We start from the raw sequence: 449,278 nt of genomic DNA on the forward strand, positions 1-449,278 counted from the left end.
AGGCTGACCAAGCTGCGCCGCGGCCGGATCGGTTTCGTCTTCCAGGCGTTCAACCTGATCGGCGCGCTCACCGTCGAGGAGAACATCCTGCTGCCGCTCCGGCTGGCCGGCGTCCGCCCGGACCGCGCGTGGATCGACCAGGTGATCGAGCGGATCGGCCTCGGCCACCGGCTGCGGCATCGGCCGTCCGCGCTCTCCGGCGGCCAGCAGCAGCGCGTCGCGATCGCCCGGGCCCTGGCGTCCCGGCCGGAGGTGATCTTCTGCGACGAGCCGACCGGCGCGCTCGACACCACGACCGCCGCCGAGGTCCTCGACCTGCTGCGCGGACTCGTCGACGAGCACGAGCAGACGGTCATCATGGTCACCCACGATCCGGTCGCGGCGTCGTACGCGGACCGGGTGATGGTCCTGGCCGACGGCCGGATCGTGCACGACATGCCGCAGCCGGGCGCCGCGCGCATCGCCGAGCATCTGGCCGCGCTGGGCCACCGCCGGAGCCTCGCGAACGGAGCTGTCCGATGACCCGGCTCGCCGTCCGCATGCTGCGCCACCGCCCGGGCTCCTCGGTGGCCACGCTGCTCGCGCTCGCCCTCGGCGCGGTGATCCTGACCGCGATGGGTGTGCTCGTCGAGTCCGGCCTGCGCCATCACCCGGCGCCGGTCCGTTATGCCGCCGCCGATCTGGTCGTGGCCCGCCCCGACACCACGTTCACCTCGACGGAGTTCGACGGCGAGATCTACCGGAGCACGGCGGCGTTGCCCGAGGGAACCGTGCCGGACGCTCTCTCCACCGCTCTGGACAAGCTGCCGGGTGTCGCCGCGGTCGCCACCGACGAGAACATCCCGGTCGGCGGGCAGGCGATCGGGCGGAGCTGGTCGAGCGCGGTGCTGACTCCGTACACGCTCACCGCCGGAACCGCGCCGGCCCGGGACGACCAGGTGGTGCTGACCACCGGTCGGTCACAGCCCGGTGATCGGGTCGAGCTGCTGGTCGGCGGGGTGCTCCGGGCGTACACGGTCAGTGGTCGTGCGACGGGGAGCGCGGGCGCCGCTGTCTTCTTCAGTGACGCGCAGGCCGCGGCTCTGTCGCCGCGTCGTGGCGAGGTCACCGCGATCGGCGTGATCGCCACCCCGGGTACCGATCTCGCCGCGCTGAAGAGCCGGATCGCCGGGCTGACCGGTGACGCCCGCGTGCTCACCAGCGACGACAGCGGCCTGGCCGAACGGTCGGCGGATCGTGCCGCGGCCGGGCTGCTGGTCCAGATCGGCGCCTCGTTCGGCGGCTACGTGGCGCTGCTGATCATCTTCGTGGTCGCTGCGACGGTCGGCCTGTCGGTCCGGCACCGCCGTCGCGACCTCGCCCTCGTACGTGCCGTCGCGGCCACACCCGCCCAGGTACGCCGCATGATCATGATGGAGACCGCGCTGATCAGCGCCCTGGCCGGCGTGATCGGCGTGCCGTGCGGCCTGCTCGCCGCGCGCTGGCTGACCGGCGAGCTGGAGGGCCGTGGCTTCCTCCCGGCGAGCTTCCCGATGCTGCCCGGCGTGCTCGCCGCACCCGCCGCCTTCCTGACCATCGTGACGGCGGCGGTGCTGGCCGGGTTGCTCGCCGCCCGCCGGATCGCCGGCATCAAACCGGCCGAGGCGCTCGGCGAGGCCGCGGCTCTCGGTGAATCCGGCCGCAAGCGGCTCGTCGGCGGTCTGATCGCGCTCGCCGCCGCGGCGGCCACCACCGGCGCCGCCGCCGGCACGAGCGGGCAGACCGCGATGGGCGCCGCGATCGGCATGCTCTACCTGTTCGTGCTGGCCGTCGCGCTGCTGGCGCCGTGGATCAACCGGGCCGCCGCACGTCTGCTCGGCGGGCCGCTGCGCGCGATCTTCGGCACCAGCGGTTACCTCGCCGCCGCGAACCTGCGCGCCAACGCCCAGGGCGCCGCCACGGTCCTGACATCGCTGGTCCTGGCGGTCGGTTTCGGCGGTTCGGTCTGGTTCCTCCAGGACAACCTCGAACGCCAGGCGGTCGCCGAAAGCCGTCAGGGTCTGCTCGCTGCGCGAGCGCTGGTCGCCCCCGCGGGCCTGCCCAGCTCCGCGGTGGCCGAGGTCCGTGCACTTCCCGGCGTACGCGCGGCCACGCCGCTCCGGCACACCTCGGTGGTCGTGGCGCTGATGGGCGACGCGGAGACGATTCCGGCCCGGGCGGCGGATCTCGGAACACTGGCTTCCACTGTCGACCTGGGCGTGGTCGAGGGTGCGTTGAGCGCCGACTCCGCCGCCGTCTCGCGTACCCACGCCTCGATGTTCGGCTGGGAACTCGGGGAGAAAGTGGAGATGCGGCTCGCCGACGGCCGAGCGGTCACGCCGCGGATCGGCGCGATCTACCAGCGCGGGCTCGGCTTCGGCGACGTGATCCTGCCGCTGTCACTGGTCGGCGGGCTGCCGGACGAGGTGCTGATCGACGCGCCTTCCTCGCTCGCCATCGCCGCCTACCCGGGCACCTCGGTCGTCGACACCGCCGCGCTCACCGGCGGCCTCGCCCGGGACCTGGCCCTGAGCGCCTGGCTGAACCGGCTCCTGATCGCCGTGATGGTCGGATACACCGCCGTCGCGGCCGCCAACACGATGGTCATGGCCGCCCTGGCCCGCCGCCGCGAACTCGCACTGCTACGCCTGACCGGCGTCACCCGCCGCCAGGTCAAACTCATGATCAACGCCGAACAGATCGGCCTGCTCGGCACCGCGGTGGTGCTCGGCGGCGCCGTCGCGGCACTCACGCTGAGCAGCGTGGTACGCGCCCTGACCGGCGACCCGGTGCCGTACGTGCCGGCCGTCGGCTGGATCACGGTTCTCGGCGGGACCACCGCCCTCGCCCTGACCACCACGATCCTGCCGATCGCCGCGCTGCTGCGCAGACCGCCGGCCGTGTCCGGGTGAGCGGCACGCGCACCCTACGGTGTCCAGCATGGACCGCGAGAGCCTCACCGTGACCGAACGCAGGATCTGGGACGCCTTCACCACCGGGCGCCGCGTCGATCTCACCGGCGAGCAGGACCGGCGGGTGCGGGCCGGGCTGCTGACCTTCCTGGCGCTCGGCGGGGTCGCGGACCGCGACGGCGAGCGCAGCGCTCTGCGGATCACCGGTGCGACGATCATCGGGAGGTGGACGCTGGCCTACGTCGACGTGGCAGCGCCGATCAGCCTGTGGAAGTGCGAGTTCGAGCGGCCGATGGACTTCTACGGCACCCGGTTCCGGCGGATCAGCCTGGACAGTTGCGTGTTCCCCGGATTCATCGCGTCGAACGCCGTCGTCGAGGGCGGGATGCGGCTGCGGGGTGTCCGCAGCACCGGAACGATCAGGCTGGTCGGCGCCCGGATCGAGGGCGCGCTGACGCTGAGCGGCGCGGAGCTGACCGCCCCGGACTACACCGTCGACGCCACCCGGATCCGGATCGGCTCGGACATGTACGCCCGGGAAGGCTTCCGCAGCACCGGCGAGATCCGGATCGACCACGCCGAGATCGGTGGCTCGCTGCGCTGGGAAGGGGCACACCTGTCCCACCCGGGGCAACGGGTGCTGGACGCCCGCGGGATCCGGGTGGTGTCGGAGGTGCGGTTCCGCAACGGGTTCACCGCGGACGGCCGGGTCGACCTGCGCGGCGCCCAGATCGGCGGCGAGTTCTCCATCGAGGACGCGGTCCTGACCGGCCTGCCCCAGTCGCTGACGCTCGGCAGCGTCACCGCCCGGGAGTTCATCCTGTCCGCCCGGCAGCCACCGGCCGGCGCGGTCGACCTCAGCCACGCCAGGGTGGAGGTGCTGCGCGACGACCCGGCGAGCTGGCCGGAGGCGTTGTCACTGAACGGGCTCACGTACGGCGCGCTGGCGGACACCGGCGCCGTCACCGACCGGCTGCGCTGGTTGCAGCGCGATGCGCAGGACTTCCCGCCGCAGGTGTACAGCCAGCTCGCGGCGGTCTACCGCGCGTCGGGACGGGACGACGACGCGCGTACCGTCGCGCTCGCCGGTGAACAGCACCGGCGAGCGACGCTGCGCTGGGCCGGCCAGGCCTGGGGCCTGCTCCAGGACGGCACCGTGGGGTACGGCTACCGTCCGGTCCGTGCCGTCGCCTGGCTCGGTGTCCTGCTCGCGGTCGGCACCTTCGTGTTCACCCACTGGCGGCCAAGACCCGCCGAAGCCCCGAAGGCCCCGGAGTTCCACGCCGCCGCGTACGCCGCCGACCTGCTGTTCCCGGTGATCGATCTCGGACAACAATCCGCCTATCTGCCGCAGGGCTGGACAGCCTGGTTCGCCTATTTCCTGATCGGGGCCGGTCTGCTGCTCGCCACCACCGCTGTCGCCGGCGCCGCCCGGCGTCTCCAACGGGGCTGAGCGCGTCACCGCACACCCGGCCGGTCGTTTCCTCGCTGGTAAGCCACACCGACGAGGAGCACCGGCACCATGCGTCAGCATCGACCCCGCCCGTTCGGCGTACGCGCCCTCCTGCTGGGCGCTCTCGCCGTCCTCGTGACCGGCGTCGGCGCGGCCTTCGCGATGCCCAGCCGGGAACCCGGGCCGGCCCTGGCCGCGACCGAGCCGGTCCTGCACTGCGCCGGTGACGCTGCCGCGAGCGCCCGGGCCGGCCGCGCCCCGGTGCTGCTCATCCACGGGACGGGCTCGAACTTCCAGGCCAACTTCTCCTGGAACTGGGCTCGCGCCTTCACCGCCGAGAAACGGGCATACTGCGGGATCGACCTGCCGGAGGACGCCGGCGGCGACATCCAGCTCGCGGCCGAGCACGTGGTACGGGCGATCCGCACCCTGCACCGGGCCGCCGGGGCGCCGATCTCGATCGTCGGGCACAGCCAGGGCGGGCTGATCGGCCGGTGGGCGCTCAAGTACTGGCCGGACACCCGCGAGATGGTCGACGACTACGTGTCGCTCGGCGCGCCGAACCACGGGACCGCCACGTTCGTCGCCCAGTGCGCGGCGGCGGGGAAGTGCCCGGCCGCGCGGTGGCAGCAGCGGACCGGCTCCCGCCTGCTCGCGGCGCTGAACGACGGCCCGCAGACCTGGCCCGGCGTCGACTACACGCAGGTCATGGTGCACTCCGACGAGATCGTGGTGCCGCACACCTCGTCGGTGCTGCCGGCCGCCACGAATGTCACCAACCTCGAGGTCGGCCGGATCTGCCCGGCCGAGACGGTCGAGCACTTCGGTCTCGCGTACGACAATGCCGCGTACCTCATCGGGCAGGACGCGCTGACGCACCCGGGCCCCGCGCAGGCCTCGCGGATCCGCACCGCCCGGTGCGGCCCGCCGCTGATGCCGGCGGTCGACCCGCTCGCCTTCCCCACCCGGGCCGCGGCCGCGCTGGTGCAGAGCGCCAGCGCGATGGTCACCGCCCGGCAGCTGACGGCGGAGCCGCCGCTGCGCTGTTACGCCGATCGCTCCTGCACACCGGTCCGCCGCTGAGCGTCTGTGTTACCTCCGGGGTCCCCGATTCGTCATCGCCGTGACGGACCCCGATCGGGCAAGGTGGCGGCATGAGCGAACGCGACGACCTCGCGACAGCCTTCGAGCAGCACCGCACACGCCTCGTCACGGTCGCCCACCGGATCCTCGGCTCGCGCGCCGACGCCGAGGACGCCGTCCAGGAGGCCTGGCTCCGCCTCGCCCGCCAGGACACCGGCACGATCGACAACCTGGGCGGCTGGCTCACCACGGTCACCGGCCGCATCTGCGTCGACATGCTGAGAAGCAAGAAGATCAAACCCGAGATTCCGTACGGTGATCAGCCCCCGGATCTCGTAGTGATCGAGGACGACGCGCTTCTCGCCGACGCCGTCGGGCAGGCGCTGCTGGTCGTGCTGGACACGCTGCGCCCCGCCGAGCGTCTGGCGTTCGTGCTGCACGACATGTTCGCGGTGCCGTTCGACGAGATCGGCCAGATCCTCGGCAGGTCGGCCGACGCCACCAAGATGCTGGCGAGCCGGGCCCGCCGCAAGGTCCAGGGCACCCCGCATCCGGAAGGTGAGCGCCGCCGCCAGCGCGCGGTCGTCGACGCGTTCCTCGCGGCGGCCCGCGGCGGCGACTTCGACGGCCTGCTGCGCATCCTCGACCCGGACGTCACCTGGCGCACCTGGACCGCCCGCGGCCTGGTCGTCCGGCACGGCGCCGCCGAGATCGCCGCGCGCGCCCAGCAGGGCGTCCGCGCCCAGGTCACCGCCCATTCCGCCCGTGTCAACGGCGAGCCCGGGTACGTGGTCCGCGCCCTGAACGGCAAACTCCTGGCCGTGATGGCGTGCACGGTCTCCGGCGACCGCATCGTCGAAATGCTCTCCGTCTCGGATCCGGCGCACCTGGCGACCGTCACTGTTACCTCCGCGCCGCCCGCGCCGTCATCCTGAACATGAACACTGCTCTGTGGATCGTCGCCGGCCTGCTGGCCACGGTTTTCACCATCGCCGGCCTCAACAAGCTGATCCTGTCCCAGCGGACCCTGTCCAAGGCGCCGGGCGGCGGCTGGGTCCTCGACTTCAGCCCGCGTTTCCTGAAGATCCTCGGCGCGCTGGAGGTCCTGGGCGCCGCGGGCCTGATCCTGCCCGCCCTGCTCGGCATCGCACCGGTCCTGGTCCCACTGGCGGCGGTGGGCATCGCCCTGATCATGATAGGCGCCGCAGTAATCATCTATCGCCGCGGCGAATACGCCCACCTGCTCGTCAACCTGACCTACCTGACCCTCGCAGCATTCGTGGTGATAGGCCGCCTGGGCCCCGAACCCTTCACCCCCTGACCCAGTTCCCAAGCCGCCCTCATGCCCGAGCCGGCTTCCGCGCCCCAAGCCGGAGTCCGTGTCGACTTAGGGCGCGAATCGAACCGCGAATCGAACCGCAAGTCGACACGGGCAAGCGTTTTCTGACGAGCGTGTCGACTTCGGGCTGTCAGGCGGAGGCGTGACTGGCTTTTCCGCGTCGCAATGCGGCCGGGCGACCCGACGAGCCGTAGCTCAGAGAGGTCATCGGACCCTCATGAGGTGTCTGAGCTACGGCTGGGCGACCCGAGCCGTAGGCCAGACATGTCATAACGGCCCCAATACCGTTCTCAGCTACGGCTCGCCCCACGGCACAAGAACTCGACACCTATGCCAGCAATCATCTGCCGAGCGGCAACCACGGGTCGCCGGCCCACCGTGTGCCCTCGTCTACCTCTATACGACAGTGTGAAGGGCGCCGACGCAGGGTGATTAGTGAGGTACTTATCATGGCCTACGTCCGCTGAACGCCTTATAAGGTGTGTGGATCACAATCGCGTACCCACACTGTTAACAGGGAGATGCTGCTCATGGGCGAGCCGATCAACGTAACCGTCACCGGAGCCGCCGGCCAGATCGGGTACGCGCTGCTGTTCCGCATCGCGTCCGGCCAGCTGCTCGGGGCGGACAAGAAGGTCAAGCTGCGCCTGCTGGAGATCCCGGCCGCCACCCGCGCCGCCGAGGGCACCGCCCTTGAGCTCCAGGACGGCGCGTTCCCGGCTCTGGCCGGCGTCGACGTCTTCGACAACCCGAAGGCCGCCTTCGACGGGGCAAACGTCGCTCTGCTGGTCGGCGCGCGCCCGCGTACCAAAGGCATGGAGCGTGGCGATCTGCTCGAAGCCAACGGTGGCATCTTCAAGCCGCAGGGTGAGGCGATCAACGCCGGCGCCGCCGCGGACATCAAGGTTCTGGTGGTCGGCAACCCGGCCAACACGAACGCCCTGATCGCCCAGCAGCACGCGCCCGACGTCCCGGCGGACCGTTTCACCGCGATGACCCGCCTCGACCACAACCGCGCGCTCGCCCAGCTCGCCGGCAAGCTCGGCGTCTCGGTCGAGGAGCTGAAGAAGGTCACCATCTGGGGCAACCACTCCGCCACCCAGTACCCGGACGTCTCGCACGCCCTGGTCAACGGCAGCAGCGTCGCCGCGGCCATCAACGACCAGGCCTGGCTCGCCGACGAGTTCATCCCGCGGGTCGCCAAGCGCGGCGCCGAGATCATCGAGGTCCGCGGCGCCTCCTCGGCCGCATCCGCCGCGTCGGCCGCGATCGACCACGTCTACACCTGGGTGAACGGCACCGCCGAGGGCGACTGGACCTCCGCCGGCGTCGTCTCGGACGGCTCCTACGGCGTGGCCGAGGGCATCATCTCCTCGTTCCCGGTCACCGCGAAGGACGGCCAGTTCTCGATCGTCCAGGGCCTGGAGATCGACGAGTTCTCGCGTACCCGCATCGACGCCTCGGTGGCCGAGCTGGTCGAGGAGCGCGAGGCCGTCCGCAAGCTCGGCCTCATCTGACAGCTCCACCGGAAAGGGCGGCCTGTCCAGGTCGCCCTTTCTGCTTTGGCGGGCACTCCGGCCGATAGCGTCACGCCGTGTCCGTCGTGGTTGCGCTGGGCGCTTCGGTGCGGCAAATCTTGGGTACGCTCATCGGCGCCGCCGCCCTCAGCATCCTCGCCGTGGCCCTCGCAACGACGTGGGCCGGTAATACCTGCTCGACGGCGTGAGCCGGTTGATCGTACGCTGAGGTGTGCTTGAAGCGGGCAGCCGGCAACGAAGCCAGCCAGCGCCACCACATGTCGTCTTCGACGTGCTGATCAACCCCGAGGGTGATCCGGTTCGGGTGTGGCTGTCCCTGCTGGACGATGAGCGGCCACCCCGGCTGATCAATGCCGAGAAGCCGGACATGGTGATCTGGTCCTCGCTGTGGGAGAAGCGACCGGACGCCCAGGTCCGGTTCGACCTGTCGTCCGACGGCGCGGCGGGCACCCGGCTGCGCTGGACCCTGTTCGTCGAGGAACCGATGCCGGACGCCGCGCTCCTCGGCCACCTGCGCAAACGCCTCAACGTGCTGATCAACGCCAACCTGCGGTACACCTTCGGGCAGTAACGGCGGTGTTCGGTGGATGCGCAACCATCTCCGGCGGCGTCGAACTGTCACCCCGCGGTGCCGTGGCCCTCGAAGCGACGTGGCAGGCGTGGCTACGTGAGCCGGACACTGGTCGTTACCTGCTCGACGTCTTCCGCCCCGCCCCGCCCCGCCCCGCCCCGCCTCGCCCCGCCCCAGATCTTGTGGATTTCCCCGAACCGTTTAGGGGAAATCCACAAGATCGGGCAGCCCGTCGTCGATCTTGTTGACTTGAGTGGCAGCGTGTTCGAGGAACTCGACAAGATCGAGGAGGGTCAGCCGCCACTCACCCGCAAGGACCAGCGCCCGACGGCCGGCGCGATGCGCACACCCACCCACCCGCCCGTCGATCTTGTCGAATCCCGCGATGCCGGCGTGACGCGAGTCAACGAGATCGGCAGGTAGGACCTGGGTGGATATCAGCCAGCGGCTACGGCTCGAAGCCCGTCCGCGAAAGCTCACCGGATCCCCTCGAAGCGCTGTGCGACCGACTCCTTGGCCGCGGAGTACGACGCTGCGGCGACCGAACGAGCGGCGGCCGGTTGGGCCCGCGCCGGAGATGAGAATCTTCTGCGCAGTTCCTCAGTTGGTGTGCCCTGGGACCCGTCGCCGGACGCGGAAGCCCCATCAGCACGACGATGTCGTACCCCGCTGATAGCTTCGCGGCAGATGCTGGAGCGGAGGGGGAAGCTGATGGCTGAGGTGGTCTTGCGGCCGGCCGAGGACGCCGACCTGGACGCGTTGTTCGAGCAGATGCGTGATCCCGAGTCGGTTCGGATGGCGGCCTTCACCGCCAAGGATCCGAATGATCGCGCCGCTTTCGACGCCCACATGGCGAGGAACCTGGCGTCGCCCGGCGTGACCCATCGCGTCATCACGGCCGGCGGGCGGGTTGTCGGCAGCATCGCCAGTTTTGTCATCGAGGGCGACACCGAGGTGACGTATTGGATCGACCGGGCATTCTGGGGTCAGGGCATCGCCGGGCAGGCGCTCGCCCAGCTCCTGGAGCTGGTGCCGACCCGGCCGATCTTCGGCCGCGTCGCGAGTGACAACGCGGGCTCGCTCACGGTGCTGCGTAAGGCCGGCTTCACCGAAATCGGTACGGACACCGGGTTCGCCAACGGCCGTGACGCGGAAATCGAGGAGACGATCCTGCGCCTGGACGCGAGCGAGACCTAGGGACGTCCTAGGGAGGGACGTCCTAGGGAGGGACGCCTAGGGACGGATGCCCTCACGAGCCTCAGGAGCGGAATTGGCCGACCAGGTCACGCAGCTCGTGGGACATGACCGCCAGCTGCTCCGCCGTCTGCCGTGACTCCACCACCCCGTGGGCCGTGTCCTGGCTCGCCGTCGCGACCCCGGTGATCCCGGCCGCGATCTGGCTCGATCCGGTGGCTGCCTCGGCGATGTTGCGGCCCATCTCCGCCGTGGTGGCGGTCTGCTGCTCGACCGCCGCCGCGATCGTCATGGAGTGCTCGTTCACCTCGCTGATGATCCCGGCGATCCGGTCGATGGCGGCGATCGCCGACCCGGTGTCCTCCTGGATCGCCTGCACGCGATCGCTGATGTCGACGGTGGCCCGGGACGTCGCCTGCGCCAGGTCCTTGACCTCGCCGGCCACCACGGCGAAGCCTTTGCCCAGCTCACCGGCCCGGGCTGCCTCGATCGTGGCGTTCAGGGCGAGCAGGTTCGTCTGCTCGGCGATCGAGGTGATCAGACTGACCACGCCGGTGATCTCCTCGCTGGATCGGCCCAGTCTGGCGATGGTGTCCGAGGCGGCGCGGACGCTGTCCACGCCGGCCGCGGCGACGCCGGCGGCCCGGCCGGCGCCGTCGGCGATCTCACGGATCGCCGCGTTCATCTCCTCGGTGCCGGCCGCGACGGTCTGCACGCTGGTGGAGACCTCCTCGGCGGACGACGCGATCATGTCGGACTGGCCGGACGCGGAGTCGGCCGCTCCGGCGATCCGGGCGGAGGTCGCGGTGAGCTCGGTGGCGGCATCCGAGAGGGTACGGCTGTTCTCGGTGATCGTGGCGAACGCGGACCGCAGCACGTCGAGGGTGCGGTTCATGGCGCTGCCCATCGAGGCGAGTTCGTCGCGGCCGGCCTCGGGCACCCGTACCGTGAGATCTTTGCCGGCCACGGTTTCGAGTGCGGTAACGGTGGTGGCCAGCGGGCGGGTGATGCTGCGGGTCACCACGACGGCGACGAGCGCGGCCAGCACCAGGCAGAGCGCGCCCGCCGTGATCATGAAGGTCTCGGCCGTCGAGGCGGCGTCCTGGGCGGCCTGCAGTGCGGCCGCCGACGTGCTCTCGGTCTTCTCGACGAGGCCGTCGACCGACGCGATGATCTCGGCCATCAGGGTCAGGGCGTCACCGGAGACCAGTGCGTTCGCGGCGCGTTCACCGGCCCTGGTTCCGGCGCGGTACCCGGCGATGACCTGCTCGTCGACGTCCATGAACTTCTCGAACGTGGCCTCGGCGGCGTCTACCAGCGCGTCCTCGTCGGCGGTGAGATCGAGGGATCGGAGCAGGGCCAGGTCGTCACGGAACGCCTCGGTGGAGGCCAGGAACGAGGCACGCTGCCCGACGCTGTCGTCGGTGGCGTTCGCGACGCCGCGGATGGTGTCGAAGGCGTACCCGGTCTGCCAGCCGTTGAAATCGGCGGTCCGGAACTTCGCCACCAGCGCCGCGCTGTTGGCCGCCTCGGCCGCGGCGAGTTCGCTGGTGGCGTCGCTGGCGCGATGCTGCCCCCACAGCCCGATCCCGATCGCGGCGATCATGCACAGGCAGACACCGGTGAAGGCGACGCCCAGACGCATGCCGATCTTGAGATTGCGAAGCAAGCGCATCGTCACCGCCACGATAGTGAAAAGTCTTCACGATGACGATAGCGCCCGTATTGTCCCGAGCGGCGGATGAACTCACATCCGAGCCAGCGCCCCCGCCGGGTCCTCCATCGCATCGGCCACCACGCGCATGAAGCCGGCCGCCGTCGCGCCGTCGCACACCCGATGATCAAAAACAAAGGACAACTGCACGATCTTTCGTACGCACAAAGCCCCGTCCACCACCCAGGGACGATCGATGACACGGCCGAGTCCGAGCATCGCCACCTGGGGATGGTTGATGATCGGGGCGCTGCCGTCGACCCGGAACGCGCCGTAGTTGTTCAGCGTGAACGTGCCCGGCGGGGTGGACTCGTTGCGGCGGGCGCGGGCGGTGACGTCGCGGATCGCGGCGTCGAGCTCGGTGGTGGTCATGGCCTGCGCGTCCACCACGGCCGGGACGACCAGGCCACGGCCGGACTGCACGGCGATACCCAGGTTGATCCCGTCCAGTTGCACGATCTCCTGGCGTTCGGCGTCCAGGCGGGAGTTGAGCACGGGGTAAGCGCGCAGCCCGGCGACCACGAACCGCGCGATGTAAGCCAGCAGCCCGGGTGAACCGGCGGTGGCGCGGGTGCGTTCGCGCAGCTCCCACAGGGGAGTGGCGTCGACGTCCACCCAGACGGTCGCCTCCGGGATCTCCGCGCGGCTGCGCCCGAGAACGGCAGCAGCGGCTTTGCGAAAACCACTGAGCGGAATCCGGCGCTCGCCAGCCGGCGCCGGATATTTCGGCAATGTCTGCTCCGCGGTCAGCCGGGGAGCCGACTCCACGTCCCGCCTGGTGATCACCCCGCCCGGACCGGTTCCCTCCACGACCGCCAGATCAACACCACCCTCCCGAGCCAGCCGCCGCACCAGCGGCGAAACCACCCGAGGCGCCGCCGCCACCCGAGGTGCCGGCGCGGTCACCACCGATCCAGCGCCGGCCCGCGGCCGGCGGTGCCGGACCGCACCGGACCCGGGCGTGGTCCCGTACCCGATGAGAACGTTGCCGGACCCCTCATCCGCCCCGACCGCCGCCACCGTGATCAGCGGCGCGCCCACATCCACTGTCGCGCCCTCGGCGGCGTGCCGGGTCGCCACCCGGCCGGCGTGCGGGGACGGGACCTCGACCATCGCCTTCGCGGTCTCCACCTCGACCACCGGCTGGTCGATCTCGATCACATCGCCTTCGGCGACCAGCCACCGTACGATCTCCGCCTCGGTCAGCCCTTCGCCGAGGTCGGGCAGCAGGAAGGTGTTCACGCGTACTCCCACTGGAGCTCGTCGACGGCGTCCAGGACGCGGTCCACCGAGGGCAGGTGGAAATGCTCCAGCTTCGGCGGCGGGTACGGGATGTCGAAACCGGTGACCCGCCGGATCGGGGCGTGCAGTGAGTGGAAGCAGCGTTCGGTCACCCGCGCCACCACTTCGGCGGACACGCTGGCGAACCCGGCGGCCTCGGCCACCACGACGGCCCGCCCGGTCGACCGGACCGCCGCGCACACCGTCTCGTCGTCGAACGGCACGATCGAGCGCAGGTCCACCACCTGCAGGCTGCGGCCCTCCTGAGCTGCCGCTTCGGCCGCTTCGAGGGCGATCGGCACGGCCGGGCCGTAGGCGATCAGCGTCGCGTCGGTCCCCGCCCGGCGTACCACGGCCGTGCCGATCGGCGGCACCGGGAGCGTGAGATCGGCTTCGGAGCGGGAGAAGTACAGCTTCTTCGGTTCGAGGAACACGACCGGGTCGGGGGACTCGATCGAGCGCCGCAACAGTCCGTACGCGTCAGCCGGGTCGGACGGCGCCACCACGTGCAGCCCCGGGGTGTGCGCGTAGTACGCCTCCGACGAGTCACAGTGGTGCTCCACGCCGCCGATGCCACCGGCGTACGGAATCCGGATCACCAGTGGCAGCGTGACCCGGCCCCGGGTCCGGTTGCGCATCTTCGCGGCGTGGCTGATCAGCTGCTCGAACGCCGGGTACGCGAACGCGTCGAACTGCATCTCGACGACCGGCCGCATCCCGTTCATCGCCAACCCGATCGCCATGCCGAGAATGCCGGCCTCGGCGAGGGGGGTGTCGAAGCAGCGCTGCTCGCCGAACTCGGCGGTCAGCCCGTCGGTGATCCGGAAGACCCCGCCGAGCGGCCCCACGTCCTCCCCGAACATCACCACCGACTCGTCGGCGCGCATCGCGTCCCGCAGCGCCCGGTTGAGCGCGCTCGCCATCGTCATCTTCTCAGCGGAAACCGAAGTCATCGAACCTCCTCCCGGGACAGCTCGTCGGCGACGAGCGCTTGCTGCTCACGCAGCTGCGACGTGGGTACGGCAAAAACGTGCGCGAACAGGTCCCGATAGTCCGCGACCGTCTCCGCGTTGAGCCCGGCACGCATCCGCTCGGCCAGCACCTCGGCATCGGCGGCACACGCGGCAACCCGCTCGTCGCCAAGAAGTCCCTGGCCGGTCAGATACACCGAGAGCCGGCTGATCGGATCCCGGGACAGCCACGGCGTGACCTCGTCGGCACTGCGGTAGCGCCCCGGATCGTCGGCGTTCGTGTGCGCCTGCACCCGGTAGGTGTGCGCCTCGATCAGCTGCGGGCCCTCCCCGGCCCGGGCCCGCGCGACGGCGTCACCGAGCACCGTGAGCAGCGCCGCCACGTCGTTGCCGTCGACACGTTCGCTCGGTACCCCGTACCCGATGCCCTTGTGTGCGAGCGAGGGCGCGGCAGTCTGGCGTGCCAGAGGCACGGAGATCGCGTATTCGTTGTTCTGGATGAAGAACACCACCGGGGTACGGAAGACAGCGGCGAAGTTGAGCGCCTCGTGGAAGTCGCCCTCACTCGTCGCGCCGTCGCCGCAGAGCGCCATGACGACGGTCGGCTCACCGCGCAGACGGGCCGCGTGCGCCACCCCGACCGCGTGCAGCAGATGGGTGGCCAGGGGCGTGGCCTGCGGCGCGACCTTCGTGGCCTGCGGGTCGTAACCGCTGTGCCAGTCGCCGCGCAGCAGCGTGAGGGCCTCGACCGGGTCGACGCCGCGGGCCACGATCGCCGCCGAGTCACGATAGGTGGGAAACAGCCAGTCGCCGTCGCCGAGCACCTGGACGCAGGCAACCTGGCAGGCCTCCTGCCCGTGCGATGAGGGGTACACCGCGAGCCGGCCCTGCCTGACCAGGGCGTTCGCCTGGTCGTTGAAACGGCGGGCAGCGATCAGGGCGGCGTACGCGGAAACCAGCGCCTGGGGGTCGGGCATGTCGTGGCCGACGTGCGGAACGGGGTGGCCGTCCGGGTCGATGAGCGTCACCGGCTCCGTGGACGGCAGCAGGTGGGCTGCGTCACGTGTCATGGACGGATTCTTATTTGCGTGCCATTTGAACACCAGACCCCGGCAAAACCCGAGATATTGTTCTGACCGGGGGCCCAACAACATGCCAATCGTCCAAGATCCCCGCTATTTGACGGCGGCCGATGAGACAGGTGGCACCGTGCTCGACGAGACCGATCGGCGCATCATCACCGAACTCGCCCGGGATGGCCGCATGTCGATGCGCACCCTCGCCGAGACGCTGCACATCTCGAGGGCGAACGCCTACGCCCGGGTGGCCCGCCTCCAGCAGGACAGGGTGATCCGCGGCTTCCACGCCGATGTCGACCCGGTCGCGGCCGGGCTGACCACGGCCGCCTACGTGACGGTCAACCTCCAGCAGGCGAACTGGCGCGAGGTCCTCGGCCGGCTGCGCACCCTGCCGGGCGTCGTCCACATCGGTCTGGTCGGCGGCGACTTCGACGTGATCCTGCTGGTCCGGGTCGCCGACAACACCGAGCTGCGCCACCTGGTCCTCGACGAGATCCAGGGTATGGCGGGCGTGGTCAGCACCCGCACCCTGCTGCTCTTCGAGGAGTCGGCACCGGGTCAGGGCGTGGCATAGAGCGCCGTCAGCTCCGACCCGATGCGGGAGAGCTCCGTGCGTACCGAAGAAGGCTCGGTGACCTCCGCGGCCGCGCCCCATCCGGAGAGCGTGCGGGCGAGGTCGCGCGGGGTCGGCGCGCCGACCCTGACCCGCACGCGGCCGTCGGGCCGCACCTCCTCGGCGGGGTGGCAGTGGCGGCCGAAATGGTCGCGGAGCACCCAGAGGAAGCGTTCCGGGATGAGCACGGTGGCCCAGGTGCGTGATCGGCGCTCCTCGATGGCGCCGACGACCCGGTTCCAGGCCTCGTCGAGGGTGAAGCCGTCCGGGCGATCGAAGGTCTGCCCGGTTTCGTTCAGCGCGCTCATCCGGTCGAGGCGGAACGTGCGCTGGCCGCGATCGGTGCCGGCGAGCAGGTACCAGACGCCGTCCTTGTCGATCACGCCCCATGGATCGGCTTCGCGTTCTTGGCCCTGGGCGTTGTGCTTGGTGCCCTGGGCGTTTCGCTTGGTGCCCTGGGCGCTTCGCTTGGTGCCCTGGTAGCTGAACCGGATCCGCCGGGTCCGCACCACCGCGTCCTGCAGCCGGCGCACGTCCTCGGGCTGGTCACGGTCGTGCTGACCCCACCGCGAGGGATCGATCAGGGTAGCTTCGGCGGCGGCCTGCGCTTCGTCGCGGAACGGTTCGGGCAGCGCGCGGAGAAGCTTGCGCAGCGCGGTTTTCGCCTCGCCCGGTGAAGCCGGCGAGGCCGACGCCGGCCCTGTCATCAGGAACAACGCACGGGCCTCCGGCGCGGACAACCCACTCAGATCGGTACGCGCACCACCCACCAGCTGCCAGCCACCGTGCCGGCCGGGCTGCGGATAGACCGGAATCCCGGCGCTCGACAACGCCTCCAGATCACGGCGGGCGGTGGCGACCGAGACCTCCAGCTCGGCCGCGAGCTCGGCGGCGGTGATCCGGCCGCGCGTCTGCATCAGGAGGAGGGTCGCCACGAGACGGTCGGCACGCATGTTGTGCATTGTCGCCGGAAAAGTGCTCAGAAGGTGAGCACTTAACTGGCGAGGATCAGAGGCATGACTCTTCGCGGACTGACCACTGTCACCTTCTTCGCCGACGACCTCGACGCCGCCCGGGCCTGGTACACCGGCGTTTTCGAGCTCGAGCCCTACTTCGTCCGGGACGGCGCCTACCTGGAATGGCGGGTCGGTGACTACCAGCACGAGTTCGGCGTCCTGAACAGCCGATTCGCCCCGCACGGGGTGGGCGGCCCGGCGAGCGGGGCGATCGTCTACTGGGCGGTCGACGACGTCGAGGCGGCTTGGCACCGGCTGCTGGGGCTGGGCGCCACACCGCACGACAAGCCCACCGAGCGCGGCCCGGGTTACGTGACGGCGTCCGTGCTCGACCCGTTCGGCAACGTCCTCGGGGTGATGCTCAACCAGCACTATCACGACGTTCTCGCCGCGGTGCGGTGAGGCGTCTCAGCAGCGAGGCCACGGCAAGCCCGGCGACGAAGCCGGTCAGCAGACGGGCATCCGATCGGCGACTTCCACCCGGGCCGGCGCCCGGCTCCGGTGATGTCACGGGATCGTGCGGTCACCAGCGAGCAGCCGCCCCTGCTGCCCGCCGGCACTCGCCGAGCGACGGTGTCCGCTTCACATCACCCGCAGGCCGGCCGCCCATGCAGCCACGGTAGCCGCGCGCCTGCTCTCTAGCGAGCCAGGCTCACGGCCAGCGCACCCGCCGAAACTGCGAGGAACACCACCGCGCCGATCACGTTGCGCGAGCCGACCCGCAGGTGGGCCACGATCGCGCCGATGAAGTAGAGGATGAGCCCGCCGGCCGCGAGCTGCCCCAGCAGCGGTACCGCGAACCCGGCGGCCAGCCCGGTCGTTCCGGCCGCCAGCAGCAGCCCCAGCACCGGAACGTATGTGCGGGGAATGCCCTTCATATCAGCCTGCGTCTTCGGATAGTCGTGACCGATCAGATAGAAGACGGCCGCGCTACCGGTGAAGAAAGCGGCCACAACGGTGATCGTGACGTACACAGGCACTCCCTCGTGACGGGTTCCACCATGGACGAACCGGGTCGCCGCGATGTGACACCCGCGGTGCCTGACATTCGTCTTGATCAAATTGTCGGACCCCCTGGGCAGACTGCACCGATGCAGGTGTGGTGGCGAGGGATGGGTGAGGGATGACCGGCAGGCGTCATACGAAGCGGCCGACCGAGCAGCAGTCGTGTTCGGGCAAGCAACGCCACCTGTCCCGCGCGGCGGCGGTCCAGGCTTTGTACTCACTCGCCCGCTCCACGGGTGCCGCGCACCGGAGGCTGCAGGCATATCGCTGCCGGTTCTGCTGGATCGAGGTCGACGGTCAGCGCCGCCGGCCCTGGCACATCGGGCATTCCTGATAGGTGACGTCACTCCTCGAATGGGGGATTCTGCTCCCGCAGGCAAGGCTGATGCGCAGGTCAGCGCCGTTCTGCCCGCGCATCGGCCGTTCGCCCGGGTTGCCTGGTCCGGTTGCCGCGCCAGAATTTGCGCCGCCACAAGCCATTCGCGGAACCGCCTCCCGGGGGAACCGCTCCTGCGGATAGCGGAACCGCCTCCCGCGGGAACCGCTCCTGCGGATAGCAGCCTCCTGCCCGAGAAAGCAGACGATGGAGAACTTTCAGAACGTCGCCTCCGGCAACGCTCACGTGGGCGCCCAGATCGGCAAGAACACCGGCACCGTCACGGTCGGGCCGGCTCCGCTCGCGGCCGAAATCGATCAGCTACGAGCCGCCCTGCGCGCCACCGACTTGGACGCCGACGCCCTGGCCGAGGCCGACCAAGAGATCAACACGACCGCTGACGCCCTCGCGGCGCACAACAAGGGCCGTGCTGTCCGGGCACTGACCAGGCTCGCCGCCATGGCCCCAGGCCTGGCCACGCTGGTCAGCTCGGTCACCGCAGCGATCGAGGCGATCAGGTGAGCACCTACACCAACATTGCTGAGGGCGACGCCAGCATCGGCGTACAGGTCGGTGTCCTGCACGGCAACGCCTACGTCTACCAGACCGCCCCGACCGCGACTCCCGCCGAGAAACTCCAGGTGGCGGTCCATTACCTGCAGGGCGGTTCGCCGCGCGAGGCGGAACGGCGGCTCTCCGCGCTGGTCTTCGAGGACCGGTTCAGTTCGGCCGAGATCGCCTACCACTGGTCACTGTCCGTGCTCAGTGGCCGCTCGCTGACCAGCCTGAGCAGCGCCGACATGAACCAGCTCGAACAGGCATTCGGGATGGCCGATCAATATCCGAGCGGCCGCTGGTGGCGCTGCGTCGGGGTTATCCGGATGCTGGTCAACGCGCTGCTGACCGTCGGGCCGGAGAACCAGCAGGCGCTCGGGCAGGCGTTGCAGGCGTACTCGACGCTGCCCGAAACTGATCGCCAGGACATCGAACGGCATCTCAGCCAGACGCTCTCCGGCGTGGCACAGGACCACATCGAACAGCTCAACGCGGAGCATGTGCGGCAGGCTCGGATGGCCGGGGACCGTGCGGTGCGCGTACCCAAATTCTTTGAGCCTGACCCGGTCGAACCGGTCGCGAAGGTCGCGCGCGCAGCCCCTGCCGAGTCGACCTGGCTGCCGCTCGCCGGGGGTGGGTTGCTGCTGTTCCTCGGTGCGGTGACGCTGGTCCAGGCCGCCGCCGCGCGCAGCGTCCTCGCCGCCGTGACCGTTTTCGTTCTCCTGGCGGCCGGCGGCTGGGCGGTCGTCCGGCACGGCCTGGACCGCGCGTTCCTGCGTTCCCGCCTCGCCGCCAAGGACGCTGAACTGCGCTTCGGAACCCGCGCCGCCTACCTCGGCCCCGGCGGCAACTCCCTCCGCGCCGGCTTCGCCGACGCCATCGCCTCGATCATCGACACGGCCTTCGCGAGCCAGCAGCCCCGCGAGCCACAGCTCCGCGACTCCTTCTGGCGCGACACCGCCGGCCTGCGCACGGCCCTGCACGGAGATCTCATCGATTTATACGGAATCCGAGGAATCCGCCCCGAGCAGGTCAGATATCTCGCGGCTCATCACTCGGAGGGCATTGCGGGACGCTGGCGCGCCGGCACTCTCGACGATTTCCGCCGCGAATACCGCCCGTCCGCAACACCGCCCGCGTTCCTCGCCGGCGTCGCAGCGCTCGGCGCCGCGGTGGCACTCGTGCTCCTCTCGATGACCGCGATGACCTTCTGCGCCCTGGTGGTCGCCGCGCCGATGCTCTTCTTCGGCGCCCGCTTCGCCCATCAGGGCGGCCTGGCCCTGTACGGCGAACGCCGCCGCCTCGCCCTGGACACGACCGAATTCGAACAGCGCCACCGCGAGGAGCGGGCGGCCTACGACCGCTGGGTCACCTGGTTGTCGGACCGTCCCACCGATGTGGAGATGGGCTACTGGCTGGCGCTCGACCTGGCGTACTGGAAGCGGGGTGTGATGGGGGACTACCGGCTCTCCAACCGGGATCTGCTCACCCACCTGACGCTGACCGAGGCGGCGCCGAACGCCCGTCGTGCCCGCGATGTGGGCGGCCCGTTCCGGCATTCGGCGTACACGGTCCTGTTGTTCCTGCTGACCGAGGGCGGCGTGCGGCAGGTGCAGGCGAAGCTCGACTTCGCCGGGGGTGGGTTCTCCGGGGAGCGGCGCACGACGTTCCGGTACGACGCGATCGGGTCGGTGCAGGTGACCGAGGTGGGCCTGCGCTTCGGCGACCAGAAGCTGGTGACCCGGCAGGCGTTCCAGCTCGCTTTGGTGAACGGCCACAGCATCCGGGTGCTGCTGGACGACTTCAGCGACGAGTCGATCGACTATCTGCGGGAGAACCCGGACCACCTGGCGCGGCTGGCCTCCGACGCGGCGGGGGTGACGAGCGCGCTGCACATCCTGGAGGCGGTCGCGGCGGACGGGCGGGACTGGATCGCACTGGAGCAGCAGAGAATGCACCGGCGCCTGCCACGCCAGCAGCCGATGCCGTCCCCGGTCACGTATCCCCAGATCCCAGGCTGACCAGATCCCAGGCTGACCAGATCCCAGGCTGACCGGCTCCCAGGCTGACCGGCGCCGTCCGCGCCGTTTTTACCGCGGACGCTCAGTCCTCGGCGACCAGCTCGACCTCGAAACCCGCCGCGTTCTCCACATATGCGGCATAGACATCCGGCCCGCCGGCATGGGGATGCCGGTCGGTGAACATCAGCGTCCATCCGTGCTGCCCGGCCTCACCGACCACGGCATCGACCTCAGCCCGGCTTCCGGCCCAGAACGCCAGGTGGTTGAGTCCGCTACGCAGCCGCTCATGCCGGCCATGCACATGATCCGGTCCGGACTCGAGCACGACGTACATGTCACCGAGCACCCAGCTGCCGCCGGAAGCCCACCGGCCGCCCGGGACGTACCCGAGCCGCTCCAGCAACCACGGCAACGAGCCGTCGTCCTCAAGCCAGAGCTCGATGTGATGCACCAGGCCCCGGCGACTCATAGCCGCCGACGGTAACGGATCTCCTCCAGCGGAAAGCCGCGCGACTCGTCGACCAGCCTCCCGCCGTCCGCAAACCACCCGGCGGCCTGGTAAAAACGCCGCGCCCGCACGTTCGCTTCCAGCACCCACAGCGTCGCCTCGGAAAACCCGGACCCGGACGACGCCAGCTGCCGCACCCCGGCCGCCATCAGCGCCTGGCCGCGTCCCTGCCCCCACGACCCCGGCCGTACATAGATCGCATAGACCCGCCCGACCCCAGGTTCCTCGTCGTCAGCACCAACAGTGATGAACCCGGCAACCCCGGGGTCGAGGACCAGGATCGCCTGCGGCGGCTGGATGGTCGCGAGCCAGCTCCGCCACCCGTCGGCGCGATCGGCCACCGACAACCCGTCGAGATATTTTTGCGGCATCATCCCGCGATAGGCAGCCTGCCAGCCGAGCACGTGCACCTCGGCGAGAGCGTCAGCGTCCGCCACGACGGCGGGTCGGATCTCCATGCCGTAACCCTAGAGAGACTCAACGACCGCACAGCAAACATACAGGTCAGGCTGGACTTCACCCCGTACCGTTGGGAGTCCCCCAGAAACAGAGGAGACAGCCGAGATGGGCTTCGTGAAGCGCTTCGTGCTCTCGATGGTGGCGTCCAAGCTTCACCGCGCCTCACAAAAGCGGCACAACCCGGCCGTCGACGCCCTGTTGCGCGACGTGAACCACCGCATCGCAAGAAGCCAGGGCCACGGCTACCACCCGGGCTACGGCCAGCCCGGTTACGGCCAGCCGGGTTACGGGCACCCGGGTGCCTACGGCCATCACGGCCACTATCGGCACCACGGGCACTACCGCAACCACGGTCACTACCGGCGCAAGTTCTGGTAACTGTTCCGGGGCACCGGAATCATCGCCGAGAACCCGTCAGCCGAGGCCGCAGCCGGTGAAGCTGTGGCCTCCAGCCCGCACGATGTGAGCGTGTGCTGGCGCATCAGCATCGACGCCGGCACCGGCGCGATCTCCCGCCAGGCGAAACACGACCGGATGATCGCGGCGTTCGCGCCTCCGGTCAGGGTGCGGTCGGCGTCCAGGATGGCCCGCAGGATCCCGTGATAGGTGAGGAAATCCGGTGAGATGGCCGACCAGGTGGTGGCGAGCAGCCGGCCCAGATAATCGCGGGCCAGCAGCAGCGACTCCTTGAACGCGGCCTCGTTGCCCGCATAGGCGGCCGCGAAATCGGTCTGGATCTGGTCCAGGTCGTGCACGGTGCCGGGCAGGTTCGTCGAGCGGTTGCGCAGGTCGTCAGTGATCAGTTTCTTGTTCACCAGGTCCTGCTGGAAGAACTCGACCATCGTGTCGAAGATGGCGCCGGTCAGCGGCATCGACCGGTCGTGCGGTTCGTCGTTCACATCCGACATGCGCAGCGCGTTGAACGCGATCCGGATCTGCCTGCTGTCCGACAGTTCACCGACCCGGTCCAGGCCGTTGATGGTGAGCAGGTTGCCCTTCGTGTTGTCCAGCAGCATGTCGACGACCGAGTGGAAATGCAGCGACGCGACGATCGCCACCAGGTCACCGGCTGACTCGTGCATGCCGCCGTAATCGATGCCTTCGTCGGACGGGCTGGACGGGACGCCGACCTCGGCGAAGATGAGGCTGTGCCCGAGTTCGTGGGAGAGCACGTCGAAGTTCTCGCAGAACGGCCGGGTGTGGTCGATCGTGCCGGTCGGCGTGCGGCCGAACCCGAACTCGAGGAAGCCGTACCCGGACTGGGCGTTGTTCCACTCGATCAGCGGGATCAGTTCGAGACGGGCGAAATCAGATTCGAAATGCCATTGAATCGTACGCCCGAAGTAGTCCTCCCAGATGTCGAGGACGCGCCGCACCGTGGCGTACATGGTGGCCGCCGAGAATTCCCGGCCGGCCGGGTCGAGGTGGTCGAAGTGACCGTCCGGTCCCGGCTCGACAGGGTCCCGGGCCGCACCGGTGTACGGGGGCCGGAAGAACTGGTTGTACGGCAGCTTGCCGATCGCGTCGACGACGAACATCCGGTCGTCGGCGGGCCCGCGTTCGACGGCGCCCGGCGAGGGGGCGACCGTCACGGTCTCCGGCTCCGGGAACAGCGGAGTGCCGTCGGCCTTGGTGAGGAATCGGGGCTGCGGGAAGATCCGGAACCGGGTGCCGGTCTCGGCAAGCCTGCGGTCGAGTGCGACTGACATGGGAGTACCTCCTGGAGGTGTGACCTTCAGCGGTAGACCCGCCCCCGATCCAAGTCAACGCAGCTGTCCATGAACCACCTGAAGGAGCACCCGTTCCGCCGAGGACATGGCGCCGCATGGGGGAGGAGCATGCGGAGATGACCGGCATACTCATCGCTTTCAATCTCCGCCTGGAGCGACGCGTCCTGCCATTGTGGATCGCCGGCGTAGGGCTGCTCTTCCTGATCCAGTCCACCCAGAGCCAGAACCTCTACGACACCCCGGAAAAACTTGCCCAGCTCCGCGCCACGCTCGGCGGCAACACCGCGGTGATCGCGATGAGCGGCCCATCCGAACTCCTCGGCACCATCGGCAACGAGATCGTCTTCGAGATGTTCGCGTTCGGCGCGATCATCGTGGCGCTGATGAACATGTTCCTGGTCGGCCGGCACACCCGCGCCGACGAGGAGGCCGGCCGCACCGAGCTGATCCGATCCGCCCAGGTGGGCAGGCATTCCCCGCTCTACGCGGCGCTCGCCCTGGCCGCTCTCGCAGATCTGACGGTGGGCCTCGTCGTCGCAGCGGTTCTGGCCGGTACCGGTCTGCCGCTCGCCGGTTCCGCACTGACCGGTGCCGCCCTCGCCGGCGTCGGCCTGGTCTTCGCCGCGGTCACCGCCCTCGCCGCGCAGATCTTCGAGCACACCCGCGGCGTCTACAGCTTCACCGGAATGACCATCGGCGCGAGCTACGCTCTCCGCGCCGCCGGCGACGCCGGCAACCCCGCCCTGGCCTGGGCTTCCCCGATCGGCTGGGGCCAGCGAACCTTCCCTTACGGTCCCGGCCGTTGGTGGCCACTCTTATTGATCTTGGGTACGCTCGGCGCCCTCACCCTGGCGGCCCACAAAACTCTGGACCGACGCGATGCCGGCGCCGGCCTGATCCGCCCGAGGTTCGGCCGCCCGCACGCGTCCTGGGCGCTGCGCGGCCCGGCGGGGCTGGCCTGGCGCCTGCACCGGGGCACGGTGATCGGCTGGACGGCAGGTGTCGGCCTGCTCGGCGCCGCCTACGGTTCGATCGGCGACAGCATCGAGCAGTACATCGCCGACAACCCGGAGGTCGCCGCCTATCTGCCCGGCGGGGCGGCGGACGTCGTCGACGCGTACCTGGCTCTGAGCCTGACGCTGTGCGCCCTGCTGGCGGCAGCATTCGGGGTCTCCGCGACGCTGCGCGCCCGTGCCGAGGAGACGGCCGGCCGCGCCGAGGTTGTGCTCGCCGCCGCGACCAGCCGCGCCGCCTGGCTGGCGAGCCACCTCGGCGTAGCACTGGCCGGCAGCGCGCTGGTCCTGGTCACGGCAGGTTTCGGTGAAGGCCTGACGTACGGGATGACCGTCGGCGAGCCGGGTCAGGCGATCCGGATGGCCGGAGCGGCCCTGGTGTACCTGCCGGCCGTCTGGGCGATCGTCGCCGTCGCGGTGCTCGGTTTCGGCTGGCTGGCGTCGGCCGCCGCGGCCGCCGGCTGGGCCGCGCTCGGTTACTGCGCGGTCGTCGCGTTGTTCGCCGACTCGTTCCGGCTGCCGGACTGGTCGCAGCAGGCCTCACCGTTCACGCACCTGCCGGCCGCACCCCTGGACGCGGTCACCGCCGGCCCGCCGGCCGCCCTCGCCGCGGTCGTCGTCGTTCTCGTCGCGGCCGGTTTCGCCGGCTTTCGGAGGAGGGACGTGGGGTACTGAAAAAGTGGCGATACTGACGGGGTGAAGAGCGCGGAACGGGAGTCGGGCAGGCTCGCTGCGCTGCATGAATACCGCCTGTTCGACACCCCGCCGCAGGAGGAGCTGCGTGCGGTGGTGCGGATCGCCGCTGCGGTGGCCGGCGTGCCCACCGCGACACTCAATCTGATCGACGAGCACCGCCAGGTCATGCTGACCACGGTCGGTGTCGAGGGGCGTGACTGCGACCGCGACGACTCGATGTGCGCGGTCCGGCTCGGCACCGGACTGCCGGTGAATCTGCCGGACGCGAGCCTCGATCCGGCATACCGAAACAATCCGTGGGTGACCGGCGAGCGCGGGCTGATCCGCTTCTATGCGAACGCCCCGCTGATCACCCCGGACGGGCACGTCCTCGGTACCCTCTGCGTCTTCGACAACGAGCCGCATGAACTCAGCCCTGAGCAGGCGAGACGCCTCGAAGATTTGGCCGGTGTGATCGTCGCGTTCTTCGAGCGGCGCCGGCAGACGCGGGTGACCGCCGAGTTCGCAGCCATCACCGAGGCCCGCAAGGAATGGGCCGAGGCGCTGCTCGACGGCATCAACGTGGCGGTGATCGCGCTCGACACCGCGTTCCAGGTGACCATCTACAACCGGGCTGCCCGGGAGAGCCACCCTCTGGACGTGGACATCTCCGCCGGACCGGTCAACCTCGCCGAGCGCTTCCAGCTGTACGAGCCGGACGGCCGTACCCTTGTGCCGGACGACGAGCTGCCCCTGATGATGGCTCTGAGCGGGCGCGGCCCGGTCATCGCCAAGGAGATGGTCATGCGGCGGCCGAAAAGCGGCGTGCGGGTGGTCCGGGCGAACGCCCAGGCGCTGCACGACGCGGACGGGCGGATCATCGGCGCGGTGGTCGCGCTGCAGGACATCACGGCGGAGGCCACCCGCAAACGCCTGATCGAAGAGGCCCGGTCCCGGCTTGCCGCCGCGAACGCCGAGCTGCTGCGCTCCAACGCCGACCTGACGAACTTCGCCGCCGCGGTCAGCCACGACCTGATCGCCCCGCTCGCCGCCGTCGGCGGGTACCTGGAACTGCTCGCCGACGAGGCGGGCCTGCCCGTCGAACCGGCCACCCAGGAGGTGGACCGGATGCAGAATCTGATCGAGTCCCTGCTCAGCGCCGCGACCACCGGTGGCGCGCGGGGGTCAGATCCACGCTGAGCCTGCCGATAGGTGAGGGGTGGACCATCTCGTCGTGCCGGACCACCTCGTCGAGCCGGACGCTCTGGTGCCGGGCCCTCTCGTGCCAGGCCCTCTCGTGCCAGGCCCTCTCGTGCCGAACCCGGATCGGGAGCTGCTGAGGCTTGCCGCGCTGCACGAGTACCACGTGCTCGACGCCCCCGCCGACGACGAACTCGAAGCGGTCGTGCGAGTCGCGGCCTCCGTCGCGGCCGTGCCCACCGCCACTCTCAACCTGATCGACGAGAACCGCCAGTGCCAGCTGACCACTGTCGGTTTCGAGGGCGGTGACTCGGCGCGCACCGACTCGATGTGCGCGGTCCGCTTCGAGGCCGGCGACTTCATGTACACGCCGGATGCCAGCAAGGACCCGTACTACCGGGCCAATCCGTGGGTGACCGGGGTCCTCGCCGACGTCCGCCTGTACGGCTCGGCGCCGCTGGTCACCCCGGACGGGTACGCGCTCGGCTCGCTGTGCGTCTTCCACAACGAGCCGGGCACGCTCGACGATTTTCAGATCGCCCGGCTCAAGGATCTCGCCGCCGTCATTCTGGCCCTGTTCGAACGCCGCAGGCAGGCCCGCCTCAACCGCGAGCTGGCGCTGATCGCGGAAGCCCGCCAGCGCTGGACCGACACGTTGCTGGAGACGATCGACGTGGCGGTGGTCGCCGCCGACCAGTCGGGGCGGCTCACCGTCTTCAACCGGGCCGCCCGCGAGTGGCACGGCATCGACGCCGACCCGACGCTGGAACCACAGGACTTCTCCGACCGCTACCAGCTCTACGCCACCGACGGCGTGACGCTGCTGCCACCGACGCAGATCCCGCTGCTGCGCGCCCTGCGCGACGGCACCGTCGAGAACGCCGAGATGATCATCAAACGGCCGGCAGCCGGCCCGGTCCACGTCACGGTGAGCGGCCGCGCGCTGATCTCCGGCGACGGCACCCCGATGGGCGCGGTCGTGGCGATGACCGACGTGACCACCGACCGGGCCCAGCAGCGCGCGATCGAGGCGGCCCGGCGCGAGCTGGCCGCCGCGAACGAGGACCTGCGCCGCTCCAACGCCGACCTGACGAACTTCGCCGGCGCGGTCAGCCACGACCTGGTCTCCCCGCTCTCCGCGGTGCACGCCCACCTGGAGCTGCTCGAGGAGACGGCGACCGCCGACACCCAGCGGTGGGTGGCCGCCTGCCAGCGCGCGGTGACCCGGATGCGCGACCTGATCGGTTCGCTGCTCCAGTACGCCCAGGCCGGCAGCGCCCCGGTCCACCGTGTGCCCGCCGACCTCGGCGACATCGTCGACCAGGTGCTGGCCGACCTCCAGGCCCTGGTGGAGGAGTCGTCCGCCACCGTGGAGGCCCCGAAACCGCTGCCAGTCGTAGCCTGCGACCCGATCCTGGCCCGCCAGCTGCTCCAGAACCTGATCGCCAACTCGATCAAATACCGCCACCCGGACCGCCCGGCCCATGTAACAGTGACCGCCACCCGTTCCCCCGAGGCGTGGCAGATAGCGGTCACCGACAACGGCGTAGGCATCCCACCCGCCCAGCGCGACCGCGTCTTCGAGATGTTCACCCGCCTCGACGACGCCCCAGCAGGCGGCCACGGCATCGGCCTCTCCAGCTGCCTGCGCATAGTCGATCGCCACGGCGGCACCATCCGCGTAGAGGAAAACCCCACCGGCGGCACCCGCGTCCTCTTCACCCTCCCCGACTGACACCACCCAGCCACCGCTCGCACCCGCCGCGCCGTGCCGTTGCTCGCGCCGTGCCGTGCCGTGCCGTTGCTCGTGCCGTGCCGTGCCGTTGCTCGTGCCGTGCCGTGCCGTTGCTCGTGCCGTGCCGTGCCGTTGCTCGTGCCGTGCCGTTGCTCGCGCGTGCCGCCCTCGCTCTGAGCCGCCGCCCGCCGATCCGCCGCTCGCGTTCCGCCCTCTCGCCGAGCCGCCGCTCGCGTTCCGCCCTCTCGCCGATCTTGAGCGATTCTCCACACCCCGATGTAGAAAATCGCTCAAGATCCGCCGGGGTGCGGGTGCGGGTGCGGGTGCGGGTGGGGGTGGGGGTGGGGGTGCGGGTGCGGGGCACAGAGCGGCGCGGCGACTTCGGTTGGCCCGCGACCGCCCCGGTGACGCGCTGCCACCACAACAGCGGAGAGTTTGAGCTTTGTGGAGACCTGTGGGGGTCAGAGCACCCACAAGTCTCCAAGATTGAGCCCGCACTCCTCGCCAACCACTCACCGTCCGTGACCGGCGACGGCGGGGCTCCGGCAGCGGGCCGGTGAGTCCGGCCTACCCGGGTACATCGCGGGCGTCCGTCGGCCGTCGCTTATCCAGCCGGGAGCGCCACCCGTGCGGGCTGATCCAGCTCCACCTGATCGAGCCGCAGTGCTGGCCTGGGGATTCCGTGCTCAACCAGGCACAGTGGACACCGAGCCGGCCGGAGGAGCAGTCCGACCGCCCGCCTGGAAACGCCGGCACCTGAGGACCAGCCGTCGATTCCCTTCGGATGGTCGTGTTCCAGGGCCGAGAATGCACACGCATGGCATCTCCATGCGATGGCCCCGCCCTCAGTGAAGCTTGAGCGATTGTGGCTGCCGGGGAGTTGAAAGTCGCTCAAGATCCGCGCGGGGTGGCAGGTGCTGGACAGCGTCACGCGAACCTCGCCCGGCCCGGCAGCACATTTCGGTCGCCCTCCAGAGCTCCGGCGACCACCCAGTCCGCCACTCCGGCCGGGTTCGTCACCGGGTGCAGCTGTCCCAGGCCCGCTCGTTCCATCTGATCAGCATTGCGGACCAGGCTGCGGCCCTTTACGCGTACCCAGGAATCAGCGGGAGGGGCGCAGTAAGGGCGGGTGGAGCAGGGTTGCCGGCCCTCGGCGGTAGAGCTGGGCCGGTCTGCCTCGGTCGCGGATGGCAGTGGCGCCCGTCGGTTCGACGAAGCCCTCGGCCGATGTCACCTTGCGGTGGAAATTGCGGGGATCGAGGGTGGTCTGCCAGACCGTCTCGTAGACCGTGCGCAGCTCGGCGACGGTGAACTCGGGTGGGCAGAACGCGGTGGCCAGGGACGTGTACTCCAGCTTGGCCCGGGCGCGCTCCAGGCCGTCGGCGAGGATCCGGTCGTGGTCGAAGGCGAGGCCGGCGGAGGACGAGCGCCACTCCGCGCCGGACGCGTCGCTTCCGGCCACCGGGGCGGGCAGGTCCGGCAGCAGTGCCAGGTAGGCCACTGTCACCACCCGGCCGCGCGGATCCCGGCCCGGCGTGCCGTAGGTCGCCAGCTGCTCCAGGTGGCCGGCCTCGGGATCCAGGCCGGTCTCCTCGCGGAGTTCCCGCCGGGCGGCGGTGTCCAGGTCCTCGTCGGGGAGCACGAAACCGCCGGGCAGCGCCCACTCGCCCTCGAACGGCGGGATGCCGCGCTGCACGAGCAGCACCTGCAGGCCACCGGACCGGATCGTCAGCAGTACGAGATCCACCGTGACCGCCGCCATGTTAAGCGTCATGTTGACGATAATAGCGGGCGGCATTATCGTCATGTTGACGAGATACAAGCGAAAGGCACGAACATGGCTGACGTGACACGGCGTTTCCACCTGCGGCACCTCCGGTCGGCGCCGACGAGCTGGGTCAGTCACACGGTTCGGGGCGTGGAGAAGCGGGCCGGGACCGGGCTGTCGTTCTGGTACCGGCCGCTGACCGCGGCGCTGTCCGAGGGTTCCGGTCGACGACCGGGAGCTGCCGCTGCTGTTCCACGCGCGTACCGAAGACTTCGCGGACGTGACCGTTCAGGCGACAGTGACCTACCGGGTGAGCGACCCGGCCGCGGCAGCGGGCCGGCTCGACTTCTCCATCGACCCCTACCGCGGCACCTGGCGCGGGCAGCCGCTCGACCAGGTCGCCGGGCTTCTCGCCGAGCTGGCGCAGCAGCCCGCGCTCGACCTGCTCGCCCGGCTGCCCCTGGCCGAGGCGCTGACCACCGGCGTCGCGCGGATCCGGCAGTCGGTCGCTGACGCGCTCGCTGCCGACCCGCGACTCACCGAGACGGGGGTGTCGGTGGTCAGCGCCCGGGTCGTGGCGATCCGGCCCGAGCCCGACCTGGAGCGGGCGTTGCAGACGCCGACCCGCGAGCAGGTGCAGCAGGACGCGGACCGGGCGACCTATGCGCGCCGGGCGCACGCGGTCCAGCAGGAGCAGGCGATCGCCGAGAATGAGCTTCAAAGCAAGATCGAACTTGCCCGCCGCGAACAGGAACTCGTCGAGCAGCACGGCGCCAACACCCGCCGCGAAGCCGAACTCGACGCCGAGACGCAGCTGGTGGCAGCCCGCGCCGAAGCCGATCGGGAAGAGGTCGCGAGCACCGCGTCAGCCGAGCGGCTGCGGCGCCTTGCGGCGTCCGAGGCAGAGGCAGCGAGGGTACGGGATGAGGCCCGCGCCGCCGGAGCCCGAGCTGTCGGCCTGGCCGAGGCGGAGGCGGAAGCGGCGCGCCTGGCCGCGTACCGGGATCTGCCGCCGGCGGTGCTGCAGGCGCTGGCGTTGAAGGAGCTGGCCGCGCACGTGCCGGCGATCGGCGAGCTGACGGTCACGCCGGATCTGCTCAGCAAGCTGGTCGGGCGGCTGGGATGAGTCTTCTTCCTCCTCGCGTGGTGGTGGTGTCGCGGCGTAGTGAGCTCGACGAGCTGCTTGCCCGGCACGGAACCCGGGGTGCTGCAGCGTTCTTCCTGAGCCGGCGCGGCCGCGACCTGGACGAGGTGACCGCCCGGCACGAGGCGTTGCAGGACGCGCTGACCCGGGTCGGCGCGGCCGTGCCCACCGACTGGCGGCGCGGTCATCTGGAACGCGCCGACCTGCCCCGCTTCCTGTTCGCGCGCGAGGACATCGTGGTCGCCGTCGGCCCGGACGGCCTGGTGGCGAACGTGGCGAAGTACCTGAACGGCCAGCCGGTGATCGGCGTCGACCCGGAACCCGGGCGCAATGCCGGGGTGCTGGTGCGTCATCGGCCCGATGCGGTGGCCGGCCTGCTGCGCGACCGGCCGGCGGGGCAGAGCCGCACCATGGTGGTGGCCAGGCTCGACGACGGGCAGGAGCTGTACGGCCTGAACGAGATCTATGTGGGGCACGCCGGTCACCAGTCGGCGCGTTACATCCTGTCGGATCAGGCCGGGGCCAGGGAACGCCAGTCGTCATCCGGCCTGATCGCCGGTACCGGTACTGGCGCTACCGGTTGGTGCGCCTCGATCGCCAAGGAGCGGGCTTCCGCGCCGCCCGCGCCTGCCCCGGAGGAAGCGGCGCTGTGCTGGTACGTCCGGGAGGCCTGGCCGTCACCGGCGACGGGCGTTTCTCTGGTCGCGGGCGTGCTGGCCGGAGGTGACGAACTGGAGCTGACCAGCGAGTCGGAGCGGCTGGTGGTGTTCGCCGACGGGGTGGAGCCGGACGCTTTGGAGTTGTCCTGGGGGCAGCGGATCCGGATCGGTGTGGCTGGTCGCCGCTTGAACCTGATCTGAGGGTGCTGCGCCGCGCCGCGCCGCGCCCTGCCGTACCGCGCCGCGCCGCGCCCTGTGCGCCGCGCCGTGCCGTGCCGTGCGGTGCTTTGCCGATCTTGAGCGATTATTGCCCTCCGGGAGTCTTCTTCTTGAGGGCTGGTGGGGTTGTTGTCGATGCCTTGTTGGGGTGGTTTCGGGTCCCTCGTTGGGGTGGTGGGGTGGGAAGTGGTGGGTGTGAGGGCGTAGAGCGGCAGGTATGGGACGTCGTTTTCGTGGGCCTGAGCAGCCGGTGTCTGAGCAGGTGCGGGGGTGGGCGGATCCGGAGATTTTCCGGTTTCTCGCGTTGGCGCAGCGTGTTGACATGTCGGGGTTCGAGCAGGATTACCGGGCTGATGGGGTGGGCGGGTTGCCGTATGACCCGCGGTTGATGCTGGTCACGGTGTGGTGGTGTTACCGCCGGCAGTGGCGTAGTCCGCAGGACATGGCCCGGGCGTGTCGGGAACAAGCGTCGTTGCGGGTGGTGTGGCAGCGCGAGCAGGTGCCGTCGGCGGCGTGTCTGCGCCGGTTCGTGCAAGGTCATCGCCGGGGCTGGCAGACGGTCGCGGACTCGCTGATCAGGGTCTCTGGTCAGGCGGGACTGGTCGATGTGTCGGTGACCGCGACGGATAGCACTCCGGTGATCGCGCCGGCCGCGTTGTCGAAGACGATGACGGCCCCGCTGATCACTACCCGTATCGACGCGGCGCGTCGTGAGCTGGCCGGGTTGCAGCAACGCCGTCAGGACATGCTCGACGATCCTGATCTGGCGAGGTTCCTCGAGCACGGCTACGCAGAGATGATCCGCGCGGAGCAGTTGCTGCTGGTCCGGTTACGGCGTCTGGAACAGGCCGAGGCCGAGGCCCGCGAACGCGGACGGCCGGCGGCCGCACGACATGACGAGCAGATCACCCGTTGGCAGGCCCGCGTCGATCGGCATACCGCTGAACTGGCCGAGATGACCCGCCGCCAGCAGGACAAGTACGACACCTATCAAGCGCGAGCCGCCGCCGGGCAGCCGCCGCGCGGCGGGCCGCCGTGTCTGCCCGAGCAGCACATCCGTATCCGCGGCAAGCAGCAGGCTCTGGCCCGGGCTCGGAGCCGGCTCACTCAAGCCCAGGCCGGCTCCGGTACCGCTCGCGACGGCCCGGCCGCCCGGGCCAACCTCACCGACCGGTCCGCCCGGATCCTGAAAGGCAAAGCGAACACACCCGCCTGGATTCTCGGCTGGCTACTGACCATCACCGTGATCAGCGGACAGTTCATCATCGCCGGGCTGCTGTCGCAACACGGCAACGACGCCCACGGGCTGCTGCCCAACCTCACCGCCGCTGCCGGCACCTGCCGCCAAGCCGGGATCATCGAGCCCTTCGGCCACCACCTCGCCGACGGCGCTTTCCTCGCCCCCGCAGTACCCGCGACCATCACCGGCATCCCACTAACTGGCGTGACCAGCAAAGACAGCGACACCGACCAGCAGCTCTACACCCGCCGCAGCCCGATGATCGAACCCGTCTTCGCGCACCTGCTCCGCACCGACCGGCGCCTACACTCCCGCGGCGACGCCGCCCACACCGAAGTCATCGCCATCACCACCGCCTACAACGCCACCAAATACCTCCGGAAAACCACCCGAACCAAAACTTGACAACCACATCCCAACAAACCAAGAAGAAGACTCCCGGGGGTCGGAAGTCGCTCAAGATTCGCGCAGGGGGCGGGGCTGCCTCAGTGCTGATGACGGTTCATGGGGTCGAGGGCTGGACCTCTGGCTGGACCTCAGGCTGGGCCGGCGCCGAAGCCTGGCCGGTTCGGTGTCCACTGTGGCTGGGTGAGCACGGAACGCCGCGGCCAGCCCCGCTGCTCGATCAAATGGCGCTGGATCAACCGGCACGTGTCGCTCTCGCCGGCCACATAGGCGATGCCGGCGCCGGGCGGCAGCTCCAGCCCCTGAACCGCCCGCAGCAACGTCCGGGACGCGACCGCCGGCGCCTGCCCGCGATGCACCCAGGGCAGGTCGGACTCGCCGATCTCGTCGTCGTCGCCGATCGACTCGAAGACACCCACCACGGATGTCGCCCGGGGGAGCGCCGCCCGCATCGCCAGCAGGGGTACGGCCCCGGTCTCGTCCCCGGTGAACAGGTGAAACGCTGCCTGCGGGGCCAGCGTGATCTTGCTGCGCGGCGGCTCGACGGTGATCCGGTCACCAGCCGCGACAGCGCGAGCCCACGTGCAGCCCGGCCCACCCGCCGGATGCAGAGCGACCCGAATCGTCAGGGTGGCGTCGGGCGGGTCATGCCGCCAGATCGAGTAGACACGCCGCGCCACGGCGCTGCCGTCCGGAACGTGGACCACCAGGTGAGCGCCGGGCCGAGGACGCAGCCGGGGCACATCCGGCCCGGCCAGCTCGATCTGACGCATATGAGGGTTGACGTCAGCGACCGCCCGTACCCGGGTCAGCAGAACCTGCCTCACCCGCCGAGCCTACGTGAGCGCTCGGAGCGGCAGCCGATGCAGCGCCACGTCGGTCAGCGCGCCGCCGGCCGCCGTAGCCGTCAGATAAGTGCAGAACGGCTGCCGCCGCCGGTCGGTCGGCGAACCCGGGTTGAGCAGGCGCAACCCGCCCGGCGCGGTGCTGTCCCACGGGATGTGCGAGTGCCCGAAGATCAGCAGATCGGTGCCCGGGAACCGCTCGGCGCAGCGCTGCTCCCGCCCCGAAGCCGGCCCGGTCTCGTGCACGACGGCCATCCGCAGCCCGCCGATCTCGGCCCGCGCCACTTCCGGAAGCCGTTCCCGCAGCGCGGGCCCGTCGTTGTTGCCGAAACAGCCGATCAGCCGGGCGGCCCGAGCCTCGAGCGCGTCCAGCAGCGGAACATCCACCCAGTCACCGGCGTGCACCACGACATCAGCCGCGTCGACCGCCGACCAGAGCGCGCCCGGCAGGTCCCGCGCCCGCTTCGGCAGATGCGTGTCGGCCATCAGAACAATTCGCACCACCCGAGGGTACGAGAGTCCGAACGCGGGTCCCACCGTGCGCCCCAGGCCCGGCTTCGACGAACTAGAAGAGGGGGGTTCGGCCCTTGAAGCCGGTCGCCATCTTCACCGGAGCCCGCAGCGTTTTGCCGGTGCCGCGGAACAGGAACAGATAACCCGTGGACGACTGGACCGCGAAGACATCAGTGAAACCGTCGCGGTCGAAGTCGCCGGTTCCGATGATGTCGCGGAAACCACTCGCCTTACCGATTTTCACGCGGGTCTTGAAACCGTTCCCCTTGCCCGGATACAGGTAGAGCGTACTGGTTTTCGTCTCCTTGACCAGCAGATCCACATAACCGTCGCGGTTGTAGTCGCCGACGCCGGTGAATTCGGTGCGGTCCGCCCAGTTGCCGTAAGCCAGGACCTTCCGCGCGCCGAACTTGGCGCCCTTCTTCCCCGGATAAAGGTAGACGTCACCGTTGCTGATCTGGGTGGCCAGCAGATCAGGATAACCGTCGCGGTTGAAGTCGCCGACTGCCGTCAATTCGCGCATGTGGGTGAACTTCTTGTAGAGCTTCTTGCGCGTACCGAATGTGCCGTTGCTCTTGCCGGGATAGAACCAGACAACCCCAGCTTTGGTACGCGCGACGACGTCCTCGAAGCCGTCCCGGTTCAGATCCATCCGGACGATCGCGTTCATGCCCGCGAAACCGCCGGCGATCTTGGTGCGGTTCGCCTCGGAGATGTACGAACCGTTGCCCGGATAGCTGAACAGATTCCCGCTGGACTTGGTACGCGCCAGCACGTCCGGCCAGCCGTTCCGGGTCCAGTCGCCGAATTTCGCGGACGGCAGGCGGGCGAAGTCCAGGTAATCGTTGTCGATGTTGATGGTGACGCCGCCCCACGTCTCCTTGTGGTCGCCGCGGTACTGCTTCATCCGGCGTCCGGACGTCCAATAGGCCGACGGAATCACCTTGTCGGCGGTGGTGACGACCTGGTCCCAGCGGGCGAAGTCCATGTAGTCCGGCTTGACGTAACCGGCCTTGTTGTAAACGGCGACCTGGTCGGCGACACCGGAGCTGACGCTGCTGTAGAAACCGGAGAAATAGCCGTGATCGTGCAGGCGGGCCGTCCAGCCCTTCATGAAGGCGAGGACACCGGCCTTGCAGACCGCGTCGTTGGTCCGGTACGCCTCCATGTCGTAGATCAGCACGCTCTCCTTGGCGAGGCCGAGCAGTTTCGCCTGCCCCACCGCGTCGTCGGCGATCGCGCGTCCCTGCTTCTCCGCGTTCTTGTTGTCGATCAGGTTCTTCTTCGTCGTGGTGGTGCACGTGGCCTGCGGTCCCACGTAGAGCGGGATCATGCGCCAGCCACGGGTGATCTGCTCGCGTACCCATGCGGCGGTGAGGTTCGGCTGCGCGCAGCCCCGGTTGTTGCCGCCGAAGTAGATGCCAACTGCCCGGTACGGCGACTTCAGCCACGCCTTCATCGCGTCGCTCGACGGGGCCGTGCACGCGTCGAAGCCGTACCCCTTGAAGGTGCCCGGCTGCGGAGGCAGGGCAGCGGCCGCGGCGGCGTTCCCGTTCACCAGGGCGAGCGGGGCGACACAGAGCGCGACAACCAGCGCGCCGAGAAGGCGCTTCCGGTACTTCAGGAGCATTCGATACCTCATCGGACGAAAACCATCGGGCGGCGAGCCCATCGAGGTAAACAAACGCATAGACGGACCGCTACGGCCGTTCGGGCGAGACGGTGCCGTCCGAACGGTCTGCCGGGTGACCTGAGCCACTGGCCGGGAGGGAGCGGGGACCGGACCACTAGCGTAAGGGTGGTGGATCAACTCACTGGGCGGCAGCGGTGGGCTGCGCTGATCGCGCTCTCTCTGGGCGGCGTGGCCATCGGTCTGACCGAGTTCGTCGCCATGGGGCTGCTGCCCGACATGGCCCGGGCGTTGCTGCCGGAAGCGTGGGCACTGTCGCACGAGGACGCTGTCGCGCAGGCCGGGTGGGTCATCACGGCGTACGCCCTAGGGGTTGTCGCGGGCGCGCCGCTGATCGCCGCGCTCTCCGCCCGGATGCCGCGCAAGCGGCTGGTTCTCGGTCTTCTGGTGCTGTTCGCGGTGGGTACCTTCGCGTCGTCGATCGCGCCGACGTTCGAGCTGGTCCTGGTGTCGCGGTTCGTGGCGGCGCTGCCGCACGGCGCCTATTTCGGTGCGGCCGGGCTGCTCGCCGCGGGTCTGATGGGTCCGGGTAACGAGGCGCGCGGCTATTCGATCGTGCTGGGCGGGCTGACACTGTCGAACGTCGCCGGGGTTCCATTGATCACGCATCTGGGCCAGTCGGCGGGGTGGCGGGTCGCCTACAGCGTCATCGCCGTCGTCTTCGTGCTGACGCTGCTGGCGGTGCTCGCCACGGTTCCGGACGCGCCGGCGAAGAAGGACGCCTCACCGGCCGCCGAGCTGCGCGCGCTGCGCCGTCCGCAGGTCTGGCTGGTCGCGGTGACCGCCGCGGTCGGGTTCGCCGGGTTCTTCGCGGTGAACACCTACATCGCGCCGGTGACGACCGAGGTCACCGGGCTCAGCGAGGGTGCCGTTCCCTGGGTGCTCGCCGTCTTCGGCCTGGGCATGACGGCCGGCAACTTCCTCGGCGGCGCGTTCGCCGACCGGAACCTGCGGGTGGCGACACTGGCCGGGTTCGCCGGGGTGATCGTGTCGACGGTCTTCTTCGCGCTGTTCGCCGCGACGCCGGTGGGTCTCTTCGCGGGCGCGTTCCTGACCGGCGCGACCTGCATCTTCCTCGGCCCGGCGCTGCAGGCGCGGCTCATCACGGTCGCGCCGGAGGCGCAGCTGATGGGCGCCGCGGTGAACCAGTCCGCGATGAATCTGGCGAACAGCCTGGGTGCCGCGCTCGGCGGTCTGGTGATCGCCCGAGGGTACGGATATCTGGCCCCCGCCTGGACCGGAGTCGCGCTGGCGGCGGGTGGTCTGGCCCTGGCCGGCACGAGCTTCGCCCTGGACCGGAGATCCGAAAAATCGATGACAACCGTTTGAGTGTCCGCCCCCGTCCTAGGGGTGACGACACCGACGGAAGGACCGGGCGATGCGCGACAGCGCGGAAGAGGAGTACGTCGAGTACGTCACGGCGCGGGTGCCCGCGCTGCGACGGCTGGCGTACGTCCTGACCGGTGACGGCCATCGCGCCGACGACCTGGTGCAGCAGACGATCACCACCCTGTACCTGAAGTGGCCGAGGGCCCGCGCCGCCGAGAACATCGACGCCTACGTGCGCACCATGCTGGTCCGCGGTTACCTCGACGAGAAGCGTCTTGCCTGGTCGAAGGTCCGGCTGTTCCGGCAGATCCCGGAACCGGAACCGATCGAGGAGACCGGCGCCGAGGACCGCCAGGTGCTGCGGGCCGCGCTGCGCCGGGTACCGCGCCAGCAGCGGGCCGTGCTGGTGCTGCGCTTCTTCTACGACCTCCCGGTCGAGGAGGTCGCCGCGATCCTCGGCTGCTCCGGCGGCACCGTCAAGAGCCACACCTCCCGCGGGCTGGCCGCGCTGCGCCGCCTGCTACCACCACGAATCGAGGTGCCGAGATGACAGACCTGTTGCGTACGCTCGACGATGAGCCCGATACACCTTCCACCGTGGACATCCGGCGCGCGATCGCCGCCGCCCGCCGCAAGCGAGCGCTCCGGCGGGGCGTCCTCGGGGCGAGCGCGGCTGCGCTGACGGTGCTGGCTTCCGCTGCCGGATTTGTCATCACAAAGCCCTCGGCTGTCGTGCCGCCGGCGGTGATCGCGACCAGTGTGCCGGCGCCCTCCGCTCCCGCCTCTGCTCCTCGCCTTGCCAGCTGCGTTCTCAGCCGGCTTCCGGTCCCCGGCAAGGAGCCGATGGCCCTCGTCTCCGGCGGCGACCCCACCGGGGAGTGGATCGTCGGGCGCACCTATCCGAAGTCCGGCGGCTATCAGGCGGTGATCTGGCACGACGGCACGGTCACCGCGGTGATGCTGCCGGGTGATCTCGAGGAGTCGCTCCAGGACGTCAATCCGTCCGGCACCGCGGTCGGCTGGAGCTACGACGCGTCCGGCCCGGTTCCGTACGCGTACCGCGACGGCAAGGTCACCAGGCTGGCGGCGACCGGTTCGGCCCTCGCCGTCAACGAGGCCGGCCGGATCGCCGGCGACGACGGCAAGGGCCACCCGGTGGTCTGGGAGTCGGTCGGCTCGCCGCCGGTCCGGCTTGGTGTGCCGGCCGGAACCGCCGACGCGCAGGCCCGCGACATCGACCTGGACGGCACCGTCGTCGGCAGCCTGGGCCTGGAGATCCCGTACGTCTGGATGCCCGACGGCACCCACCGTGAGCTGCCGATGCCCGAGATCGACGGCAAGCCTGCGGCGATCGCGCAGGCCTTCGACATCCGCAACGGCTGGGTCACCGGGATGGCGAGCACCAAGAGCCTGAAGGGGAGCCGGGGGACCGCGCCGGTGATCGCGGTGCGGTGGAACCTGCGTACCGGGGTGACCGAGGTGGTCGACGGGCTGCAGTACCCGGCGGACGCGGTGAACGCGTACGGATGGCAGATCGGCACCGATCGCAAGGGTTACGCGGTCGTGCTGACCGGCGACGACGTGGTCCGCCTGCCGGACCTGGCATCGCACCGGCAGGACGGGACCGCGACGATCGCGAGCACCGTCAGCGACGACGGCAGCATCATCGCGGGCCAGTCCGACGACGCCGGCGGCACGATCCAGGCCGTCACGTGGCGCTGTCGATGACGCGCGGGTTTTCCCGGCCCGGGTTGTCGCGGCGCGGGGTTTCGCGGCGCGGGGTTTCGCGGCGCAGCCACAGGCCGATGATCACCGTGACGACGCTGACGGTGAACGCGATGACGTTCGGAATGACGAGCGGCCAGTCCTGCCGGGTCCACCCGTACGCGAACCACAGGGCGAAACCCGGCAGCAGCACCGCGAAGTAACCGAGCGACAGGTCAGCCGAGGACCGGCGAACGATCATGCGGCGGATCTGCAGAACGGGGGCGACGGCCATCACCACGCCCCAGAGACCAGCCGCGATGCCGAGAATCGATGCCATGGTTCACCTCACGTGACGTAAGGCGCTCGGTCTGGCGGGCCGCGTCGGCCGGGGCTGGAGTGCCGGAAGGGCCGGGAGCGCAAACGCAACCAAGCGACAGAATACCGGCCATGACTGACGATGGCCGGGCTCGCCGGGCCACCCTCCGCCGATTCCGCGGCTCGGCCCGCCCCCGAACCGAGTTCACCATCCGGACATGCCGTGTGCACCTGATGGTGGCTCGACGATCTCCGGGTGCGCACTTATGGTGGTCAGGCAGCTGAACGCTCGGTAACGAGAGGTGATCCGATGCGTAGCTCGGTTCTTGAGGTAAGTACCACTCCCGATGGAAGTGTGGTCATTCAGCCCCACGGCTCGGTGGGTCCTGACAGGGCTGTCGAGCTGCAGCAGTTGCTCGTTCACACGGTCCGGCGGGTCCGCCCGCTGCGCCTGATCGTGGACCTCGCCGACGTGCTCGATCTCGACCCGATCAACCTCGGTTCGGTCGCTGCGGCATGCGACCTCGGCGACGATCACCAGGTCGCCGTTTTCCTGGACAACCCGAACGGGTTACTCGCCCGCCAGCTCGCCGCAGCAGGTGTGCCGAGGCAGCGAGTGCGCGGCACCTGAGGGGATTCAGGGAGCTGCCATCGCGAGTTCGTTCATTGTTAACCTTATCGGGCCTAATCTCGGACGATGGCGGCACCGATCATTCTCACCCGCGCCGACGCGGCCCGGACCATCGCGGAAACCCTCCTGGGTGACAGCGGCAACCGGTTCCGGCACACCGCCGGTGTCGCCGAGCGAGCCTCCGGCCTCGCCGTTCGGCTCGGCCTCGACGAAGATCTCCTGGTCGCGGCCGCCTGGCTCCACGACATCGGGTACGCGTCACCGCTGATCGAAACCGGCTTCCACCCGATCGACGGCGCCCGCCACCTGACCCGGGAGGGCTGGCCCGCCCAGATCGCCGGCCTGGTCGCATACCACTCAGGCGCCCGCTTCGTCGCCGACGTCCGAGGCCTGACCACCGAGCTGGCCGAGTTCCCGGACGAGCGCAACCTCATCTCCGACGTCCTGACCTACGCCGACCAGACGGTGGGCCCACGCGGCGACCGGGTCGACCCGGAGACCCGCTACACGGAGATGCTCCACCGCCACGGCCCGTGCTCCTTCAACGCCCAGGCCGACCCGCTGCGCCGGCCGTACCTGCGAGCCATCGCCACCCGGGTCGAATACCTCCTCCACCAGAGCTGACCTCCAGGCCCTGCCACATCGCGCAGCCCGCCCCACCACCAGCGCACGAGCCAGGTCCTCGTCCTGCGCCGGGTCCTCGGCCTGCGCCGGCTCCTTGTCCTGAGGCTCTCTCCAAGCCCGCCGCCAAGCCCGAGGCGCCTTCACCATGGCGCGCCACGGAGCCAGCTGAGCCGGTCCTCTGTCCGAGCCGGTCCTCTGTCCGAGCCGGTCCTCTGTCCGAGCCGGTCCTCTGTCCGAGCCGGTCCTCTGTCCGAGCCGGTCCTCTGCCCGAGCCGGTCCTCTGCCCGAGCCGGCCGCCCGGACGCGGGAGTGGCCCAGTGGGCGGCGTGGGCGAGAGCGCGACATGCGCCCGCTCGCGGCGTAGGTCAGGTCGCACATAACGCCACCGTGCGCCCGGGTCCACGCCCTGGCCGTGATGAAGTCACACAAACTGCAACCGTGCGACGCCATCCACGCGACCCCGAGCATCCGTGCGCCCCCAGCCACGTGGCCCCCGCGCCACCGTGTGCCCCCAGCCACGTGGCCCCCGAGCCACCGTGTGCCCCCAGCCACGTGGCCCCCGAGCCACCGTGTGCCCCCAGCCACGTGGCCCCCGAGCCACCGTGTGCCCCCAGCCACGTGGCCCCCGAGCCACCGTGTGCCCCGGTCACGTGCGCCCTGAGCCACGGGCGCCAGTCCACGCAAAGTGATGTGCAGGGCGGTGAGCGCCCGCAAGACGCGTGTGCTCACCGCCGGCCCGGGGAGGGTGAGCGCCCGCAGAACGCGTGCGCTCACCGCCCCGCTGCGGCACGGTTCGGGAAACAGCTAGCCCGGGCGGCGCCGACCTGCCCCGGACCTGGGGACTCCAGGCCCGGACCCCGCCTCTGCGAACCCCGGGCGCGGCGGCGCTCACCCTGCCAGGGACCTCAGGAACGTCGTCAGGGCGTTGCGATAAGGGTCGAGTGTGCGCAGGTCCACGTACTCCTCGGGCCCGTGCTGCCCGTCCCCGCCCGGGCCGAAGATCACCGCGTCGACGCCCTGCGCCGAGTAGAACCGGCCGTCCGCCGCCCCGTGTTTCCGGAGCAGCGAACCCTCGTACCCCACCGACTGCGCGGCCTTCGCCAGCGATGAGACGAAGGCACTCGTCGAAGACGCATGATGGGGCGCGCCCAGTGCCTCCACCGTCACCTCGACGGCCGGGCCGGTCACCGATGTCAGGAACGAGGCGATCTCGGCGGCAGACCGGCCGGCCAGATCAGGATCGGACGGCGGAAACCGGATGTCGAGCAGCGCCGACGCGTCCGCGGGCACGATGTTGGCGGCCTCGTTCGACGTTTCGACGCGGGCCACGTTCACCGTCGTGGTCCAGGCTTCGGCGGACGGCACCGGATAGCGGGCCGTCAAGGAGGAAACCGCGGAGATCACCGCGGCCAGCGCGTTGGATCCGAGCCACGGATAGGCCGCGTGCGCGGAAACCCCGGTCGCGTCCAGCCGAACCCGCACGATGCCCTTGGAGTCGGTGACGATCCGCAGGCCGCTCTGCTCGCCGATCACCACGAACTCGCCGCGTACGCCCTGCGCCACCTGATGGCCGGTGCCGTCGAACCCGCCCACCTCTTCGTCGGTGACCAGCTGCAACGCGATCGGATAGGGCAGCGACCGAGCACAGTCCCGGAAGACCGTGGCGAGCACCACGGCCGCGGCCTTCATGTCGTGCGCCCCACGGCCGTAGAGCCGGTCACCCTCGACCCGGGCCGAGAACTGCGCGCCGGCGCCGGGCACTACGTCCAGATGCGCGTTGAGGATCACCCGCGGCAAACCCGGACCCGCGGTGACCAGCGCACTCGGCTTGCCACCCGAAGAAAACCGCCGCACCGAGAACTGCCGCTCCGAGAACTGCCGCTCCGAGAACTGCCGCTCCGAGAACTGCCGCTCCGAGAACTGCCGCTCCGGGAACCGCCGCTCCGATAACCCAGGCCCGACCGCCAGGTCGAGCATGAAATCGAGCGCCCGCTGCAGCTCATCGGGCCGGTCCGCGGTGGACCGGATCCCGATGAGCCGGACCACGTCCGGTGCCAGTGAGGACAACAGGGAAGCCACGACCCCGAACCTACTGCGGCTTCAACTCACCCGCTTCGATCGCGACCGCCAGCTTGTTCCCGGCGGGCGGCAGCGGGCAGGTCGCGAATTCCGTATAAGCGCACGGCAGATTCGTGGCCCGGTTGAAGTCCAGCGTGACCGACCCGTCCGGCCCCGGCGGCGCGATGAACAGACTCCGGTTGGCCGCGTACGTCGTCAGTCCCGACGTCGCATCGGTGAACAGCACGAACAGCGAGCCGGGTGCAGCGCCGTTGAAAGCGATCAACGACAACTCGTCGCCGCCGATGCTGAACGACACCGTCCCCGGCGACTCGTAGACGTGCTCGATCCCCTCGGCCACCGACCCGACCGGGGTCGGCCGAGGCGACTCATAAGGCGTGAAATTTCCGGGCACGACCCACTTCTCGTCGGCCGGATACGCGGACGTGCCGGCATACCCCGCCAGCACTTTACTCGCCGGATTGCGCGGCCGGATCACGTCGAATCCTCCCCGCCGAGCGATCTCGATCACCACATCGCCCCAGCCCACGGCGATGTCAGCCCTTTCCGCGAGCGGCGCGAACTGATGGGTTCCGGTCACCGCAACACCGTCGACAACCAGCTCCTCCCCATCCGCGAGAGAAACCACCACCCCGGAAGGACCCGTGCTCCACGAACCCGGCGCGTCGTCGAAACGCTGCGGCGTCGCATTCAGCCAGTTCAGGCTCGTGATGGCGAGAAACCCGTGCGGATCCGCCCGGCGCTTCTCGTGCGCGGTGTGCCACTCGTCCCATTGCTGCTGAAACAAGATCGTCATACCGCACAGCCTAATCCCTACTTATTGCGTGGGAAATACGCGTCTGCTACCGTCGGACCTGGTCATGAGTGCCAGCGCGTAGCCCCGGCTTGCTGGCCGGCAACCCTTCCGTTCGCGATGGGGTGCCCCGGGTGAGGACCGGGCCGCGTCGATCCCGACGCGGCAAGCGCGGGCCCGTGCGGGTCCCGAGACCTCACGGAGGCGAACCATGTCCCTCGGCATCGTCGGCGACGACCTGAAAGTCACTCTTCCCGACGGCGAGACCCGGCCTTTCGCCCATCTCGATTACGCCGCTTCCGCTCCCTGCGTCGAAGCCGCGGCCCAGGCGGTGGCCGATCTCCTGCCGCGCTACGGCAGCGTTCATCGAGGCACCGGGGTACGCTCACAGGCCTCCACTCTCGCGTACGAACTAGCCCGCGATGTGGTGTCGGAATTCGTCGGCGCCGGCCCGGACGATGAAGTGATCTTCACCCGGAACACGACCGACGCGCTGAACCTGCTGGCCCGGGCCCTGCCCGCCGGCACCACGACGATCGTCTTCGACGGCGAGCACCACGCCAACCTGCTGCCCTGGCCGAACCAGGTGCGGCTGCCCGCCCCGTCGTCGGTGGCCGAGGCGATCGAAGCCGTGGACAAGGCCCTGACCGAGAACAAGAAGGCCTTGCTCACCGTCACCGGCGCCAGCAACGTCACCGGCGAGGTCTGGCCGATCAAGGAGCTGGCCGAGCTCGCCCACCGGCACGGCGCCCGGATCGCCGTCGACGCCGCGCAGCTGGCACCGCACCGGCCGATCAACGACCTGGGCGCCGATTACGTCGCGTTCTCCGGGCACAAGCTCTACGCCCCGTTCGGCGCCGGTGTGCTCGCCGGCCGCCGGGACTGGCTGGACGCCGCTGACCCGTACCTCTGTGGGGGTGGAGCGAGCGCCGCCGTGGGTGACCGCCCCGGTGAGCGGGAGTGGGCAACCGGGCCGGCGAGGCACGAGGGCGGCACTCCCAACCTGCTCGGCGCTGTCGCGATCGCGGCTGTCTGTGAGGCTCTGACCCACGCCGACCGCGACGTTCTGCACGAGCGGGAGCAGGAGCTGCTCGCCCGGCTGCGCGCCGGGATCGCGACGATCCCGGGCGTGACCGAGGTCAGTCTTTTCGGGCCGGACCACCCAAGGGTGGGCATCGTGTCGATGGCGTTCGCGAACGACGATCCGGCCGATGTCGCGCTGCGGCTCGGCCGGGATCACGGCATCGGGGTGCGCGCCGGTCAGTTCTGCGCTCACCCGCTGGTCCGGCGCCTCACCGGCAGCACGGTGACCGGGGAGTGCGGCGTCACGCCGGGCCTGCTCAGGATCAGTTTCGGTCTCGGCAGCACCACCGAGCACGTCGACCGAGTGCTGGTCGGGCTGCGAAACTCCTGATCCGCTACCGGGAAGTGACTGTCCCGCACGGGCCTGCGGCCGATCATCATCAGTGTGGCGACCTGGATGAAGTGGTTGCGTGACCGGCTTCCGACCGGTGGCGGACTGCGCGACGAGGACTGGGCGGGCCGGCACCGGCTGCTGACGGTGCTGCTCGCCGTCATCATGGTGGCGCTGGTGCTGTTCGGCGTGCTGCAGAACGAGGATCACCTCCCCGCGATGCTGCTCACCGTCGGCCTGGTGCTCCCGTGCCTGATCGCGGCCTCGATGCTGCGCTCACGGCGGGCGCGCTCGGTCTTCGTGGCGCTCGGTTACACGGCCGCGTGCGCCGGCATCGTGTCGCTGAGCCACGGGCTGACCGAGGCCCACTTCACCTTCTTCATCTCGGTGGCGGCGCTCGCGCTGTACCGGGACTGGGCGCCGTTCGGTGCCTTCCTGGTCGCCACCACGCTGCACCACGCCGTCTTCGGCACGCTGGTCAGCGACCACACCTACGACCACGGCTCGGCCGTCGCGCACCCGCTCGTCTGGGCACTCATCCACGGCTCCGCGGTGCTGCTCGCCGCCGGCTTCCAGATCGTCTCCTGGCGCCTCACCGAGGTCGAGGAGGACCGCGCCCGGGAGAACCTGGACGAGAGCCAGGCGCAGCTCAGCGTGGCGTTCGACCAGACGCCCATCCCGATGGCGATGTTCTCCCCGGAAGGTCTGGTGCTGCGCAGCAACGCCGCGTACCGCGAGTGGCTCGGCCTGCCCGACGTGCTGCCGGCCGGCTTCTCGCTGGCCGACGTGCCGCTGACCCCGGTCGACCCGGCCGAGCCGGCAATCCTTGCCCTCTTCGCGAACAGCCGGGAGCCGCAGACCGTGACCCGGCAGTACCGCCGCCCTGACGGCTCGACCATCTGGGTGCAGGTGCACGGCACCGGCCTCTACGACCGCCACGACCAGCTCCGGCTCATCTACGTGCACTGCTTCGACGTGACCGCCACCCGTGACCACGAGGCGGAGCTGCGGTACCAGGTGCGCCACGACGGGCTCACCGGCCTGCTCTCCCGCAAGGCGTTCGAGCACGACCTCGCCGCCATGCTCACCGGCAGCGCCGAGCCGGTCAGCGTCATCTACATCGACGTCGACCGCTTCAAGTCGATCAACGACGGCGCCGGCCACCACACCGGCGACGACGTGCTCCGCGCCCTGGCCGTACGCCTGTCCGCCGTGGTTCCGTCCACTGCCCTGATCGCCCGTCTCGGCGGCGACGAGTTCGTGGTCGCCCTGCCCGGCCCGTCCGGCACCGGCCTGGCCGTTGCCAACGGCATCCTCGGCTGCCTGGACGAGCCGCTGGCCGGCGTGCCGGTCTCGCTCAGCGTCGGCGTCACCACGGCGTTCGGCCCGGCCACCGCCGACGAGATCGTCCTCGCCGCCGACACCGCCATGTACGCGGCCAAGCGTGCTGGCGGCAACCGTCTCCAGGTCTTCACCGACGACCTGCGGGTGCCGGTGCAGGAGCGGATCGCCGCCGAGGCCCGCCTGCGCCGCGCGCTCGCCGCCGACCCGCGGTACACGCTGCCGCTCTGGTTCCAGCCGGTCGTCTCCACCGCCACCGGGCGGATCATCGGCGCCGAGGCGCTGGTCCGGATGCGTACCGAGCAGGGCAACGTGCTCGCGCCCGGCCACTTCATCGGCGTCGCCGAGGAGACCGGCATGATCGTGCCGCTCGGCGAGCACGTGCTGCGCTCGGCGATCGAGCACCTGCAGCACTGGTCGGACTGGCTGGGATACGTCTCGGTCAACGTCAGCCCGCGTCAGCTCGCCGAGGCGGATTTCGTCCCGATGGTGGCGGCGCTGCTGGCCGAGTACCCGTACATCGACCCGTCCCGTCTCGTCCTGGAGGTCACCGAGACCGCGCTGATCTCCTCGACCGTCGACGTGAGCGAGCGGCTGGCGCTGCTCAAGCAGCTCGGCGTACGCGTGGCCCTCGACGACTTCGGCACCGGGTACAGCTCGCTGACCTGGCTCAAGTCGCTGCCCGCCGACGTGGTGAAGCTGGATCGCTCGTTCGTGGCGGGTCTCGCCGACGACCCGCGCAAGGCATCGATCATCTCCGCGGTGCTCTGGCTGGCCCACTCACTGGGCATGTCGACGATCGCCGAAGGGGTGGAGGAGTTCTCCGACTGGGAGGCGCTGCGTGCGGCCGGTTGCCCGGCGGTGCAGGGCTACTTCTTCAGCAAGCCGCTGCCGGCGCCGGAGTTCGACCGGATGCTGGTCGCCGGCACGACAGTGGCCGACGTGGTGAATTCCACCTTTGGTGGAGTTCATCTGAACGAAACCACGGGAAGCGCCCTGGCCGGTTAGAGTCCGGCCATCCTTGACAACGTTGATCCATTCATCGGAACCGCGGCCACCGACCTGCCTCGAGCGCACGGGTTGGCCGCCACATGGTGGTGGCCGAAACCGCAGGTGGGTAACACCCACCCGGGCGCCACCTCCCCGTTCGGCATGGTCTCGGCCTGCCCCTACTCGGGGGCGTACCCGACCGGATACGGCCGGTACGCCAAGAACACCGAGGGTGTGCCGGAGGAGATGTTCGACCGGCTCCAGGCGTCCGGGTTCACGCACTTCCAGCAGTCCGGCACCGGGGCGATCCGCAAGTACTACAACTACGTGCGGGTCACCCCGATGGTCCAGCCGCTCGACGACCTCGGCCAGTCCTGGCCGCTGGAGGACGAGCGCGCCGAGGCCGGCTATTACGCGGCAAACCTCGACACCGGCGTGCGCTGCGAGATCACCGTGGGGGAGAAGGTAGCGGTCCACCGCTACACGTTCCCGGACAACGACAGCGCCCGCGTGGTCGTCGACCTGTCCTGCGGCGGCCTCGCCATCGACCTCGGGCGTACCGTCCCGTTGCGCGCGCAGGCCGAGAGCATGGGGCAGGGCCGGGCGCAGGGCACCGTCGTGATGGAGGGCGTCCCGCTCTCCGTCTACGTCGAGGTGGACAGCCCCGGCTGGCGGCAGATGCTCTGGTACGACCGGCGGCTCATCCCCGGCGGCACCCGTCTCGACTTCGACAGCATCCGGCACACCACGCTGCGCCCGTTCGGCATGCTCTTCATGGGCCCGGCCCGCGCCGGGCAGACCATCGAGGTACGCCTCGGCTTCTCGCTGCGCGGCACCGATCAGGCCCGCGCCAACCTGGAGCGCGAGTGCGGCGGCGCGGAGAGCGCTTTCGAGACGGTTCGCGCGCGCACCCGCGCGCGCTGGCGCGACCACCTCGGCCGGGTCCAGGTCGACGGCGGCACCCCGGCCCGCCGGACCGTGATGGCGACAGCGCTCTACCACTCGCTGATCAAGCCGTGCATCGCCGACGACGAGAGCCCGTTCTGGCCCACCAGCGGCCCGTACGCCTTCGACATCTGCACCATGTGGGACATCTACAAGACCCAGCTGCCGTTGCTCTCCGCGATCGCGCCGGACCGGGCGAACGACCTGCTCGAATCGCTGATCCGGGTGTGCGAGGAGGAGGGCAACTTCCCGATCGGTTACCGGATGGCCCGCGGCGCCGACCGGTTCTTCCGGCAGGCCAGCGCGCTGGCGCACACCGCCCTCGCGGACGTGCACGCGCTGCGCCGGCCCGGCATCGACTGGACCGGCGCGCTGGTGCACATGGTCGACGACCTGCGCCGCCTCTACGGCGAGGACTTCTGGGAACACGGCGTGGTGCATCCGATCACGCACACGCTCGATCTCGCGTACGCACACCATTGCACCGCGAAGGTGGCACGCGCCCTGAATGACCACCGACTGGCCAGTGACCTGGAGCGGCGCAGCCGCGACTGGGTCAACGCCTTCGATCCGGCGACCGGGCTGCTGCGCGACTCGGAGTTCTACGAGGGCGGCAAGTGGAACTACTCGTTCCGCCTGCTGCACGACATGGCCGCGCGGATCGAGCTGGCCGGCGGCGACAAGGGGTTCATCGACAAGCTCGACCAGTTCTTCGGGTACGGCGCCGACCCGGTCAAGCAGCCCGGCCGCTGCCCGTCGCCGGTCGAGATGGCCGCCGGGTACGCCCTGAACCGCTTCGAAGGCCTCAACAACGAGCCGGACATGGAGGCGCCCTGGGCATACCACTACGCGGGTCGCCCGGACCGCACCGCCGAGATCGTGCACGCGGCACTGACCTGGCAATTCGGCACCGGACCCGGCGGCCTGCCGGGCAACGACGACTCCGGAGGGCTCAGCTCCTGGTACATCTGGGCCTCGATGGGCCTGTTCCCGGTCGCCGGCCAGAACCTCTTCCTGGTCAACGCCCCCGCCTTCGAACGGGCGCAGATGCAGGTCGAGGGCGGCGAGTTCGTCATCGAGACCAGCGGGCACCGGGAAACCCCGATCGGGGTCGACGGCCTGGACCACGACCCGGCGCCGCAGTACGTGCAGTCCGCCACCCTCAACGGCAAGCCGCTGCACACCACCCACCTGAGCGCTGCCGACGTCCATCAAGGCGGTCGGCTGCATCTGCGGCTCGGTCCCGAACCCTCGACCTGGGGTCAGGGGTCCCGGCCGCCTTCCCTCTCACACCCCCACCCGAAGGAAACACCATGAGTCGACCGACCCGCCGCCTGGTCATAGCGGTCCGTGCCGACCCTGTCATCTGCGGCCATTCGGGCGAGGCGCGCAACCTCGCCGAGGTCGCGCTCACCCGGGGCTTCGACGACGTCCGGCTGCTCACCTGGCCGATCCCGACGCTGCAGGCCGCCGGACTGCCCCTCAAGCCGCTCGACCGGCTGCTCCCGTACAGCCCCGGCATCACCGTGGAGCGCCCCGAGTCGGTCGGTGACTACCGGGTGCCGGACGGACGGCACATCGCCGGTCTCACCGGCCGCCTGGTCGAGCTGCTCTCCGAGGGCGTACCGACCGTCTGCCTCTCGATGTACCTGGTGCCGCACACCCAGGTGATCAACGAGGCGGTGAACTCGGCCCGCACGGCCGGTTTCAATCCGCAGGTGCACACGATCGCGAAGGCGGTCGGCTCGGACGTGACGAACGTGATCCGCTCCTGCCTGCGCGAGGGTCGCTTCGGCGCGGCCACCGTGCTGCTCACCACGTTCCTGGCCAGCGACGAGGTGGTCGCCGTCTCGGACTACACCCGCGACGAGATCATCGCCTCGGCCGAGGAGGTGGACGCGCACTGCGGCACCACGTTCGCTGAGCAGTGCCGGCGCCGGGTCGCGGTCAGCTACCCGCCGATCGATTCATCCGCATTTATCGGTTTAAAGCAGGATGATGTCGACGCCGCACTCGCCAAGCGCGGTCTGGAACGCGGCAAGTACATCCTGTTCCTCTCCCGCGTCGCCCGCGCCAAGGGGATCTACGACCTGGTGATCGCTTTCGGCCAGATGCGCGCCCGCGAGGACGTCACCCTGGTCGTCGCCGGCACCGGACCGGCCCTCGAACACGTGCAGGCCATGGCCAAGGAGGACGACCGGATCATCTTCCTCACCGACGTCGACGACGACGAGAAGCCGCTGCTGATGGCGGGCTGTGCGGCGTACGCGCTGCCCACCAAGCCGGAACCGGACTTCGTCGAGACGTTCGGCATCGCGCTGGCCGAGAAGGCCCTCGCGGGCGGCGGCCCGATCGTCACCACCCTCACCGGCGGCACCGGCGAAGCGGTCGGCGACACGGCGATCATCGTGGAAGCCGGTGACATCGGCGCGCTTGCCGACGCCCTCGACAAGGTCGTCCTGTCGATGCCGGACGAGGAGAAACGCGAACTCGAGACGCGTGCGCGAGCGCACGCCATGCAATTCGACCGCGTCGCGGTCTTCGACGATCTCTTCAAGCCCTAGGGTACGCGGAAAGGCCGCCCGTTCTTCGGTACCGGGCGGCCGATCCGTGGTCTTACAGCTCGCCGTTCTTGGCCAGGTGCTCCAGTCGTGCGTACCCTTCGTTGACGCCGACCTCCATGCCGCTCTGCAACCAGGCGTCGCGGCTCTCGATGCTGTCGACAAGCGACTGCGCGTGCAGCCGGGTCCGGCCGTTGCCGAGGTCCTCGAACCGGAGTGTCTCCAGGGCGACGCCGTCCGGCTGGCCCTCCCAGGTGAAGGTCTGCACGATCAGATCCGGTCGCACCTCGTGGAAGCTGCCGTGGAAAGCGAACTCCTCGCCCTCCCGGTGGCCGACGTACCGCCAGCTGCCGCCGGTCCGCGCGTCCCAGTAATCAATCTTGGTGCTGATCGAATCCGGGCCGTTCCATTTCGCGAAGAGCTCCGGGTCGGTGTGCGCACGGAACAGCTGCTCCGGCGTCGCGTCGAAGTCGCGCGTGATGCGGATGATCGGAAGCTTGTCGTCAGCCTCAATCTTCGCGGTCATTGCTGTCCTCACTCTCGTCGGTCTGGCTCACCATGTCGTCCAGCAGGGCGTCGAGGCGGCTGTATCGCTCCTCGGCCCGTCGCCGGTACTGCTCGATCCAGGCGTCCATCTCGTCGAACACCTCCGTCTCCAGACGCACCATCCGGGGTTGCGGTCCCGGCGGCCGGCTCACCACCCCGGCGTCCTGGAGCACCTTGAGGTGCTTGTAGACCGCCTGCAGCGACATCCGGTACGGCTCGGCCAGCTGGTTCACCGTGGCGTCGCCACCTGCGAGCCGGGCCACCATGTCGCGGCGCGTCGGGTCGGCGAGTGCGGAGAAGACGCGGGTCAACGTGTCCGCCGGCATCGATCCTTCTTTCAACTCACTGGTTTAAAGTGAACCTAGACGTGTCGGCCGTCACCTGTCAACTAAAAAGTTGAAAGCGCAGCTCAGGGTGGATCGGCAATGTCGTGTTCGGAATCCGTACACGTATGCCCGATAGACCGAACCCATGGAAGAAGTGCGTTGTGTGATCCGCCGCGACGACCGGTCCGCCGTGCGCCTGCACCTGGCCGGCGAGTTCGGCCGCGCGGCTCATCCCGAGCTGCGCCGCTCGCTGCGCAAGGCATGCGACCGCGCCGGCCGGGGCAGCGTCGTCGTCGACATGGCCGAGGTCGCCTCGATCGGCAGCGAGTGCATCGAGGTGCTGCTCGTCGGTTACACCCGCGCGTTGCGCAGCGGCACCGGGTACGAGGTGGTCAATGCTTACGGACCGGTCCGGCAGGCGCTGGCCATGACCGGCCTCTGCGAGCCCGCCGTCGACGACATGTTCGACTCGCTGATCGCCCTCGTCGAGAGCGTACCGGCCGCTACTCCGGAGAACCGCGGGTAAACCGATTCCCAACAGCGGGTGACCTCCTGAGGCCTACGATCGGTTTCGCTCGCGGCGTTCCGAGCTGCCGGGCGTACGCGTAAGCCCATGCTGGGAGGGGGAGCCGCCATGGCCAAGAAGTCCAAGAAGGACAAGAAGGACAAGGACAAGAAGGACAAGAAGAAGAAAAAGAAGTAGCGAGATAGGGGCCGCCGCCACCCGCGCGGCGGCCTGCTCAAGCCGATCGGGGAGCGTTATCACCGCCGCCGACCGCGACGCTCTCCGCCCGGCCGAGACGGCCAGGTCCGTGCCGGTGTTGTCCTGCTCGGAGGTAAACATTGTTTACTTCGCGATGGCCTGGCCGTTGCCCGTTGTTCGGCCCGGCCGCGTACCAATACCGCGTGAAGTTGATCAACAAGCGCGTCGCCGCCACCTGTGCCGCCTGCGCCATCGCCCTCAGCAGCGGCCTCGCGGCCGGCGTCACCCCGGCCCTCGCCGATGGCAAGCACGGTGGACACGGCGTTCACCAGCCGGCCACCCGCCATCAGATCCCGTTCACCGCGGCCACGGTGACCCAGAACGCCGACGGCTCGTTCACGATCACCTGGGCCGCCACCGGCGCCCGCTCGGTGAGCGTCTACGCCGGCACCGACCAGAACCGGATCTCGCACAAGCGCGCCGTCGCCAAGGGCTCCGCGACCGCCACCGTCACCGTCACCGGTCTCGCCGGCGCGGACCGCTGGTGGTTCGAGCTGGTGCCGGACCGCGGCGAGTCGCTGACCGTCGCCGACCGTTCGCTGCACCTCGCCTCGGCCCCGAACTTCCGCGACGCGGGCGGTTACCGCACCGCCGGCGGCCAGTGGGTCCGGATGGGCGTGCTGTACCGCGCCAACGATCTCGGCAAACTCACCGACGCCGACGTGGCCAAGCTGAAGCGTCTCGGCATCCGCACCGACATCGACTTCCGCACCGACTCCGAGATCACCGCCTCACCCGACAAGATCCCGGCCGGCGTGACGTACATCCACGCCAACGTGATCGGCACCTCGGGCGTCGGCACCGGCGGCATCGACCTCACCACCGAGGCCGGCGGCGTCGCGATGATGGAGGCCGGCGAGAAGGCATTCGTCTCCTCCGACTCGGGCCGGGCCGCGTACACGACGTTCTTCACCACGGTCATCGACCCGAAGGCCGCGAACGTCGTCTACCACTGCACCGCGGGCAAGGACCGCACCGGCTGGGCCAGCGCCGCCCTGCTCACCGCCCTCGGCGTCCCGAAGGCCACGGTCTTCGATGACTACCTGCTCAGCAACACCAACCTGGCCGCCTCCAACGCCGCCACCCTCGCCGCCGTGCCCGCTGCCATCCGCCCCGGATACAAGGCCGTGCTCGACGTCCGCGAGTCGTACCTCCAGTCCGGGTTCGACGAGGTCACCGCCAAGTACGGCACCTTCGACAACTACCTCCGCCAGGGCCTCGGCCTCACCCCGAAGGACCTGCGCGCCCTGCGCGCTCAACTCCTGGTCGGCTGACCCCGCCACACCCTCCCGCTTTCCGGGCGCCTCTTCGGTACGCACGAAGAGGCGCCCGGAAGGTGCCCCTGAGCCTTCGAACGCGTCCGCCGCTACCCATAGACTCCGGTGATGAGAAGCCGGCCGGGAGCGGTAGATCTCTTCTCCGCTGAGCTGACCACCCTCGGCTGGGCAACCGACCTGCTGGTCGCCGGTTCCCTCGCCACCGGCGACTACCGCCCCACGGTGAGCGACCTGGACCTGGTCGCGATCACCGACGGCCCGGTCACCTCAGCACGCCAGAAAGTCCTGACCGGCCTGCACCGGCACCTGGACGCGGGCCCGGCCTCCGGCCTCCAGCTGGGCTGCGTCTACGTGCCCGAGTCCCAGCTCGCCGACCCCGCGGCCACCCACCCGACCTGGACACACGGCCGGCTGGTGCAACGCATTCTCTCCGGCATCACCCGCGCCGAGCTGGTGCGTCACGGCTTCGCCGTGCACGGTCGCGAGCCAGGCGACCTGCTGCCCGTTTTCACCCACCACGATGTACGCGTAGCAGCCCACGCCGAACTGACCGGTTACTGGTCCTGGGCCGCCCGCCGCCCCTGGATCTGGCTCGACCCGGTGATCGCCGACCTGAGCCTGACCTCGATGGCCCGAGGCCGCCACGCCCTGCACACAGGCGAGCTGCTCTCCAAGAGCCTCGCGATCGAGCAGTCAGCAGCCCCACCCTGGCTGAAGTCCCAGCTGAGAGCCCGCCGCAACGGCCTGCCGACCCCGTCACCGCGCCTCCGAACAGCCTGGCTCTCCTGGCGAGACACCCGCCGAACGGTAAAAACAGCCCACACACCCCCACCCCCGCCGTAACCCTCCGCCGCCGCCCGGCTGGCCGCAGACTCACAAGATCTGTTGTGCCCGGTTGCCCTCCACGTCGCGCCCTCACAGATCTTGTGAGGTTGTGCCGTCCTGGCGGCCGCAGACGCACTAGTTGCAGGGCGTCCACACCGCCTCGGATGCGCCGGTGGGGGAGCGGGCCCCCGAGCGGCCGCCCGGATCGCGCTCCGTGGCAGGGTGATCCTCATGCGTATCTCGATCTGGCCCGGAGCCGGGCAGCCCTACGGCGACGTGCTCGAAACGGCCCGGCATGCGGCGGAGACCGGCTGGGACGGCGTCTGGATCGCCGATCACTTCATGGCGAACGACGGCACCGGATCCGACCCGCTGCACCCGGTCCTGGAGGCAGGTTCCCTGGTGGCGGCCCTTGGCGCGGCGGTACCGCGGGTGCGGATCGGCACCCTTGTGTACGGCAACACGTACCGTCACCCGGCCGTGCTCGCCAACATGGCCGCGACCGTCGACCACATCACGCGCGGCCGCTTCACCCTCGGCGTCGGCGCCGGGTGGCAGATCAACGAGCACGAACAGTACGGGATCGAGCTCCCGCCGATCGGCCGCCGCATCGACCGGTTCGTCGAGGCGCTGCTGGTGCTCAAGGGCCTGCTCCGGTCCGAGCGGACGACCGTGAACGGCGAGTTCTACCAGCTCACCGACGCGGTCTGCGAGCCGAAACCGGTGCAGGACCCGCTACCCATCATGATCGGGGCGAAGGGCGAGCAGCGGATGCTACGGGTCGTTGCCGAGCACGCCGACATGTGGAACACCTGGGGCCGCCCGGACCTGATCGCCCACAAGTCCGGTGTTCTCGACCGGCACTGCGCCGACGTGGGCCGTGACCCGACGTCGATCGTCCGTACCGCGCAGGCGCTGACCGTGGTCGACGGCCCGGCACCGGACGGCGTGTCGATGCCGGTCATCGGCGGCTCGGTGAAGCAGCTCACGGCCGACATCGCTGCCTACCGGAAAGCCGGCGTCGACGAGCTGATCATCCCGGACTTCCTGCTCGGCAAGGACGCCACGAAATTCAAGGCGATGGACACGATCCTGAACCTGATCCGCGCCTGATCCCCGCTTGATCCGCTTTGATCCGCGCCTGAGGGTCAGGAGCGGGCGGCGACCTGGTCGAGGACGTCGTCGGCCGGGCACCGGCCGCGGTGCACGTACTTGTCGGTGAAGTCGGCGATCGCGTCGCGCAACTCGCGCTCGGCGCCCTGCCGGGCCAGAGCCGCGTACGCCGCCACGAAGCAGTCCCGGGCCGCCGCCGCCAGAACAGAATCGGTCAGAGCGTCGCGCGCGGCCCGCTCCCACAGCCGGGGCTCGCCGACCAGGTGCGCGGTGGCCTGCCACGCCTCCTCCGACGCGCGCGGGTCGTCCAGCAGCACCGTGGCCAGCGTGGCCGGCAGACGCCAGTCCCGGCCAGGCTGACGGTCGGCCACGTCGAGCTCCAGGTGACCACGTGCGGCCACCGGCGGGCGCAGGGCGGCCAGATGCCGCTGCAGGTCGCTCTCGGTCAGCCGGGCGCCGGCTCGGATCGCTTCGCGCAGGCTGCGGCCGGACGCGGTACGCGCACCCATGACGTACCCGGCCCAGGACTCCCGGGCGTCACCGGCCGGCGGGCCGACTGGGAGGTCACGGCGCAGAGCCTGTCGCACGCTGCGCCAGCCGGTCGGGCGGCCGTGCCGCAGCGGCGCGTTCGCGAACGCGGCCGCGAGCACCGGGGCGAGCGTGTGGGCCAGTGCCCATCGGTGTCGCAGGCCGAGCGCGCCACCACCGTCGAGCCCGGCTTCCAGGCCGATCCGGATGCCGGCCGTCGCGGTGCCGAGCGCGTGCTCCGGCCCGTCCGGGTGGACGGTGTCGGTAGCCTGATCAACAACGGTCAGGCGGTGCTGCTCAACGAGCCGGGTGGACGCCGCCAGGTCGTCGGTCATCCGGCGCAGCGCCACGTCGAGGCCGGGCGACGGCGGTCCGCTGACCACCATGACGCGCGGCGAGCGGGCGTCGAGGAAGCCGTGCCGCAGCGGCCGGCGGCCGGTGGGTGCGGAGGCCGGGTCGAGGAGCAGATCGACGGCTATCCCGACGAACCCGGGCAGTCCGGGCGAGAATGCCCCGGCGGCGATGAGATCGGCGGCTGCCTGTTCGGTCAGGGCGGTCACGGTGCCTCACTCCCCAGGGGTTTTCCACGAGCGGCGAGCATAGCATTCCTATCTGCCTGATAGGAATAGCGGATCTTTGTATCTGGACAACGCCGCGCAAATGCCGGGATGACCGGTTTGCGGCTTGCATACTGATTCGTGGCCTTGGTGGGCCAGGCGTTCCCGCGTACCCAGGAGGTCTGATGGCGCCGAGACTGGCAATCGCCGCGCTCGCGGCACTGACCCTCACCGGCGTCGCGGATCTTACGGTTGTGAATAAAGCCAGCGCCGCGCAAACGCGGCGTCAGTGGGCGGTGAGCGGCGTCGAACCTCTCGGCCAGCCGGTCGCGATCGGTTCGGCCATTCTTGGGTACGCCCGGAGCGGCCCCCGGATCACCATCCAGGGCCGGGCGCCAGAGGACGGATCGGTGCTCTGGGAGTCCGAAGCCGTGCCGGGCACTCCGGTGCGGGCGGGCGAGTGGGCGGTCTATCTGGAGCCGCAGGAGGCGTTCGGCGCCGGCTATGCGAGCGTCGTCGTGGCCGACCCGCTGACCGGTACGCAGATGCAGCGCAGCCCGGCGATGATCTTCTCGGGGTCGCCGCAGAGCTGTTTCGCGGGCAGGGCCGTGTGTGTGACGGCGGCACCGGCCGAGGATGAGCCGGCGCACGGTTACCGCCTCGACCTGGCCAGCGGCGCCTTCATCCCGTCAGCCGACGGGGTGACCGGCGAGGGCCTGATCAAAATCGGTACCGAGGTGGGGCTGGTCCACGACGGCGTGGTCCTGTGGCGCCGCCCGGATCCCGGGGCGGCGAGGTGGAGTCCGCATCCGGCGGATCCGGCGCCTCCGGCGGTTCTGGGCGCGGCGGCCGTGCCGTCCACACCGGCCGTGCCGTCCACACCGGCCGCGCTGTCCACACCGGCTGTGCCGGCCGCGCAGGCTGGTGTCTGGGTCGGGGAGACCGCTACCGGCAGTGTCGGGCTTGCTGCCAAGGACGGAACCCAGCTGTGGGCTCTCCCCGGCGTGGTGAGCGACTGCGGAATCCCGCTGCGGACCGCCGTGATCCGCTGCCGCGACGGCCGGCTGGAGGCCTTCGACCCGCTCACCGGCAAGGCCCGCTGGTCAGTGCCGCTGCGCGGCCCGGTAGGGGTAGGCGGAATCACCGTCGCCGACGGCAGCACAAATCCCGCCCCCGGAGCCGTGATCCCCGGAGCCGGTGCGACGATCGTCATCCGGGGTGTCGCGATCTCCCTGGCTACCGGGGAACGGACAACCCCCGCCGGCGCGTCCTGGTGCTTCACCGCCAACCTCGCCTCGGCCTGCGGCGCGGACGGCGTGCCTCCCGAAGCGGCGTGGACCGCGGTCGGCGCGGTTGCCGACGGATACGCCGTGGTGGCCACCCCCGCCGGATATTTCGGCCTACTGCTCGAAAAAGCCCAATAAACGCAGCTAGTCGACCCGGCCCCACAGCTCGAACGGGCTTGCACCCGGCCGGAACCCGCATGCCTCCGCCATGTCCGCCGCCTCGCGCAACCCGTGCGCGACCGCCTCCGGGTAATGCGCGTCGCTGCCGAAGCTGACCGCGTCCCCGCCCTCCTCGTGCCACCACGTCACGATCAGCCGGTCGAAGCCGAGCCGGGTGTTGATCTCCAGCGCGCGGCCGGCCTGGGCGGTGGCGCGCAGCGCGTGCCGGAATTCCTCCTCGAAGTCGCGCGGGTCGAACGTCTCCGGCCCGGGCCAGTGCCGGATCGGGTAGTCGATGTGCGTCAGGATCTCGAACACGTCGCTGCCGGCGACCACGTTCGGGATCTCCAGGAGGTACTCGCGGACCACCTCGGCGGCGGGCCGGTCCGGGTAGATGCCGAACGGTTCCGCGTACCCGCCGTTGTGCGGCAGGCAGTGCAGCGAGCCGATCACCCGCTCGAACGGGCCGGCCGCGAGGACCTTGGCGATCGCGTCGGCGTGCCAGTGCGGTTCGCCGAGCTCCAGTCCGGTGAGGATGCGCAGCGTGGGGAACTGATCCCGGCAGCGTTCGACGGTCGCGAGATATCCGTCGACGTCGAACGGCGGGGGAGTGACCAGGCCGTCCGGGCCGGCGACTTCACTCAGGTTCGCGTACGGGCCGTCGGTCGGCGCCGGCCATGCGGTGTGGTCGAGGTGTTCGGTGAACGCGATCACCGGGAGGCCGAGTTCGGCGGCGCGCGCGCACGTCTTCTCCATGGCGCCCCGTGGGGCGTCCCAGGAGAACTCACTGTGCACGTGGCTGTCAGCGGGAAGCGTCATGGGGTGTCGCCCGTTCCTGTTCCGATTCGTCCGGCGATGTGAACGTATCCGAGACCCCGGCGCCGAAGCTGTCATGCAGCCCACATCGTTTCAATCTAGGTTCCTAGGATGCCTTAGAGGGTGTGCGGGTGGTCCCCGAGGGCGGAATCCGGGGACGGGCAGGGATTGCACCGGAGCACCGGAGTGGAACCTGAGCCATACCGTCAGCTCATGTCATCGAAAAGCGTCACCGTTCGCCGGGCCGCGATCGCCGCGCCGGCACTATTGTTCGGCTACGGCGTGCTGCGGTTCTTCGACGATGCCGCCGGAGATCGGGCCGCCGGAGATCGGGCCTCGGGAGATGGGGGCAGCGGCCTGGCCTGGGACGCCGGGCACCTGGCGTTCTTCGCCGCCATGGTGGTGTTCGGGGTGCTTGCCGTCGCGATCCGCCCGGCGGTTCCGCAGTGGGCGCACCGGGTCGGTACGGTCGCTGCGGCGACCGCGCTGTTCGGCATCGGCTGCTTCCTCTGGGTGATCACCGGCGACCTGTCGGACAATTTCCGCGAGGCGGCCCCGCTTCCGGACGTCCTGCGAACCGGTGGTGCGGCGCTCTTCCCGCTCGGGATGCTGGTGCTGCTCGGCCTGATGGTCGCGGTACGCCGGATGCCGGTCTGGAGCCCGCTGCTGTTCGGCGCCGGCATCGCCGCGATCACGGTGAACCTGGACATGCTGCCGATCGCATCCCTGATCATTCTGGCGGCGCTGTCCCCGCTGGCCGGCGACGTCGACGACGACGAACCCGGACCGAGCGACCACACCGGTGAAGTGTCCAGGCAAGCCGCCCGCGAACGCTTCAAGCCGGAACTGACCAGGCAGTGAGGGGAGATGTGACCGCGGCCACGGGGGCACGCGGTCAGATCTCGGAAATCAGTACTTGAACGTCCGCACCAATCCCTGAAGATCATCCGACAGTCGGGTCAGCTCAGCCGCCGCCTCGTGCGTCGCGTAAGCGCCCTTGCGGTTCTCCTCCGCCACGTCGACGACCTGGCTGATGCCGTCACCGATCTGGTTGGCGCCGTCGGCGGCCGCGCTCAGGTCGGACGCCATCCCGCTGGTGACAGCGCTCTGCTCCTCGACGGCCGAGGCGATCGTCGTCTGGAACTCGTTGATCCGCCCGATGATCTCGCCGATCTGCGAGATCGAGTCGACGGCGGTGCTGGTGTCCGCCTGAATGGCAGCGACCCGCTTGCTGATGTCCTCGGTGGCCTTCGTGGTCTCCTGGGCGAGGTCCTTGACCTCGCCGGCGACCACGGCGAACCCCTTGCCGCTCTCGCCGGCGCGGGCGGCCTCGATGGTGGCGTTCAGCGCGAGCAGGTTGGTCTGCTCGGCGATCGCGGTGATCACCTTGACCACGTCGCCGATCTCGGCGGACGACCGGCCCAGCCGGGCCATCAGATCTTCGGCGGTGCTGGACGCGATCACCGCTTCCTGCGCGACGCTGGCGGCCTCGGCGGCCGACACGGCGATCTCGCGAATCGCGGCGCCCATCTCCTCGGCGCCGGTGGCGACCGCGCCGACCCGGGAGTTGACCTCGGTGACCGCCCCGCCGATGTGGTTGACCTCGCCGGAGGTGCGGTCCGCTCCGCCGGCCAGGCTGCGTGACGCGACCTGGAGTTCGCCGGCCCGGCCGGCCAGGGCGTTTCCGCTGGCGGCAAGAGTGCCGACGGCCGTACGCATCTGCTCGGTGGCCTGGTTGAGCGCCGAGCTCATGTCGCCGAACTCGTTCCGGTTGTTGATCTCGGCGCGGCGGGTGAGGTCGCCGTCGGCGACGGCGTGCAGCACGTCGCGGAACTGCCGCAGCGGCCGGATCACGCTGTTGGCGATGAGGAAGGCGAGCGCGGCCGCGACGATCAGGCCGGCCACCAGCACGGCGATGATCATGACGCGGGCGGACGAGTACTCTTCGTCGGCCGAGTTGAGGGCGTCGGTGGCGACCGCGTCGCTGGCGGTGTCGAGGGCTTCGAGGCTGGTGAGCGCCTCGGTGACCTTCGCCGGCAGGTCGGTGGCGCGGATCTTGTCGAATCCGGCGAGGTCACCGGCGGCCTGAAGTTCCCCGGCCTTGTCCCGCAGCTCGCCGTACTCGGTCCAGGCGGTGCTGAACCCGTCGATAGCGGTGCGCTGCTCGGTGTCGAGGTCGCGGCTGCTGTAGGAGCCGACGGCGGCCTCGATCGCGGACTGCGCCGCCTCGGCGCGCGCCGACGCGTCGGTCTGCAACGCGGTGGTGGTGGCGGTCGCGGAGCTGAGCACCTCGAACCGGTAGACCCACACCTGCTCCCGGATTGTCGCGACCTCCTTGGAGGGCAGCAGCGCCTCGGTGTAGATGTTGTGGCCGCTGTCGGCGACCTGCGACATCCGGACCAGGCTGATCGCGCCGACCAGAATGGCGACGATGCCGGTGAGAGCGACGAGCAGGGCGAGATTGGTGCGGACGCTGAGGTTTCCCACCAGACCGGGACGCTGAGCCACGACTTTCCTATCGTCTGGCCCTTCGGGGAACTGAGCCGGGAACCTCAACCCAGGTACGGCGGTGCCACACCCCATCCCCAGTGCGGCACCGGCGCCTGCCCCGGCGGCGTGGCGCCCGGCTGCGAGTTGGACACGGCCAGCCGGGTGCCCCATTCGATGTATCCCATGAACGCGGCCCGGAACTCGGGGTCGTCCGGCAGCCCGACGTCGTCGGCCGCGTCGGCGAGCAGGCTCACCCAGCGCCGCCGCTGCGGCTCGGTGATCGCCTTGCCGAGGTGGTGGCCGAGCATGTGCGGGTAACCGCCACGCTCCTCGGTGTACCGCGCAGGCCCGCCGAACACCTCACCGAGCCACATCGCGACGAACCGCGGGTGTGCCGAGTCCATGTGCGCGAACAGCGGCCCGACGACGTCGTCGGCCACCACCTTCTCGTAGAACCGCTCGGTCAGCCGCTCGAACGCCTCGGCGCCGCCGCCCCACTCGTACAGCGTCGGCACGGCGGCCCCGGTGCCGCGTACCGAAGTCGGCTCGTAATGGCGCATCTCCTCGATGGCCTCGATGTATCCACGGATCTCCGCCAGGAATCCGGGGAAGAGGTCACCGCCGCGGAAACCCTTGAGAAGGTCGTCCGCCGACGTCCAGGTGATGCGCAGGATGTAGGCGGACGGCTCGTCGGCGCAGCGGCTCAGCTCGTAGCCGGCACACTGCGGCGCCCGCGCGAGAAATCGGGCCGCGCGGGCATAGGCCTGCTCGAATGCCTCAGTGTCCCCGGAGATCCGATACCGGATGTATTCGACAGTCATGCGTCCACCTTAGAACGAAGGCTAGTAATGGTGTAAGCATGTAATCACAGCAGCCCCGCGCGCTTCTCCTCATATTCCGCGTCGGTGAGCAGCCCCGCCGCGTGCAGCTCGGCCAGGTTGCGCAGCAGCGGGTTCTCCACCGGCCCGGCGGCCAGCCGTTCCTCGATGACCTGGCACAGATGCCCGGCGAGGGCCTTGTCGGTGCTGAACTCGACCGTGTTCCCACCCAGCGCGACCAGCAGCACTCCGCGAATCAGCCCGTCCCGCACGGACACGCCCGAGATGTCACCGAGTGCGATCACCGACCGCCCGGCCCCGGTGCGAAACCCCATCTGCCCGGTGCTCACCAGCTCCAGCCGATCCGGGAAGACGAGCAGATAGACACTCGCCCCACCGTCGACCATGTGCCCCACCGCGAGCGCGCCTGCCACATCGATCCCGGCCTGCGCTGCCCTGCCCCGAGCCCGCTCGGCCCGCGCCCGCGCGTCACCCTTCTCGGCGAACAACCCCATGAGTCAAAACCCTAATTGGGTACGCCCAAAGCCCACCCGCCGCCCCGTCCTGCTCACATCGGCGGCCCCCAGGTGGCAGGGTCGGCACACGTGGCGAAATCCATGGCCTCGACCATGTGCCGTACGTCAGCGACGGGAACCGTGGACCGGTCGCGGGCCGCGAGCTGCACCAGGCAGTCACCGGCGGCAACGATCAGGGTGCCGCCCGGGTTGTCGTCCGCGTCTTCGAAGTACCACGTCTGACGGCCGGCGACCGTCACCGGCTTCGGCAACTTCTTCCCCGAGATCACCCCCGCCGGGTCGTCCGACTGTTGCGCCGAAACCGTCAGCGCGTAACCGAAGCCCACCTGCGCCGACGCGAATCGTGTCGAGGCGCGGTCGAGGGCCAGCACACCCGGAACCCAGCCGAACCGGAACGGCATCGGCGGCACCGCCGGCGTCGTCATCCGGACGTCGGCCGCGACCTTGAGCACCTGCTGCAGAGCGCCGCGGGGGCCGGTCGCCACCACCCAGGCGCCGGACGGCTCCTGCCAGCCGACCATCGGCGGATCAGCCAGGCTGTAGATCACCGACCGGCCGGGCAGGACGCCCTGCTTGCCCTGGAGCAGCGCGGACGGGTCGAACAGCCCGGGATCGTGGACGACCACGTCGGCGCCGTTGTTGATCGACCGGGCGCTCGGGTCCTCGGCCGTCGCGGTCGCCTTGTGCCGGATCTCCGCCGTTTGCTGCCCGGCCTGGGCGGACGCTTCGGTGATCACGTAATCGGAGCCGCCGACGACGGTGATGCCGAGCTGTGCCGGCGTGCGGTACGCCGGGCTCGCGACGACGAGCGGCGGCTTCGGTGGCTCCGTCCGGACTCGCAGGACAGGCAGCAGTCCGGCGACCAGTGCCAGCGCTCCGGCCGTACCCACGGAAAGGAGCCGGCGGCGGCGCCGCAAGCGCAACCCGCGCGATCGTGCCGCCGCGACCACGGCGACATCCAGAATCGCGTCGGCGGAGTGGTCGTCCAGGGCGCGGCGCAGATCAGAAACGGTCGTCATGACAGCACCCCAACTTCGGTGAGCTCGATGCGCAGGGCGGTCAGCGCCCGGCTGGCGTAACCGCGGACGGTTCCGGGCCGGCAGCCCAGAACGTCCGCGATCTCAAGATCGGTGAGCCCTTCGTAGTAACGCAGGACGATCACCGCCCGCTGCTGGCGTGGCAGGGCGCCGAGCAGTTTCCACAGCTCGTCGCCGTTGTCCGAACGCTGCGGCGCGGGCAGTGTGTCGTGGTCGACCGGCACTGTCGGTAACCGTCGCCGGCGCAGCCAGGACAGGTACTCGTTGGTCAGCATCCGGCGCACGTAGGCGTAGGGATCGTCGGCGGTCGCTATTCGACGCCACTTCAGGAAGGCTCGGGCGAGCACTTCCTGCACCATGTCGCGTGCTTGTTCCCGGTCACCGCAGAGCAGGACCGCATATCGCGACAGCGCCGGCAGCCGGGCTGTCGCGAACTCCTCGAATTCCATCCATCGCCTCCACCGTGTCTGACGCGGACGGTCCTCGATATGTTGTGCGGCGTCTGCGAGAAGCCTTCGCTATGTTGTGCGGCGTCTGCGAGAAGCCTTCGCTATGTTGTGCGGCGTCTGCGAGAAGCCTTCGCTATGTCGTGCGGCGTCAGCGAGAAGCCTTCGCGAGGATACGGAAGCGGATCTCGTAGACCGGGCGGTATCGGTCGTCGAGCAGCGTGATCAGACTCAGCAGCAGGACGAAGAAGAGGGCGACAGCCGGATCGAGGTCGCCGCCGCCGCGAGGTAGCAGCCAGTCGGCGAGCCAGACCAGGACGACGTTCATCAGGGCGCGGGCGCCGAACGCGGTCAGCGCGCTCTCCACGCTGCGGGCCGCGCGGGCCGACCAGAGGCTGATCGCGGCGTTCGTCACCACGAAGGCGGTGGTGACCACGATCCGCTGGACGTTGCTGAACGTGGCACTGGGCAGCACCTGGGCATAGATGATCCAGATCAGGCTGACCAACGTCACCTTCTCCAGCGTGCCGGCCGACCACAACCGGCCGTGGGCGGCGGTCCAGCGGTCACGGCCGGCGATGGTCAGCGCCTCGTGCGGCAGCGGGTCGGCGGCGACGTGCCAGGACCAGTCCGGTGCCGGCTGGCCTGGCCGGACCACGAACCAGTACGCCAGGCAGAGCAGCACCACACCGGCCGCGACCGCCGGGCCGAACCAGGGCACGTCCTCGACCATGTCGGTGAAGTCGAGCTTGGCGACGTGGATCCACCACTCCTGCGGCAGCTTCACGAAGATCCAGATGCCGGCGGCCGCGAGGATCCAATTCCGCAATGTCACCCGTGCGGGGTCCCAGCACAACCGATACGCCTCGTAGGCGATAAAAAAGTACTCGAACGTGTTCGGGAAGACCATCAGCAGCCAGCGCGCCTCGGCCAGCTCGAACGCCACCACCCCGGCAAGACGGTAAAAATACAAAAATCGTGCCACCTGTACGGCCGGACGGCTGCTCCAGTTCCGCATCGTCGACAGATAGGCGATCGCCAGGTAGTAGACGTCCATCGCCTTGTCGTAACCCTGGTAACCGGGCGGGTCGAACCCGAACGACTGGAAGACGGTCTGGTCGACGGCGTCCAGGACCAGCGCCGCGACGATCGCCGGCAGCGGGAACCGGGGAATCAGCAGCGGCACGAGAAAACGCGCGCCGACCACCGCCAGGAACACAGCCGTCGCGGTAGCCGTCATCCCTCCATCACACCAGCCACACAGCCGCCACGGATCACCCGCACGGTATGAGCACCAGCCGCCCCGCCGCGCTGCCGCCCCGCCGCCGTCCCGCCGCCGCTCCGCCGCCCCGCCCCGCGCCGCCGCCGCCCCGCCGCCTGCCGCCCCGTCGCTGCCCTGCCGCGGCGCCCGCCGCCCGTCGCCTCGCGGATCTTGAGCGACTTCTGCCCTCCTGGGGTGGAGAATCGCTCAAGATTCGCGGGCGGTTGGCGCGAGCGGGCGAGCCGTTGGCGCGGGCGGGCGGCGCGGGCGGGCGGCGGCTGCGCTGTCAGCAGTAGCCGGACGGGCACTCGCCGCTGGCCAGCAGTTCGTACTGACGGCATTTCGGGCAGCGGGGGCGTTCCACCTCCACCTTCGCCGGAGCGCGCTTAGTCGTGGTGGCCTTCGCCGCCCTGGGTGCCTTCGGCGCGGCTGCGGCCTTGGCCCGGGTCGCCTTGACCGGCTTGACCGTCGTCTTGCGCAGCTCCACGGCATCCACCGCGGTCGCCAGCAGGACGTCGTAGTTCTCGTCGATCAGGTCCGCCTCCAGAGTCACGACCGTGTTCGGGTCGTCCGGGTCGCGCACGTACGCGCCCGGCATCGACAGCGCCACCTCGTTGGCCCGCTCAGGGTCCACGGCGACGTCGACGCCACCCGGATGGATGTACACCGCGACACCGGTGGCGCCCTGTGGCCGCACCTGCAGGGCGCGGCCGACCGTGCGCACATCGACGGTGGTCCGGCCGCGAAGCTCCAGCAGGAGCCGGGCCACCGAAGGAGCTGCCCCGGGGTTGTACTCGTCCATCAGACCTCCGCTTCAAATGACGACTCTCCAGTATCGCCATGCCCGGAGTCCACGTGTGCCCGGCATCGGAACGGGTGAAATTGCTGTCATCCTCCCGGGCGGGCGTGGTAGCTCCCAGGTACCACCGCCAGGTCGAACCCTGGTGTGACGCGGTCCGGGCGATCCTGTACCTACCGTCCGCCTCATGGGCACGCTGATAGCCGTCTGTTTCCTTGCCCCGGCCGCCATCCTGCTGACCTCATGGGTACGCCGATGGTGGCACCGCCACCTGCGCGCCGAGTCGGACCGAGCCTGGCCCTACCGTGGCCGGATGAGCACCCGCGACGCCCCGGCCCAGATCGGCGACCTGCCCCCGCTCGGCCGCTCGGCCACCAGCGCGTTCCTGGCCGCCGGCATCACCACCCTGGCCCAGGTCTCCACCCACAGCCGCCGCGACCTGCTGTCCCTGCACGGCGTAGGCCCGAAGGCGATCAAAATCCTCACCGAAGCCCTCTCCGACAGGGGCCTGACCTTCACCGAATGACGAGACCAAGGGCCTTTCGCAGCAATCGCTCCCCCCAGGGCCATATGCCGACGCGGCCCTGTCGGCAATCGTGAGTGATTCTCTGGCGCGGTGCTTCACGACGCGGCGACGCGGCGACGTGGTGACGTGGCGACGCGGCGACGTGGTGACGTGGTGACGCGGTGACGTGGCGACGCGGCGACGTGGCGACGTGGTGACGCGGCGACGTGGTGACATGGCGACGCCGTGCTTCGCCGATCTTGTGGAGTTCGGCGAACCGTTTGCGCACAACTCCACAAGATCGGCCGGGGCCTTTTCGATCTTGTGAAGTTGTGCGGAGCCGTTTGCGGAGAAGTCCACAAGATCCAGACCGAGCCGAGCCGAGCCGAGCCGAGCCGGGCCGAGCCGAGCCGAGCCGGGCCGGGCAGGGCGGGGCAGGGCGACGCCGCGCGGGGCGGGGCAGGGCAGCGCGGCGTGGGGCGGGGCAGAGCGCGGCGCGGCATGGGTGTCTGCGGCGGAGGGCGTCAGCGCCCGGCATGGCGGTGAATCTTGCGTCGTGGCTGATCGCGGTCTGTCCCGGGAAACCGCGTCGGTCTGGCGGATCCGCAGCGTCACCAGTTGTCAAGCGACGAGCCCGGTCGCCGGGTGGAACCGCAAATGGCGAGTGGCAATCACGGAGGGGCCCGGGCCGGCGGAGAGCCGGACCGGGCCGCCACGAGTGAGTTGCTACTGCATCTGCTCCAGTACGTCGTCGGCGGTGAGCGTGCCCCGGTCGTCGGAGGTCTTCAGGGAGCGGGCCGCTGCCACCGGCGCGACCGGATCGGCGGGGCGCTTCCAGTGCCAATCGGTGACGGCCTGGTAGGCGGCCACCACCGACAACAGCTGGTCCTCCTCATAGGGCGCGCCGCCCAGGATCGTGCCGATCGGGACGCCGGCGGCGGTGAAGCCGATCGGGAAACCGATCTCCGGAAGGCCCAGGATGTCGAACGGGACGGGGCTGGTCTGCACCACCACGTCGCACTTCTCGAAGACCTGGTCGAGGACGCGTTCCAGCAGCAGGAGCTTGGCCCGCTGGCCGGTGATGAACTCGTTCGCACCCAGCAGCGCGCCCTGCAGCCAGCCGGTCACCGAGACGCCGAAGCCGCGCAGGTCGTTGCGCAGGTACGGCATGAACGGCTCGCTGCGCTCCGGCAGGCGTACGTTGTTGAAGTCGTTGCCGGTGAGCAGATCCCACTGATCGGGGAACGGGACGTCGACGAGGGAGATGCCGTCGATGGTGTCCAATTTCGCCAGGAACTCCACCCGGGCCGGGATCGACGCATATCCGGGCAGTACACCGACGCGGACGCGACGGCGTACCCGGCACTTGCCCTTGGACACCACCGGGGTCGCCGCCGCGATCAGGTCCGGCAGGTCGGGAAGGCCTTGGGTACGCGGATCCGCCGGGTCCTCGCCTGCCATCGCGGTCAGCATGATCGCCGCGTCCTTGGCGTTGCGGGCGAGCGGTCCCGGGTGGTCGCGGGTGTAGCTGAGCGGGATGATCCCGGCCAGCGACACTCGTCCCATCGTCGGTTTGAGACCGGTGAGGTTCTGCGCGTTCGACGGCGCGGTGATCGAGCCGCCGGTCTGTGTCCCGGTTCCGGACGCGGCCATCCGGCTGGCAACCGAGGTGGCGGTGCCGGTCGACGAGCCACCCGGATCGGTGGCCGGGTTCGCCGGTGTCCACGCGTTCACCGTGGTGATCTTGCCGGCCGGGGTGGTCGCGCGGGTCGTCGCGAGGGGACCCATCTGGGTCTTGCCGAGCACGATCGCCCCGGCCGACTTCAGCTTGGCCACCGCTGTGGCGTCATACGGCGGGACGAAATCCTGGAACAGGTACGAGTTCGCGGTGGTCCGCACACCCTTGGTCCAGTAGTTGTCCTTGATCGCGAGCGGGATGCCGTGCAGCGGTGTGGCCTGCTTCTTCTTGCCCGCGGCGACGGCCGCCGCTAGTGCCTCGTCGGCCAGAACCGTGTTGAACGCCTGGTAGACCGCGTCGTAGGAGCTGATCCGGGCGAGGTACGCCTCAACGATCGCGGCCGGCTTCAGCTTGCCGTACCGGATCATCCAGGCCGCCTCGGCGACGGTCAGCTCGGTCAGGTCCGTGCGGGCCTCGGCGCGCGGGGCGACATAGGCGTCGTCACCGAACTTCGGCGATTTGCCGGACCAGGCCTGCGCGGCGGCGGGCAGTGCAGCCGCACCGGTCGCGGCTGCCGCGGTGATGGCCGCGGTGCGGGCCAGGAAGACCCGCCGGTTCACTGCGGTCATCGGCGCCACTCCGTACTGATCGAGGGATAGAGCATCGGCGCCGGCTGCTGCGACAGCGCTGCCGCGTGCGCCGGGTCGCTACCGGCGGGCGCGGGCATCTGGAACGACGCGAGAGTGGTGACACTGCCCCGCACGAACGATCGCAGCGAGGCAAGAACGGAATCCCGGCCAGGCGACCCGGTCTCCGGGTCGGCGGTCGTGCCGGGCGGTAGCTGGTCCAGGTTTATGCCGAGAGACGCGAGACGAGCCCGGATCATGATGTCCAGCTCGGCGTCCGTAGGAGGGGTGGCAGCCATGATCGCCACTCTTGGAGCCATCTGTGTCGTCGCTGTGTCCGCATGATCACGCGCCAGTGACCACCACCCGCCGGTCCATCATGGACGGTTGCTTTCGCCCCTGTTTTGTACGCGTTAGCGCACACTTGCACGTCGGTGACCTGCCACGCAGAAGCGGTTGCCCTCGGTGTCGGCCAGCACCACGTAACGGAGCTCGTCGGGGTGCCGCTCGCCCGGTTGCGGGTAGTACGGCCAGTCGACGTGGCCGGCGCCCAGCGTCAGCAGACGGGCGACCTCGGCGTCAAGGTCGTCGGTTTGCAGGTCGAGGTGGATGCGGGGAAACGGCTCCGCCGGGCTTCCGCTGGTGTCCATCGCGATCGGGGCACCCGGTTCGCCGGGTGGCGGCTCGATCACGATCCATTCGTCACCCGGCCAGCGGGGCGCCCGGCGAACATATCCGAGGGCCTGCGCCCAGAACGTACCGGCACGCTCCGGGTCGGTCACCCCGAGCGAGATCTGCGCCATCATTGCCATGCGTCAACTCGTACCAAAAAGGAGCGGAAGGCGCGCGCTGAGGGTGAGTGCCGCGGGCGGGGCGGCGCGGTGGGCTCCGGATCGGGTGAGGTGTGCGGGTGATCGGGGACCGGTGGGGTGTGGAGGACGGGGATGTCGGGCGGGTCTATCCGTGCGACGCGTTCGTCGAGGCGCCCGCTATCCAGGTCTGGCGTGGTGTGCGGGTCGCGGCCGGCGCCGGCGTGGTGTGGCCGTGGGTGGGGCAGGTGCGGATCGCGCCGTACTCCTACGACTGGCTGGACAACCTCGGGCGGCGATCACCGCGGCGGCTGGTGGGGCTTGCCGAGCCGCGGGTCGGTGAGGCGTTCACCATGACCGGTGGGCGGCCGCAGGGCCGGATCGTCTCGGTCGAGCCCGGACGGCAGCTGACCGGGACGATCATGGATGCCTACATGTCGTATGTGCTGGTGGACGAGCCGGACGGGGCCACCCGGCTGTTGCTCAAGGTGGTCATGCAGGGTAACCGGTGGGCGGCGCCGGCGCTGTCGGTCGGTGACCTGGTGATGGCGCGGCGTCAACTGCTGAATTTCAAACGGCTGGCCGAGACGGTCGCTTGATCACTGGCGCGTGCCCGGCTGAAGTTCGCGGGTTCTCCGGCGCGGGTCGCGGCCGGTGGGATGGTCATCTGCATTTATGGTGTGCAGGCCGGTACACCAGGCCGGGCAGGGATTCGACACGCGGGTGCTCAGCCGGTTGAAATGTTTCAGTTCCGGTGGTTCACTCGATGTGCAATATCCATCTCGGCGAAAGGTCCACCGTTGACCCGCAACGGCCGCGCCCCCTCGGTCAAGGACGTCGCCGCGGCCGCCGGTGTTTCGCTCGGCACGGTGTCGAACGTGCTCAACCGCCCCGCCGTGGTCAGCACCACGACGCGCGAGCGGGTCGAGCGCGCCATGGCCGAGCTGGGTTTTGTCCGCAACGAGTCGGCCCGCCAGCTGCGGGCCGGGACCAGCCGGGCGTTGGCGTACGTCATGCTCGACGGCGGCAACCCGTTCTTCCACGACGTGGCCGAGGGCATCGAGACCGCCGCTGAGGACGCCGACCTGTCACTGTTCGTCTGCAACAGCAGCGGCCGCGGCGACCGCGAGGCGAAACATCTCGACCGGCTCGTGCAGCAGCGGGTACAGGGCATCCTGATCACCCCGGCCGACCCGGACGCGCCGCACCTCGCCGAGGTGGGGCAGCGCGGGATCCCGTTCGTCATGGTCGATCGGCTGAGCCGGGCCGGCGACCACTGCTCGGTGTCGGTGGACGACGTGCTCGGTGGCCGGATCGCCGTCGAGCACCTGATCGATCGCGGTCATCAGCGGGTCGCGTTCGTAGGTGGGCCGGGCAGCATCGGGCAGGTGCGGGAACGCTTGCAGGGCGCCCGGGAGGTGTGGGCGGAGTTCGGGCTGCCGGCTGAGGACCTGATCAACCTGCCGACCGAGGCGCTGACCGTGAGTGAGGGGCGCTCGGCGGGGGAGCGGCTGGCCGGCCTGCCCAGCCGGCGGCGGCCCACTGCGGCGTTCTGCGCCAACGATCTGCTGGCGCTCGGGTTGTTGCAGCACGCGGTCACGGCGGGGCTGCGGGTGCCGGACGATCTGGCGATCGTCGGGTTCGACGACATCGATTTCGCTGCGGCCGCCGCGGTTCCGCTGACATCGGTGCGACAGCCCCGGCAGGAGCTGGGCCGCACGGCGGCGCGGCTGGTGCTGGACGAGGCGAGCAACCCGGATCATGTGCACGAGCAGGCGACTTTCGTGCCGGCATTGGTGGCGAGGGCGTCCACGGGAATCGTCAAGCGCGGCTGATTACGGGGTGTGCCGGGGTTAGTGCCGGCGCGACCGGGGCGCACGGTGTGCTGTCGTCTCGCCTGGACCCGGGCCCACGGTGCGCTTTCGTTTCGGGTGGGTCGGGGCGCACGGTGTGCTGTCGTCTCGCCTGGACCCGGGCGCACGGTGTGCTGTCGTCTCGCCTGGACCCGGGCGCACGGTGTGCTGTCGTCTCGCCTGGACCCGGGCGCACGGTGTGCTCCTGGCATCGGGGCGTGAAATAGCATGGGTCGCATGTTCGTCCTGGTTCCCGGCGCCGGTGGCAGTGGCTGGATCTGGCACCTGGTCGTCGCCCGCCTGCACGCCGCCGGTCACGACGCGATCGCCGTCGACCTGCCCGCCGATGACGAGACCGCAGGCCTGCGCGACTACGCCGATCTGATCGTCGCATCAGCCGGCGCCGCCGATGATGTGGTTCTCGTGGCGCAGTCGCTGGGCGGCCTGAGCGCACCGCTGACCTGCGACCGGCTCCCCGTCTCGAAGATCATCCTGGTCAACGCCATGATCCCCGCCCCCGGCGAGACCGGCGGCGACTGGTGGGCGAACACCGGCCAGGAGCAGGCCCGCCGCGACAACGACCGGGCGGCGGGCCGCGACCCGGACGCCGCGTTCGACCTCGGTGTCTACTTCTTCCACGACGTGCCGCAGGACCTGACCGATTACGCCATCGCGCACGGACGGCCGCAGTCCGGCGCCGCGTTCGGGCTGGCCTGGCCGCTGCCCGCCTGGCCGGACGTGCCGACCCGGGTCCTCGCCGGCGCCGATGACCGATTCTTCCCGGCGGAGTTCCAGGCCCGGGTCGCCCGGGACCGGCTCGGCCTCGACGTCGAACGCCTCCCCGGCGGACACCTCAACCCGCTGAGCCGGCCCGACGAGCTGACAAAGGCCCTGCTCGAATGAGGCGAGTTGACGAAGGTCCCGCTCGGATGAGACAAGCTGACGAAGGTCCTGCTCGGATGAGACAAGCTGACGAAGGCTCTCCTCCGATGAGGCTGCGCGTCGGCTGTGCCATGTGGAGTCTCAAGTCGTGGCAGGGGCGGTTCCAGCCGCACCCGGCGACGCCCGGTGAGCGGCTTCGCGCCTATGCGAGCTGGTGCAACGCCGTTGAGGGCAACACGACGTTCTATGCGATCCCGACCCGGGAGACAGTGGAGAGCTGGGCCGCACACGCGCCCGATGATTTCGGATTTGTGTTGAAAATTCCGAAGATAGTGACGCATGAGCGCCGGCTGATCGACGCTGACGAGCCGCTTGCCGCGTTCTTCGACGCGATCGAGCCGCTCAAGGATCGTACCCAAGCGCTCTGGATCCAATTGCCCGGCGCATTCGGACCGCAAGATCTGCACGACCTGTACCGATTCCTGCGGCGAATGCCCGCAGGGCATCGCTGGGCCGTCGAAGTGCGCCACCCGGAATTCTTCGCCGACCCGCGAAGGCTCGAGGAAATGCTGACCGTCGTCGATGCGGAATGGGTCCCTTTCGACACGACCACGTTCTTCGCCAGCCCGCCGACCAGCGACGCCGAGCGCGACGCCTGGACGAAGAAGCCCCGCATGCCGCTTCGCGAGCATGCGACAACGGCACGACCCATCGTGCGCTATCTGGGACGAGACGATTCCGATCGTACGATCGAAGGCTGGCAGAAATGGGTGAGAACAACCGCGGAATGGTTGCGTGAGGGGCGCGCGCCGACCGTTTTCGTGCACACTCCCGACAATGCCGACGCGCCGGAATTGTGCCGGCGATTCCATGCCGAGGTGCGGGCGCTCGTGCCGGAGCTGGAGCCGCTGCCCGACCCGTTGCCGCTGCCGGAACCGGAAGCACCCCTCACGCTCTTCTGAAGATCATCGTTGGATAGATTGCGCGCCGTGGATCAACGGTCGGCCGGTGGCCGCGTTCTCGTGTGGGCACAGTGGACATTGCTCGTGGCGTGCCTGATCAGCAGTTTCGGCGTGCTGTTGCTGGCCGCGCTGCGTGCCGGTGATCTCGGCGCGGTGGTCGATCCGGGGCTGGAGCGGCTCGGCGACCCGAAGGACTCGCTGCCCGGAGCGCCGCTGGTCTACGGGTTCGTGCCGGGGATGTTCGTCGCCTACTTCATCTATCCGGTGGCGTTCGTGACGATCTTTTTCGGACTCGGGATGCTCATGCACACCTGGCAGGTGGGCGATCGGGAGACGTTGCGCGGGCTGCTCAAGAGCACCGGGGCGTGGGTGGTGCTGACGGCGGGGGCGCTGACACCGTTCGGCACGCAGCTGCATCAGTGGCTGCTGGACTGACGGCACGGCCCGGCGGCTCCCTCTGGGCGAGGCGCCGCCGGGCCGTTCACATTTCTGGGGTACGGGCTACGCGTGCGGACAGGTGGCGCGGTACTCCTGGATCGTGGAACCGGACGGGGCCGGGCAGAGGAACTGGTCGTACCGGGTGTCGTTGTCGATGAAGCGCTTGATCCACGACAGCGCGTACTTCGCGACCGTGACGTTGCCGCCCTCGGTCGGCGCCGAGTGCGTGGCGTTGTTGACCTCCAGGTACGCCTTGTCCGGCACACTGGTCAAGCTGGTGTAGAACGGCTCCGAGTGCGACGCGACCGGTGCGACGGTGTCGTTCTCCGCACCGATGATCATGGTGGGCACGCGTACCGTGGTCCACGATTTGGTCCCGTGCCACGGGGTCAGCGGCACGGCCGCCTGCAACGCCGGACGGGTGCGTGCCGCCGCGAGACTGCCGCCGCCGCCCATCGAGTGGCCCATCACGCCGAGCCGGGTGGCGTCGATGCGCGTACGCACCGAACTGGTCCCGGTGAGGTAGTCGAGCGCGGAGAGCAGCTGGGTGCCGCGGCTGTCCGGCTGGTCCAGGGTGCTCAGCGTGTTGATCGTGATCACCACGAAGCCCTGCGAGGCGAGCCTGGGGCCGAGCCAGGCGACGCTCGACTGGGTCGCGGTGAATCCGGGAGAGATGGCGACCGCGCCGAACGTGCCGTCCGCGGTGCTGGTCGGGTAGTAGATGGTGCCGCCGCCGAAGCCGCTCTGGCGGGCCACCGTGGTCTGCGAGACGGCGTACGTGCCGCGTGACGCTTCGATGCTGGCGTTCGTGGGTGCGGGTCCCCGCTCGTACGGGTTGGCGGCGAGGGCCTGCGTAGGTGCGACCAGCACTGTCACGGCCGCGGCGATCGAGGCGAAGAGAAGCGAAACTTTCACGTGAGTGCTCCCTGGGGTGTGGGATCGTTCACACATAGATCGATGTGGTTAAGATCTCGCCGCTCGTTACCTGCCGGTAATCCCACTGAGTACATGCTGCCGCGATATGTAACACGGCGGAAATTCCGTTGCCGCCGTTGTGAACTGGGCCAACAATGATCGACATGACGTACTGACGATCTGCCTCCAGCCTGTGCCAATCCTTGACTGAGAAAGATCGTCGTTTTGTCTGTGAAAGTCTTCGCGGGCCCGTCCAGCTGGATCGAGTCCGACGCCGTTGCCCAATGTCACCAGGTCGCCGCCCTGGACGGCATGATCCACGTAGCCGGCATGCCCGACCTGCACCCCGGCAAGGGCGCCCCGATCGGCGCCGCCATGCTCTCGTCGGTGCTGTACCCCTTCCTCGTCGGCTCGGACATCGGCTGCGGCATCGCCGTTTTTCCGTTCCGCCTCAAGAAGGTCGTCCCGGAACGCCTGGCCAAACGCTTCCCTGATCTCGACGAGCCGGTGAAGCCGGTGGGCGAGATCCCCGGCGGGTATACGGAGGGCCTCGGAACGGTAGGCCGCGGCAACCACTTCGTAGAGCTGGCCCGAGTGGACGAGGCGTTCCCACCGCAGGCGTTGCCAGCGCAGGCGTTGCCACCGCAAGCGTTCTTCCCTCCGCAGGCGTCCGCGGCGGCGGATGCCGGCGGGCTTGTCCGGGCGTCACCGGCTCTGGCTGCGGGTGACCATGTGCTGATCGTGCACAGCGGCTCCCGCGGATTCGGCGAGCGGATCCTGCGAGCGCACACCGAAGTGCACGGCGCCGGCCCGGCCGCCGACCCCACCGCATATCTCGAATCGCACGACACGGCCGTACGCTGGGGAAGCCTGAACCGGCGCACCTTGGCCGAGCGCGTCGGGTTGGCGCTCGGCGCCGAGATCGGCGAGCCGATCCTCGACGTCTGCCACAACGCGGTGGAGATCCGCGACGGTCTCTACCTGCACCGCAAGGGCGCAGCACCGGGCGACAACCAGGACGTCCTGATCGCCGGCACCCGAGGCACCAGGTCCTACCTGGTGTCCGCGCACGCCGGCGCCGACGCGGGCTTCTCGGTGGCCCACGGCGCAGGCCGCAAGATGTCCCGATCCGACGCCCTGAAGCGAGGCAAGGCCAAACACACCGTCGAGGAACTGCGCCGAACGCCCGTCGGCTCCCTCGTCGTCTGCGGCGACCGTCAGCTGCTGTTCGAGGAAGCGCCAACCGCTTACCAACGGATCGAACAGGTAATCGGCGACCTGACCAGCTTCGGCCTGGCAACACCGCTGCTCACCACAGTCCCGGTAATCACCTACAAGACTGCCGACAAGCACGCCGCTCTCCCGGTTTCCCGGGCAGGCAGGCGTAGGTGACGGCCGGCTCCGTCACACGGGCAGCCCGGCGCCGTTGTCGTGGCCGGCCCAGGACCACGGCCGGCCGAACCGCCACGCTCGCCAGTCCGCCCGCGCCGGCCAGTCCGCCCGCGCCGCCCGCACCGCCCGCGCCGGCCACGCCGGCCATGCCGGACATGGGCTCAAGGAAGGCGAGAGGGCGAAAGGCCAGTTCCCCAAGCAGAACCGCAGGAATCAGCGCGAAGGTCATCCTCCAATCCTGGCCTAGTGCACGTTTCAGCAGAATAAGCGCGCAGCCTGAAACGGCGAATAAAGCGGAGCATGACTGGTAATGTCGGTTCTCGCTGATGTGCCGGAGGGCTCCGTGGGCTCCCGAAATAACGTGCCGCGGTGAAACCTTTATCAGAATGAAGAATCGATAGCCTCCCCGCACCGATATCAAGCCCCGCACCGATGCGTCCGGAGCTGGTGTGCCCGGCGCTGGTAGGCCCTGAACTGGTGGGCCCGGTGGCGGCAGGTTCAGAGCCTGCGGGTTGGGAACCCGTGGGTTCGGGGGTCGTGGGTTCGGGGGTCGTGGGTTCGAGGGTCGCGAGCTCGGAGGTCGCGGGCGCCTGGCAAGAGCGCCCTGCAGCTGGACCCGATCCCATGACCGCCAGATCTGCTCGGTCGGGCGGGCCCGGTGGGCCGGGCGGGCCGGCTGCGCCAGGTCGATCGGCTGGGCCGGGTGAGGCCGGTGAGGCCGGTGAGGCCGGTGAGGCCGGTGAGGCGGGTGAGGCGGGTGAGGCGGGTGAGGCGGGTGAGGCGGGTGAGGCGGGTGAGGCGGGTGAGGCGGGAGAGGCGGGAGAGGCGGGTGAGGCGGGTGAGGCGGGTGAGGCGGGAGAGGCGGGAGAGGCGGGCAGAGCGTCCTTCGCCGCCTCGCGAATTTGACGCAGGCGCTCGGCATGCCGCCGCTCAAGGCCCCACGCGCCCCCCACGCGCGATGGCGCTCGTGCTGTCGCCGGAATTGCTCAGCCTCGGGCGAATGATTGCGCCTGGCGGTTCGGTCCCGCCACGCCGCCAATTCCGCTCTGGTGAACAGTCCCTGCTGCCCCATGGCCCAATTCTTCCAGCCCCTCGAAGCGCCCGGTAAGCATTCGATCAAGCCGTTTCCGAGCCCGAAATTCCAGCATAAGAAAATCAATTCCCCTGCCTGCCGAACCTGCCACGAACGCTCTCAGTTCGGGCGTGGCGGGGGCCGGGAAGCAAGAGCTGTCGGCACGGTTACCCCGGCATCGCTAGTTCTGCATATCGTTCTGCGTGTTCACCGCGCCGCCTACCTGGTGGAATCTTGGCAGCGGGCCGAGTTCGGGGGAGCTCCGCTGCGTGGCGCGGGCCGGGTTCGAGGCGAGACCCGGCCCGCGCTTACCCAGCCACATAAACCAGGCCAGGAAGGCCCAGGCCAGGAAGGCCCAGGCCTGGAAAGCCCAGGCCAGGGCAAATCAGACCGGGCAAACCGAGCCAGCACCTACACCCCGCGCCTACAGCGCCAACGCCCTCGCCAACCTCTCGATGCCGTACTCGAAAGCCTCCTCGATATCCCCGCCCAGATTGAACGCGCCCGCCAGCTCCATGCTGATGAACCCGTTCCCCCAGGCCGTGACCAAGCGCGCCGCCTCCAGTGCGTTAGCCGGGCCTGCCAGCTGTGCGGACACCTCCATCATCGGAGCGCTCGCTCGTGCCAGCTGCTCCGTGTCGACCGCGACCACCACCTCCGGCGACCATGCCATGATCAGCCGGTAGGCCGCCGGGCGGGCATGCGCGAACGCCCGGAACGCCCGTGCCAGCGACGCCAGATCCGCCCGCGGGTCACCGGTCCGAGCAACCGAGGCCAGCTGCGCGCCCAGGTCGTCGACCGACGCCGACGCGACCAGCTGGATCAGCGCCTCCCGGTTGCGCACACGCTTGTACAGCGACGGCGCGCGCACCCCCACCCGCTCCGCGACGGCCTGCATCGTCAGCCGCGCCAGCCCGTCGGTCTCCAGGATCTCCCGGGCGGCTCCGACGATCTCGTCGAGCGACGTGCGTTCCGGCGTCGGCATGAGCGCTCCCTACGGGCCACAAAGGATAAGAACCACAACGAATACGAATACAGGCCACAACGAACACAGGCCACCGCGATAGCTATTGACCGTAGCCATGATAGCTATATACCTTAGCCATCATGAAGCTGGGTCCTCAACTCCACCGCATCGGCAGCGACATCGTGGCGGTCTACCTCATCGTCACCGACGAGGGCGTCACACTCATCGACGCCGGCCTCTCCGGCCAATGGCCGGAACTGATCAGTGAACTGGCAAGCCTGGGCCGCACCGTCGACGACATCCGCGGCGTCATTCTCACGCACGGTGACTCCGACCACCTCGGCTTCGCCGAGCGACTGCGACGCGACCACGACGTGCCGATCTTCGTGCACGCGGCCGATGCCGCACGCGCCCGCGGCGAGATCAAAACCAAACCCACCTGGGGAAAGGTCAAGCTGGGTGGGATCACGAGCTTCTTTTGGTACGCGTCCCGCAAAGGCGGCCTCAAGACCACGTACCTGACCCAGGTGACCACGATCGAAGACGGTCAGGTGCTCGACCTCCCCGGAGCGCCCCGGATCATCGGGCTGCCCGGGCACTCACCGGGCAGCATCGCGATCCACTCGGCGGCTGCCGACGCGGTCTTCGTGGGCGACGCGCTGACCACCCGGCACGTGCTGACCGGCGAGAACGGTCCCCAGCCGGCGCCGTTCACCGACGACCCGGCGCAGGCCGCCACCTCTCTCGCGAGGATCGCCGAGCTGGACGTGACGTGGGTGCTGCCCGGCCACGGCACGCCGTGGAACCAGGGCGCGGGGGAGATCGTCCGCCGGATCGAGGCGTACCGCTCATGACCGCCGTTCATGCACGCAGGCGGAAACGACCCCCGCATGCGCGACAATTCGCCCATGGCTGTGTTTCGTGATGCCCACCCGATCGTCTACACCGAGAACCTGGACGTGTCGCTCGCCTTCTATCGCGACCTGCTCGGGTTCGCCGAGACGTACCGATTCGGGGATTTCGTCTCGCTCTCGCTCAGCGGCGCCACGGTGTCGATCGCCCAGGTCAGCGACGGTCAGGCCGGCTCGCACGGGCTGCCGGTCCACCCGCGCGCGGGCCACCAGTTCGAGCTCTGCGTCTACACCGACGACGTGGACACCGCGATCGGCGAACTCCGGTCGGCGGGGGTGCCGGTGCTGGTCGAGCCCGCCGACCAGCCGTGGGGCGAACGGATGGCCTACGTCGCCGATCCGGACGGTCATCCGGTGATGATCTGCCGCTAGGTTTCTGTTACCCGAGCCGGGCAAAGATGGCCCATGAGCTGCTCGGCGGCAGGCGCTGAGAGCGAGCGGGGAGCGGCGGCGGCCCGAATCGGTACCGCCGACGCCTCCGTGCCAGGCACGGCCCCGGGGGCAGAGGAGTGCCCTCGTAGATCAAGGACGCGCGGCACCCCTGGTTCCGTTGCATCGGAAACACGAAATTTTCAATTGATCGATCCGACCTGCTTCACGTGGCGGACCAGCGGTGCCGACTCCACCCGCTCCACCCCGTCGAGGCGGCCGATCTTTTCGGTCAGATAGCGGTAGAAGCCGGCCATGTCCTGGCAGACGACAGTGGCGGTGACGTTTGTCGGCCCCGTGGTGGCGGCCGCGAAGACGACCTCGTCGTGGGCGGCCAGCGCGGCGCCGACCTCGGCGAGCCGGGACGGCGCCACCGACAGCCAGAGCATCACCCGGCCCCGATATCCGAGCGCGTCCGGGTCGATCTCCACATCGCAGAAGAGCGCGCCGGTGCCCAGCAGGTCACGTAGCCGCCGGCGCACGGTGGACTCCGGCCACCCGGTCGCCGCCGCCAGTTCGGTGTACCCGAGCCGGCCATCCCTGGCCAGCGCGTCGATCAGCGTCTGATCGGCATCGGTCAGCTGGGGATGACCGGGCAGCCGTTCCGGCGTCAGGGCCTCGATCTGCTCGCCGGTCAGCGCCTGGTCCCGGCCGTCCGGGCCGGTCGCTCCGCCACTGAACTGGTGGATCAGGCAGTGCGCCGTCACCGAGACGAGCCGCGGCGTACGCGGGAGCTTCTCCAGCAGCAGCGACTCCCAGTCGGCGGTGGCCGGTACGCGTACGCTGCAGGAGATCTCCGTCCCGCCGCTGGTCAGGCTCACCCAGACCGTGTCGCGGCGGCGCGCGAGCGCCGCGGCGATGGTCGTCGCCGCATCCGGCGCGGTACGCAGCCGGATCGTCCACATCTCCTGACCGAGCGTCAGCGGATTCGGCAGCGCCACGACCCGCAGGCCGGCCTGTTCGCGCAGCTTGCGGTACCGCCGGGCCACGGTTTGGTCGGAGACGCCGAGTACCGCGCCGATCTCCCGGTAACCGGCCCGGCCGTTGATCCGCAGCGCGTGGATCACCTGCTGGTCGAGCGTGTCGATTTCCATCGGATCAGCGTAAACCGGTGTCGAGATCCGCCGGTTCCTGCGTTCTGAGTCGCTCTCTCCGCCGCAGGACCGGCACAGTGCTGCGCATGCACAAATGGTCACCACTCGTCGCCGTTTGCCTCGGCACGTTCCTTCTCCTCGTCGACGTCACCGTCGTCGTGGTCGCTCTGCCGGACATCGCCACCAGCCTCGGCGCCGGCACCGGCGAACTGCAATGGGTCCTCGACGGTTACGCCCTCGCACTCGCCGCGCTCGTCCTCGGCGCCGGATCACTTGCCGATCGGTACGGGCGCCGCCGCGCGTACCAAATCGGGCTCTTGATCTTTGGGGTGTCGTCGTTGATCTGTGCGTTCGCGCCGGATGCGGCGACGCTGATCGGCGCCCGGGTGGTGCAGGGGATCGGCGGCGCGGCGATGTACGCCACGACGGCCGCGCTGCTCAATCTGACCTATCAGGGGCGGGACCGGGGTGTCGCGTTCGGCGTGTGGGGAGCGGTCAACGGTGCGGCCGCCGCGGCCGGGCCGATCGTGGGCGGGCTGCTGACCGAGCACCTCGGGTGGCACTGGATCTTCCTGGTGAACCTGCCGATCTGTGCTGCCGCTGCCTGGTTCACCTACCGGGGTGTCGTGGAGTCTCGCGCGCCGCGGGCGGGCCGGTTCGATGTGCCGGGGACGGTGGCGTTCACCGTGGCGGCGGGGGCGCTGACCTACGGGTTGATCTCGGCTTCCACCTCGGGCTGGGGCGCTGGGGTGACGATCGGGTCGTTCCTCACCGGACTCATCGGATTTATCGTGTTCTTGGTGGTTGAGCGGCGCTCGGATCATCCGATGCTTGATCTCGGGCTGTTTCGGCGGCCTGCGTTTGCCTCGCTGATCGCGGCGGCGTTTCTCACCCAGGCGGCGGCGTTCGCGGTGATGCCTTATACGACCGTGTGGCTTCAGCGGATCCTGGGGCACGGGCCGGTTGACGCCGGGTTGCTCGGCGCGCTTCCGATGAGCCTCGCGTCGCTGGTGGTCGGGGTGTTCGCCGGTCGTGCGCTGCAGGGGGTGCCGGCCCGCTGGACCGTCGGTCTCGGACTGCTGCTGGTGGCTGCCGGTGATCTGCTGCAGACCCGGGTCGGCGATTCATCGGGTGGGGGCGTGCTCATTCCGGGGCTGATCCTGGTGGGTCTCGGCGTCGGGATGGTGCTGCCGACGATGTCGTCGGCGATCCTGGCCGAGGTGCCGAAGGAGCGCAGCGGGATGGCCGGCGGCGCGATGAACGCGTTCCGCCAGCTGGGGTTCGCGTTCGGCGTGGCGGTTCTCGGAACGGTGTTCGGCCCGGCTTCTGGTGAAGCTTCTGGTGCGGCCTCTTTTGTGGACGGGCTTGATGCGGCTCTGCTGATCGCGGCCGGCCTGGCGCTGGTGGGCGCCGTGGTGGTGCTGGTGTTCGCCCGGCACCGGGAGCAGGCTTCTGCTACTGCCCGATTGCCCGGGTGACTATCGCGCGGATCTCCTCCACCGGCACCGGGGTGGTCGCCAGCGTCTTGTGAATGACGAGGCCCTCGATCAGCGCGTCCACCCCGCGGGCGGTCACCGGATCGACGAAGCGTTCCAGCACCGCGCGGCTGGTCCGCATCCATGTCTCGGTGACCTCCCGTAGTGCCGGGTCACGCAGGGCGGCGAGGTAGAGCTCGTAGGCGATCGCCCAGTCGTGCGTGTCGGCGCCCGCGTCACCGTGTATCAGCCGGGTCAGCGCGTCGACCAGCTGCTCGCGGTCGTGCACCCCGTCGAAGTGTGCGGCGTACGTCGCCGACATCCGCTCGGCGTGCCGTTTGAAGGCTTGCGCGCGCAGATCGTCGAGCCCGGTGAAGTGGTAGGTCAGCGAACCCAGCGGCACGTCCGCCTCGGCCGCGATCAGCCGGTGCGTGGTGCCGGCGACACCGTGCTCGGCGATCACCCGGATGGCGGCGTCGACGATCCGATCCTTGCGATCCGGGTCGTGGCGGCGGGCGCGGCGCTCCTTGTCAGCCTTGGCCGGATCGTTCCTGGCGGGGCTGCTCTTGGCGGGGCTGCTCTTGGCGGGGATGCCTTCGGCTGGGCCGCTTTTGGTTGGACCGCTTTTGGTTGGACCGCTTTTGGTTGGACCGCTTTTCGCGGGGACTGCTGCCGGGCTGGCCTGACGCACGACGCCGTCGGCGCGCGTCCGGCTCACAGTTCGCGGATGACGCGCGCCGGCGAACCGACCGCGACCACGTTGGACGGCAGATCCTTGACGACCACCGAACCGGCGCCGACCACCGTGTTCTCGCCGATCGTCACGCCGGGGCAGACGATCACCCCGCCGCCGAGCCAGACGTTGTCCCCGATGACGATCGGATCCGCCGACTCCCACTTGTCCCGGCGCGGCCCCGGCTCCAGCGGGTGGGTAGCGGTCAGCAGCTGAACGTTCGGCCCGATCTGCACGTCGTCACCGATCGTCACCTTCGCCACATCCAGGATCACCAGACCGAAATTCGCGAACGTACGCGCACCCACCGTCGTCTGGAAGCCGTAGTCACACTGGAACGGTGGCCGGATCTCACTGCCCTCACCGAACCCGCCGAGCAGCTCGGTCAGCAGCTCCCGCCGCCGGTCATGGTCGGTCGGACCAATCGAGTTGATCTCATGGGCGAGGCGCTGGGCGCGAGCCGACTCCCGGGCGATATCCGGGTCATCGGCGATGTAGAGCTCTCCGGCGAGCATGCGTGCGTGCATGCTCTTTTCACTGACGGACATGTGTACAAATGTACGCTGAGTTGCCAACCGCCGCGTCCCCTTTATTCGCCCGTGGAGAGCCGCTCAAGCGACGGGGCGGGGTGGGGCGACCACGCTTGCCGATGTTGTGAGTTCGCACCGCCATGCCGACCGCAAACTCACAAGATCAGGAGGGGCAGGCGGCCGTGCACCACCACAGCGACGACCCTCCCCGGATCATGTGAGTTCGTGCCGCCGCGCCAGCCGCAAGCTCACAAGATCTCCCGTCAAACTCTGGCGCCGGCGCCGGCGCCGGCGACGGCGACGGCGACGGCGACGGCCGCGGGTCGGTGGTGTGCGGCGGTCTCTGGGTGGCGCCACCAAAGCACCACCGGACTCCTCGCGGAACCGCAGAGGTTGGCCTTGACCGGGTCTGCGGTGCGTCGTAATGTGTCCGTAACTCTGAAACGTTTCACAGAATTCTCGGGGAAACACGGACCCTCTACTGCCGAGAACGGCCCGTGACCAGCACCAACCCAGCATCAACCACACCCCCGGACCCCCGTGAAACCGGAAGACGGAACCCGCCCCGGCCTGAAGGACCGTCATGACGAACCCCGTAGTCGCCGAGCTCATCGCCCGCTCGAACCGCCTCGGCGCGGATCCGCGCACGACCAACTATGCCGGCGGCAATACGTCGGCCAAGGGCACCGACACCGACCCGGTCACCGGCACTCCTGTCGACCTTCTCTGGGTCAAGGGCTCCGGCGGCGACCTCGGCACGCTGACCGAGAACGGTCTCGCCGTCATTCGCCTCGACCGGCTGAAGAGCCTGCCCAATGTCTATCCGGGCCTGGAGCGCGAGGACGAGATGGTCGCCGCGTTCGACTACTGCCTGCACGGGCGGGGTGGCGCCGCACCGAGCATCGACACCGCCATGCACGGCCTCGTCGACGTCCCGCACGTCGACCACCTGCACCCGGACGCCGGCATTGCCATCGCGACCGCCGCGGACGGCCCGGCGCTCACCAAGGAGATCTTCGGTGCCCGGGTGGTCTGGGTGGACTGGCGTCGTCCCGGGTTCCAGCTCGGGCTCGACATCGCCGCCGTGCAGAAGGCGAACCCGCAGGCGATCGGCGTGATCCTTGGCGGTCACGGCATCACCGCGTGGGGCGCCACGAGCGACGCCTGCGAGGCGAACTCCAACGAGATCATCTCCACTGCCGCGGCCTATCTCGCCGAGCACGGCCGCAGCGCGCCTTTCGGCGCGGCGATCCATCAGCCTCTGGAACCGGCGGTACGCGCACAGCGAGCCGCCGCCCTGTTCCCGGTGATCCGCGGGCTGGCCTCGACGGACCGTACCCAGGTCGGCCACTACACCGGCAGTGACGTGGTCCTCGACTTCGTCGGCAGCGAGCGCCTCGCCGAACTGGCGGCACTGGGCACGTCCTGCCCGGACCACTTCCTGCGTACCAAAGTGAAGCCCTTGGTCGTGGACACGGCACCGGACGCGCCGCTCGAGGCCGTGATCGACAGGCTGAAGGAGCTGCACGCCGCTTACCGGGACGACTACCGCGCCTACTACGACCGGCACGCCACACCGGAGAGCCCGGCGATCCGGGGCGCCGACCCGGCGATCGTGCTGGTGCCCGGAGTCGGCATGTTCTCGTTCGGCGCGAACAAGCAAACCGCGCGGGTGGCCGGCGAGTTCTACGTCAACGCCATCAACGTGATGCGCGGCGCCGAGTCGGTCTCCCGGTACGCCCCGATCGACGAGTCGGAGAAGTTCCGCATCGAGTACTGGTCGCTGGAGGAGGCGAAGCTGCAGCGGATGCCGAAGCCGAAGCCCCTCGCCACCCGGATCGCGTTCGTGACCGGCGGCGGCTCCGGCATCGGCCGGGCCATCGCGCTGCGGCTCGCCGCCGAGGGCGCCGTGGTGATCGTGGCCGACCGCGACGGTGAGGCCGCCGAGAACGTGGCCCGCGAGATCGGCGGCACCGACGCGGCGATCAGCGTGGTCGCCGACGTGACCGATGCCGAAGCGATCGACAAAGCTCTGGAAACCGGTGTCCTCGCCTTCGGCGGTGTCGACCTGGTGGTCAACAACGCCGGCCTCTCCATCTCCAAGCCGCTGCTGGAGACCACCGAGCAGGACTGGGACCTGCAGCACGACGTGATGGCGAAAGGCTCGTTCCTGGTCGCCAAGGCCACCGCCCGGGTGCTCATCGAGCAGGGCATCGGCGGCGACATCGTCTACATCTCCAGCAAGAACTCGCTCTTCGCGGGCCCGAACAACGTCGCCTACGGCGCCGCCAAAGCAGATCAAGCGCATCAGGTACGCCTTCTCGCGGCCGAACTGGGCGGGTACGGCATCAAGGTCAACGGCATCAACCCGGACGGTGTCGTACGCGGCTCGGGCATTTTCTCCAGTGGCTGGGGCGCCAAGCGTGCCGCGGTCTACGGCGTGCCTGAGGAGAAGCTCGGCGAGTACTACGCGCAGCGCACCCTGCTCAAGCGTGAGGTGCTGCCAAAGCACGTGGCGAACGCGGTCTTCGTGCTGACGGCCGGCGAGCTGTCCCACACGACCGGCCTGCACGTTCCGGTGGACGCCGGTGTCGCGGCGGCGTTCCTGCGATGAACAGGGCTTTCGCGGCGGTCGACCTCGGTGCGTCCAGCGGGCGCGTCGTGGTCGGCCGGTTCGGTGACAACGGGCTCGAACTAAACGTGGTGCACCGGTTCGCCAACGACCCGGTACGCGTCGGCGGCACCTTGCACTGGGACATCCTGGCGCTGCACCGCGGCATGATCGAGGGCCTGCGCAAGGCCGGCCCGGTGGACAGCATCGGCATCGACTCGTGGGCTGTCGATTACGGGCTGATCGACGCGAGCGGCGCGCTGCTCGGCAACCCGGTGCATTACCGGGACTCGCGGACCGACGGGATCGCCGCGGCGACGACAGACCTCTATCCGGTCAACGGGTTGCAGACGCTGCCGTTCAACACGGTTTACCAGCTGATGGCGGCCCGGTGCACGCCGCAGTACGCGGTGGCGCAGCACCTGCTCCTGGTGCCGGACCTGCTGGCGTACTGGCTCACCGGTGAGATCGGGGCGGAGTACACCAACGCGTCGACCACGGGGCTGCTCGACGTGCGTACCCAGGAATGGTCGTTGACGTTGATCTCTGATTTGGGGTTGCGGGCCGAGGTGTTGCCTCCGGTCCGGCATCCCGGCGAGGTGATCGGCTTCCATGAGGGCACGCCGGTCGTGGCGGTCGGGTCGCACGACACCGCGTCGGCGATCGTCGGGGTGCCGGCCGAAGGCAGCGACTTCGTCTACATCTCGTGCGGAACCTGGTCGCTGGTCGGGCTCGAACTGGACGAGCCGGTGCTCAGCGACGCGTCGCGCGCGGCGAACTTCACCAACGAGGGCGGCGTCGACCAGACGATTCGCTATCTGCGCAACGTCATGGGGCTGTGGCCGTTGCAGGAGTGCCTGCGTGAGTGGGGCTCGCCGGACCTGCCTGAGCTGCTGAAAGAGGCCGCTGCGGAACCCGGGCTGACGTATGTCGTCGACCTCGACGACCCGGTGTTCATGCCGCCCGGCGACATGGAGGGCCGGCTGCGCAAGCTGGCCGGTCTGCCCGCCGAAGCCGGCCGGGCCACGATCACCCGGTGCATCCTGGACAGCCTGGCGCTCGCGCAACGGCGTGCGCTGCGCCAGGCCCAGGAGCTGTCCGGCCGCTCGGTGTCGACAGTGCACCTGGTCGGCGGCGGCGCGCTGAACGAGCTGCTCTGCCAGCTGACCGCGGACGCCTCCGGGCTGCCGGTGCTCGCCGGACCGGTCGAGGCCACCGCGATCGGCAACCTGCTCGTCCAGGCCCGTGCGGCCGGGGTGGTCGAGGGAGGTCTGGATGCGATGCGGGCGCTGGTGCGCGAGACTCAACGCATCGTGCGTTATGAGCCGCGTGGCGACGACGCTGTCTGGCGGGCAGCGGCCGCGCGGGCAGGGAGGTGACCGTGCGGATCGCTCTCTTCGCCACCTGCTTGGCCGACACGCTCTTCCCGGAGGCGGCCAAGGCGACAGTGCTCCTGCTGGAGCGGCTCGGCCATCAGGTGGTGTTCCCGTTCGAGCAGACGTGTTGCGGCCAGATGCACGTGAACACGGGCTATCAGAAGGACGCGTTGCCGCTGGTGAAGCGGTATGTGAAGACGTTTGATCCCTATGACGTGATCGTCGCGCCGTCCGGATCGTGCGTCGGGTCGATCCGGCATCAGCATGCGATGGTCGCCGCCAAGTACGGTGACGCGGGGCTGGCCTCCCGGGCGTCGTCGGTGGGGGAGCGCACTTACGAATTGTCCGAGTTGCTGATTGATGTGCTCAAGGTCGAGGACGTCGGCGCGTTCTATCCGCACAAGGTCACCTATCACCCGACCTGCCACAGCCTGCGGATGACCCGGGTCGGCGACAAGCCGCTGCGGCTGCTCCGGCAGGTCCGCGGTATCGACCTGGTCGAGCTGCCCGCCGCTGAGCAGTGCTGCGGTTTCGGCGGCACGTTCGCCATCAAGAACGCCGAGACGTCGTCGGCGATGCTTGCCGACAAGATGACGAACATCGTCTCCACCGGCGCGGATGTCTGCTCGGCCGGTGACGCGTCCTGCCTCATGCACATCGGAGGTGGGCTGTCGCGGCTGCGTTCCGGGGTGCGCACGGTCCATCTCGCCGAGATCCTCGCCGCGACGGAGCCGTGAGATGACCACTTTTCTGGGGATGCCCGCCACCGCTCCGCGCGGAGTTGGCAATCTGCGCGGGGACCAGACGTTTCCGCAGGCCGCGCACGATGCCCTTGGCAACGATCAGATGCGGCGCAACCTGAGGCATGCCACCACGACGATCCGCGGAAAATCCGGCAAGGTCATCGCGGAGCTGCCGGATTGGCAGCGTCTCCGGGACGCCGGATCGGCGATCAAGGCCGACGTGATGGCCCGGCTCCCGTTCCTGCTGGAGCAACTGGAACAGAAGGTCACTGAAGCCGGCGGTGTCGTGCACTGGGCCGCCGACGCCAACGAGGCCAACGCGATCGTCACCCGGCTCGTCAAGGAGACCGGTTCCGACCGCGTCATCAAGGTCAAGTCGATGGCGACCCAGGAGATCGGGCTCAACGAGGCCCTGGAGGAGGCCGGCATCGCGCCGGTCGAAACCGACCTCGCCGAACTGATCGTGCAGCTCGGCCACGACAAGCCGAGCCACATCCTGGTACCGGCGATCCACCGCAACCGCTCGGAGATCCGGGAGATCTTCCTGCGCGAGATGCCCGGCGTGGACCCCGCGCTGACGGATGATCCGCCGGTGCTCGCGGCCGCCGCCCGGCGGTACCTGCGCGAGACGTTCCTGTCGACGAAGGTGGCCGTGAGCGGCGCGAACTTCGCGATCGCGGACACCGGCACCCTCGCCGTCGTGGAGTCCGAGGGCAACGGCCGGATGTGCCTCACCCTGCCGGACACGCTGATCACCGTGATGGGCATCGAGAAGGTGCTGCCGACCTGGCAGGACCTGGAGGTCTTCCTGCAACTGCTGCCCCGGGCGTCGACCGGGGAGCGGATGAACCCGTACACCACGATGTGGACCGGGGTCACTCCCGGCGACGGGCCGCAGAACTTCCACCTGATCCTGCTGGACAACGGTCGCAGCGCGGTTCTCGCCGACGAGGCCGGACGCTCGGCGCTGCACTGCATCCGCTGCTCGGCCTGCCTCAACGTGTGCCCGGTCTACGAGCGGACCGGCGGGCACGCGTACGGGTCGGTCTATCCCGGCCCGATCGGCGCGATCCTGTCGCCGCAGCTCACCGGCATCGAGGACAACGCGTCACTGCCGTATGCGTCGTCGCTCTGCGGCGCCTGCTTCGACGCCTGTCCCGTCAAGATCGACATTCCGTCGATCCTGGTACACCTGCGCAACGAGGTGCCACACCCGCGCGGCGAGCGCGCGGCGATGAAGGCGGCGGCTCGGATCATGGACAGACCCCGTGCGTACGCCTCAGCGCAGCGCGCCGCCAAACTCGCCCGCATCGCCGGGCGTCGTGGCCGGGGGCTGCCACCGCCGCTGTCCGGGTGGACGGCCAGCCGTGATCTGCCGGCGATGCCGTCGCAGACGTTCCGTGATTGGTGGGCGGCCCGATGAGCGCGTCCCGCGACCTGATCCTGAGCCGGGTGCGTTCCGCGCTGCGGGACGCGCCGGTCGTTCCCGAAATCCCGCGGGATTATCGGCCGGCTGGGCGGCCCGTCGATCTCGACGTGTTTGTCGATCGGCTCGTCGACTACAAGGCCACCGTGCACCGGATTCGCTCGCAGGACGTCGCGCCGACAGTGGAAGGGCTGGTCAGCGGAGCGGTACTCGTACCCCCGGGCCTGCCGCAAGCGTGGCGCCCAGCCGGCGCCGTGGTCGACGACGGCCTCGCGCCGGACCGGATAGCGGCAGCAGCGGCGGTGCTGACCGCCGCGGCCGTGGCCGTGGCGGAAACCGGAACCATCGTCCTGGACGCCTCACCGGACCAGGGCCGGCGCATCATCACCCTGCTGCCGGACGTGCACGTCATCGTGCTGCGGCCGGAACAGGTGGTCGCGGCGGTGCCGGACGCGGTCGCGAGGCTGGATGCGCGGCGGCCGCTGACGTGGATCAGTGGTCCGTCCGCGACGAGCGACATCGAGCTGAACCGGGTCGAAGGCGTGCACGGCCCACGGAACCTGCACGTGCTGTTACTCGACGGCTGACTCCTGCTGGCGGGCCCGGTGGCGGGCGACCATGGCGGTGACCTGGGCGAGGCTCTCGTCCAGGTCCATCGCGTCGCCGTTGCGCGCGTCGGCCCGGGTCTTGTCGATGATCGCCTGGAACTCGGCACCCCACTCGGTGCCCGGCACGATCGACGCTTCGACGGCGCGCAGTTGCTCTTCGAGGCGATCGGCGAATGTCATGCTCGAACCCTACCCGCGCGCCCCCGCCGGCAGGAGCGGCCATGACGGGTTGTGAAGCTCGCCTGGCGTACGCATGCATCGCGGCGTGCTCCGGAGTGACGGCGGCCGGCGCGGCCTGTCGCGTGCCCGCCCGGGCCGCTGGGGCACGATGCGTCTCGTCGTCACCGGCCGCCGCAGCGGTCGCCGCGCGCCGTGATCCTCGCGTACGTCGAGGACGGTCCGAATCTGGTCACCCTGGACATGAACGGCTGGGCGCCGCCGGAGCCGGTCTGGTGGCGGAACCTGCACGCGTGCGAGGTCGCGCGGGTGGAATTGCCGGATGGCGCGCGCCAGGTGCGGGGCCGCGCTGCCCACGGCAGCGTGCGAGACCGATGGTGGTCACTCTTCCAGACCCTGGACAAGCACCTCGACGAGTACGCGTCCCGACGCCCGAGCCCAACGGCAGTGGTGGTCCTGGAGCCGGCCTGAGGTCCGCGCCGCCTACGGCCGGGTGCGTGTCTTTCGTTGATCTTGTGGAGGTTCCCGAACGCGTTGCCGCTCAAGTCACCAAGATCGGAAGCGGGGGGCGTGGAGGTGTGCGGCCGGTGATTGCCGGCTGACCCCGGTTGCTCGGATTTCGCCGTTGGTGGAGTGGTAGCGGGTTCGGGGCGGCGTGGTTCGGGCGTGGCGTGGCAGTTTTCGGGGTGGCGTGGCGGCTCTTCGGTGCGGGGTGTCGCTTGGAGATCTTGTGCGGTTTGGCCGGCTGCTCGACCACGAGTGCACGAGTTTGCGGGGGCGGTCGTCGGTGGCATGTCGGTTTCCGCGGTGCTTCACGGTTTCGACGTGGTGACGGGGTGCTTCACGGTTTCGACGTGGTGACGCGGTGCTTCTCGGTTTCGATGTGGCGAACGCGGCGCCTCGCCGATCTTGTGGAGTTCGGCGAGCCGTTTGCGGGTAACTCCGCAAGATCGGCTAGGCCTGTTCGATCTTGTGGAGTTGTGCGGGCACGTCTGCGGGGAAGTCCACAAGATCGGCGGGGCGCGGGGCGCGGGGCGCGGGGCGCGGGGCGCGGGGCGCGGGGCAGAGCGGGACGGCGCCGGGGCGGTGCGGTGCAGCGCGGGGCGCGGGGCGGAGTGCGCGGGTGGGGTGCCTACGGCGGGGGGTCTGCGCTCCGTGGCAGTGAGTCTTGGGTTGTGGCTGATGCGGTCTGTAGTGGGGGACTGCGGCTGCCTGGCGGATCCGCGGGTCAGCGGTTGGTACGCGATGAGGCTGGATGCCGGGCCGTGGAGGCGGAGGGCGAGCGATCTAGACTCGGGGTGTGACTGCTGTCGATTGGTTGCTGGAGTCCGATCCGAGTGTTCGGTGGCAGCTGTTGTGGGGGCAGGATGCCGCTGAGGAGCGGGCTCGGGTGGAACACGTCGGGTGGGGTGCTCGGCTGATCGGGCTCGCCGGGCCGGACGGGTTGTGGGCGGGCGGGACGTGTTTTCCGGCCGGGTTCGACTTCGCGAGCCTCGAGGCTGAGGCGGGGCAACCCTGGACGCCCACCGTGCACACCCTTCAGACCCTGCGGATCTTCGGGCTGGATCCGGCTTCGGCGTCGGCGCGGCGGCTCATCGGGCTGATCGCGGAGAACGGGCGCTGGGAGTACGACGGCTCGCGGTACTTCGACGGCGAGGTCGAGCCGTGCATCAACGGGCGGACCGTCGAGGCCGGCACCTATTTCGGGGTGGATGTCGCTCCGCTCGTCGCGCGCCTGGTCAGCGAGCAGCTGCCGGACGGCGGGTGGAACTGTGAGCCGTCGCAGCGCTCGTCCTTCGACACCACATTGTGCGTGCTCGACGGGCTTCTCACAGCGCAGAGCGCCGACGCCGTCGCGGCGCGGCAGCGGGGTGAGGAGTACCTGCTCTCCCGGGGACTGTTCCGCCGGGCGAGCACCGGAAACGTGGTCAAACCGGAATACCTGGACTTCGCTTTTCCGTACTACTGGCACTACGACGTGCTGCGGGCGCTCGACTACTTCCGCCGGGCCGGTGGTGCGCCGGACCCGCGGATCGACGAAGCGGTGGAGCTCGTGCGTACCAAACGGCAGCCGGACGGGCGCTGGCTGCTCGACCGTGTCCACCCGGGTCGCGTCCACTTCGACATCGAGGACGGTGTTGGCCGGCCGAGCCGCTGGAACACTCTGCGCGCCCTGCGCGTGCTGGACTGGGCAGGTGTCGCTTGATCACGCACGCATGGGCCCGGATAGAAGCGGTGCTGGCGGAGGTCCTGCCGGAGTCGGCCGGCAAGCTCGCCGGGCCCGCCGACCCCGCGGCTGTCGACGCTGCCGAGGCGGCGCTCGGGCTCACCCTGCCGGAAGACTTCCGGGCCAGCCTGATGGTGCACGACGGCACGGAGTGGGGGATGCCGCAGCCGGTGCCGCTGGACAGCCTCTACAGCGCCGCCGGCATCGTCGACGGCACGCGCATGTGGCGGGCGAACGCCGCCGACGATCCACAGTTCGACAGCCCGGGCGCCTGGGCCTACCTGATCGACACAGCGTTCCTCAGCGTCACCGGGCCGGTGCTGCCGCGGATGGACGCCGACGGCCGGCGGGTCGTGGTGGGTGACATGAACGGCGACATCTGGTGGTTCCTCGACCTCGTGCCGGCGCCGGGCGGCACCGTCGGGCAGGTGGTCCGGGTGGATATCGAGTGCGCGTCCTGGGACGTGCTCGCACCCTCGTGGGAGCAGTTGCTGATCCGGTACGCCGAAGACCTGGAACGATCGGCGCTGACGATCGACGAGACCGGGCCGTCCTGCGAGTGGGGCGAGGCGCCCGGCTATCCGGCTCCCCGGCCGGCGTGGTTGCGGGACGTCGTGGCGGTCAGTCCGTACCCATGATCGTGAGCGTGCGGTCCGGCGCGCGCCCGGTGTCCCGGTCCGGATAGACGTGCAGCTCGTCGCCGTCGCGTACCACCCAAGGGTCGGTCCACAGCTCCGCCGGACCCGGCACCAGGACCTGCGTCGTCGACGACGCGGCGTCGTGGATCAGCACCGACTGGATGACGCTGACCAGGTCGCCCATCGTGTACTCCTGGGCCGGGTGCTCGTCCGGGCCCTCGGCCGGCACCACGAAGAACCGGTCGTCGAGCCACCACCCGCGCGACGCGAGGCGCAGACCCGCGCCCACCCGGACGCCGTTGATCCACAGCGACATCGACCACTGCACGGCCTTGTGCCGGTCGCCCGCGCTGAAACGCACCCGCAGGTCGTCGCCGCCGTGGAACGAGTCGCACCCGCCGGGAACCGGACCCTCCCGGTGCGGATCGTCGCCGGCCGCCGGCAGCGGGTCACGGGAGCAGATCGAAGGACCCGAGCACGCCCGATCCATCCGCCGCGTGCAGCCGAAACCCGCCGCCGCACAATCGCGCGGCCTCGCCCGGGTCAAAATCTCGATCAACTGCATCTGGTACGCGTCATCGCCCAGCACGTACCGGTATTCGTCGGCCTCCTGCCACCGGGTGAACAACTCCACACCGGTCGCGGAGCGGCGCAGCCAGCCCCGCCAGTGCTCGTCCGCCCACCGCCAGCGCCGGGCTCCGCGCACGTCAACGGCCTCCCGGGGCTTCTGGAGAGCCCGGAGGATCTGTTCTTGCCGCGGATTCTCCCGCGGGCGTCGCCAGGCCGCCACGTCAGTCGTTGCTGTGGTACTTGTGGCTGACGTCCATGGTGACCTCCGCGATGCCGACGGCTTCCGCCCAGCCGTCCGGCAGGTCGGGCGGCCCGGGTCGGGTACGCAGAACCCGGTCGCCGATGTGCAGCCGCATCTTGAGATCCGTGGGCGAGCCGTCGTGCACGTTACGGATCACCTCGATCCGGCTCACCTCCCGGGCCGGGTAGCTGGTCCGGCGGTAATCGCTGCCGGTCAGCGTGAACTGATTGTTCTGCAGCTCGATGGCCACGATTGCCTTACGGTCCATCAAGATTTCCCGGAGTCCGAACCCGGCGCCGACCGGCACGAGCAGCAACGAGAGCCACAGAGCACTCAGTGCGCCGGTCAGCCCGCCGGTACAGAAGATCAAGGCCATCGGGATCGTGGAGGCCACGAGGTAGAGCCCGGCTTTCTGCCAGGCGTAGTTGGAGTCATCCGTCTGCGCACGCCAGATCACGAGTTCGCCGTCGGTCACGCCGACATCATCGGCGCTGATGTCAAGGAAGCCGGGACCGGGTGACCATAGGGTGATCTTCATGAAGATGCTTGCTGGTCGGTTGCACCTGAAGGAACGCGCGTTGCGGATGGAGTCCGTGGACGTGCCCGAGCCTGGGCCGGACGAGGTTCTGATCAAGGTGGAGGCGGCCGGGGTCTGCCTGTCCGACGTGCACCTGATCGAGGGCGGGCTGACCCCACGGCTGCTCGGCGGTGACGTGGTCACCCTCGGGCACGAGACCGCCGGAACGATCGACCGGGTGGGTGACCGGGTCGAGGGCTGGAAGCCGGGGGACCGGGTGCTGCTGCAGGCGGGTCAGCGCGACCGCGTGGGAACCGTCTACACGCGCGGCGTCGACTACGACGGGGGCTGGGCCGAGTACGCGGCCGCCCGCGCCGACACGCTCGTGGCGATCCCGGACGATCTGCCGTTCGAGCAGGCCTGCATCATCCCGGACGCGGTGTCAACGCCGTGGGCGGCGATCACGGCGACCGCCGGTGTCAAGGCCGGCGAGCCGGTCGCGGTCTGGGGTGTCGGCGGGCTGGGCGCGCACGCCGTGCAGCTGCTGCGGCTCATCGGTGCGGCCCCGGTGATCGCTGTCGATCCGCTGCCGGCCGCCCGGGAACGGGCCCTGTCGTTCGGCGCGGACTTCGCGCTGGACCCCGGTGAGGCCGGCCGGATCCGGGAACTCACCGGCGGCGGGCTCGCGGTCGCGTTCGACTTCGCGGGCGTCCCGGCCGTACGCGAGCAGGCGCTGACCCTTCTCGGCCGGGGCGGCAAGCTGATCCTTGCCGGTATCGCCAACAAGCCGGTGACGATCAGCTCGGACAGCTTCTTCAACTACCTGAAGCTGTCGATCCACGGGCACTACGGCTCGGACGCGGAACACGTCGAGGAACTGGTCCGGCTGGCCCGGCAGAAGCGGCTCGACCTGGCCGGCTCGATCAGCGACGTGCTGCCGCTGGCCGAGGCCCCGGCCGCCGTGCAGCGGTTGCAGAGCCGGGAGGGCAACCCGATCCGGCTCATCCTTCGGCCGTGACGGCGGCTGACGTCGAGCGATCGATGATGGTTGTGTACGGTGCCAGTCGGACATCGATCATCATTTAAGACAATGTGGAGTAGTGGTGAGCGAGCGCACTGGCAGGCACCTGGCAGCCGCGGGCGTGCTCGCGCTCGCCCTCACCGTCTCCGGGTGCGCGGGTCCCGGCCTCGGCGCGGGCGCGCAGCCGGACGCGACCAGCGACGTGGTGGGCAAGGGGTTCCCGATCGTCACGCCACCGGCGGCCGAGTCGCCGTCACCCACGCCGTCCTCGTCGGCGTCGGCCGCGACAGTGAAGCCGATCGTCAAGTACTCGGCCTGCTCGGCCGGCGGCACTGTCACCTTCACCGCCACGTACCAGGACGACTACGAGTTCCACCACGTCTTCATCGACACCGACGGCGACCACCGGACCGGGTACGCGGGAGTCGACGTGCCCGGTGAGTTCGGCGCCGACATCATGATCGAGAACGATCTGCTCTTCCGCTCCAACGGCACCGAGTGGTCCTGGGTCGAGGTCAAGGGCACGAGCCCGCTGCTGTCCCGGTCCGGCGACACCTATCGCTGGCGGCTGAAGTCCGCACAGGGCCGGGGCCGGGTCGTGTTCAACGGCGACGACCGGACCACCGAGGTCACCACGCCGGTGGTCCCGCTCAAGGAGTGTGATCGAAGCTAGGCGCTGACCAGCTCGCGGGAGAGGGTGTTCATCGTGGCGCTCACCTCGCGGGCCTGGTCGTGCAGGTCCCGCAGGAGATCGGCGGAACCCTCCGGGTGACGGAAGGCGCGGTCCTCCAGGTCGGCGCAGATCGCGGCGAAGCGGTTCGCGCCCAGCGTCGACGAGGAGCCCTTCAGCCCGTGTGCCAGCCGGGCCAGGTTGCGGGTGTCGCCGGAGGCCGCGGCCTCCTCCATCTTGCCGAGCACGCCGGGCAGCCGGTCGGCGAAGTTGTGCAGGATCTCGGCGAGCCGCTCCCGGTCGTCCGGCACCACGCCGGCGATGGCGTCGACGCAGGCCCGGATGGTGTCCGGCTCCAGCGTGTCCGGTCCCGGCAGCGGGCCCTGACCGGCCAGGCGCACATCGGCGTACGCGGACGCGGTGGCCAGCACGACGTCCAGTTCCTCCTCGTGGATCGGTTTCGCGAGGAAGCCGTCCATACCGGCTGACCGGCTGGCCTTGCGGTCGTCGACCATCACGTTCGCGGTCAGCGCGACGATCCGGGGCGCCCCGTGTGCCGGTGGGTCGGCGCGGATCAGGCGGGTGGCGTCCAGGCCGTCCAGGACCGGCATCTGCACGTCCATCAGGACCAGGTCGTAGCGCGTACGCATGACGGCCTCGACGGCAGCTTCGCCGTCGCTGACCATTTCGACGCGGTGGCCGCGGCGTTCCAGCAGGAGCTGGGCCACCCGCTGGTTGACCGGGTTGTCCTCGGCGACCAGCACCAGCAGGCTGCGGCCCGGGGTGAGTGCGGTCGAGGCTGGGGTGCTCTGGGCGTACCCAAGAGGGGTTTTGATCTGGGCCTCGCCGAGGCGCAAGGTGACCGCGAAGGTGGAACCGTGACCGGGCTGGCTGTCGGCGGTGATGCCGCCGTCCATCGCCTCCGCGAGGCGCTGGCTGATCACCAGGCCGAGGCCGGTGCCTTCGTAGCTGCGCGCTGTCGACGCGTCCACCTGGCTGAACGGGAGGAAGAGGCGGTCCATCCGGTCGGCGGCGATGCCGATGCCGGTGTCGCGCACGGCGAGGCGGATCGCGACCCGGCCGCTCTCCTGGGCGTTGAGGTCCGGCGCGGTCGAGACGGCTACGGTGACCGCGCCGTGCTCGGTGAACTTGACCGCGTTGCCGAGGAGATTGACCAGGATCTGCCGGATCCGGGCCTGATCGCCGCACACCGTCTCCGGGCATTCCGGGGTGAAGTGGCTCGACAGGTGCAGGCCTTTCGCGTCGGCGGTGAGCGCCACCAGGTTCATCGCCTGCTGCACGCAGGCGCGCAGGGCGAACGGCTGCTCGTCCAGGGAGAGCTCGCCCGCCTCGATCTTGGAGAAGTCCAGCACGTCGTTGATGATCACGAGCAGTGAGCCGCCGCTGGCGTGGACCGTCTCGACCAGCTCGCGCTGCCGGGCGTCCAGATCGGTCTCCATGAGCAGGCCGGTCATCCCGATCACCGCGTTCATCGGGGTACGGATCTCGTGGCTCATCGTCGCCAGGAAGGCCGACTTCGCGTTCGTCGCGGCCACCGCCTCGTCATGGGCGGTGAGGATCGCGGTCATCGACGCGTTGACGGCCTGCGCCATCTGCGCCAGTTCACGGGGTGACGTCACCTCGGCGCGCTGGGTCAGATCGCCCTCGGCGACTCGTTGGGCAGCCGCTCGTATTTTCTTGGTCGGCTCAGTGATCTTGTTGGTGATCCAGCGAGCGCAGAGGGCCACCAGGATCGAGGTCGCCACTACGAACCAGAGAATCAGCCAGCGGGTGTTCTGCGCGCTTGCCCGGCTCTCCGCGAGCTTGCGGGAGAGCTGCGCCTCCTCGTGCTGATGCATCTCGCTGACCAGCGGGAAGATCAGGCTCACGTCGCCGCCGGTGGTGGGGGTCCAGGTGTCCACCTGCTCCTGGATGCGCCCGGCCAGGGCCACGTGGGTCAGGTCGCCGTCCGCCTCGGAACGGACCTCGCCGAGCCGGCGGTCAACCGTCGAGCGGCTCATCTGGAACCGCTCGGTCCACTCGGTAGTCGGCGGGTCCTGCCGGTCCCGGGTCATGCGGTCCAGGTTGTGGATGGCGTCGCCGAGCCCGCCGATGTGCCCGAGGAGCATGTGCGAGTGGCGCATCGGATCCTGGGTCGCGACGAGACTGCCGATCCGGACGTACGCACTGATCCCGACGACGGCGAGGGCAACCAGGGCGAGCGTGAAACCGGCCGCGAGCATGCGCCCCACGGTCCAGCGTGAGGGTTTGCGGGCGGCGATCCGATCACCGAGATCAGACATGAGAACTACTCTAGGTAATTGTTCGCTATGGGGTGCCGGACTGGGCTAAAGAGGTGGTGGCGGTGACATCCGTGCTGGTTATCGACGACGATCCGACCGTTCTGGAGATCGTGGAGACGGTGTTGCGGTCCGGCGGGCTGGATGTGGACACGCGGAGTACCGGGCGGGACGGGCTTGTCGCGGCGCACGAGCGGGTACCGGACTGTGCCGTTCTGGACGTGAGCATGCCGGGGATGACAGGGCTGGAGGTGTGCCGGGCGCTGCGGGACGACGTGGAGACGGCGGACGTGCCGATCCTGCTGCTGACCGGGCGGGGGCAGTGGCTGGATGTGGCTTCCGGGTTTGATGCGGGTGCTGACGATTACCTGGTCAAGCCGTTCAGCGCGCAGGATCTGCTGACCCGGGTGGAAGCGCTGACGATGACGGCGGCGGGTTGACGGCCGGGGGTGGCGATCTTGGCGCATGCCTACTAGTCTCATGCACGTGGATGAGGTGAGCCCTCCGTCATGGGGCAAGGCTGTGCACGAGTTCTGCGCCGCTGTCGGCATTCCGGTGCCACCGCCGCCGACCGCGGAGCAGAGAGCGGACTTCGAAGCATGGATGCGCGACGGCGATGCCCAGGTCGAAGCGATCCGTGCGCGCCGGAGAGACGCGGCATGACAGACCACCAGCCACGTGTGCTCGATGCTTCAGCTCTGGTCGAACTCTTCCAGGGCCATCCCAGACTCCTGGAGCTTCTCGACGGAGCCGCCGACGGCGATTTCAGCGTCGCTGTTCCGGCAGTCGCTGTTGCCGAAGCGCAGGCGGTCCTATCGGTCTCGGGCTCCGCCTGGAATGCCGTTCTAGGTCGCACCGGCGTCGCCGAGCTGTCGCTCTCCGCGGACGCCGCAGTTGATGTCGGTGATATCGCCCGCCCGAGGCTCCTGCACCATCCGGTGCACTCTGCCCTGATCGGCCCGATCATGGTCGGCCAGGTGATTTGGGAGACCAAACAGATGGGTGGCGTGGTGGTGACTCGCGTTCCGGAAGCCTATGGCGGTCACGACATTTCAGTTGCGGTGATCTGAGTTGGTCAGTGGGGGAGGGTGGTGCTCAGGTACGGCGTGTCGTCGAGGGTTTCCACCGCTACCTGGCCGTTGTGCCGGCCCACCACGGCTCGTGCCAGCATCAGGGCCATCGCGTTGCCCTGGCCGCCCGGGCCGGTGAACAGCCGGTCGGTGGGCTGCTCGGACGGCAGGCGGAACGCCACCCGCCAGTGGCCGTCCTCCTCGGTCACGTGCATCGTGCCGTCACCGCCCAGGGCGCGTACCGCTGCCAGCATGCGGCGGAAGACCTGGCCGATCCGGTTGCGGTCGCCGATCACGTCGGCGCCGGTGACGGGTGGTTCGGGCAGGGACACGGCAGTGCCGGCTTCGGTGGCCACCTCGGACAGCAGCTCCGGCAACGAGAACGGCCGGTGATCCAGCGGGAGGGTGCCGTTCTCCAGGCCGCTGATCGTGGCTATCTCGGTGACCACGTCCTCGATGCGGTGCAGGTTGCGGCCCAGGATCGGCAGCACGTCGTCCACCGCCGGGTCGCCGGTCCTCTCGGGCAGCAGGCCCACCACGGCCAGCGCGGCCGCCAGGGGAGTGCGCAACTCGTGCAGCAGGGCGCTGACCAACTCGGCTTTCGAGGCGGTCAGCTCGGCCAGGGCGCGGTTCTGCTGGCGCCGCCGGTGCCGGTGATGCGACGTCGGCAAACTGGGCTCCTGCGGTTCGGCCAGCAGACACAATGCGATCATGAGCAAGGTAACGGGGCGAAGCCGGGCTGAACGGCGCATTCGTTGGATCGGCGCCGGGATCGTGCTGGTGGGCGTGGCCGCCGCGGGTGTGGTGTACGCGGTGAACCGGGACGAGAGCACCACGACGGCGCGGGTCGTCACCGTCGTGGCGGACAAGGGTGACGTCACCCTCGACGTGGCCACCACCGGGACCGTCGAGCCGGCCATCACCCGGAGCCTGTCGTTCGCCGCGGGCGGGACCGTCGCGGCGATCGCGGTCCGGGCCGGCAACAAGGTCGAGCAGGGTGACGAGCTCGCCACCCTGGACGACGCGGACGCCACCGAGAAGGTCAGCGACGCCGCCACCAAGCTGGCCGAGGCGCAGGACCGGCTCGCCACCGCCGAGACGAACGCGGCGGCGGCCACGGCCAGCGCGACAGCCTGCGCGGCAGCCACGCGAACCGGTGGCGGCGGCGCGCCGGTCGCAGCCGCCGGTTCGGCCACCCCCTGTGCCACCCAAGGCTTTCCGGACACCGGGAACGACCAGGTCCTCAGCGCCGAACAAGCCGTCAACAACGCCGAAGTCAACCTCGCCGAAGCGGAGGAGGCGCTCGACGGCACCGTCATCAAAGCACCCATCGCCGGCACCGTCGTCTCCATCTCCGGCAGCATCGGCGACAAGGTCAACTCCGGGTCGGCCTTCATCGGGCTGGCTGACACCTACGACATGCAGGTCTCCGCCGACTTCCCGGAAGCCGACGCGGGCTCTCTCGCGAAAGGCCAGACCGGCACCGTCACCCTTGCCGACTCCGACGAGACCTACGAGGCGTCGGTGGTGCAGGTCGACCCGGTCGGCACCTCCGACGGGACCCTGGTCCGGTACGGCGTGCTGCTCTCCTTCACCGACGCGCCGTCCGACCTGCTCGTCGGGCAGAGCGCCCAGGTCCAGGTACGCACCGGCGAGGCCTCCGGGGTGCTGCGGGTGCCGTCGACAGCCGTCCACGACGTGGCCGGGGAATCCGGGACCGTCATGGTGGACAGCGGCAGCGAGCCGGCCGAGCGGACCGTGACCGTCGGGCTGCGCGGCGACCAGTACACCGAGATAACCGACGGACTGTCCGAGGGCGAACAAGTCGTACGTTCCTGGTGATGTCGCGGACAACGCCTCGGGAACCGGACAGAATGCAGATGTGAAAGCGCTTCGCCGTCCCAGTACGGCCGTGAACGCCCTGCTGGCACTGCTCATCGTCGGCGCCGCGTTCTGGGGCTGGACACTGCTGCGGGACACCGGCTCGGACACCGAGGCGAACGCCTCCGGCTTGCGTACGCTCACCGTCGACCAGGGCACCGTGACAAAGACGGTGTCGGCCGACGGCAGTGTGCAGAGCGCCTCCACGGCGACCGCCACGTTCGCCACGTCGGGCACGGTCACCACGATCAAGGTGAAGGTTGGCGACAAGGTCACGTCGGGTCAGCTGCTGGCCCGGGTGGACGCGACCGACTCGGAACGCTCGCTGGACCTGGCCGAGGCGAACCTGGACGCCGCGCAGGACGCACTCGACCGGGCCGAGGACGCCGGCACCGACACGAGCAGCGCGACCAACGAGGTCACCCAGGCGGAGCTGTCCGTCGACGAGGCGGAGGCAGCGGTCACCGGCACGAAGCTGACCGCGCCGATGGCGGGCACCGTGACAGCGGTGAACGGCACGCTCGGCGGAGCCAGCAGCGGATCAAGTACCGGCGGACAAAGCTCCGGCTTTGTTGATCTCGCTGATCTCGGCAAGCTTCAGATCACCGCCGCCTTCTCCGAGGCTGACGCCACCGAGCTGAAGGAGGGTCAGTCCGCGACAGTCACCTGGAACGCTCTGCAGGGCACCGAGACCACCGGCCAGGTGATCGCCGTCGACCCGACCGCGACGACCACGAACAGCGTCGTCACCTACGGCGTCACGGTGAGCCTGCCGAACCCGCCGGCCGGTGCCAAGCCCGGCCAGACCGTCAGCGTCGCCGTGATCACCGGCAACGTCGAGAACGCCGTCATGGTCAACTCGGCCGCCGTGACCAGCACCGGTAACCGGAAGACCGTCACCGTGCTGGGTACGAACAACCAGCAGGAGACGCGTCAGGTGCAGGTCGGGTTGGAGGGCGATGACGCGTACCAAATCACCTCGGGTCTCACCGCAGGTGAGCGAGTGATCGTCCCGACCTCGACCACCTCGACGACGACGACCACCAACAACGGTGGCGGCGGCGGGTTCGGTGGCGGCGCACCACCCGGCGGCGGCATGGGCGGGCGCTGAGCTGATGCCGACCAGGCCGGTACTTGACGTGCGCTCGCTGACCAAGGTCTACGGCCATGGTGACACCCTGGTACGCGCTCTCGACGGCGTCTCGATCGAGGTCGAGCGCGGCGAATACGTGGCGATCATGGGCTCCTCGGGCTCCGGCAAATCCACGCTGATGAACATCCTGGGCTGCCTCGACGTGCCCAGCACCGGCGCGTATCTGCTGGACGGCGTGGACGTGAGCCGGCTCGGGGACGCGCAGCTCGCCCTGGTCCGGAACCGGCTCATCGGGTTCGTCTTCCAGGCGTTCAATCTCATCCCGCGCACGAGTGCGGTCGCGAATGTCGAGTTGCCTCTCGCGTACTCCGGAATGCGCGCCGCGGAACGGCGCCGCCGCGCGATGTTCTCCCTCGATCTGGTCGGCCTCGCCGACCGGGCCGAGCACGAGCCGAACCAGCTCTCCGGCGGGCAGCAGCAGCGGGTCGCGGTGGCGCGGGCGCTGGTCACCGAGCCGGCGCTGCTGCTGGCCGACGAGCCGACCGGCAACCTGGACAGCCACGCCACCGAGGAGGTGCTCAGCGTGTTCGACGACCTGAACGCGGCCGGCCGCACGATCGTGCTGATCACCCACGAGGACGAGGTGGCGGCGCACGCCGATCGGCTGATCAGGCTCTTCGACGGCCAGGTCGTCGAGGACGCGCGGATCGGCCGGCACGCAGCATGAATTTTCACGAAATTGTACGATTCGCACTGCGGGGGATCGGGGCCAACAAACTCCGCTCGGTCCTCACCATGCTCGGCATCCTGATCGGTGTCGCCGCTGTGATTCTGCTCGTCGCGGTCGGCAACGGCTCGGCGCAGGCGATCGCCGACCGGATCTCCGCGCTCGGCACCAACACACTGACCGTGATGAGCACCAGCCGAGGTGCGACGCTCAGCGTGGAAACCGCGGACGCACTCGACGACCCGGTCCTCGCCCCCGACGTCAAATCCGTCTCGCCGGTGGTCAGCACGTCCGCGACCCTCACCTACCAGGGCGCCGAGCACGAGATCAGCACGTTCGTCGGCACCACACCGGATTGGTTCACCGCCTCCAACTTCCCGGTCGGCACCGGCGCCGTCTTCACCGACGACGACGAGGCACAGGCCCGGCGGGTCGTGGTGATCGGGCAGACCGTCGCCGAGGAGCTGTTCACCGGCGTCGACCCGGTCGGCGAACAGGTCACCATCGGCGGCGCGCTGTTCACCGTGGCCGGGGTGCTGCAGGAGAAGAGCTCGTCCGGATTCCAGGACTCCAACGACACCGCTGTCGCGCCGCTCAGCGCGGTCCGGCAGGTGCTGGCCGGGTACGGTTCGCTCAGCTCGATCCTGGTCGAGGCGCACGACTCGGACATGGTGGACACCGTCCAGTCGGAGATCACCACGGTGCTGAACCAGCGGCTGGACGCCGACTCCTACCGCATCCAGAACGCCTCCCAGCTGCTGGAGACGCAGACCGAGACGGCCGACACGTTCACCACACTGCTCGGCGCGGTCGCGGCGATCAGCCTGCTGGTCGGCGGCATCGGAATCACCAACATCATGCTCGTGACGGTCACCGAGCGCACCCGCGAGATCGGGATCCGGAAGGCCCTGGGCGCGCCCCGCCGGGTGATCCTCAGCCAGTTCCTCATCGAGGCGACCCTGCTGAGTGTTATCGGTGGAGGTCTGGGCGTCGCAGCCGCCGTGATCGGCAGCCGCTTCGAGATCGTCGGCGTCACGCCGGTGATCGTGCCCAGCTCGGTCGCGCTCGCCCTGGGCGTCTCCGTGCTCATCGGACTCTTCTTCGGTGGCCTGCCGGCCGCCCGCGCCGCCCGGCTCCGGCCGATCGACGCCCTGCGCTACGAATGAGGACTCGTGGATTCCGACACCGAGGTGTTACCCCGTACCGACGATGATCTGAACAGCGCGATCGCCGCGGCCGCGCCCAAACGCTGGTGGAACCGGACGACGCTCGCCCTGCTGGGCCTGGTCCTGGCCGTGGGCGGCTTCCTCGGGGGAGTGCAGGCCCAGGAACGCTGGGGGTCGTCGTCGTCTTCGTCGTCCTCGTTCCCCAGGAATGCGGGGATGCCCAGCGGCGGTGCCGGTTTCGGAGGGCAACGGCCGGACGCTGCCGCGTCCGGCACGTCAGGGACTGTCAAGCTCATCGACGGAACCACCCTCTACGTCGAAACTGACGCAGGCGAGACCATTACGGTACGCACCAACGACACCACCGCCGTGAAGCTGTCCGAGACGACGACGCTGGACAGGCTGGTCAGCGGCCAGCAGGTGACAGTGGTCGGCGAGGCCGACACGGAGGGCGTGGTTACCGCGACGACGGTGACAGCCGGCTGAGATTGATCACTGCCTCGCACGTCAACGCGTCAGCTGCCCTGTTTCACGCCCGGGTGTTGGTAACTTTTTAAGACACGTCGTCGGCATGAGGAGGGGCAGCATGAGTTCGGTGAATCTTCCCGACTGCTGCCCGCGCGCCGAGATCGAGCTGGAGGTCACCGAGCAGACCGCTACGGCGGTCACGGTGGCCGTGCGCGGGGAGATCGACATGGACAACGGGGAGCATCTGCGGCACACGCTGCTCACGATGCTCGCCGCCGCGCCGGGGACGCTGGTTGTCGACATGGGCGGGGTGCTGTTCCTCGGCTCGGTGGGCCTGCGGGTGCTGGTCGAGTGTCACACCGTCGGCCATGAGCAGGGCCGTCACCTCGTGCTGGACAACGTGCGAGCCTGGGAGCAGCGGGTCATCGAGATGGCCGGGCTGGGCGAGTTGTTCGATATGCGCACGAGCGAACAGGCCTGATCAGGCCCGCACCCGGACACCACCAGTCAGGACCGCCCCGAGCAGCGCGACCCGCTCACCCACGCCGGCTGCCGAGACCCATTCGGTACGCGCATGAGCACCGCCACCGCGCGGAGCCAAACCGTCGACGGTCGGCACGCCGAGTGATCCCGTGGTGTTCGTGTCGGCAGCTCCGTCGGCCGGACGCCCGTCGATCTCCTGACCGATTCCGGCGGCAGCAATCCTGATCCTGTGCAAGAGATCGGCGCCGGATGGCGATGGCCGCCACGTCGGCCGCCGTGCGAGCAGCGTCGTCGTGACCGCGGCCTTGGCCCGCACCGGACGCAGCGCGGTGAGGTGCGAGATCACCGCCTCCTCGTCCTCCGGCGCGACAAACCGCAGCCCCAGGTCGGCATGCGCCTTCCCGGCCACCACGTTGGTACGCCCACCGCCGGCGATCGTCCCGGTGTTCAGCAGCACCGGCCGGTCCGCCACCGCGGCTCGGATCCGCAGGAGCTGGTCGACCAGCTCGTCGATGGCGTTCGCTCCGGCGTCCGGGTCGAGGGCGGCGTGCGCCTCGACGCCGGTCACCTCGATGCGGGCGCGGGTGCTGCCCCGCCGCCCGGTCTTCAGGTCGCCGCCAGGATGGGGCGGCTCCAGCCCGAGGACCGCGCCGGCCCGGCCCGCCTCGGACCGCACCAGGTCGCCGGCGGTCGGTGAGCCGATCTCCTCGTCCGCCACCACGATCACCCGGATCTCCGGATGGGTCGTCAGGCCGGTGACCGCTTCCAGCAGCGCGGCGATGCCGGCCTTGGTGTCGTAGACCCCGGGTCCGTGGATCACATCACCCTGCACCGACCAGGGCATCGCCTCCAGAGTGCCGGCCGGCCAGACCGTGTCGTAGTGGCTGAGCAGCAGGATCGGCGCACCCCGGACCCCGGATGCGGGCAGGCTCCAGAGCAGGTGGTCGCCGGTCGGATGCGGTTCCCGGGTGACCGTGAACCCGGCCTGGGCCGCGTCCGCCTCGAGCACCTCGGCCAGATCGCCCAGCCTCGCCGGGTCACCGGTTGGCGACTCCAGCAGCGTGTACCGGTGCAGCGCTTCCAGAGCGATGTACTCCATATGCGAAACCTAAGTTCGGTTGAGTACATTGTCAACGAGCTGGTTCAGCGCCAGGATAGGCAACATACGGTTTCTATCTTTGATCGCCGGGAGGTGCCCGTGGCAGAGGTCCGTAACCTGGACGGCATCGCTGAAGCGACGGCAGCCGCCGCGCTGTACCGCTTGGTCTTCGGATACACCGAGCCCGAGTGGGGCCTCAGCCCACGCCTGATCATGGCGTTGCAGAAGAACTCCGGGACGGCCATCGGCGCGTTCGGTGCGGACGGCACGCTGATCGGCTTCTGCTACGGCTTCACGGCGGTCGAGGACGGCGAGATCTACCACTACAGCCAGGCCGCGGTGGTCGCGCCGGGCGCGCAGGGCGGCGGCGTCGGACGCCTGCTGAAGCAGGCGCAGGCCACTGCGGCGCGAGCCACCGGGGCGCGTTTCATGCGGTGGACATTCGATCCGTACGCGTTACGCAACGCCCACTTCAACTTCGCGGTTCTCGGTGCCACGGGGATCCGTTTCCTGCCCGATTTTTATGGCGATCCCGGCACCGATCGGGTTCTGGTGACCTGGGGACTCGGGGGCGATTCGGTTACGCGTACCCACGTGGTCGCGAGCGTGACGACCGCGGCGAGTGAGACGGTCGCGGCGCCGGAGCCGGTGGATCGCGAGCGGTTGCGAAGGCAGTTGATGGACCAATTCGGGGCCGGGAGCCGGCTTGCCGGTGTGGAACGCGCCGGAAACGGCGTCAGCTATGTGTTCGAGAATGGCGAGCCGTGACCTCCACTCCTTCCGAACGGTTCGACCGCAACGTGCAGCGCCGTTCCGCGCAGGTGCTCAAACAGCGGGTGCTCGAACAGCAGCGCGCCGAATTCGGGAAGGCTCTCGCCTGGGCCGCCGAGCAGGACGCCATCGAGCGCGCGGCCGCGCTCATCGTCTCGGCGCGGCGCCGTTACCTGCTCGGTTACGGAAAGTCGCACAGCTATGCGTCCCTGCTCGCCGCGGACCTGAGTGCCGGCCTTTCCGCAGTTCACCTGGTCGACGGGGCAGCGCTGCGGTCGCTCGACGTTCTCAGCGACATCCGCCAGGGTGATCTGCTCGTGGCGGTGTCGATGTCGCGTTATCGCCGGGAAACCGTCGAGACCGCGTCGTCCTACGTCCGGCACGGCGGTGACCTGGTCCTGATCACCGACGCCGACGACGCGCCCCTCGCCGCCCAGGCCGCCGTAAAAATCGTGATCGGTGCGGACACGGCCTCCTATGCGAACTCGCCTGCCTCGGTCGTGCTGGCCCTTCACCTGCTCGCAACATTGACCATCGCCAGTTCCAAAGGGGCCGGTCGCCGCCTGCGTGAACGCGACGAACTAGCCCTCGAACTCGGCCTGTACGCGGAAGAGTCATGACCCGGATAACCCTGCGCCGCGTTCGGCTGCCGCTTGTGCACGAGTTCCAGACCAGCTCGCACGCCAAACGATTTCTCGACCACATCCTGGTGAGCATCGAAAACGACGACGGCGCGATGGGCTGGGGTGAGATCGCATCGCCGAGCGGGCCGTTCTACTCGGCCGAGACGGTGTCGTCGTGCTGGGCGGTGGCGCGCGATTTCCTGGCGCCGCTGGTGCTCGGGGTCTCCTGGGACCATCCGTCGGTTCTGGCGCGGGCCATGGGCAAGATCCGGGGTAACTATTTCGCGCGGGCCGGATTCGATGTGGCTGCCTGGTCACTCTGGTCGGCCGGTCGTGGTGAGTCGCTGGCTTTTTCGCTGGGGGGTACCCGTTCGCGGGTTCCGGCGGGCGTTTCCCTCGGGATCGAGCCAACGGTCGACGCATTGCTGGAGCAGGTGGCGGCGCGAGTGGCCGAGGGATATCAGCGGGTGAAGCTGAAGATCGCGCCGGGCTGGGATGTTGTTCCTGTTCGTTCTGTTCGTGCGGCGTTTCCTGGTGTGCCGTTGCACGTGGACGCGAACGGGGCTTTTTCTTTTCCGGACATTTCCGTTTTTCTGGAATTGGACGAGTTGGGATTGCTGATGATCGAGCAGCCGTTCGCGCCGCGTGATCTGCTCGCCCATGCGGCGCTGCAGGAGCGGATCTCCACACCGATCTGCCTGGACGAGTCCGTCGAGGAGGTCGCCGACCTGGCCACCGCGCTGAAACTGGGCGCCGGCCGGATCCTCAACATCAAGGTCTCCCGGATGGGCGGCCTCACCCCCGCGATCCGCGCCCACGACCTGGCCCGCGCCGAAGGCGTCCCGGTCTGGTGCGGCGGCATGCACGAGTTCGGCATCGGCCGCGCCGCCAACGTGGCGCTCAGCTCCCTGCCCGGGTTCACGATGCCGTCCGACGTGTCCGGGTCTGACAAGTACTACGCCCGCGACGTGACGACGTCCCCGATCGTCTGCTCGGACGGATTCGTCGAGGTCCCTACCGCTCCCGGCTTGGGCTGGGAGCCCGACCTGCCCTTCATCGAATCCCAGACAATCGACCGGGTCACCGTGCCGGGGTGACCGTGCCGGGGTGACCGTGCCGGGGCGACCGGTGGCGCGGTTGAGGCGTGGGGCGTGGCTGAGGCCCGTGGGGTGACGTGGGGTGGCTGGGCGTGGGTGGCCTGCGGTTGGGTGCGGGGCGTGGCTGAGGCGTATTTTGGGGGCCATGGCGCTCCCCACCGCAGCGATCACCGCTGGCTCTCTCATCGGCGGCTGGCAGTTGGCCCGCAAGACCGGCATCCGCCCCCTCGGCGGCGCGGTCCTGGCAGCGGGCGGCCTCCTGGCCGGCCGCGAGTGGTCCCGCCGCACCAGCCCGGCCGTGACAACAGCCCTGGTGGCGACGTATGTCGGCGCGTTCGGCCTCTCCCACCCCCTCGCCAAGAAGATCGGCGCCTGGCCCGCGGTCCTGGCAGTGTCAGCGGCGACAGCAGCAGCGTCATACGCCCTGTCCGACCGCCACTGACCCTCCCCGCCAGTCCCGCCTGCGCCGTCTGTGCGGCCTGCCGGTCTTATCGGCCTGCGCCGTCGCGCGGTGCGCGCCGTGCGAGCGGTGTGCGTCGTCCGCGCGGTGTGCGCCGTGCCCGCGCGGCCTGCGCGGCCTGCGCGGTCTGCTCGGCCTGCCCGTCCTCAGGGCCGCGGTGTCTCTGTCCCTGTTTCCGTGCCTGCGCAGAACCCAAAATCTAGGTAAATCGTCACGCACGGTGAGCGCCCGGCGGAGGCTGCCGGCGCCCAGGCTCGATCTTGGAGACCTGTGGGTGCTCTGACCACCACCGGTCTCCACAAAGCCAGCACTATCCACCATCGTGGTGACAACGCGTCACCTGAGACTTCGCGAACCGCCCTGAAACGACCGCCCGCAACGGCGGCCACCGGGACGTTGTGAATTTGCGGTCGCCTGGCCGACCACTCGGGTTTCGCCGTTTGTGGAGCGGTAGCGGGTTCGCGGCGGCGGGCCGGTTTCTTGACGCGAGGTGCCGCTCGGAGATCTTGTGCGGTTTGGCCGGCTGATCGACCGCGAGTGCACGAGATTGCATGACGGCCACCCATGGCATGTCGGTTTCGGGTGGTTGGTGAGCGCTGTGGCGACGCTCTGCCACTACAGCAGGTGGACGTGCCGGATCTTGGAGGCTCGTGGGTGTTCCATGCCCTGTTCCATGACCCACAGGTCTCCAAGGTTCAGACGACGCGGTGCTTCACAATTTCGACGTAGTGAAGGCGGTGCTTCAGAGTTCCGACGTGGTGAACGCGGTGCTGCACGTCCGACGTGGTGGCGCGGTGTTTTTGCGGATCTTGTGGAGTTCGGCGAGCCGTTTGCGGGTAACTCCGCAAGATCGGCCGGGCCCCTTCGATCTTGTGGAGTTGTGTAGACACGTCTGCGGGGAAGTCCACAAGATCCAGGCCGAGCAGAGCAGCGCGGCGCGGCGCGGCGCGGGGCAGAGCGGGGCAGAGCGGCGCGGGGCAGAGCGGCGCGGGGCAGAACGGCGCGGCGCGGGGCATAGCGGCGCGGCGCGGGGCAGAACGGCGCGGCGCGGGGCATAGCGGCGCGGCGCGGGGCAGAACGGCGCGGCGTGGGGTGGGGTGCCCGCGGCGGATGGCGTCGGCGCCCGGCATGGCGGTGAATCTTGCGTCGTGGCTGATCGCGGTCTGCATCGGGAAATCGCGTCGGTCTGGCGGATCCGCAGGGTCACCAGTTTTCAAGCGATGGGCCCGGTCGCCGGGCGGGACCGCAAATGGCAAAAGTCTCGGGACGGCTGAACTGCACAAGATCTCCGGCGACGAACGGAGCGCTGGGGTGGCGGCGGGTCTATGTGGGGCTGCGCCCAGGCTCGGTGGGGTTCAGGTAGCCGCGCAAATACGTCAGGGAGTCGGGGAGGTCCTCGCCTCGGCGCAGTTCGTCTACGAAAATCGCTATGTCGGAAATTGCCCAGCGGAGCGGGTAGAGGTTCAGGGCGGTTTCGGAGACTTTGTGGCCGGTCCGGGCTTCGTAGTGGCGCAGCACCTCGCGATCGTCGCCGTCCGGGCGCTCGCCCAGCATGCCGGCGAAGCGGCTGGTCAGCATCCAGAGGTCGCGTTCGGGTGGGGCGATCGCGACGGTGTTCCAGTCGATCAGGAAGCGGCCGGTGGCGGTGCGCAGGAAGTTGCCGGGGTGGGGTTCGCCGTGTGTCAGCACCCAGCGCTGCGGCTGCTCTGCGGCGAGACGATCGTAATCGGTCAACCACTGGCGGACGTCGTCGGCTCGGGATGCCAGCAGCTCGCGTGCTTCCGCAGAGTAAGGGCCCGCTTTCCAAGGCTGGTGCAGCTCACTCAGCGCGACTTCGAGATTGTCGCGCCCGGGCACGCGGAGATCGAGCCGCGGTGTGATCACGTGGAGGCCGGCGACCGCTTGAGGGCTGGCGGTGTGCAGGCGGGCCAGGAGTTCGGCTATGTCGTGACGATCTTCGGTCGGGTGCGGCGCAAATGGCCCTGAGACGCCGTTGAGCAGTGGGTACAGCGATAACGCGTACCGAGGGGAGAGTCGGCGGATGACCGCGCCGGTCTCGTCCGGGATGGGGGCGAGGACGAAGTCGAGCCCGGAATCGTCGTGCAGCGAGGCCGCGGTCAGCAGCGAGCGCCGTACCCGGTCGAGTTCCGACGCACGGCCCTCCGGAGTGAAACCGAGATCGTCGACCTTGACGAACCAACGCTGAGCTACCGACCAGTGGTGACTGCCCGCACCGACCGGAAGGAACTCGATCTCCCCGGAATCGATGTCCCACCCCGCGCGAAGCGCCGAAAGCACCTCGGTTTCGGTCAGGTCGGCGGGCGGCTCACGCATTTTTCCGAGTACGCGTAACCGCCGGGATCCACCCCAGCGCCGGTTCGCCCTCGCCCTGCAGCACAGAGATGTGCCCGGCACCGGGGACCAGGCGGAGTTCGGCGCCCGGGATCCGGCCGGCCAGCCAGGCGCCGTGTGAACTGGGCACCATGAGATCGTCGCCGCCGTGCACGAGCAGGACGGGCGCGGTGATCGTTGCCGGGTCGAACCCCCACGGGCCGACGTAGGCCAGGTCGTCGTCGATGAGTGGGGCGGGACCGTTTTTGATCGCTGGTTCGACAACCGAGCCGAACCAGCCCCACGGCCCTTCGAGGGCGGCCCGGTCGCCGGCGGTGAAGTCCGGCTCGGTGATCGTGGGCGCGGCGGCGTAGGCCTCCTTGGCAGCGCGCCCGGCAGCGGCGGCCCGCAGGGAGGCGACGCCACCCGGCCCCATCCCGGCAAACCATTCAGCCTCGGAAATATCCGAATTGTGCACAGAGGGGGAAGCAGGCCGAGCGGCTGAGCCGGCGGCGGGGGATGGGGTCAGGCCGGCGGTGGGGAATGGGGCCAGGCCGGAGATCGAGACCGCGGCTGTCACGCGGTCGGGGAGCAGGGCTGCGCAGGCCAGGGAGTGCGGGCCGCCGCCTGAGTGGCCCAGTACCGCGAACCCGCCGACGCTCAGGGCGTCCGCCACCGCTGCCGCATCGCCGGCCGCCGAGGCGATGTCGCGGCCGGGGTTCGGCGACGAGCCGCCGTAACCGGGCCGGTCGTAGGCGATGAACCGCAGACCGAGCTTCGCCGCCGCCGCGAACAGGGGTTCCGGCGGACGGCCGATGTTGGGCGTGCCGTGATGCCAGAGGACGACCCGATCGCCGTCACCCCACGAGTACGCGTGCAGGATTCGGCCGCCGGGCAGCCGGACATCGGTCTCGATCACTCCCACACGATAATTGTCGGTACGCCACTCCACACTTCCTGCCGGCGAACGCGTCACGAGGGGCGGAAGGGGGAACGCCTGTGACATTCGAGGACTTTCTGGCGGCACGGCTGGCGGCGCTGCTGCGGTACGCCACCGTACTGGCCTGCGACCCGCACCTGGCCGAGGACATCGTCCAGGAGGTCCTGGCCCGGGCGCAGCCACGCTGGGAGCGGATCGCCACGGCCGACGTGCCCGAGGCGTACGTGAAGCGCATGATCATCAACGAGCTGGCGTCGTGGCGGCGGCGCCGGGCTTCCCGGGTGGTGCCGCTGTCGCACGAGGCGCTGGAGACCGTCACCGCGCCGGACAGCGATCGGCAGGCCGAACTCGGTGAACGCGACGCCATGATCCGGCGGATCGCCCGGCTCCCGGTGAAGCAGCGCATCGTGATCGCGCTGCGGTTCTACGAAGGGCTGAGCGACCACGAGATCGCCGGCCTGCTCGGTTGCCGACCGGCCACGGTACGCAGTCACACCTCACGTGCGCTGGCGAGTCTGCGTGCGAACTTTCCCCAGGACACCGCCCGGATCGGAGGCTGACCGTGAACGATCAGACGATCAAGGATGCTTTCGACGCGATCGCCGCCACGGCGGTCTCGCCGGAACGAGTGCGGGCCCGGATTGACGCCCGGGCCAGGGTGCATCGGCAGCGGCGGTTGTTGCTGGCCGGCGCCGGATTTGCCACGGTTGCCGCCGCTGTGGGCGTACCCCTGGCGCTGGGTGAGCGGATCGGTGAGCCCGCGCCACCAGGGTTTTCGCCCGCGCCTCCGGAGGTTGCGCCGGTGCGGGTGCGTGCGGTGTCACTGATGTACGCGCCGGCGTGGCTGCCGGACGGGGTGGCCGAGCGATACCGGGCGGTGCGGTTCGAGACTCTGAACTCGGAGGCGTTCGGCGGGACACGGTCGTGGTATCCGGAGGGCTCGCCGTACTCGGTTCAGGTGCCGGAAGGCAGCGTCACGTTCAGCATCGGCGAGCGGATCGCCGAGGGGGAGACCGGCGCGCCGGTGACGATCGGCTCGGCGGACGGCACGACGTGGGTGACTGACACGGCGTTCGTGCAGTGGCAGCCCGAGGGTGGGCCGTGGATGACCGTTTCTGTCTATGGAACCGGGGACGATGCCGTGATCGCGCTACGGGTCGCGAGGTCGGTCGCCGCCACGACCGCGACCGCTCTGGTCACGATGACGTCGCCGGTCACGCCGCCCGGGTACGACCACGGGACCGCGCTGTTCGAGGTGTATCCGACGAGCGGCGGCGGGGCACAGTCGCTGATCTTCACGTCGTCGGACGGCCGGAGCGCCTACACGCTGTCGACGTCGCCGCCGGAGAGCGGGGAGCCGTTCAAGGCCGTCACGCGCAACGGCCTCACCGTCTATCTGCCGGAGGAGGCGCCGGACGCGATCGGTGGCGGCGTGCCGCTGACCGACGACCAGACGACGGCGATCCTGGCCTCGGTGAACGCGACGGCCCCCGACCTGTCCTGGGCGGGCTGACCTGCGCAGATCTTGAGCGATTGTCTACCGCAGGGAGTCTTCTTCTTGAGGGCTGGTGGGGTTGTTGTCGATGCCTTGTTGGGGTGGTTTCGGGTCCCTCGTTGGGGTGGTGGGGTGGGAAGTGGTGGGTGTGAGGGCGTAGAGCGGCAGGTATGGGACGTCGTTTTCGTGGGCCTGAGCAGCCGGTGTCTGAGCAGGTGCGGGGGTGGGCGGATCCGGAGATCTTCCGGTTTCTCGCGTTGGCGCAGCGTGTTGACATGTCGGGGTTCGAGCAGGATTACCGGGCTGATGGGGTGGGCGGGTTGCCGTATGACCCGCGGTTGATGCTGGTCACGGTGTGGTGGTGTTACCGCCGGCAGTGGCGTAGTCCGCAGGACATGGCCCGGGCGTGTCGGGAACAAGCGTCGTTGCGGGTGGTGTGGCAGCGCGAGCAGGTGCCGTCGGCGGCGTGTCTGCGCCGGTTCGTGCAAGGTCATCGCCGGGGCTGGCAGACGGTCGCGGACTCGCTGATCAGGGTCTCTGGTCAGGCGGGACTGGTCGATGTATCGGTGACCGCGACGGATAGCACTCCGGTGATCGCGCCGGCCGCGTTGTCGAAGACGATGACGGCCCCGCTGATCACTACCCGTATCGACGCGGCGCGTCGTGAGCTGGCCGGGTTGCAGCAACGCCGTCAGGACATGCTCGACGATCCTGATCTGGCGAGGTTCCTCGAGCACGGCTACGCAGAGATGATCCGCGCGGAGCAGTTGCTGCTGGTCCGGTTACGGCGTCTGGAACAGGCCGAGGCCGAGGCCCGCGAACGCGGACGGCCGGCGGCCGCACGACATGACGAGCAGATCACCCGTTGGCAGGCCCGCGTCGATCGGCATACCGCTGAACTGGCCGAGATGACCCGCCGCCAGCAGGACAAGTACGACACCTATCAAGCGCGAGCCGCCGCCGGGCAGCCGCCGCGCGGCGGGCCGCCGTGTCTGCCCGAGCAGCACATCCGTATCCGCGGCAAGCAGCAGGCTCTGGCCCGGGCTCGGAGCCGGCTCACTCAAGCCCAGGCCGGCTCCGGTACCGCTCGCGACGGCCCGGCCGCCCGGGCCAACCTCACCGACCGGTCCGCCCGGATCCTGAAAGGCAAAGCGAACACACCCGCCTGGATTCTCGGCTGGCTACTGACCATCACCGTGATCAGCGGACAGTTCATCATCGCCGGGCTGCTGTCGCAACACGGCAACGACGCCCACGGGCTGCTGCCCAACCTCACCGCCGCTGCCGGCACCTGCCGCCAAGCCGGGATCATCGAGCCCTTCGGCCACCACCTCGCCGACGGCGCTTTCCTCGCCCCCGCAGTACCCGCGACCATCACCGGCATCCCACTAACTGGCGTGACCAGCAAAGACAGCGACACCGACCAGCAGCTCTACACCCGCCGCAGCCCGATGATCGAACCCGTCTTCGCGCACCTGCTCCGCACCGACCGGCGCCTACACTCCCGCGGCGACGCCGCCCACACCGAAGTCATCGCCATCACCACCGCCTACAACGCCACCAAATACCTCCGGAAAACCACCCGAACTAAAACTTGACAACCACATCCCAACAAACCAAGAAGAAGACTCCAGGGGGTTGAAAGTCGCTCAAGATCGCGGCCGGGCCGAGGTGCCGGCCGGACCGAGGCGCCGGCAGGACCGAGGCGCCGGCAGGGTCGAGGCGCCGGCAGGGTCGAGGCGCCGGCAGGGCCGTGGCGGGGCTAGGCGGTCAGCTCCTTGAGGGCCGCGTCGAAGATCTCGTGGTGGCGGGAGACGTCGGCGAGTGAGGTCGTCGGGCACATCAGGGCCATGTTGTGGAACGGGGTCAGCAGTACGCCGCGGTTCGCCAGGTAGACGTGCAGGAAGTCTTCCAGCTCGGCGTCCGCGCTGCCCGCCGACTCGGTGCCGTTGCGTGGCGCCGGGTTGGCGAACCGGTATTCGACGCGGGCGCCCAGACGGCTGACCGACCACGGCAAGGCGTACCCGTCAATGATCTTCTGGATGCCGTCGGCGAAAGCCGACGCCGTACCGATCATGTGATCGAAAGCGGTCTCGGTGAGGACGTGTTCCAGGGTGGCGCGGGTCGCGGCCATCGACACCGGGTTGCCTGCCAGGGTCCCGCCGACGCCGCCCATGTCGATCAGGTCGAGGTCGCTGCGGCCGGTGAGCGCGTCCGCGAGCTCCGCCGACAGGCCGTAGGCACCGACCGGCACGCCGCCGCCGATCGCCTTGCCGATCGTCACGACGTCCGGACGCAGGTCCCAGAACGCGGTCGCGCCGCCCGGACCGGCCGAGAACGTGTGCGTCTCGTCGTTGATCAGGTAGGTGCCGTACGTGCGGGTCAGCTCGCGGACACCTGCGAGGTAGCCGTCCTCGGGCAGCACGATGCCGATATTGGTCAGCGCCGGTTCCATCAGCACGGCCGCCACGTCACCGTGGGCGAGCTGACGTTCCAGGCCCGCGAGGTCGTTGAACTCGGCGACCCGGCTCGTCTCGGTCACGTCCACCGGCGCGCCGACGTTGCCCTCGCGGCTCACACCCTCGCCGTCGGGACCGACAACGATCAGCGACTCGTCGACCGAGCCGTGATAGCAATAGCTGTTCACCAGGATCTTGGACCGGCCGGTGACCGCGCGCAACAGCCGGATCGCCCAACGATTCGCATCGGTGGCGGTCAGCGCGAAACTCCACGCCGGCAGGCCGAACCGGCGGGCCAGCTCGGCGCCCGCGAACGCGGCGTCCTCGGTCGGCAGCATCGTGCTCAGACCGCCGAGCTCGGTGATCCGCCTGGTCACGGCGGTGGTGACCGGATCCGGGGAGTGACCGGCCATCGCGCCCGTGTCACCGAGCGCGAAGTCGATGAACTCGTTGCCGTCGACGTCGGTGATGCGGTTTCCGCGAGCCGTCGCCAGATAGATCGGGAAACCCGCGGCCGTCTTGTTCATCCAGGTCATGGGTACGCGTCCGAAGAGGTGATCGGCCTTGCCGTACGCCCTCGCCGAACCCGGATGGCGGTCGGTGAAACGGGACCGCTCACGCTCGGCGAGCTTGTGGAGGCGGGCGCGATCGATACCGGAATCCGTCGACATGGCGCGACGTTACCAGGGAATCGTCACTCCTCGGTGGTTCTGAGAACGGTAACCGTACGGCTGCGGCCGTCCGTCACGTAGAGCCGCAGACCGTCCGGCGAGAGCGCCACGACCCGGGGGCTGTCGCCGACCTTGACCGTCGACACCACCTTCAGGTCATCCAGATCGATCACCGACAGGTTGTCGGAGCCCTCGTTCACGATGTACGCGTGCTTGCCGTCCGTCGACGTCATCACCGCCTGTGGCTCCTTGCCCACGCTGATCTGCTTGATCTGCTGCAACGTCGTGGTGTCGAAGACCTGCACCTTGTCCAGGTCGTAGTTCGTGACGATCAGCTTCTTGCCGTCCGGCGTCAGTGCGATCGCGTGCGGCGACCGGCCCACCTTGATGTTGCGCCGCACGATCCGGTCCGCGGTGTTCACCACGGAGATCTGGCTCGACTCGTGGTTTGCTGTGTAGGCAACACTGCCGTCCGGTGAGAACGTCACCCAGTGCGGGTTCGGTGGCACCGAGATGCGACTGGATTCGGTCAGCGACTCGTCGTCGTAGATCTCCACCCGCGCGCCGTTGTGGATCGGCACCCACACGTCACCGTCCGGGCCGACCGCCGGCTCGAACGGGCGCGGGCCGGTCCGGATCGCCTTCACGAGTTTCGCGGTCCTCGTGTCGATCACGGCCAGGCCGTTGCCGGTGAAATCGTTCTCGAACATCGAGGCGTAGACCCGGCTGCCGTCCTGCGAGATCGCGATGAACCGGGGCGTATTCGGCACCGACACCTTGGTGATCTTGCGAGTGGCGAGCTCGATGAAGTGGACGTCCTTGGAGTTCTGGTCCGCCACGTAGACGACCTTGTTGTCCGGGGAGACGACGACACCCTCGGGCTCCTGGCCCAGCTTGAACCGGTCCACGACGACGGGCTTCGTCAGCGACACCGGAATCTCGGCGGCGGCGGGCGGCTCGGTCGCCGGGCCGGTGGTCTCCGGCGGTGTGCTCTGCTGCTGTTGCCCCTGAGGAGTGGGCGTCGCGGTGTTGTCGGTGGTTCCCGGCCTCAGCAGGCGCACGCCCAGGTAACTGCCGGCCGCGAGGACGGCCACCGCCAGGAGAATCACCAGGACCTTGCCGGCCCTGCGGTGCGGTTTTTCCTCGTGGTACGGGGTGGCCGGCGGCGGGGAGCCGAGCTGGGCCGTGCCGCGGACGGTGGCGGGGTAGGGGGCAGCCGGGCTGGCCTGCCATTCCGGGGTGGACTGCCAGCCGGGGGTGGCCGGGGAGGCGGGCCAGGTGGAGACGCGGGCGGTGGGCTGGCCCCACGGGTCCGCGGGGACGGGCTGGGTCCACGGGTCGGCGGGGGGTTGGGTGTTCGCGGCGCCGGGGGGTTGGGTGTTCGCGGCGCCGGGGGGTTGGGTGTTCGCGGCGCCGGGGGTTCCCCAGGGGTCCGCGGCTGCGAGGTGTGGGGTTGCTGGGGCGCCGGAGGTGGGCGTGGCGGGCCACGGGGTGGGTACGCCAGACGTGGGTGTGGCGGCTTGCTGCTCGGCAGCGTTGCCCTCGTGGGCGGCCGGTGGCTCCGCGCCTGCTTGAGGGCCCGCGCCTGCTTGGGGGACCGCGCCCGCTCGGGGGCCTGCGCCTGCCCACGGGTCGTCGGAGCCGGGGCCGCCGCCGGGCCAGCCTGTGGTGGGGGTGGCCGTGGCCGCCGCGGCCGGCCAGGAGCGGGCCTGCGGACTGGCGGGAGCGGGACGCGTCGGTAGCGGATCGGTGACGTCGGCGTCCGGGTGCGAGTTGGTACGCGCCGGGGGTGTCAGCCACGGGTCGCCGGCTACGCCGTGGTGGCTCGGGCCGGGCCACGGGTGGGTGGGGGCCGGCGCTTCGGGAGTGGCGGGTGTGGGAGCTGTGGGTTCGGGAGCTGTGGGTTCGGGAGGTTCGGTCGTCTGCGGCTGGGTGCGTAGCCATGCCGCACCGGCCACCGACGCGGTCGGCCAGGAGCCGGCGGCGCTCCACCCCTGGTAGCCGCTCGGAGTGGAGTCGTCCTGCTGCGGGTCGGCCGGATCCGGTTCGGCTTCGGTTGCCGCTTCCGCTTCTTCGGCTGGCGGTGTGGTGCCGTTCGGGGCGTGGTCGGCTGCTACGGCCGGGGGCTCCGGCACTGCGTCGGCCGGGGGCCCAGGCACGGCGTCGGACGGGTTGTCCGGTGGTTCTTCGGCATGCCCCGTTGTTTCGGCATGCCCCGTTGTTTCGGGGGCTTCGGTGGATGGTTCTGGCGGATCGTCGGGTGCCGGGTGGCTTTGGCCGGTGTCGGGGGTTGGGGGCGTGGGCCAGCCGGTGACGCTCTGCTCCCGTCGTGGTCCAGGCACCGGCCCGCCGTTCGCCGAAGTTCCCTGATCCGCCTCGGGCGTTCCAGCAGGGGAACTGCCGCCGTTCGCCGGGATGCCCGACGTCGGCGCCGCCCCGGGCGCGGGCGCACCACTGACGGGCGCCTCCGTCCACGCTACGGCCGGTGACTCGTCTGCGGTGGGCGTACCCAAGGGCTCGCCTGACCCGGACGCGGCCGGAACCGGGCCGCGGGGTTGCGGTGGCCGCCCGCCCCAGCCGAATCCGCCACCTGTTGCGCTCGGCCAGCCACCGGTGGAGGGAGGTTCAGTGCTGTAGGGAGCGCCACTGGCCGGTGAGGCCGAACGGGGTTCGGGGATCGGTGCGCCGCTCGTGGGTGAGGCGGGTCGTGCGCTGGGAATGAGCGGGGCGGGTGGTTCGGCCGCGCTGCTCGTGGGTGCGGTCGGCGGGCCGCTCACGGGTGAGGCCGGCGGGCCGCTTGCGGGTGCGGCGGATTGCGCGGTCGGGGGTGCAGTGGATGGTGCGGTGGAGGGTGCGCCCCAGGCGGCCGGGGCGCCGCTGGTGGGTGAAGCCGGCCTCAGCCCGGGAATTACCGCGGGCGGTTGGGCCTCGGAAGCAGCGGGTGCGCCGCTCGTAGGCCTCTCCGAACGGGCGTCTACCGGAAGCGACACTGACGGCGCAGCCGAGACCGGAGTTGACGGGGCCGCTGAGACCGGTGTGGCCGGCGAGGCAGAAACCGGTGCGGCTGAGATCGGTGTGGCCGGCGAGGCAGGAACCGGCGTCGCTGAGACCGGGGCTGCCGGCAACGCGATCGGTGGCCTGGCCTGTGCCGGGGGACCAGCGACGGCCGGAGCAGGAGCCGGAGCAGGAGCCGGAGCAGCCGGAGCGGGCGCCGCCAGTGCGTGCTGCCAACCTGCCGCCGGGCCCACCGGTAGCTCGGTGGCAGGGCGCGCGCCGTTGACACCGGGTGTCGGGCGGAACTCGCCGGTGGCCTCCAGCTCTTCCGAGACCTCGCCGGTGACAACGAGCCTTGCCGCGCCGGCCGGGCCCTCGACCGTGACAACCCCGTCGAGGCGGCCTGCCGTCGGGAACCAGGAAACCTTGAGAACGCTGCCCTCCAGCCGGGCGTGCAGACCCTCGACCGAACTCGTGACCGCGGACGCCACGGTCAGCGGCGGGCCTTGCACCGGGACCCCCGCTGCGAGCTGTCGAGTCCCGGGCGGCACTCTTCCGAAGTCCAGGGCGGGTTCGGTCAGGCGTACCGAAGTGCGTCGTAAAGCGGCGGTAGCCGCGGCAGCGACCCGGCCCTCACCGGTGGCCATGCGTCGCAGGGTCTCGCGGGCTTCGACGGCGCGGGTGAGATCGGCGCCGGCCGCCGCGACGGCGAGCTGGGCGATCATCGTCATCTGGTCACTGCCGGGACGGCGGATGCGGGACACGTATGGCTGGCGTCCCGAACCGAAGACCCACTGACGCACGCTCGGGTCGCGTTCGCGCAGGTGGTCGTGGAGTTCGCCGATGCCGACGAACCCGTCGCGGTCACGGTCGGCGCCGCCGTTGCGGATGCCGTCGGCGATCATCCCGGCGAACGTAGGAGGCTCCGGACGTGCGGTTGCCGCGATCACGACGCGGCTCTGCCACTCGGCCGTCCGCGCCGCCCGGAAGTGGTGGCCGGCGTCGACCGGGCCACCGGTACGCCCGTCGAGCAGCACCACGGCCTGCCCGGCACGGCTGCGCTGCATCATCGCGGCGATCTGCGAGACATCGACGGCGGTGTCGGCCGGTCGTGCCATCGCGGTGTCCGACCCGGCCAGATAGAGCCCGCCGCCCGGCCCGGTCAGCATGATCCCTCGGAAGTAGAGCAACACAAGATCGTCTTGGTCGCGTCCCTCGAACAGCGCGGTGATCCGTGCGCGCACCTCAGCGGACCCGGCGTCATGCAGAAACGCCACGTCGAACCCGCCGAGCCCACCGTCGCTCAACGCGTCGGAGAGCACAGGAACATCGGCGGTCGGCACCGAGAACCTGCTCAGAACAGGATCATCCTGGTGCTCGACCGTCACCACTACTGCCAGTCGTCGCCCGCTCATCGCATCACCCTTCATCCATGGTGCGATGCCGAAGCCTGCCACGAAACCCCTCGATGATTACGAACCGCCATCGTCCGAGGACGGAGCGTTGTTGATCTCGGGGTTCCGCGTGCCGCCGCCATAGCGATCTACCTGCGATGATGTTGCTGCGGGCGCTCCATGATCGGAAGGCCGGAAGACGGTGGGGAATTCACTGGATTCAGTGGATCTGGCACGCTGACGGATATTTGTCACTCTGAGAGCGCAGCCGGCGCTTTGCGCCAATTGCGGGGGTACGCCCAAAGCCCACCCGTGTCCGTCCCCGGTCAAAGCGGCCCCAGCCGACGGTCGAAAGCCGACCGCTGCCGTTGCCGTTGCCGTTGCCGCTGCCGCTGCCGCTGCCGTTGCCGCCGCCGCTGCTGCTGCTGCTGCCGCGCCGTCCGATGCCGCGCCGTCCGATGCCGCGCCGTCCGATGCCGCGCCGTCCTGCTCGCGTGTTGAGTTGGGGTGCGGATCGAGCCTCAGTTCGACACAGCGGGCCCGGGCCGGCCGGGTGTGTTGAATGGAGGACGGTAGGGGCGTTATCCACAGTTTGGCGTTGTCCACAGGGGCTCGGCGGATGATCTTCGGGAGCTGTCAGCGTGGCCCGATGACCGGGGATCTCGACGACTTCGCCGAACTTTGCTTCGTGCAGTCCGGTGTGCTGACCACTGCTCAGGCTGTCGCCCTGCTCGGCCGGGCCGTCGTGCGCGGGCATCTGCGTTCCGGCCGGTGGCGGCGGGTGTGCCGGGGCATCGTCACTACCACCAACGGGCGGCTTGAACGGCGGCAGCAGGTGTGGGTGGCGGTACTGACAGCCGGGCCCTGCGCGGTGCTCGGCGGAGTGACGGCGCTGACCGAGGCCGGCGTACGCGGGCTGCAGGAAGGGCCGTTGCGGATCGTGGTGCCGGCCCGACGAAGCAGGAGTCTCCGACTGCCGGCCATGCCTGAGGACATGCCAGGGGTACGGGTGACGCGTACCCGGTGCTTTCCGGAAGAGCATTGGAAAGCCGGCAGCCCGTCGCGGATGACCGTGTCGCGAGCGATGGTGGACGCGGCGGCGTGGGCGCCCAGCCAGGACGCCGCGCGGACGATCATCGCGGTCACGTTTCAGCAGCGACGGGTGCTGGCCGAAGACGTGTTCGAGGTGCTCGATGTGCGCAGGCGGCTGCCGCGGTTCGCGATGATCGAGCGGACAGTGCTCGACGTCGCTGGTGGCGCGCAGGCGCTTTCGGAAATCGACTTCGCGGTCCTGTGCCGGCGGGCTGGGCTTCCGCTGCCGGATCGTCAGAAGCGGAGGCGGGACGATTCCGGCCGGCTGCGTTATCTCGACGCCTACTGGTCGCGATGGCGGTTGCATGTCGAGGTGGACGGCTCGCATCACATCGAGGCACGCCAATGGGCCGAGGACATGGTGCGGCAGAACCAGGTGTGGATCGAGGGGGATCGGATCCTGCGGTTCCCGGCGAGCCTGATCCGGTCGCGGCCGGATGTGGTGGTCGGCCAGCTGTGGGCGGCGCTGGAGGCCGCCGGCTGGCACGATTGAGCGGCTGGCACGGTTGAGCGGCTGGCACGGTTGAGCGGCTGGCACGATTGAGCGGCTGGCACGATTGAGCGGTTGCTGGGCCCGGGTGGGTCAGGTGCTCGCTGGTGCGGGCTGCAACTGATCGGGAACGGTCAGACGTAGAGGTCGAAGACCTGGTGGGCGGCTCGGATCCGGGCTACGTCGCTGGCTCGGGCGGCTTCGATGCGGGAGACCTGGGCCGCCGCGTTCTCGATGTTGGCGCGGATGGCGGTCACGGCGCCGGGGGCTACGTCGCCTGAGCTGATCGACTCGGCGAGCTTGGTGCGGCTGGTCTGGAGGCGGCTCCAGGCGGCGGCGCTGCTCCAGGAGGCGGCGGTGGTGGCGGCGCTGATGTACATCGGGACTCCTCGGGGGTTGTGCCGTTCCTGACGGCCCCAAACATCGTCCGCGTCGCTCCTGAGCTGCAACTTTTGCCAGTGACCTATGCAACACCTGTGCAACCTGGGCGGTTGCTGTCACTGACGGCCGGGATTCGGTACGCGGGGTACCGGATCCCGGCCCAGGCTGGGTCAGTTGTTGACGGCGGCCAGGTCGCGGGCCTTCTCCGGCCAGCTGGAGAGAGTCGGCGCGAGGCGCATGCCGGCGGCGGTGACGGCCTGCTTCAGCGTGGCGACGTCGGAGTCGGCCAGCTTGGCGTACGTGGTGATGCCGGCGGCGGCGAGCGCCATCGCCATCTTCGGGCCGATGCCGGCGATCTTGGTCAGGTCGTCGGGCTCCGGAACGTCGGCCGGGATCGCGGCGGCGATCTCCGCGCTGGTGAGAGGCGCGGCCTCCGGCTCCTCGTCGGCAACCGGTTCCAGGTCGGCAAAGGACTCACCGGCGGCAACGCGCTCGGCGGGCGCGTCGACAACAACCGGCTCGACAACAGCAGGCACGGCGACAACCGGCTCAGCGGCAGCGACGGGCTCGGGCGCGGCGATGGGCTCGGGCGCGGCGATGGGCTCGGGCGCGATGACCGGCTCGGGCGCGATGACCGGCTCGGCGGCGGCAACCGGCTCGGGCGCGGCAACCGGCTCGGGCGCGGCAACGGGCTCGGCGGCAACCGGCGTGGCGACGGGCTCGGGCGCGATGACCGGCTCGGGCTCGATAACGGGCTCGGCGGCAACCGGCGTGGCGGCGACCGGCTCGGCCACCTCATCGTCCGACTTGGACTCGACGGCAGGCTCAGCGGCCGGCTCGGCGGCAGCGGCGGGCTCAGCGACCGGCTCGGCGGCAGCGGCCGGTGTGACAACAGCGGCGGGGGCGGGCTCAGCGGACTCGGCGGGCGCGGGCTTGGCGGCGCCGAGGCGTCCCTTGACCAGCCAGCCGGCTATAGCGCCGATCACGAGCCCGGCAACAAAGTAGAGGAATGATGCCATATCGGGCCTCCGGACAGGAGATGGGGGTGCATGTGGTAGCGGGCAGCTTTCCACATCCCATAAACCGGCCATGACGAGGGTGTCTAGCTGAATCAGCGCCGGGTGATCACGCCCGGAACGAACCGGTTCGCGGCGTACGTCGCTGCCCACAGCACCACACCGATGAGCAGCAGCACCCCGGCCACCCGGTAATCAGCTGTCGCCCGCCCGGAGAACGGGCTTGCCAGGAACGCGCAGGCGAGCGCTCCGATGATCGGGATCACGGTCGGCGCCTTGAAGTGCTGGTGCTCCACGGGGTCGCGCCGCAGCACCAGGACCGCCACGTTCACCACGGTGAAGACGCAGAGCAGCAGCAGCGCGGTGGTGCCGCCGAGGGCGGTGAGGTCGGCGAACCAGATCAGTCCGAAAGCGATGACGGTCGTGAAGACAATTCCCACCCATGGGGTACGGCGTTTGCGGTGCACCCGCCCGAGAACAGACGGCAGCACCTTCTCGTTGGCCATGCCGTACAGAAGCCTGCTCGCCATCATCATGTTGATCAGGGCGCTGTTGGCCACCGCGAACATCGTGATGAAGGCGAAGATCGAGAGGGGGAACCCGGGCGCGCCGGCCGAGACCACCTTGAGCAGCGGGGTGTCACCTTCACCGAGGTCGGCCGGGGACACCAGTGCGACCGCCGAGATCGCCACCAGCACGTAGATCAGCCCGGTGATGCAGAGCCCGGTGAGCATGACTTTCGGGAAGATGCGTACCGGATCGCGGGTTTCCTCGGCCATGTTGACCGAGTCCTCGAAGCCGACCATGGCGAAGAAGGCGAGCGCGGTTCCCGCGGTGACCGAGAGGACGATGCTCTCGCCGGGCGGGGTGTTGAACTCGGTGAGCCGGGACAGATCGCCGTTGCCGCCGCCGAGCGCCCACGCGCCGATCCCGATGACGATCAGCAGGCCGGTGAGCTCGACGCAGGTGAGCACCACGTTCGCCTTGACGCTCTCGCCGACGCCGCGGAAGTTGACGAGCGCGACCAGCACGATGAACCCGAGCGCGATCGCGGTGAGGGCGAATCCGTCCGCGATGGACAGGTCGAACGCCTCGGCGAAGTTCCCGGCGAACGCCTTGGACGCGCTGGACGCCGAGGTCAGACCGGAACACATCACGGCGAACGTGACCATGAACGTCAGGAAGTGGATGCCGAACGCCTTGTGTGTGTACAGCGCCGCACCGGCCGCCCGGGGATATTTGGTGACCAGCTCCAGATAGCTGAACGCGGTCAGCAGCGCGACCACGAACGCCACCAGGAACGGCAGCCACACCGCGCCGCCGACCTCGTTGGCGACCTTGCCGGTCAGCGCGTAGACGCCGGTCCCGAGGATGTCGCCGACGACGAAGAGCAGTAACAGTGCTGGTCCGATGACACGATTGAGTGTGGGCTGTTCCTCGTCGGTCTCGGTCACGACAGCCTCCCCCGAAAAGGCCCCTCCACAAGAGAGGACCACTGCGGAACAGTGACGTTACCCGTACCTTGGGTGACGGGAAACCTGGGAGGACATCATGCGAATCGTGCTCGCCGCCAACCCTGAGGTAGATCAGCCCTGGGTGACCGATGCGGCCGCCGATCTGGTCAGGCAAACCGGCGCCACGGTGGCCGTGGTGGCCGTCGACGAGCTGGAGGTCGAACATCTGGCGCCGCTGCCGCGCAGCGTCTACATCGAGCGCGCGGAGCGGGCGAAGGATGCCGCCGTGCGGCGCCTCGCGGATGTGGGCATCGATGCCACGGGTACGGTCCTGCCGGGCCGCCCGGTCGATCAGATCATCCGTTTCGCTGAGGAGCAGGCCGCCGACCTGGTCATCGTCGGCTCCAGCGCCCGCCCCCTGGTGGCTCAGCGGCTGCTCGGAAGCGTGCCGCTGAGCCTGATCCAGAAGGCGGGCCGTCCGGTACTGGTGGTCACCCACCCGGCGAACCCGTCAGAGGCGACGGATCAGGGATAGGAGACCAGGAAGACCGGCTGACCGACCTTGGTCATGTCCGCGGCCGGGCCGACCCCGTTCACCACGTGGTTGACGACGCCGGCGCTGAGGTTGACGGTCATGATGTGGTTCAGCTTGACGCCGGGCCGGTCCGGCACCTCGAACCCGTTCTCGGTCTCGATCGACGGGTTGTTCTGGTTGAAGACGTAAACGCCTCCGCCGTACAGAGTGTGGGTCTTGACGTTGGCACCCACCTTGTAACCGGCGTAGCCCTTCGTGGATCCGTTCATCCAGTCGGCCTGCGTCGGCGGGTCGTACGGCAGCTCGTTCTGGTACAGCACTGTCGTGCCGCGCTCGCCGTTCCAGACGGTGTTGTACTTCTGGAAGTGCTCGACGAACAGGCCGGTCGCGGTGACGTCGTCACCGTTGATGACCGCGCCGTACCGTCCGGTGTTGGTGCTCCACCGGTCGGTGTCACCGTTCACGCCGTTGGTGAAGCCCTCGACGCCGTGGTCGCCACGCCACACCCAGGTGTGGTCGATGAGGACGTCGTCGCTGTTCACTTCGAGCGCGATGTTGCTCTTGCCGATGTGCGGGCCGCCGACCCGGAAGTAGACGTCCTGCAGCGTGGTCGGGTTGGACGCGGTGGTCAGGCTGGGCGCATTCTTGGCGCCGACCCGCAGCAGCACCGGCGATTCCTTGGTGCCGGCGTCGATGGTCACGCCAGCGATGATCACGCCGGGCACCGATGCCACGTTCAGCGGCACCGAGCCGTTGACCGCGGTCAGCGTGGCGTGGCCGAGGCCGAGGACGACAGTGTTCGGACGCCAGACCTCGATCGAACGCGCGATGTCGTACACGCCGGGGGTGATCAGCAGGTGCTTGCCGAGGGCCAGCGCCAGGTTGATCTTGGTGACCGAGTCACCGGGCTTCGCGATGTAGAAGTCGGACAGCGGGATCGTCCGGCCCGGTCCGCCCCACGAGACGCCGCTGGTGTTGCGCTGCGCGGCGGGCACGCGTACCTGATAGCGACCGGAAGCGTCGACGAACAGGTACGGCTTCTCCCGGCTGACCGGGGTCTTCTCCAGGGTGGTGTACGGCGGGTCCGGGAACGTCGCGTCGTCCGGTGCGCCCTGCACGCCGGCGAAGACCTGGTTCCAGACCGCGTTCGACCAGCTGGCAACCTCGCTGTTGCGGGTGAGCCACTGCTGCTGCGAGCCGTTCGTGGTGGCCGGAAGCTTGGAGTCGGCGATGAAGCCGCCACTGGCGTACTGCGGGCCGGCGGTGCAGTAGTCCATCAGCGACAGTCCGCCGCCGGTGAACTGGGTCCGGCGCAGCGAGGTGGCCTGGGATACCGCCCAGAAGTTGGCCGACGACCGGCAGCCGTCCTGCCCGGCCGCGTTGATGTTCACGGTCAGGTTGGAGACGGTCCGCCAGAAGTTGACGAGCGCGAGGCAGTTGTCAGCGGTCAGGCAGCGGTTGTAGACCTCGACCTTGCCGTTGATCACCACGTCGTCGGGGTTCGCACCGAGGCCGGTCAGTTCGGTGTAGTAACCGACCTTCACCTGCAGCGGCTGCTCGGCGGTCCCGTAGGTGCCGGGCTTGAACAGGTACGCGTAACGCTGCGTGCCCATTTCATTGTTGACCTGCGCGGCGTAGGTGGCGTCCAGCGTTGCCTGGATCTCACTGACCGGCTGGCTGGGGTCGAAGATCGTGACGTTCGGGCCGAGGTTCGGCGTGGCTGAGGACGGCGTGGCGGCGGCGGGGCCGGCCGAGGCGCCGGCGGCCGCGAGCACGAGGCCGAGAGCGACGGCTCCGGCGGTGGTGCGGCTTCGCGTCATGCGGAGGTTCCCTTCCGTAACAAGATCGCAATGATCCCGGTCACAGAAGCAATCCCCGAACCTCGATGTCAAGGGCATCGATCCGGCATAACGGGGTGCTCTGGGGCGAGACACCCAGGTTCCGGAACTTCAAGCCCCCGAAACCGGTTCCGCAACCGTTCCCGGAGAGCAAATTCCTTCGGTACGCACGAAGCAGGCGACCGTCAATCTCGCGGCGCGGCGTAGATGACCACGTTGTCGCGATAGCTCCGCTTGCTCCGGTCGAAGCTGCCGCCGCACGTGATGAGGCGAAGCTCGGCACGGTTCACGGTGCCGTAGACCTCGTCCGTCGGGAACTTGTGCTTCGGGTAGGTGGCTACCCGGTACACCTCGAGGGTTGCCACGGTGCCGTTCTTCCGGCGTACCGAAATGGTGTCACCGAGAGTGAGCTCCCGGAGCCGGAAGAAGACCGCCGGGCCTTCGCGGGCGCTGTCCACGTGCCCGATGATCACCGCCGCGCCGGGCTCGCCGGGGGTGGGGGAGTGGCGGTACCAGCCGGCTGGGGCGGAGGCCTTGAGCGGGGGGACCTCGAGGGTGCCGTCGGTGTTCAGCCCGACCGGGGTGATCGGGGCGTTGAGCTTGATCGCGGGGATTTCCAGGCGGGTGGGCTCGGAGCGCGCCAGACCGCCGGGTTTCGCGGTGGTGGGAGGAGGCGCGGGCAGGGCGTCGTCCTGCTCGCTGTCCTCCGACGGGGTTGCTGCGGGTGCTGATGTCGCTGTCCGTGTCGCTGCTGCTGCTGCTGCTGCTGCTGCTGCTGCTGCTGTCTGTGTCGCTGTCGCTGTCGGCTGGGCAGTGACAGCGACGGGTGGCAGGGCTGTCGCTTCGGTGCGCAGGCCCATCGCGGTGCTGGCGGCTCCCAGCACCGCGAGAAGGGCGGCGAGCGCGGCGGCGCGGCGGTCTCGGATGCGCGGCATGGGGTCCCGGGGGTCGTGGTCAGGTGCGGGGGCGGCGGCGTACCGAGTAGGTGGCCGTGCCGAACGCCGCCAGCAGCAAGAATGTGCCCATCACCAGGAACGGGACCCGCCGGTCGGAGGCGCCGCTGCCGCCACCGGCGTCGACGCCGCCCTTCGGGGTCGGCGGTGTCGTGGAGTCGTCGTCGCCGTCGCCTCCGGTGCCGTCACCGTCACCGTCTCCGGCGCCCGTGCTCGGTGCGGGGCTGTCGGTGTCGTCGCTGGGGTTGGGGTCGACGCCTCCGCCGCCGGGGCCGGGGCTCACTCCGCCGGGATCGGGGCTGGTGTCGCCCGGCCCGCCACTGTTGTCTCCCGGGCCGGGGCTGCCGTTGCTCGGGTAACCGCTCGGTCCCGGGGCGCTGGTGGACGCGCCCGGCGCAGCGGTGTCGTCCCCGTTGTTGTCGCCGTTGTTGTCACAGGTGGCGAGCAGGACGAAGAGCAGCAGCAACGCCAGAAGCAGCCCGACGCCCACCGCGATAGCCCGATCACGGCGCCCGCGGCGCGCCGGTGCCGCGTGACTTGAGGACACGAGGTGCCTTTCGTCGAGAAACGGCACATCCCGGGTGGGAGAGTGGTGGGCGCCACGTTAGTGACCTACCGCCCGGAGCGCGACCCCATGTCCGTGATCGGTCACTTTCCACTCCCGACAGACCGCCCACTCGACAGGATCGACAGTGGGCGGGCTGGCTTTTCTCGATCTTGTCGAGTTCCCCGAACACGCTGCCGCTCAAATCAACAAGATCGACGACGGTTGTCCGATCTTGTAGAGTTCTCCGCAAACGGTTCGGGGAAGTCCACAAGATCGGGAGTGGGCCCCGGCAGCGTCTCGCCCCGCCCGGCAGCGTCCCGCCCCGCCCGGCAGCGTCTCGCCCCGCCCGGCAGCGTCTCGCCCCGCCCGGCAGCGTCCCGCCCCCGCCCGGCAGCGTCCCGCCCCCGCCCGGCAGCGTGACGGGGTCGCACGCAACGAGGGGTTCGCGTGGATGAGGTCACACGGAACGACACTGTGCGACTTCACCTACGCCAGGGCCGCGATAGGAGCCCACACACGCAATCGGTGTGACCTCATCGCCGCTGCCGGGACCCTTAGGTGTGCCCGCATCGGGGTCAGCCCGGCCCGCACAAGGCGAGAGCCAGGCAGCGCGGGATCGCCCAAGATCCGTTGAGGGCCGGCCGTGCGGAGCGCGGCTGGCGCTCGTGGCACCACAAATCGGGCGTGCCGCGACCGCGAGCGCTAGCCGGGGGCGGGGGTCAGAGCAGGTGGGTCAGGAGCAGGACGAGGCCGATGTGGGTGAGGACGCCGGTGGCGCCGAGGCTGATCGCCAGTGTTCCGGTCGGGCGGGAGGCGGGCAGGCCTCGGACGCCGAGCACGATCGCGAAGATGGAGCACAGCAGGAGTGGGTTGATCACGAGGCTGATCGCGCCTACGACGACGGCCCGGTTCTTCGGTGAGACGGCGTGGTCGTCGGCTACCGGTGGCGGCCCTTGTGGCGTGGCCGGTGTGGTGTACCCGAGCTGCGCGGACACGGCATCGACCGGCTGCATCGCATAGCCGCCGGGCGGCGCGAACGCCTGCGGGGCCGCTACCGAGGGCGCGGTGATGGACGGGGCTCGACGGTCACCCGGCCCCCAGCCGGTGAGTTCCAGACCGCTCATCCCGGCACCATCCGGCACAGGGCCGCCTTCCGGGCCGATCGTGTGGGTGCCCGGGACCGGGGTGCCACTGGGGGCGGCCGCCGGCGTCACCGGTGGGGTCGCGCTCGCACCCGGCTGGATGTGGGAGGTCCACTCCTGGCCGTCCCACCAGCGCAGGGCGGGCAGGCCGTGCGGATCGGAATACCATCCGGCGGGCGGCGCGGGGCTGGTCATGGGCGGGCGTCCTTTCCGACCGGGCTGTGATTCCCGATCGGCCCGGCCGGCCCAACCCTGAGTCATAAACAAACATCCGGCCGGCCCAACCCTGAGTCATAAACAAACATCCGGCCGGCCCGCACCGCCGTGAAAGCGGTGCGAGCCGGCCGGGATGATCCCACCGTCAGGACTGGGTGATCTTCAAGCTGTCGACCGCGGCCTCCACCAGCGAAGCCGTGCCCGTGTCGGCTGCTTCCACCTGGACACGGATCGCCTGGCCCGCGTACCCGGAAAGGCTTGCCGAAGCGGCCGCCCAGGCCGCCGCCTTGTTGCTGGCCGCGCCGGTGAGGCTCACCAGCGTCGTGGTCGTCGATCCGGAAACCACCCGGACCCGCAGATAGTCGGCGCTTGTCGCGTTGTTCAGGTGTGCGAGGTACCACGACCAGGACAGCGTCAGCGTGCCCGAGGACGGCAGCGTTATCGACGGCGACAGCAGCGAGCTGACCCCGCCGTCGAGGTCGTTGGCGCCGGCGCTGGCACCCGCCGTGGCCCCGGTCACCAGTGCGTAACTGCCGGACGCCGCCGCGTCCAGCTGCGTCGCCACTCCGGAACTGCTCGTGGCCGCCGGGTTGCCCCGCTCGAACAGCCCCGATGTCGCGGTGTCGGCGGTACCCCGGGTCCACGTCGTGGCCGTCTCCAGGTCGTCGGACCAGACGGTGGTCCCGGTGGGCGGCTGGGTTCCGCCGCCGTCCGCCAAGGCCCAGACCGCGTACGCGATAGCGTCCGAATTCCGGTCGAGTGCGGTGTCGTTGATGTTCGTGATCGTGTCGCACGACGCGTGGTAACACGGGTCGAAGCGGGTCGCCGTGCCACCCCAGAGCGCCACCTGCGCCGACGTCTTGGTGCCTTCCGCACCGGTGAAGATGCCACCGGCCGGGATCCCGGCCGCGATGAACGGGCCGTAGTCGCTGCGCCCGTCGAAGTCGGTGCCCCGGGTCGGTACGCCGATCGAGGTGAAGTAAGCGGCGAGAGTCTGCTCGATCTGCGCCGATCCGGTGGGGCCGGGGCCCGATCCGGTGCCGTCCGAGTTGTCACCGTCGTACAGGAAGTACCCCGGGTTCGGGGATCCGACCATGTCGAAGTTCAGGTACCCGGTGATCGCCGCCTTCTGGGCGGTGGACAGCGAGTTCACGTACGCGGTCGATCCCCGCAGACCCAGTTCCTCCGCGCCCCACCAGCCGAAACGCAGGTGCCGGTCGGGCTGGAAACCGGTGCGGGCCACCTGCAGCGCGACTTCGAGGTTGGCCGCCGAGCCGGTGCCGTTGTCGTTGATGCCGGGTCCCGCGGTGACGCTGTCCAGGTGCGCGCCGATCATCAGCGTGTCGCTGGTGTCACCGCCCGGCCAGTCGGCGATCAGGTTGTACCCGGTGGCGCCGTTGTAGGTGAACGACTGCTGGGTCGTGGTGAAACCGGCCGCGTCGAGCAGGTTCTTCACGTAGGTGACCGACGCGAGGTACCCGGGCCGGCCGTGCGCCCGGTTGCCGCCGTTGGCGGTGGCGATGCTCTGCAGCTGGGTGAGGTGTGCCTTCACGTTGGTGACCGAGATGTCCGGAGCGGCGGCGGCTTGTGCCGGTGACGCGGCGGCGGTAAGGCCGCCGGCGACCAGCAGGGAGACGCCGAGCAGGGGAAGGGCGCGCACGGGATCCTCCGCGACTTGAAGCGACGAAGCACGACTTAAAACATCGACGAGCATCGCAGAGGCCGCAGGCCAACCCTCCATATCAATAGATACCTATCACCGTTTTCGAATCGCAATCGTAAATTCAACGTTTCCGAAGCTGCGCATGTCCATGCCTTGATGTTTAGAGTGCGTTGATCGCCCCGGAGTCACGGCGACCACTGTGACTCGAATTTCGGAAGGCATGGGATGCGAAAAATCCTTGCGGCCACCCTGGCCGCATCCGTCGGGCTCCTGATCGGAGCCGGCGTGATCCCGGCCTCGGCTTCTGCTCACCAGGAGCCGGGTTACACCCCTCCGGCGATCAGCTGGGGGAAATGCGCGAGCGCGGGCCTGAACGCCCGTGGCGCGGAGTGCGGTTTCCTGATCGTGCCCTTGGACTACGCCAAGCCCAAGAGCACCAAGATCAAAATTGCCGTCTCGCGGATCAAGCACACGTCCACGGCTGCCGAGTACCAGGGCGTCATGCTCACCAACCCGGGCGGCCCGGGCGGATCCGGTCTCACCCTGTCGGTGCTGGGTGAGTACGTTCCGAACGACGCCGGCAGCTACTTCGACTGGATCGGCTTCGACCCGCGCGGCGTCGGCTCCAGCGTTCCGGCACTCACCTGCGACGTCGACTACGCCGGTTACAACCGGCCGTTCTACGTCCCGGTGAACAAGTCCCTCGAGAAGCAGTGGCTGGCCAAGGCCAAGGGCTACGCGAAGGACTGTGACAAAGCGGGCGGTGCGCTGCTCGACCACGTCAAGACCACCGACACGGTCGCCGACATGGAGAGCCTGCGGAAGGCCCTCGGCCAGAAGCAGATCAATTACTACGGCTTCTCGTACGGCACGTACCTCGGCCAGGTCTACGCCACGTTGCACCCGGACAAGGTGCGCAAGTTCGTCTTCGACGGCGTGGTGAACCCGGAGGGCGTCTGGTACCAGGCGAACCTCGATCAGGACGTCCAGTTCGACAAGAACATGGACGTCTACTTCGCGTGGGTTGCCAAGTACGACTCGGTCTACCACCTGGGCAAGACCGCGAAGGTGGTCAAGCAGAAGTACTACTCGACGCTGTACTCGCTGATCAAGAAGCCGGCCGCCGGCAAGATCGGCCCGGACGAGTGGAACGACATCTTCGTCTCGGCCGGTTACTACGTGTTCGGCTGGGAGTCGGTGGCCGAGGCGTTCGCCGCCTGGGTCAACGACAAGGACCCCTCGCTGCTGCTGGAGAACTACCCCGAGCCGGGTGGCGCGGGCTCCGACAACGGCTACGCGATGTACCTGGCTGTTCAGTGCAGCGACGTGAAGTGGCCGACCAACTGGAACAAGTGGCAGCGGGACAACTGGAAGATCCACGCCAAGTACCCGTTCATCACCTGGAACAACGCCTGGTACAACGCGCCCTGCATCAATTGGGGCACGAAGCCGGGCAAGCCGGTCGAGATCAAGGGCAAGAAGTCGCCGGAGATCCTGCTCATCGCCGAGACCAACGACGCCGCCACGCCTTATGACGGCGCTCTTGAGGTCCGCAAGCGTTTCCCGAAGTCGGTGCTCATCGAGGGCGTCGGCGGCACCACCCACTCGGGTTCGCTGAACGGCATCGCCTGTACCGACAACCTGATCGCGGACTACCTGGCCACCGGCGCGCTGCCGGACCGGGTCCGCGGCAACCGCTCGGACGCGCAGTGTGACCCGATCCCGCAGCCGGTTCCGGCCGCGGCGTCGGTGTCGACGTTCTCGAAGCGCTCGGCGGCGCCTGCCGGCCTCCCGGCCGACATCCGCGCCGAGATCGGCGTTCGCTAGCCCTATCCTGCCGATCTTGTGGAGTTGACCCCGACCGCTGTCGGACAACTCCACAAGATCGGCACGAAGGGTTGCTGTCAGCGCGAGTTACTCGTTGCGGCTTTCTTTGCCAGCTGGATCTGTTCGTAGACCCGGGTACGCAGCTCGACGAACTTGGGATCCGCCCGGGTGTGCAGCTGATCCCGCTCGGCGGGCAGGTCGATGACCAGCTCGTCCTGCACGACCGTCGGCGACGACGACAGCATCACCACGCGACGTCCGAGGTACACCGCCTCGTCGATGTCGTGCGTGACGAACAGAACTGTCACCTTGAGCCGCTGCCACAACTTGCGGACCAGGTCTTCCAGGTCCGCCCGGGTCTGCGCGTCGACGGCCGCGAACGGCTCGTCCATCAGCAGCGTCTCCGGCTCGTACGCCACCGCCCGCGCGATGGCGACCCGCTGCTGCATGCCACCGGAGAGCTGCCACGGGTACGCCGACTCGGTGCCGGTCAGCCCGACCGCGTCGAGGGCCTCTTCGACCAGCTCGGCGCGGCGCGGCTTGGACACCTTCTTCTGCTTCAGCGGCAGCTCCACGTTGTCCCGTACGCTCATCCACGGGAAAAGGCTGCGCCCGTACTCCTGAAAGACCACCGCCATGCCGGGCGGAGGCCCGGCGACGGCCTTGCCGTTGACCTTGACATCGCCGGACGTCGGCTCCAGGAGCCCGGAGATGCAGCGCAGCAGCGTCGTCTTGCCGCAGCCGGACGGACCGACCAGGCAGACGAGGTCGCCGTTGTCCACGGTGAACGTGAGATCGCGAAGTGCCTCCACCTCGCGGCTCCCGGACCGGTAAACCTTCTTCAGACCTTTGACCTCAAGCATCGTGGCCCTCCTAGCCGGCCCGGCGCTGCGCTTCGCGCAGGCCTTCGTACCATCGCAAGACCCGCTTCTCGGCGAGCCGGAACAACAGCGACAGCGCGAACCCGAGCAGGCCGAGCAGGATGATCCCGCTCCACATCTCGGGGATCGCGAAGCTGCGCTGGAACTGCACGATGGTGAAGCCGAGGCCGTTGCTGGCCGCGAACATCTCGCTGATCACCATCAGGATGATCGCGATGGAGAGCGCCTGGCGCAGCCCCGTCACGATCTGCGGTCCCGCCGACGGCAGGATCACCTTGGTGAGCCGGGCCATCCCGGTCACGCGGTAGGAACGCGCGGTCTCCAGCACGACGCTGTCGACAGCGCGGACACCCTCGACCGTGTTCAGCAGGATCGGCCAGACACAGCCGAAAACGATCACGATCACCTTCATGCCGTCGCCGATGCCGGCGAAGAGCATGATCACGGGTACGAGCACCGGAGGCGGGATGGCCCGGAAGAACTCCAGCACCGGTTCGAGGGTGGCCCGCAGCCGCCGGTTCAGGCCGATGGCGAGCCCGAGCGCGACGCCGGCGATCGACGCCAGAAGGTATCCGGCGAAGAGCCGCAGCAGACTCGGCACCACCTCGGCCTTGATGGCGGCGAGAGTCCAGGTGTTGCCGAAGGCGGTCAGGATGTCGGACAGCGGTGGTGAGTAGAAGCTTTCGCTGTCAGCGCTCAGCACCCACCAGCCGACGAAGAGGACGACCGGCAGGGCTGCCGCGAAGAGAAGACGACGTGCGATCGTCACAGCGCCACCTCCCCGCGAACTGACTGGTGCCAGGCGAGCAGGCGGCGCTCGCCGGTACGAGCCAGCAGGTTGATCAGCACGCCGAGCACGCCGGTGACGACGATCAGCGCGTACATGGTCGGGACGGCCTGGGAGGCCTGGGCGATCGCGATGTCCTTGCCCAGCCCCGGCGATCCGATCACCAGCTCGGCGGTGATCGCCAGGATCAGGGCCACCGACGCGGCGAGCCGCACGCCGGTGAAGACGTACGGCAGGGCGGTCGGCCAGAGGACGTATCGCACCCGGGCCCAACCGGAGAACCGGTAACTGCGCGCGGTCTCGTAGGCGACCGGGTCGACGTCGGCCACCCCGTACAGGACTTGGACGAGGACCTGCCAGAAGGCGGCGTAGCAGACGAGCAGCAGGGTGGAGCCGATTTCCGTACCGAAGAGGAGAACGGCCAAGGGGATGAGCGCGACCGACGGGATCGGGCGCAGGAACTCGATGGTCGAGGCGGTGAGCTCGCGCAGCACCGGCACCGAGCCGATCAGGATGCCGGCGAGCACGCCGGCCGCGACCGCGATGAAGAGACCCCAGCCCCAGGCGACCAGGGTGTCCTTCAGCGAGATCCAGAACTGCCCGGTGCCGGCCTCGTCGGCCAGCGCGGTGAGGATGGCGCTGGTCGGCGGCAGGTACTGCTCGTCGACCACCCCCAGCCTCGGCAGCAGTTCGATGAGAAGGAGCAACCCGGCCAGGCCGGCCGACCCCAGAAATGCGGGGTGGCCGAGCCAAGCCGGGTTGCCACGGCGAACCGATGTCACGGGAGCAGCTTCGCCAGGTCCGGAGTGCCGGAGAAGATGCCGTCCTGCTCGCCGAGCTTGGCCAGGGTCTCCACCGAGGCCTTGTTGATCTCGACGGGCCACTTCGGCAGGACCACCGCGGCGCGGCCCTTCTCGTCGATCTTGGTGTAGTCGGCGAGGATGGCGCGGACCGCGTCCGGGTTGGCGTCGGCGTAGGTCAGCGACTCGTTGATCGCCTCGGTGAACCGCGTGACCAGGTCGGCGTTCTTGGCGATCAGCTCGGTGGAGGCGAAGTACGCCGCGACCGTCAGGTTCGGCGCCGCGTCCACGAAGGTCGAGGCGACCTCCCGGCCACCGGCGGCCTTGATCGCGGTGAGCTGCGGCTCGACGACCCAGGCGGCGTCGACCTGGCCGCCGTCGAGCGCGGCCGGCATGTTCGGGAAGGGCATCTCGACGAACTCGATCTTCGACGGGTCGCCGCCGGCCTTGCGGACCGACTCCCGGGTGACGGTGTCACCGATGTTCTTCAGCGTGTTCACCGAGATCTTCTTGCCGGCCAGGTCGGCGGCGGTCTTGATCGGGCTGTCGCCCTTGACCACCACGGCGCCGAAGTCCTTGCCCTGCACGCCGGTGGAGGAGACACCCGCCGCGACGGCCTTGATCGGCACGTTCTTGGTCTGCGCGATCATCAGCGAGGTGAAGTTGCTGAAGCCGAACTGGAACTGGCCGCTCACCACACCGGGGACGATGGCCGCACCGCCCTGACCGGCTTCCATGGTCAGCTCGATGTTGCGCTTGCTGAAGAATCCCTGCTTCTGGCCCAGGTAGATGGGGGCCACGTCGATGATCGGGATGACCCCGACCTTCACCTTGTCCACACTGCCGGTACCACTGCCACCCTCAGTGGAGTCCGAGTCACTGGAGGTGCCGCATGCCGTAAGGGTGCCGGCGAGGGCTACCGCCACCATCCCCGCGAGGAGTCGCCGCCGCATATTTACTCCTTAGAAATCTGTGCGCATCACGAACATGAGTTCTCAGAGAGAACGCTATGATGTGCCCCGTGTCACGTCAACGATTGGTTTCGATCAACTGATGCCGCGGGAACCGTACTACGTCCAATCGCTCGAGCGGGGGCTCGCGGTGATCCGTGCATTCGACGCAGAACATCGCGAATTGACCCTCAGTGACGTCGCACGGTCATGCGGTCTGACCCGTGCGGCTGCGCGGCGGTTCTTGCTCACCCTCACCGATCTGGGGTATGTGCGCACCGACGGCCGGCTGTTCTCGCTGGCACCGAGGGTTCTCGAGCTGGGGTACGCGTTCCTCTCCAGCCTCTCGCTGCCCGAAGTTGCCGAGCCGCACCTGGAACGCCTGGTTCAGCAGGTGCATGAGTCGTCGTCCCTGTCGGTGCTCGACGGTGACGATGTGGTGTACGTCGCACGTGTCCCAACAAGCAGGATCATGCGGGTCGCGATCAACGTCGGCACCCGATTTCCGGCGTACGCCACGTCGATGGGCCGTGTGCTGCTCGCCGCGCTGCCGGCGGGGGAGCTTGACGCGTACCTGGATCGGGCGAAGCTGGAACCACTGACCGACCGCACCATCGCCTCGCCGAGCGCGCTCCGCGCGGAGATCGCGCGGGTTCGCGCGCAGGGGCACTCCATCGTTGATCAGGAGCTGGAGGAGGGGCTGCGGTCGCTCGCGGCGCCGATCCGGGACCGCAACGGTACGGCGGCCGGAGCGATCAACGTGTCGGTGCACGCCGCGCGGGCCACCGTCGACGACATCCGGGAACGCCTGCTGCCGCCGTTGCTGGCCGCCGCGGCCGCGATCGAGGCGGACCTGCGCATCGGCTCACGTGGTGCGCCGGCCGGCCGCTGATCTGGGCGCCTATCCGCTGCTCACCGTGGCGTTGTTCCGGCTCACCCGGCAGCGCGGCCCGGTCTGGTCCGGCAACCTGATCGACTCGGCGATCATCGCGGTCGCGGTCGGCATCGTGTACTGGACGTTCGTCATCGAGCCGATCGTCACCGACGATTCCACGCCGATCCTGACCAGATGGTCACCGCCGGTTATCCGACCGCGGGCGTGCTGCTCTTCGCGGTGATCATTCCGATTCTGCTGCGGCAGGGGCCGAGGACCGGGAGTCTGTGGCTGCTCACCGCCGGCAGCGCGATGACCCTGGCCGGCAACGTGATCTACATGCTGGCGCCCGGCTCGGCGGACCGGTGGCGGTTGCTTTAGTGCGAGGTGCCGCTCGGAGATCTTGTGCGGTTTGACCGGCCGATCGACCACGAATGCACGAGTTCGCCGGGCGGCCGTCGGGGGCATGTCGTTTCCGGATGGTTGGCGTGCTTTGTTGTGATGCTCAGCCGCCACGGCGGGTGGACGTGCCGGATCTTGGAGACTCGTGGTGTCCTGTGCCCCACTGGTCTCCAGGGGTTCGGCCAACCGGTGCTGCAGAGTTTCGACGTGGTGAGCGCGGGGCCTCACGGTTCTGACGTGGTGAGCGCGGTGAGCGTGGTGAGCGTGTTTCCTCGCGGATCTTGTGGAGTTCGGCGAGCCGTTTGCGCGTAACTCCGCAAGATCGGCGGGGGCCTTCTCGATCTTGTGGAGTTGTGTGGGCACGTTTGCGGGGAAATTCACAAGATCCAAGCAATGCAGAGCGGGTGCAGAGCAGAACAGAGCAGTGCAGTGCAGAGCAGTGCACTGCGCGGCAGAGCGGGGCAGAGCGGGGCCGCGCGGCGCGGAGCGGGGTAGCGCGGGGTGGGGTGTCTGTGGCGGAAGGGCGTCGGCGCCCGGCATGGCAATGAATGTTGCGTGGGGGCGGCGCTAGTAGGGGGCTACCACGAACGCAGCGCCGCTGCTGATGATGGAGGGCTCGGCCAGGCCGGCTGCTCCGGGGTCGCCGTTCGCTACGACGGTCATGATGTAGGCGCCGTCGGGGACCACGCCCGAGGTGGGGGCGCTTGTTGTCGGGCTCAGCTGGGTCGCTGACAGGTCCAGGTCGCAGATCAGTTCGGTGTCGCTGACCACGATGCCTACCGTGCACTCGGCCACGCCGCGGTTGGTGGCCGGGTCGTAGGCGCCGTCGACCAGGAAGACGTGGGGGTCGGAGCTGGTGGCGACGGCTGCCGGGTCGAAGATCAGCCCTGAGAAGCCGGCGCCTGTCACCGACACCGTGACCAGCGCGCCGGTCACGCCCGTCGCCGGCGAGATCGTGATGCCGTTGGTGTACGCGAACGGGTACGTCGTCGGCGTGAGCGGGTTGTTGTCCGGGTCGAGGCTGCTGACCGTGCCGCCCGGCGCCACTACGGAGAGGGCGAGGCCGGTGTCGGCCGCGCGTACGCCGGTGGTGGCGGTGAAGCTGTTGCCGTTCGACGCGACCCTGATGTTGGTGAGGGCCGCGCCGCCGATCGAGGCGGTGATCGGGGTGGTGACGGGGGAGAAGCCGGTGCCGTTCACGGTAATCGCCTGACCGCCGGCGGCGGGGCTGCTCGCCGGGCTGATCGACGTGATGGTCGGGCGCAGCGTGATCGTGTAGACCGACGTGGCGAGCAGGGTGCTGGTGGTCGTGGATTCGGTGTCGTAGACGCAGACGTACCACCGGGCCTGCGACTGGGTGCCGGTCAGGACCAGGCCGCTCGTGTTGAAGGCGTCACCGGGGTACGCCGCGGTGGGCACCGTGAACACGATCTTCCACGAGGTGATCCGCTTGACCTTGGTGGTGTCCGCGGTGAGTACGCCGGCCGTGGTGTTCACCCCGGGCCCGGCGATGGCGGTACGCGTTTGCGCCTTCAGGGAGCACCCGGTCGTCGCGGTGCCGACGAACTGGAACTGGACGATCGGGGTAGCGCTGCCTGCGGGGAACGGCGCGACCGCGGTGGGCGGGACCGAGCCGATGAGCGTGCCGCCGGCGCCGCTGGTCCCGTACGTCTTGCTCAGCGTCATCGCCACAGCAGCCGCTGACGCCGGTGTGCTGACGCCCGCCAGAACCGTGGTGGTCAGAACGACCGACGCCACAACGGCACGGGTTATGCGGCGAATCATCGGATCTCCCCAGGGCCTGCCGGAAAAGAGCTGATACCGCAAAGCAGCGTAACGTTCACGTTGGTCCCGATTTGCCAGGAACAACAAACCCCGAACAGGTGACCCGGGAACTTTGTGCCCTGCCGCGCTCTCAAAAAAGCGAACACCAGCGAAGAGGGAGCACTCATGAACATCAAGGGCATCGCCATCGCCACCGTCGTGGCCGGCATTCTCACCGCCGTCCCCGGAACCGCCCACGCCGCGTCCGGGGTGAGGGTCTGGTTCCACCCGGGCGGCCAGTTCGCCCCGGCCACGCTGTGGAAGTTCGACTTCGACAGCGGCGCCGGATTCAAGCGCAGTTACCAGCCGAGCCTCACCGGGTGGCCGGTGCAGCGCCAGACCGACTTCACGTTCGAGAAGTCCGGCGCCGAGTACACACTGCACACCTTCGTGTACGGCGGCACCCAGCGGATCACCGGCCTGGACTACTCGGCATCCGCCGACACCTGGGTGGTCAGCAACAACGGCTACACCGAGAAGTGGCTCGGATGCCGCTCAGCAGGCCGCCCGCTGTATGCCGCGGTGGCCTGCTGAACCCGGAAAGGAAACTAGGGCAGCCACTTCTCCCAGGTGGTGCGGTGCGCGTCGGCCCACTTGCGGGCCGCCTGCTCGGCGGTCAGACCCTTGGTCATGTCCTTGGCGACGGCGTTCTGGTCGGCGTTCGTCCACGTCCAGTTCCTCAGGAACGTGGCGGCCGGGCTGCCCGAGTCGACGAACGCCTTGCGCCCGATCTTGTCGAGGTCGTACGGCTGATAGTCGCAGGCCACCGTGTCCGGGTCGGCGTCACAACCGGGCGTGTAGTTCGGCAGCGGGATGTGCACCAGCTTGATGTCCGACAGCAGCCACTGCGGCTCGTAGAAGTACCCGATCAACGGCGTCTTCTTGGTCTGCGCCCGGCGGAACGCGGCGATCAGCTTGTCTTCGCTGCCGGCGTACACCACGGTGTAGTCCAGCTTGAGGTTCTTGATCAGCGTGGCGTCGTTGGTGACGAACGACGGGTCTCCGGCGAGGAACTGACCTTTCTCGCCGGACTCCGCGGTCTTGAACAGGTCGGCGTAATCGTTGAGCTTGGTCCAGTCGGTGATGTCCGGGTACGTCTTGGCCATCCACGGCGGCACGTACCAGCCGATGACACCCTTGTTGCCGGTGAGGCCGAGCTCGACGGCGACCTTCTGGCGGTCGATGTACTTCTTCTTCAGGTCGTCGTGTCCCCAGTTCTCCAGGATCACGTCGATGCTGCCGTCCGCGAGACCGGCCCAGGAACTGGTCTCGCTCAGCTCGACGGCGCCGACCGTGCAGCCGACCTCCTCTTCGAGCAGGTACTTGACCACGGCGACGTTTGCGGCGTACCCGCTCCAGGGGTTGACCGCGATGTTGACCTCGCCGCAGGAGGTCGCGGCAGGGACGCCGGGTGGCGCGGTGATCGCGGCCTCGGAGCCGGCGCAGCCGGCCAGAGTCACCACGCCCAAAAAGGCGGCCGCGAGACGAAAGAACGAGCTCACCATGCTGATCCCGCCCTTTCCCGGTTGGCCTTCTCGGTGCGTTTGACCAGGACCTCTTCGGTGAGCGAGACGAGGACGTTCTTCACCGACTCGCGGTCGCGAGCGTCGCATTCCACGAGCGGTACGCCCGCACCGACGCCGAGCGCGTCACGGACCTCCTCGAGCTGGAAACGCTGTGCGCCGCCGAACCGGTTGACGCCGATGATGAACGGGATCTCGTGCTCCTCGAAGTAGTCGATCGCGGGGAAGGAGTCCTCGATCCGCCGCGTGTCGACAAGCACGATCGAGCCCAGCGCGCCGTCGACCAGGTCGTCCCAGAGGAAGGCGAACCGGTCCTGTCCGGGCGTGCCGAACAGGTAGAGCAGCAACGCGTCGTCGAGGGTGATCCGGCCGAAGTCGAGGGCGACGGTGGTGGTGGTCTTGCCGGACACCGCGGAGGTGTCGTCGATCCCGATCGATTTCTCGGTCAGCTCGGCTTCGGTGACCAGTGGCTCGATCTCGGAGATGGCACCCACAAAGGTGGTTTTCCCGACGCCGAAGCCACCGCTGATGACGATCTTGACAGCGACGGGGTGCGCTGCCGACGGCTCCCTAGAGCGCCCGGACACGGTCCCTGATCCTTTCGATCAAACTGGTGGAGAGCTCGGCCGGCTGATCCTCGACGGAGAGAAACCCCTGAGTGATCAGATCGGCCACGATCACACGAACCACACCCAGGGGTACGCGCAACGCCACCGACAGGTCGGCGACCGACATCGGGGCCTGAGCCAGCTCGACGATGCGCCGTGACTCGAACCGCAGCGGCGCCGACAGAGCCGCCGGGGCCGCCCGCAGCAGCGTCTCGATGCGCAGCCCGTCGTGCAGCGGCTGGGTACGCCCATTGGTGAGCATGAACGGCCGCACGATCGGATCCTCGTCGTCGTCGTGCGCAGGCGACGAGGTGGTCGGCGGCTGCCCACCCGCGTACGGGAAGGAGCTCATCGCGGCAGGTGTTGTCGGGACTCGGCGATCAGTGCCGGGGTGAGCAGGCCGCCGAAGCGTTCGGCGAGCAACGAGATCTCGTAACCGACCAGGCCGAGATCGCAGTCGCCGCCGGCCACCACGCCCAGGACGCTGCCGCCCGAGATGACCGAGACCAGCAGGAAGCCCCGATGCATCTCGATCATGATGAGTTTGAGGCCGTCGAAGTCGTACCGGCGGGACGCACTGCGGGCCAGGCTCGCCAGGCTGGAGACGATGGCGGACAGCTGATCCGCTTCGGCCCGGTTCAACCCGTCCGAACTCGCGATCAGCAAGCCGTCGGAGGACACCGCCACGGCGTCGCGGACGCCGTCCGTCTGGTGCACGAAGTTGCCGAGCAGCCAATTGAATTGATGTCTGTCCGCCGACGTGTCAACGCTCATCATTCTTCTTTCCAGGTTGCTGCCAAGGGGCCACTTCGGAGTTCCGTTCACGGCAATCGCGCTGTTTCGGCGTTGCCGCGCTGGATTCCGCCGCGTAGTGCGTTGAGCCGGTCCCGGACCGCCTCGGGTGAATCAGTGACCGGAGCCGGCTTGTCCGCCGAAGCCGAAGCCGAAGCCGAGGCGGAAGCCGCCGTCGAAGGCGAGACCGAAGCCGGGGCCCGCTGTGCGCGCGGCGTCCGTTTGCGCAGCCCGTTCACGGTCCGGGGCGCTGTGGCGTCGGTGGCTGGGATGTCATCGAGAACCACGTATTCGATCGCGGTGGAGACAAGAGGCCGGTCGGCGGTGATGACGCCGGCCGGAGCCGGCTCGGGTGCCGGCGCCGGCTGCTGTGCCTGCGGCGCCTGGGGGAGACGCCGAGGCTCGACCGCCGCGGTGACCGGTCGAGCCGCCGGTCGGGGCGTGGAACCGATCGTCTGCTGCTCGGCCAGTACCTCGGCCGGCAGCGTGATCCGTGCCGTCACACCGGTCACCGGCGACGGCGTGAGCTGGACCTCGATGCCCATCTGCTGGGCCAGCCGGCCGACCACGTAGTGACCCAGGAAACGGGCCGGCGCGGTGATGAAGTCGCCCTCGCCGCGCAGCCGCTCGTTGGCGCGCTGCATGTCGGCCACCGACATGCCGATGCCCTGGTCGGTGACGGCGATCAGATAGTTGCCGCCGATCCGGCGGCCGTGGATCTCCACGTCGACATCCGGCGGGGAGAACGCCAGACCGTTTTCGATCAGCTCGGCCAGCATGTGCGCGATGCCGCTGACGGTGGAACCGTTCACCAGCGTGTCGTCCACCCGGCGCAGGGTGACCCGGCGGTACTCCTCGACCTCGGAGACGGCGGCCCGGATCACGTCGGAGACCTGCAGCGGGTCGGACAGCTGCCGGGGGCTGGCCGCGCCGACCAGGACCAGCAGGCTTTCCGCGTTGCGCCGCATGCGGGTGGCGAGGTGGTCAAGTTCGAAGAGGTTCGCCAGTCCGGTCGGGTTCGACTCCTCCCGTTCCAGCTTGGTGATGAAGCCGAGCTGGCGGCGGAGCAGGTTCTGGTTGCGCCGGCCCAGGTTGGCCAGCGATTCGGCGGTGGTCCGGCGCAGCGTCGCCTGCTCGGTGGCGAGCGAGTACGCCGTCGCCTGCACCCGGTCGAACGCGTCGGCCACGAGTTTGACCTCGATGCTGGCGCCGCGGGGTACGCGTACCGACGACGGCGGGGCGGTGCTGTCGCCGGTGGCCGCGCGCTGGACCGCCTCGGGCAGCTGTGTGCCGGCCAGCCGGTTCGCCTCGTTGGCCAGCACCGACAGCGGCCGGGCGACCGAACGGGACGCGACGGTGGCGAGCCAGACCGAGCCGGCCAGGCACACCAGGACGGCGCCGAGCAGCACGCCCATGCGTACCGTCGCCTCGTCCTCAAGGGTGGTGGCGCGGGCCGTGATGACCGAGCCGATGTGGTGTTCCAGCTGGAGCATGTCGTCGAGCACGGTGGTCTGCGCGGACCACCAGGACTGCGGGTTGACCTGGAGGTACCTGCCGTCGCCGGACCGGAGCGCGACCTCTTCGAAGTACGCCGCCTCCCGTGCCGCGCCGGTGTCCAGGGCGTAATCCCGGGCGGCCCGTTCGGTGCTGTTGGCGTACCTGTCGAAGGCGGTGAGCGCCGCGTCCTTGGTGGAGCGCATGGTGACGAACTGGAGGAACTCGCCGCGCTTGAAACCGCTGGCGGAGAAGACACCGTTGAGGAACGCGCGCTCCTGCGCGGTGGCCTCCTTGATGTCGCCGAGCGCTTCCAGGGCGGCGGCGCCCCGGCTCAGCTCCTCGTCGCTGGTGCCGTCCAGGTCGAAGTCGAGATTGCCCAGGTCGGCGATGCGCGCGCTGTAGAAGGCGAAGGTGGCGGCCCGCTCACCGGAACCGGTGTCGGTGCCGGCCCGGACGCCGGACAGGCCGTCCAGCTGCTGCACCGCGGCGGCGACCCGCTGCTCGACGACACCGCCGTCCTCCAGCAGGCCCTCGACCTGGGTACGCCTCAGGTTCACCTGGTCGCGGGCCGGAGCCAGCTCGGCGCGGAAACCGTCGTTACCGCCCAGCAGGCCCGCGGTCAGGCCACGTTCGTCCTGAAGGCCTTGGATCAGCTCCTGGACGGCGAGGTCGATGGTGACGGCGCGGGCGGTGGCGGAGGCTGAGCGGTAGTTCCCGATCTCGCCGACCGCCACGATGGTGAGCAGCACCAGGGTGGTCGCGACCGGCAGGGCCAGTGTGCGGACCACCCGCCGGCGGATCGTGCCACCGGCCCTGCGGGGACGGGCGTGGGCCGGCGTGTCCTCGCCGTTGGGTTCGGCCAGTTCGGCGCCCTCGGCCTGGACGGACAAGCGATCAGCTCCTCTGTCGGCTGCCGGCGTGGCCCCGTGACTACCGGCATGCAGATATACACAAAGATGGTGGAGTGGCGCACAGCGAAATAGCGGTCTCCGGTAATGGGGAACTGATCTTCGGAGATCGCCGGAACAGGATCTTCTCTTTGTCCTAGATGGTCAACAGTGGGAGCCGAAATTTACGTCAGTGGAACCGCAAACACTCATGGGAGCGCTTCCACGGCGAATTCCCGGCTCGCGTCGACCAGCCAGCCGGCCAGATGGTTCGCGAACGATGCCCTTACCAGCACCCAGAAATCCGATTCCCGGCGAAGAATGATGACCGGCGCGTGCGCCAGCGTGGTTTGCACACAGGCGCCGACCGGAAAGACGCTGGGGTGCAGATCGGTGGCGCAGCCGAGGGCGAGGATTTCCCGGACATGCGGGCCGCCGAGAGCGATGGTGGTCCGCTGTGCCGAGACATCCACGACGGACCCTTCCCAGCGGTGTTCGGAAAAACCCCCGGGAGGGCCGACCGCCAGCCATTCGTCCGGACCCAGCCACAGAATGTCCACGTCACCGGATCGGGAACTCGTTCCCGCCGACAGGGGCAGCGACGGGTCCGGCTCCTTCCGGATGTTGATCTGGGTCAGGAACGGAACCTCGGCGATGGTGACCGGCCCCTCGGGAAAGCTGAAGCCGCCGAGGGGGGAGTTCTGCTCAGCCATCGCGGCGGGCGCCTTCCGGGTCGTAAAGCACGGAACCGGTGATCGTCACCGGCGTCGGGTCGTCGCCGAGCGTCGCCCAGATCGTCTGCCCGATCAGGTCGCGGCCGCCGCGAACCAGGCCGAGCGCGAAGGTACGACCCAGCGCCGCACTGTGATACGACGACGTCACGTGTCCCAGCGACGTCCGGTCCACGATCAGCGCGGCGCCCTCGGTCAGCAGGCTCCCGTCGTCGGAGAGCAGGCCCACCAGGTGTTTCCGGTCGGCGCGGCTGTTCTCCGCCCGGGAGAACGAACGTTTGCCGAGGAAGTCGGCCTTCTTCGTGGAGACCGCCCAGCCGAGGCCGAGGTCGTGCGGGGTGACAGTGCCGTCGGTGTCCTGCCCGATGATCGGATAACCCTTCTCGGCGCGCAGCACGTGCATGGTCTCGGTGCCATATGGCATGACCCCGAGCTCAGCGAGCGCCTCCCACAAGGAGAGAGCGTCCCACCAGGTCACGTTGATCTCGTAGGCCAGCTCGCCGGAGAAACTGATCCGGCAGACCCGGGCGTCCAGGCCGGCGACCGTGGCGTCGCGCCAGGTCATGAATGAAAAGCCGTCCTTGCTGACGTCCAGGCCGGGTGCGATCGCGGCGAGCACCTCGCGGGATCGGGGGCCGACAAGCGCGACGGTGGCCCACTGCTCGGTCACCGAGGTGCAGCGCACCCGCAGCTCCGGCCACTCGGTCTGCAGCCACTCCTCCATCCAGTCCAGGATCGCGGCGGCGTTGCCCGTCGTGGTGGTCACCAGGAACCGGGTTTCGGTCAGCCGGATGACGGTCCCGTCGTCGAGCACCATCCCGTCCGGCCGGCACATCACGCCGTACCGGATCGCGCCGGGCTTCAGCGTGCTGATCATGTTGGTGTAGAGGCGGTCCAGGAACTCGCCGGCGTCCTCGCCCTGCACGTCGATCTTGCCGAGGGTCGAGGCGTCCATCATGGCGACGTCCTCGCGGGCGGTGCGGCATTCGCGCAGCACCGCGGTGGTCATGTCCTCACCCGCACGGGGGTAGTACCAGGGCCGTTTCCACTGGCCGACGTTCTCGAACTCCGCGCCGTTCGCCTCGTGCCAGGAGTGCAGGGCGGTGACGCGTACCGGGTCGAAACGCATGCCTCGGTCGCGACCGGCCAGCGCGGCGAAACTGACCGGCACATAGGGCGGCCGGAACGTGGTCGTGCCCAGCTCACCGACGTCAACACCGAGCAGCTCCGCGACGACACCGCTGGCCAGCGTTCCGGACGTCTTGCCCTGGTCGTGCGCGGTGCCCGCGGTCGTGTACCGCTTCACATGCTCGACCGACCGCATCCCGGTGCCGGTGGCCCGCGCGATGTCCGCGACCGTCACGTCCCGCTGGAGATCCACGAACTGCGTGCTCTCGTCACCCGGCAGCATCCAGACAGCCAGTCCCGGCGTGACCTCGCGCTCCTTGATCTTCGGTATCGCCGGTTCCACCGGCACGAAACCCACGGCCTGCGTCGCACTCCGGCCGGCTGCCGCGCCTGCGCTCAGACACAGACCCAGTTGGTACGAGCCTGAGGCTGAGCCGGCGACGTGCAGTGCCTGCCGGCAGTGGCCGTCCGGGCGGAAAGCGGCAAGCGTGTCGTCGTAGGCGAGCCGTCCACCGGCCTGGCTGTAGAGCGCCCCGACCGGGTTCCAGCCACCGGAGACGAGCAGCAGGTCGGCGTCGAGATTCCGCTCGGCGCCGTCCGGTCCGCGCAGCGTCACCGCGCTGACCTGGTCCGCACCGGTCACCCCGGCGACCGCCCAGCCGGGCAGCACCTCGATGTCCAGTCCGTCCCCCGCGCCTGATCCGCCCGGGCGCAGGTCGGCGATCGCGGCGATCTCGACACCGGCCGCGTGCAGGTCCCGGGCCGCCGCGTAGGCGCTGTCGTTGCTGGTCAGCACGACGGCGCGGCGGCCGGGTAGTACTCCGTACCGATGCAGGTAGGTGCGTGCGGCGCCGGCGAGCATGACGCCGGGCAGGTCGTTGCCGGAGAAGGCGAGGGAGCGTTCGTGTGCGCCGGTGGCAAGCACCACCTGCCGGGCGCGGATGCGCCAGATGCGTTCCCGGGATTTGTGCGCCGGCGCGGCCGCACCGAGATGGCCGGTGCGCCGCTCGACGGCGATGACGTGGTTGTCGTCGTAGTAGCCGAACGCGGTGGTCCGGGTCAGCACCCGCACCTCGGGCGCGGCCTTTAGGCCGGCGGCGGCCGACGCGACCCAGTCGAGCTGCTCACCGGTGCCGAGAAGGCTGCCGCCCAGCTGCGGCTGGTCGTCGACCACGATGGTCCGCGCTCCGGACGCGGCGGCCACCGACGCGGCGGCCAGCCCGGCCGGGCCGGCGCCGATCACCAGGACGTCGCAGTGCGCGTGCGTGGCGTCGTACCGGGCCGGGTCGGGCCGGTCGGCGAGCCGTCCCCGGCCGTTCAAACTCCGGGCCACCAGACCGTCGTAGAGCTCGATCGTGGTGGCCGGCAGCATCGGCTCCGGGAACGGCTCCTCGATCTGGACCAGAGCGTTCGGCTCCTCCACCCCGGCCGCGAAGATCCCGCGCGGCCGGCCCAGCCGGATGCTGGTCGCGACCTGGCGGACGCCGTTGGCCAGCAGCGCCGACGCGAGCGTGTCGCTTTGAAGGCCCTGGTACTCGACGCCGTCGAAGGTGAAACGCAGCGGACGGTCACGGTCGACGAGCCCGCCGTTGCCGGCCCTCACGCGTGGATCTCGTTCGTCACGGTGTCGCGGACCAGGGTGAACCAGCGCCGGCAGCCGGCGGTGTGACACCAGCGCTCCCGGAACGCGCCCTTCGGGTTGTCCCGGAAGAACAGGTACTTCGCCCACTCCTCGTCGGACAGCTCACTCGGGTCGCTGGGATAGGCCACCCCGGCCTGCCCGCCGTAATGGAACTCGGACTCGTCGCGGCGCCCGCACCACGGGCAGGGGATGAGCATCATTTTTCTGTCCCTATGACTTCAGTGGGCGACCGCGGCGGCGCCGTGTTCGTCGACGAGCGCACCGGTGACGAACCGCTCCAGGCTGAACGGTGCGTTCAGCGGATGCGGCTCGTCGTGCGCGATGGTGTGCGCGTAACACCAGCCCACACCGGGGGTGGCCTTGAACCCGCCGGTGCCCCACCCGCAGTTGAGGTAGAGGCCGTCCACGCGTGAGAGCCCGACGATCGGGGAGGCGTCCGGGGTGACGTCCACGATGCCGCCCCAGGTACGCAGGACGTGGGCGCGGGCGAAGACCGGGAACAGCTCCAGAGCCGCTGACATCTGGCGTTCGATGATGTGGAAGGCGCCGCGCTGGCCGTACCCGTTCCAGGTGTCGATGCCGGCGCCCATCACGAGTTCGCCCTTGTGCGCCTGGCTGACGTACACGTGTACGGCATTCGACATGACGACGGTCGGGTGGACCGGTTCGAGAAGCTCGGAGACGAGCGCCTGCAGCGGATGACTCTGCAGGGGAAGCTCGACGCCGGCCATCTTCGCCACCACCGAGGTGTGGCCGGCCGCGCTGAGCGCGACCCGGCCGGCCCCGATGGTGCCCCGGGTGGTCTGGACCCCGGTGACCCGGCCGCCGCTGAGGACGAGGCCGGTCACCTCGCAGTTCTGGATCAGGTCCACGCCGAGGGCGTCCGCGGCCCGGGCGTAACCCCAGGCCACGTAGTCGTGCTTGGCGATGCCCGCACGCGGCTGGTATGTCGCGCCGTGCACCGGGTACCGCACGTCCGGCGAGATGTTGATGATCGGGCAGATCTCCTTGACCTGCTCGGGGCCGAGCCACTCGGCGTCGACCCCGTTGAGCCGGTTGGCGTGCACCCGCCGGACGCTGTCCCGCACGTCCTGCAGGCTGTGCGCCAGGTTGAGCACGCCCCGCTGGCTGAACAGGATCGGGTACTCGAGTTCCTCCTCGAGCCCTTCCCACAGCTTGAGGGCGTGCTCGTAGATCCCGGCGCTCTCGTCCCACAGGTAGTTGGACCTGATGATCGTGGTGTTGCGGGCCATGTTGCCGCCGGCCAGCCAGCCGCGTTCCAGCACCGCGACGTTGGTGATCCCGTGGTTCTTGGCGAGGTAGTAAGCGGTGGCGAGGCCGTGCCCGCCGCCTCCGACGATGATGACGTCGTAGGCGGCTTTGGGCTCCGGGTTACGCCACAACTGCTCGGGGTGCTCGGGCAGTTCTATTACTGGGCCGCTTTTTACTGGGCCAGCCACGCCTTCACCTTGTCAGGGTTGGCCTCGACCCACTTCTTGGCGGCGTCAGCAGCGCTCATCTTGTCCTCGGCGATGTACTTGGCGACGACGTTCTGGTCGTCGTTGGTCCAGTTGAACGCCTTGACCAGCTTGTACGCCGGGCCGTTCGCGTCGGCGAACTTCTTGCTGACGATCTTGTCGAGGTCGTACTCGGGGTAGTCACAAGCGATCTTCGCGGCATCGGCGTCACAGCCGGCCGTGTACGCAGGAAGGTTCACCTTCGCGAGCTTGAGCTCGGCCAGGAACCACTGCGGCTCGTAGAAGTACCCGATGACCGGGGTCTTCTTCGCCTCGGACTGGCGGAACGCGGTGATCAGCGCGGTCTCGCTGCCGGCGTAGACCACCTTGTAGTCGAGCTTCAGGTTCTTCACCAGGGCCTCGTCGTTGGTGACGAACGACGGGTCGCCGTCGAGCAGCTGGCCCTTGTCACCGGACTCGGAGGTCTTGAACATCGAGGCGTACTTGTTGAGGTTGTTCCAGTCGGTGATGTCCGGGTACTTCTCGGCCATCCACGGCGCCACGTACCAGCCGATGATGCCCTTGTTGCCGGTCGAGCCGGCGGCCACCGCTGTCTTCTGCTCGTCGATGTACTTCTTCTTGAGGTCGTCGTGACCCCAGTTCTCCACGACCGCGTCCACCTCGCCGGTGCCGAAGCCCTGCCAGGCGATCTCCTCCTTGAGGTCCTTCTTGGTCACCGTGCAGCCGAGGTCCTTCTCCGCGACGTACGCGATGACGGCGGCGGTGGCCTCATAACCGACCCACGGGTTGATGGCCAGGTTGAAGGTGCCGCAGTTCTCGGCGGCGGCCGACGAACCGGTGCTGCCGGTGTCGCCGATCTTCTCCCCGCCGCAGCCGGTCAGGGCAAGTGCCGTGACGGCGGCAGTCGCTACGAGTCGCTGCAATCTCATTATCGATGACCTTTCGGGGAATTCGAGGGATTGGATGCGCGTGCGATGCGGTCGAGCATGATGCCGAGCAGCACGATGGCCGCTCCGGCGGCGAGGCCCTTGCCGTACAGCTGGCCCTGGGAGAATCCGGCGACCACGTCGTAACCGAGCGCGCCGGCTCCGACCAGGCCACCGACAACCACCATGGACAGCACATAGATGAGGCCCTGGTTCGCCGCGAGGGTCAGCGACGAGCGGGCCATCGGCAGCTGCACCTTGGTGATCAGCTGCCAGGTGTTCGATCCGGCGGCCGTCGCGGCCTCGACCGTGGTGGCCGGGATGCCGCGGATGCCGTCCGCGACGATCTTGATGGCGACCGGTGCGGCGAAGACCACCGCCGCGACGATGGCGGTGAACCGGGTGGCCGAGAAGAGCGCCAGGAACGGCACCAGGTAGACGAACGCCGGCATCGTCTGGCCGGCGTCCAGGGCCGGGCGGATGATCCGGTCGGCGAACCGGTTGCGGCCCATCCACACGCCGACGACCACGCCGAGCACCATCACCAGCAGTGTCGCGACGATGGTCATCGCGAGGGTGGTCATGCTGTCCTGCCACAGCCCGGTGCCGATCAGCAGAGCGACACAGGCGGCGGTGGTGACCGCGGTCCGCACCGTGCCGAGCAGCGCGGCGAGCAGCACGAGGACCGTGCCGACCAGCCACCACGGCGACTCGACGAGCAGCGACTGCAGCGGGTTCAGCAGGGCGAAGGTGACCAGGTTCTTGATCGCCTCGGTGGCCGTGGACAGCTCGGTCTGCGCCCAGAACGTCACCTCGTCGGCGCCGCGCGAGATGGCCCGGCCGACACCGGCCTGGTCGGGGAACTCGGCAGCCCAGACGTAGGTGTAGGACATGTAGCAGCAGATCGCGGTCAGCACGCCGAGCCCGGCAGCGAGCGGCCGGCGGAACCGGTGGACGGCGCCGACCTGGCGTACCCGGTTGCTGGCCGCCGTGGTCACCCGGTCCAGCACGATCGCCATCACGACGATCGCGAGACCGGCGTTGAAGGCGGTGCCCACGTCGAGCGTCTGCAGCGCCTTGATCACCGTCTTGCCGAGGCCGGGAGCGTCGATGAGCGCCGCGATGGTGACCATCGACAGCGCGGCCATGATGGTCTGGTTGACGCCCAGCACGATGGTCCGCTTGGACAGTGGCAGCAGCACCCCGGTGAGCGTCTGCCGGCCGGTCGCGCCGAGCGAGTCGGTCGCCTCGACGGCGGCCCGTGGCACCGACCGGATCGCGTGCGCGGTGATCCGGATGGCCGGCGGCATGGCATAGATCAGCGTGGCGATCGTGGCCGAGGCCGGGCCGATCAGGAACAGCAGCGTCAGCGGTGCCAGGTAGACGAACGTCGGCATCGTCTGCATGAAGTCCAGCACCGGCGTGACCAGGGCGTTGAACCGGTCGGACAGCCCGGCCCAGATGCCCAGCGGGATGCCGATGAGCAGCGAGATCGCCACCGCCGAGAGGGTGAGCGCGAGCGTGTCCATGCTCTCCTGCCACAGCCCCTGCAGCCCGAAGAAGACGAACCCGCCGGCCGCCAGCAGCGCGACCCGCCAGTTGCCGAAGAACCAGGAGATGTACGCGACCACGGCGACCACACCGAGCCAGCCGAGCACCGGGACCGGCCGGCCGAACGCCGGCTGGGAGATCAGCGCCTGGACGAACGTGACCAGGGCGTCGATGCCGGCCCGGATCTCGTTGAAGAAGTACAGGAAGATCGGGCTGCTGTTCCGGTTGGCGCCGACCGTGTCGTTCACGTCGTTGAGCCACTCGTGCAGCGGGGTGAGGTCGGCGGGGGAGAGGCTGAGCGTGTGCGTCCCGTGTGCCGGGATCCAGATGAGCACCCAGGCCACCAGGATCGCTGCCACTTTCACCGGCTTGCTCAGCCTGATCCTGGGCCGGGAAACGGCTGCCGCCGTCGTGGCCGTCACGCCGGGACCTCCACCCCGGTGACCGCCGTCAGGATCTCCTCGTCGGTGACGACGCCGAGCAGCTCGCCGTTCTCGACCACCTTCACCGGCTTGCCGGCCGCGAGAACCAGCCGGACCGCGTCCCGGACGACCACCTCCGGGCCGAGCTCGGGACCGTCCAGGACGTCCTCCGGCCGGGGCAACCGCATGATCCAGCGGAGGGTGAGCACGGTGGCCCGGGGCACATCCTGGACGAAGTCCCGGACGTAGTCGTCGGCGGGCGCACCGACCAGCTCGTCACCGGTGCCGCACTGGACCATCGCGCCGTCGCGCATGATCAGGATCCGGTCGCCCAGCTTCAGCGCCTCGGACAGGTCGTGGGTGATGAAGACCATCGTCTTGCCGACCTCGCGGTGCAGCCGGATGACCTCGTTCTGCATGTCCCGGCGGATCAGCGGGTCCAGGGCGGAGAACGGCTCGTCGAAGAAGAGCACGTCCGGGTCGCCGGCCAGGGCCCGGGCCAGCCCGACCCGCTGCTGCATGCCGCCGGACAGCTGCTCCGGATAGCTGTGCTCGTAACCGTCCAGGCCGACCAGGTCGATGACCTCCTTGGCCCGCCGGGTCCGCTCGGCCCGCCCGGCCCCGCGGATCTCCAGCCCGTACGACACGTTGTCGACGACCTGCCGGAACGGCAGCAGGCCGAAGTGCTGGAAAACCATCGAGAACTTGCGCCGGCGCAGCTCCCGCAGCCGTTTCTTGTCGGCGGCCAGGATGTCCTCACCCTCGAAGACGATGCCGCCGGCGGTCGGCTCGATCAGCCGGGTGAGGCAGCGCACCAGAGTGGACTTGCCGGAGCCGGACAGCCCCATGACCACAAAAACCTCGCCGGGGGCGACGTCGAACGACACGTCGCGTACCGCGGCCGTGCAGCCGGTGCGGTCGATGAGTTCGCGCCGGGACAGCGCGGAGAGCTCGGCCGACTGCGGAACCAGCTCCGCCTTGTGCCCGAACACCTTCCACAGGTCCTTGACCGAGATGACTGCCTCGCCTGTCATCGCAAAGCTCCAATGCTCACGGACGGAACCAGTGTTGGGGGCGGGGGTCGATGTTCTGCCAGATGTGCTTGGTCTCGCGGTATTCGTCCAGCCCGCTGGGGCCGAGCTCGCGCCCGATCCCGGACTGCTTGAAACCGCCCCACTCCGCCTGCGGTACGTACGGGTGGTAGTCGTTGATCCAGACGGTGCCGTGCCGCAGCCGCTGCGCGACCCGCTGTGCCTTGCCGGCGTCCTGCGTCCAGACCGCGCCGGCCAGCCCGTAATCGGTGTCGTTGGCGATCCGGACGGCCTCGTCCTCGCTGCTGAAGGTCTCCACGGTGAGCACCGGGCCGAACGACTCGTCGCGGAGCACGCTCATCCCGGCCCGGCAGCCGTCCAGGACGGTCGGCAGGTAGTAGAAGCCGTCGGCCAGGTCGGGGTCGTCCGGCCGGCGTCCGCCGCAGCGCAGCACCGCGCCCTCGGCGACACCGGCGGCCACGTACGCCTCGACCTTGGCCAGGTGTGCCGCCGAGATCAGCGGCCCGGTCTCGGCCTTGGTGTCGAACGGCCCGCCCAGCCGGATCCGGGAGGCCCGCTCGACGACCGCGTCGACGAACCGGTCGTGGATCGACTCCTCGACGACCAGCCGCGCGCCGGCCGAGCAGACCTGGCCGGAGTGCAGGAAGACCGCGGTCAGCGCGAAGTCGACAGCGGTGTCGAAGTCGGCGTCCGCGAAGATCACATTCGGGTTCTTGCCGCCGAGCTCGAGGGCGACCCGTTTCACCGTTGCGGCGGCCGCGGCCATCAGCACCCGGCCGGTGGCCAGGCTGCCGGTGAACGAGACCAGGTCGACGTCGCGGTGTTCGGCGAGCGGGGCGCCGGCCTCCGGACCGAGGCCGAGCACCAGGTTGGCCACCCCGTCCGGCAGGCCGGCCTCGGTGAGCAGGCGGATCAGCAGGATCGCCGTCGACGGGGTCAGCTCGCTGGGCTTCAGGACGAACGTGTTGCCGGCGGCCAGGGCCGGCGCGACCTTCCACGAGGTCTGCAGCAGCGGGTAGTTCCACGGGGTGATCAGTCCGCACACGCCGATCGGCTCGTGCACGATCCGGCTGATGGCGTCGGTACGGCCGGTCTCGATGGTCCGGCCCGCGCCGGTCGCCGCGATCCCCGCGTAATAGCGGAAGCAGGCTGCTACGTCGTCCATGTCGTACTCGGCCTCGACCAGGCGTTTGCCGGTGTCGAGTGATTCGGCGCGGGCGAGTTTCGCCTTGTCCCGGGCGATCAGGTCGGCGACCCGGTGCAGCAGCGCGCCCCGCTCGATCGCCGGGGTGCGTGGCCACGGGCCCTCGTCGAAGGCCCGCCGCGCGATGCCGATCGCGGCGACGGTGTCCTCGCGGCTGCCGTCGGTCAGCGTGGCGACCAGGGTGCCGTCCGCCGGGCAGCGGATCTCGCGCAGGCCGCTCATCGAGTGGTCTCCTGCCGGTAGAAGGGCAACTCGACCGGTGCCAGGGGAGTGTTGCCCAGGATCAGGTCGGCGGCCTTCTCGGCGACCATCATGACCGGGGCGTAGATGTTGCCGTTTGTCACGTACGGCATCACCGACGCGTCGACCACCCGGAGACCTTCAACGCCGTGCACCCGCATGCTGGCCGGGTCGACCACCGACATCTCGTCGACGCCCATCTTGGCCGTGCAGGAGGGGTGCAGCGCGGTCTCGCCCTCCTTGCGTACCCAATCCAGGATCTCCTCGTCGGTCTGCACCGACGGGCCGGGCGAGGTCTCGCCGCCGTTGAAGGGCTCGAGCGCGGGCTGGTTGAGGATGGCGCGGGAAACCCGCAGGGCCTCGGCCCACTCGCGGCGGTCCTGCTCGGTGGAGAGGTAGTTGAAGCGCAGGGCCGGGTGCTCACGCGGATCCCGGCTGACGATCTTCACGCTGCCGCGGGCGTCGGAGTACATCGGGCCGACGTGCACCTGATAGCCGTGCCCGCCGGCCGGCGACGAGCCGTCGTAACGGACCGCGATCGGCAGGAAGTGGAACATCAGGTTCGGGTACGCGACCGTGTCGTTGCTGCGGACGAAACCGCCCGCCTCGAAGTGGTTGGTCGAGGCCGGTCCGCTGCGCAGGAACAGCCACTGCGCGCCGATCCACGGCCGGTGCCGCCACTTCAGGTACGGCTGCATCGACACCGGCTGGGTGCACGCGTACTGGACGTAGACCTCCAGGTGGTCCTGCAGGTTCTCGCCGACGCCGGGCAGGTCGTGGACCGGGTTGATGCCGAGGGCGGACAGTTCGGCGGCGTTGCCGACACCGGAGAGCTGCAGCACCTGGGGCGTGTTGATCGCGCCGCCGCACAGGATCACCTCGCCGGCGTGGACCCGCTTGGGGGCGCCGCGCTTGCCGGTCGTGTATTCCACGCCGACCGCTCGTTTGCCGTCGAACAGGACCCGGGTGACCAGCGCGCGGGTGCGTACCGTCAGGTTGGGCCTTTTCATCGCCGGATGGAGATAGGCGCGGGCGGCGGAGAGCCGCCGGCCGCGGCGGATGTTGCGGTCGAACGGCGCGAAACCTTCCTGGCGCACGCCGTTGACGTCGTCGGTCGGCGGGTAACCGGCCTGCTCGCTCGCCTCCAGCATGGCGGTGAACAGCGGATTGCTGGCCGGGCCGCGTTCCAGCACGAGCGGGCCGTCGTGACCGCGGAACGGGTCGTCCGGGTCGGCCGCGAGGCAGTTCTCCATCCGGTTGAAGTACGGCAGGCAGTGCGCGTAATCCCAGTCCTGCATGCCGGGGTCGGCCGCCCAGCGCTCGTAATCGAGGGGGTTGCCGCGCTGGAAGATCATGCCGTTGATGCTGCTGGAGCCGCCGAGAACCTTCCCGCGGGCGTGGTAGATACGCCGGCCGTTCATGTGCGGCTCGGGCTCCGACTGATATTTCCAGTCGTAGAAGCGGCTGCCGATCGGGAACGTCAGCGCCGCCGGCATGTGGATGAAGACGTCCCACGGGTAATCGGGGCGCCCGGCCTCCAGCACCAGGACCTTGGTGGCCGGGTCGGCGGAGAGCCGGTTGGCGAGCGCGCTGCCCGCCGAACCGCCGCCGACGATCACGAAGTCGTACTGCTGGGTCATGACTGTGCCCCTTCGGAGAGCGCGACGTGCACCATGCCGTCGGTCACCTCGACCCGGTGCGTCCGCACCGGCCTCTTCGCCGGAGGTCCGTCGACCCGGCCGGTACGCAGATCGAACGTGGAGGCGTGCAGCGGGCACTCGACCTCGCAGCCCTCCAGCCAGCCGTCCGCGAGCGAGGCGTCCTGATGGGTGCAGGTGTCGTCGATGGCGAAGACCTCGCCATCCTCGGTGTGGAAGATCGCCACCGGCGGGTCGGTCTCCCACCGGTACGCCTCACCGGGCGCGATGCTGCTGAGCGGGCAGACAGGCTGCAACATCAAGCCTCCTGAGGTACGGCACGGAGCTGGCGGCGCCACCGGGTGAAGAGCCGGGGCTGGTTCATGCCGAGCACGGCGACCGGATGCCCGCCGCGCTCGTAGACGGCGAGGAAACTGCGCTGCTCCGGGTCTCCCTCGACGATCCGGACGGTGTCGCCGGGCTCGCGGTGGCCGGCGAACTGCAGGCGTACGCCGTACTGGTCGGACCAGAAATACGGGGCCTTGCCGGTGTCCGGTGCGGCGGCGCCCAGCAGCGTCGCCACCGCGGTGGCCGGGTGGTCGAGGGCGTGGGTCCAGTGCTCGGAGCGGACCGCGCGCCCGGCGAACGGGCTGAACGCGATGGCGCAGTCACCGGTGGCGACGACGGCGGGCAGGCCGGTCGCGCCGGCCGCGTCGGTGACCACGCCGCCGTCGATGGTCAGGCCGGAGCCGGCCAGCCACTCCACATTGGGGATGGCGCCGATGCCGGCGACCACCACGTCGGCGGGGAGCCGGGTTCCGTCGGCCAGCTCGACAGCTTCTATCCGGTCCGATCCGAGCAGGGCGCTCACCGGGGTGCCGGCTTTGAGGCGTACCCCATGATCAGCGTGCAGTTGCGCGCAGAGCGCGCCCATCTCTGTCCCCAACGGACCGGCCAGGGGAGTGGGCAGGCCCTCGACGACCGTCACATCCCAGCCGAGCGAACGGGCGCTGGAGGCGACCTCGGCACCGATGAAGCCGGCGCCGATGACCACGAGGCGGCCGGTGTTGCGCAGTTCGTCACGCAGAGCGATGGCGTCGTCGAGAGTGCGCAGGGTGTGCACGCCCGCGAGACCATCGGCGTGCGCGGGCCGCCGGGCTCGGGCGCCGGTGGCGATGACCACGCCGTCGACCGGAATCTCCTGACCGTCGGTGAGATGGACGCTGCGGCCGCGCGGATCCAGCCGGGTCGCGGCGGTGCCGAGCCGCCAGTCGATGCCGAGATCGTCGTCGTCACTCAGGGCGAGATCGTCGATCGTGCAGGCGCCGGTCAGGAAATCTTTGGACAGCGGCGGGCGATCGTAGGGGTGGTGCCGCTCGGCTCCGATCGCGATGATCTGACCGGTGAAGGATTGGCCACGCAGGGCACGCGCTGCGGCCAGACCGGCGAGGGCGGCCCCGACAATCGCGACTTTCTGCACGCCGGCAACCGCCTCCGTTGTGAATCACGAAACAGCGAGTGGAATCCGCAACAGATTGCCGAGGATCTTGATCGATAGTCAAGAGAGCGAATGAAGGTGGTCCCTTCTCGCAACCTCCCCGAAACTCGTGACCTATCGTTGCGCCATGAGCAACGATCGCGAGACGGCGCCGGCTGTCGTGCAGTCCGTCGACCGCGCCCTGAGCATCCTGGAGATCCTGGCCCGCAAGCGCGGCGCCGGTGTCACCGAGATCGGCAAGGAGCTCGGTGTGCACAAGTCCACCGCGTTCCGCCTGCTCGTGGCGTTGGAGAACCGTGGTTTCGTCGAGCAGGCGCACGACCGTGGGACGTACCGTCTCGGGCTCGGCGTGGTGCGCCTCGCCGGTGCGGTGACCGCGCAGCTCGACCTGAGCCGGCAGGGCCTTGCGGCGTGTGAGCGGCTCGCCGCTGATCTGGGCGAGACCGTCAACATCGCGATCCTGGACAGCGGCCGGGCCGTGAACGTGACGCAGAGCCGGGGTGCGGCGTCGATCGCGAGTCACAACTGGGTGGGCCGGCAGACGCCGCTGCACGCGACGTCGAGCGGCAAGGTGCTTCTCGCGTTCTCGAGCGCTGGTGTCGATGGCCCGTTTGAACGTTTCACGGAGGCGACGATCGTCTCAGCAGCGGATCTTGAGGCTCAGCTTTCGACGGTCCGCTCGGCCGGCTGGGGGTTCACCGCCGAGGAGTACGAGGTCGGCCTCAACGCCGTTGCCGCGCCGATCCGTGGCGCCGACGGTTCGGTCATCGCCGCCCTGAGCGTCTCCGGGCCGGCCTACCGGCTCGCCCAGGACGACTTCCCGGAGGTCGCGAAGCGGGTGATCGCCGCGGCCGACGAGGTGAGCGGCCGGATGGGCCACGTCTCCTGATCGAAATCCGATCGTCTTGACGTGGTCACACTGCTCGGTGAAGCTGTTGCGTATTCCAGGTCGAGTTGCGCCTTGTGAAACGGGTGGCTTATGGCTCGTGTTGTCATCATCGGTGCCGGCGTGGTCGGCAGCGCCCTCGCGGACGAGCTGACCGACCGCGGCTGGACCGATGTCACCGTCGTCGACCAGGGTCCGCTGTTCGCCGCCGGCGGCTCCAGCTCGCACGCGCCGGGACTGGTCTTCCAGACGAACCCGTCGAAGACGATGACCGAGCTGGCGGCGTACACGGTGCGCAAGCTCACCGGCCTCGGCTGCTTCCTGCAGGTCGGCGGGCTGGAGGTGGCGACGACGCCGGAGCGGTGGACCGACCTCAAGCGCAAGCACGGGCTCGCCACCTCGTGGGGTGTTTCCGCCTCATTGCTGAGCCCTGATGAATGCGCCGGTCTGCACTCGCTCCTCGACCCGTCTCGTATTCTCGGCGGCTTCTACGTGCCCACCGACGGGCTGGCCCAGCCGGTCCTCGCCGTCGAGACGCAGGCGAAGCGGGCCATCTCGCGCGGGGCTCGGTTCCTCGGCTCGCACACCGTGACCGGCATCGGCCAGGAGAACGGCCGGGTCACCGGGGTGCAGACCGACAGGGGCTTCATCGCCGCCGACATCGTGGTCTGCGCCGCCGGGTTCTGGGGGCCGGCGATCGGCGAGATGGTCGGTCTGACCGTGCCGCTTCTGCCGCTGGCCCATCAGTACGCCCGAACCGGCCCGGTTCCGGCTCTGTCCGGTGCGTCGCGTTCCGGTGCTCCGCGTTCCGGTGCTCCGCGTTCCGGTGCTTCGGTGGAGGCCAGCCGGCCGATCCTGCGTCATCAGGACCAGGACCTTTATTACCGCGAGCACGGCGACCGGATCGGCATCGGTTACTACGGGCACTCGCCGATGCCCGCGTCGGTTTTCGGTCAGCCGCCGGCCATGCCGAGCGTCCTGCCGTTCACTCCGGACGACTTCGCGCCCGCCTGGCAGGAGAGCGTCGAGCTGCTGCCGGAGCTGTCCGGCACCGAGGTCGAGGAGGGGATCAACGGGATCTTCTCCTTCACCCCGGACGGTGGCCCGCTCATCGGCGAGCACCGTGAGCTCGCCGGTTTCTGGGTCGCCGAGGCTGTCTGGGTGACCCACTCGGCCGGCGTCGCCCGTGCGCTCGCCGAGTGGCTGGTCGACGGGAAGTCGAGCGTCGACCTGCGCGAGTGCGACCTGCACCGCTTCGAGGAACTGCAGCTCGCGCCGAGTTTCATCGAGGAGCGCGGCAAGCAGAACTTCGTCGAGGTCTACGACATCGTCCATCCGTTGCAGCCGATGGAGCGGCCCCGGCCGCTGCGGACCAGCCCGTTCTACTCGCGCCAGCGCGAGCTGGGCGCGGTCTTCCTTGAAGGCGCCGGGTGGGAGAGACCCTATTGGTACGAGTCGAACGGGCTTCTTCCTTCTGAGGATCTTCCGCCGCGGGACGAGTGGTCGGCGCGTTACTGGTCGCCGATCGCGGCCGTGGAAGCCGCGGTCACCCGCTCGCGGGTCGCGATGTATGACATGACTCCGTTGCGGCGGCTTGAGGTCAGCGGACCGGGCTCGCTGGAGTTCCTGCAGCGGCTGACTACCAATAATCTCGACAAATCGGTCGGATCGGTTACCTATACGCTGATGCTTGATCATCGTGGTGGGGTTCGCAGTGACCTGACGGTGGCTCGGCTCGGGCCGCAGGTCTTCCAGGTTGGTGCCAACGGTCCGCTGGATGACGACTGGATGCGGCAGCATGCTCCTGCTTCCGTGCAGGTGCGCGACATCACCGCCGGGACCTGCTGCATCGGATTGTGGGGGCCGCGGGCGCGGGATGTCCTGCAACCGCTGACCGCATCGGACTTCTCCAATTTTTCGATGAAATACTTCCGTGCACAGAAGGCCTACATCGGCGAGGTGCCGGTCACCGCCATGCGCCTGTCCTACGTCGGAGAGCTCGGCTGGGAGCTGTACACCTCCGCTGACCTGGGCCTCAAGCTCTGGGACACGCTCTGGGACGCCGGACAGGAACACGGGATCATCGCGGCCGGGCGCAGCGCCTTCAACAGCCTCCGGCTGGAGAAGGGCTACCGCGCCTGGGGCACCGACATGACGACCGAGCACGACCCGTACTCCGCGGGGCTCGGTTTTGCCGTACGCATGGACAAGGGTGACTTCATCGGCCGGCCCGCGCTCGCCTCACTCTCCGCATCTCCGTTGTCCCGGCAGCTGACCTGCCTCACGCTCGACGACCCGGCCCACGTGGTGATGGGCAAGGAGCCGGTGTTCGCCGGCGGCACCCCGGTCGGGTACGTCACCAGCGCGTCCTACGGCTACACCATCGGGCGCACCGTCGCGTACGCCTGGCTGCCCGCCTCGCTCAGCGTTCCCGGCACCGCCGTCACCGTCGAGTACTTCGGCGAGCGGCTGCCGGCGACCGTGGCGGCCGAGCCGCTGTTCGACCCGAAGATGGAACGAATCCGCTCGTGAGGAGTGGCTGTGACCGCCAGCTTGATCCCGACCCTGTCAGGCCACTACTACACCGATCCGGCGATCTTCACGCTGGAGCAGTCGCAGATCTTCGAGCGCATGTGGTTCTGTGCGGCCCGGGCCTCGGACCTGCCCCGTCCCGGCAGTTTCCAGTCGGTGGAGATCGGGCGGGAGAGCGTGCTGATCGCCCGCGGCCGGGACGGCAAGCTGCGCGCGTTCCTAAACATCTGCCGGCACCGTGGCGCGAAACTCTGCACCGAGGAGAGCGGCGAGGTGAAACGCGCGTTCCAGTGCCCGTACCACGCCTGGACGTACGGCCTGGACGGCAAACTGATCGCGGCGCCCAACCTGACCAAGATGCCGGACATCGACCGGGTCGAGTACGGCCTGGTCAATGTGGCGTTGAAGGAGTGGCTCGGATACGTCTGGGTGTGCCTGGCCGACGAGCCGCCGTCCTTCTCCGACGACGTGATGAGCGCGGTCACCGAGCGGCTGGGCACTTTGACAGCGATCGACTCGTACGAAATTGGCGATTTGGAAGTCGGCAAGCGGATCCGGTACGACGTGAAGGCCAACTGGAAGCTGATCGTCGAGAACTTCATGGAGTGTTACCACTGCGCCACGATCCACCCCGAGCTGACCGAGGTGCTCCCGGAGTTCGCCGACGGGTACGCCGCGCAGTACTACGTGGGCCACGGCGCTGAGTTCGGCACCGGCATCCAGGGCTTCACGGTCGACGGCAGTGAGGGCTTCGACAAGCTCCCCGGCATCACCGACGACCAGGACCGGCGCTATTACGCCATCACCATCAAACCGCAGGTCTTCGTCAACCTGGTCCCCGACCACATCATCTGGCACCGGATGTACCCGGTCGCCGCCGACCGCACGATCGTCGAATGCGACTGGCTGTACTCCAAGGACGTGGTCGCCTCAGGCCGGGACGTGTCCCGGTCGGTGGAGCTCTTCCACCGCGTCAACGAACAGGACTTCGACGCCTGCGAGCGCTGCCAGCCGGCGATGAGCTCCCGCGCGTACACCCGAGGCGGCGTCCTGGTCCCCTCCGAACACCACATCAGCGCCTTCCACGACTGGGTCACCACCAAAATCGCTGTGATTGACTAGCACCCATGAGCGCCGGGCCGACTGCTGCGACCCGTCCGCACAACCGCAAGCAGCTCATTGTTGAAGCGGCCGGTCAGGTGTTCAGCGAGCGTGGTTATCACGCGGCCTCGATGGAGGAGATCGCTGCCGGGGTGGGTATCAGCGCGGCCGCCCTCTACCGGCACTTCCCGAACAAGTACGCGTTGTTCGCCGAGTGCGCCAACGTGATGGTGGACCGGCTGGTGGCGGCGCTCGACGAGTCGCCGGCCGAGGCGCCTCTGAAAGACGTGCTGGCCGCGCTGACCCGGGTCACCGTCGCGCACCGCGCGGCCGGTGGGCTGTACCGGTGGGAGGCCCGTTACCTGGACCGCGACGATCGCCGGCAGTTGCGGGCGAAGTTCGGGCACGTCGTGGGGCGGGTGACCGACCTGGTGGGCCATTCGCCGGGCAGCGACCACCTGCGGGCCGCGGCGGCTCTCGGGGTGATCGGGTCGATCACCATGCATCACACCTCGATCGCCCAGCGCCGGATCGAGGACCTGCTGCTGGCGTCGGCGCTGCGGGTGTCCGGCACCGATCCGGCCGCCGCTGCCGGGACTGCGGGGCTTGTCGAGTTGCCGGCTCAGCCGGTTCCGCGTACCCGGAGGGCCGAGATCCTGGCCGCTGCCGTTCCGCTCTTCGCGCGCGACGGGTTCGCCACCGTGACGAACGGGCAGATCGCCCAGGCGGTCGGGCTGGCGCCGTCCGCGATCTACCGGCACTACCCGGGCAAGGTCGACATCCTGGTGGCCGCGTGCCTCCAGGCGGCAGGGCTGCTGTCCCAGGCGGTGGACCGGAGTCTGCGGCAGGCGGCCGACCCGCGTCAGGCCGTGGTCGCGATGACGGCGGCGTACGTGGCCTACAGCTTCGAGCACAACGCGCTGAACAGCGTCGCCGAGGCCGAGATCCGTGGTCTGCCGGCCGACCTGCGAAGGCCGTTGATCCTGGCGCAGCGGGAGTACATCGCGGTCTGGGAGCAGCAGTTACGGGCGGCCCGGCCGGAAATGGATCCGCGTCAGGCCCGGCTGCTGGTGCACGCGGGGTTCGGCGTGGTCGTGGAAACCGGGCGCGCCCTGCGCTGGCAGGACACGCCCGGTAACCGGGACACCGTCACGGCTCTGGTGGCCGGAGCTCTGACCCTTTAGCTTCCGGGACGGTTACCGGTCGGGATCGTGATCGGCGTGTACGTCGGCGAGGTCCCGTTGTTCAGGAACAGCATCGCCAGCCCCCGGACGAACTGGTCGAACACCGAGAAACTGGTCGGGATGATCGGCGACAGTCCTTCCCGGAACGCGACGTACGCCGGCCATCCGACCTCGATCAGGGTCCGCGACGCGTAATCGCGGGGTAGCTTCAGCCAGTCGCCGATCTTGTCGCTGAGCACGTACCGGGCGAACTCCCGCTGGAAGCCCTTGGTGACACCGAGGTCGACCTGGGAGACCAGGCTGAGCAGGATGTCGGCCAGGGCCACACCCTCCGGTGTCGAGCCCATGATCGGCGTCAGAACGTACGCCGACTGCGATTTCGCGGCGGCCCAGCTCGCCGGGATGAAGTCGTCGCGCACACCCAGCAGGTGCAGCGCGACCTGCCACTGGTGCAGGTACGCCTCCTCCTCCGCGGCCGACATCCGGATGCCCCACTGCTTCAGCTTGCCGTGCACATAGGTGCCGAGGCTGTGGAAGGTGACCAGGATGTCGCCGTTGCTGATCGGGATGAAGTCCTGGTCGTCGGTGACGGCCCGCCACTTCGCCGAGGTCGGCAGCAGGTGCCGCACGGCAGCGTGGGTCAGACGGGTCTTGTTCGACGTCACCACGAAACCGCCGGTGGGCTGGAAGGCGTCGAGCGCGCTCAAGTCGTACCCATAGGTGAAGGTCTTGGCCGCGCGCGACTGCATGACGGCGCCGCCCTCGGACCAGTAGACGTTCCTGGCCTCGCGCGGGATCACCGTGCTCATGATGCCGCTGCCGAGGCCGTAGAGCAGGAACAGGTACAGGCTCATGCGCTTGTTGAACTGGGCGGCGCGGGCCAGTTTCGTCTGGTCCGCCCACGACGGCAGGGTGTTGACCTGCTGGAGGTAGGTCGTGAGGCCGGCGGGCAGGCCGGCGGGCAGCGGGTCGCCGTTGGCGCGCCACGACGAGAAGGCGGCGTTGACGGCCGGGATCTGACCGTTGTCCAGGAGTGAGGCGACGAGCGGGTCGGTGGCGTCGTCCCAGACCTTCCACGGGTCGGTGACCGTGTCGACCGCGGCGATCGACTCGGCCGAGGACCATGCCCAGGCCTTGGACGGATCCGCCACAGCGGTCACTCCCAGCGCCGCGCCGAGCGTCAGAACGCTTCTTCTGCTGAGATTCTGCATTCGCTTACCTCATTCCCGATCGGCCGGATAACGCCTTGAGCACCAGTTCACACGCAGGTTTCGAGGTTCATCACTGTGTGATTTCCCATTAACATAGCGGGGTGTCCAATCATCGGCAAGGCTGGATATTCACCGGTCGCGGTTCGGCGACAGCTGCACGGCTGACCTGGTGATCTACGGCTCTGATCCCATACGGTCATCGATTAATGCCGATGTTCCGACAGGGAGGTCAGGACATGCGCATGAGCAGCCGGCCGCGGATGATCGCCGCGCTCGCCACCGTTTCTCTCATCACCGCCTGCTCCGGGAACGACGACGGCGACCCCGGCGCCGAGGGTGATGCCGCCGGGTATCCCGAGCAGAACATCACCATCGTGGTGCCGTTCAGCGCCGGCGGCCCGACCGACACGGTCACCCGCATGATCGCCGACCCGATGGCGGCCGCACTGGGCGGCAAGGTCGTCGTACAGAACGTCGAAGGCGCGGGTGGCACGGTCGGTGCCGGTGAGGTCGCACGGGCCGAGCCGGACGGATACACCGTGCTGATGCACCACATCGGGATGTCGACGGCGCCCGCCCTATACAAGGATCTGGGTTACCAGCCGCTGGCGGACTTCGAGACGGTCGGGCTCGTCACCGAGGTGCCGATGACCGTCGTGGCCCGCAACGACTTCGCGCCCGCGACGTTCCAGGACCTGGTGACCCACGTGAAGGCGAACGCCGGCACGGTAACCCTCGCCAACGCGGGCATCGGCGCCGCCTCGCACCTCTGCGGCCTGCTCTTCCAGTCGACCGCCGGCGTCAAGCTCCAGGAGGTCCCGTACCAGGGCACCGGACCGGCCCTGACCGACCTGGTCGGCGGCCAGGTCGACTTCATGTGCGATCAGACCACGAACACCAGCGGACAGATCACTGCAAAGAAGATCAAAGCGTACGCGGTAACGACCCCGGAACGAGTGAAGAGCCTGCCCGATGTGCCCACCACGGCCGAGGCCGGCATGCCGCAGCTGGCGGTCAGCGTGTGGCACGGCCTGTACGTCCCGGCGGGCACGCCGCCGGAGATCGTCGAGAAGCTGTCCGGCGCGCTGAAGACCGCGCTGGCCGACCAGGCCGTCATCGACCAGATGGCCAAGCTCGGCACGGCGCCGGTGGCAGCCGCCGACGCGACTCCGGACGCGCACCGGGCGCATCTCGAAGAGCAGCTGACGACCTGGCAGAAGATCATCTCGGACGCTGGGGTGCAGCCCTCTTGATGGAGCGCCGCCGGTCTTTCCCGGATGTGCTGGCCGGGGTCATCTTCGCCGGAATCGGCGGCGCGTTCGTCGTCGGCGCGCTCGGGTACGACCGGGGCACCGCCCTGCGGATGGGCCCCGGCTACTTCCCGCTCGTGGTCGGCGCGATCGTGGTCATTCTCGGACTCGCGATTGTCATCAAAGGGCTGGTCGCCGGGGAGGTGGCCGCGTTCGGGCCGGTGCCCTGGCGGGCGGTCGCCGCGATCACCGTCGCGGTGGTGTTCTTCGGGTTCTTCATCCGGCGCCTCGGATTCGTACCCACGTCGTTGGTGACCGCGCTGCTGGCGACGCTGGCCAGCAAGCAGGTGCGTCCGCTGGTGGCCGTGAGTGTCGCCGTCGGACTGACCACCGCGGCCACGCTGATCTTCGTGATCGGACTCCAGTTGCGCATCCCGTTGTGGGGCCTGTAGTGGACCTTCTCGACAATCTGCTCCTGGGTTTCTCAACCGCCCTGCTGATCGAAAACGTCCTCTACTGCTTCCTCGGGGTACTGCTCGGCACTGCCGTCGGCGTGCTGCCCGGCATCGGGCCGACCGCGACCGTGGCGATGCTGCTGCCGATCACCTTCAACTTCGAGCCGGTCACCGCGCTGATCATGCTGGCCGGCATCTACTACGGCGCCCAGTACGGCGGCTCGACCACCGCCATCCTGATCAACCTGCCCGGTGAGTCGTCGGCGGCAGTCACCGCGCTCGACGGCCACGAGATGGCCCGCCAGGGCAGAGCCGGCCCGGCGCTGGCCGCGGCCGCCGTCGGATCCTTCTTCGCCGGCACGGTCGCCACCGTCGTGCTGGCCGTCGCCGCCCCGCCGCTCGCCGGCGTCGCGCTGCGGTTCGGCCCGGCCGAGTACTTCTCGCTCGTCCTCTTCGGCCTGATCGTGTCGATCGCGCTGGCCCGCGGCTCGGTTCTGAAAGCCCTCGCGATGATCGCGCTCGGCGTCCTGCTCGGCACCGTCGGCCAGGACATCTACACCGGCACACCACGGTACGTTTTCGGACAGCGGGAACTGTACGGCGGCATCGACTTCGTGTCCGTTGCGGTCGGCATGTTCGGCGTCGCCGAGATCCTGCGCAACCTGGAGAACTCGCATTCCCGGGTGGCCGTGGTGGACCGCGTGACCGGCCTCTGGCCCACCGCCGAGGACCGCCGCCGGATCATCGGCCCGATCCTGCGGGGCACCGGCCTCGGCGCGGCCCTCGGCATCCTGCCCGGCGGCGGCCACGTCCTCGCCTCCTTCAGCTCGTACGCCGTGGAGAAGCGGGTCTCGCGCCGGCCGCAGGAGTTCGGGCACGGCGCGATCGAGGGGGTGGCCGGACCCGAGTCGGCGAACAACGCCGCCGCGCAGACGTCCTTCATCCCGCTGCTGACGCTGGGCCTGCCGGCCCACCCCGTGATGGCGCTGATGGTCGGCGCCTTCATCGTCCACGGCATCACCCCCGGCCCGAACGTCATCAACGACGAGCCGGCGCTGTTCTGGGGCCTGATCGCGTCGATGTGGATCGGCAACGTCCTGCTGGTCCTGCTGAACCTGCCACTGATCGGCATCTGGGTACGCATGCTGCGCATCCCGTACCAGGTCCTGTTCCCGATGATCATCCTGTTCGCGGCGGTCGGCACGTACTCGTTGAACTTCAACGCGTACGACGTGTACGCGATCGCGTTCTTCGGCCTGCTGGGCTACGTCCTGATCAAATGCGGCTGCGAGCCGGCGCCGCTCTTGCTGGGTTTCGTGCTGGGGCCGCTCCTGGAGGAGAACCTGCGCCGCGCTCTGATCATCTCCCGGGGCGACCCGTCGGTCTTCCTGACCCGCCCCATCTCAGCGGCGCTGTTGCTGCTGGCGGCGGCAGCGCTGGCGATCACAGTCCTCCCCGCCATTCGCCAACGCCGGGACACCGTCTTCACCGACGAGGAGTAACCGGCCGTTCTCAGCGCTGGCATGGAGATGACCCGGCGCCGCTCCTTCCTACCGTCGATGGCACCTCGTCATCGGCGGGGCTGTAACGGGGGAGGGCGGTGGTGCTCTCACCGTCGTGCTGGCTGCCGTGCTCACCACCGTGCTCGTTGCCGTGCTGGCTGCCTCGCTCACCACCGTGCTGGCCGTGCTCGATGCCGTGTTCGGCCTGCTCATGCTCACCGGCATGGGAGCCATGTCCGCGCCGATCACGTCACGTCACGGCGCGGCGCCTGCATGTTGGGCACGCGAGATGGCCAGTGCGTGGACTGGGGCAGGCGTGGACCGGGGCAGTCCGTCATCCCGCCGGTCGTGGCGGTTTCTCGGGGTGCGAGGTGCCTCTCGGAGATCTTGTGCGGTTTGGCCGGCTGATCGACCACAAGCGCACGACTTTGCGGGGACGGCCGTCGATGGCGTGTCGTTTTTCGGATTTTGGGCGCGTCGTGGGCACGCTCTGCCACCACAGCGGGTGCAGGGTGCCGGCGTGGTGACCGCGGTCTTCGCCGATCTTGTGGAGTTCGGCGAACCGTTTGCGCGTAACTTCGCAAGATCGGCTCGGCCTGTTCGATCTTGTGGAGTTGTGCGGACACGTCTGCGGGGAAGTCCACAAGATCGGGAAGCGAGAGTAGGCCGTCAAGCGGATTCGGCCGGGGCGGCCGTTGGTGGAGTGGTGCCGGAGGGGTCCGGCCCTGGCACCAGCCGAGTAAAACGGTCACGAACCGGGCCCGGCCGCACGAGCCGCTGACCGAGCTGTGCATCCCGGGCCCCGTCGAAACGGTGGCCCGGGTCTGAGCGCCGGCCCTCGTCAGCGGGACGGGCTGCATCAGTGGGACGGGTTGGTTCGGGATTGCGGGAGGTGCGGCCTGACCACACCGCCGCGTTCAACGCCGCCCACGTCACCCCGAGCATCACCGCCGCGACCGTCTCGCTGATCCGGCTCCAGCCGAGATAGACCCACGAACCCGCGCAGAGAATCACCAGCGTTGCTGCCGACGTCCAGACCGCCACCTGCCATTTCCACGGCAATCCGCGCCCCACCAGCCACGCGAGCAGTCCGGCCGCCGCCGCTACCTGTGCGGTCTGGCCGGCCGACATCGTTGCGAGGGCGATCGCTGCCGCGTCGACCGGCACCCACCCCGCGAACTCGTCCACCGTCGGGAACACCAGCGTCTCGGCCGCCCGCCACCCGGCCGGGAACGCCTGCGCCAGCACCACCGCGAAGACCACCGCCGGCAGCACGGGACCGAGCGCGTCGAGCAATCTGGCACGCAGACCAGGAGCCGGCGGCAGGGCGCGGGACCGGCCCGGGAAGAAGGATCGCGCCAGCGACACCACCGCCGCCACCGCGATCAGCGCCTCCGGAACCACCGCGGTCGCCGTCTCCAGCGCGAACAGATATCCGTCCGAGGTCCACTGCCCGCGCGCCCACCCGGCAACCGCCACGTCCACCGCCGCCAGCCCGCTGAACCGCACCATCGCCGGCACGATGACGACCAGCAGCGCGGCCGTCGACACCAGGAACCCCAGGCTCAGCGATGCCATTGCCAGCGGGTGCGGCCGGAAACCCGGAAAATCACGGAAAGGCCGGAAATTGCGTAGCGCCAGGCCGATGGCGCGTACCGGATCCGGGTTTTGACCTATCCAACGGCCTGCAAGGATGAGTCCGAGAATGAGCACCGTCAGCGCGGCTAGCGCGCCTGTCGCGCGCCCCGCGCGCGCAGCAAGAACGTCGTAACTCGCGCCTGCCGCGTAACTCGCGCCAACCATCCATAGAGCCCAGAGGCTCGCCGCCGGCGTGTGCCACGCAAGGAAGCGATTGCGGGGTACGCGATTCCGCGCGGCCAGTCGCGGCATCAGAGTCCGAGCGCCGACCACCCACTGTCCGAAAAAGACCGCGCGTCCTCCGTGCCGGGCGAAGAGGCGTTCGGTGCGTTCGGCGTGCCGGCCCAGGCCGGGGAACGAGCCGAACCGGAAGGCGATGTTGCCGCCCAGGATCGCCGCCGCGACCGCGACGGCGAGGGCGGGGAGCAGTGGCACGACGCCCGCGTTGGCGAGGAGACCCATGGCTATCAATGCGGTGGCGGACGGCAGGACCAGCCCCGCGAGGACCGCCGTCTCCAGCGTGACCAGGGCGAACACGACCAGATAGACCGCGATCGGCGGTAGTCCTCCGAGTAGATCCTGGATCATGTGCACGACGCTAGGGGTTGGAACGGAGCGGGGGATCGGTGAAGCTCCTTAGGGATCCACCGATATCCGCACCGATATCCGCCATCGATGTCCGCAGGAGTGACGATGCAACCGACGCTGCGCCGCCTGGACGAACTCGCCACCTTCCTCGCTGACCGGGACGACACCATCGCGGTGCTCGGGCTCGGCTCGGCGGGCGCACAGAGAGCCCGGCTCGACGAGCACTCCGACCTGGACTTCTTCGTGATCGTCGCGGAGGGCGCGCGGTCGCGGTACGTCGAACGCATCGACTGGCTGGAAGCGCCCTGTCCGCTTCTGTTCAGCTTCGCCCACGAGCGCAACGGCCGGAAGGCGCTCTATTCCGACGGCATCTTCGTGGAGTACGCGGTGCTGACCCCCGCCGAGCTGGCGCACGTCCCGTTCTCCGGGGCGCGGGTGGTGTGGCGGCGTGCGGACGCGCCGGCCGGGCTGGCCCAGTCGGAGGCGGCGGTGCCGCGAACCCCTTACGACACCGTCGACTTCCACCTGAACGAGGCGCTCTCCAACCTCTATGTCGGCCTGCACCGGGAGCTGCGCGGGGAGCGGCTGAGCGCGTCCCGGTTCATCCAGACCTACGCGGTCGACCGGGTCATCTCGCTGTTGCGCCTGTCCAGCGGCGAGGCGCCGTACCGGGATCCGTTCGACATCTCCCGGCGGGTGGAGCGGGCGTACCCCGCGGAGGTGCTGCCGCTTGCCGGGATGGTCCCCGGGTACGCGCACAACGCGGCGGCCGCTCAGACGACGTTCCGATGGCTGAGCCGCCGGTACCCGGTGCACCCTGGCATCGGCGCGGCGATCACCGCATTGCTGACCCGTTCGGGGGATTACTCCTGATCTTCACAGCGAGGAACCTCGATGTCCATGACGGACGTTGTTCCTAAATGGAAAGCAGTCGTTCTCGACTTCGTCGAGCGTGGTGGCTGGTCAGCGGGTCAGGTCTTTTTCGCGACCCTGCTGGCCGGTGGCATCACCACTGTCGCGAAACTGCCCTGGGGTGAGGCGCTCACCCTCGCCGTCAGCGCGTTCGTCTCGTCGATCGTGCTCACCGGCGTGCAGTACCTGTCGAAGCAGACCAACCTGGCGTTCTGGCCCGACCTGGTGGTCCGGCTCGCGAAGACGTTCCTCAGCTCGCTGTCGGCGTCGATCCTGGCAGGTGCGTTCAACGTGACGACGTTCGACTGGGAGACGGCGTTCAACGTGGCGTTCCTGGCCACCCTCGGCTCGCTCGGCAAGGGCCTGCTGGCCCGGGAACCGGCCGCGGCGAACGGGCAGGTGCCGCCGGACGCGTCGCCGTCGACACTGCCGACCGGCACCTATCGCGAGGCTGTTGATCACGCGCCGGCGCCGCCGACGATCGCGGCGACCAACCCGCCGGAGGGGACGTCTTCAGCCGGGTCATCGGCGGCTGGGTCATCGGCGGCTGGGCCGCCTGCGGGCGGGTCGCCTCCGGCCGGGTCATAACCTTTTTTGCGCCACACCCACTGCGGGTGTACCCACACCCGCAGTGGGTGTGGCGCTCGTTGCTTAGTAACCGATCGGCAGGCCGGCGTAGTTCTCGGCGAGGCCGGTCGCCCCGGCCTCGCTGTTCGCCACCCACTTGAGCTGCGACAACTGCAGCTGCGCGTCGAACGGGTCGCCGGACGTGTGCAGCATCGTCGTCATCCACCAGGAGAAATGCGTGCACCGCCAGACCCGCCGCTGCGCGTCGTCGGAGTATCGGTCCGCCAGGCGGCTGTCCTTCTCCTTGATCTGCGCGATCAGGGCCTTGCTGAGCAGTGCCACGTCGGCGATCGCCAGATTGAGACCCTTCGCGCCGGTCGGCGGGACGATGTGTGCGGCGTCGCCGGCCAGGAACAGATTGCCGTGCCGCATCGGTGTCTGCACGTAACTGCGCATCGGCAGCACGCTCTTGTCGGTGATCGGGCCGGGGGTGAGCTTCCAGCCGTTCTGCCCGTGGCCGAGGCGGGTGGCGAGCTCGTCCCAGATCCGGTCGTCGGACCAGGACTGCGGGTCGGTGCCGTTCGGGACCTGGAGGTAGAGGCGGCTCACGGTGGCCGAGCGCATCGAGTGCAGGGCGAAGCCGTTCGGGTGCCAGGCGTAGATGAGCTCGTCGGTGGACGGGGCGACGTCGGCCAGGATGCCGAACCAGGAGTAGGGGTAGACCTTTTCGTATTTTTCGGCCGCGGGTACCGCGTTGCGGCTGGGGCCGAAGGAGCCGTCGCAGCCGGCGATGGCGGCGGCGTCGAGACGTTGCTGCTGTCCCGACTTATCGGTAAAAGTCACGAAGTCGTCGTGCAGCTCGACGTCGGCGACCTCGTAGTGGATCTCCTGGCCGTCCGCTGCTCGCGCTGTGATCAAATCCTTCTGGACCTCGGTCTGGCCGTACACCCAGACACTCCGACCCACCAGATCCACGAAATCCAGGTGGTGCCGCTCGCCCGGCCACTGCAGGTAGATGCCCCGGTGATGGTCGCCGTCGACCCGGATCCGATCACCGAGCCCCGCCGACTCCAGCAGCTCCACGCTCGAATGCTCCAGGATGCCGGCCCGGATCCTCGCTGCCACGTACTCCTCGGAGCGGGTCTCGAGGACCACCGACTCGACCCCGCCCTGGGCGAGGAGGTGGGAAAGAAGCAGGCCGGCGGGGCCGGCGCCGATGATGGCGACCTGGGTACGCATGACCACAGCGTCGGCGACCGTTCGGTGATCGGGCAATACCCTATTTCCACTGAACGGAAGGCTGGCCGGCCAGTGTCCGGCCGATTCCGTGCGCCGCGACCTGCAGGGCGGACACCAGGCGGGGAAGCTGGCGGCGCAGATCGGGGACGACCATGCCGAGGGCGGCGACCACTGTCTCGCCCTTGCGAACCGGCACGGCCACCGAGCAGGCGCCGAGGCTCATCTCCTCGCCGGTGGTGGCGTAACCCTCGGCGCGGACGCGTTTCAGCTGTTCGAGCAGGCGGGAGGGCTGGGTGACGGTGTAAGCAGTGATCCGCTTGAGATGGCGGAGGGCCTCCATCCGGACCTCCTCCGGCGCGTAGGCGAGCAGCACCTTGCCGACCCCCGTCGAGTGCATCGGCAGCCGGGACCCGACCCGGCTGACCACGGGAACCGACACGTGGCCGGCCAGCCGTTCGACGTACAGAACCTCCAGGCCGTCGCGGACCGCGAGATGCACGGTGGCGAGCGTCGTGCCGTACAAATCATGCAAAAATGGGGAGGCCGCCTGGCGCAGGCCGCTCTGCACCGGCGCGAGCAGCCCGAGCTGCCAGATCCGGCGCCCGATCACGTAATCGCCGTTTGCCTCACGGGCCAGGGCACCCCACCGGTGCAGCTCGCCGACCAGGCGATGTGCGGTCGCGAGGGGCAGCTCGGCGCGATGGGCAAGATCGGTCAGGGAGAGGGCGCGGTGCTCGCCGTCGAAGGCGCCGAGGATGGCCAGAGCACGTGAGGTGACCGAAGCACCCATGGACCCTCCTTCCACTCAGCGGAAGTAGATTATCGCCGTGAGGCCGTGACCCGCCTAGCGTCCGGAGCGTGAACATGGAGTCGTCACAAGCTGACATCAACCGGGAGATCGAGGCAGCGGCCCAGCAACCCGGCGGCCCGCAACCGAAGATCGACTACGCCCCGTACCGCAGTTCCATCCTGCGGCACCCGAAGCAGCCGGCGCATCTGATCGACCCGGAGTCGGTCGAGCTGTGGGCACCCGCGTTCGGCCACCGTGACGTCGCGGTCGACGAGGCCGACCTGACCATCCAGCACGCCGGCACCCCGATCGGCGAGCGGATCGTGGTCACCGGCCGTGTCCTCGACGGCGACGGCCGCCCGGTGGCGAACCAGCTCGTCGAGGTGTGGCAGGCCAACGCCGCAGGCCGGTACCGGCACCAGCGCGACCAGCACCCGGCGCCGCACGACCCGAACTTCACCGGCGTCGGCCGCTGCATCACCGGGCCGGACGGGTCGTACCGCTTCCAGACGATCAAGCCGGGACCGTACCCGTGGCGTAACCACCTCAACGCCTGGCGGCCCGCGCACATCCACTTCTCGCTCTTCGGCCTGGACTTCACCCAGCGCGTCGTGACGCAGATGTACTTCCCGGGCGACCCGCTCTTCAAGTACGACCCGATCTACCAGTCGATCACCGACCCGAAATCGCGGGACCTGTTGATCGCCCAGTACGACCACGACCTCACCACCCCGGAGTGGAACACCGGGTACCGCTGGGACATCGTCCTGACCGGCACCCACCGCACTCCGCTCGACAGCGAGCTCGACGAGGAGCACAACTCATGACCGCGGTTCCCGGGCAGACCGTCGGCCCCTTCTTCCACCTGGGCCTGGAATTCCCGCAGATGAACGAACTGGTCCCGCCGGCCAGCCCGCGCGCGGTCCGCCTGCACGGGCAGGTCACCGACGGCGACGGCAACCCGGTGCCGGACGCGGTTCTGGAGATCTGGCAGGCCGACCCGCAGGGCCACGTTCTGCGTACGCCCGGATCGCTGCGCCGCGACGGCTGGACCTTCACCGGCTGGGGCCGTGCCGCCACCGACCCCGACGGCCACTACCAGTTCTTCACGCTGGAACCGGGCGCCACCGAGCAGGGCCGAGCCCCGTTCTTCGCCGTGACCGTTCTTGCCCGTGGCCTGCTGGACCGGCTGTTCACCCGCGCCTACCTGCCCGACGACCCGGACCTGCTGGCCTCCGACACGCTGCTGGAGTCGGTCGCCCCGGATCGCCGCGCCACCCTGATCGCCCGGCGGGAACCGAACGGCCTGGTTTTCGACGTGAGCCTGCAGGGCCCCGCCGAGACGGTCTTCCTCACCTACCCCCGCCTGCGCGACGCATGGGCCTGATCATTTCCGCCGGTTTCTCGGTTTGCGGGGTGCGTGGTGAGTGACCTGCTGTGGCCCGGCGACGACCGGGCCGGTGACCTGTTCACCGATGCGTCGGTCCTCGCTGCGATGGTCCGGGTCGAAGCGGCCTGGCTGGATGCCCTGGTCGTGCACGGTGTGGCCGGGCCGGGCGCGCGCGACGACCTGACCGGCCTGGTCGGCCCGGACGACGCCGGCGCGGTGGCCCGGGACGCCGAATCGGGCGGCAACCCGGTGATCCCGCTGCTCAAGCTGCTGCGCAAGCGGCTCGCGGCCCGTAACCCGGCCGCCGCGTCCTGGCTGCACAAGGGCTTGACCAGCCAGGACGTACTCGACACCGGACTGGTGCTGTGCCTGACCGAGGTGATCGCCCGGATCCGGGCCGACCTGCGTGCCCAGGGTGGCGAGTTGGTCCGGCTCGCCGGTGACCATCGGGACACCCCGATGGCGGCGCGGACGCTGACCCAGCACGCCATCCCGATCACTTTCGGTCTGAAGGCCGCGGGGTGGCTCACCGGGGTGCTCGACGCCCGCGACCGCCTCGCATCCGTGGAGGATCTGCCGGTGCAGCTCGGCGGCGCCGCAGGCAGCCTGGCCGCGCCGGTGGCACTGGCCGGCTCGGCGGCTGTTGTCCGCGACCTTGTCGAGACGACCGCCGGCGCACTTGGCCTGCGGGCGCGGGATCCCTGGCACACCGCCCGGGCCCCGCTCACCGGGGTCGCCGACGCGCTCGTGACCTGCACCGACGCGTGGGGCCGGATTGCCAACGACGTCCTGGTGGCGGCCCGCCCCGAGATCCACGAGCTGTCGGAAGGCGCGGTCGAGGGCCGCGGCGGCTCGTCCGCGATGCCGAACAAGCAGAACCCGGTCCTCTCCATCCTGGTCCGCCGCGCCGCCCTGGCCGCACCGTTCCTGGCGGCGACCGTGCACGCGGGCGCGGCGGCCGCTGTCGACGAACGCCCGGACGGCGGCTGGCACGTCGAATGGGCCACCCTGCGTACCCTGGCCCGCCGGACGGTGACGGCCGGTGCGCAGACCGCGGAGCTGCTGGCCGGCCTGCGGGTGGAGACGGCGTGGATGGCCGCCAACCTGACCGCGGCCCGGCCCGGCATCGACGCCGAACAGCGTTCGATTACCCCGGACGCCGGCCCCGGCGAGCCGTACCGTGGCGCCACCGACCAGATCATCGACGCGGCGATCGCCCGCGCTAAGGAGTGACCGTGCTGAGCGTGACCGTTTTTGACGATGCACCGGAGCGGCCGCTGCTGTTGCTGGGCTCGTCGGTCGGCACCAGCGCCGAGTCGATGTGGCGGCAGTGCGCGTCGCGACTTTACGGGCGCTATCACGTGGTCGGCTTCGACCTGCCCGGCCACGGCGGAAGCGCACCGGCCACCACGCCGTTCACGATCGCTGACCTGGCCCGTGACGTGATCGCCATCGCTGACCAGATTCGGCCATCGGGGTCGTTCTTCTATGCCGGGGACTCGATCGGCGGGGCGATCGGCCTCCAGCTGCTGCTCGACTTCCCGTCCCGGGTGAGCGCGACGGCGCTGCTCTGCACCGGTGCCCAGATCGGCTCACCGGCGATGTGGCACGAGCGGGCGGCGCTGGTCCGGGCCGAGGGCACGTCGTCCGTCGTCGCCGGCTCGGCCGAACGCTGGTTCGCACCCGGTTTCGCCGAGCGCTCGCCGACGGTGGCGGCCACCCTGCTCGACGCGCTGAGGGCGACCGATGACGACAGTTACGCGTACGCATGCGAGGCCCTGGCCGGCTTCGACGTCCGTGACCGCCTCGCCGAGATCGCATCGCCGCTGCTCGCGGTGGCCGGCGCCCACGACAAGCCGACACCGCCGGACGGCCTCGCCCTGCTCGCCGACGGTGTGGTGAACGGCCGCCTGGTGGTGTTGCCGGACATCGCCCACCTGGCGCCGGCGGAGAGCCCGGAGGTGGTGGCGTTCCTGCTGGACCAGCATTTCGACGCGTCGCGGGCAGCCGGCATCACAGTGCGCCGCGAGGTGCTCGGCGCTGAACACGTGGACCGGGCAACGGCGGGGACGACGGCTTTCACCAGAGACTTCCAGGACCTGATCACCCGGTACGCCTGGGGCGAGATCTGGACCCGCGAAGGCCTGGCCCGCCGCGACCGCTCTCTGATCACGTTGACGGCGCTGATCGCTCTCGGCCATCACGAGGAGCTGGCGATGCACGTTCGGGCGGCCCGGACGAACGGCCTCTCGGACGACGAGATCAAAGAGGTAATCCTCCAGACAGCGATCTACTGCGGCGTGCCGGCGGCAAACACAGCGTTCCGAATCGCCCAAAAGGTCCTGTCCGACCTGTAACCACCGGGCCGCCCACTGCCCGCCTGCCTGCCGCCTGCCGTCCGCACTGCTTGCCGCCTGCCTGCCGCCCGCCCCGCTGCCCGCGCCGCCCGCAGTGGGCACAGCGTGGATCTTGAGCGATTTTTGACCCCAGGACGTTGAAAATCGCTCAAGATCTGCGGCTGCCCCACGGAGACAGGGCTTCGTCAGGTCTCCGTGGGGGCAGGCGTGGACTGCGGGCCTGACATGTGTTGCGGGTGTTTGTCGTACTCCTGTGCTTTGATCGGGTCCGGACATTCGGGGACCTGTCGGCTCAGCCTGCCCCGGCGAACCTCGGGGAGGATCCAGATGCAGGGTGCGCCGGACGGCTTAGCCCGCCAACTCTGGCGGGTGGTGGAGCCGATTCACGCGATCCTCTACTACGCGCCCGAGGTGATCGACGAGGCGGCGAAGCTGGGGTACGACGTCGACACCCGCTGGCCGAGCTACTTCGCGTGGCGGGCGGCTCCGCTCGGCGCGGTCGGTGCGGAAACGGTGAGTTCGGCGTTCTACAGTTTCAGCCCGCGCCTGGTCGAAGCGCACATTCCGGCCGCCTGGGAGATCGCCTCGCCGGAGACCATCATCGAGCGCCGTCTCGTCGCCGTCGACCATGCTTTGCGTAACCTGCTCGGCGACGAGCGCGTGGCAAGCCCCGAGGTGGCGGAGGCCGCACGGCTGGCCCGGCGCGCGGCATCGGCGGCAGGCACGGCCGGTCGCCCGCTTGCCGCTGCCAACGCCGGTCTGGAGTGGGCCGACCAGCCGCATCTGGTTCTCTGGCAGGCGGCCACCATCCTGCGCGAACATCGCGGCGACGGTCACGTGGCTGCCGCCCTGGTGGCCGGCTTCGACCCGTGCGAGCTGCTCGTTTCGTTCGCCGCCGTCGGCGCCGCGCCGGCCGAGGTGTTCGCGAGCCGGGGCTGGACCCCGGACGAGTGGGACGACGCGCAGGCCAGACTGGCAGCCCGAGGCTGGGTGAACGAGGACGGCACCGCCACCGAGGCAGGCGTGAAAGCCCGAGCCGACCTGGAACAACGCACCAGCGAACTCGCCGCCGGCCCCTGGCAGGCCCTGGACAACGAGGTCGGCCGATTCGTCCAGCTCGCAGGCCCTCTGGCCGGCCAGATCGCCGCCTCCGGAGTCCTGCCCCGCCAAAGCACCCTGGGCCTGAGCACCCGCTCGTAACGACGGTCCTCCGCCACTGCCGCCGAGCGACCGCCTTGCGCCAAATGGTGGAGGGTTTTGCTGTCATGGTGACCCGTACCTGCCTCGATCGCGCAAACTTCGGTGATGCGGGGCGCGCGCCCCGGTCGGCGCGGCAGCGCGGCCGGTACGGCAGCGCGGGCGGTGTGATTGACCAGGTCGGGGCTGGCCAAAACGCGGGCCAAGCGCGGGCCAAACGCGGGCCGAAACGCGGGCCGAAACGCGGGCCGAAACGCGGGCAAAGCCGGACAAAGCGGACTGATTGTGTAGCCGGCCGCCGGGGAAGGCGGCCGGCTTTCCCGTATTTGCCGGTGATTGCCGGGCGGGGAAGCCGCGACATTTGGGGAACCGGGCACCGGGAGGGTGACGGGGAACGAGGTGGGGCTGCCTCATTCCCCGTCGATGGAGTCACAGCACGTGCGTGGACGGAGCCGTGCCACGCGGGTGGGCTTGGCCTCCGTTTCTCTGGGGATGGTGATGGGGGACGGCCTGGGAGCCTGGGAGCGCTCCCATTAACATCAATGTAACAAAGGTGAACCCGCTGCGCGAGGGGTCACGTAGTTGCGGTGCAGCTGACCGTCGGCGTCGACGACGCGCCCGAGCCCAGGAAGCCGAAGTTCGTACTGGCTCCCGCCGCGACACTGCCGTTGTAGTTCACATTCGTCGCACTGACCGTGTTCCCGCTGGTGGTCAGCGTGGCGTTCCAGACCTGCTGGATCGGCGGCGCGCCACTGAATCCGAGAGTCACCGTCCAGCTCTTGATCGCCGTGTTTCCGGCGGTCACCTTGACCTCACCCTGGAACCCGCCCTGCCACTGCGAGGTTACTCCGTAGGTCGCGGCGCAAGCCCCGGTGACCGGCGGCGTGGACACCGACGGTGACACCGAGGGTGATGCCGATGCCGATGCCGATGCCGATGCCGATGCCGATGCGGATGCCGACGGCGAGGTGGACGGGGAGGATGACGGTGATGACGAGGGCGACGACGACGGCTGGCTGCCACCGAAGTTCACGTCACTGCAGAAGTAATACGACTGATCCAGGTGGCTGGCCTGCCAGATCGTGTAGACCATGGCACGCCCCGACCGCCCGGAAACACTGGCCGGGATGTCGATCTGGACGCCGTTGCTCAGCTGCTGCGTCCACTGCGCCGCCGGCGTGTTGGGGACCGTCTTGATCAGTTCCAGGTCCGACCACTTCAACGGCGTGGTTATCGGGTTGTATCCCACCTTTGTCACATAGACCCGGATGTAGTCGGCGCCGTGCCGCGCGCCGTCGAAGAGCGAGACCGTGAAGGAATTACCGATCGAGGTGGCTTTCCAGTCACCGACGGTGTCCATCGCGTTGTAGCGACCACTCTCCGTGTGGCCCGCACTGCACAGCTGCCCGTCCGGGATGACGGTCTCGTGCTGCCCGGCCACACCTTCCCGGAACAGGCCGTTCCAGTTCCACATGGCATTCGGGTTCGCCTGCCAGGCCTGCCAGCACATCGGATCCTCGGTCGCCATGACCGGGTCCTGGAAGCGGGAGCCCCACCGATCGAAGCAACCGTAGTTGCGCGACGCGGGACCGACGACGTTGCCGTGCGCAGCGGCCGGGCTGCTGGGCGCGACGAGCACGGCAAGAGCTGCGACAACCGCCGCAGCAAAGACAGAGATCAAGAGCCTTTTTTGTACGCGTGAGGACATGTGCGCTCAGCACTCCGGTAAGTCCGGGTCGTCACGTGGTGACGACCGACTGCGGTGGATTCGCCGGGAGCTGCCCGTGCTCCCGTAACCGCGTGGCTCCGGCGGCTGTGCTGTGCGCCCAGACTGGCCCAGCAATTGACCAAAGTCAATAAGTGGACCTAGGCGTACCCGATGGTCCAGTTCTGCCCGTCCCCGGTTCCGCTGCAGTAGTCGTCGACGCAGACCCGGAACACGATCTTCCGGCCCTCGCCGAAGTCGTGATCGAACGTGACGCTCACGCCGGCCGCGGACGGCCCCAGATGCTCACCGGACTGGAACGTGCCGTCGGTCCGGATGTACTTGTACTGCACAACCGCCCGCCCGCCGTCACTCGACCATTTCGTCAGCCGGAAGCTGTCGCCGGCCGACACGAAGCGGGCTTCGGCGAGAACGTGACTCGTTTCGTCGTACGCCTGGGCAAGCGCATCCAAACTCGGCGCTGCCGGCGCGGCACCCAGGGTGAGAGCCGCCGCGACCGCGACGATGGGAGCGAACATGATTCCTCCAGGGATCGCCGGTACGGCACGGCCGAGATGCCGCGTCGCCCCAACCGGAGGTGAACGTCTGTTTACCCCGGTCGCGCCCGGATAACCGGATCGGGCCGGACCGCGGTGCGCTCAAGACGGTGGTGTGCGGGCCTTCGTTCCGCACGTTGTGTCGTGGCACGGTGGCGTGACCGCCATGCGCTCATGGTGGTGGCATACAGGCCCCTTGTTCCGGGCGGCGTGTCGAGGCGCGCGCTGGCGCGAGGGCCGTGCGCTCATGGTGGTGGCCGGGTGGGCCGTGGGCCGTGCGCTCATTGCGGTGGCCGGATAATCGGATGCCGGGAAGCGACCGTGCGCTTACGGTGGCGGGATGTCCGCCCCTGCTGCGCACGCCGCCGATCTGTTGATGCAGTTGTCGAACCCGCTCCGGCTGCGGGCGCTCGCCGAGCTGCTCCGCCACGGCAACAACGGCGTGTCCATCAACGAGATGTCGATCTATCTGGATCTGCCGAAACCTGAGGCCGGCGAACTGCTCGGCCGTCTGGTCGGCGCCGGGCTGGCGACCGGCACCGGGAACGGCGACTTCCGAGCGCGCGTCGAGGTGCTCCGTGACGCGGCCCAGGCGCTCGACAGGGCGCAGCCGATCGCGCCGCTGCTCGCGAACTTTCCGCAGCTGAAGTCCTATTTCTCACATGGCCGCTTGACCAGCCTCCCGCCGACGATGAGTGATCGGTACCAGCAGATCGCGGAGCTGTTCGCCCGCTTCCTCGCGGTCGACGGCATCCTGACCGAGGACGAGGTCAACACCCGGATCGCCGTGGTTGCCGACGACGTAGCCGCAGTCCGCCGCATGCTGGTCGAAACCGGCTGGCTGGAACGCGACCGAGCCGGCTCGTCATACGGCTCCGCCCGAACATTCGCCTGAAGCCAGCCAAGCGCGGCCCTGACCACCCCAGAACGTCGGCGGCCGACACAGGCACCGACGATCAGCGCCGCCCCGACCAGCCCAACGATTGCCCTGTCCAGCCAAACCCAGCGCGGCCCTGCACCGACCAGCCCAGCGCGGCCCCGACCAGCCATTACAGCCGGGGGGCTGCCCTGTCCAGCAGGCCTGGCCTGGTCTGCGTGCGCGGTCTGGCCCGGTCCGCTGGTCCGCGTGCGCGGTCTGGCCCGGTCCGCCAGCCCAGCCCCAGCCCAGCCCAGCCCAGCCCGGGCCTTGCCTTGCCTTGCGTTGCGTTGCCGGCCTGGGGCGGCAGTGCGTCAGGAAGATCAGAACCGGCTGGCCCCCACTGCTTCTCAGCGCCGTCGAGACAGCGGTGAGCGCCAGCCGGAGTTGATCTCAGCGGGGCGGTGCGGGGCGGTGCGGGGCGGTGCGGTGCGGGGCGGGCGGTGCGGGGTGGGGTGGGGTGGTTGGGTTGATCATCAGTTGTGGGTGACGTTCAGGCGGGCGGCGTCGTGCGGGACGATCCAGAGCATCGACACGGCCAGCAGCGCAGCGGCCACGCCGAGCAGGCCCAAGGCCGGTCGCAGTCCGCCGACGGCCGCTCCGGCGCCGGTGATCAGCACCGGTGACAGGAACTCGCCGATGAACAGCGTCCCGGTCCACAAGCCCGTGCCGCGCCCGCGCTCCGCGAACGACAGTCCGTTGGTCGCCCAGGTCAGCAGCGTGGGCAGCAGCAGACCCGTCCCGGCACCGGTCAGCACCGCGCCAAAGGTGATCACCGGGACCGATGCGGTAGCCGCAATGACCAGGAAACCGGCCGCCGACAGTCCGAACGCGATCGGTAGCAACGTCCGTGGCGTCTGCCCGGACAGCTTCGCGAACGAGCCTGCCGCCACCGCGGTGGCGAGCGACATCAGGGCGCTGAGCGCGCCGATCGTCGCGGTAGCGGTGACGCCGACCTCGTCCAGCACGAACGACAGCTCGACGATCAGCGCGTAGAAGACCACGCCGCCCGCGAGCGTGACCAGGCACGGCACCCGCAGCTGCCGCCAGGGGATCGGCGGGAGAGCGACGGACGACGCGACCCGAGCGGGCTGCCAGATCAAGAGCGCCATGGGTACGGCAAGGAGCACCGCGATCGTGTAGAGCCAGAACGGTGTCCGCCAGCCCGACGACCCGAGTGCACCGCCGACGCCGAGGAACACGGTCGCGGAGACCGAGGCGAGCAGTGTCTGCAGGCCCAGATAGCGGCTGCGTCTCGGCCCGGACCAGTAGTCGGCGATCAGCGTCGTGCAGCACGTCATGATCGCGGCCTCGCAGAGGCCGACGAGGACCCGGCTGCCGATGATCGTGGAGAGCGACTGCAGGTAGAGCGGGGCGGTGCCGAAGATCGAGTAGCCGACCATCGCGACGATCAGCACCCGTTTACGGTCGATGCGATCGGCGATGAAACCGGCGAACGGCGCGGTCAGGCCGATGATCAACGCCGGGACGGTGAGGACAATCGGCACCAGAGCGCCGGAGCCGGGCACGCCGGCGAAGTGGTCGGTCATCTGCGGCAGGACCGGGGCGATGAGCACGGCGCCGAGAACGGAAAGGCAGCTGCCGGCGAGCAGGAGCGCCAGTTGGGCGAGGCCTGCCTGCCGTGTGGGTGTGGGTGCGGTGAGAGACAAGGGAGAGCCTTCCGGTGGTCCATGTCACACTCGGTGGCTCCGACTATGGGCGGCCCGCGATCCGCGGCGGAAGACGGATTCGGCTGATGCCGGCCATCACTCAAACTGATGGCGGCAGCGACTCGTCGATCGGCGGCCACAGCTCGTCGGCCGCCTCGATCAGCAGCTCACGGAACCACACGTGCACCGGATCGTTCGTGTGCATCGGGTTCCACCAGAAGGATTCGTGCAACGTGATCACCTCGAACGGGCACTCGAGGATGCGGATCCCGGCGATCGGGGCCATCAGCGTGGCCAATCGCTCCTGGATGAGCGCGATCCGACGGGTGCCGGCGACGAGGAACGGCATCTGGAGGAACCCGTCGACGATCACGTCCACCCGGGCCTCGATGCCGATCATCCGCAGCTGGCGCACGGCCGGGGCGTACGCGGTCGGGCGGTCGAAGAGGACCACCCACGGCAGGTCCTCCAGCTGGCGCAGATAAAGCTCGTCACCAACCTCGGGGTTGTCGGCGGAGACGATGCAGACCCAGCGGTCCTCGTAAAGGTCCAGATGGGGCAGTCCGGTGACGAACCCGTGCGGGATGAACAGGCCGTCGGCGTCGCGCAGGGTGTCGGCGGCATGGTCCACCGCGTACGGAGTGGTCTGTGGCAGGCGCAGCCGCGTGTTCGGGGCGCGCTGGGCGAGCATCCGGGCGACCAGCGGGCCGAGGATGGTGGCGGCGTAATCCGAGGAGACCACGGTGAATTCGCGGTCCAGTCCGGACGGATCGAAATCGGCGGTGGAGTCGAAGACCCGGCGTACGCCGGCCAGCGCCGGACCGGTCAGCACCGAGACACGGGTGGCGAGCGGGGTGAGGTCGTACCGATTGCCGACCCGGACCAGCAATTGGTCGCCGAAATGCCGTCGCAGGCGGCTCAGGGCGCCGCTGACCGCCGGCTGGCTCACGCCCAGACGCTCCGCGGTGCGGGTCACGTTCCGCTCCCTGAGCAGGGCGTCCAAGGTCACCAGCAGGTTCAGATCGAGGTTCGCGAGCACACGGTCGACGGCCATCCGGCAACTATAAGCACTGGCTATGACAGCCATCACCAAGTCGAGCTTCCCTGATACTGCCCGGCGGCGGGACAGTGGTCCCCATCACACGAGTAACAAGGGGGAAACGGCCGTGCCAGCAGTTCGAAACGTACTGGTCGTCGGTGGCGGCGCTGCCGGCGCCGCAACGGCGATCCTGCTCGCCGAGGGCGACGTCGCCGTCGACCTGGTCGACGTGAAACCCGACGTGTCCGCGCTCGGCTCCGGGATCACCCTGCAGGGCAACGCTCTGCGAGTGCTGCGCGAGCTCGGCGTCTGGGGCCAGGTCGAGGCCGAGGGGTACGCGTTCGACACCCTCGGCCTGCGCGCCCCCGACCCGGCCGGCACCCTGGTCGCCGAGCTGACCGACATCCGCACCGGCGGCCCCGACCTGCCCGCCACCCTGGGGATGTACCGTCCGGCGCTGGCCCGCATCCTGATCGACAGGGCGGCCGCAGCCGGGGCGAAAGTCCGCTTCGGCACCCGCCCGCAGAGCCTGAAGCAGGACGGCGACACCGTGCTGGTCACCTTCACCGACGGCACCTCCGGCCGGTACGACCTGGTGATCGGCGCCGACGGTGTCCGGTCGTGGACCCGGCGGCAGGCCGGGATCGACACTGAGCCGCGACCGGTCGGCATGGGCATCTGGCGGACGTTCACGAAACGGCCGGCGAGCGTGACCCGGACCGATCTGATCTACGGCGGCCCGTGCTACATCGCGGGGTACTGCCCGACCGGGGCGGACACGCTCTACGCGTACCTGGTCGAGGACGTGCGGGACCGGTCCGGTCTCAGCCCGGAGGAGGCACTCGCGACGATGCGCGAGCTGTCCCTGGCCTACCACGGGCCGTGGGATGAGATCCGGGAGCAGCTGACCGACCCGAGCCGGGTCAACTACACCGCATTCGAGAGCCACGTTCTCGACGGCCCGTGGCACCGTGGCCGGGTCGTGGTGATCGGCGACGCCGCACACAGCTGCCCGCCGACCCTGGCGCAGGGCGCCGCCCAGGCCTTGGAGGACGCGTCCGTCCTCGCCGAGCTGCTGCTGGCCGCCGGCAGCGTCACCGACACGCTCTGGTCCGACTTCACCGGCCGACGACTGGACCGCGCCAGAACGGTCGTCGAGGCCTCTCTGCAACTGGCCGCCTGGCAGCTCGCCCACGAGCGCGGCGACGTCCCGGGCCTGATGGCCCGCATCGCGCACCTGGTCGCTGAGCCCGCCTGATTCTTTGTAAGGGGAACCATGAACGACGAACGCCTCATCACCCACCTGCGCCACGTCGACCTGGCCGTGCCGGACTACGACAGGCAGCTCGACTTCTACACCACCATGTGGGGCCTGGACGCCGAGACCACCGACGACGGCCTCGCCTTCCTGGCCGCCGCTGGCTCGCCCGAGCAGTACTCGGTGCGGCTGCGCAAGGCCGCTGAGAAACGGCTCGACCTGATCGCGTTCGGCGCCGCGAGCGAGACCGACGTGAACGCACTGGCCGAACGACTCGGCCGCGCCGGCATCACGCTGGTCAGCGAGCCGGGCAAACTGACCACCCCCGGCGGGGGTTACGGCTTCCGGTTCTTCGACCTCGACGGCCGGACCGTCGAGGTCTCCTGCGACGTGGCCGTCCGGCAGCACCGCAAGCTGGAAGAGGGCGAGTCCGTCCCGGTCAAGCTCTCACACGTGGTGATCAACTCGCCGAACCCGGAGGCGACCGTCGCCTTCTACGACCAGCACCTGAACTTCGCCCTCTCGGACACACTGATGCACCCGCGGATGGGCGAGATGATGTATTTCCTGCGGACCAACCGCTGGCATCACAGCCTCGCGATCGCCCGCGGCCCGCACGTCTCGTTGCACCACGCCTCGTTCGAGATGCGCGGCATCGACGAGTACATGCGCGGCACCGGCCGGCTGCTGCGCGGCGGTGTGGAGAAGGTGTGGGGCCCGGGCCGGCACATGGCCGGCAACAACACCTTCAGCTACTTCCTCGACCCGCACGGCAACACCATCGAATACACGACGGAGCTCGAAGAGCTCGACGAGGACACCTGGCACCCGCACCTCTATGACTTCTCCGACCCGGCGGTCAGCGACCAGTGGGGTACGGCGAACCCGATGAACGAGTTCGTCGCGAAGCAGTCGTTCAACGACGTCGACCGCGGCATCTTCGTCGCCCCTCCGGTCTGACGCCATGCGAATCGCGCGATTCCGGCACGATGGTCAGGACCGAACCGGAGTGATCCAGGACGGCCAGGTCCGTCCCTTCGCCGATGATCTCGAAACCATCGCGGTCATCGAGATGGGCGTCGGCGCGGCGAGCGGGCTGAGCCTCGGCACCGCCGTACCCCTGAAGGATGTTCGCCTGCTGGCGCCGCTGCACCCAAGCTCGATCCGTGACTTCGTCGCGTTCGAGGAACACGTCGACGGCGTGCGGCGCAGCATCGACGGCAGCGGGGGAGTGCCCGAGGCCTGGTACGACGCACCGACCTTCTACTTCACCAACCCGCACGCGATCCTCGGCCCGGACGACGACGTGCCGTTCCCGGCGTCCTCGGTGAATCGTGACTTCGAGCTGGAGGTCGCCGCGATCGCCGGGCCCGGCGAGACCATCTTCGGCTACACCGTCTTCAACGACTGGTCCGCGCGTGACCTGCAAAAACGCGAGATGCAGGTGAACCTGGGCCCGGCCAAGGGCAAGGACTTCGCGAGCACTCTCGGCCCGTGGATCGTCACCGCCGACGAACTCGAGCCCTTCAAGGACGAGGACGGTTTTTTCGATCTGTGGTGCGCGGCGGGTGTCAACGGCACGGAGATCGGCCGTGACCTGCTCAGCAACATGGGCTGGACCTTCGAGACGATGCTCGCCTACGCCGCCCGCGACAGCCTGGTGAGACCCGGCGACGTGCTCGGCTCGGGCACGGTCGGCAACGGCGGCTGCCTCGCCGAGTTGTGGGGCCGCAACGGGCGACAGGATCCGCCGCCGCTGCGCGACGGCGACGTGGTCACCCTGACGGTCCAGGGCATCGGCACTCTGACAAATCGGATCACTTCCGGACAGGCGAGCAGGGAACTGCCGGCCGTCCGACGCCGTGATCAGGAGAAAGCACGAATCGAAAGGCAGAGCTGAATGTTCGAGTACTTTCCCGGCAACTACGTCTGGAACCTCGGCGTGGTCGCCACCCTGAACAGCGGCGGCCTGATCGACGAGGTGGACCGCGCCTGCCGCCCGATCCGCGATCTCGCGGGGCAGGGCTCGGACGTCGGGACCAAGGAGTTCATGGCTTCCTGGGCCGCCGTCGCCGAGGATCTCGCGACCCAGGCGGCGGCCGACGAGAAGGCCGGGCACCTGCGTACCGCTGGGCAGAAATATCAGCGGGCCACCAACTACCTGGCACAGGCCGAGCGGATGCAGAGCGCGAAATCGCCGGACCGCAAGGAGTTCTACCAGCGGCTCCTCGACCTGCAGCAGAAGGCGTTCGACCTGATCGACCCGGCCACCACCCGGGTCGCGGTGCCGTTCGAGGGTCACCAGCTCCCGGCGTACTTCACGAAGGCCGGCGCGGCGAACGCTCCGACGATCATCCTGTGGAACGGGTTGGACTCGACCAAGGAGCACATGTACGCCTCGGGCTTCGCGCACGAGATGGCCGCGCGGGGCATCAACACCCTGATGGTCGACTGTCCGGGCAGTGGCGAGGCGCTGCGGTTCCTCGGCCTGACCAGCCGGGTCGAGACCGAGGACTGGGCGAAAGCCTGTGTCGACTACCTGCTGACCAGGGATGACGTCGACGACACGAAGATCGGCCTGATCGGCTGGTCGCTGGGTGGTTACTACGCACCGAGGGCGGCCGCGTTCGAGAAGCGGATTGCGCTCTGCGTGGCCTGGGGTGCCAACCACGACTGGGGCGCCGTGCAGAAACGCCGCCTCGAACGCGAGGGAGAGAACCCGGTCCCGCACTACTGGGACCACGTGCTCTGGGTGTGGGGCGAGACCGACCTCGACACCTTCATCAGGAAAGCGGAGGCGGTCAACCTGGACGGCGTGGTCGAGCAGATCACCGTCCCGTTCCTGATCGCGCACGGCGAGAACGACAGGCAGATCCCGGTTCAGTACGCGTACCGCTCCTACCAGCAGGCCGTCAACTCACCCAAGCGTGAGCTGCGGATCTTCACGAAGGAGGAGGGCGGCGCCGAGCACATCGGGCTCGACCACTTCGCCCACGTGCAGTCGTTCATCGCCGACTGGGTCGACGAGACTTTCCGGGGTCAGAAATGATCGACCCGAAAGACCCCGAGGGCGCTATAGCGGAAGCCGCGAAACGCTGCTCCAACTGGGGGCGGTGGGGTGCTGACGACGTACAGGGGACCATGAATTTCCTGACCCCCGCCAAGCGTGCGCAGGGCGCGAAGCTGGTGCGGCGCGGGGTGTCGTTCTCGTTGTCGCAGAGCTTCGACGCCGACGGCCCGCAGAAAGGCTGGCGCCGGCGCACCAATCCGGTGCACACGATGCTGGACACCGGAACTGACGCGGTCACCGGTGTGCAGGGCTTCCCGCACGGGCTCGGTGGCGCCGACGACGTGATCGCGATGCCGTTGCAGTGCTCAACGCAGTGGGACGGGCTCGGCCACATCTTCGATCACGGCCTGGCTTGGAACGGCCGCCCGGCGGAGAAGGTGGTGACCAGCCTCGGTGACCTGAAGACGGGCATCGAGACGGTCGCCGACGTGATCGCCGGCCGGGGCGTCCTTCTTGACGTGGGGCGCGTTCTAGGGACGGACGGCGAGCTGCCGGACGGGTTCGCCATCACCGAAGAACACCTCACGGCTACCATCGCGGCCCAGAAGACCGAGGTGGGCCGGGGTGACATCGTCCTGGTGCGCACCGGTCAGCTCACCCGGGCACGGCGGAACGGCTGGGGCGATTACGCGGGCGGGCCAGCTCCCGGTCTGTCGTTCATGACCGCCGGTTGGCTGCACCGCACCGAGATCGCGGCGATCGCCACCGACACCTGGGGTTTCGAGGTGCGGCCGAACGAGTTCGATCACGCGTTCCAGCCGTTGCACCAGGTGGCGATCCCGCACATCGGGCTCTTCCTGGGCGAGATGTGGGACCTGGACGCGCTCGCCGCCGACTGCGCAGAGGACGGAATCCACGAGTTCTGGCTCACCGCCGCGCCCCTGCCGATCACCGGAGCCGTGGGCTCCCCGGTCAACCCGATCGCCGTCAAATAGAGCGGCCGGGGAGGGACGGGCAGCGCCCCTCCCCGGCCGGGGAGGGACGGGCAGCGCCCCTCCCCGGCCTGGGAGCTCAGGCGGTGGCGGCCGCCGGCTCCTGGGCCGGGCGGCGCTTGGCCACCCAGCGTTCGAAGATCAGAGTGGTGAGGGGAGGGATTGAGGCGGCCAGGCCGAACAGCGTCCGCCAGATCGACCACCGCTCGGTGCGCGCCACCCAGAGCGTCGCCACCAGGTACGCGACGAACAGCACCCCGTGGAGCCGGCCGAAGAACCACACGCCGGCCTCGGTCGTCTCCGTGACGTGCTTCAGGAACATGCCCACCAGCAGTCCGGTCCACGAGAACGCTTCGGCGATCGCGGTGACCCTGAAGACTCGGAACGGTTGCACGTGCTTCCCCCTCGATTTCGGCGGTGCCGACCGTACGTGATCAAAGATGAGTGTTTGCTGGCAGTAGGGGTATGACGCCTCAGAGTGATTTGTCACCATAAAAGGGGGTTCCGTGCCGGACATCGTGGAAGTGATCAAAGAGCAGCATCGCCAGGTCGACGAGCTGCTGGAAGAGGCGACCCACGACGGGGTCGACAAGGCCGCGATCCTGCACGAGGTGCACCGGATGCTGCTGCCGCACTCGGAGGCCGAGGAGGACTTCGTCTACCCGGCGATCCGGGAGAAAGCGGCCGAGGCCGGCGAGGAGATCGTCGACGGCACCGTCGAGCACCACCAGGTCGAGGAGATGATGCAGAACCTGCTGCGCAGCGACCCGGAGAAACCCGGCTGGGACGGCACGCTCGCCGCGATCATCGGGGAGCTGCGGCACCACGTCGAGGAAGAGGAGGAGGAGCTGCTTCCGATTCTCGAGAAGAGCTTCAGCACTGAGGAGCGCGAGGCGATGGGCCGCCGATTCGTGGAGGCGACGACCGGCAAACTGCCCGAGCACCACCACACCAAGAGCGAGCTGTACGACCTGGCCCGCGAGCACGACATTCCCGGCCGATCCGGGATGTCGAAAGACGAACTGGCCGAAGCCGTCGGCGAAGCGTGATCCATCGGATACTGGACGGTATGGCCGAGATTCTGCCGGAGCGGATGCGCCCGTGCCGACGTTGCGGCCACCCCACCAGGGTGGACCGCATGATTCAGGGGTACGGGCGCAACTGCGCCGCTCTGCTCGGGCTGATCGGCAACACGGTCGACACCGGCCACGCCGGCCCCGACCTGTTCGACCTCATCGAGATCGAGCCCGACGACGAGTGCGACAGTGCGGACCGCCCGGCCGAGCGGGGAATCGCCATCTCCTCACGCCGCCGCCGGGCGTGAGCGTGCCTCGAACTCGCCGCCAGGCGTGAGCGCGCCGCAAGCTCGCCGCCGAGCGTGAGCGCGCCGCAAGCTCGCCGCCGAGCGTGAGCACGCCGCAAACTCGCCGCCGGGCGTGAGCACGCCTCAAACTCGCCGCCGGGCACGAGCGCGAGCACGAGCACGAGCACGAGCACGCCTTCCCGACCCGGCGGCGAGCACGAGCGCACGGCTCAAACCCTGCGCCCCGTACCAGCGAGCATCAAGAACGTGCTCGGGTCCGGCGCCTCCTCCCCGGGATCCGGGCGCCACCGCGGCGCCGGCACCACACCCGGTTCCTCCAATGCCCAGCCGTCGAAGAACCGTTCCACCTGCTCCTGCCCGCGCGGGAGCAACGACGACCCGGTCCGGTTGTACAGATCGGCGACCCGCTCCAGCTCCGGCGCCCGTTCGTCGATCGTCGCGTGCGAGAGAACCAGCATGCTGCCCGGCGCCGCGATCTCGCGATACACCGGGAGCGCCTCGCTCAGTGCCCGGCTGTCCGGGATGAAATGCAGCACCGCGACCATCAGGATGCCGACCGGCTGGCTCAGATCGAGCAGATCCTTCACCTCCGGCTCGTCCAGCAGGATCGACGGCTGCCGCAGGTCGCCGTGGATGACGGCTGCCCGGGGATCATCACCGACCAGCTGACGCCCGTACAGCACGGCCGTCGGGTCGACGTCGACGTAGACCACCCGTGCCTCAGGTGCGATCTGGTGCACGTTCTGCTCGGTCGGAATGCCGGACCCGAGATCGAGGAACTGACGGATGCCCTGCGCGGTCGCGTACCGGACGGCCCGATGCAGGAACGCACGGTTCGATCGGGTGATCGCCGGCATGTCCGGCATCAGCTCGAGCGTGCGGGCCACGATCGCCCGATCGGAGGCGAAGTTGTGGGTGCCGCCGAGGAACGCGTCGTAGATGCGTGCGGAGCTGGGCCGATTCGGGTCGATAGGCGGTTCAGCCGTGCTGCTCATCCGGTCACGATGCCCATATTCGCCATCCCGATAACCGGAATATCCTAATAAAGTACTTTAGAGGTGGGAGGGATCGGTGGAGTCACGCGAGATCCCGGGGCTTCTGCTCGACACCGCCCCGGACGCGATTGTCGTCAGCCGCAGGGACGGCGTGATCACGCTGGCCAACCGCAGGGCGCACGACATGTTCGGATACCCCGCCGGTGAGCTGGTCGGACGCTTGGTCGACGACCTGGTCCCCGAGGAGGCGCGAGAGAACCACCCCGAGCAGTGCCGCGCCTATCTCTCCGGCGAGAGCGGCCCAATGCGCCGCCGGCCGTTGCGGGGCCGGCGCCGTGACGGCAGCGTCTTCCCCGTCGAGATCTCGCTCTCCGCGGTCACCGACGGAGAGTCCGAGACGTACGTGACCTCGGTGCTCCGTGACGACACGACACAACGCCAGGCCGCGCAGGAACGCGCCCTGCTCGCCTCGATCGTGCAGTCCTCGCACGACGCGATAGTCACCACCGACCTCGACGGCGTCGTGACCTCGTGGAATCCCGGCGCCGAGATGCTGTACGGCCACCCGGCCTCGGCGACGATCGGCACGTCGATCGACGTGATCATCCCGCCCGAGCGGCGCGGCGACGAGGAACAGGTCCGTCTGCTGGTCCGCCTCGGCGGCCGCGTCGACCGGTACCGGACCATCCGGCTCACCGCGAAAGGCGAGATGATCGCGGTCTCGGCGCTCATCTCGCCGCTGCTCGACGAACGTGGCCGGATGATCGGCACGACCACGATCACCCGCGACATCAGCGATCGGGAACGTGCCGAGGGCCGCGTGCAGGCGGTGCTGGACGCGGCGCCGGACGCTGTGCTCGGCGTGGCCGAGTCCGGCGAGGTGGTGCTGGTCAACGCGGAGGCGGAACGGCTGTTCGACCATCCCCGGTACGACCTGCTGCACATGCCGCTGCCGCTGCTGCTGCCGGACGGGCTTCCGCCGGTCTCGGCCGTGCTGCGTACCGGCGGGGACAGCACGCTGCTGGACACCATCCGTGCCGACGCCGACCCCGATCAGCCCGCCGACCAGCGCTGGGCCACCCGGCGCGCGCTGCGCCGCGGCGGCGCCGAACTGCCCGTCGACATCGCCTGCAGCTCCCTGCACACCGACAGCGGGGTGGTGATCGTCGTGGTGGTCCGCGACATCACCGAACGCCTCGCCGCCGAGGAGGAACGCCGCCGCCTGCGCGAGGAGGCCGACAAGCAACGCCTCGAGGCCCGCATCCAGCAGACCCAGCGCCTGGAGAGTCTCGGCCAGCTGGCCGGCGGCATCGCCCACGACTTCAACAACCTGCTCGCGGTGATCCTCAACTACGCGTCGTTCATCGTCGAGGACGCGGCCGGCACCCCACCGGCCGCCGACGCCGAGCAGATCGCCCGGGCCGCCCGGCGCGGCAGCGACCTCACCCACCAGCTGCTCGCCTTCGCCCGCCGCGAGGTGATCCGGCCCCGGCCGCTGAACCTGAACGTCGTGGTCACCGAGGTACACCAGATGCTGGAACGGTCGCTCGGTGAGCACATCGCGCTGACCGTGCGTACCACCGCGGGGCTGCCGTCGGTCATGGCCGACCCGGGCCAGCTCGAACAGGTCCTGGTCAACCTGGCGGTCAACGCGCGCGACGCGATGCCCGGCGGCGGCCGCCTCACCATCGACACCGCGCCGGTGCACGTCGGCGCCGAATACGCCACCCGCGCGCCCGTGCGACCCGGCGTCTACGTGCGCCTGCGGGTCTCCGACACCGGCACCGGCATGCCGCAGGAGGTGATCGACAAGGCGTTCGAGCCGTTCTTCACCACGAAACCGAGCGGGCACGGCACCGGGCTCGGCCTGGCCACCGTCTACGGCATCATCACCCAGGCCGGCGGCACCGTGCAGATCTACTCCGAGCCCGGCATCGGCACCACGTTCACCATCCTGCTGCCGGCCACCGACGTGGAGGCGCAGCAGGCGCCGCCGGAGGAGTCGGCGGCCGGGCTCACCGGGCACGGCGCGACGGTCCTGGTCGTCGAGGACGAGGCCGCGCTGCGCGAGGTGACCTGCCGGATTCTGCGGCGCGGCGGTTACACGGTCCTCGCGGCCGGCAACGGCGAGGAGGCGCTGCGCCTCGCCGCCGAGCACGCGATCGACGTCCTGCTCACCGACGTGATCATGCCGGGGATGCTGGGCCGGGACCTGGCGACCGCCATCGATCGGACGTGGCCCGGCACCAAGGTCCTGTTCATGTCCGGTTATGCCCAGCCGGTCCTGACCACCCACGGCACCCTCTCGGCCGAGGTCCACCTGCTGGAGAAACCGTTCACGAGTGCCGAGTTGATGCGCGCCCTGCACGAGGAGCTGCAAGCCAAGCCGTAAGGGGTGGTCATGGCGTACCAAAAAACGGCAACCGCCCTGCTCGCGCTGATCATCGGCCTGAACCCGCCCGCTGCCCGCGTCGCGCGAGCGGATGCGCCGGTCGCGCGAGCAGACGCGCCGGGCGCGCCCGGCAAGGACCAGCAGTACCTTCCGGCCGACAAAACCGGCCTCCTGACCTCGGCAAACACCCGCAGCAAAGTGTGGGTCACCCTCGCGCGAGGAGGCGGCGGCTCCGAGATCTTCTACCCCGACCTGGGTACGCCCAGCGCCCGCGCCCTGCAATTCGCAGTGGCCGCATCGTCCGGCCCCGCGGTGCGCACCCCGGAGCCGGTGACCGAAATGGTCGGCGACCGCAGCCTGAGCTACCGGCAGACGTTCACCGACCCGGCGGCGAAATGGCGGCTCGTCGCGGACTACACGGTGGATCCGGAGGCGGCGGTGCTGCTGATCAGGGTGCGGTTCACCGGCGAGGGACACCGGCTGTACACGATCTTCGATCCGGCGCTGAACAACAGTCGTAGTGGCGATTCCGGCCGTACCGAAGGCGACGCCCTGATCGCCACCGACGGCCCGGTGACCAGCGCACTCGTGTCGTCACCGCCGCTGCTCGCCACCTCCAGCGGATTCGCCGGGGTGAGCGACGGGTGGACGGATCTGCTCGCCGACGGCCGGATGGACTGGCACTACACCTCGGCGAAGCCCGGAAATCTGGTGCAGACGGCGGAGGTGGCGAACACCGCGACACTCGCCCTCGGGTTCGGTCCTGCTGCTCTCACGGACGCTTCGACCGTACTCAACAAAGGTTTTGATCTTGTCCGGGAGGCTTATGCGCGGGGTTGGGACGGCTATCTGAACAGCGTGAACCGGCCGCCGGCCGGTGCGGATCGGCGGCTGTGGAACGCGTCGGCGATGCTGCTGGCCGCTGTCGAGGACAAGACGCGAAGGGGTGCCTACATCGCCGCCCCGGCCGCGCCCTGGGCGTTCGGGCGCGAGGATCCGTCCGGTTCTTATCACCTGGCCCGGTCAATGGATCTCTATCAGATAGCGACCGGTCTGCTTGCCACCGGTGATCGGGCCGGGGCGGTGCGGGCGCTGAATCACCTGTTCACGGTGCGGCAGAGGGACGAGCTGGCGTTGCCCATCGTTCTCGCCTATCAGCTGGGCGGGACGTCGCAGTGGCCCGAGGTGAAGAAGGCGGCGGACATCCTGACCGAATCTGACGGTGCGCTGCCCGGCCCGGGGGAGCGCTGGTATTCGCCGGCCACGATCGCAGCAGGCATCGCCGGGCTGGTCTGTGCGGCCGCCATCGCCCGCGCGTCGTCCGACACGGCGTCGGCCGAGCGTTATCTGGCCACCGCCGACTCATGGCGGGCGAACGTCAAGAAATGGACGGTGACCAGCACCGGGCCGTATTCGGAGAAGCCCTACTTCCTGCGACTCACCAAGGACGGCCGGCCCGACGCGGGCACCGCTTACGACATCGGCGACAGCGGTCCGGCCGGCGTCGACCAGCGCCGGGTCGTCGATCCGGGATTCCTGGAGCTGGTCCGGCTCGGTGTGCTGCCGGCCCGCGATCCGGTCGTCACCGCCAGCCTCGACGTCGTCGACGAGCAGCTCGGCGTGCCGGTACGCGACGGCATGTACTGGTACCGCGCCTCGTTCGACGGATACGGCGAGAAGGCCGACGGCAGCCAATGGGACTTCCCGCTCCCGGCCGGGTCGCGGATCACCCGGGGCCGGCTGTGGCCGCTGCTCAACGGTGAGCGAGGGGAGTACGCGATCGCGTCCGGCTCGGTGCGGGAGGGCCGGGAGCAGCTCGCGCTGATGGCCCGGGCGGCAGGGCCGTCGCTGGTGCTGCCCGAGCAGGTGTGGGACAAGGAGCCGCCGTACCGGACGGCCGGCACCCCGACCACCTCGGCAACGCCGCTGACCTGGACGCACGCGCAGTATGTGCGTCTGGCGGCGAATCTGGCCGCCGGGCGGATCCTGGAGCAGCCTGCGGCGGTCTTCGACCGTTACGCCGTGGCGCTGACGACCAGTCCCACGCAGCCGCAGGCCAGCAGGGTCACGGCCACCAGTAGCAGCACCACGGCGGCAGCGAGCCCGGGATAACGCTGCGGCGGCACGCCGATGTTGCCGCGCAGGAACGACAGCAACGGCGCCCGGTACTCGAGTTCGACCGTCCGGCCGGAAACCGCGAGCACCGTGGTTTCGGCCGTACCGATCCGGTCCGGCATCAGGTACGGCACGTGGACGTGCACGTGGTGCTGGCCGAGCGCCACCGCCGTGACGACCCGGCCCCAGCTCGCCGGTACCGATTGGCCGTCGATCTCCAGGACCGGGGTGTACATGCCGAGCAGGAAGGCCAGGGGCGCGTACCGCAGGGTCACGGCGATCGTCGAGCCGCCGTTGCCGCGCGTCGTGTCGTCCGGCGGGAAGCCGGGCAGGACCGGGCGGTAGGGCGGAGCTTGCGTGGCCACGCCCGGAACGATATGCCGGAAGCCGAATCTCTTTCAATGTCCGATGTAGATGGTCGACGGGCAGCTCGTGTCGTCGTTCATCGATAGGATGCGTGCCTGACCGATCACCCTCGTCGGCCCGGAGGCTTCGCGTGACCTCAAGCAACACCGGCCCCACCGTGGACCAGCAGACCGTCTCACCGGCACGCCGGTGGAACTACTGGCTCGGAGGCAAGGACCACTTCCAGGTCGACCGCGATGCCGGTGACCGGATAGCCGCGGCGTACCCGGCGGTCCGCACCGCCGCCCGGCAGGGCCGCGCGTTCCACAACCGGGCGATCCGTTACCTGGCCGGCGAGGCCGGGGTCCGGCAGTTCCTCGACATCGGCACCGGCCTGCCCGCGCCGGACAACACCCACGAGGTGGCCCAGTCGATCGCACCGGACAGCAAGGTCGTCTACGCCGACAACGACCCGATGGTGCTGGCGCACGCCCGGGCCCTGATGGTCGGCGGCGTCACCACGTTCGTGCACGGCGACCTCAACGAGCCGGGCGCCATCCTCGCCGCCGACGAACTGCGGGACACGCTCGACCTCACCCAGCCGGTCGGCATCCTGCTCATCGCCGTGCTGCACTTCGTCCCGGACGACGAGAAAGCCCGCAGCGTGGTCGCCGAACTGCTCGACGCGGTGCCGTCCGGGAGCTACCTGGTCGCCACCAACTCGACCAAGGACTTCGTGCCCCCGCACGTCGCCGCGGTCTACGACCAGATGCTCGCGGCCGGCCACGTCGACGCCTGGCCGCGCGACAAGGACACGTTCGGGCGATTCTTCGACGGCCTCGAACTCATCGACCCGGGCGTCGTGGCGATCAGCGAATGGCGTCCCGGCGCCGGGGAACGGCCGACCGCCGCCGAGGTGTCGATGTACGGCGCCGTCGGCCTCAAGCCTTGATGACGTAAACCTTGCGCAGCGGCTCGCTGACGTGCCACACGGTCTTCGTGCCGGCGGCGAGCCGTACCAGGTCACCCGGCTTGATCTCGAACTTCGCGCCGTCCTCCAGCTCGATCACGGCGCGCCCGGCGAGCAGCACGAACGCCTCGTCCGCCTCGACGTCGGTCGCCGTACCGGCGCTCATTTCCCAGACGCCGATCTCGACACCCAGGCCGTCCAGCGCCGTGACCGTGGCGGCGCCACTGGTCGGCGCCCCGCTCACCACCTGATCGGCAGCGATGGGTTCGTGCGGCACGAGTACCTCGGCCAGGGGAAACACAGCTACAGGCTCCATGGCGTTGCACGATAGCCGTACCGTGGCTGTTCGTAGCCTCGCAGGGGTTCGATCGCTTCTCAGGGTTTCTTCAGCGGGCATTGCTAGTTTTTCGATCAAGCTGGTTTCCGGAGCGGGAGTTAAAAGTGGTCTTCAAGAAGTTGCTGGGCGCCCTCGGGGTCGGCGGGCCGAGCGTGGACACCGTGTTGTCCAACCCCAGCACCTACCCGGGCGCACCCTTGACCGGCCAGGTCAACGTGGTCGGCGGGACGCAGGACGCCGATATCGAGCACATCACTCTCGGCCTGGTCACCCGGATGGAGGTGGAGTCCGGCGGCAGTGACTACTCGGCCGTCGCCGACTTCCACCGGCTCACCGTCAGCGGCCCGATGCGGCTCGCCGCCGGCCAGCAGGTCTCCATCCCGTTCCGCATCGACATGCCGTGGGAAACCCCGATCACCACGGTCTACGGCCAGAGCCTGCGCGGCATGGTGATGGGTGTCCGCACCGAGGTGGCGATCGCCCGCGCGGTTGACAAGGGCGACCTCGACGCCGTCCACGTGCACCCGCTGCCCATCCAGCAGAAGATCCTGGACGCGTTCGCGCAGCTCGGCTTCCGGTTCAAGTCCGCCGACATCGAGCACGGCCAGATCTACGGCGTGCACCAGACGCTGCCGTTCTACCAGGAGATCGAGTACTACCCGCCGCAGCAGTACGCGCACGGCATCAACGAGGTCGAGCTGACCTTCGTGACCAGCCCGCACGCGGTCGAGGTCGTCCTCGAGTTCGACAAGCGCGGCGGCCTGTTCACCCAGGGGCACGACACCTACGGTCGCTACACCGTCCAGCACCAGGACGCCGACACCACCGACTGGCGCGCAGTCGTCGACGGCTGGGTCCGCCAGGCGCTCGACAAGCGCAAGTCGATGCCGGGCTTCGGTGCTCCGGGTGGTTACGGTCAGCCGGCTTACGGAGCGCCGGGTTACCCGCCGCCCGGTTATGGGCACCACGGTCACTACCGGCGTGGTGGTCACCACGGCGGCGGCATGGGCGGGGTGGCCATGGGTGTCGCGGGTGGTCTCGCCGCCGGCTACGTCGCTGGTGAGGTCTTCGACGAGATCGGCGACGCCTTCGAGGGCGGCGACGAGTAAGGCTGTGTGAGCCGGTCGGGCCGTCGTGCCCGCCCGGCTTCTTTCTTTCCTATCTCCCATTCAATCGATGGGATATGTATGCTGCGGGCATGACGATCCGCCGCATCGGAGGCCGCATCGGGGCAGAGTTCCTCGATGTCGACTTGGCCCAGCCCATCTCCAGTGACCTCGCCGCTGAGATCAACAGCGCGCTGGTCGAACACAAGGTCCTGGTCTTCCGCGGCCAGAACCTCGACGACGAGGCGCACGTCCGCTTCTCCAGGATCTTCGGCGCGCTGACCACAGCGCATCCGACCGTCCCTTCGGTCGACGGGCAGACCAACGTCCTGGAGGTGGCCGGCGGCGAGGGTGCTCGCGCCAACACGTGGCACACCGACGTGACGTTCGTACTCAGCCCGCCGAAGGCGACGACGCTGCGCAGTCTGGTCATCCCGCCGTATGGCGGTGACACGCTCTTCGCCAACACCGCCGCGGCATATCAAGACCTGCCGTCGCACCTGCGAGTGCTCGCCGACCAGCTGTGGGCAGTGCACAGCAATGAATACGACTATGCCGAGCACCCGCAGTTCCGTACCGACGAGCTGGACGAGTACCAGAAGGTCTTCACGTCGACGCGGTACCGCACCGCCCACCCGGTCGTCCGCATCAACCCTGATTCGAACACGCCGAACCTCTTCATCGGCGGGTTCACCACTGGGGTCGTCGGGCTGTCGAAGACCGAGTCGCGCGACATCCTGCGTCTGCTGCAGAGCTATGTCACCCGCCCGGAGAACACGTTGCGTCACAGCTGGAAGGTCGGCGACGTGGTGGTCTGGGACAACCGGTCGACACAGCACTACGCCGTTGACGACTACGGCGACCTGCCTCGTCGTCTGCACCGCGTGACGATTGCCGGTGACATCCCGGTCGGCGCGGACGGTAACAAGAGCTACCTCATCGAGGGTGACGACGCTGCTCACTACACACCGTCAGAGGTCGCCTGAGCCAGGCGACTCGCCGCCGGCTCCTTTCTTGGGTACGCACTAGAGCACTGCGATCCTGTCGAGCCTTTAGTCGTACGCAAGAAGGGTTGAAGCCGGCGGCGGCATGCTCAGATCTCGGCAGGCGCTGATTGGCGCCTGGCTTCTGTCACATCGGCAATCAACTCGTCCCACTTCGCGTCGTCGCGGAAGCGAGCCAGCTGGACGTCCTTCGCGGAGCGTGCCGACGTGTACTCCCACCAGGCCGCCACACGGACCGGCCACAGGCCGACACGAATGGCACCCGCGAGGAAACAGCGGTGCGCCAGCAGCGTCGCCGCCAGGATCTCCGGCTCCAGCTCGATGTCCGGGTCGTCGATCGCCTTGCCGAGCGCCCGCACGTCGCGGTGCATCTCGGAGTAGGAGATCAGACTGGGCATCGCCGGGATGAGCAGCTCGTCCTCGGGGGCGACGAGATCGTCGGCATAGGCGGGAATGAAGACGACGTCGTCAACCGTGATGATCAGCGGCAGGGACTCGTGCTTTCGGCGCAGGTCAACCTGTACGGCGGGAGCGCCGGTGGGCACGTGAACCCAGTCGGCGTCGAGCACGTCGCGGAAGGCCAGACGAATGGTGTCACCGATCGCCGGGACATGAACGGTGACCAGGCCGGGCCCGTAGGACACCTGGGTCCCCGGGACCTCCTGGATCATCTCGGCGAGTTCGTCAGTGCGCATGGCCTCGTTATACGCGGTTTAGGGTTTTCTCGCAGCGCCCGTTGTGACGCGCCTCGCGACGACCCTGGTTTGGCGTTGCGGAGCGTGGCCTGTATTGTTTATCGAGCCGCCAGGGAGACGGGCGAGCGAGCGGGACCCGACAGGGGCCCGGCGCGGCCGTCCTGGAGGAAACCCCAGAAATGATCACGGTTTTCGGACCGTGTAATGTTCTGCGGGTTGCTCGAACGGGATCTTAATTCGTTTGAAATTCGCTGAAAACGCGGATTTGACGGAGCGGAAAACGAGCGGGTAAACTTGAGCAAGTGCCCCGGAGCGGGCCGCGGAAGCGGTTTTAGCAACGGTGTGCGGTTGTTCTTTGAGAACTCAACAGGGTGCTTGATAAGCCAGTGCCAATAATGGCATTACCCCGACCCATCTCTTACCGGGGATGGGTGGGAGATTCCTTTGGCAACATTTGTTTGTTGCCGGGACGCTTTTCCAAAGATTTTGTTGGAGAGTTTGATCCTGGCTCAGGACGAACGCTGGCGGCGTGCTTAACACATGCAAGTCGAGCGGAAAGGCCCTTCGGGGTACTCGAGCGGCGAACGGGTGAGTAACACGTGAGTAACCTGCCCCAGACTTTGGGATAACCCTCGGAAACGGGGGCTAATACCGGATATTACTTTGCATCGCATGGTGCTTGGTGGAAAGTTTTTCGGTTTGGGATGGACTCGCGGCCTATCAGCTTGTTGGTGAGGTAATGGCTCACCAAGGCGAGGACGGGTAGCCGGCCTGAGAGGGCGACCGGCCACACTGGGACTGAGACACGGCCCAGACTCCTACGGGAGGCAGCAGTGGGGAATATTGCACAATGGGCGGAAGCCTGATGCAGCGACGCCGCGTGAGGGATGACGGCCTTCGGGTTGTAAACCTCTTTCAGCAGGGACGAAGCGCAAGTGACGGTACCTGCAGAAGAAGCGCCGGCCAACTACGTGCCAGCAGCCGCGGTAAGACGTAGGGCGCGAGCGTTGTCCGGATTTATTGGGCGTAAAGAGCTCGTAGGCGGCTTGTCGCGTCGAATGTGAAAACTCGGGGCTCAACTCCGAGCTTGCATTCGATACGGGCAGGCTAGAGTTCGGTAGGGGAGACTGGAATTCCTGGTGTAGCGGTGAAATGCGCAGATATCAGGAGGAACACCGATGGCGAAGGCAGGTCTCTGGGCCGATACTGACGCTGAGGAGCGAAAGCGTGGGGAGCGAACAGGATTAGATACCCTGGTAGTCCACGCTGTAAACGTTGGGCGCTAGGTGTGGGGGACCTCTCCGGTTTTCTGCGCCGCAGCTAACGCATTAAGCGCCCCGCCTGGGGAGTACGGCCGCAAGGCTAAAACTCAAAGGAATTGACGGGGGCCCGCACAAGCGGCGGAGCATGCGGATTAATTCGATGCAACGCGAAGAACCTTACCTGGGTTTGACATCGCCGGAAAACTCGTAGAGATACGGGGTCCTTCGGGGCCGGTGACAGGTGGTGCATGGCTGTCGTCAGCTCGTGTCGTGAGATGTTGGGTTAAGTCCCGCAACGAGCGCAACCCTCGTCCCATGTTGCCAGCATTTAGTTGGGGACTCATGGGAGACTGCCGGGGTCAACTCGGAGGAAGGTGGGGATGACGTCAAGTCATCATGCCCCTTATGTCCAGGGCTTCACGCATGCTACAATGGCCGGTACAAAGGGCTGCGATACCGTGAGGTGGAGCGAATCCCAAAAAGCCGGTCTCAGTTCGGATCGGGGTCTGCAACTCGACCCCGTGAAGTCGGAGTCGCTAGTAATCGCAGATCAGCAACGCTGCGGTGAATACGTTCCCGGGCCTTGTACACACCGCCCGTCACGTCACGAAAGTCGGCAACACCCGAAGCCGGTGGCCTAACCCCTTGTGGGAGGGAGCCGTCGAAGGTGGGGCTGGCGATTGGGACGAAGTCGTAACAAGGTAGCCGTACCGGAAGGTGCGGCTGGATCACCTCCTTTCTAAGGAGCAACTTTCCGCGAAAGCGGACAGTAGCCCGCACCGCCCGAATGTGGTGGTGGGGTGCTCAAAGGCGGAGACACTGGCCAGTCAGGACCGGCAACGGCCGGCGACGTTAGTACCGCTTCCTCCGGGGAGTGTGGAAAGCGAGCTGGTGCGGCTGGATTCCTGGCGAAAAACAAGCATCCTGTTGGGTATCTGAAAGAACAACCCTTGTGGTTGGTCTTCAATGCCAGGCATGACCTGGTTCTTTATACCGCTCAGCTTGCTGGGGTTTTGGTGGAGAACTGATCGGGTTGTGGGTTGGTCGTTGGTTGAGAATTGCACAGTGGACGCGAGCATCTTGTTTTTTGTGGTTAAGTTGTCAAGGGCGAACGGTGGATGCCTTGGCACCAGGAGCCGATGAAGGACGTGGGAGGCCGCGATAGGCCTGGGGGAGCTGCCAACCTAGCTGTGATCCCAGGGTGTCCGAATGGGGAAACCTAGCACGAGTCATGTCGTGTTATCCGTGCCTGAATTCATAGGGCATGTGAGGGGAACGCGGGGAAGTGAAACATCTCAGTACCCGTAGGAAGAGAAAACAACCGTGATTCCGTGAGTAGTGGCGAGCGAAAGCGGATCTAGCCTAAACCAGATACGTGTGATACCTGTCAGGGGTTGCGTATTCGGGGTTGTGGGACCCACTTGATTGTTCTGACAGACAGTCGAAGAGTTACAAAGTTTCATGCTAGTCGAACGACGTGGGAAAGTCGGCCGTAGACGGTGAGAGCCCGGTAGACGAAAGTGTGTGACCTCTTTGTGGTGTTCCCGAGTAGCAGCGGACTCCTAGAATCTGCTGTGAATCTGCCAGGACCACCTGGTAAGGCTGAATACTTCCTGGTGACCGATAGCGGACAAGTACCGTGAGGGAATGGTGAAAAGTACCCCGGGAGGGGAGTGAAATAGTACCTGAAACCGTTCGCCTACAATCCGTCAGAGCCACCCTAGCAGTGGTGATGGCGTGCCTTTTGAAGAATGAGCCTGCGAGTTAGTGGCATGTGGCGAGGTTAACCCGTGTGGGGTAGCCGTAGCGAAAGCGAGTCTGAAGAGGGCGCTCTTTAGTCGCATGTTCTAGACCCGAAGCGGAGTGATCTAGCCATGGGCAGGTTGAAGCGTGGGTAAGACTACGTGGAGGACCGAACCCACCAACGTTGAAAAGTTGGGGGATGACCTGTGGTTAGGGGTGAAAGGCCAATCAAACTCCGTGATAGCTGGTTCTCCCCGAAATGCATTTAGGTGCAGCGTCGCGTGTTTCTTGCCGGAGGTAGAGCACTGGATGGTCTAGGGGGCCCACAAGCTTACTGAAATCAGCCAAACTCCGAATGCCGGTAAGTGAGAGCGCGGCAGTGAGACTGCGGGGGATAAGCTTCGTAGTCGAGAGGGAAACAGCCCAGATCGCCAGCTAAGGCCCCTAAGCGTGTGCTAAGTGGAAAAGGATGTGGGATCGCATTGACAACCAGGAGGTTGGCTTAGAAGCAGCCACCCTTTAAAGAGTGCGTAATAGCTCACTGGTCAAGTGGTTCCGCGCCGACAATGTAGCGGGGCTCAAGCACACCGCCGAAGCTGTGGCATTCACATATTAACTTAGCTTGGTCCCTTGAGGATCTTGTTCAGGTGTGTGGATGGGTAGGGGAGCGTCGTATGGCGGGTGAAGCGGCGGAGTGATCCAGCCGTGGACGCCATACGAGTGAGAATGCAGGCATGAGTAGCGAATGAAGGGTGAGAACCCCTTCCGCCGGATGACCAAGGGTTCCAGGGGCAGGCTAATCCGCCCTGGGTGAGTCGGGGCCTAAGGCGAGGCCGAGAGGCGTAGTCGATGGATAACGGGTTGATATTCCCGTACCCGCGTAGAAGCGCCCAAGACGAACCTCATAGTACTAACTATTTGATCAATTCAATGGCTTCGGCCGGCGATGCGGGATTCTAGGACCTTTGTGGGTAGTAGTTTAGCGATGGGGTGACGCAGGAAGGTAGATGATCCCGGCCGGTGGTTGTGCCGGGGTAAGCGTGTAGGCCGTACCGTAGGCAAATCCGCGGTGCATATGAGGCTGAGACGTGATGCCGAGCCGTTCTGGTGAAGTCATTGATCCTATGCTGCCGAGAAAAGCCTCTAGCGAGCTTCGAGCGGCCCGTACCCTAAACCGACACAGGTGGTCAGGTAGAGAATACCGAGGCGACGGGTGAACTGTGGTTAAGGAACTCGGCAAATTGCCCCCGTAACTTAGGGAGAAGGGGGGCCGGACGCGTGAAGCCCCTTGCGGGTGGAGCGTGGTATGGCCGCAGAGAGCAGGGGGAAGCGACTGTTTACTAAAAACACAGGTCCATGCGAAGTCGTAAGACGATGTATATGGACTGACGCCTGCCCGGTGCTGGAACGTTAAGGGGACCTGTTAGCGAGTAATCGCGAGGCGGAGAACTTAAGCGCCAGTAAACGGCGGTGGTAACTATAACCATCCTAAGGTAGCGAAATTCCTTGTCGGGTAAGTTCCGACCTGCACGAATGGCGTAACGACTTCCCCACTGTCTCAACCACAGGCCCGGCGAAATTGCAGTACGAGTAAAGATGCTCGTTACGCGCGGCAGGACGGAAAGACCCCGGGACCTTTACTATAGCTTGACATTGGTATCCGAATTTAATTGTGTAGGATAGGTGGGAGCCGGTGAAGCTCGGACGCCAGTTCGGGTGGAGGCATTGTTGAAATACCACTCTGTTGGGTTTGGGTATCTAACTTGCGGCCCTGATCGGGTCGAGGGACAGTGTCTGGTGGGTAGTTTAACTGGGGCGGTTGCCTCCTAAAGGGTAACGGAGGCGCCCAAAGGTTCCCTCAGCCTGGTTGGCAATCAGGTGTTGAGTGTAAGTGCATAAGGGAGCTTGACTGTGAGACTGACGGGTCGAGCAGGGACGAAAGTCGGGACTAGTGATCCGGCACTTGCGTGTGGAAGCGGTGTCGCTCAACGGATAAAAGGTACCCCGGGGATAACAGGCTGATCTTCCCCAAGAGTCCATATCGACGGGATGGTTTGGCACCTCGATGTCGGCTCGTCGCATCCTGGGGCTGTAGCAGGTCCCAAGGGTTGGGCTGTTCGCCCATTAAAGCGGTACGCGAGCTGGGTTTAGAACGTCGTGAGACAGTTCGGTCCCTATCCGCCGTGCGCGTTGGATACTTGAGAAGGGCTGTCCCTAGTACGAGAGGACCGGGACGGACGAACCTCTGGTGTGCCAGTTGTTCCGCCAGGAGCATGGCTGGTTGGCTACGTTCGGAAGGGATAACCGCTGAAAGCATCTAAGCGGGAAGCCTGCTTCGAGATGAGGTATCCCACCACCTTGAGTGGGTAAGGCTCCCAGTAGACTACTGGGTTGATAGGCCGGAAATGTAAGCACGGTAACGTGTTGAGTTGACCGGTACTAATAGGCCGAGGGCTTAACCACCCTAAATTTTATGCTTACGCGTCCACTGTGTGATTCACAGCAAACGAACAACCACCCCAGAAATTGGGTTGCTGGTTGGTCATTCTGCTGACCGTTGTTTCGGTGGTCATAGCGGAGGGGAAACGCCCGGTTACATTCCGAACCCGGTAGCTAAGCCCTCCAGCGCCGATGGTACTGCACTCGGGAGGGTGTGGGAGAGTAGGACGCCGCCGGACTCAACTTGTATGAAAGCCCACCCGGGTTATCCGGGTGGGCTTTCTGCGTTTCTGCGCCGTTTTTTGCTACCGGCTTTGACGGTTTTGGGGCGGGGATAGGCCACGCAGGGCGGTCAGGCTTGATCCCTGCGTGGCCTATCCCCGCCCCAAAACCTTGCCTACTCGATCGACCTTCGGTCACCCTGGGTGGTCGAGGAAACTCGGCGGCCTTTGCGGGTCCACGCCGGCATTGATTACTGCTTGCGGTATTTCACGCGAGGCGACTCCCGCACTGCGAAGCTCGCCACTCGCCCTGGCTCGCCACTCGCGCTTGCTCGCCACTCGTCCTTGGCGGCTTGCTTGTTTGCTCTTATTCGATAGGTCCGGCTGGCGTCGGCGGCTGCTTGTGTCGTCTGCGCGGGTCGTGCTTCCGATCTTGTGGACTTGGCCGGGCTGGTTGCGGGGAAGGCCACAAGATCGAGGAGGGGAAGAGGTAGGAGGGCAGCTGCAGGGTTGGCCCTGGCGTACCTCTGTGGGGGTTCTGAAATTTGGGGTTCTTGACAGGAGGGTGGGGGTTCGGCATAGAGGTGGGTACGGTGCCGACCCAATGCAGGGAGGGACGACGATGCGGATCAGCGACATTCTTCGAGTCAAGGGTGATCAGGTGGTCACTGTGCCGCCGGAGACTACGGTGGCGCGGCTGGTTGAGGTTCTCGCGCACCATCGGATCGGTGCGGTGGTGGTGTCGCGGGAAGGTTCGGCGGTTGAGGGCATCGTCAGTGAGCGGGACATCGTGCGGGCTCTTGCCGCGCGGGGTGCGGCGGTGCTGACGGAGCCGGTGAGCGCGATTCAGACGACGCAGGTGCGGACGGTGGTTCCGGACGCGCAGTTGGAGGACGTCGAGCGGTTGATGACGGAGCACCGGTTCCGGCATGTGCCGGTGGTCGCCGGCGGGGTGCTGCGGGGGGTCGTCAGCATCGGGGACGTGGTGAAGAACCGGATCGACGAGTTGGAGTCCGAGCGGAGCACGCTCGCCGACTACATCACCGGGGAGCGTACGTAACACCAGCTCGAAAGCCGAACTGCCGCTGCCCGGCATCCCGGGCAGCGGCGGTCGGTCTCACAACCCGCTCAGCTGTTCAGCAAGGCCGAGAGGATCGGCTCAGCGGTTCAGCAGTGCCGCGAGCTTGCTCCGTGGTGCCGCCTTGGCGGCGGTTCGGCGGCGGCCCAGGACGACTGCGGCGGCTGCCGCGCCGGCCAGGGCGAGGAGGGCCGCGGTCGTCGACTTCGGATTCTGGCGCGCGGTGGAGGTCGCTTTCGTGCCCGCGGCCGACACCGCCTGACGGGTACGGGAGTGGGTCGCCGGCGTGGTGTTGAGCTGGTCAGTCGTGGTGGTCATCGCTCACCTCTCAGGAAATCGGGGTTATGTCGGCTTATGCCCCTCGTCCTGCGCCCTTCAACCTCACTGTGCGGTTCATTCACGCTCTGGAACCGACGCTAATCGGACAGTAAACGCTGGCGTGTCGGGGACCCGACTCAGCGCACCACCGACAGACCGCCCCGGTGAGGCTCCTTGCTGAGCCGGTACTGCCGGACCGCCCACACCACCAGCACGATCAGCGCGGTGTCGCGAACCGTGACGAATACGGATCCACCGAACGTCAGCGCCTCCGGGTCGACGACCGTCTGAAGCACCACGCCCGAGAACGCGGCCGCCCCGGCCGAGGCAGCGAGCCGGCCGAACACCGCGTTACGCTGCCGGAATCGGTCACCGTGGCCGAGCCAGTACCCGGGCAGCATCCGGTTCAGCATCATCACGAACAGCACACCGGGGATGGTCGCGACCACCGCGTACGTGAGTGCCAGCAGCAGACCCGCGCCGTTGAGCGTGGCCGCGACCGCAGCCGCGGTGGCGAGCATGATGACGTCGAGGCGGTGTCTGCCGTACCTGTTCTGGGCCACCAGCCAGAGGGCGGCGACCGCCACGGCCGGCAGCATGATCGGGCTCAGCGACAGCGGCCCTGCCACGGCCCAGGCGATGAGGAGATAGCCGGCTGCGAACGCGCCGGACCGGACCGGATAACTGTTGATGCTCATCGGCCTGCCTGAGGAGTCGGTAACCGTCGGGCCGGTCCGATCGGCCTCACACCGCACCACCTGAGTGTTCCAGCAAGAGCGAAGCAGCGTTCCAGCAAGAGCGAAGCAGCGTTCCAGCAATAAGCAGAGCAGGAATCGAGAAGCGGGCATCACCAGCGTTGACTACCGTTGACGGCGCTGCCGACAGAGGGGACACGATGAGCACGGAAACGCACGTCGCGGACAGCCACGATCTGATCCGGGTGCAGGGCGCGCGGGTGAACAACCTCAAGGACGTGACCGTCGAGATCCTGAAACGGCGCCTGACCGTTTTCACGGGTGTCTCCGGTTCGGGCAAGAGCTCCCTGGTGTTCGGCACCATCGCCGCCGAGTCGCAGCGCATGATCAACGAGACGTACAGCGCTTTCGTGCAGGGGTTCATGCCCACCCTTGCCCGGCCGGACGTGGACGTGCTCGACGGGCTGACCACCGCGATCATCGTGGACCAGGAACGGATGGGCTCCGACCCCCGGTCGACGGTCGGCACGGCCACCGACGCGAACGCGATGCTGCGCATCCTGTTCAGCCGCCTCGGCCAGCCGCACATCGGGTCGCCGCAGGCGTTCTCGTTCAACGTGGCGTCGATCTCCGGCGCCGGTGCGGTCACCCTGGAAAAGGGTGGGGTCACCACCAAGGAGCGGCGCAGCTTCAGCATCGTGGGCGGCATGTGCCCGCGCTGCGAGGGCCGCGGCTCGGTGACCGATTACGACCTCACGGCGCTCTACGACGACAGCAAGTCGCTGAACGGTGGCGCGCTGACCATTCCCGGTTACAGCATGGACGGCTGGTCCGGCCGGATCTTCCGGGGCTGTGGCTTCTTCGACCCGGACAAGCCGATCCGCGAGTTCACCAAGAAGGAACTGAACGACCTCCTCTACAAGGAGGCCACGAAGATCAAGGTCGACGGGATCAACCTGACCTATCTCGGTCTGATCCTGCAGATCCAGAAGTCCTTCCTGTCCAAGGACGTCGACGCGATGCAGCCGCACATCCGCGCCTTCGTGGAGCGGGCGATCACGTTCACCGCCTGCCCGGACTGCGGCGGAACCCGGCTGAGTGAAGCGGCCCGCTCGTCGAAGGTCAACGGGATCAGCATCGCGGACGCCTGCCGGATGCAGATCAGCGACCTGGCCGCCTGGGTGAAGGAGCTCAGGGAGCCCAGCGTGGCGCCGCTGCTCGGCAAGCTCCAGCACACCCTGGACTCGTTCGTCGAGATCGGGCTCGGATACCTCTCCCTGGACCGGCCGTCGGGCACGCTCTCGGGCGGTGAGGCACAGCGTACGAAAATGATCCGTCATCTCGGCTCGGCGCTCACCGACGTCACCTATGTCTTCGACGAGCCGACCATCGGGCTGCACCCGCACGACATCCAGCGGATGAACGAGCTGCTCCTGCGGCTGCGCGACAAGGGCAACACGGTCCTCGTGGTCGAGCACAAGCCGGAGGCGATCGCGATCGCCGATCGCGTGATCGATCTCGGTCCCGGCGCCGGCACCGCCGGCGGCACCATCTGCTTCGAGGGTACGGTCGAAGAGCTGCGCAAGAGTGACACGCTGACCGGTCGTCACCTCGACGATCGCGCCCAGCTCAAGGAGAAGGTGCGCACCGCCACGGGCAAGCTGGAGATCCGTGGCGCCGGCCGGCACAACCTCCAGGACGTGGACGTCGATGTTCCGCTCGGCGTGCTCTGCGTGGTCACCGGCGTTGCCGGGTCCGGGAAGAGCTCACTGATCCATGGCTCGGTTCCGGCGGAATCCGGCGTCGTCTCGGTCGACCAGGTGCCGATCCGGGGGTCGCGGCGCAGCAATCCGGCCACGTACACAAGCATGCTGGAACCGATCCGCAAAGCGTTCGCGAAGGTCAATGGGGTCAAGCCCGCGCTGTTCAGCGCGAATTCGGAGGGCGCGTGCCCGACGTGCAACGGCAACGGCGTGATCTACACGGACCTCGCGATGATGGCCGGTGTGGCGACGCCGTGCGAGGAGTGCGAGGGCAAGCGGTTCCAGGCGGCGGTGCTGGAATACACGTTCGGCGGCAAGGACATCAGTGAGGTCCTCGGCCTGTCGGTGACCGATGCGGAACAGTTCTTCGGCGAGGGTGAGGCGCGCATTCCGGCCGCACACGCGATCCTGAAGCGGCTCGTCGACGTCGGTCTCGGCTATCTGAGTCTAGGTCAGCCGCTCACCACGCTCTCCGGCGGCGAGCGGCAGCGGCTGAAACTGGCCACGCACATGGCCGACAAGGGCGGCGTTTACGTGCTCGACGAGCCGACCACCGGTCTGCATCTTGCCGATGTGGAGCAGTTGCTCGCGTTGCTGGACCGGCTCGTCGACTCCGGAAAGTCGGTGATCGTGATCGAGCACCATCAGGCGGTCATGGCGCACGCCGACTGGATCATCGACCTGGGTCCGGGCGCGGGCCATGACGGTGGCCGGATCGTCTTCGAAGGTACGCCGGCCGACCTGGTGGCCGACCGATCCACGTTGACCGGTCAGCACCTGGCGGCGTACGTCAGCGCCTGATCAACGCGGCCTGAGTCAGGAACCGCAGCAGGGGACGTAATTCGGGTGGCACGGTCGGTTCCGCGACCGTGCCACGCCAATGTCGCCCGCCACATTGGAGGGCCAGGTCGTAACGGACCAGGTCGGCGTCGCAGGGTGCCGCGATCTTGGCGCCGAGGCGGGTCAGATCGAGGCTGCGGACGAGTTGAGTGAGTCGGCGGGCATCGGGCTCGGGCAGGGTCGGGGAGTCCATCACGACGTGCAGGGATCGGCCGGCGTAACCACCCGATCGTCGTAGTTCGGCGCGGACGGGTTCGGTCACTGTTCCTCCTCAGGCGGCAACCATCGGATACCTGGAACATTGGCACCTACCTGACTCCAGCGCTGTCAGTTCTTGAACACTTCCGGATTCCCTACAAGTTCCATAGGTCATATAGACAGGTTGAGACAATCCGCTTAATCTCACGACCATGAATCTCTTGATCCGGTCGGCCGGCGCGGCTGTCGCGCTCACCCTGGCGTTCGGCGTGGTGCCCGCGCCGGCGTACGCGGCCGCCGTGGCATCCGGTCCCGCCGCTCCGCAGAACCCCTACACCGCACCGGCCGGCGGTGCCTCCACGCACGGCGACAGCGCGTCGGCGAAGACGTTCACCGGTCGTGGCCCGGCCGGAAGCTCGGTCAAGGTGACCCGGTCGACGCTGCTGTCGGCCTGCCCGACGCTGCTGCACGGCGCCGACGGCCAGCTGCTCGGCCTCTGCACCGAATACATCGGACAGGCGCCGGCCCTGCATCTGCTCGACAAGACCAGCGGCAGCTCGCTCGCCAAGCTGTCGATCACCAAGGGGACGCTGCTCGGCGGGGTCTACGCGTACGTCGACAACCTGGACCGGGTGGTGATCGTCGACGGGAACCGGGAGCTGCTGCGGATCGCGCACACCGGCGGCACCCTCACTGTCGTCGAGAAGACCCCGCTCAGCGGTGTGATCGACGCGAGTGACGCGGTCGTCGGGGTGATTCCGGCGTACGACGGGCGGGTGTGGTTCGTCACGGCGGCCGGCAAGGTCGGCGCGGTCGACACGACCACCGGTGCGACGGTGACCTACCAGCTGCCGGCCGGAGAGAAGATCGCCAACAGCATCTCCACGGTGCCGGGTCGGTTCGCGGTCACCAGCGATCGCGCGGTCTACGTGTTCAACACCGCTGATGTCACGCTGCGCTGGCGGTATGCGTACGACCGGGGTACCGCACGCAAGCCGGGGCAGTTGTCCTGGGGCAGTGGGGCGACGCCGGTGTTCTTCGGGCCGTCGACCGGTTATGAGTACGTCGCCATCACCGACAACGCGAACCCGTACATGAATCTCGTGGTGCTGCGTACCGATGGGACCGGGACGCCGGTGTGCGTGCAGCCGCTGTTCACCAACCGTGCCGCGAGTGGCACCGAGAACGCGCCCGTCGCGGTGGGCCGCAGCATCTTCATCACCAATACGTACGGGTACGACTACCCGGCTCTGCCGGACGACGCCGGTACGAGTGTGCCGTCGGACGCGAGCTTCGACGGGGGCGTGGCCCGCATCGACGTGAACGCGGCGGGGACCGGTTGTGCCGTGACATGGCAGATCAACACGCGGAGCGCCGCGCTGCCCCGGCTGTCGGTGACCGACGGCAAGGTCTACACGGCGATCCAGGACGGGATTCTGGGTGATGCCGACCCGTTCTACTTCGCGGCGATCGACTCGGGCACCGGAGCGGTCAGCGACAAGGCGCTGCTCGGGTTCGGCTTGGTCAACCCGTTGCAGACCGCCGGCACGGCGATCAACCGAAGCTACTACCAGGGCACGGTCACCGGCCTGCTGACCATCACACCGTCGAGCTGAGCCGGCGCGTCCCGACGTGACTCGTCACGTCGGGACGCGTTGCCCGTCAGAACATGATCGGGATCAGCTGCGTCACCCGGTCCAGCAGCTCGGCCGTGTTGAACGGCTTGACCAGGTAACCCTCGGCGCCGACGACCCGGCCGAGCTCCATGTCCGACGGCTCGCCGTTTCCGGAGATGATGACCGGGATCTGGGCGGTCTGCGGCGACGAGTGCAGTTCGTAGCAGAACCCGAAGCCGTTCAGCTTGCGCGTCGTCACGTCGAGAACGATCAGGCTCGGCTGCTCGTTGACCGCCAGCGACATCGCGGTGATCCCGTTGTCGGTGACCAGCGTGCGATAGCCCGCTACCTGCAACTCCTGCTCGATCAGCGAGCGGATCTCCTCGTCGTCCTCGACGATCAGGACGGTCGGCGGCTCGAGGGCGGACGCCCAGTCCTCAACCCGCCAGAGGCCGTTCGCGTTCGCGTCGCTGAACGTGATCGTGGTGGTGGGGGACTGAGGCATCTCAACTCCTTCAACGCTGGGACACCTTTGATCGGTCTTACGTTCTCGACCTGCAGAAAAGTGTCTGTTGCAGTACGGGAGCAGGGGTGGTGATGACAGGGTACGGAGCAGCGGTTAGGTTAGGGTCACCTAACCGCGATGCCTGGGGAGGCGACCGTGACCCAGACCGCCGTGCCTACTGAGGCGCCCCCGTTCCGCTTCTTCGACGTCGAGGTGGTCCGGGTGAACCGGCTCAGCCCGAACTTCGTGCGGGTGACGTTCACCGGCCACGACCTCGACCGGTTCGCCGACAACGGGTTCGACCAGCGGATCAAGCTGATCCCGCCGCTCGACGACTCCGGGTTCGAGCACCTGCCGCAGGGCCTGGACTGGTACACCCAGTGGCGGCTGCTCCCCGACGAGCGGCGCAACCCGATCCGCACGTACACGGTCCGCGCCGTGCGTCAGCACCTGCGCGAGGTGGACGTCGACATGGTGTTGCACGGGGTGAGCGGCCCGGCCTCGCGGTGGGCGGTCAACGCCGGCCCGGGTACGCAGGCCCGGCTGATGGGCCCGAACGCGGAGTTCTGCGGCCCGTCCGGTGGCATCGACTTCCACCCGCCGGCGAACACCCGCCACATCCTGCTCGGCGGTGACGAGACCGCGGTCCCGGCGATCGCCTCGATCATCGAGCGGCTGCCCGCGGACGCGACCGGCGAGGCCGTGCTGGAGGTTCCGGAGCACACCGACCGGCTGGAGATCGCCGCCCCGGAGGGCTTCCGGGTCACCTGGCTGTCCCGCGACGGCGCCGCGCACGGCACCTACCTGGTTCCGGAGATCGAGGCCGCCGCGGAACGCCTGCTCGGCGACTGCACCACCGCGGTGAAGGCCGACCTCGAGGACATCGACGTCGACACCGACATGCTCTGGGAGGTCCCGGACGGCTCGGCGGCCACGATCGACGGCTTCTACGCCTGGCTGGCCGGCGAGGCCGCGGTCATCAAGACGCTGCGCCGCCACCTGGTGACCGGCTGCGGCGTCGACCGGCGAGCGGTCGCCTTCATGGGCTACTGGCGCCTCGGCAAAGCGGAGTGCTGACGGCTAGATCCGGAAACCGGACACGACCTCGCGCAGCTCCCCGGCGACCGTGGTCAGCTCGCTGACCGACGCTTCGGCCTCGCCCAGCGCCGAGGTCGTGGCGTGTGCCGCGCTGGCGACCGCGTTGATGCTGCCGGCGATGTTGGAGCTGCCGTTGGCGGCTTCACCGATGCTGCGGCTCATCTCGTTCGTCGTGGCGGTCTGTTCCTCGACGGCCGACGCGATCGTCACCTGGTAGTCGTTGATCTCGGAGATGATCCGCGAGATCTCCTGGATCGCGACGACCGCGCTCGACGTGTCGGCCTGGATGGCCTCGACGCGGCGGGCGATGTCCTCGGTGGCCCGCGCGGTCTCCTGGGCGAGATCCTTGACCTCGCTGGCGACCACGGCGAACCCCTTGCCGGCCTCGCCGGCGCGGGCCGCCTCGATCGTTGCGTTCAGGGCGAGCAGGTTGGTCTGCTCGGCGATCGCGGTGATCGCCTTGACCACGTTGCCGATCTCCTCGGACGACGTGCCCAGCTTGGCCACGGTGTCGTTGGTGGTCTGCGCGACGCCGACCGCGCTGGAGGCGACCTGCGCGGCGCTGTTGGCGTTCTGCGAGATCTCCCGGATCGACGCGCCCATCTGATCGCTGCCGGCGGCGACCGACTGCACGCTCGCGGAGACCTCCCCGGCCGTGCCGGCGACCAGGTTGGCCTGCTCGGAGGCCTCCCGTGACTCGGCGTCCAGACGGGTGGTGATCATGCCGAGCCGCTGGGTCACGTCGCCGAGCACCTCGGCGCCGTGGTTGAGCTTGCGCACGCTGATGATCAGGCCGTCCCGGGCCCGGTTGGTGGCCTCGGCCATCTGGCCCAGCTCGTCGCGGGAGCGGACCTCGGCGGGGATGGTGAGGTCGCCGTCGGCGACCGCGCTGAGCGCCCGGGACACGGTCGCGAGCTGCCGCTTGATCAGCTGCATCACGCCGAATCCGACGAACGCCGCGATGACGAAGCCGATCACCAGTCCGGCGATCACGATCATGCGGGCGCGCTTGTAGGACGCGGTGCCGTCGACGGCCATCGCGTCGGCGTCGGACTCCTCGGTCGTCTGCAGGTCGTCCATCGTCGTGGTGATCGTGGCGTCCGAGGTGTTGAACGCGGCGAGGATGTCGGCGGCGGCGGGCATCTCGAAGCCGGCCGGCGGCGCCTGACCGAAGATGACCACGGTGCTCAGCCCGCGGTGGTAGAGGACCGCCTCGGAGAACGCCTGGAGTTTTTCGAGCCGGTCGGTGGCGCCGGACTTGGTGGCGATCGCCTGGTACGTCGCGACCGCCTCGTCGATCTTGGCGGAGGCCAGTTCAGCCTGTTCCAGGCCGGCCTTCATCAGCGCCTCGTTACCGGCCTTGCCGGCGTTGTACTTCAGGGCGCTGCGGAAGTACTCGGTCAGGCCGCCGCGCATGTCGGCGATCTGTTCCATGCTGTCGACGTGCTGGCTCTTCATGTTCTGGAGGTCGTCGCGCAGTTCGGCGAGGCGGGTCAGGGCCACCACTGTCACGCCCAGCGCGACGATCGCGACGCACATCGCGGCCACGGTGCTTTTGATCAGCAGACTGCGGTCGCCGAGCAGCCGATCCAGCAATCCGCGACCCGAAGTAGTGATCTCCGCCTGCATGACGTCCACCATAGAGGCGGTTCCGTCGCATTTCGGCGAATTGCTCAACCTCCTGATGTACCGCTGTGAACCAGGGCGATGCTGCACCTCGCGCGGTGCAACAGGTGCCGGCCGATCGAGGGGCGCAGGGCCATCCGGAGCGCTCGGCGTACCCTCGCGCCGGCCACCACCAGCTGGGCGCCGGCGGCGGCCTGGGCCAGGACCTCGCCGGGCGGGCCGACCAGGACCTCGGTGGTGACCGGGACGGAGGGGAAGCGCCGCCGCCAGCAGGCGACGATCTCGTCGAGGCGGCGGCGCTCGGCGGCGACCGCCGCCAGGTTGCGCTCGCAGAGCAGGTCGCGGCCGCCGTCCGGCATCGGCCAGCCGTGCACCGCGCGCAGCGCCACGCCCCGCACCGCGGCCTGCTCGAAGGCGAAACCGAGCACGGTCGCGGCGGTGGGGGAGTCGTCGATGCCGGCCAGCACCGGGTCGGTGGCCCGTGGGTCGCCGCGGACCACCACGACCGGGCAGCGGGCGTGGGTGCTGACCGAGGCGGCGGTCGAGCCGAGCAGCGCACGCACCGCGGAGTGCCGCGGACCGCCGACCACGAGCAGCGCCGCCTCGGCGCCTCGCTGGGTGAGCGCCACCGCGGCGGTGCCGTGCTCGACGCGGGCGCGCACCCGGACACCGGGATGGGTCTCGGCCGCGGTGGCGATGGCGCGGCCCAGCATGTCGCCGACCGCGTCGTCGGTCTCGGCGTCGGGGTAGACCGCGGCGGCGGGCATCATCGCCGCCGCCGGGACATAGGTGGGCCATTCGTACGCATAAAGCAGCTCGACCGGCGCATCCGTGCGCTGCGCTTCGTCGAGGGCCCACCGGGCCGCCTTGCGAGCGTCCGGAGAGCCGTCGTAACCCACCACGATCCGCTGGTCGGGCACCGTGCCCACCTCCTCGGCGTTGCTACCCACGATCGTCGTGTCTGGACGCCCGTGCGGCAAGACCGAAAGGCTCAGTGGCGCAGGACCTTAACAACTGCTTCAGCGACACCGGTCGACGATGCGGGGTTCTGACCGGTCACCAGATGTCCGTCGGTGACCACGTGCGGCTGCCAGTCGGCGGCGCCGGTGTGCTTGCCGCCCTGCTTCTCCAGGGTGCTCTGCAGCAGGAAAGGCACCACATCGGTCAGACCGACGGCGGCCTCCTCGGAGTCGGTGAACGCGGCGATGTTCTTGCCGGCGACGATCGGCGAGCCGTCCGACAGCGTGATGCCGACGAGGGCGGCCGGACCGTGGCATACGGCGGCGACCACGCCGCCGCGCTCGTAGAGGTCCCGGGCGAGGGTGGCGAGGTCGGGGTCGTCCGGGAAATCGAAGACGGCGCCGTGACCGCCGGCGAAGAGGATGGCGTCGTAGTCGGCCTGGTCGACCTCGGCGAACGTTGGCGTCACCGCGAGCTGGGCCTGGACGGCCGGGTCCTCGGTGAACGCCTTCTGGATCGGGTCGCTCAGGTCGGCGCCGTCGATCGGCGGCTCGCCACCCGCGACGCTGACGAAGTCGACCGTGTAACCCGCTTCGGTGAACACGTGCCACGGGTGCGCGGCCTCGGCCAGGTAATAACCGGTGGGTCGCAGGCCGGCCAGGTCACCGTGGCTGGTCAGGGCGATGAGGATCTTGACGGAAGCTGTCATGCCTCGATACTTGCCCCTTCGAGCCATCAACAACCAAGAGGTTTCTTTCACCGAGCCATAGGATTCCTGATGTGTCCGGACGCGTTTCGCTCGATCTGCTGCATTCCTTCCTCGCGGTCCACCGGGCCGGGACGCTGACCCGTGCCGCCGAGGTGCTCGGCCTCTCCCAGCCGACCGTCACCGCCCAGCTGCGCACCCTGGAGGCGCAGCTGGGCCAGGCCCTGTTCGTCCGGGGCGCCCGCGGGGTGACCCCGACGCCGGCCGCCGACGATCTTGCCCGCCGTCTCGACGGGCCTCTCGACGCCCTCGCCGGTGTCGCCGGATCGCTGGGGAACACCGCCGACCACACCCTTCACCTGGGCGGGCCGGCCGAGCTGATGACCGCCCGGGTGATGCCCGCCCTCGCCACCACGTTCGCCGCCGGGCTCAGCGTCCGGGTCCGGCTCGGGCTGGCCGACGATCTGCTCGCCGACCTCACCGAGGGCCGCCTCGACATGGTGGTCAGCGCGATCCGGCCCCGCCGGGCGGGCGTGTACGCGGAACCGCTCTACGACGAGGAGTTCACCCTTGTCGGCGTGCCCGGGGCAGACAAGGGGCAGCCGCTGCTGTCCTATGCCGAGGACATGCCGATCATCCGGCGCTGGTGGCGGCACGTGCTCGGTTCACCACCGCCGAGACGGGCGGCGCTCGTCGTACCCGACCTGCGCGCGCTGCGAGCCGCCGCGCTCGCCGGAATCGGGGTGACGGTGTTGCCGCGCTATCTGATCGCCGAGGATCTGCGGGCCGGAACGCTGATCGAGCTGCACCCGACCGATGATCCGCCGATCAACACGCTGTATCTGGCTACCCGGGTGGCGGTGCTGCACGCGCCGCACGTGGCGGCGACCCGGACGGCCCTGCTGGCGGCTGCGCGGTCCTGGTGACCTCGGCGAGCCACGGCTCGACCACCTGGCCGAGCAGCGCGGCCAGGGTGTTCCGGTCATCCGGGCCAAGCGGGGCGAACGCGTCACGGACCGCGCCGCGCGCCACTGCGGTCTTGCGGTGGACCAGGTCCCGGCCCTGGTCCGTCGGGCAGAGCCACACCTTGCGCCGGTCGTTCTCGTCGCGGGCACGCTCGATCAGACCGGCTGTCTCCAAGCGGTCGGCGAGCGGGGTGATCGAGGACTGCTGCACGTGCAGGAGCCGGGCGAGCGCGCCGCCGGTCAGGCCCTCGTGCTGGCCGAGCATGTAGAGGGCGAGCAGATCCATCGCCGGCATCCCGGCGTCGACGGCGGCCTCCTCGACCGCGTTCTGGACCAGGCGGCCGGCATGGAGCGTGAGGTAGCCGAGTTCGAGCCCGCCGGGTGAACGGCCCAAAGACTGCGTCACGCAAGCTTCATCGGCCGAAACATTCAGCGGCTGAAAGGTTACCGGGATCACGTGTCCGAGGTGCGGGATCGGAAACGTGGATTTGATCTTCGCTGGATAGCATTCCCGCGCCGCGTCAGGGTTGTCCGGCATCGAGGTATTCGAGGCGATGTTCCGGATTTTTTACTTTTTGGGAGACTGAGAATGGCTGTCAAGGCCGAATACATCTGGGTCGACGGAACCCAGCCCACCGCCAAGCTGCGCTCCAAGACCAAGATCCTGGCCGACGGCGCCGAGCCCCCCATCTGGGGCTTCGACGGCTCCAGCACGAACCAGGCGCCTGGCGACAAGTCGGACTGTGTGCTCCAGCCGGTCTTCATCTGTCCGGACCCGATCCGCGGCGGTAACAACATCCTGGTCATGTGCGAGGTCGAGCTGATCGACGGCACCCCGCACCCGACCAACACCCGCGCCCCGCTGCGCGCGGTCGCCGAGAAGTTCGCCGACCAGGAGGCGATCTTCGGCATCGAGCAGGAGTACACCTTCTTCAAGGACGGCCGTCCGCTCGGCTTCCCGGTCGGTGGCGGCTACCCCGCCCCGCAGGGTGGCTACTACTGCGGCGTCGGCTCCGACGAGGTCTTCGGCCGGGAGATCGTCGAGGCGCACATGGACGCGTGCCTCGAGGCCGGCCTGAACCTCTCCGGCATCAACGCCGAGGTCATGCCGGGTCAGTGGGAGTTCCAGATCGGCCCGGTCGCCGCACCGCAGGTCGCCGACGAGCTGTGGATCGCCCGCTGGCTGCTCTACCGCATCGCCGAGGACTACGGCGTCTCCGCCACCCTCGACCCGAAGCCGGTCAAGGGTGACTGGAACGGCGCCGGCGCGCACACCAACTTCTCCACGAAGGCGATGCGCGAGGGTTACGACGCGATCATCGCGGCCGCCGAGTCGCTGGGCAAGAAGCGTCAGGAGCACGTCGACGGTTACGGCGCCGGCATCGACCAGCGTCTCACCGGCCTGCACGAGACCGCCCCGTGGACCGAGTACAGCTACGGCGTCTCGGACCGTGGCGCCTCGGTGCGCATCCCGTGGCAGGTCGAGAAGGACGGCAAGGGCTACATCGAGGACCGTCGCCCGAACGCGAACGTCGACCCCTACGTCGTCACCCGCCTGCTGATCGACACCATCTGCACGGCGCTCGCCGAGTCCTGATCCCGTTGTCCGGCGCGCGGGGGCACCTGCCCCCGCGCGCTAGGCTTCCGCTGATGTTCGACCTGATTCCCGGCGATCCGGATTCCCCGGTGATCCTGCACGTCCCGCACGCCTCCCGGGAGATCATTTCCTCCGGCCTGGTGATCGGCCCCGGCGAGATCGCCGAGGAACTCGACCACCTCACCGACGCGTGGACGGACGTGATCGCGACCCGGGCTTTTTCGGTCGCGGCCCGCCGGCCCTGGATGCTGATCAACCGGCTGTCGCGCCTCGTCGTCGATCCGGAACGCTTCCTCGGCGACTCCGAGGAGATGCTCGCCGCCGGCATGGGCCCGGTCTACACGCACGGTCACTCCGGGCGGCGCTTGCGCACCGACGATCCCGCGCGGGACGCGACACTTCTTGAAGATCACTTCATTCCGTACGCGGAAACGATGACGAACCTGGTGGCCGGACGCCTGTCGTCGACCGGCCGTGCGGTGATCCTCGACGTGCACTCGTACTCGACGGCGTTGCTGGCGTACGAACTGCATCGGGACGGGCCCCGGCCGCCGGTCTGCCTCGGCACCGACGAGTTCCACACGCCGGGCTGGCTGGTCGAGGCGGCCCGTTCGGTGTTCGACGGCACCGGCCTGAACAGCCCCTTCGCCGGCTGTTACGTCCCGCTGGACCATTGGCGGCGTGACCCGGCCGTCTCCGCCTTGATGATCGAGATCCGACGTGACCAGTACATGCGCGAACCCGGCGGCGCCATCCTCGCCGGGCCGGACGGCACGGCCGGGCTGGACACTCTTGCCCGGTCGCTCGCCGCGCTCGTCGACGCGGTCCCCTGAAGGGTTGATGCCGGACGGCGCGTTCGGTGATGACGGGTGACATGATGGGCCGGGCAACGTTACCGGGGTCGGGGAGGTGCGGCAGTCGATGGGAAATTTCGAGGCGCGGACGTCCGCCGGACCCGGCCGGATCATCGTTACCCTCGCCGGCGAGTGCGACCTCTCCGCCCGCGAGCACCTCACCGCCATCCTGCTCGACGCGCTCACCCGGGCCAAGGCGGTCTTCGTCGACCTGGCCCCGCTGACCTTCCTGGACTCCAGCGGCGTGCACAGCCTGATCACCGCCCATCACGCCGCGAAGCACACCGGAGGCCGGATCTACGTGGTGAACGCCGCCGGCCCGGTCGCCACCGTCCTCGACCTCACCGGCGTCGCCGCCCTGCTACGGGCCCCCGCCGACGAGCACCGCCATGTCTGAGGCCGCGATGCCCGAGACCGACGGCGACGGGATGTCGTACTCGGTGCCCGACGACCTGCGGGCCGTCCGGGTCTTCGTGACCGAGCGGGCGCTGGCGCTGGGCATGACGGAGAACCGGATAGACCTGCTGACCCTCGCGGTGAGCGAGCTGACCACCAACACGCTGCAGCACACGTCCGGCGGCGGCCACATCCGGGTCTGGGCGGAGAACGGCCGCCTGGTCTGTGACGTGGTCGACCGGGGCGCCGAGCGCCCGTTCGGCCGCGCGATGCCGGCAGCCGAGGCGGTCCGGGGCCGGGGCCTGGCCATCGTCGAGAGAGTCTGCGACGCGGTCTACACCACGGCCGTGCCCGAGGGAACCCTCGTGCGGATCTGCCTCGACCTCTGACCCGGGGGACCGGGTGGGTCAGATGACCCGCACGGTCAGGGTGCAGGTGTCGTCGTCCGGGCTCGGGGTGTGCAGCAGGGCGTGGACGCGGGTCAGCGGGTTCGGGCCTGGTCTGGCTGACACCGTTGACAGGTGGGCGTGTACTTCTGCCGCGCGGGCGCTGGTGCCGGCGGCGCGGCGTTCGACCAGGCCGTCGGTGTAGAAGAGGATCAGGTCGCCTGGTTCCAGGCGGGCGCTCGCCACCGGGAAGTCCTCGTCGGGTTCGGCGCCCAGCAGCAGGCCCGGTGGGCGGGCCAGTTCGGCGCTCTCGCCGCCTCGGGCCAGTATCGGGGCCATGTGGCCGGCTCGGGCCCAGGGGAGGGTGCGGGTCCGGGGGTCGTAGACCGAGATCAGGGCGGTGCCGGTGATGCCCAGCTGGGTGCAGAGGCGGTTCATGTGCTGGAGCAGGGTTCCCGGCTCGCGGATGCCGATCGACAGCCAGGCCATCAGGGCGAAGCGCAGGTGGGCCATGCCGTTGGCCGCTTCCAGGCCGTGGCCGGCCACGTCGCCGATCGCCAGGACGACCAGGCCGTCCGGCAGGGTCTGCGCGTGGTACCAGTCGCCGCCGACCTGGATCGTGCTCTCGGCCGGCAGGTAGCTGACCATCGCCTCCAGGCCGTCCAGCTTGAACGGTGTTTCCGGCACCGGCTGGATCATGCGTTGCAGCTGGCCGGCCAGGCGGTGCTCGGCCAGCGCCGTCAGCTCACGGGTTCGCAACTTGTCGCTGAGCTGCTCGATCTCGGTACGCGAATCCACCCGGGCCGTGACGTCCTGCACCACCGCGTAGATCTTCACCGGGGTACCGGCGACGTCGTGGGCGATGTCGGACAGGATGCGCAGGTGTTTCACCGCGTTGCCGACCTGGAATCGGACCGTCACGTCCGAGGTGGAGCCGGTGTCCAGGGTCTGCCACGCGGCCTCGGCCAGGCCGCGGTCCTCGGGCAGCATCGCGGCCGCCTGTGCGGTGCGGGTGAGCGGTTCGAGCCGGGGGTCACGCTCGAAGATCCGGTACATCCCCGGTGACCAGTCGGTGCGGCCGGTGGCCAGGTCGAACTCGGACCAGCCGAGGCTGCCGAGCAGTTCGGTACGCTCCAGCCGGCGCTGATGTTCGTCGACCCGTTCCCACCAGACCAGCAGGCCGCCCAGCACGCGGTGGACGCTGATCTCGAAGCGGGACTCGGCGACGACACCGGGCTGACGTTCCTCGTAACGGAACTCGTCGAGCCGGCCGGGTTCGCCGCTGCGCAGCACGTCACCGTACAGATGCCAGAGCGGTCCGCCCACCATGGACGGATAGAGCTCGCTGATCAGTTCGTTGATCCGCTGGGTGCCACGGCCCTGGATGTCGGAGACCTGGGCGCTGGTCGCGGCGACGCGGAAATCCACCAGTTCGTCGCCGTCGTGCACCGGCAGCAGCCAGGTGCAGCCCACCGGAATCACGGTGAGCAGCTCGCGGACCACGTCCTCGACGGCCATCACCGAAGCCTATCGGGGAGCGCGGGAACCCAGGGGGACAAGGGTGTCGCCATGCCTTTGCGGGCGGGTGGCGTGGACGCCTTCTGCTGACCGGTGAGCGCCGGTTACGCGTACGCCATGGTGGCCTTGACGCGGTGCAGAAAGGCGGAGTTTGTCGGGGTTGTGCGCAGCTGCTTCAGCAGCTGTTGCATGCCGTCGCGGCGATCCTGGCCGGTGAGGGCGCGGCGGACCTGGGCGATCACGGCGAGTTCGGTGGGTGGGAGCAGGGCCTCGTCGTGGCGGGTGCCGGAGGCGGCGATGTCGATCGCGGGGTAGATGCGCGCCTCGGCGAGCGAGCGGTCGAGTTTGAGGTCGGCGTTGCCGGTGCTCTTGAACTCCTCGAAGATCAGGCCGTCCATCGCGGAGCCGGTTTCGGTCAGGGCTGTCGCGATGATCGTGAGGGAGCCGCCGTTCTCGATGTTGCGGGCGGCGCCGAGCAGTTGTTTCGGCGGATGCAGGGCGGATGCGTCCAGGCCGCCCGAAAGAGTACGTCCCTTGCCCGGCGCGATGAGGTTGTAAGCCCTGCCCAGGCGGGTGATGGAATCGATGAGCAGGACGACGTCGCGGCCCTGTTCGACGAGGCGCTTGGCGCGTTCGATGGCCTGTTCGGCGATCTCGGTGTGTTCTTTCGGTGCGCGGTCGAAGGTCGCGGCGATCACCTCGCCGTGGATCGTGCGGCGCATGTCGGTGACCTCTTCCGGTCGTTCGCCGATCAGCAGGACCATCAGATGGCACTCGGGGTGGTTGCGGGTGATGCCGTCGGCGATCTGGCGCAGAACGGTGGTCTTTCCGGCCTTGGGTGGCGCGACGATGAGGGCGCGCTGACCCTTGCCGATCGGCATGACCAGGTCGATCACGCGGGTGGTGAGATTGTCGGTCTCCAGGCGGAGACGTTCGGTGGGGTGGATAGGGGTGAGTTGGTAGAAACCGGTGGTTTTCGCCCTGGACGGGCGCACGGCAGTTTGGGTCATGGGTTCCTCGAAAAAGGAGTTCCTCGAAAGGATCTGAGTGCTCGCGCATGAGAAACGCGAGGGAAAGAAGGCTGATCATCGGGGGCTGGAACGCCCGCACCGGGATCTGCTGTCAGCAACGGTAGCACCGATGGGCGATGATGGCACTCCACGGCCCGGCCACGGAGGAGACGAACATGGCACTGCTGCGCAGGGTGATCGGATCCGTGTTACGGAGAGTCCGCCAGGCTCAAGGCCGCACGCTGCGTGACGTCGCCGAGGCCGCAGGCGTCTCGCTGCCCTATCTCTCCGAGGTGGAACGCGGCACCAAGGAGGCGTCGTCCGAGGTGCTGGCCGCGATCTGCCGCGCGCTGGGGCTGCCGCTGCCGGAGCTGCTCGACGAGGCGCGCAAGGAATTGCAGCGGAGCGTGCCGGGCCCGCGAGCCAGTGTGCGCCGTCATGCTCGGGTGCGGCAGGCTCGGGTGCGTCAGGCGACGACCAGGACCGGCGTTCCCGGTTCGACAGTGTCCAGGAGTGCTCGCTGTGCGGCCGCCGGCATGCGGACGCAGCCGTTGGACACGCTGCGGCCGAAGGCGCTCGTGCGCGACCACGCGTGGATGGCGGTGTGCGCTCCCCGCAGCGACGCCGCCAGGTTCTCCTTCTTCTCCGGCACGGTGCCGAGCACCAGCGCGTCGAGCCCCTCGTAAATCGCGCCGTTCGTGGTGGTCGTCCCCATCACGTAGGTGCGGCCGAGTGGCGTGGGTGTGGCCTTCGATCCGACGGACACCTCCCACGACTGCTGTTCCTCGCCCTCGCGCAGCCAGGTGAGGCGGTGTTCGCTGAGGTCGACAACGATGTGGTCGCCCAGCGGCTCCGGGGTCCAGCCGTCCTCGGGCACCCAGCCGATCCGCCGGTTCGACGACGGGGCGAGCACCGCGACCCAGCCGTTGTCGCGGGCCACGATCGGGGCGACCGTCGGCAGGCCGCTGATCTTCGGCGGGAGGTAGGCGCGGGGTTCGCCGCCGGGCTCGTCGTAAAGCGCCATCTTCGTGGCCGGGCGCAGTGCCTCGGTCGGCACGTCGAGGCTGGTGGCGCCGGGGTCCTCGGGCAGTCCTTGGGGGCCTTCCGCGTAGGTGATCACCGGGAGGTCCTTCGGCGGTTTGGACGCCTCCAGCGGCTTTTCCTCCGGCTTTGGTGACGCTGAAGCCGGCGCCGCTGACGGGCTCACCCAGGTGCTCGCCTGATCGTTGCCGCGGGCCATCGCGACCGCCGCGCCGAGGGCCAGGAGCAGCGCGACCACCGTCAGGATCAACAGATATGCGCGGGTCCGGCTCTGCGGGCGGTCGGGGTGCAGGGCGCTCGGCATCCGCCCAGGGTAGCGGGCGCTGTTCCGGGCGATGTGAGGAACATTCTGTACCAGTGGTCTTCGTAACTCCTATCTGACGGGCGGGGATTGCCGGCGATAGGGTGAGAATCATGCTGCGCAAGCTGGGATTTCTCACGATCGGGCTGTTCGACGAGGCAGACCCGGGCCGGGGCCACGAGTCCACGCTGGAGATCATCGAGCTGGGGGAGCGTCTCGGATTCGACAGCGCCTGGCTGCGGCATCGCCACCTGCAGTTCGGCATCTCGTCGCCGGTCGCGGTGCTGGCCGCCGCCACCCAGCGGACCAGCCGGATCGAGCTGGGCACCGCGGTCACCCCGCTCGGCTGGGAAAATCCGCTGCGCCTCGCCGAGGACCTGGCCACCGTCGACATCCTGTCCGGTGGGCGGCTCAATCCGGGCATCAGCGTGGGCCCGCCGATGCAGTACGAGCAGGTGAAGGACGCGCTCTACCCCGACTCCGCCTCGGTGGAGGACTTCAGCTACACCCGGGTCGAGCGTTTTCTCGCCGCCGTCCGTGGTGAGCACGTGACCGATTTCCAGGGCACGGTCGGGTTCGAGCAGTTCTCCCACCGGGTGCAGCCGCACTCACCCGGGCTCGCGTCCCGGCTGTGGTACGGCGGCGGCAGCCTGCGGTCGGCGCAGTGGGCCGGTGAGCACGGGATGAACTTCCTGACCAGCAGCGTGGTGAAAGCCGAGGAGTCGGAGGACTTCGAGCAGATCCAGCTGTCGCACGTGCGGGCGTTCCGGGCGGCGCACCCGGCGGGTCGGGTCTCGCAGGGCCTGGTCGTCATCCCGACCGACAGCGCGACGGCGTCGCAGAAGGCCAAGTATGCGGCTTACGCGGAGAAGCGGCTGCCGCGTACTCAGGCTCCGCAGGGGCCTGCCCGGATGATGTTCGCGCCCGACCTGGTCGGTTCGTCCGAAGAGATCGCCTCGCGGTTGACGGCGCATGCCGCGTTCCAGGAGATCGACGAGGTGGCGTTCGCGCTGCCGTTCACGTTCGAGCACGAGGACTACGTGCAGATCCTGACGGATATGGCCCAGTCGCTGGGTCCGGTGCTCGGCTGGAAGCCGGCCGACTGATTTCGTCTGAGGTCTTGGTGAGTTGGGGTCGCTCGGGTTTCGCTGTTCGCGGTCCGGCGAGGCGCCCCGCTTGGCCGATCTTGTGGAGTTACGCGCAAACGGTTCGCCGAACTCCGCAAGATCTGCACTGTTTCCCCCGCTGTGGTGGCAGAGCGGCACCACAAGCTACCAACCAACCCAAACGCCGCCCCAACCCGCTACCGCTCCACGGATGGCGAGACCCGCGGGGTGGACATGCGGGTGGTGCTTACCTGGATCTACGGGCCGGCGGTCAGCCGGGCGGCCAGGCCGTCGACGAACATGGTGAGGGCGAACTCGAAGCTGTCCCGGTCGACGGCGTCGGCGTGTTCGCGCAGCCGGTGCGCGTCGCCGAGCGCGGGGTACCGGTCCAGGTACACCTGCACGTCGTCGACGAAACCGCGCGAGAACGAGCCCATCGCGGCGCCCACCACCAGGTATTTCGTGGAGGCTCCGATCATCGTGGCCTCCCGGGCCGGCCAGCCGGCGGTGACCAGGCCGCCGTGGATGGCGTCGGCACGGCGCAGTGAGGCGTCGCGCTGGCCGGGGCCGCGGGCCAGGAACGGCACGATGTTCGGGTGGCCGGCGAGCGCCGCGCGATAGGACCGCGCCCAGCCGAGCAGGCCCTCCCGCCAACCGAGCGTGAACGCGCTGACGTCCACCTTCTCCATGATCTCGCTGGCCACGTCGTCGAGCAGCTGCTCCTTGGTCGGATAGTGGAAGTAGAGCGCGGGCGCGCTGACACCGAGCGCGGTGGCGAGTTTGCGCATGCTGAGCCCGTCGAGGCCGTCCCGGTCGATGATCTCGAGCGCCGCCGCGCGGATGCCGGCCTGGCTCAGCAACGGGGTGGTCGGCCGCGCCATGTGGCTCCTTCCGTTGTTTTATCTAACGGTGTTAAGTTAGCATCCGACTTGAAACCTGACAGCGTTAGTTTTACTTCTTCCGGGAGGCGCCGTGGATCTCGGCCTGACGGACGAGCAGGAGCAGTTCCGCTCCCTGGCCCGGGACTGGGTGGACCGTGAGGTCGTCCCGCACGTGACCGATTGGGATCGTGCCGAGCAGGTCGACCTGAAGATCGTCGGCAAGCTCGGCGATCTGGGCTTTCTCGGACTCGGCATCGCTGAGGAGTTCGGCGGCTCGGGCGGCGACTTCCTCTCCTACATCCTGATGATGGAGGAGCTGGGTCGCGGCGACACGTCGGTGCGCGGCATCGTGTCGGTCTCGCTGGGCCTGGTCGCGAAGAACATCCAGGCCTATGGAACGACCGCCCAGAAACAGCGGTGGCTGCCGGGGCTGTGCTCCGGCGAGACGCTGGGCTGTTTCGGTCTCACCGAGCCGAGCACCGGCTCCGACGCCGGTAATCTGACCACCCGGGCCGTGCCCGACGGCGACGGCTGGCTGATCAGCGGCGAGAAGATTTTCATCACCAACGGGACCTGGGCCCAGGTCGTGCTGGTCTTTGCGCGTACCGGAGGGCCTGGACCGAAAGGGATCAGCGCCTTCCTGGTGCCCACCGACGCGCCGGGCGTTGCCCGGCGCGAGATCAAGGGGAAACTCGGCCTGCGCGGTCAGGCGACAGCCGAGATCAACTTCGATGGGGTACGCGTAACCGAGGCTGATCTGCTCGGCGCAGAAGGCGGCGGCTTCAAGATCGCGATGTCGGCCCTCGACAAGGGCCGGATCGCCGTGGCCTCCGGCTCGGTCGGCCTGGCCCGCGGTTGCCTGGAGGCCTCCGTCGCCTACGCGAAGGAGCGCGCCCAGTTCGGCAAGCCGATCGCCTCCTACCAGCTGGTGCAGGAGATGCTCGCCGACATGGCGGTCGAGACCGACGCCGCCCGGCTGATGGTCTGGCGGGCCGCCGACCTGGTCGACCGGGGTCTGCCGTTCCGCACCGAGGCCTCGATGGCCAAGCTGTTCGCCACCGAGTCCGCCGTGAAGACCGCGAACCAGGCGATCCAGGTGTTCGGCGGGTACGGGTACGTCGACGAGTTCCCGGTCGGCAAGGCCATGCGCGATGCCCGCGTCACCACGCTCTACGAAGGCACCAGTCAGATCCAGAAACTGCTCATCGGCCGTGCGCTGACCGGGATCAGCGCGTTCTGAGGGGGTACGTGTTGAGTCGGGTAGCCATCGTCACCGGAGCCGCGCGGGGTATCGGCGCGGCAACCGCCGTCAAGCTCGCGTCCGAGGGTGCGGCAGTCGCCGTTCTGGACCTGTCGCTGGAGGCCGGCACCGCGCTTGCCGATCAGATCCGGGAGTCCGGCGGCACTGCTGTCGCGTTCTCCTGCGACGTCGCCGACGAGGCGCAGGTCGACGCGGTCGTCGACAAGGTCGCCGGGGAGTTCGGCAGCGTCGACGTGCTGGTCAACAACGCCGGGGTGCTGCGGGACAACCTGCTGCACAAGATGTCCTCGTCGGACTGGGACATCGTGATGAACGTGCACCTGCGCGGCGCGTTCCTGTGCAGCCGGGCGGCGCAGCGGCACATGGTGCCCCAGCGGTCCGGGAAGATCGTCAACACGTCCAGCGTCTCCGCGCTGGGCAACCGTGGGCAGGCCAACTACGCCGCCGCGAAGGCCGGGATCCAAGGTTTGACGCGTACGCTCGCGATGGAGCTCGGGCCGTTCGGCATCAACGTGAACGCTGTGGCGCCCGGCTTCATCGTGACCGAGATGACCGACGCGACCGCGGCCCGGGTCGGTATCGCCGCCGAGGACATGCAGGCCAAGGCCGCCGAGATCACCCCGCTGCGCCGGGTGGGTCAGCCTTCCGACATCGCGAACGTTGTCGCGTTTCTGGCGAGTGACGCGGCTTCCTTCATCACCGGACAGACCATTTATGTCGACGGCGGACGCCGACTTTAATAGGGGATCTTTTCTATGCGTCGCTCAGTTTTCAACGAAGACCACGAGGCGTTCCGGCAGACGCTGCGGACGTTCATCGAGGCCGAGGTGGTACCGAACTACGACGAGTGGTTCGTGGCCGGCGAGGTTCCGCGCGACTTCTACAAGAAGCTCGCCGAGCTGGGCCTGTTCGGCATCGAGGTGCCCGAGGAGTACGGCGGCGCCGGCATCGACTCGTTCAAGTTCGCCGCCATCCAGACCGAGGAGACCACCCGGGCCGGTGTGTCGTTCGGGGCGTCCGGCGCGCACGTCGCGCTCTGTCTGCCGTACCTTCTGCAGCTCGCCACCGAGGAGCAGAAGCGCCGCTGGCTGCCCGACTTCGTCTCCGGCGAGGCGATGTACGCGATCGCGATGACCGAACCGGGCACCGGCAGTGACCTGGCCGGCATGAGCACCACGGCGCGTCTCTCCGAGGACGGCACGCATTACGTGCTGAACGGCGCCAAGACCTTCATCACCGGCGGTGTGCACGCCGACAAGGTGATCGTCTGCGCGCGGACCGCCGCGTCGCTGCCCGAGGACCGCCGGCACGGCATCTCGCTGCTTGTCGTCGACACGAAGCTGCCCGGTTACTCGGTCGGCCGCAAGCTGGACAAGCTCGGTCTGCGTACCTCGGACACCGCCGAGCTGGCGTTCGTCGACGTGAAGGTTCCGGTCGAGGACCTGCTCGGCGAGGAGAACAAGGGCTTCTCCTACCTGGGCAAGAACCTGCCCAAGGAGCGCCTGTCGATCGCCTACGGCGCGTACGCGCAGGCCGCGGCGGCAGTACGGTTCGCCAAGCAGTACACCCAGGAGCGCAAGGTCTTCGGCCAGGCCGTGGCATCGTTCCAGAACACCAAGTTCGAGCTGGCCGCGTGCCAGGCCGAGGTCGACGCCGCGCAGGCGGTGGCCGACCGGGCCCTGGAGGCGCTCGACGAGGGTGAGCTGACCGCCGCCGAGGCGGCGTCGGCGAAACTGTTCTGCACCGAGGTGGCGCACCGGGTGATCGACAGGTGCCTGCAGCTGCACGGCGGCTACGGGTTCATCAACGAGTACCCGATCGCCCGCCTCTACGCCGACAACCGGGTCAACCGGATCTACGGCGGCACGTCCGAGGTGATGAAGATGATCATCGCGAAGGACATGGGGCTGTAGTTCTTCCTCCTCCGGGGCGGGGTCATCCTCCAGCGATAGGCCCCGCCTGAGATGTATCGACGTTCGTCACTTTCTGGCTACCGTCGGGCCGGGCAACAGCCCGTTCCCCCGTCAGGCAGAAAGGACGAACGCATGCGCTCCGTTCCCCGGATGCTCCTCGTTGTCGCCGTAGCCGTCGCCGGATTGTTCGCGCCGGCCACCGCGGCCCTCGCGAGCGATCCCGACGTCGGTCCACTGGTCGTCGGCGGCCAGCCCGCCAGCGAGAACTACTCGTTCATGGTCTACGTCTCCGGCTGCACCGGCTCGCTCATCAAGGCGAACTGGGCGGTCACCGCGGCACACTGCCCGACACCCTCGACGGTCCGGGTCGGCAGCATCAACCGCAGCAGCGGAGGCACGGTGGTCTCGGTCCGGCGGGCCGTCACCCACCCTCGCATCGACGTGAAGCTGTTCGAACTGGCGTCCTCGGTGTCCCACGCGCCCGCCTCGATCCCCACGGCGTCCGGCGCGGTCGGCACCGCCACCCGGATCATCGGCTGGGGGCAGACCTGCCCGCAGCGCGGATGCGGATCAGCCCCGGTGGTCGCCAACGAGCTGAACACGTCGATCGTGGCGGACAGCCGCTGCTCCGGCATCGACGCCGCGTACGAGATCTGCACCAACAACACCAACGGCAACGCCGGCGCCTGTTACGGCGACTCCGGCGGGCCGCAGGTCCGGCAGGTCAGCGGCCGCTGGGCGCTGATCGGCGTCACCAGCCGGGCCGGAAACAACAGCTCGGTCTGCGCGACCGCGCCGTCGATCTACGGTGACCTGCCGTCCATCCGTGCCTGGGTGAACACCCAGGTCGGTGGTCTGCCCGCCTGACATCAGGTGCTTGGCCGGGCCGGTGCGCGGCGGCGTGCCGGCCCGGCCTCGCGGTGACTACGCTGCCAGCATGGCTCTTCTCCACAAGGCACACATCACTCCGACCAAGCTGGAATTGCTCGCCGCCTGGCTGCCGGCCCGCCCCTGGTACGCCGGTGACGGCCCGCTGACCCGGGTGGCGGCCGCGCGTTTCGACGACCCGGCCGGCGAGGTCGGCGTCGAGACATTGCTGGTCCGTGCCGGGGAAGGGCCGGTGCTGCACGTCCCGGTGACCTATCGGGGTGCGCCACTCGACGGTGCCGAGGAGCACCTGATCGGTGTGACCGAGCATTCGGTGCTGGGCAAACGCTGGGTCTACGACGGCACGGCCGATCCGGTTTACGTCTCTACGCTCGTCGAGGTGATCCGGACAGCCGGTAACGAGGCCGTGGAAGAGTTCGAGGTGGACGGCGGGCGGGTCAGCCGCGAGGTCGACCTGAAGCTGACCGGCAGCGGGGCGGAGGTCGCACCGGCCACCGAGATCACCGGCCACCGGGACGGCGACCCGACAGTGATCTCCACGGCTACGGTGACGCTGAACGTGAACCGGGTTCCGCTGATCGTTGTCGACCCCGCCGACAAGGGTGTCCTGAGCGCCTGCTGGACCGGCCAGGAGACTCCGGCCGTCCTGGTCCACCTCCGCTGACCGGCCCGGCGCGGTCAGCGGCCGAAGAACTCCGCGATGGCGGTGGCCGCGTGCAGGTCTGTCGCGGTCCGGCCCATCAGGGCGGGGGAGGGTGTGGGGCCCGGGATCGTGTGCCCGCCGCCGTGCACGGTGAACAGGGTGACCGGCGGGCGGCCGTCCTGCGCGTAATCCGTCCGGCTCACCGTCGTCCGGCCCGTCCGGCCCGCTGAGGTCCGGCCCGTCCGGCTGGCCGAGGTTCGGCTGGCCGAGGTTCGGTCGGCCGCGTGCGGGAGGATGGTGGTGACCGCATCGGTGGTGATCCCGTTGCGCCGGGCGAAGTAGGCCGCCGTCTCGGGGGCGGACAGCAACGCGCCGCCCGATCGGAACGCGAACCGGGCCCACGCGGCCATCCGCCCGCCCCCGTACGGAATGATCCGGTCCTTGGTTCCATGAATCAGGAGCACCGGCTTCGGTACGACCGGCAGCGCCGGCGTTCCGGACAGCAGGAAGTTGTCCGGCGCGGGCTGCTGGGCCGCGATGATCGCGCCGCCGGCCAGCAGGTCGGGGCGCTCGTGGAGGAGCCGGATCACCATGCCGCCGCCGTTGGAGTACCCGGCGGCGATGGTCTCGCGGCCGTCGCCGAACCGTTTCACGATCGCCTCGGTGAACGCCACGTCGTCGACGCCGGCGAGCCGGGCCGGTGTGCTGCTGAGCCTGCGCGCGTCGTTCCAGTTACCCCGGTACCCGTCGAGGTAGGCCACGGCGGTCCGGTCCAGGCGGTCGAACGCGTTGCCGGTGAACCGGCGGAAGATCCCGGCGTTCTGGGTGGAGCCGTGGAAGACGATCAGCAGGCGGTCGTAGTCGCCGCCGTCCGGGGTGACCAGCGTGTAGGTGCGAGGCCGTCCGGCCACGTCGATGGATTCCATGAGGGCTCCCGTTGAAGCGGATGGGTTATCCGTTTCAACGTAACATGATGTGGATGGGTTATCCGTTTATCCTTCTCACGTGACTTCCGTACCGCTGCGCAAGGACGCGGCCCGCAACTGGCAGCAGATCGTCGACGTGGGCCGGCGGTTCGTGGACGACGGGGTGCCGCTGCGGCTCAACGACGTCGCCCGCGAGGCGTCGATCGGAGTGGCCACGGTCTACCGGCATTTCCCCACGACCGAGACGCTGCTGGAGACCGTTGCCCGGCCGGGTCTGGAAAACTTGGTGACCGCGGCGAACCGTGCTCTGAGCGCGGACGACGCCGGGGACGCGTTCGCCGGGTTTCTCCTGGCCGGCATCGACATCCAGCTGGCCGACGCGTCCGTGCAGCCGGTCTTCGCCGCGGGAACGCACGCGCTGCCGGAGACGGCCGAGCTGGTCGGCCGCCTCAATGCCGCCTCGGGGGAGTTGCTCGACCGGGCGCAGGCGAGCGGCGCGATCCGGGCGGATCTGACCAGCCAGGACGTGGTCCGGCTGATGTGCGGGGTGGTCTTCGCGGCCACCGTGCACGCGAGCCCGGGGGAGCGGGCCGGCCTGACCCGCCGTTACCTCGACATGGTCCTGGCCGGCCTCCGCACCCCGGCTTGAAGCGGCCCCGGCTTGAAGCGGCCCCGGCTTGAAGCGGCCCCGGCTTGAAGCGGCCCCCGCTTGAACCGGCCCCCGGCATAAAGCGGCAGCGGCCCTGGCTCAGAGCGCCTCGTCGGCCTTGCGGGCTGCGATCAGCACCGGGTCCCAGACCGGCGCGAACGGCGGCGCGTAGCCCAGGTCGAGAGCCGTCATCTCGGTGACCGTCATCCGGTTCCAGACGGCCACCGCGAACGCGTCGATGCGTTTCGCGGCTTCGGCCTTGCCGACGATCTGGGCGCCGAGAAGCAGGCCGCTGGTTTTTTCGGCGATGACTTTCACCGTCATCGGGTCGGCGCCGGGCATGTATCCGGCGCGGTTCGTCGACGAGACCGTGGCGGTGACGTATCGGTAGCCGGCCGCGTCGGCCTCTTTTGAGGACAGGCCGGTCCGGGCCACCTCCAGGTCGCAGATCTTGGTGATGCCGGTGCCGATGATGCCGGGGAACGTGGCGTACCCGCCGCCGAGGTTGATCCCGGCCACCCGGCCCTGCTTGTTCGCATGGGTGCCGAGCGGGACGTGCACCTGCCGCCCGCTCACCCGGTTGAGCACCTGGGTGCAGTCACCGGCCGCCCAGACGCCCTCGACCAGCCCGGACGGGCCGGTCACCCGCTGCCGCAGGTCCGTGGCGAGACCGCCGGTAGCGCCGAGCGGAATCCCGGCTGCAGTGGCCAGTTCGGTGTTGGGCCGGACGCCCAAACCGAGAATCACCAGGTCGGCCGGCAGCGTCCCGGCGTCGGTGACCACCGCTTTGATCTGATCGATATCGGACTCCAGCGACTCGACTGTCACTCCGGTGCGCAGCGTTATCCCCATGCACTCGATGGATTTCGCGACCAGCGCGCCCATGTCCGGGTCGATCGTCGACATCGGCTGCGGCGACTGCTCGACCAGGGTGACCGACAGGCCGCGCCGCAGCAGCGCCTCGGCCATTTCCACGCCGATGTAGCCGGCGCCGATCACCACGGCGTTCTTCGGCGACGTCTCCGCGATCCAGGCCTCCACGGCCGCGCCGTCGCCCAGGGTTTGCATCCCGAAGACGCCGCGCACCGGAACCGCGGCCCACTTCGGCCGCACCGGAACAGCGCCGGCTGCGTAGACCAGTTCGTCGAAGCCCTCGCTGAACTCCCGGTCGGCCGATCGCACCGTCACGGTCCTCGCTGACAGATCAATTCCGGTCACCTCGTGCCCCGTGTGCACGGTGATGCCGACCTCGGCGAAGGCCGCCGGATCTCGGGCTATCAATGCGTCGGGCCCGTCGACGAGGCCGCCGATCCAGTACGGGATCCCGCACGCCGAGTAGGACGTGAAATCGCCCCGCTCGAACGCGAGGATCTCCAGGTCGTCCGCCTTGCGCCGTTTACGAGCCTGCGCGGCCGCTGACATTCCGGCCGCGTCGCCGCCGATCACGATGATTCGCACGGACCCATTCTCCTCCAGCCCCGATCTCTGTTACCGCGGCATTTCCGGAAAGCTGCGGATGACGGTTGCCTGTCGCATCAACCGAGATCTATGGTGACCCCACCGTCGAAGCGCTTCGATGATCCACCTTGGAGCGCCATTCAGTCATGCCGTTTCTCACGATGGAGACCACCATGCGCAAACGCGGTCTGGCCGTCCTCGCCACCGCTCTGCTGGTCGTGCCTCTCGCGCCCGGCGCAGCCGCAGCCGCCGATCCCGCTTACCCGTTCCGTGACCCGAGCCTGCCCCTTGTCACCCGGATCGACGACCTGGTCGGCCGGCTCACGCTCGACGAGAAGATCTCCCTGCTGCACCAGTACCAGCCGGCCATCCCGCGTCTCGGCCTCGGTGTGTTCAAGTCCGGCACCGAGGCGCTGCACGGTGTGGCCTGGTCGAACAGTTACCCCCAGAACGGCGCGAAGATCGACGCCACCGCGACGGTCTTTCCGCAGGCCGTCGGCCTCGCCAGCACCTGGGACCCGGAGCTGCTGAAACGGGTCGGCTCGGCGGTCGGCGACGAACTGCGCGGTTTCCACGCGCAGGACCCGGTGGTCTGGGGCCTGAACACCTGGGCGCCGGTGGTCAACCTGCTGCGGGACCCTCGCTGGGGCCGCAACGAGGAGGGTTACTCGGAGGACCCGCTGCTCTCCGGGGAGATCGCCACGGCGTACGGGCAGGGCCTGCAGGGCGACGATCCTGATCATCTGAAGACGGCGCCGACGCTGAAGCATTACGCCGCGTACAACAACGAGGCGAAACGTGACGTGACCTCGTCGAACGTCCCGCAGCGGGTGCTCAACGAATATGACCGGGCACCGTTCAGATTGGCGTTGGAGAACGGCGCCGCCACCGGCGTGATGGCTTCGTACAACCTGATCAACGGCCGCCCCGCGACGGTTGATCCTGATCTGGGAACCCTGGTCCGGGAGTGGAGTGAGCAGCGCCTTTTTAATGTCAGTGACGCCTGGGCGCCGACCAACCTGACCGGTTCGCAGGCCTATTTCGCGACCCAGGCCGAGGCGAACGCCGCACTGCTGAAGGCCGGCCTGGACAGTTTCACGGTCAACGACACGAACGCCGTCCCGACCGTGACCGCGATCAACGAAGCCCTCCAGCAGGGGCTGCTCACCGAGTCTGAGATCAACGAGTCGGCCGGCAACGCCCTGAGCATCCGGTTCCGGCTCGGCGAGTTCGACCCGGACGGCGGGCCGCACGCGGGCATCACGGCCGACGTGATCGACAGCCCGGCGCATCGGGCGCTCGCGCGGGAGACCGCCGCCGAAGCGGCCGTTCTGCTCAAGAACGACAAGAACCTGCTACCGCTCAAGCCCGGCGGTGACGTCGCGGTGGTCGGTCCTCTCGCCGACAAGCTTTACACCGATTGGTACGGCGGACAGCTCCCGTACCAGGTCACGGCCCTCGACGGCATCACTGAGCGGGCGAAAGAAGTCACCACCAGTTTCGGCGCCGACCGGATCGCGTTGAAGGAGGTCACCACCGGCCGCTATCTCAACGCCACCGACGGCCCGGCCGGCCTGGGCGAGAAGACCACGGCCTCGGAATTCGACAGCGTGGACTGGGGTGACGGGGTCTCGACCCTGCGCAGCGTCGCGAACGGCAAGCTGCTCGGTTACGGCTGGGGGCCGTTCGTCACCGTCGAGGAGAACCCGACCGGCTGGTTCGTCCAGCAGCAGTTCAAGGTCGAGGAGCAGAGCGATGGCACGGTCGTCCTGCACTACGCCGGTTACGAGACGCAGGAGCCGTGGTTCGGCGCCAACACGTACGTCACCGTGGGCGCCGACGGCAACCTGGCGCTCGGGTCGGCCACCGCGGCGGGCGCGGCACGGTTCAGCAAGGAGCTGCTTGTCGACGGGGTCGCGCAGGCCGCCGCCACGGCGAAGAAAGCGAAAACCGCCGTCGTGGTCGTCGGCACCGACCCGTTCGTCGCCGGCCGCGAGGTTCACGACCGGACCAGCCTCGGCCTCGGCGAGCGCCAGGAATCCCTGATCAGGGCGGTCCGCCGGGCGAACCCGAACACCGTCGTGGTCCTGCAGAGCAGTTATCCCCAGTCGATCACCTGGGCGCAGCAGCACGTGCCCGGCATCCTCTGGACCACCCACGCCGGCGCCGAGACCGGGCACGCGATCGCCGACGTGCTGTACGGCAGCGTCAACCCGTCGGGCCGGCTGACACAGACCTGGCCCCGCTCGGAGGCGCAGCTGCCGGCCGACCTCAACCAGTACGACATCATCACGACCGGGCAGACCTATCTGTACAGCGACGAGAAGCCGCTCTACCCGTTCGGCCACGGGCTGTCCTACACGAAATTCCGGTACGGCAACGTGAAGATCACCAACGGCACGGTCAGCGTGACCGTCACGAACACCGGCAGCAAGGCCGGTGACGAGGTCATGCAGCTTTACACCCATCAGCGCACCTCGCGCGACGTCACGCCGGCCAAGCAGCTGCGCGGTTTCCAGAAGGTCCATCTGGCACCCGGGAGATCCACGACGGTCACCCTCACGCTCGACAGGAGAGACCTGGCCAGGTGGGACGTCACCCGGCAACGCTGGGTGGTCGAGAACTCGGTGCACGACATCCTCCTCGGCTCGTCGTCGAGCGACATCCGGGCGCGGGCGACCCTCGCCGTCCGGGGCGAGACCATCCCCGCACGGGACCTCACTGAAGAGACGAGGGCGGAGACCTTCGACGTGTACGCCGGCGTCAAACTTCTCGACGAGACCAAGGAACGCGGCACGGTGGTCGGCGCGAGCACGGCCGGCGACTGGATCGGCTTCCGCGACGCCGCGCTCCGCGGCGGCAGATCCCTCACGGTCCGGGCGTCCGGCGCCGGCTCCGTCGAGGTCCGGCTCGGTTCGCCCGCCGGGCGCCTGCTCGGTACGGCCACGCTGAGCGACACCGGCGGCATCTATGAGTACGCGTCGGCGACCGCGACACTGCGGCCCGTCAGCGGCCGCCACGACGTCTACCTGGTGCCGAGCCCCGGCCTGCGCCTGGCGGCGTTCACCATCCGCTGAGGTGGTCACCGAGGTGCGTGGCGGCCACGCACCTCGGTGATCAGTAGGATCGACGAGGGGAGCGGTCTTGGCAAAGGACCGGGCGACTTGGGGAGGCGCAGTGCCGACGATCAACGACGTCGCCCGGGCGGCCGGGGTTTCGCCCAGCACGGTGTCGTACGTTCTGAGCGGCCGCCGCCCGATCTCGGCCGAGACCCGCGCCCGGGTCCAGGCCGCCATCGCCGAGCTCGGCTTCCACCCGCACGCCGGGGCCCGCGCCCTGGCCAGCAGCAAGACCAATGTGCTCGCCCTGGTGGCGCCGCTGCGGGTGGACGTCAACGTGCCGGTCATCATGCAGTTCGCGACCGCCGTGGTGACCGCGGCCCGGGCGTACAACCACGACGTTCTGCTGCTGACCAAGGACGAGGGCACGGCCGGGCTGGAACGCGTCGCGCACAGCACCATGGTGGACGCGTTGATACTGATGGATCTGGAACGGGACGACCTGCGGATCCCGGCGTTACGCCGGCTCAAGCAGCCGTCGGTGCTGATCGGGCTGCCGTCCGACCACACCGGCATCGCCTGCGTCGACCTGGACTTCGCGGCGGCCGCCCGGCTCGCGCTGGAACATCTCGCCGGGCACGGCCACCGGCGGATCGGCCTGGTCGGACCGTCACCGGCCGTCTACCGGCGGCAGACCACGTACGCCGACCGGTTCCTCGCCGGTTTCCTGGAGGCGTCCGCCGAGCTGGACCTGCGCACGGTCACGCACCCGTGCGAGCCGGGCGCGGCCGGCGTACGCGACGCCATGGCCGACATCGACGCCCAGCTCGCCGATCTGACCGCGCTCGTGGTGCACAACGAGGAAGCGCTGCGCCCGTTGCTCGACCTGTTGCACGCCACCGGCCGCAAGGTGCCGGACGACGTCTCGATCGTCGCGATCTGCCCGCAGGACGTGGCGACCAGCATGCCGGTCGGCCTTACATCGATCGACATCCCCGCCCATGATGTCGGGACGCTGGCCGTGGAGACCGCGATGCGGCTGCTCGACGGCCGGACCGTGGAATACACCCGGCTGCTGGCGCCGACTCTGGTCGAGCGGAAAAGCTGCACGGAAATCTCGCCGTCACACCGTTGACATGAACGGCGCTCGTTCCCTAGCGTCTCCGGCAAGGCCATCGTCGAAGCGTTTCGACAGATATCCGTCGAAGCGCTTCGACGACGACCCCACCCCACCCTGATAAACCAGCCCGGTCCCCCTGGGAGGATCCGTGTTCAAATCACGAGCCATCGCCGCGGTGCTGCTGGCTACGTCCCTGGTCCTGACCGCCTGCGGCGGCGGAGGCGACGACGCCACCGAGGGCGCCGACGCGAAGACCCTGACCCTCTGGCACTACGAGGGTCCGAACAGTGCCATGGGCATCGCCTGGAACAAGGCGATCGAGATCTTCAAGAAGGATCACCCCGGCGTCGAGGTGAAGTTCGAGGAGAAGGGCTTCGAGCAGATCCAGCAGAACGCCCAGATGATCCTCAACTCGGACAGCGCCCCGGACCTGATGGAGTACAACAAGGGCAACGCGACCGCCGGCCTGCTCTCCAAGCAGGGCCTGCTCACCGACCTCAGCGAGCAGGCCACCAAGCGCGGGTGGGACACCAAGCTGAGCCCGAGCCTGCAGACCACCGCCAAGTACGACGAAGACGGCATCATGGGCAGCGGCAAGTTCTACGGCGTGCCCAACTACGGCGAATACGTCATGGTCTATTACAACAAGGCCCTCTTCGACAAGTACAAGCTCGCCGTGCCCACCACCTTCGACGAGTTCACCACGGTGATGGACACCTTCGTGCAGAACAAGGTGACCCCGCTGGCCGTTGGCGGCGCCGAGTACCCGGCTCAGCAGATCTTCTACGAGCTGGCGCTCTCCAAGGCCGACCGCGCTTTCGTCGACGATTACCAGCTCTACAAGAACAAGGTGGACTTCAAAGGCCCGCAGCTGACCTATGGCGCCCAGACGTTCGCCGACTGGGTGAGCAAGGGCTACATCTCCAAGGACTCGGCCGGCATCAAGGCTGAGGACATGGGCGTCTCGTTCACCCAGGGCAAGTTCCCGATCCTCTTCTCCGGCAGCTGGTGGTACGGCCGCTTCGCCGAGGAGATCAAGGACTTCGAGTGGGGCACCTTCCTCTTCCCGGGCAACAACCTGCACCCCGGTTCCAGCGGCAACCTCTGGGTCGTGCCGGAGAAGAGCAAGGCCAAGGCTCTCGCGTACGACTTCATCGACATCACCATGTCGCCGGAGATCCAGGCGCTGCTCGGCAATTCCGGTGGTGTCCCGGTCGCGGCGGACGTCTCGCAGATCACCGATCCCAAGAACAAGGAACTGGTCGAGACGTTCAACAAGATCTCGGGCAGTGACGGCCTGGCGTTCTACCCGGACTGGCCGGCGCCCGGTTACTACGACGTCCTTGTTGCCGGCGTGCAGGGCCTGATCAACGGGTCGAAGACGCCCGATGCGTTCCTCGATGAGGTCGCCAAGCCGTACAACGAGAATGTGGCCGATCTGGGCAAATGAGTGAGTCGCGGGCGGTGGGTGACCCACCGCCCGCCTCGCGGAGGGAACGGCCATGAACAAGAATCGCGGCTACGCGATATACCTGATCCCCGGCGTGCTCGCCTCGCTCGCCGTGATCGTCGTTCCGCTGGTGATGACGGTCTATGTCAGTTTCACCAAATGGACCGGCGTGGGCACACCTCGCTGGGTCGGTTTCGACAACTACACGAGGCTTTTCCAGGACACGCTCTTCTGGCAGTCGTTCTCCAACATCGGGCTGCTGGTGCTCGCGATGGCCGTGGTGCCGACGCTGCTCGGGCTGTTCCTGGCCGCGGTGCTCTTCGATTACGTCGCCAAGAAGTTCGGTGACCGCTGGGCCGGCACGCTGCGCTCCGGGTACTACATCCCGCAGGTGCTGCCGGTCGCGGTGACCGGCATCGTCTGGGGCTGGATCCTGCACCCCGACTACGGCGCGCTCAACAAGATCATGGAGTCGATCGGCCTGGGCGGGCTCACCCGCAACTGGCTCGGCGATCCGGACTACGCGCTGTACAGCGTGATGGCCGTGATGATCTGGTTCCAGCTCGGCTATCCGGTCGTGATGTTCATGGCCGGCCTGTCCCGGGTCGACCCGGAGCTCTACGAGGCTGCCGATCTGGACGGCGCGAGCTGGTGGCAGCGGTTCCGCACGATCACTGTCTACATGATCCGGCCGGAGTTCTACGTCGTGCTGGTGACCACCACGATCGCCGCATTGAAGATCTTCGGGCAGGTCTTTGTGCTCACCGGCGGCGGGCCGAGCAACGCCACCCTGGTCCCGTCCTACTTCGCCTACCAGAACTTCTTCGAGAAAGCCCAGGTCGGGTACGGCTCAGCGATCTCCACGGTGCTGACCGTGCTGATCGTCCTGCTCGCGTTCCTGTTCCTGCGGCTGCAGCACCGTGCGGAGGAGACCCGATGACCGTCGTGGCCACGGCGGCCTCCGCGCGTACCCTCGAAGATCCGTCGCCGAAGGCGGCGAAGCACCGCAACCCGGTGCGATTCGTCGTGCTGTTCGCCCTCGTGGTTTTGCTTCTTCTGCTGGTCGGGCCGCTGCTGGTGGTCGCGGTCAACGCGGTGAAGAGCCCGGCGGACTACGCCGCGAGCGGACCTCTGTCGATTCCCACGCACCTGTACTGGGACGGGATCGTCGACTTCTGGAACCGGGTCAATTTCGGTCAGAAGCTCTGGAACAGCTTCATCACCAGCCTGGTCGTCGCGGTGCTCGGCGTCGTGTTGTCGATTCTGAACGCCTACGCGCTCGGCATCGGCAAGGTGAAAGGCCGGGTCTGGTTCCTGGTGTTCTTCCTGGTCGCGAATCTGTTGCCGCAGGAGGTGCTGGTCTACCCGCTGTACTACATCGGCAAGGAGATCGGTCTCTACGACAACCTGATCTCGATCATCATCATCTTCACGGTCATCCAGAGTGCGTTCGGCACATACCTATTGACCTCGGTCTACTCCGAGTTCCCCAAGGAGTTGCTGGAGGCCGCCTCGATCGACGGCGCCGGCAAATGGCGCGCGCTGTGGCAGGTGGTGGTGCCGGTCAGCCGGCCGACGCTCGCGGTGCTCTTCACGTTCTTCTTCATCTGGACGTGGAACGAGTTCTTCCTGCCGCTGATCTTCCTGATCTCGAACGACAACCAGACCGTTCCGGTCGCACTCGGCGTGCTGCAGGGCGATCGCATGATGGACGCCACGACGACGAGCGCCTCCGCGCTGATCGGCATCCTCCCGGCGATGCTCTTCTTCCTCCTTTTCCAGCGGACCCTCACGCGCGGCATCGCCGCCGGTGCCATCAAATGATCGTTTGTAAAGGACACTCATGAAGTTCACCGACGGCTATTGGCGTAAGCGGGACGGGATAACCGTGCTGCACCCCGCGCATGTTGTGGACAGTTCGACGGCGCCGGACTCGCTGACCGTCTATGCCGCCACCAAGCCGGTGCGGGGCCGTGGCGACACGCTGAACGCGCCGCTGATCACGGTCACGCTGGCCGCGCCGGCACCGGACGTCATCCGGGTCACCATCGACCATTTCCAGGGATCAGTCGCACAATTCCCGAACTTCTCGATTACGTCCTCGCCGGTCGACGTCGCCGTTGACGCCGTCTCGCTCACCTCGGGTGCGCTGACCGCGCGATTCTCCGACGGCGAGCACTGGGGACTCGACTTCCTCGTCGATGGCAAGCGGATCACCGGCAGCGGCTGGAAGGGTATGGGTGTCGTCGACACTCTTGCTGGCGAGCACTTTGTCCACGAGCAGCTGGATATTGGAGTCGGCGAGACCGTCTACGGCCTCGGCGAGCGCTTCGGCCCACTGGTCAAGAACGGTCAGAGCATCGACGTCTGGAACGAGGACGGCGGGACCAGCAGCGAGCAGGCGTACAAGAACGTTCCGTTCTACCTCACCACCGGCGGGTACGGCGTCCTCGTCGACCACCCGGGCAAGGTGTCCTTCGAGGTTGCCTCGGAGATGGTGTCCCGGACCCAGTTCAGCGTCGCCGGGCAGAGCCTGTCGTACCTGATCATTCACGGTCCCACCCCGGCCGACGTGATCCGCAAGTACACCGCGCTGACCGGCCGGCCCGCGCTGCCGCCGGCCTGGTCGTTCGGGCTCTGGCTGACCACGTCGTTCACCACGTCCTATGACGAGGACACGGTGAACACGTTCATCGACGGAATGGCCGAGCGGGATCTGCCGCTGAGCGTGTTCCACTTCGACACGTTCTGGATGCGCGAGTTCTCGTGGTGCGATTTCGAGTGGGACACGCGTACCTTTCCGGATCCGCCGGGCATGCTGAAACGCCTCGCCGGACGGGGTCTGAAGGTCTGCCTCTGGATCAACCCGTACATCGCGCAGCGGTCCGCGCTCTTCGCCGAGGGCCGGGAGAAGGGTTACCTGGTCAAGCGAGCCAACGGCGACGTCTTCCAATGGGACCTGTGGCAGGCGGGCATGGGCCTTGTCGACTTCACCAACCCGGAGGCACGCGCTTGGTATTCGGACAAATTGCGGGTGCTTGTCGAGATGGGTGTCGACGCCTTCAAGTCCGACTTCGGCGAACGGGTCCCGACCGACGTGGTCTGGCATGACGGTTCCGACCCGGAGCGGATGCACAACTACTACACGCAGATCTACAACCAGGTCGTCTTCGACGTTTTGCGCTCTGCTAAAGGCGAGGGTGAGGCGGTCCTCTTCGCCCGCTCCGCCACTGTCGGCGGCCAGCAATTCCCGGTGCACTGGGGCGGCGACAACTCCAGCACCTACGAATCGATGGCGGAAAGCCTGCGCGGCGGCCTTTCCCTGATGTCGTCCGGTTTCGGATTCTGGAGCCACGACATCGGCGGCTTCGAAGGGATGCCGGACCCGGCCGTCTTCAAGCGATGGATCGCTTTCGGACTGCTGTCCTCCCACAGCCGATTGCACGGCAGCACGTCGTACCGCGTCCCGTGGAACTTCGACGACGAATCCTCCGACGTCCTGCGGTCGTTCACCCACCTCAAATACAGCCTGATGCCGTACCTGTTCGGCGCCGCCCGCGAAGCGCACGAAACCGGCCTGCCGGTGATGCGCCCGATGGTCCTCGGTTTCCCCGGCGACCCGGCCGTGAACTACCTGGACCGTCAATACCTACTGGGCGGTGACCTGCTGGTGGCCCCGGTCTTCAGCACCGCCGGCGAGGTCAGCTATTACCTCCCGGCCGGCCGCTGGACCAGCTTCCTGACCGGCGATGTCATCGAAGGCCCTCGCTGGGTTGACGAAGTGCACGGCTTCGGCAGCGTCCCGCTCCTGGTCCGCCCGGGCGCGGCCATCCCGGTCGGCGCCCGCGTCGACCGCCCCGACTACGACTACCGCGACGGCGTCACCCTGCGCCTCTTCGAACCACCCGCCAACGGTACGCAAACAGTCACGGTCCCCGGCCCAGCAGAAGCCGAAACGGTCTTCAGCGTGCAATGGCATGGCGAAACCGTGCGCGTCGAGCGCGCCGGAGCCGAGCTCCCCTGGAACGTCCAACTGGGCACCACGGTGACCGAGGTCCCCGCCACCGAGAACAGCTGCACTCTCACCACCGAGTAGCAGCGACATATGACCGGCGGCATTTACGAGATGCCGCCGGTCACATGTCGTCGGCATATCCCAATTCGCGCAGGGCCGCGAGCACATGAGCAGCCGTCGCCGGGTCGACCTGCGGGTCTCCTCTGAGCCGGTGGCGAACAAGTGTGGCGTATCGCAGCGATTCGCTCCACGGCCAAGGCGTGAGGATCGCCTCTGTGACCTTTGCTGCTCGTCGATAGGTTTCCGGTGCCGGATTGGTCATCAGTTGGAGGAGAACGTTCGCTGCCGCCAGGATCTCGTCTTCGCTGAACGCGAAGAGTGTATTGACCGAGGCGCCGAATGCCCGGGCCAGGGGTTCCAGTGCATGCTGGGCGAGGTCGTCCTGGATGCTGCACTGGAACCACGCCTTCTTGCGCAGCCTGTCCGAGTGCGTGTGGTGATAGATCGGGACTCCCGCCAGCAGCTGTGTGCTCCCTGGTGGGACATCGAGGGTCCAATAGAGATCGACGACAGGAACCACATCGTTCCCGCCGATGCTCAGGCGGACGTCGCGCAGCGAGTCCTCCCAGACCCTTTCCAGGGCGATCGTGTCGACCAGGCTGGTCCAGCCCTCATTGGTGAGCTGGGAACGCCAGAGAAGGGCCTGGTCGTGCCATGACTCGACCACGTCGAGGCTGCCCTCGAACAGGTCGCTCGCCTGTACGGTCGACGACACGCAGAGGATGAGCAGGAGCAGGTTCGCGCCGTAGGCGGCATATCGCGTGGGCTCGCCAGGCGTAGCCGGCCGGTAGTCGGCGAACCGATGGGTGGGCAGGCTGTGGTTCACCGTGCGGACCAGCCGTATCAACAACTCCCGGAGAGCCGACCGTTCCTCCGGCCCAGCTGGTGATGCGAGGTCGGAGAGGAAGCCGATCACTGGCCCTCGTGAGCAGAGGGGCTGGAAGGACAGCAGCGCGCGGAGCAGGTCGTCGTCCGAGGGTGGGGCGGTCAGTGACATCGCTGTGGCTTGGCTGCGGGCGGCCATGTCACGAAGCACCTGCCAGGTGAAGCGGGCGACCAGGTACTCGCCGAAGGTGGCGTGCAGGAACTCGTACGTCTGCAGGGAGGTCTGGTCTCGGGAGGCCCGCGCGCGGTGGATGAAGAAGAATCTGCCGAGCGTCAGCTCGGCGGGCCGCAGCTGGGCGCGCAGGCCGCCCTGTCTGGTGGCCGGGCCGAAGAGAGCGGTGAGGTCGGTCTCGAGATCGGCTTCGGTCACCCACTGCGCGGCTCGGTTGAACATGGCGAACGCGACCACCGAGAGGCGGCGCAGCTCCTCCTCGACCGCGAGTTCCAGGTCGCGGTCCGGTAGGCCGGGGCGGTGTTTGGTGATTTCGCGGGTCGCGAAGGTGCCCAGGAGCCGTTCGTAGAGCTCGTGGGTGCGCAGGTTCTCGCCGGCGCGCTGGAGGGCGTTGCCGTCGGCGTCGTAGAGAGCCAGCATGAGCAGCAGCAACGGCTGTTCGGCCAGCTCGCGGTGGGCCAGGACGGCGTGCGGTGTCAGCGGTGACAACCGGCGGGAGGCGAGGTTCGTGGCGTTCGTGTGGTTCCAGGTGTCCAGCCAGGTGGTGATCCGCTGATCGTCGAAGGGTTCCAGGCGCAGCGCGACCGTCTCGGCAGGCGCGCTGGCCCGGTCGGCGACCGCGGTCCGGCTTGTCACGATCACGGCGACCGGCCGGTTCTGATCAGCTTCGCGGCGCTGGAAGCGTGCCACCTTCGTGAGGTAATCGGTCTGGCTCACGCCTGCTGCCTGAAGCAGCTCGTCGAAGCCGTCGAGCAGGATCACCGGCATGGCGTCGCCGGCGCTGCGGGACAGGGCCGGCCAGTCGACGCGTTCGCCGGTCGCCTGGCGGATGGCGTGCTCGATCTGGTCCTGCAGCTCGTCGGTGGCCGGCGTCTCGCGCAGCACCACCCGGATCGGCAGGAAGTCGGCGGCCGGCAGCCGGGCCGCCAGCACAGTGGTGAGCACCGACTTGCCGGCGCCGGGCTGACCGAGAACGAGCAGGGGAGCGCGGGTCGCCTGCGGTGACGTGAGATGCCCGACCAGGAATTCCTCCAGATCGTCGCGCACCGGGATCTCCGCCCACCAGGACTCGTCGCTGACCCGGGCGGCCGAGGGCACGTCCGCGACCCGGAACCGGGGTGGAAGGTACGCGTCGCCGAGCCGCGGCGCCTCGATTCCGTCCGGAGCGTCGACGACCTTCTCCCGGAGTGCGGCGCGGTAGGCGCGGGCCAGCGATTCGCGGCGCTCGTCGGGTTCACGGCCGGTGGAGATGTCCCGGAGCTGCTCTTCGAGGCCGGCCAGGGCGGCCCTGGTGGCACGGTGCTCCTGCTGGCTCGCCCAGCAGGCCAGCTCGGGGAAGTCGGCGACCAGCTGACGGAACAGATCCTGGTACCGGGAGACCGCCCGGTCCGGCAGGGCCTCCAGGTCGTTGTAGATCCGCCGCAGGTCGGGCTCGCTGAGATCGGTGGCGAGCGCGAGGTCGTCGAGCAGCTCGGTCATGGCGTCGGACAGCGCCCGGTACTCGTCGCGCAGATTCGCCACGAAGACCTCGGGTGACTGCTGCGGTGTCGGGCGCGGTGAGCCGGCCGACTGCATCAGCTCCACCAGGTAACCGGCCCGGCGGTCGGCCACGACCCGTTTCTCGCCACCGGCCAGGCGGGCGAAGGCGATCTGGTCGAGCCTGGTCCGGTTCAGGTCGCCCAGCTCACGGGGCAGCGACTCGAAGAAGGCGACAAGCACGATCACGTTGCGGGCGGCATCCAGGCGTTCGGTGCGGCCGTACCGGGACAGGCGTTTTCCGTAGAGGCCGCGAACCAGCTCGTGACTGAGCCGGACGAACTCGCCCTTGGCGTCGAACCAGCTCAGCAGCTCGGTGACCCCGGGCGCGGCGACGAGCAGAACGCCACCGGCGAGCTTCTCGATGGCCGCGACGACTGTGCTGTCCTGCCCGCCGAGCAACCGTACGGCGTCGGTGTAGCTGAGACTCCTCGGCATCATTCCATTCTGGACGCGTACGCAAGAAAGGACCCGGACAGGAAGTCCTGGCCGGGCCGATCTCGGGGTTGGGGTCAGGCCAGCGACGGCTCGTCGGTGCGCAGTTGCGGGACCACCGCGGTCTGGCCGGCGGCCGGCGGGGTGAGGCCGCGGAGAGTGAGCAGGCTGGCGAAGAGGCCGGAGAAGGTCACCGTGAAGCCGAGGGCGATGGCGGCGACCGACGGCAGGACCAGGCGGATCGTGCCTCGCGGGTCGAGGTCGCCGAAGCCGGCCAGGCCCCAGTCGGAGAGGGCGGCAACGGTGCCGGCCAGGCCGACGGTGATCAGGCTCAGGCCGATGACGACGCAGCGTTCGAAGCTGAGCCAGCGCACCCAGCGGGTCAGCTGACGGTCGCGCACGATGCCTTCGACCCGGCCGTAGATCTGTGCGAATCCGCCGAACAGGAAGAGTTGGGCGCCGACCAGCAGGGTGGCGCAGGCGTATGCCAGGGCGTTCACGTCGAAGGTCACGCCGGCCACCGTCACCGGGGTGAACGCCAGCGTGACAGCGCCGACCAGGCTGAGCGCGAAGAGTGCCAGGCCCGGCCAGACCAGAGTCCGGTTCGGCGCGAAGACCAGCAGGAAGCGCAGGTGACGCCAGCCGTCGCGCCAGGTGCGCAGGTGCGGCGGGCGGCTGCGGCCGTCCTTGCGCAGGGTGGTCGGCACCTCGGTCATCCGATATCCGGCGAGGGCCGCGCGCACCACCACCTCGGAGGCGAACTCCATGCCCGGCATGCAGAGGCCGAGCTTGCGGATCCGGTCCCGGCTGAAGCCGCGGATGCCGCAGTGGAAGTCACGGACGCCGTCCAGCTTGAACAACGCCCGGCCGAGCCAGGAGAGCACCGGGTTGCCGAGGTACTTGTGCAGCACCGGCATGGCGCCCGGCTCGATGCCGCCGCGGAACCGGTTGCCCATGACCAGGTCGTACCCGGCGCGCAGCTGCTCGATGAACGGGCCCAGGTTCGCCAGGTCGTAGGAGTCGTCGGCGTCCGCCATGATGATGTACTTGCCGCGGGCCTGGTCGATGCCGTTGAGCAGGGCGCCGCCGTAACCGCGGATCGGGGCGTGCACCACCCGGGCGCCGGCCGCCTCGGCGATCGCCTGCGAGCCGTCGGTGGATCCGTTGTCGCTGACCAGCACCTCACCCGCGACACCGAGTTCGGCGAGGCTGGCCAGGGCCTTGCGGACGCAGACCTCCAGGGTCTCCGCCTCGTTGAGGCAGGGCAGCAGGACGGTTATCTCGAGTTCGTCGGACATTCTTAACTCCCCGTGGATGTGTCGGCGTCGGGCCGGGTCAGCGCCAGAGCGGCGCCGATCGGCAGGAAGAACAGCGCCGGTACGGCGTACCGGGGCTCGTACATGGAGGTGGCGACCGAGGCGACGATCAGGCCGAGGCCGGCGGCGCCGAACAGCAGCGCGTTCCAGCGCGACCGCCAGCCGCCGCGCAACGGCCAGACCACCCCGGCCAGCAGGACGAGCAACAGCACGGCGAGGAAGGGGCCCATCAGGTACGTGGTCACCAGCGACCAGCCCCAGAGCGCCTTCCGCAGCGGCGTGGCCGAGAGCGTGCTGCCCTCCGGGACCACGTTCTGCTCAGTGATCGCGGTGTAGTTCCGCATCGCGCAGTTGGTGCCCGGCTCGGCCGGCAGGTCGTACTTGCCGAAGATGTCGCAGTCGTACGCGGCCGAGACCGGTGGGTGCCTGTCGAAGTGCCAGGACGTCTCGCGGACCAGCATGGTGAGGAAGTCACCGGGCTGGGCCAGGATCGCCTTCGTCGCGAACGAGCTGAGCAGCGGGTCGTCCTGGAGGCGGCCGGCGTGCACCATGCCGGGCTGGGTCTTCACCCACACGTAGTAGTCCGGGCGCTCCGGCCGCTTGCTGACCGGCGTCGGGTCGCAGAGCAGAGGCTCCTGGCCGGTCAGCGAGGGAATCCGGTCGCAGTCGGCGAACGTCTGCACCCGGCCGTAGAGGAACCTGCCCTGGAACTGCCCGAACGAGTAGACGCCGTGGTAGTCGTGGTACCAGACCAGGTACCCGCTGAGCGGCAGCACCAGGGCCACCACGAAACCGGCGAGCGGCCGCCACCCGGACCAGCGCACCAGCAGGAACGCGACGCAGAGCGCCGCCAGCGGCAGGCCGACCGATCGGGTCAGGGTTGCCGCACCGATCAGCAGGCCGGCCAGCGCCGCCGCCCACGCCGGGGTTCGCTTGCGCCAGGCCAGCATGATCAGCGCGACGCCGGCCAGGACCACGAACACCGTCTCGGCGAGAACCGCGTGCTCCAGCGTGACGGCCCGGCCGATCAGGGCGAACGGCGCGATGGCGAGACCGGCCAGCCACGGCCGCACGCCGCGGCGCAGCAGGAAGGCGTACGTGAGGACGAGCAGCCCGAGGACCAGCAGGTGCTGGACGATCGCCACGGTGATCAGCGGCCAGGACATAAAGGGGATCAGGAATGCGGAATATCCGTACGGGCGGATCGGGCTCGGGTGGTCCAGCGTGGCGAATTCGGTGTAGGCCAGGCTGTCGGCGAGCCAGAACGCGTACGGGTAGGCCCGCAGTACGAGTAGACGCAGGGTGATCGCGGCCACGAGGACCACGAGGAGAACGGCGTGCCGCCTCATCCATGCCGGAAGTCCGGTGAATCGCCCCCGCGGTTCGGACATTGTGGACGGTGAGTCGTCGGTCAAAGTAGGGTTTCAGCCGTTCCTGTCAGGAGTTCGTCGATGCCGCGACGACCCGAATTCATCCGGGCGTCATCACGGGAGCGCCGAAAATAACAGCAAGCTGAATAATTTGTGAGCCCGTCGCCATGCGGTTTGATCTATCCCACACAGACTTGTGGACGTAACACACGGCTGGGTGTGCGCTGGCGCACTCACCTGGGCGAGGTGGCCGCCGCTGATCGCTGCGGGCTCGGCAGCGTCGAACCAGCCCAGCAGGTCGGGAAGGATCGGGCGTGCCGGCCAGCAGGGCGCCGCCGGCGATCTTTTCCAGGGCGGCGACGACCTTGCTGTCCTTGTCGCCGAGCAACCTGACGGCATCCACGTACTGAGCGACCGCGACATTGCTCCATTCCGGAGGTGGCCGTCGACTTTACGGGAGCTTCATCTGCGATCGGCGCTTCCGGCGGGTGGGCGTGGGTAACGTGCCCTGAGGAGCAGGGTCCGAAGACCCATGTCCCACGGACGTCGGATCGATACGTTGATCGGGACATCAGTCAGGACTCTGGCAGATCAATCGAGGGGAATGACCGTGACCGCCGTTTCGGAGAACCGGGCCAGCGCGCTCGACCACGACGAGCTCGTGCGCAGTCTGGCGGAACCCGACGAGAACGAGGTCGCGGGCCTCGACGCCTGGTGGCGGGCGAACAATTATCTGACCATCGGGCAGATCTACCTCCAGGGCAACGCTCTGTTGCAGGAGCCGCTCGTCACCGAGCACATCAAGCCCCGCCTGCTCGGGCACTGGGGGACCAGTCCGGGCCTCTCCTTCATCTACGCGCACGTCTCCCGCCTGATCAAGAAGACCGGCCAGCAGACGATCTATCTGGCCGGGCCCGGCCATGGCGGGCCGGCGCTGGTCGCGGCCGGTTATCTGGAGGGCACGTACTCGGAGATCTACCCGAAGGTCAGCCAGGACGCAGGCGGCGTGCTGCGGCTGTTCCGGCAGTTCTCCAGCCCCGGCGGCATCCCGTCGCACGTGTCGGTGACGACGCCCGGCTCGATCCACGAGGGCGGCGAGCTCGGTTATGTGCTGGTGCACGCTTTCGGCTCGGTGATGGACAACCCCGATCTGCTCACCATCGCGGTGGTCGGCGACGGCGAGGCCGAGACCGGGCCGCTCGAAGGCTCCTGGAAGGGCATCTCGTTCATCAACCCGGCGCACGACGGCGCGGTCCTGCCGATCCTGCACCTCAACGGCGCGAAGATCGCCGGACCGACCGTGCTGGCCCGCAAGGACCCCGCCGAGGTGCGCAAACTTCTCGAAGGCCATGGGTACGAGATCATCGAGGTGGGCGGGGACGACCTGCCCGGCATACACCACCGCTTCGCCGAAGGGCTCGCCCAAGCCTGGGGCCGGATCCGGAAGATCCAGGACGCCGCTCGCGGCGGCGACTGGGACGGTACGCGCCCGCGCTGGCCACTGATCATTTTGCGTACGCCGAAAGGCTGGACCGGTCCCGAGAAGATCGACGGGATCACCGTGACCGGCACGTGGCGTTCGCACCAGGTGCCGCTCTCCGGTGTGCGGGGCAACCCGGAGCACCTGGCGGAGCTGGAGAAGTGGCTCAAGTCGTACCGTCCGGAGGAACTTTTTGATCGTGATGGCGCGCCGGTGCAGATCATCAAGGACCAGGCGCCCGACGGTGACCTGCGGATGAGCGCCAGCCCGCACGCCAACGGCGGGGTGCTCACCCGCGACCTGGACCTGCCGGACTTCCGTGACTACGCGGTCGACGTGAAGCAGCCGGCGCAGGGCCGGGCCGAGTCGACCCGCAAGCTCGGCGAGATGATGCGCGACATCTACACGCGCAACCCCGACCGGTTCCGGCTGTTCTGCCCGGACGAGACGAACAGCAATCGCCTCGGCGCGGTCTTCGAGGTCTCCGACCGAGGCTTCATGGAGTCGGTCAACGACGAGGACGTGAAGCTCAGCCGGGACGGCCGGGTCATGGAGGTGCTGTCCGAGCACAACTGCCACGGCTGGCTGGAGGGGTACAACCTGACCGGCCGGCACGGCATGTTCGCCACGTACGAGGCGTTCGCCATGGTCAGCGCGTCGCAGACGATCCAGCACGGCAAGTGGCTCCAGGAGGCCAGCCACCTGCCCTGGCGTGCCAAGGTGCCGAGCCTGAACATCCTGCTCACCTCGACGGCCTGGCGCAACGACCACAACGGCTTCTCGCACCAGGGCCCCGGCCTGATCCAGAACGTGCTGACCCAGCGTGGCGACGTGGCCCGGGTGTACCTGCCGCCGGACGCGAACACGCTGCTCTCGGTCGCGGACCACTGCTTCCGGTCGCGGTCGTACATCAACCTCATCGTGATCGACAAGCAGCCGCAGCTGCAGTGGCTCGACATGGACACCGCGATCGAGCACTGCCGCCGGGGCGCCGGTGTCTGGGAGTGGGCCGGCAACGACGACGACACCAGCGACCCGGACATCGTCCTGGCCTGCGCCGGTGACGTGGTGACCATGGAGACCGTGGCGGCCGCGCAGATCCTCAAGGAGAAGCTGCCGCGTTTGACGGTGCGTGTCGTCAACGTCGTCGACCTGATGACGCTGCCGCGGCCGAAGGATCACCCGCACGGGATGAGCGAGACGCAGTTCCGGGAGCTGTTCACCGATCACGTCGACGTGGTGTTCGCCTTCCACGGGTACCCGGGCGCCATTCACCAGCTGGTGCACGGGCGACCGGACGCCGACCGGTTCCGGGTACGCGGCTTCATCGAGCAGGGCACCACGACCACGCCGTTCGACATGACGGTCCGTAACCGGGCGTCGCGGTACCACCTGGTGATCGACGCGATCAACAACGCACGGCGGCTGCCGGCCGGCGCCACCGAGCTCAAGGCCTGGTGCGAGTCACAGCTCGAACGGCACGAGCAGTACGTCGTCGAGCACCTGGAGGACATGCCCGAGGTGCGCGACTGGTCGCTGGGGGACTGGGCCGAGCACTGAGCCTTTTCAACGTGGCGAGGGCCTCGCTTGCCGGCGCCGGACAACGGCCCGGCGGCTTCAGGCCCGATGCCAGGTTGAAAATTGCTCACTGATCCGCTGATCTTGTGAGGTGGGATATTCCACTCCGGAGTGCGCGACGCTGCGCGTTTCCGGGGTGGAATTCTCACATTCACGCGCGTTAGCACACGATGATGGGTGCGAATCGGTCAGTCGATCGAAATTCTTTCCGAAGAATCTGTGGCCGAGACATGTCTCACCCTTTTAATCAACGGCATGGTTAAGCGAAAGTGAGGGGAGCACAACACCCGTCGCTCGACGATGAGGAAGGGGACCCCTCTATGGCCGCCACACGGAGCCCTTGGCCGACGACCCGGCAGGGCGCGAAGGACCACTCGGTTACCACCCTGCAATTCCTGTTGCTGGCCCACGGCCAGACCGTCACGGTGGACGGCGTCTTCGGCGCACAGACCGGCGACGCGGTACGCGCGTTCCAGTGGGCCAAGAGCCTCCCGGACAACGGCGTGGTCTGCCCGGCGACGTGGGAGGCGCTGATCGTCGAGGTACGCCCCGGCGCACAGGGCAACGCGGTCCGCGGCGTGCAGCGGGAGTTTCCCACGTCGGTCGACGGGGTCTACGGGCCCGCGACCGAGCAGGCGGTGCGCGCGTTCCAGCAGAGCGCCGCGATCCCCGCCGACGGTGTCGTCGGCCGCGCGACGTGGCAGGCCCTGATCAGCCGCGAGCAGGCCGCCGAGCTCCAGCAGGCGGCGTAGTCCCCGAATATCCCGCACCTCCCCGGATCTAGGCAGATTCCACCCGCCTGGTGACTCGAACGTGCCTGGACCGCGGGGAGGTAGGCGTCAGAGGCACTGAGCGCCGGCCGGAGCGGCTGGCGCTCAGTGCCGTCCAGCGCCGCTGGCTCGTCGCGCGCCGCCCCTTTGTGCGAGCGGAGCCGGCCGGCGGTACGCGCCATGTCCCTCGTTAGCCGGAGCCCCTGGCGGTATGCGCCACGTCCCTCGTTAGCCGGAGCGCCTGGCGGTATGCGCCACGTCCCTCGTTAGCCGGAGCGCCTGGCGGTATGCGGCCCCTGCCGCGGGAGCGGAGCGCTTGGCGGAGTGGCAATCGAGCGCGCGGGGAGGTTGGCGGTTCCTTGCCGATTTTGGCGAGTTCTGCTCACCTCGGGTTTCGCCATTGTGGAGCGGTGGCGGCGTGGCGGTTTCTCGGTGCGCGGTGCCGCTCGGAGATCTTGTGCGGTTCGGCCGGCCGATCGACCACGAGTGCACGAGTTTGCGGGACGGCCGTCCATGGCGTGTCGGTTGCGGGTTTTTTGCGTGCTTTGTGGTGACGCTGTGCGACCACAGTGGGTGGACAGTGCTGATCTTGGAAGTCGTGAGTGTTCCATGCCCTACCGGTCTCCTGGGTTCGGCCAGCGCGGTGCGTCACGGATCCGGCGTGGTGGACGCGGTGCTTCTCAGTTTCGGCGTGGTGAGCGCGGTGCTTCTCAGTTTCGGCGTGGTGAGCGCGGTGCTTCTCAGTTTCGGCGTGGTGAGCGCGGTGCTTCGCCGATCTTGTGGAGTTCGGCGAGCCGTTTGCGTGTAACTCCGCAAGATCGGCGGGGGCCTGTTCGATCTTGTGGAGTTGTGCGGACACGTCTGCGGGGAAGTCCACAAGATCCAAGCGTCGCGGGCAGAACAGAGCAGAGCAGAGCAGGGCGGGGCAGAGCAGGGCGGGTGGGTGCTCAGGTGGGTCGGCGGCGGGAGGTCAGGGCTGCCACCGGGTCGAAGCCGAACGGCAGCTCCAAGCGGTGGGCGCTCATCAGTGAACGGTTCGCCAGCAGGTCCACGGTCGGGCCGTCGGCCACCAGGCGGCCCTCGTCGAGGATCACCGCTCGGGGGCACAGCTCCAGGGCGTACGGCAGATCGTGGGTGACCATCAGCACGGTGACCGGCAACGATTCCAGGATCTCGGCCAGCTCCCGGCGGCTGGCCGGGTCCAGGTTGGAGGACGGTTCGTCCAGGACCAGGATCTCCGGGCGCATTGCCAGGACGGTCGCCACGGCGACCCGGCGGCGCTGGCCGAACGACAGGTGGTGCGGGATCTGGTCGCGGTGCGCCGACATGCCCACCGCGGACAGCGCTTCGTCGACGCGATCGGCCAGTTCGGTTCCGCGTACCCCGAGGTTTGCCGGACCGAAAGCGACGTCTTCCGCGACCGTCGGCATGAAGAGCTGGTCGTCGGGGTCCTGGAAGACGATGCCGACCCGGCGGCGGATCTCGGCGATCGCGGCGCGGTCGCTCGGCGTGACCGCCAGGCCGGAGATCTCCACCCGGCCGGCGCCGCCGTGCAGGATGCCGTTGAGGTGCAGGACCAGGGTGGTCTTGCCGGCGCCGTTCGGGCCCAGCAGGGCGACCCGCTCACCCTGAGCAAGGGTCAGATCAACCCCACGAAGCGCTTCGCGCCCATCAGGGTACGCGAAACGCAGCCCGGTGACGCTCAATGCCGGTTCAGTCATGTTGATCATGTTAGGACCAGGCCGGCGACAGCGATCCCGGCTGCGGCCACCGGGAGCACCGCGGAGACCGCCCACTCGCGGGCGGGCGCCGGGCCGCCGGTGGTCTGCGGCAGGCGACCGGTGTAGCCGCGGGACAGCATCGCCAGGTAGACCCGCTCGCCGCGCTCGTAGGAGCGCAGGAACAGCGCGCCGACGCCGACCGCGAACGCCTTGACCTGCCAGAGGAAGCGGGGGTCGTAACCGCGGGAGAGGCGGGCGATGCGCATCCGGCGGGCGTCGTCGGCGAGCACGTCGATGTAGCGCAGCATGAACGTCATGATCTGGGTGAACACCGACGGGCAGCGCAGCCGGTCGAGGCCGAGGACCAGGTCACGCATGGTGGTGGTGGCGGCCAGCAGCAGCGAGGCGAGAACGCCGAGGGTGCCCTTCGCGAAGATGTTCCACGCGCCGTAGAGGCCGTCGATCGACAGCGACAGGCCGTGCCAGTCGATGCGTTCGCCGTGCCCGGCCAGCGGCAGGGCCACCGCGAGCAGGACGAACGGCAGCTCGATGGTGGCGCGTCTGGCCAGCCAGAGTGCCGGTACCCGGGCCAGGACCGCGACCGCGGCGATCAGCAGCGCGTAACCGCCGAACGCCGCGAAATCGGTGCGGGGCGTGACCACCACGACCACGGTGAACAGGACCACCGCGGTGATCTTCACCTCGGGGGAGAGCCGGTGTACCGGGCTCTCCCGGTCGAGATGAAGTGGGTGGGCGTGCCCCGCGCCCATCAGGCGTCGGCCTTGGTCCGGCGGCGCAGCAGCCAGAACAGGCCGCCGCCGATGCCGAAGGTCACCAGCACGCCGAGGATGCCGGACAGGCCGGTGGAGAGGTACTCGTTGTTGATGCCCTTGATGCCGTAGTCCGCGAGAGGGCTGTCGCCGAGCTGGTGCTCGCCCTCCTGCTGGGCCATGCAGGTGCCGCCGGTGATCTCACCCTCGGCGTTGAAGGTGCAGCCCTCACGGGCGGCGTAGTCGAGACCGTCCGGGCTGCCGGAGGCGAAGCTGCTCACCACGCCGGCCAGGAGCAGGGCAACGAGGAGGCCGCCGGCCAGGAACCAGCCGAGTTTCTTGCTCATGCGGTCACCGCCTGGGTCGATGCCGCCCGGAAGTGGCGCAGGGCGTAGACCAGGTCGGGCCGGACCCGGGCGACGGTCATCACCGTGGTGGCCGCGATCAGGCCCTCACCGATGCCGATCAGCACGTGCACCCCGGCCATCGTGCCGGCGATCGCGCCGAGGGACAGCTCGGTGGTGCCGCCGAGGGCGTACTCCAGAACGAAGCCCATCGAGGCGACGACCACACCCACGATCGAGGCGATGAACGCGGTGGCGCCCAGTCCGCCGACGTTGCGAGGGAGGATCCGCAGCAGGGCGGCGACCAGCAGGTACGCCGCGGCGGTGCCGATCAGGGCCATGTTCGTGATGTTCAGCCCGATGGCGGTGAGGCCGCCGTCGGCGAACAGCAGGCACTGCACGATCAGCACGGTGGCGACGCAGAGCGCGCCGACCCACGGGCCGACCAGGATGACGGCGAGGGTGCCGCCGAGCAGGTGGCCGGAGACACCCGGCAGCACCTGGAAGTTGAGCATCTGAACGGCGAAGATGAACGCCGCGACGAGGCCGGCCATCGGTGCCAGCCGGTCGTCGAGGTCGGTCTTGGCCTTGGTGACGCAGACCGCCAGGCCTGCGACCGCAATGACTATGAAGGCCGCCGAGACGGGACCGCTGATGATCCCGTTGGCGATGTGCATCGCCTGTGTGTCCATGCCGCGAGCATATTAGGAACACTCTGCTGTTGCATATCCCTGGCAACTAGGGGAGTGGTGATCTTCACTGAGTGATGACATCCCCGACACCTCCGCGGCGCTCGCCACGAAGCCGGTCGGCGACCACGGCCATTAGTTTTGCCTTATAGGTCCCCGGGGTAAGGAGCCGGTCGCACATCCGCTCAGAGCCCGGGGTTTGTGAATTGAGTGTGTTGACCGCCCACCTCGACGTTCCACTGGACGCCGGCGCGCCCGGCGCGGCCCGCCGGGCCGTAGTGGCGATGCTGGCCGGCTGGGGTTTCCGCGACGCTGACTGGCTGGACAGCGCGGCCGTCGTGGTCAGCGAGCTGGTCAGCAACGCGGTACGGCACGGCGGTGGCTGCCTCGAACTGCAACTGGAGGCGCACGACGGCCGGGTGGTCGTCTCGGTGGCCGACGGTTCCGCGGTGGTGCCCCGCCGCCGCGACCCGGACGACGAAGGCGGCCGGGGGATCGCGCTGATCGAGGCCCTCGCGGCCGGCTGGTCGGTGCAGGATTACCGGGGCGGCAAGCGGGTGTGCGTCGAGCTGTCCGCGAACGATCAGACGGTGAACCGCTGAGCGGCGTCGCGTAGCCGGTCCGCCAGCTGCTGCACGTCCTCGGCCGTCCGCGCGGCCAGGGTGACCGCCTCCCGGCTGGACGCGGTGCTGCGGGCGACGCTGGAGATGTTGTCCGCGATGTCGTTGACGCCGGTCGCTGCCTCGCCGACACCCCGGTTCATCTCGGCGGTGGTGGCGCTCTGCTCCTCGACCGCCGACGCGATCGTGGTCTGGAACTCGCTGATCTGCTCGATGATCCGGCTGATCTCGTCGATCGCGGTGACCGCCTGTCCGGTGTCGCCCTGGATCGCCTCGACCCGGTTCGCGATGTCCTCGGTGGCCCGGGCGGTCTCCTGGGCGAGGTCCTTGACCTCGGACGCGACCACGGCGAAGCCCTTGCCCATCTCACCGGCGCGGGCCGCCTCGATGGTGGCGTTCAGGGCGAGCAGGTTGGTCTGCTGGGCGATCGCGGTGATCGTCTTGATCACGTCGCCGATCTGTGCGGACGACTCGCCGAGGCGGTTGATGGTCGCGCTCGTCGACCGGGCCGCGCCGACCGCGTCCGAGGCGACCTGGGCGGCCTCCGCCGCGTTGCGGGAGATCTCGCCGATCGCCGCGCCCATCTCGGTGGAACCCGCGGCGACGGTGTTGACGTTGCCGGAGACCCCGGCGGCACTCGCCGCGGCCAGCCCGGCCTGCTGGTCGGCCTCCGCGATGGACGTGTCGATCCGTGTGCTGACCTGGCGCATCGTCTCCGAGGCCTGGGTCAGCCGGCTGCCGTTCTCGATGATCTCCACGACGGTGGCACGGACCCCGGTGATCGCCTCGTCGACAGCTCGGCCCATGTCGGCCATCTCGTCGTTCCCGCTGGTGTCGACGCGTACCGTGAGGTCGCCTTTCGCCATCCCGCGCAGCGCTTTGACCAGCCTGGTCACCGGCACGACCACGCTGCGGGTCACCGCGATCGAGAAGAGCAACGCCGCAGCGATGGCAAGTACAGAGACGACGATCATTACGGTACGCAGGGACGACGCCTCCGCCCGCGCGTCCTGCGCCGCCGTGCTCGCCCGTGCGGTGACCGACCCGACCAGGGCGTCGGTGTCCTCCACGATCTTGTAGTAGACGTCGTATCCCGCGCCCAGGATGATCGCGTTGCCCTCGGCTATCTGCCCGGCCGTGTAGAGCGCGATCACCTGGTCGTCGGCCTCGAAGTACTTGTCCCACTGACCGGTGATCTCGTCGAAGTACGCGCGCTCGGCGTCGGTCATGGCGCCGGTGTCGACCTCGGTGAGCAGCTTCTTCAGCGCGGCGGCGCTGGTCAGGAACCCGGCCCGGTTCACCTCGTCCGGATCGACGGCCTTGGCGTATCCGATCCGGTACGCGTCCCAGGCGACCGCGAGCTGCCAGCCGGAGACGTCGGCGTTGTAGAACTTCTGCTCGTCTACCTGGCGCATCAGCGCCTGGAGCCGGTGCAGCTTCTCGGTGGCGTGCTGCTGGCGGGTCAGCCCGACGGCGCCGATGCCGACCGCGACGCCGAGGAGCGCGAGCACCACCAGGAACGCGGTGCCGAGCCGCCCGGCCAGCCGAAGCCGTCGCAAGATCGCCATGCCAACTCCCGCCTCGAACCGCCCGTCTCACGGAAATTCGGCAGGATAGGTACGGGACTGAGCGTCAAGGGATCAGACGGGCAGAACCATCCGGACCGTCGTTCCCTGGCCCTCACCGGCCGAGGTGATCTCGAAGGTGCCGTCGTGCGCGCGCATGATCCGTTCGACGATGGCGAGGCCCAGGCCGACGCCGGGGACGGCCTGCTCCTGGGCGTGCCGGCCGCGGTAGAAGCGCTCGGTCACGTGCGGCAGCTCGTCCGCCACGATCCCGGCGCCCTCGTCGGTGATCTCGAGGCCGTTCGGCAGCACCCGGACCGTCACCGTCGAGCCGGTCACGCTGAACAGGACAGCGTTCTTGATCAGCTGCTCGGCGGCCTGGCTGAGCCGGGTGAAGTCGCCGGTTACGCGTACCCTCTCGTCCTTGGTCTCGATCGCGATGCGCACGTCGCGCTGCGCGGCCTGAGCCCGGCAGGAGGCCGCGCTCGCCTCGGCGATCGCCACCAGGTCGACGCCGCCGCGCAGCAGCGGCAGCGGTGTCGCCTCCGGACGGGTGCCGGCCAGCAGGTGGTCAACCATCCGGACCAGGCGGTCGCCGTTGCGCTGGATCGGGTCGATGAGGCGCCGGTACGGCGCGAGATCCTTGTTGTCGACCAGCAGCTCCAGGTAACCCTGGATCGTGGTGACCGGGGTACGCAGCTCGTGCGAGACGGTCGCGACGAAGTCCTCCTCGCGGCTGATCGCCCGGGACAGCTCGTCGCCGACCTCGGCGAGCAGCAGCCGGTTGCGCACCGCGGAGAGGTGGCCGGCGGCCTGCCCGGCCATGGTGGTGAGCAGGTCCATCTGCCGGTCGCCGGTCGAGCGCGGCCGGTCGTCGAGCACGCACATGGTGCCGAGGATGTGACCGTCCTCGTCGCGCAGCGGGACGCCGGCGTAGAAGCGGATGTTCGGGGCGCCGATCACGTTCTCCCAGGTGCGGTAGACCGGGTGGTCCAGCGCGTCCTGCACGATCAGGGACATCCGGCGGTCGACGACGCGGGAGCAGAAGGACGTGTCCAGCGGGCCGCCGTCGGTGGGCATGCCGGTCTTGCCGGCGAACCACTGGCGGTCGCGGTCGATGAGCGTGACGGTGGACATCGAGGTCTCGAAGACCGAGCTGGCGAGCCGGGTCAGCTCGTCGAGCACCACCGGGCGAGGGGCGTCGAGCAGGCGGTAGCTGTGTACCGCAGCGAGACGAGCGTCTTCCCCTACTGCGCTCACGTTTGTCATCCGTTTCTCCAGGGCCGCGATGGCGGCACTCCGCCGGGACGTGAGACGCATTTCGGCCGGTGGGGGCCTCTGCTTAAGGAGATCCGACGGAAATTACACCTTCGCCAGATGCTTATGTGAGCGTTGTCGGTGGCGATATGGCCATGCGTAACGACCGCTAAACACGAGGTGAGGGACCACGGATGGGGACCGAGCTGTTCCGGTCGGCCGCTGCCGACAAGGGTAAGCCTGTCGTACTTCTCGTCGACGACGAGGAGACCGTGCTGCAGGCACTCGCGCTGCAGCTGGGCCGTGATCACAAGCTGCTGACCGCCTCCGACGGTGTCGAGGCCCTGCAGGTCCTGGCCGAGCACGGCCCGGTCGCCGCCGTGATCAGTGACATGCGGATGCCGAACATGGACGGCATCGAGCTGATGCGCCGGATCGCGATGGAGTACCCGGACATCACCCGGGTGCTGCACACCGGGCACGGCGACATCGAGACCGCGATCGCCGCGATCAACTCGGGCGGCGTCTACCGGTACGTGCCGAAGCCGGCCGGCACCGAGGAGTTGCGCAGTGTCGTGGGCGACGCGGTGGCCCGGCACGGCGAGGCGATGCGTGACCGGGAACTGCTCGACACCACGCTGCGCGCCAGCATGCAGGCCCTTTTCGGCTGCCTCGAGCTGGCCAGCCCGGTGGCGTTCGCCCGGGCCGGCCGGATCCGCGCCCTGGTCGTCGAGATCTGCCACGAGCTGCAGCTCGACGGGCTCTGGGAGATCGAGGTCGCGGCCATGGCGTCGCAGCTCGGCGCGGTGACCGTCCCGCCGGCGGTGCTCAAGAAGCTCGACCGCGGCCAGCAGCTCGGCCCGGACGAGCAGGCCATGGTCAACGGCATGCCGCGCGCGGCGGTCCGCCTGCTGCGCGACATCCCGATGCTGCACGACGTCGTCGCGATCGCCTCCGGGCTGGCCGGTGACCCGCCGCCCGAGGACGGCCGGTCGGCGCTGGTCGAGGCCGGGATCAACGTGGTGCGTACCGCGATCGACTACGAGATCGTCGAGTCCCGGTCGCCGAACAGCGCGATGGCCATCGCCGCTCTGGAGGAGCGCGGTGACGGCGCGCCGCACGTGCTCGCCGCGCTGCGCAAGGTCAAGGGCGTCCGGGCACACCAGGAAGTGGTCAAGTCCGTCCGGATCATGGAACTCGAGGTCGGCATGCGCCTGGCCGAGGACGTCGTCGCGGTCAACGGTCTGGTGCTGATCGGCCGGGGCACCGTGGCGACCGAGGTGATGCTGGACCGGCTCACCAACTTCGCCCGGGTGGTCGACATCGTCGAGCCGGTCCTCGCGGCCGTGCCCGATTACCGCAAGTACCTGGTCCGCAAGGAGAAGCGCTGACCAGCGGTCACGCGTGAAAGTCATCGGCCACCTCGGTGACCGCCCGCAGCGCCTGTGCGACCTCGTCGCGCAGGCGCTGCGCCGTCGTGGCCGGGTCGGAGCGGATCCCCTCACGGGCGTCCTCCTCGACACCAGCACAGAGCGCCGAGAGAGCAGTGGCGCCGATGTTGGCGGCCGAGCCCTTGAACGCGTGTGCCCGTTCGCGGATGTCGCCGGTGCCGCCGTTTTCCAGTACGGAAATCAACTCGTCGGTGGCGGCCGGCGCCTTCGCGGCGAACGCCCGCAGCAGCTTCACCAGCAGGGCGAGCTCGTCCGGGCTGGGTTTGCCGGCGGTGATGTCGTCCAGGCGGGCCCGGACCGCTGCGACCCGGGCATCATGATCCGCCGGAGGCGCGACGCTTCCCATGTTGTCATGGTGCGCCGCGCCTGCCGGGGCTCGCCGGGTTTTAGGCTCCCCAGCTCGCCTGGACTCCGCCGGCGCGCTCGGTTGCCGCTGTTTGCGCGTACCCGGACTGGTGGAAAGCCGCCACCGGATCGCGGGGAAGGCCCCGCGCCTCGCGCCGGTCCGCAAGGACCGCGCGAACGTCGGTCTCGTAAGCGTCCATCAGCACCGCGTTCGCGCCCAGCACGTCGCCGGCACGCTGCGCCGTGGCGAGCGCCGGCTGGTCGATGAGCAGTGCTTTCGCGAGAGCCTGCTCGACGTTGAGCACCGAGCGGATCTGGCCGGGAATCTTCTCCTCGATGTTGTGGCACTGGTCCAGCATGAAGTTGACCTTGGACTCGGGCCGGTGCGCGCCGGCCGCCACGATCTCCGACATGATCCGGAAGAGCTGGAACGGGTCGGCCGCGCCCACGATCAGGTCGTCGTCGGCGTAGAACCGCGAGTTGAAGTCGAACGCGCCGAGCCGGCCCTGCCGCAGCAGCTGCATCACGATGAACTCGATGTTCGTGCCCGGCGCGTGGTGACCGGTGTCGAGCACGACGGTGGCCTGCTCGCCGAGGGCCAGGCAGTGCAGCAGCGAGGTACCCCAGTCCGGGATGTCCATGCTGTAGAAGGCCGGTTCGAACAGCTTGTACTCCAGCAGCATCCGCTGGTTCGGGTCCATCGCGGCGTAGATCTGCTGGAGCGAGTCGGCGAGTCGCTCCTGACGGCCGCGCAGCGAGTCCTGACCGGGATAGTTCAGGCCGTCCGGCAGCCAGACCTTGATGTCGGTGGAGCCGGTCAGGCGCATCACGTCGAGGCAGCGCAGGTGGTGGTCGACGGCCTTCTGGCGGATCGCCGGGTCCGGGTTGCAGAGCGACCCGAGGCGGTAGTCGTCCTCCTGGAAGAGGTTCGAGTTGATCGCGCCGATGGTGACGTTGTTGTCCTCCGCGTGGTGGCGCAGGCCGGCCCAGTCGTCGACCTCGTCCCACGGGATGTGCAACGACACCCTGGGCGCGAGCCCGGTGAGTTTGTTGACCTGCGCGGCATCCGAGATCTTTTCGTACGGGTTCCGCGGGGTGCCGGCCGTGGTGAAGACCTTGAAGCGGGTGCCCGAGTTGCCGTAGGCCCAGCTCGGAACCTCGATGGTGAAGTCGTCGAGATCGTCGAGGTTCTGAGCCATCTTCGTCATGCCCTCCTGGCCCTCGCCTGCGAGGCCGTTTTTCGGTGCGGCCGAGTGCCGCTCGGTGCAGTCGTTCATGACTGTGCACCTCCGTATTTGCGGTTGGTGAGCCCGTTCAGCAGTGCCGCGAAGACGAGCACCGCTCCCAGGGCGAGGAGCTGGTACTGCGAGCCCTCGTTGCCGACGAAGGCGAGCAGGATGCCGGCGTTGAGCCAGACGATGAGCAGGGTGGCGAGCACCACGCCGGCGACCCGGCCGATGCCGCCGGTGATCGCCACGCCGCCGAGGACGGCGATGGTGATCGCGGGCAGGGCCATGCCGTTGCCCGAGACCCCGGCGTCCGGTCGCGCCGAGGCGAACTGCGCCACCGTCACGACCGCGACAAGACCCGAGATCAACCCCGCATAGACGTACGCCTTGAAGCGCGTGTCGCGGACCGGTAGACCCGACCATCGGGCGGCCACGTCGTTGGTGCCGATCGCGTAGAGCCGTCGGCCGTACGCGGTCCGTGCCATCAGCAGCCAGACCGCCACGACCGTGGGCAGCAGGAACGTGAAGATGCCCAGCGGGATGTCCGGGATGTACTGCCCGATGATCGGCAACTCGACCGACTTGCTCAGCGAGAAGAGCTGCTGGATCGGCTCGGTGCTGATCGGCTGCTGGTTGTTGATCACGATGGCGAGGGATTTGAAGGCGTAGAACGTCGCCAGGGTCGCGATCAGCGCCGGGAATCCGATGTAGGAGATCAGGAAACCGTTGACCGCACCGCACAGCGCGCCGAACGCGGCCGTCGCGATGATCGCCAGCCAGAGCGGCCAGCCCCACACGCCGTACGCGAAACCGAAGACCATGCCGGCCAGGCTCACGATCGCGCCGACGGAGAGGTCGATGCCGCCGCGGCCGGAGAGGATGACGAGCATTTCGGCGAGGCCGAGCATGGCGAGGGGCACCGCGTTGATCAGTGACGCCGACATGTAGTCGAAGTCGTAGGGCGCGGTCAGGTATCCACCGGCGTCGTTGATGAAGAACGTGACGACGACGATGACAATGAGGACGGCAAGAAGCGGGATGCGTTGCGTAAGGAAAATCCGCGCTATATCCGGTTTCTCCTTGCTTTTCGGCTTCTGTTCGAGCTGGGTGGCCGTCATCGATTCCTCCTCGCCCTGGCACGCAGCAGGTCGGCACCGACCGCCACGATGATGAAGATGCCGACGAACAGGTCGGACAACTGCGAGCGCCAGCCCAGCTGGGTCACCCCGGACGACACGGTCTGCACCAGCAGAGCGCCCAGCAGGGTGCCGAGCACCGAGCCTCGGCCGCCCATGATCGAGGTGCCGCCGATGACGACCGCCGCGATCACGGCCAGCTCCTTGCCGGAGCCGACCGACTGGTCCAGCGTGGACGTGCCCTGCGCGATCACGAAGCAGGACGCCAGGCCGACCAGCACACCCGTGGTCACGTAGGCCAGCAGCACCCGGCGCTGCACGCGGACACCTGCCAGCCGGGCCGCCTGCGCGTCGCCGCCGATCGCGAAGAAGTGCCGGCCGCCGGCGGTGTGCCGCAGGTACCACCAGGCCGCCGCCGTGATCAGCACGGTCGCCAGGAAGGCGTGCGGAACACCGAGGGTACGGCCGTCCGGCCCGCGCCCGAAGAATCCGAGCGTACCGGGGATCCCGTTCACCGTGCCGGACCCGAAGATCCGCAGGCCGAGGAACATGAACAGGTTCGCCGTGCCGAACGTGATGATGATGGCGTGCACCCGGCCGTAGGCGATCAGCACGCCGTTGACCAGGCCCAGCACCGCTCCCGCGATGATCGAGATCAGCACCGCGACGCCGAGGTTCACCCCCGAGCCGACAAGCGTTTTCGCCGTGATGACCGAGCAGACCATGATGGCGCCGCCGACCGACACGTCGATGCCGCCCGTGATGATCACGATGGTCATGCCGACGCCGACCAGGGCGATCGGTGCGGTCGCCACGAGCAGCGGCTGGATCGAGCCGGCGGTCAGGAAGGCCGGGGTGCTGACGGCGAGCGCGGCCCAGAGGAGCGCGATGACGCCGACCAGCACGAGTTCCTGGCCGGTGACCGGGCTGGGCAAATTTCTGATCTTGGAGGTTTTCGGCGCCTTCGGCTCTGCGACGGTCGTCATTCGCTTCCTCCCGCTGCCGCGGCCAGCAGGTCGACCTGCTTGGCGTCCGGGCCGAACTCCACCGTCGTCGTGCCGCCGCGGACCACCTGGATGCGGTCCGCGATGCGCAGCGCCTCCGGCAGGTCGGAGGTCACCACGAGCACCGCGGTGCCCTCCTCGGCCAGCTCGGTGATCAATCGGTGGATCTCCTCCTTGGCGCCGACGTCGACACCCTGGGTCGGTTCGGCCAGGATCAGCACTTTCGGCCGTTCCACCAGCTGGCGGGCGAGGACCACCTTCTGGGCGTTGCCGCCGGACATCGCGCTGATCGGCTGGCGCTCGTGCGGTGTGCGTACCGAAAGGCGTTTGATCATGTCGAGGGCCAGGGCCTTCTCGCGGGCGCGGTCGACGAACACGCCGAGCTTGGAGAGAAGGGTGAGGTGGCCCGCGGAGATGTTGAAGGCGATCGACTGGAAGCCGAACATGCCCTCGACCTTGCGATTGGCGGGCAGCAATGCAATGCCTCGTTTTTTCGCGTCTTCCGGGTTTTTCGGATTCGCCGGGTCTCCGCCTATTTTGAGCGTGCCGCCGGTGGCTCGCTCGATGCCGTAACAGCAGGCCGCGATCTCCGAGACGCCACTGCCGATCAGGCCATAGAGCGCGACGATCTCGCCCTTCCGAACCTTTACATTGACATTATTAAATTTGTTGGTTCGGCTGAGATCGATCAGCTCCAGCACGGGCGGCCCCTCCGGGACCTCTCGGTGCGGTCGCGTGTCGGAAAGCTCCTCACCCACCATCAGGTGAGCGATCTGCCGCACGCTCAGATCACCGATCGGGTACGTCCCAATGGTTCGCCCGTCCCGCATGACCGTCACCTCGTCGGCGATCCGGAACAGCTCGTCGAGCCGGTGCGAGATGTAGATGACGCTGACGCCCGAGGCGGTCAGCCGCCGCACCACGCCGAACAGGGTCTCGATCTCGGCGTCGGTCAGGATCGCCGACGGCTCGTCGAGGATCAGCACCTTCGCGTCGCCGGAGAGCGCCTTCGCGATCGAGACCTGCTGCTGCTCGGCGATCGAGAGGTCGCCGACGGTGGCGGTGGCGTACCTGGCCGGGAGGCCGAGCAGGGCGAGCAGCTCGACCACCTTGGTGTTCTGGCCGGCCCAGTCGACTCTTCCCTGTTTCTTGAGCTCCTTGCCGAGGAAGATGTTCTCGGCGACGGTCAGCTCCGGGAAGAGCTGCGGCTCCTGGTAGACGGTCGCGATGCCGAGCGCGATCGCGTCGGTGGTCGACCCGATCCTGACTCTCTTGCCGGCCCACTCGATCTCGCCGGTGTCCGCCGTCTCGGCTCCGGCGACAATTTTGATCATCGTGGACTTGCCGGCGCCGTTCTCGCCGACCAGGGCGTGCACCTGGCCGGCCTGGACGGTGAGGTCGGCGTGCTGAATGGCCCGAACCGCGCCGAACCGCTTGGACACAGCGGTCAGGCGCAGCCGGGGCTGTGCTTTTTCCTGGGTCATTCGTTTTTCCCGGGTCGTCGGCTCAGTAGTTGAACTGGTCGACGTTCTGGTCGGTGATAGCGAGAGCCGGGCCGAGCAGCAGCATCTTGTCGGCCTCGGTGTAGGCGACCGCGGACAGGTCGCTGGACACGTTGTTCGTCGCCGCGAACGGCTTGCCCTGTGCGATCTGCGCGCCTGCCCAGGCGGTCAGGTAACCCAGGTTCTCCACGTCCCAGAGGATCGCGGCGGTCGACGACTTGTCGGTCAGGTACGGCTTCATCGACTGCGGCGTACCGAGGCCCACCGTGAAGACCTTGCCGATCTTGCCGGCGTCCTTCACGGCCTGCGCCACACCCGGCGCGGAGCTCGTGCACTCGCCGACCAGGCCGGTCAGGTCCGGGTGGGCGTTCATCAGGTCGGTCGCCATCTGAGTCGCCTTGGCCTGGTCCTCACCGGCGTAGACGATATCCACGATCTCGGCGTCCGGGTACTTCGTCTTCGTGTACGCCTTCTGCACCTCGATCCAGGAATTCAGGTTCTCGGCGGTCTGGCCGCAGGAGACGATCGCGTACTTGCCCTTGCCGCCCATCGCGGTCAGCAGCGAGTCGGTGAGGCCCTCGCCGATGCCCTGAGCCGTCGCCTGGTTCACGAAGACCTCGCGAACGCTGCTCGGCGCGTCGGTGTCGGCGGTCGCCACGTGGATGCCGGCGTCCTTGGCCTGCTGCAGCAGCGGGGCCATGCTGTCCGGGTCGTTCGGCGCGACGATGAGCGCGTCGACCTTCTGCTGGATGTAGGAGCGGACGATGTCAGCCTGCGCGGCGGCATCCGCCTGGGTCGGACCCTGGTAGAGCCACTCGACGTTGCCGAGCGCGGCGGCGGCCTCCTTGCCGCCGGCGTTCATCGCCTCGAAGTAGGGCACGCCCTGCAGCTTCGGGACGAAGGCCACCTTGTATGTCTTGGTGCCGGTCGCGTCACCGCTCGCGGCAGTGTCGTCGTTCTTCTTGGTGCATCCGGTGAGAGCCAGAGCAGCGGTCGCGGTGAGTGCGACGGCAGCGGCGAACCGAGGACGCATGACGCCTCCAGATAAGGACAACTTGAAACGTTCTAGCGGGGGTGTGACTCACGTTACGATCCTGTTAGGGCTGGGTCAAGAGTTGAACCAGGATGCAGGTGAGGATCCTGCTCCAGCTCTGGTGAAGCTCGCGGCGAGGCGGGGTGAGACGTTTCAACGAGCGTCGGCCGTGCCGGTGTGGTGCGGGCTTGTGCTTGTGGTCGTTGGTGGGGTGTTCGGCGACCCCGGGCGCGAGCCGGGGTGGGTTGGTCCGGGTAGCAGTGAGCCCCGGCCGGAATGGTCCGGCCGGGGCTTCTGGTGCGAGCTCACTGTGTGCTCGTGTCCACGGGGTTCGGTGCTTTTCGGGACAGTGCTTTCGGGTCGGTGCGTTCGGGTCGGTGCTTTTCGGGGGCTGCTTTCGGGCGCGGTGCTGGAGTTCAGCGCGCTCGGCGGATCAGCACCACTCCTATGGCGGCTATGGCAACGGCTGCGCCCAGCATCGCGTAGCGGCGTGGCTCCTCGACTACTCGGCGCGGGACGGAGCCGATCGCCGCCGTAGCCTCCTCCGCTGCCTCGGCGGCGGCTTCCACCACGTGCGTGCCGGTCTCCGCTGCTGATTGGCGGACGAGTCCGAGAGCCTCGACCTTCGTACCCAGTGTGTTGTCCGAAGGCTCAGCAGATTTTCCGGCGTCCTTGTCCGTGATGGGCTTGGTCGCTGGCTCTGGTGAGGCCTCGGGCGTGACAGCCGCTGGTGCCGGGGCGGGATCCGGCGTGACAGCTGCTGGTGCCGGGGCGGGATCGGGCGTGACAGCTGCTGGTTTTGGGGCGGGCTTGGGGGCTGGGGCCGGCTTGTTCTTCGGAGGTTCGGGCGGTGCTGCCTTGGCCGGTGAGGCGGGCTTCCGGCCGGGAGTTGGTGGGGCCTCGCCGCGAGCTGGTTTGGCCGGTCCGGGGCCGGTCCGGTTCTGATGGGGCGGGGGCGCCGGCTTGGGGCCACCTGGTTTCGAACTGTTCTGCTTCCGCTCCGGCCCACCCCGTCCCTGCGCGGGCCGAGCCGTGGCGTTGACTCCGGAAGCCGGCCCCGGCCGCGCGGATCCCTGGCCCGCCCGCGCGGATCCCGTCCCTGGCGTTGGGGATCGCGTCCCCGGCCTTGGGGATCCCGTCCCTGGCGTTGGGGATCGCGTCCCCGGCCTTGGAGATCCCGTCCCCGGCCTCGGGGATCGCTCGCCGGACCCGGGTGACTCGCCGGAGTTCGACGAAGCGCCGTGAGTAGGCGTGTGGGCCCCCGGGTTGTGCTGCCGCGAACCCGAGGATCCCTCCGCCGCCTGCGATCGGGAGGACCCGGACGTGGCATCCGGGCTCTGCGAGTCGGTCATGAGTGCCTCCCGGTCCGGGCGGCGGTCATCAGGGTGTCGACGTCACGGCGGCCGCTTGCCATCGCCGCTTCGGGTGCCGGCGGTACCGCCTGCTGGACCTCTTTCTTGCCGATCACAGCAGCGATGCCGGCCGCCGCGAAGAGCACCACGGTCACGATCAGGGCGGCCGCCCACACCGGTAGAACCAGTGCCAGTGCGGCGCCGGCCGTGACGAACAGTGCGCCGAGGCCGTACCAGGCGATCACCCCGGCCCCGCCCAGCAGGCCTGCGCCCTTGCCGGCCTTCTTGCCCTTCTCCACCATTTCGATACGGGCGAGTGCCAGCTCGTCGCGGACCAGCGTCGTCACCTGTTCACTGAGCCGGCCGACCAGTTCAGCGGTAGACGCCTGATCGGCGCGTGCGTCTGTGTGGGTCATCGTCCCCTCCGTCCTGCACGGATATCCGGGACATGTCGTACCCCTGCGAATCCCGACTAATCGCCCCAGCCCCTGGTCCAGGCCACCCGAACTCGACACGGCGCAACCGATCACGACCGCCGAGGCGTCAGCCAGCAGACGAGCAACCCCGATCTTGAGCGATTGTCAACGCCGGCAGGTTGAAAATCGCTCAAGATCCGGGAAGGCGCCGGGCGGGACCGGAACTCGGCACGCCGCGCCGGGCTCCCGGGGGACCACGCCGCGCCGCGCCGGGCTCCCGGGGACCACGCCACGCCGCGCCGGGCTCCCGGGGGAACTCGTGCGCTTGTGGTCGGCCGCGCGGCTCAACCGCACAAGATCTGAGGAGTGCGCGTCGTGGGTTCGCCCTGCGCGGCGTCCGGGTGGCGTCCGGGTGGCGCTCAGCGCACTGCCCAGCGGATCGGCCGGTGCTGAGTCGGGGGCTTCAGGGGGTGGGGGACCAGGCTGAGGTGATCAGGGTACGGAGGTCGGTGTGGGTGGGGGTGTCGGCGGCTGCTAGGAGGCCGCCTTCGCCGGTGTGCAGGGGCTGACCCTTTACCCCGGTGACGGTGCAGCCTGCGGCCTGACAGATCGCTATGCCGGCGGAGAAGTGGACGCTGTCCAGGACCGGGCCGTAGGTGACGTAGGCCGCGCGGCGCCCGGCGGCTACCCACAGCAGGGCGAGGGTGGTGGAGAGCACGCGGGGGCGGAACCTGCCCGTGAAGCCGGGTGCGGACAGCAATAGCGCGGGGTGGCTGGGGAACGGCGGGTCCAGGTTCACGTCGACAAGGCTGGACGCGGCGGAGGGGCGCAGGGGGTGGTCGGTGCCGTCATGGCGTACCCATGCGGTGTGTCCGTCGGTCCAGAAGGTCTCGCCGCTGAAAGGATCTGTGGCGGCGGCTGCGCCGATCGCGCCGGAAGGGAGTCGCAGGGCGACGTTGACCGCGACCACGGGGTTGCGGACCGCGTAGTTGAGCGTTCCGCAGAGGGGGTCGACCAGCCAGCGGCGGGTGGCGTCAGCGGGCCCGGACGAACCACTTTCCTCGCCGGTGACCGCGTCGTCCGGGCGTTGGGTGCGCAGCACTGCGAGAATGGCGCGTTCGGCGGCGATGTCGGCTTCGGTCGCGAAGTCGCCGGCGGTTTTCTCGACGCGGCCCAGTTCGGTGCCGTAACGGGAGCGGACGACGGCAGCTCCGGCTTCCGCGGCGGCTATGGCAGTCTCATGATCGTCAAGCGGCACGCGGGCCAGCCTAGGTCTGCCCGGCAACCTAGCCGGAACTGGCCGAAGCACCCCGGACAGGCATCAACCTAGAGTCCTAGGATGCCTTAGGGGGTGTGCACGGGGGCACGAACGGGAACGACGGCACGCAGTTATACGGGCTGACGAGTACGACACGAACTAGCGAGCCGACCACGGCTCGATGCGGGCGACACGCGTGGCAGGCACGGCCTACGTTGGGGAAGCTCGCGGAGAGGGTATGACGGAACCTATGCCCGATGCGCCGACGATCCTTGCCGGGCGGTACCGGCTGGGCGAGCTGCTGGGCCGCGGCGGGATGGGTGCTGTGCACCTGGCCCGCGACGAGACCTTGCAACGCGATGTCGCGGTCAAGGAAATCGACCAGCCGCCGGGTGAGGACGGCAGCGCCGCGGCGCGGCGCACCCTGCGGGAGGCACGCGCGGCGGCCCGGCTCAGCCATCCGAACGTGGTGCAGGTGTACGACGTACTGCAACTGGACGGGCGTACCTGGATCGTCATGGAGTACGTGCCGTCCCGGTCGCTGCGCCAGGCCATCGCGGAGGAGGGGCGGCTGGATCCGGCCCGGGTGGCGCGGATCGGCATGGAACTGCTCGGCGCACTGCGTGCCGCGCACCGGGGCGGTGTCGAGCACCGGGACGTGAAACCGGCGAACGTGCTGCTCGCCGACGACGGCCGGGTGCTGCTGACCGACTTCGGCATCGCGGCCATGGACGACGACTCGGTGATCAGCCGGTCCGACGTGGTGGTGGGTTCGCCGCATTTCATGGCCCCGGAGCGGGCCCGGCTCGGTGTCAGCGGGCCGGAGGCGGACCTGTGGTCGCTGGGCGCGACGCTGTACGCCGCCGTGGAGGGGCATTCGCCGTACGAGCGGGGCTCGACGATGGCGACGCTGACGGCGCTGGCTACCGAGGAGCCGGAGCCGCCGGTTCACGCGGGGCCGCTGCGGCCGGTGCTCAACGGGTTGCTGCAGAAGGACCCGGAGCGGCGGATCGGGATCGAGGACGCGGAACGGCTGATTCGGCAGGCGCTCGACGAGACGGGGGCTATTGCCGTACCCGGGAAGGAAGAGCAAGAGGCGACGGCCTCGCACATTCCCGCTCAGCGCACCGAGCTGCTGCCTGGGGATGACCCCGCAGAGGGAGCGGGCAGGAATCGCCGGCGTCTCGCGGTGGCCGGGGCGGCTGCTGTGGTGCTGCTGACCGGTGGGCTGGCGTGGGCTGTCGCGGGGCGGGACAGTGGCGATTCTGATCAGCAGGCGACGCCGCCTGCGGCTACCGCGCAGGTGACGAGTCCGGCGGCGCCGAGTCCGCCGGCTCCGTCGGCCAGTTCTCCGGCGAGCGCTCCCGCTACGTCGGCGAGCGCGGCGCCGTCGGCGTCGCCGTCGGTCAGTGCGAGCGCGGCGGGTGGGCGTCCTGTGCTTCCGGCCGGGTGGGAAGAATATAAAGACAAGAGCGGATATTCCGTGTACGTCCCCAAGGGCTGGAAGCACACGCAGGAGGGGACGCTGGATTACTTCCGCGGTGACGGCAAGGTGCTCGGCATCGACCAGACCGATTCGCCGCGCTCGAACCCGGTCGCGGACTGGCGCAGTCAGCGTGACGCGCGGGTGTCGGCGGGCGACTTCCCGCAGTACGACGAGGTGAAGATCGCGTCGGTGAAGTACTTCCAGAAGGCGGCGGACTGGGAGTTCACGTTCACCAGGAGCGGCACCCGTCAGCACGTGAACAACCGTGGTGTCGTGGTGAGTTCCAAGAAGGCTTACGGCTTTTACTGGCAGACGAAGGACTCGGAGTGGGACGACTCGCGGGCTGACCTGCAGCTGGTCTTCGACAGCTTCGTCCCGAAGAAGTAGCGGTCAGAGGTCGAGCAGGTCGTCGACGTCGATGGTGACGGTGACCGGTTCGGTCAGGGTCAGGCTGGTTCCGCTGGTGGCGACGGCGTGTTCGGCATAGTCGTCGCCCTCCAGGCGGAACAGCCGCAGGGTGAGTGACTCGTAGTCGGCCATGTCCGGTTCGATCAGGAGGTACCAGCGAAATAATCCGTCTCGGTCCACGGCCCGGAGTGATCCAGCAATGCGTTGTCGGTCATGGTGGCGACTTTTCGTGCGCCTAGTAGGTCCGTGACCAACTGTCGCATGCCTAGGCACATGGGTCAATGGGGCCAGGGGCACGGGTCAACGGGCGATGCCCAGGGCCGCTGCTTGGGCGGCCCGTGCGAGCTGGGCGGACACCTCGTCGTGGTCGGTGGCGACCAGGCCGACTGTCACCCGCAGGTGGGGTTGCATGCCGGGGCCGACGGCGAACGCGGTGCCCGCCGCCGCGCCGATGCCGGCGCTGGCCAGGCTGAGCAGCGCGGCCTGCTCGTCGGCGACCGGCAGCCAGATGTTGAGGCCCTCGCCCGGCGGCAGGCTGATGCCCGACGCCGCCAGGCCTGTGGTGATCAGGCGGCGGCGCAGGGCGTACGCGTCGCGGGCGGAGCGGACGGCCGTGACCGAGGCCGGGTCGGTCAGCAGGGTGAGCAGCAGGTGTTGCAGCAGGCGGCTGGTCCAGCCCTGGCCGAGCAGGCGGCGTTCCAGGATCGGGTCGAGGACGGTGGCCGGGCCGCTGACCGCGGCCAGTCTCAGGTCGGGGCCGTGCGACTTGGAGAAGCTGCGGACGTGGATCACCTGGCGGGGCAGGTAGGTGCCGAGCGAACAGAGCGGACCGGCGGCGAGGTCGCCTGCGGAGTCGTCCTCCACCACGTACACCTGCGGGTGTGGCGCGAGGACCGCGGCGAGTGCGCTGGCCCGGGAGCCGGACCACGACGCGCCTGTGGGGTTGAGGGCGCGAGGTTGCAGGAAGACGGCGGCGGGCCGCCGGGCGAGGGCCGCGGCGAGCTGGTCCGGCAGCATGCCGGAGGCGTCCGTGCCGACGCCGATGACCAGTACGCCGAGCACTTCGAGCAGATCCAGCAGCGGTGGGAAGCAGGGGTTCTCCACGACGGCGAGGTCGCCGAGCCGTAGCAGGGCCGAGGCGACCTGGTCGATCGCGTCCATGGCGCCGTCGAAGATCGCGAGGCGTTCGGCCGGATAGGGCCACTGGTCGCGCAGCAGTGCTCCGAGGGCGGGCAGCACCGGCTCGTCGAGATATGACGAGGGCGCGGGGGAGAGGCCGTGCAGGGCCGGTATCGGTGGGAGCAGGGCGGGGTCGGGCACGCCGGTGGAGAGGTCGAGGCCGAATCCGGAGGTGCGGCGCAGCGCCGCGCGGTAGCGGCCGGGCCCGCCGGTGCCGGCGGTGGCGACGACAGTGCCGCGCCTGCCGTCCGTCCGGATGGTGCCGGCCCGGCGCAGCAGCTGCCACGCTGCGTTGACGGTGCTGGGGGAGAGGTGCAGCTCGGCGGCGACCGTGCGGACCGGCGGGAGTTTGGCGCCGGGGGCGAGCGCGCCGTCGCCGACCGCGCGGCTGACCGCTTCGGCGAGGCCACGGGCACTGGGATCGATGAGCCGTTCCATCACCGCGTTGAGCATTTTGTGACAGTACAGATGAGGCATTGTTCGGTCCAGGGTCGTCACATAACCTCAGGCCATGAATCACATTGCGCACTGGATCGGTGGCGCCGAGCGCGCCGGTGCAAGCGGCCGGGTCGGACCGGTCTTCAACCCCGCCACGGGCTCGCAGATCGCTGAAGTTGATCTTGCCTCCAAAAAAGAGGTCGACGACGCGATCGCGGTCGCGAAGGAAGCGGCCAAGGCCTGGCGCTCCGCCTCGCTGTCCAAGCGCTCCGCGGTTCTGTTCAAGTTCCGTGAGCTCCTGGCCGCGAAGTCCGGCGAGTTGGCCGCCATCGTCACCACCGAGCACGGCAAGGTGCTCGCCGACGCGGCCGGTGAGATCGCCCGGGGCCTGGAGAACGTCGAGTTCGCCACCGGTATCCCGCACCTGATGAAGGGCAACTTCTCGGAGCAGGCCGCCACCGGCGTCGACGTGTACTCGATCCGGCAGCCGCTCGGTGTGGTCGCCGGCATCACCCCGTTCAACTTCCCGGCGATGGTGCCGCTCTGGATGTGTGCCACCGCGATCGCCGCGGGCAACGCGTTCGTGCTCAAGCCGAGCGAGAAGGACCCGTCGGCGTCGCTCTTCCTGGCCCAGCTGTGGAAAGAGGCGGGTCTGCCGGAGGGCGTCTTCAACGTCGTGCACGGTGACAAGGAGGCGGTCGACGCCATCCTGGTGAACCCGGACATCGCCGCGGTCAGCTTCGTCGGCTCCACCCCGATCGCGAAGTACATCTACGAGACCGGTACGTCGCACGGCAAGCGCGTACAGGCCCTCGGTGGCGCGAAGAACCACATGATCGTGCTGCCGGACGCCGAGCTCGACGCGGCCGCCGACGCGGCGATCAGCGCGGGGTACGGCGCGGCCGGCGAGCGGTGCATGGCAATCTCGGTCGTGGTGGCCGTCGGTGACATCGCCGACCCGCTGGTCGAGGCGATCGCGGCGCGCCTGCCCAAGATTCGTATCGGCGACGGCGCAGAGGCCGGCTCGGAGATGGGTCCGCTGATCAGCGCGGCGCACCGGGACAAGGTCGCGGGTTACATCGCCGCGGGTGAGACCGAGGGCGCGACCCTGGTCGCCGACGGCCGCGATGTGAAGGACCTGCCGGAGGGTGGTTTCTTCCTGGGCGCGACCCTGCTCGACAACGTCACCCCGAGCATGACCGTCTACACCGACGAGATCTTCGGCCCGGTGCTCAGCGTCGTCCGGGTCGAGACCTATGCCGAGGCCGTCGAGCTGGTCAACGACAACGAGTTCGGCAACGGCACCGCGATCTTCACGCGCGACGGTGGCGCGGCCCGGCAGTTCCAGTTCGACGTGAACGCGGGCATGGTCGGCGTGAACGTGCCGATCCCGGTGCCGGTGGCGTACTACTCGTTCGGCGGCTGGAAGGCGTCGCTGTTCGGCGACAGCCACATGTACGGCCCGGACGGCATCCACTTCTTCACCCGCGGCAAGGTCGTCACGTCCCGCTGGCCGGACCCGGGAACCTCGGCGATCGACCTCGGCTTCCCGCAGACTCGATAAGGATTCTTCCGTGACCAACGAAGCTCAGGTGCGCGCTGACGACCGCGCCCACGTGTTCCACTCCTGGTCGGCCCAGGGCCTGATCGACCCGCTGCCGATCGAGAAAGCGCTCGGCAGCCATTTCTGGGACTACAGCGGCAAGAAGTATCTGGACTTCTCTTCCCAGCTGGTGAACATCAACATCGGGCACCAGCACCCGCGCCTGGTGGCCGCCATCCAGGAGCAGGCCGCCAAGCTCTGCACCATCCAGCCGGCCTTCGCCAACGACAAGCGCGGCGAAGCGGCCCGGATGATCGCCGAGGTGGCCCCGGCCAATCTGAACAAGGTGTTCTTCACCAACGGTGGCGCCGAGGCGAACGAGAACGCCATCCGGATGGCCCGGCTGCACACCGGCCGGCACAAGGTGCTCTCCACGTACCGCAGCTACCACGGCTCGACCGCCACCGCGATCACCGCGACCGGCGACCCGCGCCGCTGGCCCAACGAGCCGGTCGCGATCGGGGTCGTGCACTTCTGGGGTCCCTACCCCTACCGCTCGCCGTTCTACTCGGAGAACGAGCAGCAGGAGTCCGAGCGTGCCCTGCAGCACCTGCGCGACACCATCGTCTTCGAGGGTCCCGGCACCATCGCCGCGGTCCTGATCGAGACGGTCGTCGGCACGAACGGCATCCTGGTGCCGCCGCCCGGTTACCTGGCCGGCGTACGCGCGATCTGCGACGAGTTCGGCATCGTCTTCATCGCCGACGAGGTGATGGCGGGCTTCGGCCGGTGCGGCGAGTGGTTCGCGGTCGACAAGTGGGGTGTCAGCCCCGACCTGATCACCTTCGCCAAGGGTGTGAACTCCGGTTACCTGCCGCTCGGTGGCGTGGTGATCTCCGACGAGATCGCCGAGACGTTCCGGGAGCGGCCGTTCCCGGGTGGGCTGACCTACTCCGGGCACCCGTTGGCGGTGGCGTCCGCGGTGGCGAGCATGCAGATCTTCAAGGAGGAGGGGATCATCGAGCACGCCCGGATGCTGGGCGACGACGTGATCGGGCCTTCGCTGGAGGCGCTGAAGGAGAAGCACCCGAGCGTGGGCGACGTCCGTGGCCTCGGCGTGTTCTGGGCGATCGAGCTGGTGACAAATGCGGATAAAACCCCTCTTGTCCCTTATAACGCCTCCGGTGCGGCCGCTGCTCCGATGAACGCCGTCGCCGCCGCGTGCAAGGAAAAAGGGCTCTGGCCCTTCGTCCACTTCAACCGGATCCACGTCGTGCCGCCGTGCACGACCACCGTGGAAGAGGTCCGGGAGGGCCTCGCGATCCTGGACGAGGCGCTGACCGTGGCGGACAGCTACACCACAGCCTGAACCCCGGATTACGTCGTCTGAACCGGGGTCAAAGTTCTGATTCCGTTTCAGGCTTGGAAATTACTTCGGATTCCCTTGCCCCCCAATGCGTCGGTGTGGAATGGTCTCGCCAGTCCCGGTGAGATCCCCGGCACACCAAGACCGGAAGGCCTTTCTTTCGTGAGCACCGTGCTGCGCAACTTCGTCAACGGGTCGTACACCGGCACCGCCGACGGGGTTACCTCACCGATCGTCGACCCCAGCACCGGGGAGGCCTACGCGCAAGCGCCGGTCTCGTCGGCACAGGACGTCGAGAGGGCGGTGGCCTCGGCCGCCGACGGGTTCGAGGTGTGGCGGGACAGCACGCCGAGCGAGCGGCAGCGGGCGCTGTTGCGCATCGCCGACGCCGTCGAGGCGCGCGCCGAGGAGATCATCGCGGCCGAGTGCCGCAACACCGGCAAGCCCGTCGAGGCGACGCGTCAGGAAGAGATGGCGCCGATCCTCGACGAGCTGCGGTTCTTCGCCGGGGCGGCGCGGATGCTGGAGGGCAAGTCCGCGGGGGAGTACCTGCGCGACCACACCTCTTTCGTACGCCGTGAGCCGATCGGCGTGGTCGCTCAGATCGCGCCGTGGAACTACCCGATGGTGATGGCCGTCTGGAAGTTCGCCCCGGCCATCGCGGCCGGCAACGCGGTCGTGCTCAAGCCGTCCGACACCACCCCGGTGAGCACCCTGCTGCTCGCCGAGATCGCCGCGGAGTTCCTGCCGGCGGGTGTGCTCAACGTGGTCTGCGGCGACCGGGACACCGGCCGTTCGCTGGTGTCGCACCCGACGCCGCAGCTCGTGTCGATCACCGGTTCCACCCGGGCCGGCATGGAGGTCGCGGCGTCGGCGGCGCCGGACTTGAAGAAGGTGCACCTCGAGCTCGGCGGCAAGGCGCCGGTCGTGGTCTTCGACGACGTCGACATCGAGGCCACCGCGGCCGCGATCGCCGGCGCCGGCTTCTTCAACGCGGGTCAGGACTGCACCGCCGCCACCCGGGTGCTGGTGCACGAGCGGATCGCCGCCGACTTCACCGCTGCCCTCGCGGCCGCGGCGAAGAGCACCAAGGTCGGCGCCCCGTCGGACACCGACGCGTACTTCGGGCCGGTCAACAACGCGAGCCAGCTGGAGCGGGTGTCCGGTTTCCTGGACCGGACCCCGGACCACGCCGAGGTGGTGGCCGGTGGACAGCGGATCGGTGACCGAGGGTATTTCCTCGAGCCGACCGTCGTGACCGGACTGCGACAGCGGGATGAGATGATCCAGGACGAGATCTTCGGACCGGTCATCACCGTGCAGAGTTTCACTGACGAGGAGCAGGCGGTCCGTTGGGCCAACGACGTCCGTTTCGGTCTCAGTGCCAGCGTCTGGACGCAGAACCACGGCCGGGCGATGCGCGTCTCCCGGCGGCTCGACTTCGGCGCGGTGTGGATCAACACGCACCTGCCGTTCGTTTCCGAGATGCCGCACGGCGGCTACGGTCACTCCGGTTACGGCAAGGACCTTTCCATGTACGGCTTTGAGGAGTACACCCGGATCAAGCACGTGATGAGCTACAACGGCTGATCCGGTCGTCAAAGAACGCGGTCGTAACCAAACGTCAGCAATTCCGCCCCGCCTGAGGTGATAGATGACCACTTCTCCCCCGCACCACGCCATGAGCGCGCCGACCGGCCACGGTCAGCGCGCCGGGCACCCGGCGATCGAGTTCGTCGGCGTGCGCAAGGACTACCTGTCGCACGGTGAGTCGGTGCCGGCCGTCAAGAGCCTGGATCTGGCGATCGGACAGGGGGAGTTCTTCTCGCTGCTCGGCCCCTCCGGCTGCGGCAAGACAACCACCATGCGGATGATCGCCGGCTTCGAGGAGCCCACCGAGGGCAAGGTGTACCTGGACGGCCAGGACGTCACCGATGTCGCGCCGAACAAGCGCGACGTCAACATGGTCTTCCAGTCGTACGCGCTCTTCCCGCACCTCAACGTGCTGCAGAACGTGTCGTTCGGCCTGGAGCGCAAGAAGGTGTCGAAGGCGGAGATCCGTCGCCGGGTCGGCGAGATCCTCGAGATCGTCTCGCTGACCGGGATGGAGAAGCGCCAGCCCAAGGAGATGTCCGGCGGCCAGCAGCAGCGGGTCGCGCTGGCCCGGGCGCTGGTGAACCACCCGCGCGCCCTGCTGCTCGACGAGCCGCTCGGCGCCCTCGACCTCAAGCTGCGCCAGCAGATGCAGGTGGAACTCAAGCGCATCCAGCGTGAGGTCAACATCACCTTCGTCTACGTCACGCACGACCAGGGCGAAGCGCTGACCATGTCGGACCGCATCGCGGTCATGAACGGCGGCAACATCGAGCAGCTCGGTTCGCCGCGGGCCATCTACGAGCGTCCGGCGAGCCGGTTCGTGGCCGGCTTCATCGGTACCTCCAACATCCTCGACGGCCAGGTCAGCTGGGTCGAGAACGGCCTCGGGGTGATCGACCTCGGGTCCGGCGAACGGGTTCTGGCGCCACTGCCCGCCACTGTCCAGGCCGGCCGCAGCATCGAGGTCTCGGTACGCCCGGAGAAGATCGACCTGCACCGTACGGCGCCGCACGCGCCCGGGCTCAGCGTCGTCTCCGGCACCGTCTCCGAAGTTGTGTATCACGGCACATCGACGAACTACACAGTGGCGACCACCGCTGGATCAGACTTCGTGGTGTTCGATCAGAATGCACACGATGCCGAGGACGTCGCCTCGCGCGGCGAGCGCGTCTTCCTCACGTGGGCCCCGCAGCACTCGTACCCGATCGGAGTCTGAAGTTGTTCCCCACCAATAAGCCGGACCCCTCCGTCCTCCGGGGCATGACGTCTCGGCGGTTCGGCCGCCGTGACGCTCTGCGCCTCGGCGGGATGTCGGCGATGGGCGCCTTCCTCGCCGCCTGTGGCGTGGAAGGCCAGGGCAAGCCGCAGGCCAGCGTCGCGCCTGACGCCGTCGAGAAGTTCTGGAGCGGCAAGACCAAGAACGGCAAGCTCGACTTCGCCAACTGGCCGCTCTACATGGACCCGAAGCACCCCGAGCTGAAGAAGTTCACCAAGGAGACCGGGATCGCGATCTCGTCGTACGACGAGGTCATCCAGGAAATGGGACCCTGGTTCGCCAAGGTCCAGCCGCAGCTGTCCGCCGGGCAGTCGATCGGCTACGACCTCATGGTCATCACCAACTCGATTCAGTTCGGCCAGTTCCGGGACGCGGGCTTCCTCGCCCCCCTGGACCACTCGAAGCTGCCGAACTACGTGGCGAACGCCGCCAAGTCGTACTCGCAGTCGTCGTACGACCTCGGCAACGTGTTCAGCATCCCGTACGCGTCCGGTATCACCGGTATCGCGTACGACCCGGAGAAGACCGGTCGCGAGATCACCTCGCTCGCCGACCTGTGGGACCCGGCGTTCAAGGGCAAGGTCGGCATGTTCCGCGACCTGCAGGAACTGGGCAACTTCGGTCTGCTCGCGGCCGGGCTCACCCCGGCCAAGTCGGGCGAGGCCGAGTGGAAGAAGGCCGCCGCGAAGCTGCGCGAGCAGAAGGACGCCGGCATCGTCCGCCAGTACTACGACCAGAGCTACGTCGACGCGCTCGGCAAGGGCGAGGTCTGGATCACCCAGGCCTGGTCCGGTGACATCTTCCAGAAGAACGTCTCGGACGGCACGAACTTCAAGTTCGTGGTCCCGTCGGAGGGCGGCACGATCTGGACCGACAACATGACCATCCCGGTCACGGCGGCCAACCCGGTCGACGCGATCACGCTGATGGACTTCTTCTACGAGGTGGAGAACGCCGCCACCCTCGCCGAGTACATCAACTACGTGTGCCCGGTGCCGGCCGCGCAGGCCGCGATGAAGAAGCACGCCGCCGCGCTCACCGGCGAGGACAAGGAATACCTGGAGTCGGTGGCGACCAGCCCGCTGGTCTTCCCGAGCGAGGCCGACTACGAGAAGCTCCACTACTACGTGGACTTCAACACGGCCGAGGAGCAGCAGGACTTCACGAAGATCTTCGACCCGATCGTGCTGGGCTGATCATGGGCCGGGTAAAACGTACACTCGCGCCCTATCTGCTCGTGCTCCCCGGCGGGCTGTGGCTCCTGATGTTCTTCGCGGTGCCGATGGCGACCATGCTGTCGTTGTCGCTGCAGGAGGGCGACATCGTCAACGGGTACGTCTTCACGGGTCACTGGCAGACCTACATCGAGGCGATCTCGGATTACGAGGCCCAGTTGATCCGCTCGCTGGTGTACGGCGTCATCGCCACGATCATCCTGATCGTGCTGGCGTTCCCGGCCGCCTACTGGATCGCGTTCTACGGCGGCAGGCGCAAGTCCACCTACTTGTTCCTGCTGCTGTTGCCGTTCTTCGTCTCGTTCGTGCTCCGCACCATTTCCTGGCGGCTGATCCTCACCGACGACGGCTTCCTGCTGCATCCGCTGAAGCAGGCGGGTCTGCTGCCGGAGAACTTCCACATCCTGGGTACGTCGGCCGCGGTGATCGGCGGCCTGGTGTACAACTTCCTGCCCTTCATGGTGCTGCCGATCTACGTGGCCCTGGAGCGCATCGACCCCCGTGTGGTCGAGGCGGCGCGGGATCTGTACGCCTCGCCGGTCACCGCGTTCCGTAAGGTGATCCTCCCGCTCGCCCTGCCCGGCGTCTTCGCCGGCGTGCTGATGACCTTCATCCCGGTCAGCTCGGACTACGTCAACTCCGAGGTGCTGGGCAGTTCGTCGACCACGATGATCGGGCAGGTCATCCAGAGCCAGTACCTGTCGAGTTCCAACTACCCGACCGCCTCGGCGCTGTCCTTCACCCTGATGGCAGTCCTGCTGGTCGGCGTCTTCTCCTATGCGAAGGCGCTCGGCACCGAGGACGTCATGAAGGTGGCGGCCCGATGACCACGACGCTGGAAAAGCCGGCCGCGAAGCCGGTTCCGCTGAAAAAGCGGAGGACGTTCGGCGGCGTGCAGCTCATGCACGTCTACACCTGGCTGATCATCCTCTGGCTGGTGCTGCCGATCTTCGTGATGATCCTGTTCGGGTTCAACAACCCGAGCGGGCGGTACAACCAGACCTGGCAGGGCTTCACGCTCAAGTGGTACACCCAGCTCTTCGCCCTCGACGACCTCACCTCGGCGCTGATCCTGTCGCTGGTGATCGCGATCGCCAGCTCGGTGATCTCGGCGGCGCTGGGCACCGGCATCGGGTACGCACTGGGCCGGTACCGGTTCCGTGGCTCCGGCTCGCTGAACCTGATCATGTTCGCCACGATGAGCTCGCCGGAGCTGGTGATGGGCGCGTCGCTGCTGACGCTGTTCGTCTCGCTTGGCATCGGCCTGGGCCCGGCCACGATCACGATCGCGCACGTCATGTTCTCCATCTCGTTCGTCGCCACGGTGGTCCGGGCCCGGGTGCTCACCCTGGACCGGTCCATCGAGGAAGCCGCCGCCGACCTCGGCGCCAACGGCTGGACGACGTTCTGGAAGGTCACGTTCCCGATCATCGTGCCGGCGGTCCTGTCCGGTTTCATGCTCGCGTTCGCGCTCTCCGTGGACGACTTCGTGGTCACCAACTTCACCGCGGGCACCAGCGTCACGTTCCCGCTGTGGATCTGGGGCGCTACCCGGGTCGGCCTTCCGCCGCAGGTCAACGTGATGGGCACGCTCATCTTCGCGGCCGGCATCCTGATCGCCGTGGTCACGAACCTCCGGTCGCGGCCGAAGAAGACCGCGGACTAACCGGCCCACGCTCTTCCCGAGGCGCCACCCGGCTTCTGCCGGGTGGCGCCTCTTGCGTGGGTACGCGTTTGTTCTGGAGCGTTCCAGCGCCGAAATGACGCGGAAATAGTGGTCAATAGACTTGTGCGCAACGGATTCCGTAGGCAGGATCACGTGGAACAGTAGTTACCAGTGGCGCTCAGGAGAACCAACGTGACAGACCAACCAGCTGATGTGGACGCTCTCTCCGCGACCGCCCGTGACCACCTGTGGATGCACTTCACCCGCCTGTCGGCGTACCGGGACGCGCCGGTACCGGTGATCACCCGCGGCGACGGCTGTTACGTCTGGGACGCCAGCGGCCGCCGTTACCTCGACGGCCTCTCCGCGCTGTTCGTGGTGCAGACCGGCCACGGCCGCCAGGAACTCGCCGACGCCGCCGCCAAGCAGGCCGCCGAGCTGGCGTACTTCCCGATCTGGTCGTACGGGCACCCCAAGGCGATCGAGCTGGCCGGCCGGCTCGCCGACCTGGCCCCCGGTGACCTGAACCGCGTCTTCTTCACCACCGGCGGCTCCGAGGCCGTCGAGAGCTCCTGGAAGCTGGCCCGCTCGTACTTCAAGCGCGTCGGCAAGCCGCTCAAGACCAAGGTGCTCTCCCGCGCCATCGCGTACCACGGCAGCTCGATGGGCGCCCTGTCGATCACCGGCATCCCGCCGTTCAAGCAGGATTTCGAGCCGCTCGTGCCGGGCGCCTTCCGGGTGCCGAACACCAACTACTACCGCCGCCCCGACGAGAACTGGACGCCGGAGCAGTTCGGTGTCTGGGCCGCCGACCGCATCGCCGAGGCCATCGAGTTCGAAGGCCCGGATACCGTCGCCGCGGTGTACCTCGAGCCGGTGCAGAACGCCGGCGGCTGCTTCCCGCCGCCGCCCGGATACTTCCAGCGGGTCCGCGAGATCTGCGACCGGTACGACGTGCTGCTCGTCTCCGACGAGGTCATCTGCGCGTTCGGCCGGCTCGGCGAGTACTTCGGCGCCGACAAGTACGGGTACCAGCCCGACATCATCACCGTCGCCAAGGGCCTGACCTCGGGTTATGTACCACTCGGCGCCATGATCGCATCGGACCGGCTGGCCGAGCCGTTCATGTCCGGCGACAACATGTTCGCGCACGGCATCACCTACGGCGGCCACCCGGTCGGCGCCGCGGTGGCCCTGGCCAACCTGGACATCATGGCGCGGGAGAACCTCAACCAGCACGTCCGCGACAACAGCCCGCTGTTCCGGTCGTACCTGGAGAAGCTGCTCGACCTGCCGATCGTCGGCGACGTCCGCGGTGACGGCTACTTCTTCGGCATCGAGCTGGTCAAGGACAAGGCCACCAAGGAGACGTTCAACGCCGAGGAGTCCGAGCGGCTGCTGCGCGGCTTCCTGTCCACCGCCCTGTTCGAGGCCGGTCTGTACTGCCGCGCCGACGACCGTGGTGACCCGGTCATCCAGCTGGCGCCGCCGCTGACCGCGACCGAGACCCAGTTCGCGGAGATCGAGCAGATCATCCGCGGCGTGCTCGTCGAGGCGCAGAAGCTGCTCTGACACCCCTGTCAATCCCGATCTTGTGAAGTTCCACGACAACGGGGCGTCGCGGTTTCACAAGATCGGGCGGGTGGGTCAGTTCGCGGCCAGCTCCGTCAGGATCCGCTCGACGTCACCGCGCAGCGCGTCCTGCATCTCCTGCTCGGTCGCCGGCCAGCCCGCGGGCTCGGTCACGAACCCGGAGTAGTGGTAGGACAGGACCAGCCCGCCGTCGCGGACCACGAACTTGAACACGCTCAGATCCTGCGGCGTCCACGGCTTGCTGTCGTCGTGCCAGCGCCGCAGATAGGCAGCGCTGCCCAGATCCTTGATCTCGACGACCGTACCGTCGGCGGTTTTGAACTGGTCGAACTTCGCCGTCGCCGCCGCCTCGTCCGGAAACACCTCGGCGAACAGCAGCAGCGTGACGCTGCCGTTGGCGTACGCCAGCTCGCACTGCCCGTTGGCCGGATCCGACCGTTTCGACGGCGGCTCGGTGATCCGTGCCTGTACCTGGTTCTCCGCGATCAGATCGCAGACGTCACCGTCGATCCGGTAATCCGGTGGATCGTCCGAGCACCCGGCGAGCAGCGTGGACGCGAGCACGAGCGATAACACGGCGCGGCGGGCGATCGAGGGCATGCCCGCGATCGTGGCACATGATCACCAGTCTCGCGGTCCCGCACACGCCGGTCCGCCCCCGGACGGATCATCCCCCGGATGGACGGGAAATCCGGTATAGCGGCCCGGCGGCTCTTCCGCAGGGGCATCCTGAGGAAGAGACCGTTTGATGGAGCTGAGATGCCCGTTTTGCTGATCGCCGAGGACGACGAGGACATCGCGCTGGTCCTCACCAGGGTGTTCAAGCGTGCCAAGATGACGGTGCTGCGCGCCGAGGATGGACAGGCCGCGCTCGAGCTCATCGTGCAGGAGCACCCGGACGTGATCGTCACCGACCTGGGTATGCCGCGGATGGACGGCTGGGAGCTGATCGCCGCGGTCCGCGCGCATCCGGAGGTGTCGCTGACGCCGATCGTGATCCTCAGCGGCCATCTGCGCCCGGGCGACCCCCGCGCCGGCTCCGCCCAGTGCTGCGCGATCCTGCTGAAACCGTGCCCGAACGACCAGCTGCTGGCGACCGTTCAGGAGCTGCTGGCGATCGGCCCGCACGAGCACGACAGCAGCGACTCACCCTGCCCGGCCGAAATGCCGGTCTCGGTGTAGATGGTGCTGCTGGACGAGGGGGTGCTCGGCAACCCGATCCGGCTGGAGGCGGTGGAACGAGCACTGCGCACGCTGCCCGGCCGCACCGCCCATCCGGACGACGTCGCCGCGCTCGCCGCCCGCCTGCTCGGCGCGCCGATGGCCGCGGTCACCCTGGTCGGCGGCCACGAGGAGCACATCCTCGGTTTGCACGGCCTGCCGGAGCCGTTCCGCAGCACCCGCCGGGTGCCGATGGCGTACTCGGTCTGCAAGTACGCCGTCTCCGCCGACCACGTGGTGCGCTGCGGCGACATGACCGCCGAGACCGACGCGGAGTTCCGCGACCACCCGATAGTGCGTGAGTACGGGCTACGCGCCTTCCTCACCGTGCCGATCCGCAACGAGGACGACCGCCCGATCGGCTCGCTCACCGTGCTCGACACCCGGGCGCGCGACTGGACCGGCGAACAGGCCGACACCCTGGTCACCATCGCCGGCACCCTGCTCGCGCCCTCGGCCGGCACCGAGGTGACAGCGCTCGACGACGGCGCGTTCCTCGGCGCCCTGCTGCAGAGCCTCGACGCCGGGGTGATCGCTTGCAACGCCACCGGCCGGGTCGTGTTCGTCAACCGGGCCATGCGCGAGGCCCGCGGCCTGCCACCGGACGGAGCCATCCCGCAGGATTACGAGGACCAGACCATCGGCGTGCTCACCGGCCCCGACGAGCGCCCGCTGCCGTGGGAGCAGACCCCGCTGATCCGGGCGCTGCACGGCGAACAGGTGCTCTCCGAGGACGTGCACGTGCACCTGGCCGGGCACCGGTGCCGGATCTTCGCCACCACCGCACGGCCGATCGTCGGCGCCGGCGGGCGGCTGCTCGGCGCGGTGGCGGTCGCGCACGAGGCCACCGCGCTGCGCCGGGCCGAACGCTTCCGGGCCTGCCACCTCGCCGTCGAGCACGTCCTGAAGCAGGCCGGCTCCGTCGCCGAGGCCGCCCCCGAAGCGCTGCGGGCGGTCACCGCCACCCTGGGCTGGCCGGCCGCCGAGCTGTTCCTCGTCGACGACACGACCGGCTCGCTGGAAGCCGTCGGGCACTGGGACTCCTCCGGTTTCGACCCGGACGGTTTCTTCGGGCACACCCCGATACCGGGGGAGGGGATCACCGGCCGGGCCTGGCAGAACGGCCGGGCCATCTGGGTGCCGGACATCGCGCTGAGCCAGGATCTGCGTACCGCCCACGAGCGCGAACGGGTGGAGATCTGCCTGCGGCGCGGGGTACGCACCGCCCTGGCCGTGCCGGTCCGCGACGGCGGCACCCTGCTCGGCGTGATGACCTGCTACGCCGGCACCCAGGAGTACGAGCCGGACCTGCTCACCGTGCTGCTCGACGGGGTCGCCGCCCAGATCGGGGTGTTCGCCGCCCGCCGCCGCGCCGAGGAGATCGGCCGTCAGCTGGCCCGCGCCCAGAACGACTTCGTTGACCTGGTCGGCCACGAGCTGCGTACCCCGCTCACCTCGATCACCGCGAACGCCAGCCTCCTCGCCGAGGAGATGGCCGGCCTCGACGCAGACTTGCGGCAGATGGCCCGGGTCATCGCCCGCAACGCCGAGGTGCTGCAGCGCATCGCCGGCACCCTGCTGGACCTGGCCGGCCTCGACTCCGGCCACGTCGTCCTCGACGTGCACCCGGTCGACCTGGCGTCGCTGGTCGCCGACGCGGTCACCGCGGCCCGGCACGGCGCCGACCGGCTCACCCTGGTCACCGAGGTGCCGGCCGAGCTGACCCTGCCGGCCGACGCGAAACGTCTGCGCCAGGTCGTTGACGACCTGCTCTCCAACGCGATCCGGTACAGCCCGCCCGGCGCCCCCGTGCACGTGATGCTGCGGGCCGACGGCACCACCGCCGACCTGCGCATCGCCGACATGGGCATCGGCACCCCGGCCGATGAGCGGGCTCGGCTCTTCGACCGCTTCTACCGGGGCAGCAACGTGCGCCATCAGGGCACCTCCGGCAGCGGCCTGGGACTGAGCCTGGCCAGGGCGATCGTGCTGCTGCACGGCGGCACGATCCGCCTGGAGGAGAACCGCCCGTCCGGCACGGTCGTCAGCGTCCGGCTGCCCCTGACTGGCCCACCGCTCGCGCCTTAGTCCCGATCTTGTTGAGTTGGTCCGCTCCGTCTTCGCGAAAATTAACAAGATCGCGGAAGAGGGTGCCCCGCGCGGGTGAGTTATGCGGCGTGGGTGAGTTATGCGGCGGTGCGCCGGTCCCAGGCGTCCAGCAGCGCGGTCGCGCGCAACCCCACGTTGATGCCGAGCCAGCGCGCCGGCTCCGGCTCCCAGCGCCGCGAGCGATGATTCACCCAGGGCAGAGCGGTCAGCTCACTCTGGTTGCCACGGATCAGATCCGCGAGGGTACGCCCACCGAGGTTGGCCGCCGCGACACCGTCCCCGACATAACCGCCCGACCAGGCGATGCCGTCCCGGAGACCGGCCGACGGCATCCAGTCCCGGGGGATACCCAACGGCCCGCCCCACCGGTACGCGATCGGCGCCTCGATGCCGAACAGCTCGGTGATCGTGGAGCGCAGCGCCTCGAAGACCTCCGGCACCCGGTCGTACTCCGGGCGGATCCGCGAGCCGAAGTGGTACGGCGCGCCACGCCCGCCGAACGCGAGCCGGTCGTCGGCGGTCCGCTGACCGTAGATGACCATGCGGCGCTCGTCGGTGAACGTCTCGCGGCGTTTCAGCCCGACCCGGTCCCAGAACTCCGCGGGCAGCGGCTCGGTCGCGATCATCAGGGAGTAGACCGGCGCCAGGTTACGCCGGTGCCCGGCCAGCCCGGCGGTGTAACCCTCCAGCGCCCGGACCACGGTCTCGGCCCGGACGGTCCCGTGGTCGGTGACCACGACGCCGCGGCTGATCCGCAGCGCCCGGGTGCCCTCGAAGATGGTGACGCCGAGCCCTTCCACCGTTGACGCCAGGCCGCGGACCAGCTTGGCCGGGTGCAGCGCGGCGCAGTGCTCGCTGTAGATGCCACCGAGCACGTCGTTCGCCCCGCAGATCGCCCGCGCCTGGTCGGCGTCGACGAATCCCGGGTCGGTCCGGGCCCGGCGCAGCTGGGCCGGGCTGCGCACCAGCGACAGCACACCGCCCTTGGCGTAATCGCAGTCGATGCCCTCGGCGGCGGTCACCCGGCCCACCTCGTCGACGGTGTCGCCGAGCGCGGCGTGCATGGCGGCCGCTTGCGCCGCCCCGAACCGGCGGGCCAGTTTCGCCTCGGAGACCGGGAACAGCCCGGACGCCCAGCCGCCGTTGCGGCCGGAGGCGCCGAAGCCGCAGTACTCCGCCTCCACGATCACGATCCGCAGGCCGGGGTCGGCCTTGGCCAGGTAGTACGCGGTCCACAGACCGGTGTACCCGCCGCCGACGATCACCACATCGGCGTCACGGTCACCGGGCAGGGCGGCGCGTCGCTCGATGTTGCCGAGGGAGTCGAGCCAGAAGGACGGGCTGGTGCTCAATTTAACGGGTTCCCCAGGCGTAGGTCTGTTTGGCGAGTTTCAGGTACATGAAGGTGTCCGCGGAGGTGACACCCTTGACCGTGCGGATCTTCTCGTTGAGAAGGTCCAGCAGGTGGGCGTCGTCGGTGCAGACCAGCTCGACGAGCAGGTCGTACCGTCCCGCGCAGATCACCACGTAGTCGACTTCGGGTATGTCGGCGATCTCATCGGCGATCGCGCGCAGATCACCGGTGACGCGCAGACCGACCATGGCCTGCCGGGCGAAACCCAGCGTCAGCGGGTCGGTCACCGCCACGATCTGCATCAGGTCGTTGTCGAGCAGGCGCTGCACCCGCTGACGCACCGCTGCCTCGGAGAGCCCGATCGTCTTCGCGAGAGTCGCGTACGACATCCGGCCGTCCCGTTGCAGGTGCTCGATGATCTGCTTGTTGATCTCGTCCAGAGCCACGTCGGTCACTACGCGATTCTTGCCTGCGGGGATTGGCGAGAGCAAAGAGACCGAGCCTTTCGAGGGAGTCGGCATCAACGCAGTGCGCCCCGCAAGATCTCGATACCCCGGCGCAGGTCCTCATCGGAGATCACCAGCGGGGGCAGGAACCGCAGCACGTTGCCGTAGGTGCCGCAGGTCAGCGTGAGCAGCCCCGCCTCGTGGCAGGCCTTCGACACCGCGGCGGTGCGGGCCGGATCCGGTTCCAGGCCGCCGGGCACGACCAGCTCGATCGCGATCATCGCGCCGCGCCCGCGGACCTCGGCGATGCCAGGGTCGGCCGCCGCGAGTTCCTGGAGAGCGGGCACCAGCACCGACTCGATCCGGCGCGCTTCGGCGGCCAGGTCGAACTCGCGCATCGTCTCGATCGCGGCGAGCGCGGCGGCGCAGGCCACCGGGTTGCCGCCGTAGGTGCCACCGAGGCCGCCGGCGTGCACCGCGTCCATCAGCTCGGCCCGGCCGGTGACCCCGGCGATCGGCAGACCGCCGCCCATACCCTTGGCCGTGGTGATCAGATCCGGTTCGACGCCCTCGTCCTCGCAGGCGAACCAGGCCCCGGTACGCGCGAACCCGGTCTGGATCTCGTCGGCGATGAAGACGGCCCCGGTGTGCTTGGCCCATGCCGCGATCGCCGGCAGGAACCCGGGCGCCGGGACGACGAAGCCGCCCTCGCCCTGGATCGGCTCGATCAGCACGGCCGCCACGTTGTCCGCGCCGACCTGCTTCTCGATGACGTCGATGGCCTTGCGGGCCGCCTCGGCGCCGTCCAGCCCGCCGTCGCGCAGCGGGTACGACATCGGCGCCCGGTACACCTCCGGCGCGAACGGCCCGAACCGGTGCTTGTACGGCATGTTCTTCGCGGTCAGCGCCATCGTCAGGTTGGTCCGGCCGTGGTACGCGTGATCGAACACCACGACCGCCTGCCGCCCGGTGGCGTGCCGTGCGATCTTGACGGCGTTCTCCACCGCCTCGGCGCCGGAGTTGAACAGCGCGGCCCGCTTCTCGAAGCTGCCCGGCGTCAGCGCGACCAGCTGCTCGCAGACCGCGACGTACGACTCGTACGGCGCGACCATGAAGCAGGTGTGGGTGAACCGCTCGACCTGCGCCCGCACCGCCTCGACGACTTTCGGTGCGGCGTTGCCGACGTTCGTCACGGCGATCCCGGAGGCGAAGTCGATCCACTCCCGGCCGTCGACGTCGGTCAGCGTGCCGCCGGAGGCATGGTCGACGTAGGCCGAGATGGTCGATCCGACACCTTTCGCCACCACGGCAAGGCGTCGCTTGTGCAGGTCTGCGGAGTTCGACACGGTTCAGGCTCCTACGTTGTGCATGACGTGCTTGATCCGGGTGTAGTCCTCGAGGCCGTACACCGAGAGGTCCTTGCCGTGCCCGGAGTGCTTGAAGCCGCCGTGCGGCATCTCGGCGACCAGCGGGATGTGGCAGTTGACCCAGACACAGCCGAAATCCAGGTTCTGCGTCATCCGCATGGCCCGGCCGTGGTCCTTGGTCCAGACGCTGGAGGCCAGGGCGTACTCGACGCCGTTGGCGTAGCGCACCGCCTCGTCCTCGTCGGTGAACTTCTGCACGGTGATCACCGGGCCGAACACCTCGTTCTGGATGATCTCGTCGTCCTGGCGCAGGCCGGACACCACGGTCGGCGACCAGAAGTAGCCGCGGTCGCCGACCCGCGCGCCACCGGCCTGCAGCACCGCGTGGTCGGGCAGCCGGTCGATGAACCCGGCGACCCGGGCCAGCTGGCCGGCGTTGTTGACCGGGCCGTAGAGCACGTCCTCGTCGTCCGGCTGACCGGTCTTGATCCCCTTGGCCTGCTCGGCGAGGGCCGCGACGAAGTCGTCGTACGCGCCGGCGGCGACCATCACCCGGGTGGCGGCGGTGCAGTCCTGGCCGGCGTTGAAATATCCGGCCTCGGCGATCGACGCGGCGGCCGCCTCGATGTCGGCATCGTCGAAGACCACGACCGGGGCCTTGCCACCGAGCTCCAGGTGGGTGCGCTTGAGGTCGGCGGCGGCGGAGCCGGCCACCTCCATGCCGGCCCGGACCGAGCCGGTGATCGACACCATCTGCGGGGTCTTGTGCTCGACCAGGGCGCGGCCGGTGTCCCGGTCGCCGAGGACCACGTTGAAGACGCCGGCCGGGAAGAACTCGGCGGCGATCTCGGCCAGCCTCACCGAGGTGACCGGGGTGGTGTCGGACGGCTTGAGCACCACGGCGTTACCCGCTGCGAGCGCCGGCGCGATCTTCCAGACGGCCATCAACAGCGGGTAGTTCCACGGCGTGACCTGGGCGCAGACGCCGATCGGCTCGCGGCGCACGTAGCTCTCGAAGCCGTTCATGTACTGCCCGGCGGAGCGGCCTTCGAGCAGGCGGGCGGCGCCGGCGAAGAACCGGATCTGGTCGATCGCCGGCGGCAACTCCTCGCTGGCGGTCAGGCCGAGCGGCTTGCCGGTGTTCTGCGACTCCAGCGCGACCAGCTCGTCGGCGCGCGACTCGATCGCGTCGGCGAACTTGAGCAGCGCCCGCTGCCGGTCGCTCGGTGTGGTGGTACGCCACTCCGCGAAGCCGGTGGCGGCGGCCTGCATGGCCCGATCGACGTCCTCAGGGCCGGAGACGGGCGCCGAGGCGAACACCTCGCCGGACGACGGGTCGATCAGATCCTCGTATCGGCCCGCGGCGGGCGCGACGGCCTCGCCACCGATGAGGTTGTGCAGAACCGTCTTGGCGCTCATCCGGCCTCCAGCTGTGGTATCAGTGCATGCGGCCCCATCTTTTCCGCTGAATCCGTGGCAAACAAGAGGGTTGAAGAATTTTTCCGTACCGGAAACATGATGGCCTCATGGCCGGCGGCGAAGCGCGAGGACGGCGACGTCGTCGGTCGGCTGTTCCACCCCGGCCGCGGCCATGACGGTAGCGCACACCACGTCGGCGGGACCCGCGAGAACGGTCTCCACCAGCCGTCCCAGACCGATGTCGATCACCTGCTGGCGCTGCTCGACCAGACCGTCGGTGTAACAGAAGAGCACGGTGCCCGGCGCCAGCGCGAGGGTGGTGCTGCGGCGCGGCCGCCGCAGCCTTCCGGCGCCGAGCGGCGGGTCCACCGCGATGCCGGCGAGCGCGGCGGCCCGGCCCGGCTCGGCCAGCACCGGACGCAGGTGGCCGGCCGAGGAGATCACCAGGCGGTCGCGCTCCGGGCTGACCATGACGTACAGCGCGGTGGTCAGGCTCCCTGCCTCGAAATGCTGGACCTTGCGGTCCAGCAGCGTCAGCGCCTGCGCCGGATCGTCACAGATCATTGCGTACGCACGAAGCGCACTACGGATCCGTCCCATCACCACGGCCGAGGCCAGGCCGTGCCCGGACACGTCGCCGATCACCACACCGACCCAGCCGGTGGGCAGGGCGAAGACGTCGTACCAGTCGCCGCCGACCCCGGTCGCGTGCCCGGGGACGTACCGGGCGGCCAGCTCGATGCCGGAGACCTCGGGCAGCCGGGCCGGCAGCAGGCTGCGCTGCAACGCGAGCGCGGCCTGCTGGTCGAGCTTGGCCGACCGGATCCGCCCGGCCACCCCGGCCCGGTCGGCGACCAGCTCCAGCAGGGCCACGTCGTCGTCGCCGAACACGCGCCGGCTCAGCGAGCCGACGTGCAGCACCCCGACCAGCTCGCTGCCGCTCACGATCGGTACGCCGAGCAGCGACCGGATCCCCTTCTCCAGCAGTATCGGGTTGACGACGTCGTCGGCGGTGACGTCGTCAACCCGCACCGGGCGCCGGGTCGCCGCGATCCGGCCGGCGAACCCGCGGCCGACCGCGACCCGGAAACCGGTGCGTACCTCGTCCTCCAGGCCCTTCGCCGCGGTGGCGACGAGCTGCTGGGCGTGCACGTCGAGCAGCAGGATCGCCGCGGTGTCGACGTCGAGCAGATCACGGACCCGGTCCAGCAGCTCGTCGAGGAGATCCGAGACATCGAGCCGGGACAGCGTCGCATCGGTGACCGCTTGCAGCCGCCGCAGCCGCTCGTCATTCCTGATGCGTCGAGGCACGATTCAGAGCCTAGTGTTCGGCGCTGGTCGCGGGCCGTAACCACGAGTCACGAATCAACGGGCAGCACCTCTACCGGGGTGACCAGCCGGCGGCCCGGGCCGGCCTCCCGAAGGTCGCCGGTGAGTTCCACCGAGCCCTCGCACGGCAGGTCCCCGGCCGAGACACCGACGAGAACGCGCAGCTCACCGGGCTCCACGATGCGCCGCATACGTCGTCCGGTGAACGCGGCCCGGTCGGTGTGCACGGCGAACACCACGTCGGCGGCCGCACCCGGGGCGAGTTCGACGCGCTGGAACCCGACAAGCTGTTTCACCGGACGGGTGACCTCGGCGACCGGATCGGCCAGATAGAGCTGCACCACCTCGGCGCCGGCCCGCTCGCCGGTGTTGGTGACCCGCACGGTGACGGTGAACTCCGCGTCGGCCGGCACCCGGTCCGCGCTGATCCGCAGCTCGTCCACGGTGAACGTGGTGTACGAGCGGCCGTGGCCGAACGCGTACAGCGGGGTGGGGTCGAGGTTGCTGGGGCCGAGGTGCTCCGCGCCGAGTCTGGGCTGCAGGTAGGTGCCGGGCTGACCGCCCGGGTGCCGGGGGATCTGCACCGGGAGCTTGCCGCTGGGCTGGACCCGGCCGGAGAGCACGCCGGCGATCGCGGCGCCGCCCTCCTCGCCCGGCATGAACGCCTGCACCAGCCCGGCGGCACGGCCGGCGACGTCACCGAGCGCGTACGGGCGGCCGGAGACCACCACCACGACCACCGGTTTGCCGGTCGCCAGCAGGGCGTCGACGAGGTCGGCCTGCACGCCGGGAAGCCGCAGGTCCTCGGCGTCGCAGCCCTCGCCGGAGGTGCCCTTGCCGAACAGGCCGGCCAGGTCACCGACGAACACCACTGTCACGTCGGCGGTCTGCGCGGCACCGACGGCTTCGGCGAAACCGGATCGGTCCTCGCCACTGACCGCGCAGCCGGCCGCGTACACGATCTCGCTCGTGTCGAACTCGACCTTGAGCGCCTCCCAGGCGCTGGGCAACGCGATGCCGGCGTCCACGCCCGGATAGCGCGGCAGGACGTGGTTCGGAAAGGCATAACAGCCCAGGAAGGTCCGCGCGTCGTCCGCGCACGGCCCGACCACGGCGATCCGGGCGGGCTGTCCGGTTTCCGAAGAGCGCAGGGGCAGCGCGGTGCCCGGGTCGAGCAGCACGATCGAGCGTTCCGCCATCTCGCGGGCGAGTGTGCGGTTGGCGGGGGAGTCGAGGTCCAGATCCGTCGCGCCGGTCACCGAGGCCTCCGGTGTCCAACCCGGATCGAGCAGGCCGAGGGCCGCTTTCTGGGTGAGCAGCCGGCGGGCGGCGCGGTCGACGAACTCCTCGGAGATCTCGCCGGAGCGGACCCGGGCGACCAGCTCGTCGCCGTACCCGATGGTGTCCGGAAGCTCGACGTCGATGCCGGAGATCAGGGCGCGGACGCCGGCGTCGCCGTTGTCCGCGGCGACGCCGTGCATGCTGGCCAGGAACGGCACCGCCCAGTAGTCGGAGACGACAGTGCCGGTGAAGCCCCACTCGTCGCGGAGCAGGTCGGTGAGCAGCCACTCGTCGGCGCCGGCCGGGACGCCGTCGACGTCGGAGTACGAGTTCATCACCGAGCCGGCCCCGGCGCCGCCACTGGCGACCGGGGCGATCGCGGTCTCGAACGGCGGCAGGATCACGTCGAGCAGCTCGCGCCGGCCCATCGGCACCGGGCCGTGATTACGGGCGCCGCGGGCGGCGGAGTACCCGGCGAAGTGCTTGAGGGTGGCGATCACGCCGGCGCTCTGCAGCCCGCGCACGTAGGCGGCGCCGACCTGCGACACCAGGTACGGGTCCTCGCCGATCGCCTCCTCGACCCGGCCCCACCGGTAGTCGCGGACCACGTCGAGCACCGGGGACAGGCCCTGGTGCACGCCGAGCGCGGCCATGTCGCGCCCGATCGCCGCGGCCATCCGCTCGATCAGATCCGGGTCGAACGTGGCGCCCCACGCGGTCGCCGACGGATAGACCGAGGCGCCGTACGCGGTGAACCCGGTCAGGCACTCCTCGTGGACGATGGCCGGGATGCCCAGGCGCGAGGAGCCCATCACGATCCGCTGCTGGCGGACCAGCTCGGCGGCGCCCTCGGCGACGGTGAGCGGATAGCTGCCGTAGACCCGGGTGAGGTGGCCGAGCCCGTGCCGGCTGGCGTCCTCCAGGGCGGCGCCGGCGGCGAACTCGTCCTCCATCGGCGCGACGTTGTGGCTCTCCTCGGGTTCCGGACCGGCCGCGCCGGTGGCGCCCTTGTCCTTGCCGAGCCAGCGGCTGCCGAGTTGCGCGACCTTTTCTTCCAGGCTCATGACGGTCAGCAACGCCTCGACACGGTCGGCCACCGGCAGGCCAGGGTCCTGCCAGGGTTGAGTCGGCTGATCTGTTGTCAAGGAAAACCTCCGAAACTTTCGGTGTCCGCCAATCAGCGGCGAACTGCTCTTGCCGCGGCCTTCCGGCGCGAGCCCATGTTGCCTACTCTCGCGCTGTGAGCACTGTTACGGCAAGGGTCTTGACACTTGTGTCGACGAAACCCTACGTTAACGAAACCTCGCGTTAAATTGCGGCGGGCGTTCGAAACTTTCGAAACTTAACCGGTTCGGGAAACCGGTAGTTCCGGAACCGGATGCCGGCCATTTGCCATATCGCCAGCCGTGCCCCGACGCGGCTTCTTCGAATACGGAGACCAGCGTGAAGCGCAGGAATTTCTTGACCCTCTCCGCCGGAGCCGCCGCGGGCGCAGCCCTCGCCGCATGTGGCAGCTCTGGTCCCTCCGAAAGCACCGGAACCGGTTCCGGCGCCGAGGCCGGTTACTGGTTCCTCAGTGGCCCGCCCGGTGAGCCCATCCGTCAGGGCGCGGTCGACCGGTTCAACAAGGCGAACACCGGTGGTCAGATCAAGGTCACCACGTTCCAGAACGACGCGTACAAGGACAAGCTCAAGACCGCGCTCGGCGCGGGCCAGGCGCCCAGCATCATCTGGGGCTGGGGTGGCGGTGGCCTCAAGAGCTACGTCGACAACGACCAGGTCGACGACCTGACCGACTGGTTCGGTCAGAACGCCGCGGTCAAGGACCGGCTCTTCCCGGCCTCGTTCGGCCCGGCCACGATCAACGGCAAGATCTACGCGATGCCGTGCGAGACGGTGCAGCCGATCGTCCTCTTCTACAACAAAGAGGTCTTCGAGAAGAACAAGCTCACGCCCCCGGAGACCTGGGGCCAGGTGATGGAGCTGGTGCCGAAGCTCAACGCGGCGGGCGTCGCGCCGTTCTCGCTCGGCGGCCAGTCGCGCTGGACCAACATGATGTGGCTGGAGTTCCTCTTCGACCGGATCGGCGGCCCGGAGGTCTTCCAGTCGGTCTTCGACGGCGAGGCCAACGCCTGGAACAACCCGGCCTCCCTCAAGGGCCTCACCGAGATCCAGAACCTGATCAAGGCGAACGGCTTCGTCAAGGGCTTCTCCTCGATCACCGCCGACTCGAACGCCGACCAGGCGCTGCTCTACCGGGGCAAGGCGGCCATGATGCTGCACGGCTCCTGGTCCTACGGCATCATCTCGGCCGAGGGCGGCAGCTTCATCAAGGACGGCAAGCTCGGGTACCTGAACTTCCCGACCGTCGAGGGCGGCACCGGCGACCCGTCGAACACCGTCGGCAACGCCGGCCAGTTCCTCTCGATCTACTCGAAGGCCAGCGACGCGCAGAAGGACACCGCGAAGAAGTTCTTCACCAGCCTGCTCGACGACACCGAGCAGCAGGGCTGGATCGAGACCGGCGGTGTGCCGATCGTCAAGGGCGCGGACGCCAAGCTCGCCGCCTCGCCGGACAAGGACTTCCTGAACTTCATCTACCAGGTGTCCAGCAACGCGAAGTACTTCGGCCAGTCCTGGGACCAGGCGCTGAGCCCGACCGCCGCCGAGAAGCTGCTGGACAACATCGCCAAGCTGTTCCAGCTCCAGATCGGGCCCCAGCAGTTCGCCGACAGCATGAACCAGGTCATCGGCAAATGACGATTGCTCCGCCAGTTCTGCAAACCGCTCCGCCTGCCGCGAACAGCGGCGGGCGGAGCGGTTCCGTCACCTGGATGGCCTGGCCGGCGCTCGTCGCGTTCCTCGCGTTCGGCGTCGTGCCCCTCATCGGCGTGCTGCTCCTGAGTTTCACCTCGTGGAACAGGCTCAGCACGGACATCCCGTTCACCGGCCTGGACAGCTGGCGCTCGGTGCTCAGCGACCCGCAGCTGCCGCACGCGCTCTGGGTCACCTTCCTGATCATGGCGTTGTCCTGGCTGTTCCAGACACCGATCTCGCTGCTGCTCGGCGTCTTCATCGCCGCGCAGAAGCGGTACCGCTCGGTGCTCGCGGTGCTGTTCTTCGTCCCGCTGCTGCTCAGCCAGGCGGCCATCTCGATCACGTTCAAGGCGCTGCTTGACCCGAACTTCGGTCTCGGCGCCGGCCTCGGCTTCGAGTTCCTCCAGCAGGACTGGCTCGGCAACAGCACCCTGGCCATGGGCGTGGTGGTGTTCGTGGTGTCCTGGCAGTTCATCCCGTTCCACACGCTGATCTACCAGGGCGGCATCCGGCAGATCCCGGCCTCGATGTACGAAGCCGCCCAGATCGACGGCGCCGGCCGGGTCCGGCAGTTCTTCAGCATCACGCTGCCGCAGCTCAAGTACACGATCATCACGTCGTCGACGCTGATGGTGGTCGGCTCGCTGACGTTCTTCGACCTGATCTGGGTGCTCACCGCCGGCGGTCCCGGCGACGCGACCCGGGCCCTGGCCGTCGACATGTACCAGCGCGGCTTCAAAGCCGACCTGATGGGCCCGGCCAGCGCGATCGCGGTGATCCTGGTGCTCGTCGGACTGGCGCTCGCCCTGGGTCTGCGCCGCCTCGGTGGCCGTGACGCCACCGAGAGCCAGTTGGAAGGTGTCTGAGATGTCCACGATGCTCGACAACCGCGCGCAGTCGGCGGTCGTCCCGCGGCCGGCTGCCCGCCGCCGCCGTCCACGGCTGCTGCAGTACAACTGGCTCGGCGGCCTGGCCGGCTGGCTCTGGCTCCTCGTGGTGCTTTTGCCGATCTACTGGATCGTCATCACCAGCTTCAAGGTGCAGGAGGACTACTACGCCACCAACCCGCTCGCCCCGCCGTCGAACCCGACGCTGGAGAACTACCGGTTCGTGCTGGAGAACGACTTCGTCAGCTACTTCGTCAACAGCGTCATCGTCACCGTCGGCGCGGTCGGTCCTGCGGTGCTGGTGTCGTTCATGGCGGCGTACGCGATCGTCCGCGGCAGTGCCGCGAGCCGGTTCCTGCGCGGGGTCAACGGGCTGTTCCTGATGGGTCTGGCCATCCCGCTCCAGGCGGTGATCATCCCGATCTACCTGCTCATCATCAAGCTCCAGATGTACGACACGCTCGGCGCGATCATCCTGCCGTCGCTGGCGTTCGCCATCCCGCTGTCCGTGCTGGTGCTGTCGAACTTCGTCCGCGACGTGCCGAAGGAACTCTTCGAGTCGATGCGGATGGACGGCGCCACCGAGTGGGGCACCCTGTGGCGGCTCGCGTTCCCGCTGACCCGCCCGGCCATCGTGACCGTGCTGATCTACCAGGGGCTGACGGTGTGGAACGGCTTCATCCTGCCGCTGATCCTCACCCAGAGCCCCGAGCAGCGCACCCTGCCGCTCGCGCTCTGGAGCTTCCAGGGTCAGTACAGCGTCAACATCCCGGCCGTGCTCGCCTCGGTCGTGCTGACCACACTGCCGATCCTGACGCTGTACGTCATCGGCCGCCGGCAGCTGCTCAGCGGTCTAACGGCCGGGTTCGGCAAGTGAGCTCGTACTCTCGCGCACCATCAGCTTGGTGACCAGCTCGACCCGGGGAGTCTCGATGGTCTCGCCGCGCGACAACCGCAGGACGGTACGCGCGGCGAGCGCCCCCATCTCGGCGAGCGGCTGGCGGACCGTGGTGAGCGGGGGAGAGGCCCACCGCGACTCGGGCAGGTCGTCGAACCCGACCACGCTGAGCTGATCGGGCACCCGCAGCCCGCGCCGCCGCGCTGCCTCGCAGACACCGAGCGCCATCAGGTCGCTGGACGCGAAGATCGCGGTCGGCGGGTTCGCCACGCTGAGCAGCTTGTTCGCCGCCGCGAACCCGGACTCGTGCCGGAAGTCACCGGTCTCGATCAGCTCGTCACCGGCCTGCAGCCCGGCCGCTTCCAGCGCCGCGCGGTAACCGTCGAGCCGGGCCCGGCTGCACAGCAGATCCTTCGGACCGGCGACGAAACCGATCCGCCGGTGCCCCAGCGACAGCAGATGGTCGGTGGCGGTCCGGCCGCCCGACCAGTTGGTCGCGCCGATCGTCGGCACGTCCGCGGCCGCGCCACCGGCCGGATCGATGATCACCACGGGAACCTTGAGCCGGTGCAGCTCGGCGTGGATCGGCTCGGCGACGTCCGAGGTCACGAAGATGACACCGTCGGACGCGCGGGCCCGCAGGTTCTGCAGCCACTGCCGCGCCACGGTGGTCCGGTGGTGCACCTGGGACACGACAGTGCCCACCCCGGCCGCGTGGCTGACATCCTCGACGCCGCGGATCAGTTCCAGCGCCCACGGGCTGTCCAGATCGTTGAAGACCAGGTCGACCAGCCGGGCCCGGCCCGAATGCCGAGAGTTGCGAGGCCGGTAGTCGTGCTCCCGGAGAAGCCGCTCGATCAGCTCCCGGGTCTGCGGCGACACGTCGGAGCGCCCGTTGAGCACTCGGGACACCGTGGGCACCGAGACACCCGCCGCTTCCGCGATGGCCGCGATGGTCACACGTTGCCTGGCCACGGCCATGGGAGCGCTCCTTACGGCCGGGCGAGCCCGCTGCAACTTCCGGTCCCGGCATCGAAATCATGCCACGCCGCGTTCCCGCACTCCACAGGCCCTGGCGGCACTCCACCGCGATCCGCTCCCGGCGGCTCACAGAGTCGCTACGGTCAGGGAGTGGACGACACGACGGACCGCTACCTGTTCATCGGCGAGCAGATGGGCTGGCGGCAGCTGCCTGGTGAGGACTGGACCGCCTATTACCCGCTGGTCGGCCCGGAGCTCATCCATGTCCATCGCGTCGGCACCCTGACCGCGCTGACTGTCAGCGTCGACGGGAAACACCCGCCGGATGTGCTGGCTGACGTGCCCTGGGCCGCGGGTGACGACCGGATCGAGCTGGCCGAGCGCGTCGCGGAGTCGCTCCGGCGACGAGAGGCGACCGGCGAGATCCTCGACGAGCCGCTGCGCGAGTTGCTGGAGCAGATCGCGGGGTGGCGGAGGCTGCAGGAACCCGCCGCCGGGTAGTTCACCGGGGCTCAGTCGGCCGTCGCCGCCCGCGGCCGCTGCCCCAGCGCGCGAACCTTTTCCGCCTCCACGTGAACGTCGCTGTCGGTCTTGATCACCAATTCGGCCACGTTGATGCTGTCCAGGACGAGCATCCGCTCCGGGCGCTTGAGCCGCGGCCAGTGCCACTGGACCACCTTCAGCGCGTGGAACCGCTCGTTCCGGGACGCCGCATAGGCGATCGCGGACCCAAGTACCCCGGCGTCCAACAGCCGCGGATCACCCATCATCAGCGCGATCAGCAGGACCCGCACCACCGGCGCCGCCCTGGGAAACAACTGCCGGACCTCGACCGGATCGAACTCGTGCCGGCAAGCGAACCCGGCGGCCCGCCGGACCAGGGAGTCCTGCACCTGCACCCGCGCGGCCCGGCACTCGTCGCCGTCGAGTTCCTCGCGGATGACGGTGTACGACTCGACGAGCCGCGCCAGCTCGGTGTGATCGAGAAGTGCGGCGGCCTTCGGGGCGCCCTGCTCGGCGATCTGCTGGGCCAGCTGCAGCTCGAACCGGTTCGGCCCGACCGCGATCGTCTCGAGCCGGTGCAGCACCCACGGGCCGACCAGCAGCAGGGCGCCGACGACGATGAGGATCGTGGGCGGTGAGGCTGCCGGCGCGGGGAAATACACCCGCTCGACCCCGATGATCAGGCAGGCCAGGCCGATGATCCCGAGCAGGACCAAGCCGGCCATCCGCCATCGGTGTCGCGCCGCCACGCACAAATTGTCTTGGACGCGGTGCCGGACGGTGGCCGAACGGCAGAAAACCCCGGCCCGGACGATCTCGGCACCTGCCATAACGGCGATCGACCATCACCTGAACGTGGAATCGACGCCGATCATGAACACCGGCAGGGTGATGCGGTGACCTACCAGCCACCGCAGTTCCCGCCGCCGGGGTTCCATCATCCGCAGCCGCCGGTGAAGAAGCGTGCCCCGTGGAAGCTCATCGGCGGCATCACCGCCGGCGTCCTCGTCCTCTGCTGCGGCGGCGTCACCGCGATCGGCGCGTTCGCCGACGACCCGAAGCAGGCCACGCCCGCCGCGACGGTGACAGCGACCGCGGCCGTGGACGCGGCGGACTCGGCCGAGATCACCGAGCTTGCCGAGACGCCGCTGGCGGCCACCGACCCGACTGCCTCCCTCTCCGCCTCCGCCTCGTCTGCCTCCCTCTCCGTCTCCGCCTCGTCTGCCGGCCGCACCGCGGCCCCCACCAAGGCGCCGTCGTCGAAACCGGCCACGCCCGGCACGTCACCGAAACCGTCGAGCAAGCCGGCCACGAAACCGTCCACCAAGCCGACGACAAAACCTCCGGCCAAGGCGACGTCGAAGCCTCCGGCCAAGGACCCGGAACCGGAACCCACCGTGGAGGAGCCGGATCCCGAGCCGACCACCGAGGAACCGACAGAGGTGTACTACAAGAACTGCGCCGCGGTACGAGCCGCCGGCGCCGCCCCGATCCACCGCGGCGACCCCGGTTACGCCAAGCACCTGGACCGCGACGGCGACGGGGTGGGCTGCGAGTAACCCGCCGCTTCTCAGCTGGTCCGGACGGTGATGTAGGTGATGCCGCGCACCGGGACGTACGTCGTGCCGTAATCGTCGACGAAGCTGACAACGGCGTTCGGGTCGGTCAACTGGGCGACGATGTGCTCGGCGGCGCCGGCATCGACCTGAAAGTCGCGGTACTTGTCAGCTCCGACGAACCTGACGCGGATCGTGGTCATGGGTGTCGTCCCGCCTTCGGTTGGCACGCATCGCATCCCCGGCGTCGACAATGCCGACCCGGGCGGGCGCTTCAGTCAGCGTCTCGTTAGCACTGGTGTCCTGTTTAATGCGCCCAGGGTAGCGCCGACACGGGTCAGCCCGTACCTTCAGTGCGGTCCGCCAAGCCGACGCGGTTTCCCGATACAGACCGCGATCAGCCACGAACGCTTGGATCTTGTGGACTTCCCCGCAGACGGGTCCGCGCAACTCCGCAAGATCGAACAGACCAAGCCGATCTTGCGGAGTTACGCGCAAACGGCTCGCCGAACTCCACAAGATCCGTAAAGCACCTAGTCACCACGTCGGAACGTTGCAGCACAGCGTTCGCCACGTCGAATCCGTGGGGCATCGCGTTCGCCACGTCGGACCACCCGCTGTGGTGGCAAAGCGTCACCTCAACGCTCACCGACCAACCAAGATCGACACGGCACCGACGGCCGGCCCGCGAACTCGTGCACTCGTGGTCGATCGGCCGGCCAAACCGCACAAGATCTCCCAGCGGCACCTCGCACCTCGCACCTCGCTCCGAGAAACCGCACGCCACCATGGCGAAACCAGAGGGGCATCGGCTGGGTGCCCGCCGGCCCTCTCCGGCCGACCGTTACGTTGATTTCATGAGCATGCGTTTTGGGGTTTTCGTACCGCAGGGGTGGCGCAACGATCTTGACGAGATCGCTGACCCGGTTGAGCAGTACGAGGCGATGACCCAGGTCGCGCGGCTGGCCGACGCCGGCCCGTGGGACAGCGTCTGGGTGTACGACCACTTTCACACGTTTCCCGAGCCCAGCATGAACACGACGTTCGAGGCGTGGACCGTCAGTGCCACCCTGGCCCGCGACACCACCCGGGTCAACATCGGGCAGATGGTCGGCTGCAACGGTTACCGGCACCCGGCCCTCTACGCGAAGATGGCGTCCACGGTCGACGTCGCCAGCCAGGGCCGGCTCTACGCCGGGCTCGGCGCCGGGTGGTACGAGCAGGAGTGGAAGGCCTACGGGTACGAATGGGCCGAGGTTCCCGAGCGGATGGCCGCCTTCCGCGAGGCCGTGCAGATCGTGCACAAGATGTGGACCGAGGAGCGGCCGGTCTTCACCGGCAAGCACTACCGCATCGACCAGCCGATCAACGAGCCCAAGGGCGTACGCAAGCCGCATCCGTCGTTCTGGCTCGGTGGCGGCGGCGAGAAGGTGACGCTCAAGCTGGTCGCGCAGTACGCGAACGGCTCCAACCTCGGCAACGGCGACCCGGAGATCATCAAGCAGAAGCTCGCCGTGCTGCGCGAACACTGCGACCGGCTGGACCGCGACTATGACCGGATCACCAAGTCCACCAGCATCAACGTGGGGGCCGGCGACACCACGGCGGATCTGATCGCGAAGGTGGAGCGGATCCGTGAGGCCGGCGCCGGCTACGTCATCGCGTACTTCCCGCGGGTGGCCTACGACCACGAGCAGATGCTGCGCTTCGCCGACGAGGTGATTCCGCAGTTCAGCTGAGGTTGGCGAAGCGCGAAACCGTGCCCGGGTAGGGTTGAACATTCGGGTTCGCTCGGTGTTCTGGTGAGGATGGGTTGATTTTGGGTAGGCGGCGCCGATGCGGATAGGTGTGCTCGACGTCGGATCTCAGGCGGTCAATCTGGTCGTCACCGAGACCGGGGCTCGCCCCGATCGGAAGAAGGCGTTCCCGGCTCGGTCCTGGAAGACCCGGACCTACGTCGCCAGACGCATCGCGTCCGACGGCACGATCGACGGCCGCGGCCGGGACCTCGTCACCTCAGCCGTCGCCTCGGCCATGGACCGGGCCCGGCGCGCCGGCGTCGACGAGATCTTCGCGTACGGCACCGCGGCGATCCGGGACTGCCCCAACCGTGACCAGATCCTCGGCGCGATCGAGGACCGGGCCGGCATCCGGCTGGGCGCGCTGTCCGGCATCGAGGAAGCCGAGCTGACGTTCCTGGCGGCACGCAGCTGGCTGGGCCGTGACGCCGGGCAGATGCTGCTGCTCGACATCGGCGGCGGCACTCTGGAGGTCGCGTCCGGCGAGGGCCAGGTGCCGCTGCGCGCGCTGTCGCTGCCGATGGGCGCCGGCCGGCTGACCCGTGAGTTCCTGGACGACGGTGACCCGCCGTCGAACGCGGCAGTGCGGCGGTTGCACCGGCACGTGCGCGGGCAGTTGCGTGAGGTCGTCCAGCCGTCCGACTGGCCGGTGCCGCGCAGCGTTGTCGCCGCATCGCGGACGTTCTACCAGCTGTCCCGGCTGAACGGGGCCGCGCCGATGCGGCACGGGCAGCATCGGCCGCGTCATGTGCAGCGCAAGGCCCTGCGCAAGTGGATCGAGCGGTTGTCCCGGCTGCCCAGCGCCAAGCGGCGGCACCTGCCCGGCGTGTCCGCGCACCGCGCCCACCAGATCCTGGCCGGCGCGATCGTGGCGTACGAGTTGCTGGAGGCGTTCGGCGAGGACTCCGCGCGGATCTGCCCGTGGGGCCTGCGCGAGGGCATCCTGCTGCGGCGGCTGTCGGAGAAGGCGGTGCTGTCGGAGAAGGCGGTGCTGTCGGAGGAAGCTGTGCTGTCGGAGGAAGCTGTGCTGCCGGGGGAGCGGTGGTCGGGCGCCCGTGCCTTGTGGACACCCAGCCCGTGGTCCGAACGCTGCCTCGAACCGGTGTGACAGGAAGTTTTCCTACTGGTTTTAGAGAGATAATTCTGCCGGATCGTTGACGGAAAAATTGGTGCCCGCCTACGGTTGCCCGCGTGCCGGTAATCGTAGGTGTTCATGCGCTGGTCAGGCGCGCTCACGAAGAGCGTGTACTGGCGATTCTGCGTGAGCACGGAACGCTGAGCCGGGCACAGATCGCCAACCGGGCCGGCCTCTCCCGCACCACCCTCTCCGAGATCACCGGTGACCTGCTGGGGCGCGGCGCGATCGTGGTGGTCACCACCGACGCGCGGCACCGGGCCGGCAGCGGGCGCCCCGCCGAGCTTCTCGCCCTCGACCCGCGGTCCGGTCAGTTCCTCGGCGTCGACCTCGGGCACACCCGGGTACGCGTCGTCGTGGCCGACGCCGCACACGAGATCATCGCCAGCGGGCTGACGCCGTACCCCGCGAAGACGTCGTTGCCGGCCCGGATCCGTGCGGCCCTCGCGCTCGTCGACCGGCTCGGCCGCGAGCAGGGGATCGGGCTCACCGCGCTGCAGGGTGTCGGCGTCGGGGTGACCGGGCCGTACCCGGCCGGGACCGCCCGCGGCGACGTGCTCGCCGCGTTCCGGGAACGGTTCGCGGCGCCGGTCCTTGTCGACAACAACACCCGGTTCGCGGCGCTGGCCGAGGCGGGCACCACCGACGCGCGGGACGTGCTCTACGTACGGCTCGCCGATGGCATCGGCGGTGGCCTGGTCGTTGGCGGCCGGCTCGTGTCCGGGGCCGGCGGGGTGGCCGGGGAGTTCGGCCACGTACGCGCCGACCCGGACGGCGCGGCCTGCCGATGCGGCAAGAACGGCTGCCTGGAGACGGTCGCGGCTGTCGGGCCGGCTCTGGCCGCAGCCGGCGTCCGTACGCTCAGCGAACTCACCGCCCGCCGCGACGAACCGCGGGTGAAGGCCGCCACTGACCGGATCGGATCAGCGGTGGGCCGGGTGATGGCGGCCGCCGCGCTGATCCTGGACCCGGAGCTGATCGTGATCGGCGGCCCGCTGGTCGAGGCGGCTCCCGGCATCGTCGGCCGTGCCGCCGAGGTGATCGCCGCCGAACGGATGATCGGGGCCGGCAGCGGACCCGCGATCCGTGCCGCACGACTGGGCGACGACGACGGCGCACGAGGCGCGATCGCCGCGATCTTCCGGCAGTCACCACTGCTGGCCGGCTACGAGACACCGCAGGAAACCAGCACATGACAAGAGTCCGACGCGTACCCAAGATGGTGTTGAACGTGATCTCGGTGGTGCTGGGGATCGGGTTGTGGTGGGGTTTCTCGGTTGCCGGCTTCGACATTCCGAGCCCGCCCGCTGTCGGGCGCCGGGCCGTCGAGTTGATCGCGGACGGGACGCTGCTCGACGACATCGTCGCCAGCCTCACCCGGGTGTTCACCGGATTCGCGCTCGGTGTCGTCCTCGCGGTGCCGGTCGGGTTCCTGATGGGGTGGTACGCACCCGTCCGGGCCCTGGTCGAGCCGTGGATCCAGTTCTTCCGGACCATCCCGCCGCTCGCGATCATCCCGCTCGCCATCGTGCTGATGGGTATCGAGGAGACCCCGAAGATCTTCGTGATCTTCCTGGCCTCGTTCCTGTCCTGTGTGATCGCGACCCTGCAGGGTGTCGTCAGCGTCGACAAGACGCTGATCAACGCCGCCCGGGTGCTCGGCGCGAACGACCGGATCCTGTTCGCTCGCGTGATCATCCCGGCGTCGTCGCCGTTCATCCTCGTCGGCATGCGGATCGGCCTCGGCAACTCGTGGGCCACCCTTGTCGCCGCTGAGCTGATCGCTGCCCAGCAGGGCCTCGGGTACCGGATGCAGAGCGCGCAGCTCTACTACGACCTGCCCACGATCTTCGTCGGGCTGATCAGCATCGGCGTGCTCGGCCTGCTGATGGACCGGATCCTGCTGATTGCCGAACGCAAGCTGACGAACTGGCAGGAAACCCGATGATCACCCTGACGAACTGGCAGGAAACCCGATGATCACCCTGAGCCACATTCGTAAAGTCTTCACGCTGGGTGACGACACCTTCGAGGCACTCGGTGATGTCTCGATCGAGTTCGGTGACAGCGAGTTCGTCACGATCGTCGGACCGTCCGGCTGCGGCAAAACCACGCTGATGAATATCCTGGCCGGCTTGCAGACGCCGACCAGCGGCTGTGCCCTGGTCGACGGCGCGCCGATCACCGGACCGGGCCCGGACCGCGGCGTGATCTTCCAGCAGTACGCGCTCTTCCCCTGGCTGACGGTCCGGGAGAACGTCGAGTTCGGACTGCGCAACGCGCACGTCCGCAAGCGGGAACGCCGGGAGATCGCCCAGAAGTACATCGAGCTGGTCGGCCTGGAACGGTTCGCCGACGCGCTGCCGAAGACGCTGTCCGGTGGCATGAAACAACGGGTCGCGATCGCCCGCGCCTACGCCGTCGACCCGTCGATCCTGCTGATGGACGAACCGTTCGGCGCTGTCGACGCGCTGACCCGGGTTCGCCTTCAGGAACAACTGCTCGACACCTGGACCCAGGACAGACGCACCGTCGTTTTCATCACCCACGACGTCGACGAAGCCGTCTTCCTCGCCAACCGGGTCGTCGTCATGGCGGCCGGCCCCGGCCGGATCGCCGAGATCATCGACGTCGATCTGCCGTACCCCCGTACCGAAGAGCTGCGGCTCAGCCCCGCGTTCACCGCGCTGCGCCATCGCGTGTGGAGCGCTGTCCACCACCAGCCCACCCCGGAAACGTTCAGGACGTGATCGCATGATGCTCACCCGTACCCTCCGAAATGCTCTCGCGGCAGTTGCCGCAGCCTCCCTGCTCGCTGTTGCCGCCTGCGGCGGCGGCAGCGACGCCGATGGCGAAAAATCAGTAGAAAAAGTGAACTTCGGTTACATCGGCGATTACAACGGTACGAGTCTGCTGGCTGTAGCGAATGCTCAGAAACTGTGGGAGAAGCACGGGCTCGAGGTTGACGCCAAGGTCTTCACGAACGGCCCGCTGCAGGTCACCGCGTTGAACGCTGGTGACCTTGATTACGGCTACATCGGACCGGGCGCGGTCTGGCTTCCCGCCTCCGGCAAAGCGAAGATCATTTCGTTGAACTCGCTGGGTAACGCCGACCGGGTGATCGCGCAGGCCGGCATCACCGATCTCACCCAGCTCAAGGGCAAGAAGATCGGCGTCCCGGAGGGCACCTCGGGCGACATGATCCTCACCCTGGCGCTGCAGAAAGCTGGGCTGACCAGCAAGGACGTCGAGCGGGTGCCGATGGACGCGGCGACCATCGTGACCGCGTTCGGCAGTGGGCAGATCGACGCGGCCGGGATCTGGTACCCGCTGGCGAACACCATCAAGGCCAAGAAGCCGGATCTGGTCGAGCTCGCCAAGAACGCCGACTTCGCCGGCCAGATCGCCTTCCCGACCGCGTTCGTGTCCGGAAATGACGTCGCCGCGGAGAAGACCACGAAGGTGGTGCAGGTGCTGCGCGAGGCCATGGACTTCCGTGCGGCGAACGCCGACAAGAGCATCGAGCTGACCGCTGCGCTGCTGAAGAAGCCGGTTGAGGACGTCCGCGCCGACGCCGCGAACAGCCAGATGCTCGACTCGGCGACGATCGACGGCTACGTCAAGGACGGCACTGTCGCCAAGTGGCTGTCCGGAATGGGCGACTACTTCGTCGGTGCCGGCAAGCTGCCGTCCAACCCGGACCCGTCGAGCTACTACCTGGGTCTCGCTCAGTGAACTTTCTCTTCCTGATGACCGACCAGCACCGGGTGGACACGCTCGGCGCCTACGGAAACCCACACGTCAGTACGCCGAACCTGGATCGGCTCGCCGCCACCGGCACCCGGTTCGACAGGTGGTACACCCCGACCGCCATCTGTACACCGGCGCGGGCCAGCCTGCTCACCGGGCAGGCGCCGTTCCGGCACAAGGTCCTGGCCAACCGTGAGCGCAATGTCGGTTACCAAGAGGATCTGCCGGAGGACGCGTTCACGTTCGGTGCCGAACTGCGCAGCCGCGGATACAACGTGGGCCTGCTGGGGAAGTGGCACGCGAGCAGCGAGAAGCCGCCGTCGTTCTACGGATTCGACGGCCCGCACCTGCCGGGCTGGCACAACCCGGTTGATCACCCGGACTATCTGGCCTACCTCAAGGAGAACGACCTTCCGCCCTACGAGATCCACGAGCGGATTCGTGGGACGCTGCCGAACGGCGGGCCGGGCAACCTGCTGGCGGCGCGGCTGCGGCAGCCGGTCGAGGCGACGTTCGAGCATTACCTCGCTACCCGGACGATCGAGCTTTTGAAGCGGTACAAGAGCGAAAATCGTCCCTTTTACCTCGCCACCCACTTCTTCGGGCCTCACCTGCCCTACATCGTCCCGGACGAGTATTTCGACATGATCGACCCCGCCGACGTGGAGCTTCCGAAATCGATCAGTGAGACGTTCGAGGGCAAGCCCGCTGTGCAGAAGAACTACAGCGCGCACTGGACCTTCGACACCATGCCGATCGAGGTGACACGCAAGCTGATCGCTGTCTACTGGGGTTACGTCTCGATGATCGACTACGAGATCGGCCGGATCCTCGAAGAGATCGACGAAGACGGCACGACGGTTTTCTTCACCTGTGATCATGGCGAGTTCACCGGGTCGCATCGGCTGCACGACAAGGGCCCGGCGATGTATGAGGACATTTACCGGACTCCGGGCATCATCCGGATTCCCGGGGCCGCACCCCAGACGCGCGACGAGTTCGTCAGCCTGCTGGACTGCACCGCGACGATCCTCGATCTGGCCGGCGCGGACACCACGCCGGCGGTCGACTCACGCAGTTTGGTACCACTTGTCCAGGGCGAACATCCGGACTGGCAGCCCGACATCGTCTGCGAGTTCCACGGGCATCATTTCCCGTACCCGCAGCGGATGCTCCGCGACGACCGCTACAAACTCGTTGTCAATCCGGAGTCGACAAACGAGCTCTATGACTTGGAGCGTGACCCTGATGAATTGCTCAACATTTATGGTCACCCGGAGATGGCACCCGTCCGCGACCGGATGATGGGACGCCTTTACCAACTGCTGGTCGACCGCGACGACCGTTTCTATCACTGGATGACGTCGATGTACCAGGTGGGGTCGGTCGATCACGACCCGACCCTGAGCGGTCTCGACGATCAATCCTACCTATCCTAGCGGTCATGAGTTGTTGCACGCCGTCTGCGGACCGGCCGCCCGCCTCGGTTCCGGCGCCGGTTCCCGGCACCGGAACCCATCGGATCGAGCAGATCTCGGTGCCTTCCCAGACCTTCGCGATGGGCGACGCCCACGACGATGGGGTACGCGCGGACGGCGAGCAACCAGTCCATCCGGTACGCGTACCGGCCTTCACCATCGACGCCACCTCCGTGACAGTCGCCGACTTCCGGGCGTTCGTGACGGAGACCGGTTACCGCACCGACGCCGAGCAGTACGGCTGGTCCGCCGTCTTCCACCTCGCGCTGACCGATCCTGATCACGTGGCGGGCCGGATGCAGGGCACACCGTGGTGGCTCGGCGTCGAGGGCGCGAACTGGGCCCACCCCGGCGGCCCGTCCGACGTGGCGGCCGACGACCACCCGGTCGTGCACGTGAGCTGGAACGACGCGCAGGCGTACTGCGCCTGGGCGGGCCGCCGCCTGCCGTCCGAGGCGGAGTGGGAGTGCGCGGCCCGGGCGGGCCTGCCGTCGCTGCGCTACCCCTGGGGCGACGAGCTGCCGTCGGACGGCCACGCGCTGAACATCTGGCAGGGCAGCTTTCCGGGCACGAATCTCGGCGCGGACGGATACATCACGACGGCGCCGGTCCGCACGTTCGCACCCAACGGTTACGGCCTGTGGCAGCCGGTGGGCAACGTCTGGGAGTGGGTGGCCGACTGGTTCTCACCCACGTACTACGCCGAATCCCCGGCCGACGCCCCGCGCGGCCCGGCCGGCGGCACCGCGAAGGTCATCCGAGGCGGCTCCTACCTGTGCCACGACTCCTACTGCAACCGGTACCGCAACGCCGCCCGATCCTCCAACACCCCCGATTCCTCGACCGGAAACATGGGCTTCCGAACCGCCGGATCCAGCCCGCCGGACACCTCACCTGTGACACTGACCGGCCCGGCGATGCGCCGGACCGATCGGCGTTCGTCTGTCTCGGAGGGGTAACGGTCTGGCCGGGGCCGGCTGGCGGCGGCGGTGCTGGTACTGACCGCGGCTGTCGATCGCAACCGCCGGGCCGAGGATCTGTCGGCGCTGAGACTGCAGGGGCTCGGGCGCCGGGAGGCCAGGGGCGCGGTGCTCTGGGCGTACCCCTGGCTCGTGATCTTGGGGGTGACCGCCGGGATGGCGGTCGCGCTCGCGGGGTGGGCACTGACGGGCTGGGCGCTGCCGCTCGCCGGGCTGAACCCGCCGCCGCTGCCGTTCCCCGGACGGCCCGGCGTCATCTCGCTGACGCTGACCGGCGGAGCGCTGCTGGCAGTGCTGCTCGCCGCCGCGATCCCGGCCGCACGGGCCGTGCTGCGCAAACTGTCCTACTAGATTTGCAGCAATGGAACCGCAGCTGCTCTCCGCGTGGGCCGGGCACTGGACCGGCGACGGCACCGGCGTCACCGTGATCATCCCGCCGCCGGGCACCGTCGGATCCGGCGAAGTGCGCGGCGGCGCCCCCGCGACAAGGGAATTCGCCCTGCTGGACCCGTCCCGCCTGGTCGACCGGGTGGATGCCGTCGTGCTGTCCGGCGGATCAGCGTTCGGCCTCTCCGCGGCCGACGGCGTGATGCGATTGCTGCACTCCCGCGGCCTCGGCTTCCCGACCCCGCTCGGCCCGGTACCCATCGTCGTCGGCATGTCGATCTTCGACGCCTCGGTCGCGGGCACGCCACCCTCATCGGCGGCCGGCCACGCTGCCGCCCTCGCGGCACTGCGCGGAGACCTCTTCAGCGTGGGTACGGTCGGAGCCGGCGCCGGAGCAGTCACCGGCCGGTGGCGCGGCGGCGCTTCCCCGGGCGGGCTGGGCATGGCCCGGGGCGTTTCCGGCGACGCGTCCGTCGTGGTGGTGGCAGTGGTGAACGCCTGGGGCGACGTGATCGGCCCGGACGGGTTGCCGGTGTTCAACCCGGACTCAAGCGGTGACGCGGTGGTCACACCTTTCGGAATGACCAATACGACGATCGCTGTCGTCCTCACCGACGCGAAGGTCACCAAGGCAGACTGTTACCTGCTGGCCCAGAGCGGGCATACGGGGTTTGCCCGGGCGCTGAACCCCGCCCACTCCCGTTTCGACGGCGACGCCGTGGTGGCCCTGGCAACCGGCGCCGCCGACGCCGACCTGGACCTGCTGAGAGTAGTCGTCGCCGACGTAACAGCCGCCGCGATCCGATCCGCGGTGACCCCGCCCGACGCCGCCGGGGCACAGCGTGCCGACTAGGGCCCAGCATGTCGACTTAGTGCTCAGCGTGTCGACTTAGTGCTCAGTGTGTCGACTTAGTGCTCAGTGTGTTGATTTGGGGTTCAATCCGCACCCCATGTCGACACGCACGCCGGGAAGCGCCTGCTGCGTGTTGACTTCAGGTTCGGATCGCACCCCAAATCAACACGCATCGGGGGCCGGGCGGAGCTGCCCGGCGGAGCGTGGCGGTTTGCGGTTCGCCGGCGACCTGGTTCGTTGCTCTGTGTGTCGGTGCGTAACACTCCGCGGCCAGGAGTTTCCAGGATCGCGGAGTGGGCGGCTCGGGCCACTCCGCGGGCCGCTTCCCGGGACGCTTCGCGATGGCTGCTTCGCGACGGCTGCTTCGCGACGGCTTTTGGGGCGCCGGGCTAACGCTGAGCCGGCGACGGTGTGCGGTTGCGCCATCCGGCCGACCCGAAACTCACAAGATCAGAATGCGGGTGGTCGTTGGCGCGGCTTCGCGGGCCGTTCGTCGCTTTCACGGTCGTCTCTGCGATTGCGGAACAGCCGTTGGCGGGGCTGGCAGTGACCCCGCGGCGGGGCCGGCGGCGGGGCGCGCCGGGCCGGGATCGTCAGGGGCGGAGAACCACTTGCGTTTTAGTTGCGGTTGGGGCGGCCTCGCGCGTACCCAGGGTGGTAGTCATTAATGATGTTGGTTGACTTCGCCGCGCCGGTCGCGGCCTCACCGGCCGAGGCTGAAACCGCGGCCGTGTCGGCGGAGCAGGTCGGATATGACGGATTCCTGGCCGCTGAGACCCGGCATGACGTCTTCACCACCCTCGCCCTCGTCGCGCGCGCGACCTCGCAGATCAGTCTGCAGAGTGCGATCGCGGTGGCTTTCGCGCGGAACCCGATGAATGTCGCGATTCTTGCCAACGACCTTCAACTGATCAGCGAGGGGCGGTTCCGGCTCGGGCTCGGATCGCAGGTCAAACCGCATATCGAGCGACGCTTCGCGATGCCGTGGGGGCAGCCCGCCAAGCGGATGGAAGAATTCGTCACCGCGATCCGCGCGATCTGGCAGGCCTGGGCGACCGGGGACCGGCTGATGTTTCGCGGGGAGTTCTACAAGCACACGCTGATGACCGATTTCTTCAATCCGGGGCCGAACCCGTCCGGCAATCCGCCGATCGAGCTCGCGGCCGTCGGCGAGCGGATGATCGCGGCGGCCGGGCGGGCCGCGGACGGGCTGCTCGTGCATCCGCTGACCAGCGCGGACTACCTGCGCGAGCGGATCCTGCCGACCCTTGTTCAGGAGCGCGGCAACCTGGACGGGTTCACCCTGCAGATGAGCGCCATGGTGGTGCTCGGCGCGGACCCGGCACAGCGGGCCCGCGCCGAACAGGCGGTGCGCGGTCAGATCGCCTTCTACGCGTCGACCCCCGCCTACCGGCCCGTCCTTGACCTGCACGGATGGGGCGATCTGGCGGATCGGCTCAACGTGCTGTCGCGCCGGCAGCAGTGGACCGAGATGGCCGCGGAGATCAACGACGAGGTGCTGGGCACGTTCGCCGTCGCGGGAGACGCGGCAGCGGTCGCCGCCGGCGTGAAGGACCGATTCGGTACAGCGATCGACCGCATCTCGCTGTACACGCCGTACGAGGCCGACCGCTATCAGATCGCCGCCGTGCGACAGGCTATAAAGGGCAATCGGCTATGAAGGCGTGACCTCGATCGAGTCGACCCGGTCCGGATAGAAGGCGACGTGGTTCACGATCGGAGCGACCGCGTCGTACGGCGCGGTGTACTCCCAGATCGCGTCGACCGATTTGTCCCCGCCGACCGGGATGGAGTAGTAGCCGGCGTCGCCCTTGTACGGGCAGTAGGACGACGTCGCGGAACGCGACAGCAACGACTCGTCCACGTCGGTCAGTGGCAGATAGCGCACCGGCGGATAGTTCGCCTCCTGCAGGAGCAGCGCGTTGCGGGTGTCGGCGACCACCTTGCCGGCGACGGTCACGACAACCCGGTCGGTGCTGGGCTTGATCGTGATCGGGTGCTCCGGCCCCGGCAGCAGCCGTGGTTTCTCGGCCATCAAAAGGCCCCTCTCGTCGATATCTCAGAAGCTTATTACGCTGATCTTGTGACGACCCCAGCGATCTACGCGGTGATCGAGGCCGGCATTCCGTACGACGTGATCACCCACGGCCCGGTGAGCAGCGTCGAAGAGGCGGCCCAGGTCCAGGGCGTCGAGGTTCGTGACCTGGTGAAAAGCCTGGTGGTACGCCGGGCCGAGGGCGAGTACCTGTTCGTGCTCGTCCCCGGCGACCGGTCGATCTCGTGGCCGAAACTGCGTGCCCTGCTCGGTGTGAGCCGGCTGTCCATGCCGGACGCGGCCACCGCGAAAGAGGCCACCGGTTACGAGCGGGGGACGATCACCCCGTTCGGCTCGGCCACGGCGTGGCCGGTGATCGCCGACGAACGTACCCGGGGGCGGACCATCAGCCTGGGCGCGGGGGAGCGCGGCGTGGGCCTGCGGGTCGCGGCGGATGAGGCTGTCGCCTCGCTGCAGGGCACGTTCGCCGACGTCACCGATTAAAGGCGTGGCGGATCAGCCCTTGAGCGCCGCTGCGACCGCCGAGGTCAGCGGCGTCGCCGGCCGGCCGATCAGCTTCGCCAGAACGGCGCTGTCGGTGTCCAGGTGCCCGTCGACGATCTTGGCGTCGGTGTCGGCGAGCAGTCCCGCGTACCCCTCCGGCAGGCCGACGCCGACCAGCACCTGCTGGTAGTCGGCGACCGGCAGATCGGTGTAGGCGACGTCCTTTCCGGACTGCTTGGCGACCTCGGCGGCCAGCTCGGCCATGGTGAACGCCTCGCCGCCCAGCTCGTAGACGCCGGCCTCGCCGGACAGCAGCACGGCCGCCGCCGCCTCGGCGTAATCGGCCCGGGTGGCGGCCGCGATCCGGCCCTCGCCGGCGCTGCCCGCGATCGCGCCGGTATGCAGCGCGCCCGCGATGCTGCCGGCGTAGTTCTCGGTGTACCAGCCGTTGCGCAGCAGCGCGTGCGGGATCCCGGTGGCGGCAATGGCCTGCTCGGTGGCGAGGTGCTCGGGCGCGAGGCCGATCGGGGTGCTGTCGGCACGCAGAATGCTCGTGTACGCGATGAAGCCGACTCCGGCCGCCTTCGCGGCCTCGATCACGGCGGTGTGCTGCGGTACACGCTGGCCGACGGCGTTGCCGGAGACCAGGAGCAGCCGGTCGACGCCGGCGAAGGCCGCTTCGAGCGTCTCCGGGCGGTCGTAGTCGGCGAGGCGTACCTGCACGCCGAGAGCCGTGAGGCCGGCGGCCTTGGCAGTGTCGCGGACCGCGGCGACGATATCGCCGGGTTCGGCGCCCCGCGCGATCAGCGCGTCGACGACGAGGCGGCCCAGCTGGCCGGTGGCACCGGTGACGGCGATGGTGGTCATGGTGAACTCCTAGGTCAGGTAAGTGCTGTGCCACGAGCATGCACTAACTTTTTGAAAGTGCCAACTCTGAGAAGGTATCGTCTTTCTCATGAGTGAACTGGGCGACCCCGACGACGACCTGATCCCGAGCGTCTTCGCCCGCGACTGCGCGTCCCGGGGCGTCCTCACCGACGTGACCGGCCGCTGGGGCACCCTCGCCCTGGCCGCGCTGCACGAAGGGTCGTTCCGATTCAACGCGCTGCGCCGCAAGGTTGACGGCGTAAGCGAGAAGATGCTGGCCCAGACGCTGCAGTCGCTGGAGCGGGACGGCCTGGTCCGCCGCGAGGTGCAGGCGGCGATCCCGCCCAGGGTCGAGTACAGCCTCACTGATCTCGGCCAGCGCGTCGCGACTCAGCTGGTGAACCTGATCGAGCTCCTGGAGGGTGAGATCAAGACCATGCGCGCGGCGCAGGAGGCGTACGACGACCTGCGATAGGTTTCCAGACGTGACTGAGCCGATCCAGCCCGACGTCCCGCCCTCCGGCACCGGATGCGCCGAATGCCTCGAGACCAGCGGATGGTGGTTCCACTTGCGCCGGTGTGCCGAGTGCGGCCACATCGGATGCTGCGACACCTCCCCGTCGCAGCACGCGACCGCCCACTACAAGAGCACCGGCCACCCGGTCATCCAGTCGTTCGAGCCGGGTGAGGACTGGTTCTGGGACTTCTCGACCGAGCAGGCCGGCAACGGTCCGGAGCTCGCGCCGCCGTCCAGCCGGCCGGAGAGCCAGCCGGTTCCGGGTCCGTCGGGTGCGGTTCCGCCGGATTGGCGCACCAAGATCCATCGCTGACGTAAGCTCGATAGGTCAAACCGGAAGCAGATAATCTGCTTCCGGACTTCCTGTTGACTGAAACTTCAGTCCTCAGATGCATTCGTGCCCGGCCGATGAAACGTGCGTCGGACCACGGATGGAGGGCAGATGCGCGGCTTACAGAACATCGGCACGGCCAAGAGGCTGGGTGCCATCGTCGCTACGGGCGCCATCGCCCTCGGCGCGATGGCGGCTATCACGCTGACCGGGCAGGACAGCCTGGCGGACCAGGCCGAGGACATTCGGCGCCTGGAAGCGGGACTTGCCGCGCTCAACCACCTGAACAACCGCCAGAGCGAGCTCAAGGTCGACGCGTACCGGTCGGCGCTCGGGCACGACGTGAGCGGTGACGTGGTGGACGACGTGCAGTCGTCGGTCGACGCCGCGGACGCCGTGGTGAGCTCGGGCCTGCCGGCCTCGATCATCACCGAGTTCAACGGTTACCGGCCGGACTTCGAGGACTTCAACACCTTCATCACCGAGTTCGTCACGGCCGGCGTGGCCGACCCGTCGTCGGTGGTGAACCGTACCGACGAGATCGCGGAGCGCAACGACACCACCGACAACGAGCTGGACACCCTCACCGAGACGGTGGAGGCCCAGATCGTGGCGCAGAAGGCCGAGATGGCCAGCACCGTCACGTCGGTCCGTAACACCGCGATCGCGGTGGCGCTCGCCGCGCTGGCACTGCTGGTCGGCATGGCGATCCCGATGGTTCGCTCGATCCTCGGCCCGATCCGCAAGCTCGGCCTGGTGATCGACGCGCTGGACCGCGGCGACCTCACCGTGCGCAGCGGCATCACCAGCCGCGACGAGCTCGGCACGATGGCCGCCGGCCTGGACCGCTCGCTCGACAAGGTTCGCGCCTCGATGGAGACCATCGCGGCCGACGCCGACAAGCTGGCCGCCGCGTCGACCGAGCTCGCCGCCGTCTCCAGCGAGATCGCCAACGCGGTCGACAACACCGACCGGCAGAGCAGCTCGGCCTCGATCGAGGCCGACGAGATCTCCCGCAACGTGCAGACCGTCGCGGCCGGCTCCGAGGAGATGGGCCTGTCGATCCGGGAGATCTCGCGCAACGCTGCCGACGCCGCGCAGGTCGCCTCGATCGCTGTCTCCGAGGCCGCCCGCGCCACCGACACCATCCGCCAGCTCGGCGAGTCGTCCGCCGAGATCGGCAACGTGATCAAGCTGATCACCAGCATCGCCGAGCAGACCAACCTGCTCGCCCTGAACGCCACCATCGAGGCCGCTCGCGCCGGCGACGCCGGCAAGGGCTTCGCCGTGGTCGCCAGCGAGGTCAAGGACCTCGCCCAGGAGACCGCCCGCGCCACCGAGGACATCGGCGCCCGGGTCAACGCGATCCAGCAGGACACCGGCGGCGCGGTCGAGGTCATCAACCGCATCTCCGAGGTCATCGCCCAGATCAACGACTTCCAGACCACCATCGCCTCGGCGGTGGAGGAGCAGACCGCCACCACCGGCGAGATGTCGCGCAGCATCGCCGAGGTCGCCGCCGGCTCGAGCCGGATCGCCACCAACATCAACGACGTCTCGTCGGCGAGCGCCTCCACGGTCAGTGGTGTCAACCAGACCCGCGAGGCCAGCGAAGAGGTCTCGCGGACCGCCGAGGAGCTGCGCAACCTGGTCGGCGCCTTCAAGTTCTGAGCTGGAAACGAAAGGCCGGTCGCCGATGGCGACCGGCCTTTCCTCATACCCGGGGCCTGCGCGCCGATGGTGGGCTTATGCAAACGGTGATCGACGACTCCCTCATGTCGCGTCGCCGTTCCATCGAGACGGCCGGGCTGATATCCCGGAGCATCGGCATCCTCTCCACCGCGATCTATGCCAGCGGGCTCACCGATTACGCCCCGCACGACCTCAGCCCCGGCATGGAGCTGGCCTGCTGGTCCGGCATCCTGGCGATGTTCCTGTCCAACCTGCTGGCCTTCTTCGGCCGCCGCCGGCCCGGTTCCCGGTGGTACACCCCGTTCAGCGCGCTGCAGGTCACCCTCGACACCGCGACCATCGTGGCGTTCGTGGTGATCTCGTCGCTGGAGTACCCGCAGACCACCTGGCCGCTGCTCATCCTGACGATCGCGATCGCCGCGCTCCGGCACCGGCTCGTCGGCGCCTTCGCCGCGTACACGCTGACCTCGGCAGCGTTCCTGATCATGGTCCCGGACTCACCCGACCACTCGTTCGTGATCGGCGTCGGCTTCATGATCGCGGTGATCACCGGCGCCCAGTCGGCGGCGTACTCCAAGCAGCTTCTCACCCTGCAGGCGGCCCGCCAGGCGCTGCATCACCAGGCCAATCACGATTCGCTCACCGGCCTGCCCAACCGCGCTCAGCTGGCCGGGTACGCCGCCGAGCGCACTGGTTCCACCCTCGCTGTGCTGCTGCTCGACCTCAACGGGTTCAAGCAGGTCAACGACGTCCACGGGCACGCCGCCGGTGACCTGCTGCTGCACGAGATGGGCGTGCGGCTCAACGGCGTGCTCGGCCCCGGTGATCTTGCCGGGCGGCTCGGTGGCGACGAGTTCCTGGTCCTGCTGCCGGAGGCGGACGCCGCGAAGGCCGCGCAGATCGGTGACAAGATCCGCGACGTGATCCGCCGCCCGGTCGACATCGGCGACGGGCGGCAGGTGACGGTCGGTGCCAGCGTCGGCGTAGCCTTGCGCGCCGCCGGATCCGATGCCACCCTCGACACGCTCACGGCCGAGGCCGACACCGCGATGTACCAGGACAAACGCGCACCGGGGCTGGCCGCCTGAGCCCTATTTCCAGAGAGCCAGGACTTCGGTCACGGTGGTTGCCTCAGGCGCGCTCGGCGCGCTTGCGGGGGTACGCGTGAAGCGAGGCGCCGGTCCCGGCTGACGTACCCCGCCGACCTCGACGAACGTCCCGCGGACCCGGTTGTGCGGGTGCTCGGCCGCCTCGGCGGGCGAGAGCACCGGGCTCACGCAGGCGTCAAGCGTCGAGAAGGCGGCGGCCCACTCGTCCCGGGTCCGGCTCGCGAACCGCTCGGTGAAGATCCGCCGCAGCTCCGGCCACTCGGACCTGTTCATCTGCCCCGGCAGGCTGCCGGCGTCGAGTTCGAGACCCTGCAGCAGCGCTGCGTAGAACTGTGGCTCCAGCGAGCCGACCGCCAGATAGCCGCCGTCCTTGGCCCGATAGGTGTCATAGAACGGCGCCCCGCCGTCGAGCAGGTTCTCGCCGCGGCCGCCCCGCCACATGCCGGCCGCGACCATGCCGTGCAGGAACGTCATGAGCAGCGCCGACCCGTCCACCATCGCGGCGTCGACGACCTGGCCGAGGCCGGAACGCTCCCGCTCGTGCAGCGCGGCGAGCACCCCGACGGCGAGCAGCATCCCGCCACCGGCGAAGTCGGCGAGCAGATTGATCGGGGCGTGTGGCGGCTGACCGGGCCGGCCCAGCGGCTCCAGGGCTCCGGCGATCGCCAGGTAGTCGATGTCGTGACCGGCGGCGGCCGACAGCGGTCCTTCCTGGCCCCAGCCGGTCATCCGTGCGTACACAAGCCTGGGGTTGATCTCGGTGCAGGGAGCGGGACCGAAGCCGAGGCGCTCGGCCACGCCCGGGCGATAACCCTCGACCAGGACGTCGGCCTGCGCGACGAGGCGCAACAGATCGGCGATGCCGTCCCCGGTCTTCAGATCGAGGGTGACCACCCGGCGGTTGCGTTGCAGCGGACCGGCCAGTCCGGTGCCGCCGGGGCGCTCAACGAGGATGACGTCGGCGCCGAGGTCGGCCAGGACCATGCAGCCGAACGGTCCCGGCGCGAGGCCGGCCAGTTCGACGACCTTGACGCCGGTCAGCGGCCCGCTCTTAGAGGACACGCGCGATCAGCTCCTTCATGATCTCGTTCGTGCCGCCGTAGATCTTCTGGACCCGGGCGTCCGCGTACATCCGGGCGATCGGGTACTCGGTGGTGTACCCGTAACCGCCGAAGATCTGCAGGCAGCGGTCGACAACCTCGCACTGCCCCTCGGTGAGGTAGAGCTTCGCCATCGCCGCGGTCGCCACATCAAGCTGACCACGGGTGTGCCGCTCGATGCAGTCGTCCAGGAAGATCCGGGACACCCGGGCACGGGTGGCGCACTCGGCGAGGACCATCCGGGTGTTCTGATGACCGATCAGCGGCTTGCCGAAGGCGTGGCGCTCCTTCGCGTACGCGGTGGCGAGCTCGACCGCGCGCTGCATGGCGGCGACCGCTCCCACGCCGATGACCAGGCGTTCCTGGGGCAGGGACTGCATCATCTGGATGAAGCCGAGGTTTTCCGCGCCGCCCAGCAGGTTCTCTTTGCTGACCCGCATCTCGTCGAAGAAGAGTTCCGCGGTGTCGTTGGAGTGCAGGCCGATCTTCTCGAGATTGCGGCCCCGATTGAAGCCCGCGGGATTGTCTCGAAGGTCGCAGATCAGCAGGGAGATGCCGCGGGCCTTGGCGGAGAGGTCCGTCTTCACCGCCAGGATGATCAGGTCGGCGACGTAGCCGTTCGTTATGAACGTCTTCGAGCCGCTGACCAGGTAATCATCGTGATCCAGCACCGCTTTCGTGCGGATCGCCTGGACGTCCGAACCGCCGTCCGGCTCGGTCATGCCGATCGCGCCGACCAGCTCGCCGCTGACCAGGCCGGGCAGCCAGCGCTGCTTCTGCTCCTCGGTGCCGTAGTCGTTGATGTACCCGGTGACGATGCCGCTGTGCACGGCGAGGCCGAGGCTGCCCTCGCCGGTCAGGGTCTGCTCGTGCAGCAGCACGGCCTCGTGAGTGAAGTCACCGCCCCCGCCGCCGTACTGCTCCGGCACCGAGAGGCCGAGCAGGCCGAGCTCGCCGGCGCGCAGGTAGTGCTCGCGGTCGGGGTGCCCCTGTTTCTCCAGGCGTGCGGCGTGCGGCAGCACCTCCTTGGTGAAGAAGGTGCGGGCCAGCTCGGCAAGTTCGTCGTGTTCAGGCTTGCGCCACGGCTCGGCGTAGCCGTCCAGTCCAGGCGTTGGCATCGACACACTCTCGATCGCTATTGGCGATGTGTCAATAAGCGGCGTATGAATTTCCGCCATTCATCTGTTGGGCTTATGCAGCCATCCACGCAGCCCCGATCGCGGCCGCGGATAGATCGACGTGACGTAGGGTCACGATGTGCATGTCGAGGCGAGCCGCCGGCGGCGGATGGAACCGGACAGCCGTCGGGGCGAGATCCTCGCGGTTGCTGTCCGGTTGTTCAGTCGGCGTCCGTACTCGGAGGTGTCGACGACGGACGTCGCGCTAGCCGCCGGAGTGGCGCGAGGCCTGGTCAACCACTACTTCGGGACCAAGAAGGATCTGTACCTGGAAGTGGTCCGGGTGATGCTGACGGTGCCGCGCGACGCCCTCGAAGGCATGCCGGCCGACGAACCGCTCGAACGCCGGGTGGACGCCATCGTCAGCTGGTTCCTCGACGTGGTCTCCCGGCACAGCACGTCCTGGCTCGCGGCGATCAACGCCGGCGGGATGGCCGGTGACGCCCAGGTCGACGGGGTGATCGCCGAGGCGATCGACGTGGCCGCGGACAGCGTGCTGGACGCGGTCGGGCTCGGCGAGGCGCCGTCCGAGGCGCTGCGCGGGATGGCCCGGTCCTACGTGGGCCTGGCCGTCTTCACCGGCCGGGAGTGGCTGCAGCGGGGTGCGCTGAGCCGCGAGCAGGTGCACGCCCTGCTGTCGGTGTCGCTGCTGGCACTGGTGAGCGACGTGTTCCCGCAGGCGGGCTGACGCGTTTCAGGCGGTGTGCGGCACCGGTGATGACCGGGGACCGGCGCCGCACACCGGGTCAGTGGTTCGTGCCGTTCGGGCCGTACGCGTTCAGGAACTTGTCGCGGAAGTCGTTCATCGGCCAGACCGGGGCGTCGGTGGCCGGCTTGAGGCCGTCGGTCCAGCCCCAGCTGTTGATCTTCTCCAGCACCGCCGGGTCCTTGGCGACCACGGTGATCGGCACGTCGTGGCTGGCGTTCTCACCGGAGATCACGTTCGACGGCTGGTGGTCACCGAGGAAGACCAGCACCAGGTTGTCGTCGCCGTACTTCTGCACCCACTCGATCAGCGTGGTGAGGGTGTACTGGATCGACTTGCCGTACTCGGCCCGGACCTTCGCGGTGCTGCCCCAGATGTCGGCCTTCTTCGGGGCGTCCTTGACGATGTCGTTGTAGACCGAACCGTCGCCCACCGCGTCCCAGTCCAGCATCGACGGGATCGGCGCCCACGGGGTGTGGCTGGAGACCAGCGGCATCTCCACCATGAGCGGCTGCCGGTCGGCCTTGGCGTACTCGAGCTCGGTGAACTTCTTCAGCGTGTACTGGTCGGGCATCGGCGCCCAGCTGAACTTGGGACCCTGATAGCCGAGGTTGCGGCTGTCCCACACCCGGTTGTACCCGTAGAACGTGCCCTCCGGCCAGGCCCGGGTGGCGCCCGGCATGACGCTGACGGTGTCCCACTGAGCGCGCTTGAACGCGCTGGTCAGGGTGAGCCGGTTGCTGGCCGTGAGGTTGCGGTACCGGCTCTGGTTGTTGATCCACAGGCCGGACAGCAGCGTCGAGTGGGCCAGCCAGCTGCCACCGCCGAACGTCGGTGAGGTGAGCCAGCCGCTGCGCGCGGCGAACCCGGCCTGTGTCAGCGACGCGGTGCCCTTGTCCAGCACGGCGTCGACGCCCGGGGCGAGTTCGGGGGCCTCGACGGCGTTGCGGCCATAACTCTCGACGAAGGTGAAGACGACGTCCTTACCGGCCAGGCCGGTGAGCAGCTGATTGCCGGGGGTGTCAGCGAACGGGTCGTTCCTGATTTCCTTCTTGAAGTTGATGTTGTTGCCGATGCCGGCCTTGGCCTGCCGGGCCCGGTCGTAGGCGTAGGTGGCGCTGCTGCGCGCCGCGACCGGAATCTTCGGCACGATCTGCACACCGGTCAGCAGCGCGGCGATCCAGATCGCGGTGATGCCACCGGCGGTGTACGCCGAGACCCGCCGGTGCCGCCCGATCAGCGAGCTGAGCCGCAGCACCGCCCACGTGGTGAGACTGAGGGCGGCGACCGCGAGCAGCACCGCGCCGGCGGCGACGGCGTACGCGGAAGCCTGCCCGTACGACTCCCGGATGAAGCCGTAGGTGTCGTCGAAGAGGATCCAGTCGAGGACCGGGTCGAACGGGCGGTTCAGGGTCTCGAACCAGCCCATGTCCAGGGACTTCTCGACGAGCAGCCAGCCCAGGCCCATGCCCGCGATGATCGCCAGGACCCGGCGGGGCCGGCGCGGCAGCACGATGAACACGGCGATGGCGACGGCCGCCTCGATCGGGATCCGGGCGAAGCCGCCGAGGGTGAGGCGCTTGAGCACGTTCGGATAGACCAGTGCGGCGAAGACGATCACGCCGGCCAGGATGCTCAGGCCCAGCTGGAAACGTGGGTGCGAGACGAATCGGCGTACCCTGCCCGGCTCGTTGGGCGGCGACGCCGCCGCGACCTCTTCCGCGGGGGTGTCGGTGGTCTCGGCGGTCTTCTCGTCCGAGGTTTCCCCGGCGGAGTCGGCGGGCGGATCGGCAAGGTCTGTCGGCTGCACGACATGGGGAACGGACGTCCCGCCGAGATGGTTCACCTCCGCGTCAGATAGCTCCCCTACGGTGTAGATCATGGGGGAACGAGTGCACGTGGTGGTGGCGGCGGGTGCGGTGGATCACGTGCGGGTGCCGCCGCTGTCGATCGTCGACGGCAGCCCGGACGTCGAGTGGGTCGAGGTGCCGGTCAGTCGCCTGCAGCCGTGGGGAAAGCGGATGCGGGTGCCGCTCGACCCGGCGAGCGCGAAGAGGAACCGGCGCTGGGCGCGGACGTTTCCGCTCACCCTGGTTCTGCTGGTGATCGCCCTCGCCTTCTGGACGACGAACTTCTTGGTCGCGGGCTACCCCGTCCTCGGCCTCGGCGCAGAAACGTGGTGGGCGTTGCGGTCCGGCACTCAGCTCGGCTTCCTGGTGTGGGTGGTGATCCGGAACCGGTGGCTGATCGGTCAGCGTCCGGCCCGGGTTGCCGGCCATCTGATCCGGTTCTCCGGGATACCCAAGGCGGTGGCCCAGCAGTGGGCCGAGCTGAACCCGGAGTCGGTCCGGGTCCTCGACCGCTGGGTGGTGTTGCGCCGGTACCGCCCGCGGGCCTACGTGATCAGCGCGCTGGCTTGCGCCGTTGCCGGTACCGGCCTCTGGACGCTGCTGGCGAACGACGGCCGGGAAAATGATCTGTTCCTCTGGCTGGCTTCCCTGGTCCTGCTGATCGGCGCCCTGGTGCTGGCCTTCAAGAGCCTGCCGCGGAGATACATCCGCTTCGAACCCGTTGAGTAACAGGCGTCACCGGCCCCTTGCGCATCTCCTATCTTAACTATAGGAATGGTGGTAGAGGAGGTCGCCATCCATGCGCCGTACCCGTCTCGCCGCCGACGAGGCCCTGATCACCGGTAACCCGTCGTTGTCGCTGCAGCGCGGGCTGAACTCCGGTTCGGCGTACTCGTACCACCTGAACGTCTCGCACGCGCCGTTCGACGACCTCCAGGTGCGCCAGGCGTTCCGCGAGGCGGTCGACGTGGACGCGGTCCTGACCGGCGTCTACCGCGGCACCGCCACCCGGGCCTGGAGCGTCGTCGGACCGACAAGCCCGTTCTACGACAAAACCCTTGAGGGTACGTTCGGCGGCGACCCCACCAAGGCGGACCAGCTGCTCGACGAGGCCGGCTGGACCACCCGCGACGCCGAGGGTCACCGCACCAAGGCCGGCAAGCGCCTGACCTCCCGCGCCGACACCGACGCGGGTGCCGCCCTGAACCTGCTGCTGCACGCGGCCGGTGCGATCAACCAGACCGGGTTCACCGACGCCGCCCTGGACGGGTTGCTCGACGACGCGCAGGCCAGCACCGGCACGGCGGCCCGTACCGAGGCGTACCGGCAGGTGCAGAAACTCGTCGTCACCGACCAGGCCCTGGTCCTGCCGCTGTACGCCCCGGCCGACCAGATCGCGGCCGGGATCGTCGTCCTCTGGACCTTCGGGGTGCTGATCGGCGGCTCGGTGATCATCGAGCAGGTGTTCGGCCGGCCCGGCCTCGGCCAGGTAGCCCTGCAGGCGGTCAGCGCCGGCGACATGCCCGTGGTGATCGCGGTCGTGGTCCTCGCGGCCACCGTCTTCGTGGTCGTCAACACCCTCGCCGACCTGGCCGGGCTGCTCATCGACCCGCGCCTGCGAAGGAGCTGAGCCCGATGCCGATCCCCGCTCGCGAAAGGGCAGCGTCATGACCGGCCTCGGCCACCGGTACGCCGACGAAGCCTTCAGCCGTACGTTCGACGCCCTGTCGGCGTTCCCGATCGTGCTGCTCGCCCTGCTGTTCATCGCGGTCGCCGGCACCGGGACCACCAGCCTGATCGTGGCGATCGGGGTGGCGCTCACCGCGCACTACGCCCGGGTGGTGCGGGCACAGACGTTCGTGGTGCGCCGGGCCGCGTACGTGCCCCACGCTGTCGCGTTCGGCGCCTCGCATCCCCGGCTCGTCTCGCTGACGGCTCTCGGGCGGCACTTCCAGCGCCGCTTCGAAGGGCGGTCCGCATGATCGAGGTCAGGAACCTGCGGGTCAGCTTCAAGCTGCCCGGCCGGGTGGTCGAGGCGGTTCGCGGCATCGACCTGAGCATCGCCGCCGGCGAGTGCGTGGCGTTCGTGGGGGAGAGCGGCTCCGGCAAGAGCGTCACCGCCCGCAGCCTGGTCGGACTGGCCGGTCCGTCATCCACCGTCACCGCCGACAAACTGCAGATCGACGGCGCCGACGCCCGCGGTTACACGTCCCGCGACTGGCGCAGGGTACGCGGCAGGTTCGCCGGGCTGATCCTGCAGGACGCCCTCGTCTCGCTCGACCCGCTGCGTACCGTCGGCGCCGAGATCGGCGAGGTCCTGCGGGTGCACGGCATCGGCGACCGCCGGGACCGGCCGCAGCGCATCCAGCAGCTGCTCACCGACGTGCACCTGCCGGAACCGGAACGACGGGTCCGCCAGCACCCGCACCAGCTCTCCGGCGGGCTGCGGCAGCGGGCGCTGATCGCCTCCGCCCTCGCCGGCGAGCCCCGGCTGCTGATCGCCGACGAGCCGACCACCGCCCTGGACACCACGGTCCAGGCGCAGATCCTGAACCTGCTGGCCGAACGCCGCACCGCCGGCGAGGCGCTCCTGCTGATCAGTCACGACCTGGCCGTCGTGTCCCGGCTCGCCGACCGGATCCTGGTGATGAGGGACGGCCGGGTTGTCGAGACCGGCACGACACGTCAGCTCCTGACTGCTTCTGGTCACCCGTACACCAAGGAGTTGATCGTGGCCGCAAGTGGCCGCAAAAGGGTGAGCGACACCGAGCCGGGCCCGGCGGTGGTCGAGGTCAGCGCGCTGCGCAAGGTGTACGCCGACCGCACCGTTGTCCGCGGCGTGGACCTGACGATCCACCGTGGCGAGATCGTCGGCCTGGTCGGCGAGTCCGGGTCGGGCAAGACGACGGTGGCGCAGCTGCTGTTCGGGCTGATCGAGCCGACGTCCGGTCACGTGCGGTTCGAGGGACAGCAGTTCAGCGGCGTCCCGGAACGCGCCCGGCGTCCGCTGCGACGCCGCCTCCAGTTCATCGCCCAGGATCCGCTGTCCGCTTTCGATCCGAGATGGACGGTACGCCGCATCGTCGGCGAAGCCCTCGGCCGAAGCGAACCGGTCGAACCCGTGCTGATCAGAGTCGGACTCGACCCGGACCTGCTCAACCGATACCCACGGCAGCTCTCCGGCGGACAGCGGCAACGCGTCGCCATCGCCCGCGCCGTGGCGCCGAGACCGAGTCTGATCATCTGCGACGAACCGGTGAGCGCGCTCGACGTATCGGTGCAGGCGCAGGTGCTCGACCTGCTCGCCGAGATCCGCCGCGACGACGGCACCGCCCTGCTGTTCATCTCGCACGACCTCGGCGTGATCCGCGACCTGGCCGACCGGGTGCTGGTCATGCACGACGGCACCGTCGTCGAACAGGGCCCGGTCAAGGCCGTTTTCGATCACGCCGGCCATCACTACACGCGCACGCTGCTCGCGGCCGTGCCGAAACTGGAGGTTCCCGCATGACACTACGGTTGGCCGTGGCCCTCGACTCGGCGTCGTTCGACGCCGGGGACTGGGCCGGCTGGGTTCGCCGGGCCGACGAGGCGCGGCTGGATTTCGTCACCTTCGACGACCGGTTCGGCAAGCGCGGGCCGGACGCCGTGCTGACCGCCGCCCGGGTGGCGCCGCTGACCCGGCACGTCGGCCTCGTCCCGGTCGCCACCACCACGCACACCGAGCCGTTCCACCTGTCCACCGCCCTGGCGACGCTCGATTACGTGAGCAAGGGCCGGGCCGGGTGGCAGGTACGGGTGTCGTCGGATCCGGCGGAGGCGGCGCTGCTGGGGCGCCGGGATCCGCTCGGCGATGATGCCGTGTTCGAGGAGGCCGCCGATGCTGTCGAGGTGGTGCGGCGGCTCTGGGACAGCTGGCAGGACGACGCGATCATCAAGGACGTGCCGACCGGCCGGTACATCGACCGGGATCGGTTGCATTACATCGCTTTCGACGGGGAGTATTTTTCGGTGAAGGGGCCGTCGATCGTGCCCCGGCCGCCGCAGGGGCAGCCGGTGGTGGCGGCCCTGGCGCACTCACCCGAGGCGTTCGCGTTCGCCGGGAAGTCGGCTGATCTGGTGTTCATCACGCCGTCCGACGTGTTCTCCGCCGAGAAGATCAAGTCCAAGCTGGACCCGGGGCTGAAAGTTTACGCCGATATAGTGGCATTCCTGGGTGAGGACGGGTTTGTCCGGCGCGGCACGGCCACCTCCGACGCCGCCGTCTTCGCCGGGACTGCCGGCCAGCTCGCCGACCTCATCGCCGCCTGGGCGGCCTCCGGCATCGACGGCATCCGCCTGCGCCCCGGCGACCTTGCCGAGGATCTGGCACAGATCACCGAGAACCTGGTGCCCGAGCTGCGCGCCCGAGGTCTGTTCGAGCCGTCGTCCGCCACCACCCTGCGCGAGCGGCTCGGCCTGCCGGTCGCGGTCAACCGTTACGAAGGGGCCGTCCGTGCCTAAGCAGATCATCCTCGCCGCGCACTTCCCGGGCGTGAACAACACGACGGTCTGGAGCGACCCACGGGCCGGCAGCCAGATCGACTTCGACTCCTTCGAATACCTGGCGCGGACCGCCGAACGGGGCCTGTTCGACTTCTTCTTCCTGGCCGAAGGGCTGCGGTTGCGCGAACAGCGCGGCCTGATCCACGACCTGGACGTGGTCGGGCGGCCGGACACGCTGACCGTGCTGACCGCCCTGGCCGCGATCACCACGAACCTGGGGCTGGCCGGGACGCTGAACGCGACCTACCACGAGCCCTACGAGCTGGCCCGCCAGCTCGCCACCCTCGACCACTTCTCCGGTGGCCGGGCCGCGTGGAACGTGGTGACGTCACCAGGCTCGTTCTTCGGGGAGAACTTCCGGCGGGGCGGGTTCCTCGACTACGAGGACCGGTACGTCCGGGCGGCCGAGTTCATCCAGGCCTCGCGGACCCTGTGGGACAGTGACGGCGGCGATTTCTCCGTCACGTCATCGCAATTCGACATCGCCGGTCGGTTCGGGGTTCCGCGCAGCCCGCAGGGCCACCCCGTCGTGCTCCAGGCCGGCGACTCGGCGGGCGGCCGCGAGCTCGCCTCCCAGCACGCTGACGCGATCTTCTCCCGGCACCACCAGCTGGAGGACGCCCGGGAGTTCTACCAGGACGTCAAGCAGCGTGTGATCAAGCACGGCCGGGACCCGGACAGCCTGAAGATCATTCCCGGCGTCTCCTACGTCCTCGGCGACAGCGATGCCGACGCGCAGGAGAGAGCGCACTACATCCGCCGCCAGCAGGTCAGCCCGCAGACCGCGATCCTGCTCCTGGAACAGCTGTGGAACACCGACCTGTCCGGCTACGACGCCGACGGGCCGCTGCCGGCCACCGATCCGGTTCTCGACGAGGACGACACGATCATCAAGGGCCGTGCCGGCATGTACCCGGACCGGCTCAAGACAGCGGCCGAGTGGCGGGCGAAAGCCGAGGCCAAGAACCTGTCGATCCGCGACCTGATCATCGAGGTCACCGGGCGGCAGAACTTCATCGGTACGCCGGACCGGGTCGCTTCGCAGCTCAACGAGTACGTGCAGACCGACGCCTGCGACGGCTTCATCCTCGTCTCGCACCTGACCCCGGCCGGCCTCGACGACTTCGTGGACCAGGTGGTCCCGTTGCTGCAGGAACGCGGCGTCTTCCGGACCGAGTATTCCGGCGGAACCCTGCGCCAGAACCTGGGCCTGCCTCAGCTGAAAGGGCGGTAAACCACGATGTCCGTTCCCCTCTCCATCCTCGATCTCTCGCCGCTCGTCACCGGTGGCAGTGTTCAGGACGCGTTGCGCCGCACTCTGGACCTGGCCAAGAACGCCGAGCATTTCGGCTACCACAGGTACTGGGTCGCCGAGCACCATTTCACCCCTGGCGTCGCCAGTTCCCAGCCCGCGCTGCTGCTCGGCCAGATCGCCGCCGCGACCGAGACCATCCGGCTCGGCTCCGGCGCCGTACAGACCGGCCACCAGACCGCGCTGACCATCGTGGAACAGTTCGGCCTGCTCGACGCGCTCTACCCGGGCCGTTTCGATCTGGGAATCGGCCGCTCCGGCCAGGCGAAGAAAGAGGTCCTCCGCGAGGCGGCCAAGGTCGCTGAGCCTCAGGAGGAGCGGGTCGTCGACGGCCTGCTCATCCCGAAACCCTTCTCCTGGGCGCCGATCTTCGCCTCCAAGCGCACCGCCCTGGCCTCCAGTTACCTCACCCAGCCCGGCGCCGAACCGCTGCCCCTGAACGAGGTACTCGACCAGATTTCCGGCCTGCTCGCCGGCCCGGTCAGCGACGGCGAAGGCAACGAGGTCGTCGCGGTCCCCGGCGCCGGCGCCGACCTCGAGGTCTGGCTGCTCGGTTCCAGCGGCGGGGAGAGCGCCAGGACCGCCGGCGCACGAGGCCTGCCCTTCGCGGCCAACTATCACGTCGCTCCTGCGAAGATTCTCGAGGCCGTTTCCGCGTACCGGGAAAGCTTTGTGCCCTCGGCGACGCTGAGCGCGCCGCGCGTGATGGTCTCGGCCGACGTCCTGGTCGCGGAGGACGATGAGACGGCTCGGCGCCTGGCGGCGCCATTCGCCCTGTGGGTGCACAGCATCCGGACCGGGCTCGGCGCAGTGCCGTTCCCCAGCATCGAGCAGGCCAGTGAGTACGCGTGGACGGACGAATCCCGGGCTCTCGTGAAGGACCGGGTGGACACGCAGTTCGTGGGCTCACCAGGGACGGTGGCCGAGGGCCTGCGCACGCTGCAGAGGGTGACCGGCGCCGACGAGCTGCTGATCACAACAATCGCCCACGATCACGCCGACCGGGTCCGGTCCTACGAGCTGCTCGCCAAGGAGTGGCACAGCTAAAGCCGCCCGCCGCCCGCCGCCGTCCCGTCCCGCTCTTCGTGGATCTTGAGCGATTCTCGACCTCAAGAGGTGGAACGTCGCTCAAGATCGCGGACCGCCTCGTCGGGGCGCGCCGGCTGATCTCCACGGCCCGACAGCCCTAGTGCCGCAGCAACGCCAGCCTTCCGGGTTCGAGGGAGCCCACGGTGCACGGCCGTCTCACCTATTCAGGCGCCCACCGTGTGCCGCCGTCTCGCCGAATCGGGGGCTCACGGTGGGCCGCCGTCCTTGCGGATTCGAGGTCCCACGGTGTGCCGCTGTCCTCGCCGGTTTGAGGTCCCACGGTGTGCCGCTGTCCTCGCCGGTTTGAGGTCCCACGGTGTGCCGCTGTCCTCGCCGGTTTGAGGTCCCACCGTGTGCTGCCATCCATGCTGAGGCGAGACGGGAGCACACTGAATCGTTGCGTGTTCCCGGGTCGACGCCATGGCGGTGATGGGGTCACACGGACCGCTTACGTGCGATTTGACCACCGTGTCCGGGGTTGATTGTGCGACCTGATCACTGCGAGAGACGCCTTACGTGTGTACGCGCCACTGTGGGCATCGTCGCCGGCGCAAACCCGTGATTACCGGCCACGGCCAGGAGCTGTGAGTGAACACGCAAGCACTATTCGTATGCTCGCGGCCCTCGGGGTGGCGCAGTCAGCGCACACGCAACCAATCCGCGTGTGCTCACCGCCATTCCTCGGGGATCTTGAGTGACTTTCAACCCCAGTTGGTAAAAGATCGCTCAAGATCGGGGACTGGTTCGTCGCCAAGGCGGCCGAGGCGACCGGGATCGCCGGGATCGCCAGAGCCGTCGGGTTCACCGTGGCCGTCGGGTTCGCCGGGGCTGCCAGGGCCGTCGGGTTCGCTGTGGCCGCCAGAGCTGCCAGAGCCGCCGGGTTCGCCAGAGCCGCCAGAGCGGCCGGGTTCGCCAGAGCCGCCAGGGCTGCCAGGGCCGCCGGAGCCACCGGGGCTGCCAGGGCCGCCGGAGCCACCAGGGCCGCCGGGGCTGCCAGGGCCGCCGGAGCCACCAGGGCCGCCGGGGCTGCCAGGGCCGCCAGAACCACCAGGGCCGCCGGGATCGCCTGCGGCTGGTGGGTTGGGGTGGTTGGGTCGGCCCTGGCGGGCGGCCATCTCCACCAAATGGTGGCGGCAGGACTGGGCGGCCGGGCTCAACGGCCGGTCTCGCGAATGCATCACACCGATCGGCGGATGAACCGGCGCCGGATGCAGCGCCCGGGCAACGATCGCCGGACCTCCACCGGCCTCGGCGACCGATTTTGACAGCAACCCCACGCCGAGCCCGGCAGCCACCAGATCACGAATGCCGCCGGCCGTGGCCGTCTCGAACTCCACCCTCGGCGTGAAACCCGCCGACCGGGCCGCATCCTCTAGAATCCACCGCAACCCGGTGCCCGGCGCCGTTGACACGAACGCCTCGTCCCGGGCCTCGCCCAGCGTCAGCCGCCCCGCACGAGCCAGCGCATGACCGATAGGGATCGCCAGCAGCAGGTGCTCGTCGGCGAGCGGCAGCGCATCGAACCGCGCCGGCAGATCCGCGTGCAACGGCCCGACCACCAGATCCAGCTCGCCCTCGTCGAGAGCGCCCAGCAATCCGGTCACCACGCCGCTGCGCAGGCGCAGCCCGATCCCCGGAAACCGGTCACGGAAGCGGCCCAGGGCCTGCGGCAGATCGTACGATCCCAGCGCCGGAGTGGCCCCGATCCCGACCCGCCCGCCGACCACCGCCGTGATCTCGTGAATCTCGATGCGGGCCCCGTCGATCTCGGCCAGCACCCGCCGGGCCCGCGCCACGAACAACTCCCCGGCCGGCGTCAACGCCACCCGCCGCGTGGTCCGCGCGAACAACGCCAGTCCCAGCTCGTTCTCCAGCGCCCGAATCTGTGCGGAGACAGCCGACTGCGCCACGTGCAACCGCTCGGCGGCCCGCGTGAACCCGCCGTACCGCGCCACCGCCTCGACGTAGCTGAGCTGCCGCAACTCCACGAGATTGATCGTGGACCAGCACGGTGGCCCGGTGTGTCAGGAACCGGAACCGTCAATCATCCGGGGGAACCTGACCGTCTGTTCAAAAGATGGCCCCTCAGGCGAGCCGTCGATAAGCCGTGAAATGGCCCCTCAGGCGAGCCGTCGATAAGCCGTGAAATCAGTCTTCTTGCGCAGCTCGAACCCGATCGACTCGTACAGTCTGATCGCGTTCACGTTCGCCGCTGACGTGTGCAGGAACGGTGTCTCGCCACGCGCCCGGATGCCGGCCGCCACGGCTCGGATCAGCCGGGTCGCCAGCCCCTGACCGCGATGAGCAGGGTCCGTGCAGACCGCGCTGATCTCGGTCCACCCCGCCGGATGCAATCGCTCACCGGCCATCGCGATCAACGCACCCGATGGCGACCGCAACCCCAGATAGACACCGAGCTCGACAGTCCGCTGCAAATACGGGCCCGGCCTGGTCCGCGCGATCAGATCCAGGATCTCCGGCACGTCCGGCGCACCGAGGCGCAGGGCCTCCGGATAAGACGCGGCGGCCAGCGACACATCCACGAACTGCACGCCCGCGACGCTGCCGGCCACCTCCCAGCCCGGGTACGCCACGCCACCGGCACCGGCGATCGTCACCGAGGCACCCGGTTCGACGAGAAACGCCAGGTCGTCCCAGGCGCTCGGGTCGGCCGGGTCGGACAGGGCGTGGAACGGCGCCACGTCGCTCTGGTACCGGGCAGCCCGGCCGTGCCGGACCGCGAAGCGCGCGTGTGCGCCCCGCAGTGCCGACCAGGCCGGGTTGTCCAGCACCGTCTCTGAGGTGAGCGAGCGGGTCACTTGCCCTCGATGGGCAGGCCCGGCGGGTTCACCTCAGCGGCGGTGACGGCCTCGTTGGTCAGATTCCACCGAGAAAGGATCTTGGTGTAGTCACCCGAGGCGATCAGCTTGTCGAGCGCTGCGGCGTACGCCTTCACCAGGCCGTTGTCCTTCTTGGTGGTCAGCGCGATCAAGCCCTGCAGGGTGGCGCCGGCGCCGGAGTAGGTGCCGACGATCTCGGTCTGCCCGGTGGTGGCGACGTGGTAGGCCGCGGACGGGTTGGGGCCGAGGTGCAGGTCGATCTGGCCGGAGCCGAGCGCCAGGTAGGTGGCCTGGTTGGTCTGGTAATACTTGATCTCGACAGGCGCGAGGCCGGCCTTCTTCACTTCCTCAGCCCACTCGACCAGGATCTTCTCCTGATTCGTGCCGGAGCTGACCGACACCTTCTTACCGGCGATGTCGGCGGGCTTCGTGACGGTCAGACCCGATCCGGCGCGAGCGAGCCAGCCCAGGTCGTCCTTGCGGTAGCTGACGAAGTCGTACTTGAGCTTGCGCTCCTCGGTGACGGTGATGTTCGAGGCGCCGAGGTCGAATTTGCCCGAGTCCAGGCCGATGAACAGGTTCTCCCAGGAGGTGTTCTCCAGGACCGGTTCGAGGCCCAGCGTGCTCGCGATGGCGGCCGCGATGTCCGGCTCGTTGCCGATCAGCGTCTTGTTGTCGGTGGCGGCGAACGCCAGCGGCGGGAACCCGGAACCGGCCGCGCCGACGCCGATGACCAGCTTGCCCTTGGCGGCGATCTCGGCCGGCAGCAGCGCCGCGGCGGCGGCGTCCTTGGGCGGCAGGATCCGGTTCTGGTCCGGGCTGTCGTTGAACTTCACCGCCGCCGCGGAGGCGTCACCGGCCGCGGGTACCGCGGCGGCTTCCTCCTCCGGCGCCGCGCAAGCGGTCAGGCTCAATGTCACTGCGGCAAGAGCTAAGACCCATTTGGTACGCATGAAAGGGCTCCGTTTCCTAAATGAGGACCTTGGACAGGAACGCCCGGGTCCGCATCTGCTGGGGGTTGTCGAGGACCTGTGCGGGCGGCCCCTGCTCGACGATCTGGCCCTCGTCCATGAAGATCACGTTGTCGGCCGCCTCCCGGGCGAAGCCGATCTCGTGAGTCACCACGATCATCGTGGTGCCGGCCGCGGCCAGGTCACGCAGGACGTCGAGGACCTCGCCGACGAGCTCGGGGTCGAGTGCGGAGGTGGGCTCGTCGAAGAGAATGAGCTGCGGTTCCAGTGCCAGGGCGCGGGCGATCGCCACCCGCTGCTGCTGACCGCCGGAGAGCTGACGAGGGTACGCGTCAGCCTTGTCGGACAGTCCGACGCGGTCGAGCAGCTCGCGCGCACGTTCGTACACCTGGGCCTTGGGTTTTCGCTGCGCCGAGATCGGCGCTTCGGTGACGTTCTCCAGGGCCGTGAGGTGCGGGAAGAGGTTGAAGTTCTGGAAGACGAAGCCGATGCCGGCCCGCTGCTTGAGGATCTGACGCTCGCTGAGTTCGTGCAGCTTGTTGCCGGCCTGCCGGTAACCGATCAGGTCGCCGCCGACCCGGACCAGTCCGCGGTCGACCTTCTCCAGGTGGTTGAGGGAGCGCAGCAGGGTGGACTTGCCGGATCCGGACGGTCCGAGGATCACGGTGACCGTGCCGGCGTGGGCAATGAGATCGACGCCGCGCAATACGTGCAGCGCGCCGAACGACTTGTGGACGCCGGTCACCTCGACGACGGGAGTGCTCACTTGCGAACCGCCGATCGAAGGCGCTGGAACGGGGTGGGCGGAAGGGTGCGCACGGCGCCGCGGGCGAAGTGGCGCTCGGTGTAGTACTGCAGGATCGACAGGGCGGCCGTGAGGATCACGTACCAGACGGTGGCGACCATCAGCAGCGGGACGACCCGGCCGCTGCGGCCGTAGATCACCTGAACCTGATAGAACAACTCGCCGATCGCCAGGACGTACACAATGGACGTGCTCTTGAGCAGGTTGACGAGCAGGTTCGCGGCGTTCGGCAGGATCGCCCGCATCGCCTGCGGCACCACGATCTTGAAGAACTGGCGACGACGAGGGATGCCGAGCGCGGCGGCGGCCTCGTGCTGGCCCTGGTCGACCGAGAGCAGCCCGGCCCGGATGATCTCCCCGGCGAACGCGGCCTCGTGCAGCGCGAGGCCGAGCAGCGCGGCGCCGAACGGGCTGACCAGGTCGGCGGTCGCGAACGACCAGCCGGGCCCGAACGGCACACCGACCTGCAGGCGCTCGTAGAGGTAACCGAGGTTCGCCCAGAACAGCAGCTGCACGATGAGCGGAACGCTGCGGAACACCCAGATGTACGCCCAGCTGACGGTGGAGAGCACCGGGTTCTTCGACAGCCGCATCGCCGCGAGGGGGATGCCGCCGAGGAAGCCGAGGACCGCACCGGCGACCGTGAGCTGCAGTGTGGTGCCGAGCGCCTCGACGACCGACTTCTCCAGGACGTAGCCGAAGAAGGTGTTCCAGTCCCAGCCCGGGTTGGTGGCCAGGCCGTGCACGAACTGCGCGAGCAGCACGAGCACCAACGCGGTTCCGGCCCAGCGCCACGGATGCCGGGCCGGGACCACGACCAGTTCTTCCGGTGGATCCGCGTTCGCGGATCGAGGTGGGGACAGGACGCTCACGAGACCTCCAAGCTCAGTGCCAAAACGCTAGGCAGCGCCCGCCATCGCCCACAAGTCCTACCGAGAATATATGTTTAAACACATCGTTGCGCATGGGACGGGGATTGCCAGTAACCCCATCGGTACGATAGGAATACCGGGTATTGACGCGTACCCCTGCCAGGGAGACCTCCTTTGACCACCTCCGTCGCACCCGCGCCGCCGACCGGGCGCTCCACCGAGGCCGCGTCCACGCGGCCCGGGGCGCTCGCGCCCGGCGGCGGCCTGCGCCGCCGCCTCGCGCTTCGTCTGCTGGCGCTGCTCGCGCTCTATCTCCTCTGGGAGATCACCGCGCGCGCGATGCGCAACCCGACTTTCATCCCGTCGCCCTCCGCGGTCTGGCACCAGCTGGTCGTCACCTCGTCCGTGCACGATGGGGTACGCGGATACAGCGGCCACCTGCTCATCGAGCACCTCGGTGTCAGCCTGCGGCGCATCGTGATCGGATCGGCGATCGGTGTCGCCGGCGGCCTGGTCCTCGGCCTGCTGATGGGCACGATCTCCTGGCTGCGCGTCGTCACCGAGCCGGTGGTCACGTTCGTCCGGGCGCTGCCACCGCTGGCGTACTTCAGCCTGTTCATCATCTGGTTCGGCATCGACGAGACCCCGAAGCTGTGGCTGCTCTCGATCGCCGCGCTGCCGCCCGTCGCGGTGGCCACCGCCGCGGCAGTGCACGGCGCGCCCACCGGTCTGGTCGAAGCGGCCCGCGCGCTCGGCGCCGGGAAGTGGCAGACCACCCGGGACGTGGTGCTGCCCAGCGCGTTGCCGGAGATCTTCACCGGCATCCGGCTCGCGGTCGGTGTCGCGTACTCGTCGGTGGTCGCCGCCGAGACGATCAACGGCGTGCCCGGGATCGGCGGCATGATCCGCGACGCGCAGCGTTACTCACAGACCGATGTGGTCGTCCTCGGACTGTTCGCCATCGGCCTCTCCGGCCTGCTCATCGACGCCCTGCTGCGGATAGCCGAAAACCGGCTGATCCCGTGGCGTGGCCGAATCTAATCCGCTCTTTCAAAGGGAAATCTTGATGAAGAAGATCCTTGCCGTCGCCTCCGCCCTGCTGGTCGGTGCGAGCCTCGCCGCCTGCGGTGACGGCGCTGCCAGCGGTGGTGGCGACGCGTCCGAGAAGTCGATCCGGATCGCTTACCAGGCGTTCCCCAGTGGCGACCTGATCGTCAAGAACCAGGGGCTGCTGGAGAAGGCGCTGCCGGACTACAAGATCACGTGGACCAAGTTCGACTCCGGCGCCAGCATCAACACCGCGTTCGTCGCGAAGAGCCTGGACATCGCCGCGATCGGCTCCAGCCCGGTCGCTCGGGGACTGTCGGCGCCGTTGAACATCCCGTACCAGGTGGCCTTTGTTCTTGATGTTGCCGGTGACAACGAGGCGCTGGTGGCGCGCAACGGCAGCGGGGTCACGGACGTCGCGTCACTGCGCGGCAAGAAGGTGGCCACGCCGTTCGCGTCGACAGCGCACTACAGCCTGCTCGCCGCGCTGAACGCCGCCGGCGTCAAGGAGTCCGAGCTGACCATCGTGGACCTGGAGCCGCAGGACATCCTGGCTGCATGGACGCGTGGTGACATCGACGGGGCGTACAGCTGGCTGCCCTCGCTCGACGAGCTGAAGAAGACCGGCAAGGTCCTGATCACCAGCCGTGAGCTGGCCGCCGGTGGCAAGCCCACCCTCGACCTGGGCGTTGTCTCGACCGAATTCGCCACCGCGCACCCGGAAGCGGTCGACGCGTGGCGCAAGGTCGAGGCCCAGGCCCTGGACATCATCGCGTCCGACCCGGATGCCGCCGGGAAGGCCGTCGGCGCCGAGCTGAACCTCACCCCTGAGGAGGCGAAGGGTCAGCTGTCGCAGGGCGTCTTCCTGAAGCCGGCCGACCTCGCCTCGCCGGAGTGGCTGGGCACCGAGGCCGCCGTCGGCAAGCTGGCCGACAACCTGGTCAGCGCCGCCGAGTTCCTCAAGTCGCAGCAGAAGATCGACGCGGTACCGACCCTTGCCGACGTCCAGAAGTCGATCTACGTGAAGGGGCTTCCCGGTGTCCTCGGCTAACTCGGTGTCCTCGGCTGACCCTGCTGTTCTCATCGAGGGGGTCGAGCACGCTTACGGTGACGTCACCGCGGTCGGGCCGGTCGACCTGACCGTGCCGGCGGGGGAGTTCCTCGTCCTGGTCGGGGCGTCCGGGTGCGGCAAGAGCACGCTGCTGCGGCTGATCGCCGGCTTCGAACAACCGACGTCGGGGACCGTGCGAGTCGCGGGCGCGGCGCCGGTTCCCGGGCGCGGTGCGGGGCTGGTGTTCCAGCAGCCGCGGCTGTTCCCGTGGAAGACGGTCGGCGGCAACGTCGCGCTGGCACTCAAATATGCCGGCCTGCCGGTCACCGCCGAGCGGGTGGACGAGTTGCTCGCCCAGGTCGGTCTGCACGATGTCGCCAAGCGGCGGATCTGGCAGATCTCGGGCGGACAGCAGCAGCGGGTGGCTATCGCTCGGGCGCTCGCGGTGGACAACCCGTTGTTGCTGCTGGACGAGCCGTTCGCAGCGCTGGACGCGCTGACCCGGGAACGGTTGCAGGAGGATCTGCGGCGGGTCAGCGCGGAGACCGGGCGTACTTCGATCTTCGTGACCCACAGTGTGGACGAGGCAGTGTTCCTGGGCAGCCGGGTGGTGGTGTTGACGCCGCGGCCGGGCCGGATCGCTCTGGATCTGAAGATCGATTTGCCCCGGACCGGGATCGCGGCGGACGAGCTGAGGGGGCTGCCGGAGTTCGCGGCGCTGCGGGCCGAGGTGGGTCATGCGATCCGCGACCGGGCGCACGTGTAGCGCTCAGCTTGTGTGCCACGGGGCAAGGGCGGTAGCTCACGGTGTTCTCTCGTCCGGGCAGGACGGGGACTCACGGTGGGCTTTCGTTTCGCCGGGGCGGGAGCACACGGTGGGTTCTCGTCCGGGCGGGGCGAGAGCACACGGTGGGCTTTCGTTTCGCCGGGACAAGGACTCACCGTGGGCTCCTGTCCACGCCGGCCGTGATCAGGGCACACGGAATGACTGCGTGCGACTTGATCGCGGCCAGGGCCTGGATCGGGGCACACGGAACGTCAATGTGTGCCGTCATCACGGCTCAACAGCGTTAACGTGCGCCCTCATCCCGGCACCTCTGTTCGCCGTCGTTCTCAAGCAACGTGCGACTCGTCCCCGCCGGATCTTGAGCGATCCTGGACCCTCCAGGATGCGGGATCGCTCAAGATCCGAGTGCGCCACGCTCCAGCAAGCCGGCGGCTACGGGGGTGGCGGCGAGCATGGCGGCGGGTCGGTTGCGCGCGGGCATGCGGTCACCTTCGGAGCGGCGGAACCTGGTCCCGTACTGATCGGAGCCTGGTCCCGTACACATCGGAACCTGGCCCGTAAACATCGGAACCTGGCCCGTACACATCGGAACCTGGTTCCGTACTGATCGGATCCTGGACCGCTGCCCTGAGCTGTCACGCCTTCTTGACCGTGACCTTCTTGCCGGAGGCCTTCACCGTGTAAGTGACGGTCGCCTTCGTCCACGGGTTCGTCGCGGCAATGCGAACGCCGCCGGTGACGTTCTTGACGGTGACCTTCACCGGCGAGGACTTGTTCCACGCATTCGCCTCGGTACGCGCGGCCTTGCGCAGGTTCGCGACCTTCACGGTGCGGCCCTTGGCGCCCGAGCGGGTGTCCGCCGCCGCGGAGTTCGCGAGCATTTTCACGTTCGCCGGCATCTCGACGTACGCGACGCCCTTGCTCAGCGCCGCCGCGGTGATCGTCTCGGCGGGCGACGGCAGGGTGACCGTCTGCGGGCCGTACGCGAATGTCATGTCGAGCGTGACCGAGCCGTCCTGCACGGCCAGGTCGGCGCCGGTCAGCACGCCGGTCGTGCCGACGTGCAGGATGATGTTCGTGGCGTCCTCGTCGGTGGCCGTGATGTCCACGCTGCCGTCGTCGTGGGTGACCTTCGTGCCGCCGCCGTCGAATCCGGTGGTCAGCGCGACCGGGCTCGGCGCGCTCTCCTCGATGTATTCGTCCAGGTCGAACGAGGCGTCCGCAGCGAACTGGTACTTCACCGCTGACTTGCCCATCATCTTCAAGGCCTGCCGCTCGGCGGACTCCTGCACCTCGTCGTAGACGCCCTTGCCGTCCGCCGCGAAGAAGTTCGCCGTGCCGAGGCCGGTGGCGCTGAACCGGTCCGAGTACAGGCCTTGGACCAGGTCGGCCGTGGTCGTGCCGTCTCCGTCGATCACCGTGCTGGTGCTGCTGAAGGTGAACTTGTAGTCCGAGGTGGTCTTCCAGCCCTTCGCACCGGCCGTCGCCGACGCGGTCGCGATCGCCTTCAGCTCGGCGGTCATCTGCGCGGCGGTCAGGTTCGCCGTGGTGTCGGCGGCGTACGCGACACCGGGCGCCACAATCAGGCCGGCAGCAACCGAAGCAGCGGCGAGCAGAACGGCAGGCCGGGTGATAACGGACATGCGGCTACCTTCAGGGTCGGCGGAACCAGGTGCCGTACGAATCGGTTCCCGGCCCGCCGGCCTGAGGTTTCAGCTGCCCTCTGTCAGTGCTGAAGCCTCTGTCAGGGCTTGCGGCCGACTGCGCCGTACTCGTCGACCGCGCGGGACTCGTCGCCGGTCGCGCCGTCGGCCGGGCGCCACTGGGCGCACGGCACCAGGCCGGGCTCCAGCACCTCGAGGCCCTCCAGGAAACGGCTGATCTCGTCCGGGTGGCGCAGGTGGTAGCTGAGCGGCGCGTTCGCGTTCCACACCCCGATGGCGTCCTCGAAGGCCGGCCCATCAATCACGTTGGTGCCATCGGCGGTGACCAGGTAACTGCCCGGGGCGAGTTCGCCGAGCAGCGTACGGACGATCTTCACAGCGTCGTCCAGGTTCGGCACGTGACCGAGAATGTTCATCAGGATCAGGCCGACCGGCTGGTCCAGGTCGAGTGTGCCCTTGGCCGCGGCGAGGATGGACAGCGGCTCGTGCAGGTTGGCGTCGACGTACTCGGTGCGGCCCTCGGGGGTGCCGGTCAGCAGCGCCCGGGCGTGCACGAGCACGAGCGGGTCGTTGTCCACGTACACGATCTTGGAGTCGGGGGCGACGGCCTGCGCGACCTGGTGGGTGTTCTCCGCGGTCGGCATGCCGGTGCCGATGTCGAGGAACTGCCGGATGCCGGCGTCGGTGGCCAGGTGCGTGACGGCCCGCTTCAGGAAGGCGCGGGACTGACGGGCGACGACCGCGATGTCCGGGTACAGGTTCGCGAAGTCGTCGCCGACGGCGCGGTCCACCTGATAGTTGTCCTTGCCGCCCAGCCAGTAGTTCCAGACCCGGGCGGAGTGGGGGACTGAGGTGTCGAGTTTGGCGTCGCTGTCGGTCATCGGGGGCTCCTGAAGCTCGCGGTGACGCAGAGCATACGCGCGTCCGATAAGGACAGTGGAGGCACGGCCGGGTGAACATATGAGGCGGGCGTGACACGTCCCCCCGCACGCGTCACGCCCGCCTCAACGACCCGCCCACCCCCACCGTCCTGGGGTGGCCGGGGAGGTCAATACCTCAGATCGACCACCACACGGTGGTGTCCGGAGGCAGCACCACGTTGTCCGGTGTGCCGTCCAGCGAGCCGCTGGTCAGCAGCAGCTCACCGGGGCGGCCGATCGCGACCGGCTGGTCGCTCATGTTGACCGTGCAACGGAACACCGGCTCGCCGGCCACCTCGCGCTCGAAGGCGAGGACACCCTCGGACGCCGGCACCCAGCGCAGGTTGTCGGTGGGCGCCAGAGCCGGGTGGCTGCGGCGCACGGCGAGCGCGGCGCGGTACAGCTCCAGCGTCGAGCCGGGCACCCGCTCCTGGGCGGCCACGCTGAGCTGCGCCCACGAGTCCGGCTGCGGCAGCCAGCTGCCGCCACCGTCGGGACCGAAGCCGTACGGGGCCTGGGTGCCACTCCACGGGATCGGCACCCGGCAGCCGTCGCGGTACCCGTCCTGACCGGTGGCGCGGTGGAATGCCGGGTCCTGGCGTACCTCCGGCGGCAGGTCGACGACCTCGGGCAGGCCGAGCTCCTCGCCCTGGTAGATGTAGGCCGAACCGGGCAGCGCCAGCATCAGCGCGGACGCGGCGCGGGCGCGCTGCAGGCCGGCGACCGGGTCGACCTCGGTGGGCCGGCGTCCGGCCACCTCGCCGTCGCCGGACTGGAGCAGCCGGTTGGTGTGCCGGACCACGTCGTGGTTGGAGAGCGTCCAGGTGGTCGGCGCTCCGACCGCGCGCATCGCGGCCAGCGACTCGTCGACCATCTGACGCTGGGCGGCCACGTTCCACGCGGTGCCCAGGTAGCTGAAGTTGAACGCCTGGTGCAGCTCGTCACTACGGACGTAGTCGGCGACCCGGGACAGGCTCGGCGCCCACGCCTCGGCCACCGCGATCCGCTCGCCGGGGTACTCGTCGAGGATCTTGCGCCACTCGCGATAGATCTCGTGGACGCCGTCACGGTCGAAGCAGGGGCTCTCGCCGACGCCGAGCAGGTGCCATTCGGCATCGCCGCCGACGTCCGGCAGGCCGTCCTCCTTGACCAAGCCGTGTGCCACGTCGACGCGGAAGCCGTCGACGCCGAGGTCGAGCCAGAACCGCAGGATCGTTTTGAACTCGTCGCGGACGGCCGGGTGCTCCCAGTTGAAGTCCGGCTGCTCCGAGGCGAAGAGGTGCAGGTACCAGTCGCCGGGCGTGCCGTCCGGATCGGTGACCCGGGTCCAGGCCGGCCCGCCGAAGATCGACGGCCAGTCGTTGGGCGGCAGTTCGCCGTTCGCACCCTTGCCGGGGCGGAAGTGGTAGCGGTCGCGGAACGGCGAGCCCGGGCCCTCGGCGAGCGCGCGCTTGAACCAGTCGTGCTGGTCGGAGGAGTGGTTCGGCACCAGGTCCACGATGATCCGCAGGCCGTGCTCGTGCGCGCCGGCGATCAGCTTCTCGGCGTCCGCGACGGTGCCGAAGATCGGGTCGACGGTCCGGTAGTCGGACACGTCGTAACCCGCGTCGGCCTGCGGCGAGGAATAGAAGGGGGAGAGCCAGACCGCGTCGATCCCCAGATCCCGCAGATATGGCAGACGGCTCAGGACGCCCGGGAGGTCGCCGATGCCATCGCCGTTGGAGTCGGCGAAGCTGCGGGGATAGATCTGGTAGATGACCGCGTTGCGCCACCAGGATGCGGGCGGCGCCTCCACGGCGGGCGGTGCGATCAGTTGATCAGTCATGTCGAGAAACGCTAGCAGGCGACTAACACGTGTTACATAGCCGAACGGTTGCTTTGTTGCAGCAAGTTCTTGCAGCCTCGTGATTTGCCGGATATGAGGGTGTTACCCGCCGGTCAAGTTCGGTTTCCCGGTCGAGTCCCGGATGATCAGCGATGTGCCGAGCATCTGATGCGGGTGCTGGTCCTCGCCCCGGATCGCGGAGATCAGGAAGTCAGCCGCCATCCGTCCCTTGGTCACGATCGGCTGCCGCACGGTGGTCAGCCGGGGACGGAACCAGGCGGACTCCGCAAGGTCGTCGAACCCGGTCACGGAGACCTCTGAGGGGACATCGATCGCAAGTTCTTGCAAAGCATCCACGGCGCCGTAGGCGAGCACGTCGGAGAGCGCGATGATGGCCGTCGGCGGGTCCGGCAATGCCATCAGATCGACGGTGGCGCGGTATCCGTCGGTGCGGGTCACGGGGGCTTCGGCCAGGCGTACATCAGAAAGGGCGAGACCGAAATCGCCCAGCGCATCCCCGATCCCGGCCCATCGCCGGGCCAGCGGCCCGCGATAGCCGCGCTCCGCCGCGTCCGGACCGGGGTCGATGCTCAGCACCGCGAGCCGGCGGTGACCGAGTTCGAGCAGGTAGCGCGCCACCTCGGCGGCGCCGCCCCGGTCGTCGACCTCGACGCTCGGCGCACCCTCGTGCCGGTCGCTGTCGATCAGCACGAACGGAATCCCGCGCCGATCCAATTCGGCCACCTCGCCACGATCAACTTCGAGGCCGCACACGATGAACCCGTCCACCGCGGCGTACGGAATCGCCTTGAGCACCGAATCCCGCAGCGGCGGCGTCAGCAGCAGCGTGTAACCCTCCTGGTCACAGACCTGCCCGGCACCCATGAGAAAACGCGAGTAATACGGGTTCTCCAGCACCTGCGCAAGCCGCTGCGGCAGCAGCACCCCGATCGAATTCGTCGTCCCGGCCTGCAGCATCCGTCCCAGCGTGTTCGGCGTGTAACCGAGCTTCTCGGCCGCGTCCAGAATCCGCTGCCGCGTCCCCGCCGCGATCCGCTGCGGATTGTTGAACGCGAACGACACCGCCGATCGCGACACACCCGCGGCCGCCGCCACATCACTGGACGTCGGCTTCCTCGACCGCATGCGAGCTCCCTGGGTTGGGAGCCCACGATAACCCAGACCGACTTCGGTCACTCAGGCTCTTTCCCTCACCCTCCCTCTCCGGTACGCCCAGCGAGCCCGCCCGGCCGAAGTGTCACGCGCTGTCACGGCGAGGCCGGCCGGTAGCCGATGTATGGAGCATGGTGGGGCCTCCGGGCACCGCCAGTCGCCAAGATCTGCACATGATGCCCGCCGGCATCACCCGCAGAGCGACGAAAACAGTCCCGATGAACCGCGCACCCCCGCGCACCCCCGCAGTCTGCGGGGCCGGCTCCGCCACAGCCAGCCCCCAGCGTGTTGTTTTAGGGTGCGATTCGAACCTGAAGTCAACACGCAGCAGGCGTTTCGCGGGATGCGTGTGGACATCGGGTGCGGATCGAACCCTAAGTCAACACACTGGGTCCGGGCGTGCGGTCGCTCCGGCAGGGCTGGGCGAAGCGGGCTGGGCGAAACGGGCTGGGTGGTGGACGCGGCGGTGGAACTGGTGAGTTTCGGGTCGGTCCGATGGCGCAACCGCACACCGTCGTCGGCTCGGCGCAGTGACCAGCAGGGTCACTGTTGTCTCGGCGGCCGCCGAGACAACAGTGAGAACCAGCCGGCCCGAGGTTTGTCAGGCGGCCGTCACCGGGACGCGGACGACCGCGTCGAAGAGGTAGCCCAGCGTGTTGTGGACAGTGACGTCGGGCTGGGTGTTGCCGTGCACGTCGGTAGCCCGGGCCAGCAGCGTGTGGGCACCGGCCGAGGGCTTCCAGTTCAGCTCCCAGCGCTGCCACACGCCGCCCGGAGTCGCGCCGTAGAAGCGGGCGCGTTTCCAGGTGGCACCGCCGTCGACGCTGACCTCGACCGTGCGGATCGGGCCGTGAGCCGACCAGGAGCGGCCGGTCAGGACCGTGCGCTTCTCAGCCTCGAAGACCGCGCCGGCGTCCAGCTCGAACGCGCTCTTGACCACCTGCGTGTCGAACGGCTGGCCCTCGGCGGGGTAGGACGGGCCGAAGAGGCGGTAGAATTGCGTGTTCCACGGGCTGAACAGGGGAGCCGACGACACCTCGATGCTGCCGACCCACTTGATCGATGCGATGCCGATCCAGCCGGGGACGATGACGCGTACCGGGTAGCCGTGGTCGGGTGGCAGGGGAGACCCGTTCATCTCGTAGGCGAGGATCACGTCGTCGAAGGCCTTTTCGACCGGGAACGGGCGGCGGACCTGGCCGAGGTCGACGCCGCCGCTGACGAAGTTCGCGTCGAGGCCGGCCGGCTGCACGTCGACGGCGTGCCGGCTGATCCCGGCGCGGCGCAGCACTGTCGACAGCTTGACGCCGCGCCACTTCGCCACCCCGATCGCGCCGAGGGTCCACGCGGTGCCGGAGACCGTCTGGCCCTGCTGCGAGGTGAAGAAGCTGCGGCCGTTGCCGGCGCACTCGACCGCGGCCGAAACCGTCACCGACGGCAGTGTGCGCAGATCGGCCAGGCTGAACTGGACCGGGCCGCCCCGCAGCCCGGATCCGAACACCGACAGGCTCCAGGTGGCACCGTCGATGATCGGTGTGGTCGTGTGGTTACGCACGAAGAACCGATCGATCGGTACGTAGTAACCCTGGTCCTTCAGCGACGACCAGCGGGTCTCCGCGTTGGTGCCGAGTGCCCGGAACAGCTCCGGCGGAAGCGGCTTGACGATCGGGGTGGCCGCGGCGGCCGGGCTGGACGAGACCCCGGCAAGGGCCGTGCCGACACCGGCGGCGGCGCTCAGGCGCAGCAGGTCGCGCCGGGAGAAGCCGCGCGTCCGCCCGGCCACGAAGTCTTGCAACCGACGCTCATCGTATTCAACCTCGTTCATGTCTGGGGATCCTATCGATTAGATAGGACATGTGGGTAGCCTGATGTCCATGGACTTCCACTGGTTTCTTCCCACCAACGGCGACAGCCGCGACATCGTCGGTGGCGGCCACGGTGTGCCGGTCGGCGCGGCCGGCGGTGTGCGGCCGCTGACCATCGGATACCTCGGCCAGATCGCCCGCAGCGCCGAGCAGCTCGGCTTCGTCGGCGCGCTCACCCCGACCGGCGCCTGGTGTGAAGACGCGTGGCTGACCACCGCGATGCTGACCGAGGTGACCGAGCGGCTGAAGTTCCTCGTCGCGTTCCGCCCGGGGCTGATCTCGCCAACCCTGGCGGCGCAGATGTCGTCGACGTTCCAGCGCCTGTCCGGCGGCCGGCTGCTGCTCAACGTGGTGACCGGCGGCGAGTCGCACGAGCAGCGCCAGTTCGGCGACTTCCTCGACAAGGAGGCGCGTTATGCCCGGACCGGTGAGTTCCTGAGCATCATCAACCGGCTGCTCCGGGACGAGACGGTCACGCATGAGGGCGAGCACCTGCACGTGGAGAACGCCACGCTCGCACGCGTGCCCGAGCTGAAGCCGGCCATCTACTTCGGCGGCTCGTCCAAGGCCGCCGGGCCGGTCGCCGCCGAGCACGCCGACGTCTATCTCACCTGGGGCGAGCCGCCCGCCCAGGTCGCCGAGAAGCTGGCCTGGATCCGGACGTTCAAGCCGAACATGCGGTTCGGCATCCGGCTGCACGTGATCACCCGGGACTCCGCCGAGCAGGCCTGGGCGGAGGCCGCCCGGCTGCTGCAGAACGTGTCGGAGGCGGACGTCGCCAAGGTCCAGGCCGGGCTCAGGAACAGCGAATCCGAAGGCCAGAAGCGGATGCTGGACCTGCACGGCGGCAACCGCGACGGCCTGGTCGTCTCGCCGAACCTGTGGGCCGGGGTCGGCCTGGTCCGCGGCGGCGCCGGCACCGCGCTGGTCGGCAGCCACACCGAGGTCGCCGACCGGCTCGAGGAGTACGCCGCCCTCGGCATCGACGAGTTCATCCTCTCCGGGTACCCGCACCTGGAGGAGGCGTACTGGTTCGGCGAGGGGGTGCTGCCGGAGCTGCGCCGCCGCGGACTGTGGCGTCATCCGGCAGGCGAGCGCGACACCGCCCCGGCGGCGATTCCGTTCGCCGGGGTGCCATTGCAGAAATGAAGAGACGGCCCGGACCAAGGTCCGGGCCGTCTCTCTCAACAGATCTCAGCTGTCGGCTGGCGTGGTGAGCTTGCTGCGGTTCACCGCGTCCCAGTCGGTGCGCTCGCGCGAGCCACCCGCATCGACCGCCGACGATTTGTCTTGCGGCTTGCCCGGCCACCAGAAACGGTCGCCGGTCAGGGTCGCCAGAGCCGGGACCAGGACGGTACGCACGAGCAGCGTGTCCAGCAGCACCCCGATGCCGACGATGATGCCGATCTGGGTGAGCGTGACGACCGGCAGCACGCCGAGTACCGCGAAGACCGCCGCGAGCAGGATGCCCGCGCTCGTGATCACGGCGCCGGTGACAGCGAGTGCGTGCACCATGCCGTCCCGGGTGCCGCGCGCCGGCGTTTCCTCCTTGGCCCGGGTGACCAGGAAGATGTTGTAGTCGACGCCGAGCGCCACCAGGAACAGGAACGCGAAGAGTGGCACCGAGTTGTCCAGCGCGGGGTAGTCGAACACGTGGCGGAACAGCCACGAGCCGGCGCCGAGCGAGGCCATGAAGCTGAGCACCACTGTCATCATCAGCAGTACCGGGGCGACCAGCGCCCGCAGCAGCAGAACCAGCACCAGGAACACCACGCCGAGGATGACCGGAACGATCATCTTGAGGTCGTGGCGGGCGGCGTCGCGGGTGTCCAGGGCGGTCGCGACAGTTCCGCCGACCAGGGCTTCGCCGCCGAGGTTCTCCCGCATCGCGCGGATCGTGTCGAACGCCTCGGCGGTGTCCGGCGCGGCCTGCATGACGGCGCTGATGCTGGCCAGGTCGGCGTTCTGCTCGGCGACCCGGACCTGGACCACGCCCGGCGTGTCTTCCAGGATCTTGACGACCTGGTCGGCCTTGGCCGGTTCGGTGAGCACGGTGGCCGGTCCGGCGGCGCCGGCCGGGAAGTACTTGCTGAGCGTCTCCAGGCCGGCGACCGACTCGGCCTCGACCCGGAACTGCTCGGTCTGCGACAGGCCGACCTTGGTGCCCAGCGCGCCGAGCGACAGGATGCCCAGCACGACAACGGCGAACGCGGTCACGGCGACCGGACGGCGTACGACGCCGCGGCCGACCTTGCCCCAGAAGCCCCGCTCGCTCTCCGCGCCGTCCTGGCCGACCTTGGGGATGAATGGCCAGAACAGGCGGCGTCCGCAGATCACCAGTGCGGCCGGGAGCACGACCAGAGCGAACAGTGAGGCGATCGCGACGCCGACGGCGGCTGTCACACCGAGCGCGGCGTTGCTCTTGAGGCTGGCCAGCAGCAGGGTCAGCAGCGCCAGGACCACGGTGCCGGAGCTCGCCAGGATCGCCGGGCCGGCGCCGCGCAGAGCCTTGCGCATGGCCTCGAAGCGGTCCTCGTGCTTGTGCAGCTCCTCGCGGTACCGCGAGATCAGCAGCAGTGCGTAGTTGGTGCCGGCGCCGAAGACCAGCACCGTGACGATTCCCGTCGTGGAGCCGTTGATGGCCAGGTCGGTGTGTTGCGAGAAGACCGCGATGGCCTTCGCCGCGAGCTGGTCGGCGAGACCGACCACGAACAGCGGGACGATCCAGAGGATCGGGCTGCGGTACGTGACAAGCAGCAGCACGGTCACCACGATGACGGTGACGATCAGCAGCCGGGTGTTGGCCCCGCTGAAGCTGTCGGAAAGATCGGCGCTGAATCCGGCGCCGCCGGTGACCTGCGCGGTCACACCGGCCGGGAGATCGGTCTTGAGCTGGTCGCGCAGCTCCTGGACCTTGGTGATCGTCTCGTCCGCGTCGCCGGTGGCGGCGAGCGGAACCGTGATGATCGCGGCCTTCCGGTCCTCGGACAGGATCGGCTCGCCCAGCTTCGTGACGCCGGCCAGGTCGGCGTCGGTGAGCGCCTCCCCGCCCTTCGCGATCACGATCAGGGCCGGGTTGGTCCGCCCGGACGGCAGCTCTTTCTGCAACTGCGCGACCTTTGTCGACTCAGCCGAGGACGGCAGCGACGAGGTGGGGTCGTTGTCCGTGGTCGTCGACCCGGCGAAGGCCAGCACGGCCCCGCCGATGACGAGGGCCAGCAACAGTGTTGCCCATGCCCTTCTCATGAAACCTCCAAGACTGAGAATCTTTACAATCGAGATTGTTCACGAGTCGGGCCGGATCTGCAACACTTACCCCCGTGGAGGGAACTGAGACCGCCGAACGCCAGCGGTTACGCAGGGCGCTTGTCGACCTGCTGAACACGTACAGCAGCGAGGCGCAACACATCGGGCACGCATTCGCCAACCGCAACCATCTGCACGCCACCGACATGCACGCGCTGCTGGCCGTGATGCACGCCGAACGTCATGGCACGCCGCTGACCCCGGGAAAGCTGGGTGAGGCGATAGGTCTCTCCTCGGGCGCGACCACGGCTCTGATCGACAGGCTGGAGAAGGGTGGCCACCTGCGCCGCTCCCGGGAAAGCACCGACCGCCGGGTGGTGCACCTGCGTTACGGCGACGCGGGAATGCACCTGGCGATGTCGTTCTTCGCGCCGCTGCGCCCGCACACCGACGCGGTGATGGAGGAGTTCACCGTCGGCGAGCTTCTCGCCATCGAGAAGTTCCTGCGGGGTATGACCGGTGCGCTGGTGGAGTACCGCGACGAACTGAGAGGCCGTTAGCCTTCGTCACCTGGCAAGGGCGGCGTAACGGCCGCCCTTGTCGAGCAGCGCCTCGTGGGTCCCGGACTCCAGGATCCGGCCGTGGTCTATCACCGCGATCTGGTCCGCGTTGCGCACCGTGGACAGGCGGTGCGCGATGGTCACCGTGGTGCGGCCGGCCGACAGCTCGTCGAAAGCGCGCTGCACGGCCCGCTCGGTGTCGTTGTCCAGAGCGCTGGTGGCCTCGTCCAGCACCAGGATCCGGGGATCGCGCAACAGGGTCCGGGCAATGGCGATCCGCTGTTTCTCGCCACCGGAGAAACGGTGTCCCCGGGAACCGACCATCGTGTCGTAACCGTCCGGCAGGCCCGCGATCAGATCGTGAATCTGCGCGGCACGGGCCGCCGCGACGATCTGCTCGTCGGTGGCGTCCGGTTTGGCGTACCGCAGGTTCTCCCGGATCGTCGTGTGCAGCAGATAGGTCTCCTGGCTGACGACGCCGACGATTTCCGCGAGCTGGGTGAGTGACAGATCCTTGATGTCGACACCGTCGATCGTCACCCGGCCCGATGTCGCGTCGTGCAGGCGGGCGATCAGCGAGGCGATCGTGCTCTTTCCGGAACCCGTCTCGCCGACGAGCGCCAATGACGAACCGGCCGGGACGTCCAGGCTCACTCCTGCCAGTGCGGCTGTCTCGCTGTCTCCGTACACGAAAGTCACGTCCTCGAAGCGCAAGTGGCCTCGCGGGTGATCGAGTCGCACGGGCGTCGCCGGTTCCTGAACCTCGACCGGAAGGTCGAGATATTCGAAGATGCGCTGGAAAAGCGCGAGCGACGCGGTGAGCGTGACGCCGACGTCGAGCAGGCTCATCAGCGGTCGGAACAGCCCGGCCTGCAAGCCGGTGAAGGCGACGAGCGTGCCGATGCTCATGGTGCTGAACGGCAGCCCGGCGGCAAGGTAAATGGTCGCCGGAATGGCCGCGAAGATGATGTTCATGGTGGCCATCCGCCAGCGTCCGGCCAGCTCAGAGCGGAGCTCCAGGTCGATGAGCCGGTGCGACGAATCGGTGAAACGCTCGATCTGCGCGTCGCCGGCGCCCATCGTCTTGCTCAGCTGAATGCCGCTGATCGAGAGGCCTTCGTCGATGATGACGTTGAGTTCCGCCAATTCGCGCTGGCGCTGGGCGGTGATGGCCTGCCGCATCCGCGCGACGCGCCTGGTCCAGTAGATGGCCGGCGGCAGCGCCACCAGCGAGACCAGGGTCAGCTGCCAGGAAAGGGCGGCCATCGCGACGAGCGTGGCGATGACGGTGGTGAAGTTCGAGGCGACCGAACTGGCGGTGGAGGTGACCACCTGCTGCATGCCGCCGATGTCATTGGTGATGCGGGATTGCACCTCGCCGGTGCGGGTCCGGGTGAAGAAACCGACCGACTGCCGTTGCAGATGAGCGAAGACGTCGGTGCGCAGCCGGTGCATGACCCGCTGGCCGACCCGGGTGGAAATCCACGTCTGAATCACGCCGAGCGCGGAGGTGGCAGCTGCGACCGCGACCATTCCGGCGACCAGCCAGATCAGAAGCGTGAGATTGCTGTCCGGCAGCGCGACGTCGATGACCTCCCGCAGCAGGAATGGTGACACCATCGCGAGAATCGACGAGACCACGATGACGCCGACAACGACGGACAGATGCCGCCGGTGCCCGATGAACAATGCGCCGATGCGGCGCAGGGAGACCGCGCGTGCTTGCGCTTTCTCCGCGGGGGTCACGGTCCGTGCCGCGCCCCGGCCTGGGCGTTCCGCCAAATCACTACCTTCTTTCGTACGGGATCAGCGCTTCCGTCAAGCGCGTCCAACATGCTGAGGTTACCTCAACATGAGGGTACAACCGCAACCGCTGCTACCTTGTTCCCGTGGATCGTGAGCCTCATGCGGCTGAGGAAGAGAGCCTGCTCGAAGCGTTCTGGGCGGTCGCCCGGCGGCTGCGGCACGGCACCCGGGTCGCGCTGGAGCCGTGGAACGTCACACCGTCGCAGTCCCGCGCGATCGGTGTGCTGTCCCGGCACGGTGAGATGCGGCTCAGTGTGCTCGCTGAGCATCTGCGGATCGCGCCGCGGTCGGCCACCGAGGTCGTCGATGATCTGCAGCAGCAGGGTCTCGCGTCGCGCAGCCCCGATCCGGCGGACCGGCGGGCCACGCTGGTGGCGCTGACGGAGGAAGGGCTGGCCACGGCGGCGGCGATCCACTCGGCGCGGACGGCTGAGGGTGAGCGGTTGTTCGCGGTGCTGGAGCCGGCCGACCGGGCTGAGTTGACGCGGTTGCTTCGGGTCCTGCGGGATTAGTTCTTCCGGGAAACGCCAAGCGACCGCGAGGCCAGGGCCTCGCGGTCGCTTCGTGCGGTGGGATTTGCTCGCTCGGGCTCAGGAAAGCTTCGGCCGGGCGATCTTCGCCGCGATCGCGAACATGCCGGAGGCACAGAGCAGCGTCATGTAGAGCCCGTCCGGCACCGTCACCAGACCCATCACGTCGAACGCCCCGACGCCGAGCAACGCGGTGAAGAACCAGACGAACGAAACCCTCATGGCGTACGCGAAAGCGTCCCTGTTCTGGCTCTTCGGGGTTTCCGGACGCACTCGCAGCGAGTCGGCGAACTCGTCCGCCGCCTGCGCCAGGGTCGGCGCGTCGACCACGGCACGCATCAGGTTCTCGAACCGGGCCAGCGCCACCTGCGCTCCGGCGTGCCGCGGGTCCAGCGTGAGCGCCCGGCCCAACTCCTCACGGGCGGTGAGCGGACGGCCGGCCGCGAACAGCGCGTGGGCGTACGTGACGTGCAGGTCGGCGTCGTACCCGGCCAGCTCGACCGCGACCTGGAGGTTCGCGATCGCGTCACCGATCCGGCCGTCGGCCAGCTGTGCCTCGCCGAGACGGTTGTGCAGGCGCGGGTTGCCCGGGTCCTGGCGGCAGGCCGAGGCGGCCGTCTCGATCGCCTCGGTGTGGTCGCCGGCGGCGGAGCAGGAACGGCTGATCCAGAACAGCGACTCCGGACCGTCCGGGTCCTGCTGCCAGGCCGCCCACGCGGCGCGCTTGGCACCCTGCGGGTCACCGAGTTCGAGGCGGGCACGGGCCATCCGGTGCCAGGCGCCGACGTGTTCCGGCTCCCGCCCGACGTGGGGCGCGAGCAGGTCCACGACGTCACCGGCCCGGCCACGGGCCAGGAGGATGTCGGCCTCGTCCAGGATCGGGTGGCCGGCGGGCGGGGCGAGAAGAGGCTGCTGCGTCACGCCATCCAGATCGGTACCAGCGGGGGCGGCTTGCAGATCCGATGCGTTGCGCTCGGGGAGCTATCGCGTTGACCGGCCGTCATGGCAATGACGGCCGGTCAGATCAGACACCGGTGACGCGGTGCACTTTCGCCGTCTTCGGATAGGTGCCGGAAGGCGCGGCCACCGCGAAGAGGTCGTCGCCGAAGTCGTACCGCGCGCGGGACCGCTCCGGCGTCGTCCAGTGCGGCAGGTAATGGTCGACCCAGAGTTTGTCGTCGAGCGCCGGACCGTGGAAATCGTCCCTCACTGCTGGTAACGCTCGAAGTGCACGACCTCGTCGAGCGGGCGGCGCTTCGGTTCGGCCCAGCGGCCCCTCGCCGGGTAACCGAGCGGGATCAGCGCCATCGTGAGCGCGTCCTCGGGAAGGCCGAGCAATTCACGGACGTCGGCCTCGTGACCGATGTGCAGGGTGGTCAGCGTCGCGCCGAGACCATAGGCGCGGGCCGCCAGGATCAGGTGCTGAATGGCGCCGTAGATCGACGAGCCGAGGCGCGGGTTCTGCGATTTCGCGGCACCCAGCATCACCGGGAAAATCCAGACCGGAGCCTCTTCGAGGTGGTTCGCCAAATGGTCGGCGGCGAGGAAGCTGGACTTGCTCATCGGGCCGTCCGACGCGCTCAGGATCTGCTCGCGGCGTGACCCGTAATGGCGTTCCCAGCCCTCCCGGTACCAGTCGGCGATCTGCCGCTTCGTGTCCGCGTCGCGGACCACGATCCAGGTCCAGAACTGCCCGTTGCCGGCCGAAGGCCCGCGGATCGCCGCGTCGAGAATCGCGCGGATCACGTCGTCGGCGATCGGCTCGGTGGAGAGGTAACGGCGGGCCGGCGTGGAGTGCAGGGCCTCCAGCAGCGAAAGTTCTTCGGGCTTCGTCATGCCTCGAAGCCTACGATCTCGTGTTGCGAACCACGCGGTAGGCCGCGATCCCGGTGAGCCAGCCCAGGCCGGCGGTGAAGAACGGCGGCCAGAAGAACGTGCCGAAAAGGTAGAACACGACCACCGCCAGCGGAACCCACGCGAGCCGCACCGGCCACCACGGCAACCACGGAATGATCAGAAACAGCACCGCGGCGGTTGCGGCGGGTATGCCGTGCTTGACGCATTCGTGCACCAGAATCGCGGCCAGCAAGAGCCCGAGCACTGCCCACCCGACCCGTGGCGCCTCCACCCTTCCGACGGTACCGACGTGCGCGGACCCCGCAGGTCACGTGGGCGTTTCGCCCGCGTATCGACCACTCGGACGGTACCGCAGTGGACGGTCGTCGTACTCCTCCAGCGCATGCGCGAGCCACCCCGCCGTCCGCGCCACCGCGAAGATCGCTTCGCCGGCGTCCGCCGGCATGCCGAAACTCAAGCTCAGTGCCGCGAGCGCAAGGTCGATGTTGGGTTCAACCCCCGAGCGGGTACGCACAATCGACGCCAGTTGTTCCGCGGACTCCAGCACCGGACCGTCGAGCAGCTTGAACAGTGCGGTAGCCCGCGGATCGCCACCGGGGTAAAGGTGGTGCCCGAACCCAGGAATCGTGCCGCTCGTCCCCGCCGTACGCAGGCGATCGGAGACCGCAGCGACCGGGTCGTCGCCGGATTTCGCCAGCAGTGCGTAGGCGAGAGCGCTCGCCGCACCGTGCAACGGCCCGTCGAGGGCGGCAAGGCCGGCGCTGACCACGGCATAAGGGTGTGCCCTGGTGGACGCGGCAATCCGGGCGGCCAGGGTGGACGCGGCGATGTCATGGTCGGCGAGCAGGATCAGCGCCGCGTTCAGCGCCCGCAGCGAGGCCTCTGTCGGTGGTTGAGCGGTGAGGCGGTTCCAGAGGGCTTCGGCAAGCGGCGCGGTCTGCGTTTCCGGCGCTTTGCGGGCAGGCAGCGCGTGGACCATCGTGGACAGCAACTGCCGTCCGGTACCGACCACAGCGGCCGGACTGGTGTCGAACCGCATCGGATCGGCGGCGGCCACCGCGGCGACAACGACCCGCAGCCGGTCGGTGAGCCGGGCGCTGTCCGGCAGGGGCTCGGTGACCTGCTCGGCGAGGCCGGCGAGGTCCCGGTTGATCGGGAACGGCGTGCCGTCGAGCTGGTTCGTCCAGAGCAGCGAGGCGACCGACTCGAACCCCTCGGCGCCGGCGAGGACGACGGCGTCGCGTCCCCGGTAGTACAGATGACCGTCCTTGATCAGCGTGATGCCGGTCTGGATGGCAGGTGTCGTGGTGCGACGCCGGCCGGCCTCGAACGCGTCGACATCCGCCTTGGCGAAGAGGCTGTTCTTGCCGTCGGCATTGCGCCGGCTGCGGAGCAAACCACGGCTGACGTACGCGTACACGGTGGCGGGCTTGACGCCGAGCCGCTCAGCGACCTGTTCGGTGGTCAGCAGATCCATGTGCGTATCCTCTCATGTTGACTGGATCAACATTGACATCAAGTCGTGTTGATTTCAGATTGATGTCATGTTGACTGTCAACCCAGGGCTTGCTGGTGTCGTCGCGTTCGACACTGAAATCGCTGAACCGGACCGTGATGGCGGCTCGCTGCGATACCGCGGCGTCGACATCCAGTCGCTCGCCGGTCATGTCTCCTACGGCGACGTGTGGGGGCTGCTCGTTGATGGTGACGTCGAGCGCGGACTGCCCTCCGCCGAACCGCTGCCGATCCCGGTGCACACCGGCGACCTGCGTGTCGACGTGCAGGCTGCCGTGTCGATGCTGGCGGCGTACTGGCGTACCGGTCAGCTGATCGACATCACGGACGCGCAGGCGCGGGACGACTTGGCGCGTACGTCGGCAGCAGTTCTGTCGTACGTGTCGCAAGCCGCCCGCGGCGGTCACCTGCCCGCCGTGCCGCAGCACGTGGTCGACGCCGGGCGCACCGCGACTGAACAGTTCCTGATCCGCTGGCAGGGCGACCCGGACCCGCGGCACGTCACCGCGATCGACCGGTACTGGATCTGCGCGGCCGAACACGGGATGAACGCGTCCACGTTCACCGCCCGGGTCGTCGCCAGCACCGGCGCCGACGCCCCGGCCTGCCTGTCAGCCGCGGTCGCCGCACTGTCCGGCCCGCTGCACGGCGGCGCACCGTCCCGCGCCCTCGGCATGATCGAGGCAGTCGAGAGCGGGATCGACGCGCGCAAGTACGTGAAGCAGGTGCTCGACAGCGGGCAACGCCTGATGGGATTCGGTCATGCGATCTACCGGGCCGAGGACCCCCGCGCCCGGATCCTGCGCGACGCGGCCCGCGAACTGAGCGCACCACGGTACGAGGTGGCCCGCGAACTGGAACTCGCCGCCCTGACCGAGCTGCGCGAACGCAAACCGGACCGGGTGCTGGAGACCAACGTCGAGTTCTGGGCCGCCGTCGTGCTCGACTTCGCGGGTGTGCCGGCCGAGATGTTCACCGCGATGTTCGCCTGCGCACGCACGGCCGGCTGGAGCGCCCACATCCTGGAGCAGAAGTCCCTCGCCAAAATCATCCGCCCGTCAGCGGACTACGTAGGCCCGGGCGAGCGCGACGCGGCCACGGTCCAAGGCTGGCCCAAGGCCCTGCACCGCAACACAAACCCGTCACCCGCGCGGTAACTCATTCCCCGCCGCGCCGCGCAAAGCCTGGTGCCCAGCCGCGCTCGGTCCGGGGTGGCTTGCGGATCTTGTGCGGTTGCGGCTGGACGGGCGGCACAACCTCACAAGGTCGCTGGCCTGCTCAAGGCAGCTGATAACGTTTCTGCGACATTTTGTCCGACATCGGCGGTTTGTGCCGCATCCCCGGCGGAGGCGGTTCGGTTATCGGAGGAAGAAGCTGAATCGTCGCTCCGAGCGAGCAATCACGCGGAAGGCACTCGATGGCCGGCAAACCGCGGGTACCTCACGACCCGCAATCGACAATGGACGACGCGACCCGGCAGATCGCCTATGGAGATCTCACCCTCGAGGCGCAGCGGCGGGAATCGCCGGAGGACAGCGGGCCGGTGCACGCCAGCGCAGGGAATGCCGAGTCTGGGCGTGCTGGACAGGCGCCGCTTGACGCCACGCTGGTGATGCCTCGCCGGGAGCGGCCGGCCTGGCGCGCCACCGAGCCCGGCGAGACAGCGCGACTTTCCAAGAGCTCGGAAAGGACGAAGGGCGGAATCGCCAAGAGCAGCGAGAACCTGAAGAAGGCGCTCAGCATGGTGGCCGCCGCTACCAGCCTCGTTGCTGTCGTCTCGCTCGCCTGGACGGTGCTGGGCGCGGAGCCCGGCGATCCCACCTTTGCCGGCGCCGTTCCGCCCATGCCCGCGGCCGAGTCCAGCGCCGATCCGGCCGGTGTCGCGCCGTTGACGGAGCTTCCGGGTGACCCGATCGTGACCTCGCAGCCCGGTGGTGTGGCACCTTCCGTGAGCCGGGCGGCAGACGCGCCCCGCAAACGGGCGAGTGCCCAGCCCGGCGTGGACCCGGCGCCGGTCAGGACTCGGACACGGGCGAAGCTCACAGTTACCGCCGAGGCGCCGGCGACAAAGGCGAATGCGAAGGCGAATGCGGCGGCGGCCGCCGAAGAAGCCTCGGTCAGCATCGGAAGTCCGCAGAACGGCGAGACCGTCGAGGAGAGCGTCACGGTCAGCGGCGAGGCCGACATCCCGGCCGGCAAGCAGGTCGTGCTCCAGATGCGGGCGACCGAGGGGGAGGACTACCGGACGGTGGGCACCTGCCAGGGCGCCCGGAGCTTCGTCTGTGACCCGGTGTTTCTGGACGCCGACGAGGAGTCCTATCAACTGGCGGTGATCGTCGCCGACGGTCTGGCCAGCGACGAGGTCACCGTCCACCGGGAAGCCGGCTGAGCCACAGGCAGGCCCAACGGCCCGGGCGGCACCCCCTCGATCCCGCCCGGGCCGAAATCCGCCGCCAGGCCGACACCCGCCCTTAGACCGGCACCCGGGCCAGCACCGGCCGGACCAGCCTCGCGAACTCCTCGGCCCGCTCGATCTGCGGCATGTGTCCCGTATCCCCGAACAAATGCGACTGCGCGTGCGGGAACGCCACCCGGGCCGCCGCCAGGTGCGCGCTCGGCAGGATCACATCCCGGTCACCCCACATGATCATTGTGGGCTTCAGATGCCCGGACACTCGCTGCAGCAACGCCGACCGCCACGGCGCCGCGACGCCTCGTAACCCGCCCAGCTCCTTTGCGATCTCCAGGTAGACCGCCGCGAAATCGGGCTGCCGCGCGATCCTGATCGCCATCTCGACCCGCTCCGGCGTGACCAGGGCCAGATCGGCGAAGATCTGCCGTTCCATCCGCGGCGCGGTGCGCGCGTCGACCCGGGACAGCAACCGCCGGCCCAGCCCCGGAACAGCGAGCAGCCGCAGCGCGATCGTCACCTCCTTGCCGAACCCGGCACTGTTCACCAGGGTCAGCGTCGACACCCGCTCCGGCTGTGAAGCCAGCATGGTCATCGAAACGGCGCCACCCAGCGAGTTGCCCATCAGATGCACCGGGCCGGCATCCAGGCGATCCACGATGGACCACACGCCATCGGCGAGGCTGTCGAGCGTTGTCGGAGCGGGCAGCCGCTGCGAAAGCCCGAATCCCGGCATGTCCAGGCTGATTACCCGGTATTCGTCGTCGAGCAACGAATGCTGCAACGACCAGTCCTCGAGGCTGCGCCCGATTCCGTGCAACAGGACAACCGGAGGAGCCGAAACAGAACCGCTTTCATGGATCCGGATGCGCGTACCGCGTACATCAATGAATTTCATCGGGTGACCGCCGGGGAGCGTGACGCTGAGGCGGTGGTGAGCGCGCGCACGATGCGAGCGTGACCGACAGGCAGAAGCCTGGCCAGGATGTCCGGCGCCTTGGCGCTGGACGAGATCAGCAGTCGCGCTTGTCGCTTCGCGACGGCGCGCAGAATCAATGCCGCGGCCTTGTCGGCGGGATAGCTCAGCAGCGCGGCAAAGAGCTTGCGATTGGGCTCGATCTCGCTTTCGGGTACGGAAATGCCGACCAGCGCACTCTCCGCGATCCGGGTACGAATACCGCCGGGATGAACCGTGGTCACACCGATCCCGTTCTCGGCGAGTTCCGCGCGCAATGCTTCGCTGAGGCCACGCAGGGCGAACTTGCTGGCGCTGTACGCGGACTGGCCGGGTGGCGCAATCAAGCCGAACAGGCTGGATACATTGACCAGGTGCGATCCGGACGACAGTGCCGGCAACAGGCTGTGTGTGAGCAGCATCGGTGCGCGGAAATTCACGTTCATCACGGTCTCGAACTGCTCGACGGAGACCTGGTCGAAGCGGCCGCCGAGCGCGATGCCGGCGTTGTTGATCAGCAGGCCGATCGCGGGGTGCTCGGCGAGGATCCGGGCGCCGAGGCCTTCCACAGCGGACCGATCGGCGAGGTCGGCAATCACGGTCGTCACGGTGATGCCCGGATGTGAACCGCGGATCCGGTCGGCGACAGGCTTGAGCCGCGGCTCGTCGATGTCGACGAGGACGAGGTCGCTGCCGCGCTCGGCAAGCCCGTACGCGAGATGTTCGCCGATACCGCTGGCCGCGCCGGTGAGCACAGCGGTCTGTCCGGCGAACCGATAGGGACTGCTCATGAGGCCACCTTCGATGTCGTCAAAGCGGGAGTGAAGGTCATGTCGCGGGTGACGTCCGCGCGCGGGGTGCTGAACAGGTCACGCAGGTAGTTCTGCCGGACGACCCACGGATCCTTGTCACCCTGGCGGGGGAACGTGTCGAGGGCGCGCTGGACATAACCCGACGAGAGGTCGATCAGCGGTCGGCCGGTGCGGGCCGGTGCCGTGGGGGTGGCGGTCGCGTAACCGTGCCGGGCCATGTGGTCGAGCAGCTTCAGCACGTACCGATGGGACAGGTCGGCCCGCAGCGTCCAGGAGGCGTTGGTGTACCCGATGCAGTAGGCGAGGTTGGGCACGCCACTGAGCATCAGACCTCGGTACGCCGAATGCTGTCCGATATCGATCGGGTCGCCGTCGACCGTGAGGGTGATGCCGCCGACCGGGAGCAGCTTCAGCCCGGTCGCCGAGACCACGACATCGGCCTCGATGACCTCGCCGGACCTCAGCCGGATGCCCTCCGGGACGAACGTGTCGATGTGATCGGTCACCACCGACGCCCGGCCCTCGGCGATGACGGTGAACAGGTCGCCGGACGGGATGACGCAGAGCCGCTGGTCCCACGGCTCGTACCGGGGCTTGAAGTGCTCGTCGACGTACTCCGGGCTCTTCAGGTATCGCACCGCCATGCCGCGCAGCGCGCGCCGGACCAGCTTCGGCCGGCGCCGCGCCAGCTGGTAGAACGTCTGGGTGAGCGCGATGTTCTTGGCGCGGGCGACGCGATTCGCCGCCTTCGGCGGCAGGAACCGGCGGGCCAGGTCGGCGATCACGTCCCGATTCGGCAGTGCGGTGACGTACGTGGGGGAGCGCTGGAGCATCGTGACGTGTGCCGCGTCGGCGGCCATCGCGGGGACGAGGGTGACCGCGGTGGCGCCGCTGCCGATGACGACGACGCGTTTGCCGGTGTAGTCGAGGTCTTCCGGCCAGAACTGGGGGTGGACGAGTGTGCCGGAGAAGTCGGAAATCCCGGGAAAATCCGGCTGATGGCCCTCGGTGTAGCTGTAGTAACCGGCGCAGCCGTAGAGAAAGTCGCACGTCAGAACCGTGCCATCGGCGGTGCGAACGGTCCACCGGGAATCTGACGACGACCAGTCGGCACGCACCACCCGCTGCCCAAAACGGATATTTCCCGTTATCCCGGCTTCCTCCGCCGTCTCCTCGATATACCTGCGGATCTTGTCGCCGGACGCCAGCGACTCCGGCTCGCGCCACGGCCGGAACGGATAGCTGAGCGTGTACATGTCCGAATCGGATCGCACACCGGGATACCGGAAGAGATCCCACGTGCCGCCGATCGCGTCGCGCGCCTCGAGGATCGCGAACGTGTCACCGGGCCTCTGCTTGCGCAGCCGCCAGGCCGCCCCGATGCCGGACATCCCGGCTCCGACGATCAGGACGTCGAAGTGCTCGGTCATGCGGTCCTCCCGAACCAGGGTGGTGTGCCGGTGCCGGAGATCCGTACCCCGCCCCAGGGGTCGGGTTCGCTCAGCTTGACCGGAGTCTCGATCTTGGCCCCCTCACGGGCGATGACGATTGTCGCCTTGCGGAGCCCGCCGCCGACACGTTCGCGCAGCGTGTCGTCCGGGCCGGTGCGGCCGGCCCAGCGGAACCGGCCCTCGACCGGCTCGAAGTGGGCCGACATGCGTACCTCGACGGCGACCGGCCCGTCGTCCAGCCGCAGCATGGCCGGCCCCCGGTACTCCTCTTCGTCGGTGCTCATTCGCCCTCCGCTTTCTTGAGATCGAACGCGGCCAGCCCGCCCGGCATGTCCGCCGCGCGTTGCATGCCGGAGATGCCGCTCCAGAGGAACGTCGTCAGGTAGTCGCAGAGCGCGTCGCGGCTGATCGGCTGCTGTTGCCGTAGCCACCAGTCACCGACCGCCTGGACATAACCGACGACCCCGTACGCCCACGGCAGGGCGGCGCCGGAGTCGAGCCCCCGGGCCCGCAGCCGGTCGCCGAAGATCCGGGCGAGGCCGCTGGCCACGGTGTCCATCACGTCGGCGACCACGTCGCGGTGCCGGGCGACATCGGGCTGGTGCACGACGAACCGGTACAGGTTCAGGTCGGCCTCGATCTGCGCCAGGTAGACGTCGATGACCGCGGCGACGACGGCTCGTTCCTCGCGGACGCCCGCGACGGCCGGGACCATCGCCTCCAGGATGATCCGGCCGGCCGACTGCCCGACCGCCAGCCACAACTCACTCTTGTCGGCGAAGTACCGGTACAGGACCGGCTTGCTGACCCCGGCGTGCGCGGCGATCGCCTCCATGCCGATGTCCGGGCCGTGCAGGCGGATCGCCTCGATGGCCGAGGCGGTCAGCTCCGCACGCCGTTGCTCGCGGTGGTTGTCCCAGCGGCCTTTGCGGCCGTCGTTCTTGCCGGGATTGACGGGGGGAGTGGCCGGGCTCATAGTACAAGAAGTAACTGTTACCGCCGGTAACGTCAAGGCCGTCCGACGGAAGGCGAGAAAATGACGACCGATCGCGACCGCACCGCCACCCGGCTTCTGCGCTCGTCCGCGGAGCATTCGTACGATCCGGAGATCGAGATCGACTGGGAGGCGCCGTTCGTCGAGGGCAAGTACTTCGTGCCGCCGCACCGGTCCAGCCTGTACGGCACCGCCCTCTGGGACCGGCTCACCGAGAAGCAGCGCGTCGAGCTCACCAAGCACGAGGTGGCGAGCATCGCCGGCCTCGGCGTCTGGTTCGAGACGATCCTGATGCAGCTGCTCATCCGGGACTACTTCAAGCAGGACCCGACCGCGCCGCACGCGCAGTACGCGCTCACCGAGGTCGGCGACGAGTGCCGCCACTCGGTGATGTTCGGCCGGATGATCGGCCGCCTCGGCGCCCCGGTCTATCAGCCGGACGGCGTCAACCAGTGGCTCGGCCGCTGGATCGCGCACACCGGCACCGGCCCGCGGATGTACGCCGCCATCCTGATCGCCGAGGAGATCCTGGACACCCTGCAGCGTGAGGCGATGGCCGACGAGAACGTGCAGCCCCTGGTCCGGATGGTGTCGCGCATCCACGTCGTCGAGGAGGCCCGGCACGTCCGGTTCGCCCGCGAGGAGCTGGCCCGGCAGATCCGGACGGCCGGCAAGGGCCGGCTCGCCTTCGACAAGCTGGTGATCGCCCGCGCCGCCTATCTGACCGGCACCCGTCTGATCGACCCGCGGGTCTACTCCTCCGTCGGCATCTCGCCCGAGGAAGGGACGCGGGTGGCCCGGGCCAACCCGTACTTCCGGGAGACCATGCGGTGGGCCGGCGAGCGCGTGGTCGCGTACCTGAAAGATCTTGATCTGATCGGTGGGCCCGGTGTGGCGCTGTGGCGCAAGTCGGGGTTGATCGCCCGCTGAGGTGATCGGGATCGCGCGATATCCCATCGGAGGGCTAGGGTATTGCGCATGGAGATCGCGGATCAGGCTGTGGTGCGTTCCGGCCGGCGGCTCGACACGAGCCGGTGGTGGGAGATCGCTTATCACGCGCCGGCCGCGCTGTTCTGGATCGTGCTGACCGGGCTCTACGCGGTGGTCCCGCCGATCGTCGCCGGTGTGCTGTTCCTGGGCGTGGCGGTGGTCTGCTTCGTGGTCGTGGCGGCCGCCGAGGACTATCCCCGCCGGCAGAAGGGCCTCGCGATCACCTGCGGGATCCTGCTGGCCGCCTCCCTCGCGATCGGCCTCGTGCTGTGATCGAGGTCGCCCGGGTGCGAGACGGTTTCGGGACGGTTGCGGGTGGACGGACGCCGACCGGCTGATCACCGCGTCGCCCTGGCGGCCGGGAACCGGACGCTCGGCCGGTGGGCGGCCGCCTTTCCGCATGCGAGATTGTCGCGACGGTTTCGCATGCGGGGAGAAGGTTCGATGGACGAGGCTCTGGTTGCCTACAACGCCGGCCGGGTGGACGGGGCCGCGGGCTACCGGGACCCGCAGATCGCCGAGGACCCCGAGTTCGGCGCCGATTACCGGGTCGGTCTGCTCGACGGCCGGATCGCGGCGTTCCATCTGATCGCCGAGATCCGCAAGCTTCTGGGCGTCGAGGGCTCGATGTACGACGGCCCCGACGAGACATGATCAAATCCTCACAACGGCGATCACCTGCGAAGTGACTCGCCGTTATCATCACGGAAACATGAGATTGCCGGTCCCGAAATCAGGTCTTAGGACTCTTGCGGCGGGGTGGTTCACGAGCGGGTCGTGGGAACCCCGCCGACGGCGGCACAGGATGGGGACCGGATGACCGAGGGCGCACTGGCCGGTTTCACCGTGGCGGTCACCGCGGAACGACGCCGGAGCGAGATGGCGGCGTTGCTGGAGCGGCGGGGCGCGCGCGTGATCACGGCTCCCGCGATCACCATCATTCCGCTGGTCGACGACGACGCCCTGAAAGCGGCGACGCTGGCCTGCATCGGGCTGGAACCGCACCTGGTCGTGGCGACCACCGGGTTCGGGTTCCGAGGCTGGCTGGAAGCGGCCGAGGGCTGGGACCTGGCCGAGTCGCTGCGGGCATCGCTGGGCAACGCGAAAATCATCGCCCGCGGTCCGAAACCGTGCGGCGCGATCCGCGCGGCCGGGCTCACCGAGGACTGGGCGGCCAAGACCGAGGCATCCGAAGAGGTTCTTGAACGGCTGCTCGCCGACGGGGTCTCCGGCAAGCGGATCGTGGTGCAGGAACACGGTGAGCCGCAGACCGAGTTCGTGAACGCGTTGCGCCTGGCCGGCGCCGCCGTCGTCGAGGTGCCGGTCTACCGCTGGGCGATGCCGCCCGACACTGCGCCGGTGCGCCGGCTCACCGAGCAGGTCGCGGCCGGGCTGATCGATGCGGTCACGTTCACCAGCGCGCCCGCGGTCAAGGCGTTCATGCAGGTCGCCGCGGACTCCGGTGCCGACGTCACGGCCGCCTTCACCTGCTCCACGCTTGCCGCGTGCGTCGGCCCGGTGACGGCGGCGCCGCTGGTCGAGCGCGGCATCCCGGTGGTCACTCCGGAGCGTTACCGCCTCGGCGCGCTGATCAAGACGGTCACCGACGAGCTGCCCCGCCGGGCGGTACGGTTGCGCGTGGCGGGTTCCACCCTGGAGGTTCGCGGACACGCCGTCCTCATCGACGAGGCGTTCCACGCGCTCGCGCCGGCCGCGATGGCGATCCTCGCGTCGCTGGCCCGCCGCCCGGGCGTGGTGGTGTCGAAGGAGCAGCTCGCCGAAGCGCTGCCCCGGGGCAACGACGGGCACGCCGTGGACGTGGCAGTGGCCCGTCTGCGCGCGGCGCTCGGGTCCGGAAAACACATCGAGACGGTCATCAAACGCGGCTACCGCCTTCGGGTCGACGAGGCCGCCTGAAATATCGCACCACTCCGCGTGCCTGATGCCTTGCCGGGCCGCTCCACCGCGCCCTTCATCGAGCACGAGGAGACTCCCGTGACCACTCTCATCGCTGTCGCGCACGGCACCCGCTCACCGGCGGGCCGCCGGCAGATCCAGGAACTGGCCTCCGCGGTCGCCCACCGCCGCCCCGGCCTCGACGTCCGGCTCTGCTACGTCGACGTGCAGGAACCCAAGGTCGCCGACGTCGTCCCGGCCGTTGACGACGCGGTCGTCGTGCCGCTGTTGCTGGCCTGCGGATACCACGTCCGGGTCGACATCGCCGAGGCGGTCACCGGGAAGCGATTCCCGGTCGCCGCGCCGCTCGGCCCGGACCCGATGCTGCTGGACAGCATGGTCCGCAACCTCCCGGACGCCGACGCGGTGGTCCTCGCCGCGGCCGGCTCGTCCGACCCGCTGTGGCGCGCCGACGTCGAGGGCGTCGCGGCCCAGCTGCCCGGCAACGCCCGGATCGGTTACACCTCGGGCGCGGGACCGCAGGTCAAGGACGTTGTCGCCGGTCTGCGGGCGGACGGCGCCCGGACCATCGCGATCGCCGCGTACCTGCTGGCCGAGGGCGTTTTCTACCGCTCGCTGCACAGCGCCGGGGCCGATCAGGTCACGCCGCCGCTCTGCCACGACCCGGCGATCGCCGACCTCGTATTGCGGCGCTTCGATGCCGCGCGCCTCACATCGGCCGGCCGGGCGTTGTAGGGATTTCCTGACAACAGCGTCACGGTTATGCGTCTGCCGGGTTAACCGGCCGCCGAGAGGCTTCCTCTTGTGACGGCGACCCAGACGCATTGCCCGTTCTCCTCCTTCAAGGCATGCGCGATCGCGCTGAACCGAGCCGAGCGTCGCGAAGCAGAACTTGAGGGGAGTTCCTGACATGCATTCCACACCCCGCTTCCTGCAAGGCGTCTTCGCCTTCGAGGGCAAGGGCCTGGACCGGCCGTCCCTACTGGACGCCGCGCTGAGCTGGACCGTTCCGGCCGGCTCGAACGCGCAGGCCGTCTACTTCCGTGGCGGCAACGCGGCCGCCGAGCTGATCTGCGTCGTCCTGGTACGCGACGGCGAGCCGATGCGTTACTTCCCGGTCGGCGCCAAGGGCGACGTCCACGTGCCACTGCGGGTTCTGGAGGACCTGCCCGGCGGCACCACTGTCGAGCTCTGGCTCGCCGCGCCGGCCGGCGTCTCCGGAACCGCGATCGTCGACCTCGGACTGGTGGAGATCTGATGACCGAACGCCTGGTAGTGATCGGCAACGGGATGGCCGGCGCCCGTACCGTCGAAGAGATCCTGGCCCGCGACGGCGACTTCACCGTGACGATGTTCGGCGACGAGCCGTACGGCAACTACAACCGGATCATGCTCTCCAACCTGCTGGCCGGGGTGGAGACCGAGGACGGCATCTTCCTCAACGACCTGGCCTGGTACGCCGACAACGGCATCACCCTGCACGCCGGCACCAAGATCGAACGGATCGACCGGTTCGCCAAGGTGGTCTACGCCGGCGACGGCACCGCCACCCCGTACGACAAGCTGATCATCGCGACCGGCAGCAGCGCCTGGGTCCCGCCGATCAAGGGCATCAGCAACCCGCACCGCGGTTACCATCAGGGCGTTTTCGCCTTCCGTACGCTCGACGACACCCGCGGCATGATCCGTTATGCCCGGGACCACGAGCGGGCCGTGGTGATCGGCGGTGGCCTGCTCGGCCTGGAGGCGGCCCGCGGCCTGCAGAACCACGTCAGCCACGTGACGCTGCTGCACGCCATGGGCCACCTGATGAACACCCAGCTGGACGAGAAGGCCGGCGCGATGCTGCGCGACAGCGTCGAGAACAAGCTCGGCATCGACGTCATCGTCAACGCGATGACCAGCGAGATCCTCGGCAAGGACCGGGTCACCGGGGTGAAGCTCGGCGACGGCACGGTGATCGACTGCGACGTGGTCGTGGTCGCCGCCGGCATCCGGCCCAACACCCAGGTGGCGGCGAACAGCGACCTCACCGTCGAACGCGGCATCGTGGTCGACGACCACATGCGCGCCGAGGGCGAGGAGGACATCTACGTCGTCGGGGAGTGTGCCCAGCACCGCGGGTCGTTGTACGGTCTGGTCGCCCCGCTGTGGGACCAGGCGAAAGTCCTCGCCGACCACATCACCGGCCGCGACCTGGCCGCGGCTTATCACGGGTCGAAGCTGTCCACGAAGCTCAAGGTCGCCGGCATCGACGTCGCCTCGATGGGCATCAAGGAGCCGGAGAGCGACGACGACGAGGTGATCGTCTACAACGAGCCTCGCAAGGGCGTCTACAAGCAGATCATCATCCGTGACGGCGTCCTGGTCGGCGCCACGCTCGTCGGCGACAACCGCAAGGCTGCCGGCCTGATCCAGGCGTTCGACCGGGCGACGCCGCTGCCGGAGGACCGCGCCGAGCTGCTCTTCGACATCGGCGGCGGAGCCGGGGAGATCACCCCGGAGGAGATGCCGGACGACGCTCAGGTCTGCAACTGCAACGGCGTCAGCAAGGGCGCGATCTGCGGCGTGGTCAACGACGGCTGCAAGACCGTCGGCGGCGTGATGGAGAAGACCCGGGCCGGCAAGGGCTGCGGCACCTGCAAGCCACTGGTCCAGCGGATCGTCGAGTGGGCAGCCGGTGGCGAGGTCGAGGAGGACCCGGCGGCGTCCTGGTACGTCCCGGGCGTACCGATGCCCAAGCCGGAGCTGATGGCCGCGATCCGGAAATATGAGCTCAAGAGCGTCTCGTCAGTCTTCATGAAGCTGGTACCCGGCGGCGAGCACGACGCCAAGAGCAAGATGGGCCTGGCGAGCCTGCTCAAGATGATGTGGGCCGGCGAATACGTCGACGAGCGCGACGCCCGCTTCATCAACGACCGGGTGCACGCGAACATCCAGCGCGACGGCACCTTCTCGGTGGTGCCGCAGATGAAGGGCGGGGTCACCACCCCGGCCCAGCTGCGCCGGATCGCCGAGGTGGCCGAGAAGCACCAGGTGCCGATGGTCAAGCTCACCGGTGGCCAGCGCATCGACCTGCTCGGCATCCCGAAGGAGAAGCTGCCGGAGATCTGGGCGGACCTGGACATGCCGTCCGGGTACGCGTACGGCAAGAGCTTCCGCACGGTGAAGACCTGTGTCGGCTCGGACTTCTGCCGGTTCGGTGTCGGCGACTCGACCGCCCTCGGCATCGCCCTGGAGGAGCGCTATCAGGGTCTCGAAGGCCCCGGGAAGATGAAGCTGGCGGTCACCGGCTGCCCGCGGAACTGCGCCGAGGCGTACGTAAAAGATCTTGGGGTTGTCGCGATCGACGGCGGCAAGTGGGAGATCTATGTCGGCGGCGCCGCAGGCGCGCACATCCGCAAGGGTGACCTGCTCACCACTGTCGAGTCGGCCGAAGAGGTGATCCGGCTGACCGGCCGGTTCCTGCAGTACTACCGGGAGAACGCGAACTGGCTGGAGCGGACGTACACATTCGTCCCGCGAATCGGCGTCGACCGGATCCGGGAGATCGTCGTCGACGACTCGGACGGCATCGCCGCCGCTCTCGACGCCGCTGTCGAGGAAGCGGTGCAGGCCTACAAGGACCCCTGGAAGGAACGGGCCGAACCGGCCACGCCCGGCCAGTTCCGCACCTCCCTTCCGCTGATCGTCCTGCCTCAGGTTCCGGTGCGCTCATGACCGTCTCCGTCTTCAAGATCCTCGGCCCGGTCAGCGACATCCCGCTCGGCGAAGGGCGGTCCTACACCGTCGACGGGCACATGATCGCCGTCTTCCGGCTGCGCGACGGCTCCCTGCGCGCTGTCGACGCGGTCTGCCCCCACAAGGGCGGGCCGCTCGCCGACGGGCAGATCGACAACAGGGTCGTGGTCTGCCCCTTGCACCTCAACGCGTGGAACCTCGCCACCGGGTGTTCCCAGTCCGGCCAGCCCTCCATCAACGTCTACCCGGTGCGGGTCGACGGCGATCAGATCGTTCTGGGAGATTGACATGACCGCTGTTCTTGAAAGGCCTTCAGCGAAAAGCCTCAACGGCCATTGGATCGACGACTGGCGCCCCGAGGACCGCGAGTTCTGGGACAACGGCGGCTCCGCCATCGCCAAACGCAACCTCATCTTCTCGATCTTCTCCGAGCACATCGGCTTCTCCGTCTGGACACTCTGGTCGGTGCTGGTGCTGTTCCTCGGCCCGTCCTACGGCATCGATCCGGCCCAGAAGTTCCTGCTCACGGCGGTTCCCACGCTGTTCGGCGCGGGCCTGCGGATTCCGTACACCTTCGCCGTGGCCCGTTTCGGCGGCCGTAACTGGACCATCATCAGCGCGTCGCTGCTGCTCATCCCGTCGATCTCGGCGGCCTTCCTGATCAAGCCGGGCGTCTCCTTCGAAACGTTGCTGATCCTGGCCGCCCTGGCCGGCGTCGGCGGCGGCAACTTCGCCTCCTCGATGGCGAACATCAACGCCTTCTACCCGGACCGCCTCAAGGGCTGGGCGCTCGGCATCAACGCCGGCGGCGGCAACCTCGGCGTGGCAGCGGTCCAGCTGGTCGGCCTCTTCGTCCTCGCCACGTTCGGCGCCGGCTCGCCCGGGATCGTCGCCGGCATCTACATCCCGCTCATCGTGATCGCGGCGGCCGGCTCGGCGATCTACATGGACAACCTCTCCCAGGCCCGCAACGAGAAGCGCGGCATGCGCGACGCCGCGAAAGAGGGCCACACCTGGGTCATGTCGCTGCTCTACATCGGCACGTTCGGCTCGTTCATCGGCTTCGGCTTCGCGTTCGGCCAGGTACTCCAGGTGCAGTTCGCCGAGCAGTTCAACACCCCGATCAAGGCCGCGTACCTGACCTTCCTCGGCCCGCTGCTCGGCTCCCTGATCCGCCCGCTCGGCGGCGCGCTCGCCGACCGGCTCGGCGGCGCCCGCGTGACGTTCGTGAACTTCATCGCGATGGCCATCGGCGCCTCGATCGTCCTGATCGCGGCTCAGCAGCGATCCCTGCCGCTCTACATCGTCGGATTCATCACCCTGTTCGTGCTGAGCGGCCTCGGCAACGGCTCCACGTACAAAATGATCCCCGGCATCTTCCGCCAGAAATACGCCGGCGACGAACACCAGGCCCGCCGCATCTCCGGCGCCGTCATCGGCATCGCCGGAGCGGTCGGCGCGGTCGGCGGTGTCCTGGTCAACCTGGCCTTCCGCCAGTCGTTCCTGACCTACAAGGACGCCGACGCCGCCTACATGGCATTCATCGCCTTCTACCTGCTCTGCGTAGCGGTCACCTGGGCGGTCTACCTCCGCCCCGCCGCGCGCACCACCATCGCGGTCTGAAACCTTCTTCGGTACGCCCAACGGCCTCCCGCTCGCACCACAGCGGGAGGCCGCACCGCATGCAAGGGCATTGCAAGATCCCCCGATCGTGGCCGCGCGTCGCCGTGATCGTTTCGAGCTAGATCATATGATGCTCTTTGTCCGAAAAAGCCCTTTCTTGTGGAAAGGTGATTCGCATGAAGAAATTGACGCGCGCACTCGCCATGTCGGGTGTGGCAGTCGCCGCCGGCGTGACGATGGCCGCCGGCCCGGCGGCCGCGTCCACCGGCTCGGCAGCTTCGCCCTCGGGCCCGTCCGCCGACACCGCGAAGTCCGCGGCGAAGACGGACGCCCGTCCGCGCCGGGAGCGCATCTACGACTACTACCGCAGCCCGCGGACCTGCCACAAGGTCGGCCGCGCCGGGGTGTGGCAGGACCGCTGGGAGCGGTACTCCTGCTTCCCGGTCAACGGCTTCCACCGAGGCGGCTGGGCGCTGAAGGTCTACTACGGCTGGGGCGGCGGCCACGGCCCGGGCGGCCACGGTCCCGGAGGCCACGGCCACGGCCACGGTCCCGGAGGCCACGGCCACGGTCCGGGCGGCTTCGACGGCCCGGGCGGCTGGAAGAAGAACTGACCCACCGTCAGTGAACGACCGAGGGCCGCACCTCGCTTCAGGGTGCGGCCCTCACTTACGCTGCCAAGACCTGCGCCGGAAAGATCCACCGCTGGGGACTTGGGGAGTGAACAGCGGTTACACAGCGTATGCAAAATGTGCGGTCATAACTTGACGCTGCGGTTCGTCCGGGCCGCCGGGGGAGCCGGTCGGCCGACGCCTCTGTGTGCTTCTGCCCTGGAGGCGTCATGGCCGAAACCAGACCGGCTGGTCGCGACCGGTACTTCGATCTGCTGAGAGTGCTCGCGATCGCCCGTGTCTCGGTGTTCCACATGTTCCCGTACGCCGTCCTTGAACTCGCTTTTCCGTCGATGGGTGTGATGTTCGCTCTGGCGGGCTCGCTCATGGCGAACTCGCTCGATCGGTCACCCTCCGCATTCACGGTTCTGCGCGGCCGCCTGCGGCGGCTGCTTCCCGCGCTGTGGGTCCTGGGCGCCGTCCTGGTTCCGGCGATGTTTTTGTACGGGTGGCCGGAGCGCCCGCCGCTGTGGCACCTGATCGCCTGGATCGTGCCGTTCGTCGACCCGCCGTCCAGTTCCTTCGGCATGCAGGCCACCGAGGTGCTCTGGTACCTGGCCACGTACCTGTGGCTGGTCGCGCTCTCGCCGGTGATGCTCTGGATGTACCGCAAGGCCCGGCTCCTGACGATTGTCGCGCCGATCGCTGTGCTCGTGGTGCTCGCGATTCACCCGATCTGGCCCTCGAACGACAACTTCGAGGAGGTCGCCACCAACATCGGGATGTACGCGGCCTGCTGGATGCTCGGGTTCGCCCACCGCGACGGTTCGCTGCGCAAGATCCCGGGCCTGCTCGTGACGGTGCTCGGCGTCACCCTGGTGACGGCCGGTCTGGCGTGGAGCTGGGCACATCCGGACGCCGGCGGAATCAAGGAGATCCCGGTCGCGTACGCGGTTTACAGCGCCGGTTTCGTCATGTTCCTGCTGCGGTGGAAGCCGAACATGGAGTGGCTGACCAAGCGGCGCGGCCTGGACAAGTGGGTCACGATGATCAACGCCCGCGCGGTGACGATCTACCTGTGGAACAACGTCGCGATCGCACTCTGCTACCCGGTCGGTGACGCCCTCGAGGTGTGGCGTCTCGGGAAGTTCTTCGAGGTCGGTTACGTGGTGATCGCGCTCGCGCTGCTTGTCAACGCGGTTCTGATCTTCGGCTGGGTGGAGGACCTGGCAGCCCGCAAGAAGCTGCGTTTCCTGCCCTGGCCGGCGAGTCCCGGGCCGGCTGAGGCGGGACCAACCGTCACGCAGGAGCCGGCCAGCTCGAAGCCTGACCTGACCGCGACTGTGGTGGCACCGATGCCACTTCAGCCGGTGCCGGCACGGCAGACGAGCCCGGGGGCACCCAGCGGGCGGGCCGCAGTGATGCAGCGGCAGTAGTCACCGCGTCGATCGTCCAGCAGTGCCGGATGCCGTGCCGCACCAGGGCACGGTGACAGCGGGCCACGGACCGGCGGTTTCCCATCGCGATGGGGAAGCCGCCGGTCCGGTCCGCGTACAGGGCCAGCAGGACGGCGTGCGCCGGGTCGACGCCGGGCAGCGACTGCCAGATCGCCGAGACGGCCGAGTCGAGGGTGTGGTCACGGTCGCCGCCGAGCACGACGGCGTGGCGCACGGTGCCGTCGAGGGGGTACGGCGGCGGCGCGTCCAGGTCCTGCTGGAGCATCGGCCACAGGTCGCCGACGAGTTCCGGCACGTCGATGTGGGTACGCAGGTCGATGCCTTTGGTGCGAGGTGCCGTTTGGACGGGGCTGGTGACACCGAAGAACAGGTAGCCCATCTGGCGGTCCAGCTCGCTCTGGCTCTCGGCGGCGTGGACCACGTTGGCGAACATCCCGAGGGCGTGCCGGGACCGCAGGCGGCGCTTGATCCGGCGTACCGTCTCGAAGGCGTCGTCACCGCTGACCAGGACCGCCTCGGAGTCGTCGGTGGTGAGGTATCGGTCGAGGAAGGCGCGGGCCAGGACGTGGCCGTCGTCGGTGTACTCCGGCCAGAGGTACCGCACGTCGGCGGGCGTGAGGCGGATCCGTCGCCGCTGGTCGACGCGCAGACCGGCCTCGCTGATCGAACTCAGCGCTTCGGCGGTCAGGCCCAGGCGCAGGCAGTCGGGCTTGAGCAGGAGGAAGGCCGTTATCGCGAGCTCCTAGGTCAACAGTTCCGAGATCCCATGGTAGAGACCTCGGGTGCCGATCCGGTGCCGGCTCGGGTCACGTGAAGTTGTGGCCGACCGTGCGTAACGCCTCGTCCCAGGCCTTGTCGTCCTCGGCGGTGACCATCTTGATCTCCAGGACGAGGATCCAGCGGTGATGGTCCGGCCAGCCGTACGCGTACCGCCAGTGCACGCCGCCGGCGCAGGTCCACTCGCCCTGAGTTCCGGTCAGGCCGAGCCGGTCGAGGCGGAACTCGCTGCGGCCGGTGGCGGTGCAGCCCTTCGGGCCGAAGTACTGCGCCATGTAGCCGGGCGTGAACTTACCCTCTGCGACGACCTTGCTGGAGATACCGGCGAAGAGGCCGGGTACGGCGGCGGCGGTGAACCAGTCGGAGACGTTGGGGGAGGCGTTCATGCCGGGGCCGACGTTGACGTCGTTGTAGAACGGGCTCTGACCGGGGTGCCAGCCGTTGCCCCAGTGCTGGCTCCAGGTGGCGGGCACGTTGACCGAGAGCCTGCCGGTGTCGTCGGTGACCGGCACGTAGGAGACGGCCTTCGTCTCCGCGGGCTCTCCAGAAATGATCAGACCGGCGCCGAGCGACGAGATCAGGACCGCCGCCGCCACGCCCAGCATTGCCGCCCGCCTGCGCCGCCTGGCCGGGCGGACACCGGCTCCGTCGGCGGCCACCGCCTGGTCGAGGCTGGCCAGCCACTCGCCCGCGGAGGACTGCCGCGATCCCGGCTGTGGATCCAGCCCGGACATGATTGTCGCGCGGACCGCCGGCCCGACCGGCAGCGTCGCCAGCGAACCGGTGCCCGGCGGACGGCCGGTCAGGATGCGGGCGAGCAGGGCGCTGCACGCGTACACGTCGGCGCGTTCGTCGACGGAGGCCGCCGCGTCCGACTGCTCCGGCACCATGTACCCGGGTGTGCCGGCCGGCAGGCTGACCCCGCTGGCCCGGATCGTCAGATCCTTGGCCAGGCCGAAATCGCCGAGTACCAGGCGTTCGTCGGCCGCGACGAGAGGATCGGCGCTGCTCAGTGCCGACTCCGGCTCGGAGAAGATCAGCAGGTTGCCCGGCTTCACGTCGCGGTGCACCACCCCGGCTTCGTGCACCCGGCGCAGTGCCAGCGCCACATCCCGGGCGACGGCGTACGCGGCCGAGGCCGGAATCTCCTCGCCGGCCAGCGACGCGAGCCGGTCCTCCAGGGTGCCCCGGTCGGCGTACGGCATCACGAAGTACGGCCGGCCGTCCGGCAGCTCGCCGATGTCGTGCACGGCGACCAGCCGCGCCCCGCCGAGCCGGCGCAGCAGCCGGGCCTCGTTGAGGAAGCGTTCCCGCACGTCCTCGTCGTCCGACCAGCGCCGGGCCAGCACCTTGATCGCGACAGGTGACTCCAGGTCCTCGTCGATCGCGAGGAACACCTCGGCGAAGGCACCCTCGCCGAGCCGCCGGCCCACCCGGTATCGGCCGATGAATTCGATCTCCACCATGAATCGGCCCTCTCATGCTCGGGTAGGCGCCTTGTATACCATTCCGGAATGTCGTCTCCCCCCGACCGATCACCCGATCGGAGCGACCTTCAGGAATTGGCGCTGCGGGCGGCAGCCGGTTCACGCCACGATCTGCAGGAGTTGCTTTCCGAAATCCATTCGCGTCGGCTCGCGTACCCGGGCGCCCGCCGCGTCCTGGCCGACCCGGCCGACGTCGACGACGCCGCGCAGGAGACCCTGATCGCGGTGGCGCGCGGGATCGGCACGTTCCAGGACCGGGCACGTTTCACCACGTGGTTGCACCGGATCGCGTACAACGCGGCCCTGGAGGTGCTGCGCCGCAAGGGCCGTGCCGGCACACCGAGCGAGGAGATCCCGGAACCCGCCGGGACGCTGCGCCGGATGAGCTCGGTGGCGGCCACCCGGATGGACGTGGAGAACGCGCTGCGCCGATTACCGGCCGAATATCAGGAGGCGTTGCGCCTGCGGGAGTGGGATCAACAATCGTACGAGGAGATCGCCGAACGGCTGAACCTCCCGATCGGCACGGTCCGCTCCCGCATTTCCCGGGCCCGCCGCCTCATCGCCATTTATCTGAACATCATTCCGAACCGATAAGATCGAACTGGCAAGTGCAGGTTGGGATGCGCACGGGCTGCCTGGTCGAGACCCTCTCGGCACACTAGGTCCCGATTGGGTTAGGCTCGCCTAACTCGAAGGAACAGGGTGAAGATGGCGCAGCCGGAATCGCTGGCGGAATTGCTCAACGGGCGGCGGGCGGCCGTCGACGCGTCGCTGCCGCCGATCGGGTTCGTGGCCGGCTACCTGATCAGCGACGGGTCGATCTGGGCCGGGACCGGTGCCGCCGTGGTCTTCGCCCTCGCGCTGTCGGTGTGGCGGGTGCGGCGCGGTGACAAGCCCCGCGCTGTCGTGATCGGCTTGCTCGGCGTCTGTGTGGCGGCGCTGATCGCGCTCTACACCGGCCGGGCCGAGGACTTCTTCCTGATCCAGCTGTTCAGCAACACGGCGAGCGCGCTCGTCTGGATCGTCAGCATTCTGGTCCGGTGGCCGCTGCTCGGACTCGTCGTCGGCGGCGTGCTCAAACAGCGGACACGTTGGCGGCGCGATCCGGCCCTCGTCAAGGCGTACCAAAGGGGCAGTTGGGTCTGGGTTTTGCAGTATGTGATCCGGGTTGCGGTGTTTCTGCCGCTCTATCAGGCCGGGCGGGCCGCTGAGCTGGGCATCGCGCGGGTGGCGCTGAGCTGGCCGCTGGTCGCCGCGTGCCTCGCGGTGAGCTGGTGGGTGATCAAGCGCAACCTGCCGGAGGGACACCCCGGCTTGCGTCATCCGCAGGATCAGGAGACCGTGAAGGCCTGATGGCAAACGACAACTCCGCCAAGCTGGCCGTTCTGATCGACGCCGACAACGCGCAGGCGGCGATCGTCGACGGCCTGCTCGCGGAGGTCGCGAAGTACGGCACGGCGCACGTGAAACGCGCTTACGGCGACTGGACGGGCACGAGTTTGCGCAGCTGGAAAGAGCAGCTGCTGGCCCAGTCGATCCAGCCCATCCAGCAGTTCTCCTACACGGTCGGCAAGAACGCCACCGACTCCGCGATGATCATCGACGCGATGGACCTGCTCTACAGCGGCCGGTTCGACGGTTTCTGCATCGTCTCCAGCGACAGCGACTTCACCCGCCTGGCGTCGCGGATCCGTGAGTCGGGGCTGACGGTGTACGGGTTCGGCGAGCGCAAGACCCCGAAGCCGTTCGTCGCGGCCTGCGACAAGTTCATCTACACCGAGAACCTGGTGGAGCCCGCCGAGGTGGCGCCGGTGATCGGCGAGCCGGCAGCGGCGCCCGCGCCCAGCACCTCCCAGCTACGCGGCGACACCAGCCTGATGAACCTGATTCGCGCCGCCGTCGAAGCGGCCTCCGGTGACGACGGCTGGGCGCCGCTCGCAGCGGTCGGTCAGATCGTCACGAAACAGCGCTCCGACTTCGACCCGCGCAGTTATGGGTACGCGAAACTGGGCGGCCTGATCGGTGCGATCGGCCTCTTCGAGGTGGAGCGGCGTGAGCACCCGGACGGCAAGGCCGCGGTGATCTGGGTCAAAGACCGGCGGCGGCGCTATAAGACGCCGGTCGACTGAGCTTTTCCTGATAGAGCCTGGCGTCGGCGACCGTGTACAGGCTGTCGAATCCGTCTCCGTCGCGGCCCGCGATCGCCACGCCAATGCCGGCGCCGGTGCGTTCGGCCAAGGCGGCACGCAACTCGGTTGCCACGGTGTTGGCGTTGCCGTTGACCAGGAGAACGAACTCGTCGCCGCCCAGTCTGCCCACGAGGTCGTCCGGGCGTACCGAGGCCCGCAGAGTCTGGGCCACCCAGCGTAGGAGATCGTCACCGGCCGCATGGCCGTGCGCGTCGTTGAGCTGCTTGAACTTGTCCAGGTCCACGACGAGCAGGCCGGTGCCGGGCAGCGCGGTGAACCTCTCGGCAAATCCACGCCGGTTCAGCACCCCGGTGAGCACGTCGACGCGGGCCAGGCGGGTCAGCATCCGCCGCTGGCGCGCGGCGGCGCGACCCTGAACCGCGCAGGCGAACGAGGTGGCGGCGGTGCCGATCAGGTTCAGCGCGACATACCAGGGGTTCGGGTCGCCGACCGTCACGGCGACAAGCGTGTACAGCCCGGCTGCGACGGCGGAGACCGGCACCGCGACGCTGGTGCGCATGCCGAGCACGAGCAGCGGGATGGAGAGCAGCATGCCGACGCCGAGCGGGCCGTCCACGCCTCCGTCGAGCGCGGCGATCGCGGCGCAGCTCAGGAACGAGCTGGTCGCGAACGCGAGCATCAGCGGACGCGCGGCCCTGGCCCGGCTCAGCCAATCGGCGCCGGTCACCACCGCGAGGCCACCCGCGAAACCCCAGACGCAGATCGCGGCCATCCCCGCGCGATGATCGTGGTGCTCGGTGAAGAACCCGACGTAGATCAGCGCGATCAGGGTCTGCGCCATCGCCATCCAGCCGGGGCCCGCGATCGAATGGCGGCGGCGCTCACCCTTCGCGACTGTCGCCGCCGGGCCGTTTCCCTTTACCTGGGTACGCGCATGGCCTATTTGTTCTGCGGTGGCTACTTGTCGGACATGTGACGACTTATCCCGGTAAAGTGCTCTGTCGGCCGCCGCTGACAGCGCCTCCGCGTCTCCGGCGTCCACCGGGAACGTCGCAAAACCCAGGCTCGACGGCGTGGCGCCGGCCAGCCGCTCCCGGACTCGAGTGACGATCTCGCCGGCTTCGTCGGCATCACTGCCGGGCAGCAGGATCGCGAACTCGTCGCCGCCCAGCCGGCCGACCGCGCCGGTGTCGCGTACCTCGGCCAGCAGCTCGTGACCCGCCCAGGTCAGCAGATCGTCGCCGGCCTGGTGCCCGTGGGCGTCGTTGACGCTCTTGAAGTGGTCGAGGTCGAGCAGGACCAGGGTGGTTGTCCGGCCGGTGGCCAGCTCGGTGGCGACACGCTCGTCGAAACCCCGCCGATTGAGGCAGCCGGTCAGCGGATCGGTGCGGGAGGCATGCGACAGACGGCGGCGCAGCGACGCCAGCACCGTCGAGTGGCGCAGGCACAGCACCGCTGCGGCGCCGTAGGCGAGAAGGTGCACCATCGCATACCCCGGCGGGGCCGGATCACCGCAGAAGACCAGGATTGCGTACGCGAGAACGCTGAGCACCGAGAACCCGAGGAACGCCCGGGGCGGCACGGTGATCGCCAGGAACACCGCCGAGGCGGGCACGAGTGTGCCCAGCGGCCCGGCCGCGCCGCCGTCGAGCAGCCCGAGGGCGGTGTCGCCGGCCAGGTTGACCAGGGCGCCGGTGAGCAACGGGACCCGCCACCAGAGCCGGGACTCGCTCAGCCGGTTCGCGGCCAGCCATCCGCCGGCCGCGAAGACCAGCATGACCAGCACCACGGCCAGCATCACGCCGCGGTTGGCGCCGTCCCAGGTGCCGGCGAGATAGGCCCCGCAGAGCAGCGCCGGGATGAAGCCATAGGCGGCGGCGACACGGATCGCGCGCCGGCGCCACTGGTTCATAGCGCTCCGATCGGCCGATCCCGGGCCGGGTTGAGGGTTCTCCACCCCGGTTGCGGGCGCCCTGTACCGTCTGCTCCGCGCCAGACGCATCGGAGATCATGTTTGGCCGGTGGCATGCCGGCTCAGGGGATGAGGGACCGTGAAAATATCCGTGCTTGCCCGTGCAGGGGCGGTGACCACGGCTGCTCTGCTGCTGCTCACCGGCTGCACGTCGGAGGACGAGACGGCCCCGACGCCCAGCCTTGAGGAACGCGGCACTGTATTGACCACGGTCAAAGCGGAACGGCAGGATCTGACCAACAAGATCAGCCTGGCCGGCAAGGTGAGCATCAACCCGGTCTTCGGTGTCGTCGCGCCGCTCTCCGGCGAGGTGCGGTACGTGCAGCGCCAGCCCTCCAAGACCCCGGCCAGCAAGGCGGTCTGGGTCGCCACGATCTGGAACAGCGGCCAGCCCCGCGAGGTGACCATCCCGAAGGGCTCGATCCTGGCCGGCCGGCTGATGGACGACCGCTCCGAGGTCTCCGAGGGCATGCCGATCGTGTCGGCCCGGCACGGCGGATACGGCATCGTGGCCGACATCGACAGCGCTCAGGCGTACCGGATCTCCGGCGCTGTCTCCAGCGTGACCGGCCAGATCAAGAACGGGCCCGGCCCGTTCAAGTGCAAGCCGAAGGGCACCATCGCGGCGCTGCCGGCCGGGGTCATCCCGGAGCCGGCGCCCACCACGGCCGCACCGCAGGCATCCGGAGCGCCGGCACCGGTCCCGACCGAGGAGCCCCCGGCCGAGTCCGGCGGCAGCAGTGGTTCCGAGGCGACCGGGCTCCAGCTGGTCTGCACCCCGCCCGACTCGGTCCAGCTGATCAACGGCGCCGAGGTGACCCTCGACGTGGTCACCGGCAAGGCCAAGGACGTGCTGGTGCTGCCGGTCGAGGCGGTCGCCGGCAGCCAGGGCAAGGGCAAGGTCGACATCGTCGACGAGAACCGCAACCGCAAGACCGTCGACGTCACGCTCGGCATGACCGACGGCAAGGTCATCGAGATCAAGAAGGGCCTGACCGGCGACGAGACCATCGCCATCCCGGGACCGAACCTGCCGACCGCCGAGGCGCAGCCGCAGCCGGGGCAGGGCGGATGAACCAGCCTCTGATCGAGCTGACCGGCATCACCAAGATCCTCAAGGGTCAGGAGGAGCCCCGGACCATCCTTGACGGGGTCGACCTGACCGTGCACGCCGGCGAGAGCGTGGCGATCGTCGGCCGTTCCGGCTCCGGCAAGAGCACGCTGCTCAGCATCCTCGGCCTGTTCGACCGGCCGGACTCGGGCAGCTACCTGCTCGACGGCGAGGACATCAGCCGGCTGCCCGAGCGCAAGGCCGCCAAGCTGCGCAGCTCGCACTACGGTTTCGTCTTCCAGCGGTTCTTCCTGCTCAAGCACCTGACCGCCGCACAGAACGTGGCGATGGCGCTGGTCAACGGCCAGGGCTGGCTGCCCCGGCGGCAGCGCCGCATCCGGGTCATGGAAGCGCTCGACCTGGTCGGCATCGCGCACCTGGCGAAGAACCGGCCGACCAAGATGTCCGGCGGCGAGCAGCAGCGGGTGGCCATCGCCCGGGCACTCGTACGCGACCCGCGGGTGCTGCTGGCCGACGAGCCGACCGGCGCCCTCGACACCGAGACCGGAGCCGCCGTGATCGACGCGCTCTCCGCGGCCACCTATCGCGGCTGCGGCCTGATCCTGGTCACCCACGACCGCGACCACGCCGCCCGGATGGGCCGCACGCTGAGCCTGTCCGACGGGGTGCTGGCATGAGCGAGCTTGCGAGTGAATCGGTTGGCTCAGTGATGACATCATGCCGACGCCGGAGCGCAGCGGAGGTGGCGGCATGATGCGGTTGTCCGGGCGGTTCCGGTCGTCTCTCATCATCGGCCTGCAGGGCATCCGGGCCCGCAAGCTGCGCACCCTGCTCTCCATGATCAGCCTGTTCCTGGGTGTGCTGGCCGTGGTCACCGTGCAGGCCGGCGCCAGCATCGCCGAGCGCGCCCTGATGTCCGACGTCGAGCTCCAGTCCGGGTACGACGGCACTGTCGTCATCGACGTGATGCCGCACGAGAAGTCCCCGTCGATCGTCACCGAGACGGTGGCCGGGCGTGCCGACGCGGTCAGCCTGATCGGTACCTCGGCGATCATCGGTGAGCCGGGCGTCAGCCCGATCAACCCGGGTGGCGCGCCGTTCGACCAGGGTGCCTGGGGTTCGACCGAGATCTGTGACAACGTCGGGAACTGCGTACCCGGCCCGCCGACCGGTGAGGCCATCGAGGTGGTGCTCACCGCGGTCGCCGGCGACCTGCTGACGTTTCGCCCGCTGCGCCCGGTCTCCGGCGACTGGCTGGCGTTCGACACGGTCCCGTCGCTGGCCCCGAAGATCGTGATCAACGAGGAGGCCGCGAAGGGCTTCCGCGATCACCAGGTGCCGGCCGAGATGCGGGTCCGTGGCGCCAAGGCGAACATGACCCCGCAGATCGTCGGTGTGGTGCACGACGGGGACTTCCAGCCTCGTGCGTACGTCCGGCAGGACGAACTGACCAACTGGATGCCGGCGAGCAGCCTGGTCGACCCGAACTTCGGCGGCCAGATCACCGTGATGACCGCTTCCGGCAGCCCGGTCGAGCAGGTGCTGCAGTCCCGGCTGCGCGGCGCCGGCGCCGAGTCGTACGTCAACGTCGTCCAGAACCGCAAGGAGATGGAGAAGCAGCTCATGCTGATGCGGCTGATCTTCCTCTCGATGGCCGGGCTGGTCCTGCTGATCGGCGTTGCCGGCATCCTCAACGTCGGCCTCGCCACGGTCGGCGAACGCGTCGAGGAGTTCGCGCTGCGCCGCGCGGTCGGCACCCCACGGACACTGCTGGCCGGCATCGTGCTCGCCGAGACGATGCTGACCGGCCTGCTCACCGCGGCCGCCGCGATCGGCGCCGGCATCGCCGGCCTCAAGGTCGTCTCGATGGTGCTGGGCGGCTCGGAACCGCTGCTGGCGAACGTCCAGTTCCCCTGGGACGCCGGCGTGGCCGGCATCATCGCCGGGATCGTCGCGGGTGTGCTGGGCGGATTCATCCCGGCCCTGCGCGCGGCGGGCATCCCGATCGCCACGGTGATGCGAGCCTAGCTTTATTGCACGCCGAGCACGCGATGGCCGACGGCGATGGATTCGCCGGTGATCGCCGCCGCGTGGATCGACGCGAGGTAGACGACGAGTCCGGCCACCTGCTGCGGTGTTGAATCGCCGCCGGTGGCCGGCTCGATCCCGTTCCGGGGCTTCGCCGTCACGATCGCCGGATTGACCACGTTGATCGTGACACCGGACGCGACGTAGGCGTCGGCCAAGGCCTTCGACGCGGTGATCACCGCGCTGTTGCGGACAGACCCCACGACGGTACGCGTGGTGAAAGCGTTCTGGCCGCTGATGTTGACGACGCGGCCGAAGCCGTTCGCCCGCATCCGCGGCAGGACGGCGTGCATGGCGCGCAGATAGCCGATGGTCTTCGCGTCCACCGCCGCCAGGATCTGTTCCGGGTTGTGGTCGAGCGCCGGGTCCAGGGTGTGCGCCGGAGGAGCCGCCGAGTTGACCAGGATGTCGATCTCGCTGATCGTGTCGACGGCCGCGTTGACCGAAGCCTGGTCCCGATTGTCCAGCGTGACCGTGCCCGGCTCGCCACCGAGCCCCTTCGCGACCGCCGCGAGCCGCTCCGCGTCACGACCGGCAAGCACGACCTTCACACCCTCGCTGAGCAGGGCAGACGCCACCGCCCGGCCGATCAGGCCGCTGCCACCGACGATGAGGGCGGTACGCCCCGCGATCCCGAGATCCATGACGGACATGAGATCACACCGACCTGGGTAAGTGAGGCTTCACGCTGTGCAGCGGTGACGTTTTCCCGGCGTCCGTCGCTGAACGGTATGGATCGACGACGCTCACTTTCGGGAGAAGCCGATGACTGTGCAGACCACGCAGGCCCCCGCACCTGTCCGCCGGATCGCGACCGGCCTGCTCGGGGTTTCCCTGGCGATGATCCTTTTCGTCGCCGGCCGCAACGCCTGGGCCTCGCTGGCCTCCGGCAACCACCTGCTCGCTCTGGCCGCCGCGGTGGCCGGCATCGCCCCGGTCCTGCTCGCGTTCCTGGTGACCCGCTCGGACCACTGACCCGTCGCGGTGGCGGTGATCGGTATGGTGCTGCGATGACCCGGACCGCATTGATCACTGGAGCCTCGTCAGGGATCGGGCTCGCGACCGCGGCGGCGCTGGCCGATCGTGGCTATCGGGTGATCGGCACCAGCCGTGATCCCGGCGCTCTGAAGCCCGAGCAGCGCGCCGCCGGGGTGGAGTACATCGCTCTCGACCTCACCTCGGACGACTCGATCGAAGGGCTCGCGGACGTCCTCGCCGGCGTCGACGTGCTCGTCAACAACGCGGGGGAGAGCCAGTCCGGCCCGCTTGAGGAGCTGCCCACCGAGGCGCTGCGGCGGCTCTTCCAGGTCAACGTGCTCGGCCCGGTGCGGCTGGCGCAGCTGACGCTGCCCGGGATGCGCGAACGAGGGTACGGCCGGGTCGTCATGGTCGGCTCGATGCTGGCGTCGTTCCCGCTGGCGTACCGGTCGTCCTATGTCGCCACGAAAGCCGCGATCAAGGGTTTCAGCAACGGCGCCCGGCATGAGTACTCGCCGTTCGGCGTCTGGCTGACCACTGTCGAACCCGGGTCGATCAACACCGGCATCAGCGAGCGCCGCACGAAGTACATCGCATCGGACTCCCCGCACCGCGCCGACTTCGACCGGATGCTGACGGCCCTGGACCGCAACGAGAGCACCGGCATCACGGCCGAGCCGGTGGCGCGGACCGTGGTGACCGCGATCGAGGCGGCCAAACCCCGCCAGCGGTACGCGGTCGGCAGCAACGCCCCGTTCGTCTTCGCGCTGAGGCGGCTGCTCCCGGCCTCCGTGGTCGAGAAGGTGACCCACCGAAAGCACAACCTGCCCCGCTGAGCCTCGCCGGCTGCTTCGATTGATCCAGCTAGGATCGCAGCCATGTCCATCGATCAACCTGACGTGGTGACCGAGAGTCCCACGGCCGCGGAGCCCGGGAAGCCGCGCCGGGAACGGGACATCGTGGGCTGGCTGCTCACGCCGATCGCCACGTTCGTGCTGGCGCCGCCGCTCACGATGATCCTCGGGTTCGTTCTGCTGACCGGTGACTCGGCACCGGCCATCTGCCACGACGTCGCCACGGCCAACGGCTGCGAGGAGCTCACGCTCGGCCTGATCGGCGAGCATGCGGTGATCTTCCTGGTGCTGTGGCTGGCGCTCTGGGCAATGCCGTGGTGGCGCTCGTTGCGCACGGCTCGGATCGTGATCGCCGTGATCGCGGCAGTGGCCCTGCTGGCCGTGCCGATCCGGATGGCCGCGGCCGACACCGGCGCCGACGACCAGCAATCCGGAACCACGTACCAGCCGAACTAGAGGATCGCGCGGAACTCCGGCCAGGTGCCCCAGAAGCGCTCGACCTCTTCGATGATCGGCTGGAGCCGGGTGACGATGTCACGGGGGACCGGGGTTCCGTCGTCCCAGCGCGGCGCCGATGGCAGGTAGTACAGCCCGCCGCGAACCCCCGGCTCGACACCGAGCGTGATCACGTGGCCGTCGAGCTCGAACTGGCGAGCGAACCGCCCGTGACTCCGCAAGATCGCGCCCGAGTGGTGTTGTGCCTCTTGGCGGTGCAGTTCCCGGACCGTCATGATGTCCTCCTCCGTCTGCGGTGTGACCCTCGCAACAGTGGATACGCCCCGGCCTCGTCAGTCGTTCACTACACACGGTAAACATTCCTAAGTAGAGATCATCGGGAGCGTGGCAAGCCGGCTGAAGCTTGGTGCTCTCGGGTTGCGCTCTTGACGTGAACCGGCACACTCTGTCCCGTGTGGAAGAAGATCTTGATCGGCGTGGCGATTGTCGGGCTTGCCGTTGTCGGCCTGGCGCGGCCCTGGCGGGACGCGCCCGGTGACGTGGTGCCCGGCGGTCTCGAACTGCCCTGGATGTGGCAGGCCACCGTCGACATGGATCCGCCCGGGCGTGCTTCCATGCTGGTCGGTGGCGACACCATCGGGTTCAACGGCACCGACATCTTCGACTCCGAAGGCAAGATCGCCGTGGTGGGGCGTGGCGGGGAGTACCGCACGCTGCTGAACGGCGGCTGGGACTCGATCGCCGCGGGCGAGGACGTGCTGCTCTCGCCGGACGGCCGGCGCGTTGTCCGTCCGCCGATCGACCAGGACGCTCTCGAAGTGATCCACCTGGAGAGCGGCGACAGCACGTTCTATCCCGCTCCCGATCTGGCGGTCGCGGCGGCGCCCTTGCAGGCGCCGGGCTGGTCCGGACCGGTCGCGTGGGCGCCGGACGGGCGCTCCGTGCTCGCCGAGGTCTACGCCGGCGACGACACCCATCTCGCGCTGCTCGATCTGGAGACCAGCGCCGTCACGCCGATCGGCGACCGGATCCTGGGCTGGACCCGGCGTAGTGCGTCGCGGGCGGCATTCGCGCCGGACGGGCGTCATATCGCGGTCAGCTCGGGCACGTCGGTGATGCTTGTCGACCGTACCGGGGAAGCGGCCTGGACCGCCGATCTGGGCGACCGGGCCTATCTGGGCGGGACGGGCGCGTTCAGTCCGGACGGAAAGCTGATCGCTGTCAGCCGGCTGGAGGGCTGCCTCGATCGTTGTGGCGAGGATGCCCTGGCCGCGCGCCGCTGGACGATCACGTACCTCGACGCTGCCACCGGTGCTGTGGTGGCCGGTCCGGCGTTTCCGGTGGTGACCGGGAGCGCCGTCCGGGTGCTCGGCTGGAGTCAGGGGCGGGATCTTGTCGTTCTGCGGTACTCGCCGGAGAAGGGTGCGTATCGGGAGGCCATCGACGACGGGTCGGTCCAGGGCTGGAGCGACACCGGCTGGTACGAGACCGGGCACGTCACGCTGCAGTCGTTGAGCCCGGGCGGGCCGGCCCGCACTCTGCTGGATCCGCCGGACGGGGTGCTGACCATGGATGTCGCCCAGGACCTGCTGCAGGCGGGGGCGTTCGACGGTGCGGTTCCGGCGGCGAACCCGTTCCCGGCCCGGCCGATCATCTTCTGGGGGTTGGCACCGATCGCCTGCCTGGGCGTGATCCTGGTTCCGCTGGTGTTCTGGGGTGTCGCGGTGTTCCGGCGTCGCCGGGCTGCTTGAGGTTCTTCACATCGCCGAGATCCGGGGCTCTTGACAGTTCACAGTGAACACTTGTTAATGGAAACACTGTTTCGGAGAGTGTTACGGCTGACCACTGGAGGTCCCGTGTCCCTGTCCCTGCGCCGCGTTCTCGTGGCGTTCGCTCTCACCGCTGCCACCCTCGTCGCCACCCCGCAGGCCGCCCAGGCCGCCGCGGTGGAGGTCGACGGTGAGATCTCCGTCCCCTGCTGGATCTACAACTACACACCGGACGCCGACTGGTACTTCCCCGCCACGACCAGCCCGAAGGCGCTCGTCTACCTTCAGCACGGCTTCTCCCGCGCCAACGACAACGTCGCTGACCTGGCCCGCAAGTACCAGGCCGCCGGCTTCCTGGTCTTCGCGCCGACCCTGCCGTCGGCCGACATCTACGGCTGCACGGTCAACAACCTCGGCAACAACACCGTGTTCCTCAACAGCGTCGCCGGCTGGATCGGCAACGCGACAAACGCGAACGGCGCGCTCGCGAAGAGTTACGCCACGGCGGCCAAGACCGCCGGTCGCGCCGGCAGCACGCTGCCGGCGAAATACGTCCTCGCTGGTCACTCCGCCGGCGGCGAAGCGGTCACCTACCTTGCCAACAGCTTGCGTACGAGCTACCCGAGCGCGTTCGCGAACCTGAAGTACGTGCAGCTGCTCGACCCGGTGAAGTCGATCTTCGGCAACAACCTGGCGACCGGCCTGGCCGGGATCGCGGGCACGTCCCTGCCGATCCGTACGATCTCGTCCCCGCCGTACCTGGCGAACAGCGACGCCAGCGGCACCGTGCAACTCACCACCGACCTGGACCGCCCCTTCCTCGGGGTCCGGCTCACCACGGGCTCACACTGCGACGCCGAGGGGTCGAGCACCAACGTCCTCTGCACCCTGACCGCCGGCACGTCCCAGGCAGCGAACGTAGCCGCCCTGCAGACGCTGGCGGTCAACTGGACGACTGACGCGGTCGCCGGCACGACAACCGCGACGTACTACCCGGGCGGCGCGTACTACCAGGGCCTGCTCACCGGCGGCGTCATCGAGACGCTGAGCGGCAGCTGACCGAGAGCTGACCAGAGCCGACCGAGGGCTGACCGAGGGCTGACCGAGAGCTGACCAGAGCCGACCGAGAGCCCGGCCGGAGCGCGAGCTGCTCCGGCCGGGCACCAGCCCCCACCCAGCCCGCCCGGCCCGTGGCTGGCCGGGCATCGATTGCTGCTGCTGGTGGCTGGTTGGGCATTAAATGCTGCTGATGGCCGGCCGCCTTCCGCCTGTCGCCCGCGGCGCGCCTTCTGCGAGGTGCCGCCCGGAGATCTTGTGAGGTTCGGCCGGCCGATCGACCACGAGTGCACGAGTTTGCGGGACGGCCACCTGTGGCATGCCGATTTCGGATGGTTGGCGAGCATTGTGGTGACGCTCTGCCACCGCAGCGGGTGAACAGCTCCGGATCTTGGAGACCTGTGGGTGTTCTATGCCCCACAGGTCTCCAAGGTTCGGCCAGCAACGACGGCGCGGCGTTCGCCCTGCGTGACGAACCGGTGGGACGCGTGCCGCAGGCAGGCCAAAACGGGCGAGGATCGGTGCCGTCGTGCCGTCGTGCCGTCGTGCCGTCGTGCGCGGGGTGAAGGCGGCGCCTCGCAGATCTTGTGGACTTCGGCGAACCGTTTGCGCGCAACTCCACAAGATCGGCCAGACCTGTTCGATCTTGCTGAGTTGTGCGGACACGTCTGCGGGGAAGTCCACAAGATCCAGACCGAGCGGAGCGGGGCAGAGTGCGGCGCGGTGCGGGGGTGGGACGCGGTGCGGGGGTGGGTGGTCAGGCGGTTTGGCGGGGGATCAGGGTGGGTTCGTAGATTACCGATGTCACCCGGGTTGCCGGGTTGTCGAGGCGGGTCAGGAGTAGGCGGGCGGCCTCGGCTGACATGTCCTCCAGGGGGTGGCGGACTGTTGTCAGGGCTGGGCGGGCTGCCAGGGCAGCGCTGGAGTCGTCGAAGCCGATCACCGCTACGTCCTCGGGGACTCGGCGGCCGGCGTCGCGCAGGACCAGGAGGGCGCCCAGCGCCATCAGGTCGTTTGCCACGAAGACGCCGTCGATCCCGGGGTGGGCCGACAGCAGCGAGCGCATCGCCTCGGAACCGCTCTCCTGGGTGAAGTTGCCGCTGGCTGAGGGTAACCAGGCGTGGCCGTGGCGGGCCATCGTGTGGCGGAAACCGGAGATGCGGTCGACGCTGGCGGGGACGTCGGGTGGGCCGGAGATGACGGCCGGGCAGGCGCAGCCGCGGGCGGCCAGGCGGTCGGCGGCCAGGGCGGCGCCGGCTGAGTTGTCCAGGTCGACGTAACTGATCGGGACCGGCTCGGGTGGGCGTCCGATCAGGACGGCCGGGATGCCGTTGTCGGCCAGCATGCCCGGCAGCGGGTCGTGCGCGGGCAGGGACAGCACCACGGCGCCGTCGGCCTGGCCGTTGCGCAGGTCGCCGACCAGGCGTTTGTGGCCGTCGGTGCCGACCATCTGCAACGCCAGCTGGACGCCGGCCGGGCGGAGCACGCTCATCAGGCCGCCGACGACGCGGCCGAAGTACGGGTCGGAGAAGAACCGGCTCATGAACGGGTCGTCGTCGTGTGTCTCGGAGTCGGAGACGACCAGGGCCACCGTGCCGGTACGCCGGGTGACAAGCGATCGGGCCAGCTTGTTAGGCACGTAACCGGTCTGGTCGACGGCGCTCCACACCAGCTCGTGCAGTTGCGGGTCGACATTGCGGATGCCGTTGATCACACGGGACACGGTCGCGCGGGAGACTCCCGCCACGCGTGCCACGTCTTCGAGCGTGGGCAGCCGCTGGCTCTGCATGCCCGAATGTATAGCACGGGGAGAGCGCTTTCCGCCGACCCCTCGGATCACCGGCGAGTGCCAGTTCCGGAACCCCAAATCATTGACGTACGTGATAACGAGGCCGACGATGGGAAAGCGCTCTCCAAGTCTCCGATCGTCCTCAACCCCCAGGAGACACCGTGCGAAAACGGTTCTTGGCGCCCCTCAGCGTCACCCTCCTCGCCGCCGCCCTGCTGGTCGCCGGCAACCAGTCCGCCCAGGCCGCGGACACCCTCCTCTCCCAGGGCCGCCCCGCCCTGGCCTCGTCGCTGGAGAACGGCGAATCCCCGGCCATCGCGGCCTTCGACGGCCGCGCCGACACCCGCTGGGGCAGCCAGTGGGCCGATCCCCAATGGCTCCGCGTCGACCTTGGCTCCACCGCCACGGTCAGCCGGGTCGTGCTCGACTGGGAGGCCGCGTACGCGAAGGCCTTCCAGATCCAGACGTCGCCGGACGGCAGCGCCTGGACCACGATCTACAGCACCACCACCAGCGCCGGCGGCAAGCAGAACCTGTCGGTCACCGGTTCCGGGCGATACGTCCGGATGTACGGCACCCAGCGTGGGACGGGCTACGGATACTCGCTGTTGGAGTTCCAGGTCTTCGGAACGTCGTCGGCGACACCGCCGCCGACCGACGGGCCCGGGTACGTCTACGCGAACCCGCCGGTGACCGGAGTCGTGCCGTCCACGGCTGTCCCGCCCGCGCAGAACCCGCCGGTGACGCACCGTGAGTTCCAGGCGAACTGCTCGGTGAGCAGGACGAACCTGAACGACGACCCGATCGTGTTCCCCGGTTTGCCGGGGGCGTCGCACTCGCACACGTTCATGGGCAACCGCACCGCGAACGCGAACTCGACGCTGGCGTCGTTGCAGGCCGGTGGCACGTCGTGCATCACCCCCGGTGACAAGACCGGGTACTGGATGCCGACGCTGCTCAACGGCGACCAGGTCGTGCAGCCGGACGGGCCACAGGTCATCTATTACAAGAGCGGCGTGATCGACTATCGCAGCGTGCGGCCATTCCCGCCGGGCCTGCGGTACGTGGTCGGCAGCCCGTCGGCCACGCAGGACGAGTTCCGGTACGCGCCGGGTGCTGTCGAGGGGTTCGAGTGCGGTAACAGCTCGTTCAACTGGGACATCCCGGCGAACTGTCCGGCCGGCTCCCAACTGAACGCCCGCTATCAGGCGCCGAGCTGTTGGAACGGCATCCACCTGGACAGCCCGGACCACAAGAGTCACATGTCGTACCCGGTCAACGGCGTCTGCCCGGTGTCACATCCGGTGGCCGTGCCGATGATCGAGTTCAAGATGGCGTGGCCGGTCAGCGGGAACATGTCCGCTGTGCGGTTCTCCAGTGGGCGCGGGTACTCGTTCCACTACGACGTCTACAACGTGTGGGATCCGCGGATCCTGGCGGCGCTGGTCACGCACTGCATCAACGGTGGTCTGCAGTGCAACCCGCGTGGCTTCGACCTGTACAAGCCGGAGCGTGGCGCGGCGCTGAACGAGAACTACGAACTGCCCTGACAATGCACGGCAAGCCCGGGGCGACGTGCCCCGGGCTTGCCCGATAACAGTTTTCCGTGAATTAATTCGCGGGAATATCGGCCAATGTGTACCGGATGTAATCGCGGTTGGCTTTCATGCGGATCGCGAGGTCGACGACGGGCTGCGGGCTGTCCAATTTCATGAGGCTGCCGAGCAGCATCTCACTTTGCGTCCAGTGCTCCTCGACGTGCTTGCGGAGCAGCACGTCGAACGGTTCGCCGGTCTTCGTGGCCGCCTCGGTGACCTGATCGGGCGTCACCATGCCGGGCATCGGCATGCCCAGGTGCGGGTTCTCCGCGGGCAGGCCGGCCTCGCCGTGCAGCCGGCGCAGGTCGTCAAGCTCGGTGCCGAACCGTGTCGTGAGGTCCGCTGCCAGGGCCTTGAGCTGCGGGTTCGCCGCATGGATCGGTGCCAGGCCGAGCAGCGGCAGGATCTGCTCGTTCATCGCGATGTTCACCTCGATCCAGGCGTTGTCGGTCGCCGAGAAGCCACCGGCGCCGCCATCGCCGGCGGTGAGGCTCGCGGTGGGGGAGAGGCCGGGAGCGGCCGACGAGACCGGTGGCGCCGCCGCCGGACCGGCGCAACCGGCCGTGAGACCGGCCGTGCCGGACAAGAGGCCGGCGCTCAGCACGGCAGCGAGAAATACCCGGTTATTGGCGAACACCCGGGCAGTCTCCAGTTCCGGAACCGGCGATGTCAATGCTTTCTATTGACGGTCGGCAACATGGGCGAAACAATCGCCTCGCTTGGAGAGCGCTTTCCCTGCCCCTTCTCGAATGGTGCGATCATGAGAAAACGGCTGACCTTACTTCTCGCGTTCATCGTCACCGTGCTCGGCCTGACCGGTGTCGTCCCGGCACACATGGCCGCCGCCGCCGAAGTCCTGTTGTCCCAAGGGAAGCCGGTCACCGCCTCGTCCCAGGAGGGCGATGCCTGGGCCGCCGCCAACGCGGTCGACGGCAACACGGGCACCCGATGGTCGAGTTCGTTCGCCGACCCGGCCACCGCGGAAAGCCAGTGGATCCGGGTCGATCTCGGCACGACCACCACGATCAGCCGCGTCGTCCTGCAGTGGGAGGGCGCGTTCGGTAAGGCGTACCAAATCCAGACCTCGAGCGATGGCAGCGCCTGGACCACCATCAAGGCGGTGACCAGCGGTGCTGGAGGCACCGAGACGCTCACCGTGAGCGGCAGCGGGCGGTATGTCCGGATGAACGGCGTGCAGCGGGGGACTGGCTACGGCTACTCGCTGTGGGAGTTCCAGATCTTCGGGGACACCACACCGACCGCACCGACCACACCGCCGACGACGCCGGACACCTTCACCACGATCTGGAGCGACAGCTTCGACGGCGCTGCCAACACCAGTCCCAGCTCGGCCAACTGGCTCAAGCGGACCGGCACCCAATATCCGGGCGGCGCCGCGAACTGGGGAACCGGCTCGGTGGAGACCGCGAGCGACTCGACCGCGAACGTCTACCTGGACGGGGCCGGCAAGCTCGCCATCAAGGCGATCCGCGGTGCGGACGGCAAGTGGACCTCGGGGCGGATCGAGACGCACCGAGCCGACTTCGCTCCGAACCGCGGTGAGCAGCTGAAATTCACCGCCGTGATCAAGCAGCCGAGCGTGGCGAACGGCCTCGGGTACTGGCCGGGCTTCCGGGCGACCGGCGCCGCCTATCGCGGCAACTTCACGAACTGGCCCGGTGTCGGCGAGACCGACATCATGACCGATGTGAACGGGCGCGGGCAGCTCGCGCAGACGCTGCATTGCGGGACCGCGCCTGATGGGGTGTGTGCCGAGTACACCGGGCGATCATCGGGGTTCGCCACCTGCGACGGCTGCCAGAGTGGTTACCACGAGTATTCGCAGGTCATCGACCGGACCAAGACCGACGAGGAGATCCGTTTCTACCTCGACGGCCGGCAGACCTGGGTGGTGCGGGAGTCGCAGGTCGGTGTCGCGGCGTGGCAGGCGGCCGTCCATCACGGCTTCTACCTGCGGTTCGACCTGGCGATCGGTGGATCGCTGCCGAACGCGGTGAACAACGGCCGGACCACGCCGACGGCCGAGACCACGTCGGGTGGCGTGCTTAGCATCGACTCGGTGACCGTGTCTCGCGCAAGCGGCGAAACAAAAGAGGCAATGACCGACCCCGCTGTCCCGGCCGGGCCGAGCATCGTCAAGGTCACCGGCACCCAGGGCAACTGGCAGCTGACCGTCAACGGCACGCCGTGGCAGGTCAAGGGCATGACGTACGGTCCGCCGCAGGGCGCCGCCGACGGATACATGCGGGATCTGGCGAACATGGGCGTCAATACGATCCGGATCTGGGGGCCGGATGCGAACACGCCGTTGCTGCTCGACACCGCAGCTCGCTACGGGATCAAGGTTGTGGTGGGGCTATGGCTGAACCATGGAGCGGACTATCTGAATGACTTGTCCTATAAAAACACTGCAAAAGTGGACATTGTAAAAACCGTCAATGACCTCAAGGGCCGGCCGGGCGTGCTGCTCTGGGACGTCGGCAACGAGGTCATCCTGGAGATGCAGAACTACGGGCTCGCCGCTGACGTGGTCGAGGCACGCCGGGTCGCGTACGCGAAGTTCGTCAACGAGGTCACCGAAGCGATCCACGCGGCCGACCCGAACCATCCGGTCACGTCGACCGATGCGTACACCCACGCGTGGACCTACTACAAGCCGTACGCCCCGGCGCTCGACCTGCTCGCCGTGAACTCCTACGGCGCGATCGACACCGTGAAACGGGACTGGATCGCGGGCAACTACACGAAGCCGTACATCCTCACCGAGGGTGGGCCGGCGGGGGAGTGGGAGGTACCCAACGATGTCAACGGGGTGCCGAACGAACCCTCTGACCTGGCGAAGAAGGCCGGGTACACCTACTCGTGGAACGCCATCAAAGGGCATCCCGGCGTCGCTCTCGGTGCGACCCTGTTCCACTACGGCCTGGAGAACGACTTCGGCGGCGTCTGGCTGAACACCACGACCGGTGGCTGGCGGCGGCTCGGATATCAGGCGGTCCGGGAGGCGTACACCGGGCAGCCGCTCGCCAACTCGGCCCCGGAAATCACCGCGATGTCGGTGGGCAACCAGACCAATGTGCCGGCCGGGGGAACGTTCTCGGTCAGCGTGACCGCTAATGATCCGCAGGGCGACCTCATTCGCTACCACCTGATGGCCAGCGACAAACACATCACCGCCAACCGCGGGCTCAGCCATCTGGCTTTCAGCCAGACCGGGCAAGGATCATTTTCGGTACGCGCACCGGAGACGCTCGGCGTCTGGAAGGTCTATGTGTACGCGTACGACGGCCACGGCAACGTGGGCATCGAGCAGCGATCGTTCCGGGTGGTTCCCCCGGCCGTACCCGGCACCGATCTGTCCCGTGGCAAGCCGGTGACCGCCTCCAGTCACCAGCCGACCGGCACGAACGGCCCGCAGTTGCCGGCGTACGCGGTCGACGGTGACTACGGCACACGGTGGGCCAGCGAATGGACCGACACGGCGTGGATCCAGGTGGACCTCGGCTCGGTGCAGTCGTTCAACCGGGTCCGGCTCGCCTGGGAGGCCGCGTACGCGACCGGCTACACCGTGCAGACCTCGAACGACGGCTCGAACTGGTCCACGATCTCCACGGTCACCTCGGGCGACGGCGGCTTCGATGAGCTGACCGTCTCCGGGACGGGCCGGTACGTCCGGGTCAACGGGACCGCGCGGGCCACCGGATGGGGTTACTCGCTCTACGAGTTCGGCGTGTACCGCGTCTGAGCGCAGTCGATGGCGCCCGTAGGTTCCGGAACCTGCGGGCGCCGCTTCGTATCGATACCCCACTGAGCTGCGTCTATGCATGCTGGGACGGTCGTGAAAGCGCTTCCCCGGTATTTCCCGAGCATTGACAGCCCTCAACGGCCCGTTCACTCTCTTGGCAAGAGAGCGCTTTCACAGCTCCGTCCTCGTTGTGAAACAACTCCGAAACGTTCCCCCGAGGAGTCCCCGCCATGAAACGACGCCTGTTATCCGTCGCCGCCCTCGGCGGCCTGCTCGCCGCGTTCCTCGCGGTACCCGCCGGCCCCGCCGCGGCGGCCGAGATCCTCGTCTCCCAGAACAAGCCGGCCACCGCCTCGTCCAGCGAGTGGGCCGGCACCCCCGCCGCCTCCGCTGTCGACGGTGACAACGGCACGCGGTGGTCCAGCGCGTTCGCCGCCGCACAGTGGTTCCAGGTCGACCTCGGCACCGCCACCGCGGTCAGCCGGGTCGCGATCAACTGGGAGGCGGCGTATGCCCGCGCCTTCCAGGTGCAGCTCTCCACCAACGGCAGCAGCTGGACGAACGCGTACTCCACGACAACGGCCTCGGGTGGACAGCAGAGCATCCCGGTCAGCGGAACAGCGCGATATGTTCGGATCAATCTGACGCAACGCGCTCTGGAGGCTTACGGCTACTCCTTCTGGGAGTTCCAGGTCTTCTCCGAGAGCGGCACCACGAACCCGGCGAACGGTTTGCTCTCCTACGCCAAACCGGCGCGAGCGTCCACCGAGCAGAACGACCCGGCGTGCAACCCGTGCACCGCCGACAAGGCGTTCGACAACGACCCGGCCAGCCGCTGGGCCACCAGCGCGACCACCGGCTGGGTCGACCCCGGCTGGATCCAGGTCGATCTCGGCGCCACCGCCCAGATCAGCCAGGTCGTTCTGCAGTGGGACCCGGCTTACGCCCGGGCGTACCAGATCCAGGTCTCCGCAGACGCCGCCACCTGGTCGACGATCTACTCGACCACCACCGGTGACGGCCTCAAGGACGTCATCAACGCCGGCGGGACCGGCCGGTACGTCCGGATGTACGGCACCGCCCGCAGCAGCACCTACGGGTACTCGCTCTGGGAGTTCAGCGTGTACGGCACCGGCGGCACCCCGACAGCGCCGCCCGCCAAGCCCGCCGACCCGGTCTTCCCGGCCACCCGCCTGGTCTTCGCCGACGAGTTCAACGGCGGCGCCGGCAGCAAGCCGGACACCAGCAAGTGGACCTACGACCCGGGCTTCCCGCAGAACGGCGAGGTCCAGTACTACACCCCGGACAGCGCCAACGCCGCGATGAACGGCACCGGCGCCCTGGTGATCGAGGCCCGCAAGGAAGCCTCCAACGGCCGCGACTACACCTCGCACCGGATGAACACCAGCAACAAGTTCAGCGTCCAGTACGGCCGGATCGAAGCCCGGGTCAAGGTGCCGAAGGGCAACGGGCTGTGGCCGGCGTTCTGGCTGATGGGCGACGACTTCCTGCAGGGCCGCCCGTGGCCGTACAACGGCGAGATCGACATCATGGAGGTCCTCGGCCGCAACACCAGCGAGGCTTACTCCACGTTGCACGCGCCGGCTTACAACGGCGCCGGAGGGTACGGCCAGAAGTACGCGACAGTCGACCTGTCCCAGGACTTCCACGTGTGGGCGGCCGAGTGGGACAGCAAGGGCATCCGCTTCTTCCTGGACAACACCCTGGTCTTCACAGCGAGCAAGGACACCGTCGAGAACACCCGTGGCCCGTGGATCTTCGACCACAAGTTCTACCTGATCCTCAACCTGGCTGTCGGCGGCGACTTCCCCGGACCGATCGACGCCACCACCCCGTTCCCCGCCCGGATGCTCGTCGACTACGTGAGGGTCTACCAATGAGGAAGCTCTTCGCCGGTGCGGCGGCCGCCGTCCTCGCCGCATACCTACTCGTCTCCGCCGGTCAGGCCAGTGCCGCCGACACCCTTCTCTCGCAGGGGAAGACGGCCACCGCGTCGTCGACCGAGTCGGCCGCTTTCCCCGCGTCGAACGCCGTCGACGGGAACGGCGGCACACGGTGGTCCAGCGCGTTCAGTGACCCGCAGTGGTTGCAGGTCGATCTGGGCGCCAGTGCCACGATCACTTCGGTCGTGCTGGATTGGGAGGCGGCTTTCGCGCGTACCTATGCGGTGAAGGTCTCGGCGAACGGCCAGAGCTGGACCACCCTCTATTCGACCGCCGCCGGAGGCGGTGGGAAGCAGACCCTGACCGTGACCGGGACCGGCCGCTATGTGCGGCTGGAGACCAGCGTGCGGGCGACCCAATGGGGTGTCTCGCTCACCGAGTTCCAGGTGTTCGGGTCCGGCGGCGGCAGCACGCCGACGATCCCGCCGGGCGCGGTCCGGGTCTCCGAGTTCCTGGCGGACTGCCCATTCAGTCACCGGTTGCCGGATGACCCGATCATCTTCCCGAACCTGCCGGGCGCGTCGCACATGCACAGCTTCTTCGGGAGCACCGTGACGAACGCGTTCTCGACGGCCGACCAGTTGCTCAACGCGAACAGCAACTGCAACCCGTCGATCGACAAGTCGTCCTACTGGATCCCCACGCTCTATCAGGACAACACACCTGTCGAACCGGTCACCGGTATTTTCTACTACCTCGGTGAAGGGGTACGCGACGACCTGATCGCGCAGACCCAGCCGCTGCCGTTCGGCCTGCGGATCGTGGCCGGCAACGCCAAGGCGACCGGGCCGGCCGACAACACCATCTCCCGGTGGTCGTGCCTGCACGCCGGGCACGTCGGGTCGTCGCCGGACTTCGTGAACTGCCCGGCCGGCACGATGCTGGAGTCGTACCTCGATTTCCCGCACTGCTGGGACGGGCGGAACCTGGACTCGACGGATCACAAGAGCCATATGGCGTACCCGGTCGGCAACGCCTGCCCGCCCACCCACCCGGTCGTGGTGCCGAAGCTGCGGCAGGTCATGCGGTACCCGGTCAGCGGTGACCCGGCTCGGCTGAGGCTGGCGTCGGGTGGCGGTTACACCATGCACGGCGATTTCTTCAACGCGTGGCCGGTCGAGGAGATGGCACGGCGGGTGAACGACTGCATCCGTCCGATCATCAAGTGCGGGGCGGACGGACGGCCTTGAGATCGTGGCCCCTCCTCCAGGAGGGGCCACGGAGGCTGATAACCCAGTGCAAACGGAGCACGGCGGCACCGCGGTCGCCGAAGCACGCGACCCCGGGGTGGCGATGGTGGTCACCTTTCCCATAGAACCTTCTTTATGATCTCGCGACCTCGGCAACCCACCATGGACCAGGTTGCCGAGGTGGCCGGCGTCTCCCGCGCGACGGTCTCCCGGGTGATCAACAACGCGGCCTCGGTGGCGCCGGCGATCCGCTCGGCGGTGGAACGGGCGATCGCCGAGACCGGGTACGTCCCGAACGTCGCCGCCCGCAGCCTGGTGACCCGCCGATCCAACTCGGTGGCCCTGGTGATCAGCGAACCGGACCGGCCGGACGACCACTCGTTCCTGAACCGGATCTTCACCGACCCGTACTTCGGCCGGGTGACCGCCGGCGCGACCGGCGCACTCCGCCCGCACGACGTGCACCTGGTGGTCGTGCCCACCGACGCCGCCGACCAGCACCAGGTGATCCGGTACCTGCGACAGGGTCACGTCGACGGCGTCCTGCTGATCAGCAGCAACGAGCACGATCCGTTGCCGGCCCAGGTCCACGCGCTGGGCATCCCGGCCGTGCTGTCGTCCCGGCCGTCCGGGCCGCTGCCGGTCAGCTACGTCGACGTCGATCAGCGGGCCGGCGCCGGCCTGGCCGCCGCTCACCTGTGGTCCCGGGGATGCCGGGTGCTCGCCACGATCAACGGACCGCTGGACATTCCCGCTGGTCAGGAACGGCTGGACGGCTTCCGGTCGGCTCTCGGCCAGGACGTGCCCGCGGTAACCGGCGACTTCACCCGGGCCGGTGGTGAGGCCGCCGCCCGGGCCCTGCTGGAGGCGCATCCGGCGATCGACGGGCTGTTCGTCGCCAGCGATCTGATGGCCGAGGGCGCCCTGCGTGCCGTGCAGGACCGGGGACGGCGGGTGCCGCAGGACGTGGCGGTCGTCGGATTCGACGATTCGAGCGTCGCGCTGGAGTGCCGGCCACCGCTCACGACGGTCCGCCAGCCGGTCGAGGAGATGGCGGCCGAGATGGCCGGGCTGCTGATGGCCCACATCGACGTGCCGGGCCGATCACCCCGCTCGGTGATCTTCCAGCCCACGCTGGTCCTGCGCGACTCCGCCTGATCCCTCAAGCTACCGGATCCTTCATGAGATCTGATTCTTCAAACGACCTGGCGGATCGCGTCGGCCACCTCGGGGATGCGGGACTCCGGCAGGCCGGCCAGATTGATCCGGCCGCTGGGCAGGCCGTAGATCCCGTGCTCCACGCGCAGCCGCTCCATCGCGCCGGCCGTCAGCGGCAGGCTCAGGAACATCCCGCGCTGCTCCGGCAGACCAGGCATGTCGCCTAAACGGGAAGCCAGTCCCGTTCGCAAGCGCCCGAGCCGGCGCCGCATCGCCTCCAGCTCGGAACGCCAGCACGCGGTCAGCTCCGGGTCGCCGAGGATCTCCTCGACGATCATGGCGCCGTGTGCCGGTGGCTGGGAGTAGCTGGTCCGGGCGATGCCCTCCAGCAGGCCGCGGGCGCCGGGCAGTTCGCCGACGACCAGGGCCGCGCCGACCCGTTCGCTGTAAAGTCCCCAGGCCTTCGAACCGCTCACCGCCACTACGCCGAACGGCACGGCCCGCAGCAGCCGGCGCATCCCGGCGAGATCGGCGTCCAGGCCGTCGCCGAGACCGAAGTAGGCCTGGTCGATGAACGGCACCACACCGCGCCGGACCAGTGCCGCGCTCAACAGGTCCCACTGCCGGATCGGCATGCTGAACCCGCTCGGGTTGTGACAGCACCCCTGGATCACCAGCGCGTCACCGGGCCGCGCGGTCTCGACGGCGGCCAGCATGTCCTGGACCGGATGCGTGGCGACCCGCAGACCTGCTGCCGCCAGAATGCCGGCGTGGTTCACGTACGACGGCGTGCCGAGATGCACTGTCCGATCCGGCCCAGTCGTGGCGAGCAGTTCGGCGAGTAGCCGGAGGGCTCCGGTGCCGGCCACGCTCTGCACCGCGACGGTGCGGGAGGACAGGTCGGCGCCGGCGAGCAGCAGATCGGTCAGCAGTGCCGCGAACCTCGGGTTGCCGGACGGTCCCGCGTACGCCTTGGATGGTGATCGTTGCGCTAAGCGCAGCTCCGCCGCACGGACCGCGCGCATCACCGGGCTCGCGCCGCTGTCGTCGCGGTAGACGCCGACGATCAGATCGAGCCGCTCGGGTCGCATGTCATCGGCGCACGCCGCCGTGAGCTGCCACAACGGGTCGGCGGTGAGCAACATGATCTGGTTTTCCTTCCAGCAGCGGGAACAGGACGACGCCGGTCACGATCAGCGCCAGGCTGACGAGCGTCGATGTCGTGATCGGCTCGCCCAGCAATGGCACGGCGGTGATCGTGGTCAGCACCGGTGCGAGCGCGCCGAGGCAGGCGGCCATTCGCGGACCGAGATGCCGGATGGCGACGGAGTAGCAGAGCGCGGCGATCACGCCGACGCCGATTCCCTGCACGGCGACGTAGACGACCAGATCCTGGCCGGCGGTGATGTGCGACGGGACGAGTCCGAATCCGATCAGCGCGGCCGTGACCAGAGCGGACGGCACGCAGAGCACGAGCGCGGCACCGATGGGATCGAGCCGGGTCGATCGCAGCGCCAGCGTGTAGACGCTCCAGATCAGCCCGGCGACCAGCAGCACGACGATCCCGCCGCCGGTGCGCCAGGACACCGAAGCCGCGACGCCAATCAATATCACGCCCAGCGCGGCGGCTTGCGCTCGCCGGATCCTCAAACCCAGCCCGGTGAACGCCAGAACCGCCACGAAGATCGGCACGACACCCGGAATGACGAGCCCGACCAGGGCCGCGCTGGTCAGCGACCCGCCCAGCGCGGAGACCGCGAAGTACGGCAGCCCCGCCCCCACGCAGAGCGCCGCGATGACCACCGGCCTTTCGCCGGACAACGATCGCAGTGTTCGCGGGATCCACGGCGACAGCAGCACTACGGGGGTAGTGAAGCGGATCAGCGCCACGTCCATCGTCGTGAGGCCGGACGCGCCGATGCCGCGGATGCTGAGCGCGAACCCGGCCCAGACCACGACGGTCGCCGCCATCGCAGCCCATCCCAACGGCTTTCTCATGGCTGGAACGCTATGCGGATCGCCAGGGCAGGCGATTGCTAAATCATGCGTCTCCGCGGCTGATCTTGGCAGAATCTGCTCCATGAAGACCCTCGACGCGATCGACCGGCGGATCCTGCTCGCCCTGCAGAACGACGGCCGCCTCAGCAACCAGGAACTCGCCGACCGGGTCGGCCTGTCCCCGTCACCCTGCCTGCGCCGGGTACGCCTGCTCGAAGAGGCCGGCGTGATCGCCGGATATCGGGCCGTGCTCGATCAGGAGGCGGTAGGCCTCGCGATCACGGCGTTCGTCCGGATCACCCTGGAGTCGCACGGCGCCGAGGTGGTCGAGCGCGTCGAGGCGGAGATCCGCGGCATCCCGGAGATCGTCGAGGCGTATCTGCTCGCCGGTGACCAGGACTACCTGTTGAAGATCACGGTGGCGTCGTTCGCGTCGTACGAGGACTTCGTCCGCAACCGCCTGCGCACGATCCCCGGCCTGGCCTCGATTCAGACGACCTTCGCCTTCGGCGTCACCAAGACGGTCTCGCCGCTGCCTGTCGGCTCCTATTAGGATCTTCCGGGTGACGTTCGAGAGGTTCGACACCGGAGTCGCGCATCCGGCCCGGCGATACAACCGGAGCTGAAAGCGAGCGGGGACGAGTCGCTGCGCACCGGCCGCTCGGATGTCCACCCGCGCACCCGGGCCGAGCTGCTGCAGTTCGTCGACGGCCTGGAACTCGTCGACCCGGGCATCGCGGCGATCAGCGAGTGGCGCCCCGATCCGGACGACGAGGAGCAGCCCACCCCGGTGGAGGCGTCCCTCTTCGGCGTGGTGGCCCGCAAGCCTTAGCGGCGGGCGGTTTTCTCGCGGTACATCGCGGCGTCGGCCTCGCGCAGCAGGCGGTCGGGGTCGGCCGAGGTGTCGCCGGAGACGGCTACGCCGATGCTGACGCCTACCGTGACCGGCTTGTCGTCGATGAGGTACGGCTCGGAGAGTGCTGTCTGGATCGCCTTGCGCACGGTTTCGTGGCCGTCCTCGGCGCTCACGCCGCCGACCAGGACCACGAACTCGTCGCCGCCGAGGCGGGCCACCGTGTCGGTGCGGCGCAGCAGCTTGGTCAGGCGTTTCGCCACCTTGATCAGGAGCTGGTCGCCGGCGGCGTGGCCGAGGGTGTCGTTCACCGCCTTGAAGCCGTCCAGGTCGAGCAGCAGCACGGCGAAGCGGTACTCCGGGTCGCGGGTGGCGCGCAGGCCCGCCTGGGTGAGGCGGTCCTCCAGGAGCAGGCGGTTCGGCAGGCCGGTGAGGTGGTCGCGCAGGGCCGCGTTGCGCAGCCGTTCCTCCTGTTCGCGCAGCGCTGCCAAGGTGACCTGGTAATCGAGGGCCTTGCCGAGCAGCGAGCCGGAGTGGTTCATCATCTCCCGGCCGGGCGGGATGGTCGACTGGATGCGCCCGACAGCGGCGAGCATGCCCCAGTCCCGGGCGCGGGTGCGGACCGGTGCGACCATCACGACGTCGCCGGCCCGGCCGTCGGCGGCGCTGAACAGCTCGAGTGGCGGGAACTGGGTGACCGGAATCTCGGCGTCCGGCGCGCCGGACGAGGTGTGGTACTCGCCGACCAGACGCAACAGCGACGGATCACTCGGAGACCAGAGCCCGAGACATCCCGCGCGCTGTGCGAGCCGGGGTCGAGGGTCTGCACCGCCATCACCCGGTCGCCGCCCGCGACCGCCGCCGCGTTGATGCCGGCGATGATCGCGCCGTAGTAGTCACCGCCGACGAAGGGGGAGAGGATTCCGTAGGTGCGGCCCGTCACCTCGTCATGATCTCTCGAATCCGGCTCGGTCAGGCCAGTTCTACGCCTCGAGATCAGGAAGCAGCTTGTCCAGTCTCGCCGGCAGGTCCCGCACCCGGATGCCGGTCGCGTGCCAGATCGCGTTGATGATCGCGGCCGGGGACCCGACGATGCCGATCTCGCCGATGCCCTTGCTGCCCATCGGGTTGATCTGGTCATCCTGCTCGTCGAGCCACTCGGCGTCGATCTCCTGCACATCCGCGTGCGCCGGGATGTGATATCCGGCCAGGTCGTTGTTGACCCACTGGCCCAACGCCGGGTCGAGGACACCCTCCTCGTGCAGGGCCATGCCCATCCCCATGATCATGCCGCCGAGGAACTGGCTGCGGGCGGTGCGCGGGTTCAGGATGCGGCCGGCGGCGTACATGCCGAACAGCCGGGACACCCGGACCTCGCCGGTGACGGTGTCCACGCGTACCTCGGCGAAGTGCGCGCCGAAGGCGTGCCGTCCGTCGGTACCCTGCTTCCCAACGAGCTCGGTGGTATCGAAAACGGTCTCGTCGGAGCCGGAGGCCACCAGGGCCCGGCAGGCGCCGGTGACCGCCCACCCCCAGGACGCGCTGCCGGAGCTGCCGCCGGCGACCGAGGCGACCGGCAGCGTGCTGTCGCCGATCTTGATCTCGATCCCGGACGCCGGGACCCCGAGCGCGTCCGCCGCGATCTGGCTGAGAATTGTCCGGGCGCCGGTGCCGAGATCGGCGGCGCCGATGGACACCTCGAAGCGTTCCGGGGTCATCCGCCGGACCCGAGCCGTCGACGGCTGCACCATGGTCGGATATGTCGCCCCGGCCACACCCGTGCCGATCAGCCAGTCACCCTCGCGCCGCCGGCCGGGCCGGTGATCACGGCCGGACCAGCCGAAACGTTGCGCGCCGCGGCGCAGGCACTCGACGTAGTGGCGGCTGGTGAACGGCTCGCCGCTCTCCGGCTCGACAGTGGGCTCGTTGCGGATCCGCAGCTCGATCGGATCCATGCCGAGCTTCTCGGCGAGTTCGTCGATGGCGCATTCCAGGGCCACCATGCCGGGCGCCTCGCCGGGGGCACGCATCCAGCGTGGTGTCGGCATGTCGAGGCGGACCAGGCGGTGGCCGGTGCGGCGGTTCGGTGCGGCGTACATGTGCCGGGTCACCACGGCGGTTTGCTCGGCGTACTCGAACAGGCGGCTGCTCTGTGAGGTTGCCTGGTGATCGATCGCGGTCAGGGTGCCGTCGCGGTCAGCGCCCAGCCGGATCCGCTGGATGGTCGGCGTGCGGTGGCCGACGATGCTGAACATCTGCTGGCGAGGCAGTACCACTTTGATCGGGCGCCCGGTGACCCGCGCGCCGAGAGCGGCTAGAACGGCGTTGGGGCGGGCGGTTCCCTTGGCGCCGAAGCCGCCGCCGATGTGTTCGGCTACGACATGGACGTCCGTCACTCCGAAGATCTCGCCGAGGGTCGCGGCGATGCCGGACGGATGCTGGTTGGAGTCGAAAACGGTCAGGTTGTCGCCGTCCCAGCGGGCGATCGTGGCGTGTGGCTCCATCGGGTTGTTGTGCAGCGCCGGAGTCGAATAAACCTCATCAATCGCAATATAAGACGACTTAAGGGCTTTATCCACGTCACCCAGCGCCGACTCCGCAGGGAAACTCGGGTTCACCGTCTCCGGCGTGTACAAACCCGGATGATCCTCCCGTAGCACCGTGTCAGGCTGCTCGCCCGCGGTGATCGAAAGACTCAGCGTCTGCGCCGCCCGCCGCGCCGCCTCCAGCGAATCCGCGATCACCAGCGCGACCGGCTGCCCCCGATAACTGATCTTCTCCGACTGCAGAACCGCCAGCTCGGGATCATCGACCGCCGCCAGCACCGGCGCATTGCCGTGCCACAGAACCGCGACCGCGTCCTCCAGCGGATCGACGATCACCGCGTCCAGCGTCCCGCTCGCCACCGGCGACGGCACGATCCACCCGTAGGCCAGGTCGTCCTGCGGATACTCAGCGGCGTACCGAGCCGCCCCGGTCACCTTCTGCGGTCCCTCCAGCCGCCCGAGCGGCGCACCGACAGCCCCCTGCATGGTCGCGGTCATCGTTTCTCTCCCGCCTCTGCCAGCCGGCCCAGGACCGAGGCGGTCAGATTGCGCATCAGAGCGATTTTGTACGCGTTGTCGCGCAGCCCCCGTGCATCCGCGAGCTCGGCGTCAGCCGCCGCGAGGAAGGCTTCCTTCGTGGCCGGCGAGCCGACCAGCAGCTGTTCGGCGACCCGGGCCCGCCACGGCTTGTGCGCCACGGCTCCCCAGCCGATCCGGACATCGCTGATCAGGCCATCCGTGACGGTCAGCGCGGCCGCGACCGATCCGACCGCGAAGGCGTACGACGCCCGGTCCCGCGCCTTGCGATAGGCCGAGTTCACGGCGGCCGGCAGCGCGGGCAGTTCCACCGCGGTGATCAGCTCGCCGTGTTCGAGGATCGTGTCGCGTTCCGGCTCGTCGCCGGGCAGGCGGTGCAGCTCAATGACCGGAATCCGCCGGCTGTGCGTCGCCACGACCGCGTCCAGCGCCACCAGGGCGACCGCCATGTCGGATGGGTGGGTCGCGACGCAGGACTCGGACGCGCCGAGGATCGCCAGGTTGCGGTGGTCGCCCTCGCGGGCCGGGCAGCCGGAGCCGGGCGTGTGCTTGTTGCACGGCATGGTGGCGTCCATGAAGTATCGGCACCGGGTCCGCTGGAGCAGGTTTCCGCCGGTGGTGGCCATGTTGCGCAGCTGACCTGATGCTCCGGCGAGCAGCGCCTGGCTCAGCACCGGATATCCGGCGCGGATCCGCGGGTCGGCGGCCAGGTCGCTGTTGCGCACCGCCGCGCCGATGCGCAGGCCGCCGTCATCCAGTGCGGTCACCTCGTTCAGCGGCAGCCGGTTCACGTCGACCAGGACGTCCGGGGTGGCGACACCCAGCTTCATCAGGTCGACCAGGTTGGTGCCGCCGGCCAGGAAGACAGCGCCCGGTTCGAGCCGGTCGTCCAGCCCGGTGGCGCTGCGATACGTGAACGTCTTCATCGGCCGGCCGCCTGGTGACCGGCCGCCTGATGAATGGCCGGGACCATGTTCGGGTAGGCGCCGCAGCGGCACAGGTTGCCGCTCATCCGTTCCTTGATCTCGGTGTCGCTGAGCAGATCGCTGTCCTGGGTGACTGCGCTGGGCCAGCCCTTCTCGACCTCGTCGAGCATGCCGATCGCCGAGCAGATCTGCCCCGGGGTGCAATATCCGCACTGGAAGCCGTCGTGGTCGAGGAAACCGCGCTGCACCGGGTGGTCGTCGAGCCCTTCGATCGTCCTGATCTCCGCGTCCTGGTGTGCGACGGCGAGCAGCAGGCAGCTGTTGACCCGCCGGCCGTCGAGCAGGACCGTGCAGGCGCCGCACTGGCCGTGGTCACAGCCCTTCTTCGCCCCGGTCAGATCGAGGTGCTCACGCAGCGCGTCCAGCACGGTGGTGCGAAGGTCCAGGTCGAGGTCGTGATCGACCCCGTTGACGGTGAGACGCATGAGCGCCGGTTACCCACCCTCGACCGAGTCATGCTCGCCACTGCAGGTTTGCACCAAACAATGTTTGTGGCAAACTAAACCTCATGATCGAACAGGACCTGTCCGGGATCAGCGGGCACCGATTCCTCTACACCTACGCGAACGGCTGGGTGTACGAGATGTACGTCAAGAACCCGACGGCGATCGATTACCGGATCCACACCGGGCACGTCGGCGGCCGCTGGGTCCGCGATCAGCAGGTCGACCTGGTCCAGCTCGCCGACGACGTCTACAAGATCTCGTGGACCGAGCCGACCGGCACGTCCGTCGTGGTGAACGTGCTGCCGAAGCTGCGCCGCCTGCACGGCACCATCTTCTTCCCTCAGTGGATCAAGCTGGACGGCAGCAAGACCGTTCTCTTCCAGAACGAGCACCTGGACAAGATGCGCGCGTACCGCGACGAGGGGCCTACGTACCCGATCTACGTGGTCCCGGAATTCGCCGAGATCCAGCTGTTCGAGCGCGTCGGCGAGGACGACGAGTCGATCATCGCGACGGCGCCGGCTGACCTGCCGGCGGACTTCCTGCAGCGGCGGAACTGAGCTTCTCGGTCAGCTTCTGCACGTCGGCCGCCGAGACGGCGCGCTTGGCGGTGTCGACGTCGATCGCGTTCCGCAGCCCGGCGACGCCCTTCTTCGCCTCGGTGAGGAGCTTGCCGCGTTCGGCGTCGTCGAGCCAGGTCAGGGTCAGTTCGAGATCGTCGCCCTCGGCAAGCTTGACCAGGCGCCGGGGCTGCGAGGTGGTGATGAACCAGGTGAGTTTGCCGTCGGTCACCGGGACGGCTTTCTCGTTGTTCACGATCGTCTCCGGCCCGCGCGTCAGCGTACGGCCGACCGGGTCGAGGGTGCCGGCGAGCCGGGCCGGTGTCAGGGTGTCGCCGAAGTCGAGGTCGAAGAACTCCGGCGGCACGCTGATCCAGCGGTTCCAGTAGGTCAGGTCGTCGGACTCCCGGCCGTAGAGCTTCCAGAAGACGCCCTCGGACTTCGCGAACGTGCGGTCACCCAGGTCGAGGAACGTGGCGGTGAGCCGGCGGACAGCGATGTGCCCTGCTGTGGTGCCGTCCGCGGTGACCCGGGCGTTCAGGACGATCCGCTCGCCGTCGTCGTCGGTGTACCACCCGGCGTAGTGCACTGCCGGCGCGCCGATCAGCGCGCCGGACGCCTCGCGAAGCTCGGTGGCGGCGAGGCTCGCCGGATCAGGCTCGGTGCCGGCGTCGGGCCGGGTCAGCAGCACCGCGGTGACCGCGCCGGCCAGCAGCGCCACCACGGCCACGCCGATGATCGTCTTCGATGTCGGACCCACGGTCGATCAATTTACGGGGAGCCGGTCATGGGGTCCAGACCGGATCGCGGCCGATGAATCCCAGCAGCCTGGTCTGCGCGTCCGCATCGGCCGGCACGGCTACCCGCGGCCCGTACTGACCCGAGGAGCGCATGATCTCCTCCATCGGCTCCATGCCGTCGACCAGCAGGGCGGCGAACTCCGGATCGAGGCGGTCGTCCTGGCCGGTCGCGCGGGCCAGGTCCCAGGTGTGCATGAACACATCGGCCGTGTAGAACTGGTCGATCGCCCGGTCCAGCGGCACCTCGCCGATGTGCGGGTTGGCGAGGGTGCGCTGCGGCGTGGCCGGGTCGTCGAGGATCGCCTGCACCCCGGCGACGTGGGTGTGCCAGGCGCCGGCCGGGTCGTCCTCGGTGCTCGGGCCCGGTGGGATGGTCGCCGACGAGCCGAGGAGGCCGGGCAGCCACGTGACGAGGTGTTTGACCACGTCGCGGGCGGCCCAGCCGGCGACGGGCGCGGGGGAGTCCCAGTTCTTCACACCGTCGACGCGGGCGGTGAACTCCCCGGCGATCCGCCGGTGCCGATCAGCAGGTGTCAGTTCGGAAAGCGACATCGTCCCACCGTATACTTTCAACTGCTAGGTTTAAAGCCCTTCGTAGACCCGGTTACCCCGAACATATGTCTGCGCGACCTTCGCCGAAGCGATCTCGTCGGCCGGCCCGTCGAACGGGTCCCGGTTCAGCACCACCAGATCGGCGACGTTTCCGGCGACCAGGCTGCCGCTGTCGTCACGGTGGTTCACGTACGCGCTACCGGCCGTGTACGCCGCCAGGGCGGTACCCAGATCGAGGCTCTGCTCGGCCAGGAACGGCCGGTGCGCCGACCCCGGATGCGCCCGGTTCACCGCCACATGCACGGCCTCCAGGGGATTAGCCGGGCTGACCGGCCAGTCACTGCCGGCCGCCAGGGTGGCGCCGGCGCGCAGCAGATCACCGAAGACGTATTGCCGGGCCGCTCGGGAGGCGCCCAGGAACGGGATGGTCAGCTCGTCCATCTGCGGCTCGTGCGCGGCCCACAGCATCTGCAGGTTCGCGGTCGCGCCGAGCTGCCGGAACCGGGGTACGTCGGCAGGGTCCATCACCTGCAGGTGGGCGAGGTGCGGGCGGGTGTCCCGGAAGCCGTTGGCCTGCCGGGCCGCGGCCACCGCGTCGAGGGCTTCGCGGACCGCCCGGTCACCGAGCGCGTGGAAGTGCACCTGGAAGTCGAGGGCGTCGAGCGCGGTGACATATCGGGCCAGGTCGGCCGGATCGACGAAGCTCAGGCCGCTGTTGGCGGTGGCACAGCCGCAGGCGTCCAGGTACGGCTCGTTCATCGCGGCCGTGAAGTTCTCCGCCACACCGTCCTGCATGATCTTCACGGTCGAGCAGGTCAGATTGCCGGTGGTGAACCGGGCCCGTCGCTCGACCAGGCCGGGGATCTGCTCGTCGCCGCGGTCCCGCTCCCACCAGAGCGCGCCGGTCACCGACGAGACGAGCGTGCCGTCGGTCGCCGCGGTGCGATAGGCGTCCGACGGGTCCGGATAACCGTGGTTCGAACCGAGCATGGCGTCCTGCCAGCCGGTCACCCCGAGCGAGTGCAGCATCGTCTGCGCGCGCAGCAGCCCGGCGACCAGCTCGGTCTGCGTCGCCGCCGGGATGTGCTGCCCGACCAGGCCGATCGCGCCCTCCTGCAGCGTGCCGACCGGCTCACCCCCGGCATCCCGGTTGATCACACCGTCGGCCGGATCGGGAGTGTCCCGGGTGATGCCGGCGATCTTCAGCGCCAGGCTGTTCACCCAGGCGCCGTGGTGGTCACGGTTGGTCAGATAGACGGGCCGATCCGGAACCACCTGGTCGAGCAGTTCGGCGGTCGGCACACCACCCGGGAAACTCTCCATCGACCAGCCGCTGCCGACGATCCACTCCCGGTCCGGGTTCGCCTCGGCGTACTCGCGGATCCGCACCAGATAGTCCGCCAGGTCGGTGGTCCCGGTCAGATCGCACTGGCCCATCTCCAGGCCACCGAAAACGGCGTGCACATGCGCGTCCTGAAACCCGGGCAGCAGCATCCGCCCCCGCAGATCCACCACTTCGGTCCGGGGACCCCGCAGATGGTCCAGGCGGTGCCCCACCTCAAGGATCCTTCCCTTGTGTACGCCCAGAGCAGTAGCCCGCGAGCGCCCGGCATCGACGGTGAGGACGGGTCCTCCGACGAACAGCAGATCGGCGTAGGTCATGCGCTTGCCTTCTCTGAGTAGGGTGATCGGCGCCGCCACTTGGCGACCCCGGCGGTGACCAGCCCGAGCGCCACGATGACGGCCGGGATGGTGAGGCTGAACCAGCCGTCGTCGGCGGCGATCGCGAACGACCCACCGAGCGTGGCGTCCGTTCTCAGCGAGTTCCTCGGTGGACATCACCCGCTGGAACGCGATGGCGCCGAGCATGCACAGACCGAGCATGGTGACCAGGGCGATGTATCCGCCCCGGGCGGCGTCACCCGGGTTCTTGGTCTCCTCGGTGACGCTGAACGCGGCGTCCCAGCCCCAGTAGCTCTGCCAGGTCGAGTTCGGCATCCAGGGTTCCCGCCCAGGCCGGGAACAGGATGCAGGACAGGGGCTATCTGACCGTCGATGACTGCCTCCGGGGCTCGACGCCGGCTTTCGATGCGTTGATGAAACGGCAGCCGAACACTGATGTCAACGCTGTTCACAACAACGTTTCACAGCGGGGTGCTTCGGGCGTACCGAAAAGGGGTTTTAATGGTTTTTGTGGCCCCGGGCCTCGGCGGCGTCGAGCAGCATGCCGATCGCCAGTTCGAACTGGTCCTCGTGGTCGACGTCGGCGAGGTGCTCGGCGACGTTGCGGATGTGCGGGAACTTGTCGGCGGGGACCACCAGGTACTCGCGGCTCCAGGCCAGACCGTCGCGCTCCATGATCTCGGCGCCGACCTGGCGGGACGCCGCCGCGAACGCGGTCCAGGCGAGCACCGTGTCGACGATCGTGCGGTAGACGCTGGCGGCCTCGCGACCGCGCAGACCGGCCTGTTCCAGAGCGCCGATCACCAGGTCGGCGGCGCGGAACTCGGCCTCGCGGCGCAGCGTCCGGTTGGCGATCAGCAGCGCCACCCGCGGATGCGCCTCATAGGACCGGCGGGTGGCGCGGCAGAGCGACAACACCCGGGTACGCCAATCCGGCTCGTCGAAATCGACCTGGTCGAGAGCCTCGTCGAGCAGGTGCGCGCCGACCGCGAGCAGCAGATCGTCCTTGTCGCGGAAATGCCGCAGCACGGCGGTGGGCGCGACGCCGAGCGCCGTGCCGAGCCGGCGGAACGTCAGAGCGTCCGCGCCCTCCGCCTCGGCGATCTCCAGAGCCACCTTCACGATCTCGGACTGACTCAGCGATCCCCGTACCCTGCGCTCCGCCATCCGCCCAGTCTCGCAGCCCGCCGTTCAGCGCAGCAGAGGCGGCAGGGTGCTCAGCAGCCCGGCCATCGTGGTCAGCAGCAGGCCGAGGTCGGTGGCGTCGCGGGCGATCGGGCCCTCGACACCGCCCTGGGAGAGGAACTGCTCGCCGCCGGCCGCGGTCACAGGCTATGGGCGCTTGGCGAGCCACTCGTCGAACGTGGTGGTGCCGCGCGGGCCCGCAGCCGTGGGGATCAGGGCTCCGGTGCGCATGGCCTTGCCTGCGGCGCCGGGCAGCGGGATGCCGAGGACCAGCTTGCGGGGGCCGTGTGCCCTCGACACACGGCGGGCCATCGCGGACATCTCCAGGATCTGCGGGCCGGCGATGTCCGGGGCGAGGCCGAGCGCGGGACCCTCGGCCAGGCGTACCAATTCGGTCGCGACCTCGGCGGCCGCCACCGGCTGGGTACGCATTTTCGGGACCACCGCGAGCGGGCCGCCGAGATTGCTCAGCTGCTGGCCGGCGAACTCGAAGAACTGGGTCGCGCGCAGCACCGTCGCCGGCACGCCGCTCGACAGCGCCAGCTCCTCCTGACGGAGTTTGCCCTGGTAGTAGCCGAACTCGACACGGTCGACGCCGACGATCGACAACACCACGTGATGCGCGACCCCGGCGCGTTTCTCACCCTCATTGAGGGTACGCGTGACCTGCTCGAAGAATCGGACCGAGACGTCCCGCTTCAACGTGACCACGTTCGTCACGTCGATGACGGCGCCCACCTCGCGCAGCGCGTCGTCCAGACCCGCGCCGGTGGTCAGGTCGACACCGCTCGAGCGGGAAATGATCACGACGTGGTGGCCGGCGGCGCGCGCCTGTTCCACGACCAGGCGGCCGATCAAGCCGGTTCCTCCGGCAACTGCGAAGCGCATCTTGTCTGCCCCGATCTCGTGTGGCGTACGGTTTCGTGGACTGGACTGAATACGCCCGCCTGATGTGACAGCGGGTGATCTACGCAACAGGGGATCTTGTGGAACTCGCCTCGCTGGCGTACGCGAAGTACCTGCAACCGTTCACCGGCGAACTGGAGATCGGTGAGGACTACAGCGAAGTCCACCTCGACGGCGTCGAGCTCGACGCGCCACAGGCCGGCGGGGTCCGGCTCTCCGAGAGCGCGATGAGCTCGGTCACCCTCGCCGGTGGCAACTTCGATCGGGTACGCCTTGACGACGTCTGGGTCTCGCGCTGCCGGTGGATCGGCGGCAGCTGGGCCGAGACGTCGCTGCTGAACGTGTTTCTGCAGGACAGCGTGCTTGCCGGGGTTCAGGCGTACGGGTCGCAGTGGCGGCGTGTGGTGATCCGGGACTGCAAGATCGACAGCTTGAATCTGCGCGGGGCCCGGTTGCAGGACGTCGAGTTCCGGGACTGCGAGCTGACCGAGGTCGACTTCAGTGATGCCACGCTGATCGGGGTGACGTTTCCCGGTTCGGCGATCCGGCGGGCCCGGTTCCACAAATCGACAGTGAAGAAGCTGGACTTCCGGGGTGCCCGGGAACTGGATGTGGCACTGGGCTGGGACTCGCTGAAAGGCGCGGTCATCGGTGAGCATCAGCTCGGCGAGGCGGCCCCGGCCCTGGCGGCGACGCTGGGTATCGTCGTCCGCTGAGGTGCCCGGAAAGTTCAACGGAGCGGCTGGAATCACAAAAATCACGGTTCACCGGATTAGATCCAGTTCGCCCGGGTAGCGTCTCACGGCTGTGCCTGTCGACCGTACCCAAAGAATCTCGCATCGGCGCCTGGGGCTGCTTCTGGGCGCTGTTGTCGTGGTGCTCGTCGCGGTCAACGTCGCCAACAAGTACGGCCCGGCGGGCACCGGCCTGATCGCCGGGCCCCTGGTCGCGCTCGGGCTGCTGCTGCTCGGCCGTCGCGCCGGCCTGACCTGGCACGACCTCGGCCTTTCCCGGCGAACCCTGACGCGCGGTTCGAAGTACGCGGCCGGCGCGATCCTGGCCGTCGCTGTCGTCTACGGGATCGCCGCCGCGGTGCCGGCGACCCGGCCCGCGTTCCAGGACGGCAGGTACGACCTCCAGCTGAGCGCCGTCCTGCAGACCGCGTTCCTGGTGATCCCGTTCGGAACCGTGCTGCTCGAAGAGGTCGCTTTCCGCGGGGTGCTGCACGGGCTGGTCAACCGGCATCGCGGCGCCGTATGGGCCAGTGTCGTGTCGTCGGTGCTGTTCGGGCTCTGGCACATCCTGCCGTCGCTCGGGCTGGCCGACGCGAACCGGGCAGTCGGCTCGGCGGTCGGCGGCGGTACGGCCGGGCAGGTCCTGGCCGTGGCCGGGGCGGTCGGATTCACGGCGCTCGCCGGACTTCTGTTGTGCGAGCTGCGGCGGCGCAGTGGAAGCCTGCTCGCGGCGGCGGCTCTGCACTGGGCCACCAACGGGATGGGGCTGCTCGTCGGGGCGGCTCTGGCGACAGTGCATTTCAGCTAACCCTAGGGTGCCATCCGGGGTTCGGTCCGGCTGGAGATCCATTCGAGCAGCGGCTTGCGTTGAGTGTTCTGGAAGGCGGTGAACTGCCAGCCGTCGGCACCCCGTACCGCTGTCAGGGTCTGGATCTTGTTGGTCTTGGCGTTGCTGGTCCGGCGTTTGAGGACCGCGCCGCGGCTGACGACAACTGCGACGTCCGGGCCGGGGAAACGGATGGAGTCGATCTCGCCGTACAGGCGGGTGCCGCGCAGGAACCTGCGGCCTGGTGGAACGGCGCCGCGACCCGGGCGACCGGCGACGAGTCTTCGTGCACCTCACTGGGCCGGCATTACGAGCAGCTGGCCGAGGCGTTCAGGCCACTGACCGAACTGACCACGAAAACCCTTGAGGAGTACGACGATGACCAGCTCGAACTCATCCACGGCTTCCTGGGCAAACTGATTCTGGGCAGTCGCGACTTCCGGGAGGGCCTGTCCCGGGACTGAGGGCCGGTCGTTGTCCGTGCGTACCCTCGGGGTTTGATGATCTTATGAATCTGGTGACCTCTGGTGTGATCACGGCCGCGGACGAGGCTTATCTGGAGCGGGCGATCGCGCTCGCCTGGGAGGCGCGCAACGCGGGTAACCACCCGTTCGGATCGCTGCTGGTGACCGCGGACGGCACGGTGCTGGAGGCGCGCAACAGCGTCGTGACCGGTTCCGATCCGACGGGGCACGCCGAGACGAACCTGGTGCGTCTCGCCGGTGCGCTTTCCGCTGAGGTCCGCGCCGGCAGCGTGCTCTACACGAGCACCGAGCCCTGTGCGATGTGTGCGGGGGCGATCTACTGGTCGGGGATCGGGCGGGTGGTGTTCGCGCTGTCCGAGGCTGATCTGGCCGAGATGGTCGACGAGGAGGACGGTGTGCCGCCCCTGAGGCTGCCGTCCCGCGAGGTCTTCGGCCGGGGCGGGCGGCCGATTGTTGTCGACGGACCGGTGCCGCTGCCCAGCGCGACAGCTGTGCATCACGGTTTCTGGGACTAATTTTCGCTGGTCGTGGGCGTCTGGACTAATACTCGCTTGTCGCGGACGTGTGAGCCGGGACAAGGTCGAGGGCGCTGGGGTGGGCTCCTTCGAGGACCTCGCTGCGACGGCACGCCGCCTCCAGCTCGGCGACGGTCGGCGTGCCGGGGCGGGGCGAGTCGTCGTCATTGATGGTGAGGAACATGTGGATCCGCCATTGGTCAAACGCCTCGACCGTCTCGTTCGTGAACACTGGCGATCGGCGCGAGGTCGGCGAACACTCGCTGCCGGATCTCCCGTAACGCGGCAGCGAACCGCCGGACCTCATCGACTCCGATCATGGGCATGAGTATTCGCGGTCGATCTCCAGATGCGATCGCAGGGAGCTGGCTTTGACGAGTGGCTCGCCCTCGTGCCCCGTCTCAACCAGTTGTTTCGAAAAGGTTGAGTTGTGTGTCGGGGAGATTGCAGGATATCGATGGGAGCGCTCCCGAATCCCCGACCCCCGCTCCCGGAGGAGTCCTTGTGTTCATGCGCAGAGGAAGGAAACGCCTTGCCGCGGCGGTTGCCGCAGTGGCTTTGGCGCTGACCGGCGCCAGTGCGCCATCCGGTGCTGAAGCCGCCGCTCCGGTGGCTCTACAAGCGGCCGCGCCGGTGGCTCTCCAGGCGGCCGCTCCGGGCAGTGACTGGCTTCATGTCGACGGCAACCAGATCGTCGACGCTGCGGGAAACCCGGTCTGGCTGACCGGGGCGAACTGGTTCGGCTTCAACGCGTCGGAACGTGTCTTCCATGGGCTCTGGTCGGCGAACATCACCGAGATCACCCGGTCGATGGCGCAGCGCGGCATCAACATCGTGCGCGTGCCGATCTCCACTCAGCTGCTGCTGGAGTGGAAAGCCGGCACGTTCGGCACGGTCAACGTCAACACGTACGCGAACCCGGAGCTGACCGGCAAGAACAGTCTCCAGATCTTCGACTACTGGCTCGCGCTCTGCGAGCAGTACGGCATCAAGGTCCTGCTGGACGTGCACAGCGCCGAGGCCGACAACTCCGGCCACATCCACCCGGTGTGGTACAAGGGCACGATCACGCCGGAGCTGTACTACCAGGCGTGGGAATGGGTCACGGCCCGCTACAAGGCCAACGACACGATCGTCGCGATGGACCTGAAGAACGAGCCGCACGGCACGCCCGGCACCACCCCGCGCGCCAAGTGGGACAACTCCACCGACGTCGACAACTGGAAGAACACGGCCGAGACCGCGGCGAAGCGGATCCTCGCCATCAACCCCGAAGTGCTCGTGCTGGTCGAGGGGCAGGAAGTCTACCCGCGTGAGGGCGAGACCTGGAGCTCGCCGAACACCGATCCCGACCTGTCGCCGAACTACTACTACAACTGGTGGGGCGGCAACCTGCGCGGCGTGCGCGACTACCCGGTCAACCTTGGCGCCAATCAGGACCAGCTCGTTTACTCGCCGCACGACTACGGGCCGCTGGTGTTCAACCAGCCCTGGTTCGACAAGCCGTTCGACAAGACATCCTTGACCAACGACGTGTGGCGGCCGAACTGGCTGTACATCCACGAGAACGACACGGCGCCGCTGCTGATCGGCGAGTGGGGTGGGCGGCTCGGTCAGGACGAGCGGCAGGACCGCTGGATGACCGCGCTGCGCGACCTGATCGTCGAGCACCGGCTGCACCAGACGTTCTGGGTGCTCAACCCGAACTCCGGCGACACCGGAGGCCTGCTCCTCGACGACTGGAAGACGTGGGACGAGCAGAAGTACGCGCTGCTCAAGCCGGCTCTCTGGCAGCAGGACGGCAAGTTCGTCAGCCTCGACCACCAGGTGCCGCTCGGCGGTGCGGGCAGCACAACCGGGATCAGTCTGAGCGCCGCCTACGGTTCGGCGGACACGGTCGCGCCCAGCGTCCCGGGCCAGCCGGCGGCGTCGGCGATCACCTCGACCGGCGTCACGCTGAGCTGGGCCGCGTCCACCGACGACGGGGGCGTGACCTCGTACGACGTACTGCGCGGCGGTTCCGTGGTCGCGACGGTGTCGGGCACGACATACAGCGTGACCGGGTTGACGGCGAACACGGCGTACTCGTTCACCGTGCGCGCCCGGGATGCGGCCGGAAACGTCTCGGCCGCATCCGCGGCACGCAGCGTCACGACGGCGGCCGGCGGAGGCGGCGGGGGCGACGGCGGTTGCACCGCCACCTACCGGACGACCAGTTCCTGGTCCGGCGGATTCCAGGCCGAGGTGACGGTACGCAACACGGGCACCGCCGCCGCGACCGGCTGGGTGGTGAACTGGACCTATCCGGGCGGGACCACGGTGGCCTCACTGTGGAACGGGGTGCAGGGCACACCGCCGGTCACGGTCCGCAACGCCGATCACAACGGGGCGCTGGCGGCAGGGGCATCCACCGCGTTCGGCCTGGTCGGCACGGGCACAGCGGCAACCCCGCCCACGGTGAGCTGCACCCTGTCGTAATTCCGAACAGGCCGGCAGTGGCTCCGAACCGGTCGGCTCGTACCGCGGTCCCACAGCAGCGGCGAGCCGACCGGCTCGGCAGTCGTCTGCGGGCCCCACGATGACGGCCGTTCGGCCTTCGTCACTGGTGGCTGTCAGCCGGTGGAGTGAAGGACTTCAGCGAGCCCAGGATCAGGTCCAGGCCCAGCTCGAAGGCTCGGTCGGCTCGGGGGCGGCCCTCGCCCGCTGCCTCGATCGCCTCCACCAGCAACGGAGTCCTGGCGTTTGCCGGGTTCCAGACCTGGTCCGGCGCGGCTATGTCCAGGGCTGAGCCGATCACAAAACTGTCCAGCACGGTGATCACGTCGAGCAGCTGAGCGGTCGGAACCCCGGCCTCACTCAAGACCGTGGCTATGTCGTCGTACATGTGGACCACGTCCGGGGACGACACCGTGTGCGCTGTCAGCATCGGGATCAGGCGGGGATGGCGGCCGAACGCGTCGCGGTACTGCCGCAGCAGCGCACGCAGAGTGTCCATCCAGAAACCCGACGTGAGCGAAGCCGGATGCTCGGTGAAAATCAGCGCCCGCATCGCTTCGATGATCTCGGTTTTGCCGGTCAGGTGGTTGTAGATCGAGGACGGGCGTACGGCCAGGGCGCCAGCTACCTCGCCGATCGTGAACTCGCCCTTTTTGTCCACCAGGGTCAGGGCCGCACCTGCGATTTTCTCCACGGAGAGCTTCGGGGTCGCTGGTCTGCCCATCGAGCATCTCCTCTTGCCGATCCAGGGGTGGGGCCACCATACTAAAACGAATGGCGTTCGTTTAAGGTCGGAGTTGTGAGGATGAAGTTCAGCGGCGTGGCGGGGGAAGCCGACCCGGACTTGGACCAGCGCAAAGACTGGCTTACCCTCTTCCCGTTCCTGCGCACCCGGCGCCCGGACACTTATGCGGGGTTGGCATGAACAGTGTGAACAACAGTGATGACAACGTTGATGTGGTTGTGGTCGGTGCAGGCGTCACCGGCCTGACCGCCGCGGTACGGCTGCACGAAGCCGGCCGGAAGGTCGTCGTCCTGGAGGCCCGCGACCGGGTCGGCGGACGGCTCTGGACCGAGACCGTCGACGGCGTACGCCTCGAGGTCGGCGGCCAGTGGGTCTCCCCGGACCAGACCGCGCTGCTCAGCATGCTCGACGAACTCGGGCTGGACACCTACGCCCGGCACCGCGAGGGCGAGTCGATCTACATCGGGCGCGACGGGGTGCGGCGCACCTTCCTCGGCGAGGCCTTCCCGGTCAGCGACGCGACGTCGGCCGAGATGGAACGGCTCACCAAGGAACTCGACCGGCTGGCCGCGGAGATGGATCCGCTGTCGCCGTGGGAGCACCCGGACGCCGAGCGCCTGGACCGGATGTCGTTCGCGGCGTGGCTTGCCGAGCAGACCGAGGACGAGGAGGCCCGCGACAACATCGGGCTCTACATCGGCCCGGCGATGCTGACCAAGCCGACGCACGCGTTCTCCGCGCTGTCGGCCGTACTGATGGCGGCGAGCGCCGGCGGCTTCAGCCACCTGGTCGACGCTGACTTCATCCTGGACCGCCGCGTCGTCGGTGGGTTGCAGCAGGTGCCGTTGCGGCTGTTCGAGCGCATCCCGGATCTGGTGCGTCTGTCGACCCCGGTCAGCCGGATCGACTGGTCCGCCGACGGGGCCACCGTGCACGCCGGCGGTGAGTCCTGGCAGGCGCGGCACGTCGTGATGGCGGTGCCGCCGACGCTCGTCAACCGGGTGCAATTCAGCCCCGCGCTCCCGCCCGTGCACGCTCAGATGCGCCAGCACCAGTCCTTCGGACTGGTCATCAAACTGCACATCACGTACGCGACGCCGTTCTGGCGCGCTCAAGGCCTTTCGGGTACGGCATTCAGCCCGTACTCGGTCGTCCACGAGGCCTACGACAACAGCAACGAGGACCTGCCGGGCGAGACCCGGGGGACCCTTGTCGGGTTCGTCTCCGACGAGAAGGCTGACGCGCTGCTCGGGCTGAGCGCCGCCGCGCGCCGGGACAAGGTGCTCGCCGCGCTGGCCGGATATTACGGGACCGAGGCGCTGTCGCCGGTGGCGTACTACGAGAGCCCGTGGATGGCGGACGAGTGGACGGCCGGGGCCTACGCGACGAGCTTCGACATCGGGTCGCTGACCCGGTACGGCAAGCACCTGCGTCAGGACGTCGGGCCGATCTCGTTCGCCAGCAGCGACATCGCAGGCCTGGGCTTCCAGCACGTGGACGGAGCGATCCGCATGGGCGCGTCGCTGGCGGAGCGCCTGCTCGGCTGAGCGTGTGCTCGGTTGAGCGTGTGCTCGGTTGAGCGCCTGCTCGGCGAGCGGCTCTTCGCCGGCGCGCGGCCCTTCCCGCCGATCTTGTGAAGTTGCCCGGGAACGGGTCGTGCAAACTCCACAAGATCGGCGAGGGGCAGGGGCAGGGCAGGGGCCGCGGCGAGTGCGGCGAGCGCTGCCGAGCTTGTAGTCGTCGAGCACGGGTCGTTCGGTTACGGGACCACGGTGACCGGCCAGTGGCCGTAACGCACCAGCTTGACCGCCAGTGACCCGGCGATCCGGTGCAGCATCTTCGTCGAGCGGCCGACGATCACGGCGTCCGCCTGCAACTCCTTGGCGACCGCGACGAGTTCGGCGAAGGGCTCGCCGGTGCGGACCATCAGCTCCACCTCGATGCCCAGCTCCGGCCGGAGCTGGGCCAGGGACGCCCGCAGCTCGCGCTCGATCTCAGCCTGGACGTCGATGATCGCCGCGTTGCCACCGTTGTCGGCGAGCGGCAGCAGCGGCGACGGCAACGACCGCACGAAGACCGCGACCAGCTTGCTGCGCTGCCGCAGCGCCACCCCGATCGCGTATGCGGCAGCCCGCTGCGACGACGGCGAACCGTCGACGCCGACGAGGATCGAACTCATGGGCGGGGATCATACGGCTGGTGGCCGCCGCCATCACGATCCACTGCTGATCCCGGAAAAGGTGCTGGGCCCGGCCTGAGGAAGGCCGGGCCCAGTGAGAGCGAACGTCAGACGGTGAAGCCGCGGTGGCGGCGGAACAGCTTCCTCAGCATGAAGACGGACTGCGCGATGGTGGCGATGTACAGGATCGGCCACCCCAGCGAGAGGATCGCGGACTGGATGCCCACGCTCTGCTGGGTCCAGGCGTAGATCGCGCCGCCCATCACGGCCAGCAGGACGACCGCCGGCATGATGTACGCCGAGCCCTTGCCCTTCTCGGCGTTCGCCTGTGCGGCCCAGTTGTCGTTCTCGGTCTGTGCGAAGAACTGGGTCCAGGCCGAGAGGAAGTGGCCCATCCGGATCCACATGTACAGCTCGGCCGGCAGAGCGAAGAAGGCGTAGAGCAGGTCGGATGCGCTCTTGTCCTTCATCGCCAGGGCGAGCCGCAGGTTCAGCAGCATCGCGATGGCCGGCGGGATGAGCCAGATCGGGTTGAAGACGAAGGCGTCGATCGACAGCGCCGCCACCAGCAGCAGCAGGAAGCCCAGCCGGCTGGCGAGGTTGAAGATCATCGCGATGTTCTCGTACCACCGCAGCCGCAGGTTCGGGTGCGTCGGCTGGCCCTTGTTGTCACCGCGCTGGCCGGGCCAGAACAGGTCGATGGCGCCGAAGTTCCACTTCACCTGCTGGCCGTGCAGGGCGCGCAGGTTCGTCATCGGGCCGACGTACGCTCGGGCGCTGGAGCTGATTTTCGTGCTGTAACCGGCGTCCTTGATCTGCAGGGACAGCTTGCTGTCCTCGACCTCACTGTCGCGGACCCACGGCGCCTGCTGGTGGTGACTGACCATCACCTGTTCCAGCGCGCGCAGCCGGAAGAGGCTGCACTGACCGCCCAGCACGGCCATGTTGCGGCCGCGCAGCAGGTTGTCCATGTTGAACGCCGCGAACTGCGCCCGCTGACCGGCGATCAGGAACCGCGCCATCAGGCCCTTGTACCGGCTCTTGTCGATGCTGTAGATCGCGCTGAGCCCGCCGATGCGCGGGTCGTCGGTCATCTCCAGTTCGAGGCGCTCGACGACGTCGCGTTCCAGCGTCGTGTCGCCGTCGACACCGAGGATGAAGTCGTATCCACGGGACAGGAAGTACCCGTAGTTGAGCGCGCCGACCTTCTTGTCCGGGTTGACGCCCATGTCATGGACATAGACGGTCGTCTCAAATTCCTGACCCTTGACGGTACGCGTGTGCGGGCCCTCGAACCGGCGGGCGATCTCCGGGGTGTCGTCGTCGGTGTTGTTGATGATGACGTGGATGACATCCGGCAGACGGGTCTGCCCGAGGATGCTGTTCAGCACGTCGGCGATCGAGTCCTGCTCGTTGTAGCAGGGGATGATGCAGCTGATCGTGGCGTTGCGGGAGCTGGCCGCCGCCGAGGCGATCTCACCGGACAGCGTCTCGACGCTCTCCAGCGCGTTGAGCTGCGGCAGGGCGGGCGGGAGAGCCAGCAGACCGGCTTTCGAGCTGCGCGGCAGCAGGATCTGGCGATCCGTGGCCCTCCGCAGGCCGGGACTGTTGTCGGTCATCCGGTGGCACCATCCTTGATCAGCGGCAGAGTCAGGGTGTCGAGCGCGGTGGAGCGGTAATAGCTGTTCGACTTCGGCGCGGTCTCGACGAGGAGGTCGAGCTGGATCGTCAGCGTGAGCGCCGTTGCCCCGTCCGTTGCCGCCGGCACCGTCACCACCGTGTTGTAGGGGTACGGCGGGGTGACCTCGAACTTGCCGCTGTCCTTGGTGACCTGGGCACGCAGGGTTCCGTCGTCCTGCGTCACCAGGAACGTGCTCAGGTACATGCGATGCTTGCTGTCGGTGTCCTCGATGTGGGCGGCCACGTTGATCGTCTTGACCGAACTCGCGGTGTAGAGCTTCGCGTTGTCCGAGGTCCAGTACGTCATCTGCACGGTGAAGTCACCCTGCTTGAGGGTGTGCGTCACGGTGCCGGTGTCGAGCGGCCCACTGGCGCGGGTCGCCGCCTTGCTGGCGCTGACGCTCACCGGCGGCGATGCCGACGGGCTCGGTTCATTGACCGTGGTTCCGCCGAGCAGCGGTTTGCTGCTGCTGGTGATCTCCTGAAGAGTGCCGCAGCCGCTGAGGCCGGCTAGGAGCATGGCGGCGGTCATGCCCATTGCCATACTTCGGGGGAGGTGCACTGGGGCTTCCTTCGCGTCGGAGTCGGGCGGGAACGTCGGGGGGTCGTGATCTCTGTCGGCGATGGCCCCAGCCACTTGAGGATTCGGCCGACGTCCGCGTCCACGATCTCCGCCATGCCGTTGCCCGCCGCCCTGAACGACGACCTCACGTCCTCGGCGTTCTGGCTCTTCGGTGAGGAACCGTTCACCTGTTTACGGGTGAACTGAAGCATTCATCGAGTTGTATATTTTGTTGTGACCGAGAGCGATGTGCCGGAGACAACCGAGCCCGGCGGAGACCTGCGCGGCGAGCTGTACTGGATCATCCCGGGGTCCATCGCCACCCTCGGCCTGGCGCCTGGTCGCCGGGTTCACGACGCTCCTGCTCGTCGCCACCGCCGCAACCTGGTGGATCCGCCGCGAGGGTGATCCCTTCGACTACATGTCCGGCGAGGTGCGGATCGGCTATGTGGCGTACGAGTATCAGGGCTGGCACACCGACGACCAGGCCAGCGGGGGTCCGGTCGGGTTCGACGTCGACCTGGCCCGGGACCTGGAGACGCAGTTCCCGGACGCGCACTTCACCTGGGTGGACCTCGGCACGCTCGACAACCGGCTCGACGCGTTGCGAGGCGGATGGTTCCTGCCCAGCAACAGCGACGAACAGGAACGGGTCAAGCTGGTCATCGCCAACTTCTCGATCTCGCAGCCGCGCCGGGAGGTGATCGACTTCGCGGGTCCGTACTTCGTGGACACCCAGGCGTTCCTGAGCCGGGCCGCCGCCGGGAACATCACTGAGATCCCGCGCGGCCGGGTATGCGCCCTGAACGGGTCGCGCAGCGCCGAGAAGCTGACCCAGATCGGCTGGAAACCGAAGCTCGAGGATTCCCTCGCGGCGTGCGTCAGCGAGTTCCAGGCGGGTGAGGTCGACGCGGTCTCCGACGACCGTTCGCTGATCGCCGGGTACGCGCAGGCTCTCGGCCTGAAGCCGCCGAGCCGGCTGAACTACGGCGCGGAGAAATACGGCATCGGCATCCCGAACAACATGCCGAAACTCTGCGCCGAGCTCAGCCGGGTGATCCAGGACTTCCTCGAGTACAGCTGGTCAGACTCCTTCACCGCGAACCTGAACCCGATCGGGCTGCGCCAGGAGGACTACACCAAACCCCGGTCGACGGACGCGTGCGAGCCCGCGGCGCCCTGGTACAAGGACTGAACCACCGTCTGCTCGGGGTGGAAGCGGACGACGCGCCCTGCCTGACCCCACTCGACGCGGGCGGTGCCGGACAGCTGGAGCGTGCTGCCCGTGTCGAAGCCGGGGAACAACAGCGCCGCCTCGTCGCTGACGGCGAGATTGCCGAGGCTGTTGAACAGGTTGTTACCCGGAAAGTCCGGCCACCACAGGTCACCGCCGTCGTCGACACCGACGAACCCGGCGGGCCCGCCTCGATGGGAGGCATCCGCGCCTCGCTCCGGATGCATCGTGCCGAGGAGGAAGGTGCCGGCGGCCCGGATCACCGCGACGTCCGCGGCCTCCAGGGATGTGCCGCGGCGCACGGCTCCGCTGGCGACCAGCCCGTCGGCGCCGTCCGGGGTGAGCACGCGCTGGTGGATGTGCTGCGGGCAGTTGCCGAAGGCCTGCTCGACGTCGATCAGCAGCAGGCCTCCGGCGGCCACCGTCAGCTCACCGTTGATCCGTACCCGGCGCCGCCGGGCGAAGTCGACAGCCGTCGTGCCGACCTTCTGGCCGGCGCTGATCCCGTGCAGCGGGTCACCGGGCCGGATCCGGGTGTGCACGGCGAGTTCGGTGCCGGAGCGCACGTCGAGGAATCCCGGCGGGCCGGTCAGCGCGGACGTCCACAGCCGGCCGGTGGCGTCGCGGCCGGTCACTGCCATGAACGTCTGCCCGGCGAGGAACCGGGCCACCCCACCGGACAACTTGGCGGGCTCCAGCATGGGTGCGAGCCGGGCAGCCTCGTGCCGGACGCCGGCCTGCCGCTGCAGGGCGATCTCACCGGCGTGAAAGCCGGCATCAGCGCGCTGGGAGGTCGTGCTCATCGTTGCGCTCCTCGGTCGTCACGGTCGGGTATCAGTGAACGCCAGGCGCTGTGCCTTTATTCTCCGGCTTGCGCGCCGCGGATACCTTGTCGGCGTGAGAACGGTCTCCATCACCGCGCCCGATGGCACACCGTGGGATGTCCGTGTGGTGTGGGCGCCGTGCTGGCGTGCGCTTGCCCGGCGGTTCGGCGGATGGCGGGAAAAGCGATCCGGCCGGTCCGGTGAGGTGGCCGACGGCGCCCTCCAGGTCGGCGGCCAGATGCCGACGCCCAGCGACGGAGGCGGGGGCGGCGATGACGGCGGTGGCCTGGGTGACGAGATCGTCGATCTCCTGCGCCACGGGCTGCGAGCCGAGGTCGTGCCCGGCCCGATCCAGCACTGACCGAGGGGCACGCAGTTCTTGAGGGCTCAGTTCTTGAGGGCTCAGTGCTTGAGGGCTCAGTGCTTGAGAGCCACGCCTCCGTACATGAAGACGGCGGCGTCGTCGACGTCACGGTCGGCCTCGGTGGGATGCCAGCGGTGCACCGCGACCACGCCAGGCTCGACCAGGTCGAAACCGGTGAACAGCGCCTGCACCGCGGCGTGGGTACGGGCCACGACCGGCACCCCGTTCTGGTTGTACGTCTTGACGGTGCCCTCGCCGGCCTGATCGTTCTCCGTGGTCACCACCGACAGCACCAGCGCGCTGCCGGACGGCATCGGCGCCATCAGCTTCCCGATGATCGCGCGGACCTGGTCGTCGTCGATCACGTGCTGCAGCACCGCGATCAGGGTGACGGCGACCGGCCTCGTCAGGTCGAAGCCCTTCGCCACCGCGTCGTCGCCCAGGATGGTTTCCGGTTCTCGGAGATCCGCGTCCAGGTAGGAGATCGTCCCGGTGCCGGCCGGCGTCAGCAGGGCGCGCGCATGGGTCAGCACCAGCGGATCGTTGTCCACGTAGACGATCGTCGCCTCCGGCGCCACCGACTGCACCACCTCGTGCAGGTTGGGCGAGGTGGGCAGGCCGGTGCCGAGGTCGAGGAACTGCCGGATTCCCCGCTCTGCCAGGTAGGTGACGGCTTTGGCCATGAACCGCCGGTTCGCCCTCATCGAGATCGGCAGCAACGGTGTGTGCTTGAGCGCCTGTTCGGCCGCTCGCCGGTCCGCCTCGAAGTTGTCCTTGCCTCCGAGCAGGTAGTCGTAGATGCGGGCCGAGTGCGGACGGTCGGTCTCAAGATCGCCGGGCGGCATGGTGGCTCCTCGGAAACGAACAGCGGGGCCTCAACCTGACATACCAGGCAGAGTTGCCGCTACCCCGTGGTGGAGGACAGGTCGCTGAGTTTGATCTTTGGGACGGAACGGACCGTCGGCTCGTGTCTTGAGTGATCAAGGTCGACAATGTGTGCCATGACTGACGACGTACGTGATCGGATCCTTGGGCTGCTGCATTCCGGGCCTGCCACCGTGGCGGGATTGTCCGGGCGGCTCGAGCTGCCGGGCGGAGTCGTCAGCTATCACTTGAAGATGCTGGAGCAGGTCGGACTGGTACGGGTCGGCGGTTCCCGGGTCGAGCGCGGGGTGCCGATCGCGCGGTACGTGAGCACGGCCGCTGCGGCATCGCCGCCGTTGCGGATCCCGGTGCCGCTGCCCGGGCTGACGTGGACCGGAACGGGGCGATTCCCGATTCCGGTGTGGACGGTCGATGCGAGCGGGACCCCGATCGCGGCGGTCGGTGCGTCGGGGTCTGCGGAAAGTCTTTCCGCGTCGGCGGAGGGAGCTTCAGGGTCTGCCGAGGTCGCCGGTGATCTGGGTGTGCCGGTCGCTCCGGGCGTGGTGCCGGCGACAACCGCCGGCGTCTCCGCAAAGGCACCGGTTGAGGGCGTCTCCGCAAAGGCACCGGCTGAGAGCGTCTCCGCAAAGGCACCGGCTGAGGGCGTCGCCGGGAAGGCTCCGGCGCAGCGTGTCTCCGTCGAGGATTCGCCGCGCCCCGACTCCGGTCCGCGACTCGCTGAGATCCGGCGGATCCCGATGGACGACGCGACGTTCTACGAGTTCGCGACCCGGCTCGATGCGCTGACACGCGAGTTCGCGGCCCGGGCCACGGCTGACGCGCCGCCGGCTGAGCTGGCGATCGCACTGTATCGACCGCCGGGCGAGGCAGCCGCCGGCAACGGGTCCTGATGCGTCAGCGGGCGGTGCGTTCGGTTTCCTTCTGGTGATCGATGGCGTCCGGGGCGCCGCCGAACTCGTCGGCCATCTCGCCCGCCACGTCGTCGGCGGAGCCGTGCGGGGACTCGGCGGCCATGGTGGCGTCGGCTTCGGCGAGGCGGCGGTGGCCGGTGGTCAGGACGGCTACGCCGAGCAGCACCGCGACGGCGCCGACCAGGAACGGCACGTGGATGTTCCAGTGGTCGACCATCTTGCCGGCTGCGAACGGGGCGAGGCCGCCACCGATGAAGCGGACGAAGCCGTACGCGGCGGAAGCGACCGGGCGCTCGACCGGGGCGACAAGCATGACCGCCTGGGTGGTGAGGGTGTTGTTGACGCCGGCCACGATGCCGGACGCGATCACGCAGGCGATGACGGCCCAGCGGACGTCGGCGAACAGGCCGATCAGCAGGATCAGCACGGCGAACGCGGTGAGGGCGCCGTACAGCGAGGGCGCGGTGCCGAACCGGCGCTGCAGCCAGGGCGCGCCGGTGATCGAGAAGAAGGCGAGCAGCAGGCCCCAGGCGAAGAAGACGAAGCCGAGCTGGATCTCATTCAACTCCATCGGGTACGGGGCGTAGCCGAGCATGGTGAAGAAGCCCCAGTTGTAGAGCAGCGCCGTGATGCCCATGGTGAGCAGGCTCCGGTGCCGCAGCGCCTTGATCGGGGCGAGCAGCGGAGTGGGCCGCGCGGGTTTCGGGGTCGGCTCGACCAGGACCACTGTCGCGATCAGGGCGATCGCCATCAGCACCGATACGCCGAAGAACGGGCCGCGCCAGCTGATGTTGCCGAGCAGGCCGCCGATCAGCGGGCCGGCCGCGATGCCGAGGCCGAGTGCGGCCTCGTAGAGCACGATCGCCCCGGCAAACCCGCCGGTCGCCGACGCGACGATGACGGCGAGGGAGGTGGCGATGAACATGGCGTTGCCGAGTCCCCAGCCGGCCCGGAACCCGACGATGCCGTTGATCGAACCGGAGAGGCCGGCGAGCGCGGCGAAGACCACGATCAGGGCGAGGCCGCCGATCAGGGTGGCCTTGGCGCCGATCCGGCTGGCGACCCAGCCGGTGAACAGCATCGCCACCGCGGTGACCAGCAGATAACTGGTGAAGAGCAGACTTACCTGGCTGGGTGTGGCGTCCAGCTTCTCGGAGAGCGCGGGAAGGATCGGGTCGACGAGGCCGATGCCCATGAAGCTGACGACACAGGCGAATGCGACCGCGTACACCGCTCGTGGTTGTTTGAAGAGCGTGTTGCCGCTCACCGGGCACCTCCGCGAAGGGCGAGAAAAAGATCGGGCAGGTGCAACGTTAGATGCATAATGAGGTTATGGAAAATCCGGGCGGGACGAGTCGTGGCTCACAGTTGCTGCCCGTGCTGGCTCGGCTGGTGCGTTTCCTGCGGCAGCTCGACAGCCCGGACAACCCGAGCGCGGTCTCCCTCGCCGTGCTGCGCCGCCTGGCGAACGATGGGCCCGGCCGGGTGACCGATCTGGCCCGGCTGGAGCGCGCCTCCCAGCCGGGGATGACCCAGCTGGTCGGCCGGATGGAGAAGGCCGGCCTGGTCCAGCGGGCGCCCGACCCCGCCGACGGCCGGGGCGTGCTGGTCGAGGTCACGCGGGAAGGGCGCGACGTGATCGCCCGGACGCACGCCCACTACGTTGCTACGCTCGATGAACTGTTCGGCCATCTGGAGGCCGAGGACAGCGAGGCCATCGTCCGCGCGATTCCCGCCCTGGAAAGACTTGCTCGGGTCGCCGAGGCGAGTCAGGACTGAGAACCGGGTATTGCCGCCATGTTGCGACATTGTTTTGCCTCGCATATGCGTACCCAAGAAGGCGTTTGACTGTGAATTTGCGGCCTTACATGCGGCGTCCTCTGTGGATATGGTGATCTCCGCCTGAGTTACAGGGGGTAACCACCAGGCGACGCCTCGGAGCCCCCTGCCCTTCCTGGAAGGACACACCCTTGTCTGAAACGCCGCTGTGGTTGCAGGGCCGGACGGCCGTCGTGGAAGCCGCCGACCCGGGCGAGTTCCGGCACGGCACGCCTGATTACCACCTGTCGCACGTCGTGATGCCGGAGCAGCGCAGCACCGACCATGCGCCCGGCTCGCTGGAGGCGATCGTCGAGTCGATCGTGCAGGTCTTCGAGATGGAGGTCTCGCACAAGAAGGACCCGGCGACGTGGGTCTCGATGGTCACCGAGCATTTCCGCACGAACATCAACGGTGGGCCGTGGGCGTCCGCGCAGGACATCGCCGACCAGGGCTCCTACAACGTCCTCATCGGAGACTCGCCGTTCTATGCGGTCGGCAAGGAGTCGTTCGACAGCCAGCACGACATCTTCCACGGCGCGTTTCCGAACGGGTTCTACTGGGAGGTTCTGCAGGTGCTCAGCCCGCCGCCGGTGGTGACGTTCAAATGGCGGCACTGGGGCGCGTTCGACGGTGAGTACCACGGCTACCAGCCGAACGGGAAGACCATCGAGATGTTCGGGATGAGCGTGGCCAAAGTGGACGACGACCTGAAGTTGCTGGAGGTCGAGCACTATTACGACCCGAACCAGTTCCTCAGCAAATTGACCGGCGGCTGCCCGATCGCGCACTGATCGCTCTTGTGGGCGGCGGCCCCGGCACGATATCGATGACATCGTGAAACGCGGCAGCCAACTCGTCCTGTCGGTTCTGGGCGTAGCGCTGCTCGGGGCCGCCACCAACATCGCCACCGGGGTGCTGCCGGAGACATGGGAGCCGTACCTCTGGCTGGCGTGGCCGGCGGCCGTCGTTCTCGTGATCACGCTCATCGTCGTCGAGCTGCGCGGACGCGATGAGCCGGCCGCCCCGGACGTCCGGCATCCGGAGGTGGCGCGCCGGATCCTGATCGATCGCGTCCGTCGTTATTGGATCGAGAACCTGCTGGAGCGGTCGCTGTACCAGGAGGCCCGGATCGAGCTGGACCTCACCGCCACCATCCACACCGGCGGGCACCCGTGGGACATCGCGGTGGCCCGTCCGGACGGTGCGGCCGTGGCTTTCCCGCCCGGCACCGGCATGGCCGTCATCTTCGACCGCCTCGACCGCAACGTGGTCATTCTCGGCGACCCGGGTTCCGGCAAGACGACAATGCTGCTGGAGCTGGCCCGCACGCTGCTGGAACGCGCCGATCAGGACCGGACCAGCCCGGTGCCGGTGGTTCTGCCGCTCGCTGCCTGGGCGACCCGCCGGCAACCGATCGCCGAGTGGATCGTCGAGCAGCTGACCGAGCAGTACCGGATGCCGCGTACGCTCGCCGCGGAGTGGGTGACCTCGCAAAACATCCTGCCGCTCTTCGACGGGCTGGACGAGGTCGCGGCCGAGCACCGCGACGCGTGCGCGACGGCGATCAACCGATTCCACGCCGATCACACGCTGGTCGGGAGTGCGCTGTGCTGCCGGGCTGACGAGTACCGGACCCTCAAGGCGCGGGTGGCCTACTACGGGACCGTGGTGATCGCGCCGCTCACCCGGCCGCAGCTGGAGGCGTACCTGGACCGGGCCGGCGACCGGCTCAGGCATGTGCGCGCGGCCCTGGACGCCGACGCGCAGCTGTGGGAACTGGCCGGGTCGCCGCTGCTGCTGAGCGTCATGATGCTTGCCTACGGTTCCGACCCGGTGCCCGGTCAGGCCGGGCGGCGCGGGCTGTACCAGCAGTACGTGCGGATCATGCTGCGCCGGCGGGCGGATCCACGCTATCCGGCCCGGCGTGCCGCCGGCTATCTGGCGGCGCTCGCCGAGAATCTGACGTCCGGCAGCCAGACCGTGGTGACGCTGGATTCGGTCACCGACGACTGGTCGGTCGACGTGCTGCTGTGGCAGCTCAACCGGCTCGCGAAGATCGTCGGCGTCATCGTCTCCATCGGGCTGTCCGCCGCGATCGGCGGGAACCTGCTCGGGGTTCCGGGAGCGTTCGGTGCGGCGGCGTTCGCGGCCCTGCTGATCCTGCCGTACTTCTACCGCAGGTTCGGTTACTCCGAGCTGGGCACTCTCGTCTTTCCGGAGGAGCGCCGGCGCAGCATCGAGGCCGATCTTCCGGCGCTGCCGAACGAGAGTCTGCCGAGCGCCGTGTTCAGCACATTCCTCTTCGGGCTCAGCATCCGGGAGCAGCGGCCACCGTTCCTGGCGGCCGGAGTGGCCGCGGCTGCCGGCCTGTTCCTCGGCGTGCGAAACTCGCTCGGGCTGGGGCTGATCTACGGGCTGGGCGCCGCGGCGATCGTGCTGCTGGCGAGCCTGGTCACGATGGAGGTGGGGTGGCGGCTCGTCGACCTGCCGCTGCGATCGGGCAGGGTGCGCACGGAGGTGCCGAGTCCACGCCTGCGAGCCTGCCTGCGTTATGCGAGCGGCGTGGCAGCGATGACCGGGGCGATCTGCGGCACGATCGCGGGCGCCGTGGCGTCGCTCGCGGAACTGCCCCGGACGTGGACCGGCGGACTCATCGTGACGACGACGTTTGTCGTCCTGATCTGCGGGATCATGTCCGGTGGCGGCACCCAGACGATCGAGCAGTACCTGATGCGTCGCGCGCTCGCGTACCGCCAGGTGGTGCCGCGCCCGTACCTGCCGTTCCTCGACTACATGGTCCAGTGCCTGCAGCTGCGGCAGGTCGGTGCGGACAGTTACATCTTCGTGCACCGCGAACTCATGGAGTTCCTCGCCGAGCACGCGAACAACGACATGGCGATCGGAGAGCTGCTGGCGTGACCTCGGCCGTTTGGGCTGTCATCGGCGATTGCGAGGGTTTAGGGTGGTGCGCCGGGGTCAGGCACGGGGTGTCCCGTTCCGGTGCGATGCCATCAGGCCGAACTTTCCGCTCCACACGACGTGACCTGTCGACGGAACGGCTGGAGAAGATAAATGGCGATTTTTGACGAATTAGCGGGAACTTTGGGCGGGCCGGTGGGGGACAAACCACCGCTCGTCTTTCTGCACGGGCTCACGTTCGACCGCCGGCAGTGGGCGCCGCTGCTGGCCGAGCTGCCCGGCCGCCGCGTCCTCACGCTCGACCTGCCCGGCCACGGCCAGTCGCCGAGCCAGTCCACCTATCGGATGACGGCCGTCGCCGATCTCGTGCAGCGTGCCGTCCTCGCCGCCGGGCTCGATTCACCGATCATTGTCGGTCACTCCGTCGGCGCCGTGATCGCCACGACCTTCGCCGCCCGGCACCCCGCGCGCGGCGTCGTCAACCTCGATCAGCCACTGCTGCCCGGCGACTTCGGCACGCTGATCAGGGACGCCGAGCCCGAGCTGCGCAGCCCCGCCTGGCGGCCGATCTGGGACAAACTACTCGACGGCATGGGCATCGACTCGCTGCCCACCGCCGCCTGGGCGCTCATCGAACGCACCTCACGCCCCCGCGCTGACCTGCTCCTCGGGTACTGGGAGGAGATCTTGCGCAGCACCGACGCGGAGATCCAGGAGGAGCGCCGCAAGGACCTGACGGTCCTTGCCGACCGGGAGATCAGCTACAGCTGGGTGACCACGTCACCGCCCAGCCCTGGGTACGCGGAATGGCTCCGGAGCGCCCTGCCGAAACTTGAGATCACGGTGCTGGAGGGTGGGCATTTTCCGCATCTCGCGTACCCAAAGCAGGTGGGTCTGATCTTGTCCTGATTGTCAGGGAAGGACGACGCAGCGGCGGCAGCGGGCCTCGTAGGTGTACGTGCCGTCGTCCGGCAACGCCGTGGACGGTGCCAGCTCCCGGATGAACGGTTTGCCGCTCTCCAGAACCTGCGTGTGGGTGGCGTCCAGTGAACGGCACACGTCACAGACCGCCCGTCGATAGATCACCTTTTCCGGGGCCAGTTCGAACAGTGCGCGTACCGGGGCGAACAGCTGGCCCCGGTGATCCAGGTCGATCCCGGCGACGACCACCTTGATGCCGGCCCGCACCGCGACACCCAGGACCGCGATGTCGTCGACGGTGAACATGTGGATCTCGTCGACGCCGATCACCTCGACGTCACCCTCGGCCGCGCCGGCCAGGCTGTTCACCTTGACGGTCTGCAGGCTTCCACCGGAACGCGAGGTGACAGCGGTGTCCCGCCCGTGCCGCGCCGACTGGTAGATGCGGTGCGGAATGCCGGCATGCTGAAGCGGCGACAGCAGGCTGATCATTTCCAGCGACTTGCCGCCCTTCATCGGGCCGACGATCAAGGTGAGATCCATGGCGAAGACCGTGCCACAGCCGGTCCGGGCCGATCGTGGCGGCCCCACCAGCTATGACATCACCCAGTAGGCTCGGCCCGTGTTCTCACCCCGCGGTCCGTCGCTGCGTGAACTCTGCGTGCAGGCGCTGTCGTCGGTCGAGCGTGGTTACGACCTGCTTGCCCCAAAATTCGACCACACCCCCTTTCGTACGCCTTCGTCGCTGCTCGACGCGACAGCGACTTATGTGAGCGGCCTCGGCCCATTCGGCAAAGGGCTGGACGTCTGCTGCGGCACCGGCGCCGGGCTGTCCGTGCTGCGGGATCTGTGCCCGGACGGGATCACCGGCGTCGACTTCAGCGCCGGCATGCTCGCCCAGGCGGGCCAGGCCTGCCCGGAGGCGACGCTGGTCAGGGCCGACGCCCGGGATCTGCCGTTCGACGGCGAGTTCGACCTGGCAGTGAGTTTCGGGGCGCTCGGCCATTTCCTGCCGTCCGAGCGACCCGCGCTCTTCGCCGGCGTGCACCGGGCGCTGCGCCCGGGCGGCGTGTTCGCGCTGCCCCTCGGGGAAGCGCCACCGGTCACCTCACCCTGGCACTGGGCCACCCTCGGCTTCGACACCGCGATGCGCCTGCGTAACGCGGTGATCCGCCCGCCGTTCGTGATGTATTACCGCACGACGCCCGTCGCGGCGGTGCAGCGCGACCTGACAGCGGCCGGCTTCACCGTCACGGTGGCGGTTCTGCCGGAGCCGCGGTGCCGGCTGCTCATCGCCCGGAAGCTGCCCTGACCGCTTTCACATAGCGGTCCGTCACGAACTCCTGGACCATGCGGGTGAACGGACCGCCGGCCCGCGCGAGAAGCGTGGCCGGCCGGCTGAACGCCCTGATCTGGACGCGGACGTCACCCGTCGCGGTCAGCTCGACCATGAACGCTTCCTCGCCACGCTCCGGATGCCCCGGCATAGTCCCGTAGGCGAACCCACGCCGGTTGCCGGTTTCGATCGTGTAGACGACCCGGCACGGGATCTTGAGGAACCCCGCGCGGGGTGTCACGACAGCGCCGTCCGCGGCTCTCGGGGTGCCGGCGCTGACCCGCAGCCCCGCGCCCCGGTGCATCTGCCAGCTGAACACCGCGTCGACGGCTTTCTCGAACACCGCCTGCCCGCTGCCGATCGAGACGTCACGCTCCACATGCGCGTACCCGGCCGGCATCCGGTCGTCGCGGGTCGCCCCGACCTCCGCATAGGTCAGGCCGGCAGCGCTCGCATCGTTCCCACCCACAAGACCAGCCTAGACGTCCCATCCAGTGTGTTGACTTAGGGTGCGATCCGCACCTGGTGTCGACACGCTCGCCTCGAAACGGCTGCTGCGTGTCGACTTCAGGTTCGCATCGCACCCCGCTTTGGGGCTGCGGCGGAGCCGCCCTGCAGAGCGGCGGTTCGAGGTCGCCGGCGACCTGCTTCGTCGCTCTGTATGTCGTGCCCGCGGCTCGCCTCGCCGTGACGATGAGAAACACTCCGCAGTCAGAAGCCTCAAAGACCGCGGAGTGGCCGCACGTCGAGAGGCGGCTCGACCGTTGTTGATCGCCGGCGCGCCGGCCCACGATGCCGCCCACTGAATTGGCTGGCTGTCACTGTTGCGTGGAGCGGGCCGAGGCAGCCGATCCGCGATCTTGGAAGCTCCTAGTTGCGGAGGGTTACGCGCTGTCAGGGCGAGGCAGGCCGGTAGCCGATGTATGAAGCATGGTGGGGCCTCCAGGCACCCTCAGTTTCCAAGATCGGCATGTGATGCCCGCGTGCACGGCACGCAGAGCGACAAAACACTCCGGTGAACCGCGCTCCGCGGAGCCGACTCCGCCACAGCCCGACAGCTCGACAGCTCGACAGCTCGACAGCGTGTTGATTTAGGGTTCGATTCGAACCTGGAGTCGACACGCAGCAGCCGTTTCGTCGCGTGCGTGTGGACATTGGGTGCGGATCGAACCCTAAATCAACACACCGCGCTGGGCTGGGCTGGGCTGGGCCGGGCCGCGCTGGGCTGGGCCGGGCCGCGCCGGGCCGCGCCGGGCTGGGCCGGGCTGGGCCGGGAACTTCGGCTGTGGGAACGCGTCAGGCGGCCGCCCGGATCGGGCAGCCGCCTGACGCAGGTGGGCGGGTCAGCGCTTCTTGCGGCCGCTGCGGTCTTCCTTGTAGGTGGCGCCGCCGTCGGACTCCGAGGTCAGCGGGCGGGCGCCGCCCTCGGGCGGGCCGGCCAGGGACTGCTCGCCGGCCGCCAGGTGCGGGAACTTCTCGTCGAAGGCGGGGCGCTCGGAGCGGATCCGGGGCATGTGGTCGAAGTTGCGCAGCGGGGGCGGGGTGGTGGTGGCCCACTCGAGGGAGTTGCCGTGACCCCACGGGTCGTTCGCGGTGACCACGACGCCGATCTTGTAGGACTTCCACACGTTGTAGACGAACGGCAGCGTGGCGATGCCGAGGATGAAGGAGCCGATCGAGGAGAACGTGTTCAGGAAGGTGAACCCGTCGGACGGCAGGTAGTCGGCGTACCGGCGGGGCATGCCCTTGGTGCCGAGCCAGTGCTGGACCAGGAACGTGCTGTGGAAGCCGATCATGGTGAGCCAGAAGTGAATCTTGGCGAGGCGTTCGTCCAGGTAGCGGCCGTACATCTTGGGGAACCAGAAGTAGATGCCGGAGAACACGGCGAACACGATGGTGCCGAAGAGCACGTAGTGGAAGTGCGCGATCACGAAGTACGAGTCGGAGACGTGGAAGTCGATCGGCGGGGCCGCCAGCAGCACGCCGGAGAGGCCGCCGAACAGGAACGTGACCATGAAGCCGACCGCCCACAGCATCGGCGACTCGAAGCTGATCTGGCCGCGCCACATGGTGCCGATCCAGACGAAGAACTTCATGCCCGTCGGTACGGCGATCATGAAGCTGAGGAAGCTGAAGAAGGGCAGCAGCACCTGGCCGGTGGCGAACATGTGGTGTGCCCACACGCTCATCGACAGCGCGCCGATCAGCAGGGTCGCGGCGACCAGGCCCTTGTAACCGAAGACCGGCTTGCGGCTGAAGACCGGCACCACTTCGGTGATGATGCCGAAGAACGGCAGCGCGATGATGTACACCTCGGGGTGACCGAAGAACCAGAAGAGGTGCTGCCAGAGCATCGGCCCGCCGGTCGCCGAGTCGAAGACGTGCGCGCCGAGCACCCGGTCGGCCGCCAGGGCGAACAGCGCCGCCGCCAGGAATGGGAAGACCATCACCGCGAGCAGCGCCGTGACCAGCATGTTCCAGCACATGATCGGCATCCGGAACATCGTCATGCCGGGCGCGCGCAGGGTCAGGATCGTGGTGATCAGGTTGACCGATCCGAGGATCGTGCCGAGGCCGGAGATCGCCAGGCCGACGACCCAGGCGTTGCCGCCGATGCCGGGCGAGTGCAGCGAGTCGCTCAGCGGCGAGTACGCGAACCAGCCGAAGTCGGCCGCGCCACCCGGTGTGATGAACCCGCTCATCGCGGTCAGCGTGCCGAACAGGTACAGCCAGTACGCGAACGCGTTCAGCCGGGGGAACGCCACGTCCGGCGCGCCGATCTGGATCGGTACGACGTAGTTGCCGTACGCGAACACGATCGGCGTCGCGAAGAACAGCAGCATCGCCGTGCCGTGCATGGTGAACAGCTGGTTGAACTGTTCCGGCGAGAGGATCTGCATGCCCGGGCGGGCCAGCTCCGCGCGCATCAGCAGCGCCATCAGGCCGCCGACCATGTAGAAGATCACCGAGGTGATCATGTACATGATGCCGATCTGCTTCGCATCAGTGGTGCGAATGATCCGGGCAAGGGCCGAACCCTTCACCTGCCGGCGTACCGCTCGGGGTCGTGTAACGGTCGGCCGTGGGGCGACGGTGGTCATGCAAGCTCCTCAGCTTGGCACACGAAGATCTCTAGCTCACCCCCTGTTATAGGCTTGTCTCACCGCATTTCGGGCTGGATCCCCGCATCCAGACCATTTCCTAGTCCCCGGTGGTAGTGCTTGTAGCCATGCTGGAGGAAAAGGATCGCCGCGCACTCGCGGAGATCGAGCAGCGGCTGGTCACCGGCGACCCGGCGTTCGCCCGCCGGATGCGCGCCCGGCGGGCCCCGCGCGACCGCCCGTTCCCGATCGTGCCGCTGCTGCTGGTGACCGTGTTCCTGGCGCTGCCGTTCGTCGGGTTGTTCCTCGGACCGACCGCGGCGCTGATCGTGGCCGACCTGGCCGCGGTGACGGTCGTCGTGGTGCTGGTGTTACGCCACCGCAGGGGAGACAGCTGACAGCCAGCTGCCGGCCGTGAGCACCTCGGCCTGTGCCGGGAAAACCCGCTCGGTCAGCACCGCGTGCACCTCGGGGTCGTTGTCGAGGCAGCCGTCGGCCAGCACGGTGATCTCGTAGTCCAGGTCGGCGGCCTGCCGCAGCGTGGACAGGACCACGCCGCTGGTGGCGATGCCGGTCAGCACCAGGTGTTCGATGCGCTGGGCGCGCAGCAGCATGTCCAGGTCGCTGCCGGCGAACGCGGACACCCGCCGCTTGGTGACGACGATGTCGCCAGGCTCCTGGGCGACCTCGGGGTGCACGTCGTTCGCGGCCGCCGGGATGTCGCGGCCGCGAAGCCCGCCGAACATCCGGTTGCGGGGGTCCACCTCGGGCGCTCCCGGCCGGAAACCCACCACCGGGTAGATCACCGGCAGGCCGGCCGCCCGGGCCCCGGCGATCACGGTACGCAGCCGGGGCAGATAGTCCGGGTCCGGGTAACGGGCCACCACGGCCAGCTGGACGTCCATCACGAGCAGTGCGGATTTTGTCATTCTGATCCTGTCGTCATAGCTGGTGCCCAGTTCGCGAGGAACTGCAGCGCTGCCGCCGAGGGCGACCCCGGTTCGGCGGTTCCTGCGGAAAGGCGCAGGCCCGGGTGGGTGGGCAGGGTCATCGACTCGAAGTCGACGGTCATCGGCCCGGCCACCGGATGATTGAAGTGCTTCACACCGGTGCGCCTGTGCCGTACGTCGTACTCGCTCCAAAGATCATGGAAAGCGGGGCTGGCCGCAGCGAGCTCGGCCACCAGGGAGGCCAGCCGATCGTCGCCGGGCTGGCGACCGGAAGTGGTGCGCAGCACCGCGACGGCATCGTGTGTGAGCAGCTCCCACTCGGGAAAGAACACCGGCGCGGACGGGTCGAGAAACAGGAACCGGGCCTGGTTGACCGGCCGATGCGGGCCGGCGAAAAGCGGGCCGGCGAAAAGCGGGCCGTCGAAAAGCGGGCCGTCGAAAAGCGGGCCGTCGAAAAGCGGGCCGTCGAAAAGCGCGCTGTCGAAGAGCGGCGCGAACAGGGCACGGCCGAGCGGATTGGCGGCCACGATGTCCAGGCGGCGGTTCCAGATGTATGCGGGCGTTGTGGTCATCGCATCGAGCAGGCGTTGCAGACCGGGCCGCACCGTGCTGGCCGGATCCGGCGCCGCCGGGGTCTGCACCAGGTCGAACAGGTGCTCGCGTTCGGCGTCGTTGAGCTGCAGCGCCCGGCAGACGGCTTCGAGGACCTCGGTGGAGTAACCGCGCGCGTTGCCGCGTTCCAGGCGCGTGTAGTACTCGACGCTGATCCCGGCCAGCTGCGCGACCTCCTCACGGCGCAGTCCCGCGACCCGGCGGTCACCGTGCCGGGGCAGCCCGGCCTGCTCGGGGGAGATCCGCGCGCGGCGCGACAGCAGGAAGTCCCGGATCTCGTCTCGGACAGTCACCGGCCCGACGATAGGCCGCGGTGATCATTCTTGGGAGGAACTGTCACTGCCTGTCAGATTCAAAAAGCGTCAGGTTCGGTACGCGGAAACCGTGGCTTGAAGATCAGCGGCCGTCCGAGCCAGCTCGGCAGCCGTCTTCCGGGTGTCCGACGCACCGGAGGTGACCTGCTGAGCGACCTGAGCGACCCCCGCGATGTTGTCGGCGATCGCGTGCGCGCCCTCGGCGGCCTGGCCGACGCTGCGGGCGATCTCGGCCGTCGTGGCGGTCTGCTCCTCCACCGCGGCGGCGATCGTCGTGGCGTAGTCGTTGATCGTGGCGATGACCTGGGCGATCTGCCCGATGGCGTGGACCGCGCCGTCGGACTCGGCCTGGATCGCCGCGACCTGGGCGGTGATCTCGCTGGTGGCCCGGGCGGTCTCCTGAGCCAGATCCTTGACCTCGGCGGCGACAACGGCGAAGCCCTTGCCCATCTCGCCGGCCCGCGCCGCCTCGATCGTGGCGTTCAGGGCGAGCAGGTTCGTCTGTTCGGCGATCGAGGTGATCAGCGCGACGACCGTGCTGATCTGGGTGGACGCCTCACCGAGCCGGGCCACGCTGGAGTTGGTGGTCTCGGCCGTGCGGGCCGCGTCGGCGGCGACGCCGGCTGCCTCGTTCGCGCTGTTGGCGATCTCCCGGATCGACACGCCCATCTCCTCGGCGCCGGCCGACACCGCCTGTACGCCGTCGGACACCCGCCCGGCCGACTCGGAGACCGTGCTGACCTGTGCGGACGTCTCCTTGGCGGAGACCGACAGTTCGGACGAGACGGCGGAGAGCTCCTCGGAGGCGGAGGCCAGGACGTCGGCGCTGTCGCGTACCCGGCCGACCATCTGGTCCATCGCCTCGGCGGTGTGGTTCAGGGCGTCGGCCATCTGGCCCACCTCGTCGTTGCCGGCGACGTCGGCGCGGGCGGTCAGGTCACCGTCGCGGATCCGGTGCAGCACGGCCACGCAGCGCGACAGCGGGCGTACGATCATCTGGCTCGTCGACACCGCCAGGGCCACGCCGATCAGCGCGCTGAGGCTCAGCATGATCGTGACCCGCCACTTGGTGGACTGGTACAGGCTCTCCGCGCTGCTCTCCTGCTCGGCGGTGCCCGCGACGGTCAGGTCGGCGAGGGCGGTGAGCTGGGTGCGTACCTCGGTCATGAGCGGGGCGATCTGCTCGGTGCGGACCGCGTTGACCTGGGTACGGGTGCCGGTCGCGGCCAGCGGCAGCAGAGTGTTCTCCAGAACGTCGCGATAGCTGGACCAGGCGGTACGGAACGCGGTGAGTGCACCGGCGGCTTCGGTGTCGATCGGGTACCCGTCGTAGGTGTCCGCGTATCCGTCGACGTCGTCCTCGGCGGCGGCCAGGGCCTCGGTCGCGGTGGTCCGGGCTGCGGTGTCGGTGGCGAGCAGGCCGTCGCTGACCGCCAGCCAGCTGCGGTTCACCGCGCTGCGCAGGTTGCCGATCGTCTCCAGTTCCAGGCTGTGCTGATAACCGGCCTTCACCTGGTCGTTGGTCTCACCGAGGCTGCCCATCGCGAACAGGCCGTCGGCGACGCCGAGCAGCGCGACGACCAGCACCGCGAACATGATCTTCGTGCCGACGCGCCGATCGGTCAGCCAGCGAGAACGGGTCACCGACTCACGTTCGCACTGCCAAGCGGACTTGATCCGGCTAACCGGAGAAATCGGCCCCGGCAGCCCTGTCCTGCCGGGGTCAGAGGTGCTGGGCCAGGACGTTTGCCACCTCGGCGCGCATGGGATCGGGGTTGGCCCAGCTCCAGTTCGGGTGGGCGCGGTTGGTCAGCAGCGCCAGGACCAGGCGATGTCCGGGATGGGCCAGCAGCGAGGTGCCGGTGAAGCCGGTGTGGCCGAACGTCGACGGCGTGGACAGCTTGCCCATGAACCAGGGCTGCCGCAGTGTCACCCCGAGGCCGTGGTCCGACGGTCTGCCGGGACGGTCCGGGTCGACCGCGGGCAGGCCCCTGTTCTGGTTGGTGAGCATCTGCTTCACGGTGGTCTCGGCCAGGATGCGCTTGCCGTTGTAGGTGCCGCCGTTCAGTAGCAGCTGACCGATGACCGCCACCTCGTGAGCGGTGCCGAAGATGCCGGCGCTGCCGATCACGCCACCCAGTCTGTTGGCGACGTCGTCGTGGACGATGCCGCGCAGCAGGCCTCGGGAGCTGCGCGCGTCGGTGGCGACCAGGCGCTTGGCCTGATCAGCTTTGGACAGCCACTTCAGCGGGGTGAAGCCGGTGGTGGACAGGCCGAGCGGGCCGGTGATGCCGATCTTGAGCGCTTTGTCGAGGCTGGTGCCGGTGGTCTTCTCGACCAGCTCGGCGGCGACCATCAGACCGGTGCTGGTGTAGCGGAACGTTCTGCCCGGTGTCGCACCGGCGACCAGGGGAGTGCCGAGGACGTTCTTCACATTCGCGCCGACCGGCAGGCCGCTGGTGTGGGTCAGCAGCATGCGTACCGTGACCTTGCTCTTGCCCTTGCCGGTGAATCCGGGGAGGTATTCGATCACGGGGGCGTCGAGGTCGACGGTGCCGCGCTCAACCTGCTGGAGCAGCAGGATCGCGGTGTAGACCTTGGTGAGGGAGGCCAGGTCGAAGATCGAGTCGGTGCGCATGCCCACGCGCTTGGCGGCGGGGAGTTCGATGGGGCCGGCCTTGTAGCGGAGGGCGTTCCCTACGGCGATCTTGGCGGCTACTTTGCCATCCTGAAGGACCACGGCTACGGCACCGGCGTAGGTGGGGTGCCGGGGGTTGGCTTTGGTGGTGGTGAGGTATTTCGTGAGGACGGTCTTCAGAGGAGCGGTGTAGTCGGCTTTTATCGCCGCAGCCTCGGGCAGCCTTTCCGATTTTTCGGAAAGGCTGGAAAAGCGCCGGGCGCTTGCGCTCTGACCGCACCCCGACACCAGCGCGACACCGGCGGCAGCACCCAGGATCCCTCGGCGACTCATCGGCACGGTGACCGATCCTGCCACACGCCTTCCGTTAATCGGGGCGCGAAACGTCCGATGTTTACTGCAGAATCCGGTTCATGTTGCGCCAAACCCTCCATGAAACCCTCCCTGAACGCCGCGAAGCACGCTGGCTACTGACCGGCGTTCTCGTCTCGTCGGTCGGGCGCGGCCTGACCCTGCCGTTCCTGTTCATCTATCTGACCGGGGTACGCGGATTCAGCGACGCCAGCGCGGGTTTCGCCATCGGCTGGTTCGGCGCGGTCCTGCTGATCTGTTCGCCGCTCGGCGGCACGCTGATGGACAGGTTCGGCACCCGCCGCGTGATGATCCCCGGGTTTCTGGCCCAGGCCGCCGGCACCGTGGTGCTGGCTCTGGCGGACCACCCGGCCGCCGTCGTCGCGGCGCTCGCGGTGATGGCCGCCGGTGGAGCGCCGACCTGGCCGGGCGGTGCCACGCTGCTCGCCTCGCTGACCGCTGACCACGAGCGGCAGCGCACGTTCGGGCTGCAGTTCATGCTGATCAACCTGGGTATCGGCGTCGGCGGCCTGATCGCCGGCGCGATCGTGGACACCAGCCGGCCGGCCACGTTCCAAGCGGTCTACCTGGTCGACGCGGTGACCTATCTGGTGCCGGCCGCGATCCTGCTGCTCCTGCGCGGTGTCGGGCACGCCCCGCCGCAGCGCGCTCTTGGCGAGCAGGAGCGCGGCGGCTATCTGACCGTCCTGCGCAACCGGCCGTTCCGGCGGCTGCTGCTGTTCGCGCTCTTCCTCAGTACCTGCGGTTACGCACAGATCGAGGTCGGTTTCGCCGCTTATTCCGTACGCGTCGCCGAAGTGTCCCCGAAGATCGTCGCCTGGGCACTCGCCGCCAACACGGTGACGATCGTGGCCGCCCAGCTCCTGGTGGTGAAACGCCTCGAAGGCCGCAGCCGGACCAGCGCCCTGAGCCTGGTCGGCGTCGTCTTCGCCACGTCATGGGTGATCCTCGGCGTCGGCGGGCTGGCCGGCGGCGGATCACTTGTCGCGGCGCTCTGCGTGATCGCCTGCGCGGCCGTGTTCGCCTGCGGGGAGACGCTGCTGCAACCGGTCATGCCGGCCGTGACGAACGTGCTCGCCTCCGACGAGCTGCGAGCGCGGTACAACGCCTCGACCACGATGCTGATGGGCATCAGCTCGGTGATCGGGCCGGTGACCGCGGGCCCGTTGATCGGCGCCGGACAGGGAACGATCTGGGTG

The 449,278-nt window shown here is 68.8% G+C and carries 421 protein-coding genes, 3 rRNA genes, 1 pseudogene and 1 riboswitch (2 of these 426 running past the window's edge); of the genes and pseudogenes, 232 read left to right on the forward strand and 193 right to left on the reverse strand.

Going from position 1 to position 449,278, the window contains the following annotated elements; translation table 11 throughout:
- The 11 genes from ACQP2E_RS13330 to ACQP2E_RS13380 form a co-directional block, all read left to right on the forward strand.
- A protein-coding gene (locus ACQP2E_RS13330; RefSeq protein ID WP_433831372.1) for an ABC transporter ATP-binding protein crosses the window boundary here: on the forward strand, window positions 1-522 show its 3' portion. It extends 234 nt beyond the left edge of the window; 522 of the gene's 756 nt are visible here — the last part of the coding sequence; its start codon lies off the left edge, out of view; its stop codon occupies window positions 520-522.
- Window positions 519-2,930 carry an ABC transporter permease gene (locus tag ACQP2E_RS13335; RefSeq protein WP_433831374.1) on the forward strand — a complete coding sequence of 804 codons (2,412 nt, stop codon included), beginning with the start codon at window positions 519-521 and terminating at the stop codon, window positions 2,928-2,930. The genes ACQP2E_RS13330 and ACQP2E_RS13335 overlap by 4 nt, the downstream gene beginning before the upstream one ends.
- 28 nt (window positions 2,931-2,958) lie before the next feature.
- On the forward strand, window positions 2,959-4,383 hold the full coding sequence (locus tag ACQP2E_RS13340) for a hypothetical protein (protein WP_433831376.1): 1,425 nt from the start codon (window positions 2,959-2,961) through the stop codon (window positions 4,381-4,383).
- Window positions 4,384-4,452: 69 nt separating this feature from the next.
- Window positions 4,453-5,466 (forward strand): esterase/lipase family protein, encoded by a 1,014-nt coding sequence (locus ACQP2E_RS13345; protein ID WP_433831378.1) that lies wholly within the window; start codon window positions 4,453-4,455, stop codon window positions 5,464-5,466.
- A gap of 71 nt (window positions 5,467-5,537) precedes the next feature.
- Window positions 5,538-6,401 (forward strand): sigma-70 family RNA polymerase sigma factor, encoded by an 864-nt coding sequence (locus ACQP2E_RS13350; protein ID WP_433831380.1) that lies wholly within the window; start codon window positions 5,538-5,540, stop codon window positions 6,399-6,401.
- Between the two features lie 2 nt (window positions 6,402-6,403).
- Window positions 6,404-6,787 carry a DoxX family protein gene (locus ACQP2E_RS13355; protein WP_433831382.1) on the forward strand — a complete coding sequence of 128 codons (384 nt, stop codon included), beginning with the start codon at window positions 6,404-6,406 and terminating at the stop codon, window positions 6,785-6,787.
- Window positions 6,788-7,335: 548 nt separating this feature from the next.
- The gene (locus ACQP2E_RS13360) at window positions 7,336-8,322 is read left to right on the forward strand and encodes a malate dehydrogenase (protein WP_433831384.1); all 987 of its coding nucleotides are present in this window, start codon (window positions 7,336-7,338) and stop codon (window positions 8,320-8,322) included.
- A gap of 77 nt (window positions 8,323-8,399) precedes the next feature.
- Window positions 8,400-8,531: a hypothetical protein gene (locus ACQP2E_RS13365; protein WP_433831386.1), complete on the forward strand. Its 132-nt coding sequence runs from the start codon at window positions 8,400-8,402 to the stop codon at window positions 8,529-8,531.
- Between the two features lie 83 nt (window positions 8,532-8,614).
- A complete protein-coding gene (locus tag ACQP2E_RS13370; RefSeq protein ID WP_433831388.1) occupies window positions 8,615-8,914 on the forward strand; it encodes a hypothetical protein in 300 nt (99 codons plus the stop codon).
- Between the two features lie 249 nt (window positions 8,915-9,163).
- Window positions 9,164-9,337, forward strand: coding sequence for a hypothetical protein (locus tag ACQP2E_RS13375; RefSeq protein WP_433831390.1), 174 nt, complete (start codon window positions 9,164-9,166; stop codon window positions 9,335-9,337).
- Window positions 9,338-9,625: 288 nt separating this feature from the next.
- On the forward strand, window positions 9,626-10,111 hold the full coding sequence (locus ACQP2E_RS13380) for a GNAT family N-acetyltransferase (protein WP_433831392.1): 486 nt from the start codon (window positions 9,626-9,628) through the stop codon (window positions 10,109-10,111).
- Window positions 10,112-10,172: 61 nt separating this feature from the next.
- On the opposite strand, the gene ACQP2E_RS13385 is transcribed toward ACQP2E_RS13380, so the two are convergent.
- From ACQP2E_RS13385 to ACQP2E_RS13400, 4 genes are all read right to left on the reverse strand, one after another.
- Window positions 10,173-11,783, reverse strand: coding sequence for a methyl-accepting chemotaxis protein (locus ACQP2E_RS13385; RefSeq protein WP_433833914.1), 1,611 nt, complete (start codon window positions 11,781-11,783; stop codon window positions 10,173-10,175).
- Window positions 11,784-11,855: 72 nt separating this feature from the next.
- A complete protein-coding gene (locus tag ACQP2E_RS13390; protein WP_433831394.1) occupies window positions 11,856-13,064 on the reverse strand; it encodes a dihydrolipoamide acetyltransferase family protein in 1,209 nt (402 codons plus the stop codon).
- Window positions 13,061-14,032, reverse strand: a complete 972-nt coding sequence (locus tag ACQP2E_RS13395) for an alpha-ketoacid dehydrogenase subunit beta (RefSeq protein ID WP_433833916.1) — start codon at window positions 14,030-14,032, stop codon at window positions 13,061-13,063. The genes ACQP2E_RS13390 and ACQP2E_RS13395 overlap by 4 nt, the downstream gene beginning before the upstream one ends.
- Window positions 14,033-14,052: 20 nt before the next feature.
- Window positions 14,053-15,144 (reverse strand): thiamine pyrophosphate-dependent enzyme, encoded by a 1,092-nt coding sequence (locus ACQP2E_RS13400; RefSeq protein WP_433831396.1) that lies wholly within the window; start codon window positions 15,142-15,144, stop codon window positions 14,053-14,055.
- A 139-nt stretch (window positions 15,145-15,283) separates the two neighbouring features.
- On the opposite strand from ACQP2E_RS13400, the gene ACQP2E_RS13405 reads away from it, so the two are divergent.
- Window positions 15,284-15,727: an Lrp/AsnC family transcriptional regulator gene (locus tag ACQP2E_RS13405; RefSeq protein ID WP_433831398.1), complete on the forward strand. Its 444-nt coding sequence runs from the start codon at window positions 15,284-15,286 to the stop codon at window positions 15,725-15,727.
- Here the strand turns inward: ACQP2E_RS13405 and ACQP2E_RS13410 are convergent.
- Entirely contained in the window at window positions 15,712-16,719 is a 1,008-nt protein-coding gene (locus ACQP2E_RS13410; protein ID WP_433831400.1) for a helix-turn-helix transcriptional regulator, read from the reverse strand. The two genes, ACQP2E_RS13405 and ACQP2E_RS13410, sit on opposite strands and share 16 nt — an antisense overlap.
- Window positions 16,720-16,782: 63 nt before the next feature.
- On the opposite strand from ACQP2E_RS13410, the gene ACQP2E_RS13415 reads away from it, so the two are divergent.
- Window positions 16,783-17,184 carry a VOC family protein gene (locus ACQP2E_RS13415; RefSeq protein ID WP_433831402.1) on the forward strand — a complete coding sequence of 134 codons (402 nt, stop codon included), beginning with the start codon at window positions 16,783-16,785 and terminating at the stop codon, window positions 17,182-17,184.
- Window positions 17,185-17,420: 236 nt separating this feature from the next.
- On the opposite strand, the gene ACQP2E_RS13420 is transcribed toward ACQP2E_RS13415, so the two are convergent.
- The gene (locus tag ACQP2E_RS13420; protein ID WP_433831404.1) at window positions 17,421-17,756 is read right to left on the reverse strand and encodes a DoxX family protein; all 336 of its coding nucleotides are present in this window, start codon (window positions 17,754-17,756) and stop codon (window positions 17,421-17,423) included.
- 149 nt (window positions 17,757-17,905) lie between these two features.
- Between ACQP2E_RS13420 and ACQP2E_RS13425 the strand changes: the two genes are divergently transcribed.
- The 3 genes from ACQP2E_RS13425 to ACQP2E_RS13435 all read left to right on the forward strand — a co-directional run bounded on the left by ACQP2E_RS13425 (window position 17,906) and on the right by ACQP2E_RS13435 (window position 20,739).
- Window positions 17,906-18,121, forward strand: coding sequence for a hypothetical protein (locus tag ACQP2E_RS13425; protein ID WP_433831405.1), 216 nt, complete (start codon window positions 17,906-17,908; stop codon window positions 18,119-18,121).
- A 249-nt stretch (window positions 18,122-18,370) separates the two neighbouring features.
- Window positions 18,371-18,685 carry a hypothetical protein gene (locus tag ACQP2E_RS13430; RefSeq protein WP_433831407.1) on the forward strand — a complete coding sequence of 105 codons (315 nt, stop codon included), beginning with the start codon at window positions 18,371-18,373 and terminating at the stop codon, window positions 18,683-18,685.
- Window positions 18,682-20,739 (forward strand): hypothetical protein, encoded by a 2,058-nt coding sequence (locus tag ACQP2E_RS13435; RefSeq protein ID WP_433831409.1) that lies wholly within the window; start codon window positions 18,682-18,684, stop codon window positions 20,737-20,739. The genes ACQP2E_RS13430 and ACQP2E_RS13435 overlap by 4 nt, the downstream gene beginning before the upstream one ends.
- Before the next feature lie 82 nt (window positions 20,740-20,821).
- On the opposite strand, the gene ACQP2E_RS13440 is transcribed toward ACQP2E_RS13435, so the two are convergent.
- Window positions 20,822-21,208: a VOC family protein gene (locus ACQP2E_RS13440; RefSeq protein WP_433831410.1), complete on the reverse strand. Its 387-nt coding sequence runs from the start codon at window positions 21,206-21,208 to the stop codon at window positions 20,822-20,824.
- The gene (locus ACQP2E_RS13445) at window positions 21,205-21,705 is read right to left on the reverse strand and encodes a GNAT family N-acetyltransferase (protein WP_433831412.1); all 501 of its coding nucleotides are present in this window, start codon (window positions 21,703-21,705) and stop codon (window positions 21,205-21,207) included. The genes ACQP2E_RS13440 and ACQP2E_RS13445 overlap by 4 nt, the downstream gene beginning before the upstream one ends.
- A gap of 106 nt (window positions 21,706-21,811) precedes the next feature.
- Between ACQP2E_RS13445 and ACQP2E_RS13450 the strand changes: the two genes are divergently transcribed.
- Window positions 21,812-22,084: a hypothetical protein gene (locus ACQP2E_RS13450; RefSeq protein ID WP_433831414.1), complete on the forward strand. Its 273-nt coding sequence runs from the start codon at window positions 21,812-21,814 to the stop codon at window positions 22,082-22,084.
- Here the strand turns inward: ACQP2E_RS13450 and ACQP2E_RS13455 are convergent.
- Window positions 22,063-23,415 carry a hypothetical protein gene (locus ACQP2E_RS13455; RefSeq protein ID WP_433831416.1) on the reverse strand — a complete coding sequence of 451 codons (1,353 nt, stop codon included), beginning with the start codon at window positions 23,413-23,415 and terminating at the stop codon, window positions 22,063-22,065. The genes ACQP2E_RS13450 and ACQP2E_RS13455 overlap by 22 nt on opposite strands.
- A gap of 137 nt (window positions 23,416-23,552) precedes the next feature.
- On the opposite strand from ACQP2E_RS13455, the gene ACQP2E_RS13460 reads away from it, so the two are divergent.
- From ACQP2E_RS13460 to ACQP2E_RS13470, 3 genes are read left to right on the forward strand one after another with little or no spacing between them, the layout of a single operon-like run.
- Window positions 23,553-25,124: an ABC transporter permease gene (locus ACQP2E_RS13460; RefSeq protein WP_433831418.1), complete on the forward strand. Its 1,572-nt coding sequence runs from the start codon at window positions 23,553-23,555 to the stop codon at window positions 25,122-25,124.
- Between the two features lie 21 nt (window positions 25,125-25,145).
- Window positions 25,146-26,324 (forward strand): GAF domain-containing protein, encoded by a 1,179-nt coding sequence (locus ACQP2E_RS13465; RefSeq protein WP_433831420.1) that lies wholly within the window; start codon window positions 25,146-25,148, stop codon window positions 26,322-26,324.
- 19 nt (window positions 26,325-26,343) lie between these two features.
- The gene (locus tag ACQP2E_RS13470; RefSeq protein WP_433831422.1) at window positions 26,344-28,059 is read left to right on the forward strand and encodes a sensor histidine kinase; all 1,716 of its coding nucleotides are present in this window, start codon (window positions 26,344-26,346) and stop codon (window positions 28,057-28,059) included.
- A 927-nt stretch (window positions 28,060-28,986) separates the two neighbouring features.
- On the opposite strand, the gene ACQP2E_RS13475 is transcribed toward ACQP2E_RS13470, so the two are convergent.
- Window positions 28,987-29,112 carry a hypothetical protein gene (locus tag ACQP2E_RS13475; protein ID WP_433831424.1) on the reverse strand — a complete coding sequence of 42 codons (126 nt, stop codon included), beginning with the start codon at window positions 29,110-29,112 and terminating at the stop codon, window positions 28,987-28,989.
- A gap of 49 nt (window positions 29,113-29,161) precedes the next feature.
- The gene (locus ACQP2E_RS13480; protein WP_433831426.1) at window positions 29,162-29,833 is read right to left on the reverse strand and encodes an NUDIX hydrolase; all 672 of its coding nucleotides are present in this window, start codon (window positions 29,831-29,833) and stop codon (window positions 29,162-29,164) included.
- Window positions 29,834-30,074: 241 nt separating this feature from the next.
- Between ACQP2E_RS13480 and ACQP2E_RS13485 the strand changes: the two genes are divergently transcribed.
- From ACQP2E_RS13485 to ACQP2E_RS13495, 3 genes are all read left to right on the forward strand, one after another.
- Complete coding sequence (locus tag ACQP2E_RS13485; protein WP_433833918.1) at window positions 30,075-30,953, forward strand: SPFH domain-containing protein; 879 nt, start codon at window positions 30,075-30,077, stop codon at window positions 30,951-30,953.
- Window positions 30,950-31,831, forward strand: coding sequence for a hypothetical protein (locus tag ACQP2E_RS13490; RefSeq protein WP_433831428.1), 882 nt, complete (start codon window positions 30,950-30,952; stop codon window positions 31,829-31,831). Before ACQP2E_RS13485 ends, ACQP2E_RS13490 begins: the two co-directional genes overlap by 4 nt.
- 340 nt (window positions 31,832-32,171) lie before the next feature.
- Window positions 32,172-33,494, forward strand: coding sequence for a hypothetical protein (locus ACQP2E_RS13495; protein WP_433825281.1), 1,323 nt, complete (start codon window positions 32,172-32,174; stop codon window positions 33,492-33,494).
- A gap of 131 nt (window positions 33,495-33,625) precedes the next feature.
- On the opposite strand, the gene ACQP2E_RS13500 is transcribed toward ACQP2E_RS13495, so the two are convergent.
- From ACQP2E_RS13500 to ACQP2E_RS13510, 3 genes are all read right to left on the reverse strand, one after another.
- On the reverse strand, window positions 33,626-34,321 hold the full coding sequence (locus ACQP2E_RS13500) for a siderophore-interacting protein (RefSeq protein ID WP_433831430.1): 696 nt from the start codon (window positions 34,319-34,321) through the stop codon (window positions 33,626-33,628).
- A 9-nt stretch (window positions 34,322-34,330) separates the two neighbouring features.
- Window positions 34,331-34,840, reverse strand: a complete 510-nt coding sequence (locus ACQP2E_RS13505) for a metallophosphoesterase family protein (protein ID WP_433831432.1) — start codon at window positions 34,838-34,840, stop codon at window positions 34,331-34,333.
- Window positions 34,841-34,904: 64 nt separating this feature from the next.
- Window positions 34,905-36,482, reverse strand: a complete 1,578-nt coding sequence (locus ACQP2E_RS13510) for a glycoside hydrolase domain-containing protein (protein WP_433831434.1) — start codon at window positions 36,480-36,482, stop codon at window positions 34,905-34,907.
- Window positions 36,483-36,653: 171 nt separating this feature from the next.
- Between ACQP2E_RS13510 and ACQP2E_RS13515 the strand changes: the two genes are divergently transcribed.
- From ACQP2E_RS13515 to ACQP2E_RS13525, 3 genes are read left to right on the forward strand one after another with little or no spacing between them, the layout of a single operon-like run.
- A complete protein-coding gene (locus ACQP2E_RS13515) occupies window positions 36,654-37,871 on the forward strand; it encodes an MFS transporter (protein WP_433831436.1) in 1,218 nt (405 codons plus the stop codon).
- Window positions 37,872-37,920: 49 nt separating this feature from the next.
- The gene (locus ACQP2E_RS13520) at window positions 37,921-38,421 is read left to right on the forward strand and encodes a SigE family RNA polymerase sigma factor (RefSeq protein ID WP_433831438.1); all 501 of its coding nucleotides are present in this window, start codon (window positions 37,921-37,923) and stop codon (window positions 38,419-38,421) included.
- Window positions 38,418-39,599 (forward strand): hypothetical protein, encoded by a 1,182-nt coding sequence (locus tag ACQP2E_RS13525; RefSeq protein ID WP_433831440.1) that lies wholly within the window; start codon window positions 38,418-38,420, stop codon window positions 39,597-39,599. Before ACQP2E_RS13520 ends, ACQP2E_RS13525 begins: the two co-directional genes overlap by 4 nt.
- Here ACQP2E_RS13525 and ACQP2E_RS13530 read toward each other — a convergent pair.
- A complete protein-coding gene (locus ACQP2E_RS13530; RefSeq protein ID WP_433831442.1) occupies window positions 39,580-39,915 on the reverse strand; it encodes a SemiSWEET family sugar transporter in 336 nt (111 codons plus the stop codon). The genes ACQP2E_RS13525 and ACQP2E_RS13530 overlap by 20 nt on opposite strands.
- A gap of 333 nt (window positions 39,916-40,248) precedes the next feature.
- Here ACQP2E_RS13530 and ACQP2E_RS13535 point away from each other — a divergent pair, with 333 nt between their 5' ends.
- Complete coding sequence (locus ACQP2E_RS13535) at window positions 40,249-40,524, forward strand: hypothetical protein (protein ID WP_433831444.1); 276 nt, start codon at window positions 40,249-40,251, stop codon at window positions 40,522-40,524.
- 66 nt (window positions 40,525-40,590) lie between these two features.
- The gene (locus ACQP2E_RS13540; RefSeq protein ID WP_433831446.1) at window positions 40,591-41,148 is read left to right on the forward strand and encodes an HD domain-containing protein; all 558 of its coding nucleotides are present in this window, start codon (window positions 40,591-40,593) and stop codon (window positions 41,146-41,148) included.
- Between the two features lie 888 nt (window positions 41,149-42,036).
- Here the strand turns inward: ACQP2E_RS13540 and ACQP2E_RS13545 are convergent.
- Entirely contained in the window at window positions 42,037-43,227 is a 1,191-nt protein-coding gene (locus tag ACQP2E_RS13545; RefSeq protein ID WP_433831448.1) for a M20 family metallopeptidase, read from the reverse strand.
- A gap of 10 nt (window positions 43,228-43,237) precedes the next feature.
- Entirely contained in the window at window positions 43,238-44,023 is a 786-nt protein-coding gene (locus tag ACQP2E_RS13550; protein WP_433831449.1) for a DUF1684 domain-containing protein, read from the reverse strand.
- Between the two features lie 60 nt (window positions 44,024-44,083).
- Window positions 44,084-44,198, forward strand: a riboswitch (SAM riboswitch).
- Between the two features lie 33 nt (window positions 44,199-44,231).
- Here ACQP2E_RS13550 and ACQP2E_RS13555 point away from each other — a divergent pair.
- From ACQP2E_RS13555 to ACQP2E_RS13570, 4 genes are all read left to right on the forward strand, one after another.
- On the forward strand, window positions 44,232-45,434 hold the full coding sequence (locus ACQP2E_RS13555; protein WP_433831451.1) for an aminotransferase class V-fold PLP-dependent enzyme: 1,203 nt from the start codon (window positions 44,232-44,234) through the stop codon (window positions 45,432-45,434).
- A gap of 54 nt (window positions 45,435-45,488) precedes the next feature.
- Window positions 45,489-47,783 (forward strand): putative bifunctional diguanylate cyclase/phosphodiesterase, encoded by a 2,295-nt coding sequence (locus ACQP2E_RS13560; protein ID WP_433831453.1) that lies wholly within the window; start codon window positions 45,489-45,491, stop codon window positions 47,781-47,783.
- Between the two features lie 72 nt (window positions 47,784-47,855).
- Window positions 47,856-50,027 (forward strand): glycoside hydrolase domain-containing protein, encoded by a 2,172-nt coding sequence (locus tag ACQP2E_RS13565; RefSeq protein ID WP_433831455.1) that lies wholly within the window; start codon window positions 47,856-47,858, stop codon window positions 50,025-50,027.
- Window positions 50,024-51,274 (forward strand): glycosyltransferase, encoded by a 1,251-nt coding sequence (locus ACQP2E_RS13570; RefSeq protein ID WP_433831457.1) that lies wholly within the window; start codon window positions 50,024-50,026, stop codon window positions 51,272-51,274. Before ACQP2E_RS13565 ends, ACQP2E_RS13570 begins: the two co-directional genes overlap by 4 nt.
- Before the next feature lie 52 nt (window positions 51,275-51,326).
- Here ACQP2E_RS13570 and ACQP2E_RS13575 read toward each other — a convergent pair whose 3' ends face one another.
- Together ACQP2E_RS13575 and ACQP2E_RS13580 are read right to left on the reverse strand one after the other, a co-directional pair.
- Complete coding sequence (locus ACQP2E_RS13575) at window positions 51,327-51,797, reverse strand: SRPBCC family protein (RefSeq protein ID WP_433831458.1); 471 nt, start codon at window positions 51,795-51,797, stop codon at window positions 51,327-51,329.
- Window positions 51,781-52,143, reverse strand: coding sequence for an ArsR/SmtB family transcription factor (locus ACQP2E_RS13580; RefSeq protein WP_433831460.1), 363 nt, complete (start codon window positions 52,141-52,143; stop codon window positions 51,781-51,783). The genes ACQP2E_RS13575 and ACQP2E_RS13580 overlap by 17 nt, the downstream gene beginning before the upstream one ends.
- 145 nt (window positions 52,144-52,288) lie before the next feature.
- Here ACQP2E_RS13580 and ACQP2E_RS13585 point away from each other — a divergent pair, with 145 nt between their 5' ends.
- The 4 genes from ACQP2E_RS13585 (at window position 52,289) to ACQP2E_RS13600 (ending at window position 56,121) form a co-directional block, all read left to right on the forward strand.
- Complete coding sequence (locus ACQP2E_RS13585) at window positions 52,289-52,669, forward strand: STAS domain-containing protein (RefSeq protein ID WP_433831462.1); 381 nt, start codon at window positions 52,289-52,291, stop codon at window positions 52,667-52,669.
- Window positions 52,670-53,049: 380 nt separating this feature from the next.
- Window positions 53,050-54,180: a tyrosine-protein phosphatase gene (locus tag ACQP2E_RS13590; protein ID WP_433831464.1), complete on the forward strand. Its 1,131-nt coding sequence runs from the start codon at window positions 53,050-53,052 to the stop codon at window positions 54,178-54,180.
- Window positions 54,181-54,291: 111 nt separating this feature from the next.
- The gene (locus ACQP2E_RS13595) at window positions 54,292-55,026 is read left to right on the forward strand and encodes a nucleotidyltransferase domain-containing protein (protein ID WP_433831466.1); all 735 of its coding nucleotides are present in this window, start codon (window positions 54,292-54,294) and stop codon (window positions 55,024-55,026) included.
- A gap of 213 nt (window positions 55,027-55,239) precedes the next feature.
- Window positions 55,240-56,121 carry an LLM class flavin-dependent oxidoreductase gene (locus tag ACQP2E_RS13600; RefSeq protein WP_433831468.1) on the forward strand — a complete coding sequence of 294 codons (882 nt, stop codon included), beginning with the start codon at window positions 55,240-55,242 and terminating at the stop codon, window positions 56,119-56,121.
- Between the two features lie 35 nt (window positions 56,122-56,156).
- Here the strand turns inward: ACQP2E_RS13600 and ACQP2E_RS13605 are convergent, their stop codons facing one another.
- The gene (locus tag ACQP2E_RS13605) at window positions 56,157-57,209 is read right to left on the reverse strand and encodes a glutamate-cysteine ligase family protein (protein WP_433831470.1); all 1,053 of its coding nucleotides are present in this window, start codon (window positions 57,207-57,209) and stop codon (window positions 56,157-56,159) included.
- A 182-nt stretch (window positions 57,210-57,391) separates the two neighbouring features.
- On the opposite strand from ACQP2E_RS13605, the gene ACQP2E_RS13610 reads away from it, so the two are divergent.
- Window positions 57,392-58,630 carry a hypothetical protein gene (locus ACQP2E_RS13610; RefSeq protein ID WP_433831472.1) on the forward strand — a complete coding sequence of 413 codons (1,239 nt, stop codon included), beginning with the start codon at window positions 57,392-57,394 and terminating at the stop codon, window positions 58,628-58,630.
- Between the two features lie 6 nt (window positions 58,631-58,636).
- Here the strand turns inward: ACQP2E_RS13610 and ACQP2E_RS13615 are convergent, their stop codons facing one another.
- Entirely contained in the window at window positions 58,637-59,470 is an 834-nt protein-coding gene (locus ACQP2E_RS13615; protein ID WP_433831474.1) for a PHP domain-containing protein, read from the reverse strand.
- Window positions 59,471-59,680: 210 nt separating this feature from the next.
- On the opposite strand from ACQP2E_RS13615, the gene ACQP2E_RS13620 reads away from it, so the two are divergent.
- Complete coding sequence (locus ACQP2E_RS13620) at window positions 59,681-60,328, forward strand: hypothetical protein (protein ID WP_433831476.1); 648 nt, start codon at window positions 59,681-59,683, stop codon at window positions 60,326-60,328.
- Between the two features lie 48 nt (window positions 60,329-60,376).
- On the opposite strand, the gene ACQP2E_RS13625 is transcribed toward ACQP2E_RS13620, so the two are convergent.
- The 7 genes from ACQP2E_RS13625 to ACQP2E_RS13655 all read right to left on the reverse strand — a co-directional run bounded on the left by ACQP2E_RS13625 (window position 60,377) and on the right by ACQP2E_RS13655 (window position 66,857).
- Window positions 60,377-61,975 carry a methyl-accepting chemotaxis protein gene (locus ACQP2E_RS13625; protein ID WP_433831478.1) on the reverse strand — a complete coding sequence of 533 codons (1,599 nt, stop codon included), beginning with the start codon at window positions 61,973-61,975 and terminating at the stop codon, window positions 60,377-60,379.
- 44 nt (window positions 61,976-62,019) lie between these two features.
- Window positions 62,020-62,778 (reverse strand): group II truncated hemoglobin, encoded by a 759-nt coding sequence (locus ACQP2E_RS13630; RefSeq protein WP_433831480.1) that lies wholly within the window; start codon window positions 62,776-62,778, stop codon window positions 62,020-62,022.
- 44 nt (window positions 62,779-62,822) lie between these two features.
- Entirely contained in the window at window positions 62,823-63,290 is a 468-nt protein-coding gene (locus ACQP2E_RS13635) for an SHOCT domain-containing protein (RefSeq protein ID WP_433831482.1), read from the reverse strand.
- A gap of 53 nt (window positions 63,291-63,343) precedes the next feature.
- A complete protein-coding gene (locus ACQP2E_RS13640) occupies window positions 63,344-64,330 on the reverse strand; it encodes a hypothetical protein (RefSeq protein WP_433831484.1) in 987 nt (328 codons plus the stop codon).
- A complete protein-coding gene (locus tag ACQP2E_RS13645) occupies window positions 64,327-64,797 on the reverse strand; it encodes a SigE family RNA polymerase sigma factor (RefSeq protein ID WP_433831486.1) in 471 nt (156 codons plus the stop codon). Before ACQP2E_RS13645 ends, ACQP2E_RS13640 begins: the two co-directional genes overlap by 4 nt.
- A gap of 148 nt (window positions 64,798-64,945) precedes the next feature.
- Window positions 64,946-66,034, reverse strand: coding sequence for a hypothetical protein (locus ACQP2E_RS13650; protein WP_433831488.1), 1,089 nt, complete (start codon window positions 66,032-66,034; stop codon window positions 64,946-64,948).
- A gap of 307 nt (window positions 66,035-66,341) precedes the next feature.
- The gene (locus ACQP2E_RS13655; RefSeq protein ID WP_433831490.1) at window positions 66,342-66,857 is read right to left on the reverse strand and encodes a hypothetical protein; all 516 of its coding nucleotides are present in this window, start codon (window positions 66,855-66,857) and stop codon (window positions 66,342-66,344) included.
- Between the two features lie 184 nt (window positions 66,858-67,041).
- Here ACQP2E_RS13655 and ACQP2E_RS13660 point away from each other — a divergent pair, with 184 nt between their 5' ends.
- The gene (locus ACQP2E_RS13660; RefSeq protein WP_433831492.1) at window positions 67,042-67,380 is read left to right on the forward strand and encodes a hypothetical protein; all 339 of its coding nucleotides are present in this window, start codon (window positions 67,042-67,044) and stop codon (window positions 67,378-67,380) included.
- A gap of 705 nt (window positions 67,381-68,085) precedes the next feature.
- On the opposite strand, the gene ACQP2E_RS13665 is transcribed toward ACQP2E_RS13660, so the two are convergent.
- From ACQP2E_RS13665 to ACQP2E_RS13675, 3 genes are all read right to left on the reverse strand, one after another.
- On the reverse strand, window positions 68,086-69,666 hold the full coding sequence (locus tag ACQP2E_RS13665; protein WP_433831494.1) for an amidase: 1,581 nt from the start codon (window positions 69,664-69,666) through the stop codon (window positions 68,086-68,088).
- Window positions 69,663-69,962 carry a hypothetical protein gene (locus ACQP2E_RS13670; protein ID WP_433831496.1) on the reverse strand — a complete coding sequence of 100 codons (300 nt, stop codon included), beginning with the start codon at window positions 69,960-69,962 and terminating at the stop codon, window positions 69,663-69,665. Before ACQP2E_RS13670 ends, ACQP2E_RS13665 begins: the two co-directional genes overlap by 4 nt.
- Window positions 69,963-70,076: 114 nt before the next feature.
- Entirely contained in the window at window positions 70,077-70,475 is a 399-nt protein-coding gene (locus tag ACQP2E_RS13675) for a VOC family protein (protein WP_433831498.1), read from the reverse strand.
- Window positions 70,476-70,573: 98 nt separating this feature from the next.
- Between ACQP2E_RS13675 and ACQP2E_RS13680 the strand changes: the two genes are divergently transcribed.
- From ACQP2E_RS13680 to ACQP2E_RS13700, 5 genes are all read left to right on the forward strand, one after another.
- On the forward strand, window positions 70,574-71,071 hold the full coding sequence (locus ACQP2E_RS13680) for a polyketide cyclase (protein ID WP_433831500.1): 498 nt from the start codon (window positions 70,574-70,576) through the stop codon (window positions 71,069-71,071).
- A gap of 201 nt (window positions 71,072-71,272) precedes the next feature.
- Window positions 71,273-72,307, forward strand: a complete 1,035-nt coding sequence (locus ACQP2E_RS13685; protein ID WP_433831502.1) for a LacI family DNA-binding transcriptional regulator — start codon at window positions 71,273-71,275, stop codon at window positions 72,305-72,307.
- Window positions 72,308-72,562: 255 nt separating this feature from the next.
- Window positions 72,563-73,228: an alpha/beta fold hydrolase gene (locus ACQP2E_RS13690; RefSeq protein ID WP_433831505.1), complete on the forward strand. Its 666-nt coding sequence runs from the start codon at window positions 72,563-72,565 to the stop codon at window positions 73,226-73,228.
- A gap of 110 nt (window positions 73,229-73,338) precedes the next feature.
- Complete coding sequence (locus ACQP2E_RS13695) at window positions 73,339-74,169, forward strand: DUF72 domain-containing protein (protein ID WP_433833920.1); 831 nt, start codon at window positions 73,339-73,341, stop codon at window positions 74,167-74,169.
- Window positions 74,170-74,196: 27 nt separating this feature from the next.
- The gene (locus tag ACQP2E_RS13700) at window positions 74,197-74,604 is read left to right on the forward strand and encodes a hypothetical protein (RefSeq protein WP_433831507.1); all 408 of its coding nucleotides are present in this window, start codon (window positions 74,197-74,199) and stop codon (window positions 74,602-74,604) included.
- 66 nt (window positions 74,605-74,670) lie between these two features.
- Here ACQP2E_RS13700 and ACQP2E_RS13705 read toward each other — a convergent pair whose 3' ends face one another.
- Window positions 74,671-75,522, reverse strand: coding sequence for an alpha/beta hydrolase (locus ACQP2E_RS13705; RefSeq protein WP_433831509.1), 852 nt, complete (start codon window positions 75,520-75,522; stop codon window positions 74,671-74,673).
- Between the two features lie 225 nt (window positions 75,523-75,747).
- Here ACQP2E_RS13705 and ACQP2E_RS13710 point away from each other — a divergent pair, with 225 nt between their 5' ends.
- Entirely contained in the window at window positions 75,748-76,914 is a 1,167-nt protein-coding gene (locus ACQP2E_RS13710; RefSeq protein WP_433831511.1) for an RtcB family protein, read from the forward strand.
- 1,496 nt (window positions 76,915-78,410) lie between these two features.
- Here ACQP2E_RS13710 and ACQP2E_RS13715 read toward each other — a convergent pair.
- A complete protein-coding gene (locus ACQP2E_RS13715) occupies window positions 78,411-78,971 on the reverse strand; it encodes a TetR/AcrR family transcriptional regulator (RefSeq protein ID WP_433831513.1) in 561 nt (186 codons plus the stop codon).
- A gap of 122 nt (window positions 78,972-79,093) precedes the next feature.
- Between ACQP2E_RS13715 and ACQP2E_RS13720 the strand changes: the two genes are divergently transcribed.
- On the forward strand, window positions 79,094-79,807 hold the full coding sequence (locus ACQP2E_RS13720) for an MBL fold metallo-hydrolase (protein ID WP_433831515.1): 714 nt from the start codon (window positions 79,094-79,096) through the stop codon (window positions 79,805-79,807).
- Window positions 79,808-79,861: 54 nt separating this feature from the next.
- Window positions 79,862-80,236, forward strand: a complete 375-nt coding sequence (locus ACQP2E_RS13725) for a VOC family protein (protein ID WP_433831517.1) — start codon at window positions 79,862-79,864, stop codon at window positions 80,234-80,236.
- A gap of 200 nt (window positions 80,237-80,436) precedes the next feature.
- Here the strand turns inward: ACQP2E_RS13725 and ACQP2E_RS13730 are convergent, their stop codons facing one another.
- Window positions 80,437-81,387 carry an Lrp/AsnC family transcriptional regulator gene (locus tag ACQP2E_RS13730; RefSeq protein ID WP_433831519.1) on the reverse strand — a complete coding sequence of 317 codons (951 nt, stop codon included), beginning with the start codon at window positions 81,385-81,387 and terminating at the stop codon, window positions 80,437-80,439.
- 86 nt (window positions 81,388-81,473) lie between these two features.
- Between ACQP2E_RS13730 and ACQP2E_RS13735 the strand changes: the two genes are divergently transcribed.
- Entirely contained in the window at window positions 81,474-82,865 is a 1,392-nt protein-coding gene (locus ACQP2E_RS13735) for an MFS transporter (RefSeq protein ID WP_433831521.1), read from the forward strand.
- Here the strand turns inward: ACQP2E_RS13735 and ACQP2E_RS13740 are convergent.
- On the reverse strand, window positions 82,843-83,580 hold the full coding sequence (locus tag ACQP2E_RS13740) for a TetR family transcriptional regulator (RefSeq protein ID WP_433831523.1): 738 nt from the start codon (window positions 83,578-83,580) through the stop codon (window positions 82,843-82,845). The two genes, ACQP2E_RS13735 and ACQP2E_RS13740, sit on opposite strands and share 23 nt — an antisense overlap.
- Window positions 83,577-84,143 carry a sugar O-acetyltransferase gene (locus ACQP2E_RS13745; protein WP_433831525.1) on the reverse strand — a complete coding sequence of 189 codons (567 nt, stop codon included), beginning with the start codon at window positions 84,141-84,143 and terminating at the stop codon, window positions 83,577-83,579. Before ACQP2E_RS13745 ends, ACQP2E_RS13740 begins: the two co-directional genes overlap by 4 nt.
- A 565-nt stretch (window positions 84,144-84,708) precedes the next feature.
- Between ACQP2E_RS13745 and ACQP2E_RS13750 the strand changes: the two genes are divergently transcribed.
- From ACQP2E_RS13750 to ACQP2E_RS13770, 5 genes are read left to right on the forward strand one after another with little or no spacing between them, the layout of a single operon-like run.
- The gene (locus tag ACQP2E_RS13750) at window positions 84,709-86,739 is read left to right on the forward strand and encodes a bifunctional aldolase/short-chain dehydrogenase (RefSeq protein ID WP_433831527.1); all 2,031 of its coding nucleotides are present in this window, start codon (window positions 84,709-84,711) and stop codon (window positions 86,737-86,739) included.
- Window positions 86,736-88,115: a rhamnulokinase gene (locus ACQP2E_RS13755; protein ID WP_433831529.1), complete on the forward strand. Its 1,380-nt coding sequence runs from the start codon at window positions 86,736-86,738 to the stop codon at window positions 88,113-88,115. Before ACQP2E_RS13750 ends, ACQP2E_RS13755 begins: the two co-directional genes overlap by 4 nt.
- A gap of 2 nt (window positions 88,116-88,117) precedes the next feature.
- Window positions 88,118-88,849 carry a (Fe-S)-binding protein gene (locus ACQP2E_RS13760; protein WP_433831532.1) on the forward strand — a complete coding sequence of 244 codons (732 nt, stop codon included), beginning with the start codon at window positions 88,118-88,120 and terminating at the stop codon, window positions 88,847-88,849.
- Between the two features lies 1 nt (window position 88,850).
- Window positions 88,851-90,278, forward strand: coding sequence for a LutB/LldF family L-lactate oxidation iron-sulfur protein (locus tag ACQP2E_RS13765; protein WP_433831534.1), 1,428 nt, complete (start codon window positions 88,851-88,853; stop codon window positions 90,276-90,278).
- Window positions 90,275-90,868 (forward strand): LutC/YkgG family protein, encoded by a 594-nt coding sequence (locus ACQP2E_RS13770; protein WP_433831536.1) that lies wholly within the window; start codon window positions 90,275-90,277, stop codon window positions 90,866-90,868. The genes ACQP2E_RS13765 and ACQP2E_RS13770 overlap by 4 nt, the downstream gene beginning before the upstream one ends.
- On the opposite strand, the gene ACQP2E_RS13775 is transcribed toward ACQP2E_RS13770, so the two are convergent.
- Window positions 90,854-91,069 carry a hypothetical protein gene (locus tag ACQP2E_RS13775; RefSeq protein ID WP_433831538.1) on the reverse strand — a complete coding sequence of 72 codons (216 nt, stop codon included), beginning with the start codon at window positions 91,067-91,069 and terminating at the stop codon, window positions 90,854-90,856. The genes ACQP2E_RS13770 and ACQP2E_RS13775 overlap by 15 nt on opposite strands.
- Before the next feature lie 192 nt (window positions 91,070-91,261).
- On the opposite strand from ACQP2E_RS13775, the gene ACQP2E_RS13780 reads away from it, so the two are divergent.
- The 3 genes from ACQP2E_RS13780 (at window position 91,262) to ACQP2E_RS13790 (ending at window position 93,931) form a co-directional block, all read left to right on the forward strand.
- Entirely contained in the window at window positions 91,262-91,537 is a 276-nt protein-coding gene (locus tag ACQP2E_RS13780) for a nitroreductase/quinone reductase family protein (RefSeq protein WP_433831540.1), read from the forward strand.
- An 829-nt stretch (window positions 91,538-92,366) separates the two neighbouring features.
- Window positions 92,367-93,272, forward strand: coding sequence for a hypothetical protein (locus ACQP2E_RS13785; RefSeq protein WP_433831542.1), 906 nt, complete (start codon window positions 92,367-92,369; stop codon window positions 93,270-93,272).
- A complete protein-coding gene (locus tag ACQP2E_RS13790; protein ID WP_433831544.1) occupies window positions 93,269-93,931 on the forward strand; it encodes an SMI1/KNR4 family protein in 663 nt (220 codons plus the stop codon). Before ACQP2E_RS13785 ends, ACQP2E_RS13790 begins: the two co-directional genes overlap by 4 nt.
- On the opposite strand, the gene ACQP2E_RS13795 is transcribed toward ACQP2E_RS13790, so the two are convergent.
- Window positions 93,915-94,637 carry a hypothetical protein gene (locus ACQP2E_RS13795; RefSeq protein WP_433831546.1) on the reverse strand — a complete coding sequence of 241 codons (723 nt, stop codon included), beginning with the start codon at window positions 94,635-94,637 and terminating at the stop codon, window positions 93,915-93,917. The two genes, ACQP2E_RS13790 and ACQP2E_RS13795, sit on opposite strands and share 17 nt — an antisense overlap.
- Window positions 94,638-94,722: 85 nt before the next feature.
- Window positions 94,723-95,280, reverse strand: a complete 558-nt coding sequence (locus ACQP2E_RS13800) for a hypothetical protein (RefSeq protein ID WP_433831548.1) — start codon at window positions 95,278-95,280, stop codon at window positions 94,723-94,725.
- Between ACQP2E_RS13800 and ACQP2E_RS13805 the strand changes: the two genes are divergently transcribed.
- Together ACQP2E_RS13805 and ACQP2E_RS13810 are read left to right on the forward strand one after the other, a co-directional pair.
- A complete protein-coding gene (locus ACQP2E_RS13805; RefSeq protein ID WP_433831550.1) occupies window positions 95,279-96,277 on the forward strand; it encodes a zinc-binding dehydrogenase in 999 nt (332 codons plus the stop codon). The two genes, ACQP2E_RS13800 and ACQP2E_RS13805, sit on opposite strands and share 2 nt — an antisense overlap.
- Window positions 96,278-96,362: 85 nt before the next feature.
- Window positions 96,363-96,953, forward strand: coding sequence for a hypothetical protein (locus ACQP2E_RS13810; protein WP_433831552.1), 591 nt, complete (start codon window positions 96,363-96,365; stop codon window positions 96,951-96,953).
- Here the strand turns inward: ACQP2E_RS13810 and ACQP2E_RS13815 are convergent.
- Window positions 96,950-99,253 (reverse strand): ATP-binding protein, encoded by a 2,304-nt coding sequence (locus tag ACQP2E_RS13815; RefSeq protein ID WP_433831554.1) that lies wholly within the window; start codon window positions 99,251-99,253, stop codon window positions 96,950-96,952. The two genes, ACQP2E_RS13810 and ACQP2E_RS13815, sit on opposite strands and share 4 nt — an antisense overlap.
- Window positions 99,254-99,315: 62 nt before the next feature.
- On the opposite strand from ACQP2E_RS13815, the gene ACQP2E_RS13820 reads away from it, so the two are divergent.
- From ACQP2E_RS13820 to ACQP2E_RS13830, 3 genes are read left to right on the forward strand one after another with little or no spacing between them, the layout of a single operon-like run.
- Window positions 99,316-99,690: a response regulator transcription factor gene (locus ACQP2E_RS13820; protein ID WP_433831556.1), complete on the forward strand. Its 375-nt coding sequence runs from the start codon at window positions 99,316-99,318 to the stop codon at window positions 99,688-99,690.
- A 46-nt stretch (window positions 99,691-99,736) separates the two neighbouring features.
- On the forward strand, window positions 99,737-99,913 hold the full coding sequence (locus ACQP2E_RS13825; RefSeq protein ID WP_433831558.1) for a hypothetical protein: 177 nt from the start codon (window positions 99,737-99,739) through the stop codon (window positions 99,911-99,913).
- Entirely contained in the window at window positions 99,910-100,320 is a 411-nt protein-coding gene (locus tag ACQP2E_RS13830; RefSeq protein WP_433831560.1) for a hypothetical protein, read from the forward strand. The genes ACQP2E_RS13825 and ACQP2E_RS13830 overlap by 4 nt, the downstream gene beginning before the upstream one ends.
- 5 nt (window positions 100,321-100,325) lie before the next feature.
- On the opposite strand, the gene ACQP2E_RS13835 is transcribed toward ACQP2E_RS13830, so the two are convergent.
- Window positions 100,326-101,033, reverse strand: a complete 708-nt coding sequence (locus ACQP2E_RS13835) for a sensor histidine kinase (protein WP_433831562.1) — start codon at window positions 101,031-101,033, stop codon at window positions 100,326-100,328.
- On the opposite strand from ACQP2E_RS13835, the gene ACQP2E_RS13840 reads away from it, so the two are divergent.
- The 6 genes from ACQP2E_RS13840 to ACQP2E_RS13865 all read left to right on the forward strand — a co-directional run bounded on the left by ACQP2E_RS13840 (window position 101,032) and on the right by ACQP2E_RS13865 (window position 106,136).
- Window positions 101,032-102,162 carry an efflux RND transporter periplasmic adaptor subunit gene (locus ACQP2E_RS13840; protein ID WP_433831564.1) on the forward strand — a complete coding sequence of 377 codons (1,131 nt, stop codon included), beginning with the start codon at window positions 101,032-101,034 and terminating at the stop codon, window positions 102,160-102,162. The genes ACQP2E_RS13835 and ACQP2E_RS13840 overlap by 2 nt on opposite strands.
- Window positions 102,163-102,202: 40 nt before the next feature.
- A complete protein-coding gene (locus ACQP2E_RS13845; protein WP_433831566.1) occupies window positions 102,203-103,312 on the forward strand; it encodes an efflux RND transporter periplasmic adaptor subunit in 1,110 nt (369 codons plus the stop codon).
- Window positions 103,313-103,316: 4 nt separating this feature from the next.
- The gene (locus tag ACQP2E_RS13850) at window positions 103,317-104,021 is read left to right on the forward strand and encodes an ABC transporter ATP-binding protein (RefSeq protein ID WP_433831568.1); all 705 of its coding nucleotides are present in this window, start codon (window positions 103,317-103,319) and stop codon (window positions 104,019-104,021) included.
- A complete protein-coding gene (locus tag ACQP2E_RS13855; RefSeq protein ID WP_433831570.1) occupies window positions 104,018-105,187 on the forward strand; it encodes an ABC transporter permease in 1,170 nt (389 codons plus the stop codon). Before ACQP2E_RS13850 ends, ACQP2E_RS13855 begins: the two co-directional genes overlap by 4 nt.
- Window positions 105,188-105,193: 6 nt before the next feature.
- On the forward strand, window positions 105,194-105,673 hold the full coding sequence (locus ACQP2E_RS13860; protein WP_433831572.1) for a hypothetical protein: 480 nt from the start codon (window positions 105,194-105,196) through the stop codon (window positions 105,671-105,673).
- Between the two features lie 100 nt (window positions 105,674-105,773).
- Complete coding sequence (locus tag ACQP2E_RS13865) at window positions 105,774-106,136, forward strand: STAS domain-containing protein (protein ID WP_433831574.1); 363 nt, start codon at window positions 105,774-105,776, stop codon at window positions 106,134-106,136.
- Here ACQP2E_RS13865 and ACQP2E_RS13870 read toward each other — a convergent pair whose 3' ends face one another.
- Window positions 106,137-107,237 carry a M20/M25/M40 family metallo-hydrolase gene (locus tag ACQP2E_RS13870; RefSeq protein WP_433831576.1) on the reverse strand — a complete coding sequence of 367 codons (1,101 nt, stop codon included), beginning with the start codon at window positions 107,235-107,237 and terminating at the stop codon, window positions 106,137-106,139.
- A gap of 99 nt (window positions 107,238-107,336) precedes the next feature.
- Between ACQP2E_RS13870 and ACQP2E_RS13875 the strand changes: the two genes are divergently transcribed.
- The 4 genes from ACQP2E_RS13875 to ACQP2E_RS13890 all read left to right on the forward strand — a co-directional run bounded on the left by ACQP2E_RS13875 (window position 107,337) and on the right by ACQP2E_RS13890 (window position 110,170).
- A complete protein-coding gene (locus ACQP2E_RS13875; RefSeq protein ID WP_433831578.1) occupies window positions 107,337-108,005 on the forward strand; it encodes a GNAT family N-acetyltransferase in 669 nt (222 codons plus the stop codon).
- Window positions 108,002-108,628 (forward strand): MurR/RpiR family transcriptional regulator, encoded by a 627-nt coding sequence (locus ACQP2E_RS13880; RefSeq protein WP_433831580.1) that lies wholly within the window; start codon window positions 108,002-108,004, stop codon window positions 108,626-108,628. Before ACQP2E_RS13875 ends, ACQP2E_RS13880 begins: the two co-directional genes overlap by 4 nt.
- Entirely contained in the window at window positions 108,625-109,728 is a 1,104-nt protein-coding gene (gene menC, locus ACQP2E_RS13885) for an o-succinylbenzoate synthase (RefSeq protein WP_433831582.1), read from the forward strand. The genes ACQP2E_RS13880 and menC overlap by 4 nt, the downstream gene beginning before the upstream one ends.
- Window positions 109,729-109,873: 145 nt before the next feature.
- On the forward strand, window positions 109,874-110,170 hold the full coding sequence (locus ACQP2E_RS13890) for a hypothetical protein (protein ID WP_433831584.1): 297 nt from the start codon (window positions 109,874-109,876) through the stop codon (window positions 110,168-110,170).
- 1,341 nt (window positions 110,171-111,511) lie between these two features.
- Here the strand turns inward: ACQP2E_RS13890 and ACQP2E_RS13895 are convergent.
- Both ACQP2E_RS13895 and ACQP2E_RS13900 read right to left on the reverse strand, forming a co-directional pair.
- Window positions 111,512-112,522, reverse strand: a complete 1,011-nt coding sequence (locus tag ACQP2E_RS13895; RefSeq protein WP_433831586.1) for a phosphotransferase — start codon at window positions 112,520-112,522, stop codon at window positions 111,512-111,514.
- Window positions 112,515-113,438, reverse strand: coding sequence for an alpha/beta fold hydrolase (locus ACQP2E_RS13900; RefSeq protein ID WP_433831588.1), 924 nt, complete (start codon window positions 113,436-113,438; stop codon window positions 112,515-112,517). The genes ACQP2E_RS13895 and ACQP2E_RS13900 overlap by 8 nt, the downstream gene beginning before the upstream one ends.
- Window positions 113,439-113,518: 80 nt before the next feature.
- Between ACQP2E_RS13900 and ACQP2E_RS13905 the strand changes: the two genes are divergently transcribed.
- The 3 genes from ACQP2E_RS13905 (at window position 113,519) to ACQP2E_RS13915 (ending at window position 116,552) form a co-directional block, all read left to right on the forward strand.
- On the forward strand, window positions 113,519-114,019 hold the full coding sequence (locus ACQP2E_RS13905; protein ID WP_433831590.1) for a SigE family RNA polymerase sigma factor: 501 nt from the start codon (window positions 113,519-113,521) through the stop codon (window positions 114,017-114,019).
- 2 nt (window positions 114,020-114,021) lie between these two features.
- Window positions 114,022-114,972 carry a hypothetical protein gene (locus tag ACQP2E_RS13910; protein WP_433831592.1) on the forward strand — a complete coding sequence of 317 codons (951 nt, stop codon included), beginning with the start codon at window positions 114,022-114,024 and terminating at the stop codon, window positions 114,970-114,972.
- 257 nt (window positions 114,973-115,229) lie between these two features.
- On the forward strand, window positions 115,230-116,552 hold the full coding sequence (locus tag ACQP2E_RS13915) for a hypothetical protein (RefSeq protein ID WP_433825281.1): 1,323 nt from the start codon (window positions 115,230-115,232) through the stop codon (window positions 116,550-116,552).
- Window positions 116,553-116,716: 164 nt separating this feature from the next.
- Here the strand turns inward: ACQP2E_RS13915 and ACQP2E_RS13920 are convergent, their stop codons facing one another.
- Both ACQP2E_RS13920 and ACQP2E_RS13925 read right to left on the reverse strand, forming a co-directional pair.
- Window positions 116,717-118,084 carry a transaminase gene (locus ACQP2E_RS13920; protein WP_433831594.1) on the reverse strand — a complete coding sequence of 456 codons (1,368 nt, stop codon included), beginning with the start codon at window positions 118,082-118,084 and terminating at the stop codon, window positions 116,717-116,719.
- A 23-nt stretch (window positions 118,085-118,107) separates the two neighbouring features.
- Window positions 118,108-122,493, reverse strand: coding sequence for a beta-propeller fold lactonase family protein (locus ACQP2E_RS13925; RefSeq protein WP_433831596.1), 4,386 nt, complete (start codon window positions 122,491-122,493; stop codon window positions 118,108-118,110).
- A gap of 628 nt (window positions 122,494-123,121) precedes the next feature.
- Here ACQP2E_RS13925 and ACQP2E_RS13930 point away from each other — a divergent pair.
- The gene (locus ACQP2E_RS13930; protein ID WP_433831598.1) at window positions 123,122-124,057 is read left to right on the forward strand and encodes a hypothetical protein; all 936 of its coding nucleotides are present in this window, start codon (window positions 123,122-123,124) and stop codon (window positions 124,055-124,057) included.
- Between the two features lie 131 nt (window positions 124,058-124,188).
- Here the strand turns inward: ACQP2E_RS13930 and ACQP2E_RS13935 are convergent, their stop codons facing one another.
- The 3 genes from ACQP2E_RS13935 to ACQP2E_RS13945 form a co-directional block, all read right to left on the reverse strand.
- Window positions 124,189-124,434: a hypothetical protein gene (locus tag ACQP2E_RS13935; protein ID WP_433831600.1), complete on the reverse strand. Its 246-nt coding sequence runs from the start codon at window positions 124,432-124,434 to the stop codon at window positions 124,189-124,191.
- Between the two features lie 171 nt (window positions 124,435-124,605).
- Window positions 124,606-125,454, reverse strand: coding sequence for a helix-hairpin-helix domain-containing protein (locus ACQP2E_RS13940; protein ID WP_433831602.1), 849 nt, complete (start codon window positions 125,452-125,454; stop codon window positions 124,606-124,608).
- A gap of 92 nt (window positions 125,455-125,546) precedes the next feature.
- Entirely contained in the window at window positions 125,547-126,905 is a 1,359-nt protein-coding gene (locus ACQP2E_RS13945; protein ID WP_433831604.1) for an APC family permease, read from the reverse strand.
- 106 nt (window positions 126,906-127,011) lie between these two features.
- Between ACQP2E_RS13945 and ACQP2E_RS13950 the strand changes: the two genes are divergently transcribed.
- Window positions 127,012-127,440, forward strand: coding sequence for a universal stress protein (locus tag ACQP2E_RS13950; protein WP_433831606.1), 429 nt, complete (start codon window positions 127,012-127,014; stop codon window positions 127,438-127,440).
- Here ACQP2E_RS13950 and ACQP2E_RS13955 read toward each other — a convergent pair.
- The 5 genes from ACQP2E_RS13955 to ACQP2E_RS13975 all read right to left on the reverse strand — a co-directional run bounded on the left by ACQP2E_RS13955 (window position 127,431) and on the right by ACQP2E_RS13975 (window position 133,850).
- The gene (locus tag ACQP2E_RS13955; protein ID WP_433831608.1) at window positions 127,431-129,260 is read right to left on the reverse strand and encodes an adenylyl cyclase; all 1,830 of its coding nucleotides are present in this window, start codon (window positions 129,258-129,260) and stop codon (window positions 127,431-127,433) included. The genes ACQP2E_RS13950 and ACQP2E_RS13955 overlap by 10 nt on opposite strands.
- 203 nt (window positions 129,261-129,463) lie before the next feature.
- Entirely contained in the window at window positions 129,464-130,213 is a 750-nt protein-coding gene (locus ACQP2E_RS13960) for a class F sortase (protein ID WP_433831610.1), read from the reverse strand.
- Window positions 130,214-130,232: 19 nt separating this feature from the next.
- Window positions 130,233-130,721, reverse strand: coding sequence for a hypothetical protein (locus ACQP2E_RS13965; protein WP_433831612.1), 489 nt, complete (start codon window positions 130,719-130,721; stop codon window positions 130,233-130,235).
- Between the two features lie 776 nt (window positions 130,722-131,497).
- The gene (locus ACQP2E_RS13970) at window positions 131,498-132,115 is read right to left on the reverse strand and encodes a DUF2510 domain-containing protein (RefSeq protein WP_433831614.1); all 618 of its coding nucleotides are present in this window, start codon (window positions 132,113-132,115) and stop codon (window positions 131,498-131,500) included.
- 166 nt (window positions 132,116-132,281) lie between these two features.
- A complete protein-coding gene (locus tag ACQP2E_RS13975) occupies window positions 132,282-133,850 on the reverse strand; it encodes a M28 family metallopeptidase (protein WP_433831616.1) in 1,569 nt (522 codons plus the stop codon).
- A gap of 174 nt (window positions 133,851-134,024) precedes the next feature.
- Here ACQP2E_RS13975 and ACQP2E_RS13980 point away from each other — a divergent pair, with 174 nt between their 5' ends.
- The gene (locus ACQP2E_RS13980; RefSeq protein ID WP_433831618.1) at window positions 134,025-135,626 is read left to right on the forward strand and encodes an alpha/beta hydrolase; all 1,602 of its coding nucleotides are present in this window, start codon (window positions 134,025-134,027) and stop codon (window positions 135,624-135,626) included.
- 77 nt (window positions 135,627-135,703) lie between these two features.
- Here ACQP2E_RS13980 and ACQP2E_RS13985 read toward each other — a convergent pair whose 3' ends face one another.
- The 4 genes from ACQP2E_RS13985 to ACQP2E_RS14000 are packed head-to-tail and all read right to left on the reverse strand — an operon-like array spanning window position 135,704 to window position 139,047.
- The gene (locus tag ACQP2E_RS13985; RefSeq protein ID WP_433831620.1) at window positions 135,704-136,489 is read right to left on the reverse strand and encodes an ABC transporter ATP-binding protein; all 786 of its coding nucleotides are present in this window, start codon (window positions 136,487-136,489) and stop codon (window positions 135,704-135,706) included.
- Between the two features lie 10 nt (window positions 136,490-136,499).
- Entirely contained in the window at window positions 136,500-137,276 is a 777-nt protein-coding gene (locus ACQP2E_RS13990; RefSeq protein ID WP_433831622.1) for an ABC transporter permease, read from the reverse strand.
- On the reverse strand, window positions 137,273-138,076 hold the full coding sequence (locus ACQP2E_RS13995) for an ABC transporter permease (protein ID WP_433831624.1): 804 nt from the start codon (window positions 138,074-138,076) through the stop codon (window positions 137,273-137,275). The genes ACQP2E_RS13990 and ACQP2E_RS13995 overlap by 4 nt, the downstream gene beginning before the upstream one ends.
- Window positions 138,073-139,047 (reverse strand): ABC transporter substrate-binding protein, encoded by a 975-nt coding sequence (locus tag ACQP2E_RS14000; RefSeq protein ID WP_433831626.1) that lies wholly within the window; start codon window positions 139,045-139,047, stop codon window positions 138,073-138,075. Before ACQP2E_RS14000 ends, ACQP2E_RS13995 begins: the two co-directional genes overlap by 4 nt.
- 100 nt (window positions 139,048-139,147) lie before the next feature.
- On the opposite strand from ACQP2E_RS14000, the gene ACQP2E_RS14005 reads away from it, so the two are divergent.
- Complete coding sequence (locus tag ACQP2E_RS14005) at window positions 139,148-139,936, forward strand: IclR family transcriptional regulator domain-containing protein (protein ID WP_433831628.1); 789 nt, start codon at window positions 139,148-139,150, stop codon at window positions 139,934-139,936.
- Between the two features lie 9 nt (window positions 139,937-139,945).
- Here ACQP2E_RS14005 and ACQP2E_RS14010 read toward each other — a convergent pair whose 3' ends face one another.
- On the reverse strand, window positions 139,946-140,071 hold the full coding sequence (locus ACQP2E_RS14010) for a hypothetical protein (protein ID WP_433831630.1): 126 nt from the start codon (window positions 140,069-140,071) through the stop codon (window positions 139,946-139,948).
- 42 nt (window positions 140,072-140,113) lie between these two features.
- Here ACQP2E_RS14010 and ACQP2E_RS14015 point away from each other — a divergent pair, with 42 nt between their 5' ends.
- Entirely contained in the window at window positions 140,114-140,299 is a 186-nt protein-coding gene (locus tag ACQP2E_RS14015; RefSeq protein ID WP_433831632.1) for a hypothetical protein, read from the forward strand.
- A 588-nt stretch (window positions 140,300-140,887) separates the two neighbouring features.
- Here ACQP2E_RS14015 and ACQP2E_RS14020 read toward each other — a convergent pair.
- Window positions 140,888-142,105 carry an IPT/TIG domain-containing protein gene (locus ACQP2E_RS14020; protein ID WP_433831634.1) on the reverse strand — a complete coding sequence of 406 codons (1,218 nt, stop codon included), beginning with the start codon at window positions 142,103-142,105 and terminating at the stop codon, window positions 140,888-140,890.
- Between the two features lie 165 nt (window positions 142,106-142,270).
- On the opposite strand from ACQP2E_RS14020, the gene ACQP2E_RS14025 reads away from it, so the two are divergent.
- Window positions 142,271-142,678 carry a hypothetical protein gene (locus ACQP2E_RS14025; protein WP_433831636.1) on the forward strand — a complete coding sequence of 136 codons (408 nt, stop codon included), beginning with the start codon at window positions 142,271-142,273 and terminating at the stop codon, window positions 142,676-142,678.
- Between the two features lie 14 nt (window positions 142,679-142,692).
- Here the strand turns inward: ACQP2E_RS14025 and ACQP2E_RS14030 are convergent, their stop codons facing one another.
- The 16 genes from ACQP2E_RS14030 to ACQP2E_RS14105 form a co-directional block, all read right to left on the reverse strand.
- Complete coding sequence (locus tag ACQP2E_RS14030; RefSeq protein WP_433831638.1) at window positions 142,693-143,649, reverse strand: glycine betaine ABC transporter substrate-binding protein; 957 nt, start codon at window positions 143,647-143,649, stop codon at window positions 142,693-142,695.
- Window positions 143,643-144,254: a GTP-binding protein gene (locus ACQP2E_RS14035; protein WP_111650769.1), complete on the reverse strand. Its 612-nt coding sequence runs from the start codon at window positions 144,252-144,254 to the stop codon at window positions 143,643-143,645. Before ACQP2E_RS14035 ends, ACQP2E_RS14030 begins: the two co-directional genes overlap by 7 nt.
- On the reverse strand, window positions 144,238-144,627 hold the full coding sequence (locus ACQP2E_RS14040; protein WP_433831641.1) for a DUF742 domain-containing protein: 390 nt from the start codon (window positions 144,625-144,627) through the stop codon (window positions 144,238-144,240). The genes ACQP2E_RS14035 and ACQP2E_RS14040 overlap by 17 nt, the downstream gene beginning before the upstream one ends.
- The gene (locus ACQP2E_RS14045; RefSeq protein ID WP_111650822.1) at window positions 144,624-145,049 is read right to left on the reverse strand and encodes a roadblock/LC7 domain-containing protein; all 426 of its coding nucleotides are present in this window, start codon (window positions 145,047-145,049) and stop codon (window positions 144,624-144,626) included. The genes ACQP2E_RS14040 and ACQP2E_RS14045 overlap by 4 nt, the downstream gene beginning before the upstream one ends.
- A 47-nt stretch (window positions 145,050-145,096) precedes the next feature.
- The gene (locus tag ACQP2E_RS14050) at window positions 145,097-147,454 is read right to left on the reverse strand and encodes a nitrate- and nitrite sensing domain-containing protein (RefSeq protein WP_433831643.1); all 2,358 of its coding nucleotides are present in this window, start codon (window positions 147,452-147,454) and stop codon (window positions 145,097-145,099) included.
- A gap of 206 nt (window positions 147,455-147,660) precedes the next feature.
- Window positions 147,661-148,164, reverse strand: coding sequence for a sarcosine oxidase subunit gamma (locus tag ACQP2E_RS14055; protein WP_433831645.1), 504 nt, complete (start codon window positions 148,162-148,164; stop codon window positions 147,661-147,663).
- Window positions 148,157-150,913: a 2Fe-2S iron-sulfur cluster-binding protein gene (locus tag ACQP2E_RS14060; protein WP_433831647.1), complete on the reverse strand. Its 2,757-nt coding sequence runs from the start codon at window positions 150,911-150,913 to the stop codon at window positions 148,157-148,159. Before ACQP2E_RS14060 ends, ACQP2E_RS14055 begins: the two co-directional genes overlap by 8 nt.
- Complete coding sequence (locus ACQP2E_RS14065; protein ID WP_433831649.1) at window positions 150,910-151,152, reverse strand: sarcosine oxidase subunit delta; 243 nt, start codon at window positions 151,150-151,152, stop codon at window positions 150,910-150,912. Before ACQP2E_RS14065 ends, ACQP2E_RS14060 begins: the two co-directional genes overlap by 4 nt.
- 18 nt (window positions 151,153-151,170) lie before the next feature.
- Window positions 151,171-152,412 (reverse strand): sarcosine oxidase subunit beta family protein, encoded by a 1,242-nt coding sequence (locus tag ACQP2E_RS14070; RefSeq protein WP_433831651.1) that lies wholly within the window; start codon window positions 152,410-152,412, stop codon window positions 151,171-151,173.
- Window positions 152,397-153,359: an ABC transporter substrate-binding protein gene (locus ACQP2E_RS14075; RefSeq protein ID WP_433831653.1), complete on the reverse strand. Its 963-nt coding sequence runs from the start codon at window positions 153,357-153,359 to the stop codon at window positions 152,397-152,399. Before ACQP2E_RS14075 ends, ACQP2E_RS14070 begins: the two co-directional genes overlap by 16 nt.
- Window positions 153,359-155,329 (reverse strand): ABC transporter permease subunit, encoded by a 1,971-nt coding sequence (locus tag ACQP2E_RS14080; protein ID WP_433831655.1) that lies wholly within the window; start codon window positions 155,327-155,329, stop codon window positions 153,359-153,361. Before ACQP2E_RS14080 ends, ACQP2E_RS14075 begins: the two co-directional genes overlap by 1 nt.
- Window positions 155,326-156,363: a quaternary amine ABC transporter ATP-binding protein gene (locus ACQP2E_RS14085; RefSeq protein WP_433831657.1), complete on the reverse strand. Its 1,038-nt coding sequence runs from the start codon at window positions 156,361-156,363 to the stop codon at window positions 155,326-155,328. Before ACQP2E_RS14085 ends, ACQP2E_RS14080 begins: the two co-directional genes overlap by 4 nt.
- Window positions 156,364-156,379: 16 nt before the next feature.
- Window positions 156,380-157,807 carry an aldehyde dehydrogenase family protein gene (locus ACQP2E_RS14090; RefSeq protein ID WP_433831659.1) on the reverse strand — a complete coding sequence of 476 codons (1,428 nt, stop codon included), beginning with the start codon at window positions 157,805-157,807 and terminating at the stop codon, window positions 156,380-156,382.
- On the reverse strand, window positions 157,804-159,465 hold the full coding sequence (gene betA, locus ACQP2E_RS14095) for a choline dehydrogenase (protein WP_433831661.1): 1,662 nt from the start codon (window positions 159,463-159,465) through the stop codon (window positions 157,804-157,806). The genes ACQP2E_RS14090 and betA overlap by 4 nt, the downstream gene beginning before the upstream one ends.
- Window positions 159,462-159,782 carry a bifunctional 3-phenylpropionate/cinnamic acid dioxygenase ferredoxin subunit gene (locus ACQP2E_RS14100; RefSeq protein ID WP_433831663.1) on the reverse strand — a complete coding sequence of 107 codons (321 nt, stop codon included), beginning with the start codon at window positions 159,780-159,782 and terminating at the stop codon, window positions 159,462-159,464. The genes betA and ACQP2E_RS14100 overlap by 4 nt, the downstream gene beginning before the upstream one ends.
- Window positions 159,782-160,942, reverse strand: coding sequence for an NAD(P)/FAD-dependent oxidoreductase (locus ACQP2E_RS14105; RefSeq protein ID WP_433831665.1), 1,161 nt, complete (start codon window positions 160,940-160,942; stop codon window positions 159,782-159,784). Before ACQP2E_RS14105 ends, ACQP2E_RS14100 begins: the two co-directional genes overlap by 1 nt.
- Before the next feature lie 145 nt (window positions 160,943-161,087).
- Here ACQP2E_RS14105 and ACQP2E_RS14110 point away from each other — a divergent pair, with 145 nt between their 5' ends.
- The 4 genes from ACQP2E_RS14110 to ACQP2E_RS14125 all read left to right on the forward strand — a co-directional run bounded on the left by ACQP2E_RS14110 (window position 161,088) and on the right by ACQP2E_RS14125 (window position 166,663).
- On the forward strand, window positions 161,088-161,849 hold the full coding sequence (locus tag ACQP2E_RS14110) for an IclR family transcriptional regulator (RefSeq protein ID WP_433831667.1): 762 nt from the start codon (window positions 161,088-161,090) through the stop codon (window positions 161,847-161,849).
- Between the two features lie 90 nt (window positions 161,850-161,939).
- Window positions 161,940-164,378 carry a GcvT family protein gene (locus ACQP2E_RS14115; protein ID WP_433831669.1) on the forward strand — a complete coding sequence of 813 codons (2,439 nt, stop codon included), beginning with the start codon at window positions 161,940-161,942 and terminating at the stop codon, window positions 164,376-164,378.
- 9 nt (window positions 164,379-164,387) lie between these two features.
- A complete protein-coding gene (locus tag ACQP2E_RS14120; protein WP_433831671.1) occupies window positions 164,388-165,500 on the forward strand; it encodes an aromatic ring-hydroxylating oxygenase subunit alpha in 1,113 nt (370 codons plus the stop codon).
- A 5-nt stretch (window positions 165,501-165,505) separates the two neighbouring features.
- On the forward strand, window positions 165,506-166,663 hold the full coding sequence (locus ACQP2E_RS14125; RefSeq protein ID WP_433831673.1) for a TetR/AcrR family transcriptional regulator: 1,158 nt from the start codon (window positions 165,506-165,508) through the stop codon (window positions 166,661-166,663).
- On the opposite strand, the gene ACQP2E_RS14130 is transcribed toward ACQP2E_RS14125, so the two are convergent.
- Complete coding sequence (locus tag ACQP2E_RS14130; RefSeq protein ID WP_433831675.1) at window positions 166,660-167,874, reverse strand: oxygenase MpaB family protein; 1,215 nt, start codon at window positions 167,872-167,874, stop codon at window positions 166,660-166,662. The genes ACQP2E_RS14125 and ACQP2E_RS14130 overlap by 4 nt on opposite strands.
- A 242-nt stretch (window positions 167,875-168,116) precedes the next feature.
- Here ACQP2E_RS14130 and ACQP2E_RS14135 point away from each other — a divergent pair, with 242 nt between their 5' ends.
- Genes ACQP2E_RS14135 through ACQP2E_RS14145 form a run of 3 tightly spaced genes read left to right on the forward strand, consistent with a single transcriptional unit; the run spans window position 168,117 to window position 171,081 of the window.
- Entirely contained in the window at window positions 168,117-169,127 is a 1,011-nt protein-coding gene (locus tag ACQP2E_RS14135) for a tripartite tricarboxylate transporter substrate-binding protein (protein WP_433831677.1), read from the forward strand.
- Window positions 169,127-169,576, forward strand: a complete 450-nt coding sequence (locus ACQP2E_RS14140) for a tripartite tricarboxylate transporter TctB family protein (protein WP_433831679.1) — start codon at window positions 169,127-169,129, stop codon at window positions 169,574-169,576. Before ACQP2E_RS14135 ends, ACQP2E_RS14140 begins: the two co-directional genes overlap by 1 nt.
- Window positions 169,576-171,081, forward strand: coding sequence for a tripartite tricarboxylate transporter permease (locus ACQP2E_RS14145; protein WP_433831681.1), 1,506 nt, complete (start codon window positions 169,576-169,578; stop codon window positions 171,079-171,081). Before ACQP2E_RS14140 ends, ACQP2E_RS14145 begins: the two co-directional genes overlap by 1 nt.
- A 669-nt stretch (window positions 171,082-171,750) precedes the next feature.
- On the opposite strand, the gene ACQP2E_RS14150 is transcribed toward ACQP2E_RS14145, so the two are convergent.
- Window positions 171,751-173,307, reverse strand: a complete 1,557-nt coding sequence (locus ACQP2E_RS14150) for a DedA family protein (RefSeq protein WP_433831683.1) — start codon at window positions 173,305-173,307, stop codon at window positions 171,751-171,753.
- Between the two features lie 105 nt (window positions 173,308-173,412).
- Between ACQP2E_RS14150 and ACQP2E_RS14155 the strand changes: the two genes are divergently transcribed.
- Together ACQP2E_RS14155 and ACQP2E_RS14160 are read left to right on the forward strand one after the other, a co-directional pair.
- A complete protein-coding gene (locus ACQP2E_RS14155; protein ID WP_433831685.1) occupies window positions 173,413-174,180 on the forward strand; it encodes a hypothetical protein in 768 nt (255 codons plus the stop codon).
- Between the two features lie 21 nt (window positions 174,181-174,201).
- Window positions 174,202-174,807 (forward strand): hypothetical protein, encoded by a 606-nt coding sequence (locus ACQP2E_RS14160; protein ID WP_433831687.1) that lies wholly within the window; start codon window positions 174,202-174,204, stop codon window positions 174,805-174,807.
- 63 nt (window positions 174,808-174,870) lie between these two features.
- Here ACQP2E_RS14160 and ACQP2E_RS14165 read toward each other — a convergent pair whose 3' ends face one another.
- On the reverse strand, window positions 174,871-176,025 hold the full coding sequence (locus ACQP2E_RS14165) for a 4-hydroxybenzoate 3-monooxygenase (RefSeq protein ID WP_433831689.1): 1,155 nt from the start codon (window positions 176,023-176,025) through the stop codon (window positions 174,871-174,873).
- 40 nt (window positions 176,026-176,065) lie between these two features.
- Window positions 176,066-176,815 carry an IclR family transcriptional regulator gene (locus tag ACQP2E_RS14170; protein ID WP_433831691.1) on the reverse strand — a complete coding sequence of 250 codons (750 nt, stop codon included), beginning with the start codon at window positions 176,813-176,815 and terminating at the stop codon, window positions 176,066-176,068.
- A 74-nt stretch (window positions 176,816-176,889) separates the two neighbouring features.
- Here ACQP2E_RS14170 and pcaH point away from each other — a divergent pair, with 74 nt between their 5' ends.
- The 5 genes from pcaH to ACQP2E_RS14195 all read left to right on the forward strand — a co-directional run bounded on the left by pcaH (window position 176,890) and on the right by ACQP2E_RS14195 (window position 181,762).
- Entirely contained in the window at window positions 176,890-177,642 is a 753-nt protein-coding gene (gene pcaH, locus ACQP2E_RS14175; RefSeq protein WP_433833921.1) for a protocatechuate 3,4-dioxygenase subunit beta, read from the forward strand.
- The gene (pcaG, locus tag ACQP2E_RS14180) at window positions 177,639-178,202 is read left to right on the forward strand and encodes a protocatechuate 3,4-dioxygenase subunit alpha (RefSeq protein ID WP_433831693.1); all 564 of its coding nucleotides are present in this window, start codon (window positions 177,639-177,641) and stop codon (window positions 178,200-178,202) included. The genes pcaH and pcaG overlap by 4 nt, the downstream gene beginning before the upstream one ends.
- A gap of 36 nt (window positions 178,203-178,238) precedes the next feature.
- Window positions 178,239-179,438 carry a lyase family protein gene (locus ACQP2E_RS14185; protein ID WP_433831695.1) on the forward strand — a complete coding sequence of 400 codons (1,200 nt, stop codon included), beginning with the start codon at window positions 178,239-178,241 and terminating at the stop codon, window positions 179,436-179,438.
- Between the two features lie 2 nt (window positions 179,439-179,440).
- The gene (gene pcaC / locus ACQP2E_RS14190; RefSeq protein WP_433831697.1) at window positions 179,441-180,562 is read left to right on the forward strand and encodes a 4-carboxymuconolactone decarboxylase; all 1,122 of its coding nucleotides are present in this window, start codon (window positions 179,441-179,443) and stop codon (window positions 180,560-180,562) included.
- Between the two features lie 369 nt (window positions 180,563-180,931).
- Window positions 180,932-181,762, forward strand: coding sequence for an SCO6745 family protein (locus tag ACQP2E_RS14195; protein WP_433831699.1), 831 nt, complete (start codon window positions 180,932-180,934; stop codon window positions 181,760-181,762).
- A 571-nt stretch (window positions 181,763-182,333) separates the two neighbouring features.
- Here ACQP2E_RS14195 and ACQP2E_RS14200 read toward each other — a convergent pair.
- Window positions 182,334-183,467 (reverse strand): lytic polysaccharide monooxygenase, encoded by a 1,134-nt coding sequence (locus ACQP2E_RS14200; protein ID WP_433831701.1) that lies wholly within the window; start codon window positions 183,465-183,467, stop codon window positions 182,334-182,336.
- 158 nt (window positions 183,468-183,625) lie between these two features.
- Window positions 183,626-184,003, reverse strand: coding sequence for a hypothetical protein (locus ACQP2E_RS14205; RefSeq protein ID WP_433831703.1), 378 nt, complete (start codon window positions 184,001-184,003; stop codon window positions 183,626-183,628).
- Between the two features lie 358 nt (window positions 184,004-184,361).
- Between ACQP2E_RS14205 and ACQP2E_RS14210 the strand changes: the two genes are divergently transcribed.
- Window positions 184,362-184,916 carry a DUF2087 domain-containing protein gene (locus ACQP2E_RS14210; protein ID WP_433831705.1) on the forward strand — a complete coding sequence of 185 codons (555 nt, stop codon included), beginning with the start codon at window positions 184,362-184,364 and terminating at the stop codon, window positions 184,914-184,916.
- A 497-nt stretch (window positions 184,917-185,413) separates the two neighbouring features.
- Here the strand turns inward: ACQP2E_RS14210 and ACQP2E_RS14215 are convergent, their stop codons facing one another.
- Both ACQP2E_RS14215 and ACQP2E_RS14220 read right to left on the reverse strand, forming a co-directional pair.
- Entirely contained in the window at window positions 185,414-186,607 is a 1,194-nt protein-coding gene (locus ACQP2E_RS14215) for an MFS transporter (protein WP_433831707.1), read from the reverse strand.
- A 100-nt stretch (window positions 186,608-186,707) separates the two neighbouring features.
- A complete protein-coding gene (locus ACQP2E_RS14220) occupies window positions 186,708-187,661 on the reverse strand; it encodes a LysR family transcriptional regulator (RefSeq protein WP_433831709.1) in 954 nt (317 codons plus the stop codon).
- Window positions 187,662-187,773: 112 nt separating this feature from the next.
- Here ACQP2E_RS14220 and ACQP2E_RS14225 point away from each other — a divergent pair, with 112 nt between their 5' ends.
- From ACQP2E_RS14225 to ACQP2E_RS14245, 5 genes are read left to right on the forward strand one after another with little or no spacing between them, the layout of a single operon-like run.
- Window positions 187,774-188,904 (forward strand): FAD-dependent monooxygenase, encoded by a 1,131-nt coding sequence (locus tag ACQP2E_RS14225; RefSeq protein WP_433831711.1) that lies wholly within the window; start codon window positions 187,774-187,776, stop codon window positions 188,902-188,904.
- Between the two features lie 18 nt (window positions 188,905-188,922).
- A complete protein-coding gene (locus tag ACQP2E_RS14230) occupies window positions 188,923-189,864 on the forward strand; it encodes a VOC family protein (protein ID WP_433831713.1) in 942 nt (313 codons plus the stop codon).
- Between the two features lie 4 nt (window positions 189,865-189,868).
- Window positions 189,869-190,804, forward strand: coding sequence for a fumarylacetoacetate hydrolase family protein (locus tag ACQP2E_RS14235; RefSeq protein ID WP_433831715.1), 936 nt, complete (start codon window positions 189,869-189,871; stop codon window positions 190,802-190,804).
- Window positions 190,805-191,953: an alpha/beta hydrolase family protein gene (locus tag ACQP2E_RS14240; RefSeq protein WP_433831717.1), complete on the forward strand. Its 1,149-nt coding sequence runs from the start codon at window positions 190,805-190,807 to the stop codon at window positions 191,951-191,953.
- Window positions 191,950-192,909 (forward strand): cyclase family protein, encoded by a 960-nt coding sequence (locus ACQP2E_RS14245; protein WP_433831719.1) that lies wholly within the window; start codon window positions 191,950-191,952, stop codon window positions 192,907-192,909. The genes ACQP2E_RS14240 and ACQP2E_RS14245 overlap by 4 nt, the downstream gene beginning before the upstream one ends.
- Window positions 192,910-192,985: 76 nt before the next feature.
- Here ACQP2E_RS14245 and ACQP2E_RS14250 read toward each other — a convergent pair whose 3' ends face one another.
- Window positions 192,986-193,300 (reverse strand): DUF3817 domain-containing protein, encoded by a 315-nt coding sequence (locus tag ACQP2E_RS14250; protein WP_433831721.1) that lies wholly within the window; start codon window positions 193,298-193,300, stop codon window positions 192,986-192,988.
- A 112-nt stretch (window positions 193,301-193,412) separates the two neighbouring features.
- Between ACQP2E_RS14250 and ACQP2E_RS14255 the strand changes: the two genes are divergently transcribed.
- Entirely contained in the window at window positions 193,413-193,955 is a 543-nt protein-coding gene (locus ACQP2E_RS14255) for a hemerythrin domain-containing protein (protein ID WP_433831723.1), read from the forward strand.
- An 89-nt stretch (window positions 193,956-194,044) separates the two neighbouring features.
- A complete protein-coding gene (locus ACQP2E_RS14260; protein ID WP_433831725.1) occupies window positions 194,045-194,230 on the forward strand; it encodes a hypothetical protein in 186 nt (61 codons plus the stop codon).
- Window positions 194,231-194,439: 209 nt separating this feature from the next.
- Here ACQP2E_RS14260 and ACQP2E_RS14265 read toward each other — a convergent pair whose 3' ends face one another.
- A complete protein-coding gene (locus ACQP2E_RS14265; protein WP_433831727.1) occupies window positions 194,440-195,225 on the reverse strand; it encodes an SAM-dependent methyltransferase in 786 nt (261 codons plus the stop codon).
- Between the two features lie 76 nt (window positions 195,226-195,301).
- Between ACQP2E_RS14265 and ACQP2E_RS14270 the strand changes: the two genes are divergently transcribed.
- Window positions 195,302-197,617: a PAS domain S-box protein gene (locus tag ACQP2E_RS14270; protein WP_433831729.1), complete on the forward strand. Its 2,316-nt coding sequence runs from the start codon at window positions 195,302-195,304 to the stop codon at window positions 197,615-197,617.
- A gap of 9 nt (window positions 197,618-197,626) precedes the next feature.
- Window positions 197,627-199,729, forward strand: coding sequence for a glycoside hydrolase family 15 protein (locus ACQP2E_RS14275; RefSeq protein ID WP_433831731.1), 2,103 nt, complete (start codon window positions 197,627-197,629; stop codon window positions 199,727-199,729).
- Here the strand turns inward: ACQP2E_RS14275 and ACQP2E_RS14280 are convergent.
- Window positions 199,633-200,097 carry a hypothetical protein gene (locus tag ACQP2E_RS14280; protein WP_433831733.1) on the reverse strand — a complete coding sequence of 155 codons (465 nt, stop codon included), beginning with the start codon at window positions 200,095-200,097 and terminating at the stop codon, window positions 199,633-199,635. The genes ACQP2E_RS14275 and ACQP2E_RS14280 overlap by 97 nt on opposite strands.
- Window positions 200,098-200,228: 131 nt before the next feature.
- Between ACQP2E_RS14280 and ACQP2E_RS14285 the strand changes: the two genes are divergently transcribed.
- A complete protein-coding gene (locus tag ACQP2E_RS14285; RefSeq protein WP_433831735.1) occupies window positions 200,229-201,029 on the forward strand; it encodes an SAM-dependent methyltransferase in 801 nt (266 codons plus the stop codon).
- On the opposite strand, the gene ACQP2E_RS14290 is transcribed toward ACQP2E_RS14285, so the two are convergent.
- On the reverse strand, window positions 201,019-201,363 hold the full coding sequence (locus ACQP2E_RS14290) for a cupin domain-containing protein (RefSeq protein ID WP_433831737.1): 345 nt from the start codon (window positions 201,361-201,363) through the stop codon (window positions 201,019-201,021). The genes ACQP2E_RS14285 and ACQP2E_RS14290 overlap by 11 nt on opposite strands.
- Before the next feature lie 125 nt (window positions 201,364-201,488).
- On the opposite strand from ACQP2E_RS14290, the gene ACQP2E_RS14295 reads away from it, so the two are divergent.
- Together ACQP2E_RS14295 and ACQP2E_RS14300 are read left to right on the forward strand one after the other, a co-directional pair.
- On the forward strand, window positions 201,489-202,493 hold the full coding sequence (locus tag ACQP2E_RS14295; RefSeq protein WP_433831739.1) for a sporulation protein: 1,005 nt from the start codon (window positions 201,489-201,491) through the stop codon (window positions 202,491-202,493).
- An 89-nt stretch (window positions 202,494-202,582) separates the two neighbouring features.
- Window positions 202,583-203,476 carry a TauD/TfdA dioxygenase family protein gene (locus ACQP2E_RS14300; RefSeq protein WP_433831741.1) on the forward strand — a complete coding sequence of 298 codons (894 nt, stop codon included), beginning with the start codon at window positions 202,583-202,585 and terminating at the stop codon, window positions 203,474-203,476.
- Between the two features lie 107 nt (window positions 203,477-203,583).
- On the opposite strand, the gene ACQP2E_RS14305 is transcribed toward ACQP2E_RS14300, so the two are convergent.
- The gene (locus tag ACQP2E_RS14305; RefSeq protein WP_433831743.1) at window positions 203,584-204,189 is read right to left on the reverse strand and encodes a hypothetical protein; all 606 of its coding nucleotides are present in this window, start codon (window positions 204,187-204,189) and stop codon (window positions 203,584-203,586) included.
- Window positions 204,190-204,675: 486 nt separating this feature from the next.
- Between ACQP2E_RS14305 and ACQP2E_RS14310 the strand changes: the two genes are divergently transcribed.
- The 4 genes from ACQP2E_RS14310 to ACQP2E_RS14325 all read left to right on the forward strand — a co-directional run bounded on the left by ACQP2E_RS14310 (window position 204,676) and on the right by ACQP2E_RS14325 (window position 210,914).
- Window positions 204,676-206,190 (forward strand): 16S ribosomal RNA (locus ACQP2E_RS14310).
- Window positions 206,191-206,542: 352 nt separating this feature from the next.
- Window positions 206,543-209,657: ribosomal RNA gene (locus tag ACQP2E_RS14315) — 23S ribosomal RNA — on the forward strand.
- 98 nt (window positions 209,658-209,755) lie between these two features.
- A 5S ribosomal RNA gene (gene rrf / locus ACQP2E_RS14320) occupies window positions 209,756-209,872 on the forward strand.
- The 16S, 23S and 5S rRNA genes sit together here, the layout of an rRNA operon.
- Window positions 209,873-210,476: 604 nt before the next feature.
- Entirely contained in the window at window positions 210,477-210,914 is a 438-nt protein-coding gene (locus ACQP2E_RS14325; protein ID WP_433831745.1) for a CBS domain-containing protein, read from the forward strand.
- Between the two features lie 99 nt (window positions 210,915-211,013).
- Here ACQP2E_RS14325 and ACQP2E_RS14330 read toward each other — a convergent pair whose 3' ends face one another.
- Together ACQP2E_RS14330 and ACQP2E_RS14335 are read right to left on the reverse strand one after the other, a co-directional pair.
- A complete protein-coding gene (locus ACQP2E_RS14330; RefSeq protein ID WP_433831747.1) occupies window positions 211,014-211,250 on the reverse strand; it encodes a hypothetical protein in 237 nt (78 codons plus the stop codon).
- 137 nt (window positions 211,251-211,387) lie between these two features.
- Entirely contained in the window at window positions 211,388-211,948 is a 561-nt protein-coding gene (locus ACQP2E_RS14335; protein ID WP_433831749.1) for a hypothetical protein, read from the reverse strand.
- Between the two features lie 197 nt (window positions 211,949-212,145).
- Between ACQP2E_RS14335 and ACQP2E_RS14340 the strand changes: the two genes are divergently transcribed.
- Window positions 212,146-214,509 (forward strand): ATP-binding cassette domain-containing protein, encoded by a 2,364-nt coding sequence (locus tag ACQP2E_RS14340; protein ID WP_433831751.1) that lies wholly within the window; start codon window positions 212,146-212,148, stop codon window positions 214,507-214,509.
- Here ACQP2E_RS14340 and ACQP2E_RS14345 read toward each other — a convergent pair.
- Window positions 214,499-214,810, reverse strand: a complete 312-nt coding sequence (locus ACQP2E_RS14345) for a protealysin inhibitor emfourin (RefSeq protein ID WP_433831753.1) — start codon at window positions 214,808-214,810, stop codon at window positions 214,499-214,501. The two genes, ACQP2E_RS14340 and ACQP2E_RS14345, sit on opposite strands and share 11 nt — an antisense overlap.
- Before the next feature lie 148 nt (window positions 214,811-214,958).
- Between ACQP2E_RS14345 and ACQP2E_RS14350 the strand changes: the two genes are divergently transcribed.
- Window positions 214,959-216,362, forward strand: coding sequence for a hypothetical protein (locus tag ACQP2E_RS14350; protein ID WP_433831755.1), 1,404 nt, complete (start codon window positions 214,959-214,961; stop codon window positions 216,360-216,362).
- 46 nt (window positions 216,363-216,408) lie between these two features.
- Here the strand turns inward: ACQP2E_RS14350 and ACQP2E_RS14355 are convergent, their stop codons facing one another.
- Window positions 216,409-216,867, reverse strand: coding sequence for a response regulator (locus tag ACQP2E_RS14355; RefSeq protein ID WP_433831757.1), 459 nt, complete (start codon window positions 216,865-216,867; stop codon window positions 216,409-216,411).
- Window positions 216,868-217,023: 156 nt separating this feature from the next.
- Between ACQP2E_RS14355 and ACQP2E_RS14360 the strand changes: the two genes are divergently transcribed.
- Window positions 217,024-217,944 (forward strand): siderophore-interacting protein, encoded by a 921-nt coding sequence (locus ACQP2E_RS14360; RefSeq protein WP_433831759.1) that lies wholly within the window; start codon window positions 217,024-217,026, stop codon window positions 217,942-217,944.
- A gap of 3 nt (window positions 217,945-217,947) precedes the next feature.
- Here ACQP2E_RS14360 and ACQP2E_RS14365 read toward each other — a convergent pair whose 3' ends face one another.
- Genes ACQP2E_RS14365 through ACQP2E_RS14375 form a run of 3 tightly spaced genes read right to left on the reverse strand, consistent with a single transcriptional unit; the run spans window position 217,948 to window position 221,260 of the window.
- Window positions 217,948-219,594 carry a methyl-accepting chemotaxis protein gene (locus ACQP2E_RS14365; RefSeq protein ID WP_433831761.1) on the reverse strand — a complete coding sequence of 549 codons (1,647 nt, stop codon included), beginning with the start codon at window positions 219,592-219,594 and terminating at the stop codon, window positions 217,948-217,950.
- A 44-nt stretch (window positions 219,595-219,638) separates the two neighbouring features.
- Window positions 219,639-220,541 (reverse strand): universal stress protein, encoded by a 903-nt coding sequence (locus tag ACQP2E_RS14370; RefSeq protein ID WP_433831763.1) that lies wholly within the window; start codon window positions 220,539-220,541, stop codon window positions 219,639-219,641.
- A 41-nt stretch (window positions 220,542-220,582) separates the two neighbouring features.
- On the reverse strand, window positions 220,583-221,260 hold the full coding sequence (locus ACQP2E_RS14375; RefSeq protein WP_433831765.1) for a type 1 glutamine amidotransferase domain-containing protein: 678 nt from the start codon (window positions 221,258-221,260) through the stop codon (window positions 220,583-220,585).
- A gap of 71 nt (window positions 221,261-221,331) precedes the next feature.
- Between ACQP2E_RS14375 and ACQP2E_RS14380 the strand changes: the two genes are divergently transcribed.
- Window positions 221,332-222,183, forward strand: coding sequence for a LysR family transcriptional regulator (locus ACQP2E_RS14380; RefSeq protein ID WP_433831767.1), 852 nt, complete (start codon window positions 221,332-221,334; stop codon window positions 222,181-222,183).
- Here the strand turns inward: ACQP2E_RS14380 and ACQP2E_RS14385 are convergent.
- Complete coding sequence (locus ACQP2E_RS14385) at window positions 222,104-222,628, reverse strand: MarR family winged helix-turn-helix transcriptional regulator (protein WP_433831769.1); 525 nt, start codon at window positions 222,626-222,628, stop codon at window positions 222,104-222,106. The two genes, ACQP2E_RS14380 and ACQP2E_RS14385, sit on opposite strands and share 80 nt — an antisense overlap.
- 183 nt (window positions 222,629-222,811) lie before the next feature.
- Between ACQP2E_RS14385 and glnII the strand changes: the two genes are divergently transcribed.
- The 4 genes from glnII (at window position 222,812) to ACQP2E_RS14405 (ending at window position 225,458) form a co-directional block, all read left to right on the forward strand.
- Window positions 222,812-223,819, forward strand: a complete 1,008-nt coding sequence (glnII, locus tag ACQP2E_RS14390; RefSeq protein WP_433831771.1) for a glutamine synthetase — start codon at window positions 222,812-222,814, stop codon at window positions 223,817-223,819.
- A 53-nt stretch (window positions 223,820-223,872) separates the two neighbouring features.
- Window positions 223,873-224,652 (forward strand): N-formylglutamate amidohydrolase, encoded by a 780-nt coding sequence (locus ACQP2E_RS14395; RefSeq protein ID WP_433831773.1) that lies wholly within the window; start codon window positions 223,873-223,875, stop codon window positions 224,650-224,652.
- 88 nt (window positions 224,653-224,740) lie between these two features.
- Window positions 224,741-225,070 carry an STAS domain-containing protein gene (locus tag ACQP2E_RS14400; RefSeq protein ID WP_433831775.1) on the forward strand — a complete coding sequence of 110 codons (330 nt, stop codon included), beginning with the start codon at window positions 224,741-224,743 and terminating at the stop codon, window positions 225,068-225,070.
- Entirely contained in the window at window positions 225,063-225,458 is a 396-nt protein-coding gene (locus ACQP2E_RS14405; protein WP_433831777.1) for an ATP-binding protein, read from the forward strand. Before ACQP2E_RS14400 ends, ACQP2E_RS14405 begins: the two co-directional genes overlap by 8 nt.
- A gap of 18 nt (window positions 225,459-225,476) precedes the next feature.
- On the opposite strand, the gene ACQP2E_RS14410 is transcribed toward ACQP2E_RS14405, so the two are convergent.
- Both ACQP2E_RS14410 and rho read right to left on the reverse strand, forming a co-directional pair.
- Entirely contained in the window at window positions 225,477-226,973 is a 1,497-nt protein-coding gene (locus ACQP2E_RS14410) for a PP2C family protein-serine/threonine phosphatase (RefSeq protein ID WP_433831779.1), read from the reverse strand.
- Between the two features lie 104 nt (window positions 226,974-227,077).
- Window positions 227,078-227,983, reverse strand: a complete 906-nt coding sequence (gene rho / locus ACQP2E_RS14415) for a transcription termination factor Rho (protein ID WP_433831781.1) — start codon at window positions 227,981-227,983, stop codon at window positions 227,078-227,080.
- Between the two features lie 176 nt (window positions 227,984-228,159).
- On the opposite strand from rho, the pseudogene ACQP2E_RS14420 reads away from it, so the two are divergent.
- A pseudogene (locus tag ACQP2E_RS14420) lies at window positions 228,160-228,378 on the forward strand (helix-turn-helix domain-containing protein); the annotation flags it as partial.
- Between the two features lie 71 nt (window positions 228,379-228,449).
- Here the strand turns inward: ACQP2E_RS14420 and ACQP2E_RS14425 are convergent.
- Window positions 228,450-229,328: a L,D-transpeptidase gene (locus ACQP2E_RS14425; protein ID WP_433831783.1), complete on the reverse strand. Its 879-nt coding sequence runs from the start codon at window positions 229,326-229,328 to the stop codon at window positions 228,450-228,452.
- Between the two features lie 110 nt (window positions 229,329-229,438).
- On the opposite strand from ACQP2E_RS14425, the gene ACQP2E_RS14430 reads away from it, so the two are divergent.
- The gene (locus ACQP2E_RS14430; protein ID WP_433831785.1) at window positions 229,439-230,431 is read left to right on the forward strand and encodes an LLM class flavin-dependent oxidoreductase; all 993 of its coding nucleotides are present in this window, start codon (window positions 229,439-229,441) and stop codon (window positions 230,429-230,431) included.
- Between the two features lie 257 nt (window positions 230,432-230,688).
- Here the strand turns inward: ACQP2E_RS14430 and ACQP2E_RS14435 are convergent, their stop codons facing one another.
- A complete protein-coding gene (locus ACQP2E_RS14435) occupies window positions 230,689-231,312 on the reverse strand; it encodes a TetR/AcrR family transcriptional regulator (protein WP_433831787.1) in 624 nt (207 codons plus the stop codon).
- 91 nt (window positions 231,313-231,403) lie between these two features.
- Between ACQP2E_RS14435 and ACQP2E_RS14440 the strand changes: the two genes are divergently transcribed.
- From ACQP2E_RS14440 to ACQP2E_RS14460, 5 genes are all read left to right on the forward strand, one after another.
- The gene (locus ACQP2E_RS14440; protein WP_433831789.1) at window positions 231,404-232,552 is read left to right on the forward strand and encodes an acyl-CoA dehydrogenase family protein; all 1,149 of its coding nucleotides are present in this window, start codon (window positions 231,404-231,406) and stop codon (window positions 232,550-232,552) included.
- Between the two features lie 11 nt (window positions 232,553-232,563).
- Complete coding sequence (gene fabG / locus ACQP2E_RS14445; RefSeq protein ID WP_433831791.1) at window positions 232,564-233,313, forward strand: 3-oxoacyl-ACP reductase FabG; 750 nt, start codon at window positions 232,564-232,566, stop codon at window positions 233,311-233,313.
- Between the two features lie 15 nt (window positions 233,314-233,328).
- Window positions 233,329-234,486: an acyl-CoA dehydrogenase family protein gene (locus ACQP2E_RS14450; RefSeq protein WP_433831793.1), complete on the forward strand. Its 1,158-nt coding sequence runs from the start codon at window positions 233,329-233,331 to the stop codon at window positions 234,484-234,486.
- Between the two features lie 132 nt (window positions 234,487-234,618).
- A complete protein-coding gene (locus ACQP2E_RS14455; RefSeq protein ID WP_433831795.1) occupies window positions 234,619-235,353 on the forward strand; it encodes a S1 family peptidase in 735 nt (244 codons plus the stop codon).
- A gap of 70 nt (window positions 235,354-235,423) precedes the next feature.
- Window positions 235,424-236,038, forward strand: coding sequence for a CG0192-related protein (locus ACQP2E_RS14460; protein ID WP_433831797.1), 615 nt, complete (start codon window positions 235,424-235,426; stop codon window positions 236,036-236,038).
- A 14-nt stretch (window positions 236,039-236,052) separates the two neighbouring features.
- Here the strand turns inward: ACQP2E_RS14460 and ACQP2E_RS14465 are convergent, their stop codons facing one another.
- Window positions 236,053-236,943: an alpha/beta hydrolase family esterase gene (locus tag ACQP2E_RS14465; protein ID WP_433831799.1), complete on the reverse strand. Its 891-nt coding sequence runs from the start codon at window positions 236,941-236,943 to the stop codon at window positions 236,053-236,055.
- A gap of 79 nt (window positions 236,944-237,022) precedes the next feature.
- Here ACQP2E_RS14465 and ACQP2E_RS14470 point away from each other — a divergent pair, with 79 nt between their 5' ends.
- Window positions 237,023-237,592 (forward strand): TetR/AcrR family transcriptional regulator, encoded by a 570-nt coding sequence (locus ACQP2E_RS14470; protein WP_433831801.1) that lies wholly within the window; start codon window positions 237,023-237,025, stop codon window positions 237,590-237,592.
- A 99-nt stretch (window positions 237,593-237,691) separates the two neighbouring features.
- Here ACQP2E_RS14470 and ACQP2E_RS14475 read toward each other — a convergent pair whose 3' ends face one another.
- The gene (locus ACQP2E_RS14475; RefSeq protein ID WP_433833923.1) at window positions 237,692-239,014 is read right to left on the reverse strand and encodes an FAD-dependent oxidoreductase; all 1,323 of its coding nucleotides are present in this window, start codon (window positions 239,012-239,014) and stop codon (window positions 237,692-237,694) included.
- A gap of 209 nt (window positions 239,015-239,223) precedes the next feature.
- Between ACQP2E_RS14475 and ACQP2E_RS14480 the strand changes: the two genes are divergently transcribed.
- The 6 genes from ACQP2E_RS14480 (at window position 239,224) to yicI (ending at window position 248,775) form a co-directional block, all read left to right on the forward strand.
- Entirely contained in the window at window positions 239,224-242,127 is a 2,904-nt protein-coding gene (locus tag ACQP2E_RS14480) for a glycoside hydrolase family 3 C-terminal domain-containing protein (protein WP_433833925.1), read from the forward strand.
- Between the two features lie 100 nt (window positions 242,128-242,227).
- The gene (locus ACQP2E_RS14485) at window positions 242,228-243,244 is read left to right on the forward strand and encodes a LacI family DNA-binding transcriptional regulator (protein ID WP_433831803.1); all 1,017 of its coding nucleotides are present in this window, start codon (window positions 242,228-242,230) and stop codon (window positions 243,242-243,244) included.
- Between the two features lie 133 nt (window positions 243,245-243,377).
- Window positions 243,378-244,679: an ABC transporter substrate-binding protein gene (locus tag ACQP2E_RS14490; RefSeq protein ID WP_433831805.1), complete on the forward strand. Its 1,302-nt coding sequence runs from the start codon at window positions 243,378-243,380 to the stop codon at window positions 244,677-244,679.
- A gap of 52 nt (window positions 244,680-244,731) precedes the next feature.
- Window positions 244,732-245,619: a carbohydrate ABC transporter permease gene (locus tag ACQP2E_RS14495; RefSeq protein ID WP_433831807.1), complete on the forward strand. Its 888-nt coding sequence runs from the start codon at window positions 244,732-244,734 to the stop codon at window positions 245,617-245,619.
- Window positions 245,616-246,503, forward strand: a complete 888-nt coding sequence (locus ACQP2E_RS14500; protein ID WP_433831809.1) for a carbohydrate ABC transporter permease — start codon at window positions 245,616-245,618, stop codon at window positions 246,501-246,503. Before ACQP2E_RS14495 ends, ACQP2E_RS14500 begins: the two co-directional genes overlap by 4 nt.
- A 19-nt stretch (window positions 246,504-246,522) precedes the next feature.
- Complete coding sequence (yicI, locus tag ACQP2E_RS14505; protein ID WP_433831811.1) at window positions 246,523-248,775, forward strand: alpha-xylosidase; 2,253 nt, start codon at window positions 246,523-246,525, stop codon at window positions 248,773-248,775.
- 40 nt (window positions 248,776-248,815) lie between these two features.
- Here yicI and ACQP2E_RS14510 read toward each other — a convergent pair whose 3' ends face one another.
- The 4 genes from ACQP2E_RS14510 to ACQP2E_RS14525 form a co-directional block, all read right to left on the reverse strand.
- Entirely contained in the window at window positions 248,816-251,785 is a 2,970-nt protein-coding gene (locus tag ACQP2E_RS14510; RefSeq protein WP_433831813.1) for an NACHT domain-containing protein, read from the reverse strand.
- Window positions 251,786-251,859: 74 nt separating this feature from the next.
- Entirely contained in the window at window positions 251,860-253,080 is a 1,221-nt protein-coding gene (locus tag ACQP2E_RS14515) for a glycosyltransferase family 2 protein (protein WP_433831815.1), read from the reverse strand.
- A 2-nt stretch (window positions 253,081-253,082) separates the two neighbouring features.
- A complete protein-coding gene (locus tag ACQP2E_RS14520; protein WP_433831817.1) occupies window positions 253,083-254,489 on the reverse strand; it encodes a hypothetical protein in 1,407 nt (468 codons plus the stop codon).
- A 79-nt stretch (window positions 254,490-254,568) separates the two neighbouring features.
- Entirely contained in the window at window positions 254,569-254,871 is a 303-nt protein-coding gene (locus ACQP2E_RS14525) for a hypothetical protein (protein WP_433831819.1), read from the reverse strand.
- A 201-nt stretch (window positions 254,872-255,072) separates the two neighbouring features.
- Here ACQP2E_RS14525 and ACQP2E_RS14530 point away from each other — a divergent pair, with 201 nt between their 5' ends.
- Window positions 255,073-257,508 (forward strand): phosphoketolase family protein, encoded by a 2,436-nt coding sequence (locus ACQP2E_RS14530; protein WP_433831820.1) that lies wholly within the window; start codon window positions 255,073-255,075, stop codon window positions 257,506-257,508.
- A 338-nt stretch (window positions 257,509-257,846) separates the two neighbouring features.
- Window positions 257,847-258,278 carry a peptidoglycan-binding domain-containing protein gene (locus ACQP2E_RS14535; RefSeq protein WP_433831822.1) on the forward strand — a complete coding sequence of 144 codons (432 nt, stop codon included), beginning with the start codon at window positions 257,847-257,849 and terminating at the stop codon, window positions 258,276-258,278.
- A gap of 965 nt (window positions 258,279-259,243) precedes the next feature.
- Here ACQP2E_RS14535 and ACQP2E_RS14540 read toward each other — a convergent pair.
- The 4 genes from ACQP2E_RS14540 to ACQP2E_RS14555 are packed head-to-tail and all read right to left on the reverse strand — an operon-like array spanning window position 259,244 to window position 261,823.
- Window positions 259,244-260,017, reverse strand: a complete 774-nt coding sequence (locus tag ACQP2E_RS14540; RefSeq protein ID WP_433831824.1) for an energy-coupling factor ABC transporter ATP-binding protein — start codon at window positions 260,015-260,017, stop codon at window positions 259,244-259,246.
- Between the two features lie 5 nt (window positions 260,018-260,022).
- A complete protein-coding gene (gene cbiQ, locus ACQP2E_RS14545) occupies window positions 260,023-260,787 on the reverse strand; it encodes a cobalt ECF transporter T component CbiQ (protein WP_433831826.1) in 765 nt (254 codons plus the stop codon).
- Entirely contained in the window at window positions 260,787-261,134 is a 348-nt protein-coding gene (locus tag ACQP2E_RS14550) for a PDGLE domain-containing protein (RefSeq protein WP_433831828.1), read from the reverse strand. The genes cbiQ and ACQP2E_RS14550 overlap by 1 nt, the downstream gene beginning before the upstream one ends.
- A complete protein-coding gene (locus ACQP2E_RS14555; RefSeq protein WP_433831830.1) occupies window positions 261,131-261,823 on the reverse strand; it encodes an energy-coupling factor ABC transporter permease in 693 nt (230 codons plus the stop codon). Before ACQP2E_RS14555 ends, ACQP2E_RS14550 begins: the two co-directional genes overlap by 4 nt.
- Window positions 261,824-262,032: 209 nt before the next feature.
- Here ACQP2E_RS14555 and ACQP2E_RS14560 point away from each other — a divergent pair, with 209 nt between their 5' ends.
- Window positions 262,033-262,422 carry an ATP-binding protein gene (locus tag ACQP2E_RS14560; RefSeq protein ID WP_433833927.1) on the forward strand — a complete coding sequence of 130 codons (390 nt, stop codon included), beginning with the start codon at window positions 262,033-262,035 and terminating at the stop codon, window positions 262,420-262,422.
- Here the strand turns inward: ACQP2E_RS14560 and ACQP2E_RS14565 are convergent.
- Both ACQP2E_RS14565 and ACQP2E_RS14570 read right to left on the reverse strand, forming a co-directional pair.
- Complete coding sequence (locus ACQP2E_RS14565) at window positions 262,404-264,008, reverse strand: methyl-accepting chemotaxis protein (RefSeq protein ID WP_433831832.1); 1,605 nt, start codon at window positions 264,006-264,008, stop codon at window positions 262,404-262,406. The genes ACQP2E_RS14560 and ACQP2E_RS14565 overlap by 19 nt on opposite strands.
- Window positions 264,009-264,080: 72 nt before the next feature.
- On the reverse strand, window positions 264,081-265,265 hold the full coding sequence (locus tag ACQP2E_RS14570; protein WP_433831834.1) for a sensor histidine kinase: 1,185 nt from the start codon (window positions 265,263-265,265) through the stop codon (window positions 264,081-264,083).
- Between the two features lie 191 nt (window positions 265,266-265,456).
- Between ACQP2E_RS14570 and ACQP2E_RS14575 the strand changes: the two genes are divergently transcribed.
- The gene (locus tag ACQP2E_RS14575) at window positions 265,457-266,653 is read left to right on the forward strand and encodes a response regulator (RefSeq protein ID WP_433831836.1); all 1,197 of its coding nucleotides are present in this window, start codon (window positions 265,457-265,459) and stop codon (window positions 266,651-266,653) included.
- A 7-nt stretch (window positions 266,654-266,660) separates the two neighbouring features.
- On the opposite strand, the gene ACQP2E_RS14580 is transcribed toward ACQP2E_RS14575, so the two are convergent.
- The 8 genes from ACQP2E_RS14580 to ACQP2E_RS14615 all read right to left on the reverse strand — a co-directional run bounded on the left by ACQP2E_RS14580 (window position 266,661) and on the right by ACQP2E_RS14615 (window position 275,988).
- Window positions 266,661-267,059 (reverse strand): Hpt domain-containing protein, encoded by a 399-nt coding sequence (locus ACQP2E_RS14580; RefSeq protein ID WP_433831838.1) that lies wholly within the window; start codon window positions 267,057-267,059, stop codon window positions 266,661-266,663.
- A 40-nt stretch (window positions 267,060-267,099) separates the two neighbouring features.
- On the reverse strand, window positions 267,100-268,335 hold the full coding sequence (gene rhaI / locus ACQP2E_RS14585) for an L-rhamnose isomerase (protein ID WP_433831840.1): 1,236 nt from the start codon (window positions 268,333-268,335) through the stop codon (window positions 267,100-267,102).
- The gene (locus tag ACQP2E_RS14590; protein ID WP_433831842.1) at window positions 268,332-269,405 is read right to left on the reverse strand and encodes an ABC transporter permease; all 1,074 of its coding nucleotides are present in this window, start codon (window positions 269,403-269,405) and stop codon (window positions 268,332-268,334) included. Before ACQP2E_RS14590 ends, rhaI begins: the two co-directional genes overlap by 4 nt.
- Window positions 269,402-270,409 (reverse strand): ABC transporter permease, encoded by a 1,008-nt coding sequence (locus ACQP2E_RS14595; protein WP_433831844.1) that lies wholly within the window; start codon window positions 270,407-270,409, stop codon window positions 269,402-269,404. Before ACQP2E_RS14595 ends, ACQP2E_RS14590 begins: the two co-directional genes overlap by 4 nt.
- On the reverse strand, window positions 270,406-271,911 hold the full coding sequence (locus tag ACQP2E_RS14600) for a sugar ABC transporter ATP-binding protein (protein WP_433831846.1): 1,506 nt from the start codon (window positions 271,909-271,911) through the stop codon (window positions 270,406-270,408). The genes ACQP2E_RS14595 and ACQP2E_RS14600 overlap by 4 nt, the downstream gene beginning before the upstream one ends.
- A gap of 22 nt (window positions 271,912-271,933) precedes the next feature.
- Window positions 271,934-272,962: an autoinducer 2 ABC transporter substrate-binding protein gene (locus ACQP2E_RS14605; protein WP_433831848.1), complete on the reverse strand. Its 1,029-nt coding sequence runs from the start codon at window positions 272,960-272,962 to the stop codon at window positions 271,934-271,936.
- A 1,348-nt stretch (window positions 272,963-274,310) separates the two neighbouring features.
- Window positions 274,311-274,730 carry a phage holin family protein gene (locus tag ACQP2E_RS14610; RefSeq protein WP_433831850.1) on the reverse strand — a complete coding sequence of 140 codons (420 nt, stop codon included), beginning with the start codon at window positions 274,728-274,730 and terminating at the stop codon, window positions 274,311-274,313.
- Window positions 274,731-275,193: 463 nt separating this feature from the next.
- Window positions 275,194-275,988 (reverse strand): inositol monophosphatase family protein, encoded by a 795-nt coding sequence (locus ACQP2E_RS14615; protein ID WP_433831852.1) that lies wholly within the window; start codon window positions 275,986-275,988, stop codon window positions 275,194-275,196.
- Between the two features lie 238 nt (window positions 275,989-276,226).
- Between ACQP2E_RS14615 and ACQP2E_RS14620 the strand changes: the two genes are divergently transcribed.
- Window positions 276,227-277,861 (forward strand): serine/threonine-protein kinase, encoded by a 1,635-nt coding sequence (locus ACQP2E_RS14620; RefSeq protein ID WP_433831854.1) that lies wholly within the window; start codon window positions 276,227-276,229, stop codon window positions 277,859-277,861.
- 3 nt (window positions 277,862-277,864) lie between these two features.
- Here ACQP2E_RS14620 and ACQP2E_RS14625 read toward each other — a convergent pair whose 3' ends face one another.
- The gene (locus ACQP2E_RS14625) at window positions 277,865-278,062 is read right to left on the reverse strand and encodes a hypothetical protein (RefSeq protein ID WP_433831856.1); all 198 of its coding nucleotides are present in this window, start codon (window positions 278,060-278,062) and stop codon (window positions 277,865-277,867) included.
- Window positions 278,063-278,182: 120 nt separating this feature from the next.
- Window positions 278,183-279,514, reverse strand: coding sequence for a GntR family transcriptional regulator (locus ACQP2E_RS14630; RefSeq protein WP_433831858.1), 1,332 nt, complete (start codon window positions 279,512-279,514; stop codon window positions 278,183-278,185).
- 58 nt (window positions 279,515-279,572) lie between these two features.
- Here ACQP2E_RS14630 and ACQP2E_RS14635 point away from each other — a divergent pair, with 58 nt between their 5' ends.
- The 8 genes from ACQP2E_RS14635 (at window position 279,573) to ACQP2E_RS14670 (ending at window position 289,753) form a co-directional block, all read left to right on the forward strand.
- Entirely contained in the window at window positions 279,573-281,063 is a 1,491-nt protein-coding gene (locus ACQP2E_RS14635) for a CoA-acylating methylmalonate-semialdehyde dehydrogenase (RefSeq protein ID WP_433831860.1), read from the forward strand.
- Window positions 281,064-281,073: 10 nt separating this feature from the next.
- Window positions 281,074-282,411, forward strand: a complete 1,338-nt coding sequence (locus tag ACQP2E_RS14640; RefSeq protein ID WP_433831862.1) for an aspartate aminotransferase family protein — start codon at window positions 281,074-281,076, stop codon at window positions 282,409-282,411.
- Between the two features lie 159 nt (window positions 282,412-282,570).
- Complete coding sequence (locus ACQP2E_RS14645; RefSeq protein ID WP_433831864.1) at window positions 282,571-283,998, forward strand: gamma-aminobutyraldehyde dehydrogenase; 1,428 nt, start codon at window positions 282,571-282,573, stop codon at window positions 283,996-283,998.
- Between the two features lie 64 nt (window positions 283,999-284,062).
- Window positions 284,063-285,220, forward strand: coding sequence for an ABC transporter ATP-binding protein (locus ACQP2E_RS14650; protein WP_433831866.1), 1,158 nt, complete (start codon window positions 284,063-284,065; stop codon window positions 285,218-285,220).
- 44 nt (window positions 285,221-285,264) lie between these two features.
- Window positions 285,265-286,476 (forward strand): polyamine ABC transporter substrate-binding protein, encoded by a 1,212-nt coding sequence (locus ACQP2E_RS14655; protein ID WP_433831868.1) that lies wholly within the window; start codon window positions 285,265-285,267, stop codon window positions 286,474-286,476.
- Between the two features lie 2 nt (window positions 286,477-286,478).
- Complete coding sequence (locus ACQP2E_RS14660; RefSeq protein ID WP_433831870.1) at window positions 286,479-287,342, forward strand: ABC transporter permease; 864 nt, start codon at window positions 286,479-286,481, stop codon at window positions 287,340-287,342.
- Entirely contained in the window at window positions 287,339-288,181 is an 843-nt protein-coding gene (locus ACQP2E_RS14665; protein WP_433831872.1) for an ABC transporter permease, read from the forward strand. The genes ACQP2E_RS14660 and ACQP2E_RS14665 overlap by 4 nt, the downstream gene beginning before the upstream one ends.
- 252 nt (window positions 288,182-288,433) lie before the next feature.
- Window positions 288,434-289,753, forward strand: coding sequence for an aspartate aminotransferase family protein (locus tag ACQP2E_RS14670; RefSeq protein ID WP_433833928.1), 1,320 nt, complete (start codon window positions 288,434-288,436; stop codon window positions 289,751-289,753).
- Between the two features lie 75 nt (window positions 289,754-289,828).
- Here the strand turns inward: ACQP2E_RS14670 and ACQP2E_RS14675 are convergent, their stop codons facing one another.
- Window positions 289,829-290,374: a hypothetical protein gene (locus ACQP2E_RS14675; protein WP_433831874.1), complete on the reverse strand. Its 546-nt coding sequence runs from the start codon at window positions 290,372-290,374 to the stop codon at window positions 289,829-289,831.
- Between the two features lie 159 nt (window positions 290,375-290,533).
- Here ACQP2E_RS14675 and ACQP2E_RS14680 point away from each other — a divergent pair, with 159 nt between their 5' ends.
- Window positions 290,534-290,956, forward strand: coding sequence for a response regulator (locus ACQP2E_RS14680; RefSeq protein WP_433831876.1), 423 nt, complete (start codon window positions 290,534-290,536; stop codon window positions 290,954-290,956).
- On the forward strand, window positions 290,957-293,083 hold the full coding sequence (locus ACQP2E_RS14685) for an ATP-binding protein (RefSeq protein ID WP_433831878.1): 2,127 nt from the start codon (window positions 290,957-290,959) through the stop codon (window positions 293,081-293,083).
- 98 nt (window positions 293,084-293,181) lie between these two features.
- Here ACQP2E_RS14685 and ACQP2E_RS14690 read toward each other — a convergent pair whose 3' ends face one another.
- From ACQP2E_RS14690 to ACQP2E_RS14715, 6 genes are all read right to left on the reverse strand, one after another.
- On the reverse strand, window positions 293,182-294,456 hold the full coding sequence (locus ACQP2E_RS14690) for an NAD(P)/FAD-dependent oxidoreductase (RefSeq protein ID WP_433831880.1): 1,275 nt from the start codon (window positions 294,454-294,456) through the stop codon (window positions 293,182-293,184).
- Between the two features lies 1 nt (window position 294,457).
- Window positions 294,458-294,913: an Lrp/AsnC family transcriptional regulator gene (locus ACQP2E_RS14695; RefSeq protein ID WP_433831882.1), complete on the reverse strand. Its 456-nt coding sequence runs from the start codon at window positions 294,911-294,913 to the stop codon at window positions 294,458-294,460.
- A gap of 65 nt (window positions 294,914-294,978) precedes the next feature.
- Window positions 294,979-296,250, reverse strand: coding sequence for a 4-aminobutyrate--2-oxoglutarate transaminase (gene gabT, locus ACQP2E_RS14700; RefSeq protein WP_433831884.1), 1,272 nt, complete (start codon window positions 296,248-296,250; stop codon window positions 294,979-294,981).
- A 3-nt stretch (window positions 296,251-296,253) separates the two neighbouring features.
- Window positions 296,254-297,690, reverse strand: a complete 1,437-nt coding sequence (locus ACQP2E_RS14705) for a gamma-aminobutyraldehyde dehydrogenase (RefSeq protein ID WP_433831886.1) — start codon at window positions 297,688-297,690, stop codon at window positions 296,254-296,256.
- Window positions 297,691-297,795: 105 nt separating this feature from the next.
- Complete coding sequence (locus tag ACQP2E_RS14710; protein WP_433831888.1) at window positions 297,796-299,001, reverse strand: PP2C family protein-serine/threonine phosphatase; 1,206 nt, start codon at window positions 298,999-299,001, stop codon at window positions 297,796-297,798.
- A gap of 47 nt (window positions 299,002-299,048) precedes the next feature.
- A complete protein-coding gene (locus ACQP2E_RS14715; RefSeq protein ID WP_433831890.1) occupies window positions 299,049-301,397 on the reverse strand; it encodes a glycoside hydrolase family 3 N-terminal domain-containing protein in 2,349 nt (782 codons plus the stop codon).
- Between the two features lie 346 nt (window positions 301,398-301,743).
- Here ACQP2E_RS14715 and ACQP2E_RS14720 point away from each other — a divergent pair, with 346 nt between their 5' ends.
- The 3 genes from ACQP2E_RS14720 to ACQP2E_RS14730 all read left to right on the forward strand — a co-directional run bounded on the left by ACQP2E_RS14720 (window position 301,744) and on the right by ACQP2E_RS14730 (window position 304,881).
- Window positions 301,744-303,060, forward strand: a complete 1,317-nt coding sequence (locus ACQP2E_RS14720) for an extracellular solute-binding protein (RefSeq protein ID WP_433831892.1) — start codon at window positions 301,744-301,746, stop codon at window positions 303,058-303,060.
- A 74-nt stretch (window positions 303,061-303,134) separates the two neighbouring features.
- Window positions 303,135-303,983, forward strand: coding sequence for a carbohydrate ABC transporter permease (locus tag ACQP2E_RS14725; protein ID WP_433831895.1), 849 nt, complete (start codon window positions 303,135-303,137; stop codon window positions 303,981-303,983).
- A 1-nt stretch (window position 303,984) separates the two neighbouring features.
- Complete coding sequence (locus tag ACQP2E_RS14730) at window positions 303,985-304,881, forward strand: carbohydrate ABC transporter permease (RefSeq protein ID WP_433831896.1); 897 nt, start codon at window positions 303,985-303,987, stop codon at window positions 304,879-304,881.
- On the opposite strand, the gene ACQP2E_RS14735 is transcribed toward ACQP2E_RS14730, so the two are convergent.
- Window positions 304,858-305,883, reverse strand: a complete 1,026-nt coding sequence (locus tag ACQP2E_RS14735) for a LacI family DNA-binding transcriptional regulator (RefSeq protein ID WP_433831898.1) — start codon at window positions 305,881-305,883, stop codon at window positions 304,858-304,860. The two genes, ACQP2E_RS14730 and ACQP2E_RS14735, sit on opposite strands and share 24 nt — an antisense overlap.
- 150 nt (window positions 305,884-306,033) lie before the next feature.
- Between ACQP2E_RS14735 and ACQP2E_RS14740 the strand changes: the two genes are divergently transcribed.
- Entirely contained in the window at window positions 306,034-306,384 is a 351-nt protein-coding gene (locus ACQP2E_RS14740) for a hypothetical protein (RefSeq protein ID WP_433831900.1), read from the forward strand.
- A gap of 11 nt (window positions 306,385-306,395) precedes the next feature.
- Here the strand turns inward: ACQP2E_RS14740 and ACQP2E_RS14745 are convergent, their stop codons facing one another.
- A complete protein-coding gene (locus ACQP2E_RS14745) occupies window positions 306,396-307,136 on the reverse strand; it encodes a hypothetical protein (RefSeq protein ID WP_433831902.1) in 741 nt (246 codons plus the stop codon).
- 147 nt (window positions 307,137-307,283) lie between these two features.
- Between ACQP2E_RS14745 and ACQP2E_RS14750 the strand changes: the two genes are divergently transcribed.
- On the forward strand, window positions 307,284-307,946 hold the full coding sequence (locus ACQP2E_RS14750) for an excalibur calcium-binding domain-containing protein (protein ID WP_433831904.1): 663 nt from the start codon (window positions 307,284-307,286) through the stop codon (window positions 307,944-307,946).
- A gap of 11 nt (window positions 307,947-307,957) precedes the next feature.
- Here the strand turns inward: ACQP2E_RS14750 and ACQP2E_RS14755 are convergent, their stop codons facing one another.
- Entirely contained in the window at window positions 307,958-308,146 is a 189-nt protein-coding gene (locus ACQP2E_RS14755; protein ID WP_433831906.1) for a hypothetical protein, read from the reverse strand.
- Between the two features lie 654 nt (window positions 308,147-308,800).
- Between ACQP2E_RS14755 and ACQP2E_RS14760 the strand changes: the two genes are divergently transcribed.
- The 11 genes from ACQP2E_RS14760 (at window position 308,801) to ACQP2E_RS14810 (ending at window position 320,006) form a co-directional block, all read left to right on the forward strand.
- On the forward strand, window positions 308,801-309,682 hold the full coding sequence (locus ACQP2E_RS14760) for an LLM class F420-dependent oxidoreductase (RefSeq protein WP_433831908.1): 882 nt from the start codon (window positions 308,801-308,803) through the stop codon (window positions 309,680-309,682).
- 97 nt (window positions 309,683-309,779) lie between these two features.
- Entirely contained in the window at window positions 309,780-310,850 is a 1,071-nt protein-coding gene (locus tag ACQP2E_RS14765; RefSeq protein WP_433831910.1) for a Ppx/GppA family phosphatase, read from the forward strand.
- A gap of 83 nt (window positions 310,851-310,933) precedes the next feature.
- Window positions 310,934-312,073: an ROK family protein gene (locus tag ACQP2E_RS14770; RefSeq protein ID WP_433831912.1), complete on the forward strand. Its 1,140-nt coding sequence runs from the start codon at window positions 310,934-310,936 to the stop codon at window positions 312,071-312,073.
- Window positions 312,070-312,825: an ABC transporter permease gene (locus ACQP2E_RS14775; RefSeq protein ID WP_433831914.1), complete on the forward strand. Its 756-nt coding sequence runs from the start codon at window positions 312,070-312,072 to the stop codon at window positions 312,823-312,825. Before ACQP2E_RS14770 ends, ACQP2E_RS14775 begins: the two co-directional genes overlap by 4 nt.
- A 28-nt stretch (window positions 312,826-312,853) precedes the next feature.
- The gene (locus ACQP2E_RS14780) at window positions 312,854-313,627 is read left to right on the forward strand and encodes an ABC transporter ATP-binding protein (RefSeq protein WP_433831916.1); all 774 of its coding nucleotides are present in this window, start codon (window positions 312,854-312,856) and stop codon (window positions 313,625-313,627) included.
- Between the two features lie 4 nt (window positions 313,628-313,631).
- Entirely contained in the window at window positions 313,632-314,612 is a 981-nt protein-coding gene (locus ACQP2E_RS14785; protein ID WP_433831918.1) for an aliphatic sulfonate ABC transporter substrate-binding protein, read from the forward strand.
- On the forward strand, window positions 314,609-316,066 hold the full coding sequence (locus ACQP2E_RS14790; protein ID WP_433831920.1) for a sulfatase-like hydrolase/transferase: 1,458 nt from the start codon (window positions 314,609-314,611) through the stop codon (window positions 316,064-316,066). Before ACQP2E_RS14785 ends, ACQP2E_RS14790 begins: the two co-directional genes overlap by 4 nt.
- A gap of 5 nt (window positions 316,067-316,071) precedes the next feature.
- Window positions 316,072-317,064, forward strand: a complete 993-nt coding sequence (locus ACQP2E_RS14795) for a formylglycine-generating enzyme family protein (protein ID WP_433831922.1) — start codon at window positions 316,072-316,074, stop codon at window positions 317,062-317,064.
- 30 nt (window positions 317,065-317,094) lie between these two features.
- On the forward strand, window positions 317,095-317,436 hold the full coding sequence (locus tag ACQP2E_RS14800; RefSeq protein WP_433831924.1) for an FtsX-like permease family protein: 342 nt from the start codon (window positions 317,095-317,097) through the stop codon (window positions 317,434-317,436).
- Window positions 317,437-317,446: 10 nt separating this feature from the next.
- Window positions 317,447-318,325: a P1 family peptidase gene (locus ACQP2E_RS14805; protein WP_433831926.1), complete on the forward strand. Its 879-nt coding sequence runs from the start codon at window positions 317,447-317,449 to the stop codon at window positions 318,323-318,325.
- A 667-nt stretch (window positions 318,326-318,992) separates the two neighbouring features.
- Window positions 318,993-320,006, forward strand: a complete 1,014-nt coding sequence (locus tag ACQP2E_RS14810; RefSeq protein WP_433831928.1) for a TIGR03617 family F420-dependent LLM class oxidoreductase — start codon at window positions 318,993-318,995, stop codon at window positions 320,004-320,006.
- Here the strand turns inward: ACQP2E_RS14810 and ACQP2E_RS14815 are convergent.
- Window positions 320,001-320,381, reverse strand: a complete 381-nt coding sequence (locus ACQP2E_RS14815) for a DUF427 domain-containing protein (protein WP_433831930.1) — start codon at window positions 320,379-320,381, stop codon at window positions 320,001-320,003. The two genes, ACQP2E_RS14810 and ACQP2E_RS14815, sit on opposite strands and share 6 nt — an antisense overlap.
- A 48-nt stretch (window positions 320,382-320,429) precedes the next feature.
- On the opposite strand from ACQP2E_RS14815, the gene ACQP2E_RS14820 reads away from it, so the two are divergent.
- Complete coding sequence (locus ACQP2E_RS14820; RefSeq protein WP_433831932.1) at window positions 320,430-320,885, forward strand: aminoacyl-tRNA deacylase; 456 nt, start codon at window positions 320,430-320,432, stop codon at window positions 320,883-320,885.
- Between the two features lie 12 nt (window positions 320,886-320,897).
- On the opposite strand, the gene ACQP2E_RS14825 is transcribed toward ACQP2E_RS14820, so the two are convergent.
- On the reverse strand, window positions 320,898-321,752 hold the full coding sequence (locus ACQP2E_RS14825; RefSeq protein WP_433831934.1) for an SDR family oxidoreductase: 855 nt from the start codon (window positions 321,750-321,752) through the stop codon (window positions 320,898-320,900).
- Window positions 321,753-321,840: 88 nt separating this feature from the next.
- On the opposite strand from ACQP2E_RS14825, the gene ACQP2E_RS14830 reads away from it, so the two are divergent.
- From ACQP2E_RS14830 to ACQP2E_RS14845, 4 genes are all read left to right on the forward strand, one after another.
- Window positions 321,841-322,227, forward strand: coding sequence for a winged helix-turn-helix transcriptional regulator (locus tag ACQP2E_RS14830; protein WP_433831936.1), 387 nt, complete (start codon window positions 321,841-321,843; stop codon window positions 322,225-322,227).
- A 10-nt stretch (window positions 322,228-322,237) separates the two neighbouring features.
- Window positions 322,238-322,582: a UBP-type zinc finger domain-containing protein gene (locus ACQP2E_RS14835; protein WP_433831938.1), complete on the forward strand. Its 345-nt coding sequence runs from the start codon at window positions 322,238-322,240 to the stop codon at window positions 322,580-322,582.
- A gap of 129 nt (window positions 322,583-322,711) precedes the next feature.
- Window positions 322,712-324,271: a methyl-accepting chemotaxis protein gene (locus ACQP2E_RS14840; RefSeq protein WP_433831940.1), complete on the forward strand. Its 1,560-nt coding sequence runs from the start codon at window positions 322,712-322,714 to the stop codon at window positions 324,269-324,271.
- A 77-nt stretch (window positions 324,272-324,348) separates the two neighbouring features.
- Entirely contained in the window at window positions 324,349-325,380 is a 1,032-nt protein-coding gene (locus tag ACQP2E_RS14845; protein ID WP_433831942.1) for a diguanylate cyclase domain-containing protein, read from the forward strand.
- A gap of 3 nt (window positions 325,381-325,383) precedes the next feature.
- Here ACQP2E_RS14845 and ACQP2E_RS14850 read toward each other — a convergent pair whose 3' ends face one another.
- On the reverse strand, window positions 325,384-326,463 hold the full coding sequence (locus ACQP2E_RS14850; protein WP_433831944.1) for a CaiB/BaiF CoA transferase family protein: 1,080 nt from the start codon (window positions 326,461-326,463) through the stop codon (window positions 325,384-325,386).
- Window positions 326,453-327,619: an acyl-CoA dehydrogenase family protein gene (locus tag ACQP2E_RS14855; protein ID WP_433831946.1), complete on the reverse strand. Its 1,167-nt coding sequence runs from the start codon at window positions 327,617-327,619 to the stop codon at window positions 326,453-326,455. Before ACQP2E_RS14855 ends, ACQP2E_RS14850 begins: the two co-directional genes overlap by 11 nt.
- Before the next feature lie 139 nt (window positions 327,620-327,758).
- Here ACQP2E_RS14855 and ACQP2E_RS14860 point away from each other — a divergent pair, with 139 nt between their 5' ends.
- Window positions 327,759-328,367: a TetR/AcrR family transcriptional regulator gene (locus tag ACQP2E_RS14860; RefSeq protein ID WP_433831947.1), complete on the forward strand. Its 609-nt coding sequence runs from the start codon at window positions 327,759-327,761 to the stop codon at window positions 328,365-328,367.
- Between the two features lie 58 nt (window positions 328,368-328,425).
- Here ACQP2E_RS14860 and ACQP2E_RS14865 read toward each other — a convergent pair whose 3' ends face one another.
- Window positions 328,426-330,267 carry a sulfatase-like hydrolase/transferase gene (locus ACQP2E_RS14865; RefSeq protein WP_433831949.1) on the reverse strand — a complete coding sequence of 614 codons (1,842 nt, stop codon included), beginning with the start codon at window positions 330,265-330,267 and terminating at the stop codon, window positions 328,426-328,428.
- On the opposite strand from ACQP2E_RS14865, the gene ACQP2E_RS14870 reads away from it, so the two are divergent.
- The 7 genes from ACQP2E_RS14870 (at window position 330,266) to ACQP2E_RS14900 (ending at window position 337,139) form a co-directional block, all read left to right on the forward strand.
- Window positions 330,266-330,964 carry a hypothetical protein gene (locus tag ACQP2E_RS14870; protein ID WP_433831951.1) on the forward strand — a complete coding sequence of 233 codons (699 nt, stop codon included), beginning with the start codon at window positions 330,266-330,268 and terminating at the stop codon, window positions 330,962-330,964. The two genes, ACQP2E_RS14865 and ACQP2E_RS14870, sit on opposite strands and share 2 nt — an antisense overlap.
- A 70-nt stretch (window positions 330,965-331,034) precedes the next feature.
- Entirely contained in the window at window positions 331,035-331,865 is an 831-nt protein-coding gene (locus ACQP2E_RS14875) for an ABC transporter substrate-binding protein (protein WP_433831953.1), read from the forward strand.
- 37 nt (window positions 331,866-331,902) lie between these two features.
- The gene (locus ACQP2E_RS14880) at window positions 331,903-332,217 is read left to right on the forward strand and encodes an ABC transporter permease subunit (protein ID WP_433831955.1); all 315 of its coding nucleotides are present in this window, start codon (window positions 331,903-331,905) and stop codon (window positions 332,215-332,217) included.
- Entirely contained in the window at window positions 332,214-333,746 is a 1,533-nt protein-coding gene (gene nikE / locus ACQP2E_RS14885; RefSeq protein ID WP_433831957.1) for a nickel ABC transporter ATP-binding protein NikE, read from the forward strand. The genes ACQP2E_RS14880 and nikE overlap by 4 nt, the downstream gene beginning before the upstream one ends.
- Window positions 333,743-334,738, forward strand: a complete 996-nt coding sequence (locus tag ACQP2E_RS14890) for an LLM class flavin-dependent oxidoreductase (protein ID WP_433831959.1) — start codon at window positions 333,743-333,745, stop codon at window positions 334,736-334,738. Before nikE ends, ACQP2E_RS14890 begins: the two co-directional genes overlap by 4 nt.
- The gene (locus tag ACQP2E_RS14895) at window positions 334,731-336,014 is read left to right on the forward strand and encodes an LLM class flavin-dependent oxidoreductase (RefSeq protein ID WP_433831961.1); all 1,284 of its coding nucleotides are present in this window, start codon (window positions 334,731-334,733) and stop codon (window positions 336,012-336,014) included. Before ACQP2E_RS14890 ends, ACQP2E_RS14895 begins: the two co-directional genes overlap by 8 nt.
- 6 nt (window positions 336,015-336,020) lie before the next feature.
- Window positions 336,021-337,139 (forward strand): LLM class flavin-dependent oxidoreductase, encoded by a 1,119-nt coding sequence (locus tag ACQP2E_RS14900; protein WP_433831963.1) that lies wholly within the window; start codon window positions 336,021-336,023, stop codon window positions 337,137-337,139.
- A 743-nt stretch (window positions 337,140-337,882) separates the two neighbouring features.
- Here the strand turns inward: ACQP2E_RS14900 and ACQP2E_RS14905 are convergent.
- From ACQP2E_RS14905 to ACQP2E_RS14925, 5 genes are all read right to left on the reverse strand, one after another.
- Entirely contained in the window at window positions 337,883-339,169 is a 1,287-nt protein-coding gene (locus ACQP2E_RS14905; RefSeq protein WP_433831965.1) for a LysR family transcriptional regulator, read from the reverse strand.
- Between the two features lie 132 nt (window positions 339,170-339,301).
- Window positions 339,302-340,000, reverse strand: coding sequence for a GNAT family N-acetyltransferase (locus tag ACQP2E_RS14910; protein WP_433831967.1), 699 nt, complete (start codon window positions 339,998-340,000; stop codon window positions 339,302-339,304).
- Window positions 339,997-340,974, reverse strand: a complete 978-nt coding sequence (locus ACQP2E_RS14915; RefSeq protein WP_433831969.1) for an ABC transporter substrate-binding protein — start codon at window positions 340,972-340,974, stop codon at window positions 339,997-339,999. The genes ACQP2E_RS14910 and ACQP2E_RS14915 overlap by 4 nt, the downstream gene beginning before the upstream one ends.
- Window positions 340,975-340,990: 16 nt before the next feature.
- On the reverse strand, window positions 340,991-341,758 hold the full coding sequence (locus ACQP2E_RS14920) for an amino acid ABC transporter ATP-binding protein (protein ID WP_433831971.1): 768 nt from the start codon (window positions 341,756-341,758) through the stop codon (window positions 340,991-340,993).
- A complete protein-coding gene (locus ACQP2E_RS14925; RefSeq protein WP_433831973.1) occupies window positions 341,755-342,669 on the reverse strand; it encodes an amino acid ABC transporter permease in 915 nt (304 codons plus the stop codon). Before ACQP2E_RS14925 ends, ACQP2E_RS14920 begins: the two co-directional genes overlap by 4 nt.
- 174 nt (window positions 342,670-342,843) lie before the next feature.
- On the opposite strand from ACQP2E_RS14925, the gene ACQP2E_RS14930 reads away from it, so the two are divergent.
- From ACQP2E_RS14930 to ACQP2E_RS14940, 3 genes are read left to right on the forward strand one after another with little or no spacing between them, the layout of a single operon-like run.
- Window positions 342,844-343,710, forward strand: a complete 867-nt coding sequence (locus ACQP2E_RS14930; RefSeq protein WP_433831975.1) for an ABC transporter permease — start codon at window positions 342,844-342,846, stop codon at window positions 343,708-343,710.
- A gap of 25 nt (window positions 343,711-343,735) precedes the next feature.
- Window positions 343,736-344,767 carry a taurine ABC transporter substrate-binding protein gene (locus ACQP2E_RS14935; RefSeq protein ID WP_433831977.1) on the forward strand — a complete coding sequence of 344 codons (1,032 nt, stop codon included), beginning with the start codon at window positions 343,736-343,738 and terminating at the stop codon, window positions 344,765-344,767.
- Window positions 344,768-344,771: 4 nt separating this feature from the next.
- Window positions 344,772-345,533: an ABC transporter ATP-binding protein gene (locus ACQP2E_RS14940; protein WP_433831979.1), complete on the forward strand. Its 762-nt coding sequence runs from the start codon at window positions 344,772-344,774 to the stop codon at window positions 345,531-345,533.
- Between the two features lie 656 nt (window positions 345,534-346,189).
- Here ACQP2E_RS14940 and ACQP2E_RS14945 read toward each other — a convergent pair.
- From ACQP2E_RS14945 to ACQP2E_RS14965, 5 genes are all read right to left on the reverse strand, one after another.
- Window positions 346,190-347,197 (reverse strand): hypothetical protein, encoded by a 1,008-nt coding sequence (locus ACQP2E_RS14945; protein ID WP_433831981.1) that lies wholly within the window; start codon window positions 347,195-347,197, stop codon window positions 346,190-346,192.
- A gap of 101 nt (window positions 347,198-347,298) precedes the next feature.
- Window positions 347,299-348,099 (reverse strand): SAM-dependent methyltransferase, encoded by an 801-nt coding sequence (locus ACQP2E_RS14950; protein WP_433831983.1) that lies wholly within the window; start codon window positions 348,097-348,099, stop codon window positions 347,299-347,301.
- 175 nt (window positions 348,100-348,274) lie between these two features.
- Window positions 348,275-349,963 (reverse strand): glycoside hydrolase family 13 protein, encoded by a 1,689-nt coding sequence (locus tag ACQP2E_RS14955; protein WP_433831985.1) that lies wholly within the window; start codon window positions 349,961-349,963, stop codon window positions 348,275-348,277.
- Window positions 349,964-350,065: 102 nt separating this feature from the next.
- On the reverse strand, window positions 350,066-351,109 hold the full coding sequence (locus ACQP2E_RS14960) for a LacI family DNA-binding transcriptional regulator (protein ID WP_433831987.1): 1,044 nt from the start codon (window positions 351,107-351,109) through the stop codon (window positions 350,066-350,068).
- Between the two features lie 628 nt (window positions 351,110-351,737).
- Window positions 351,738-352,961 carry a molybdopterin-dependent oxidoreductase gene (locus ACQP2E_RS14965; protein WP_433831989.1) on the reverse strand — a complete coding sequence of 408 codons (1,224 nt, stop codon included), beginning with the start codon at window positions 352,959-352,961 and terminating at the stop codon, window positions 351,738-351,740.
- 43 nt (window positions 352,962-353,004) lie between these two features.
- On the opposite strand from ACQP2E_RS14965, the gene ACQP2E_RS14970 reads away from it, so the two are divergent.
- A complete protein-coding gene (locus tag ACQP2E_RS14970) occupies window positions 353,005-354,150 on the forward strand; it encodes an LLM class flavin-dependent oxidoreductase (protein WP_433831991.1) in 1,146 nt (381 codons plus the stop codon).
- A 45-nt stretch (window positions 354,151-354,195) separates the two neighbouring features.
- Here ACQP2E_RS14970 and ACQP2E_RS14975 read toward each other — a convergent pair whose 3' ends face one another.
- A complete protein-coding gene (locus tag ACQP2E_RS14975; protein WP_433831993.1) occupies window positions 354,196-356,247 on the reverse strand; it encodes an MMPL family transporter in 2,052 nt (683 codons plus the stop codon).
- Between the two features lie 74 nt (window positions 356,248-356,321).
- Between ACQP2E_RS14975 and ACQP2E_RS14980 the strand changes: the two genes are divergently transcribed.
- Window positions 356,322-356,807 carry a MarR family winged helix-turn-helix transcriptional regulator gene (locus ACQP2E_RS14980; RefSeq protein WP_433831995.1) on the forward strand — a complete coding sequence of 162 codons (486 nt, stop codon included), beginning with the start codon at window positions 356,322-356,324 and terminating at the stop codon, window positions 356,805-356,807.
- 6 nt (window positions 356,808-356,813) lie between these two features.
- Here the strand turns inward: ACQP2E_RS14980 and ACQP2E_RS14985 are convergent, their stop codons facing one another.
- On the reverse strand, window positions 356,814-358,553 hold the full coding sequence (locus tag ACQP2E_RS14985; RefSeq protein ID WP_433833930.1) for an ABC transporter ATP-binding protein: 1,740 nt from the start codon (window positions 358,551-358,553) through the stop codon (window positions 356,814-356,816).
- A 143-nt stretch (window positions 358,554-358,696) separates the two neighbouring features.
- Here ACQP2E_RS14985 and ACQP2E_RS14990 point away from each other — a divergent pair, with 143 nt between their 5' ends.
- Complete coding sequence (locus tag ACQP2E_RS14990) at window positions 358,697-359,125, forward strand: MarR family winged helix-turn-helix transcriptional regulator (RefSeq protein ID WP_433831997.1); 429 nt, start codon at window positions 358,697-358,699, stop codon at window positions 359,123-359,125.
- Between the two features lie 78 nt (window positions 359,126-359,203).
- Here ACQP2E_RS14990 and ACQP2E_RS14995 read toward each other — a convergent pair whose 3' ends face one another.
- The 5 genes from ACQP2E_RS14995 to ACQP2E_RS15015 all read right to left on the reverse strand — a co-directional run bounded on the left by ACQP2E_RS14995 (window position 359,204) and on the right by ACQP2E_RS15015 (window position 362,477).
- A complete protein-coding gene (locus ACQP2E_RS14995; protein WP_433831999.1) occupies window positions 359,204-360,064 on the reverse strand; it encodes a tetratricopeptide repeat protein in 861 nt (286 codons plus the stop codon).
- Between the two features lie 103 nt (window positions 360,065-360,167).
- Complete coding sequence (locus ACQP2E_RS15000) at window positions 360,168-360,353, reverse strand: hypothetical protein (protein WP_433832001.1); 186 nt, start codon at window positions 360,351-360,353, stop codon at window positions 360,168-360,170.
- Complete coding sequence (locus tag ACQP2E_RS15005) at window positions 360,350-360,979, reverse strand: nitroreductase family protein (protein ID WP_433832003.1); 630 nt, start codon at window positions 360,977-360,979, stop codon at window positions 360,350-360,352. Before ACQP2E_RS15005 ends, ACQP2E_RS15000 begins: the two co-directional genes overlap by 4 nt.
- 10 nt (window positions 360,980-360,989) lie before the next feature.
- Window positions 360,990-361,232, reverse strand: coding sequence for a hypothetical protein (locus ACQP2E_RS15010; RefSeq protein ID WP_433832005.1), 243 nt, complete (start codon window positions 361,230-361,232; stop codon window positions 360,990-360,992).
- A gap of 75 nt (window positions 361,233-361,307) precedes the next feature.
- The gene (locus ACQP2E_RS15015; RefSeq protein ID WP_433832007.1) at window positions 361,308-362,477 is read right to left on the reverse strand and encodes a citrate synthase; all 1,170 of its coding nucleotides are present in this window, start codon (window positions 362,475-362,477) and stop codon (window positions 361,308-361,310) included.
- Window positions 362,478-362,544: 67 nt separating this feature from the next.
- On the opposite strand from ACQP2E_RS15015, the gene ACQP2E_RS15020 reads away from it, so the two are divergent.
- On the forward strand, window positions 362,545-363,672 hold the full coding sequence (locus tag ACQP2E_RS15020; RefSeq protein ID WP_433832009.1) for a citrate synthase 2: 1,128 nt from the start codon (window positions 362,545-362,547) through the stop codon (window positions 363,670-363,672).
- Window positions 363,673-363,974: 302 nt separating this feature from the next.
- Window positions 363,975-364,904, forward strand: coding sequence for a hypothetical protein (locus ACQP2E_RS15025; RefSeq protein ID WP_433832011.1), 930 nt, complete (start codon window positions 363,975-363,977; stop codon window positions 364,902-364,904).
- A gap of 82 nt (window positions 364,905-364,986) precedes the next feature.
- On the opposite strand, the gene ACQP2E_RS15030 is transcribed toward ACQP2E_RS15025, so the two are convergent.
- From ACQP2E_RS15030 to ACQP2E_RS15050, 5 genes are read right to left on the reverse strand one after another with little or no spacing between them, the layout of a single operon-like run.
- Window positions 364,987-365,823 (reverse strand): alpha/beta fold hydrolase, encoded by an 837-nt coding sequence (locus tag ACQP2E_RS15030; RefSeq protein WP_433832013.1) that lies wholly within the window; start codon window positions 365,821-365,823, stop codon window positions 364,987-364,989.
- Window positions 365,820-366,671 carry an SDR family NAD(P)-dependent oxidoreductase gene (locus tag ACQP2E_RS15035; protein ID WP_433832015.1) on the reverse strand — a complete coding sequence of 284 codons (852 nt, stop codon included), beginning with the start codon at window positions 366,669-366,671 and terminating at the stop codon, window positions 365,820-365,822. Before ACQP2E_RS15035 ends, ACQP2E_RS15030 begins: the two co-directional genes overlap by 4 nt.
- Window positions 366,668-368,122, reverse strand: coding sequence for a flavin-containing monooxygenase (locus ACQP2E_RS15040; protein ID WP_433832017.1), 1,455 nt, complete (start codon window positions 368,120-368,122; stop codon window positions 366,668-366,670). Before ACQP2E_RS15040 ends, ACQP2E_RS15035 begins: the two co-directional genes overlap by 4 nt.
- Window positions 368,119-368,427, reverse strand: a complete 309-nt coding sequence (locus ACQP2E_RS15045) for a DUF4873 domain-containing protein (protein WP_433832019.1) — start codon at window positions 368,425-368,427, stop codon at window positions 368,119-368,121. Before ACQP2E_RS15045 ends, ACQP2E_RS15040 begins: the two co-directional genes overlap by 4 nt.
- On the reverse strand, window positions 368,424-369,119 hold the full coding sequence (locus ACQP2E_RS15050; RefSeq protein ID WP_433832021.1) for a TetR family transcriptional regulator: 696 nt from the start codon (window positions 369,117-369,119) through the stop codon (window positions 368,424-368,426). Before ACQP2E_RS15050 ends, ACQP2E_RS15045 begins: the two co-directional genes overlap by 4 nt.
- A gap of 60 nt (window positions 369,120-369,179) precedes the next feature.
- Between ACQP2E_RS15050 and ACQP2E_RS15055 the strand changes: the two genes are divergently transcribed.
- The 11 genes from ACQP2E_RS15055 (at window position 369,180) to ACQP2E_RS15105 (ending at window position 379,455) form a co-directional block, all read left to right on the forward strand.
- Window positions 369,180-370,067, forward strand: coding sequence for an AurF N-oxygenase family protein (locus tag ACQP2E_RS15055; protein ID WP_433832023.1), 888 nt, complete (start codon window positions 369,180-369,182; stop codon window positions 370,065-370,067).
- 48 nt (window positions 370,068-370,115) lie between these two features.
- Window positions 370,116-370,400, forward strand: coding sequence for a hypothetical protein (locus tag ACQP2E_RS15060; RefSeq protein ID WP_433832025.1), 285 nt, complete (start codon window positions 370,116-370,118; stop codon window positions 370,398-370,400).
- 171 nt (window positions 370,401-370,571) lie between these two features.
- Window positions 370,572-370,781, forward strand: coding sequence for a hypothetical protein (locus ACQP2E_RS15065; protein WP_433832027.1), 210 nt, complete (start codon window positions 370,572-370,574; stop codon window positions 370,779-370,781).
- Window positions 370,782-370,943: 162 nt separating this feature from the next.
- A complete protein-coding gene (locus ACQP2E_RS15070; protein WP_433832029.1) occupies window positions 370,944-372,044 on the forward strand; it encodes a uroporphyrinogen-III synthase in 1,101 nt (366 codons plus the stop codon).
- Between the two features lie 78 nt (window positions 372,045-372,122).
- Complete coding sequence (locus tag ACQP2E_RS15075) at window positions 372,123-372,779, forward strand: sirohydrochlorin chelatase (RefSeq protein WP_433832031.1); 657 nt, start codon at window positions 372,123-372,125, stop codon at window positions 372,777-372,779.
- A 175-nt stretch (window positions 372,780-372,954) separates the two neighbouring features.
- Window positions 372,955-373,302 (forward strand): molybdopterin oxidoreductase, encoded by a 348-nt coding sequence (locus tag ACQP2E_RS15080; protein ID WP_433832033.1) that lies wholly within the window; start codon window positions 372,955-372,957, stop codon window positions 373,300-373,302.
- On the forward strand, window positions 373,302-375,764 hold the full coding sequence (nirB, locus tag ACQP2E_RS15085; RefSeq protein WP_433832035.1) for a nitrite reductase large subunit NirB: 2,463 nt from the start codon (window positions 373,302-373,304) through the stop codon (window positions 375,762-375,764). The genes ACQP2E_RS15080 and nirB overlap by 1 nt, the downstream gene beginning before the upstream one ends.
- Window positions 375,761-376,072, forward strand: a complete 312-nt coding sequence (locus ACQP2E_RS15090; protein ID WP_433832037.1) for a Rieske (2Fe-2S) protein — start codon at window positions 375,761-375,763, stop codon at window positions 376,070-376,072. The genes nirB and ACQP2E_RS15090 overlap by 4 nt, the downstream gene beginning before the upstream one ends.
- A 1-nt stretch (window position 376,073) precedes the next feature.
- Window positions 376,074-377,408, forward strand: coding sequence for an MFS transporter (locus ACQP2E_RS15095; protein ID WP_433832039.1), 1,335 nt, complete (start codon window positions 376,074-376,076; stop codon window positions 377,406-377,408).
- A gap of 176 nt (window positions 377,409-377,584) precedes the next feature.
- On the forward strand, window positions 377,585-378,022 hold the full coding sequence (locus tag ACQP2E_RS15100) for a hypothetical protein (RefSeq protein WP_433832041.1): 438 nt from the start codon (window positions 377,585-377,587) through the stop codon (window positions 378,020-378,022).
- Window positions 378,023-378,249: 227 nt separating this feature from the next.
- Window positions 378,250-379,455 (forward strand): acyltransferase family protein, encoded by a 1,206-nt coding sequence (locus ACQP2E_RS15105; RefSeq protein ID WP_433832043.1) that lies wholly within the window; start codon window positions 378,250-378,252, stop codon window positions 379,453-379,455.
- An 827-nt stretch (window positions 379,456-380,282) separates the two neighbouring features.
- On the opposite strand, the gene ACQP2E_RS15110 is transcribed toward ACQP2E_RS15105, so the two are convergent.
- Entirely contained in the window at window positions 380,283-381,719 is a 1,437-nt protein-coding gene (locus ACQP2E_RS15110) for a serine/threonine-protein kinase (RefSeq protein WP_433832045.1), read from the reverse strand.
- A gap of 48 nt (window positions 381,720-381,767) precedes the next feature.
- Here ACQP2E_RS15110 and ACQP2E_RS15115 point away from each other — a divergent pair, with 48 nt between their 5' ends.
- From ACQP2E_RS15115 to ACQP2E_RS15125, 3 genes are all read left to right on the forward strand, one after another.
- Window positions 381,768-382,337 (forward strand): RNA polymerase sigma factor, encoded by a 570-nt coding sequence (locus tag ACQP2E_RS15115; protein ID WP_433832047.1) that lies wholly within the window; start codon window positions 381,768-381,770, stop codon window positions 382,335-382,337.
- Between the two features lie 114 nt (window positions 382,338-382,451).
- The gene (locus tag ACQP2E_RS15120) at window positions 382,452-383,096 is read left to right on the forward strand and encodes a DUF3159 domain-containing protein (protein ID WP_433832049.1); all 645 of its coding nucleotides are present in this window, start codon (window positions 382,452-382,454) and stop codon (window positions 383,094-383,096) included.
- Window positions 383,096-383,872 (forward strand): NYN domain-containing protein, encoded by a 777-nt coding sequence (locus tag ACQP2E_RS15125; RefSeq protein ID WP_433832051.1) that lies wholly within the window; start codon window positions 383,096-383,098, stop codon window positions 383,870-383,872. Before ACQP2E_RS15120 ends, ACQP2E_RS15125 begins: the two co-directional genes overlap by 1 nt.
- Here the strand turns inward: ACQP2E_RS15125 and ACQP2E_RS15130 are convergent.
- Window positions 383,832-385,805 carry a diguanylate cyclase domain-containing protein gene (locus ACQP2E_RS15130; RefSeq protein WP_433832053.1) on the reverse strand — a complete coding sequence of 658 codons (1,974 nt, stop codon included), beginning with the start codon at window positions 385,803-385,805 and terminating at the stop codon, window positions 383,832-383,834. The two genes, ACQP2E_RS15125 and ACQP2E_RS15130, sit on opposite strands and share 41 nt — an antisense overlap.
- A gap of 172 nt (window positions 385,806-385,977) precedes the next feature.
- Here ACQP2E_RS15130 and ACQP2E_RS15135 point away from each other — a divergent pair, with 172 nt between their 5' ends.
- From ACQP2E_RS15135 to ACQP2E_RS15145, 3 genes are read left to right on the forward strand one after another with little or no spacing between them, the layout of a single operon-like run.
- Window positions 385,978-386,940, forward strand: a complete 963-nt coding sequence (locus ACQP2E_RS15135) for an efflux RND transporter periplasmic adaptor subunit (protein ID WP_433832055.1) — start codon at window positions 385,978-385,980, stop codon at window positions 386,938-386,940.
- Complete coding sequence (locus ACQP2E_RS15140) at window positions 386,937-387,614, forward strand: ABC transporter ATP-binding protein (RefSeq protein WP_433832057.1); 678 nt, start codon at window positions 386,937-386,939, stop codon at window positions 387,612-387,614. Before ACQP2E_RS15135 ends, ACQP2E_RS15140 begins: the two co-directional genes overlap by 4 nt.
- Window positions 387,615-387,654: 40 nt before the next feature.
- Entirely contained in the window at window positions 387,655-388,965 is a 1,311-nt protein-coding gene (locus ACQP2E_RS15145) for an ABC transporter permease (protein ID WP_433832059.1), read from the forward strand.
- A gap of 2 nt (window positions 388,966-388,967) precedes the next feature.
- Here the strand turns inward: ACQP2E_RS15145 and ACQP2E_RS15150 are convergent, their stop codons facing one another.
- The gene (locus tag ACQP2E_RS15150) at window positions 388,968-389,669 is read right to left on the reverse strand and encodes an SDR family NAD(P)-dependent oxidoreductase (protein ID WP_433832061.1); all 702 of its coding nucleotides are present in this window, start codon (window positions 389,667-389,669) and stop codon (window positions 388,968-388,970) included.
- Window positions 389,670-389,790: 121 nt separating this feature from the next.
- On the opposite strand from ACQP2E_RS15150, the gene ACQP2E_RS15155 reads away from it, so the two are divergent.
- The 3 genes from ACQP2E_RS15155 to ACQP2E_RS15165 are packed head-to-tail and all read left to right on the forward strand — an operon-like array spanning window position 389,791 to window position 391,313.
- Window positions 389,791-390,000 carry a hypothetical protein gene (locus ACQP2E_RS15155; protein ID WP_433832063.1) on the forward strand — a complete coding sequence of 70 codons (210 nt, stop codon included), beginning with the start codon at window positions 389,791-389,793 and terminating at the stop codon, window positions 389,998-390,000.
- Between the two features lie 35 nt (window positions 390,001-390,035).
- Complete coding sequence (locus tag ACQP2E_RS15160) at window positions 390,036-390,839, forward strand: SDR family oxidoreductase (RefSeq protein ID WP_433832065.1); 804 nt, start codon at window positions 390,036-390,038, stop codon at window positions 390,837-390,839.
- Between the two features lie 42 nt (window positions 390,840-390,881).
- On the forward strand, window positions 390,882-391,313 hold the full coding sequence (locus ACQP2E_RS15165) for a hypothetical protein (protein ID WP_433832067.1): 432 nt from the start codon (window positions 390,882-390,884) through the stop codon (window positions 391,311-391,313).
- Here ACQP2E_RS15165 and ACQP2E_RS15170 read toward each other — a convergent pair.
- Window positions 391,310-391,588 carry a hypothetical protein gene (locus tag ACQP2E_RS15170; RefSeq protein WP_433832069.1) on the reverse strand — a complete coding sequence of 93 codons (279 nt, stop codon included), beginning with the start codon at window positions 391,586-391,588 and terminating at the stop codon, window positions 391,310-391,312. The genes ACQP2E_RS15165 and ACQP2E_RS15170 overlap by 4 nt on opposite strands.
- Window positions 391,589-391,765: 177 nt before the next feature.
- Between ACQP2E_RS15170 and ACQP2E_RS15175 the strand changes: the two genes are divergently transcribed.
- Together ACQP2E_RS15175 and ACQP2E_RS15180 are read left to right on the forward strand one after the other, a co-directional pair.
- The gene (locus tag ACQP2E_RS15175; protein WP_433832071.1) at window positions 391,766-393,064 is read left to right on the forward strand and encodes a TolB family protein; all 1,299 of its coding nucleotides are present in this window, start codon (window positions 391,766-391,768) and stop codon (window positions 393,062-393,064) included.
- A gap of 105 nt (window positions 393,065-393,169) precedes the next feature.
- A complete protein-coding gene (locus ACQP2E_RS15180; RefSeq protein ID WP_433832072.1) occupies window positions 393,170-394,141 on the forward strand; it encodes an alpha/beta hydrolase in 972 nt (323 codons plus the stop codon).
- A gap of 754 nt (window positions 394,142-394,895) precedes the next feature.
- Here the strand turns inward: ACQP2E_RS15180 and ACQP2E_RS15185 are convergent.
- Entirely contained in the window at window positions 394,896-395,927 is a 1,032-nt protein-coding gene (locus ACQP2E_RS15185; protein WP_433832074.1) for a LacI family DNA-binding transcriptional regulator, read from the reverse strand.
- A 161-nt stretch (window positions 395,928-396,088) separates the two neighbouring features.
- Here ACQP2E_RS15185 and ACQP2E_RS15190 point away from each other — a divergent pair, with 161 nt between their 5' ends.
- A complete protein-coding gene (locus tag ACQP2E_RS15190) occupies window positions 396,089-397,477 on the forward strand; it encodes a DUF1996 domain-containing protein (RefSeq protein WP_433832076.1) in 1,389 nt (462 codons plus the stop codon).
- 61 nt (window positions 397,478-397,538) lie between these two features.
- Here ACQP2E_RS15190 and ACQP2E_RS15195 read toward each other — a convergent pair whose 3' ends face one another.
- Entirely contained in the window at window positions 397,539-398,162 is a 624-nt protein-coding gene (locus ACQP2E_RS15195) for a hypothetical protein (protein WP_433832078.1), read from the reverse strand.
- A gap of 123 nt (window positions 398,163-398,285) precedes the next feature.
- Here ACQP2E_RS15195 and ACQP2E_RS15200 point away from each other — a divergent pair, with 123 nt between their 5' ends.
- The 4 genes from ACQP2E_RS15200 to ACQP2E_RS15215 all read left to right on the forward strand — a co-directional run bounded on the left by ACQP2E_RS15200 (window position 398,286) and on the right by ACQP2E_RS15215 (window position 405,603).
- Window positions 398,286-401,291: a discoidin domain-containing protein gene (locus ACQP2E_RS15200; RefSeq protein ID WP_433832080.1), complete on the forward strand. Its 3,006-nt coding sequence runs from the start codon at window positions 398,286-398,288 to the stop codon at window positions 401,289-401,291.
- A gap of 230 nt (window positions 401,292-401,521) precedes the next feature.
- On the forward strand, window positions 401,522-403,192 hold the full coding sequence (locus ACQP2E_RS15205; protein ID WP_433832082.1) for a discoidin domain-containing protein: 1,671 nt from the start codon (window positions 401,522-401,524) through the stop codon (window positions 403,190-403,192).
- Complete coding sequence (locus ACQP2E_RS15210; protein ID WP_433832084.1) at window positions 403,189-404,445, forward strand: DUF1996 domain-containing protein; 1,257 nt, start codon at window positions 403,189-403,191, stop codon at window positions 404,443-404,445. The genes ACQP2E_RS15205 and ACQP2E_RS15210 overlap by 4 nt, the downstream gene beginning before the upstream one ends.
- Before the next feature lie 135 nt (window positions 404,446-404,580).
- A complete protein-coding gene (locus ACQP2E_RS15215; protein ID WP_433832086.1) occupies window positions 404,581-405,603 on the forward strand; it encodes a LacI family DNA-binding transcriptional regulator in 1,023 nt (340 codons plus the stop codon).
- 38 nt (window positions 405,604-405,641) lie between these two features.
- Here the strand turns inward: ACQP2E_RS15215 and ACQP2E_RS15220 are convergent, their stop codons facing one another.
- Both ACQP2E_RS15220 and ACQP2E_RS15225 read right to left on the reverse strand, forming a co-directional pair.
- A complete protein-coding gene (locus tag ACQP2E_RS15220) occupies window positions 405,642-406,748 on the reverse strand; it encodes an aminotransferase class I/II-fold pyridoxal phosphate-dependent enzyme (RefSeq protein WP_433832088.1) in 1,107 nt (368 codons plus the stop codon).
- A complete protein-coding gene (locus ACQP2E_RS15225; RefSeq protein ID WP_433832090.1) occupies window positions 406,696-407,601 on the reverse strand; it encodes a DMT family transporter in 906 nt (301 codons plus the stop codon). Before ACQP2E_RS15225 ends, ACQP2E_RS15220 begins: the two co-directional genes overlap by 53 nt.
- 82 nt (window positions 407,602-407,683) lie before the next feature.
- Here ACQP2E_RS15225 and ACQP2E_RS15230 point away from each other — a divergent pair, with 82 nt between their 5' ends.
- Window positions 407,684-408,154 (forward strand): Lrp/AsnC family transcriptional regulator, encoded by a 471-nt coding sequence (locus ACQP2E_RS15230; RefSeq protein WP_433832092.1) that lies wholly within the window; start codon window positions 407,684-407,686, stop codon window positions 408,152-408,154.
- A 93-nt stretch (window positions 408,155-408,247) separates the two neighbouring features.
- Window positions 408,248-408,433 carry an SAM-dependent methyltransferase gene (locus ACQP2E_RS15235; RefSeq protein ID WP_433833932.1) on the forward strand — a complete coding sequence of 62 codons (186 nt, stop codon included), beginning with the start codon at window positions 408,248-408,250 and terminating at the stop codon, window positions 408,431-408,433.
- Here ACQP2E_RS15235 and ACQP2E_RS15240 read toward each other — a convergent pair.
- The 4 genes from ACQP2E_RS15240 to ACQP2E_RS15255 form a co-directional block, all read right to left on the reverse strand.
- Entirely contained in the window at window positions 408,430-409,209 is a 780-nt protein-coding gene (locus ACQP2E_RS15240; protein WP_433832094.1) for a diguanylate cyclase domain-containing protein, read from the reverse strand. The two genes, ACQP2E_RS15235 and ACQP2E_RS15240, sit on opposite strands and share 4 nt — an antisense overlap.
- A 228-nt stretch (window positions 409,210-409,437) precedes the next feature.
- Complete coding sequence (locus ACQP2E_RS15245) at window positions 409,438-411,498, reverse strand: xanthine dehydrogenase family protein molybdopterin-binding subunit (protein WP_433832096.1); 2,061 nt, start codon at window positions 411,496-411,498, stop codon at window positions 409,438-409,440.
- Window positions 411,495-412,463, reverse strand: a complete 969-nt coding sequence (locus ACQP2E_RS15250) for an FAD binding domain-containing protein (protein WP_433832098.1) — start codon at window positions 412,461-412,463, stop codon at window positions 411,495-411,497. The genes ACQP2E_RS15245 and ACQP2E_RS15250 overlap by 4 nt, the downstream gene beginning before the upstream one ends.
- The gene (locus ACQP2E_RS15255; RefSeq protein ID WP_433832100.1) at window positions 412,460-412,948 is read right to left on the reverse strand and encodes a 2Fe-2S iron-sulfur cluster-binding protein; all 489 of its coding nucleotides are present in this window, start codon (window positions 412,946-412,948) and stop codon (window positions 412,460-412,462) included. Before ACQP2E_RS15255 ends, ACQP2E_RS15250 begins: the two co-directional genes overlap by 4 nt.
- 83 nt (window positions 412,949-413,031) lie before the next feature.
- On the opposite strand from ACQP2E_RS15255, the gene ACQP2E_RS15260 reads away from it, so the two are divergent.
- A complete protein-coding gene (locus tag ACQP2E_RS15260) occupies window positions 413,032-413,529 on the forward strand; it encodes a phenolic acid decarboxylase (protein ID WP_433832102.1) in 498 nt (165 codons plus the stop codon).
- On the opposite strand, the gene ACQP2E_RS15265 is transcribed toward ACQP2E_RS15260, so the two are convergent.
- From ACQP2E_RS15265 to ACQP2E_RS15290, 6 genes are all read right to left on the reverse strand, one after another.
- A complete protein-coding gene (locus tag ACQP2E_RS15265) occupies window positions 413,474-414,289 on the reverse strand; it encodes a hypothetical protein (protein ID WP_433832104.1) in 816 nt (271 codons plus the stop codon). The two genes, ACQP2E_RS15260 and ACQP2E_RS15265, sit on opposite strands and share 56 nt — an antisense overlap.
- A gap of 25 nt (window positions 414,290-414,314) precedes the next feature.
- The gene (locus tag ACQP2E_RS15270; protein ID WP_433832106.1) at window positions 414,315-414,881 is read right to left on the reverse strand and encodes a TIGR03086 family metal-binding protein; all 567 of its coding nucleotides are present in this window, start codon (window positions 414,879-414,881) and stop codon (window positions 414,315-414,317) included.
- 30 nt (window positions 414,882-414,911) lie between these two features.
- Window positions 414,912-416,879 carry an amidohydrolase family protein gene (locus ACQP2E_RS15275; protein WP_433832108.1) on the reverse strand — a complete coding sequence of 656 codons (1,968 nt, stop codon included), beginning with the start codon at window positions 416,877-416,879 and terminating at the stop codon, window positions 414,912-414,914.
- 183 nt (window positions 416,880-417,062) lie between these two features.
- Window positions 417,063-417,731, reverse strand: a complete 669-nt coding sequence (locus ACQP2E_RS15280; protein ID WP_433832110.1) for a TetR/AcrR family transcriptional regulator — start codon at window positions 417,729-417,731, stop codon at window positions 417,063-417,065.
- A gap of 24 nt (window positions 417,732-417,755) precedes the next feature.
- Complete coding sequence (locus tag ACQP2E_RS15285) at window positions 417,756-417,893, reverse strand: hypothetical protein (RefSeq protein WP_433832112.1); 138 nt, start codon at window positions 417,891-417,893, stop codon at window positions 417,756-417,758.
- Between the two features lie 3 nt (window positions 417,894-417,896).
- Window positions 417,897-418,637, reverse strand: a complete 741-nt coding sequence (locus ACQP2E_RS15290) for an SDR family oxidoreductase (RefSeq protein WP_433832114.1) — start codon at window positions 418,635-418,637, stop codon at window positions 417,897-417,899.
- Between the two features lie 74 nt (window positions 418,638-418,711).
- On the opposite strand from ACQP2E_RS15290, the gene ACQP2E_RS15295 reads away from it, so the two are divergent.
- The 4 genes from ACQP2E_RS15295 to ACQP2E_RS15310 all read left to right on the forward strand — a co-directional run bounded on the left by ACQP2E_RS15295 (window position 418,712) and on the right by ACQP2E_RS15310 (window position 421,215).
- Window positions 418,712-419,371 carry a pentapeptide repeat-containing protein gene (locus ACQP2E_RS15295; protein ID WP_433832115.1) on the forward strand — a complete coding sequence of 220 codons (660 nt, stop codon included), beginning with the start codon at window positions 418,712-418,714 and terminating at the stop codon, window positions 419,369-419,371.
- A 91-nt stretch (window positions 419,372-419,462) separates the two neighbouring features.
- Window positions 419,463-420,197, forward strand: a complete 735-nt coding sequence (locus ACQP2E_RS15300; RefSeq protein WP_433832116.1) for a lysostaphin resistance A-like protein — start codon at window positions 419,463-419,465, stop codon at window positions 420,195-420,197.
- Between the two features lie 59 nt (window positions 420,198-420,256).
- Window positions 420,257-420,679, forward strand: coding sequence for a hypothetical protein (locus ACQP2E_RS15305; protein ID WP_433832117.1), 423 nt, complete (start codon window positions 420,257-420,259; stop codon window positions 420,677-420,679).
- 44 nt (window positions 420,680-420,723) lie between these two features.
- Window positions 420,724-421,215: a nucleoside deaminase gene (locus ACQP2E_RS15310; RefSeq protein WP_433832118.1), complete on the forward strand. Its 492-nt coding sequence runs from the start codon at window positions 420,724-420,726 to the stop codon at window positions 421,213-421,215.
- 25 nt (window positions 421,216-421,240) lie between these two features.
- Here the strand turns inward: ACQP2E_RS15310 and ACQP2E_RS15315 are convergent, their stop codons facing one another.
- Window positions 421,241-421,399: a hypothetical protein gene (locus tag ACQP2E_RS15315; RefSeq protein ID WP_433832120.1), complete on the reverse strand. Its 159-nt coding sequence runs from the start codon at window positions 421,397-421,399 to the stop codon at window positions 421,241-421,243.
- Window positions 421,400-421,725: 326 nt separating this feature from the next.
- Here ACQP2E_RS15315 and ACQP2E_RS15320 point away from each other — a divergent pair, with 326 nt between their 5' ends.
- Window positions 421,726-423,693 carry a cellulase family glycosylhydrolase gene (locus tag ACQP2E_RS15320; protein ID WP_433832122.1) on the forward strand — a complete coding sequence of 656 codons (1,968 nt, stop codon included), beginning with the start codon at window positions 421,726-421,728 and terminating at the stop codon, window positions 423,691-423,693.
- A 121-nt stretch (window positions 423,694-423,814) separates the two neighbouring features.
- On the opposite strand, the gene ACQP2E_RS15325 is transcribed toward ACQP2E_RS15320, so the two are convergent.
- The gene (locus ACQP2E_RS15325) at window positions 423,815-424,435 is read right to left on the reverse strand and encodes a TetR/AcrR family transcriptional regulator (protein WP_433832124.1); all 621 of its coding nucleotides are present in this window, start codon (window positions 424,433-424,435) and stop codon (window positions 423,815-423,817) included.
- Between the two features lie 206 nt (window positions 424,436-424,641).
- Here ACQP2E_RS15325 and ACQP2E_RS15330 point away from each other — a divergent pair, with 206 nt between their 5' ends.
- Window positions 424,642-426,003 (forward strand): flavin monoamine oxidase family protein, encoded by a 1,362-nt coding sequence (locus ACQP2E_RS15330; RefSeq protein ID WP_433832126.1) that lies wholly within the window; start codon window positions 424,642-424,644, stop codon window positions 426,001-426,003.
- A 212-nt stretch (window positions 426,004-426,215) separates the two neighbouring features.
- Here ACQP2E_RS15330 and ACQP2E_RS15335 read toward each other — a convergent pair whose 3' ends face one another.
- The 3 genes from ACQP2E_RS15335 to ACQP2E_RS15345 all read right to left on the reverse strand — a co-directional run bounded on the left by ACQP2E_RS15335 (window position 426,216) and on the right by ACQP2E_RS15345 (window position 428,847).
- Entirely contained in the window at window positions 426,216-426,635 is a 420-nt protein-coding gene (locus tag ACQP2E_RS15335; RefSeq protein WP_433832128.1) for a universal stress protein, read from the reverse strand.
- Window positions 426,636-426,742: 107 nt separating this feature from the next.
- Window positions 426,743-428,254 (reverse strand): glycosyltransferase family 2 protein, encoded by a 1,512-nt coding sequence (locus ACQP2E_RS15340; RefSeq protein ID WP_433832130.1) that lies wholly within the window; start codon window positions 428,252-428,254, stop codon window positions 426,743-426,745.
- The gene (locus ACQP2E_RS15345) at window positions 428,251-428,847 is read right to left on the reverse strand and encodes a hypothetical protein (RefSeq protein WP_433832132.1); all 597 of its coding nucleotides are present in this window, start codon (window positions 428,845-428,847) and stop codon (window positions 428,251-428,253) included. The genes ACQP2E_RS15340 and ACQP2E_RS15345 overlap by 4 nt, the downstream gene beginning before the upstream one ends.
- A gap of 264 nt (window positions 428,848-429,111) precedes the next feature.
- Between ACQP2E_RS15345 and ACQP2E_RS15350 the strand changes: the two genes are divergently transcribed.
- The gene (locus ACQP2E_RS15350; RefSeq protein WP_433832134.1) at window positions 429,112-429,285 is read left to right on the forward strand and encodes a hypothetical protein; all 174 of its coding nucleotides are present in this window, start codon (window positions 429,112-429,114) and stop codon (window positions 429,283-429,285) included.
- A gap of 13 nt (window positions 429,286-429,298) precedes the next feature.
- A complete protein-coding gene (locus ACQP2E_RS15355) occupies window positions 429,299-430,072 on the forward strand; it encodes a transporter substrate-binding domain-containing protein (protein WP_433832136.1) in 774 nt (257 codons plus the stop codon).
- Here ACQP2E_RS15355 and ACQP2E_RS15360 read toward each other — a convergent pair.
- Complete coding sequence (locus tag ACQP2E_RS15360; protein ID WP_433832139.1) at window positions 430,012-430,914, reverse strand: pyridoxamine 5'-phosphate oxidase family protein; 903 nt, start codon at window positions 430,912-430,914, stop codon at window positions 430,012-430,014. The two genes, ACQP2E_RS15355 and ACQP2E_RS15360, sit on opposite strands and share 61 nt — an antisense overlap.
- A gap of 94 nt (window positions 430,915-431,008) precedes the next feature.
- Between ACQP2E_RS15360 and ACQP2E_RS15365 the strand changes: the two genes are divergently transcribed.
- Entirely contained in the window at window positions 431,009-431,296 is a 288-nt protein-coding gene (locus ACQP2E_RS15365) for a hypothetical protein (RefSeq protein ID WP_433832141.1), read from the forward strand.
- Between the two features lie 56 nt (window positions 431,297-431,352).
- Here ACQP2E_RS15365 and ACQP2E_RS15370 read toward each other — a convergent pair whose 3' ends face one another.
- Window positions 431,353-432,144 carry an SAM-dependent methyltransferase gene (locus tag ACQP2E_RS15370; protein ID WP_433832142.1) on the reverse strand — a complete coding sequence of 264 codons (792 nt, stop codon included), beginning with the start codon at window positions 432,142-432,144 and terminating at the stop codon, window positions 431,353-431,355.
- Window positions 432,145-432,300: 156 nt separating this feature from the next.
- Here ACQP2E_RS15370 and ACQP2E_RS15375 point away from each other — a divergent pair, with 156 nt between their 5' ends.
- Window positions 432,301-433,074, forward strand: a complete 774-nt coding sequence (locus ACQP2E_RS15375; protein WP_433832144.1) for a helix-turn-helix domain-containing protein — start codon at window positions 432,301-432,303, stop codon at window positions 433,072-433,074.
- A 4-nt stretch (window positions 433,075-433,078) separates the two neighbouring features.
- On the opposite strand, the gene ACQP2E_RS15380 is transcribed toward ACQP2E_RS15375, so the two are convergent.
- Complete coding sequence (locus tag ACQP2E_RS15380) at window positions 433,079-434,362, reverse strand: MFS transporter (RefSeq protein WP_433832146.1); 1,284 nt, start codon at window positions 434,360-434,362, stop codon at window positions 433,079-433,081.
- A gap of 65 nt (window positions 434,363-434,427) precedes the next feature.
- Between ACQP2E_RS15380 and ACQP2E_RS15385 the strand changes: the two genes are divergently transcribed.
- The 4 genes from ACQP2E_RS15385 (at window position 434,428) to ACQP2E_RS15400 (ending at window position 438,744) form a co-directional block, all read left to right on the forward strand.
- Complete coding sequence (locus ACQP2E_RS15385; RefSeq protein WP_433832148.1) at window positions 434,428-434,874, forward strand: MarR family winged helix-turn-helix transcriptional regulator; 447 nt, start codon at window positions 434,428-434,430, stop codon at window positions 434,872-434,874.
- A 191-nt stretch (window positions 434,875-435,065) separates the two neighbouring features.
- A complete protein-coding gene (locus ACQP2E_RS15390) occupies window positions 435,066-435,707 on the forward strand; it encodes an ester cyclase (protein ID WP_433832150.1) in 642 nt (213 codons plus the stop codon).
- A 43-nt stretch (window positions 435,708-435,750) separates the two neighbouring features.
- Complete coding sequence (locus ACQP2E_RS15395; protein WP_433832152.1) at window positions 435,751-437,835, forward strand: NACHT domain-containing protein; 2,085 nt, start codon at window positions 435,751-435,753, stop codon at window positions 437,833-437,835.
- 195 nt (window positions 437,836-438,030) lie between these two features.
- A complete protein-coding gene (locus ACQP2E_RS15400; RefSeq protein WP_433832154.1) occupies window positions 438,031-438,744 on the forward strand; it encodes an alpha/beta fold hydrolase in 714 nt (237 codons plus the stop codon).
- Between the two features lie 3 nt (window positions 438,745-438,747).
- Here ACQP2E_RS15400 and ACQP2E_RS15405 read toward each other — a convergent pair whose 3' ends face one another.
- Window positions 438,748-439,299, reverse strand: coding sequence for a thymidine kinase (locus tag ACQP2E_RS15405; protein ID WP_433832156.1), 552 nt, complete (start codon window positions 439,297-439,299; stop codon window positions 438,748-438,750).
- A 79-nt stretch (window positions 439,300-439,378) separates the two neighbouring features.
- On the opposite strand from ACQP2E_RS15405, the gene ACQP2E_RS15410 reads away from it, so the two are divergent.
- Window positions 439,379-440,068 carry a class I SAM-dependent methyltransferase gene (locus ACQP2E_RS15410; protein ID WP_433832158.1) on the forward strand — a complete coding sequence of 230 codons (690 nt, stop codon included), beginning with the start codon at window positions 439,379-439,381 and terminating at the stop codon, window positions 440,066-440,068.
- On the opposite strand, the gene ACQP2E_RS15415 is transcribed toward ACQP2E_RS15410, so the two are convergent.
- Window positions 440,046-440,561, reverse strand: a complete 516-nt coding sequence (locus ACQP2E_RS15415; protein ID WP_433832160.1) for a DUF1990 family protein — start codon at window positions 440,559-440,561, stop codon at window positions 440,046-440,048. The two genes, ACQP2E_RS15410 and ACQP2E_RS15415, sit on opposite strands and share 23 nt — an antisense overlap.
- A gap of 874 nt (window positions 440,562-441,435) precedes the next feature.
- The gene (gene ctaD / locus ACQP2E_RS15420; protein ID WP_433832162.1) at window positions 441,436-443,193 is read right to left on the reverse strand and encodes an aa3-type cytochrome oxidase subunit I; all 1,758 of its coding nucleotides are present in this window, start codon (window positions 443,191-443,193) and stop codon (window positions 441,436-441,438) included.
- Window positions 443,194-443,303: 110 nt separating this feature from the next.
- Between ctaD and ACQP2E_RS15425 the strand changes: the two genes are divergently transcribed.
- Window positions 443,304-443,591: a DUF3040 domain-containing protein gene (locus ACQP2E_RS15425; RefSeq protein WP_433832164.1), complete on the forward strand. Its 288-nt coding sequence runs from the start codon at window positions 443,304-443,306 to the stop codon at window positions 443,589-443,591.
- Here ACQP2E_RS15425 and ACQP2E_RS15430 read toward each other — a convergent pair.
- The 4 genes from ACQP2E_RS15430 to ACQP2E_RS15445 form a co-directional block, all read right to left on the reverse strand.
- Window positions 443,565-444,122, reverse strand: coding sequence for a cysteine hydrolase family protein (locus tag ACQP2E_RS15430; RefSeq protein WP_433832166.1), 558 nt, complete (start codon window positions 444,120-444,122; stop codon window positions 443,565-443,567). The genes ACQP2E_RS15425 and ACQP2E_RS15430 overlap by 27 nt on opposite strands.
- Window positions 444,119-445,048 carry a helix-turn-helix domain-containing protein gene (locus ACQP2E_RS15435; protein ID WP_433832168.1) on the reverse strand — a complete coding sequence of 310 codons (930 nt, stop codon included), beginning with the start codon at window positions 445,046-445,048 and terminating at the stop codon, window positions 444,119-444,121. The genes ACQP2E_RS15430 and ACQP2E_RS15435 overlap by 4 nt, the downstream gene beginning before the upstream one ends.
- A gap of 69 nt (window positions 445,049-445,117) precedes the next feature.
- On the reverse strand, window positions 445,118-446,713 hold the full coding sequence (locus tag ACQP2E_RS15440) for a methyl-accepting chemotaxis protein (RefSeq protein WP_433832170.1): 1,596 nt from the start codon (window positions 446,711-446,713) through the stop codon (window positions 445,118-445,120).
- Window positions 446,714-446,792: 79 nt separating this feature from the next.
- The gene (locus tag ACQP2E_RS15445) at window positions 446,793-448,040 is read right to left on the reverse strand and encodes a serine hydrolase domain-containing protein (protein WP_433832172.1); all 1,248 of its coding nucleotides are present in this window, start codon (window positions 448,038-448,040) and stop codon (window positions 446,793-446,795) included.
- Window positions 448,041-448,120: 80 nt separating this feature from the next.
- Between ACQP2E_RS15445 and ACQP2E_RS15450 the strand changes: the two genes are divergently transcribed.
- Window positions 448,121-449,278, forward strand: partial view of an MFS transporter gene (locus ACQP2E_RS15450; protein WP_433832174.1) — the 5' portion only. It continues 120 nt past the right edge of the window; only the first 1,158 of its 1,278 coding nucleotides appear in the window; it begins with the start codon at window positions 448,121-448,123; its stop codon lies beyond the right edge, outside the window.

This window comes from Actinoplanes sp. CA-015351, assembly GCF_050955685.1.
Lineage (GTDB): Bacteria > Actinomycetota > Actinomycetes > Mycobacteriales > Micromonosporaceae > Actinoplanes.

What these genes read in the sequence shown, in the direction of transcription:
- ACQP2E_RS14960 (WP_433831987.1), bottom strand. Translation starts at nt 351,109, where the DNA reads ATGCGGTCGAGGAAGCCGACGTCCAGTGATGTGGCGGCGGCCGCGGGT.
- ACQP2E_RS15340 (WP_433832130.1), bottom strand. Translation starts at nt 428,254, where the DNA reads ATGACCGACAACAGTCCCGGCCTGCGGAGGGCCACGGATCGCCAGATC.
- ACQP2E_RS13850 (WP_433831568.1), top strand. Translation starts at nt 103,317, where the DNA reads ATGCCGACCAGGCCGGTACTTGACGTGCGCTCGCTGACCAAGGTCTAC.
- ACQP2E_RS13935 (WP_433831600.1), bottom strand. Translation starts at nt 124,434, where the DNA reads ATGTACATCAGCGCCGCCACCACCGCCGCCTCCTGGAGCAGCGCCGCC.
- ACQP2E_RS14375 (WP_433831765.1), bottom strand. Translation starts at nt 221,260, where the DNA reads ATGACAGCTTCCGTCAAGATCCTCATCGCCCTGACCAGCCACGGTGAC.
- ACQP2E_RS14610 (WP_433831850.1), bottom strand. Translation starts at nt 274,730, where the DNA reads ATGACCCACACAGACGCACGCGCCGATCAGGCGTCTACCGCTGAACTG.
- ACQP2E_RS14140 (WP_433831679.1), top strand. Translation starts at nt 169,127, where the DNA reads ATGGAGCGCCGCCGGTCTTTCCCGGATGTGCTGGCCGGGGTCATCTTC.
- ACQP2E_RS13670 (WP_433831496.1), bottom strand. Translation starts at nt 69,962, where the DNA reads ATGGCTGCCACCCCTCCTACGGACGCCGAGCTGGACATCATGATCCGG.
- nikE (WP_433831957.1), top strand. Translation starts at nt 332,214, where the DNA reads ATGATCGAGGTCAGGAACCTGCGGGTCAGCTTCAAGCTGCCCGGCCGG.
- ACQP2E_RS14635 (WP_433831860.1), top strand. Translation starts at nt 279,573, where the DNA reads ATGAATCACATTGCGCACTGGATCGGTGGCGCCGAGCGCGCCGGTGCA.
- ACQP2E_RS14705 (WP_433831886.1), bottom strand. Translation starts at nt 297,690, where the DNA reads ATGAGCGCCAAGACGGTTCTGCACAACCTCATCGGTGGCGAGGCCGTC.
- ACQP2E_RS14130 (WP_433831675.1), bottom strand. Translation starts at nt 167,874, where the DNA reads ATGCAGAATCTCAGCAGAAGAAGCGTTCTGACGCTCGGCGCGGCGCTG.
- ACQP2E_RS13920 (WP_433831594.1), bottom strand. Translation starts at nt 118,084, where the DNA reads ATGTCGACGGATTCCGGTATCGATCGCGCCCGCCTCCACAAGCTCGCC.
- ACQP2E_RS13600 (WP_433831468.1), top strand. Translation starts at nt 55,240, where the DNA reads ATGCGTATCTCGATCTGGCCCGGAGCCGGGCAGCCCTACGGCGACGTG.
- ACQP2E_RS14100 (WP_433831663.1), bottom strand. Translation starts at nt 159,782, where the DNA reads ATGTTGCAGCCTGTCTGCCCGCTCAGCAGCATCGCGCCCGGTGAGGCG.
- ACQP2E_RS13930 (WP_433831598.1), top strand. Translation starts at nt 123,122, where the DNA reads ATGACCGGGGATCTCGACGACTTCGCCGAACTTTGCTTCGTGCAGTCC.
- ACQP2E_RS13690 (WP_433831505.1), top strand. Translation starts at nt 72,563, where the DNA reads ATGTTCGTCCTGGTTCCCGGCGCCGGTGGCAGTGGCTGGATCTGGCAC.
- cbiQ (WP_433831826.1), bottom strand. Translation starts at nt 260,787, where the DNA reads ATGGGCGCGGGGCACGCCCACCCACTTCATCTCGACCGGGAGAGCCCG.
- ACQP2E_RS14335 (WP_433831749.1), bottom strand. Translation starts at nt 211,948, where the DNA reads ATGAGCATCAACAGTTATCCGGTCCGGTCCGGCGCGTTCGCAGCCGGC.
- ACQP2E_RS13580 (WP_433831460.1), bottom strand. Translation starts at nt 52,143, where the DNA reads ATGCCGGCGGACACGTTGACCCGCGTCTTCTCCGCACTCGCCGACCCG.
- ACQP2E_RS14855 (WP_433831946.1), bottom strand. Translation starts at nt 327,619, where the DNA reads ATGCCAACGCCTGGACTGGACGGCTACGCCGAGCCGTGGCGCAAGCCT.
- ACQP2E_RS13395 (WP_433833916.1), bottom strand. Translation starts at nt 14,032, where the DNA reads ATGACGATGGCGAGCGCGCTCAACCGGGCGCTGCGGGACGCGATGCGC.
- ACQP2E_RS13970 (WP_433831614.1), bottom strand. Translation starts at nt 132,115, where the DNA reads ATGACCAGCCCCGCGCCGCCCGCCGGATGGTATTCCGATCCGCACGGC.
- ACQP2E_RS13675 (WP_433831498.1), bottom strand. Translation starts at nt 70,475, where the DNA reads ATGGCAATGATGGCGCAGATCTCGCTCGGGGTGACCGACCCGGAGCGT.
- ACQP2E_RS14045 (WP_111650822.1), bottom strand. Translation starts at nt 145,049, where the DNA reads ATGAGCGTTGACACGTCGGCGGACAGACATCAATTCAATTGGCTGCTC.
- ACQP2E_RS14595 (WP_433831844.1), bottom strand. Translation starts at nt 270,409, where the DNA reads ATGACGACCGTCGCAGAGCCGAAGGCGCCGAAAACCTCCAAGATCAGA.
- ACQP2E_RS14495 (WP_433831807.1), top strand. Translation starts at nt 244,732, where the DNA reads ATGAACAAGAATCGCGGCTACGCGATATACCTGATCCCCGGCGTGCTC.
- ACQP2E_RS14330 (WP_433831747.1), bottom strand. Translation starts at nt 211,250, where the DNA reads ATGACCACCACGACTGACCAGCTCAACACCACGCCGGCGACCCACTCC.
- ACQP2E_RS15030 (WP_433832013.1), bottom strand. Translation starts at nt 365,823, where the DNA reads ATGAAATTCATTGATGTACGCGGTACGCGCATCCGGATCCATGAAAGC.
- ACQP2E_RS14405 (WP_433831777.1), top strand. Translation starts at nt 225,063, where the DNA reads ATGTCTGAGGCCGCGATGCCCGAGACCGACGGCGACGGGATGTCGTAC.
- ACQP2E_RS14870 (WP_433831951.1), top strand. Translation starts at nt 330,266, where the DNA reads ATGGGGGAACGAGTGCACGTGGTGGTGGCGGCGGGTGCGGTGGATCAC.
- ACQP2E_RS15080 (WP_433832033.1), top strand. Translation starts at nt 372,955, where the DNA reads ATGCATTCCACACCCCGCTTCCTGCAAGGCGTCTTCGCCTTCGAGGGC.
- ACQP2E_RS13980 (WP_433831618.1), top strand. Translation starts at nt 134,025, where the DNA reads ATGCGAAAAATCCTTGCGGCCACCCTGGCCGCATCCGTCGGGCTCCTG.
- ACQP2E_RS15065 (WP_433832027.1), top strand. Translation starts at nt 370,572, where the DNA reads ATGGACGAGGCTCTGGTTGCCTACAACGCCGGCCGGGTGGACGGGGCC.
- ACQP2E_RS13595 (WP_433831466.1), top strand. Translation starts at nt 54,292, where the DNA reads ATGAGAAGCCGGCCGGGAGCGGTAGATCTCTTCTCCGCTGAGCTGACC.
- ACQP2E_RS14275 (WP_433831731.1), top strand. Translation starts at nt 197,627, where the DNA reads ATGGCGTACCAAAAAACGGCAACCGCCCTGCTCGCGCTGATCATCGGC.
- ACQP2E_RS15335 (WP_433832128.1), bottom strand. Translation starts at nt 426,635, where the DNA reads ATGAGTTCGATCCTCGTCGGCGTCGACGGTTCGCCGTCGTCGCAGCGG.
- ACQP2E_RS14660 (WP_433831870.1), top strand. Translation starts at nt 286,479, where the DNA reads ATGGGCCGGGTAAAACGTACACTCGCGCCCTATCTGCTCGTGCTCCCC.
- ACQP2E_RS14810 (WP_433831928.1), top strand. Translation starts at nt 318,993, where the DNA reads ATGATGTTGGTTGACTTCGCCGCGCCGGTCGCGGCCTCACCGGCCGAG.
- ACQP2E_RS13985 (WP_433831620.1), bottom strand. Translation starts at nt 136,489, where the DNA reads ATGCTTGAGGTCAAAGGTCTGAAGAAGGTTTACCGGTCCGGGAGCCGC.
- ACQP2E_RS14975 (WP_433831993.1), bottom strand. Translation starts at nt 356,247, where the DNA reads ATGAGAAGGGCATGGGCAACACTGTTGCTGGCCCTCGTCATCGGCGGG.
- ACQP2E_RS13415 (WP_433831402.1), top strand. Translation starts at nt 16,783, where the DNA reads ATGACTCTTCGCGGACTGACCACTGTCACCTTCTTCGCCGACGACCTC.
- ACQP2E_RS15215 (WP_433832086.1), top strand. Translation starts at nt 404,581, where the DNA reads ATGATCTCGCGACCTCGGCAACCCACCATGGACCAGGTTGCCGAGGTG.
- ACQP2E_RS13495 (WP_433825281.1), top strand. Translation starts at nt 32,172, where the DNA reads ATGTCGGGGTTCGAGCAGGATTACCGGGCTGATGGGGTGGGCGGGTTG.
- ACQP2E_RS13380 (WP_433831392.1), top strand. Translation starts at nt 9,626, where the DNA reads ATGGCTGAGGTGGTCTTGCGGCCGGCCGAGGACGCCGACCTGGACGCG.
- ACQP2E_RS15170 (WP_433832069.1), bottom strand. Translation starts at nt 391,588, where the DNA reads ATGACGGTCCGGGAACTGCACCGCCAAGAGGCACAACACCACTCGGGC.
- ACQP2E_RS13745 (WP_433831525.1), bottom strand. Translation starts at nt 84,143, where the DNA reads ATGTCCGTCAGTGAAAAGAGCATGCACGCACGCATGCTCGCCGGAGAG.
- ACQP2E_RS13530 (WP_433831442.1), bottom strand. Translation starts at nt 39,915, where the DNA reads ATGGCATCGATTCTCGGCATCGCGGCTGGTCTCTGGGGCGTGGTGATG.
- ACQP2E_RS14890 (WP_433831959.1), top strand. Translation starts at nt 333,743, where the DNA reads ATGACACTACGGTTGGCCGTGGCCCTCGACTCGGCGTCGTTCGACGCC.
- ACQP2E_RS14845 (WP_433831942.1), top strand. Translation starts at nt 324,349, where the DNA reads ATGCAAACGGTGATCGACGACTCCCTCATGTCGCGTCGCCGTTCCATC.
- ACQP2E_RS13715 (WP_433831513.1), bottom strand. Translation starts at nt 78,971, where the DNA reads ATGCCGACGCCGGAACGCACGTCGCTCGACGAGATCGTCGGAGCCGCC.
- ACQP2E_RS13650 (WP_433831488.1), bottom strand. Translation starts at nt 66,034, where the DNA reads ATGACGGCTACCGCGACGGCTGTGTTCCTGGCGGTGGTCGGCGCGCGT.
- ACQP2E_RS14970 (WP_433831991.1), top strand. Translation starts at nt 353,005, where the DNA reads ATGTCCATGGACTTCCACTGGTTTCTTCCCACCAACGGCGACAGCCGC.
- ACQP2E_RS13555 (WP_433831451.1), top strand. Translation starts at nt 44,232, where the DNA reads ATGTCCCTCGGCATCGTCGGCGACGACCTGAAAGTCACTCTTCCCGAC.
- ACQP2E_RS14580 (WP_433831838.1), bottom strand. Translation starts at nt 267,059, where the DNA reads ATGGGAAGCGTCGCGCCTCCGGCGGATCATGATGCCCGGGTCGCAGCG.
- ACQP2E_RS15165 (WP_433832067.1), top strand. Translation starts at nt 390,882, where the DNA reads ATGTCCATCGATCAACCTGACGTGGTGACCGAGAGTCCCACGGCCGCG.
- ACQP2E_RS14900 (WP_433831963.1), top strand. Translation starts at nt 336,021, where the DNA reads ATGTCCGTTCCCCTCTCCATCCTCGATCTCTCGCCGCTCGTCACCGGT.
- ACQP2E_RS14530 (WP_433831820.1), top strand. Translation starts at nt 255,073, where the DNA reads ATGACCGTGACCGCCGTTTCGGAGAACCGGGCCAGCGCGCTCGACCAC.
- ACQP2E_RS14510 (WP_433831813.1), bottom strand. Translation starts at nt 251,785, where the DNA reads ATGCCGAGGAGTCTCAGCTACACCGACGCCGTACGGTTGCTCGGCGGG.
- pcaH (WP_433833921.1), top strand. Translation starts at nt 176,890, where the DNA reads ATGGAGTCGTCACAAGCTGACATCAACCGGGAGATCGAGGCAGCGGCC.
- ACQP2E_RS14125 (WP_433831673.1), top strand. Translation starts at nt 165,506, where the DNA reads ATGAGCGCCGGGCCGACTGCTGCGACCCGTCCGCACAACCGCAAGCAG.
- ACQP2E_RS13585 (WP_433831462.1), top strand. Translation starts at nt 52,289, where the DNA reads ATGGAAGAAGTGCGTTGTGTGATCCGCCGCGACGACCGGTCCGCCGTG.
- ACQP2E_RS13455 (WP_433831416.1), bottom strand. Translation starts at nt 23,415, where the DNA reads ATGTCAGTCGCACTCGACCGCAGGCTTGCCGAGACCGGCACCCGGTTC.
- ACQP2E_RS14355 (WP_433831757.1), bottom strand. Translation starts at nt 216,867, where the DNA reads ATGCCTCAGTCCCCCACCACCACGATCACGTTCAGCGACGCGAACGCG.
- glnII (WP_433831771.1), top strand. Translation starts at nt 222,812, where the DNA reads ATGGCTGTCAAGGCCGAATACATCTGGGTCGACGGAACCCAGCCCACC.
- ACQP2E_RS15345 (WP_433832132.1), bottom strand. Translation starts at nt 428,847, where the DNA reads ATGACCGCCGCCATGCTCCTAGCCGGCCTCAGCGGCTGCGGCACTCTT.
- ACQP2E_RS15070 (WP_433832029.1), top strand. Translation starts at nt 370,944, where the DNA reads ATGACCGAGGGCGCACTGGCCGGTTTCACCGTGGCGGTCACCGCGGAA.
- ACQP2E_RS13510 (WP_433831434.1), bottom strand. Translation starts at nt 36,482, where the DNA reads ATGCTCCTGAAGTACCGGAAGCGCCTTCTCGGCGCGCTGGTTGTCGCG.
- ACQP2E_RS13940 (WP_433831602.1), bottom strand. Translation starts at nt 125,454, where the DNA reads ATGGCATCATTCCTCTACTTTGTTGCCGGGCTCGTGATCGGCGCTATA.
- ACQP2E_RS13805 (WP_433831550.1), top strand. Translation starts at nt 95,279, where the DNA reads ATGAAGATGCTTGCTGGTCGGTTGCACCTGAAGGAACGCGCGTTGCGG.
- ACQP2E_RS15140 (WP_433832057.1), top strand. Translation starts at nt 386,937, where the DNA reads ATGAACCAGCCTCTGATCGAGCTGACCGGCATCACCAAGATCCTCAAG.
- ACQP2E_RS14085 (WP_433831657.1), bottom strand. Translation starts at nt 156,363, where the DNA reads ATGACAGGCGAGGCAGTCATCTCGGTCAAGGACCTGTGGAAGGTGTTC.
- ACQP2E_RS14170 (WP_433831691.1), bottom strand. Translation starts at nt 176,815, where the DNA reads ATGGGTGCTTCGGTCACCTCACGTGCTCTGGCCATCCTCGGCGCCTTC.
- ACQP2E_RS15125 (WP_433832051.1), top strand. Translation starts at nt 383,096, where the DNA reads ATGGCAAACGACAACTCCGCCAAGCTGGCCGTTCTGATCGACGCCGAC.
- ACQP2E_RS13955 (WP_433831608.1), bottom strand. Translation starts at nt 129,260, where the DNA reads ATGACGCGAAGCCGCACCACCGCCGGAGCCGTCGCTCTCGGCCTCGTG.
- ACQP2E_RS14945 (WP_433831981.1), bottom strand. Translation starts at nt 347,197, where the DNA reads ATGTCCGTTATCACCCGGCCTGCCGTTCTGCTCGCCGCTGCTTCGGTT.
- ACQP2E_RS14955 (WP_433831985.1), bottom strand. Translation starts at nt 349,963, where the DNA reads ATGACTGATCAACTGATCGCACCGCCCGCCGTGGAGGCGCCGCCCGCA.
- ACQP2E_RS13340 (WP_433831376.1), top strand. Translation starts at nt 2,959, where the DNA reads ATGGACCGCGAGAGCCTCACCGTGACCGAACGCAGGATCTGGGACGCC.
- ACQP2E_RS14685 (WP_433831878.1), top strand. Translation starts at nt 290,957, where the DNA reads ATGGTGCTGCTGGACGAGGGGGTGCTCGGCAACCCGATCCGGCTGGAG.
- ACQP2E_RS15280 (WP_433832110.1), bottom strand. Translation starts at nt 417,731, where the DNA reads ATGGCGGAGCGCAGGGTACGGGGATCGCTGAGTCAGTCCGAGATCGTG.
- ACQP2E_RS15255 (WP_433832100.1), bottom strand. Translation starts at nt 412,948, where the DNA reads ATGCGTCTCACCGTCAACGGGGTCGATCACGACCTCGACCTGGACCTT.
- ACQP2E_RS13450 (WP_433831414.1), top strand. Translation starts at nt 21,812, where the DNA reads ATGGGCTTCGTGAAGCGCTTCGTGCTCTCGATGGTGGCGTCCAAGCTT.
- ACQP2E_RS14965 (WP_433831989.1), bottom strand. Translation starts at nt 352,961, where the DNA reads ATGAACGAGGTTGAATACGATGAGCGTCGGTTGCAAGACTTCGTGGCC.
- ACQP2E_RS14875 (WP_433831953.1), top strand. Translation starts at nt 331,035, where the DNA reads ATGCGCCGTACCCGTCTCGCCGCCGACGAGGCCCTGATCACCGGTAAC.
- ACQP2E_RS14410 (WP_433831779.1), bottom strand. Translation starts at nt 226,973, where the DNA reads ATGGCCGTCGAGGACGTGGTCCGCGAGCTGCTCACCGTGATTCCGGTG.
- ACQP2E_RS14785 (WP_433831918.1), top strand. Translation starts at nt 313,632, where the DNA reads ATGATGCTCACCCGTACCCTCCGAAATGCTCTCGCGGCAGTTGCCGCA.
- ACQP2E_RS15040 (WP_433832017.1), bottom strand. Translation starts at nt 368,122, where the DNA reads ATGACCGAGCACTTCGACGTCCTGATCGTCGGAGCCGGGATGTCCGGC.
- ACQP2E_RS14755 (WP_433831906.1), bottom strand. Translation starts at nt 308,146, where the DNA reads ATGACCACGATCCGCGTCAGGTTCGTCGGAGCTGACAAGTACCGCGAC.
- ACQP2E_RS13695 (WP_433833920.1), top strand. Translation starts at nt 73,339, where the DNA reads ATGTGGAGTCTCAAGTCGTGGCAGGGGCGGTTCCAGCCGCACCCGGCG.
- ACQP2E_RS14265 (WP_433831727.1), bottom strand. Translation starts at nt 195,225, where the DNA reads ATGAGCAGCACGGCTGAACCGCCTATCGACCCGAATCGGCCCAGCTCC.
- ACQP2E_RS14725 (WP_433831895.1), top strand. Translation starts at nt 303,135, where the DNA reads ATGGCCTGGCCGGCGCTCGTCGCGTTCCTCGCGTTCGGCGTCGTGCCC.
- ACQP2E_RS14865 (WP_433831949.1), bottom strand. Translation starts at nt 330,267, where the DNA reads ATGATCTACACCGTAGGGGAGCTATCTGACGCGGAGGTGAACCATCTC.
- ACQP2E_RS15185 (WP_433832074.1), bottom strand. Translation starts at nt 395,927, where the DNA reads ATGCAGAGCCAGCGGCTGCCCACGCTCGAAGACGTGGCACGCGTGGCG.
- ACQP2E_RS15150 (WP_433832061.1), bottom strand. Translation starts at nt 389,669, where the DNA reads ATGGATCTCGGGATCGCGGGGCGTACCGCCCTCATCGTCGGTGGCAGC.
- ACQP2E_RS13345 (WP_433831378.1), top strand. Translation starts at nt 4,453, where the DNA reads ATGCGTCAGCATCGACCCCGCCCGTTCGGCGTACGCGCCCTCCTGCTG.
- ACQP2E_RS14575 (WP_433831836.1), top strand. Translation starts at nt 265,457, where the DNA reads ATGGGGACCGAGCTGTTCCGGTCGGCCGCTGCCGACAAGGGTAAGCCT.
- ACQP2E_RS14880 (WP_433831955.1), top strand. Translation starts at nt 331,903, where the DNA reads ATGACCGGCCTCGGCCACCGGTACGCCGACGAAGCCTTCAGCCGTACG.
- ACQP2E_RS13525 (WP_433831440.1), top strand. Translation starts at nt 38,418, where the DNA reads ATGACAGACCTGTTGCGTACGCTCGACGATGAGCCCGATACACCTTCC.
- ACQP2E_RS15230 (WP_433832092.1), top strand. Translation starts at nt 407,684, where the DNA reads ATGAAGACCCTCGACGCGATCGACCGGCGGATCCTGCTCGCCCTGCAG.
- ACQP2E_RS14825 (WP_433831934.1), bottom strand. Translation starts at nt 321,752, where the DNA reads ATGACCACCATCGCCGTCACCGGTGCCACCGGCCAGCTGGGCCGCCTC.
- ACQP2E_RS13665 (WP_433831494.1), bottom strand. Translation starts at nt 69,666, where the DNA reads ATGACCGCAGTGAACCGGCGGGTCTTCCTGGCCCGCACCGCGGCCATC.
- ACQP2E_RS14605 (WP_433831848.1), bottom strand. Translation starts at nt 272,962, where the DNA reads ATGCGTCCTCGGTTCGCCGCTGCCGTCGCACTCACCGCGACCGCTGCT.
- ACQP2E_RS14005 (WP_433831628.1), top strand. Translation starts at nt 139,148, where the DNA reads ATGCCGCGGGAACCGTACTACGTCCAATCGCTCGAGCGGGGGCTCGCG.
- ACQP2E_RS13750 (WP_433831527.1), top strand. Translation starts at nt 84,709, where the DNA reads ATGACGAACCCCGTAGTCGCCGAGCTCATCGCCCGCTCGAACCGCCTC.
- ACQP2E_RS14775 (WP_433831914.1), top strand. Translation starts at nt 312,070, where the DNA reads ATGACAAGAGTCCGACGCGTACCCAAGATGGTGTTGAACGTGATCTCG.
- ACQP2E_RS14460 (WP_433831797.1), top strand. Translation starts at nt 235,424, where the DNA reads ATGGCTCTTCTCCACAAGGCACACATCACTCCGACCAAGCTGGAATTG.
- ACQP2E_RS13835 (WP_433831562.1), bottom strand. Translation starts at nt 101,033, where the DNA reads ATGATCGCATTGTGTCTGCTGGCCGAACCGCAGGAGCCCAGTTTGCCG.
- ACQP2E_RS15060 (WP_433832025.1), top strand. Translation starts at nt 370,116, where the DNA reads ATGGAGATCGCGGATCAGGCTGTGGTGCGTTCCGGCCGGCGGCTCGAC.
- ACQP2E_RS13400 (WP_433831396.1), bottom strand. Translation starts at nt 15,144, where the DNA reads ATGACACGTGACGCAGCCCACCTGCTGCCGTCCACGGAGCCGGTGACG.
- ACQP2E_RS15035 (WP_433832015.1), bottom strand. Translation starts at nt 366,671, where the DNA reads ATGAGCAGTCCCTATCGGTTCGCCGGACAGACCGCTGTGCTCACCGGC.
- ACQP2E_RS14025 (WP_433831636.1), top strand. Translation starts at nt 142,271, where the DNA reads ATGAACATCAAGGGCATCGCCATCGCCACCGTCGTGGCCGGCATTCTC.
- ACQP2E_RS15145 (WP_433832059.1), top strand. Translation starts at nt 387,655, where the DNA reads ATGCCGACGCCGGAGCGCAGCGGAGGTGGCGGCATGATGCGGTTGTCC.
- ACQP2E_RS14475 (WP_433833923.1), bottom strand. Translation starts at nt 239,014, where the DNA reads ATGTCAGCGGCCGCGCAGGCTCGTAAACGGCGCAAGGCGGACGACCTG.
- ACQP2E_RS14590 (WP_433831842.1), bottom strand. Translation starts at nt 269,405, where the DNA reads ATGACGGCCACCCAGCTCGAACAGAAGCCGAAAAGCAAGGAGAAACCG.
- ACQP2E_RS13430 (WP_433831407.1), top strand. Translation starts at nt 18,371, where the DNA reads ATGGAGAACTTTCAGAACGTCGCCTCCGGCAACGCTCACGTGGGCGCC.
- ACQP2E_RS13730 (WP_433831519.1), bottom strand. Translation starts at nt 81,387, where the DNA reads ATGGAAATCGACACGCTCGACCAGCAGGTGATCCACGCGCTGCGGATC.
- ACQP2E_RS15120 (WP_433832049.1), top strand. Translation starts at nt 382,452, where the DNA reads ATGGCGCAGCCGGAATCGCTGGCGGAATTGCTCAACGGGCGGCGGGCG.
- ACQP2E_RS14110 (WP_433831667.1), top strand. Translation starts at nt 161,088, where the DNA reads ATGAGCAACGATCGCGAGACGGCGCCGGCTGTCGTGCAGTCCGTCGAC.
- ACQP2E_RS14630 (WP_433831858.1), bottom strand. Translation starts at nt 279,514, where the DNA reads ATGCTCAACGCGGTGATGGAACGGCTCATCGATCCCAGTGCCCGTGGC.
- ACQP2E_RS13975 (WP_433831616.1), bottom strand. Translation starts at nt 133,850, where the DNA reads ATGCTCGTCGATGTTTTAAGTCGTGCTTCGTCGCTTCAAGTCGCGGAG.
- ACQP2E_RS15090 (WP_433832037.1), top strand. Translation starts at nt 375,761, where the DNA reads ATGACCGTCTCCGTCTTCAAGATCCTCGGCCCGGTCAGCGACATCCCG.
- ACQP2E_RS14455 (WP_433831795.1), top strand. Translation starts at nt 234,619, where the DNA reads ATGCGCTCCGTTCCCCGGATGCTCCTCGTTGTCGCCGTAGCCGTCGCC.
- ACQP2E_RS15405 (WP_433832156.1), bottom strand. Translation starts at nt 439,299, where the DNA reads ATGGATCTCACCTTGATCGTCGGCCCGATGAAGGGCGGCAAGTCGCTG.
- ACQP2E_RS15115 (WP_433832047.1), top strand. Translation starts at nt 381,768, where the DNA reads ATGTCGTCTCCCCCCGACCGATCACCCGATCGGAGCGACCTTCAGGAA.
- ACQP2E_RS15015 (WP_433832007.1), bottom strand. Translation starts at nt 362,477, where the DNA reads ATGGATCTGCTGACCACCGAACAGGTCGCTGAGCGGCTCGGCGTCAAG.
- ACQP2E_RS13480 (WP_433831426.1), bottom strand. Translation starts at nt 29,833, where the DNA reads ATGACGCTTAACATGGCGGCGGTCACGGTGGATCTCGTACTGCTGACG.
- ACQP2E_RS13570 (WP_433831457.1), top strand. Translation starts at nt 50,024, where the DNA reads ATGAGTCGACCGACCCGCCGCCTGGTCATAGCGGTCCGTGCCGACCCT.
- ACQP2E_RS13550 (WP_433831449.1), bottom strand. Translation starts at nt 44,023, where the DNA reads ATGACGATCTTGTTTCAGCAGCAATGGGACGAGTGGCACACCGCGCAC.
- ACQP2E_RS14650 (WP_433831866.1), top strand. Translation starts at nt 284,063, where the DNA reads ATGACCACTTCTCCCCCGCACCACGCCATGAGCGCGCCGACCGGCCAC.
- ACQP2E_RS14830 (WP_433831936.1), top strand. Translation starts at nt 321,841, where the DNA reads ATGAGTGAACTGGGCGACCCCGACGACGACCTGATCCCGAGCGTCTTC.
- ACQP2E_RS14305 (WP_433831743.1), bottom strand. Translation starts at nt 204,189, where the DNA reads ATGCGCACTGACGAACTCGCCGAGATGATCCAGGAGGTCCCGGGGACC.
- ACQP2E_RS13520 (WP_433831438.1), top strand. Translation starts at nt 37,921, where the DNA reads ATGCGCGACAGCGCGGAAGAGGAGTACGTCGAGTACGTCACGGCGCGG.
- ACQP2E_RS13425 (WP_433831405.1), top strand. Translation starts at nt 17,906, where the DNA reads ATGACCGGCAGGCGTCATACGAAGCGGCCGACCGAGCAGCAGTCGTGT.
- ACQP2E_RS13350 (WP_433831380.1), top strand. Translation starts at nt 5,538, where the DNA reads ATGAGCGAACGCGACGACCTCGCGACAGCCTTCGAGCAGCACCGCACA.
- ACQP2E_RS13630 (WP_433831480.1), bottom strand. Translation starts at nt 62,778, where the DNA reads ATGACTGTCGAATACATCCGGTATCGGATCTCCGGGGACACTGAGGCA.
- ACQP2E_RS14555 (WP_433831830.1), bottom strand. Translation starts at nt 261,823, where the DNA reads ATGGACACACAGGCGATGCACATCGCCAACGGGATCATCAGCGGTCCC.
- rhaI (WP_433831840.1), bottom strand. Translation starts at nt 268,335, where the DNA reads ATGAACGACTGCACCGAGCGGCACTCGGCCGCACCGAAAAACGGCCTC.
- ACQP2E_RS15290 (WP_433832114.1), bottom strand. Translation starts at nt 418,637, where the DNA reads ATGCGCTTCGCAGTTGCCGGAGGAACCGGCTTGATCGGCCGCCTGGTC.
- ACQP2E_RS13445 (WP_433831412.1), bottom strand. Translation starts at nt 21,705, where the DNA reads ATGGAGATCCGACCCGCCGTCGTGGCGGACGCTGACGCTCTCGCCGAG.
- ACQP2E_RS14780 (WP_433831916.1), top strand. Translation starts at nt 312,854, where the DNA reads ATGATCACCCTGAGCCACATTCGTAAAGTCTTCACGCTGGGTGACGAC.
- ACQP2E_RS14040 (WP_433831641.1), bottom strand. Translation starts at nt 144,627, where the DNA reads ATGAGCTCCTTCCCGTACGCGGGTGGGCAGCCGCCGACCACCTCGTCG.
- ACQP2E_RS14030 (WP_433831638.1), bottom strand. Translation starts at nt 143,649, where the DNA reads ATGGTGAGCTCGTTCTTTCGTCTCGCGGCCGCCTTTTTGGGCGTGGTG.
- ACQP2E_RS14950 (WP_433831983.1), bottom strand. Translation starts at nt 348,099, where the DNA reads ATGACCGACAGCGACGCCAAACTCGACACCTCAGTCCCCCACTCCGCC.
- ACQP2E_RS13645 (WP_433831486.1), bottom strand. Translation starts at nt 64,797, where the DNA reads ATGGAATTCGAGGAGTTCGCGACAGCCCGGCTGCCGGCGCTGTCGCGA.
- ACQP2E_RS14680 (WP_433831876.1), top strand. Translation starts at nt 290,534, where the DNA reads ATGCCCGTTTTGCTGATCGCCGAGGACGACGAGGACATCGCGCTGGTC.
- ACQP2E_RS14395 (WP_433831773.1), top strand. Translation starts at nt 223,873, where the DNA reads ATGTTCGACCTGATTCCCGGCGATCCGGATTCCCCGGTGATCCTGCAC.
- ACQP2E_RS14155 (WP_433831685.1), top strand. Translation starts at nt 173,413, where the DNA reads ATGCAACCGACGCTGCGCCGCCTGGACGAACTCGCCACCTTCCTCGCT.
- ACQP2E_RS15430 (WP_433832166.1), bottom strand. Translation starts at nt 444,122, where the DNA reads ATGACAAAATCCGCACTGCTCGTGATGGACGTCCAGCTGGCCGTGGTG.
- ACQP2E_RS14090 (WP_433831659.1), bottom strand. Translation starts at nt 157,807, where the DNA reads ATGAGCGGCCTGCGCGAGATCCGCTGCCCGGCGGACGGCACCCTGGTC.
- ACQP2E_RS14015 (WP_433831632.1), top strand. Translation starts at nt 140,114, where the DNA reads ATGGTCACCGCCGGTTATCCGACCGCGGGCGTGCTGCTCTTCGCGGTG.
- ACQP2E_RS13360 (WP_433831384.1), top strand. Translation starts at nt 7,336, where the DNA reads ATGGGCGAGCCGATCAACGTAACCGTCACCGGAGCCGCCGGCCAGATC.
- ACQP2E_RS14565 (WP_433831832.1), bottom strand. Translation starts at nt 264,008, where the DNA reads ATGGCGATCTTGCGACGGCTTCGGCTGGCCGGGCGGCTCGGCACCGCG.
- ACQP2E_RS14135 (WP_433831677.1), top strand. Translation starts at nt 168,117, where the DNA reads ATGAGCAGCCGGCCGCGGATGATCGCCGCGCTCGCCACCGTTTCTCTC.
- ACQP2E_RS15370 (WP_433832142.1), bottom strand. Translation starts at nt 432,144, where the DNA reads ATGCCGCCCGGCGATCTTGAGACCGACCGTCCGCACTCGGCCCGCATC.
- ACQP2E_RS13865 (WP_433831574.1), top strand. Translation starts at nt 105,774, where the DNA reads ATGAGTTCGGTGAATCTTCCCGACTGCTGCCCGCGCGCCGAGATCGAG.
- ACQP2E_RS14235 (WP_433831715.1), top strand. Translation starts at nt 189,869, where the DNA reads ATGCGAATCGCGCGATTCCGGCACGATGGTCAGGACCGAACCGGAGTG.
- ACQP2E_RS14350 (WP_433831755.1), top strand. Translation starts at nt 214,959, where the DNA reads ATGAATCTCTTGATCCGGTCGGCCGGCGCGGCTGTCGCGCTCACCCTG.
- ACQP2E_RS15025 (WP_433832011.1), top strand. Translation starts at nt 363,975, where the DNA reads ATGGACGACGCGACCCGGCAGATCGCCTATGGAGATCTCACCCTCGAG.
- ACQP2E_RS13755 (WP_433831529.1), top strand. Translation starts at nt 86,736, where the DNA reads ATGAACAGGGCTTTCGCGGCGGTCGACCTCGGTGCGTCCAGCGGGCGC.
- ACQP2E_RS13725 (WP_433831517.1), top strand. Translation starts at nt 79,862, where the DNA reads ATGGCTGTGTTTCGTGATGCCCACCCGATCGTCTACACCGAGAACCTG.
- ACQP2E_RS15055 (WP_433832023.1), top strand. Translation starts at nt 369,180, where the DNA reads ATGACGACCGATCGCGACCGCACCGCCACCCGGCTTCTGCGCTCGTCC.
- pcaG (WP_433831693.1), top strand. Translation starts at nt 177,639, where the DNA reads ATGACCGCGGTTCCCGGGCAGACCGTCGGCCCCTTCTTCCACCTGGGC.
- ACQP2E_RS14815 (WP_433831930.1), bottom strand. Translation starts at nt 320,381, where the DNA reads ATGGCCGAGAAACCACGGCTGCTGCCGGGGCCGGAGCACCCGATCACG.
- ACQP2E_RS13475 (WP_433831424.1), bottom strand. Translation starts at nt 29,112, where the DNA reads ATGGAACGAGCGGGCCTGGGACAGCTGCACCCGGTGACGAACCCGGCC.
- ACQP2E_RS14450 (WP_433831793.1), top strand. Translation starts at nt 233,329, where the DNA reads ATGCGTCGCTCAGTTTTCAACGAAGACCACGAGGCGTTCCGGCAGACG.
- ACQP2E_RS13830 (WP_433831560.1), top strand. Translation starts at nt 99,910, where the DNA reads ATGACAGACCACCAGCCACGTGTGCTCGATGCTTCAGCTCTGGTCGAA.
- ACQP2E_RS13770 (WP_433831536.1), top strand. Translation starts at nt 90,275, where the DNA reads ATGAGCGCGTCCCGCGACCTGATCCTGAGCCGGGTGCGTTCCGCGCTG.
- ACQP2E_RS13635 (WP_433831482.1), bottom strand. Translation starts at nt 63,290, where the DNA reads ATGGGGTTGTTCGCCGAGAAGGGTGACGCGCGGGCGCGGGCCGAGCGG.
- ACQP2E_RS13355 (WP_433831382.1), top strand. Translation starts at nt 6,404, where the DNA reads ATGAACACTGCTCTGTGGATCGTCGCCGGCCTGCTGGCCACGGTTTTC.
- nirB (WP_433832035.1), top strand. Translation starts at nt 373,302, where the DNA reads ATGACCGAACGCCTGGTAGTGATCGGCAACGGGATGGCCGGCGCCCGT.
- ACQP2E_RS14915 (WP_433831969.1), bottom strand. Translation starts at nt 340,974, where the DNA reads ATGCGTACCAAATGGGTCTTAGCTCTTGCCGCAGTGACATTGAGCCTG.
- ACQP2E_RS15445 (WP_433832172.1), bottom strand. Translation starts at nt 448,040, where the DNA reads ATGAGTCGCCGAGGGATCCTGGGTGCTGCCGCCGGTGTCGCGCTGGTG.
- ACQP2E_RS14540 (WP_433831824.1), bottom strand. Translation starts at nt 260,017, where the DNA reads ATGACTGAACCGGCATTGAGCGTCACCGGGCTGCGTTTCGCGTACCCT.
- ACQP2E_RS14670 (WP_433833928.1), top strand. Translation starts at nt 288,434, where the DNA reads ATGCACTTCACCCGCCTGTCGGCGTACCGGGACGCGCCGGTACCGGTG.
- ACQP2E_RS13660 (WP_433831492.1), top strand. Translation starts at nt 67,042, where the DNA reads ATGGGCACGCTGATAGCCGTCTGTTTCCTTGCCCCGGCCGCCATCCTG.
- rho (WP_433831781.1), bottom strand. Translation starts at nt 227,983, where the DNA reads ATGACCCAAACTGCCGTGCGCCCGTCCAGGGCGAAAACCACCGGTTTC.
- ACQP2E_RS15095 (WP_433832039.1), top strand. Translation starts at nt 376,074, where the DNA reads ATGACCGCTGTTCTTGAAAGGCCTTCAGCGAAAAGCCTCAACGGCCAT.
- ACQP2E_RS15355 (WP_433832136.1), top strand. Translation starts at nt 429,299, where the DNA reads ATGTCCGGCGAGGTGCGGATCGGCTATGTGGCGTACGAGTATCAGGGC.
- ACQP2E_RS14675 (WP_433831874.1), bottom strand. Translation starts at nt 290,374, where the DNA reads ATGCCCTCGATCGCCCGCCGCGCCGTGTTATCGCTCGTGCTCGCGTCC.
- ACQP2E_RS13640 (WP_433831484.1), bottom strand. Translation starts at nt 64,330, where the DNA reads ATGACGACCGTTTCTGATCTGCGCCGCGCCCTGGACGACCACTCCGCC.
- ACQP2E_RS14365 (WP_433831761.1), bottom strand. Translation starts at nt 219,594, where the DNA reads ATGCAGGCGGAGATCACTACTTCGGGTCGCGGATTGCTGGATCGGCTG.
- ACQP2E_RS15320 (WP_433832122.1), top strand. Translation starts at nt 421,726, where the DNA reads ATGCGCAGAGGAAGGAAACGCCTTGCCGCGGCGGTTGCCGCAGTGGCT.
- ACQP2E_RS13655 (WP_433831490.1), bottom strand. Translation starts at nt 66,857, where the DNA reads ATGGACGAGTACAACCCCGGGGCAGCTCCTTCGGTGGCCCGGCTCCTG.
- ACQP2E_RS14655 (WP_433831868.1), top strand. Translation starts at nt 285,265, where the DNA reads ATGACGTCTCGGCGGTTCGGCCGCCGTGACGCTCTGCGCCTCGGCGGG.
- ACQP2E_RS14260 (WP_433831725.1), top strand. Translation starts at nt 194,045, where the DNA reads ATGATTCAGGGGTACGGGCGCAACTGCGCCGCTCTGCTCGGGCTGATC.
- ACQP2E_RS13460 (WP_433831418.1), top strand. Translation starts at nt 23,553, where the DNA reads ATGACCGGCATACTCATCGCTTTCAATCTCCGCCTGGAGCGACGCGTC.
- ACQP2E_RS13815 (WP_433831554.1), bottom strand. Translation starts at nt 99,253, where the DNA reads ATGTCTGATCTCGGTGATCGGATCGCCGCCCGCAAACCCTCACGCTGG.
- ACQP2E_RS13575 (WP_433831458.1), bottom strand. Translation starts at nt 51,797, where the DNA reads ATGACCGCGAAGATTGAGGCTGACGACAAGCTTCCGATCATCCGCATC.
- ACQP2E_RS14065 (WP_433831649.1), bottom strand. Translation starts at nt 151,152, where the DNA reads ATGATGCTCATCCCCTGCCCGTGGTGCGGGCGCCGCGACGAGTCCGAG.
- ACQP2E_RS13925 (WP_433831596.1), bottom strand. Translation starts at nt 122,493, where the DNA reads ATGAGCGGGCGACGACTGGCAGTAGTGGTGACGGTCGAGCACCAGGAT.
- ACQP2E_RS13720 (WP_433831515.1), top strand. Translation starts at nt 79,094, where the DNA reads ATGAAGCTGGGTCCTCAACTCCACCGCATCGGCAGCGACATCGTGGCG.
- ACQP2E_RS14150 (WP_433831683.1), bottom strand. Translation starts at nt 173,307, where the DNA reads ATGATCCAGGATCTACTCGGAGGACTACCGCCGATCGCGGTCTATCTG.
- ctaD (WP_433832162.1), bottom strand. Translation starts at nt 443,193, where the DNA reads ATGACCACCGTCGCCCCACGGCCGACCGTTACACGACCCCGAGCGGTA.
- ACQP2E_RS14290 (WP_433831737.1), bottom strand. Translation starts at nt 201,363, where the DNA reads ATGGAGCCTGTAGCTGTGTTTCCCCTGGCCGAGGTACTCGTGCCGCAC.
- ACQP2E_RS13620 (WP_433831476.1), top strand. Translation starts at nt 59,681, where the DNA reads ATGTCATCGAAAAGCGTCACCGTTCGCCGGGCCGCGATCGCCGCGCCG.
- yicI (WP_433831811.1), top strand. Translation starts at nt 246,523, where the DNA reads ATGAAGTTCACCGACGGCTATTGGCGTAAGCGGGACGGGATAACCGTG.
- ACQP2E_RS15130 (WP_433832053.1), bottom strand. Translation starts at nt 385,805, where the DNA reads ATGAACCAGTGGCGCCGGCGCGCGATCCGTGTCGCCGCCGCCTATGGC.
- ACQP2E_RS13915 (WP_433825281.1), top strand. Translation starts at nt 115,230, where the DNA reads ATGTCGGGGTTCGAGCAGGATTACCGGGCTGATGGGGTGGGCGGGTTG.
- ACQP2E_RS13335 (WP_433831374.1), top strand. Translation starts at nt 519, where the DNA reads ATGACCCGGCTCGCCGTCCGCATGCTGCGCCACCGCCCGGGCTCCTCG.
- ACQP2E_RS15210 (WP_433832084.1), top strand. Translation starts at nt 403,189, where the DNA reads ATGAGGAAGCTCTTCGCCGGTGCGGCGGCCGCCGTCCTCGCCGCATAC.
- ACQP2E_RS14760 (WP_433831908.1), top strand. Translation starts at nt 308,801, where the DNA reads ATGAGCATGCGTTTTGGGGTTTTCGTACCGCAGGGGTGGCGCAACGAT.
- ACQP2E_RS14620 (WP_433831854.1), top strand. Translation starts at nt 276,227, where the DNA reads ATGACGGAACCTATGCCCGATGCGCCGACGATCCTTGCCGGGCGGTAC.
- ACQP2E_RS13895 (WP_433831586.1), bottom strand. Translation starts at nt 112,522, where the DNA reads ATGCGTGAGCCGCCCGCCGACCTGACCGAAACCGAGGTGCTTTCGGCG.
- ACQP2E_RS14515 (WP_433831815.1), bottom strand. Translation starts at nt 253,080, where the DNA reads ATGTCCGACGAACTCGAGATAACCGTCCTGCTGCCCTGCCTCAACGAG.
- ACQP2E_RS15385 (WP_433832148.1), top strand. Translation starts at nt 434,428, where the DNA reads ATGGAAAATCCGGGCGGGACGAGTCGTGGCTCACAGTTGCTGCCCGTG.
- ACQP2E_RS14600 (WP_433831846.1), bottom strand. Translation starts at nt 271,911, where the DNA reads ATGACCCAGGAAAAAGCACAGCCCCGGCTGCGCCTGACCGCTGTGTCC.
- ACQP2E_RS15050 (WP_433832021.1), bottom strand. Translation starts at nt 369,119, where the DNA reads ATGAGCCCGGCCACTCCCCCCGTCAATCCCGGCAAGAACGACGGCCGC.
- ACQP2E_RS14325 (WP_433831745.1), top strand. Translation starts at nt 210,477, where the DNA reads ATGCGGATCAGCGACATTCTTCGAGTCAAGGGTGATCAGGTGGTCACT.
- ACQP2E_RS15315 (WP_433832120.1), bottom strand. Translation starts at nt 421,399, where the DNA reads ATGTTCCTCACCATCAATGACGACGACTCGCCCCGCCCCGGCACGCCG.
- ACQP2E_RS14010 (WP_433831630.1), bottom strand. Translation starts at nt 140,071, where the DNA reads ATGACGAACGTCCAGTACACGATGCCGACCGCGACCGCGATGATCGCC.
- ACQP2E_RS15275 (WP_433832108.1), bottom strand. Translation starts at nt 416,879, where the DNA reads ATGCCGAACTCGACCTGGCAGAGCTACTGGGGCTGGGACGCCGCGTTC.
- ACQP2E_RS13870 (WP_433831576.1), bottom strand. Translation starts at nt 107,237, where the DNA reads ATGGAGTACATCGCTCTGGAAGCGCTGCACCGGTACACGCTGCTGGAG.
- ACQP2E_RS14200 (WP_433831701.1), bottom strand. Translation starts at nt 183,467, where the DNA reads ATGTCCTCACGCGTACAAAAAAGGCTCTTGATCTCTGTCTTTGCTGCG.
- ACQP2E_RS15110 (WP_433832045.1), bottom strand. Translation starts at nt 381,719, where the DNA reads ATGGTGGAGATCGAATTCATCGGCCGATACCGGGTGGGCCGGCGGCTC.
- ACQP2E_RS15045 (WP_433832019.1), bottom strand. Translation starts at nt 368,427, where the DNA reads ATGAGCACCGACGAAGAGGAGTACCGGGGGCCGGCCATGCTGCGGCTG.
- ACQP2E_RS14340 (WP_433831751.1), top strand. Translation starts at nt 212,146, where the DNA reads ATGAGCACGGAAACGCACGTCGCGGACAGCCACGATCTGATCCGGGTG.
- ACQP2E_RS15205 (WP_433832082.1), top strand. Translation starts at nt 401,522, where the DNA reads ATGAAACGACGCCTGTTATCCGTCGCCGCCCTCGGCGGCCTGCTCGCC.
- ACQP2E_RS13800 (WP_433831548.1), bottom strand. Translation starts at nt 95,280, where the DNA reads ATGAAGATCACCCTATGGTCACCCGGTCCCGGCTTCCTTGACATCAGC.
- ACQP2E_RS14020 (WP_433831634.1), bottom strand. Translation starts at nt 142,105, where the DNA reads ATGATTCGCCGCATAACCCGTGCCGTTGTGGCGTCGGTCGTTCTGACC.
- ACQP2E_RS13765 (WP_433831534.1), top strand. Translation starts at nt 88,851, where the DNA reads ATGACCACTTTTCTGGGGATGCCCGCCACCGCTCCGCGCGGAGTTGGC.
- ACQP2E_RS14230 (WP_433831713.1), top strand. Translation starts at nt 188,923, where the DNA reads ATGAACGACGAACGCCTCATCACCCACCTGCGCCACGTCGACCTGGCC.
- ACQP2E_RS14400 (WP_433831775.1), top strand. Translation starts at nt 224,741, where the DNA reads ATGGGAAATTTCGAGGCGCGGACGTCCGCCGGACCCGGCCGGATCATC.
- ACQP2E_RS15225 (WP_433832090.1), bottom strand. Translation starts at nt 407,601, where the DNA reads ATGAGAAAGCCGTTGGGATGGGCTGCGATGGCGGCGACCGTCGTGGTC.
- ACQP2E_RS14240 (WP_433831717.1), top strand. Translation starts at nt 190,805, where the DNA reads ATGTTCGAGTACTTTCCCGGCAACTACGTCTGGAACCTCGGCGTGGTC.
- ACQP2E_RS14425 (WP_433831783.1), bottom strand. Translation starts at nt 229,328, where the DNA reads ATGCCGAGCGCCCTGCACCCCGACCGCCCGCAGAGCCGGACCCGCGCA.
- ACQP2E_RS15245 (WP_433832096.1), bottom strand. Translation starts at nt 411,498, where the DNA reads ATGACCGCGACCATGCAGGGGGCTGTCGGTGCGCCGCTCGGGCGGCTG.
- ACQP2E_RS14055 (WP_433831645.1), bottom strand. Translation starts at nt 148,164, where the DNA reads ATGGCTGAGCAGAACTCCCCCCTCGGCGGCTTCAGCTTTCCCGAGGGG.
- ACQP2E_RS14205 (WP_433831703.1), bottom strand. Translation starts at nt 184,003, where the DNA reads ATGTTCGCTCCCATCGTCGCGGTCGCGGCGGCTCTCACCCTGGGTGCC.
- betA (WP_433831661.1), bottom strand. Translation starts at nt 159,465, where the DNA reads ATGACCCAGCAGTACGACTTCGTGATCGTCGGCGGCGGTTCGGCGGGC.
- ACQP2E_RS15020 (WP_433832009.1), top strand. Translation starts at nt 362,545, where the DNA reads ATGTTGACTGTCAACCCAGGGCTTGCTGGTGTCGTCGCGTTCGACACT.
- ACQP2E_RS13610 (WP_433831472.1), top strand. Translation starts at nt 57,392, where the DNA reads ATGGCGCCGAGACTGGCAATCGCCGCGCTCGCGGCACTGACCCTCACC.
- ACQP2E_RS14435 (WP_433831787.1), bottom strand. Translation starts at nt 231,312, where the DNA reads ATGGCGCGGCCGACCACCCCGTTGCTGAGCCAGGCCGGCATCCGCGCG.
- ACQP2E_RS14220 (WP_433831709.1), bottom strand. Translation starts at nt 187,661, where the DNA reads ATGGCCGTCGACCGTGTGCTCGCGAACCTCGATCTGAACCTGCTGGTG.
- ACQP2E_RS14935 (WP_433831977.1), top strand. Translation starts at nt 343,736, where the DNA reads ATGAAGAAGATCCTTGCCGTCGCCTCCGCCCTGCTGGTCGGTGCGAGC.
- ACQP2E_RS14210 (WP_433831705.1), top strand. Translation starts at nt 184,362, where the DNA reads ATGTCCGCCCCTGCTGCGCACGCCGCCGATCTGTTGATGCAGTTGTCG.
- ACQP2E_RS14665 (WP_433831872.1), top strand. Translation starts at nt 287,339, where the DNA reads ATGACCACGACGCTGGAAAAGCCGGCCGCGAAGCCGGTTCCGCTGAAA.
- ACQP2E_RS15005 (WP_433832003.1), bottom strand. Translation starts at nt 360,979, where the DNA reads ATGACGAAGCCCGAAGAACTTTCGCTGCTGGAGGCCCTGCACTCCACG.
- ACQP2E_RS15100 (WP_433832041.1), top strand. Translation starts at nt 377,585, where the DNA reads ATGAAGAAATTGACGCGCGCACTCGCCATGTCGGGTGTGGCAGTCGCC.
- ACQP2E_RS13540 (WP_433831446.1), top strand. Translation starts at nt 40,591, where the DNA reads ATGGCGGCACCGATCATTCTCACCCGCGCCGACGCGGCCCGGACCATC.
- ACQP2E_RS13490 (WP_433831428.1), top strand. Translation starts at nt 30,950, where the DNA reads ATGAGTCTTCTTCCTCCTCGCGTGGTGGTGGTGTCGCGGCGTAGTGAG.
- ACQP2E_RS15325 (WP_433832124.1), bottom strand. Translation starts at nt 424,435, where the DNA reads ATGGGCAGACCAGCGACCCCGAAGCTCTCCGTGGAGAAAATCGCAGGT.
- ACQP2E_RS15200 (WP_433832080.1), top strand. Translation starts at nt 398,286, where the DNA reads ATGAGAAAACGGCTGACCTTACTTCTCGCGTTCATCGTCACCGTGCTC.
- ACQP2E_RS14465 (WP_433831799.1), bottom strand. Translation starts at nt 236,943, where the DNA reads ATGGAATCCATCGACGTGGCCGGACGGCCTCGCACCTACACGCTGGTC.
- ACQP2E_RS15310 (WP_433832118.1), top strand. Translation starts at nt 420,724, where the DNA reads ATGAATCTGGTGACCTCTGGTGTGATCACGGCCGCGGACGAGGCTTAT.
- ACQP2E_RS15260 (WP_433832102.1), top strand. Translation starts at nt 413,032, where the DNA reads ATGATCGAACAGGACCTGTCCGGGATCAGCGGGCACCGATTCCTCTAC.
- ACQP2E_RS14430 (WP_433831785.1), top strand. Translation starts at nt 229,439, where the DNA reads ATGCTGCGCAAGCTGGGATTTCTCACGATCGGGCTGTTCGACGAGGCA.
- ACQP2E_RS14765 (WP_433831910.1), top strand. Translation starts at nt 309,780, where the DNA reads ATGCGGATAGGTGTGCTCGACGTCGGATCTCAGGCGGTCAATCTGGTC.
- ACQP2E_RS14805 (WP_433831926.1), top strand. Translation starts at nt 317,447, where the DNA reads ATGGAACCGCAGCTGCTCTCCGCGTGGGCCGGGCACTGGACCGGCGAC.
- ACQP2E_RS13410 (WP_433831400.1), bottom strand. Translation starts at nt 16,719, where the DNA reads ATGCGTGCCGACCGTCTCGTGGCGACCCTCCTCCTGATGCAGACGCGC.
- ACQP2E_RS14550 (WP_433831828.1), bottom strand. Translation starts at nt 261,134, where the DNA reads ATGAGCAAGAAACTCGGCTGGTTCCTGGCCGGCGGCCTCCTCGTTGCC.
- ACQP2E_RS14075 (WP_433831653.1), bottom strand. Translation starts at nt 153,359, where the DNA reads ATGAGATTGCAGCGACTCGTAGCGACTGCCGCCGTCACGGCACTTGCC.
- ACQP2E_RS15220 (WP_433832088.1), bottom strand. Translation starts at nt 406,748, where the DNA reads ATGTTGCTCACCGCCGACCCGTTGTGGCAGCTCACGGCGGCGTGCGCC.
- ACQP2E_RS14160 (WP_433831687.1), top strand. Translation starts at nt 174,202, where the DNA reads ATGTCCATGACGGACGTTGTTCCTAAATGGAAAGCAGTCGTTCTCGAC.
- ACQP2E_RS13890 (WP_433831584.1), top strand. Translation starts at nt 109,874, where the DNA reads ATGGCGCTCCCCACCGCAGCGATCACCGCTGGCTCTCTCATCGGCGGC.
- ACQP2E_RS14000 (WP_433831626.1), bottom strand. Translation starts at nt 139,047, where the DNA reads ATGCGGCGGCGACTCCTCGCGGGGATGGTGGCGGTAGCCCTCGCCGGC.
- ACQP2E_RS15105 (WP_433832043.1), top strand. Translation starts at nt 378,250, where the DNA reads ATGGCCGAAACCAGACCGGCTGGTCGCGACCGGTACTTCGATCTGCTG.
- ACQP2E_RS13385 (WP_433833914.1), bottom strand. Translation starts at nt 11,783, where the DNA reads ATGCGCTTGCTTCGCAATCTCAAGATCGGCATGCGTCTGGGCGTCGCC.
- ACQP2E_RS14500 (WP_433831809.1), top strand. Translation starts at nt 245,616, where the DNA reads ATGACCGTCGTGGCCACGGCGGCCTCCGCGCGTACCCTCGAAGATCCG.
- ACQP2E_RS14795 (WP_433831922.1), top strand. Translation starts at nt 316,072, where the DNA reads ATGAGTTGTTGCACGCCGTCTGCGGACCGGCCGCCCGCCTCGGTTCCG.
- ACQP2E_RS15155 (WP_433832063.1), top strand. Translation starts at nt 389,791, where the DNA reads ATGACTGTGCAGACCACGCAGGCCCCCGCACCTGTCCGCCGGATCGCG.
- ACQP2E_RS15160 (WP_433832065.1), top strand. Translation starts at nt 390,036, where the DNA reads ATGACCCGGACCGCATTGATCACTGGAGCCTCGTCAGGGATCGGGCTC.
- ACQP2E_RS14300 (WP_433831741.1), top strand. Translation starts at nt 202,583, where the DNA reads ATGACGATCCGCCGCATCGGAGGCCGCATCGGGGCAGAGTTCCTCGAT.
- ACQP2E_RS14535 (WP_433831822.1), top strand. Translation starts at nt 257,847, where the DNA reads ATGGCCGCCACACGGAGCCCTTGGCCGACGACCCGGCAGGGCGCGAAG.
- ACQP2E_RS14480 (WP_433833925.1), top strand. Translation starts at nt 239,224, where the DNA reads ATGCGCAAACGCGGTCTGGCCGTCCTCGCCACCGCTCTGCTGGTCGTG.
- ACQP2E_RS15270 (WP_433832106.1), bottom strand. Translation starts at nt 414,881, where the DNA reads ATGTCGCTTTCCGAACTGACACCTGCTGATCGGCACCGGCGGATCGCC.
- ACQP2E_RS14245 (WP_433831719.1), top strand. Translation starts at nt 191,950, where the DNA reads ATGATCGACCCGAAAGACCCCGAGGGCGCTATAGCGGAAGCCGCGAAA.
- ACQP2E_RS13960 (WP_433831610.1), bottom strand. Translation starts at nt 130,213, where the DNA reads ATGCCGCGCATCCGAGACCGCCGCGCCGCCGCGCTCGCCGCCCTTCTC.
- ACQP2E_RS14840 (WP_433831940.1), top strand. Translation starts at nt 322,712, where the DNA reads ATGCGCGGCTTACAGAACATCGGCACGGCCAAGAGGCTGGGTGCCATC.
- ACQP2E_RS15360 (WP_433832139.1), bottom strand. Translation starts at nt 430,914, where the DNA reads ATGAGCACGACCTCCCAGCGCGCTGATGCCGGCTTTCACGCCGGTGAG.
- ACQP2E_RS13615 (WP_433831474.1), bottom strand. Translation starts at nt 59,470, where the DNA reads ATGACGCTTCCCGCTGACAGCCACGTGCACAGTGAGTTCTCCTGGGAC.
- ACQP2E_RS13775 (WP_433831538.1), bottom strand. Translation starts at nt 91,069, where the DNA reads ATGACATTCGCCGATCGCCTCGAAGAGCAACTGCGCGCCGTCGAAGCG.
- ACQP2E_RS15250 (WP_433832098.1), bottom strand. Translation starts at nt 412,463, where the DNA reads ATGAAGACGTTCACGTATCGCAGCGCCACCGGGCTGGACGACCGGCTC.
- ACQP2E_RS15375 (WP_433832144.1), top strand. Translation starts at nt 432,301, where the DNA reads ATGACTGACGACGTACGTGATCGGATCCTTGGGCTGCTGCATTCCGGG.
- ACQP2E_RS13735 (WP_433831521.1), top strand. Translation starts at nt 81,474, where the DNA reads ATGCACAAATGGTCACCACTCGTCGCCGTTTGCCTCGGCACGTTCCTT.
- ACQP2E_RS14520 (WP_433831817.1), bottom strand. Translation starts at nt 254,489, where the DNA reads ATGTCCGAACCGCGGGGGCGATTCACCGGACTTCCGGCATGGATGAGG.
- ACQP2E_RS14730 (WP_433831896.1), top strand. Translation starts at nt 303,985, where the DNA reads ATGTCCACGATGCTCGACAACCGCGCGCAGTCGGCGGTCGTCCCGCGG.
- ACQP2E_RS13440 (WP_433831410.1), bottom strand. Translation starts at nt 21,208, where the DNA reads ATGAGTCGCCGGGGCCTGGTGCATCACATCGAGCTCTGGCTTGAGGAC.
- menC (WP_433831582.1), top strand. Translation starts at nt 108,625, where the DNA reads ATGACCCGGATAACCCTGCGCCGCGTTCGGCTGCCGCTTGTGCACGAG.
- ACQP2E_RS13855 (WP_433831570.1), top strand. Translation starts at nt 104,018, where the DNA reads ATGAATTTTCACGAAATTGTACGATTCGCACTGCGGGGGATCGGGGCC.
- ACQP2E_RS14115 (WP_433831669.1), top strand. Translation starts at nt 161,940, where the DNA reads ATGGCTCGTGTTGTCATCATCGGTGCCGGCGTGGTCGGCAGCGCCCTC.
- ACQP2E_RS14735 (WP_433831898.1), bottom strand. Translation starts at nt 305,883, where the DNA reads ATGGCCGTGGCCAGGCAACGTGTGACCATCGCGGCCATCGCGGAAGCG.
- ACQP2E_RS13840 (WP_433831564.1), top strand. Translation starts at nt 101,032, where the DNA reads ATGAGCAAGGTAACGGGGCGAAGCCGGGCTGAACGGCGCATTCGTTGG.
- ACQP2E_RS14165 (WP_433831689.1), bottom strand. Translation starts at nt 176,025, where the DNA reads ATGCGTACCCAGGTCGCCATCATCGGCGCCGGCCCCGCCGGCCTGCTT.